General features: G+C 50.9%; 444 protein-coding genes, 9 tRNA genes, 1 other RNA gene, 2 pseudogenes and 1 other annotated feature (2 of these 457 running past the window's edge). Of the genes and pseudogenes, 192 read left to right on the top strand and 264 right to left on the bottom strand.

All coding sequences use genetic code 11. From position 1 onward, the window contains the following. On the top strand, nucleotides 1–413 hold the 3' portion of the coding sequence (gstA, locus tag SC127_RS20825; RefSeq protein WP_215848285.1) for a glutathione transferase GstA. 193 nt of this gene lie to the left of the window's left edge; only the last 413 of its 606 coding nucleotides appear in the window; its start codon lies off the left edge, out of view; the stop codon is at nucleotides 411–413. Between the two features lie 31 nt (nucleotides 414–444). Here gstA and pdxY read toward each other — a convergent pair whose 3' ends face one another. The 4 genes from pdxY to SC127_RS20805 form a co-directional block, all read right to left on the bottom strand. Beyond that, the gene (pdxY, locus tag SC127_RS20820; protein WP_215846902.1) at nucleotides 445–1,305 is read right to left on the bottom strand and encodes a pyridoxal kinase PdxY; all 861 of its coding nucleotides are present in this window, start codon (nucleotides 1,303–1,305) and stop codon (nucleotides 445–447) included. 54 nt (nucleotides 1,306–1,359) lie between these two features. Continuing rightward, nucleotides 1,360–2,634 (bottom strand): tyrosine--tRNA ligase, encoded by a 1,275-nt coding sequence (tyrS, locus tag SC127_RS20815; RefSeq protein WP_215846903.1) that lies wholly within the window; start codon nucleotides 2,632–2,634, stop codon nucleotides 1,360–1,362. Between the two features lie 140 nt (nucleotides 2,635–2,774). Further along, on the bottom strand, nucleotides 2,775–3,431 hold the full coding sequence (gene pdxH / locus SC127_RS20810) for a pyridoxamine 5'-phosphate oxidase (RefSeq protein ID WP_215846904.1): 657 nt from the start codon (nucleotides 3,429–3,431) through the stop codon (nucleotides 2,775–2,777). A gap of 18 nt (nucleotides 3,432–3,449) precedes the next feature. Beyond that, a complete protein-coding gene (locus tag SC127_RS20805) occupies nucleotides 3,450–3,764 on the bottom strand; it encodes an MliC family protein (protein WP_215846905.1) in 315 nt (104 codons plus the stop codon). A 315-nt stretch (nucleotides 3,765–4,079) separates the two neighbouring features. Here SC127_RS20805 and SC127_RS20800 point away from each other — a divergent pair, with 315 nt between their 5' ends. From SC127_RS20800 to SC127_RS20780, 5 genes are all read left to right on the top strand, one after another. Next, complete coding sequence (locus tag SC127_RS20800) at nucleotides 4,080–5,330, top strand: mechanosensitive ion channel family protein (RefSeq protein ID WP_332628261.1); 1,251 nt, start codon at nucleotides 4,080–4,082, stop codon at nucleotides 5,328–5,330. Between the two features lie 108 nt (nucleotides 5,331–5,438). Next, entirely contained in the window at nucleotides 5,439–5,633 is a 195-nt protein-coding gene (locus SC127_RS20795) for a hypothetical protein (protein ID WP_243078036.1), read from the top strand. A gap of 146 nt (nucleotides 5,634–5,779) precedes the next feature. Further along, nucleotides 5,780–6,031 carry a hypothetical protein gene (locus SC127_RS20790; protein ID WP_215846906.1) on the top strand — a complete coding sequence of 84 codons (252 nt, stop codon included), beginning with the start codon at nucleotides 5,780–5,782 and terminating at the stop codon, nucleotides 6,029–6,031. 2,028 nt (nucleotides 6,032–8,059) lie between these two features. Then, nucleotides 8,060–8,293, top strand: a complete 234-nt coding sequence (locus SC127_RS20785) for a YgdI/YgdR family lipoprotein (RefSeq protein ID WP_215846907.1) — start codon at nucleotides 8,060–8,062, stop codon at nucleotides 8,291–8,293. A gap of 15 nt (nucleotides 8,294–8,308) precedes the next feature. Continuing rightward, nucleotides 8,309–8,536 (top strand): YgdI/YgdR family lipoprotein, encoded by a 228-nt coding sequence (locus SC127_RS20780; RefSeq protein WP_215846908.1) that lies wholly within the window; start codon nucleotides 8,309–8,311, stop codon nucleotides 8,534–8,536. A gap of 862 nt (nucleotides 8,537–9,398) precedes the next feature. Here SC127_RS20780 and SC127_RS20775 read toward each other — a convergent pair. Beyond that, complete coding sequence (locus tag SC127_RS20775; protein ID WP_243078037.1) at nucleotides 9,399–9,677, bottom strand: hypothetical protein; 279 nt, start codon at nucleotides 9,675–9,677, stop codon at nucleotides 9,399–9,401. A gap of 284 nt (nucleotides 9,678–9,961) precedes the next feature. After that, a complete protein-coding gene (locus SC127_RS20770) occupies nucleotides 9,962–11,152 on the bottom strand; it encodes an MFS transporter (protein ID WP_332627857.1) in 1,191 nt (396 codons plus the stop codon). Between the two features lie 205 nt (nucleotides 11,153–11,357). Between SC127_RS20770 and SC127_RS20765 the strand changes: the two genes are divergently transcribed. Continuing rightward, a complete protein-coding gene (locus SC127_RS20765; RefSeq protein WP_243078039.1) occupies nucleotides 11,358–12,281 on the top strand; it encodes a LysR family transcriptional regulator in 924 nt (307 codons plus the stop codon). Nucleotides 12,282–12,289: 8 nt separating this feature from the next. Here the strand turns inward: SC127_RS20765 and hchA are convergent, their stop codons facing one another. The 4 genes from hchA to SC127_RS20745 form a co-directional block, all read right to left on the bottom strand. Beyond that, complete coding sequence (gene hchA / locus SC127_RS20760) at nucleotides 12,290–13,141, bottom strand: glyoxalase III HchA (RefSeq protein ID WP_215848288.1); 852 nt, start codon at nucleotides 13,139–13,141, stop codon at nucleotides 12,290–12,292. Nucleotides 13,142–13,357: 216 nt separating this feature from the next. Further along, entirely contained in the window at nucleotides 13,358–13,600 is a 243-nt protein-coding gene (locus tag SC127_RS20755; RefSeq protein WP_243078040.1) for a hypothetical protein, read from the bottom strand. 254 nt (nucleotides 13,601–13,854) lie between these two features. Then, on the bottom strand, nucleotides 13,855–14,535 hold the full coding sequence (locus tag SC127_RS20750) for an SOS response-associated peptidase family protein (protein ID WP_332627854.1): 681 nt from the start codon (nucleotides 14,533–14,535) through the stop codon (nucleotides 13,855–13,857). A 177-nt stretch (nucleotides 14,536–14,712) separates the two neighbouring features. Beyond that, nucleotides 14,713–15,300 (bottom strand): CGNR zinc finger domain-containing protein, encoded by a 588-nt coding sequence (locus SC127_RS20745; protein WP_332627852.1) that lies wholly within the window; start codon nucleotides 15,298–15,300, stop codon nucleotides 14,713–14,715. A gap of 283 nt (nucleotides 15,301–15,583) precedes the next feature. On the opposite strand from SC127_RS20745, the gene SC127_RS20740 reads away from it, so the two are divergent. Continuing rightward, entirely contained in the window at nucleotides 15,584–16,465 is an 882-nt protein-coding gene (locus tag SC127_RS20740) for an alpha/beta fold hydrolase (RefSeq protein ID WP_243078042.1), read from the top strand. A 455-nt stretch (nucleotides 16,466–16,920) separates the two neighbouring features. Continuing rightward, nucleotides 16,921–17,277 carry a hypothetical protein gene (locus SC127_RS20735; RefSeq protein ID WP_243078044.1) on the top strand — a complete coding sequence of 119 codons (357 nt, stop codon included), beginning with the start codon at nucleotides 16,921–16,923 and terminating at the stop codon, nucleotides 17,275–17,277. A 58-nt stretch (nucleotides 17,278–17,335) separates the two neighbouring features. Here the strand turns inward: SC127_RS20735 and SC127_RS20730 are convergent, their stop codons facing one another. From SC127_RS20730 to SC127_RS20720, 3 genes are all read right to left on the bottom strand, one after another. Then, the gene (locus tag SC127_RS20730; protein WP_332627850.1) at nucleotides 17,336–19,108 is read right to left on the bottom strand and encodes a sensor domain-containing phosphodiesterase; all 1,773 of its coding nucleotides are present in this window, start codon (nucleotides 19,106–19,108) and stop codon (nucleotides 17,336–17,338) included. A gap of 321 nt (nucleotides 19,109–19,429) precedes the next feature. Then, a complete protein-coding gene (locus SC127_RS20725) occupies nucleotides 19,430–20,635 on the bottom strand; it encodes an FAD-dependent oxidoreductase (RefSeq protein ID WP_332627848.1) in 1,206 nt (401 codons plus the stop codon). Between the two features lie 70 nt (nucleotides 20,636–20,705). Further along, complete coding sequence (locus tag SC127_RS20720; protein ID WP_243078047.1) at nucleotides 20,706–21,230, bottom strand: phenolic acid decarboxylase; 525 nt, start codon at nucleotides 21,228–21,230, stop codon at nucleotides 20,706–20,708. Nucleotides 21,231–22,091: 861 nt separating this feature from the next. Here SC127_RS20720 and aspT point away from each other — a divergent pair. Beyond that, nucleotides 22,092–23,783 carry an aspartate-alanine antiporter gene (gene aspT, locus SC127_RS20715; protein WP_215846914.1) on the top strand — a complete coding sequence of 564 codons (1,692 nt, stop codon included), beginning with the start codon at nucleotides 22,092–22,094 and terminating at the stop codon, nucleotides 23,781–23,783. Nucleotides 23,784–23,825: 42 nt separating this feature from the next. After that, complete coding sequence (locus tag SC127_RS20710; protein WP_243078048.1) at nucleotides 23,826–25,421, top strand: bifunctional aspartate transaminase/aspartate 4-decarboxylase; 1,596 nt, start codon at nucleotides 23,826–23,828, stop codon at nucleotides 25,419–25,421. Nucleotides 25,422–25,924: 503 nt separating this feature from the next. On the opposite strand, the gene SC127_RS20705 is transcribed toward SC127_RS20710, so the two are convergent. The 3 genes from SC127_RS20705 to anmK all read right to left on the bottom strand — a co-directional run bounded on the left by SC127_RS20705 (nucleotide 25,925) and on the right by anmK (nucleotide 30,545). Then, a tRNA-OTHER gene (locus SC127_RS20705) sits at nucleotides 25,925–25,993 on the bottom strand. Nucleotides 25,994–26,860: 867 nt separating this feature from the next. Then, nucleotides 26,861–29,125, bottom strand: coding sequence for a catalase HPII (katE, locus tag SC127_RS20700; RefSeq protein ID WP_243078049.1), 2,265 nt, complete (start codon nucleotides 29,123–29,125; stop codon nucleotides 26,861–26,863). A 298-nt stretch (nucleotides 29,126–29,423) separates the two neighbouring features. Further along, the gene (anmK, locus tag SC127_RS20695; RefSeq protein ID WP_243078050.1) at nucleotides 29,424–30,545 is read right to left on the bottom strand and encodes an anhydro-N-acetylmuramic acid kinase; all 1,122 of its coding nucleotides are present in this window, start codon (nucleotides 30,543–30,545) and stop codon (nucleotides 29,424–29,426) included. A gap of 285 nt (nucleotides 30,546–30,830) precedes the next feature. On the opposite strand from anmK, the gene SC127_RS20690 reads away from it, so the two are divergent. Further along, entirely contained in the window at nucleotides 30,831–31,298 is a 468-nt protein-coding gene (locus SC127_RS20690; protein WP_243078051.1) for a glycine zipper 2TM domain-containing protein, read from the top strand. A gap of 76 nt (nucleotides 31,299–31,374) precedes the next feature. On the opposite strand, the gene slyA is transcribed toward SC127_RS20690, so the two are convergent. Beyond that, nucleotides 31,375–31,812 carry a transcriptional regulator SlyA gene (gene slyA, locus SC127_RS20685; RefSeq protein ID WP_215846918.1) on the bottom strand — a complete coding sequence of 146 codons (438 nt, stop codon included), beginning with the start codon at nucleotides 31,810–31,812 and terminating at the stop codon, nucleotides 31,375–31,377. A gap of 151 nt (nucleotides 31,813–31,963) precedes the next feature. Here slyA and SC127_RS20680 point away from each other — a divergent pair, with 151 nt between their 5' ends. From SC127_RS20680 to SC127_RS20670, 3 genes are read left to right on the top strand one after another with little or no spacing between them, the layout of a single operon-like run. Next, entirely contained in the window at nucleotides 31,964–32,200 is a 237-nt protein-coding gene (locus tag SC127_RS20680) for a DUF1656 domain-containing protein (protein ID WP_409075568.1), read from the top strand. Nucleotides 32,201–32,204: 4 nt separating this feature from the next. Further along, nucleotides 32,205–33,062, top strand: a complete 858-nt coding sequence (locus SC127_RS20675) for an efflux RND transporter periplasmic adaptor subunit (protein ID WP_243078052.1) — start codon at nucleotides 32,205–32,207, stop codon at nucleotides 33,060–33,062. Beyond that, nucleotides 33,059–35,059: an FUSC family protein gene (locus tag SC127_RS20670; RefSeq protein ID WP_332627841.1), complete on the top strand. Its 2,001-nt coding sequence runs from the start codon at nucleotides 33,059–33,061 to the stop codon at nucleotides 35,057–35,059. The genes SC127_RS20675 and SC127_RS20670 overlap by 4 nt, the downstream gene beginning before the upstream one ends. Here the strand turns inward: SC127_RS20670 and SC127_RS20665 are convergent, their stop codons facing one another. The 4 genes from SC127_RS20665 to SC127_RS20650 all read right to left on the bottom strand — a co-directional run bounded on the left by SC127_RS20665 (nucleotide 35,060) and on the right by SC127_RS20650 (nucleotide 37,455). After that, nucleotides 35,060–35,527 (bottom strand): hypothetical protein, encoded by a 468-nt coding sequence (locus tag SC127_RS20665; RefSeq protein WP_332627839.1) that lies wholly within the window; start codon nucleotides 35,525–35,527, stop codon nucleotides 35,060–35,062. It abuts the gene before it with no gap. Between the two features lie 131 nt (nucleotides 35,528–35,658). After that, the gene (gene sodC, locus SC127_RS20660; protein ID WP_243078055.1) at nucleotides 35,659–36,171 is read right to left on the bottom strand and encodes a superoxide dismutase [Cu-Zn] SodC; all 513 of its coding nucleotides are present in this window, start codon (nucleotides 36,169–36,171) and stop codon (nucleotides 35,659–35,661) included. 82 nt (nucleotides 36,172–36,253) lie between these two features. Further along, nucleotides 36,254–37,150, bottom strand: coding sequence for an aldo/keto reductase (locus SC127_RS20655; RefSeq protein WP_332627836.1), 897 nt, complete (start codon nucleotides 37,148–37,150; stop codon nucleotides 36,254–36,256). Nucleotides 37,151–37,215: 65 nt separating this feature from the next. After that, nucleotides 37,216–37,455: a DUF1289 domain-containing protein gene (locus SC127_RS20650; RefSeq protein ID WP_215846922.1), complete on the bottom strand. Its 240-nt coding sequence runs from the start codon at nucleotides 37,453–37,455 to the stop codon at nucleotides 37,216–37,218. 172 nt (nucleotides 37,456–37,627) lie between these two features. Between SC127_RS20650 and SC127_RS20645 the strand changes: the two genes are divergently transcribed. The 4 genes from SC127_RS20645 (at nucleotide 37,628) to rnt (ending at nucleotide 40,731) form a co-directional block, all read left to right on the top strand. After that, nucleotides 37,628–38,224 carry a TetR/AcrR family transcriptional regulator gene (locus SC127_RS20645; RefSeq protein WP_215846923.1) on the top strand — a complete coding sequence of 199 codons (597 nt, stop codon included), beginning with the start codon at nucleotides 37,628–37,630 and terminating at the stop codon, nucleotides 38,222–38,224. Between the two features lie 92 nt (nucleotides 38,225–38,316). Next, nucleotides 38,317–39,414 carry an alkene reductase gene (locus tag SC127_RS20640; RefSeq protein WP_243078059.1) on the top strand — a complete coding sequence of 366 codons (1,098 nt, stop codon included), beginning with the start codon at nucleotides 38,317–38,319 and terminating at the stop codon, nucleotides 39,412–39,414. 114 nt (nucleotides 39,415–39,528) lie between these two features. Then, nucleotides 39,529–39,936, top strand: coding sequence for a lactoylglutathione lyase (gene gloA / locus SC127_RS20635; protein WP_215846925.1), 408 nt, complete (start codon nucleotides 39,529–39,531; stop codon nucleotides 39,934–39,936). Nucleotides 39,937–40,062: 126 nt separating this feature from the next. After that, nucleotides 40,063–40,731, top strand: a complete 669-nt coding sequence (rnt, locus tag SC127_RS20630; protein WP_332627830.1) for a ribonuclease T — start codon at nucleotides 40,063–40,065, stop codon at nucleotides 40,729–40,731. Nucleotides 40,732–40,767: 36 nt separating this feature from the next. Here rnt and SC127_RS20625 read toward each other — a convergent pair whose 3' ends face one another. Then, nucleotides 40,768–41,103, bottom strand: a complete 336-nt coding sequence (locus SC127_RS20625; protein WP_332628257.1) for a Grx4 family monothiol glutaredoxin — start codon at nucleotides 41,101–41,103, stop codon at nucleotides 40,768–40,770. Nucleotides 41,104–41,464: 361 nt separating this feature from the next. On the opposite strand from SC127_RS20625, the gene SC127_RS20620 reads away from it, so the two are divergent. Then, nucleotides 41,465–42,241 carry a C40 family peptidase gene (locus tag SC127_RS20620; RefSeq protein ID WP_332627828.1) on the top strand — a complete coding sequence of 259 codons (777 nt, stop codon included), beginning with the start codon at nucleotides 41,465–41,467 and terminating at the stop codon, nucleotides 42,239–42,241. Between the two features lie 43 nt (nucleotides 42,242–42,284). On the opposite strand, the gene cydH is transcribed toward SC127_RS20620, so the two are convergent. Continuing rightward, entirely contained in the window at nucleotides 42,285–42,377 is a 93-nt protein-coding gene (cydH, locus tag SC127_RS20615; RefSeq protein WP_332627826.1) for a cytochrome bd-I oxidase subunit CydH, read from the bottom strand. Between the two features lie 277 nt (nucleotides 42,378–42,654). On the opposite strand from cydH, the gene purR reads away from it, so the two are divergent. Beyond that, nucleotides 42,655–43,680 (top strand): HTH-type transcriptional repressor PurR, encoded by a 1,026-nt coding sequence (gene purR / locus SC127_RS20610; RefSeq protein ID WP_215846928.1) that lies wholly within the window; start codon nucleotides 42,655–42,657, stop codon nucleotides 43,678–43,680. On the opposite strand, the gene punR is transcribed toward purR, so the two are convergent. Beyond that, nucleotides 43,677–44,582 (bottom strand): DNA-binding transcriptional activator PunR, encoded by a 906-nt coding sequence (punR, locus tag SC127_RS20605; protein WP_215846929.1) that lies wholly within the window; start codon nucleotides 44,580–44,582, stop codon nucleotides 43,677–43,679. The genes purR and punR overlap by 4 nt on opposite strands. Nucleotides 44,583–44,689: 107 nt before the next feature. On the opposite strand from punR, the gene punC reads away from it, so the two are divergent. Both punC and cfa read left to right on the top strand, forming a co-directional pair. Beyond that, nucleotides 44,690–45,892 (top strand): purine nucleoside transporter PunC, encoded by a 1,203-nt coding sequence (gene punC, locus SC127_RS20600; RefSeq protein WP_332627823.1) that lies wholly within the window; start codon nucleotides 44,690–44,692, stop codon nucleotides 45,890–45,892. A gap of 313 nt (nucleotides 45,893–46,205) precedes the next feature. Next, nucleotides 46,206–47,354: a cyclopropane fatty acyl phospholipid synthase gene (gene cfa, locus SC127_RS20595; RefSeq protein ID WP_243078063.1), complete on the top strand. Its 1,149-nt coding sequence runs from the start codon at nucleotides 46,206–46,208 to the stop codon at nucleotides 47,352–47,354. Between the two features lie 44 nt (nucleotides 47,355–47,398). On the opposite strand, the gene SC127_RS20590 is transcribed toward cfa, so the two are convergent. Then, nucleotides 47,399–48,052 (bottom strand): riboflavin synthase subunit alpha, encoded by a 654-nt coding sequence (locus SC127_RS20590; RefSeq protein ID WP_215846932.1) that lies wholly within the window; start codon nucleotides 48,050–48,052, stop codon nucleotides 47,399–47,401. 203 nt (nucleotides 48,053–48,255) lie between these two features. On the opposite strand from SC127_RS20590, the gene SC127_RS20585 reads away from it, so the two are divergent. The 6 genes from SC127_RS20585 (at nucleotide 48,256) to SC127_RS20560 (ending at nucleotide 52,323) form a co-directional block, all read left to right on the top strand. After that, the gene (locus SC127_RS20585) at nucleotides 48,256–49,629 is read left to right on the top strand and encodes an MATE family efflux transporter (protein WP_243078065.1); all 1,374 of its coding nucleotides are present in this window, start codon (nucleotides 48,256–48,258) and stop codon (nucleotides 49,627–49,629) included. A 153-nt stretch (nucleotides 49,630–49,782) separates the two neighbouring features. Further along, a tRNA-Val gene (locus SC127_RS20580) sits at nucleotides 49,783–49,859 on the top strand. 3 nt (nucleotides 49,860–49,862) lie between these two features. Next, nucleotides 49,863–49,939: transfer RNA gene (locus SC127_RS20575), tRNA-Val, on the top strand. Nucleotides 49,940–49,949: 10 nt separating this feature from the next. Continuing rightward, nucleotides 49,950–50,026: transfer RNA gene (locus SC127_RS20570), tRNA-Val, on the top strand. 344 nt (nucleotides 50,027–50,370) lie between these two features. After that, the gene (gene pykF, locus SC127_RS20565) at nucleotides 50,371–51,783 is read left to right on the top strand and encodes a pyruvate kinase PykF (protein WP_332627821.1); all 1,413 of its coding nucleotides are present in this window, start codon (nucleotides 50,371–50,373) and stop codon (nucleotides 51,781–51,783) included. 303 nt (nucleotides 51,784–52,086) lie between these two features. Then, complete coding sequence (locus tag SC127_RS20560) at nucleotides 52,087–52,323, top strand: major outer membrane lipoprotein (RefSeq protein WP_006118977.1); 237 nt, start codon at nucleotides 52,087–52,089, stop codon at nucleotides 52,321–52,323. 69 nt (nucleotides 52,324–52,392) lie between these two features. Here SC127_RS20560 and SC127_RS20555 read toward each other — a convergent pair whose 3' ends face one another. The 7 genes from SC127_RS20555 to sufA are packed head-to-tail and all read right to left on the bottom strand — an operon-like array spanning nucleotide 52,393 to nucleotide 59,062. Continuing rightward, entirely contained in the window at nucleotides 52,393–53,427 is a 1,035-nt protein-coding gene (locus SC127_RS20555) for a L,D-transpeptidase family protein (RefSeq protein ID WP_215846934.1), read from the bottom strand. A 56-nt stretch (nucleotides 53,428–53,483) separates the two neighbouring features. Further along, the gene (gene sufE, locus SC127_RS20550; protein ID WP_243078067.1) at nucleotides 53,484–53,900 is read right to left on the bottom strand and encodes a cysteine desulfuration protein SufE; all 417 of its coding nucleotides are present in this window, start codon (nucleotides 53,898–53,900) and stop codon (nucleotides 53,484–53,486) included. 21 nt (nucleotides 53,901–53,921) lie between these two features. Beyond that, on the bottom strand, nucleotides 53,922–55,145 hold the full coding sequence (gene sufS / locus SC127_RS20545) for a cysteine desulfurase SufS (RefSeq protein ID WP_332628256.1): 1,224 nt from the start codon (nucleotides 55,143–55,145) through the stop codon (nucleotides 53,922–53,924). After that, nucleotides 55,145–56,422 carry a Fe-S cluster assembly protein SufD gene (gene sufD / locus SC127_RS20540; protein WP_215846936.1) on the bottom strand — a complete coding sequence of 426 codons (1,278 nt, stop codon included), beginning with the start codon at nucleotides 56,420–56,422 and terminating at the stop codon, nucleotides 55,145–55,147. Before sufD ends, sufS begins: the two co-directional genes overlap by 1 nt. Next, nucleotides 56,397–57,143 carry a Fe-S cluster assembly ATPase SufC gene (sufC, locus tag SC127_RS20535; RefSeq protein ID WP_215846937.1) on the bottom strand — a complete coding sequence of 249 codons (747 nt, stop codon included), beginning with the start codon at nucleotides 57,141–57,143 and terminating at the stop codon, nucleotides 56,397–56,399. Before sufC ends, sufD begins: the two co-directional genes overlap by 26 nt. A gap of 43 nt (nucleotides 57,144–57,186) precedes the next feature. Then, nucleotides 57,187–58,680: a Fe-S cluster assembly protein SufB gene (gene sufB, locus SC127_RS20530; protein WP_215846938.1), complete on the bottom strand. Its 1,494-nt coding sequence runs from the start codon at nucleotides 58,678–58,680 to the stop codon at nucleotides 57,187–57,189. A gap of 7 nt (nucleotides 58,681–58,687) precedes the next feature. Beyond that, nucleotides 58,688–59,062: a Fe-S cluster assembly scaffold SufA gene (gene sufA, locus SC127_RS20525; protein ID WP_215846939.1), complete on the bottom strand. Its 375-nt coding sequence runs from the start codon at nucleotides 59,060–59,062 to the stop codon at nucleotides 58,688–58,690. Nucleotides 59,063–59,452: 390 nt separating this feature from the next. Between sufA and SC127_RS20520 the strand changes: the two genes are divergently transcribed. After that, the gene (locus SC127_RS20520) at nucleotides 59,453–59,857 is read left to right on the top strand and encodes a hypothetical protein (protein WP_215846940.1); all 405 of its coding nucleotides are present in this window, start codon (nucleotides 59,453–59,455) and stop codon (nucleotides 59,855–59,857) included. A gap of 33 nt (nucleotides 59,858–59,890) precedes the next feature. On the opposite strand, the gene ydiJ is transcribed toward SC127_RS20520, so the two are convergent. Continuing rightward, nucleotides 59,891–62,944, bottom strand: coding sequence for a D-2-hydroxyglutarate dehydrogenase YdiJ (gene ydiJ / locus SC127_RS20515; RefSeq protein ID WP_332627817.1), 3,054 nt, complete (start codon nucleotides 62,942–62,944; stop codon nucleotides 59,891–59,893). Nucleotides 62,945–63,154: 210 nt separating this feature from the next. Between ydiJ and ydiK the strand changes: the two genes are divergently transcribed. Both ydiK and rprA read left to right on the top strand, forming a co-directional pair. After that, the gene (ydiK, locus tag SC127_RS20510; protein ID WP_243078069.1) at nucleotides 63,155–64,270 is read left to right on the top strand and encodes an AI-2E family transporter YdiK; all 1,116 of its coding nucleotides are present in this window, start codon (nucleotides 63,155–63,157) and stop codon (nucleotides 64,268–64,270) included. A gap of 293 nt (nucleotides 64,271–64,563) precedes the next feature. Continuing rightward, nucleotides 64,564–64,652: antisense sRNA RprA (gene rprA, locus SC127_RS20505), an RNA gene on the top strand. Between the two features lie 64 nt (nucleotides 64,653–64,716). On the opposite strand, the gene ppsA is transcribed toward rprA, so the two are convergent. After that, nucleotides 64,717–67,101 carry a phosphoenolpyruvate synthase gene (gene ppsA, locus SC127_RS20500; RefSeq protein WP_332627815.1) on the bottom strand — a complete coding sequence of 795 codons (2,385 nt, stop codon included), beginning with the start codon at nucleotides 67,099–67,101 and terminating at the stop codon, nucleotides 64,717–64,719. A gap of 451 nt (nucleotides 67,102–67,552) precedes the next feature. On the opposite strand from ppsA, the gene ppsR reads away from it, so the two are divergent. Both ppsR and SC127_RS20490 read left to right on the top strand, forming a co-directional pair. After that, a complete protein-coding gene (gene ppsR / locus SC127_RS20495; protein ID WP_215846942.1) occupies nucleotides 67,553–68,380 on the top strand; it encodes a posphoenolpyruvate synthetase regulatory kinase/phosphorylase PpsR in 828 nt (275 codons plus the stop codon). A gap of 148 nt (nucleotides 68,381–68,528) precedes the next feature. After that, entirely contained in the window at nucleotides 68,529–69,575 is a 1,047-nt protein-coding gene (locus tag SC127_RS20490; RefSeq protein ID WP_215846943.1) for a 3-deoxy-7-phosphoheptulonate synthase, read from the top strand. 1 nt (nucleotide 69,576) lies between these two features. Here SC127_RS20490 and SC127_RS20485 read toward each other — a convergent pair whose 3' ends face one another. The 16 genes from SC127_RS20485 to SC127_RS20410 form a co-directional block, all read right to left on the bottom strand. After that, nucleotides 69,577–71,013, bottom strand: a complete 1,437-nt coding sequence (locus SC127_RS20485; protein ID WP_243078071.1) for a protein adenylyltransferase SelO — start codon at nucleotides 71,011–71,013, stop codon at nucleotides 69,577–69,579. 79 nt (nucleotides 71,014–71,092) lie between these two features. Continuing rightward, a complete protein-coding gene (locus tag SC127_RS20480) occupies nucleotides 71,093–71,839 on the bottom strand; it encodes an EAL domain-containing protein (RefSeq protein ID WP_243078504.1) in 747 nt (248 codons plus the stop codon). Between the two features lie 295 nt (nucleotides 71,840–72,134). Next, a complete protein-coding gene (locus SC127_RS20475) occupies nucleotides 72,135–72,593 on the bottom strand; it encodes an NlpC/P60 family protein (protein WP_215846945.1) in 459 nt (152 codons plus the stop codon). A 68-nt stretch (nucleotides 72,594–72,661) separates the two neighbouring features. Further along, the gene (btuD, locus tag SC127_RS20470; RefSeq protein ID WP_243078072.1) at nucleotides 72,662–73,411 is read right to left on the bottom strand and encodes a vitamin B12 ABC transporter ATP-binding protein BtuD; all 750 of its coding nucleotides are present in this window, start codon (nucleotides 73,409–73,411) and stop codon (nucleotides 72,662–72,664) included. Continuing rightward, the gene (locus tag SC127_RS20465; RefSeq protein ID WP_332627811.1) at nucleotides 73,412–73,957 is read right to left on the bottom strand and encodes a glutathione peroxidase; all 546 of its coding nucleotides are present in this window, start codon (nucleotides 73,955–73,957) and stop codon (nucleotides 73,412–73,414) included. 38 nt (nucleotides 73,958–73,995) lie between these two features. Then, nucleotides 73,996–74,979 carry a vitamin B12 ABC transporter permease BtuC gene (gene btuC / locus SC127_RS20460; protein ID WP_243078074.1) on the bottom strand — a complete coding sequence of 328 codons (984 nt, stop codon included), beginning with the start codon at nucleotides 74,977–74,979 and terminating at the stop codon, nucleotides 73,996–73,998. Nucleotides 74,980–75,071: 92 nt separating this feature from the next. Further along, nucleotides 75,072–75,467, bottom strand: a complete 396-nt coding sequence (locus SC127_RS20455; protein WP_332627809.1) for a DUF2502 domain-containing protein — start codon at nucleotides 75,465–75,467, stop codon at nucleotides 75,072–75,074. Nucleotides 75,468–75,669: 202 nt separating this feature from the next. Then, nucleotides 75,670–75,972, bottom strand: coding sequence for an integration host factor subunit alpha (gene ihfA, locus SC127_RS20450; RefSeq protein WP_003853259.1), 303 nt, complete (start codon nucleotides 75,970–75,972; stop codon nucleotides 75,670–75,672). A gap of 4 nt (nucleotides 75,973–75,976) precedes the next feature. Beyond that, nucleotides 75,977–78,364 (bottom strand): phenylalanine--tRNA ligase subunit beta, encoded by a 2,388-nt coding sequence (gene pheT, locus SC127_RS20445; protein WP_332627761.1) that lies wholly within the window; start codon nucleotides 78,362–78,364, stop codon nucleotides 75,977–75,979. Between the two features lie 14 nt (nucleotides 78,365–78,378). After that, nucleotides 78,379–79,362 carry a phenylalanine--tRNA ligase subunit alpha gene (gene pheS / locus SC127_RS20440; RefSeq protein WP_215846949.1) on the bottom strand — a complete coding sequence of 328 codons (984 nt, stop codon included), beginning with the start codon at nucleotides 79,360–79,362 and terminating at the stop codon, nucleotides 78,379–78,381. A 71-nt stretch (nucleotides 79,363–79,433) separates the two neighbouring features. Continuing rightward, nucleotides 79,434–79,558, bottom strand: a sequence feature (Phe leader region). After that, nucleotides 79,509–79,553, bottom strand: coding sequence for a pheST operon leader peptide PheM (gene pheM, locus SC127_RS20435; RefSeq protein WP_106120997.1), 45 nt, complete (start codon nucleotides 79,551–79,553; stop codon nucleotides 79,509–79,511). It overlaps the preceding feature by 45 nt. 115 nt (nucleotides 79,559–79,673) lie before the next feature. Further along, nucleotides 79,674–80,030, bottom strand: a complete 357-nt coding sequence (rplT, locus tag SC127_RS20430; protein WP_098050756.1) for a 50S ribosomal protein L20 — start codon at nucleotides 80,028–80,030, stop codon at nucleotides 79,674–79,676. A 41-nt stretch (nucleotides 80,031–80,071) separates the two neighbouring features. After that, nucleotides 80,072–80,269, bottom strand: coding sequence for a 50S ribosomal protein L35 (gene rpmI / locus SC127_RS20425; RefSeq protein ID WP_004157374.1), 198 nt, complete (start codon nucleotides 80,267–80,269; stop codon nucleotides 80,072–80,074). A gap of 100 nt (nucleotides 80,270–80,369) precedes the next feature. After that, nucleotides 80,370–80,921 (bottom strand): translation initiation factor IF-3, encoded by a 552-nt coding sequence (infC, locus tag SC127_RS20420; protein ID WP_215848291.1) that lies wholly within the window; start codon nucleotides 80,919–80,921, stop codon nucleotides 80,370–80,372. 3 nt (nucleotides 80,922–80,924) lie between these two features. Beyond that, nucleotides 80,925–82,853, bottom strand: coding sequence for a threonine--tRNA ligase (gene thrS, locus SC127_RS20415; RefSeq protein ID WP_243078076.1), 1,929 nt, complete (start codon nucleotides 82,851–82,853; stop codon nucleotides 80,925–80,927). A gap of 246 nt (nucleotides 82,854–83,099) precedes the next feature. Next, a complete protein-coding gene (locus tag SC127_RS20410) occupies nucleotides 83,100–83,861 on the bottom strand; it encodes a DUF481 domain-containing protein (protein ID WP_215846950.1) in 762 nt (253 codons plus the stop codon). Between the two features lie 351 nt (nucleotides 83,862–84,212). Between SC127_RS20410 and ghoS the strand changes: the two genes are divergently transcribed. Next, nucleotides 84,213–84,521 (top strand): type V toxin-antitoxin system endoribonuclease antitoxin GhoS, encoded by a 309-nt coding sequence (gene ghoS / locus SC127_RS20405; RefSeq protein ID WP_215846951.1) that lies wholly within the window; start codon nucleotides 84,213–84,215, stop codon nucleotides 84,519–84,521. Between the two features lie 86 nt (nucleotides 84,522–84,607). Beyond that, the gene (locus tag SC127_RS20400) at nucleotides 84,608–85,501 is read left to right on the top strand and encodes a fructosamine kinase family protein (protein WP_243078077.1); all 894 of its coding nucleotides are present in this window, start codon (nucleotides 84,608–84,610) and stop codon (nucleotides 85,499–85,501) included. Nucleotides 85,502–85,505: 4 nt separating this feature from the next. Here the strand turns inward: SC127_RS20400 and SC127_RS20395 are convergent, their stop codons facing one another. Next, nucleotides 85,506–86,042, bottom strand: a complete 537-nt coding sequence (locus SC127_RS20395; protein WP_215846952.1) for a YniB family protein — start codon at nucleotides 86,040–86,042, stop codon at nucleotides 85,506–85,508. Between the two features lie 145 nt (nucleotides 86,043–86,187). Here SC127_RS20395 and hxpB point away from each other — a divergent pair, with 145 nt between their 5' ends. The 6 genes from hxpB (at nucleotide 86,188) to SC127_RS20365 (ending at nucleotide 91,479) form a co-directional block, all read left to right on the top strand. Next, complete coding sequence (hxpB, locus tag SC127_RS20390; protein WP_243078078.1) at nucleotides 86,188–86,856, top strand: hexitol phosphatase HxpB; 669 nt, start codon at nucleotides 86,188–86,190, stop codon at nucleotides 86,854–86,856. 173 nt (nucleotides 86,857–87,029) lie between these two features. Continuing rightward, the gene (gene kduI / locus SC127_RS20385; RefSeq protein ID WP_332627754.1) at nucleotides 87,030–87,866 is read left to right on the top strand and encodes a 5-dehydro-4-deoxy-D-glucuronate isomerase; all 837 of its coding nucleotides are present in this window, start codon (nucleotides 87,030–87,032) and stop codon (nucleotides 87,864–87,866) included. 16 nt (nucleotides 87,867–87,882) lie between these two features. Beyond that, nucleotides 87,883–88,644, top strand: coding sequence for a 2-dehydro-3-deoxy-D-gluconate 5-dehydrogenase KduD (kduD, locus tag SC127_RS20380; protein ID WP_243078080.1), 762 nt, complete (start codon nucleotides 87,883–87,885; stop codon nucleotides 88,642–88,644). A 138-nt stretch (nucleotides 88,645–88,782) separates the two neighbouring features. Next, the gene (locus tag SC127_RS20375; RefSeq protein WP_243078081.1) at nucleotides 88,783–89,373 is read left to right on the top strand and encodes a metal-dependent hydrolase; all 591 of its coding nucleotides are present in this window, start codon (nucleotides 88,783–88,785) and stop codon (nucleotides 89,371–89,373) included. Between the two features lie 151 nt (nucleotides 89,374–89,524). Then, complete coding sequence (locus SC127_RS20370) at nucleotides 89,525–90,916, top strand: L-cystine transporter (RefSeq protein ID WP_215846957.1); 1,392 nt, start codon at nucleotides 89,525–89,527, stop codon at nucleotides 90,914–90,916. Nucleotides 90,917–91,113: 197 nt separating this feature from the next. After that, on the top strand, nucleotides 91,114–91,479 hold the full coding sequence (locus SC127_RS20365; protein ID WP_332627751.1) for a DUF6515 family protein: 366 nt from the start codon (nucleotides 91,114–91,116) through the stop codon (nucleotides 91,477–91,479). A 54-nt stretch (nucleotides 91,480–91,533) separates the two neighbouring features. Here SC127_RS20365 and osmE read toward each other — a convergent pair whose 3' ends face one another. Then, complete coding sequence (osmE, locus tag SC127_RS20360; RefSeq protein ID WP_215846959.1) at nucleotides 91,534–91,869, bottom strand: osmotically-inducible lipoprotein OsmE; 336 nt, start codon at nucleotides 91,867–91,869, stop codon at nucleotides 91,534–91,536. Between the two features lie 190 nt (nucleotides 91,870–92,059). Between osmE and SC127_RS20355 the strand changes: the two genes are divergently transcribed. The 5 genes from SC127_RS20355 to cho all read left to right on the top strand — a co-directional run bounded on the left by SC127_RS20355 (nucleotide 92,060) and on the right by cho (nucleotide 96,669). Then, nucleotides 92,060–92,647, top strand: coding sequence for a TetR/AcrR family transcriptional regulator (locus SC127_RS20355; RefSeq protein ID WP_215846960.1), 588 nt, complete (start codon nucleotides 92,060–92,062; stop codon nucleotides 92,645–92,647). Beyond that, on the top strand, nucleotides 92,644–93,846 hold the full coding sequence (locus SC127_RS20350; RefSeq protein WP_243078083.1) for a multidrug effflux MFS transporter: 1,203 nt from the start codon (nucleotides 92,644–92,646) through the stop codon (nucleotides 93,844–93,846). The genes SC127_RS20355 and SC127_RS20350 overlap by 4 nt, the downstream gene beginning before the upstream one ends. 118 nt (nucleotides 93,847–93,964) lie before the next feature. Then, the gene (nadE, locus tag SC127_RS20345; RefSeq protein ID WP_215846962.1) at nucleotides 93,965–94,789 is read left to right on the top strand and encodes an ammonia-dependent NAD(+) synthetase; all 825 of its coding nucleotides are present in this window, start codon (nucleotides 93,965–93,967) and stop codon (nucleotides 94,787–94,789) included. 65 nt (nucleotides 94,790–94,854) lie between these two features. After that, entirely contained in the window at nucleotides 94,855–95,745 is an 891-nt protein-coding gene (yddG, locus tag SC127_RS20340; RefSeq protein WP_332627747.1) for an aromatic amino acid DMT transporter YddG, read from the top strand. Nucleotides 95,746–95,808: 63 nt separating this feature from the next. Then, a complete protein-coding gene (gene cho, locus SC127_RS20335) occupies nucleotides 95,809–96,669 on the top strand; it encodes an excinuclease Cho (RefSeq protein WP_215846963.1) in 861 nt (286 codons plus the stop codon). A 104-nt stretch (nucleotides 96,670–96,773) separates the two neighbouring features. Here cho and spy read toward each other — a convergent pair whose 3' ends face one another. From spy to SC127_RS20305, 6 genes are all read right to left on the bottom strand, one after another. Beyond that, the gene (spy, locus tag SC127_RS20330) at nucleotides 96,774–97,265 is read right to left on the bottom strand and encodes an ATP-independent periplasmic protein-refolding chaperone Spy (protein ID WP_243078086.1); all 492 of its coding nucleotides are present in this window, start codon (nucleotides 97,263–97,265) and stop codon (nucleotides 96,774–96,776) included. A 281-nt stretch (nucleotides 97,266–97,546) separates the two neighbouring features. Further along, the gene (gene astE / locus SC127_RS20325; RefSeq protein ID WP_215846964.1) at nucleotides 97,547–98,542 is read right to left on the bottom strand and encodes a succinylglutamate desuccinylase; all 996 of its coding nucleotides are present in this window, start codon (nucleotides 98,540–98,542) and stop codon (nucleotides 97,547–97,549) included. 49 nt (nucleotides 98,543–98,591) lie between these two features. Then, nucleotides 98,592–99,920 (bottom strand): N-succinylarginine dihydrolase, encoded by a 1,329-nt coding sequence (gene astB, locus SC127_RS20320; protein ID WP_332627745.1) that lies wholly within the window; start codon nucleotides 99,918–99,920, stop codon nucleotides 98,592–98,594. Then, entirely contained in the window at nucleotides 99,917–101,380 is a 1,464-nt protein-coding gene (astD, locus tag SC127_RS20315) for a succinylglutamate-semialdehyde dehydrogenase (RefSeq protein ID WP_332627743.1), read from the bottom strand. Before astD ends, astB begins: the two co-directional genes overlap by 4 nt. Then, nucleotides 101,377–102,423 carry an arginine N-succinyltransferase gene (gene astA / locus SC127_RS20310; protein WP_243078089.1) on the bottom strand — a complete coding sequence of 349 codons (1,047 nt, stop codon included), beginning with the start codon at nucleotides 102,421–102,423 and terminating at the stop codon, nucleotides 101,377–101,379. The genes astD and astA overlap by 4 nt, the downstream gene beginning before the upstream one ends. After that, nucleotides 102,420–103,640 carry an aspartate aminotransferase family protein gene (locus SC127_RS20305; RefSeq protein WP_243078090.1) on the bottom strand — a complete coding sequence of 407 codons (1,221 nt, stop codon included), beginning with the start codon at nucleotides 103,638–103,640 and terminating at the stop codon, nucleotides 102,420–102,422. The genes astA and SC127_RS20305 overlap by 4 nt, the downstream gene beginning before the upstream one ends. 925 nt (nucleotides 103,641–104,565) lie before the next feature. On the opposite strand from SC127_RS20305, the gene SC127_RS20300 reads away from it, so the two are divergent. Further along, nucleotides 104,566–105,639, top strand: coding sequence for a porin (locus tag SC127_RS20300; protein WP_305798589.1), 1,074 nt, complete (start codon nucleotides 104,566–104,568; stop codon nucleotides 105,637–105,639). A 53-nt stretch (nucleotides 105,640–105,692) separates the two neighbouring features. Here SC127_RS20300 and SC127_RS20295 read toward each other — a convergent pair whose 3' ends face one another. The 8 genes from SC127_RS20295 to SC127_RS20260 all read right to left on the bottom strand — a co-directional run bounded on the left by SC127_RS20295 (nucleotide 105,693) and on the right by SC127_RS20260 (nucleotide 114,241). Then, a complete protein-coding gene (locus SC127_RS20295) occupies nucleotides 105,693–106,598 on the bottom strand; it encodes a bestrophin family protein (RefSeq protein WP_215846966.1) in 906 nt (301 codons plus the stop codon). 98 nt (nucleotides 106,599–106,696) lie between these two features. Beyond that, nucleotides 106,697–108,160 carry a YchO/YchP family invasin gene (locus SC127_RS20290; protein WP_332627737.1) on the bottom strand — a complete coding sequence of 488 codons (1,464 nt, stop codon included), beginning with the start codon at nucleotides 108,158–108,160 and terminating at the stop codon, nucleotides 106,697–106,699. Nucleotides 108,161–108,351: 191 nt separating this feature from the next. Beyond that, nucleotides 108,352–109,149: an SDR family oxidoreductase gene (locus SC127_RS20285; RefSeq protein ID WP_215846969.1), complete on the bottom strand. Its 798-nt coding sequence runs from the start codon at nucleotides 109,147–109,149 to the stop codon at nucleotides 108,352–108,354. Between the two features lie 11 nt (nucleotides 109,150–109,160). After that, entirely contained in the window at nucleotides 109,161–110,228 is a 1,068-nt protein-coding gene (locus SC127_RS20280) for an ABC transporter permease (RefSeq protein ID WP_215846970.1), read from the bottom strand. A gap of 17 nt (nucleotides 110,229–110,245) precedes the next feature. Then, nucleotides 110,246–111,778: a sugar ABC transporter ATP-binding protein gene (locus SC127_RS20275; protein ID WP_243078093.1), complete on the bottom strand. Its 1,533-nt coding sequence runs from the start codon at nucleotides 111,776–111,778 to the stop codon at nucleotides 110,246–110,248. A 9-nt stretch (nucleotides 111,779–111,787) separates the two neighbouring features. Further along, nucleotides 111,788–112,399 (bottom strand): DUF2291 family protein, encoded by a 612-nt coding sequence (locus SC127_RS20270; RefSeq protein ID WP_243078094.1) that lies wholly within the window; start codon nucleotides 112,397–112,399, stop codon nucleotides 111,788–111,790. A gap of 45 nt (nucleotides 112,400–112,444) precedes the next feature. After that, on the bottom strand, nucleotides 112,445–113,380 hold the full coding sequence (locus SC127_RS20265; RefSeq protein WP_332627734.1) for a D-ribose ABC transporter substrate-binding protein: 936 nt from the start codon (nucleotides 113,378–113,380) through the stop codon (nucleotides 112,445–112,447). Between the two features lie 63 nt (nucleotides 113,381–113,443). Next, entirely contained in the window at nucleotides 113,444–114,241 is a 798-nt protein-coding gene (locus SC127_RS20260) for a GolD/DthD family dehydrogenase (protein ID WP_332627732.1), read from the bottom strand. A 352-nt stretch (nucleotides 114,242–114,593) separates the two neighbouring features. Between SC127_RS20260 and SC127_RS20255 the strand changes: the two genes are divergently transcribed. Next, nucleotides 114,594–115,406, top strand: a complete 813-nt coding sequence (locus SC127_RS20255) for a DeoR/GlpR family DNA-binding transcription regulator (RefSeq protein WP_215846973.1) — start codon at nucleotides 114,594–114,596, stop codon at nucleotides 115,404–115,406. Nucleotides 115,407–115,576: 170 nt separating this feature from the next. Here SC127_RS20255 and cobA read toward each other — a convergent pair whose 3' ends face one another. The 7 genes from cobA to SC127_RS20220 form a co-directional block, all read right to left on the bottom strand. Then, nucleotides 115,577–116,395 carry a uroporphyrinogen-III C-methyltransferase gene (gene cobA, locus SC127_RS20250; protein ID WP_332627729.1) on the bottom strand — a complete coding sequence of 273 codons (819 nt, stop codon included), beginning with the start codon at nucleotides 116,393–116,395 and terminating at the stop codon, nucleotides 115,577–115,579. Continuing rightward, nucleotides 116,392–119,007, bottom strand: a complete 2,616-nt coding sequence (locus SC127_RS20245; protein ID WP_332627728.1) for a nitrate reductase — start codon at nucleotides 119,005–119,007, stop codon at nucleotides 116,392–116,394. The genes cobA and SC127_RS20245 overlap by 4 nt, the downstream gene beginning before the upstream one ends. Continuing rightward, nucleotides 119,004–123,071: a nitrite reductase large subunit NirB gene (gene nirB, locus SC127_RS20240; protein WP_332627726.1), complete on the bottom strand. Its 4,068-nt coding sequence runs from the start codon at nucleotides 123,069–123,071 to the stop codon at nucleotides 119,004–119,006. Before nirB ends, SC127_RS20245 begins: the two co-directional genes overlap by 4 nt. A gap of 10 nt (nucleotides 123,072–123,081) precedes the next feature. Continuing rightward, nucleotides 123,082–123,870: an ABC transporter ATP-binding protein gene (locus SC127_RS20235; RefSeq protein WP_243078099.1), complete on the bottom strand. Its 789-nt coding sequence runs from the start codon at nucleotides 123,868–123,870 to the stop codon at nucleotides 123,082–123,084. A gap of 10 nt (nucleotides 123,871–123,880) precedes the next feature. After that, the gene (gene ntrB, locus SC127_RS20230; RefSeq protein ID WP_332627724.1) at nucleotides 123,881–124,753 is read right to left on the bottom strand and encodes a nitrate ABC transporter permease; all 873 of its coding nucleotides are present in this window, start codon (nucleotides 124,751–124,753) and stop codon (nucleotides 123,881–123,883) included. An 11-nt stretch (nucleotides 124,754–124,764) separates the two neighbouring features. Beyond that, nucleotides 124,765–126,015, bottom strand: a complete 1,251-nt coding sequence (locus tag SC127_RS20225; RefSeq protein WP_332628253.1) for a CmpA/NrtA family ABC transporter substrate-binding protein — start codon at nucleotides 126,013–126,015, stop codon at nucleotides 124,765–124,767. 262 nt (nucleotides 126,016–126,277) lie between these two features. After that, on the bottom strand, nucleotides 126,278–127,501 hold the full coding sequence (locus tag SC127_RS20220; protein ID WP_243078101.1) for a nitrate regulatory protein: 1,224 nt from the start codon (nucleotides 127,499–127,501) through the stop codon (nucleotides 126,278–126,280). A gap of 488 nt (nucleotides 127,502–127,989) precedes the next feature. Here SC127_RS20220 and SC127_RS20215 point away from each other — a divergent pair, with 488 nt between their 5' ends. From SC127_RS20215 to SC127_RS20180, 8 genes are all read left to right on the top strand, one after another. Then, nucleotides 127,990–128,481, top strand: a complete 492-nt coding sequence (locus SC127_RS20215) for an SH3 domain-containing protein (RefSeq protein WP_243078102.1) — start codon at nucleotides 127,990–127,992, stop codon at nucleotides 128,479–128,481. Between the two features lie 85 nt (nucleotides 128,482–128,566). Further along, the gene (gene icmH, locus SC127_RS20210; RefSeq protein ID WP_215846977.1) at nucleotides 128,567–129,784 is read left to right on the top strand and encodes a type IVB secretion system protein IcmH/DotU; all 1,218 of its coding nucleotides are present in this window, start codon (nucleotides 128,567–128,569) and stop codon (nucleotides 129,782–129,784) included. Beyond that, nucleotides 129,784–131,898, top strand: a complete 2,115-nt coding sequence (gene tssM / locus SC127_RS20205) for a type VI secretion system membrane subunit TssM (protein ID WP_243078103.1) — start codon at nucleotides 129,784–129,786, stop codon at nucleotides 131,896–131,898. Before icmH ends, tssM begins: the two co-directional genes overlap by 1 nt. Before the next feature lie 13 nt (nucleotides 131,899–131,911). After that, nucleotides 131,912–132,610 (top strand): type VI secretion system-associated protein TagF, encoded by a 699-nt coding sequence (gene tagF / locus SC127_RS20200; RefSeq protein WP_215846978.1) that lies wholly within the window; start codon nucleotides 131,912–131,914, stop codon nucleotides 132,608–132,610. A 36-nt stretch (nucleotides 132,611–132,646) separates the two neighbouring features. After that, entirely contained in the window at nucleotides 132,647–133,786 is a 1,140-nt protein-coding gene (gene tagH, locus SC127_RS20195) for a type VI secretion system-associated FHA domain protein TagH (RefSeq protein ID WP_243078104.1), read from the top strand. Then, a complete protein-coding gene (locus SC127_RS20190; RefSeq protein WP_215846980.1) occupies nucleotides 133,783–134,559 on the top strand; it encodes a PP2C family protein-serine/threonine phosphatase in 777 nt (258 codons plus the stop codon). The genes tagH and SC127_RS20190 overlap by 4 nt, the downstream gene beginning before the upstream one ends. A 14-nt stretch (nucleotides 134,560–134,573) precedes the next feature. After that, nucleotides 134,574–135,527 carry a hypothetical protein gene (locus SC127_RS20185; RefSeq protein WP_243078105.1) on the top strand — a complete coding sequence of 318 codons (954 nt, stop codon included), beginning with the start codon at nucleotides 134,574–134,576 and terminating at the stop codon, nucleotides 135,525–135,527. A gap of 43 nt (nucleotides 135,528–135,570) precedes the next feature. Further along, a complete protein-coding gene (locus SC127_RS20180) occupies nucleotides 135,571–137,013 on the top strand; it encodes a serine/threonine protein kinase (protein WP_215846982.1) in 1,443 nt (480 codons plus the stop codon). A 164-nt stretch (nucleotides 137,014–137,177) separates the two neighbouring features. On the opposite strand, the gene SC127_RS20175 is transcribed toward SC127_RS20180, so the two are convergent. Beyond that, entirely contained in the window at nucleotides 137,178–137,855 is a 678-nt protein-coding gene (locus tag SC127_RS20175) for a gamma-glutamylcyclotransferase (protein ID WP_243078106.1), read from the bottom strand. A 216-nt stretch (nucleotides 137,856–138,071) separates the two neighbouring features. Next, on the bottom strand, nucleotides 138,072–138,302 hold the full coding sequence (gene chaB / locus SC127_RS20170) for a putative cation transport regulator ChaB (protein ID WP_332627718.1): 231 nt from the start codon (nucleotides 138,300–138,302) through the stop codon (nucleotides 138,072–138,074). Between the two features lie 371 nt (nucleotides 138,303–138,673). On the opposite strand from chaB, the gene chaA reads away from it, so the two are divergent. Further along, the gene (chaA, locus tag SC127_RS20165; protein ID WP_215846984.1) at nucleotides 138,674–139,765 is read left to right on the top strand and encodes a sodium-potassium/proton antiporter ChaA; all 1,092 of its coding nucleotides are present in this window, start codon (nucleotides 138,674–138,676) and stop codon (nucleotides 139,763–139,765) included. Between the two features lie 76 nt (nucleotides 139,766–139,841). On the opposite strand, the gene kdsA is transcribed toward chaA, so the two are convergent. Genes kdsA through hemA form a run of 6 tightly spaced genes read right to left on the bottom strand, consistent with a single transcriptional unit; the run spans nucleotide 139,842 to nucleotide 145,154 of the window. Beyond that, entirely contained in the window at nucleotides 139,842–140,696 is an 855-nt protein-coding gene (gene kdsA / locus SC127_RS20160; protein WP_243078107.1) for a 3-deoxy-8-phosphooctulonate synthase, read from the bottom strand. Nucleotides 140,697–140,722: 26 nt separating this feature from the next. Next, on the bottom strand, nucleotides 140,723–141,532 hold the full coding sequence (sirB1, locus tag SC127_RS20155; protein ID WP_215846985.1) for an invasion regulator SirB1: 810 nt from the start codon (nucleotides 141,530–141,532) through the stop codon (nucleotides 140,723–140,725). Continuing rightward, complete coding sequence (locus SC127_RS20150) at nucleotides 141,529–141,927, bottom strand: SirB2 family protein (RefSeq protein ID WP_215846986.1); 399 nt, start codon at nucleotides 141,925–141,927, stop codon at nucleotides 141,529–141,531. The genes sirB1 and SC127_RS20150 overlap by 4 nt, the downstream gene beginning before the upstream one ends. Before the next feature lie 12 nt (nucleotides 141,928–141,939). Next, complete coding sequence (gene prmC / locus SC127_RS20145; protein ID WP_332627715.1) at nucleotides 141,940–142,773, bottom strand: peptide chain release factor N(5)-glutamine methyltransferase; 834 nt, start codon at nucleotides 142,771–142,773, stop codon at nucleotides 141,940–141,942. Beyond that, nucleotides 142,773–143,855, bottom strand: a complete 1,083-nt coding sequence (prfA, locus tag SC127_RS20140) for a peptide chain release factor 1 (protein WP_215846988.1) — start codon at nucleotides 143,853–143,855, stop codon at nucleotides 142,773–142,775. The genes prmC and prfA overlap by 1 nt, the downstream gene beginning before the upstream one ends. 42 nt (nucleotides 143,856–143,897) lie before the next feature. Then, nucleotides 143,898–145,154: a glutamyl-tRNA reductase gene (gene hemA, locus SC127_RS20135; protein WP_215846989.1), complete on the bottom strand. Its 1,257-nt coding sequence runs from the start codon at nucleotides 145,152–145,154 to the stop codon at nucleotides 143,898–143,900. A gap of 216 nt (nucleotides 145,155–145,370) precedes the next feature. Here hemA and lolB point away from each other — a divergent pair, with 216 nt between their 5' ends. The 4 genes from lolB (at nucleotide 145,371) to SC127_RS20115 (ending at nucleotide 149,320) form a co-directional block, all read left to right on the top strand. Continuing rightward, nucleotides 145,371–145,997, top strand: coding sequence for a lipoprotein insertase outer membrane protein LolB (gene lolB, locus SC127_RS20130; RefSeq protein ID WP_332628251.1), 627 nt, complete (start codon nucleotides 145,371–145,373; stop codon nucleotides 145,995–145,997). Further along, nucleotides 145,994–146,863: a 4-(cytidine 5'-diphospho)-2-C-methyl-D-erythritol kinase gene (gene ispE / locus SC127_RS20125; protein WP_243078110.1), complete on the top strand. Its 870-nt coding sequence runs from the start codon at nucleotides 145,994–145,996 to the stop codon at nucleotides 146,861–146,863. Before lolB ends, ispE begins: the two co-directional genes overlap by 4 nt. Before the next feature lie 125 nt (nucleotides 146,864–146,988). Continuing rightward, nucleotides 146,989–147,936, top strand: coding sequence for a ribose-phosphate diphosphokinase (gene prs / locus SC127_RS20120; RefSeq protein ID WP_006118899.1), 948 nt, complete (start codon nucleotides 146,989–146,991; stop codon nucleotides 147,934–147,936). A gap of 232 nt (nucleotides 147,937–148,168) precedes the next feature. Next, the gene (locus SC127_RS20115) at nucleotides 148,169–149,320 is read left to right on the top strand and encodes a GGDEF domain-containing protein (RefSeq protein WP_215846990.1); all 1,152 of its coding nucleotides are present in this window, start codon (nucleotides 148,169–148,171) and stop codon (nucleotides 149,318–149,320) included. On the opposite strand, the gene ychH is transcribed toward SC127_RS20115, so the two are convergent. Continuing rightward, nucleotides 149,317–149,595 carry a stress-induced protein YchH gene (ychH, locus tag SC127_RS20110; RefSeq protein ID WP_215846991.1) on the bottom strand — a complete coding sequence of 93 codons (279 nt, stop codon included), beginning with the start codon at nucleotides 149,593–149,595 and terminating at the stop codon, nucleotides 149,317–149,319. The two genes, SC127_RS20115 and ychH, sit on opposite strands and share 4 nt — an antisense overlap. 259 nt (nucleotides 149,596–149,854) lie before the next feature. Here ychH and pth point away from each other — a divergent pair, with 259 nt between their 5' ends. From pth to SC127_RS20070, 8 genes and pseudogenes are all read left to right on the top strand, one after another. Continuing rightward, complete coding sequence (gene pth, locus SC127_RS20105) at nucleotides 149,855–150,442, top strand: aminoacyl-tRNA hydrolase (RefSeq protein WP_215846992.1); 588 nt, start codon at nucleotides 149,855–149,857, stop codon at nucleotides 150,440–150,442. A 108-nt stretch (nucleotides 150,443–150,550) separates the two neighbouring features. Then, nucleotides 150,551–151,642, top strand: a complete 1,092-nt coding sequence (gene ychF, locus SC127_RS20100; RefSeq protein ID WP_243078506.1) for a redox-regulated ATPase YchF — start codon at nucleotides 150,551–150,553, stop codon at nucleotides 151,640–151,642. A gap of 1,027 nt (nucleotides 151,643–152,669) precedes the next feature. After that, nucleotides 152,670–154,355 carry a ShlB/FhaC/HecB family hemolysin secretion/activation protein gene (locus tag SC127_RS20095; protein ID WP_332627714.1) on the top strand — a complete coding sequence of 562 codons (1,686 nt, stop codon included), beginning with the start codon at nucleotides 152,670–152,672 and terminating at the stop codon, nucleotides 154,353–154,355. Nucleotides 154,356–154,473: 118 nt separating this feature from the next. After that, entirely contained in the window at nucleotides 154,474–154,872 is a 399-nt protein-coding gene (locus tag SC127_RS20090; RefSeq protein ID WP_332627713.1) for a toxin-activating lysine-acyltransferase, read from the top strand. A gap of 9 nt (nucleotides 154,873–154,881) precedes the next feature. Further along, a pseudogene (locus tag SC127_RS20085) lies at nucleotides 154,882–156,045 on the top strand (two-partner secretion domain-containing protein); the annotation flags it as partial. Nucleotides 156,046–156,653: 608 nt separating this feature from the next. After that, complete coding sequence (locus SC127_RS20080) at nucleotides 156,654–156,959, top strand: toxin glutamine deamidase domain-containing protein (RefSeq protein WP_332627709.1); 306 nt, start codon at nucleotides 156,654–156,656, stop codon at nucleotides 156,957–156,959. Further along, nucleotides 156,959–157,237, top strand: a complete 279-nt coding sequence (locus tag SC127_RS20075; protein ID WP_215847003.1) for a YrhB domain-containing protein — start codon at nucleotides 156,959–156,961, stop codon at nucleotides 157,235–157,237. Before SC127_RS20080 ends, SC127_RS20075 begins: the two co-directional genes overlap by 1 nt. Nucleotides 157,238–157,717: 480 nt before the next feature. Continuing rightward, complete coding sequence (locus SC127_RS20070) at nucleotides 157,718–158,020, top strand: hypothetical protein (RefSeq protein ID WP_332627708.1); 303 nt, start codon at nucleotides 157,718–157,720, stop codon at nucleotides 158,018–158,020. Nucleotides 158,021–158,059: 39 nt separating this feature from the next. Here SC127_RS20070 and SC127_RS20065 read toward each other — a convergent pair whose 3' ends face one another. Continuing rightward, on the bottom strand, nucleotides 158,060–158,179 hold the full coding sequence (locus SC127_RS20065; protein WP_332627706.1) for a SymE family type I addiction module toxin: 120 nt from the start codon (nucleotides 158,177–158,179) through the stop codon (nucleotides 158,060–158,062). 126 nt (nucleotides 158,180–158,305) lie between these two features. Between SC127_RS20065 and SC127_RS20060 the strand changes: the two are divergent. Beyond that, a pseudogene (locus SC127_RS20060) lies at nucleotides 158,306–158,989 on the top strand (VENN motif pre-toxin domain-containing protein); the annotation flags it as partial. A 304-nt stretch (nucleotides 158,990–159,293) separates the two neighbouring features. Beyond that, nucleotides 159,294–159,767 carry a hypothetical protein gene (locus SC127_RS20055; protein WP_243078117.1) on the top strand — a complete coding sequence of 158 codons (474 nt, stop codon included), beginning with the start codon at nucleotides 159,294–159,296 and terminating at the stop codon, nucleotides 159,765–159,767. A gap of 54 nt (nucleotides 159,768–159,821) precedes the next feature. Here the strand turns inward: SC127_RS20055 and SC127_RS20050 are convergent, their stop codons facing one another. Further along, nucleotides 159,822–160,034 (bottom strand): SymE family type I addiction module toxin, encoded by a 213-nt coding sequence (locus tag SC127_RS20050; RefSeq protein WP_243078118.1) that lies wholly within the window; start codon nucleotides 160,032–160,034, stop codon nucleotides 159,822–159,824. Nucleotides 160,035–160,295: 261 nt separating this feature from the next. Between SC127_RS20050 and SC127_RS20045 the strand changes: the two genes are divergently transcribed. The 4 genes from SC127_RS20045 (at nucleotide 160,296) to SC127_RS20030 (ending at nucleotide 162,014) form a co-directional block, all read left to right on the top strand. Continuing rightward, a complete protein-coding gene (locus tag SC127_RS20045) occupies nucleotides 160,296–160,598 on the top strand; it encodes a hypothetical protein (RefSeq protein ID WP_332627703.1) in 303 nt (100 codons plus the stop codon). A 358-nt stretch (nucleotides 160,599–160,956) separates the two neighbouring features. Further along, on the top strand, nucleotides 160,957–161,115 hold the full coding sequence (locus SC127_RS20040; RefSeq protein ID WP_243078120.1) for a VENN motif pre-toxin domain-containing protein: 159 nt from the start codon (nucleotides 160,957–160,959) through the stop codon (nucleotides 161,113–161,115). A gap of 81 nt (nucleotides 161,116–161,196) precedes the next feature. Further along, nucleotides 161,197–161,397, top strand: coding sequence for a hypothetical protein (locus tag SC127_RS20035; protein ID WP_243078121.1), 201 nt, complete (start codon nucleotides 161,197–161,199; stop codon nucleotides 161,395–161,397). Nucleotides 161,398–161,717: 320 nt separating this feature from the next. After that, nucleotides 161,718–162,014: a hypothetical protein gene (locus SC127_RS20030; protein ID WP_332627699.1), complete on the top strand. Its 297-nt coding sequence runs from the start codon at nucleotides 161,718–161,720 to the stop codon at nucleotides 162,012–162,014. Between the two features lie 201 nt (nucleotides 162,015–162,215). Here the strand turns inward: SC127_RS20030 and SC127_RS20025 are convergent, their stop codons facing one another. Together SC127_RS20025 and exaC are read right to left on the bottom strand one after the other, a co-directional pair. Further along, nucleotides 162,216–162,431: a hypothetical protein gene (locus SC127_RS20025; RefSeq protein ID WP_243078123.1), complete on the bottom strand. Its 216-nt coding sequence runs from the start codon at nucleotides 162,429–162,431 to the stop codon at nucleotides 162,216–162,218. A gap of 262 nt (nucleotides 162,432–162,693) precedes the next feature. Further along, nucleotides 162,694–164,214 (bottom strand): acetaldehyde dehydrogenase ExaC, encoded by a 1,521-nt coding sequence (gene exaC, locus SC127_RS20020; protein ID WP_243078124.1) that lies wholly within the window; start codon nucleotides 164,212–164,214, stop codon nucleotides 162,694–162,696. Nucleotides 164,215–164,446: 232 nt separating this feature from the next. On the opposite strand from exaC, the gene SC127_RS20015 reads away from it, so the two are divergent. Then, nucleotides 164,447–165,010: a class I SAM-dependent methyltransferase gene (locus SC127_RS20015; protein ID WP_332627696.1), complete on the top strand. Its 564-nt coding sequence runs from the start codon at nucleotides 164,447–164,449 to the stop codon at nucleotides 165,008–165,010. Here the strand turns inward: SC127_RS20015 and SC127_RS20010 are convergent. Continuing rightward, nucleotides 164,998–165,720: a glutamine amidotransferase gene (locus SC127_RS20010; RefSeq protein WP_332627694.1), complete on the bottom strand. Its 723-nt coding sequence runs from the start codon at nucleotides 165,718–165,720 to the stop codon at nucleotides 164,998–165,000. The genes SC127_RS20015 and SC127_RS20010 overlap by 13 nt on opposite strands. Nucleotides 165,721–165,900: 180 nt before the next feature. Between SC127_RS20010 and SC127_RS20005 the strand changes: the two genes are divergently transcribed. Then, nucleotides 165,901–166,785: a DMT family transporter gene (locus tag SC127_RS20005; protein ID WP_243078127.1), complete on the top strand. Its 885-nt coding sequence runs from the start codon at nucleotides 165,901–165,903 to the stop codon at nucleotides 166,783–166,785. Nucleotides 166,786–166,831: 46 nt separating this feature from the next. Next, on the top strand, nucleotides 166,832–168,196 hold the full coding sequence (locus SC127_RS20000; protein ID WP_332627691.1) for a CoA transferase: 1,365 nt from the start codon (nucleotides 166,832–166,834) through the stop codon (nucleotides 168,194–168,196). A 1-nt stretch (nucleotide 168,197) separates the two neighbouring features. On the opposite strand, the gene SC127_RS19995 is transcribed toward SC127_RS20000, so the two are convergent. Genes SC127_RS19995 through ghrA form a run of 3 tightly spaced genes read right to left on the bottom strand, consistent with a single transcriptional unit; the run spans nucleotide 168,198 to nucleotide 170,530 of the window. After that, on the bottom strand, nucleotides 168,198–168,767 hold the full coding sequence (locus SC127_RS19995; RefSeq protein ID WP_215847013.1) for a TorD/DmsD family molecular chaperone: 570 nt from the start codon (nucleotides 168,765–168,767) through the stop codon (nucleotides 168,198–168,200). Nucleotides 168,768–168,793: 26 nt separating this feature from the next. Next, entirely contained in the window at nucleotides 168,794–169,531 is a 738-nt protein-coding gene (locus SC127_RS19990; RefSeq protein WP_332627689.1) for a phosphatase, read from the bottom strand. A gap of 57 nt (nucleotides 169,532–169,588) precedes the next feature. Beyond that, complete coding sequence (gene ghrA / locus SC127_RS19985) at nucleotides 169,589–170,530, bottom strand: glyoxylate/hydroxypyruvate reductase GhrA (RefSeq protein ID WP_332627687.1); 942 nt, start codon at nucleotides 170,528–170,530, stop codon at nucleotides 169,589–169,591. A gap of 221 nt (nucleotides 170,531–170,751) precedes the next feature. Here ghrA and treA point away from each other — a divergent pair, with 221 nt between their 5' ends. After that, on the top strand, nucleotides 170,752–172,437 hold the full coding sequence (gene treA / locus SC127_RS19980) for an alpha,alpha-trehalase TreA (protein WP_332627685.1): 1,686 nt from the start codon (nucleotides 170,752–170,754) through the stop codon (nucleotides 172,435–172,437). 174 nt (nucleotides 172,438–172,611) lie between these two features. Further along, complete coding sequence (locus tag SC127_RS19975) at nucleotides 172,612–174,714, top strand: TonB-dependent siderophore receptor (RefSeq protein ID WP_332627683.1); 2,103 nt, start codon at nucleotides 172,612–172,614, stop codon at nucleotides 174,712–174,714. A gap of 117 nt (nucleotides 174,715–174,831) precedes the next feature. Here the strand turns inward: SC127_RS19975 and SC127_RS19970 are convergent, their stop codons facing one another. Then, nucleotides 174,832–175,080, bottom strand: a complete 249-nt coding sequence (locus SC127_RS19970; protein WP_215847018.1) for a GlsB/YeaQ/YmgE family stress response membrane protein — start codon at nucleotides 175,078–175,080, stop codon at nucleotides 174,832–174,834. Nucleotides 175,081–175,294: 214 nt separating this feature from the next. Between SC127_RS19970 and SC127_RS19965 the strand changes: the two genes are divergently transcribed. Together SC127_RS19965 and SC127_RS19960 are read left to right on the top strand one after the other, a co-directional pair. Further along, nucleotides 175,295–176,029 carry a flagellar brake protein gene (locus SC127_RS19965; RefSeq protein ID WP_332627681.1) on the top strand — a complete coding sequence of 245 codons (735 nt, stop codon included), beginning with the start codon at nucleotides 175,295–175,297 and terminating at the stop codon, nucleotides 176,027–176,029. Nucleotides 176,030–176,127: 98 nt separating this feature from the next. Continuing rightward, nucleotides 176,128–177,231, top strand: a complete 1,104-nt coding sequence (locus tag SC127_RS19960) for a mechanosensitive ion channel family protein (RefSeq protein ID WP_215847020.1) — start codon at nucleotides 176,128–176,130, stop codon at nucleotides 177,229–177,231. 68 nt (nucleotides 177,232–177,299) lie between these two features. Here the strand turns inward: SC127_RS19960 and SC127_RS19955 are convergent, their stop codons facing one another. The 8 genes from SC127_RS19955 to SC127_RS19920 all read right to left on the bottom strand — a co-directional run bounded on the left by SC127_RS19955 (nucleotide 177,300) and on the right by SC127_RS19920 (nucleotide 186,263). Beyond that, entirely contained in the window at nucleotides 177,300–178,718 is a 1,419-nt protein-coding gene (locus SC127_RS19955) for an L-fucose/L-arabinose isomerase family protein (RefSeq protein ID WP_243078132.1), read from the bottom strand. Nucleotides 178,719–178,737: 19 nt separating this feature from the next. Continuing rightward, nucleotides 178,738–180,225: an FGGY family carbohydrate kinase gene (locus SC127_RS19950; RefSeq protein WP_332627678.1), complete on the bottom strand. Its 1,488-nt coding sequence runs from the start codon at nucleotides 180,223–180,225 to the stop codon at nucleotides 178,738–178,740. A gap of 2 nt (nucleotides 180,226–180,227) precedes the next feature. Further along, nucleotides 180,228–181,172 (bottom strand): transketolase family protein, encoded by a 945-nt coding sequence (locus SC127_RS19945; protein WP_215847021.1) that lies wholly within the window; start codon nucleotides 181,170–181,172, stop codon nucleotides 180,228–180,230. Continuing rightward, nucleotides 181,165–181,995 (bottom strand): transketolase, encoded by an 831-nt coding sequence (locus SC127_RS19940; RefSeq protein WP_215847022.1) that lies wholly within the window; start codon nucleotides 181,993–181,995, stop codon nucleotides 181,165–181,167. The genes SC127_RS19945 and SC127_RS19940 overlap by 8 nt, the downstream gene beginning before the upstream one ends. A gap of 91 nt (nucleotides 181,996–182,086) precedes the next feature. Next, nucleotides 182,087–183,193 carry an ABC transporter permease gene (locus SC127_RS19935; RefSeq protein ID WP_243078134.1) on the bottom strand — a complete coding sequence of 369 codons (1,107 nt, stop codon included), beginning with the start codon at nucleotides 183,191–183,193 and terminating at the stop codon, nucleotides 182,087–182,089. 2 nt (nucleotides 183,194–183,195) lie between these two features. Next, nucleotides 183,196–184,710, bottom strand: a complete 1,515-nt coding sequence (locus tag SC127_RS19930; RefSeq protein WP_215847023.1) for a sugar ABC transporter ATP-binding protein — start codon at nucleotides 184,708–184,710, stop codon at nucleotides 183,196–183,198. Next, nucleotides 184,710–185,309: a DUF2291 family protein gene (locus SC127_RS19925; protein WP_243078135.1), complete on the bottom strand. Its 600-nt coding sequence runs from the start codon at nucleotides 185,307–185,309 to the stop codon at nucleotides 184,710–184,712. The genes SC127_RS19930 and SC127_RS19925 overlap by 1 nt, the downstream gene beginning before the upstream one ends. 12 nt (nucleotides 185,310–185,321) lie before the next feature. Beyond that, nucleotides 185,322–186,263 (bottom strand): D-ribose ABC transporter substrate-binding protein, encoded by a 942-nt coding sequence (locus SC127_RS19920; protein ID WP_215847025.1) that lies wholly within the window; start codon nucleotides 186,261–186,263, stop codon nucleotides 185,322–185,324. Between the two features lie 184 nt (nucleotides 186,264–186,447). Here SC127_RS19920 and SC127_RS19915 point away from each other — a divergent pair, with 184 nt between their 5' ends. Then, a complete protein-coding gene (locus tag SC127_RS19915; RefSeq protein WP_215847026.1) occupies nucleotides 186,448–187,395 on the top strand; it encodes a sugar-binding transcriptional regulator in 948 nt (315 codons plus the stop codon). Nucleotides 187,396–187,429: 34 nt separating this feature from the next. Here the strand turns inward: SC127_RS19915 and emtA are convergent, their stop codons facing one another. Next, nucleotides 187,430–188,059: a membrane-bound lytic murein transglycosylase EmtA gene (gene emtA, locus SC127_RS19910; protein WP_215847027.1), complete on the bottom strand. Its 630-nt coding sequence runs from the start codon at nucleotides 188,057–188,059 to the stop codon at nucleotides 187,430–187,432. 168 nt (nucleotides 188,060–188,227) lie between these two features. On the opposite strand from emtA, the gene ldcA reads away from it, so the two are divergent. Further along, nucleotides 188,228–189,148, top strand: coding sequence for a muramoyltetrapeptide carboxypeptidase (gene ldcA / locus SC127_RS19905; protein WP_215847028.1), 921 nt, complete (start codon nucleotides 188,228–188,230; stop codon nucleotides 189,146–189,148). A gap of 25 nt (nucleotides 189,149–189,173) precedes the next feature. Next, nucleotides 189,174–189,836: an MBL fold metallo-hydrolase gene (locus SC127_RS19900; RefSeq protein WP_243078136.1), complete on the top strand. Its 663-nt coding sequence runs from the start codon at nucleotides 189,174–189,176 to the stop codon at nucleotides 189,834–189,836. On the opposite strand, the gene SC127_RS19895 is transcribed toward SC127_RS19900, so the two are convergent. The 4 genes from SC127_RS19895 to SC127_RS19880 all read right to left on the bottom strand — a co-directional run bounded on the left by SC127_RS19895 (nucleotide 189,837) and on the right by SC127_RS19880 (nucleotide 191,340). Continuing rightward, nucleotides 189,837–190,250 carry a GNAT family N-acetyltransferase gene (locus SC127_RS19895; protein WP_215847029.1) on the bottom strand — a complete coding sequence of 138 codons (414 nt, stop codon included), beginning with the start codon at nucleotides 190,248–190,250 and terminating at the stop codon, nucleotides 189,837–189,839. 22 nt (nucleotides 190,251–190,272) lie between these two features. Beyond that, a complete protein-coding gene (locus SC127_RS19890) occupies nucleotides 190,273–190,656 on the bottom strand; it encodes a hypothetical protein (protein WP_215847030.1) in 384 nt (127 codons plus the stop codon). 143 nt (nucleotides 190,657–190,799) lie between these two features. Further along, nucleotides 190,800–191,024, bottom strand: coding sequence for a YgdI/YgdR family lipoprotein (locus SC127_RS19885; protein WP_215847031.1), 225 nt, complete (start codon nucleotides 191,022–191,024; stop codon nucleotides 190,800–190,802). 136 nt (nucleotides 191,025–191,160) lie between these two features. Then, on the bottom strand, nucleotides 191,161–191,340 hold the full coding sequence (locus tag SC127_RS19880) for a hypothetical protein (RefSeq protein WP_332628248.1): 180 nt from the start codon (nucleotides 191,338–191,340) through the stop codon (nucleotides 191,161–191,163). A 214-nt stretch (nucleotides 191,341–191,554) separates the two neighbouring features. Between SC127_RS19880 and SC127_RS19875 the strand changes: the two genes are divergently transcribed. From SC127_RS19875 to SC127_RS19865, 3 genes are all read left to right on the top strand, one after another. After that, entirely contained in the window at nucleotides 191,555–191,884 is a 330-nt protein-coding gene (locus SC127_RS19875; RefSeq protein ID WP_215847032.1) for a hypothetical protein, read from the top strand. 64 nt (nucleotides 191,885–191,948) lie between these two features. Then, nucleotides 191,949–192,506 (top strand): hypothetical protein, encoded by a 558-nt coding sequence (locus SC127_RS19870; RefSeq protein ID WP_215847033.1) that lies wholly within the window; start codon nucleotides 191,949–191,951, stop codon nucleotides 192,504–192,506. Nucleotides 192,507–192,523: 17 nt separating this feature from the next. Then, nucleotides 192,524–193,537 (top strand): Ppx/GppA phosphatase family protein, encoded by a 1,014-nt coding sequence (locus tag SC127_RS19865; RefSeq protein ID WP_332627671.1) that lies wholly within the window; start codon nucleotides 192,524–192,526, stop codon nucleotides 193,535–193,537. A gap of 34 nt (nucleotides 193,538–193,571) precedes the next feature. Here SC127_RS19865 and SC127_RS19860 read toward each other — a convergent pair whose 3' ends face one another. Next, nucleotides 193,572–193,778, bottom strand: coding sequence for a DUF2767 family protein (locus tag SC127_RS19860; protein WP_215847035.1), 207 nt, complete (start codon nucleotides 193,776–193,778; stop codon nucleotides 193,572–193,574). Nucleotides 193,779–193,962: 184 nt separating this feature from the next. Between SC127_RS19860 and SC127_RS19855 the strand changes: the two genes are divergently transcribed. Then, nucleotides 193,963–194,211, top strand: coding sequence for a DUF883 family protein (locus SC127_RS19855; protein ID WP_215847036.1), 249 nt, complete (start codon nucleotides 193,963–193,965; stop codon nucleotides 194,209–194,211). A 247-nt stretch (nucleotides 194,212–194,458) separates the two neighbouring features. Next, nucleotides 194,459–194,629, top strand: a complete 171-nt coding sequence (locus SC127_RS19850; RefSeq protein WP_215847037.1) for a YgdI/YgdR family lipoprotein — start codon at nucleotides 194,459–194,461, stop codon at nucleotides 194,627–194,629. A 47-nt stretch (nucleotides 194,630–194,676) separates the two neighbouring features. Here the strand turns inward: SC127_RS19850 and SC127_RS19845 are convergent, their stop codons facing one another. Both SC127_RS19845 and icd read right to left on the bottom strand, forming a co-directional pair. Further along, nucleotides 194,677–194,958, bottom strand: a complete 282-nt coding sequence (locus tag SC127_RS19845) for a hypothetical protein (protein ID WP_332627668.1) — start codon at nucleotides 194,956–194,958, stop codon at nucleotides 194,677–194,679. Between the two features lie 53 nt (nucleotides 194,959–195,011). Further along, nucleotides 195,012–196,262, bottom strand: coding sequence for an NADP-dependent isocitrate dehydrogenase (gene icd / locus SC127_RS19840; RefSeq protein WP_215847039.1), 1,251 nt, complete (start codon nucleotides 196,260–196,262; stop codon nucleotides 195,012–195,014). Nucleotides 196,263–196,363: 101 nt separating this feature from the next. On the opposite strand from icd, the gene rluE reads away from it, so the two are divergent. The 8 genes from rluE to SC127_RS19800 all read left to right on the top strand — a co-directional run bounded on the left by rluE (nucleotide 196,364) and on the right by SC127_RS19800 (nucleotide 204,250). Beyond that, complete coding sequence (rluE, locus tag SC127_RS19835) at nucleotides 196,364–197,032, top strand: 23S rRNA pseudouridine(2457) synthase RluE (RefSeq protein WP_442955763.1); 669 nt, start codon at nucleotides 196,364–196,366, stop codon at nucleotides 197,030–197,032. A gap of 47 nt (nucleotides 197,033–197,079) precedes the next feature. Next, nucleotides 197,080–197,553, top strand: coding sequence for an NUDIX domain-containing protein (locus SC127_RS19830; protein WP_332627666.1), 474 nt, complete (start codon nucleotides 197,080–197,082; stop codon nucleotides 197,551–197,553). A 42-nt stretch (nucleotides 197,554–197,595) separates the two neighbouring features. After that, nucleotides 197,596–198,744 carry a tRNA 2-thiouridine(34) synthase MnmA gene (gene mnmA / locus SC127_RS19825; protein ID WP_332627664.1) on the top strand — a complete coding sequence of 383 codons (1,149 nt, stop codon included), beginning with the start codon at nucleotides 197,596–197,598 and terminating at the stop codon, nucleotides 198,742–198,744. 35 nt (nucleotides 198,745–198,779) lie between these two features. Then, on the top strand, nucleotides 198,780–199,421 hold the full coding sequence (hflD, locus tag SC127_RS19820; RefSeq protein ID WP_215847042.1) for a high frequency lysogenization protein HflD: 642 nt from the start codon (nucleotides 198,780–198,782) through the stop codon (nucleotides 199,419–199,421). Between the two features lie 42 nt (nucleotides 199,422–199,463). Next, nucleotides 199,464–200,834, top strand: coding sequence for an adenylosuccinate lyase (purB, locus tag SC127_RS19815; RefSeq protein ID WP_215847043.1), 1,371 nt, complete (start codon nucleotides 199,464–199,466; stop codon nucleotides 200,832–200,834). Nucleotides 200,835–200,938: 104 nt separating this feature from the next. After that, the gene (gene phoP, locus SC127_RS19810) at nucleotides 200,939–201,607 is read left to right on the top strand and encodes a two-component system response regulator PhoP (protein ID WP_215847044.1); all 669 of its coding nucleotides are present in this window, start codon (nucleotides 200,939–200,941) and stop codon (nucleotides 201,605–201,607) included. Nucleotides 201,608–201,609: 2 nt separating this feature from the next. After that, entirely contained in the window at nucleotides 201,610–203,055 is a 1,446-nt protein-coding gene (phoQ, locus tag SC127_RS19805; protein WP_215847045.1) for a two-component system sensor histidine kinase PhoQ, read from the top strand. A gap of 70 nt (nucleotides 203,056–203,125) precedes the next feature. Beyond that, nucleotides 203,126–204,250: a ribosomal protein uL16 3-hydroxylase gene (locus tag SC127_RS19800; protein ID WP_243078141.1), complete on the top strand. Its 1,125-nt coding sequence runs from the start codon at nucleotides 203,126–203,128 to the stop codon at nucleotides 204,248–204,250. 45 nt (nucleotides 204,251–204,295) lie between these two features. Here the strand turns inward: SC127_RS19800 and pepT are convergent, their stop codons facing one another. Further along, a complete protein-coding gene (gene pepT / locus SC127_RS19795) occupies nucleotides 204,296–205,525 on the bottom strand; it encodes a peptidase T (protein ID WP_215847047.1) in 1,230 nt (409 codons plus the stop codon). A gap of 315 nt (nucleotides 205,526–205,840) precedes the next feature. On the opposite strand from pepT, the gene potA reads away from it, so the two are divergent. The 4 genes from potA to potD are packed head-to-tail and all read left to right on the top strand — an operon-like array spanning nucleotide 205,841 to nucleotide 209,629. After that, nucleotides 205,841–206,956 carry a spermidine/putrescine ABC transporter ATP-binding protein PotA gene (gene potA / locus SC127_RS19790; RefSeq protein WP_215847048.1) on the top strand — a complete coding sequence of 372 codons (1,116 nt, stop codon included), beginning with the start codon at nucleotides 205,841–205,843 and terminating at the stop codon, nucleotides 206,954–206,956. Continuing rightward, nucleotides 206,940–207,800: a spermidine/putrescine ABC transporter permease PotB gene (gene potB, locus SC127_RS19785; protein WP_370661487.1), complete on the top strand. Its 861-nt coding sequence runs from the start codon at nucleotides 206,940–206,942 to the stop codon at nucleotides 207,798–207,800. The genes potA and potB overlap by 17 nt, the downstream gene beginning before the upstream one ends. Next, nucleotides 207,797–208,573: a spermidine/putrescine ABC transporter permease PotC gene (potC, locus tag SC127_RS19780; protein ID WP_243078143.1), complete on the top strand. Its 777-nt coding sequence runs from the start codon at nucleotides 207,797–207,799 to the stop codon at nucleotides 208,571–208,573. The genes potB and potC overlap by 4 nt, the downstream gene beginning before the upstream one ends. A 12-nt stretch (nucleotides 208,574–208,585) precedes the next feature. Then, on the top strand, nucleotides 208,586–209,629 hold the full coding sequence (gene potD / locus SC127_RS19775; protein ID WP_215848297.1) for a spermidine/putrescine ABC transporter substrate-binding protein PotD: 1,044 nt from the start codon (nucleotides 208,586–208,588) through the stop codon (nucleotides 209,627–209,629). A 40-nt stretch (nucleotides 209,630–209,669) separates the two neighbouring features. Here potD and cobB read toward each other — a convergent pair whose 3' ends face one another. The 4 genes from cobB to lolC all read right to left on the bottom strand — a co-directional run bounded on the left by cobB (nucleotide 209,670) and on the right by lolC (nucleotide 213,802). Then, entirely contained in the window at nucleotides 209,670–210,503 is an 834-nt protein-coding gene (gene cobB / locus SC127_RS19770) for a Sir2 family NAD+-dependent deacetylase (protein ID WP_215847050.1), read from the bottom strand. 158 nt (nucleotides 210,504–210,661) lie between these two features. Beyond that, nucleotides 210,662–211,906, bottom strand: coding sequence for a lipoprotein-releasing ABC transporter permease subunit LolE (gene lolE / locus SC127_RS19765; protein ID WP_332627659.1), 1,245 nt, complete (start codon nucleotides 211,904–211,906; stop codon nucleotides 210,662–210,664). Continuing rightward, on the bottom strand, nucleotides 211,906–212,610 hold the full coding sequence (lolD, locus tag SC127_RS19760; RefSeq protein WP_332627657.1) for a lipoprotein-releasing ABC transporter ATP-binding protein LolD: 705 nt from the start codon (nucleotides 212,608–212,610) through the stop codon (nucleotides 211,906–211,908). The genes lolE and lolD overlap by 1 nt, the downstream gene beginning before the upstream one ends. After that, entirely contained in the window at nucleotides 212,603–213,802 is a 1,200-nt protein-coding gene (gene lolC, locus SC127_RS19755; RefSeq protein ID WP_215847053.1) for a lipoprotein-releasing ABC transporter permease subunit LolC, read from the bottom strand. The genes lolD and lolC overlap by 8 nt, the downstream gene beginning before the upstream one ends. 249 nt (nucleotides 213,803–214,051) lie before the next feature. On the opposite strand from lolC, the gene SC127_RS19750 reads away from it, so the two are divergent. Continuing rightward, nucleotides 214,052–214,261 (top strand): hypothetical protein, encoded by a 210-nt coding sequence (locus tag SC127_RS19750; protein ID WP_215847054.1) that lies wholly within the window; start codon nucleotides 214,052–214,054, stop codon nucleotides 214,259–214,261. A gap of 108 nt (nucleotides 214,262–214,369) precedes the next feature. Further along, entirely contained in the window at nucleotides 214,370–217,813 is a 3,444-nt protein-coding gene (gene mfd, locus SC127_RS19745) for a transcription-repair coupling factor (RefSeq protein ID WP_243078146.1), read from the top strand. A gap of 128 nt (nucleotides 217,814–217,941) precedes the next feature. On the opposite strand, the gene SC127_RS19740 is transcribed toward mfd, so the two are convergent. The 8 genes from SC127_RS19740 to hinT form a co-directional block, all read right to left on the bottom strand. Further along, nucleotides 217,942–218,484 (bottom strand): glycine zipper 2TM domain-containing protein, encoded by a 543-nt coding sequence (locus tag SC127_RS19740; RefSeq protein ID WP_243078147.1) that lies wholly within the window; start codon nucleotides 218,482–218,484, stop codon nucleotides 217,942–217,944. A gap of 292 nt (nucleotides 218,485–218,776) precedes the next feature. After that, a complete protein-coding gene (locus SC127_RS19735; protein ID WP_215847056.1) occupies nucleotides 218,777–220,081 on the bottom strand; it encodes an NAD(P)/FAD-dependent oxidoreductase in 1,305 nt (434 codons plus the stop codon). Nucleotides 220,082–220,293: 212 nt separating this feature from the next. Beyond that, a complete protein-coding gene (gene ycfP / locus SC127_RS19730) occupies nucleotides 220,294–220,836 on the bottom strand; it encodes an alpha/beta hydrolase YcfP (RefSeq protein ID WP_243078148.1) in 543 nt (180 codons plus the stop codon). A gap of 37 nt (nucleotides 220,837–220,873) precedes the next feature. Next, complete coding sequence (nagZ, locus tag SC127_RS19725) at nucleotides 220,874–221,914, bottom strand: beta-N-acetylhexosaminidase (RefSeq protein ID WP_332627653.1); 1,041 nt, start codon at nucleotides 221,912–221,914, stop codon at nucleotides 220,874–220,876. Nucleotides 221,915–221,954: 40 nt separating this feature from the next. Then, nucleotides 221,955–222,737, bottom strand: coding sequence for a thiamine kinase (gene thiK / locus SC127_RS19720; RefSeq protein ID WP_409075939.1), 783 nt, complete (start codon nucleotides 222,735–222,737; stop codon nucleotides 221,955–221,957). Nucleotides 222,738–222,753: 16 nt separating this feature from the next. Further along, nucleotides 222,754–223,347, bottom strand: coding sequence for a penicillin-binding protein activator LpoB (gene lpoB, locus SC127_RS19715; RefSeq protein WP_215847058.1), 594 nt, complete (start codon nucleotides 223,345–223,347; stop codon nucleotides 222,754–222,756). A gap of 10 nt (nucleotides 223,348–223,357) precedes the next feature. Beyond that, on the bottom strand, nucleotides 223,358–223,726 hold the full coding sequence (locus tag SC127_RS19710) for a YcfL family protein (protein WP_215847059.1): 369 nt from the start codon (nucleotides 223,724–223,726) through the stop codon (nucleotides 223,358–223,360). A 21-nt stretch (nucleotides 223,727–223,747) separates the two neighbouring features. Beyond that, nucleotides 223,748–224,098, bottom strand: coding sequence for a purine nucleoside phosphoramidase (hinT, locus tag SC127_RS19705; RefSeq protein WP_215847060.1), 351 nt, complete (start codon nucleotides 224,096–224,098; stop codon nucleotides 223,748–223,750). Nucleotides 224,099–224,457: 359 nt separating this feature from the next. Here hinT and SC127_RS19700 point away from each other — a divergent pair, with 359 nt between their 5' ends. Next, entirely contained in the window at nucleotides 224,458–226,050 is a 1,593-nt protein-coding gene (locus SC127_RS19700) for an MFS transporter (protein WP_243078151.1), read from the top strand. Between the two features lie 9 nt (nucleotides 226,051–226,059). Next, nucleotides 226,060–227,199: a beta-galactosidase BglB gene (gene bglB, locus SC127_RS19695; protein ID WP_215847062.1), complete on the top strand. Its 1,140-nt coding sequence runs from the start codon at nucleotides 226,060–226,062 to the stop codon at nucleotides 227,197–227,199. Between the two features lie 50 nt (nucleotides 227,200–227,249). Here bglB and ptsG read toward each other — a convergent pair whose 3' ends face one another. The 14 genes from ptsG to yceD all read right to left on the bottom strand — a co-directional run bounded on the left by ptsG (nucleotide 227,250) and on the right by yceD (nucleotide 239,478). After that, nucleotides 227,250–228,683: a PTS glucose transporter subunit IIBC gene (gene ptsG / locus SC127_RS19690; protein WP_215847063.1), complete on the bottom strand. Its 1,434-nt coding sequence runs from the start codon at nucleotides 228,681–228,683 to the stop codon at nucleotides 227,250–227,252. Nucleotides 228,684–228,969: 286 nt separating this feature from the next. Continuing rightward, a complete protein-coding gene (locus SC127_RS19685; protein ID WP_332627646.1) occupies nucleotides 228,970–229,761 on the bottom strand; it encodes a metal-dependent hydrolase in 792 nt (263 codons plus the stop codon). Nucleotides 229,762–229,779: 18 nt separating this feature from the next. After that, nucleotides 229,780–230,769, bottom strand: a complete 990-nt coding sequence (gene holB / locus SC127_RS19680) for a DNA polymerase III subunit delta' (RefSeq protein WP_332627644.1) — start codon at nucleotides 230,767–230,769, stop codon at nucleotides 229,780–229,782. Then, nucleotides 230,766–231,401: a dTMP kinase gene (gene tmk / locus SC127_RS19675; RefSeq protein ID WP_243078155.1), complete on the bottom strand. Its 636-nt coding sequence runs from the start codon at nucleotides 231,399–231,401 to the stop codon at nucleotides 230,766–230,768. The genes holB and tmk overlap by 4 nt, the downstream gene beginning before the upstream one ends. Further along, nucleotides 231,391–232,410, bottom strand: a complete 1,020-nt coding sequence (gene mltG, locus SC127_RS19670) for an endolytic transglycosylase MltG (protein ID WP_332627642.1) — start codon at nucleotides 232,408–232,410, stop codon at nucleotides 231,391–231,393. Before mltG ends, tmk begins: the two co-directional genes overlap by 11 nt. After that, on the bottom strand, nucleotides 232,407–233,219 hold the full coding sequence (pabC, locus tag SC127_RS19665; RefSeq protein WP_332627641.1) for an aminodeoxychorismate lyase: 813 nt from the start codon (nucleotides 233,217–233,219) through the stop codon (nucleotides 232,407–232,409). The genes mltG and pabC overlap by 4 nt, the downstream gene beginning before the upstream one ends. A 123-nt stretch (nucleotides 233,220–233,342) precedes the next feature. Further along, nucleotides 233,343–234,584, bottom strand: a complete 1,242-nt coding sequence (gene fabF / locus SC127_RS19660) for a beta-ketoacyl-ACP synthase II (RefSeq protein ID WP_215847067.1) — start codon at nucleotides 234,582–234,584, stop codon at nucleotides 233,343–233,345. An 84-nt stretch (nucleotides 234,585–234,668) separates the two neighbouring features. Continuing rightward, nucleotides 234,669–234,905, bottom strand: coding sequence for an acyl carrier protein (gene acpP / locus SC127_RS19655; RefSeq protein ID WP_215847068.1), 237 nt, complete (start codon nucleotides 234,903–234,905; stop codon nucleotides 234,669–234,671). A gap of 152 nt (nucleotides 234,906–235,057) precedes the next feature. Continuing rightward, nucleotides 235,058–235,792, bottom strand: coding sequence for a 3-oxoacyl-ACP reductase FabG (gene fabG, locus SC127_RS19650; protein WP_215847069.1), 735 nt, complete (start codon nucleotides 235,790–235,792; stop codon nucleotides 235,058–235,060). Between the two features lie 10 nt (nucleotides 235,793–235,802). Next, on the bottom strand, nucleotides 235,803–236,735 hold the full coding sequence (gene fabD, locus SC127_RS19645; protein ID WP_215847070.1) for an ACP S-malonyltransferase: 933 nt from the start codon (nucleotides 236,733–236,735) through the stop codon (nucleotides 235,803–235,805). Nucleotides 236,736–236,751: 16 nt separating this feature from the next. Continuing rightward, nucleotides 236,752–237,705, bottom strand: a complete 954-nt coding sequence (locus tag SC127_RS19640) for a beta-ketoacyl-ACP synthase III (RefSeq protein ID WP_332627639.1) — start codon at nucleotides 237,703–237,705, stop codon at nucleotides 236,752–236,754. Then, entirely contained in the window at nucleotides 237,706–238,746 is a 1,041-nt protein-coding gene (gene plsX, locus SC127_RS19635; protein ID WP_332627638.1) for a phosphate acyltransferase PlsX, read from the bottom strand. 25 nt (nucleotides 238,747–238,771) lie between these two features. Then, complete coding sequence (gene rpmF, locus SC127_RS19630) at nucleotides 238,772–238,942, bottom strand: 50S ribosomal protein L32 (protein WP_013025362.1); 171 nt, start codon at nucleotides 238,940–238,942, stop codon at nucleotides 238,772–238,774. A 14-nt stretch (nucleotides 238,943–238,956) separates the two neighbouring features. Beyond that, nucleotides 238,957–239,478 (bottom strand): 23S rRNA accumulation protein YceD, encoded by a 522-nt coding sequence (gene yceD, locus SC127_RS19625; protein WP_215847073.1) that lies wholly within the window; start codon nucleotides 239,476–239,478, stop codon nucleotides 238,957–238,959. 140 nt (nucleotides 239,479–239,618) lie between these two features. Between yceD and SC127_RS19620 the strand changes: the two genes are divergently transcribed. Beyond that, entirely contained in the window at nucleotides 239,619–240,206 is a 588-nt protein-coding gene (locus tag SC127_RS19620) for a Maf family protein (RefSeq protein ID WP_215847074.1), read from the top strand. A gap of 11 nt (nucleotides 240,207–240,217) precedes the next feature. Here SC127_RS19620 and rluC read toward each other — a convergent pair whose 3' ends face one another. Next, nucleotides 240,218–241,174 (bottom strand): 23S rRNA pseudouridine(955/2504/2580) synthase RluC, encoded by a 957-nt coding sequence (gene rluC, locus SC127_RS19615; protein ID WP_215847075.1) that lies wholly within the window; start codon nucleotides 241,172–241,174, stop codon nucleotides 240,218–240,220. Between the two features lie 571 nt (nucleotides 241,175–241,745). On the opposite strand from rluC, the gene rne reads away from it, so the two are divergent. Continuing rightward, nucleotides 241,746–245,111, top strand: a complete 3,366-nt coding sequence (rne, locus tag SC127_RS19610; protein WP_332627634.1) for a ribonuclease E — start codon at nucleotides 241,746–241,748, stop codon at nucleotides 245,109–245,111. 170 nt (nucleotides 245,112–245,281) lie between these two features. On the opposite strand, the gene flgL is transcribed toward rne, so the two are convergent. The 11 genes from flgL to flgB form a co-directional block, all read right to left on the bottom strand. Beyond that, nucleotides 245,282–246,247 (bottom strand): flagellar hook-associated protein FlgL, encoded by a 966-nt coding sequence (gene flgL / locus SC127_RS19605; protein ID WP_215847077.1) that lies wholly within the window; start codon nucleotides 246,245–246,247, stop codon nucleotides 245,282–245,284. Between the two features lie 14 nt (nucleotides 246,248–246,261). After that, nucleotides 246,262–247,905 (bottom strand): flagellar hook-associated protein FlgK, encoded by a 1,644-nt coding sequence (flgK, locus tag SC127_RS19600; RefSeq protein WP_332627632.1) that lies wholly within the window; start codon nucleotides 247,903–247,905, stop codon nucleotides 246,262–246,264. Between the two features lie 124 nt (nucleotides 247,906–248,029). Continuing rightward, nucleotides 248,030–248,974, bottom strand: coding sequence for a flagellar assembly peptidoglycan hydrolase FlgJ (gene flgJ / locus SC127_RS19595; protein WP_215847079.1), 945 nt, complete (start codon nucleotides 248,972–248,974; stop codon nucleotides 248,030–248,032). Beyond that, nucleotides 248,974–250,083 (bottom strand): flagellar basal body P-ring protein FlgI, encoded by a 1,110-nt coding sequence (locus SC127_RS19590; RefSeq protein ID WP_215847080.1) that lies wholly within the window; start codon nucleotides 250,081–250,083, stop codon nucleotides 248,974–248,976. Before SC127_RS19590 ends, flgJ begins: the two co-directional genes overlap by 1 nt. Before the next feature lie 9 nt (nucleotides 250,084–250,092). Then, entirely contained in the window at nucleotides 250,093–250,803 is a 711-nt protein-coding gene (locus SC127_RS19585; protein ID WP_215847081.1) for a flagellar basal body L-ring protein FlgH, read from the bottom strand. A gap of 63 nt (nucleotides 250,804–250,866) precedes the next feature. Beyond that, nucleotides 250,867–251,649 carry a flagellar basal-body rod protein FlgG gene (flgG, locus tag SC127_RS19580; RefSeq protein ID WP_215847082.1) on the bottom strand — a complete coding sequence of 261 codons (783 nt, stop codon included), beginning with the start codon at nucleotides 251,647–251,649 and terminating at the stop codon, nucleotides 250,867–250,869. A 17-nt stretch (nucleotides 251,650–251,666) separates the two neighbouring features. Further along, the gene (locus tag SC127_RS19575; RefSeq protein WP_215847083.1) at nucleotides 251,667–252,425 is read right to left on the bottom strand and encodes a flagellar basal body rod protein FlgF; all 759 of its coding nucleotides are present in this window, start codon (nucleotides 252,423–252,425) and stop codon (nucleotides 251,667–251,669) included. Between the two features lie 20 nt (nucleotides 252,426–252,445). Continuing rightward, entirely contained in the window at nucleotides 252,446–253,702 is a 1,257-nt protein-coding gene (flgE, locus tag SC127_RS19570) for a flagellar hook protein FlgE (RefSeq protein ID WP_215847084.1), read from the bottom strand. Between the two features lie 26 nt (nucleotides 253,703–253,728). Next, a complete protein-coding gene (gene flgD / locus SC127_RS19565) occupies nucleotides 253,729–254,400 on the bottom strand; it encodes a flagellar hook assembly protein FlgD (protein ID WP_215847085.1) in 672 nt (223 codons plus the stop codon). Nucleotides 254,401–254,412: 12 nt separating this feature from the next. Beyond that, nucleotides 254,413–254,817 (bottom strand): flagellar basal body rod protein FlgC, encoded by a 405-nt coding sequence (flgC, locus tag SC127_RS19560; protein ID WP_215847086.1) that lies wholly within the window; start codon nucleotides 254,815–254,817, stop codon nucleotides 254,413–254,415. 2 nt (nucleotides 254,818–254,819) lie between these two features. After that, nucleotides 254,820–255,233 (bottom strand): flagellar basal body rod protein FlgB, encoded by a 414-nt coding sequence (flgB, locus tag SC127_RS19555; protein ID WP_215847087.1) that lies wholly within the window; start codon nucleotides 255,231–255,233, stop codon nucleotides 254,820–254,822. Between the two features lie 154 nt (nucleotides 255,234–255,387). Here flgB and flgA point away from each other — a divergent pair, with 154 nt between their 5' ends. The 3 genes from flgA (at nucleotide 255,388) to flgN (ending at nucleotide 256,891) form a co-directional block, all read left to right on the top strand. After that, entirely contained in the window at nucleotides 255,388–256,047 is a 660-nt protein-coding gene (flgA, locus tag SC127_RS19550) for a flagellar basal body P-ring formation chaperone FlgA (protein WP_243078160.1), read from the top strand. A 103-nt stretch (nucleotides 256,048–256,150) separates the two neighbouring features. Further along, on the top strand, nucleotides 256,151–256,453 hold the full coding sequence (gene flgM, locus SC127_RS19545; RefSeq protein ID WP_215847089.1) for a flagellar biosynthesis anti-sigma factor FlgM: 303 nt from the start codon (nucleotides 256,151–256,153) through the stop codon (nucleotides 256,451–256,453). Between the two features lie 6 nt (nucleotides 256,454–256,459). Continuing rightward, the gene (gene flgN, locus SC127_RS19540) at nucleotides 256,460–256,891 is read left to right on the top strand and encodes a flagellar export chaperone FlgN (RefSeq protein ID WP_243078161.1); all 432 of its coding nucleotides are present in this window, start codon (nucleotides 256,460–256,462) and stop codon (nucleotides 256,889–256,891) included. 88 nt (nucleotides 256,892–256,979) lie between these two features. Here the strand turns inward: flgN and murJ are convergent, their stop codons facing one another. From murJ to rimJ, 4 genes are all read right to left on the bottom strand, one after another. Then, nucleotides 256,980–258,518: a murein biosynthesis integral membrane protein MurJ gene (murJ, locus tag SC127_RS19535; protein WP_243078162.1), complete on the bottom strand. Its 1,539-nt coding sequence runs from the start codon at nucleotides 258,516–258,518 to the stop codon at nucleotides 256,980–256,982. A 121-nt stretch (nucleotides 258,519–258,639) separates the two neighbouring features. Continuing rightward, complete coding sequence (locus SC127_RS19530) at nucleotides 258,640–259,560, bottom strand: Gfo/Idh/MocA family protein (RefSeq protein WP_243078163.1); 921 nt, start codon at nucleotides 259,558–259,560, stop codon at nucleotides 258,640–258,642. A 1-nt stretch (nucleotide 259,561) separates the two neighbouring features. After that, complete coding sequence (locus tag SC127_RS19525; protein ID WP_243078164.1) at nucleotides 259,562–260,203, bottom strand: DUF480 domain-containing protein; 642 nt, start codon at nucleotides 260,201–260,203, stop codon at nucleotides 259,562–259,564. Nucleotides 260,204–260,219: 16 nt separating this feature from the next. Beyond that, nucleotides 260,220–260,810 (bottom strand): ribosomal protein S5-alanine N-acetyltransferase, encoded by a 591-nt coding sequence (rimJ, locus tag SC127_RS19520; protein ID WP_215847092.1) that lies wholly within the window; start codon nucleotides 260,808–260,810, stop codon nucleotides 260,220–260,222. Nucleotides 260,811–261,067: 257 nt separating this feature from the next. On the opposite strand from rimJ, the gene mdtH reads away from it, so the two are divergent. From mdtH to SC127_RS19470, 10 genes are all read left to right on the top strand, one after another. Further along, nucleotides 261,068–262,270: a multidrug efflux MFS transporter MdtH gene (gene mdtH, locus SC127_RS19515; RefSeq protein ID WP_332627624.1), complete on the top strand. Its 1,203-nt coding sequence runs from the start codon at nucleotides 261,068–261,070 to the stop codon at nucleotides 262,268–262,270. Nucleotides 262,271–262,360: 90 nt separating this feature from the next. Next, on the top strand, nucleotides 262,361–263,008 hold the full coding sequence (gene grxB, locus SC127_RS19510; RefSeq protein WP_215847093.1) for a glutaredoxin 2: 648 nt from the start codon (nucleotides 262,361–262,363) through the stop codon (nucleotides 263,006–263,008). Between the two features lie 116 nt (nucleotides 263,009–263,124). After that, nucleotides 263,125–263,688, top strand: a complete 564-nt coding sequence (locus SC127_RS19505) for a lipoprotein (protein ID WP_332627622.1) — start codon at nucleotides 263,125–263,127, stop codon at nucleotides 263,686–263,688. A gap of 134 nt (nucleotides 263,689–263,822) precedes the next feature. Continuing rightward, nucleotides 263,823–264,869, top strand: a complete 1,047-nt coding sequence (pyrC, locus tag SC127_RS19500; RefSeq protein ID WP_332627620.1) for a dihydroorotase — start codon at nucleotides 263,823–263,825, stop codon at nucleotides 264,867–264,869. Between the two features lie 62 nt (nucleotides 264,870–264,931). Then, nucleotides 264,932–265,177, top strand: coding sequence for a DNA damage-inducible protein I (gene dinI, locus SC127_RS19495; RefSeq protein ID WP_215847096.1), 246 nt, complete (start codon nucleotides 264,932–264,934; stop codon nucleotides 265,175–265,177). 147 nt (nucleotides 265,178–265,324) lie between these two features. Next, on the top strand, nucleotides 265,325–265,594 hold the full coding sequence (locus SC127_RS19490) for a hypothetical protein (RefSeq protein WP_215847097.1): 270 nt from the start codon (nucleotides 265,325–265,327) through the stop codon (nucleotides 265,592–265,594). Between the two features lie 259 nt (nucleotides 265,595–265,853). Next, complete coding sequence (bssS, locus tag SC127_RS19485) at nucleotides 265,854–266,108, top strand: biofilm formation regulator BssS (RefSeq protein ID WP_215847098.1); 255 nt, start codon at nucleotides 265,854–265,856, stop codon at nucleotides 266,106–266,108. 96 nt (nucleotides 266,109–266,204) lie between these two features. Continuing rightward, complete coding sequence (gene solA / locus SC127_RS19480) at nucleotides 266,205–267,323, top strand: N-methyl-L-tryptophan oxidase (protein WP_332627617.1); 1,119 nt, start codon at nucleotides 266,205–266,207, stop codon at nucleotides 267,321–267,323. A gap of 310 nt (nucleotides 267,324–267,633) precedes the next feature. After that, nucleotides 267,634–268,209, top strand: a complete 576-nt coding sequence (locus tag SC127_RS19475) for a cytochrome b (protein WP_332627615.1) — start codon at nucleotides 267,634–267,636, stop codon at nucleotides 268,207–268,209. 4 nt (nucleotides 268,210–268,213) lie between these two features. After that, nucleotides 268,214–268,786, top strand: a complete 573-nt coding sequence (locus tag SC127_RS19470) for a YceI family protein (RefSeq protein ID WP_215848299.1) — start codon at nucleotides 268,214–268,216, stop codon at nucleotides 268,784–268,786. Between the two features lie 42 nt (nucleotides 268,787–268,828). On the opposite strand, the gene trhO is transcribed toward SC127_RS19470, so the two are convergent. Next, the gene (gene trhO / locus SC127_RS19465; RefSeq protein WP_215847101.1) at nucleotides 268,829–269,878 is read right to left on the bottom strand and encodes an oxygen-dependent tRNA uridine(34) hydroxylase TrhO; all 1,050 of its coding nucleotides are present in this window, start codon (nucleotides 269,876–269,878) and stop codon (nucleotides 268,829–268,831) included. A 255-nt stretch (nucleotides 269,879–270,133) separates the two neighbouring features. Here trhO and SC127_RS19460 point away from each other — a divergent pair, with 255 nt between their 5' ends. The 3 genes from SC127_RS19460 (at nucleotide 270,134) to SC127_RS19450 (ending at nucleotide 272,407) form a co-directional block, all read left to right on the top strand. After that, entirely contained in the window at nucleotides 270,134–271,057 is a 924-nt protein-coding gene (locus tag SC127_RS19460; protein ID WP_243078169.1) for a Kdo(2)-lipid IV(A) acyltransferase, read from the top strand. A gap of 564 nt (nucleotides 271,058–271,621) precedes the next feature. Next, nucleotides 271,622–271,888 (top strand): hypothetical protein, encoded by a 267-nt coding sequence (locus SC127_RS19455; protein ID WP_243078170.1) that lies wholly within the window; start codon nucleotides 271,622–271,624, stop codon nucleotides 271,886–271,888. Between the two features lie 117 nt (nucleotides 271,889–272,005). Further along, on the top strand, nucleotides 272,006–272,407 hold the full coding sequence (locus SC127_RS19450) for a MysB family protein (RefSeq protein ID WP_243078171.1): 402 nt from the start codon (nucleotides 272,006–272,008) through the stop codon (nucleotides 272,405–272,407). On the opposite strand, the gene SC127_RS19445 is transcribed toward SC127_RS19450, so the two are convergent. The 3 genes from SC127_RS19445 to SC127_RS19435 all read right to left on the bottom strand — a co-directional run bounded on the left by SC127_RS19445 (nucleotide 272,398) and on the right by SC127_RS19435 (nucleotide 276,872). After that, nucleotides 272,398–272,637: a YceK/YidQ family lipoprotein gene (locus tag SC127_RS19445; protein ID WP_243078172.1), complete on the bottom strand. Its 240-nt coding sequence runs from the start codon at nucleotides 272,635–272,637 to the stop codon at nucleotides 272,398–272,400. The genes SC127_RS19450 and SC127_RS19445 overlap by 10 nt on opposite strands. A gap of 154 nt (nucleotides 272,638–272,791) precedes the next feature. Continuing rightward, nucleotides 272,792–275,344 (bottom strand): glucans biosynthesis glucosyltransferase MdoH, encoded by a 2,553-nt coding sequence (mdoH, locus tag SC127_RS19440; protein ID WP_332627612.1) that lies wholly within the window; start codon nucleotides 275,342–275,344, stop codon nucleotides 272,792–272,794. After that, nucleotides 275,337–276,872 (bottom strand): glucan biosynthesis protein G, encoded by a 1,536-nt coding sequence (locus SC127_RS19435; protein ID WP_243078511.1) that lies wholly within the window; start codon nucleotides 276,870–276,872, stop codon nucleotides 275,337–275,339. Before SC127_RS19435 ends, mdoH begins: the two co-directional genes overlap by 8 nt. A gap of 280 nt (nucleotides 276,873–277,152) precedes the next feature. On the opposite strand from SC127_RS19435, the gene mdoC reads away from it, so the two are divergent. Further along, nucleotides 277,153–278,277 carry a glucans biosynthesis protein MdoC gene (mdoC, locus tag SC127_RS19430; RefSeq protein ID WP_332627610.1) on the top strand — a complete coding sequence of 375 codons (1,125 nt, stop codon included), beginning with the start codon at nucleotides 277,153–277,155 and terminating at the stop codon, nucleotides 278,275–278,277. A gap of 32 nt (nucleotides 278,278–278,309) precedes the next feature. On the opposite strand, the gene SC127_RS19425 is transcribed toward mdoC, so the two are convergent. Next, nucleotides 278,310–279,770: a phospholipase D family protein gene (locus SC127_RS19425; RefSeq protein ID WP_332627608.1), complete on the bottom strand. Its 1,461-nt coding sequence runs from the start codon at nucleotides 279,768–279,770 to the stop codon at nucleotides 278,310–278,312. Nucleotides 279,771–279,925: 155 nt separating this feature from the next. Here SC127_RS19425 and SC127_RS19420 point away from each other — a divergent pair, with 155 nt between their 5' ends. Next, entirely contained in the window at nucleotides 279,926–281,089 is a 1,164-nt protein-coding gene (locus tag SC127_RS19420; protein ID WP_243078176.1) for a beta-glucosidase, read from the top strand. Here SC127_RS19420 and SC127_RS19415 read toward each other — a convergent pair. The 24 genes from SC127_RS19415 to SC127_RS19300 all read right to left on the bottom strand — a co-directional run bounded on the left by SC127_RS19415 (nucleotide 281,077) and on the right by SC127_RS19300 (nucleotide 303,052). Next, entirely contained in the window at nucleotides 281,077–281,256 is a 180-nt protein-coding gene (locus tag SC127_RS19415) for a hypothetical protein (RefSeq protein ID WP_243078177.1), read from the bottom strand. The two genes, SC127_RS19420 and SC127_RS19415, sit on opposite strands and share 13 nt — an antisense overlap. Nucleotides 281,257–281,295: 39 nt before the next feature. Further along, the gene (locus tag SC127_RS19410) at nucleotides 281,296–281,439 is read right to left on the bottom strand and encodes a hypothetical protein (RefSeq protein WP_215847107.1); all 144 of its coding nucleotides are present in this window, start codon (nucleotides 281,437–281,439) and stop codon (nucleotides 281,296–281,298) included. 137 nt (nucleotides 281,440–281,576) lie between these two features. Continuing rightward, on the bottom strand, nucleotides 281,577–283,787 hold the full coding sequence (locus SC127_RS19405) for a TonB-dependent receptor (protein ID WP_215847108.1): 2,211 nt from the start codon (nucleotides 283,785–283,787) through the stop codon (nucleotides 281,577–281,579). A 165-nt stretch (nucleotides 283,788–283,952) separates the two neighbouring features. Beyond that, nucleotides 283,953–285,188, bottom strand: coding sequence for a beta-ketoacyl-ACP synthase (locus SC127_RS19400; RefSeq protein WP_215847109.1), 1,236 nt, complete (start codon nucleotides 285,186–285,188; stop codon nucleotides 283,953–283,955). Continuing rightward, nucleotides 285,185–285,916 carry a 3-ketoacyl-ACP reductase FabG2 gene (locus tag SC127_RS19395; protein WP_243078178.1) on the bottom strand — a complete coding sequence of 244 codons (732 nt, stop codon included), beginning with the start codon at nucleotides 285,914–285,916 and terminating at the stop codon, nucleotides 285,185–285,187. Before SC127_RS19395 ends, SC127_RS19400 begins: the two co-directional genes overlap by 4 nt. Beyond that, on the bottom strand, nucleotides 285,913–286,389 hold the full coding sequence (locus tag SC127_RS19390) for a hotdog family protein (RefSeq protein ID WP_332627604.1): 477 nt from the start codon (nucleotides 286,387–286,389) through the stop codon (nucleotides 285,913–285,915). Before SC127_RS19390 ends, SC127_RS19395 begins: the two co-directional genes overlap by 4 nt. Beyond that, nucleotides 286,379–287,539 carry a beta-ketoacyl-[acyl-carrier-protein] synthase family protein gene (locus SC127_RS19385; RefSeq protein ID WP_243078180.1) on the bottom strand — a complete coding sequence of 387 codons (1,161 nt, stop codon included), beginning with the start codon at nucleotides 287,537–287,539 and terminating at the stop codon, nucleotides 286,379–286,381. The genes SC127_RS19390 and SC127_RS19385 overlap by 11 nt, the downstream gene beginning before the upstream one ends. Next, nucleotides 287,536–288,108: a DUF3261 domain-containing protein gene (locus SC127_RS19380; RefSeq protein ID WP_243078181.1), complete on the bottom strand. Its 573-nt coding sequence runs from the start codon at nucleotides 288,106–288,108 to the stop codon at nucleotides 287,536–287,538. The genes SC127_RS19385 and SC127_RS19380 overlap by 4 nt, the downstream gene beginning before the upstream one ends. Further along, entirely contained in the window at nucleotides 288,105–290,411 is a 2,307-nt protein-coding gene (locus SC127_RS19375; protein WP_332627601.1) for an MMPL family transporter, read from the bottom strand. Before SC127_RS19375 ends, SC127_RS19380 begins: the two co-directional genes overlap by 4 nt. Further along, nucleotides 290,398–291,006 carry an outer membrane lipoprotein carrier protein LolA gene (locus tag SC127_RS19370; protein ID WP_243078183.1) on the bottom strand — a complete coding sequence of 203 codons (609 nt, stop codon included), beginning with the start codon at nucleotides 291,004–291,006 and terminating at the stop codon, nucleotides 290,398–290,400. The genes SC127_RS19375 and SC127_RS19370 overlap by 14 nt, the downstream gene beginning before the upstream one ends. Next, nucleotides 291,000–291,419, bottom strand: a complete 420-nt coding sequence (locus SC127_RS19365) for an acyl-CoA thioesterase (RefSeq protein ID WP_215847116.1) — start codon at nucleotides 291,417–291,419, stop codon at nucleotides 291,000–291,002. The genes SC127_RS19370 and SC127_RS19365 overlap by 7 nt, the downstream gene beginning before the upstream one ends. Beyond that, the gene (locus SC127_RS19360; protein ID WP_332627598.1) at nucleotides 291,412–293,133 is read right to left on the bottom strand and encodes a glycosyltransferase family 2 protein; all 1,722 of its coding nucleotides are present in this window, start codon (nucleotides 293,131–293,133) and stop codon (nucleotides 291,412–291,414) included. The genes SC127_RS19365 and SC127_RS19360 overlap by 8 nt, the downstream gene beginning before the upstream one ends. Beyond that, nucleotides 293,127–293,474 carry a 3-hydroxyacyl-ACP dehydratase FabZ family protein gene (locus SC127_RS19355; RefSeq protein ID WP_215847118.1) on the bottom strand — a complete coding sequence of 116 codons (348 nt, stop codon included), beginning with the start codon at nucleotides 293,472–293,474 and terminating at the stop codon, nucleotides 293,127–293,129. Before SC127_RS19355 ends, SC127_RS19360 begins: the two co-directional genes overlap by 7 nt. Next, a complete protein-coding gene (locus tag SC127_RS19350) occupies nucleotides 293,461–294,828 on the bottom strand; it encodes an AMP-binding protein (protein WP_332627596.1) in 1,368 nt (455 codons plus the stop codon). Before SC127_RS19350 ends, SC127_RS19355 begins: the two co-directional genes overlap by 14 nt. Continuing rightward, nucleotides 294,792–295,352: a hypothetical protein gene (locus SC127_RS19345; protein ID WP_332627595.1), complete on the bottom strand. Its 561-nt coding sequence runs from the start codon at nucleotides 295,350–295,352 to the stop codon at nucleotides 294,792–294,794. The genes SC127_RS19350 and SC127_RS19345 overlap by 37 nt, the downstream gene beginning before the upstream one ends. Before the next feature lie 7 nt (nucleotides 295,353–295,359). After that, complete coding sequence (locus tag SC127_RS19340) at nucleotides 295,360–295,614, bottom strand: acyl carrier protein (protein WP_332627593.1); 255 nt, start codon at nucleotides 295,612–295,614, stop codon at nucleotides 295,360–295,362. Nucleotides 295,615–295,630: 16 nt separating this feature from the next. Beyond that, on the bottom strand, nucleotides 295,631–295,888 hold the full coding sequence (locus tag SC127_RS19335; protein ID WP_332627591.1) for a phosphopantetheine-binding protein: 258 nt from the start codon (nucleotides 295,886–295,888) through the stop codon (nucleotides 295,631–295,633). A gap of 13 nt (nucleotides 295,889–295,901) precedes the next feature. Continuing rightward, entirely contained in the window at nucleotides 295,902–296,702 is an 801-nt protein-coding gene (locus SC127_RS19330) for a lysophospholipid acyltransferase family protein (RefSeq protein WP_332627588.1), read from the bottom strand. Continuing rightward, nucleotides 296,695–297,426, bottom strand: coding sequence for a beta-ketoacyl synthase chain length factor (locus SC127_RS19325; RefSeq protein ID WP_332627586.1), 732 nt, complete (start codon nucleotides 297,424–297,426; stop codon nucleotides 296,695–296,697). Before SC127_RS19325 ends, SC127_RS19330 begins: the two co-directional genes overlap by 8 nt. 243 nt (nucleotides 297,427–297,669) lie before the next feature. After that, nucleotides 297,670–298,056, bottom strand: a complete 387-nt coding sequence (locus tag SC127_RS19320) for a hypothetical protein (RefSeq protein WP_332627584.1) — start codon at nucleotides 298,054–298,056, stop codon at nucleotides 297,670–297,672. 403 nt (nucleotides 298,057–298,459) lie between these two features. Then, on the bottom strand, nucleotides 298,460–299,845 hold the full coding sequence (locus SC127_RS19315; RefSeq protein WP_332628245.1) for an efflux transporter outer membrane subunit: 1,386 nt from the start codon (nucleotides 299,843–299,845) through the stop codon (nucleotides 298,460–298,462). Further along, nucleotides 299,845–300,939, bottom strand: a complete 1,095-nt coding sequence (locus tag SC127_RS19310) for an HlyD family secretion protein (RefSeq protein ID WP_243078191.1) — start codon at nucleotides 300,937–300,939, stop codon at nucleotides 299,845–299,847. Before SC127_RS19310 ends, SC127_RS19315 begins: the two co-directional genes overlap by 1 nt. Beyond that, nucleotides 300,936–302,618 carry an MFS transporter gene (locus SC127_RS19305; protein WP_243078192.1) on the bottom strand — a complete coding sequence of 561 codons (1,683 nt, stop codon included), beginning with the start codon at nucleotides 302,616–302,618 and terminating at the stop codon, nucleotides 300,936–300,938. The genes SC127_RS19310 and SC127_RS19305 overlap by 4 nt, the downstream gene beginning before the upstream one ends. Nucleotides 302,619–302,620: 2 nt before the next feature. Further along, nucleotides 302,621–303,052: a MarR family winged helix-turn-helix transcriptional regulator gene (locus tag SC127_RS19300; RefSeq protein WP_215847125.1), complete on the bottom strand. Its 432-nt coding sequence runs from the start codon at nucleotides 303,050–303,052 to the stop codon at nucleotides 302,621–302,623. 146 nt (nucleotides 303,053–303,198) lie between these two features. Here SC127_RS19300 and SC127_RS19295 point away from each other — a divergent pair, with 146 nt between their 5' ends. The 4 genes from SC127_RS19295 (at nucleotide 303,199) to SC127_RS19280 (ending at nucleotide 306,792) form a co-directional block, all read left to right on the top strand. Further along, nucleotides 303,199–304,047 carry an AraC family transcriptional regulator gene (locus SC127_RS19295; RefSeq protein WP_332627580.1) on the top strand — a complete coding sequence of 283 codons (849 nt, stop codon included), beginning with the start codon at nucleotides 303,199–303,201 and terminating at the stop codon, nucleotides 304,045–304,047. 39 nt (nucleotides 304,048–304,086) lie between these two features. Then, a complete protein-coding gene (locus SC127_RS19290) occupies nucleotides 304,087–304,494 on the top strand; it encodes a DUF2000 domain-containing protein (RefSeq protein WP_332627578.1) in 408 nt (135 codons plus the stop codon). Between the two features lie 392 nt (nucleotides 304,495–304,886). After that, the gene (locus tag SC127_RS19285; protein WP_243078195.1) at nucleotides 304,887–305,147 is read left to right on the top strand and encodes a biofilm/acid-resistance regulator YmgB/AriR; all 261 of its coding nucleotides are present in this window, start codon (nucleotides 304,887–304,889) and stop codon (nucleotides 305,145–305,147) included. A 139-nt stretch (nucleotides 305,148–305,286) separates the two neighbouring features. After that, a complete protein-coding gene (locus tag SC127_RS19280; protein ID WP_243078196.1) occupies nucleotides 305,287–306,792 on the top strand; it encodes a SulP family inorganic anion transporter in 1,506 nt (501 codons plus the stop codon). 37 nt (nucleotides 306,793–306,829) lie between these two features. Here SC127_RS19280 and SC127_RS19275 read toward each other — a convergent pair whose 3' ends face one another. After that, entirely contained in the window at nucleotides 306,830–307,081 is a 252-nt protein-coding gene (locus SC127_RS19275) for a DUF6404 family protein (RefSeq protein WP_256449291.1), read from the bottom strand. A gap of 146 nt (nucleotides 307,082–307,227) precedes the next feature. On the opposite strand from SC127_RS19275, the gene SC127_RS19270 reads away from it, so the two are divergent. After that, nucleotides 307,228–307,392, top strand: a complete 165-nt coding sequence (locus SC127_RS19270; protein ID WP_243078197.1) for a hypothetical protein — start codon at nucleotides 307,228–307,230, stop codon at nucleotides 307,390–307,392. A gap of 94 nt (nucleotides 307,393–307,486) precedes the next feature. On the opposite strand, the gene SC127_RS19265 is transcribed toward SC127_RS19270, so the two are convergent. Beyond that, on the bottom strand, nucleotides 307,487–308,371 hold the full coding sequence (locus SC127_RS19265; RefSeq protein ID WP_332627575.1) for a substrate-binding domain-containing protein: 885 nt from the start codon (nucleotides 308,369–308,371) through the stop codon (nucleotides 307,487–307,489). Between the two features lie 300 nt (nucleotides 308,372–308,671). Between SC127_RS19265 and SC127_RS19260 the strand changes: the two genes are divergently transcribed. Next, nucleotides 308,672–309,370, top strand: a complete 699-nt coding sequence (locus SC127_RS19260; RefSeq protein ID WP_332627571.1) for a DUF421 domain-containing protein — start codon at nucleotides 308,672–308,674, stop codon at nucleotides 309,368–309,370. A 2-nt stretch (nucleotides 309,371–309,372) separates the two neighbouring features. Beyond that, nucleotides 309,373–310,104 (top strand): DUF421 domain-containing protein, encoded by a 732-nt coding sequence (locus tag SC127_RS19255; RefSeq protein ID WP_215847132.1) that lies wholly within the window; start codon nucleotides 309,373–309,375, stop codon nucleotides 310,102–310,104. Nucleotides 310,105–310,280: 176 nt separating this feature from the next. On the opposite strand, the gene SC127_RS19250 is transcribed toward SC127_RS19255, so the two are convergent. The 6 genes from SC127_RS19250 to uvrY form a co-directional block, all read right to left on the bottom strand. Next, nucleotides 310,281–310,367, bottom strand: a tRNA-Leu gene (locus SC127_RS19250). 10 nt (nucleotides 310,368–310,377) lie between these two features. Next, a tRNA-Cys gene (locus SC127_RS19245) sits at nucleotides 310,378–310,451 on the bottom strand. A 40-nt stretch (nucleotides 310,452–310,491) separates the two neighbouring features. Next, nucleotides 310,492–310,567 (bottom strand) — tRNA-Gly (locus SC127_RS19240). 152 nt (nucleotides 310,568–310,719) lie between these two features. Beyond that, a complete protein-coding gene (gene pgsA, locus SC127_RS19235) occupies nucleotides 310,720–311,268 on the bottom strand; it encodes a CDP-diacylglycerol--glycerol-3-phosphate 3-phosphatidyltransferase (RefSeq protein ID WP_243078200.1) in 549 nt (182 codons plus the stop codon). A 68-nt stretch (nucleotides 311,269–311,336) separates the two neighbouring features. Continuing rightward, nucleotides 311,337–313,169: an excinuclease ABC subunit UvrC gene (gene uvrC / locus SC127_RS19230; protein WP_215847134.1), complete on the bottom strand. Its 1,833-nt coding sequence runs from the start codon at nucleotides 313,167–313,169 to the stop codon at nucleotides 311,337–311,339. After that, entirely contained in the window at nucleotides 313,162–313,821 is a 660-nt protein-coding gene (gene uvrY / locus SC127_RS19225) for a UvrY/SirA/GacA family response regulator transcription factor (protein WP_215847135.1), read from the bottom strand. Before uvrY ends, uvrC begins: the two co-directional genes overlap by 8 nt. A 431-nt stretch (nucleotides 313,822–314,252) precedes the next feature. Here uvrY and SC127_RS19220 point away from each other — a divergent pair, with 431 nt between their 5' ends. Then, nucleotides 314,253–314,477, top strand: coding sequence for a DUF2594 family protein (locus SC127_RS19220; protein WP_215847136.1), 225 nt, complete (start codon nucleotides 314,253–314,255; stop codon nucleotides 314,475–314,477). A gap of 33 nt (nucleotides 314,478–314,510) precedes the next feature. Here SC127_RS19220 and SC127_RS19215 read toward each other — a convergent pair whose 3' ends face one another. Both SC127_RS19215 and sdiA read right to left on the bottom strand, forming a co-directional pair. Continuing rightward, nucleotides 314,511–315,122: an acyl-homoserine-lactone synthase gene (locus SC127_RS19215; RefSeq protein WP_215848303.1), complete on the bottom strand. Its 612-nt coding sequence runs from the start codon at nucleotides 315,120–315,122 to the stop codon at nucleotides 314,511–314,513. Nucleotides 315,123–315,244: 122 nt separating this feature from the next. Beyond that, nucleotides 315,245–315,967: a transcriptional regulator SdiA gene (gene sdiA / locus SC127_RS19210; RefSeq protein ID WP_243078202.1), complete on the bottom strand. Its 723-nt coding sequence runs from the start codon at nucleotides 315,965–315,967 to the stop codon at nucleotides 315,245–315,247. Nucleotides 315,968–316,522: 555 nt separating this feature from the next. Here sdiA and SC127_RS19205 point away from each other — a divergent pair. After that, a complete protein-coding gene (locus SC127_RS19205; RefSeq protein WP_332627565.1) occupies nucleotides 316,523–317,197 on the top strand; it encodes a DUF4396 domain-containing protein in 675 nt (224 codons plus the stop codon). Nucleotides 317,198–317,224: 27 nt separating this feature from the next. Here the strand turns inward: SC127_RS19205 and SC127_RS19200 are convergent, their stop codons facing one another. Beyond that, nucleotides 317,225–317,920, bottom strand: coding sequence for an extensin-like domain-containing protein (locus tag SC127_RS19200; RefSeq protein ID WP_332627563.1), 696 nt, complete (start codon nucleotides 317,918–317,920; stop codon nucleotides 317,225–317,227). A gap of 286 nt (nucleotides 317,921–318,206) precedes the next feature. Here SC127_RS19200 and cycA point away from each other — a divergent pair, with 286 nt between their 5' ends. Next, the gene (cycA, locus tag SC127_RS19195) at nucleotides 318,207–319,601 is read left to right on the top strand and encodes a D-serine/D-alanine/glycine transporter (RefSeq protein WP_215847139.1); all 1,395 of its coding nucleotides are present in this window, start codon (nucleotides 318,207–318,209) and stop codon (nucleotides 319,599–319,601) included. A gap of 50 nt (nucleotides 319,602–319,651) precedes the next feature. Here the strand turns inward: cycA and SC127_RS19190 are convergent, their stop codons facing one another. Further along, nucleotides 319,652–320,626, bottom strand: a complete 975-nt coding sequence (locus tag SC127_RS19190) for a metal-dependent hydrolase (protein ID WP_332627561.1) — start codon at nucleotides 320,624–320,626, stop codon at nucleotides 319,652–319,654. A gap of 35 nt (nucleotides 320,627–320,661) precedes the next feature. After that, on the bottom strand, nucleotides 320,662–321,297 hold the full coding sequence (gene rutR / locus SC127_RS19185) for an HTH-type transcriptional regulator RutR (RefSeq protein WP_215847140.1): 636 nt from the start codon (nucleotides 321,295–321,297) through the stop codon (nucleotides 320,662–320,664). 307 nt (nucleotides 321,298–321,604) lie between these two features. Between rutR and rutA the strand changes: the two genes are divergently transcribed. From rutA to rutG, 6 genes are all read left to right on the top strand, one after another. Continuing rightward, entirely contained in the window at nucleotides 321,605–322,696 is a 1,092-nt protein-coding gene (gene rutA, locus SC127_RS19180; protein ID WP_215847141.1) for a pyrimidine utilization protein A, read from the top strand. Beyond that, nucleotides 322,696–323,412, top strand: coding sequence for a pyrimidine utilization protein B (gene rutB / locus SC127_RS19175; RefSeq protein ID WP_332627558.1), 717 nt, complete (start codon nucleotides 322,696–322,698; stop codon nucleotides 323,410–323,412). The genes rutA and rutB overlap by 1 nt, the downstream gene beginning before the upstream one ends. A gap of 36 nt (nucleotides 323,413–323,448) precedes the next feature. Then, a complete protein-coding gene (rutC, locus tag SC127_RS19170) occupies nucleotides 323,449–323,844 on the top strand; it encodes a pyrimidine utilization protein C (protein WP_215847143.1) in 396 nt (131 codons plus the stop codon). Continuing rightward, a complete protein-coding gene (gene rutD, locus SC127_RS19165) occupies nucleotides 323,844–324,653 on the top strand; it encodes a pyrimidine utilization protein D (RefSeq protein WP_332627556.1) in 810 nt (269 codons plus the stop codon). Before rutC ends, rutD begins: the two co-directional genes overlap by 1 nt. 22 nt (nucleotides 324,654–324,675) lie before the next feature. Next, on the top strand, nucleotides 324,676–325,191 hold the full coding sequence (rutF, locus tag SC127_RS19160; protein WP_215847145.1) for an NADH-dependent FMN reductase RutF: 516 nt from the start codon (nucleotides 324,676–324,678) through the stop codon (nucleotides 325,189–325,191). Nucleotides 325,192–325,264: 73 nt separating this feature from the next. After that, on the top strand, nucleotides 325,265–326,584 hold the full coding sequence (gene rutG / locus SC127_RS19155; RefSeq protein ID WP_332627553.1) for a pyrimidine utilization transport protein G: 1,320 nt from the start codon (nucleotides 325,265–325,267) through the stop codon (nucleotides 326,582–326,584). Here the strand turns inward: rutG and SC127_RS19150 are convergent, their stop codons facing one another. Continuing rightward, complete coding sequence (locus SC127_RS19150; RefSeq protein WP_332627550.1) at nucleotides 326,585–327,499, bottom strand: DMT family transporter; 915 nt, start codon at nucleotides 327,497–327,499, stop codon at nucleotides 326,585–326,587. Nucleotides 327,500–327,595: 96 nt separating this feature from the next. Further along, a complete protein-coding gene (locus SC127_RS19145; RefSeq protein ID WP_243078209.1) occupies nucleotides 327,596–327,772 on the bottom strand; it encodes a general stress protein in 177 nt (58 codons plus the stop codon). Nucleotides 327,773–328,101: 329 nt separating this feature from the next. Here SC127_RS19145 and wrbA point away from each other — a divergent pair, with 329 nt between their 5' ends. From wrbA to SC127_RS19130, 3 genes are read left to right on the top strand one after another with little or no spacing between them, the layout of a single operon-like run. Beyond that, nucleotides 328,102–328,701, top strand: coding sequence for an NAD(P)H:quinone oxidoreductase (gene wrbA / locus SC127_RS19140; protein ID WP_215847148.1), 600 nt, complete (start codon nucleotides 328,102–328,104; stop codon nucleotides 328,699–328,701). A gap of 32 nt (nucleotides 328,702–328,733) precedes the next feature. Further along, nucleotides 328,734–328,964 carry a YccJ family protein gene (locus SC127_RS19135; protein WP_215847149.1) on the top strand — a complete coding sequence of 77 codons (231 nt, stop codon included), beginning with the start codon at nucleotides 328,734–328,736 and terminating at the stop codon, nucleotides 328,962–328,964. Nucleotides 328,965–329,021: 57 nt separating this feature from the next. After that, complete coding sequence (locus tag SC127_RS19130; protein WP_332627548.1) at nucleotides 329,022–330,395, top strand: NAD-dependent succinate-semialdehyde dehydrogenase; 1,374 nt, start codon at nucleotides 329,022–329,024, stop codon at nucleotides 330,393–330,395. Nucleotides 330,396–330,466: 71 nt separating this feature from the next. Here the strand turns inward: SC127_RS19130 and agp are convergent, their stop codons facing one another. The 3 genes from agp to SC127_RS19115 all read right to left on the bottom strand — a co-directional run bounded on the left by agp (nucleotide 330,467) and on the right by SC127_RS19115 (nucleotide 332,545). Continuing rightward, nucleotides 330,467–332,026, bottom strand: a complete 1,560-nt coding sequence (gene agp / locus SC127_RS19125; protein WP_332627546.1) for a bifunctional glucose-1-phosphatase/inositol phosphatase — start codon at nucleotides 332,024–332,026, stop codon at nucleotides 330,467–330,469. A 265-nt stretch (nucleotides 332,027–332,291) separates the two neighbouring features. Further along, nucleotides 332,292–332,379: transfer RNA gene (locus SC127_RS19120), tRNA-Ser, on the bottom strand. A 78-nt stretch (nucleotides 332,380–332,457) separates the two neighbouring features. Then, nucleotides 332,458–332,545: transfer RNA gene (locus tag SC127_RS19115), tRNA-Ser, on the bottom strand. A 229-nt stretch (nucleotides 332,546–332,774) separates the two neighbouring features. On the opposite strand from SC127_RS19115, the gene yccA reads away from it, so the two are divergent. Next, a complete protein-coding gene (gene yccA / locus SC127_RS19110) occupies nucleotides 332,775–333,431 on the top strand; it encodes an FtsH protease modulator YccA (protein WP_243078514.1) in 657 nt (218 codons plus the stop codon). Between the two features lie 102 nt (nucleotides 333,432–333,533). Next, nucleotides 333,534–333,860 carry a TusE/DsrC/DsvC family sulfur relay protein gene (locus SC127_RS19105; protein WP_243078212.1) on the top strand — a complete coding sequence of 109 codons (327 nt, stop codon included), beginning with the start codon at nucleotides 333,534–333,536 and terminating at the stop codon, nucleotides 333,858–333,860. On the opposite strand, the gene yccX is transcribed toward SC127_RS19105, so the two are convergent. Then, on the bottom strand, nucleotides 333,861–334,139 hold the full coding sequence (gene yccX, locus SC127_RS19100) for an acylphosphatase (protein ID WP_215847152.1): 279 nt from the start codon (nucleotides 334,137–334,139) through the stop codon (nucleotides 333,861–333,863). A gap of 85 nt (nucleotides 334,140–334,224) precedes the next feature. Between yccX and rlmI the strand changes: the two genes are divergently transcribed. Both rlmI and hspQ read left to right on the top strand, forming a co-directional pair. Beyond that, nucleotides 334,225–335,415 carry a 23S rRNA (cytosine(1962)-C(5))-methyltransferase RlmI gene (gene rlmI / locus SC127_RS19095; protein WP_332627543.1) on the top strand — a complete coding sequence of 397 codons (1,191 nt, stop codon included), beginning with the start codon at nucleotides 334,225–334,227 and terminating at the stop codon, nucleotides 335,413–335,415. Nucleotides 335,416–335,474: 59 nt separating this feature from the next. After that, on the top strand, nucleotides 335,475–335,792 hold the full coding sequence (gene hspQ / locus SC127_RS19090) for a heat shock protein HspQ (RefSeq protein ID WP_215847153.1): 318 nt from the start codon (nucleotides 335,475–335,477) through the stop codon (nucleotides 335,790–335,792). 34 nt (nucleotides 335,793–335,826) lie between these two features. On the opposite strand, the gene SC127_RS19085 is transcribed toward hspQ, so the two are convergent. Further along, nucleotides 335,827–336,249, bottom strand: coding sequence for a CoA-binding protein (locus SC127_RS19085; RefSeq protein WP_215847154.1), 423 nt, complete (start codon nucleotides 336,247–336,249; stop codon nucleotides 335,827–335,829). A gap of 174 nt (nucleotides 336,250–336,423) precedes the next feature. Between SC127_RS19085 and SC127_RS19080 the strand changes: the two genes are divergently transcribed. Together SC127_RS19080 and SC127_RS19075 are read left to right on the top strand one after the other, a co-directional pair. After that, nucleotides 336,424–337,062: a YccT family protein gene (locus tag SC127_RS19080; RefSeq protein WP_332627541.1), complete on the top strand. Its 639-nt coding sequence runs from the start codon at nucleotides 336,424–336,426 to the stop codon at nucleotides 337,060–337,062. 84 nt (nucleotides 337,063–337,146) lie between these two features. Next, entirely contained in the window at nucleotides 337,147–337,605 is a 459-nt protein-coding gene (locus SC127_RS19075; protein ID WP_243078214.1) for a methylglyoxal synthase, read from the top strand. Between the two features lies 1 nt (nucleotide 337,606). On the opposite strand, the gene helD is transcribed toward SC127_RS19075, so the two are convergent. Then, nucleotides 337,607–339,661, bottom strand: coding sequence for a DNA helicase IV (gene helD, locus SC127_RS19070; RefSeq protein WP_332627538.1), 2,055 nt, complete (start codon nucleotides 339,659–339,661; stop codon nucleotides 337,607–337,609). 123 nt (nucleotides 339,662–339,784) lie between these two features. Between helD and SC127_RS19065 the strand changes: the two genes are divergently transcribed. Together SC127_RS19065 and yccS are read left to right on the top strand one after the other, a co-directional pair. After that, nucleotides 339,785–340,228 carry a YccF domain-containing protein gene (locus SC127_RS19065; RefSeq protein WP_215847157.1) on the top strand — a complete coding sequence of 148 codons (444 nt, stop codon included), beginning with the start codon at nucleotides 339,785–339,787 and terminating at the stop codon, nucleotides 340,226–340,228. A gap of 1 nt (nucleotide 340,229) precedes the next feature. Then, nucleotides 340,230–342,371, top strand: coding sequence for a YccS family putative transporter (gene yccS / locus SC127_RS19060; protein WP_370661501.1), 2,142 nt, complete (start codon nucleotides 340,230–340,232; stop codon nucleotides 342,369–342,371). Between the two features lie 23 nt (nucleotides 342,372–342,394). Here yccS and SC127_RS19055 read toward each other — a convergent pair whose 3' ends face one another. Next, nucleotides 342,395–342,997, bottom strand: coding sequence for a TfoX/Sxy family DNA transformation protein (locus SC127_RS19055; protein ID WP_243078217.1), 603 nt, complete (start codon nucleotides 342,995–342,997; stop codon nucleotides 342,395–342,397). Between the two features lie 210 nt (nucleotides 342,998–343,207). Here SC127_RS19055 and sulA point away from each other — a divergent pair, with 210 nt between their 5' ends. After that, entirely contained in the window at nucleotides 343,208–343,699 is a 492-nt protein-coding gene (gene sulA / locus SC127_RS19050) for an SOS-induced cell division inhibitor SulA (RefSeq protein ID WP_243078218.1), read from the top strand. A 349-nt stretch (nucleotides 343,700–344,048) separates the two neighbouring features. Beyond that, the gene (gene ompA, locus SC127_RS19045) at nucleotides 344,049–345,116 is read left to right on the top strand and encodes a porin OmpA (protein ID WP_243078219.1); all 1,068 of its coding nucleotides are present in this window, start codon (nucleotides 344,049–344,051) and stop codon (nucleotides 345,114–345,116) included. Nucleotides 345,117–345,204: 88 nt separating this feature from the next. Here the strand turns inward: ompA and matP are convergent, their stop codons facing one another. After that, a complete protein-coding gene (gene matP / locus SC127_RS19040) occupies nucleotides 345,205–345,672 on the bottom strand; it encodes a macrodomain Ter protein MatP (protein ID WP_215847161.1) in 468 nt (155 codons plus the stop codon). Between the two features lie 107 nt (nucleotides 345,673–345,779). Between matP and SC127_RS19035 the strand changes: the two genes are divergently transcribed. Continuing rightward, nucleotides 345,780–347,597, top strand: coding sequence for an AAA family ATPase (locus SC127_RS19035; protein WP_215847162.1), 1,818 nt, complete (start codon nucleotides 345,780–345,782; stop codon nucleotides 347,595–347,597). A gap of 68 nt (nucleotides 347,598–347,665) precedes the next feature. Beyond that, a complete protein-coding gene (gene fabA, locus SC127_RS19030; RefSeq protein WP_243078220.1) occupies nucleotides 347,666–348,184 on the top strand; it encodes a bifunctional 3-hydroxydecanoyl-ACP dehydratase/trans-2-decenoyl-ACP isomerase in 519 nt (172 codons plus the stop codon). A gap of 60 nt (nucleotides 348,185–348,244) precedes the next feature. Here the strand turns inward: fabA and rmf are convergent, their stop codons facing one another. From rmf to rlmKL, 6 genes are all read right to left on the bottom strand, one after another. Further along, complete coding sequence (gene rmf / locus SC127_RS19025; RefSeq protein WP_215847164.1) at nucleotides 348,245–348,415, bottom strand: ribosome modulation factor; 171 nt, start codon at nucleotides 348,413–348,415, stop codon at nucleotides 348,245–348,247. 278 nt (nucleotides 348,416–348,693) lie between these two features. Continuing rightward, nucleotides 348,694–349,263, bottom strand: coding sequence for a membrane integrity-associated transporter subunit PqiC (gene pqiC / locus SC127_RS19020; RefSeq protein WP_243078221.1), 570 nt, complete (start codon nucleotides 349,261–349,263; stop codon nucleotides 348,694–348,696). Then, a complete protein-coding gene (gene pqiB / locus SC127_RS19015; RefSeq protein WP_243078222.1) occupies nucleotides 349,263–350,903 on the bottom strand; it encodes an intermembrane transport protein PqiB in 1,641 nt (546 codons plus the stop codon). Before pqiB ends, pqiC begins: the two co-directional genes overlap by 1 nt. Continuing rightward, nucleotides 350,890–352,158 carry a membrane integrity-associated transporter subunit PqiA gene (gene pqiA / locus SC127_RS19010; RefSeq protein WP_332627531.1) on the bottom strand — a complete coding sequence of 423 codons (1,269 nt, stop codon included), beginning with the start codon at nucleotides 352,156–352,158 and terminating at the stop codon, nucleotides 350,890–350,892. The genes pqiB and pqiA overlap by 14 nt, the downstream gene beginning before the upstream one ends. 16 nt (nucleotides 352,159–352,174) lie before the next feature. Next, nucleotides 352,175–354,094 carry an ABC transporter ATP-binding protein gene (locus SC127_RS19005; protein ID WP_243078224.1) on the bottom strand — a complete coding sequence of 640 codons (1,920 nt, stop codon included), beginning with the start codon at nucleotides 354,092–354,094 and terminating at the stop codon, nucleotides 352,175–352,177. Nucleotides 354,095–354,100: 6 nt separating this feature from the next. Further along, nucleotides 354,101–356,215, bottom strand: coding sequence for a bifunctional 23S rRNA (guanine(2069)-N(7))-methyltransferase RlmK/23S rRNA (guanine(2445)-N(2))-methyltransferase RlmL (rlmKL, locus tag SC127_RS19000; protein ID WP_332627528.1), 2,115 nt, complete (start codon nucleotides 356,213–356,215; stop codon nucleotides 354,101–354,103). Nucleotides 356,216–356,325: 110 nt separating this feature from the next. On the opposite strand from rlmKL, the gene SC127_RS18995 reads away from it, so the two are divergent. Then, nucleotides 356,326–357,435: a YcbX family protein gene (locus SC127_RS18995; RefSeq protein WP_243078225.1), complete on the top strand. Its 1,110-nt coding sequence runs from the start codon at nucleotides 356,326–356,328 to the stop codon at nucleotides 357,433–357,435. 5 nt (nucleotides 357,436–357,440) lie between these two features. On the opposite strand, the gene SC127_RS18990 is transcribed toward SC127_RS18995, so the two are convergent. The 5 genes from SC127_RS18990 to SC127_RS18970 all read right to left on the bottom strand — a co-directional run bounded on the left by SC127_RS18990 (nucleotide 357,441) and on the right by SC127_RS18970 (nucleotide 362,741). After that, nucleotides 357,441–357,983, bottom strand: a complete 543-nt coding sequence (locus SC127_RS18990; protein WP_215847169.1) for a cell division protein ZapC — start codon at nucleotides 357,981–357,983, stop codon at nucleotides 357,441–357,443. A 151-nt stretch (nucleotides 357,984–358,134) separates the two neighbouring features. After that, on the bottom strand, nucleotides 358,135–359,145 hold the full coding sequence (gene pyrD, locus SC127_RS18985; RefSeq protein ID WP_215847170.1) for a quinone-dependent dihydroorotate dehydrogenase: 1,011 nt from the start codon (nucleotides 359,143–359,145) through the stop codon (nucleotides 358,135–358,137). 120 nt (nucleotides 359,146–359,265) lie between these two features. Next, on the bottom strand, nucleotides 359,266–360,273 hold the full coding sequence (locus SC127_RS18980; protein WP_332627524.1) for a glycosyltransferase family 2 protein: 1,008 nt from the start codon (nucleotides 360,271–360,273) through the stop codon (nucleotides 359,266–359,268). Next, complete coding sequence (locus tag SC127_RS18975) at nucleotides 360,270–361,799, bottom strand: lipopolysaccharide biosynthesis protein (RefSeq protein ID WP_332627522.1); 1,530 nt, start codon at nucleotides 361,797–361,799, stop codon at nucleotides 360,270–360,272. The genes SC127_RS18980 and SC127_RS18975 overlap by 4 nt, the downstream gene beginning before the upstream one ends. Before the next feature lie 87 nt (nucleotides 361,800–361,886). After that, on the bottom strand, nucleotides 361,887–362,741 hold the full coding sequence (locus tag SC127_RS18970; RefSeq protein WP_332627520.1) for a hypothetical protein: 855 nt from the start codon (nucleotides 362,739–362,741) through the stop codon (nucleotides 361,887–361,889). Between the two features lie 737 nt (nucleotides 362,742–363,478). Here SC127_RS18970 and ssuE point away from each other — a divergent pair. From ssuE to ssuB, 5 genes are read left to right on the top strand one after another with little or no spacing between them, the layout of a single operon-like run. Further along, nucleotides 363,479–364,030: an NADPH-dependent FMN reductase gene (ssuE, locus tag SC127_RS18965; RefSeq protein WP_215847174.1), complete on the top strand. Its 552-nt coding sequence runs from the start codon at nucleotides 363,479–363,481 to the stop codon at nucleotides 364,028–364,030. Nucleotides 364,031–364,040: 10 nt separating this feature from the next. Beyond that, nucleotides 364,041–364,994 (top strand): sulfonate ABC transporter substrate-binding protein, encoded by a 954-nt coding sequence (locus SC127_RS18960; RefSeq protein ID WP_243078228.1) that lies wholly within the window; start codon nucleotides 364,041–364,043, stop codon nucleotides 364,992–364,994. Nucleotides 364,995–365,005: 11 nt separating this feature from the next. Then, nucleotides 365,006–366,154, top strand: a complete 1,149-nt coding sequence (gene ssuD, locus SC127_RS18955; protein WP_243078229.1) for an FMNH2-dependent alkanesulfonate monooxygenase — start codon at nucleotides 365,006–365,008, stop codon at nucleotides 366,152–366,154. A gap of 10 nt (nucleotides 366,155–366,164) precedes the next feature. Next, the gene (gene ssuC, locus SC127_RS18950) at nucleotides 366,165–366,956 is read left to right on the top strand and encodes an aliphatic sulfonate ABC transporter permease SsuC (RefSeq protein WP_215847175.1); all 792 of its coding nucleotides are present in this window, start codon (nucleotides 366,165–366,167) and stop codon (nucleotides 366,954–366,956) included. After that, entirely contained in the window at nucleotides 366,953–367,741 is a 789-nt protein-coding gene (ssuB, locus tag SC127_RS18945; RefSeq protein WP_243078231.1) for an aliphatic sulfonates ABC transporter ATP-binding protein, read from the top strand. Before ssuC ends, ssuB begins: the two co-directional genes overlap by 4 nt. Nucleotides 367,742–367,788: 47 nt before the next feature. On the opposite strand, the gene pepN is transcribed toward ssuB, so the two are convergent. Beyond that, nucleotides 367,789–370,404: an aminopeptidase N gene (gene pepN, locus SC127_RS18940; protein ID WP_332627515.1), complete on the bottom strand. Its 2,616-nt coding sequence runs from the start codon at nucleotides 370,402–370,404 to the stop codon at nucleotides 367,789–367,791. 227 nt (nucleotides 370,405–370,631) lie between these two features. Between pepN and pncB the strand changes: the two genes are divergently transcribed. The 4 genes from pncB to SC127_RS18920 all read left to right on the top strand — a co-directional run bounded on the left by pncB (nucleotide 370,632) and on the right by SC127_RS18920 (nucleotide 376,230). After that, on the top strand, nucleotides 370,632–371,852 hold the full coding sequence (pncB, locus tag SC127_RS18935) for a nicotinate phosphoribosyltransferase (RefSeq protein WP_243078515.1): 1,221 nt from the start codon (nucleotides 370,632–370,634) through the stop codon (nucleotides 371,850–371,852). A 157-nt stretch (nucleotides 371,853–372,009) separates the two neighbouring features. Next, on the top strand, nucleotides 372,010–373,410 hold the full coding sequence (gene asnS / locus SC127_RS18930; RefSeq protein WP_243078233.1) for an asparagine--tRNA ligase: 1,401 nt from the start codon (nucleotides 372,010–372,012) through the stop codon (nucleotides 373,408–373,410). Nucleotides 373,411–373,711: 301 nt separating this feature from the next. Then, a complete protein-coding gene (ompF, locus tag SC127_RS18925) occupies nucleotides 373,712–374,818 on the top strand; it encodes a porin OmpF (RefSeq protein ID WP_279233926.1) in 1,107 nt (368 codons plus the stop codon). A 221-nt stretch (nucleotides 374,819–375,039) separates the two neighbouring features. Continuing rightward, complete coding sequence (locus SC127_RS18920) at nucleotides 375,040–376,230, top strand: amino acid aminotransferase (protein ID WP_215847177.1); 1,191 nt, start codon at nucleotides 375,040–375,042, stop codon at nucleotides 376,228–376,230. Nucleotides 376,231–376,287: 57 nt separating this feature from the next. Here SC127_RS18920 and SC127_RS18915 read toward each other — a convergent pair whose 3' ends face one another. From SC127_RS18915 to cmoM, 7 genes are all read right to left on the bottom strand, one after another. Beyond that, nucleotides 376,288–376,917: an MBL fold metallo-hydrolase gene (locus SC127_RS18915; protein ID WP_332627511.1), complete on the bottom strand. Its 630-nt coding sequence runs from the start codon at nucleotides 376,915–376,917 to the stop codon at nucleotides 376,288–376,290. Between the two features lie 35 nt (nucleotides 376,918–376,952). Beyond that, nucleotides 376,953–377,504 carry a YcbK family protein gene (locus SC127_RS18910; protein WP_215847179.1) on the bottom strand — a complete coding sequence of 184 codons (552 nt, stop codon included), beginning with the start codon at nucleotides 377,502–377,504 and terminating at the stop codon, nucleotides 376,953–376,955. Between the two features lie 186 nt (nucleotides 377,505–377,690). Next, nucleotides 377,691–379,502 carry a L,D-transpeptidase gene (ldtD, locus tag SC127_RS18905; protein WP_332627508.1) on the bottom strand — a complete coding sequence of 604 codons (1,812 nt, stop codon included), beginning with the start codon at nucleotides 379,500–379,502 and terminating at the stop codon, nucleotides 377,691–377,693. A gap of 150 nt (nucleotides 379,503–379,652) precedes the next feature. Next, nucleotides 379,653–384,140 carry a chromosome partition protein MukB gene (gene mukB, locus SC127_RS18900; protein WP_332627506.1) on the bottom strand — a complete coding sequence of 1,496 codons (4,488 nt, stop codon included), beginning with the start codon at nucleotides 384,138–384,140 and terminating at the stop codon, nucleotides 379,653–379,655. Further along, on the bottom strand, nucleotides 384,137–384,862 hold the full coding sequence (gene mukE, locus SC127_RS18895; protein ID WP_215847181.1) for a chromosome partition protein MukE: 726 nt from the start codon (nucleotides 384,860–384,862) through the stop codon (nucleotides 384,137–384,139). Before mukE ends, mukB begins: the two co-directional genes overlap by 4 nt. Beyond that, nucleotides 384,843–386,165 carry a chromosome partition protein MukF gene (gene mukF / locus SC127_RS18890; protein ID WP_332627504.1) on the bottom strand — a complete coding sequence of 441 codons (1,323 nt, stop codon included), beginning with the start codon at nucleotides 386,163–386,165 and terminating at the stop codon, nucleotides 384,843–384,845. Before mukF ends, mukE begins: the two co-directional genes overlap by 20 nt. After that, nucleotides 386,162–386,947: a tRNA uridine 5-oxyacetic acid(34) methyltransferase CmoM gene (cmoM, locus tag SC127_RS18885; RefSeq protein ID WP_332627503.1), complete on the bottom strand. Its 786-nt coding sequence runs from the start codon at nucleotides 386,945–386,947 to the stop codon at nucleotides 386,162–386,164. Before cmoM ends, mukF begins: the two co-directional genes overlap by 4 nt. Before the next feature lie 125 nt (nucleotides 386,948–387,072). Between cmoM and elyC the strand changes: the two genes are divergently transcribed. After that, on the top strand, nucleotides 387,073–387,858 hold the full coding sequence (gene elyC, locus SC127_RS18880) for an envelope biogenesis factor ElyC (protein ID WP_243078237.1): 786 nt from the start codon (nucleotides 387,073–387,075) through the stop codon (nucleotides 387,856–387,858). Here elyC and SC127_RS18875 read toward each other — a convergent pair. From SC127_RS18875 to serC, 12 genes are all read right to left on the bottom strand, one after another. Then, a complete protein-coding gene (locus SC127_RS18875; protein WP_215847184.1) occupies nucleotides 387,838–388,731 on the bottom strand; it encodes a hypothetical protein in 894 nt (297 codons plus the stop codon). The two genes, elyC and SC127_RS18875, sit on opposite strands and share 21 nt — an antisense overlap. A 111-nt stretch (nucleotides 388,732–388,842) precedes the next feature. Next, complete coding sequence (gene kdsB / locus SC127_RS18870) at nucleotides 388,843–389,592, bottom strand: 3-deoxy-manno-octulosonate cytidylyltransferase (protein ID WP_243078238.1); 750 nt, start codon at nucleotides 389,590–389,592, stop codon at nucleotides 388,843–388,845. Continuing rightward, the gene (locus SC127_RS18865; RefSeq protein WP_215847186.1) at nucleotides 389,589–389,771 is read right to left on the bottom strand and encodes a Trm112 family protein; all 183 of its coding nucleotides are present in this window, start codon (nucleotides 389,769–389,771) and stop codon (nucleotides 389,589–389,591) included. The genes kdsB and SC127_RS18865 overlap by 4 nt, the downstream gene beginning before the upstream one ends. A gap of 82 nt (nucleotides 389,772–389,853) precedes the next feature. After that, a complete protein-coding gene (locus SC127_RS18860) occupies nucleotides 389,854–391,080 on the bottom strand; it encodes a winged helix-turn-helix domain-containing protein (protein ID WP_332627499.1) in 1,227 nt (408 codons plus the stop codon). A 28-nt stretch (nucleotides 391,081–391,108) separates the two neighbouring features. Then, nucleotides 391,109–392,110, bottom strand: a complete 1,002-nt coding sequence (gene lpxK, locus SC127_RS18855) for a tetraacyldisaccharide 4'-kinase (RefSeq protein WP_243078240.1) — start codon at nucleotides 392,108–392,110, stop codon at nucleotides 391,109–391,111. Further along, nucleotides 392,107–393,855 (bottom strand): lipid A ABC transporter ATP-binding protein/permease MsbA, encoded by a 1,749-nt coding sequence (msbA, locus tag SC127_RS18850; RefSeq protein WP_215847189.1) that lies wholly within the window; start codon nucleotides 393,853–393,855, stop codon nucleotides 392,107–392,109. Before msbA ends, lpxK begins: the two co-directional genes overlap by 4 nt. A 34-nt stretch (nucleotides 393,856–393,889) precedes the next feature. Beyond that, entirely contained in the window at nucleotides 393,890–396,142 is a 2,253-nt protein-coding gene (locus SC127_RS18845) for a DNA internalization-related competence protein ComEC/Rec2 (RefSeq protein WP_332627496.1), read from the bottom strand. A gap of 204 nt (nucleotides 396,143–396,346) precedes the next feature. After that, a complete protein-coding gene (ihfB, locus tag SC127_RS18840; RefSeq protein WP_003849360.1) occupies nucleotides 396,347–396,631 on the bottom strand; it encodes an integration host factor subunit beta in 285 nt (94 codons plus the stop codon). An 83-nt stretch (nucleotides 396,632–396,714) separates the two neighbouring features. Then, entirely contained in the window at nucleotides 396,715–398,388 is a 1,674-nt protein-coding gene (gene rpsA, locus SC127_RS18835) for a 30S ribosomal protein S1 (protein WP_215847190.1), read from the bottom strand. Between the two features lie 122 nt (nucleotides 398,389–398,510). Continuing rightward, nucleotides 398,511–399,191 carry a (d)CMP kinase gene (cmk, locus tag SC127_RS18830; RefSeq protein WP_332627492.1) on the bottom strand — a complete coding sequence of 227 codons (681 nt, stop codon included), beginning with the start codon at nucleotides 399,189–399,191 and terminating at the stop codon, nucleotides 398,511–398,513. A 193-nt stretch (nucleotides 399,192–399,384) separates the two neighbouring features. Beyond that, on the bottom strand, nucleotides 399,385–400,671 hold the full coding sequence (aroA, locus tag SC127_RS18825; protein ID WP_332627490.1) for a 3-phosphoshikimate 1-carboxyvinyltransferase: 1,287 nt from the start codon (nucleotides 400,669–400,671) through the stop codon (nucleotides 399,385–399,387). A gap of 86 nt (nucleotides 400,672–400,757) precedes the next feature. Continuing rightward, complete coding sequence (gene serC, locus SC127_RS18820) at nucleotides 400,758–401,843, bottom strand: 3-phosphoserine/phosphohydroxythreonine transaminase (protein WP_215847193.1); 1,086 nt, start codon at nucleotides 401,841–401,843, stop codon at nucleotides 400,758–400,760. Nucleotides 401,844–402,154: 311 nt separating this feature from the next. Here serC and ycaO point away from each other — a divergent pair, with 311 nt between their 5' ends. The 4 genes from ycaO to pflA all read left to right on the top strand — a co-directional run bounded on the left by ycaO (nucleotide 402,155) and on the right by pflA (nucleotide 408,419). After that, nucleotides 402,155–403,918, top strand: coding sequence for a 30S ribosomal protein S12 methylthiotransferase accessory factor YcaO (ycaO, locus tag SC127_RS18815; RefSeq protein ID WP_332627488.1), 1,764 nt, complete (start codon nucleotides 402,155–402,157; stop codon nucleotides 403,916–403,918). A 379-nt stretch (nucleotides 403,919–404,297) separates the two neighbouring features. Further along, nucleotides 404,298–405,158, top strand: coding sequence for a formate transporter FocA (focA, locus tag SC127_RS18810; RefSeq protein WP_215847195.1), 861 nt, complete (start codon nucleotides 404,298–404,300; stop codon nucleotides 405,156–405,158). A gap of 72 nt (nucleotides 405,159–405,230) precedes the next feature. After that, nucleotides 405,231–407,513, top strand: coding sequence for a formate C-acetyltransferase (gene pflB / locus SC127_RS18805; protein ID WP_243078245.1), 2,283 nt, complete (start codon nucleotides 405,231–405,233; stop codon nucleotides 407,511–407,513). Nucleotides 407,514–407,678: 165 nt separating this feature from the next. Then, complete coding sequence (gene pflA, locus SC127_RS18800; protein WP_215847196.1) at nucleotides 407,679–408,419, top strand: pyruvate formate lyase 1-activating protein; 741 nt, start codon at nucleotides 407,679–407,681, stop codon at nucleotides 408,417–408,419. 57 nt (nucleotides 408,420–408,476) lie between these two features. On the opposite strand, the gene SC127_RS18795 is transcribed toward pflA, so the two are convergent. From SC127_RS18795 to lrp, 6 genes are all read right to left on the bottom strand, one after another. Next, entirely contained in the window at nucleotides 408,477–409,628 is a 1,152-nt protein-coding gene (locus tag SC127_RS18795) for an MFS transporter (RefSeq protein ID WP_215847197.1), read from the bottom strand. Nucleotides 409,629–409,945: 317 nt separating this feature from the next. Further along, nucleotides 409,946–411,238, bottom strand: coding sequence for a serine--tRNA ligase (gene serS, locus SC127_RS18790; protein ID WP_243078246.1), 1,293 nt, complete (start codon nucleotides 411,236–411,238; stop codon nucleotides 409,946–409,948). A 93-nt stretch (nucleotides 411,239–411,331) separates the two neighbouring features. Then, nucleotides 411,332–412,675: a replication-associated recombination protein A gene (locus SC127_RS18785; RefSeq protein ID WP_243078247.1), complete on the bottom strand. Its 1,344-nt coding sequence runs from the start codon at nucleotides 412,673–412,675 to the stop codon at nucleotides 411,332–411,334. Between the two features lie 7 nt (nucleotides 412,676–412,682). Continuing rightward, complete coding sequence (gene lolA / locus SC127_RS18780; protein WP_332627484.1) at nucleotides 412,683–413,294, bottom strand: outer membrane lipoprotein chaperone LolA; 612 nt, start codon at nucleotides 413,292–413,294, stop codon at nucleotides 412,683–412,685. Between the two features lie 183 nt (nucleotides 413,295–413,477). Next, the gene (locus tag SC127_RS18775) at nucleotides 413,478–416,942 is read right to left on the bottom strand and encodes a DNA translocase FtsK 4TM domain-containing protein (RefSeq protein ID WP_332627482.1); all 3,465 of its coding nucleotides are present in this window, start codon (nucleotides 416,940–416,942) and stop codon (nucleotides 413,478–413,480) included. A gap of 118 nt (nucleotides 416,943–417,060) precedes the next feature. After that, nucleotides 417,061–417,555, bottom strand: coding sequence for a leucine-responsive transcriptional regulator Lrp (lrp, locus tag SC127_RS18770; protein ID WP_006118610.1), 495 nt, complete (start codon nucleotides 417,553–417,555; stop codon nucleotides 417,061–417,063). Nucleotides 417,556–418,077: 522 nt separating this feature from the next. On the opposite strand from lrp, the gene trxB reads away from it, so the two are divergent. From trxB to infA, 5 genes are all read left to right on the top strand, one after another. After that, nucleotides 418,078–419,046 carry a thioredoxin-disulfide reductase gene (gene trxB, locus SC127_RS18765; RefSeq protein ID WP_332627480.1) on the top strand — a complete coding sequence of 323 codons (969 nt, stop codon included), beginning with the start codon at nucleotides 418,078–418,080 and terminating at the stop codon, nucleotides 419,044–419,046. A 143-nt stretch (nucleotides 419,047–419,189) separates the two neighbouring features. Next, on the top strand, nucleotides 419,190–420,959 hold the full coding sequence (gene cydD / locus SC127_RS18760; RefSeq protein WP_332627478.1) for a heme ABC transporter permease/ATP-binding protein CydD: 1,770 nt from the start codon (nucleotides 419,190–419,192) through the stop codon (nucleotides 420,957–420,959). Beyond that, nucleotides 420,959–422,689 carry a heme ABC transporter ATP-binding protein/permease CydC gene (gene cydC, locus SC127_RS18755; RefSeq protein WP_332627476.1) on the top strand — a complete coding sequence of 577 codons (1,731 nt, stop codon included), beginning with the start codon at nucleotides 420,959–420,961 and terminating at the stop codon, nucleotides 422,687–422,689. Before cydD ends, cydC begins: the two co-directional genes overlap by 1 nt. A 33-nt stretch (nucleotides 422,690–422,722) precedes the next feature. Then, complete coding sequence (aat, locus tag SC127_RS18750) at nucleotides 422,723–423,415, top strand: leucyl/phenylalanyl-tRNA--protein transferase (RefSeq protein ID WP_215847204.1); 693 nt, start codon at nucleotides 422,723–422,725, stop codon at nucleotides 423,413–423,415. A 346-nt stretch (nucleotides 423,416–423,761) separates the two neighbouring features. After that, the gene (gene infA / locus SC127_RS18745) at nucleotides 423,762–423,980 is read left to right on the top strand and encodes a translation initiation factor IF-1 (protein WP_002211347.1); all 219 of its coding nucleotides are present in this window, start codon (nucleotides 423,762–423,764) and stop codon (nucleotides 423,978–423,980) included. An 88-nt stretch (nucleotides 423,981–424,068) separates the two neighbouring features. Here the strand turns inward: infA and clpA are convergent, their stop codons facing one another. Together clpA and clpS are read right to left on the bottom strand one after the other, a co-directional pair. Further along, nucleotides 424,069–426,345: an ATP-dependent Clp protease ATP-binding subunit ClpA gene (clpA, locus tag SC127_RS18740; RefSeq protein ID WP_215847205.1), complete on the bottom strand. Its 2,277-nt coding sequence runs from the start codon at nucleotides 426,343–426,345 to the stop codon at nucleotides 424,069–424,071. A 55-nt stretch (nucleotides 426,346–426,400) separates the two neighbouring features. After that, entirely contained in the window at nucleotides 426,401–426,721 is a 321-nt protein-coding gene (gene clpS / locus SC127_RS18735) for an ATP-dependent Clp protease adapter ClpS (RefSeq protein ID WP_215847206.1), read from the bottom strand. A 322-nt stretch (nucleotides 426,722–427,043) separates the two neighbouring features. Between clpS and cspD the strand changes: the two genes are divergently transcribed. Further along, complete coding sequence (cspD, locus tag SC127_RS18730) at nucleotides 427,044–427,265, top strand: cold shock-like protein CspD (RefSeq protein WP_193403324.1); 222 nt, start codon at nucleotides 427,044–427,046, stop codon at nucleotides 427,263–427,265. A 71-nt stretch (nucleotides 427,266–427,336) separates the two neighbouring features. Here the strand turns inward: cspD and SC127_RS18725 are convergent, their stop codons facing one another. Continuing rightward, nucleotides 427,337–428,986, bottom strand: coding sequence for an ATP-dependent endonuclease (locus SC127_RS18725; protein WP_332627471.1), 1,650 nt, complete (start codon nucleotides 428,984–428,986; stop codon nucleotides 427,337–427,339). Nucleotides 428,987–429,121: 135 nt separating this feature from the next. Between SC127_RS18725 and SC127_RS18720 the strand changes: the two genes are divergently transcribed. The 3 genes from SC127_RS18720 (at nucleotide 429,122) to ltaE (ending at nucleotide 432,939) form a co-directional block, all read left to right on the top strand. After that, on the top strand, nucleotides 429,122–430,021 hold the full coding sequence (locus tag SC127_RS18720; RefSeq protein ID WP_332627469.1) for a lysine exporter LysO family protein: 900 nt from the start codon (nucleotides 429,122–429,124) through the stop codon (nucleotides 430,019–430,021). A 124-nt stretch (nucleotides 430,022–430,145) separates the two neighbouring features. After that, nucleotides 430,146–431,867, top strand: coding sequence for a ubiquinone-dependent pyruvate dehydrogenase (poxB, locus tag SC127_RS18715; protein WP_243078517.1), 1,722 nt, complete (start codon nucleotides 430,146–430,148; stop codon nucleotides 431,865–431,867). Between the two features lie 70 nt (nucleotides 431,868–431,937). Beyond that, entirely contained in the window at nucleotides 431,938–432,939 is a 1,002-nt protein-coding gene (ltaE, locus tag SC127_RS18710) for a low-specificity L-threonine aldolase (protein ID WP_332627467.1), read from the top strand. Nucleotides 432,940–432,946: 7 nt separating this feature from the next. Here the strand turns inward: ltaE and SC127_RS18705 are convergent, their stop codons facing one another. After that, entirely contained in the window at nucleotides 432,947–433,771 is an 825-nt protein-coding gene (locus SC127_RS18705; protein ID WP_243078255.1) for an N-acetylmuramoyl-L-alanine amidase, read from the bottom strand. Beyond that, a complete protein-coding gene (locus SC127_RS18700) occupies nucleotides 433,768–434,088 on the bottom strand; it encodes a heavy metal-binding domain-containing protein (protein ID WP_332627464.1) in 321 nt (106 codons plus the stop codon). The genes SC127_RS18705 and SC127_RS18700 overlap by 4 nt, the downstream gene beginning before the upstream one ends. Before the next feature lie 128 nt (nucleotides 434,089–434,216). On the opposite strand from SC127_RS18700, the gene SC127_RS18695 reads away from it, so the two are divergent. Beyond that, nucleotides 434,217–434,756 carry a lipoprotein gene (locus SC127_RS18695; protein WP_332627462.1) on the top strand — a complete coding sequence of 180 codons (540 nt, stop codon included), beginning with the start codon at nucleotides 434,217–434,219 and terminating at the stop codon, nucleotides 434,754–434,756. Between the two features lie 11 nt (nucleotides 434,757–434,767). Here the strand turns inward: SC127_RS18695 and SC127_RS18690 are convergent, their stop codons facing one another. Next, nucleotides 434,768–434,911 (bottom strand): hypothetical protein, encoded by a 144-nt coding sequence (locus SC127_RS18690; RefSeq protein ID WP_215847212.1) that lies wholly within the window; start codon nucleotides 434,909–434,911, stop codon nucleotides 434,768–434,770. A gap of 80 nt (nucleotides 434,912–434,991) precedes the next feature. Here SC127_RS18690 and artP point away from each other — a divergent pair, with 80 nt between their 5' ends. From artP to artJ (SC127_RS18665), 5 genes are all read left to right on the top strand, one after another. Further along, nucleotides 434,992–435,720: an arginine ABC transporter ATP-binding protein ArtP gene (artP, locus tag SC127_RS18685; protein ID WP_332627459.1), complete on the top strand. Its 729-nt coding sequence runs from the start codon at nucleotides 434,992–434,994 to the stop codon at nucleotides 435,718–435,720. A gap of 15 nt (nucleotides 435,721–435,735) precedes the next feature. Further along, on the top strand, nucleotides 435,736–436,467 hold the full coding sequence (gene artJ / locus SC127_RS18680) for an arginine ABC transporter substrate-binding protein (protein WP_243078256.1): 732 nt from the start codon (nucleotides 435,736–435,738) through the stop codon (nucleotides 436,465–436,467). 6 nt (nucleotides 436,468–436,473) lie between these two features. Beyond that, on the top strand, nucleotides 436,474–437,190 hold the full coding sequence (gene artQ / locus SC127_RS18675; RefSeq protein WP_243078257.1) for an arginine ABC transporter permease ArtQ: 717 nt from the start codon (nucleotides 436,474–436,476) through the stop codon (nucleotides 437,188–437,190). Next, nucleotides 437,190–437,858 (top strand): arginine ABC transporter permease ArtM, encoded by a 669-nt coding sequence (artM, locus tag SC127_RS18670; protein WP_332627456.1) that lies wholly within the window; start codon nucleotides 437,190–437,192, stop codon nucleotides 437,856–437,858. The genes artQ and artM overlap by 1 nt, the downstream gene beginning before the upstream one ends. Before the next feature lie 124 nt (nucleotides 437,859–437,982). After that, entirely contained in the window at nucleotides 437,983–438,714 is a 732-nt protein-coding gene (gene artJ, locus SC127_RS18665) for an arginine ABC transporter substrate-binding protein (protein WP_215847216.1), read from the top strand. 142 nt (nucleotides 438,715–438,856) lie between these two features. Here the strand turns inward: artJ (SC127_RS18665) and SC127_RS18660 are convergent, their stop codons facing one another. The 9 genes from SC127_RS18660 to SC127_RS18620 all read right to left on the bottom strand — a co-directional run bounded on the left by SC127_RS18660 (nucleotide 438,857) and on the right by SC127_RS18620 (nucleotide 446,436). Beyond that, entirely contained in the window at nucleotides 438,857–439,324 is a 468-nt protein-coding gene (locus tag SC127_RS18660; RefSeq protein WP_243078259.1) for a YbjO family protein, read from the bottom strand. Between the two features lie 74 nt (nucleotides 439,325–439,398). Beyond that, nucleotides 439,399–440,244, bottom strand: a complete 846-nt coding sequence (potI, locus tag SC127_RS18655; protein ID WP_215847218.1) for a putrescine ABC transporter permease PotI — start codon at nucleotides 440,242–440,244, stop codon at nucleotides 439,399–439,401. Beyond that, a complete protein-coding gene (potH, locus tag SC127_RS18650; RefSeq protein ID WP_215847219.1) occupies nucleotides 440,241–441,203 on the bottom strand; it encodes a putrescine ABC transporter permease PotH in 963 nt (320 codons plus the stop codon). Before potH ends, potI begins: the two co-directional genes overlap by 4 nt. Nucleotides 441,204–441,212: 9 nt before the next feature. Then, entirely contained in the window at nucleotides 441,213–442,346 is a 1,134-nt protein-coding gene (potG, locus tag SC127_RS18645; RefSeq protein ID WP_332628239.1) for a putrescine ABC transporter ATP-binding subunit PotG, read from the bottom strand. 123 nt (nucleotides 442,347–442,469) lie between these two features. Next, a complete protein-coding gene (gene potF, locus SC127_RS18640; protein WP_215847220.1) occupies nucleotides 442,470–443,579 on the bottom strand; it encodes a spermidine/putrescine ABC transporter substrate-binding protein PotF in 1,110 nt (369 codons plus the stop codon). Nucleotides 443,580–443,948: 369 nt separating this feature from the next. After that, nucleotides 443,949–444,434, bottom strand: coding sequence for a YbjN domain-containing protein (locus SC127_RS18635; RefSeq protein WP_215847221.1), 486 nt, complete (start codon nucleotides 444,432–444,434; stop codon nucleotides 443,949–443,951). Between the two features lie 87 nt (nucleotides 444,435–444,521). Further along, nucleotides 444,522–445,424 (bottom strand): 30S ribosomal protein S6--L-glutamate ligase, encoded by a 903-nt coding sequence (gene rimK / locus SC127_RS18630; protein WP_332628237.1) that lies wholly within the window; start codon nucleotides 445,422–445,424, stop codon nucleotides 444,522–444,524. Between the two features lie 21 nt (nucleotides 445,425–445,445). Then, nucleotides 445,446–446,168: an oxygen-insensitive NADPH nitroreductase gene (gene nfsA / locus SC127_RS18625; protein WP_332627451.1), complete on the bottom strand. Its 723-nt coding sequence runs from the start codon at nucleotides 446,166–446,168 to the stop codon at nucleotides 445,446–445,448. 16 nt (nucleotides 446,169–446,184) lie between these two features. Next, nucleotides 446,185–446,436 carry a DUF1418 family protein gene (locus SC127_RS18620; RefSeq protein ID WP_243078261.1) on the bottom strand — a complete coding sequence of 84 codons (252 nt, stop codon included), beginning with the start codon at nucleotides 446,434–446,436 and terminating at the stop codon, nucleotides 446,185–446,187. 270 nt (nucleotides 446,437–446,706) lie between these two features. Here SC127_RS18620 and SC127_RS18615 point away from each other — a divergent pair, with 270 nt between their 5' ends. Next, complete coding sequence (locus SC127_RS18615; RefSeq protein ID WP_215847222.1) at nucleotides 446,707–446,970, top strand: GrxA family glutaredoxin; 264 nt, start codon at nucleotides 446,707–446,709, stop codon at nucleotides 446,968–446,970. Nucleotides 446,971–447,092: 122 nt separating this feature from the next. On the opposite strand, the gene ybjM is transcribed toward SC127_RS18615, so the two are convergent. Further along, nucleotides 447,093–447,458, bottom strand: a complete 366-nt coding sequence (gene ybjM, locus SC127_RS18610) for an inner membrane protein YbjM (protein WP_243078520.1) — start codon at nucleotides 447,456–447,458, stop codon at nucleotides 447,093–447,095. Between the two features lie 258 nt (nucleotides 447,459–447,716). Between ybjM and SC127_RS18605 the strand changes: the two genes are divergently transcribed. Both SC127_RS18605 and ybjG read left to right on the top strand, forming a co-directional pair. Beyond that, complete coding sequence (locus tag SC127_RS18605; RefSeq protein WP_215847223.1) at nucleotides 447,717–449,405, top strand: aspartate:alanine antiporter; 1,689 nt, start codon at nucleotides 447,717–447,719, stop codon at nucleotides 449,403–449,405. Between the two features lie 411 nt (nucleotides 449,406–449,816). Then, nucleotides 449,817–450,422: an undecaprenyl-diphosphate phosphatase gene (gene ybjG / locus SC127_RS18600; RefSeq protein ID WP_215847224.1), complete on the top strand. Its 606-nt coding sequence runs from the start codon at nucleotides 449,817–449,819 to the stop codon at nucleotides 450,420–450,422. A 32-nt stretch (nucleotides 450,423–450,454) separates the two neighbouring features. Here ybjG and SC127_RS18595 read toward each other — a convergent pair whose 3' ends face one another. Then, nucleotides 450,455–451,657: a serine hydrolase gene (locus SC127_RS18595; protein ID WP_243078262.1), complete on the bottom strand. Its 1,203-nt coding sequence runs from the start codon at nucleotides 451,655–451,657 to the stop codon at nucleotides 450,455–450,457. 310 nt (nucleotides 451,658–451,967) lie between these two features. Between SC127_RS18595 and SC127_RS18590 the strand changes: the two genes are divergently transcribed. Then, on the top strand, nucleotides 451,968–452,624 hold the full coding sequence (locus SC127_RS18590; RefSeq protein WP_243078263.1) for an HAD family hydrolase: 657 nt from the start codon (nucleotides 451,968–451,970) through the stop codon (nucleotides 452,622–452,624). Here the strand turns inward: SC127_RS18590 and SC127_RS18585 are convergent, their stop codons facing one another. The 8 genes from SC127_RS18585 to gsiA form a co-directional block, all read right to left on the bottom strand. Further along, entirely contained in the window at nucleotides 452,625–453,761 is a 1,137-nt protein-coding gene (locus SC127_RS18585; RefSeq protein ID WP_215847226.1) for a PQQ-dependent sugar dehydrogenase, read from the bottom strand. 112 nt (nucleotides 453,762–453,873) lie between these two features. Then, nucleotides 453,874–454,530 (bottom strand): DUF3313 domain-containing protein, encoded by a 657-nt coding sequence (locus SC127_RS18580; protein ID WP_332627445.1) that lies wholly within the window; start codon nucleotides 454,528–454,530, stop codon nucleotides 453,874–453,876. Nucleotides 454,531–454,668: 138 nt separating this feature from the next. Further along, nucleotides 454,669–455,304 carry a carbonic anhydrase gene (locus SC127_RS18575; protein WP_215847228.1) on the bottom strand — a complete coding sequence of 212 codons (636 nt, stop codon included), beginning with the start codon at nucleotides 455,302–455,304 and terminating at the stop codon, nucleotides 454,669–454,671. A 289-nt stretch (nucleotides 455,305–455,593) separates the two neighbouring features. After that, the gene (locus SC127_RS18570; RefSeq protein WP_215847229.1) at nucleotides 455,594–456,043 is read right to left on the bottom strand and encodes a DUF4385 domain-containing protein; all 450 of its coding nucleotides are present in this window, start codon (nucleotides 456,041–456,043) and stop codon (nucleotides 455,594–455,596) included. Next, on the bottom strand, nucleotides 456,040–456,945 hold the full coding sequence (gene gsiD, locus SC127_RS18565; protein ID WP_243078265.1) for a glutathione ABC transporter permease GsiD: 906 nt from the start codon (nucleotides 456,943–456,945) through the stop codon (nucleotides 456,040–456,042). The genes SC127_RS18570 and gsiD overlap by 4 nt, the downstream gene beginning before the upstream one ends. Then, nucleotides 456,942–457,871: a glutathione ABC transporter permease GsiC gene (gene gsiC / locus SC127_RS18560; RefSeq protein WP_215847230.1), complete on the bottom strand. Its 930-nt coding sequence runs from the start codon at nucleotides 457,869–457,871 to the stop codon at nucleotides 456,942–456,944. The genes gsiD and gsiC overlap by 4 nt, the downstream gene beginning before the upstream one ends. 48 nt (nucleotides 457,872–457,919) lie before the next feature. Then, nucleotides 457,920–459,455 carry a glutathione ABC transporter substrate-binding protein GsiB gene (gene gsiB / locus SC127_RS18555; RefSeq protein ID WP_215847231.1) on the bottom strand — a complete coding sequence of 512 codons (1,536 nt, stop codon included), beginning with the start codon at nucleotides 459,453–459,455 and terminating at the stop codon, nucleotides 457,920–457,922. Nucleotides 459,456–459,527: 72 nt separating this feature from the next. After that, a protein-coding gene (gene gsiA, locus SC127_RS18550) for a glutathione ABC transporter ATP-binding protein GsiA (protein ID WP_243078266.1) crosses the window boundary here: on the bottom strand, nucleotides 459,528–461,373 show its 3' portion. The gene runs 11 nt beyond the window's last position; 1,846 of the gene's 1,857 nt are visible here — the last part of the coding sequence; its start codon lies beyond the right edge, outside the window; its stop codon occupies nucleotides 459,528–459,530.

Below are 461,373 nucleotides of genomic sequence, written 5' to 3'. Positions count from 1 at the left end.
AAGGCGTGGCGATTGTGCAGTATCTGGCTGATTTGAAGCCCGATCGCCATCTTCTGGCCCCCGTTGGCAGCCTGACACGCTATCACACTCTGGAATGGCTAAGCTTCATTAGCAGCGAACTGCACAAGCGATTTAGCCCGTTATTCAGCTCGACGACACCCGAAGAGTATAAAGCGCTGCTACGCGCGCAGCTGGAGAATAAATTCAGTTACGTCGATGACGCGTTGCGGGAGAAGCAGTGGCTAATGGGGCTGCGTTTTAGCGTGGCAGACGCTTATCTGTTTGTCGTCACGCGATGGGCCCATGCGATTAAATTAGACTTGTCTCACCTGGATGCACTGGAAAGCTGGTTTAGTCGCGTGAAGGAACGTCCAGCGGTACAGGCGGCGCTGAAGGCGGAAGGGTTAGAGTAGAGACAAGGGCCGACAAGTCGGCCCTTTTGCGTTATAACTTCTCGGCAGCAAAGTGCTGCGTAGGTTGCGCAATCGCATCCTGCGCGGCGACCAGTTGCAGTTCATACTCGCCCATTTCATGGGTTTTCAGCATCACTTCATATACCGCTGCCGTGACGTGCTCTAGTGCATCTTGCAGTGACTTGCCGTGCAGCAAATCGACCAGCAACAGGCCGCTGGTTAAATCACCGACGCCAACCGGTTGGCGAACACCAAAATCCACCAGCGGGCGGCTGATGTGCCAGGCTTCATCGGCAGTAACCAGCAGCATTTCAAAGCGATCGCTACGACGTCCGGCACGCGCCAAATGTTTAATCAGCACCACTTTCGGCCCTTGGGTAATCAGCTGACGTGCTGCGTCCACGGCGGTTTCCACGCTGGTGACAGTGCGCTCGCTGAGCATTTCCAGCTCAAGCAAGTTCGGCGCAATGATATCGCTGGCGGGTAAAGCCATCTTGCAGTGAAATTCCGCCACGCCAGGCGCAACGATGCAGCCTTTTTCAGGATGTCCCATGACGGGATCGCAGAAATACCATGCATCCGGGTTGGCCGCTTTCACCTGACGCACGATCTCAAGGATCTGCTCGCCCTGCTCGGCTGAACCGAGATATCCGCTCAATACCGCATTGCAGGTTTTGAGGCGATCGATATCCGCAATGCCTTTAACGATATCCGTCAAGTGCGTCGCCGGCATTACCGTGCCGGTCCAGTGACCGTATTGCGTATGGTTGGAGAATTGAACCGTGTTTAATGGCCAAACGTTTGCGCCCATGCGGCGCATCGGAAATTCCGCTGCCGCATTCCCGGCATGACCAAAAACAACGTGTGACTGGATTGCGAGAATATTTTTCATTTTACCCTGTACTGCCCTTGCCATAAAAAAGGGCCGAAAGTCGGCCCTGAAAGCTTACTGCCAGTTGATCAGGCAGTAATGTTTTTTACCGCGACGCAGCAGTGTGTAGCGGTTAAACAGTTTGTCAGTATCACTGAAGCGATATTCGGCGTCAGACTGTTTTTCACCGTTGAGTGCCACGGCATTGGAACCAATCATGGTACGAGCCTGGCCGCGTGATGGCACCAGCTCCGCTTTCACCAGCGCCTGTTGCAGATCGTCCTCAGCGCCCAGCGAAATGGTTGGCATGCCATCCTGCGCCAGCTGCTCGAAATCTGCCTCAGTCATGTCGTTGACCGAGCCAGAGAAGAGGCTCGCGGTGATGCGTTTAGCGGCGGCTAAGCCCTCTTCACCGTGTACCAGACGCGTGACCTGTTCAGCCAACACATATTGCGCACGCGGCGCGGTACCACTGTTTTTGTCCTCTTCTTCCAGCGCATTGATTTCGTCGATGCTTAAGAAGGTGAAGAATTTCAGGAAACGATAGACGTCAGAGTCTGCGGTGTTGATCCAGAACTGATAGAACTTGTATGGGCTGGTTTTCTTGGCATCGAGCCAGACCGCGCCGCCTTCAGTTTTACCAAATTTGGTGCCATCCGATTTGGTGATCAGGGGAACGGTTAAACCAAACACCTGGTTTTGATGCAGACGACGCGTTAAATCGATACCCGAAGTGATATTGCCCCACTGATCGGAACCGCCGATCTGCAAAGAAACGCCGTGCAGTTCGTTCAGGCAGGCAAAATCGTAGCCCTGCAACAGGTTGTAAGAGAATTCGGTGAACGAGATACCTTGATCGTCACGGTTCAAACGCTGCTTCACCGCTTCTTTATTGATCATCTGGTTCACAGAGAAGTGTTTACCGATGTCACGCAGGAAAGTCAGCACGTTCATGCTGCCAAACCAGTCGTAATTGTTGGCCGCGATGGCACTGTTACTGCCGCAATCAAAGTCGAGGAACGGCGCGACTTGCTTACGAATTTTCTCAACCCATTCACCTACGGTGTCGCTGGTATTGAGTTTACGCTCTGCGGCTTTAAAGCTCGGATCGCCAATCAGGCCGGTAGCACCACCGACCAGCGCAACCGGCTTATGTCCGGCATCCTGAAAACGCTTCAGGCAGAGCAGCGGTACCAGATGGCCCAAGTGCAAGCTGTCAGCAGTGGGGTCAAAGCCGCAATAGAGCGAAATTGGCCCTTGCGCCAGTTTCTCTACTAACGCGTCTTCATCCGTCACCTGGGCGATCAAGCCCCTCTCCTGCAATTGTTGTATCAGGTTACTGCTGGTCATCACTGACTCCAAATTGATCAGACTGCACCTAGGCTGGTACACAGCTTTCCGCTGAGTTGCGGAATCAAAAAAAACGAGGGCTATAGCATAAAGCGCTGGCGACTTCTGTGCCAGCGTTGAAAGGCGAGAAAGGTACAGTTTTAAGGCGCGAGTCGGTCGATTTTCCAGCCATCGCTTTCACGTTGATAGATGAAGCGATCGTGAAGACGATGTTCACCGCCCTGCCAGAACTCAACGGTATGAAATTTCACCCGATATCCGCCCCAAAAACTCGGTAAGGGCACTTCCCCTTGCTGGAATTTTTGCTTGAGCTCAAGGAATTTTCCTTCCAACACGCCACGCGCAGAGATGCGGCTCGACTGTTTCGACACCCATGCACCAATTTGGCTGTCTCGCGGCCGGCTATGGAAGTATTTCAGCACCTCGAGCGGTGACAGTTTTTCGACTTCACCCAGCACCATTACCTGGCGCTCAAGAAAGTGCCACGGAAAATGCAGCGCAATGCGCGGATTGTTGGCTAACTGCAGCGCTTTACGGCTGCCAAGATTGGTATAGAAAACCATGCCTTGTGCATCGTAATGTTTGAGCAACACGATGCGTTGGTAAGGTTGTCCATTTTCATCCACCGTCGCGACAGTCATGGCGGTAGGATCGGGCAACTGGGCTTCGCAGGCTTGCTTCAGCCAGTTTTCGAACAGAACCAGCGGATCGTCGGGCAGATCCTTACGGCGTAATCCGCCGCGGGTGTACTCGCGACGCAGATGGGAAATAGTTTGAAAAGATGCGCTGTCGCTCATGATGATGACTCTTTCAAATTAATTGGCAGGTTGCAGCTCACAATCGTTGACGACAATCTTATCATTACGCTCGATAAATGCGCCGTTGCCCTTTGACCAGAAAACATAATTATCGTCGCTGTAACGCGTGCCAGAGGCGGACTGAGTCTGCTTCAACGTGAGCGGCTTGCCATCCATAATAAAGCTGACTTGCTGTTGCGCATTATCCAGCGTGACAGTCAGTGGCAGCGTTCCGCAACGATAATGCAGCGTTTTTGGCTGCTCGGGCTGCGTGTGCATCAAACTGCACCCAGACAAAACCAGCACAGCGCCAACGGTCAATCCTTTCAACATGGTGGGATCTCCTGAGCAAATGGTGACAACATTATAAGAAGGAATGAATGTTAAGTAAGTCAGAATCCACACTAATCACCGTCGGAGTGAGGTAACGAAACGTTACTCGCGCTGTTTTAGGCTCATGCGATGGGGCATGACTGTTGCCGTGGCTTTACAGGCGGAGGTGCTCATCGCCTCAAATGAGTGAATAAAGGCCCCGCCAAACTGTCAGTACCTCCCAGCAACGCCTGTTCATTTTGCGCATTCCCCGCATACACTTTCCTGCCTGAATATGTTTGAATTCGCCCTAACATTTTTAGGCATATGGTTATGATGAGTTACATTAAGGATTTAACGAATTTCATTGAGGGCAATGCGTTTCTTTCCGCCACCTTCAGCATTATTTTATTAATTTTGACAGGTATGATTGCGCACCTGATCTGTAAATTCTTTGTGGTTAAAGTGGTGAGAAAAGTCTTTTTTAGCAGCCATAAAAAAGATGTCCCCCTCGATAAAGATGTCAGAATTTCAGAGAAACTCTCGAATTTTATCCCTGTCATTACCGTCTATTATTTTCTGCAATTTATGCCGGAACTTCCCGAGCATTTACTTATTGCTATCAAAACCATTTGCGGCATTTTGTTCTTTATTTATCTTTCGCTGTTTTTTACCGAAGTGCTGGAGATCGTTAATAACTCCTATTCGAAAAAGTCGAAACGCAAAAATCACTCGATTAAGGGCTACATCCAGATAGGAAAAATACTGGTTCATATCCTCTCCGCGATCATGATTCTGGCGATTATGTCTAATAAGTCGCCAGCGATTATTATTTCCAGTTTGGGTGCTGTGGCCGCCGTCTTGATGCTGATCTTTCAGCACACTTTGCTGTCACTGGTGGCAAATATTCAGGTTTCCTCCAATGATGTGCTGCAGCTCGGTGACTGGATTGAAATGCCTGAAAACAGTATCAGCGGCGAAGTGATTGATATCGCCCTGCACACCATCACCATACGTAACTGGGACAATACGATTTCCCGCATTCCGACTAAAAACTTTTTGACGGAAATCTATACCAACTGGCAGGCGATGTTCTCCTCCGGCGCGCGGCGCATCATGCGAAGCTTCTATTTGGATCAGCGATCGGTGACTTTCGTGAATCAGGAGATGCTTCAATCGATGAGCCAAATACGTGCGGTCAGTGAGCCGCTTTCGGTGCTGCTTGATGGTCGTGATATCACGGCCGTTGGCGACCGCTGGTTTTTGGAAAATGGCATTACCAACCTCACTGTTTTCCGCAAATATCTCACCGCCTATCTTTCTCAACGTGATGATATTAATAAAGAGATGTATATCGTGGTGCGTGCGTTAAAGCCTTCACCCGATGGTTTACCGATCGAAGTTTACTGCTTCACCTCCTCCACCTTGTGGATCGATTACGAGAATACGCAAGCAGAGATATTCGAATACATCTATGCCATTGTCGGCTACTTCGATTTGCGGCTCTATCAGCACCCGGCAGGCACTGATTTCTCACGCCTCTCACAGCAGGCTCCGGCAATCAATGCGCGTGATAACCACGTTTGATACAGAACGGCCTGAGTCGTAGCAGGAGGGCATCAGCGGTCACGATGATTTATTCATACCTTCGGCTGGGCTGCCGATACTCTCCTCAGCGTATGGGGAGAATTCAAAATGAAAAATTATGGCGCAGCCTTGGCCGCGATAGGTCTGTTTGCCTGGTTTACCTTGCTCTTAGCGTGTTTTCGCAGAGCACAAGAGACGGGTTTCAATCCGCTGCTCACCCTCTTACTTTTATTACCGGGTTTTTATTTCATCCTGCTCGGTGTGAATGCTTTAAAGCGCATGAACACCCCGCCCAGCAAGTAGCGTCGATAAGCCTACATACCAGGTTTACTTAACCCGCAAGCGTAATAAAGCCCGCCAATGTGCGGACAGGTCACTTTAGTGCGACACTGCGCTTGCCTGCCGGGGAGTCGCTTGACTATTCTGTCTGTTTTAACAGTGGAGGTAATATGTCAGACGAAGATCGCATCAAGAACCTTGAAGACACGGTGCATCAACTGAGAATCGAAACCCACGTATTAAGAGAAATTATGGGGCAGCAGATCGCCCTCAATAATCTTAACTACAAAGGCAAATTCGATGACGTGCTTGAAGCCTTGGCCAAAGAGTATGCAGGTCGCGGCCTGGATGAAGGTGATAACAGAGACATTCACGACGCTGTTCGTCAGTACATTAAATATGAACCGCCTTCAATGGATTGACAGTGCATCTCAGGCCACGTTTCAGGTGGCCTGCCTTTTCCTTAAATTTTGTCGTTCGGCATCACGCTAGCGTCTCTTTCCCGCCTTTTATTTATCGTCATTATAAATTTTTAGCCTCTGAATCAGTTTTACACAGCGCTTTATTTTTCCTTGGCTGTTGATAAATATTTAGCACAGTGCCTTTTAAAGATAATTCTTAGTAACCGATTTCAGGCTTAGCAAGTAACTGTAATAAATAAAAATAACCAAAAGATACTTTTTAATTGCATGATTAATAGCTCTATTTTTTTAAAAAAGGTCCCTACATCTTTTTTAACGTTGTCTATATTCAAATGGCTCTGTGACGAAATCCGCTCCGGTCGCAGAGCATGTACTAACTCCTACCCTTTAGCCCCCCAAATCAGGGGGCTTTTTTAATCACTTCTTTAAACAGTATTTTTATTGCAACAATAAGATTGAAACCTTAATTAACCTCAAGACCGGCTGCCCTTACAAAGCGTTGTGGCTATCTCTTTAACTCACGTTACGCAAGATTATTTTATGCTTCCCGCGCGACCCTATCCTTAATCAGCTTGTGGCTAAAAGAGGGTGTTATAAACAGCCCTTTCATGACACCTCAGACCACACAATTTGCACCGGATAAAATTGTACAAGCCTACTCTTTTTGTATAACGTCATGCGGTGGCATTCAGCCACGCGTAACGAACGATGCATTGCATCGCCTCTGCAGGTGTTATGGATTTCCACCTCCAGAGGCTTTTTTTTCTGTCATCTTTTTTGAATAGACCTTTTTTCTTACTGTATCAAAGCGTTATTGAGTCTTCCCTTTCCTGATTTTAAACCCCTGATTACACGTTCTTGGTTTCAAGTTCCGGGTTTTAATTTCCCAGATTTATTGCAAATAGCTTATTTCTGCGTCTCAGTGTCATTACCTCATCGCTCTGAATGCCAAAATTAGAATGACGCCAGTAATTTTATAAAACACCTTTTTCTTTTTTTCTGTAACCCTGACGCTGATAAGAGCCGAAAGCGTCACGTAAACTGTTAAGAAATCATTAATTTCTCTTTGCTTTTGTTAGTTTTTATTTCAATTAAAACGACACTTAAATTCCACATTTCACAACTTGTTGAATACAATACTTATCCCAAAAATTAGTCAGCTAACCTTTAGATGGAAAACCTTTTTTCCAAAGATCAGCCCTCTAGACCGATTAGCGCAGTATGTTACAGTGAGGAAACTCTTTGAGTCATGCCTTCACCAGGGAAATGATTTAAGAGAGATTCTAAATTCGACAATTTCTTATATTTTCCTCTCAAAAGAGAGGATTTTTTTTGGAAAAAACACGCGCTTTTAGACACCTCGTTCATCACTGAAAATGGATATTCGTTACCTCTGCCGTTTTTATTAACGGGCTATGCAGAAGTAAAGAGGTCTCTTTTATTATCCTGCCCCAACCTAAAACGCCTGCCTGTAAAACGTATTCAACTTCGACAGCCTCAGAAAAATGTAAATTTTTTTGACGTATTGGCTGTCAGCTTCTTCACTGTAGAGGTCAGGTATTCATCAGGAGAAATAACAATGACTGAGCTATTACATATTCTTTCTGTTAGCGCGATTGTGGCAGGCATTTATTTAATCGACTGAACGGCTACTCAACAGCATAGCAGCCCTGCTCAGCATTAATTCAACGCAAAATTTCTGAAGAATAGCGTGAAATTGACGTAAGCAGAGCAATCAGTCATTTATTGTTGGCAATAGTCGATTTGAAAAACAAAATAGTTGCAGTAAAAATAGCATAAATTCAAATGTAAATTTAAGCTTGCAGCGTGTTTAATTGTGAACACTTGTGCTTATAAAAACGTCGTTACTTTTGCAATAAATGCTTTTAACAAGACTCTATATAGCCAGGATTATTCTATCTGACTGATTTTGTTGTTTAATTATTATCCAGTCACTTAATTCCAAGCGGAAATTTTTCAAATATTGTCTACGCTATTAAGGTCTGTTTTTAATTCAAGGAGATGAAAATGAATATGAAATCCCTTTCAACTGTTGCTTTATTGGTCATTTCTTTAGGTACGCTTGCTGGATGTGCTGCCAACCAATCAATTAAGACCACAGATGGACGCACAATCGTGACTGACGGCAAACCTCAGATCGATAACGATACCGGTTTAGTCTCTTACAAGGATGCACAGACTGGCAAGGAAGAGCAGATCAACCGCAATCAGATAAGCAATATGAGCGAACTTGATAACTAATATAAGGTGACTGATATGAAAAAATTCCTGATTTTACCGCTGGCAGCAGTATTGGGTATGGCTGCATTGACGGGTTGCACCAGCACAAGTTATGCCATTCATACCAATGATGGCCGCACGATCATCAGTGACGGCAAACCTGCAGAATCAGATGCAGGTTTGCTGGCTTACACCGACGCTAACGGTGTTAAACAGCAGATTAATAAAACCGATGTAAAATCGGTTTCAGAAGTACCGAAGTAATTATCGAATCGATTCCCCCAGCCGCCTCAGGGCGGCTTTTTCTTTGTGACGTTACAGCAATGATGAACTTTTTTACTCAATCCCTGTATTTTTTTACGATTACGCTATGATTTAAGCGCGACAGGCGATCTCTCGCTCACGGAAAACCGGTCTGTAGATTACGCTTTACCAGAAGATAAGTGGCATCTGGCTCCGAAGCGGGTGAAACACAATTGATTGATACGCGCCCCAACAGCAAACCATTTACATCAACTTCACAGTTAAGTGACTTGTTACTCAGAGGCCCTCATGAATACAGTATCCAATGCATCCATGGTGTCATCGGCATTGACCTTACTGCTTTCGCTAACGAAAAAAATTTCGGATAAGCGAGTGGAAGTATTCAGCGGATATCCTGCCAATTGCAGTACCTGGCTGACTATTTATCATCGTCGGAAATCAGACAGCTGGTCTTTTGAATGGTATGACAAAAGTGGATGCAGGCGCCCTGCTGCCTTAGGGGACGTTTCTGTTTGCTTGATGCGTGAGGTCACTGACAGAGGCGCATCCGATGCGGAGCATATGTATGCGCGCAGATTGCTAGAGAAAACCGGGTTTTATGATGCCTGATAGGCGCAGGTTCAAGTCGATTTTTGATCCTGCCCTTGTCGGTTTAGCGCATGTACTGCGCCGTCAAAAGCGTCCGTGAATTAAGACCAACCTGTCCGACTTGCTTTCCTGATGAAGCCCTATACAGAGAAACAGGCTGTTAGCGCTCTGTTTTATCTGCAAGGGCTGATTTATTTATTCGGCCAGCTTAATGCTTTCTGCTGTTTACAGTAAAAAGGGATTATTACATCTCATCGAAATAGGCTGGCGAATATTATTTAATGGAAAAATCAATTTCACCTTCATGATACCTATCGCGTTGTTGTTTCCTGTTCTCACTGTTTATCTTTATCAACCACAAACTAAACTGCTTAATAAGCTGATTCGCCTCAGCTTCGTCTGCAGCAGAAGTAATAAACAGTTTGCCTTTCGCATTACTTGTTTGGTCAGTTACGTATATTTCATAATCTGAACCATATTGGCTGCTGATGACTGCTGAGAAATAAAGTGTGGACCAAAGCTCAATCCTGGTTTGAAACTGCTTAAAGTTCATTACATCTACCTAGTTCTATTATCATTACGCCCAAACGCAACCGATCTGGTCGGGCCAGGTAAATAATAGTGTAATCACTCGTCGCAGCAGTGATAAAAAAAGCTTTTTTCAACCTCATCTAACGCATTGATTCGACGCTTCAGCAGAACAGTTGTTGCCTGCTTTCATTGGTCTGGCCGCACTGTGTCAGCCAGACCCGCCGCCATTCATGTGTCAGATGAAACTTTTCATTACGCCGACCTTATTGATCGATAAACAATCAGGCCAGCGCCTGCTTCACAAATCTATTTTTTTTCACTGCGTGCTGTCAGCCAAGTGATAAACGCAGCCAGCAGCAACAGCGCGGCGCTTAGGGCAAAGGTGCTTTGATAACCGCGATGATCAAACATCAGGCCACCGGCGGTTGAACCGAGCGCAATGGAAAGTTGCACCACCGCGACCATCAATCCACCTCCCGCTTCGGCATCGTTTGGCAGGGTTCGTGCCAGCCATGTCCACCAGCCAACAGGAGCTGCAGTGGCGACTAATCCCCACAGCGCCAGCAACACCATTACCAGACCGGTTTGATGACCAAAATCAATCAGCGTAACCGCGATGATCGCCATCGCGACTGGAATCACAATTAAGGTGAGATAGAAGTTTGCCCGGAGAAACAGGCCAATCAGTAAAGTCCCCATAAATCCTGAGATACCTATCGCCAGTAACGTCAGAGATAAGGTGGAGACATCAACCTGCGTGATGTTTTCGAGGAAGGGACGCAAATAAGTGAAGAGCGCAAATTGCCCCATAAAAAACAGGCCACAGCCGAGCAGCCCGCTAACCACTAAGCGGCGAGACAGCAGGGATATCACCCCGCCACGCTTTTGCTGCGCTTTATCCATGGCCAGGGTCGGTAAACTGATCCATTGCCAGATAAAAGCAACTAATGAGACGGGGATCAGGCAAAGAAACGCGCCTCGCCAGCCCATCATCGCGCCGAGATAGCTGCCTAAGGGTGCAGCGATAACCGTTGCCAGCGCATTACCGCTGTTAAAAATTGCCAGTGCTCGCGGCACGCTGGCGCTGGGTACCAGACGAAGAGCAGTAGCCGCCGACAGTGACCAGAAACCGCCGATGGCCACACCGATCAACGCTCTGCCCGTCATATAGATAACGTAGCTGTTTGCTAAAGCGATTACCGCACTTGAGGCCATCATCAATGCCGTCATAGCCAAAAGCAGCTGTTTGCGATCCAGGCTGCCGGCAACGGATGAAATCCGCAAACTGGTCAACACCGCCAGCGCACCGGAAATCGAGATTCCCTGTCCCGCCAGCCCTTCGCTGATGTGAAGATCCTGAGCAATAGGACTCAGCAAACTGACTGGCATAAATTCTGATGCCACCAGCGCAAAGACACACAATGTCATCGCCAATACACCGCTCCAGCAGGCCGTTTCCTCAACCTCTTTTTTTTCCATCTGTATCTGATCAGTCATAACTTTCCTCGGGCGTCATTAATGCGCAGGTAAATTTCAGGCAAGCCGAAGCCTTTGCGTGCACCAAAAGGAATACGCAGAAATTTTTAAAATGCATGGGGATAAAAGGTGTCGTTAAAATTCTACAGAAGTCGCACAGCAGGACAAGCTAATGAATGCTTACTGAGGTTATAAGTGACATTTATAAATGACAGGGGTGATCGGCATGATCAAACGTAATCTCAATGACCTGCTTTCCTTCGTTACCGTGGCACGTGAAGGCAGTTTTACCCGAGCGGCAGCCCATTTGGGCGTGACTCAGCCCGCGCTGAGCCAGGCGATTACTTCTCTGGAAAACCGTTTGCAGATTCGCCTGTTAACGCGTACCACGCGCAGCGTATCGCCCACCGTTGCTGGAGAGCGTTTATTGCTGGCGATTGGGCATCGATTCGATGAAATCGAGACGGAACTGGAGATTCTTACTGAACTTAGAGAAAAACCGGCCGGCACAGTGCGCATTACCAGTGGTGATCATATTTTACGTACCACGCTGTTACCGAAACTCACGCCTCTGATGCATCAATATCCGGATATAAAAATTGAGTTCAACGTGAATTATGGTTTCACCGACATTGTCGCGGAAAGATTTGATGCGGGTGTGCGTCTTGGCGATACCATCGATAAAGATATGATTGCTGTACCGATTGGGCCGCAACTGCGAATGGCGGTTGCCGCCTCGCCTGCCTATTTCTCACAGAACCCGCCTCCCCTTACGCCGCGTGATCTTATGCAGCACAGTTGTATCAATGTGCGGATGGTAAGCGGCGGCGGGCTGTACGTTTGGGACTTCGAACATCAGGGTAAGCAGGTGAACGTACGGGTTGATGGGCAAGTAATTTTCAACTCCTCTCTGCATGTGGCGGATGCCGCGTTGGCGGGGCACGGCATTGCCTGGTTGCCTGAAGAGGAGTTATCACCCTATCTTAGCGAAGGTAAATTGGTGCGAGTGCTTGAAGAGTGGTGTCCCCCTTTTGCTGGCTATTACCTCTATTACCCCAGCCGTCGCCAGCCGTCGCCCGCGTTTTCACTGGTGGTTGATGCGCTGCGCGTTAAAGGCGCGTCAATGCGCATTGCTGGCAGCGAAGCGTAATGCCAGCGTCATTCAACATGCGCTTTTAACAACGTCTCTGCCGCAAGTTTACCTAACGCGTTAGCGGCAAACGGACTATCCCCGGTGAGTACTTTGCGGTCTTTATGCACCGTGCCTTTTATGTCGTCGTTTATGAGTTTAAGACCCAGCGCTTCCAGTTTTTCACCAAAATACCAGGTCAGATGTCCAGGCATGTAACCGATATCCGGCGTTTGCTTGTCAATAGCATCAGGGAAAGCAGCGATGGCGTAACCCTGCAATGGGTTATCCCCTTTATCCAGAGAGATAAACGCCGCAGGCCCATGGCAAATTGAAATCAGATGGCGGTCGTTTGCCAGCGTCCAGCGGATAGCGTCAGCAACTGCCTGGCTTTCAGGCAGACCAATCAAAGCGCCATGTCCACCCGGAATAAATATCCCCGCATAGTCTGAGTGAGGATTGAGTGCCTTCACCACTTCGCTCAACTTCAGAGGCGAACGAAACAGCGGCAAGCTACGGTTAAGAAATCCCACTACGGCTTCATCCTGTTCTGGCATGGCCCAAAACTCAAACTTGACCATTTGCCCTGAGAGGGTAGCAACGTCAAAGTTAAAACCCGCCTGATGCAGGTGATACAAGGGAAGCAGCGTTTCAACCGGATGGTTCCCGGTTGAAAAGAGCGTATCGTTTTCAAGCGGCAAATACCGCTCATCGGTGCAGATCACCAAAATTTTTTTATTGCCTGCATAAGGCTTTTCGTACTCGGTGTCGTTGAGGTCAGATTTAGGCTGCGTAAACTGGCTGAGCGAATACGCTGAAGGAAAATAGGCGTTGTGTTCCGCTTTATCGGGTGTGGGTAATTTGCTGAGTTCGGCTGACATCATTTTATCTCCATGCTAGTTACGGTTAAGCATAGAACATCGCAGCAGTGCATTTTGAAACCACAAACCATGTTGACGGGCTTATGTTTTCTGTATGCGTTCGCTGTTGCTTGGGTGAGTTATCTTATCGTGAAGTCAGCAGCAGCCGATGCTGATAAGGGTTACTGTGTGTTTTCGCGTTCATTAAGCTCATCGGCTGCATTGCGTTTTTTGGGGTTAGCTTTTGACTTCGACCAGTATCAGCGGGCACTTCTTCACTTTGCATGCCTGCGAATAAGCCAGTGAACAGACAGAACAAAGGTCTCTCATTGATTCATATTCATACTCCATGAAATAACGGAACCGTCCGCCGCAAGAGTCCGTTCTCCAAAATCTTTGCGGCTCAAGAATTTCATCCAACTGCATGAATGTCAGGGCTGATGGGTTATGAAACCCGACTCGTACACGATATGTGGTCATGACCTGATTATTCCTGCACAACCCCTTCCCGGCCAGACGGTATTTATTTTCAATGCGATAGCCTTCGCTTATCAGCTCGGCTGATAGCTAATGCCTGTGGAGAGAACCATTCACCGTTAACGGTTGTTATTGGGCCCGGACGGGAACGCGCGCAGGTAATCAGCACGCTCGGATTATTAGCCACTTTACAGTCGCCTTCTAGCCGCAACAAAAGGCGTAATCAGGATAAGTTGCGGTGTCGTTTTAATAGGCAATCAAACCAGGGGATGATCAATTCTCTCTATTAACTCTGCCCCCTGATGTTTAATGCTGCCGACGGCTTTATCAACCGGATGCCAGGCAAACGCCTTTTCCGGCAGTGCGGCGTCTTGCGCAATTTCTTCCGCACGTTCAGGCGTTGTTTCAGGGCTTAGCCATTCGGCAACGGCATCCGATGAGAGCACCAAGGGCCGGCGATCGTGAATATCGACCATGCCTTTATTGCTGGCCGCCGTAATAATCACAAAGCCTTCATGACCATGATCTTTGTCGTAAGGCGCTTTGCCGATGGCCGCAAAGAACAGCGGCTGCTTGTTCTGGTGATAGATAAAATAGGGCTGCTTGTGGCTGGCATCTCTTTTCCATTCGAACCAACCGTCAGCAGGTACAACAGCGCGTCCATGGTGCCACAGCGGTTTAAACATACGACCACTCGCTGCCGTTTCGCCGCGCGCGTTGATCAGCGGTTGTTTATGCCACCAATCTGGACCATAACCCCAGTAAACCGGATCCAGATGAAGATGTTCATCTCTTTCATTCAACAGCAAGACTTTAGTGCCAGGTGCAACGTTAAATCGCCCTATTGGCTGCGGGTCGTAAATGATTTCGTCATCTTTGATCTTTAATGCATCAAAATATTCATTTCTGCTGTTGTACTGCGCAAAACGTCCACACATGGTGTTTATTCAACGATGTGATTGCTCAATATTCAAAGCATAGCAAAGCAGAAAATGAATTGGCGTTGAGCATAATTTTCATGAGGCATTATGCATAACGTCGTCACTGGCTGGCGGTGTTAAGCCAGCGAATGCGCAGCGTATCGCGAGCCATACGTTACAGAACAACGACGCCATCTATTTTTGCTGCTGACGGAATCGAGCGACTTTTGCTCGGTTACCGCACAGCGCCATGCTGCACCAGCGGCGGCGATGTGCTTTGGTGCGGTCAAAAAACCAAAGCGTGCATTCTGGATGTTCACATTCACGCACCAAATTGAAATCCTTTTCTGCGAGCAGTGAAGCAGCAAGATCCGCCATCGGCTCCAACCACTGAGCGGGCGTTTGATTGGCATAAATCCGAGTAATTCTCAGCGAACCCTGTTCGTCCGTGACAAGCTTTTTATAACTGTTTGCCAGCGCCAAATAACGGTTCAACTCTTCAGGATGAAGCCGCTCACCATTTTTTTTGTGCAATACCAAACGTCTGATCGTTTCGCGCAGTTGGCGCGCTTCCTGCAACAGTGCGCCGGATTCATATTCGGTTGAGTCGGATAGCCCGTTCAACCCAGCTTGTATGAACCAGGTTTTAACATCGTCATCTGTTTGGAAAAAATCATGCGGTTGTCCATCGACCTGCGCCACTGTATTGATGAAATCAAGCGCAGCATGATCCGCGAGATACCACGGGCCGCTTCCTGAGTGCGTTTGAACAAGAGAAGACATTGAACACCTCAAAACTGTAAAAATCTATCGCCATCGTAACCGATAAAATCCCATTTGAACAGTTACTGCATAGCCTACTCAACGGCTCAAAAAATAAAAATAGCGTCTCGATATCTGCATATGCCATTGATTAGCAATATTTTTATAAAATAATTTATATAAGAATCGCTTTGGCAAACTCCGTAACCCTTAAATTAGCAATTGACTGGTTACAACAGGCGCGCATACTGAACACCGTAACCACTAAATCTATTTTTAACAGTTACCCTTAAGGAATATAGCCATGACAATGAATCAGCATTTCCCGGTGCGCTATCAATTTGCCAAAGCCGATGGCGTCCGGGTTTTCTACCGCGAAGCCGGTGAACCTTCTCATCCCACCCTGCTGCTATTACACGGTTTTCCAAGCTCCTCTCACCAGTTTCGTGAGTTGATTCCTTTGCTGGCTGATAAGTTTCATCTGATTGCCCCTGACTTGCCCGGTTTCGGTTTAACTGAAGTTCCTCCAGAACGTCATTATCACTACAGCTTCGATTCACTTGGCCAAACCTTAACGGACTTTGTTGATGTTCTGGGGCTGGAAAGCTATGCGTTATATGTCTTTGATTACGGTGCACCTGCGGGTTTGCGGCTTGCCCTTAATTATCCTGAACGGGTAACGGGTTTCGTTTCGCAAAACGGTAATGCGTATCTGGAAGGATTAGGTGACGCGTGGGCACCGGTTCAAGCTTACTGGGCTAATCCCAGTAAGGAGAATCGCCAGGTTGTTCATGACGCCATATTGAACCTGGAAGGCACGCGTTGGCAGTATCTGCATGGCGTAACAGAGCCGGAACGCGTCGCGCCGGAGGCGTATTATTTGGATGCTTTGTGGCTTGAGCGTCCCGGCAACAAGGAAATTCAGCTCGATCTGTTTCTGGATTATGCAAACAATCTGTCACGTTATCCCGATTTTCAGGCTTTCTTCCGTAAAACGCAGTTACCTGCGCTGATTATCTGGGGGGAGCACGATCCCTTCTTTATTCCACCAGGCGCTGAAGCTTACAAGCGTGATAATGCCAATGCGGTGGTTGAGCTGCTGGATACCGGACATTTTGCGCTTGAAACCCATGTTGGTGTGATTGCCAAACGCATCCGCGACGTGCTTGGCGGTGAACAACGTTGATCCTTTTTCTGAAACTGCCGTGCGCGTCATGGCAGTTTTACCGTTAATAAACCCAACCGATAAAGCGATAAATGCGCTCAACGCTTTTTGCTCTGTGACCTACCTAGCAAATAATGCAGATTACCCGTTGACCGTTAACACTCAGGTTATAATTGGTTGGAAGATTATGAAAACCGTTGCCCTTTCGTTATTAGCGTATTCGATGAGAATCATTTTATTTTTTAAAATGACGCATTAATATTATTTTCAATATGTTTAATGTGAAGATTTTTAACAGACGGTGGATAACCATCCTAATAATTACGCTGTTCTTTTTTGCATTGAAAAAGCATTGAGCATCAATCCTCAGGCAAAGCATTAAAGATGGATATGTGCTGCCTTCACCTGACAGATGAATATGCGGTGAAATGACAGCAAAATTAAATAGGTAATTCAGCGATCGCTAGAGGTTTACTATGATCCAGCTCCGAATTCCTTTTCTGGTCATTTCACTTTTACTCACCGGTTGTCAGGTTACACCTGATGACGCAAGAAATAAGCCTGCTGCATTCCAGATGCATAGCAATAGATCTTCTCAGCAATTAAGCGAGTGTATTTATAATGCCTGGTCAACAACTGCCGTTATTGCTAAAGATGAGACATCTCATATCGAAAAAACAGAGCAGGTAATCAGCGTGTATACCTGGGAAGATTCGATGTTTGCTGATATCTATTCAAGAGGAAAAGGGTCTGAAGTGAAATTCTATAAAACCTTTGAAATGGGTGATACCGTGCAGAGCGATCGTCTGTCACTTCTCAAAGCCTGTCTGTAATGCGGTGAATGGCTGATACGATTCTACGCGCACGGGTACTAACCCGTGCGCGTAGCCATTAGGCTCTTTTTTGATAGAGCCAATGTTCCATATCGCTGGCTGGCAGCGGTTTCGAAAAGAAGTAGCCCTGAATTTGGTCGCAACCATACTCTTTAAGCAGGCGCAAAGTCGCTTCTGTCTCGACCCCTTCGGCTAATACCGTATAGTCCAGCTCTTTTAACATGCGAATAATGCTTTTGACAATAATGTTGGATGGAGCATCATTTCCCAGACGTGTAATTAATGACATATCAATTTTAATGACATCCAACGGAATATCCTGAAGATAACTGATATTGCTATAACCGGTACCAAAGTCATCCAGTGATATAATAAAGCCGTAAGATTTGAGCGATTCCAACCCTTTAATAGCGATAACGCTTTCAGTGATCAGCTCATTTTCCAGACATTCAATACCAATGAGCGTTCTCGGCAGTTCCGCTGCATCTATTTTTGCTGCTAGCGTGCTGGCAAAATCAGCTTTAGAGAAGTCTTTTTCACTGACGTTAATCGATACGGGAATCAGCGTATACTCGACGTTCCATTTTTTTAATTGATCAATGACCCGACTAATAATCCATTCAGTGAGATCAGAGAGTAGGTTGGTTTTTTTCGCTAATGGAATAAAATCTGCCGGGAATAATTCCCCTCTTTCAGGATGATTCCAGCGAATCAAGGCTTCGAGTCCCACGGTTTTGCCGGTCTTCAGGCAAACCTTTGGCTGATAAGCAACATACAGGCCCTCATCCTTTTTCAGCGCCACGGCGAGATCATTCATGATAAGAAAATCATCGGTGTGGCGTGTGTCATAAGATTCATCGAAAGACATCGCGCTAATGTCTTGTCCAATGGCTTCATGCAGCGCACTCACTGCCTGACGTAGTATCTCATTGGCACACATCTCAGCGGGAGTAAACACCGTTTCTCCGGTATAAACCTCCAGTTCAATCGCAATATTTTCGGCCAATTCCGCATTCATACCTTGCAGAAGCTGGCTAACTTTTTCCGCGTTCAAAGCCCCTTCACTCTCCTGAATGATCGCAAAACGACCTGGAGCAAACGAATAAAGCTTTTTCCCCGCTTGTAAGTGAAGACGATCGGCCACCAACGAGGCCATCTGCCGGAGCAATTTCTCAACCGGAGCAATGCCTACCGTGCGTGCGAGTTCATAAGAGCGCGGAATATCGATGCAATCGATCAATATCAATCTAAAGGTATGATGAGGCTGATTGACCACAAGTTGCTGAATATCTCTGATCAGCCGTTGGCGGTTAGGCAAATGCGTCATGAAATCTGCAAAACCGGCATGGCTCCAGGCATCCAGAAATGACATCACCAGATTTGCCATTAATTTTAGCGTGGTGAGTTTGGCTTCACTGAATTCGTGAGGTTGCACATCGGTGACGCAAAGCGTTCCCAACGCGGAACCTTCATTATTCATCAGTGAAACGCCCGCATAAAATCGAATATGCGGTTCACCTTCGACAAAAGGATGCGCCGAAAAGCGAGCATCGAGCAGCGTGTCATGAATGACAAGTTGCCCCTCTCCCTCTATCACATGACGACAAAGAGAATCTTCTCGGGTTGACTGTTTAAGCGCAAAATTGCGTGCAGCTTTAATATATTGGTTGTCATCATCAATGATGGAAATGAAACTTCCTGAAATGCCTAGCACTTGTCCGGCCAGATGAACAAACTCTTCCAGCACCAGATCCCTGCTTTCATCAGGTGACATAAGCGCTTTAACCGCTTTGAGACGTCTTTCTTCGTAGCCACTTTGATTACTTTGCACTGAAGCCTCCATCGACTGCGGGCGAAAAACACAAAAAATTAACGCCAAAAATAGAGGAAGAAAATAGCATCCACTTCTATTAGTTTATGCGCGAAACTGTATCACAGGCTCCGCAATTCCTTACTAACATTTACATCTGAATCAAGACGATTCGTATTTCACCCAAGTCAAAAGAATTATAGATCCACTGTCGTCAGGATTTCATTGAAAAAACGCTTTATGCGCAAAAAAGGTTAAACGATTCAGCCTGCTTCATTCCTGCTCATAAAAGGGTATATGCAGCGGGTTATAAAGGGGTGTACATGTCCTGTCAGCCCTGTTTTAGCGAAAGTTTTGCGGCTTTTCCGTTCTGAATCCCAACCCAATTAGTCGTCCGAAAACGAAACGCAGAAAAGGAAGGCGGCGAATCAGGGTGGGCATCTTGCTTTTACCCGTGGATTTTCCTTTGTTGCTGCTCATTTTTATCTGCAGAAATTGGGTAGCAACCGTAGGGAACTGCCGCCGCTTCTGTACTTTCTCCAGATCGCGCAGTTGCACTTCGCCCTTTAGCAACGGCACGGTTAACGCGTTGGCCGTCGCAACGGCATCCTGAATGGCCAGATTGACACCGACACCACCAATGGGCGACATCGCATGTGCCGCATCGCCGATGCAAAGCACGCCGGGCTTCATCCATTTATCAAGCCGGTCAATGCGAATAGAGAGCAGCTTGAGCTGATCCCACTCAACGAGTTCATTCATACGCGTTTCGGAAAAAGGGGCGACCGACGCAATGCTCTTTTTTAACGCGGGCAGACCCGCCGATTTCAGTGCAGTGAAATGGTCTTTCGGAATGGTATAGCCGCATTGCCAGTTATCGCCGCGATCGATGATGATGAAATTTTGACGCGGGCCTTTGTGTCCCATTTCCCATTTCGGATCGCCCTGTTGTTTACGCAAGCTAAACCAAATGACATCGCGTGATGCTCCGAATACCCGGCTTGTCAGACCGGTTTTTTCTCTGACCGCTGAACGACGCCCATCGGCACCAATTACTACGCGTGCACGAATAGCGAACAGCCGATGTTCTGCTGAGGCCTTTACCCCGCAAACCGCCTCTTTGTCATACAGGAAGTCATCAAACCGGGTCGATTTAAGCAAAGTAAAGCCGGGGAATTGGGCACTTTTCTCTGCCAGAAAATTCAGGAAATCCCACTGTGGCATAAAAGCAATAAAGCGGCACTTTACCGGCAGACGTGAAAAGTCAGCCATGGTGACTTCTTGCCCCGCCACTTCTGCCTGAAGTTTTTCTGCGCGTTGATGAGGTAACTTAAGCAACGCTTCAAGTAACCCAAGGTGATGCATGATTTGCAACGTAGAGGGATGAATGGTGTCGCCGCGAAAGTCGCGCAGGAAATCAGGGTGTTTTTCGATCACCACAACGCGCAAGCCTGCGCGGGCAAACAGGTAGCCAAGCATCAAACCTGCCGGGCCAGCGCCGACGATACAACAGTCAGAGGAGATGATTTCAGTAGAGGATGACTTCATAGCGAATCCTTCATTTTGTATGAAGTCAGTTTATGATAATAATTATCATTTAGACAAGGAGAGAGTCAGCTTACTTTCCTTCAAAAAAGTCTTCCGGCAGCTGACCGGGCGCCATATTAATGACGTCGTCATTATCAGCCCCTTCATTTTTCATATAGGTTACCTGAGCAAATTCAGGAATGATCACATAGGGATAAGCCGGTCCCTCATCTCTAAAACGATGCATATCATCAATGAACTCATTCTGATAGCAGATGGTTTTTTCGGGATGTTGCCCTTCTCCGGCTATCCATTGCGGAAAGAATATCGTGCCATGCACAATCTTCCTGTTCAGGTCAAACAGCAGACTCACGCATGTGCCTGTGGGTTCGTGCCAGTCAGCTTTAAAAATACCCGGTGCAAACTGTACAGCATGCATTTTTTGGTTAGTTACCCACCTGCCACCTACCAAGCCTTGGTGTATTCGATAATCACAAGTGTTGTCATTGCGCGCATACCATTCATATTTCCAGCCATTATCATAAGTATAAACAAAATGTGTACCAACAAAATTTGACAAATCATTTGATATAGCTTGATTAGGATCAATAGACATAGAACGCCTCATTTACGCCAGGTGAAAGGTTATGTTTAGCGCCTGATAGCGCTAACGCCGAGAAATAAAAAGATGCTTTTTATACTGATAGCTGCATTACGCATTAACGCAGGCACTGATGTTAAAAACATAATAAATTTCGATCCAGTCAAAAAAACAAGCAACAGTTAGATCAGCGTTTATGCATTACTTTATAACCGAATAATTTTTAATGGGTATAAATATTCTTAACGTAATAGTTTGTAACTAAATTGATAAGTAGCATTTTAATTATACTTTTTAAACCCACTCCTTGATGACGGTTTTATTACAAATAAAATACAAGTGTTATTGAAAATTAAAGAAAAAACACAACTTAAACATAATCTCAATGACATTGAAATTTATATAAACCTACTGGCAAGCGTTAATTTAGCTGTACCCCTTTCGCCTTTCTTTATGTCAGGTTAATCCCATCAAGTGATACCTCAGGCAGTCTCATTTATGGGATTCGAACTGTGACCACCATTCCAAAATAATGGAAAAAAAGCAATAAATCCTGGCCCTGAACATAACTAACAGGACGTATATCGCCGAATGAAATTATAGGTTTACCCTTGTTAAAATCAGTCTGTTTTAGAAAGCATAATAGAACGCCCTGCGATTTCCACATCAAGCTGAAATAAAAAATATTAATCTAACAGAGCGAATTTTATTTGTAATGCTAACAGATGCAGCTACCCTGTTTAGGGTGTTATTAATAACAGATGCAGCTACCCTGTTTAGGGTGTTATTAATAATGAAACCCTTTAATGAATATATTTTCTTCAGGCATAGCATTGCCTGTAGAACCCCATGAACCGTATTGCAGGATACCCTTCTATGAACTTGCTTCATGAAGTATTTCGTCTGTCGCCGGAACTCGCCCTGTTTCTTTCGCTCGCTATCGGCACATGGATTGGTAAGTTCAAACTGGGCGCTTTTCAGCTGGGCGGCGTGGCCGGTGCGCTGCTGGTTGCCGTGTTGATTAGCCAGGTTGGAGTCACCATCGACAGTGGCATTAAAAATGTACTGTTTGCCGTTTTTATCTATGCGGTAGGTTTTGAAAGCGGTCCTAAATTCTTCTCCTCATTAGGGCGACGGACGATTCGGGAAATTGCTCTGGCGCTGATTCTGGTTATCTCGTCATTGGTTACCATAGTGGCGATGGCCAAAGTGTTTGCGTTGGATAAAGGCATCGCGGCAGGTATTGCTGCGGGTGCACTTACCCAATCGGCCATCATCGGCACGGCCAGTGCGGCGATAGCCAAACTGGGTCTTGATCCAACACAGCTGCAACAAATGCAGGGTAATGTCGCTGTTGGCTATGCGGTGACATACATATTTGGATCGTTGGGCGCCATCATCATCTGCGTGAACATCCTGCCAAGGATCATGGGCCGTTCCATACGTGAAGATGCCCTCAAGGCAGAACTTGAACTGATGCAGGGAACCACGGTGCTTGCGCCCGGTCAGGAGCCAGCGCTGCCCGAATTAGTCGGACGGGTATTTCTCGCTGGGCCGGCTGGAGGCAAGACCATTGCAGAAATTGAGGCCAGCGCAGATCCTCTTTTTCCCGTCACGCTGGAGCGCCTAAAACGCAACGATAAAGTGATTGCTGTCACACCTGAAATGCGGTTGAACGAGACCGATGTGTTGCTGTTAGTGGGTCGCCGTAAAGGCATTATTTCTCTCGCCCCTTCCTTCGGAAAAGAACTGGCTGCGGATGAAGGGCCAGAGATGACCATGCAAACTACGGATACCCTGCTGACAAATCCCTCGCTAGTGGGAAAACGCATTGGTGAGCTTCGCCATCAAATCTCCGGCGAAGTTCGACACGGCATTTATGTGGCAGCACTTAAGCGCGGGGAAACCCTGGTTCCGGTAAAAGAAGACACCGTCATTCAGCATAATGACGTTGTGACGCTGTACGGCAGCGAACAGGATATTCAACGTGCCGCGACGTTAGCCGGTCCGGTGCTTATTAAAAGTCCCAAGACCGATCTTATGTTTCACGGTTTGGGACTCTCTTTTGGTTTGATTTTGGGCTTGTTGGTGCTGCGCATCGGGGCGGTGCCGCTCACGCTGGGCAGCGGCGGCGGTGCATTACTTTCAGGCCTGCTGTTTGGCTGGTATCAGGCCCGCAAACCGCTTATCGGTAATATGCCGCTTCCCGCTTCAGGCTTACTGCGTGATCTCGGTCTGGCAGGATTTGTTGCTGTAGTGGGGTTGCAATCAGGCCTGCAGGCCGTGCAGACCGTGATGACTAACGGCATCTCAATTTTTTTAATCGGCATTGTGGTGACAGTGGTGCCTTTGATGATCACCCTGCTCATTGGCCGCTACCTTCTGCATTACGACAACACTGCTGTTTTTGCCGGCGCGCTCTCCGGTACGCGCAGCGCGAACCCTGCCTTTGGTGAAATCCTTGATAAGGCGGGCAACTCCATTCCTACCGCGCCGTTTGCGGTGACCTATGGATTGGCAAACGTGTTTCTCACGTTGCTGGGCCCGCTTATTGTTGCGCTGGTCTGACCTTTCCCTGTACGTAAATGCTTCCTTCAGGAGAGTATTATCATGTCCAATCCTTACGAGAAATATGCATCACTTAGCCCCTTTGAACTCAAGGATGCGCTGATTGAGCTGGCCTCAAGCAAATCCGACCGCCTAATGCTCAATGCGGGTCGGGGCAATCCTAATTTCCTTGCCACTCTGCCTCGGCGTGCCTTTTGGCGACTTGGACTGTTTGCAACCGAAGAGGCGGAGCTTTCTTACTCTTATCTGCCTCATGGCATTGGTGGCCTGCCGCGTCTTGAAGGCATTGAGGCGCGCTTTGACGCCTATTTGTCACGTGAGCATGAGCACCCTGGTGTCGCCTTTCTCTCACGCGCTGTCAGCTACGTTCGCGATCAGTTAGGTCTTTCAGCTTCAGACTTTTTACATGAGATGGTGGAAGGTATTCTTGGCGCAAATTATCCGGTTCCGCCGCGAATGCTAAGACTCAGCGAAAAAGTGACCCGTGAATATATCGTTAAGGAGATGATAGGCGGGCTTATTTCTGCTGAAGATGTTGATCTGTTCGCTGTGGAAGGTGGCACCGCAGCCATGACCTATTTGTTCAATACGCTGCGAACCAACGGGCTTGTTAAAGCGGGAGATAAGGTGGCGATGGGTGCGCCTATCTTTACGCCTTATATCGAAATTCCACAGCTTGAGGATTACCAGCTGGAGAGTGTGATGATCAACGCCTCTCCTGAAGAAAACTGGCAATACCCGGATGAAGAACTCGATAAGCTATTGGATCCCGACGTGAAGATTTTTTTCTGCGTCAATCCCAGCAATCCCGCGTCGGTGAAAATGGACGCGCGCAGCTTAGAAAAGATGAGCAGTATCGTTGAGAAACGGCCCGATCTGATCATCCTTACTGATGATGTCTACGGCACCTTTGCACATAACTTTAAATCTCTGTTTGCTACCTGTCCGCAAAACACCATTCTGGTCTATTCGTTTTCAAAATATTTTGGCGCAACCGGCTGGCGACTGGGCGTGATTGCCACGCATCAACAAAATATTCTTGATGATAAAATCAGCAAACTCAGTGCGGATGAGAAAAAACGGTTAGACGAACGCTATGTTTCACTGACGCCGGATGTGGCTGCACTCCGTTTCCTTGACCGCGTGGTCGCTGACAGTCGCAGCGTGGCGTTGAACCATACCGCTGGCTTATCTACCCCACAACAGGTGCAGATGGTGTTATTCAGTCTGTTTGCATTGATGGATGGCGAAAATGGCTACAAATCTGCCGTGTCCGAAATTATTCGTCGGCGTCAGGCGGTGCTATACCGAGAGTTGGGTATTTCCCATATCGATAATGAGGAAGCGGTAGATTATTACACGTTGCTGGATCTTGAGGCGATCTCGCGTCAGGTTTACGGTGACGAGTTTGCCCAATGGGTCAATAAAACGCTTAACCCAACCGATCTGCTGTTCAAGATTGCAGAGCAAACCGGCATCGTCATGCTGCCAGGGAGAGGATTCGGCACGCAAAAACCCGCAGGACGCATTTCGCTGGCAAACCTCAATGAATATGAGTATGCCGCTATAGGTAAGGCTTTACGCAAGATGATGGAGCAGGCGTATAAAGAATATAGCCTTGCGACTAAGAAAAAATAGCGGAAATAAGGCTGAGTTTGTTTAGTGCTAAAACACGATAATTTCTGACCGCCATCGACTGAAAAAGCCCGGGAAACCGGGCTTATTAAAAAGCTATCCTGCGTGGAATGTGACATTACGCTACTACTTATCCTTTTCGCTTCTTTATCCTGTTGATTTTATCTAAAATATTTATTCGAACAAAAACCATGAAAGCTATAAGGCCAATTCTTTAACTGCCTCTTAGTGGAACAGTGGGGGTTTATTAAAGAATTGCGATGTTTTTCAGTACGGATGCCACCAGGCTTGCCAACGGATTTATATCCCTCATTCACCAATCGGCAAAAAAACTCGCGACCTGTCGTCAGGGAAATAATAATAACGAAAGAATTTAAAAATTAACTGGATCGACGCCTATTAACTCATTAGAACAGAAGAAATAAATAATTTCATCGATTACATAGCCGACGCCGTTGCCCCCTATAACAGAGAGCCATACTTTCCGTTCGGCAAGTGTAAACGGGAACGGGCAGCAGGACTTGAACCCGCATCGTCAGCTTATCAGCTGCCGTAATGCCTTATACCACGCCCGTATCGCTTACTGATTTTCAGTTTTTCCTGTCTGTTTCGGCCAGAGAACCGCTAAGCGCCCGATAATCAGAATGCGCAGCGGTGTTTTGAAGACAGGATTCGAACGTCATTATGGCCCGGCATTGCGCGCAGGATGCTCCATGGCTGCGCAATCGCGTTTCGCTGCAAAAAGTAAATTGGAATTTTTTACAGCCGCATGAGGGACATTCAAAAGTTAGCATACTAAGAATCTCAGCCTGGATTAAAAATGATGGCTATAGATATTATCCATAGATTAGTAGCATTGATAATAATGCGCTTATTTATTGAAGCAAGCGCAAGCGGCAATTAACCCGCAAATGCGATCACCCTTTTTAGCTAAGTCGTTCATTTATCCAGTAATATAATCGTGTGCTATATTATTATGTTATATACCCTGCGCAATTAATTTTGAATAATTTGGTAACCCGCTCATTTCAAAGAGGATATTATTATGCCGCTAGGACAATTTTACATATTGGATAACCCTGACATTGAATTTACAGGAAATTATCACATTGACACGGTGAATGATAAATCCTTCCCCTCGCGGATAGTGCTTGAAATACAGAAACAAGCCCAACCAGTGGAGGCGTTCAGTTCAATGAGCATTGGCCAGGATATAACATTTGTTTCCTCAAGCGGCGAAGCCACTCACGTCTACTTGATTAGCGAAACGGAAAACCACTTTATATTTTCTTCACGCGGGTAACGTCGGCCCTTTAAGCGCGAGGCGGCAATGAAAAGTGCCCTGATAAGGTATTAATCGAGTTTACCTGGAAAGGCAGGGGAAATCTGGCGGCAGCGGCTGGCAGAGAAGCAAACAGGGGCGAAAACGCCCCTGTAAACAATTAAGCCGGAACGGAGAGTGCTTTCTGACTGCGTGACCAAACGCGATGTGATGCCATCGCAGAAAGGAATTCATTCATGAACGCATCTTCGGCTTTGCTGTCTTCGATGATTCCCTCTTCAACGTCAGCATCGCCCAAACCAAACTGCGCTTTGAAACGACGGGCATCGCCACTTAAACCGACCACTTTTAAGTGCTTATACGCTTCCAGCAGGAAGTAACGCGCATCGCCGCTGAGCAGCAGCGCGTCAATGTTGCCGTCTGGGACGATAACAGCGTCAAAGGTGAGCGAAGGCAAGCCGTTGAACGTTGCGTCGACAGGCAGCACCGAGCCATCATCTGCACGAACCTGACCCATGTGCGAAGCCAGCAGTTTTGCATGTACACCCTGCGCTTTCAGTGCCTGCAGAATCGTTAATACATCGGCAGATTTTACCCCATCACTCAGCAGCAGCGCGACCTGGCGGCCTTTGATACTGCCGCCTGGCGTGGCGTAAAGGCTGAGGCTACTGTCTTTGGTCAAGCCATTCACCTCTTTTGGCGGCGCCGTATTCAACTGCTCTTCCGTCAGCGCAATACCAAGATTTTCCGCCACGCCCTGCGCGAGCTTTATATCTATACGCAGCAGGTGATCGAGTACACGTTCACGAATATAAGGGCGAGCCACCTTACTCAGCTCGAACGAATAGGCACCGATAATATGCTGCTGCTCAACAGGCGTCTGGCTTTGCCAGAACAAACGCGGCTGAGAATAATATTCACCGAACGACGCGCTGCGCTCGCGGACCTTATGACCTTCCACGCGTTCCTGATAACTCTCAAAACCGCCCCCTTTCGCTGCCGGTGGCGTTTCGCGCGGCCAGTTGTCATTAATGGAGTTAGGTTCATAGTTGGCAGGATTGGTGTCGATCTCCATGCGATGCATGCCCTGACGCTGGAAATTATGGTAAGGGCAAACGGGGCGATTAATCGGAATCTCGTGGAAGTTGGGTCCACCAAGTCGGCTAATTTGCGTATCGGTATAGGAGAAAAGACGGCCCTGCAACAGCGGATCGTTCGTGAAGTCGAGACCGGGAACAATATGACCGGGGTGGAATGCAACCTGTTCAGTTTCAGCAAAGAAATTGTCTGGGTTACGGTTCAGCACCATTTTACCCACCAGCTGAACGGGAACCAGCGCTTCGGGGATCAGCTTGGTGGCATCAAGAAGGTCGAAATCAAACTTAAACTCATCTTCTTCTGGAATCAGCTGTAGCCCCAACTCATATTCTGGGAAATCACCCGCTTCAATCGCTTCCCAGAGATCGCGGCGATGGAAATCAGGATCGCGGCCAGTGAGCTTCTGTGATTCATCCCACAGCAGTGATGCTTTACCCGCTACCGGCTTCCAGTGAAAACGCACAAAGGTCGCTTTGCCTTCGGCATTAATCAGCCGGAAAGTGTGGATACCAAAGCCTTCCATTGTGCGGTAGCTGCGCGGAATACCACGGTCAGACATCGCCCAGATGACGTTGTGCAGCGTTTCGGGTTGCAGCGAAACATAATCCCAGAAGGTGTCATGTGCACTCTGCCCTTGCGGAATTTCATTGTGCGGCTCTGGTTTTACCGCGTGGACAAAGTCTGGAAATTTGTGAGCATCCTGGATAAAGAAAACCGGCGTGTTGTTACCGACTAAATCAAAAACGCCCTCTTCAGTATAAAATTTCGTGGCGAAGCCGCGGATATCGCGCACGGTATCCGCCGATCCTGCGCCGCCTTGAACGGTAGAGAAACGAACAAAAACCGGCGTAATCTTGTCGGGATCGTCGAGGAAATCAGCTTTAGTGAGATCTTTTAGTGAGCGGTAAGGCTGAAAATAGCCGTGCGCTGCTGAGCCACGGGCATGGACGATACGCTCCGGGATACGTTCATGGTCAAAATGCGTAATTTTTTCACGTAAAATGAAATCTTCAAGCAGCGTCGGGCCGCGTGTACCGGCGCGCAAGGAATTCTGGTCATCTGAAATTCGTAGGCCCTGATTGGTGGTTAGGGCGGCATTTTCACCGTTTTTTCGGTTAGCAGCTAACTGGTCAAGCTTAGCATTGTGCGTATCAGGCGCTTTAAGACTCCCGGGCGCCGTAGGCTCTTTCCCTGGCGGTGTAGGATGTGAAGAAGGTTGATGTGAAGCATCTTTAGGTGCCAGTGAACCTAACCCTGGTTTAGCAGATTCCGGCCCGGTTGACGGCGCGCGGTGGCTCATCTCTTTATTGTCTTTCTCTTTCGACATTGCGCATTTCTCCTGTAGTTATCGCTTATCACGCGATTAACTATAGAACACCCTTTTGGATACACTGAGAAATAACAAGGATTTAGTAATTTATCTGGAGGATGTGTTCAATCAGAGTGGGAGACGCGGAATAATGGCGGTTTGCGGAAGGAACGCCCGATAAAGTTTAATGGGCTTCGTTATCTGCAGTAAGCGAGCCATCTGAAAACAGCCAACGTTTTAAGATCGCCCGCAGCGCCAGATAATGCGATTCTTTGGAATAAACTCGTCTGCCTGCGCGTTTACATGATGCTAAAACTCAACGCCGATAGAGAGGGTTTGCGGGATAGATCGCACCCAAAATGCTCTTTTCACGCGCCCCCGTTACGGCAGGCAGGTTGCCCGGCATGCCTGACATCGTGCGAAAAGCCAGCCAGGCAAAAGCCAGCGCTTCCATATCATCACCGCTGATGCCTGCTGCATCGGTGGTGGTGACTTCGGTTCCGGGAAGATGTGCTGCAAGACGCGCCATCAACAATGGATTTCGGCTACCGCCACCACACACCATTAACCGATCGCAGCCATCATTGAGTTGAACCTGCTGTGCGATAGTTAATGCCGTGAATTCAGTGAGTGTTGCCTGAACATCTTGCGGTGCCACACCAGGAAAGGCACGCAGATGCTGTTCCAGCCAACCTAAGTTAAAGTATTCACGCCCGGTGCTTTTGGGCGGCGGCAAAGCCAACCAGGGTTCGCGCAGTAAATTCTCCAGCAGCGCAGAAATCAGCGTACCGCTTCGGGCCCAGTGTGCATCTTTATCGTAAGGCTTGCCCTGATTACGCCAAATCCAGGCATCCAGCAGCATATTGCCTGGCCCGGTATCAAAACCACGCACCGGTTGGCCAGGGATCAGTAAAGAGAGATTGGCGATACCACCAATGTTCAGCACCATGCGACGTTCAGTGGTGTCCATTAACAGCGCCTGATGAAAGGCGGGTACCAGCGGCGCGCCTTGTCCACCTAACGCCATATCACGCCGACGAAAATCGCCCACCACGGTAACGCCGGTTGCCGCGACAATCTGATTATTGTCACCAATTTGTAGGGTATTGGGTGCTGCGCTTAGCGGCTCATGCCAAACCGTTTGCCCATGGCAGCCAATAGCGACCACATCGCTGGCTTCCAGCGATTCACGCTGCATTAAGGTCAAGACCGCTTCAGCAAACAGCTTGCCCAAACGTGCATCTAATTGGCCCAACTGCGACAGTGTTAATGTTTGTCCCTGGCAAATCGCCAAAACCTCATGACGCAATGCCTGCGGTATTGGATGGCAGTAGCTCGCCTGTTGTGCAACCATATTTTCATCAATCGCTGCCAGCACGACATCGACACCATCCAGACTGGTGCCGGACATTACGCCAATATAACGTCCTGATTTCATTGTCATTCCTTACTTCCGCCGGGAAGTTCATTGCTGATGTGGGTAGCCTGACAAATTCTGCTGGCTAATTCTATGATTAAATGATTCTTTCTACCGTGACACAGCAGCAAATACCGTAGGGCAACACTATTTTGTCATCGATTGAATTATTGTTGACACCTCGTAGTCTATGCTTCCGCCAACCGCGTTTTTTTCGGACTAAGATTAATTTGCCAGGTTTGTGCTTATACTGTTTTCAGGATATCGCGATAAACGTGGCGCATTCTCGATTAAAGGAGTTTTTAAATGATTAAGCGTGTAATTGTGGTCGCTTTGACCGGTGTGATGCTGGCAGGTTGTAGCAATACAGATACCTTGTCAGGTGATACCTATAGCGCAAATGAAGCTAAACAGGTCCAGAGCGTTTCTTATGGCACCTTGGTTTCTGTCCGCCCGGTTAAGATTCAGGGTGGCGATGAAAATAACGTAATTGGTGCGATCGGGGGTGCTGTGCTAGGCGGTTTCCTGGGCAATACCATCGGCGGCGGCGCGGGTCGCAGCCTGGCAACAGCCGGTGGTGCGGTATTGGGCGGCGTAGCGGGTCAAGGCGTGCAAGGTGCGGTTAACAAAGCCGACGGCGTTGAGCTTGAAATTCGCAAAGATGACGGCAACACCATCATGGTGGTGCAAAAACAAGCCGCCACGCGCTACTCAGTGGGTCAGCGCGTCGTAATGGCGTCGAATGGCAGCCAGATAACTGTTTCACCTCGCTAAACAATGCATAAAAAAACCGACGCCGGGCGTCGGTTTTTTTTTACTGCTCGCGTGACTCCTCATACGACTTTCCGCATTATTTCTCGCGATTCTGCAGTTCCAGAATGTTTTTTTCGAGTCGGGTAATCAGCGTTACCATCTGCGTAATCTCATCGCGACTGATTCCTGCAAGAATATCGTCGCGGGTTGCATCGATCACATTTTCAACTTTTTCGATAATCGGCTCAGCCTGACGTGTCAGTTTAATGCGTTTGGCACGGCGGTCATTGGCGCACGTCGAACGGGTGATTAGCCCTTTTTCTTCAAGCTGATCAAGCGTACGAACCAGCGATGGCTGTTCGATACCAATGGCTTTGGCTAATTGAATTTGCGACTGCTCTGGCGGCAGTTGATGAATATTGTGCAACGTCACCCAGTGAGTTTGGGTCAGCTCAAGCGGTTTTAAACGCTGATCAATCAACGCGCGCCAGATGCGCACCAGGCGAGATAAATCCGTTCCGAGGGGCGTATCCATTTCATCTCCTTATAATTAGCTTGCTAGCTATCAAGCCAGATTTTACACTATTTTGCGAGGTTAAAGGACAAATTACAAATCTCAGGCCAAGTCGCTGCCTCTCATCTACGCTTTTTGAGACAGACACCTGGGTTAACAAAGGATGATGAACGTGCCCACATCTCATTTTGCTGGCGCCAAACCGCTTACTGACCTGGTTTTTGGTGCTTCACTCTTCTTTCCTCCCCTCTTTAAAGCGGTGCTACTTGGCTTCTTTTTTTGGTTGCTCATCCATCCCTTGATACGCGGCTGGGTTTATTCGGGCGATGTTTGGCATCCCACTTTATTCGATCTCTCGCTGTTTGTGCTGTGCGTTACCGCTGCACTTTGGATTATTGGTCACGGATAATTATATGAAATTCAATGCGGTAAAGTATTTCTCAACCCTGATTGTCTTCACCTTAGCGCTGCTGGCAGGTTGGTGGATTTGGAATTACTACATGCAGTCACCGTGGACACGAGATGGCAAAGTGCGCGCTGAGCTGGTGGATATTACACCGCAGGTTTCAGGACGCATTGTGAGCCTCGCGGTGAAAGACAACCAGTTCGTACATAAAGGCCAGCAACTGCTCACTCTCGATACCGTGCCATGGGAAATCGCGCTGCATAATGCGGAGGCGCAGTTAAACAAAGCGCAGGCCGATCTCGCTAAAGCGCAACATGAAGCTAATCGCCGTGCCAGCCTGCCGCGCAACGTGATTTCTGCCGAAGATTTAGATGCCTATCGTTTGAGCGCCAATGCCATGGCGGCAAGTGCCAAAGCTGCGCAGGCGACGTTGGATCAAGCGCGCTGGAACCTCCAGCAAACCACCGTTACCGCGCCAACTGACGGCTGGATCAGTAACCTCACTTTGCGTCCAGGGAATTACGCCACTGCCGGAACGCCGCTGTTTGCGCTGGTCGACAGCCACTCTTACTACGTAATGGGCTATTTTGAAGAGACCAAACTGCGTCATATTCGTCCCGGCGCAGCGGCGCAAATTGTGCTGTACAGCAATGGCGCACGCTTGCAAGGCGAAGTCGAAAGCATTGGTCGCGCCATTTATGATCAAAGTATTGATACGGATAGCCAGCTGGTTCCTGATATCAAACCCAACGTGCCGTGGGTGCGGCTTGCGCAGCGCGTACCGGTGCGTATTCGCCTCGCCGCGATTCCCGATAACGTTCCATTAGTTGCAGGTACAACCTGCACAATCAACATTCAGCCATGAATTTTCAGTGGCTCGCCTGGGATCAATTGCCCTGGATAAAAGCTAACGCGAATCAGTGGCGCTATGCACTACGAAATGCGCTGGCAATGTGTATGGCGTTGAGCATTGCGTATGGACTGGAGCTGGATGAGCCTTACTGGGCAATGACTTCAGCTGCTGTGATTAGCTTTCCTACCGTCGGCGGTGCGATCAGTAAAAGTCTTGGGCGTATTGTTGGCAGCTTACTTGGTGCAACTGCTGCACTGCTGATTGCGGGTCATACACTGAACGAACCCTGGCTTTTTACCTTTGCTATTGCGGGTTGGCTGGCTTTTTGTACCTGGATCGCCAATCACTATCAAAATAACGTCGCCTACGCTTTTTCGCTGGCGGGCTATACCGCTGCAATTATTGCCTTTAGCAGCGTTGATATTACCGATGTGTCTGATCTCTGGACTATTACGCAGGCGCGGGTCTGTGAAGTGATTTCAGGCATTTTATGTGCCGGATTTATGATGATGGTGTTACCCAGCACCTCCGACGGCGATGCCCTTATGAATTCGCTGAAACAGATGCATGCGCGTTTGCTGGATCATGCCATCCTGCTGCTACAGCAGAATGATGCCGATAATGTGCGAACGGCACATGAAAACGTCATTAGCCAGATCCTGACCATGAATTTATTGCGCATTCAGGCCTTCTGGAGTCATTACCGCTATCGACGGCAGAACAATGTACTGAACTATGTACTGCATCAGCAATTGCGCCTGACCAGCGTGCTCTCAAGTTTACGCCGTATGTTATTGAACTGGCCGGACGCTCCCGCAGCGCTTTACGCTGCTATGCAGCAACTCACAGAAGAGTTGGCCACGCCGCACTGCAATAAATATCGTCTGGCACAAATACTGCGCACTATCACCCCCGCCGCAGACGGTGATTATCGTCAGCGCGCATTCTGCCAGCGCCTGCGCTACTTCTGCTGGATGTACTTAAACGTTTCGCGTTGGATCCGCTTACTTGAACACGCCGATGCTGACACCCGTTTTCAGCCGCCGCGCGTGGCTTCGCTGGCCCGTGAAAGCGACAGCGCTGAGGCGGGCTGGAGCGCGCTTCGCACCTTTAGCGTCATCGTATTAGGCTGTGCTTTCTGGATTAACACCCAATGGTCATCTGGCGCTTCTGCCTTGACCTTAACGGCCATCGCCTGTGTGCTCTACTCTTCCGCCCCTTCGCCCAGTGGCAGCGTGAGCTTGTTACTGAAAACGCTGCTGTGGCTGTTCGTGTTCAGCTTTGTGATGAAGTTTGGCTTTATGGTGCAGATCAATCAGCTGTGGCAATTTCTGCTGTTGCTGTTTCCGCTCCTGATCACTTTGCAACTCTTTAAGCTGCAACAAAAACAGCGGGCAGGCATGTGGGGGCAATTTATTGTCTTTATGGGATCGTTTATTGCTGTGACCAATCCACCCAATTGGGATTACGCAGACTTCTTCAATGACAACATTGCGAAAGTCTGTGGTGTATTACTGGCATGGTTGGCGTTTCAGATTTTACGACCGAGTTCGGATGCACGGCGCAGTCGCCGTCATATTCGTGCGCTACGCGTGGCGTTTCTCGATCAGCTACGACGGCGGCCGCGCTTAAGCGAAGATCGGTTTGAGTCACAAATTTATCACCACATCAGCCAACTGAGTAACAGTCGTGATGAGCAGGCGCGCGTCTGGTTACTGCGCTGGGGCGTGGTTTTGCTTAACTGTTCGCACATCGTCTGGCAATTACGTGACTGGCAGCCTTCATCACCCTCGCTTGGGCAAATACGCGAGGGCAGTCTGCATAATTTACAGCAAATTATCAGCAGCCATGGTGTGCGGCATGGCTCGCTCGACAATACGCTGGATGAACTGGCCACGACTATTGATAAGCTACTGACGGAAGAAAACAGTGAGGCCAATACATTAGCGGGAATTCTCTGGCGTTTACGCTGTTCTTTGGCACAACTTAAACAGGCTGTACCTGATTAATTACCGGCAATATTGCTGCTGTTGGCGGCTAAATTCATCCTGCAGTTGCTGCAACGTTTTGTGCCCTTCGAAACGAGTTTTGTCCACTTCCGCCATCGGCTGAATCACCAGCGCTTTCTCATCAGGTGAAAAGATAAAGCGCCTGATAATAGCGGTACCGGTAAAGCTTTTGCCTTCAATTCCGCCGCACACCATGGTCATGGCGCGGTGCGTGATGGTGGTATCAGTGAAATTGGTTTCAGTGGCGCTGCGCAACACATCCTGACAGCCTTTGGCTTCCAGCTTGCGCACGGTGTTTTTGCTCAGCCACTCACGGCCTTTAGCAATATTTTCGCAGACGCCGCGCATCGGATTAGTATCGATGGTGCGTTGAAGTTGCCGCCCAGTTTCGGTCACCAACTGCGTGTCATTAGGTTGATCGCATCCCACTAGCAGCAGACACAATAATAATGCGCCCGATAGTTTCATTCACCTGCTCCTTAGCTCATCAACCTTTCTTACTTGAATCAACATCATAGGGGGGAACGGTTTATGATGATAGCGCTAAAGAGTAAACAACGTAGAGGAAAGCAGGCGGCAAAGGCTAGCCGCCCGTAAAGTCAGATTACGCCGCAGGCATAACGTGCCCCGCCGCCGCCCAACGGTTGAGGATGGTCAGCATGATTGTCACCGCCTACGTGTACCATCAATGCTTTACCTTTGACCTCGCTGAGCGATTTGATCCGCGGTGCCAGCACCGGATAACTGGCCATGCCTTTATCATCAACATAAACGGCCGGTAAATCGCCTAAATGGCCTTCACCGTATGGGCCGAGGTGTTTACCCGTGTTGGCGGGATCCAAATGTCCACCCGCTGCACCGGCCGCTACCGTTTTGCCTTCAGAAGGCCCCGGTTCACAGCTTCCTTTAGCATGAACATGGAAACCATGAATACCGGGTGTTAATCCCTGTAATTTAGGGGTGAACTGTAAACCATACTGCGTTTCTTCGATTGTCACTGTGCCAACCGTTTTACCGATGCCTTCAGCCGTAACCTGATGGAGGGTGACCTGCTCTGAAGCCGCTTGTGCTGCGCCACACGTTAACATTGCCAATAACGCTATCGTTTTCATTGTTACTCCTTTTACATTCCAGGGTTCCATAAGCCTGGCCTTAGATGCGTTATCTTGCTCAAGTTTGACGCAATTTTACGCTTTAGGGCACGTCGTAACCCAGCGCCGCTTTACGAATGCGGAACCATTGCTGGCGATTCATCTTCAATTGCACAGCACCTGCAGCTTCGCTAACGCGTTGTGTTTTACCCGAACCAATGATGGGCAATGGCTTGCTGGGCAGCATCATCACCCAGGCATATACCACCTGTTCCAGACTTGACGCACCTATCTCCTGCCGCACCGTTTCGAGTTCATCACGCAGCGGTTGATAATGTGGATCGCTGAATAAAAGTCCGCCCCCCAAACATGACCAGGCCATTGGGCGAATGCGATGTTGTTGGCATTGATCCAACGATCCATCCAGTAACACACTTTGCTGAACCGGCGATATTTCTAATTGGTTTGTCACTAAAGAGAAAGGCAAGCGCGTTTGCAATAGCGTGAGCTGTGTAGGTGTAAAGTTGGAGACGCCAAAATGGAGCACCTTACCGCTCTGATGCAGCGCAATGAACGCTTCAGCGACTTCATCTGCATCCATTAACGGATCGGGACGGTGAATCAATAACAGATCTAAATAATCGGTCGCTAAATGGCTGAGTGATTTTTCAGCGCTGCTCAGGATGTGGGATTTATCGGTATTGTAGTGACCAATGTGGTGTTCTGGCTTAGCGCGTGTGGCGATACCGCATTTAGTGACGATCTGCATCTGTTTGCGTAATGCTGGCGCCAGTTTCATCGCTTCACCGAAGGCAGCCTCACAGCGATATTCACCGTATATATCGGCGTGATCAACAGTGGTAATGCCTAACGCAAGATGGTGTTCTATAAAGGCCACCCGCTGCTGCGGCGTCATGTCCCATTCCATCAGGCGCCAATAGCCCATAATTAGCGGCGAAAAAGTGGGTCCGTGCGGTGCGATCAATTGCGGTTCTAACATCGTGAACATCCTGTATTGAAAGGGCTGAAGGCGTGTAAGGGAGTATAACGGAAACGGGGAACGCGTCAGAACAATGAAGGTTGTTCAGGATCAAGCGGCTCGTCTATTTTCTTCTGGCGCAGCATGCGTATACGGCGTTGCTGACATAAGCGCAATACTTCACGCTTTTGTCCATCGCTGAAGCGCATCCAGTTAAACCGCTCATCACGGCTGCGCAAACATCCCACACAAAAGCCGCGCGCATCCGTCTGACAAATGCCGCGACAAGGGCTGGGAACGGGAAAAAATTCAAGTTGCTCCGCCACCGCATCTCCGAATAAAAAACATGAGGTCTAAAAAGAGCGTAGTGTTTTTAAGCAAGAAACCCCAATAAACGGGCGTAATTTGCGCTATTGCTCTCCCTACAAACTAAACAGTATGTGCCGAAAGCGCAATTTGGCATTGCAATAGACCAACTGGTCTAATAGTCTGGCCGACATGAACATAACGCGACAACGCAACGATACCCGAGAACATTTGCTGGTTACAGGCGAGCAGCTTTGTCTGCAACGCGGTTTTACCGGCATGGGATTGAGCGAACTGCTGACGCTAGCAGAAGTACCAAAAGGCTCTTTCTATTATCACTTCCGATCAAAGGAAGTGTTTGGTGTAGTCTTGCTGGAACGTTACTTTGCACGCTACTTGCAAGATGTTGAGTATCAGTTGCAGCAAGAAACCGGAAGTGCCCGAGAACGATTGCTTAACCATTTTCGTCGCGCAGAGCGTTTGTTTCGTGAAGAAGGTCATATTGTGGGTTGTTTAGGCGTTAAGCTTTCAGCCGAAGTGTGTGATCTCTCTGAACCGATGCGAGAGGCTTTGCAACTCGGCGCCAGTAAAATCATTGCTGTTTATGCTCAAACTTTGCAGACCGCGCAGCAGCAGGAAGCGGTCAACTTGCCGCAACAGCCTGCGCAAATGGCCGAATTACTCTACCTTTTATGGTTGGGCGCAAGTTTACAAAGCAAGATTTCCCGTGAGGTGCAACCTATGCATCTCGCACTCAGTACCATCGAACAGTGGCTAAATGCGCACTGATTTTAAAATGGCACTTTTGAGATTTTAAAAAGACAATTTTGTTTTTTAAAATGCCACTTAATAGATGACTGGTCTACTAATAAGGAGTTTACATGGCGAGTACCCAGCTGTTTCGTCCGCTAAAAGTCGGTGCAATCACCGTTCCAAACCGTGTTTTCATGGCGCCGCTGACCCGTTTGCGCAGCATTGAGCCAGGCGATATACCGACTCCACTGATGGGCGAATATTATCGTCAACGTGCCAGCGCAGGCTTGATTATCACCGAAGCCACGCAGATCTCTTTCCAGGCTAAGGGCTATGCCGGCGCGCCGGGATTGCACACCCAGCCACAAATCGCGGCATGGAAAGAGATCAATAACGGTATTCATGAAGCGGGCGGTCACAGCGCTGTACAACTTTGGCATACCGGACGTATTTCGCATCACAGCGTGCAGCCAGAAGGCAACGCACCGGTAGCACCAGCGGCTATTCCTGCAGGTACGCGTACTTCACTTCGCGCTGCTGATGGCAGCGTTTATCGTGAAGATACCTCGACACCGCGCGAATTAAGCGTGGCGGAAATCCAGCAGATCGTAAAAGATTTTGGTCAATCGGCGACAAACGCGCGTGAAGCTGATTTCGATTTGCTTGAGCTTCACTCAGCACACGGGTATCTGATTCATCAGTTCCTTGCGCCAGATTCAAACCCGCGTACCGATGAATATGGCGGCAGCATTGAGAAGCGTGGCCGTTTTGCGCTGGAAGTTGTTGATGCTGTGATTGCAAACTGGTCAGCCGATCGCATAGGTATTCGTGTTTCTCCCATTGGTAGCTTCCAGAATCTGGATAATGGTCCAGACGAAGAAGAAGCTGCACTGTGGTATATCGGTGAATTGGCGAAGCGTAACATTGCCTATCTGCATATGTCTGAGCCTGACTGGGCTGGCGGCACGCCCTACACCGACGCGTTCCGTGAGAAAGTGCGTAAGCTGTTCCCTGGCGTCATCATTGGTGCCGGTGCCTATACAGTAGAAAAAGCGGATGACCTGATTGCGCGTGGACTGATTGATGCCGTGGCGTTTGGTCGCGATTATATCGCCAACCCCGATCTGGTCGAGCGTCTGCAGCAAGATGCGCCACTTAATCCTCAGCGCCCAGAAAGCTTCTACGGCGGCGGTGCTGAAGGCTACACCGATTATCCCACGCTGTAAGTGACTGTGCTGTCGTAACGTTTTGTTGCGGCAGCGATTATTCTTTCACTCTGTTCGTCGCTATACTTAGCGCTTGTGTCATCATTCGATGACGTTTTGATTAAAGAGGATGTTATGCGCTTACTTCACACCATGCTTCGCGTTGGCGATCTGCAACGCTCCATTGATTTTTATACTCGCGTGCTGGGTATGCGTTTACTGCGTCAGAGCGAAAATACCGAATATAAATATACGCTGGCGTTTGTAGGTTATACCGAAGAGAGCGAAGGTGCCGTGCTTGAATTGACCTACAACTGGGGCGTAGAGAGCTACGATTTGGGTAATGCTTATGGCCATATCGCATTGGGCGTGGATGATGCCGCTGCAGCGTGCGATCGTATTCGCAACGACGGTGGAAAAGTCACCCGTGAAGCGGGCCCGGTCAAAGGCGGCTCTACGATCATCGCTTTTGTGGAAGACCCAGATGGCTATAAAATCGAGTTAATCGAGAATAAAGACGCCGGTAAAGGTCTTGGTCACTAAACAAGATTGACTCAGCCTGCCCTTGTTGTCGGCAGGCTGATATTTCCCCAGCCCTTTGTGGCCTGCTGCACCCAACGCTGTTTTTTGTCATAATGCGCGCTGCCCATTCCCTGCAATGAGATCCTGATGTCTGAATCGAATTCCCCAAACGCGCTCAATCAACGCTTCCGCGGCTTCTTTCCGGTGGTTATTGATGTAGAAACCGCTGGCTTTAATGCGCAAACCGACGCGCTGTTAGAGATTGCCGCTACAACGCTGAAAATGGATGAAGATGGCTGGATTCACCTCGACCAGACGCTGCATTTTCACGTTGAGCCTTTTGAAGGCTCGCTGTTGCATCCCGAAGCGTTGGCTTTTACCGGCATCGACCCGCATAACCCGCTACGTGGCGCTGTCGATGAACATGACGCACTGCATACCATTTTTAAAATGGTGCGCAAAGGGATCAAGGATACCGGCTGTAACCGTGCCATTATGGTGGCGCACAATGCGACCTTTGATTTGAACTTTATGAACGCTGCTGCTGAACGGGCCAACCTCAAGCGTAATCCTTTTCATCCCTTTGCTACTTTTGATACCGCAGCATTGAGCGGTTTAGTCTTGGGACAAACGGTTTTAGCGAAAGCGTGTAAAGCGGCAGGCATGGAGTTTGACAGTACACAGGCGCATTCTGCTCTTTATGATACTGAGCAAACTGCCACGCTGTTTTGTGAATTGGTTAATCGCTGGAAGCGGCTGGGTGGATGGCCCTTACCCTTTGCAGAAGGCGATGCGGCTGAAAGCGCCTCAGAATAGATAACGTAAAAAGGCCGACATTTGTCGGCCTTTTTCTTATTCCGCTTCTTTAAACTTCTCAGCGGTTTCTTTGATCAGCGATTGAAGTTCGCCACGCTGGAACATCTCAACGATAATGTCACAACCGCCGACCAGTTCGCCATCTATCCACAACTGTGGGAAAGTTGGCCATTTTGCGTATTTCGGCAGTTCAGCACGAATATCTGGATTCTGCAGAATATCCACGTAAGCGAAACGCTCACCACAGGCTGACAGCGCCTGAACCGCCTGAGCAGAGAAACCACAGCTTGGCAGTTTCGGCGAGCCTTTCATGAACAGCAGGATCGGGTTTTCTGCGATCTGGCGCTGAATTTTTTCTACAGTACTCATAATTGCCTTCCTTAATTCGTCACTTCGTGTTTGTTTATTGTAGCGACTTCGCCCTCGGACTGAAAATGAGAATTTACTTTCGGAAGGTCAAACCGCCATGTTTGTTAAGTCGCTGTATAAGAAATAACACTCTCATATCATTAATGCGCATTAATGTATTAATAATTAGCAATAATTTCGCTGATATAAGGTGCTGAAATTGCTCATTTTCGCTCCAATTTCAATCAGCTAACAGATTAATAGAAAAAGGACTTACTTTTTTAAAAACATCTGGACTAGAATGGCCTCGGCACTGATCCTGGATCAGATTTTTCCAACCCTGTTATGGCCGTTTTTAACCTGACAGCTCAACTGTAACCGGACTATGCGTCTAATCATTACGCTTTTCATACTGGCTTTTGCCCAGCTGTTCTTTAACGTCGCATCTGCTTCACCGCATGCGCCGGTTAAGGCCAGCCAGCATAAAGTAGAGAAAAAAAGTGCACGCGAAGATGAGCGGCGTAAACGACGCCCGGTAAAAACCGCAGTTAAGAAATCCCGTCTGACTTCCGTTCAAAAACTTAAACTCAAAAAACAGAAGAAAGTCGAGTTAGTTGCACATAATACCTCCGCTAAAAAAATTACGCTTAAATCCTCAAGTAAACATTACGGTCGCCAGCGTTCATCAAAAGTTATCGCAGCCGAAACCAATGAGCTCGGTACGATTAAAATGAGTAAGGCCCATCGTCAGCGCTATCAAAAAGCGCGCGAGACAGCGATGGCAAAACTCATGGGCCAGTTGGGCAAACCTTATCAGTGGGGCGGTACTTCTCCACATACCGGGTTCGATTGCAGCGGTCTTGTATGGTATGCCTACAAAGATTTGTTGAAGTTTAAAATCCCACGTACCGCCAATGAGATGTATCACCTGCGTGATGCTGCGCCGATCAAGCGAGAATTGCTTGAGAAAGGTGATTTAGTATTCTTTCGCATCAATGGACGCGGCACCGCCGATCACGTCGGCGTTTATTTAGGCGATGGGAAGTTTATTCAATCGCCGCGCACCGGCAAAGATATTCAGATCAGCGCATTAGGCGAAGATTACTGGCAGCGTCATTATATTGGTGCCCGACGAATGATGACGCCGAAAACCATACGATAGAATCATTAAGCATAAAAAAAGCCGGTTAAACCGGCTTTTTTTATTAATGCAAAATAGCGGTAAAGCTAAAAGCGACAATCATCAATAATGCCCCGCCAGTGGTCATCAATGCCAGTTTCATCTCGGTACTCATCATCTCTCCTTGGCCTCACAGTTTGTGTGGATAAAGCATTTTCCCATAAGGCCCAGTAAAAATCTCGTTTTATCCGTTCAGCCTTGTTAGAATCCCGCCTTTGTTGCGCAACGCGCGCAACGTCGGTTCCGTTCGCTGTCTTCCTTTGGCTTTTTTTTCCGCACAGACGCCATATTACCGGCAAAAAAGCAGTATATTTGCGGGCAAAACCCTACGTTGACGCAAACGTTTAACATCATGCTTATCAACTAGTTAAGATAAGCTCGGGAGTCTCTTTTTCATGGCAACAATCAAAGATGTGGCGAAACGCGCGGGAGTTTCTACAACGACCGTCTCTCACGTCATTAATAAAACGCGTTTCGTGGCAGAGGAAACGCGTAATGCGGTCTGGCAAGCCATTCAGGAGCTGCATTATTCGCCGAGCGCAGTGGCGCGAAGCCTGAAGGTAAATCACACCAAAACGCTGGGATTGCTCGCCACCTCCAGCGAAGCGCCCTACTTTGCTGAAATCATTGAGGCTGTGGAAAATCACTGTTTTGACAAAGGCTACACCCTGATTTTAGGTAATGCGCATAACGATTTGCAAAAACAGCGCGCTTACCTGTCCATGATGGCGCAGAAACGCGTTGATGGCTTATTGGTGATGTGCTCCGAATATCCAGACGATCTGCTGAAGATGCTGGAAGAAAATCGCAATATTCCCATGGTGGTCATGGATTGGGGTGAATCGCGTGGCGATTTTACCGACACCGTGCTCGATAACGCCTTCCACGGCGGTTATCTTGCCGGGCGCTATTTAATCGAACGTGGACACCGCGACATTGGCGCCATTCCGGGCCAAATGGAACGCAACACGGGTGGCGGACGTCACGCAGGTTTCCTGAAGGCCATGGAAGAAGCCAATATCCAGCCTCGCGCAGAGTGGATCGTACAAGGTGACTTCGAGCCTGAGTCAGGTTATCAGGCGATGCAGCAAATCCTCTCGCAGAAACAAAGACCGACTGCCGTTTTTTGTGGTGGTGACATCATGGCGATGGGTGCCATTTGTGCCGCAGATGAAATGGGATTACGCGTCCCACAAGATATTTCCGTGATCGGTTATGACAACGTGCGCAACGCACGCTATTTCGCACCCGCATTAACTACCGTGCATCAGCCAAAAGCGGAGTTGGGGGAAAAAGCGTTGGATATGTTGTTGGATCGTATTACCAGTAAACGCGAAGAGTCTCAGACCATTGAGGTTCATCCCACACTGATTGAGCGTCGCTCAGTAGGTTATGGCCCTTTCCGCGATTACCGCCGTTAATCCTCACTTAACCATTCCTGATTAAGTGTTTGCGCATCACCTAGATAGCTGAGCAACCAACCCAGCGCCGGTGATGCGCGATCTTCCGCCCAGCTTACGCAGCAAGGACTTTCTGGAAAACTTTCCGGTAACGTGAGTTCAACCAGTTCACCTGAATCGAGTAACGGGCGAGCCAGATGCCCCGGCACCATGGCAACGCATAACCCCGCCAAAACACAATCCAACCCTGTTTGCCATTCCGGCACGACCAAACGTCGCTGATTGTCCAGCGTCCAGGTCATACGACGCGGCAGCGCCCGTGATGTATCTTCTAATACCAACGACGGCCAACTGCGCAAAGTGTCATCATCTAATGCCTCTGCCTGTGTTAAAGGATGCTCACGCATCACTACGCAGCGCCAGTTGAGCGCGCCCATATCTTTAAAGGCGAAGCGTCCGCCCACAGGAATAGCCTGGGTTGCCCCAATCGCGACGTCAACTCGCCCGTCTGCTAAGGCATCCCACACACCATTAAACACTTCGTAACTGATGATTAATTCCATGTCGGGAAAATGACGATAAAAGTCTTTCACTAACTGCCGCGTTCGTTCTGGTTTAACAATGCAGTCTACCGCGATGCTTAACTGCCCGCGCCAGCCATTTGCCAGTTGTTGACACTGACGTCGGGTTGCCAGCATTTTTTTGATAACAGTGCGTCCTTCGCGGACAAAATGTTCGCCTGCGGGGGTTAAAACCACTTCGCGATGATGACGTTCAAATAGCGGAACCGCCAACCAGGTTTCAAGCTGCCGTACCGTATAGCTGATGGCAGAAGGAACGCGGTGTAGTTCCTGTGCGGCTGCGCTAAAACTTCCACCGCGTGCTACCGCATCCACAACTTCCAATGCATATTCTGACCACATAATCTGCCTTCAAAATTTTTAACAGCCAGTGGCAAATATTAACGTTTCACAGGTTTAAACGCACCTTTTACACTCTGCCGCGTTCATTCTGCAAAAATGAGAAAAAGATGTTATCGAATAAGAGCTTTATCCCTTACCTTGCGCTGCTCAGTATGCTGGGCTTTTTAGCAACAGACATGTATTTACCTGCGTTCGGCGCCATGCAACAAACGTTTAATACGTCACCGGGTATCATCAGTGCCAGCATGAGCTTGTTCCTTGCGGGATTCGCCTGCGCGCAGCTTTTCTGGGGACCGCTGTCTGATCGCATTGGGCGCAAGCCCGTTTTACTCGCAGGCCTGACGCTGTTTGCCTTGGGCTGTGCAGGCATGTTGTGGGTGACTGACACTATTTTGATGCTGGTGCTGCGCTTTATTCAGGCGGTAGGTGTTTGTGCCGCAGCGGTGAGTTGGCAGGCTTTAGTGGTTGATCGCTATCCGCAGGCGCGCGCGAATAAGGTTTTCGCGACGATTATGCCTTTGGTGGCACTTTCACCTGCACTTGCGCCGCTGCTGGGCGCATGGCTTATCGGTCATTTTCATTGGCGTTCAATTTTTTTGGTGTTAACACTCACAGCAGTTGCACTGATTGCCGTGACGTTGCGTTTACCCTCCACACGTAAAGTCTCCAATAACGATCAGCAAAAGCCCGGTTTTATCACCCTGCTTCGCTCTTCGGTTTATCGCGGAAACGTCATAATTTACGCTGCCTGCTCGGCCAGCTTTTTTGCCTGGTTAACCGGTTCGCCCTTTATTTTGGCAGACATCGGATTAACGCCTGCCGATATTGGCTTGAGCTATGTGCCGCAAACCATCGCCTTTTTGATCGGTGGCTTTGGTTGTCGCGCCCTGCTCAATCGCTTTAACGGTGCGCAGCTATTGCCGTGGATGTTAGTCATTTACAGCGTGAGCATTCTGGTGCTGTTTGCTGTTGCACTGGCAGGTGTCAATAACCTGACGGCGCTCCTACTGCCGTTCTGCGGCATGGCGTTAGCTAACGGTGCAATTTATCCCATTGTCGTTTCCAGCGCCCTACAACCTTTTCCTCATGCAACGGGCAAAGCGGCAGCGCTGCAAAACTGTTTGCAATTAGGATTATGTTTCGCCGCCAGCCTTGCCGTTTCTGCGGGTTTGCAACATGCCTTACATACCACCACAATGATTATGGCACTGACGATCTTGCTTGCCCTGCTGGGATACCGTATCCAACGCCAGGTGAGCGCACAAACTGATGTTGCCTCGTCAAAATCCGTTTGCCAGGATAATCACTGAGGCGAAAGATTTTAATTAGCAACCTAACAATAAGTCATTGAATACTGACCCGAGTGATAATATACTCATTCGGGTCAATAAATCTGCTACAAATCAACAACATAATTAGAGTGTTTTTAGCGACTTTGTCGCTGGGATGGCGTCTGCACAATATCTCTGTTTTCTATTGTGAGAGACCAACATTGTTCCTTTTCAATCCTCTGTAATACGTCGGATATCAGGCGCACGGGCCATTCCGTGACTTTTCTCAAAACCCCTGAGAAATTGGCTATTCTTTTTCTCAGGTTCAGGTTGGACAGGTGATGGAGAAGCTATGAGTTCATCGTTTATAGAAGAAGTGAGCCTTGAAGAAAACCATTGGTATCGCATCGTTCATGAAATGCTGGAACAAGCAGATATCGAAATCAATGGTACTCGCCCCTGGGATATTCAGGTTATTAATCCTGATTTTTTCAAACGTGTCTTGCAGGAAGGTTCGCTCGGTTTAGGCGAAAGTTATATGGACGGCTGGTGGGAGTGTGAACAGCTGGATATATTTTTTCACCGCGTGCTTAAGCACAAACTGGACCAGAAATTACCGCACCATTTCAAAGATACTTTGCGCATTGCTGCCGCGCGATTAACGAATCTACAATCGAAAAAGCGCGCATGGATGGTAGGTAAAGAGCATTACGACTTAGGCAATGATTTATTTACGCTGATGCTCGATCCCTATATGCAATATTCCTGTGCTTACTGGAAAGACGCAACAACCTTAGAGGCGGCTCAGGAAGCCAAATTAGATATGATCTGCCGCAAGCTGCAGCTTGAGCCGGGTATGTCGTTGTTAGATATTGGTTGCGGATGGGGCGGACTCGCCGCTTATGCGGCGCGTCATTATGGCGTTAAGGTACATGGCGTCACGATTTCAGCTGAACAGCAAAAACTGGCCCAGCAGCGCTGTGAAGGCTTGGATGTCACTATTCTGCTTCAGGATTATCGCGATCTTGATCGGCAATTTGATCGCATCGTTTCAGTGGGTATGTTTGAACACGTCGGCCCCAAAAATTACGCGACCTATTTCGATGTAGTGGATCGTAATTTAAAGCCTCATGGCCTTTTCTTACTTCACACTATTGGCGCCATTGTAACGGATATGAATGTTGATCCATGGATTGATAAATATATCTTCCCTAACGGCTGTTTACCCTCAATGCGCCATATTGCTGACGCCAGCGAGCCGCATTTTGTTATGGAAGACTGGCACAACTTTGGTGCTGATTATGACACGACATTAATGGCCTGGTACGCGCGTTTCTTACAGGCATGGCCTGAGCTGGCAGATAATTATGGTGAACGCTTTAAGCGCATGTTCTCATATTATCTGAATGCGTGTGCGGGCGCGTTTCGTGCTCGAGACATTCAGTTATGGCAAGTAGTGTTTAGCCGCGGTGTCGAAGGTGGGTTACGCGTGGCACGCTGAAGTCTGGATTAAAAGCAGAAGGCGCTCAATGCGCCTTCTGCTTTTTATTCTCGATCGCCCTGCTCGGATAATGCTTTAATCGCGGCGGACTCACGCTGAGCCAAAACGCGCTCTACCGTCTCCACAATCGCCTGTGTGTGTGGATCAATTTCAATGTTGATTCGATCCCCAAAGGTCTTCGCACCGAGCGTTGTCCGCTCCAGCGTTTCTGGGATCAGGTAGACACAAAACTTGGTCTTCGTGACATCACCCACTGTTAGACTAATACCATCAATGCCGACAAAACCTTTATGCAGAATATATTTCATCTGCGCCGGATCCTGAATTTTAAACCAGACTTCACGGTTGTTTTCAGACTGGATAATTTTGCAGATTTCAGCAGTGGTCATAATATGACCTGACATCAGATGGCCACCAATTTCATCGCTGAATTTCGCTGCCCGCTCTATATTCACGATATCGCCCGGCTGTAGATCGCCAAGGTTGGTTACGCGCAATGTTTCTTTTATTAAATCGAAACTCACCAGATCGCCCTCAATAGCAGTAACGGTTAAACAACAACCGTTATGTGCTACCGATGCGCCCAATGCTAAACCTGGCAATAATTCTTGCGGCAGTCTGACTACATGGGTACGAAACAACTCTTTTTCTTCAATGGACACTATTTCTGCGGTGCCCTGCACAATACCGGTAAACATAGTCTTTGCCTCTGCGAAGTTTGCGCTAGTTTATCACAGCTATTGAAGGCTGTTAGGTTTCAGCCCTGCGTGTTGCTTTACAGCTTAGCAAAACGCATCGTGTGACAAAGATTGGCGAATCTTGTCACGCCAGTTACACTAAGCCGCGCTTTTCCCCGGGGCTTTCAACGTCCCTTCATTAATTAAATAAGTCAGGTGTTTACGTGCAGAAGTATTTAACAGAAGCGCGTCAATTGCTGGCCCTTGCGATTCCAGTCATCCTGGCTCAGGTGGCTCAAACCGCAATGGGATTTGTGGATACCATTATGGCCGGCGCAGTCAGCGCCACGGATATGGCCGCCGTTGCTGTCGGCACTTCCATTTGGCTTCCGGCCATCCTGTTTGGCCATGGTCTTCTTCTTGCATTGACGCCCACCGTTGCGCAACTCAACGGCTCAGGTCGCCGCGAACGCATCGGCGAACAAATTCGCCAGGGATTCTGGCTGGCCTTTTTTGTTTCTATTTTAATCATGCTGGTGCTGTGGAATGCGGGCTATTTGATTCGTTCGATGCATGACATCGATCCGCTGTTAGCCCTTAAAGCCGAGGGCTATCTCCATGCGCTGCTGTTCGGTGCGCCGGGCTATCTGTTTTTTCAGGTCCTGCGTAACCAGTGCGAGGGTATGTCAAAAACCAAACCAGGCATGGTATTAGGATTCCTCGGTTTGCTGGTGAATATCCCATTAAACTACATCTTTATTTATGGTCACTTCGGTATGCCCGCGCTGGGTGGTGTGGGATGTGGTGTGGCAACAGCATCGGTCTATTGGGTGATGTTCATCTGTATGCGCTTTTGGGTTCGCAGAATGGGCAGTATGCGCGACATTCGCATAGAGAGCCGCTGGTCACCTCCTTCGCGTCCTATCCTTAGCCGTTTGGTCACGCTGGGGCTGCCCGTAGCGTTGGCACTCTTTTTTGAAGTAACGCTGTTTGCGGTCGTTGCACTTTTGGTTTCACCGCTTGGTATTATCAATGTCGCAGGCCACCAGATAGCGCTGAACTTTAGTTCTCTGATGTTCGTCTTGCCCTTATCACTGGGGGTCGCTACTACCATTCGCGTGGGTTACCGGTTAGGGCAAGGTTCCACCGAGCAAGCTCGCGTGGCAGCATGGACGGCCCAAGGCGTTGGCATCAGCATGGCGGCGATAACAGCGCTCTTTACCGTGACATTCCGCCACGACATTGCGCTGCTTTATACCGATAATCCTGAAGTTATTACATTAGCAGCCCAACTCATGCTGTTGGCCGCTATCTATCAATTCTCTGATTCTATTCAGGTTATTGGAAGCGGTATTTTACGCGGTTACAAAGATACGCGATCAATCTTCTTTATCACGTTTATTGCATACTGGCTGCTCGGCTTTCCAACGGGCTATATTCTGGCAATGACTGATTGGGTGCTGCCACGCCTGGGTCCGGCAGGCTTCTGGTGTGGCTTTATTATTGGCCTAACCTCTGCCGCAATAATGATGCTGTGGCGCATCCGACGTTTACAGCAGTTACCCACGCAATTAATTCTGACACGCGCGGCGCGCTAAGTCGTTGAACGGGCCTGAAAAGGCCCGTTATGTCTAAAAAAACGGCGCATAGCGCAGTTGCTCGACAGTCATCACGAAAAAAACATTTTTCCCCTTGCCAGTCTCTTAGCGTGCCGTTAATATTCGTCCCCGCTGTCGCCCTGACAGCATGTTGCGCTCTTAGCTCAGTTGGTTAGAGCACCACCTTGACATGGTGGGGGTCGATGGTTCGAGTCCATTAGAGCGCACCAAGTGCGTCCGTAGCTCAGTTGGTTAGAGCACCACCTTGACATGGTGGGGGTCGGTGGTTCGAGTCCACTCGGACGCACCAATTTTTAAATGCGCTCTTAGCTCAGTTGGTTAGAGCACCACCTTGACATGGTGGGGGTCGGTGGTTCGAGTCCACTAGAGCGCACCACTCTCATTTTTTATCCTGTTGCGCAAACCCAGTTTTTCTTGATCTACATCGCAAACCCGTACCGCTTTTTAATTGGTTTTCGCATACTTAGCGATTATACTGTGCCGCGTTGTTCACTTGAAAGGTTTCAGCGATCACGTGCTTACTGCGATAACTCAGATTATTTGCGCAACAACAACGTGGTGGTTATCTAGCGTAACCGCACAACTTCCCTGCACGCCTGGCCTTCGTCACCTATTCTTACTCTGTATCGCCCGTTTCGATTTCAATCAGAATTTTCACTTCGGTGCATCGCCATCGAATCTCAACCTTTATCATCCATCACAACTTATAGAAATCCTGTCATGAAAAAGACTAAGATCGTTTGTACTATCGGTCCAAAAACCGAATCTGAAGAGATGTTGACCCAACTGCTTGAAGCAGGCATGAACGTTATGCGCCTTAATTTTTCTCACGGCGACTACGCCGAACATGGCCAACGTATTACTAACATGCGCGCCGTGATTGAAAAAACCGGTCATCAGGCAGCCATCCTGCTGGACACTAAAGGTCCTGAAATTCGTACCATGAAGCTTGAAGGTGGCAATGATGCTTCCCTGAAAGCGGGTCAAACCTTTACCTTTACTACCGATCAAAGCGTCATTGGTAATAGCGAACGCGTTGCTGTGACTTATGCAGGCTTTACCGCTGATTTGAAAATCGGCAACACGGTATTAGTAGATGACGGCTTAATCGGCATGGAAGTGATCGAAGTCACTGAAAACACCGTGGTTTGCAAAGTATTGAACAACGGTGATCTCGGTGAAAACAAAGGCGTAAACTTGCCAGGCGTATCTATTCAACTGCCTGCATTAGCTGAAAAAGATAAGCGCGACCTGATTTTCGGTTGTGAGCAAGGCGTAGATTTCGTTGCGGCTTCTTTCATCCGTAAACGTTCTGATGTGCTGGAAATCCGTGAGCACCTTAAGCAGCATGGCGGCGAGCATATCCAGATCATCTCTAAGATTGAAAACCAGGAAGGCCTGAACAACTTCGACGAAATCCTTGAAGCTTCTGACGGCATCATGGTTGCACGTGGTGACTTAGGTGTTGAGATCCCGGTTGAAGAAGTGATCTTCGCTCAGAAGATGATGATCAAAAAATGTAATAAAGCACGCAAAGTGGTGATTACCGCTACGCAGATGCTGGATTCGATGATCAAAAACCCACGCCCTACTCGCGCTGAAGCGGGTGACGTTGCCAACGCCATTCTGGACGGCACCGATGCCGTTATGCTGTCTGGTGAGAGCGCTAAAGGTAAATATCCGCTGGAATCGGTCACCATCATGGCGACCATCTGCGAACGTACCGATCGCGTCATGAAATCACGCATCGATAGCCAAAACGATACCCGCAAACTGCGCATCACCGAAGCCGTTTGTCGTGGTGCTGTTGAAACCGCAGAAAAACTGGAAGCGCCATTGATTGTGGTTGCAACCGAAGGCGGCAAGTCAGCGAAAGCAGTACGTAAATATTTCCCTAACGCCACCATTCTGGCGCTGACTACCAACGCGACCACAGCGCGTCAGTTAATTCTGAGCAAAGGGATAGAAACGCGTTTAGTATCCGAAATTGCTTCAACGGATGATTTCTATCGTCTGGGTAAAGAAGCGGCATTAGAAAGTGGCTATGGTCAGAAAGGCGATGTTGTCGTGCTGGTATCCGGTGCGTTAGTACCAAGTGGAACCACAAATACTGCCTCAGTACACGTACTTTAATTAATAATTGAGTATTTATTTAAAAGCGCCTTCAGGGGCGCTTTTTTTATTTTGTACTTAATACAAATGCAGGAAAATTCCAATAGAAAATAACTATTCAAATTCGCTTTAAATTAAGGTTAATCCGATTAAATCTCTCTGTTTTCGCTAAATTTTTTTATCATATTCTGCTAACCGCTGCTTCTTTGAGCGAACGATCATGTTTAAGCATCTTCTCATGAAAAATTTATTCTCAACTTAAAAAGCTTTGTGTAATACTTGTAACGCTACATGGAGATTAACTCAATCTAGAGGGTATAAATAATGAATCGTACTAAACTGGTACTGGGCGCGGTAATTCTGGGTTCAACTCTGCTGGCTGGTTGCTCAAGCAACGCTAAAATCGACCAGCTGTCTTCAGACGTTCAGACTCTGAACGCTAAAGTTGACCAACTGAGCAACGACGTGAACGCAGTGCGTTCAGACGTTCAGGCTGCTAAAGATGACGCAGCACGCGCTAACCAGCGTCTGGACAACCAGGCTCACTCTTACCGCAAGTAAGAGTTCTGGTTTAAAAATGGCGCCCTTGAGGCGCCATTTTTTTTGCTTATCGTTCCTGACTCAAATGTATTATTGAGGCAAAGTCTCAGCACTCTCACCCATTGCCTGACTGATGGTCGCGCTTTGTCCTTCCTGCGCTCCCTGCAGCACAGCTGGCAGCGGCGTATCATCCTTAACCTTCTCACCGCTACTCACCAATATCGGCATCCCTGAGCGGCGTTCTATTGTCGCCTTGATCAGTGCCGTGTCGCTCTTATCACTTTTCATAAAGCTTTTGAGATTAGCGCTTAACGCAATCGGCATGGTTTGTGGGTCATCTTTGTCGGTACGTGACAGCGGCTGATGCGCTTCCACATAGCGTTTACCGTCAGGCTCCACCGCATACTTCACCGGCTGGTTCACGATTTGCACCCGCGTACCTTTTGGCACGCTATTGAACAGCGCTTCGATATCTTCAGTACGCAGGCGAATACAGCCAGAACTTACGCGCATCCCGATACCAAATTTTGCATTGGTGCCATGAATAAGATATTGACCTGTTCCGCGCGCCAGACGCAACGCAAAGAGGCCCATCGGATTATCGGGGCCAGCAGGCACTACAGCAGGCAACGTAACGCCCTCTTTCGCATAACGCTTACGGATGTTCTGGGTAGGCGTCCAGGTCGGGTTAGGGACCTTCTGACTGATGCTGGTGACCATCGTTGGCGTTGCTGCACCTAACTGGCCAATCCCGATAGGATAAACGATCACTTTGTCTTCGCCTTTCGGATAGTAATAAAGGCGTAACTCCGCGAGATTGACCACAATGCCTTCGCGCGGCGTGTCAGGCAGAATCATCTGTAGCGGTACGGTCAGTTGTGTTCCCGCTTTCGGTAGCCAGGGATCGGTACCGGGATTCGCTTCCAGCATGCCCAGCAGCCCTACTTTATATCGGGCAGCAATATCTTCAAGAGGACGTTTGTTATCGGGAACCTGGGTAAGCGTATTCTCACCAATCAGGCGACTATCAGGGGGAGGAAGAGGATATTCCGTGGCAAATGTGGGTGCAGAGAGCCCAAAACAGGTCAGCAGCAATGCACCGGCCATACATAAAGCAGGTTTCATGCAATTTTCTCTTTAGATAAAAAAACAGACGCCGGTTGGCGTCTGTGGAGTTTAGCTTAGGAGAGGTTCTGAGCGGTATGGCGAATAGACCGAATCATCGCTTCCAGCCCTTGCGAACGCGTGGGCGTAAGATGCTGCATCAAGGCCAGTTCACCGAACCAGTGACGCACATCGAGCGCGACAATATCAGCCGCAGAGAGGTTTTGATACAAACTAAAAACCACTGCAATCAATCCCTTAACGATCGCCGCATCACTGTCACCTTCAAAGGTGATGGTGCCATCTGCCTGTGGCGTCATTTTGATCCACACTTGGCTTTGGCACCCTGAGATCACGTTCTCAGGCTGATGCAAGCTTTCAGAGGATTCTGGAAGTTTTGCGCCCAGTTCAATGATGTAAAGATATTTCTCTTCCCAGTTAGCGCAACGATTGAAGTTGCGCACCAGCTTCTCTTTTTCTGGCAAATTCGCCATTTGTGACTCCGTTTACTCTACTCAACCACCCAGCAGACGATGAATACGCGTCAGGCCTGCCGCCAGGCGATCCACTTCCTCTTCACTGTTATAGAAAGTGAAAGAGGCGCGGCACATCGCTGGTACAGCGTAATGGCGCATCAGCGGCATGGCGCAATGATGTCCAGTACGAATCGCAATGCCGTATTGATCGAGGAAACTGCCCACATCAAACGCGTGATGCTTGCCGAGGTTAAAGGCGATCACGCCTGTGCGTGTTGGCGGCCCATAAATTTGAATATCTGGTACCGACGAAAGCTTGTCTAACGCATAGTTCATCAACACGCTTTCACGTTGATGAATGGTATCAAGTCCCAATGCTTGCACATAAGCTAACGCCGCGCCTAAACCGATAATGCCGCCCGTATTCGGTGTACCCGCTTCAAAGCGCCATGGCGACGTGTTCCACGTTGTGCCGGTTGGCAGCACTACGCTGGAAATCATTGAGCCGCCGCCTTCCCACGGTGGCATCGCGTCAAGCAACGCTTTGCGGCCGTACAAGATACCAATGCCGGTGGGTCCATATAATTTATGGCCGGAGAAGACGTAGAAGTCGCAGTCGATATCTTGCACATCGACTTTGTCGTGCATCACTGCTTGCGCACCATCAATCAGCGTGACCAATCCTGCTGCTTTGGCTTGCGCCACAAGCGCTTTGACAGGGTTGATCGTGCCAAGCACGTTAGAAACGTGCGTCACCGCCAGCAGGCGCGTACGGTTATCAATCAAGCCTGCAAGCTGATCTACAGCCAGTTCACCGTTATCGGTTAATGGCAGAACGCGGATTTCAGCACCGGTACGCTCAGCCACCATCTGCCACGGCACGATGTTGGCATGATGCTCCATCTCCGTAATAATCAGGTTGTCGCCAGGCTGCAGCTGACTGCCGCCCCAGCTGTTAGCAACCAGGTTAATACCTTCTGTGGTGCCTTTAACAAATACAATTTCTTCTGGCGAAGAGGCATTCAGAAAACGTGCAGCCTGATCGCGCACGTTTTCCATGTCACTGGTCGCTTGGGCGCTCAAGGTATGAATGCCACGATGCACGGCTGCATAGCCGTGCTGATAAAAATGGCTTTCGGCATTAATCACCGCCAGCGGACGTTGTGCGCTGGCCGCGCTATCAAGGTAGGCCAGCGGATGACCGTTGACCTCACGCTTCAGGATAGGAAAATCCTCCCTGATCCGCTCGAGATCGAATTTCATCATGCATCGCCTCCAGGAAAGCGTTCAGCAATACGCTGCAGTACTGCTACACGCAGCACCTCATTTTCCAGTGTTTCAGTCAATTCCGCCGCAAAAGCGTGAATGATCATGGTCTGTGCTGCATCCTGTTTAATACCGCGTGAACGCAGGTAGAACATCTGCTCGTCATCAATGCGACCTATCGTTGCACCGTGACCACACTTCACATCATCTGCATAAATTTCGAGCTGCGGTTTGGTGTCCACTTCCGCCAAACGTCCCAGCAACAGGTTGTTGTTGGTCATCTTCCCGTCAGTTTTCAGCGCGTGCTTCGCCACTTTAATATGACCATTAAATACCGCACGCCCTTTGTCACGCACGATGGTTTTGTGCATCTGACGACTGGTGCAATAGCCTTTGTTGTGCTCCAGATAAGTACGGGTATCCGCCACTTCCTGTTTCACTGGCAACACCAAGCTGTTAATTGCCAGCTGGGTGTTTTCACCGTTCAGCTGCGAGCTGGTGTTGTGACGCGTCAGGCCTGCGCCCAGCAAGAAGCTGGTGCTGCTGACATCTGCATCACGACCAATGACAATATCATTGTGCGCAAAGTGATAGCTTTCGCTGCTTTCAAACGCCAGCTTGGTGTGCTTCAACCGTGCGTTATCAGCCACGTCAAACGTAAAACGTGAGCCCGTGAAATGCGTGGTCGCATTCAGCGTCACGTAATGCTCGATGATTTCCGCCTCGGCGCCTTGTTCAAGCTGCAGATGATGACGGTGATGTACCGTGTTCATACCATCTTGCTGACCGCTGGTGATATGAAGCAAATAGAGCGGACGCGCCGCAGATTTGCCACGCGCCAGGCGAATCGACGTCACTTCTTCCGCCAGACTTTCCGTCAGGTGCAAAAAGACTTCCGGTTGAACAGGTGCAGGCAGCGGACGGCGTTCGGCCGCCAGGCTGTGCTGAATCTCAAACAGTTCAGTATCACGTGTGCTTAAAGCGGCCTGAAAACGGCCATCAACAAACACCAGGCGGATAGCGTCAAGCGGTAAGGCAAAACCATCAACCTGTTCGGCACTGAGCGCTTGCCCCTGCGGGAGAACAAACTGCTGAGACAGCAGCGTATCTAGCGGGGTGTATTTCCAGTTTTCATGCTTGCGGGTCGGTAAACCCACACGCATTAGCTGCTGCCAATGTTGCTGAGCCTGCAGCGAACGGACTTCACCGCGTGATTCAAACAGGTGATGCCACTGTTGCAGCGCGTTCTCACTCTTCGTCGGTAAGCCAGCCATAACCCTGCTCCTCCAGCTGTTTCACCAGCGAGAAATCGCCAGATTTAACAATTTTGCCCTGATACAGCACGTGCACGAAATCTGGTTTGATGTAATCCAGAATACGTTGATAGTGCGTAACGATAATGAAAGCACGCTTCTCGTCGCGCAGGCTGTTTACGCCGTTTGCTACGGTTTTCAGCGCATCGATATCCAGACCGGAGTCGGTTTCATCAAGGATGCACAGCTCTGGCTCCAGCGCGGCCATTTGCAGAATATCGTTACGTTTTTTCTCACCGCCGGAGAAGCCAACATTGACTGAACGGGTCAGCAAATCTTCTGGCATTTTCAGCAGATGAATTTTGTCTTCAATGAAATCCTGGAAATCAAAGCGATCTAACTCTTCCTGCTGGCGATATTTACGTACCGCGTTTACCGAGGTTTGCAGGAAGAACTGATTGCTGACGCCTGGAATTTCTACAGGATATTGAAACGCCATGAAGATGCCTTCACCTGCGCGTTCTTCAGGTTCCAGTTCCAGCAAATCTTTGCCTTTGAACGTTACCGAACCGCCAGTTACTTCGTAATCTTCACGCCCCGCCAGCGTAGCTGACAGCGTACTTTTACCGGAGCCGTTTGGGCCCATGATGGCGTGAACTTCACCCGGTTTAATCTCAAGGTTCAGACCGCGCAGAATGGCTTTGTCTTCAACGCTAACCTGTAAATCTTTAATGCTTAACATACTTAATCCTTCACATTGCTTCCGGCAACGCATGTGCCGGCAATCAGCCCACACTGTGCTCAAGACTGATAGCTAACAGTTTTTGTGCTTCCACAGCGAATTCCAGTGGCAGCTCAGAGAAAACGTCTTTACAGAAACCATTGACGATCATTGAAATCGCATCTTCTTCACTGATACCGCGCTGCAGACAATAGAACATCTGATCTTCGCCGATACGTGACGTCGTCGCTTCGTGCTCAAGCTGCGCCGTATTGTTACGCGTTTCAACATACGGGAAGGTATGTGCGCCACAATCAGGGCCGATAAGCATAGAATCGCACTGAGTGAAGTTACGTGCATTCGTTGCGGTTGGCATAATTTTCACCAGCCCGCGATAGGTATTTTGGCTCTTACCGGCAGAAATACCTTTAGAGATGATGGTCGACTTGGTGTTTTTACCAATGTGAATCATCTTGGTGCCGGTATCCGCTTGCTGACGGCCGCTGGTCAAGGCAACGGAATAGAATTCGCCAACCGAATAGTCGCCACGCAGAATGCAGCTTGGGTATTTCCAGGTAATTGCCGATCCGGTTTCAGACTGCGTCCACGACATTTTGCTGTGGTCGCCCTCACACAGCGCGCGCTTGGTAACGAAGTTTAAAATACCGCCTTCGCCTTCGCCGCCTGGGAACCAGTTCTGGACCGTTGAATATTTTACTTCGGCATTTTTGTGGATGATCACTTCTACTACCGCTGCGTGCAGCTGATAGGTATCACGCACAGGCGCAGAACATCCTTCGATATAGCTGACGTAGCTGTCTTCGTCGGCAATCAAAATGGTGCGCTCAAACTGACCCGTTTTCGCCGCATTGATGCGGAAATAGGTCGACAACTCCATTGGGCAACGCACCCCTTTCGGGATGTAAACAAAGGTGCCATCGGAGGCGACTGCAGAGTTCAGCGCGGCGAAGAAGTTATCGTTCGGCGGGACAACCGTGCCGAGATATTTTTTCACCAGCTCAGGGTGATCATGAATCGCTTCGCCGAATGAGCAGAAAATAATACCCTGCTCAGCCAGTTTGCCGCGATAGGTCGTGGCGACGGAAACGGAGTCAAAAATGGCATCCACAGCCACTTCCCGGCCTTCACGTACCGGAACGCCCAGCTGGTTAAACGCGTTTTCAACTTCCTGCGTCAGATAATCGCTGGCAGGTGTGCTGCCAGAAGCTTGAGTTGCTCCCGGTTCAGATTCACAGCTGTCATCGCAGTTACCGCAAGAAGGCGCGGAGTAATAGCTGTAATCCTGATAATCGAGCTTCTCGTAATGCGCTTTCAGCCAGTGCGGCTCTTCCATTTCAAGCCAGGCGCGAAAGGCTTTTAGACGAAACTCCAGCATCCACTCTGGCTCGTTACGCTTGGCCGAGATTGCGCGCACCACATCTTCATTGATGCCGTGAGCAAATTCTTCGGTTTGCAATTGGGTAAAGAAGCCCTCTTTGTAATTGAGCTTGCCTTCCCACATTTGTACATCGTCAGATGCTTCGCTGTGTCGTGACATATTTCACTTACTCGACGCCAAAGCTTTCACCACACCCGCAGGCGTGCTGAGCTTTAGGGTTATTGAATTTAAAGATCTGATTCAGGCCTTCGCGAACGTAATCCACTTCGGTGCCATCAACAAACGGCATCGCCTGAAGCGGCACAAACAGAGTTGCGCCATGAAACGAGAACTGAAGATCGTCATCGACTGGTTGTTTAACCAGATCCATAACATAACCAAAACCGGCACAGCCGGATTGTTTGATGCCTAGTCGCAAGCCCTTGACTTCCGGGTCCTGTGCGACCAGATTGAGAATTTGCTGCGCTGCGGTTTCGGTCAGTGTTAACCCTTTCCAGACGAAATCGTCAGGTGAGAAAGAGTCTGCATTAACAGATGCCATGTTGATACCTCTTGAGTCCGGACCTTTTCAGGCTATCCCCCTATGGTAGTGATCTGCGTGATCACTTCAACCTCTTGTTTTGCAGGGATAATCATCTTGTGCTGTTTTTAATTGCTGCTTTATTAAGCATAGCCTCTTCAACTCACTTTGCGGCGAGACAGCCAATATGAAGAGGCATGATGTAACCTGTTAATAAATAGTGAAATTTATTTTCACCACTTTCTGGTAAAAGCGTAATTGATAGGTTACGCCTTTCTGCGATGTAAACAGATTGTTATTTCCAATTGTTTTAACAGGCGAGATAAATCGATAAATATTTCTGCCCGGCAATTGCAATCCTGACCTAATTGAATATGATAATTATTATCATTCACGCTTCAGGATGGCTTTATGACGCTTTCTGTCTCAGCCTGGCTTCAGCACAAAATCGACGAATATACGTTTTCAATGCGCGATATCACCGTCGACTTTTATATGTCGCAGGCAAAACTTGATCGGGCCGACTGTACTATTCAACAGTTACGCCAGTTCAACGATACCTGTCTGGATATGGCTGAAATCTGCCAGCTCAATGGTGACGATCACAGCTATCTGCATGCGATGGGTAAACTGCATCACCGTTTAGTGCAGGAAATGGGTAATGCCGATCGCGATCGCCTGTTCCGCATTCAGGCCTACCAACTTGCGCGTTTATCACTCACTCGTCTTTGTCATCAACTGGCGATGGTCGGCGAGTGGGACAAAGCGACCACGCTACAAAGCGACTTTGTCCGCCACGCGGGCTGGATATTCTAATCCAGCCACGTCGTGACGTCGCGCACAATTTTTTTACACTATCTCTAACAATGCCTGAAGTGGATGACGCATGCCATTACCTTCAACGCGTTTCACCTGGCTGCGGCAGGAATACCCCGTTGCCAGACAGCGCTGTCGCGGGAGCTTTTGCAACTGTGGGTGCCAGGAAAGTGCGTAAATCCCTAAGGAGTTTTCGAGGTTTTTGCTTTCGTGACCGTAAGTTCCCGCCATGCCACAACAGCCAACATTGACGTTTTCTAACTTAGCGCCAAAGCGGGAGAAAATATCTTGCCAATGATTAGGCGTGGCAGGTAACGCAGTGACTTCCGTACAGTGCGCAAACAAATACCAGGCTTCTCCGCTACTGTTCTGCACGGCTCGCTCAGCTAGCGCAGTTTGCAACCATTCATGCACCAGCTGAACGTTGAAGTCGCCGCGAGCTTCACCCAACGTTTGGCGATATTCATCGCGATAACACAACACGGTAGCGGGATCGACGCCCACCATCGGCATGTCCAGTTTTGCCATACGATTCAGGAAATCAGCCGTTTTACTGGCGGTACGCGCAAAGCGTTGCAGAAAACCTTTCACATGCTGCGCTTTGCCGTTCGGAGAGAACGGCAGCAGCACCGGACGATAGCCTAGCTTCTCAATCAGCTTTACAAAGTCATTAACCAGCTTCGCTTCATAGAAACTGGTAAACGGATCCTGCACCACCAGCACATACTCTTTACGCTGTGTATGGCTTACGGCCTCCAGCTGTTCCAGCGTCATATTCATGGCGGAATGACCACTTAGCTGCTGCTTAAGCGTAGGTGACGAAAGCAGCGGCAAATCAACCATGCCAATGTGCTTTTTACTCATATCACGCATCCAGGGTTGCCTGAGGAAGTAGTTAAACACTTTTGGCGCTTTCGCCATTAGCGGCGCATAACTCTCTACCGCAGCCACCAGATGATCGCCTATCGGACGCAGATAGCGCGTGTGGTAAAGCTGAAGGAAGCGTGAGCGGAAGTTAGGCACATCAATTTTGATCGGGCATTGTGTCGAACACGCTTTACAGGCCAGGCAGCCTGACATCGCCTCTTTGACCTCATGCGAAAAATCATATTCACCTTTATTCGCATGCCAGCTGTTACGCGTGCGACTTATAAAGGTACGCATTGAAACCCGATTTTCAGGCAGCTGTTTTTCCAACTCAAGCGGATCAACGCCCTGCTCTGCCAATAGCCGTAACCATTCACGTGTCAGCGTAGCGCGCCCTTTCGGCGAGTGAATGCGGTTGCGGGTAATTTTCATCGACGGACACATCGGACTGCGCGCATCAAAATTGAAGCACAAGCCGTTGCCGTTACATTCCATTGCACCACGCCAGTCGTTACGCACCGTCAGCGGAATCTGACGATCGTAAGTACCGCGTTTCACCGCATCAACCTGCATCATTTCCGCATGACTTTCGAAGGGTGTACAAATTTTGCCTGGGTTCAGACGGTTATGCGGATCGAAAACCGTTTTAATACGACGCAGTTCGTTGAACAGCGTTTCGCCGAAAAAGGCGGGACTGTATTGCGCGCGGAAGCCTTTACCGTGTTCCCCCCACAACAAACCGCCGTAGCGTGCTGTCAGCGCCACGACTTCATCGGAGATCTGTTTCATCAGCATCTCCTGTTGAGGATCGCACATATCCAGCGCTGGACGCACATGTAAAACACCGGCATCCACATGACCAAACATGCCGTAACTCAAGCCGTGACCATCCAGTAACGCGCGGAACTCAACGATATAGTCAGCAAGATTTTCTGGCGGCACTGCCGTATCTTCCACAAAGGGAATCGGTTTGGCGCGGCCCTTGGCATTACCCAATAGTCCCACTGCTTTTTTACGCATGTTATAGATGCGCTCAATACCGTCGAGTTCGTTGCAAAGCTGATAGCCAATCACGCCGCCCTGCTGCTGAAGCATTAATTCATCCAGCCGCACACACAAGCCACTGATCTGACGCTCAATGAGTTCGGCGTTATCACCCGCAAACTCTACGATGTTCAGTCCCTGCATATCTTTTTCCGGCACATCCGCGATCAGTTCTTTAACGGAATGCCAGACGATATCTTCACGCGCCAGGTTCAACACTTTTGAATCGACCGTTTCTACCGACAACGCTTTTGCTTCAACCATAAACGGCGCGTTACGCAGCGCTGAATCAAAAGAGTCATATTTGATGTTAACCAGTCGACGTACTTTCGGAATGGGTGTGATATCCAGTCGCGCCTCGGTAATGAAAGCCAGTGTGCCTTCTGCGCCACACAGCAGACGCGTCAGGTCAAAGGTTTGCAAATCGTCGCTAAAGACGTGGCGCAAGTCATATCCGGTCAGGAATCGATTGAGCTTGGGGAACTTTTCCAGGATTAATTCGCGTTGCTCGCGACAGCGGGCTAACACCTGCTGATAAATACGACCTTCCGGAGTTTGGGTTTGCGCCAGCGTTTCCGCTAATGCGGTTGCCATCGGCCGGGTATCAAGGATATCGCCGCCTAACAACACCGCGCGTAAACCTAAAACGTGATCGGACGTTTTACCGTAAACCAACGAACCCTGTCCTGAAGCATCGGTATTGATCATTCCGCCGAGTGTCGCACGGTTACTGGTCGATAATTCCGGTGAAAAGAAGAAGCCAAACGGCTTTAGATAGGCATTGAGCTGATCTTTAATCACGCCCGCTTCAACCCTCACCCATCCTTGTTCGGGATTGATTTCCAAAATGCGGTTCATGTGTCGCGACATGTCGACAATAATGCCCTGATTGAGCGACTGTCCGTTGGTGCCAGTCCCGCCGCCGCGTGGCGTAAAGATCAAGCTGCCGAAGCGCTCCTCACCCGCTAAACGGGCAATAAGCGCCACATCAGCAGTTGAACGGGGGAACAGCACCGCATCAGGCAGCAACTGATAAATGCTGTTGTCGGTGGACAGCGAAAGACGATCGGCGTAGCTGGTCGCGGTGTCGCCGGTAAAGCCTTGCTCTTTCAGCGACTCAAGGAACGTCAGCACCAGTTGAACGAGGCCTGGCGCCTGGGAAATCTGTGGGATCATGAGTGTGAGACCGAGATGTTGTAAACGTTTGCGTCTGCATTATTTGCGTTAATCCTTCGTTTTATCACATTTTTAATCGGGCTGCCGTTTTTTCAAGAAACGTAAAATCGTTTCCTTTGCACCCTGTTTAAACGGCATTAAATAGCCCATGATTAAGCTGGGCGCATAAAGCCCGGAATTGAAGGATTCAAACGAGGTCATGAGTCACTTATGAAAAGCCTGTACCGGGATATGGATCTACCGCAGATACTGTTCACCCTGATGTTTATTCTCCTGCTGATCGTTGCCTGTTTATGGGTGGTGCAGCCTTTTATTCTGGGCTTTGCCTGGGCCAGTATGGTGGTGATTGCAACCTGGCCACTGATGTTGAAGTTACAAAACCTTTTATGGGGAAGACGCTCATTAGCGGTCATCGCCATGACGATTATTTTGCTGCTGCTGTTTATCTTTCCCATCGCGTTATTGGTCAACAGCTTGATCGATAATAGCGCGCCCGTTTTTGCATGGGCAACGCAAAGTCATATGATGCCAGAGCTGACCTGGCTGAACAGCATTCCGATGATTGGCGAGAAACTTTATTCCAGCTATCACAAGTTAGTGGCAGGTGGCGGCGCGGCAATCATGACGCAAGTGCAGCCTTATATTGGCCGCACCACCGGATTTTTCGTGGCACAAGCTGGCCATTTTGGCCGCTTCATGATCCACCTTGCCGTCATGCTGCTGTTTAGCGTGTTGCTGTACTGGCGCGGTGAGCAAGCTGCACACGGTATCCGCCACTTTGCCTTTCGTATGGCAGGCAGGCGTGGTGATGCGGCAGTATTACTGGCTGGACAAGCGATTCGCGCTGTGGCGTTGGGCGTGGTGGTGACGGCGTTAGTGCAAGGCATATTGGGCGGCATTGGGCTGGCCATTTCTGGCATCCCTTATGCCACGCTGCTAACTGTATTGATGATTCTTTGCTGCCTGGTGCAAATCGGCCCGCTTTTAGTCTTGGTGCCCGCCATCATTTACCTTTACTGGAGCGGTGACACCACCTGGGGCACGGTATTACTTATCTGGAGTTGCGTGGTCGGCACGCTGGATAACGTGCTGCGTCCGATGCTGATCCGACTAGGCGCTGACTTGCCAATGATCCTGATTTTGTCTGGCGTGATTGGCGGATTAATCGCCTTTGGCATGATTGGACTGTTTATTGGTCCCGTGGTGCTGGCAGTCTCTTATCGTCTGGTGTCAGTCTGGACGCATGAAGCTCCTCCACCCAGCGATGATCCCTTGGCTGTGGTCGAAGAACTCGCCGAGCACGACGAAGAAAATCCAGTCGTCTAATCCCTTTATCCCTTCTCCTTACAATGATTAGGGCGGTTAATGGTAGTTAACTGCCCTGATTCTTTTTCGTCACAACATTATTTTTATCCATTAGCGAATTTTAAGAAAAAAGCCAGTTTCCGGGCAAATTACCGCTAACATGCTTAAAAAAGATTATTTTATGCACTGTTTTTTAACCCAAACGGCCTGGTAAACGTGACAAAATATTATTGGCTTTAAACTAATAAGAGGATTCTTAAAGACGCCAGAGGGCCGGGTGAATAACATGTTTCTTATGTTTTGAATCAAACCCCTGATTTCTAAAACAACCTTATTTCCCTGAGTAAGAAAAGAATTGCTGTGTGTAGTCTTTGCCCATCCCCTGTGATGGGCTTTTTTTTGTCTGCCAGATAATAAAAAAGGCCAGCAATGCTGACCTTTCCCTGTATTGGTCTCTCTCTGGATGGTTATGCAGGCTTATCTAACTCTGCCAGACTCAACCAGGTTTCAACTACAGTATCTGGGTTGAGCGACAAACTGTCGATGCCCTCCTCCATAAGCCAGGCTGCGAAATCCTGGTGATCTGAAGGTCCTTGTCCACAAATACCGACATATTTTCCTTGCTTCTTCGCGGCACGAATCGCCATCGACAGCAGCGCTTTCACTGCCTCGTTGCGCTCATCGAACAGTGCAGAAACCACACCTGAGTCGCGATCTAATCCCAACGCCAGCTGCGTCATATCATTTGAGCCGATAGAGAAGCCGTCAAAGTGTTGCAGGAACTGATCGGCCAGCAAGGCATTGGAAGGGATCTCACACATCATGATGATTTTCAATCCATCTTCACCCCGTTTCAGTCCCTGGCGCGCCAGCTCTTCAACCACCGCTTCGGCTTGCGCAACGGTACGGACGAAAGGCACCATGATTTCGACGTTTTTCAGCCCCATATCATTACGCACACGTTTAACAGCTGCGCATTCCAGTGCAAAACAGTCACGGAAGCTGTCAGCAACATAACGGCCCGCGCCACGGAATCCCAGCATTGGGTTCTCTTCATGTGGTTCGTAACGCTCGCCACCCACTAAGTTGGCATACTCGTTAGATTTGAAGTCCGACAAACGCACAATAACGCGCTTCGGCGCAAAGGCTGCGCCCAGAGTTGCAATGCCTTCCGTTAGACGAGCGATATAGAACTCGATGGGATCATCAAAGCCTTTCATCATCTTGCGAATTTGCTGCTGCAGCTCAGGCGTTTGCTGATCAAATTCCAGCAACGCTTTGGGATGCACGCCAATCATGCGGTTGATGATGAACTCCAGACGCGCCAGGCCGACGCCTTCATTCGGTAAACAGGCAAAATCAAAGGCGCGATCGGGATTACCGACGTTCATCATGATTTTCAGCGGCAGATCAGGCATCTCATCGACCTGCGAGCTGGTGATATCGAAATCGATTAAATCGTCGTAAACGTAGCCGGTATCCCCCTCAGAGCAGGAAACCGTCACTTTATGGCCATCTTTCAGTAAATCGGTGGCATTGCCACAACCAACAACGGCGGGAATACCCAGCTCACGTGCAATGATGGCGGCATGACAAGTACGCCCGCCGCGATTGGTGACAATGGCTGACGCCTTTTTCATGATCGGTTCCCAGTCAGGGTCGGTCATGTCTGTCACTAACACGTCGCCTTTTTCGATGCGGTTCATTTCACTGATGTCGTGGATGACTTTAACTTCACCCGCACCAATGCGATGCCCTATCGCACGACCTTCTACTACAACGTTGCCTTTGCCTTGCAGGTTATAGCGCTCCATCACCTGGCCGTTTGAACGTACCGTTTCCGGGCGCGCCTGAACGATAAACAGCTTGCCAGTATGGCCATCTTTAGCCCACTCAATATCCATTGGACGCTTGTAGTGTTGCTCAATTAACACGGCTTGATGCGCCAGCGCCTGTACTTCATCGTCGCTTAAGCTAAAGCGATCGCGTTCAGCTTCAGGCACATCTTCAATACGCACCTGTTCACCATGTTCCTGTGAATCAGCGTACACCATGCGAATTTTTTTCGATCCCATGTTGCGACGCACAATCGAAGGACGATTAGCCGCAAGGGTCGGTTTATGTACGTAGAATTCATCCGGGTTGACCGCGCCCTGTACCACCATTTCGCCAAGGCCGTAGGCAGCCGTGATAAACACTACTTGATCAAAGCCCGATTCAGTATCAATGGTGAACATCACACCCGCAGAAGCGAGATCAGAACGCACCATACGCTGAATACCTGCAGACAGCGCCACGCCTCGGTGATCGTAACCCTGATGCACGCGATAAGAGATAGCGCGATCGTTAAACAATGAAGCATAAACGTGCTTCACTGCAATCATCACCGCATCAATACCCTGTACGTTCAGAAACGTTTCCTGCTGACCGGCAAAAGAGGCATCAGGCATATCTTCCGCAGTGGCTGAGGAGCGCACCGCAAATGAAGCTTCCGCATCATCAGCGGAAAGTTGTTGGTAGGCTTCGAGGATGGCGGCTTCCAGCTCCGGCTGGAATGGCGTATCCACAACCCATTGACGAATCTGCTTACCGGCTTTCGCCAGTTCATCAACATCATCAATATCGGTCTTGTCCAGCAGTTCATAGATACGCTGGTTCAGCCCGCTTTGATCGAGAAACAGATTAAATGCATAAGATGTGGTCGCATAACCATTGGGGACGGAAACACCCAGCGACGACAAGTTGGTAATCATTTCACCCAGGGAGGCATTTTTGCCTCCCACCCGATCAACATCATGCATGCCAAGCTGGTTATACCAGAGCACTAGCGGCTGTTCGCCTTTATTGGACATTGAGCTTATCCTTTAAAAATGAGTGGGCACATGGAATATCTTGCAATTTGCCAAAACAGCCTGGCACATTGCCCAAATAAAGACTAAGTGTTGAATCGTTAAAGCTAACGATAATTCTTAATTTCGGAATTGTACCTATTATTGCTGGACGTTGCGCAAACAGCTTAATTTTTGCTAAATGACTGATGGCAATGTAATTGGCTCGATTTCAGCCACTTATGCGCTATTTTTTGTTGCGCAACAAAAAACCGCGCTATTACTGCTTTATATTGAAGTGGGCCGCAAAATAAAAATTTAAGAAACAGCATTTCATTTATTTATGCGGGATGAATCCGTATCATTATTAAAAAAATGAAATATTCATAAAAATAAAATATGGATTTTTTGTTTTACTTAATCTTATGTGAATCGTCCTATTCCTTACATTCTACGTCAAAGGCAGGCATCGATTATGAGTACTGACAGAAGCGTTTTTTATATTTCCGATGGTACTGCTATCACCGCTGAGGTGCTGGGGCATGCCGTGCTTTCGCAATTTCCGGTAAACATCACCAGCCTGACGCTACCTTTTGTGGAAAACGTCCAGCGTGCGCAAGCCGTCAAAGCGCAGATTAACGCGCTTTATCAACAAAGTGGGGTTCGGCCCTTGGTGTTCTTCTCGATTGTGACGCCAGAAGTGCGCGATATCATCGTACAAAGTGAGGGGTTTTGTCAGGACATAGTTCAGGCACTGGTCGCACCGTTGCAGCAGGAGTTGGGCTTATCACCAGCGCCTGTCGCGCACCGAACTCACGGCCTGGATGCCACCAACCTCGGTAAATACGATGCGCGTATCGCGGCAATTGATTACACCCTGGCGCACGATGACGGCATTTCGTTGCGAGGACTGGAGCAGGCGCAGGTCATTTTGTTGGGCGTGTCTCGTTGCGGTAAGACGCCCACCAGCTTATACCTGGCGATGCAGTTTGGCATCCGTGCAGCAAATTACCCGTTTATTGCAGATGACATGGATAACCTTAAATTGCCGCCTGCATTACGAGAACATCAGCACAAACTGTTTGGACTTACCATTGACCCCGAACGTCTGGCCGCCATTCGGCAGGAGCGTGCGGAAAATACCCGTTACGCCTCGATGCGCCAGTGTCGGTTGGAAGTGGGTGAAGTGGAAGCGCTGTTCCGCACGCACCAGATTCGCTATCTCAACAGCACCAACTATTCGGTTGAAGAGATCGCCACTAAAATCCTCGATATCATGGGACTGACTCGTCGCATGTATTAATTAACTACGGCGGCGATGTAAAGCGTCGCTGCCGTAAGTTATCTCCTCTTTTCGGGTACTTGGGTTGAATTCGCAGGCTAATGGTTTATTGTGACCCTCATCACTTCCCGGTATTTCACCGTTGCGAAGAACAGCTTTCGAGAAACCCATGAACAAAACTGACGAACTGCGTACAGCACGTATTGGCGGCCTGATAACGCCAGCCAGTCTGGCAGCAGAACATCCGATTTCCACGGCTATTGCCGAGAACGTTACCGCCGCACGTAAACGCATTGCGCGCATCTTAACCGGAGAAGATCCCCGCCTGCTGGTGATTATCGGCCCTTGCTCTTTGCACGATCCCGAGGCGGCCCTGGATTACGCTAAGCGCCTTAACGCGCTGCGTGAACGCTACCAGGATCGGTTGGAAATTGTGATGCGCACCTATTTCGAAAAACCGCGTACCGTGGTTGGCTGGAAAGGATTAATTTCTGACCCGGATCTTGATGGCAGTTTTGATGTGAATCGCGGCATTGGGATTGCGCGGCAGCTGCTGATTGACATTAATGCCCTCGGCCTGCCCACCGCGACTGAATTCCTCGATATGGTGATCGGCCAGTTTATTGCCGACTTGATTAGCTGGGGTGCCATCGGTGCCCGCACCACTGAAAGTCAGATTCACCGTGAAATGGCTTCTGCCCTCTCCTGCCCGGTAGGCTTCAAAAATGGGACTGACGGGAATGTGCGGATTGCCGTCGATGCCATTCGCGCCTCGCGCGCCAGCCACATGTTTTTATCACCGGATAAAAATGGCCAGATGACGATTTATCAAACCAGCGGTAATCCGCACGGCCACGTTATTCTTCGTGGTGGTAAGCAACCTAATTATCACGCCAGCGATGTCGCAGAGGCGGCAGCAAATCTGCGTGAATTCAACTTACCCGAACAATTGGTGATTGATTTCAGCCACGGTAACTGCCTGAAGCAGCATCGTCGTCAACGCGATGTGGCGATTGAGGTTGCGCAACAGATTCAATCTGGTTCGCATGCGGTCGCGGGTGTAATGATTGAAAGCTTTATTGAGGAAGGCAATCAGAAAGTCGTAAGCGGCGAGCCGTTGGTTTATGGCCAGTCGATTACCGATCCTTGCCTCAGCTGGCAGGACAGCGAAGATGTGCTTGCCCTGCTGGCCGAGGCGGTTTCAAGCCGTTTTTAACTTAACTGGAACAACTCACTTCTAACGTTTTGCCCCAGTCTGGCGGTCGCTGACGATATTCAGCGGCCGTTTCATCACTGAATGGCTGCTGCAACGCCTGATGCAATTGCGCTAACGCGCTTTTTTCACCCTTCTCCGCCTCTTCAATGACCTGCTGTGCCATATAGTTACGCAACACCAGCGCCGGATTCGCCTTCTTCATGGCCGCTTGTCGTGTTTCATCGCTGACTTCGTCTTGCAACAGACGCACACGATAGCTCTCATACCAATCATCAAAAGCTTGCCGATCAATAAATTCATCACGCAAAGGTGAACGCGCCTCATTTTGTTGCGTATCGCTGAGCATGCGGAAAGTCAGGGTGTAATCGCTGTGCTCTTTGGTCATCAGCGTCAGCAGGCCGGACAATATTTCGTTATCTACGCTGTCGGCACTGAGTAAACCTAATTTAGCTCGCATGCGTTCGCCCCAGACACGCATCAGTTCAGGTTCATAATGGCTTAATGCCTGTTTAAGCTGCTCGGTACTCATTAACCCTGACAGAGCATGTGCCAGACGATTGAGGTTCCATAATCCAATCATGGGCTGATTTTCGAAGCTGTATCGTCCCTGGTAATCGCTGTGATTACAAATAAAGTCGGGCTGATAATCATCGAGAAAACCAAAAGGACCGTAATCCAGCGTCAAACCCAAAATCGACATGTTGTCGGTATTCATCACGCCGTGCGCAAATCCCACGCTCTGCCATTGCGCAATCATTCCAGCGGTGCGTTTTACCACGTCAGTGAACCACAACAGATAACGATCGTGTTCATCAACCCATTGCGGCCAGTGATGACGAATAGCGTACTCCGCCAACAGCTGCACTTTGTCTTGCTGGTTGCTGTAATAGAAATGCTCAAAATGACCGAAGCGTAGATGACTCTCTGCGATGCGCATTAGCATGGCACCGCGCTCGGTAGTTTCGCGGCGTACCTGTTCATCACCAATCGCAATTGTCAGCGCGCGTGAGGTAGGAATACCTAAATGGTGTAATGCTTCAGAGGCTAAAAATTCACGCACCGTTGAGCGAATCACTGCACGGCCATCACCCATACGCGAATAAGGCGTCAGACCTGCCCCTTTTAAATGCCAGTCAAGTTTACTGCCATCAGCTAAACGCTGTTCGCCAAGTAAAATGCCGCGCCCATCGCCCAATTGGCCGGCCCAAACGCCAAATTGATGACCGCTATAGACTTGTGCCAAGGGCTGCATACCGGGTAACAACGCAGCGCCATGCCAGACACCGTGGCCCTCGCCTGCAAATAAGGTCTCGTCCAGTTCCATGGCGCGCGCTAAGGGCGCATTGTGGTAAAGCAAGCGTCCGCCTTCCAGCGGTGTAGGATTCAGGGCGGTGTAACATCCTTTCAGCTCATGAAACCAACTGTTGTCGAATAACATAGTTTCTCCCGAGCAGCGCTCATTTCACGCTGTCGTTATAAAACCTTCAGTGTAACGTCGAAAACAGAGTTTAGACAGGTTATAGCGGCTGCTGTGACGTGCTCAGGCAGGTATAGGCGTACAAGAGTTCCTCAAGTGAATCAGACTTAACCACCGGGAATAGGGCCCCTTGTAAATCCGCACCCGATAATTTATTTACCTTATTCAGTAATTGATCATCATCTACACCACAAATTATCATTTGCTCACAGTGAGAACGAAAATTATCAAGAATGCTTTGAATAAAGGAGGGGAAGGACGCGCGTTTAGCCAGTGAATGAATAAATTGTTTATCCATTTTTATGCAGCTAAATAAATTATCGTAAACCGCGTTAGCTGGAGATTTTCCTGCACCAAAATGTGAAAGTGATAATCGGAATTGCTGATGAAGGGCGGCGATTAAAGGATCGTTGAGACCTTGTGCTAAATGTGGAAAGGATTCGCTTAAATCTAATAACAGAAAGGAGAGCTGTTTTATTTTCCGCGTCAGGAAATCACTTTCAAGGAGGGTTTGAGACATATTAGCGTCAACACGCATCAAGGCCACCACACCCTGCGCCTCAAAAAAAGCCTGGTGCTTTTCAAGCAGCAAAATTTGACTTTGCAACAGACGCAGTTGCTGCGCTTCATCAAGCTGCGGCAACAGCAAGTCCTGCGGCAAGGTGATAGGCGCACTTTCATGGATGAACTGAGTGACCAGCTCAACCGCGGTTAACTGCCCATTTAATGCATAAGCAGGATAAAGCCAAATCTCCGACTGGTAGTCGGCGGATATGTGAATTTTCATTTCTGGAGCCAGTATATGTGGCGATTGGCGCATCGTATATGATTGAAAACAAGCAGGCAATAGATCCAAATCATGGAAGAGGCGGTAACTTAATACCTCAGTTTCACTTTGCTGCCCGACATCCAACCTTAAGCCAAATAAACCGGGACGTACTCCGGTTGGGATTGAAAATAAATTTTCAGCGCTATTGTTATAATTAAAAACCCTTCGGGTAAAGTACCATTCTAAATAAGAGCCTAAAAAAGGCGGTTTCGTCTGATTTAATAGGCCTTAAAAATGGCAATATGCGCTGTATCTATATGCGCCTTGCCTGCCAAAACACTTTTCGCCAGTAGACATTATCTAATGATGATCGAATAACCCCTTGGCTGGTCGAGGCGTGAATGAAAGCGTTGTCGGTATCATAGATCCCTACATGCAAACCGTTTTCGCCACCGCCGGTTTTGAAGAAAACTAAATCGCCTGGCAAGAGGTCGTCTTTATCGATGCGCGTTCCCATATCACTTTGTGCCCTTGTGGTGCGCGGCAACTGAAGCGCAAATTTATCGCGAAAAGTCAGGTAGACAAAGCCAGAACAATCGATACCACGGCGGCTCATGCCACCATAACGATACGGCGTACCGTGCCAGTGACCCAGTTGGTCATCAAGTTGCGCAATCACGGTAATTGAATCGGAAAGACGTCCGTTAACCGGCGGTGCGTGATGACTACAGCCCGCTAACAGCAGCACTAAAATGAGCAATCCCATCCGCATCGCAGAACGTCCTTTTTAAAATCGTAACCGCGTTAATGTAGCGGCAAAGCGCTGTGCGTGGCAAGCCGTCACGGCATGACAGTGAGCAGCGTGCGCCCTTCCAGTTCCAGCTGACGAAACGTGATGTGATACAAGGGTGACAGGCGCTCTGGCGTCAAAACGCGTGAAGGTTCACCCTGCGCCATGAGCTTGCCTCGATGCAGCAACCACGCGCTATCAGCATGGAGCAGGCTGTGGTTGAGATCGTGGCTACTGGCAATAACGCAAATACCTGCCTGACACAGTTCTTTGATGACCTCATCCACCGCTTTTTGCTGTGCAATGTCGAGTGCGGTCATCGGCTCATCAAGGATCAGCAAGCGACCTTGCGCATTAATCTGCGGGTCGACTTGTGCGCAGGCCGCGACCAAACGCACACGCTGCCACTCGCCACCGGAAAGCTCGGTTAACGATCGCCTGAGTTTGTCGCGTAGTTGGAATTTATCCAGTAATTCAGTGAGCCGTTGATCGGCCTGCGGCAGTGTAGATTGCAGATGCAGACGTATATAGTGATAAACCGGCATTGGGCTGAGGGGAATGTGCTGCTGCGGTAACCACGCACGCAGCTGAGCTAATGCAGATCCGCGCCATTCATGCAATGGATTACCCAATAAACTGGCTTCGCCATCATAAGGTTGTAAACCGGCTAACAGCGCAAGTAAGGTGCTTTTCCCGGCCCCATTTGGCCCAACAACATGCATTAACTTACCGCTGTGTAATTCGGCGGTAAAAGGCAGCAGCCGTCCAGAGACGGCTGCGTCTTTCAGGCTAAAGAACATCTATTTTGCTAAAGCCGCTTTAATCGTTTCGAGAATAATCGGATCTTCTGGCAACATATCAGGCGCAAATCGCTGTACCACCTGTCCATCGCGACCAATCAGGAATTTTTCGAAATTCCACAGGATATCGCCTGTCGCCTTAGGTGCACGCCCTTTACTTACCTGGCGCTCGTAAAAACCGCTGCCCTCTGGGCGCACCGCATCGGGTTTTGCTGCTGTCAATAACGCATACAGCGGATGGCGGCTTTCTCCGTTGACGTCCGTTTTGGCAAACATCGGGAAAGTCACGCCATAGGTGGTACTGCAAAAAGTTTTGATCTCTTCACTGCTGCCTGGCTCTTGCTCAAGAAACTGGTTGCAAGGGAAACCCAATACGCTAAAACCCTGATCCTGCCAGGCTTTATGGATGTTCTCCAGCTCTTCATACTGAGGTGTTAAACCGCATTTTGACGCTACGTTAACGACCAACAATACTTTGCCTTGCCACTGAGACAGTGAGGTTTTTTCCCCATCAAGCGTAACCAGTTCAGTTTGATAAATGCTCATAACGAATTCCTGTTGTTGATGCATTAAGCCAGCCGAAGCTAGCGCGAAGATTTCACTAATAGCGCAATAAACAGAGGCGCGCCAAGCGTTGCCGTGACCACACCAATTGGCAGTTCTGCGGAGGTTAACACCAGACGAGCAATAATATCAGCACCCAGCAGCACGCTGGCACCCGCTAATGCCGCTGCCGGTAATAAATAGCGATGATCGCTTAATCCACTCAGCCGTAATAAATGCGGAATGACCAAACCGACAAAACCAATTGCACCTGCCATCGCCACGCTTACGCCGACCAGCCATCCCATCGCCAGCACCAGTATATTGCGCCAGAAAAAAAGCGACAGGCCGAGCTGGCGTGCTGAAGTTTCTCCCAACGCCAACAGATTAAGCACGCGTGATGTTTGAGTCAGCGCCAACGTCACGGGCAATAAAGCCAACATCATCCAGCCATAGCGCCAGTCGATACCGCTGAAGCCCCCCATCATCCAATACATCAACTGCCGTAAATCGAGGCTGGTACTGAAGTAAACGGCCCAGGTCATGATGGCGCTGCAGATAATGCCCAAGGCGACGCCAGTTAACAGCAAACGCGTGACCGAGAGCTGACGATGAGCAAAATGCAGCAAAATTAAGGTAATGATCAGGGCACCTGAGATGGCTGCCAGACTGAGACTCCACAATGAACCGCTGCCTAGCAGCACGCCAAGCACCAAGCCAATGCCAGCGCCATTAGATACGCCAAGTAATCCCGGCTCTGCCAGCGGATTAGTAAACAGTGCCTGCATCACCACGCCACACACCGCTAACGCGGCACCGACCAGCATCACCGCTAAGGTACGCGGCATGCGCAATTGCCAGACAAAGAGCTTGCCGCTGTCGCTCATCCACTGTGAAGGTGCGATCCAACTGTCACCCGCACACAGACTAAAAAATAACAATATAAGCAGCATGAAACCTAAGCCGTATAACCATTTTTGGCTACGACGATCGGCCTGACGGGCGAGCTGGTCTAGCAGAGACATAAGCAGGATTGGCTGAGAAAACAGAGATTTGATTGTAGTGGGATTGTAAAAAAAAGAAAGGATAGAGAAGCGGCGCCTGAGGCGCCGCAAACTTATTTATGTGGTGGAATCGGTTGACCGTTGTTGCCATGACCATTGTTGTCATGATTTTGCTGCGGTTTAGCCTGATTCTGCTGGGTGTTATGGGTCTGCGGTTTGTTGTCATGCCGCTGTGGTGCTTTTGCTGGCTGACGATTGCCTGGATGCTGTGTCTGCCAACCATTTCCATTCCAGTAACCGTGCGGGCCTTTCAGGCCAACGTGGCGCCCCTGATGCTGCTTCCACCAGGTAGGCTGACGCCAGTCAAAACCGTCCCAGTAATAACCGCGATTATCGCGATCGCCAATATGGACGGAAACGCCCGGCGTGTTAATGCTCACGGAAACATTTGCGTTTGCTAGCAGCGGCATGCCTAACAGGATGCTTAATAAAATAGCTGTCTTTTTCATCAGCCTGACCTCTTGTTATGTGATGGCGCTGTTATAACAAAAGCCGCTGGCAGGTCACTATCAGTAGGTGCTGATTTTCCAGATGTTTTCCAGAAGCTTACATAATCCTGACAGAGTGAAGATATTGTGAGCGCTTTTAAGGTTATCTGCGGACGCTGGATATGAAAAAGGCCGCTTTCGCGGCCTTTTTTGAATACTGAAATTAGTCAGTTTCTTTGGGTGTAGCGTTCTCGACGCGGCTTTTCAGCTTCTGCCCTGGACGGAATGTCACGACGCGACGCGCAGTGATTGGGATATCTTCTCCCGTCTTCGGGTTTCTGCCTGGACGCTGGTTTTTGTCTCGCAGGTCGAAATTACCAAACCCAGACAATTTTACCTGTTCTCCATTTTCCAAAGCGCGACGCACCTCCTCGAAAAACAGCTCCACTAACTCTTTTGCATCGCGTTTGCTAAGCCCGAGTTTCTCAAACAGGTATTCTGACATTTCAGCTTTTGTAAGCGCCATAGGTTCAATCCCTCAAGGTTGCCTGGAATCGCTCTTTTAATGCCGCAACGCATTTGCCAACGGTCGCGGCAATCTCCTCTTCTTCGAGTGTCCGGCTGGTATCCTGCAAAATCAGGCTGATAGCGAGGCTCTTAAAGCCCTCGGAAACGCCCTTACCGCGGTACACGTCAAACAAGTTTACGCCAACTACCTGATTTACGCCAACTTTCTTACACTCCGCGATGATATCTGCTGCTGGGACGTTTTCAGCCACCACAACGGCGATATCACGACGGTTTGCCGGGAAGCGTGAAATCTCGCGCGCGTCAGGCAGGACGCGGTCTGCAACCTTATTCCAAAGCAGTTCAAAGACTAAGGTGCGACCATTGAGATCAAGCTTACGTTCCAGCTCAGGATGAACCACCCCGATAAATCCGATTCGTTCATCCTGTAAATAAATGGCTGCGCTTTGCCCCGGATGCAGTGCCGGATTGGCTTCTGCACGGAAGCTAATGTTATCCAGTTTGCCGGTTAAATCGAGCAGCGATTCTAAATCGCCTTTTAAATCATAGAAGTCAACCGACTGACGCGCCAGATCCCAATGCTCTTCGTTACGATTACCACTCAATACGCCAGACAGCATAAGATCCTGACGAATACCTAAATCGGCTTGTGTATCCGGCACAAAGCGTAATCCGCTTTCAAAGAAGCGAACGCGGCTCTGCTGGCGATTCTGGTTGTAGACCACCGCACTCAACAATCCAGTCCACAGTGACAGGCGCATAGTCGACATGTCGCTGGAAATCGGGCTTGGCAGGATCAGTGCTTCTTCACCCGGATGCAGCAGCTGTTGAATTTTTGGATCAACAAAGCTGTAGGTGATCGCTTCCTGATAACCTTTATCAACCAGCAAGGTTTTGGCACGCTTCAGGGAAAGATTCGCTTCACGATGCTGAGTCATGATCAAACCAGCCTGAACCGGCACGTCTGGGATGTTGTTGTAGCCGTAAACACGCGCGACTTCTTCGATCAGATCTTCTTCAATCGTCATGTCGAAACGCCAGCTTGGCGCAACGGCTTTCCACTCACCTTCGCTCACAGTAACCTGACAACCCAGGCGCGTCAGAATATCCGTCACCTGATCGTCTGCAATCGCATGACCAATGAGGCGGTCGAGTTTTTCACGACGCAAAATAATAGTGGCCCGCGGCGGCAAAGATGCCTGGTGCGTCTGGTCGATTATCGGACCCGCTTCGCCCCCACAAACGTCCAGCAGTAGCTGCGTAGCGCGTTCCAATGCTTTGTGCTGCAACGCCGGATCAACACCGCGTTCGTAGCGATGCGAGGCATCGGTGTGCAAACCTTGACGGCGGGCACGCCCCGTAATCGCCAGCGGATCGAAAAAGGCACATTCAAACAGGATGTTTTGCGTTTCAGTATTTACACCAGAATGCTCGCCACCAAAAATACCGGCCATTGCCAGCGCTTTATGATGATCGGCAATGACCAGCGTGTCGCTGCTCAATTTGGCTTCAGTACCGTCCAGTAGCGTTAAGGTTTCACCTTCCTTCGCCATGCGCACCACAATTCCGCCATCAATGCGGTCAAGGTCGAAGGCGTGCATCGGCTGGCCCAGCTCCAGCAGGACGTAGTTAGTGATATCAACCACCGGATCGATAGATCGAATACCACAGCGACGTAGCTTTTCTTTCATCCACAACGGTGTGGAGGCAGCAACGTTAACGCCCTTCACTACGCGGCCCAAATAGCGTGGGCAAGCTTCTGTTGCATCAACGCGAATCGGGAAAGTGTCATTGATGGTCGCAGCAACCGAATTGATTTCCGGTGCGTTGAGCGGTAAACCATTTAATACCGCGACATCGCGGGCGATACCGATGATACCGAGGCAATCTGCGCGGTTTGGCGTCACGCTGATTTCAATGGTGTTGTCATTGAGCTGCAGATATTCACGAATATCGGTGCCAATCGGCGCCTCTGCAGGCAGTTCAATAATGCCGTTATGGTCATCTGAAATACCCAGCTCTGAGAATGAACACAGCATGCCTTCAGACGGCTCACCACGCAGTTTTGCGGCTTTGATTTTGAAGTCACCCGGCAGCACTGCGCCAACGGTAGCCACTGCGACTTTAAGGCCCTGGCGGCAGTTTGGTGCGCCACAGACGATGTCCAGTAGGCGCTCGCCACCTACATTGATTTTGGTGACACGCAGTTTGTCGGCATTCGGATGCTGTCCGCATTCAACAACTTCACCCACTACCACGCCATGAAACGCGCCAGCAACAGGATCTACGCCATCGACCTCTAAACCTGCCATGGTGATTTGCTCAGACAGCGCTGCGCTGTCCAGGGCTGGATTTACCCATTCGCGTAACCAGAGTTCACTGAATTTCATTGGATAACCTGCCCTTACTTAAATTGTTTGAGGAAACGTAAATCATTTTCGAAGAAAGCACGCAGATCGGTTACGCCATAGCGCAACATGGTCAGACGCTCCATGCCCATACCAAATGCAAAGCCAGAATAGATTTCAGGATCGATGCCTACGTTACGCAGAACGTTCGGGTGCACCATGCCGCAGCCCAATACTTCAAGCCACTTGCCGTTTTTACCCATTACATCGACTTCTGCTGATGGCTCGGTAAAGGGAAAATAGGAAGGACGGAAGCGGATCTGCAAATTCTCTTCAAAGAAGTTGTTCAGAAAATCGTGCAATGTGCCTTTCAGATTGGTAAAGCTGATGTTTTTATCGACAATCAGGCCTTCCATCTGATGGAACATTGGCGTGTGCGTTTGGTCGTAATCGTTACGATACACGCGCCCTGGCGCAATGATACGAATGGGTGGCTGCTGCTCTTTCATGGTACGAATCTGTACACCCGAAGTTTGCGTGCGCAGCAGGCGTGTAGCATCAAACCAGAAGGTATCGTGATCGGCACGAGCGGGATGGTGCCCCGGAATATTCAGCGCATCAAAGTTATGATAATCATCTTCAATTTCTGGGCCGGTAACGACTGCGAAACCTAACTCACCAAAAAAGTTTTCGATACGATCAATGGTGCGCGTAACCGGATGCAAGCCACCATTTTCAGTGCGGCGACCCGGCAGAGATACGTCGATGGTTTCTGCTGCCAGACGTGCATTCAGTGCTGCAGATTCCAGCGCATCTTTGCGCGCAGTCAGATGCTCAGTCACTTGCTGCTTGGCTTCATTGATTACCGCGCCTGCTGCTGGGCGCTCTTCTGCCGGCAGCTCGCGTAGTGTGGTCATCTGAAGCGTCAGATATCCTTTCTTACCCAAATATTCGACGCGTACTGCGTCAAGGGCGGCGATATCCGTCGACCCGTCAATGGCCGCCGTGGCTTTGGCCACCAGTTCTGCGAGTTGGGACATGTTTTCCTCTTCTTCCAGTCAGGCTGGTCAGTTCTCGTTGGGACCTGCTGGTCCAATGTACTATCGCCAGAAACAAAAAAGCCTCCACGAGGGAGGCTTTCGGCGCGATTTTTCGTTTCTTTTCTTATGCGCAAAAGCCCCTAATGTCAGGCGCTAAAGTAAAAAAAGAAACGGAAAATAGCAGCATTCATGCTTGCGGTTACCTTGTTATTAATTAAGGGTGCTATTGAAATGCGCAGCGGTGAAAATGTCAATCTTTTGCTTGAGTTACAGGCAATAAAAAAGGGAGCAAGCTCCCTTTTTCAACTGACTTACGCCAGAGCTGATTTCGCTTTTTCAACAAGTGCAGAGAATGTCACTTTGTCGAATACGGCGATGTCGGCCAGGATTTTACGGTCAATTTCAATGGCAGCTTTTTTCAGACCATTGATGAAACGGCTGTAAGACATACCGTTCTGACGCGCCGCAGCGTTGATACGCGCGATCCACAGCTGACGGAACTGACGCTTACGTTGACGACGGTCACGGTAAGCATACTGACCAGCTTTGATAACAGCCTGGAAGGCAACACGGTATACACGTGAACGTGCACCGTAATAGCCTTTAGCTTGTTTTAAGATTTTTTTGTGACGTGCGCGAGCAACTACACCACGTTTAACGCGAGCCATATGAGCTCTCCTGTTCTATATTCTGTTTAAAAAAAATGGACTTATGCGTACGGCAGGCAGGCAATAACCAGACCCAGATCGCCTTTAGAAACCATGCCTTTAGGGCGCAGGTGACGTTTACGCTTAGTAGATTTTTTAGTCAGAATATGACGCAGGTTTGCGTGTTTACGCTTGAAGCCGCCAGAAGCGGTCTTCTTGAAGCGCTTAGCCGCGCCACGTACAGTTTTAATCTTTGGCATTTTAAAAAATATCCACTTCGCATTGTTAATAACATGACCCAGACAGGCGAACACATCCCCGCACAGCGCGAACGCTGCGCGGTTGGTGTTACTTGAAAGCCTACTGTTTCTTCTTAGGTGCGAGCACCATGATCATCTGGCGGCCTTCAATCCTCGAAGGGAAAGATTCAACAATGGCCAATTCCAGATCTTCACACAGATCTTTACGGACGCGATTAAGCACTTCCATACCGATCTGCTGGTGCGCCATCTCACGACCGCGGAAACGCAGCGTGATTTTGGCTTTATCGCCTTCTTCCAGAAAGCGAATCAGGTTGCGTAGTTTGACCTGATAGTCGCCATCATCGGTTCCAGGACGGAATTTAATTTCCTTAACCTGAATAACTTTTTGCTTCTTCTTCTGTTCCTTAGAAGATTTGCTTTTCTCATAGAGGAACTTGCCGTAGTCCATGATGCGGCAAACCGGCGGTTCGGCATTCGGGCTGATTTCTACTAAATCAACGCCCGATTCCTCAGCTTTTTCCAAAGCTTCACGTAGACTGACAATGCCAAGCTGCTCGCCATCAACGCCTGTTAGGCGCACTTCTGTCGCGCGGATTTCACTGTTGATTCGATTTGGACGCGTCGGTTGTACTCGTTTTCCGCCTTTAATACTTTATTCCTCCAATTGGTGAAGATTTCGGCTGCGAATTTCTTGTTGCAGTTTCTCAACAAACACATCGACATCCATCGACCCAAGGTCTTTACCACGGCGGGTGCGAACGGCCACTTTGCCAGCTTCCACCTCTTTATCACCACAGACCAACATATAAGGGACGCGACGCAATGTGTGTTCGCGGATTTTAAAGCCTATCTTCTCGTTTCTCAAGTCTGCTTTTACACGAATGCCAGCATTCTGCAACTTACGTGTCAAAGACTCAACATATTCTGCTTGTCCGTCGGTAATATTCATTACTACAGCTTGCAGCGGTGCCAACCAGGTAGGGAAGAAACCGGCAAACTCCTCGGTCAAAATGCCAATGAAGCGCTCCATCGAACCCAGAATCGCGCGGTGAATCATCACTGGCGTCTGACGGTCGTTGTTTTCACCCACATAAGTGGCTTCTAAACGCTTCGGCAGTGAGAAGTCTAGCTGAACTGTCCCGCACTGCCAGGCACGATCAAGGCAATCGTACAAGGTGAATTCGATTTTAGGACCATAGAAAGCGCCTTCGCCAGGCTGGAATTCGAACTCAATATTGTTCTCGTTCAACGCAGCAGCAAGGTCTTCCTCGGCACGGTCCCACATGTCATCGGTGCCAATACGCTTTTCTGGACGGGTAGATAATTTTACCACAATCTTTTCAAAGCCGAAGGTGCTGTACATGTCATAAACCATGCGAATACAGCTATTCACTTCGTCACGAACTTGCTCTTCAGTACAAAAAACGTGGGCGTCGTCTTGGGTAAAGCCACGTACACGCATCAAACCATGTAACGCACCTGATGGCTCGTTACGGTGGCAGCTACCAAACTCAGCCATACGCAGCGGTAGATCGCGGTACGACTTCAAGCCTTGGTTGAAGATCTGCACGTGGCCCGGGCAGTTCATCGGCTTGATACAATATTCACGGTTCTCAGATGAGGTGGTGAACATCGCTTCTTTATAGTTTTCCCAATGCCCGGTTTTTTCCCAGAGCACGCGATCCATCATAAATGGACCTTTAACTTCTTGATACTGATATTCTTTAAGCTTGCTGCGAACAAACACTTCTAGCTCGCGGAAGATGGTCCAGCCGTCATTATGCCAGAACACCATACCCGGCGCTTCTTCCTGCATATGGTAGAGGTCAAGCTGCTTACCAATCTTACGATGGTCGCGTTTTGCAGCCTCTTCCAAACGTTGCAGATAAGCCGCCAACTGCTTTTTATCTGCCCAAGCGGTACCGTAAATACGCTGCAGCATCTTATTATTGCTGTCACCGCGCCAGTACGCACCGGAAATTTTCTGCAATTTAAAATGATGGCAGAAACGCATATTCGGCACGTGCGGACCGCGGCACATGTCGATGTATTCTTCGTGATGATACAGGCCAGGATGATCGTCATGGCTGATGTTCTCATCAAGGATGGTGGTTTTATAAACTTCACCACGCGCGGCAAAGACGTCGCGTGCTTCCTGCCAACTCACTTTTTTCTTCACAACATCATAATTGGACTCAGCCAACTGATGCATGCGTTTTTCCAGCAGGTCGATATCTTCCTGGGTCAGGGTACGATCAATGTCGACATCATAATAGAAGCCGTTATCAATCACCGGACCAATCGCCATTTTTGTGTCTGGCCACAGCTGCTTAATCGCATGGCCCAACAGATGCGCACAGGAGTGACGAATAATTTCCAGACCGGCTTCGTCTTTCGCAGTGATGATGGCGACAGAGGCGTCTTCGGTGATGGGATCAACTGCATCAACCATCTCACCGTTTACACGCCCAGCAATGCAGGCCTTGGCTAAGCCTGGACCAATATCCAGCGCGATATCCATGACACTGACAGGGCGATCAAAAGAGCGCTGGCTGCCATCAGGAAGCGTAATTACAGGCATTTCATATCCTTAATTGCAGTGGTAAGCCACACGAAAGCCTACATGCACATTGAGTAAATTTATTTGCCTGGCGTAATGTCAGACCCACATTGTCGGAATGACGCCAGGATTGTAGTGCGGCGCAGATGATAGCAGTTTTACGCGAGGAGAAAAACCCATGCCTTTTCACCTAAGCCTTGGAGAGATCAAAAAAAAGCAGCCTGACATCAAGCCAGGCTGCTTTTAACCAACATCGCTAAATCACGATTACATCGCGTAAGAAAGCATGATCGATGTTTTGGTATCGGTGCGATCTGGCGCAGATTCTGGCGGATTGTTATTCCAGGTCACGTTATAAGCCAGTTTCAACGCGAAGTGATCGTTGATCGCTACCTGCAGGCCAGTTTCTGAGTTCAGCGTGGTATCTTCACCGAAGCTGCTTAATACAGACACACCTTGTACGAACTTGGTGGTGTCGGTCAGCTGCCACTGGTAGCTAACAGCGCCATAACCCAACGCTTTAGTTTCATGTCCACCGTCGTGGAAATCGTCATAGCGTACACCCGGACCGAATTCAGCACGCAGCGAATGCACTGGACCATTCAGAAGCTGACGACCATAACCCGCGGTTAACACGTCACGTGAATCGTAACCGTTGAAACGGTCGCTCAACCAGCTTGCCTGACCAAACAGGTAATCGTAGTTGCTCACGTTATAACGGCTACGGCCGCCAATGTTGTAGGTTTCGGAAGAGCGCTCATCGTTAGATGAGGTATTAGCCGCATTGCCCCACAAGCTATAAGCCATTGAGCTTTTATACCAGGTCATGTTGGTTTGCGCGGTCAGCGATGAGCTGGTGGTGTTACCGGTTTGAGCCAGATAACCTGCAGCCGCAGAACCTTCAAACGGTTTTTTGGCCGTGGAAGGATCATCCATAGACGTAAAGACGGCGTTATCGGCCAATGCCTGATGACAAAACGCTCCAGCAGAGAGCAAAAGAACAGCAGACAGCTTGTTGAAGGCTTTCATTAAATGTGATCCGTGCGACAGTTTAAAAAACGGAGAGTTTGAAGTGTTTCCTAAGTCAAGCAATGCAATTTACGGTAAGATTTGTAAACAAATATTAACGCTGCAAAAAGCGCGCTTTTTGGCCTGACACCGCTTGATTATTGGGATCCTTCTGATTAACGCGGGGCATTATAGTGGGCAGTTAACGCAAATACATCCTGATAAACAGAAGATTTTTCTTAAGATGCATTTATCGCCTTACATCTCTTTACTCGCGAAATTAACAAAAGTTTGATCTCATCTCCTTAATAACTCGCCCATTTTTTCATCGTAGTCTACGCTGAGGACAGTAAAAACACGTGGAGGTGAAGAATGAGTAGCCAATCGTTAACCCGTTATATTGTGACCTTTCATTTTCAAGAATCTGGTCTAGGCGATATTCTCGAATTGACCAGCAGCATGACGTCAGCAGGCTTCACTACCACGCTGACGGATGATGAAGGGCATCCCCACGAACTGGGTACCAACAGTTTTGGTATCGTCACAACCCTTGAAGAAGCGGAATTGAAACAGCAGGCCACGGCGGCAGGTGAAAGCATTTTAGGAAAGCCTCCTGAAGTGACTATTTCAACGCTGGACGCTTTCTTACAAGACGCCGCGAATAAAAGTTCTTCTCCTTAACCAGATAAGCCGTGCATACGCGGCGGTTTTGGTGAATATTTAAGCGTGACAATCGATCTTACGCAGCGAATAAAGAGGATAGCCCAATGTGGTCAGCCATTAGTCGTCTGTTAAGCGAGCAGTTAGGCAACGCCGAAATCACACAACGCCATGAACTCCCCGGCGGAGACGTCCATCCCGCCTGGCATGTTCGCTATGGCGAGCACGACGTGTTCGTCAAATGCAACAGCCGCGAAATGTTATCGCTGTTTACCTGGGAAGCCGATCAACTGGCGCTGCTTGAGCGCACGCAAACTGTGCGCGTGCCTAAGGTTTATGGTGTAGGAAGCTATCGCGATGACAGCTTTCTCCTGCTTGAGTACATCGCTCCGCAACCGTTGGATGAACAAAGTGCTTTTCAGCTAGGCAGGCAGCTGGCACATCTGCATCAGTGGAGCGAACAAACTCAGTTCGGCCTCGACTTCGATAACAACATCACTACAACCCCCCAACCCAACAGCTGGTTACGCCGCTGGTCAGTTTTCTTTGCTGAACAACGCATTGGTTGGCAACTGCAACTCGCGGCTGAAAAAGGGGTTCAGTATGGTGATACAGACCTGATTGTGGCCTGCGTTCAGCGTGTACTGGCATCCCATCATCCGCAACCTTCCCTGCTTCACGGCGATCTCTGGCCTGCAAACTGCGCTAGCAGTGTACAAGGCCCGTGGATTTTTGATCCGGCCTGTTACTGGGGCGATCGTGAATGTGATTTGGCAATGCTGACCTGGTTTGAGGATTTACCGCGTCAGATTTATGAGGGTTATCAGGCAGTTTGGCCGTTACCTGATGGTTTTTCGCAGCGACAACCGGTTTATCAACTCTACTATTTGTTGAATCGCGCCAATGTCTTTGGTGGTAACTGGCTTGGCGAAGCGCAATTCGCCATTGGCCAGTTATTGGATGAAGATGAGTTAACACAGCATCAGGCCAAACCGGCCTGATTGCTTAAACGAATCCCAGCAGGGAGAGCGCGAAATATCCCGCTATCGCAATGACGACAGGCAAAACATAAAGCGGAAAAACCTGTAGGAACAGGGTGTGACGCGGCACACGAATCTTCTCTTCTAATTGCTGACGCGAGCGCCCTTCGCTGCCTTTTGCCTGCTCAAGGATCATTTGATCCTCAACACCTTCTTTTATATGACGCGCCTGGCGCCCCATGCGTGAACCTGATGCTTCCAGCGCCAGCCCCACAAAAATCAGAATATAGATAATCCAGAAGCCGAGATTCATTTGACCATTAAAATCGGGCACCGGCGAGTTATGCCAGAAGAAGCCAAGGAATGGCGTATTGAAGCGCACCATATCGATTATTACATGCACAAAATCCAGCATCACAGCATCAATACCTGGCTGCTTTTCACTGTGCTTAAACATAAAGCTCAGCACGGAAATTACCGTTGAAAGCAATGCCAGCAAAAAGATTATCCAGCCAGCGACGCGCTTAAGGATGGCGATACGGCCAGCCTGTTGATAGGTCATGATATCTCCTGAACCCAAAATCCAATGTGCACTCAGTCTACCTGCGCAGGGGGAAATTTCCCAAAAAAATGAGCCTACTGCGCCCGTTAAGCACACCTCATGCCGTCGTGTTAAGGTAGCGCAAACTTAAATAAGGAGACGTCGTATGTCTTATCACCGCCCTGTTCTTGCTGCCTTATTCGATATGGATGGATTGATTATCGATTCTGAACCTCTCTGGGATCAGGCTGAAATGGACATCTTCTCGACGCTGGACGTTGACCTGACGCGCCGTAATGAGCTGCCTGACACACTCGGCCTTCGTATCGATCAGGTGGTGAGAATGTGGTACGAAACACTGCCGTGGAATGGCCCAAGCCAACACGAAGTGACGAACCGTATTATTGCGCGTTCGCTTTCACTGATTGAGGAGACGCGTCCGCTGCTTCCAGGCGTGAAAGACGCGTTAGAACTGTGTCAGCAGCAGGGAATGAAAATTGGCCTCGCTTCTGCTTCACCGCTACATATGCTTGAGCGCGTATTAGAAATTTTTGATTTGCGCGCCTACTTTGATGTCCTGGTTTCTGCGGAATCCTTGCCTTACAGCAAACCGCATCCGCAGGTTTATCTGGATGCCGCTGCCAAACTCGGTATCGATCCCTTGAACTGCGTCACGCTGGAAGATTCGTTTAATGGCATGATTGCCACTAAAGCCGCACGCATGCGCTCTATTGTTGTACCCGCAGCCGAATACCGTGACGATCCGCGTTGGTCGCTGGCCAATGTTAAACTCGACGATCTCACGCAATTAACCGTTGCCCATCTTCAAGGCTAAATTCAGCCCGCCAGCAGGCGGGCTTTTATTTACCAAAGTTCAGAGAATTGATCTCTGCCGCAAATAAATAAAACAACGTTTCATTTTTATTGAATTCACATACCACTCTGCCTAAGATGCGCAAAGAATCCCCCAACCGGGGCGCGCACAACAATTTTGCAGAGAGGCCTGAGATGGACGTTCGTCAAAGCATTCACAGCGATCACGCCAAGCAGTTGGATACCGCCGCGCTTCGTCGCGAATTTCTGATTGAGAAAATCTTCGAAGCAGATACCTACACGCTGACCTACAGCCACATTGATCGCATCATTATCGGCGGTGTAATGCCGGTGAACAGTACCGTTAACTTCGGCGATGAGCTCGGCAAGCAGTTTGGCGTGAGCTACTTTCTTGAGCGACGCGAACTCGGCGTGATCAACGTAGGCGGGCCGGGCGTGATTGAGGTTGATGGCAAAACCTGGGAAATCGGCAATCAAGAAGCGCTGTATGTTGGCAAAGGTGCCCGCAACCTCAGTTTCCGCAGCGTCAATCCCGCTCAGCCCGCCAAGTTTTATTACAACAGTGCGCCCGCGCACAGCACCTTTCCTGATAAAAAAATCACGCTACAAGAAGCCTCGTCGACAACGTTAGGCGATGCAGCCACATCCAATCGCCGCACAATCAATAAATTCATCGTGCCCGATGTTTTACCCACCTGCCAACTGACCATGGGTTTAACCAAACTGGAAGAAGGCAGCTTGTGGAACACCATGCCATGTCACACTCATGAGCGCCGCATGGAAGTCTACTTCTACTTTGATATGAGCGAAGAAACTGCGGTGTTCCATATGATGGGCAAGCCGCAAGAGACACGCCATCTGTTGGTACACAATGAGCAAGCCGTCATCTCGCCTAGCTGGTCAATTCACGCTGGCGTGGGTACACAGCGCTATACCTTTATCTGGGGCATGGTGGGTGAAAATCAGGTCTTTGATGACATGGATCACGTCAAAATCAGCGAACTGCGTTAAGCAGAGGAGAAGCAAAATGATACTGAATGCATTTAATCTGGAAGGTAAAGTGGCGCTGGTAACCGGCTGCAACACCGGTTTAGGACAAGGAATGGCGCTTGGACTGGCGCAAGCAGGTTGCGATATCGTTGGTGTCAACCGTGCCGGTCCTGATGACACCCAAAGCAAAGTCGAAGCGCTGGGTCGCAAATTTTGGGCCGTGCAGGCCGATCTTACTCATCCTGAAGTGGTTTCTCAGGTTGTCGAAGAAGCCGTCGCCGCCGCCGGTAAAATTGACATTCTGGTAAACAATGCCGGCATTATCCGTCGCGAAGATGCGCTGAACTTCAGTGAAAAAGATTGGGATGATGTCATGAACATCAACAGCAAAAGCTTGTTCTTTCTCTCTCAGCAGGTAGCACGCCAGTTTATTGCCCAAGGTCACGGCGGCAAGATCATCAACATTGCCTCCATGCTCTCCTTCCAGGGCGGGATTCGCGTTCCTTCGTATACGGCTTCAAAAAGTGCAGTGATGGGTTTAACCCGCCTGATGGCCAATGAATGGGCAAAACACCACATCAATGTAAATGCCATCGCGCCGGGCTATATGGCGACCAATAATACCGAGCAGATACGTAACGACGAATCACGTAGCGAGGAAATTCTTGGCCGCATTCCAGCCGGACGCTGGGGTAATCCTGATGACATGATGGGACCGGTTGTTTTTCTCGCTTCTGCCGCCTCCGACTATATCAATGGGTATACCCTCGCCGTTGATGGAGGATGGCTGGCACGTTAATTATTTGGGCGGGCCACGTAACGTTGCCCGCTATAATTTGAAAAAAATTAACGCTTCGTTACAGCGTCACATGTTCTCATTTACTGGTTAAATCCCTATACTGGATGCATCGACAGTTTTTTGCAGCCAGGTTTTATCATGACGGGCGAAGGCCACATCATTTTTGCCATTGCCAGCGCTATATTCGCTAAACGCGCCGAACTCACGCCAGTGATGGCGGAAGCGGATTGGTGGCATTTGATCCCAGCAACGTTACTTACCTGCTTGCTGCCCGATATCGATCACCCTAAATCCCTGCTCGGCCAACGATTAAGATGGATTTCTCAGCCTATCGCACGCGTCTTTGGTCATCGCGGATTCACTCACAGCCTGCTGGCAGTCGCTGCGGCATTATGGTTGTTTCAAGTCAACGTTCCCAAAGATTGGCCGCTTCCGGCTGATGTGCTGCAAGGCATGACGCTGGGTTATCTCAGCCATATTGTGGCAGACATGCTTACACCTGCAGGTGTACCGCTATTGTGGCCCTGCCGCTGGCGTTTTCGCTTGCCGATTCTCAGAAGCCAAAAAGGCAATCAGCTGGAACGTGTTTTGTGCCTTGGCTTGGTGGGATATGCCCTGTGGTTTCCGGTCGGAATGCCTTCCTTTGGTGCAAACGGTTGGCCCAGCCAATTGTTTGATACGCTGCAAAATGGCGTCAGTCGCCTTATTTCTGCACAAAGCGCACAGTAAACAGACAAATCACGACATTAAGTTATAAAGCATTCCATTTGGATATAAGGCTGCACCACAACCTGCTGATACCATTCGGTCAGGCTTAATTCGTGATTAACATTATGCTGCATACCGCTTACTTTCTGCAGCATTACTCTGGAGTTTCAGTATGGACCTTCCTCTTATTCTCAATATTGTGGCTTTTGTGCTGCTACTGGCGCTGCTTTCGCGGTTCGGTCGCAATTCATGGAGCCTGTCGAAAAAAGTGCTGACCGGTTTAGTGATCGGTGTGCTTTTTGGTTTGGTATTACAGCTGATTTATGGTGAAAACAGCGCAACGCTGAAAACCTCCATTAGCTGGTTCAATATTGTCGGTAATGGTTATGTGCAGCTCCTGCAAATGATCGTCATGCCGTTGGTGTTTGTCTCCATTCTCAGCGCCGTGGCACGCCTGCATAACGCCTCGTCATTGGGTAAAATCAGCGTACTTACTATTGGTGTGCTGCTGTTTACTACGGCGATTTCAGCGTTGGTTGGCGTATTTGTTACCGGCCTGTTTGGCCTGAGCGCTGAAGGTTTAGTGCAAGGTGTGCAAGAAACCGCGCGCCTGAGTGCTATTCAAAGCAACTATGTTGGCAAGGTTTCCGATCTCAGCGTTCCACAACTGCTGCTCTCCTTTATCCCAAAAAATCCGTTTGCCGATCTGACAGGCGCAAACCCAACCTCGATCATCAGCGTGGTAATTTTTGCTGCTTTCCTCGGTGTAGCTGCACTGCAACTGCTGAAAGATGATGAAGTAAAAGGTCAGCGCGTGCTGGTGGCGATTGATACGCTGCAATCCTGGGTAATGAAGCTGGTGCGTCTTATCATGAAGCTGACGCCGTATGGCGTGCTGGCGTTGATGACCAAAGTGGTTGCCGGTTCGAACCTGCAAGACATTGTTAAACTCGGCAGCTTCGTGGTGGCCTCTTATCTGGGTCTGGCAATGATGTTTGCCGTGCATGCGCTCCTGCTGTCGGTAAATGGCATTAATCCGATGCGCTTCTTCCGAAAAGTTTGGCCGGTAATTACCTTTGCTTTTACCAGCCGCTCCAGCGCTGCCAGCATTCCATTAAGTGTTGAAACGCAGACGCGTCGCCTGGGTGTTCCTGAATCCATTGCCAGTTTTGCCGCCTCATTTGGTGCCACCATCGGTCAAAATGGGTGTGCTGGACTTTACCCAACCATGCTGGCGGTAATGGTGGCGCCTACCGTCGGTATCAACCCATTTGATCCACTGTGGATTGCGACGCTGGTTGGCATTGTTACGCTTAGCTCTGCAGGCGTAGCAGGCGTGGGTGGCGGTGCGACTTTTGCAGCGCTGATTGTGCTGCCTGCAATGGGCCTGCCGGTAACGTTGGTGGCGCTGCTAATCTCCATCGAACCGTTGATTGATATGGGCCGTACCGCCTTGAACGTGAATGGTTCAATGACAGCAGGCTCGTTGACCAGCCGCTGGTTAGGTTTAACAGACAAAAAAGTGTTGGAAAGCGACGAGCACGCCGAGCTGGCGCATCGCTAAATTCAGCCCAAAGCCTGGCGACTTTACGCCAGGCTTTCTTATCTTCCCGCAGAAAGTCCTCCACAATTTCTCGCCATCATGGCGGCCCCGTTAAGAAAGCGTTAAGCGTAGTAAGCAGGCGAAAAATCGCTGTTTTTCAGCTTGTCTTTACCCGCTAAAAAGAGAATCCTGCAGGCAGTCTTAGTAGGAGAATACGCATGAAAAAAGTTATCGCCTCGGTACTGGCGTTAACCCTGTTATCGCCTGTTTTTGCCTTTGCTCATCCTGGTGATTGGGGGCATGGGCCGGGCCCACATTGGGGAGGCGGAGGTCGACTGGGTTTCCTGCCTGACGCCGCTACCGCCGTATTGATTGGTGGACTCACCTATTACCTGCTCAATGGCAGTTACTATCAGCGACAGGGCGACAATTACGTTGTCGTTGAGCCTCCTGCTGAACCTTCCGGCGGCGGCATGCGCGTCCTGGACTTTAACGGCAAGCGGTTTTATGTGCAGGAAGGTCACTACTATCAGCGTGAAATCAACGGCGATTATGTTGAGGTCCCGCGCCCTTCGGGTTTATAACCCCGTAACGAAAAACGGCCCGTCATTGACGGGCCGTTTGTTTTCAATCTGCGATTACTGATTAGCTTGTGGGTCAGTATCGTACTCAGCACAGCTCTGGAAGCCATAATTCATAACGCGACCGGTATCGCTATAGCTCACGAAGTAGGTCTGCGGTTTTCCATCGCGCTCGCCCAGTACATAAGTCTGGCAAGTGCCGCGTGCATGAACCATCGTGATTTCAGTTGACGGCGTACCGGCGATTTGGCGAACCTGATCGCGCGTCATCCCTTTTTTAACATCCTTAACTACCGGCTTAGTCACGTAGCTTTCTGCGCGATCGTAAGTCGTACAACCAGACAGAGCAGCCAGCGTCAGCGCCGCAGCGATACATCCCATCACTTTATTCATCTTGTTGTTCCTCATTTTTTGTCCATGTCAGAGAAGCCTGGAACATAAATGCAGGTTTATCAAGTTTATGGCGAACTTTAAGTGCAGTCCGAAGCGTCAGGTTTTAGTAAAGAAAGCTGTTTTGACGTCAAGGCATCCGTATAATCGCCAGCGAGAATAAGCACTCTCAAAACTATTATTTGGAGTTGGCATGACTAAACAGCGTGAAGCCCGAGAAGAACGCCATCGTACCCGCAAGGATGAAATCATCTCAGCGGCGCGTCACTGCTTTCGCCAATTCGGTTTTCACGCGGCCAGTATGGCGCAGCTGGCAAGGGGGGCAAATCTCAGCGTCGGGCAAATTTATCGCTATTTTCCCAGCAAAGACGCGCTGATTGAAGAGATGGTAAAGCGCATAGTCGACAACAAAGTTGCGGCCATGAGCGACCATTTCGACGCCCAGCACATTGCAACCCTGCTTGCCTGTCGCATAACGCTAAGCGAGGAGGATGAAATGCTGATGCTGGAAGTGGCTGCCGAAGCGAGCCGCAATCCACGCGTGGCAGAAATACTGAGCGCTGCTGATGAGCGTATTTTCAGTAATGCCTGCCATAACATGCAGCTGAATCATCCGCAGCTTAATGAAGAGCAGATTACCGCTCGCGTTGAGGTACTGGCGGTGCTGGTTGAAGGTACCGCTTTTCGTCAGTTGACACCGCAGAAGGCGTCAGCCACCTCACTTCACTCCCTTTACCACGCCTTGATTCATCATATTGTTAAAAATTCAGAGGATAAATGACACCTGCACACTCTAACCGGCTGGTCTATGCCATCACGCTGGGATTACTGGCAGCACTTGGGCCGCTTTGTATCGATCTCTATTTACCTGCGTTGCCACAACTCGCGCACGATCTGAATACTGAAACCTCCACTGCACAACTCAGCCTGACAGCAGGTTTATTAGGGCTTGGCGCGGGACAACTTTTGTTTGGCCCGATGAGTGACAAATTTGGCCGCATTCGCCCACTGATGTTATCGCTGGTTCTGCTGTTTATCGCCTCGATAGGGTGCGCACTGGCACAGGATATTAACCAGCTTCTGCTGGCGCGCCTGTTCGAAGGATTAGCCGGTGCGGGCGGCGCAGTGTTATCACGTGCGGTGGCGCGTGATATGTACAGCGGGCACGAGCTTACTCGCTTCTTTGCTCTGCTAATGCTGGTTAACGGTCTGGCGCCCATCGCTGCGCCCGTGCTGGGTGGCGTGCTGATGACGGTGCTTAACTGGCGTGGCATTTTTGTGGTGCTGGGCTGCATCGCCGTGTTGCTGATCTTCCTCGCACGTTGGAAATTGCATGAAACGTTACCTGAAGAGCGCCGCAGTAAAGGATCCATCTTTTCAGCCTATGCCGCTTTAGGTCAGGTGATAACGCATCGTCCCTTTATGGGTTTTTGCCTGACCCAAGGCTTTATGATGTCAGGCATGTTTGCCTATATCGGCGCTTCACCTTTCGTCTTACAGCAAATTTACGGTTTATCGCCGCAGGCCTTCAGCTTCTGCTTCGCTGCCAATGGTGTCGGCCTGGTTATCGCCTCGCAAACCAGCGCCCGCCTCTGCCCGCTTTGGGGTGAATATCGCGTGCTGAAAGGCGGCTTGACGCTGGCCTTTGTCGCCTCAAGCCTGCTGTTGCTGGCCGCCCTCACCGCTGCGCCATTACCGCTGCTGCTGGTCGCGCTTTTCTTTACCATCGCCAGTAATGGTGTGATTGCGACCACGGCCTCTTCGTTGGCAATGCAGAGCCAGGGGCATCGTGCAGGCAGCGCATCGGCTGTTATTGGCGTCACGATGTTCAGTCTGGGCGCTTTGGCTGTGCCGATCACCGGTATCGGCGGAACCTCAGTCTTAAGCATGACGGCAACGATCTTTGGCTGCTTCATGTCGGCGATAGTGATGTTCACGCTGCTGGCAAAAAAACCTGAACCCAAGGTGAAAACTGCCTGATTTAGCAACGGTTAACCGAAAACATCCGTCGCTTTGACTTGTTGTTTTCGGTTATGCACGTTAGCTTTAATAGACAGTTCGCATCGTGCCGACAGGCTACTGACTTGAGGAGATGTTCATGTCACTGCAGCAGGAAATCATTGAAGCCCTTGGCGTTAAGCCAACAATCGACACTCAACAAGAGATTCGCACCAGTATCGATTTTCTCAAATCCTATCTTAAGCGCCATACAGGCTTAAAAACCTTGGTACTGGGTATAAGTGGCGGCCAGGATTCCACGCTCGCTGGTAAATTATCGCAGTTGGCTATCGCTGAGTTGCGTGAAGAAACAGGCGATAATGATTACACCTTTATCGCGGTGCGCTTGCCTTTTGGCGTGCAGGCGGATGAGCAGGATTGTCAGGATGCGTTGGCCTTCATTAAGCCAGATCGTTCGCTGGCGGTGAATATCAAGGAAGCGGTGCTTGCCAGTGAACGTGCATTGCAAGAGGCGGGCATTACGCTTTCCGACTTTATCCGTGGTAACGAGAAAGCGCGTGAGCGCATGAAAGCGCAGTACAGCATTGCGGGTATGACCAAAGGTGTTGTGGTCGGCACCGATCACGCCGCAGAAGCCGTAACCGGTTTCTTTACCAAGTACGGCGATGGCGGTACCGATATCAATCCTCTGTTCCGCCTCAATAAGCGTCAGGGTAAGCAGTTACTAAAAGAGCTGGGTTGCCCAGAGCATCTCTATTTGAAAAAGCCGACTGCAGATTTGGAAGACGATCGTCCTGGCCTGCAAGATGAAGTCGCGCTTGGTGTCACTTACGAGATGATTGATGATTATCTTGAAGGCAAAGAGGTTGCACCTGAAACTGCCCATATTATTGAAGGCTGGTATCTGAAAACCGAGCATAAACGTCGTCCACCGATCACCGTTTTCGACGATTTCTGGAAGTAAGCCCACCGATTTTCCCTGCCTGCGTGCAGGGGAAATACTCTCCACTCAGTCCTGTTGAGTCATCAATGCTAACCCCGCTTTCTCGTGCCACCCTGATTGGTTTTACCGCAATTTTGCTCTGGAGCACTACCGTTGGCCTGTTACGCAGTGTCAGTGAGGCTTTTGGTGCCACCGGTGGCGCCGCGTTAATTTATTCGACAACCGCATTATTACTCTGCTTCACACGCGGTATCCCCAACATTGGCGCTATGCCGAAAGCCTATTTATGGGGGGGTGGCGCGCTGTTTGTCGGTTATGAAATCAGTCTGGCATTAGCGATTGGCCTTGCCAGCAATCGCAACCAATCGCTGGAACTGGGGATGATCAACTATTTGTGGCCCTGTCTGACCATCATCCTGGCGATTCCCTTTAATCAGCAGCGTTTTCGCCTGTGGCTGTGGCCCGGATTAGCGCTCTCACTGCTGGGGATTATTTGGGTGATGAAAGGTCAAAGCGCAGGATCCCCCGTTTTGCTGTTGAACAATCTTTCAAGTAATCCGCTGGCTTACGCATTGGCCTTTATCGCGGCCATCGCTTGGGCGCTCTACAATAACATCACACGGCGTTATTCACGCGGAACCAACGGTGTGACGCTATTTTTTATGATGACCGCGCTGGCGCTGTGGCTGAAATATGTCTTTGATGCACAAAGCGCACCGCTGCACTTTGGCCTGCGCCCGCTGCTGGAGGTGCTGTTTATGGGAACGTCCACCGCCATTGCCTATTCTGCGTGGAATCACGGCATTCAGCATGGCAACCTCACGCTGCTGGCGACGGCGTCCTATTTCACACCCGTATTATCCGCCTCGCTGGCATCTTTGTGGCTGGGTTTAACGCCTGCGCTGGCTTTTTGGCAAGGCGTATTAATGATCACGCTGGGATCGATAGTCTGCTGGCTGGCAACGCGGCGACTTTAAGCCGCTGGCGAACATTTCACCGCCCTGTTAGACTGTATGGACAACCAGTAATTGGAGTTCATCTTGGTCCGACGTGCAGCAACGCACCGCCTCGAGTTCGACGCGGCTGCTATTTATCAATATCCCGAACACCTGCGTGAATGGCTGGAAGGCCTGCCGAATGTACCCGGCGTGTATACCTTTCATGGTGAAAGCGAAACGCTGCCACTCTACATCGGTAAAAGCGTTAATTTACGTTCACGCGTGATGTCCCATTTCCGAACGCCGGATGAAGCCAAAATGCTGCGTCAGTCGCGCCGCGTGACATGGATCCCCACCGCAGGCGATCTCGGCGCGCTGCTGCTTGAAGCGCAGATGATCAAAACCCAGCAGCCGCTGTTCAACAAACGCCTGCGAAAAAATCGTCAACTCTGCTCCTTGCAGATCACCGACGGTAAACCGCAGGTGGTGTATGCGCGTGAACTCGACTTTACCCAGTCACCGAATCTGTTTGGTCTCTATCGCAGCCGTTTTGCCGCACTGGAAAGGCTCAAACAACTGGCGGATGACTATCAACTCTGTCATGGATTATTGGGACTGGAAGCGCTTAGCGCCCAGCGCGGCTGCTTCCGCTCAGCGTTACGTAAGTGCGCGGGGGCGTGTTGCGGTAAAGAGCCGATCAGCGATCATCAAGATCGCCTGCTAACAGCACTGGAGAATGTCCGGGTGTTTTGCTGGCCATGGCAAGGTGCGGTGGGATTGGTCGAAACCGGTAAAAACATGACGCAGATTCACGTCATCGATCACTGGTTCTATCTGGGCTCGGTTACGACGCTGGAAGAAGCAAAGTTGCTGAAGCGTGCACCGGGTGGATTCGATCACGACGGCTACAAAATTCTCTGCCGCCCGGTTCTGTCGGGTGAATATCCGATTCATCCTCTGTAGCACGCCACTAAAAGCCCTGGCAAAACAAAACCGCCGACGCTGCCCACGACACGAATGAGGTGGACAACGTCGGCGGTCTCAAGACCTTAGAGTATCAGCGCCAATTACTCCGCTGGTGGTGGCGTCATTTTGCCGTCATGCGGGCCTTTCTCGGTCAAGTGCTTTTCAAAATTCGCGTTGTACTGTTTTTTCTGCTCAGGCGTCAACACGTTATAGAGTTTGTTCTGCGTTTCCATCATGGCAACCGCATTCTCTTTTGCATTGACGGTCATTTTATCAGCCTGCGCTTCAGCTTTGGCTTTATCGAAGCTATCAGCGGCGATCAGCGCATGATTAGCACGGCGCTCTTCCAGCGACGGACGCTTCATCTCTTTGCGGCTCTGTTTCATGATATCGCGCATCTCTGTTTTTTGCGCATCGGTCAGGTTCAGACCTTTAAACATCATGTTCATGCCATGGTGCATCGGCGGCTTATGCATTGGCTTTTCGCTACCGGCTGCCGGTGGTGGTGTCAGGTTGTCAGCCGCAGCGTGGACAGCGCTAGCTGCACCAAACGCCAGCGAAGAAGCCAGTAAAAGGGAAGTCAGTTTACGCATAATAGTGTCCTTATTATTCAGATTAATGACGACAGCGCTCTGTCGTGTCTTCGGAAACAAGCATACGACGCTGAACGTCAACTACTCAGAGGCTGAGTAAAGCCGTGAAAGCATAAAAGACAGAAATCCGGCAATCATGAAGAGAATGAGAAGAAATGCGTGAGGAATTGCAAAAGAGTATGAATTTACTGCGGAAACGCGAGAAATTAAGGAGGAGTGTAAGGGTTCTGGTAAGAAAGCGGAAGCAAAACTCCCGCGGTTTTAGGTCAAAAGAGCCCATTCTAGAGTGGCAGCGCCTGGGTCTGCTCGCCCTCTTCTATTAACATCAATCCTGCACGCAATCCCAGTGCGACATTGGGATTAGGAAACAAGACATATTCTCGTGCCTGCTGAACGTAGTAGCGCGTCTCGCCATCCTCCGCTAACAACGTCCCTTGTGGAAACGCCGTGAAGTTCAGCGTGTCGCTGCCCATATGCAAAACGAAACTTTCACTCTTGCGCGTAATCTGTTGCGCTACGCGATAATGTTTTGGTCGTTGCGTAATATCCGGTAAAGCCTCGCCATAAAGCAGTGCAGCCAATGCTTGCTGAGCAGCGGAGAACTGAGACAAATCATTCTTACCAAACGGCAGCGCTTTACCCAGCTCCAGCGTACAGCTGGCAGCCGCAAAATGTTCACAGCTAAAATGGGTAAACGTGCCAGCGGGAGCGCGATGAAATACCAATGCTTCCATACCCGCCGCTGCCAGCCAGTCGAGAAACGCCGGCGGCCATGGACGATCGCTCTGCGGCATCACGCCAAAGCGCGTGTGATATGAGCCGCGAATAGCGGTATGCAGGTCCAGATGCCAGCGCGTTTCGTCCACCTCACACGCTTGCCAGAACGTTTCCACCGCTTGTTCAAGATGCAAGACACGGTGCGCTTCATCCCCATCGACAATCTGCTGCCAGCGTCCGCCAAACAGGCGATTAATATCGTAATGCATGTAACGCTTACCGGCTTTTAACGCGATCGGATTGCCCAAGATCACTAACAGCCGCTGTTGCAGCGGTTTTTCGCCGTTTAATAACGGCAGCAACAGCTGATTAAGCATCTCCACCGGCGCGGTTTCATTACCGTGTATCCCTGCTGAAATCACCATTGCCTGAAGCGCTTTTTCTTTTGGCTCCATCAACAGAATGCCGTGGTCGAGCCATTGCCAGTGAAGGTGCGCGGTTTCACCTTTACGTTTGCGTGGCGCTCTACCGGACAGCGTCTGTTGTAAAAAATCCTGCATCGTTCCTCCTTATCGCGTGAAGTGAAGGGCAGCCGCAGCTGCCTGCACTTCACTGCTGAAATGCGTACACATTTCCTAAGTCTAGCAGCTTGGTCAACGCATCCAGCGCTTCACGTCCTTCACGCAGTAGTTGTGGGTCAGCAAGATCGGCTTGCGTCAGGCGATCACGGTAATAACGATCAATCCAGTTATTCAGCTCAGTAAACAGACGATCATTCATGAATACGGCTGGATTCACTGCCCGCTGTTCTTCCGGCGTCAGTACCACACGTAAACGAAGACACGCTGGGCCGCCGCCGTTTGCCATGCTTTCGCGCAGATCAAACACCTTAAGCGCCTGCAGCGGGCCGCCCTTTTCGACTTCCTCACAGAGGAAATCCCAGACGCGGGCATGTTGGCGTGACTCTTCAGGTAAAACCAGCATCATGCTGCCATCAGGCCGGCTAAGCAGCTGGCTGTTAAACAGATAGGTGTTCACCGCTTCCTGCACGCTAACCCGATTTTCTGGCACTTCAATCGCAACAAAACCGGGCACGCGCTGTTTCAGCTGTGCCAGCAACGCGGCCTGCTCTACGAATGCATGCTGATGGCAAAACAGGACGTTTTGATTACTGACCGCAATAACATCGTTGTGAAAAACGCCCTGATCGATCACTGCCGGGTTTTGCTGAGCAAAGAGCAGCTGATCAGCGGAAAGCTGGTGCAAGCGCGCCACCGCTTCGCTGGCTTCACGGGTTTGTCGTGCGGGAAAACGGTGAGGCGATGTCGCCTCGCGGCTGGCTTCGCGTCCATAAACAAACAGCTGTACACCCGCCTCGCCATAATCACCGCCAAAGCGATTGTGGTTGGCCGCCCCTTCATCACCAAACATTGAAACTTGCGGCAGCGCGTCATGCACGCTGAAGTGCTGCGGATCGCGAAAGATGGCCTGAAGCAATTGCGCCGTTTCTGGGGCTTCAATTGCCCGGTGAAATTTATTGTTGAGGTTGGCAACCGTAAAATGCACCCGGCGATCGGCGCTGTCCGCTGAAGGGGAAACCGTTGCCGCATTCGCCACCCACATTGCCGAGGCGGAACTGGCAGAAGACAATAAACCCGGCGCCGTCTGCGCGGCGTTAGCCAGCACCTGCTCATCGCTGCCGCTGAAACCCAGCTGGCGTAGCAAAGGCAGATTAGGACGCTCATGCGGCGGAATCACGCCTTGCACAAATCCCATGTCTGCCAGCGCTTTCATTTTCAGCACGCCCTGTTTGGCTGCCAGCCGTGGATTAGAAGGCTGGAGCTGATTACGCGTTGAAGCGACGTTGCCAAACGACAAACCGGCGTAATGGTGAGTTAACCCCACCAATCCGTCAAAGTTAGCTTCTTGCGCTTTCATTTTGTCGCTCCTGAGAAATCCAGACCCGGCGATAAAGCGGCAGGCAGCGTGAGATCGGGCGTTTCCAGCGAAGCCATTGGCCAGGCACAATAATCGGCGGCATACCAGGCGCTGGCTCGATGATTACCAGAGGCACCAATGCCGCCGAATGGCGCCGTACTGGCAGCACCGGTTAACGGTTTATTCCAGTTCACAATCCCGGCGCGCGCTTCCAGTAGCAGCTGATCGAAATGCGCACGTGAAGGCGAGATTAAACCGCATGACAAACCGTACCGCGTCTGATTTGCGAGCCGAATAGCCTGGTCATAATCGTCATAGCGAATAACGCCCAGCAATGGACCAAACACCTCTTCATCGGGCAGGTTTTGGACCTCGGTAAGATCGATAATGCCTGGTGTGAGCAGCGCGCGTTGGCGATCGGGCCAACGCATTTCCAGCAGCACGTTACCGCCTGCGTTCACCCGCTGCTGCCATTCATGGAATATTTTCTCTGCCGCGCTGCAAGAGATCACGCTGCCCATAAAGGGCTGTGGCTCGGCATCCCAAGCGCCCGGCTGTAAGCGTGCACTAACTTCAACCAGACGTTGCAGGAAAGCATCTCCCGCCGCTCCCCGCTTTACCAGCAGGCGGCGAGCGCAGGTACAGCGTTGACCCGCAGTGATAAACGCTGATTGCAACGCAACATGCACTGCGGCATCAATATCTGCAGGATCTTCGACGATCAGCGCATTATTGCCGCCCATCTCCAGCGCCAGCATTTTCTCAGGCTGTCCGCCAAACTGTCGATGTAATTGATACCCGGTGTTGGCGCTGCCGGTAAACAGTAATCCATCAATTTGGCTATCCGACGCCAATGCCTGTCCGGTTTCGCGTGCGCCTTGCAACAGCGCCAACACGCCTGCAGGCAAACCGGCTGCCAGCCATAAGCGCACGGTTTTCTCTGCCGTCAGTGGCGTAAGTTCGCTGGGTTTAAACACCACACAGTTGCCTGCCAGTAAAGCGGGCACAATATGTCCGTTCGGCAGATGGCCCGGAAAATTGTACGGCCCAAATACCGCTAACACGCCGTGTGGACGGTGGCGCAGCGAGCTTTCGCCATCGGCTTGTTCACCCGTGCGCGTATGGTAGGCTTTGATGGAAATTGCGATTTTATTGATCATCGCCCCAACCTCGGTCAACGCTTCCCAGCGCGGCTTACCGGTTTCGCGCGCAATGGTTTCTGCCAGCTCAACTTTGTTGGCTTCAAGCTGGGCGGCAAATTTTTCAACGTACACTTGGCGTTGCGCAAAAGGTAACTTCGCCCACGCAGGAAAGGCTGCGCGGGCAGCTTCACACGCTGCCTCAACCTGTTGTGCTGACGCAGCCTGACCTTGCCACAGCGTTTCGCCGCTGACCGGATCCTGTTTAGTCAGGGTTTCAGCGCTACCGGCCAACCATTCGCCTTTAATCATCTGCGTCATGCTGTTTTCTCCTCGCGGTTCTTATTTTCATTGAAAAGTGTCACTACGCGCAGGCTATCACCCGGCTGACATTTCAATGCCTGCATCTGTGCATCCGTTAATTGCACGCTGCCGCTTTCAGGATCGACCGGCAAGAGCGCCACGCGAAACTGGCGATACTGGCTGTTCGCTACCAGGCAGAGTGGACCCTCCGCCTCGGTTTTACCCTTTACGACATTCACTACACGGCTTTTGCGCACCGCGCGAATGCGATCGATATCGCATTCCAGCGTTGGGCCACCATCAAAGATGTCGATATAGTTCAGGTAACGGAAACCTTCCGCTTCCAGCACCGCGCGCGCGGGGGCGGTTTTAGGGTGAACTTCGCCAATTACCGCCTGCGCCTCTTCGGTCAGGTAATGAATGTAAAGCGGATGTTTCGGCATCAGCTCGGCAATAAACGCCTTCTGACCGGTGCCGCTGAGAAAATCAGCCTGGCTAAATTCCATGGAAAAAAAGCGGCTACCCACGCTGTCCCAGAAGGGTGAATGCCCTGTTTCATCGCTGACGCCACGCATCTCTGCCACGACCCGATCCATAAAGCGATCGCGGAAACTGGCCATAAACAGAAAGCGCGATTTAGACAGCAGATAGCCATTTTTGCCGTCGCGGTAGTCGGGATCGAGAAACAGGGTGCAAAGCTCGCTGCTGCCGGTGTGATCGTTGCTTAAATAGAGCGTGGGTAACGCTGCATAGACGTTGAGTTCTTTGGAGGCATGCACATGCGTGCCAACGCGAAAGTTGTACCAAGGATCTTGTAAACCCACCGCCACTTCAATGGCGCAAATGCCGACCGCGCGATTGTCTTCGCTATCCGCCAGGACAAACACATAGCCTTGCTCGGCGCGCGGCAAGCTGCCATCCCAGGTTTGTAGCGAACGTTCGATACGTGCTTGTAAGGTGGCGCTGTCAACGGGCAGCGAGGTTAGCCCGCCACCGGTTTTGCCCGCCAGCGCCATTAACTGGCTTAAATCATCCCGTTCAACCGGACGAATAACCATCATGACGATGTTCCTCGCGCAAAGGATTCACACGCCTCGGCAAAACGTGCCATACCTGTTCTGAGTTCTTGCTCGCTGATATTCAGTGCAGGGGCGAAACGCACTACATTTGCCCCGGCGATCAACACCATGACGCCCATCTCAGCCGCAGCAAGATTGATCTGTTTTGCCTTACCGGCAAAGTCATCACTCAATACCGCGCCAATCAGCAGTCCGAGTCCCCGTACCTGTTTAAACAGATGTAAACGCTGATTCAGCTCATCCAGCGCCTCAACAATCCAGGTATGTCGTTGTGCCACGCCCGCCATCATTTCTGGCTGATTGATCAGTTCCATGACTTTGCCTGCGACCGCGCCCGCCAGCGGATTGCCGCCGTAAGTCGTGCCGTGCGTGCCCACGCCCATGACCAAGGCTAAATCTTCACGCGTCAACATGGCACCAATTGGGAATCCGCCGCCAAGCGCTTTGGCGCTGGTTAATACGTCCGGCGTGATGCCGTAATGCATATAGGCATAAAGTGAACCCGTGCGGCCCACGCCACTCTGCACTTCATCAAAAATCAGCAGCGCCTGATGTTTGTCACACAACTCGCGCAAGCCGCGCAGGAAAGCGGGCTCGGCCGGTAATACACCGCCTTCACCCTGAATAGGCTCAACAATCACTGCACAGGTATTTTCGTTGATCAGCGCGGCGGCGGCTTCAAGATCGTTGAACGCAGCATGCTGAATATCGGGCGGCAGCGGCGCAAAATCTTTTGAATAGGCAGGTTGACCACCCGCAGAGACAGTAAATAAGGTGCGACCATGAAAGGCGTTAGTGAAGGCGACAATGCCGCTTTTATGCGCACCAAAGCGATCGTGCGCAACTTTACGGGCCAGCTTTAATGCGGCCTCATTGGCTTCCGCGCCTGAGTTACAGAAAAAGACCCGATCGGCAAAAGTGGCATCAATCAACTGTTTTGCCAGACGCAGAATCGGTTCGTTGGTATAGCCATTACCAGTGTGCCATAGGCGAGCGGCCTGATCTTGCAACGCCTGTTGCAGAGCAGGATGCGCGTGGCCCAATGCGTTAACGGCAATGCCCCCCGCAAAATCGATATAATCTTTTCCATTTTGATCCCAAACCGTTGAGCCTTCGGCACGCACCGGCACAAAAGCGGCAGGCGCATAAACCGGCATCATCCATTGATCAAAGTCGTGACGTGAAACGTGCAGTGACATAACTCTCTCTCCTGCTTTCCCGGCTGGGTAAAGCTATTGTTTTAAAGTTGTTAAATTCTTGATTAACGCTGCTCTACTCTAGATTGCAGATAGCGTGCCAGCCAAGGACAAAAATGCATAAAACGTTTTGACTTACCAAATATCAATGAGTTAAGTGCGAGCACCATTCACTTTATTTGCATAATTAGTGAATAATTATCTTAACGAGGCGCTTGCGCCGAGTATTAAATAGCGGAATTATGCATTTGCGCTATGAAATATCGCTTTTGTGATCGCTGATAAATTAATTGTCCAAAAACGGGCATCTGCTGCCCAATTTGAGGGCAATTTGCGCATTTGCAGTGCAAGCGAGGAATCACGTGAATTAAAGAAAGGGGCAAACGGGGAAATAAGGGATAAACAAGCCAGGTTTTTATTATCTATATTAAACAGAATTTAAACAAAGCGAAATTTAGCATGCATTTTAATCATCAATAAAACGCACTGTGCGTTATTCCACATCTATTTCTAACGTTATTATAAAAGCAGAAATATCTTGTCTTGCTGTGTAAAAAACAAACATGATCAGGCTAATCATTAGATATGGAAATGCTTTTATTTGATAATGACGCCTGATCATATTGCTATAACACTTTTTTTGTTCTACTCATTACCCGAACAACTTACTTGAATGGAATTAAGTCCATTTAAATCATTAAATGATTGATCTTTAAGTATAATAAAACAGAACCGGAGATTTATCTTTCATATGAAAATCTAATCTCTTTAAGGAAAAATAAACCTTAAATATGCGTTTTTGTGATAACAAAGATTAAATATACATTTTGTTACAGTTATTACGCTAGGATGAATTATCTTTCTGTGTCATTTTCTTTTCACCCCTTCTCTGGGGGATAATAATTAATTGATACAGGTAAATATTAAAATGATGAAGCGCTCTTTACTGGCGGCTGTAATGCCGTTATTGATCAGTATCTCCACTGCTCAAGCAGCAGAAATTTATAATAAAGACGGTAATAAGCTCGATTTAGTGGGCAAGATTAACGTTTCTCACCTGTTTTCTGATGATGACAGTAACAATGGCGATACATCGTCCTATGCGCGCTTTGGTTTCAAAGGTGAAACGAAAATCACCGATCAGTTAACCGGTTACGGATTTTGGCAATATCAATACAGTTTGCGCAACTCTGAAGGCAGCGATGCACAAACCGGTAACCGTACGCGTCTTGGCTACGCGGGCCTGAAATTTGGCCAGGCGGGATCGCTGGATTATGGCCGTAACTACGGTCTGGTTTATGACGCGCTGGCTAACACCGACATGTTGCCATTCTTTGGGGGCGATTCCGGTTATACCGACGCCTTCTTGTCTGGCCGTTCAACGGGCGTGCTGACTTGGCGTAACAAAGATTTCTTTGGTCTGGTTGATGGCCTGAATATCGCCGCCCAGTATCAAGGGAAAAACGATCGTAGCGGCAATACCGACGGCGTGCGCCGTTCAAACGGTGATGGCTATGCGCTGTCTGCGACCTACGACTTTGATTTTGGTTTGAGCTTCGCCGGCGCATTTGCCAGCCTTGATCGTACTGAAACCCAGAATGCTGCCGCACGCGGTGAAGGCGAGAAAGCACAACATTGGGCAACAAGCGTGAAATATGACGCCAACCAGATCTATCTGGCAGCAATGTACGGCGAAACGCTGAATGCCACACCAATTTCTGGTGGTTTTGCTAATAAAGCGCAGAACTTTGAAGCCGTTGCGCAGTATCAGTTCCTGAACGGCATTCGTCCTTCTGTCGGCTACGTTTCGTCAAAAGGTAAAGAGATCGAGAACATTGGTGATGCTGACATCATCAAATATACCTCTGTGGGTGCGACCTATTACTTCAACAAAAACATGTCGGTCTACGGTGAATACCGCATCAACCTGTTGAAAGATGATAACGCACTCGGCTTGGCGACCGACGATATCACTGCACTTGGCTTGATCTACCAGTTCTAATCGCCCTGCCCTCACTTAACGGCCCGGCCTGTGTCTTCCGGGCCGTTTTCTTTTTATGTCAGGCGATAATATTTATCCGGCTGCATGGGCAGCGGCAAGTCGGATTCACCCGCCATCTCGCGCAGATTGATCTCAATATTGGTGCAGATAGCATCCATCGGCAGGTGGTTGTTTTCATACCCGAACGGCATTTCCAGCTCTTCCGCCAGCGTATCCAGTGAGAGAAAGGTATAGGCGATAAACATCGAAACCAGCGGCGTCATCGCATGCAGATCGGGTGCCAACGCAAACGGTAGCAAGGTACAGAAAAAATAGACTGTGCGGTGCAGCAGCAGGCCGTAAGCAAAAGGCACCGGCATGCTGGCAAGACGTTCACAACCGCCCAATACTGCGGCAAGCTGGTTGAGGTTATTGTCGATATTGCCCCAGACAACATCGCTGATATTTCCCTGACGACGCTGCTCTGCCAGCCAGTGTGAGAGCTGCAACTGCAACACGTTTGCAGGTGAATGCCGCTGAAGTAACCCTTCCGCTTCATCCCCTAATAAACGCGTTAAATCTTCACGCGCATCGGTGCGACGAAGCTGATGTTTAAGGCTGGCGCAAAATGCCAGTAACAGCCTTTGTACTCGCGGCGCATCAGCGGGGCAAACCGCCATCACCTGACGCTGAAGAGTACGACAGGCGATAAGCAAGGCACCTAAAAAATGGCGCGCTTCACTAAAGCGGGCAAAACAGACGCTGTTGCGAAAACCGAGAAACACCGCGATAGACACCCCCAACAAACTAAACGGCGCCAGAGTGAGTTTAATGCCCAGCGTTTCATACCAATTCAGTGATGCCAGCGCGATCAGTGACATCATTAAATTCAGCGATAAGCGAAACAAAATATCAGGCAGCACAGAGCCGTGCCAGGCGAACAAACGAACGAACCAGTGGCGTTGCGGACGAAGGATCATGGTGAGCAGGTGTATAAGAATTTTCGCTGATTCTGCGAGTTTCCTTAAAAATTTTCCACTGGAAAAGTGTGACAATTGTCACACTTTTTCGCGTTGGATCAGAGACTCATCGCTGGGCTCTTTTCGGTGGGTGCCATCAAATCGTAGCGATCATCCTGCTGCTCGCGCACAGCCATGGGCGGCTGAAGTTTAAGGGTGATCCAGTTGGACGTGACACGTTGCTGCTTGGTGTCTTCCAACGTCACGGACAAGCGATATTCGTTCGTCGCATCGGGGGAATTGTCCCATGGCGGCAGAATGACGCTCCAGCCTTGTGGATCATTATTATCTGATGACGGTGTCAAACTCAGCGCCTGGGTATCACCTTGCCAGCTCACAGCTTTGATTGCGTTGCTGGCGCGAATTTGCAACTTGAGCGGCAGGCTTTCGCCGCCGTTTAGCTGCCAGGGCGGCGTAGCAAGAAAAACGGATAAGTTTTTACGCTGACGGAACGACAGCACCGGCGTGTCACTGCGTGTTACATTGTCGTAGCGGCTTCCCCGCAGCGAGTGCGCAGCCGCGACGTTATTGGCATTGAGTTGTTGACTCAACGCCACGCCAAAACGGTAATTCAGTTTAAGGCCGAGTTGTTCCTGGCTCTCGCCCGCGCTGCTGGTTTTATGCGTAGCAGAAAAGGTCACCAGCGGCACCGGAGTGTATGAGAGGCCAAACGTCATCGCTGAAGGGTTGTGATAGCGGTTGCCGCTGTTAAACAGATCGACATTTTGCCCCAAATATTGCTGCCAGCTCAAAGACATACCCACCTGACGATAAAACGGCAGGTAGCTTTGTGTGGTAATGTCATAACCGCGCGCCATACGCTGCTGCTGGTTATCGCCGAGGTTTTTCCAACCCGAAAGCGGATGATAATAGTTAGCTGAAAAGCGCAGATTATCACTCCACGCTTCCGTACCCACGGAAGCGCGCTGTAAACCGCTGCTGAAAATGCGATCGATAAACGTGTTGTAACCGAGTAACCACTGCCCCGCTTCCCAACGCTGCCCCAAACCCGCATTCCCGACTAATCCGTCGGAAGTATCGTGTAGGCCAACCTGGCTGAACGTAAGATAGCTGTTTTCATCTGCTAACGCGCTGAACAGATCGCCACCCGTGCCGGTGAAGTTGCCATCCATGTCGACCATGAGATCCAGGGTCGCATTGCCATAAGGAGAAAGCAGCGACTGTCCTTCGTTCTCAACGCGATCCGCCACTTCATCACGTAGATGGTTAAACGCCCATACGCCAGCTTGCTGACCAAATGAAGCCTCACTGCTGCTGTTTTGACTGGCTTCACCAATGCTTTTCGCTACCGAAGCGAGCTTTTTGCTCCACTCCTCGCTGTTATCGTAATTGCCCAGCGAGGGCAGATTCTCCAGCGATTGGCGGAAACGGGCGGGATCGTCAAACGGCGCTTCTGCTACCCGAGTTTCGGGTTGTAGCGCAGCAGCAGGCGCAGTGGAGACGATTGTCGAGGCCACCAAACAGAATGTCAGCGATTTTCGTTTCAATAAGGTTGAAGACATAAGCAATGAGGTCGTTTTTGGGTCTTAAGGTGGAAGAATTTACACAACCAAGTGAGTTTACCTTAACATATTGTGACAGCCGTGCAGGACAGGTCTCATCTTTTGTGCTTATCCGAGAATTTTCTGAGGTTAAAAAACAGGCAAAAAAAAGGGTTTGCCACTTGGCAAACCCCTGATTAAAGCGGCAGGAATTAAGAGAATATTAACCCGCCATCCACATTAATGGTTTGCCCGGTGATATAGCGAGCATCGTCTGAGGCGAGAAACGCCACCAACCCGGCAACATCATCTGGCTGCCCGGCACGTTTCAACGGAATATTTTCAACCCACTCCGCCATCAATTCGCCTTTGCCATACGTTTTCTTGTCGCTGCTCAGAATCTCGCCCCACACGCGATCGTTGTAATCCCACATTTCGCTTTCGATGATGCCTGGGCAAAACGCATTTACCGTGATGTGCCACGGTGCCAGCTCCAGCGCCAGACTTTGAGTAATGCCGATCACGCCCATTTTACTGGCGGCATAATGGGGCGTGTAGATAAAACCTTGTCGCCCCTGCCCCGAAGAGGTGTTGATCAAACTGCCGCTGTTCTGCTGCACCATATATTTCGCCGCCTCGCGACAACACAACCAGACGCCGGTGGTGTTGACCGCCAGGATCTTCTCAAAATCACTTTTAGGCATTGCGTCAAATCGGTCAATGGTGATAACTCCGGCGTTTTGAATTGAAACATCAATACTGCCAAACCGTTTAAATGCTTGCTGATAAAGCTGCTGCACCTCGCTTTCAACGGTGACATCAACCTGTAACGACAGAATCTCGCCGCCAAACTGCTTTTGTAAGGTATTGGCCGTCTGATGCACGCGATCCGCATTCGATACCATGACCAGGTTCGCCCCATCGCGGGCAAAGCGGGCCGCAATGCCTGCACCAATTCCTCGACAGGCGCCAGTAATCACCACCGTTTTTCCACTAAAATCTCGTGTCATCTTGCCTCCGTTTAGCCATGACTGACGTTAGATGTTGGGGTGGATTGCTGCTTTTGCTCATGGCGACGCAACAGCACCACTTTGCTTTGCAGACGTTGCTGGAACTGATCGATAACCACAGCAGTCACAATCACCAGTCCTTTAATCACCATCTGCCAAAAATCACTAACGCCCATCATCACCATGCCGTCGGCAAGGAAAACGATAACAAACGCACCAATAATCGAGCCGGAAACCCTGCCGCGACCGCCTGCCAGCGCGGTGCCGCCCAAGACGGTGGCGCCGATGGCATCCATTTCAAACATGTTGCCGGTCATCGGATGTGCAGTTTGCAACTGCGACGCCACCACTAACCCCACCAGACCCGCGCACAAGCCAGAGAAGGCGTAGACAAAAACTTTTACTTTGATGATAGGTACGCCAGCCAGGCGCGCCGCCCCTTCATTACCGCCGGTGGCGTAGATGTAACGCCCAAGCGGCGTTTTACGGGTTAAGTAGAGGCCCAACAGCAAAAAGCCAAGCATTAACCAGATCGGGATATAGACGCCCAGTAGCGTACCCGAGCCGAGGAACGCAAAACCGGTATTACCCAGTTGCGGCAGACCGACCAGGTTGGCGTAAGTGCTACCGTCGTTGAACAGCAGCGCCGCGCCGCGTGCGATATACATCATGCCGAGCGTACAAATGAAGGGAGCAACACCCAGCCGGGTGATCACTGCCCCGTTGATCAATCCCACCAGCACGCCAAAAATCGCCACCACAAGAATCACTTCGGGCACGTTGAGGAACAGCGTATTACCGCCCCAAAGCGGCACGCCGTTGGTGAGCAGCGCACCCGCTACCATGCCGCAAATCCCAGCTACCGCGCCCACGGATAAATCAATGCCGCCGGTCAAAATCACCAGCGTCATGCCAATTGCCAGTAAACCGGTGATGGCGACATGTTGAGTCATGATCAGCAGGTTTGACGTCGTCAGAAAATTCGGCACCATTACGCTGAAAAAGCCCACCACAATCAGTAACGCGATGAAGGTTCGCGCCTTGAGGAGATACATATAGAGCAAATATTTTTGATTCATGAAATTCTCCAGCAACCTTAAGCTTGCGGTGTCGAAGCGCTGATCAGTTTTTCTCGTGTCGCTTCAGCGCGCGGCAGATCGGCGGTAATGCGTCCATCCGCCATGACTAAAATGCGGTCGGCCAGCGCCATCACCTCGTCCAGTTCGGATGAGGAAAACATCACCGCCAGCCCCTGCTGTGCCAGGTTGCCAATCAGGTGATAGACATCGGTTTTTGCGCCAACATCAATACCGCGCGTGGGTTCATCCAACAGCACCACTTTCGGCCCGGTCATCAATGCCTTGCCCAGCACCACTTTCTGCTGGTTACCGCCGCTTAATGAGGTGATCGGCAGCTCGGCATCGCTGACTTTGATCGCCAGATGCCCAATCATTTCATTAACGCGCTGATTCTCTTTACCGGGATTAAGCATTCGCAGCGCACGGCGAAAGCCACGCAGGCTGAGATCGGAGAGCGTCATATTGGCGGTGATCGACATCAGCTGCACTACGCCTTCGGCTTGGCGATCTTCCGGCACCAGTGCGATGCCGCGCTTGAGCCGCTGCTGGAAATTACGCTTCGCCAGATTTTCACCGTTGAGCAACACACTGCCCGACTGACAATGCATCAAGCCAATCAGCCCTTTAAACAGTTCGGTGCGTCCTGCGCCCAGCAAACCGTAAATGCCGATCACTTCCCCTTTTCGTAGCGAAAAAGTGACGTCATTGAGCTTGTATCCGCCGTTTTGATGCAGCGCGGTCAAGCCTTCTACCTGCAAGATCGTGTCACCTTGCGCCGCCGCGTGATAATCGAAGTGCTTTTTCTTGTCGCCTACCATTTGCTCAATGATCCACGGCACGCTGGCATCACGCACTTCGCGCTCACTGATAAAGCGCCCATCGCGGAAAATTGTGATGTGATCGCCAATTTCCATCAGCTCTTCGAGCCGGTGAGAAATGTAGATAATAGTGACACCACGTCGTTTGAGCTGTTCAATGACGTTAAACAGCACCCTGACTTCCGACTGGCTCAGCGCGCTGGTCGGTTCATCCATGATCAGCACACGGGTGTCTTTCGATAGCGCACGTGCAATTTCTACCAGCTGTTGATGACCAATGCCGAGTTCACCTAGCGCCGCATAGGGATCAACGTCCAGCTCCAGCCGCTCCAGCAGCGTTTTTGCCAGCGCATATTGATACTTTTCATTGATCACGCCGCGCTGAAAAAACTCATTGGCAATGAAGATGTTATCCATCACATTCATGTTTGGAAACAGGTTCAGCTCCTGAAAAATTATGCTGATCCCTCGCTTCTCTGCTTGCTGCGTTGAGGTCAGCGACACCGGTTTTCCCTCCAGTAAAATCTCGCCTGATGACGGCGTCTCTACACCCGCCAGCATTTTCATCATGGTGGATTTTCCTGCGCCGTTTTCGCCAATCAGCACGTTCACTTTGTTGCGATAAACGCGGTAATTGACCTGATCGAGCGCCGTTACGCCAGGATAAACCCGCGAGACATTGCGCGTTTCAATGATCACATCGGTAGCCTGTTGCGATTGAGGATTTTGCATATGCCCTCCTTACTGCCGCGTGATTTGCGCTGGCGTGATATCCGGCAGTTTCTGCGGAATGTCCCAGGCACTAAATACGCCCGCCACCGTGATTTTGTCGCCGACTTTTGGCTTGAACTGCTGCATTAATGTGGAAGCCTGCTGATTGATCGCCCGGCCATAATCGCCAAACATCACCTGATCGTTGAAGTCCTGATAGCTGGCCCCTTTATATGCATCGCGCAGTGCAGTGCCGCGAATGATTGGCCCAACCTGAATTGTGACGCTGTCACCTGAAATATCTTTAACCGTCATCTTTCCACTGCGAGAAGTGGTGTTAACTGCGGTGACATCACCGCTGACACTCACGCTGAATACGCAGGGATTCTCTTCCTGGCTGCGATAACCGTAGGTTTTACAGGCACTGTCAAAATCGGGAGCCGACTGCAAAGACTTCATCAACTCAGCCAGCGGTTTCGCTTCGCCTGCGACCTGCGGCACCAGTTTTTGCTGCCAGGTTTGCGCAATATTCGTCATGTTTGGATTGGGGGGATTTTTCAGATCAGCCAGCTCCTGCTGCGACACAATACGGCAACCACCGAGCACAACTGCTATCAGCATCAGCCAGAGTCGTTTATCCATCTCATTCTCCCTGGCGCCCGTTTTCACGGGCGCGGCGGCGGTTAATTACGACTTATAATTGAAGTCCTGCACACCTTTGGCATTTTCTGGCGTGATCAAAATGCCGCGGAACATCACCCGCTGTTTGGCCGGTTTGATCCCTTTCTGGATGAAGTTGTCGATATCGGTGACGCCCTGCGCGGCAATCGCCTGCGCCTGAAGCATGACGGTGGCTTTCAGCGTTCCTGCGGTAACCGCGTCGCGCTCATCGTTGCTACCGTCAATGCCCACCACCGTGACGTCATCGCGTCCTGCGGCTTTCAGCGCCGCAATCGCGCCCAGCGCCACTGGGCCGTTACCGCAAATTACGCCTTTTACATCGGGATGCGCCTGCAGAATGCTGTCCATGATGCGCTTGCCATCAATTAAAGTGCCTTTAGCATCCTGACGCGCCACGCTTTGCATGTCGGGATATTGATCGAGTACCTGATGGAAGGATTTGGAACGGGTTACGCAGTTGTTGTCGGCGAGATTACAGGTCAGTTCAGCGTACTTACCCTTTTCTCCCATCTTCTCAACAAAGACGTTGGCAACATCGGAACCGGCCTGGAAATTGTTGTGGGTAATCTGCTCCAGCGCCACGTCATCAACTGGGATTTCACGGTTAATCAACACCACGGGAATACCAGCATCTTGGGCTTTTTTAATCGCCGCCACGCTGGCGGTGGAATCGGCGTTGTCCAGAATAATGCCCTGCACTTTTTTACCAATCGCGGCATCGATCAGTTCGCTTTGCTTCTTCACATCTTCACCGTGAGACAGCACGGAGGTTTTGTATCCAAGTTGTTGCGCTTTGAGGTTGGCGCCTTTGGCTTCTGAGGCGTAATAAGGATTATCGAGCGAGTTAACCAGAATCATGATGGTGCCTTTCTCTGCAGCAAATGCCGCGTGAGAGATCAGGCAGGCCGCCATTGCAGTGCACAGCAAAGTACGTTTTTTCATGGTGATGTTCTCTCTATTTATCGTTATCGCAGGGTGTTTTGTTTCTCTGGAATTGGCACAGCATTACCAAATGGTGAAACCGCCATCGATCATCAGATCGGCGCCGGTGATCATGTCGCTGCCGTTGCTGGCAAAAAACAGCACGGCGGCGGCGATTTCGTCGGTGTAGGCAAAACGGCCCAGTGGGATAAGTTTTTTCATTTGCTCGCCTTTTTCACCGCGCCAGGCTTTCTCACCCATCGGGGTTAATACCACCGTGGGCGAGAGCGTGTTGACGTTAATACGATGCGGCGCAAATTCTTTCGCCATGACCTTAGTCATGCCAAGCAAGCCCGCTTTTGCCGAGGTGTAAGCCACGTGATTATCAATAGCGATTGAGGCTGCCTGAGAGGCGATATTGATGATTTTGCCGCCGTTGCCCGCCTTAACCATACGTTTACCCACCGCTTGTGAGCAGAGAAATGGCCCGGTGAGATTGACGGCAATCTGCTTCTGCCACTCGGCAAAATCAGTCTCCAGTACCGGTTGCAGCATCACGTAACCGGCGCAATTCACCAGAATATCGATATGACCGTAATGTGCTTCAACCTGATCAAAAGCCTGTTCAACCGAAGCAGGATCGGTGACGTCACAGCAGACAAACTGCACGCTTTCTGCTGCAAACCCGACACTGAGGCTGCTGACTTTCTCCGCTTCAAACGGCGGATAGAGCAGCGCCAGACATGCGCCCTTTTCCAGCAGCATGGCGTTGCTCGCCATGGCAATACCGCCGAGTCCGCCGGTCACCACCGCGACTTTGCCGCTGAGATCTTGCGCCGTGTCCACGCCATAGCGCAGATTTACGTCATATTCACCGCTCATTCGTTACACTCCTTCAGGGTTTAACTTTCTCAATCGCAAATCATCATTTTCGAACAAAAATATATGCTATCGAATTGAAAGGATGTGTGGGTGAGATCAAATTTCATACAACTCGGCGAGAGATATTCATTATCTTATTGAAAAGACGTGATGTGCATTACAAACAGAAAAAATCGCATGGATAAAGATGCTGAACCCAATGTGAAGATTCAATAACCTGTTTATTGTTTATTTTCGTTCGAAAATCATTGGCCGTTTTCATCATCTCGCATTCGCAAAAATGGCGCGGTAGACTCAGCATCAGGTCCACGTTCGCCTACACCTAACGCGATTGGAAAAGGGAGCATTTCGATTGAAAAGCAAGAGTGAGCAGTTGGCTGATATGCAGCAACGCCGCGAAAAGATTCTGGAAATGATCCGTGAGGATGGCACGGTCACCGTCAAAGCGTTGACTGAAACCTTTGGCTTAACGGAAGCCACGTTACGTACCGATCTGCGGATGCTGCAAAAACAAGGTTTTGTACAGCGTTACCACGGTGGCGCAACATTAATGACCGGAAAACAGAATACCGGCGCGCTGCTGCTGGAGCGGCAAACACATCTTGAAGAGAAAGAAGCGATAGGACGTTTAGCCGCGCAGCATATCGAAAATGGCGACACAGTGATTTTCGATTCGGGTACCACTACCACCGCCATTGCCGAAGCGATCAGCCATATTCGCCGTTTATCGGTGGTCACAACCGCCGTGAACATTGCGCTGAAACTGGGTGGCGAGCCGGGAATAAATATCTTGTTAACAGGCGGGACGTTTAAATTTCCAACATTGTCGACATCTGGCGAAAAAGCGGCAAACTTCTTCGAAAATGTATTGGCAGAGAAGCTGTTTCTGGCAACCGCCTGTATTTCACCGCGCCTCGGTTTGAGCTTTCCCAGCGAAACCGACATCAAAGTTAAAATGGCGATGATCAACTCGGCCAACACGGTTTATGTGGTCGCCGATTCCAGCAAGATCGATAAGGTGTCGATGTTTGCGCTGCCGTGTGACTGGAGCAAAATTCACTGCCTGATTACCGACAACGGTATTTCTTCAGCACAGGTTGATGCATTCGAAGCGTTGGGCGTGAGGGTGTTGGTTGCGCCGTTGCCGTTGAGGCGGGCGATGTGAGTCCGTTTTAAACGCGCCGTAAAAAAACAGGGTGGCGTTCAGTTGGGAATAAAGGGCGATTGCGTAAAGACGCCGTCAATACCTCGCTGTAGGCGCATCCGCCGCAGCCCTGCGGCGGATGCGCCCTACCTGTCTCATGCACGCCAGATAAAGTCATATCAGTAATTTATCTACACCTGTTTTATAGATTCATCTTCAGCAATCTTTAAATCAGCACGGTAATAACGCACCACATCACCAATCATCAGCAACGACGGTGAAACCGGCTTTTCATTTTCAACCGTTTGCGCTAACGCCTTCAACGTCGTGATCAACACGCGCTGCTCGGGTCGCGTCCCATTTTCGATGATGGCTACTGGCGTATCCGCATCGCGCCCTTGAGCCAACAGCTGCACACTGATTGAGGCACTCCAGCTCAATCCCATATAAAACACTAACGTCTGATTCGCAGCGGCCAACGATGCATCATTCAGTTGCGGTTCACCGCTGCGCCCGTGTCCGGTAATCAGTCGCAGCGATTGCGCACAATCGCGATGCGTCAGGGGAATTCCGCTGGCGGCGGCGCAACCCACCGCCGCCGTGATACCGGGTACCACCTCACACACAATACCGGCTTGTTGCAGGCTCACCATCTCTTCACCGCCACGCCCAAAAATAAAGGGATCGCCGCCTTTTAGCCGCACCACGTTGCGTCCACTCAGCGCTAAATCCACCAGCAGCTGATTGATTTGCGACTGCTTTAACCCGTGATAACCAGGCCGCTTACCCACATCAATACACAAGGCGCTGTCGGGCACTTCCGCCATCACCGCCTCGCTCACCAATCGGTCATACACCACTACTTCCGCTTGTTGTAACAACCGTAACGCTTTTACCGTGAGCAGCTCAACATCACCGGGACCCGCGCCCACTAACCAAACACGTCCATGTTCCGAAGCTTCGCCATTGGGCGTCAGCAGTTTATCCAATGCATCAATAGCAAGCGTCATGATTCCTCCGTCACGCATGATGACAGCAGTTGTTTTAGCTCCGGGATGCAGGAGCCACAATTTGTTCCGCACTTGAGTTTGGCGCCCAGCGCCTGTGTGCTACGGCAGCCTTGGGCCACCGCATTTAAAATGGTTTGTTCGCCTACGCTAAAGCAGCTGCAAATAATGCGGCCCGCCACGTCACCTTGCGCAGCTTGCCCCGCCAGTAGCGAATGACGATCGATGGCACGCGTTGGCGCAGCCTGAAAAGCCGCAGTAATGAAAGCGTGATCGAGGTGCGGTAAGCGAGAAGCGGCATAAAACGCCAGCTGTAACGCACCGGTGCGCCACGCCAGTAGCCGATAATCCTGGCCGCCTTCGGCAACCTGCAACTGCATTGAAGTCAAATCCGTGTGTGAAGCGAGCCAGTTTGATGCAGAACCTTCTCCGCCCAATACAAAACGCTGCGCGCCCTGTTGTGGCGCACGCGCCCAATAGCGAAGATTTTTCGGCGCTTGATCGCTGCGTTGCCATAGCCAACCTTGCCAATCTACGCGCAGCGGTTGAATACGCACCGCCGTCTGCTTTAAGGCGGGTTGCCCCGATGCCGGGCAGCAGAGCGCGGCCACCAACATGTCTACATTGCTTTGCTGGCTGAACTGGCGGTTCCAGTGCATCGGCACGAAAAGTTCGCCGCGTCGAAGTCCGCTGTCGTGGGTAACGCGTGCGGTGATCCAGCCGTGAACCGATTGCACGCGCGCCAGTGTTTCTGCAGGTAAGCCATACGCAATGGCATCTTGAGGATGCAGCGCGACAAAAGGCTCATCGCAGTGTTGCATCAGACGCGGCACTGCCCCGGTACGCGTCATGGTATGCCATTGATCGCGCACGCGACCGGTGTTCATTAACAGCGGATAATCTCTATTAACAGTGACTGTTTTTGTCTCTGCGGACGGCAGCAAACGCGCCTTCCCGTCAGGATGAAAGAAGCGACGATCGCTGAATAAACGTGCGCAACCATCAGGATGCTGTGCATTAACCGGCCATTGAATCGGACGCAATTTATCCCAGCCGTCGTCACTTAACTGCGCCAGCCCGCTGATATCAAAGGCGCGCTGTCCGTGGTTTTCAAAGCCGGAAAGTGCAGCGTGTTCACGGAAGATCTGCGCCGGATGGGTCCAGCCAAAGGCGGCGGCGAAACCCAAACGCTGCGCCACTTGCGCCAGCAGCCACCAATCGGGTTTGGCATCACCAGGCGCTGCTGCAAACGCACGCTGACGGGAGATGCGGCGCTCGGAGTTGGTTACTGTGCCATTTTTTTCACCCCAACCCAGCGCGGGCAACAGAATGTCAGCGAAGGCGCTGGTATCGGTTTGCGCTAAGACATCGGAAACAATCACCAACGGACATTTTGCCAGCGCCTGCGCAATGCGATTGCCTTCTGGCATCGACACCGCTGGATTAGTGCCCATAATCCACACCGCTTTTACGTCACCCCGCTCAATAGCGTCGAACAGCTTTACCGCCGTCAAACCAGGCTGACGCGCTATGGTTGGGCTTTGCCAAAAGCGTTGCAAACGATCGCAATCGGCATCATTAAAATTCATATGGGCCGCGAGTTGATTCGCCAATCCCCCCACTTCACGGCCCCCCATCGCGTTGGGCTGCCCCGTAAGTGAAAACGGCCCGCTGCCCGGCAAACCCACTTTTCCGCTGAGCAAATGTGCATTGATAATGGCGTTGTTATTGTCGCTGCCGCTGACGGATTGGTTAACGCCCATGCACCACAAGGTCAGCACGCGTTGCGATGAGGTAAACAGCTGCCAGAAAGCAGTAACCTGTTCCGGTTCAAGATCGCAGTGCGCAGCAACCCGAGCAAGATCCCATTCGCGCGCCGCGAGCAGCGCCGGTTCCACATCGGCCAAGTGCGCGAGCATGCGGGTATCTATACCGTTGTTTTCTACCAACCAGTTCAGCAAACCGGCAAACAAAACGCTGTCGCTACCAGGACGTAATGCCAAATGCAGATCGGCAAGATCGCAGGTTGCGGTGCGGCGTGGATCGATCACTATCACCTGCATTTCTGGTCGCTGCTGTTTGGCCTTGACCAGCCGCTGATACGCAACCGGATGTGCCCATGCTGCGTTTGATCCTACCAGGATCACGACATCCGCGCGTTCAAAATCCTCATAGCAACACGGCACTGCATCTGCACCGAACGCGCGTTTATAACCTACAACAGCCGATGCCATGCAGAGCCGCGAATTGGTATCGATATTGGCGGCCCCGATGAACCCTTTCATCAGCTTATTGGCAACATAATAATCTTCTGTCAACAACTGGCCCGAGCCGTAAAATGCCACCGCCTGCGGGCCATGTTGTTCAATGATCTCACGCAGCCCGTTCGCTGCGGCCTCCAGCGCCGTGTCCATGCTCACGCGTTGTTGATTGACCTGTGGATAAAGCAGTCTCCCATCCTTTTTCAGGGTTTCACCCAGCGCGGCCCCTTTTACACACAGCCGACCGAAATTGGCTGGATGTTGGAGATCGCCTGCGACCTGCGCCTGTTCATCGCCCTGTGGCGTGACGCTAACGCCGCAGCCGACGCCGCAATAAGGACAGGTGGTTTTCATGATGCCTTCGCCATGACATTAAGTGGTCGGTTTGCCAGCCAGATTTGTCCCGCTTCCAGTTTCACCGGCCAACAGCGTAGCTGGTGCTGCGGATTATCCAGGCTTTGCCCGTCACGCAGCCGCACGCGCTGCTTGTAGAGCGGCGAAATCACTACCGGTTCGCCACCCACGTCGCCGAGAATGCCGCGCGACAGCACGCTGACGTCGCTGCCGGGCTCACGATCTTCCAGCGCGTAGAGTTCATCGCCAAAGCGGAACAACGCAATGCGCTCGCTGCCAAGGCGTGCGCCAATTCCTGCCTGCAACGGCAGAGAATCGAGATCGCATACCCTGCTCCAGGGTTCAGCGGGCAGATGCATAACAGGGATCGCGTTCGCGGCGGCGGGCTGACGCTGTCCCCGTACTTGCACATAACGCAAGGTTTCATCGGGTTCGTTGCTGTTCACCGTTGGGGTAAACAAGGCGCGGCGTGACGGATCTTGCAGCGTGGTTTGCCATTCGCACTGGTAGCTTTCCACCACGTGCTGCATCTCTTGCTCCAGCATGGCGCCAATGCCGAGGCTGTCTTCAATGATCACGTCACGCAGGTAGTCGAGGCCACCTTCCATGTTGTCCATCCACACGCTGGTGCGCTGTAAACGGTCGGCGGTACGCACATAAAACATCAGGATACGGTCAACGTAGCGCAGCAAGGTTTCATCGTCGAGGTCGCTGGCGAATAAGTCCGCGTGGCGCGGTTTCATGCCACCGTTACCGCACACATACAGGTTCCAGCCTTTGTCGGTAGCGATCACCCCGATATCTTTGCTCTGCGCTTCGGCGCATTCACGGGTGCAGCCTGAAACGGCCATTTTGATTTTGTGCGGGGCGCGCAGGCCCTTGTAGCGGTTCTCCAGCGCGATGGCAAACGCGGTGGAATCCTGCACGCCGTAGCGACACCAGGTTGAGCCGACACAAGATTTCACCGTACGCAGCGATTTACCGTAGGCATGACCGGTTTCGAACCCTGCCATCAGCAGCTCTTCCCAAATTGCGGGCAGCTGATCGAGGCGCGCGCCAAACAGGTCGATACGTTGACCGCCTGTTATTTTGGTGTAGAGATCGTAACGTGCTGCCACTTGCCCAATCGCAATCAGACCTTGTGGCGTAATTTCCCCCGCAGCGACACGCGGCACCACCGAGTAAGTTCCATCTTTCTGGATGTTACCGAAGTAGCGATCGTTGGTATCTTGCAGGGGCAGATGAGCCGGTTTTAACAGGTAATCATTCCAGCAAGAGGCCAGCAGCGAAGCCGCCAACGGCTTACAGACTTCGCAGCCGTGACCGCGACCATGTGCCGCCAGTAACGCATCAAAGGTTTGGATTTTCTCTACCCGAATCAGGTCATAAAGCGCCTGACGTGAATAGGCAAAGTGCTCGCACACCTCTTTTTTCACTTCGACGCCAAGGTTTTCCAGCTGGAATTCCATCACCTGCTTCACCAGCGCGGAACACCCTCCGCAGCCTGTTGCTGCTTTGGTGCAACTTTTCACACTGGCCAACTCGCCACAACCGTCTCGCACCGCTGAGCAGATATCGCCTTTGCTCACATTGTGACAGGAACAGACCTGCGCGCTGTCGGGTAATGCTGCCACACCCAACGCTTTACTCGGTGTACCAGCCAGTGCAGGTAAGATCAGCGTTTCTGGCGAAGCCGGTAACGGCAGTTGATTCAGCATCATCTGTAGCAGCGATGAATAGTCTTCGCTGTCGCCTACCAACACGCCGCCAAGCAACAGTTTGCCGTCTGCTGACACCACGATTTTTTTGTAGACGCCTCTTGGGCCATCGGTCCAGTGATAGGTTTGACTGCCCGCAGTACGCGCGTGCGCATCACCAAACGAGGCCACTTCCACGCCCAACAGCTTGAGTTTAGTACTCATATCGGCACCGCTAAAAGCGCTGGCTTCGGCGGCCAGATGTCCTGCCAGCACGCGCGCCATTTGATAGCCTGGCGCAACTAAGCCGAAAATCTGCCCGTTCCATAATGCACATTCGCCGATAGCAAAAATATCGTCATCGCTGGTTTGGCAGTGATCGTTGATCTCAATGCCGCCACGCGGGCCGAGCACCAGATCGGCGTCACGCGCCAACTCATCACGCGGACGTATGCCCGCTGAAAACAGCACCAGATCGGTGGGCAGTTCGCCCCCGTCAGCAAAGCGCAACAGTACGCTGCCATCTTCTTGCTTTTCAATCGTTTCAGTTTGCTTTGAGGTGTGCACGGTGACGCCCAGCGCGTCAATTTTCTGACGCAGCATCAATGCGCCGCCCTCATCGAGCTGAACCGCCATCAGGCGCGGCGCGAACTCCACGACGTGCGTTTCCAGGCCTAACTGTTTCAGGGCATTCGCCGCTTCAAGGCCCAGCAGTCCGCCGCCAATCACCACACCGCGTGTGCTGTTTTTGGCGCAGGCCGCAATCGCATCGAGATCGTCCAGTGTGCGATAAACAAAGCAGCGATCGCCATCGTGGCCCGGCACTGGCGGTACGAAGGCACGCGATCCGGTTGCCAGCACTAACTTATCCCACGCCAGTTCGTTTCCGGCGCTGTCACGCACGCTGCGCTGCTGGCGATCAATCGCAACGACCTGACAACCGCGACGCAGCTCAATGCCGTACTGCTCAAAAAAGTTATCGCTCACCAGCGACAATTCTTCCGCGCTTTTACCGGTAAAATACGCTGAAAGATGCACGCGATCGTAAGCCATGCGCGGCTCTTCGCCATAGACCACCACGTGATAGTGCTGATGCAGTTCACGTGCGACCAGCTGTTCCAAAAAATGGTGGCTGACCATGCCGTGACCCAGCACAGCTAATGTCGGTTTATTCATCACAAAGCTTCCTGCAGCCTGCGGCTGCGTTTCAGGTTCATCAAGGCCAAACAGCGTGTTCAGGCTGATCTGCTCGGCAGCGTTTAGACGGGTTAACAGCGATGTGCCCTGCTGGCTGTCGCCAAACAACAGCACGCCGTTGAGCCGTCCGTGCTTGAGAAAAAGACGGCGATAGTGGCCAGAAAGCGGATCAAAACTGGTCAGCGACGGCGCTTCTCGAATGTCGCCCGCGCTAAACAGAGAAATGCCGCTGACCTTCAGGCGCGTGCCGCTCTTTTCGTGGTAAAAATCGGCGCGTGGCGCGTCGGCCAGCTGCGCACCTAATACTTCAGCCTGCGCCAGACAAGGCGCGACCAGGCCAAAGGTCTCTCCGGCTATCTCGCAGCATTCACCGACGGCGTAAACATTGGGAATTGTGCTGCGCAACTGACGATCAACGCAGATGCCGCGTTGACAAGGCACACCCGCCGCCTGTGCCAAGGCACTTTCCGGTTGCACACCGATGGCGATCACCACTTGCTCCGCCATGACGATGCTGCCGTTAGTCAGAACCGCGCCCTGTTCAGTGACTTCAGTTACGCCGCTGTTGAGTTCGCAGCGAATACCGCGACGGCGCAGTTGGGCGAGCAGCAATTCCCCCGCTTTGGCATCCAGCTGGCGATCCAACAGCCAGGGTTTGTGATGCACCAGCGTCACGTCACGGCCTTGCGCTTTCAGCGCTGCGGCGGCTTCAATACCGAGAAAACCGCCGCCTAACACCACGACCGGGCCAGATGCGCTGAGTAATTTTTCAACATCTCGCAGGCTGCGAAAACCGCTGACTTTAGGATGACCGATACCAGGAATCACCGGCATCCGCGGCTGCGAACCGCTAGCAAATACCAGTCGATCCCAGTGCAGCTGACGTTGATCGGTCTGCACACAGCGGGTTGCCAGATCGACGCGCTCAACCGTTTCACCCGCCAGCAGCTGAACGCCATTTTCGACATACCAGTCACGATCGTGGATCAGCGTGTCGGCAAACGCTTTTTCACCCGCCAGCACCGGAGACAGCAGCACGCGGTTGTAATTGCCCAGCGGTTCACGACCAATCACGGTGATGGCGTAACGCTGCGGGGCCAGTGCCAGCAGGGTCTCTACCATGCGCATGCCCGCCATTCCGTTGCCAATTACCAGCAGCTGTTGCTTCATGGTGCGATCCTCACGCCGCAGTGGTCTGTTTTTCGTAGAGGAAGTGCAAGATCTTCTGGCGCAGCTGGTGATAACGCGGCTCGTCAGCCAGCGCGACGCGTGAACGCGGACGCGGCAAGTCGATATCGAGCATATCGCCCACGTGCGCCGCAGGTCCGTTGGTCATCATCAGCACGCGATCCGACAGCAGCACCGCTTCATCTACGTCGTGGGTGATCAGTACAATGGTGGTATTCAACTCTTGCTGGATGCGCATCACGCTGTCCTGCAAATGGGCACGGGTTAATGCATCCAGCGCGCCAAAAGGTTCATCAAGCAGCAACACGCGCGGCTTCATCGCTAAGGCGCGTGCAATGCCTACACGCTGTTTCATGCCGCCAGAGATTTCGCCCGGACGTTTGTGCATCGCATGGCTCATCTGCACGCGATTGAGGTTGTGCTCGATCCAGTCGCTGATTTCCGCTTTGCTCATCTTGCCTTTGAATACCTGCTTTACCGCCAGCTCGACGTTTTGGTAGGTGGTTAACCACGGCAGCAAGGAATGGTTTTGGAATACCACCGCACGCTCTGGGCCGGGACCGGTGATTTCACGGTTATCACACAACAACACGCCGCTGCTGGGGCGCGTTAGCCCGGCGATCAAATTCAACAAAGTAGATTTGCCACAGCCGGAATGGCCGATCAGGCTCAAGGTTTCTCCTTCGCGGATGTCAAAACTGACGTTATCGAGCGCGAGGAAATCGCCGCCAGATGTGTTAAAGCGCTGGCTGACCTGCTGTACGCGAATGATATGTTGCATGGCGATCCCCTTATTTTTCCCAGCTAAAACGACGGACCAGCAGCATCAAGCCCTGCTCCAGCAGCAACCCAACCACACCGATAATCAGGATGGCGATCAGGATGTTTTCCACGTTGAGGTTGTTCCATTCATTCCAGATCCAGAAACCGATGCCCAGGCCGCCGGTTAGCATTTCAGCGGCGACAATCACCAGCCAGGCGATACCAATAGACAGGCGCACGCCGGTTAATACCGCCGGTAACACCGCAGGCAGTAAAATGCGACGCATCACCGTCCATTCGGAGAGTTGCAAAACCCGTGCAACGTTGAGGTAATCCTGCGGAATACGCTGCACACCTTCGGCGGTGTTGAGGATCATTGGCCAAATAGAGCAGATAAAAATGGTCCAGCTGGAAGCGGGTTCAGCGCGTTGAAATAACAGCAGGCCAATCGGCAACCACGCCAGCGGACTCACCGGGCGCAGCAGCGCAATAATTGGATTGAACATGCGTGACATAAAGGTAAAGCGCCCCAGCAGAAAACCGGCGGGAATGCCCACCAGCGCAGCCAGCCCAAAGCCAATGGCGACACGTTGCAGTGACGCGAGCACGTTCCAGCCGATACCCTGATCGTTCGGGCCGTTGTTATAGAACGGATCGGCGAACAGCGTTTGTGCCGCCTGCCAGGTTGCATACGGCGTGGGAAAACCCTGGCTCGACAAGGCGGCGATTTGCCACACCAAACCCAGCAGCAGCATACCGCTCAGCGCAGGGATGACACGCTCTAGCAGTGGACGCAGACGGGCCGGTTTAGCCGCCGCTTTAGGGGCAATCTGTAGCGGAATAATGGTTGCGCTACTCTCTGTTTTCACAGGTTGCGCCAGGGCGCGAGCTTCAGTTTTCATGACAACCTCTGTTAACGTTTGATGGCAAAGCTGGCGGCGTAAGCGGCAGGATCGGTTCCATCCCACACTTTGCCGTCAATGAAAGTACTGCTGCGCATCTCGCTGGCGGGCAGCGTGACGTTACCGACCGCGCTGGCGGCCTGCTTGTAGATATCTATGCGGTTGATTTTGCGTGCCACGGCCAGATAATCGGGATCAGTTTTCACCAGGCCCCAACGCTTCATCTGCGTCAGGAACCACATGCCGTCTGATAAATAGGGGAAGTTGACGCTGCCATCGTGGAAGAAACGCATGGCGTGAGCATCTTGCCAGGTTTGTCCCAAACCGTTTTCGTAGTGGCCAAGCATCCGGCCTTCCAGCGTCTCGACTTTGGTGTTGATCCATGCGCGCCCCGCCAACGCCTTGACGGTTTCACGGCGGTTATCGTCTGAAGCGTCGATCCAGCGAGCCGCTTCCAGCACGGCCGCGGTTAGCGCGCGAGCGGTATTCGGATTTTCAGTGACCCATTGCGCACGTGTTCCAAGCACTTTTTCCGGGTGATCTGGCCAGATCTGCTGGCTGGTCACGGCGGTAAAACCAATGTTGTCGCTGATGGCACGCTGGTTCCAGGGTTCACCGACGCAGTAGCCGCTCATGTTGCCAATCTTCATGTTCATCACCATTTGCGGTGGCGGCACGACAACGGTGCGCACATCTTCAAATGGGTCGATACCGGCATTCGCCAGCCAGTAATAGAGCCACATGGCGTGAGTGCTGGTGGGAAACGTGTGGGCGAAGGTGTAGCTGCCCTTGGCTTTAGCATCGATGGCTTTTTTCAGGCTGGCGGCATCCGTTACGTTTTGCGCTTTCAACTGGTTAGAGAGGGTTATCGCCTGACCGTTGTTGTTGAGTGTCATCAGGTTAGCCATGTCGTGCTGCGGTCCTGCGACACCCAGTTGCAGGCCATAAAGCATGCCGTAAAGCACATGCGCGGCATCCAGTTCACCCGATGTGAGCTTGTCGCGCACCGCAGCCCAGCTGGCTTCTTTGCTGACCTGCAGCGTAATGCCATATTTCTTATCGAAACCTTTCAACGATGCCATAACGACCGGCGCACAGTCGGTGAGTGGAATAAAACCGACGCGCACCGTGGTTTTTTCGGGTGCATCCGATCCCGCCGCCCAGGCGGCATGATGCAAACCTGGCAATAAATAGCTGCCACCTACTGCGGCTCCAGCCAATAACAACTGACGGCGTGAGAGTGAAAAAGGCGTTTTGCTCATCATTGGCACCTGAAAAAATGAAATAAAAAAAGGCGTCCTCCGACATGCCGTAGCACGCGGATGGACGCCTTTATCCAAAGCACTCGCTTCACCGCCGTTGGCGAAACAAATGCGCATTGTCTGTAAGGTAAAGCAAAGCCTGTGCCAATGTGTTGAAAGCCAGCTGGCAAGGCTTTTCCATCACAACTGATGGAAAATCACACAAATTTGCACCCTGCTGACGCACTCTACGCACAGGCTTTGTGCAACTACCTCCTTTGAGTTACCCCTTTAACGTGGCCGCCACAGCCAGCACGGCATTAGCGATGTCCAGGATGCGTTTGTTTTGATTCATGGCGCTTTTACGCAGCGCCTGCCACGCAGACTCTTCACTGTGACCGTGCTGCTGCATCAACCAGCTTTTGGCCTGATCGATAATTTTTCGCTCATCCAGCGTGGCACGCATTGAAGCCAGTTCCTCAGCCTGATTGCGTAAACGCTGAGCCTGTTCGCCAATCATTGACAATACCGAACGTCCTAATTGCGGCGCTAATCCATCGCTGTTCAGGGTTGCGGCTTCGCCATTGAGCCAGTCAGCGCCGGAAACATACAGGGCAAAACTGCTGTCACCTTGCGCCACCTTGAGTGGGGCTTCCGCCTGTAATTTTGCGACGGCAATAGCTTCACGGCAGCGCGTCATTAACGTGGCCGATAAATGATCTTCTATGCGTTTCATGTGATCGATACGAACCGACAGCAGCGAAAACCAGTTCAGCGCACCCGTCTCTTCGCTTTGACCGCCGGTGCAGGCGATGCGCCGTAAACGCTCGATTTCACGGCTGGCCTGCGCCAGCGGTTGCCAGCAAGCCAGCGCGTCGACATCTGCAAACTGGCTGAAGGTTGCGAAACTCTGCTCTTGCGCATCAATCAGCGCCACCATGCAGCGACGCTGCTCCGCGCTAAATTGCCCTACGGTGAATCCTGCCGAACCGGTTGCACGCTCCTGGCCCGCCAGCTCTTTTCCCTGCATAAAACTGAACAATGCGATCAACGCGCGTGAAATTTCGGGATGGCTGGCGGTGTCAGCGGCTTCAAACACCAGATTTAATAAGCTGCGAATAATGTGATTAAACGCGGACATCGCCTGCGCGTGACTCAATTGCTGATCAGAAAGTTGAAGGCGAAGCGTCGGGAGATCGTTTAACGCCTGTAAAGTCGCCGCAATCAGCATAAACATCCGGCTGTAACCCGGTTGCGCCAGCGCAGGCGGTAAAACCTGGTAAAAAGCGTGCTGGCACTGAATCACATCCTGCTCGCGCGCCCGCCGCTCTTGCGCGAACAGTTTTCCCTGTGAGCAGATCCAGATATTACTTGCGCCACGTTCTCGCTGCAGTTGATGTACTAATTCGCTCACAGCAGCCAGTAACTGGCCGGTACGCAGCAAGCGTTGCAGGCTGGCAATATCACTTTCACATGAAGCTTGCAGGTACTTCAGCGCATCCGTCATCGCCCAACCCTCATCGCGTAAAGTTCAATTCAAGCAAAAGCCATGCCGCTTTATTAAAAGAGTGAGATCGCCGTTACCCCGGAAATTCTGATTTTGATGAGAAAATTAAGTGAAAGACGTTAAGATTTCTGTTAACAAGTAATTAGAAAAACTTAATAGTTTCCAAGATAAGCGGTGCGTGACAGGATAGGTTCCACTATCATTGCTTCCTTTATGACGTTAATCATTTAATTCGATTTAACTATCACAAACTACAGCGTTTTTTTTGCGCCTTCGTTTACCTAAAGGCCCCCGCGTTAACACGCATCGATGAGGTGCGCAATGGTTTGAATTCTCAAAAGTCTTAGGTAGACTGAGGGCGGCACTACCTCAATGTAAGTTGGCCGTTTTTTTAACCGGCAATTTTAATCACGGCGCAAAGCCAGCCTCGGCGAACAACTGCATGATGCCGGGCAATATGCAGATACTTTGATGGGATCACGACGAACATGGTGAAAAAGAGTTTCGCGTTAACGCTGTTGGCAGTGTTGGCTTTGGCTGGTTGTAAGGCTCCGCCGCCCCCTGTCACCGATGATACGTTGGTCACCAGCGTCGTTAACAACGTTAAATTGGTACATCGACACGCCGTGTTAGCACCGAAGGAATTTGAGCCAGTTAATCAAACCTGGCGCGCTTTATATAGCGCATCTGTGATGACCACCCCAGATTACGGCGGCAAAGTGGTGCGTTATCTGGAAAGTGGTAAACCTTTTGAAGTGTTAGGCAGCGTGGAAAACAACTGGCTTGCCATCGCCGATGAAGCCGACGGCCCAATGATTGGCTATGTCCCATTGAAATCAGGCGTGGAAAGCAGCCGTTATGAGGCGACCGTACGTAGCGATCGTCCGCGTCCACGTAAGACAAAACAAGTCTGCGTTGCTGTTGGCGGCGCAAGTAAAGCCTGTCGCACTAACGATACCGCGACCTGGATCTTAGACTAAACATGGAATCCGGCGCATATTGCCCGCAGCACCGCCCTGGTCTGCGAGTTCAGGGATTTGCCATTGGCTGGAAGAACACATATTAATGACTGTGGAATCCCCTGCGCGTGAGGCAACTACCTCAGGCAATGAGAATCTATTACTGAATGCTGCAGCGCCTTTGCTGAACGCTGTAGTGCAAATTCGTCAGGCGGCTACGCATGACGATCCTGCCGGTCTACGCCAGTCACTTATCGATGAAATTCGTCAGTTTGAACAGCGCTGTAAACAAGCCGGCTTGCCCTTTGAGATGATCATTGGCGCGCGATACTGCCTGTGCAGCGCATTGGATGAGGCGGCGGCGCAAACGCCTTGGGGTACGCGCGGCGTCTGGTCCGGCAACGGCATGCTGGTGACATTTCATAACGAAAGCTGGGGTGGTGAAAAATTTTTCCAGCTGCTTTCGCGCATCTCTCAAAGTCCACAGCAACATCTTTGGCTACTGGAAGTGGTGCATTATTGCCTGTTACTTGGTTATGAAGGCCGCTATCGCGGTAATGAGAGTGGCCGCGCCCAATGCGAAGGCATTCGCAAACGTCTGGCAACCTTAATCGATGAAACCCGTGCGCAGCGTAGCGTGACACCTGCACCGTTAGTGGTGGTGCACCCGCTGGTCAGCACATTGGCACGTCCGATGGTGCCGCTCTGGGCCTGCGCCACCTTGGTGGCATTAATCGCCTGCCTGATATACAGCGGCCTGAACTGGCGATTAGGCAACGCTGCTGAGCCATTGCTGCGCGCTATCTATCAGACGCCTTTGCCGCAAATTACGGTAGGTCGCCGCCCTTCTTCACCTCAGGCGCTGCTGGATTTGCGCCAGCGTCTTAATGATGTCATTGCTGCCGGTCAGCTGGAAGTCAGCGATGGCGCGTTCGGCAGTAAAGTGATTATTCCTGCTGACAAGCTATTTGCCGCCGAAGGCACGGCAATCAATCCTGTGGGTCGTGCCTTGCTGGCGCGTGTTTCCGCAGCGATGAAGGACGTGAAAGGAACGATTTTGGTGTCGGTGTTCACTGACGATCGTCCGGTCGACAACAGCCGTTTCGCCTCAAGTTATGAATTTTCTTTCGCCCGCGCTCGTGCAGTGACGCAATTAATGCAGGTTCAACTCGCCGATGGACACGTCATTCGTTCTGAAGGCCGCGGTGACAGCGATCCGCTGTTGCCCAATGACAGCAGTGAAAACCGCACCCGCAACCGTCGCGTTGAAATTACCTTGTTTGCCGCGCCCGAAACGCTCAGTAATCATCAAGGAGCTCAATAATGCGCGCTTCCGTTCGCTTGCTTTTAACTCATCGGCTGCTGTGGAGTTTTATTGGCGTAACCGCGCTGAGCTGTCTGCTATGGATGCTTGGCCCGCTCTGGGTATGGGGTGATACGCGCCCGCTGGAACCCGCGCTGAATCGTCAATTAACTGTCGGCGCGCTGATCGTCTTATGGGTGCTGTTTCAACTGCTTCCGTCCTTGTATCGTGCCTGGTTCAATAGCCGATTACTGACGCAACTGCAGCTTTCAGACAGCGACGATCCGGCTGAACGCCAGATTACGGAAGAGTTGCTCAACCAACGCTTTAGTGACGCGGCGACGCAGTTAAAACGCGCCCAGTTTGGCCGTCGCCAGCGCGGCAGTTGGCTATCCAGAGTCAGCGCCAACTATCTTTATCAGTTGCCGTGGTATTTAGTCATGGGCGCGCCAGGCGCCGGTAAAACCACCGCATTGTTAAATGCGGGCCTGGAATTTCCCCTGACTGACAGTTTTGGCAAAAACGCGATTCGCGGCGTGGGTGGCACGCGCAACTGTGACTGGTGGTTTACCGATAGCGCAGTGTTAATCGATACCGCTGGACGTTATGCCCTGCAGGAGAGTCAGCGCGCTCGTGATGCCAGCGAATGGCGCAGCTTTATCAATTTACTGAAGCGCTATCGCACCCGACAACCGATTAACGGTGTGATCATGACTATCAGCGTCGCCGATCTGTTGAGTGACTCTGCTGAAGCGCGTTTTGCTCAGGCAACGGCGCTACGTGAACGCATGGCGGAATTGCATCAACATACAGGCATTCATTTTCCTGTTTATGTGATGGTGACAAAGACCGATTTGCTGAAAGGCTTTATGAGCTTTTTTGGCGCTATCGACAAGTCACAACGTGACGCTATCTGGGGCTTTACCTTTAACTGGGAATTGGGCAAGCCGAACAAGGATGACTGGCACGCCAATTTCTCGCAGCAATATCACCGTCTTGAGCAACAGCTTCAGCAGCAATTAGCGCAGCATATGGCGCAAGAGCGCGATCTGAATCAGCGGGCTGAATCTTTCTTGTTTCCGCAAGAATTCGCTTCACTGCGCCCTTTACTGAATGAATATCTCGATATTGTTTTTTCCGATCATAAAGATGCCGTCGCGTGGAGTCCGCGCGGCCTGTTCTTTACCAGCGGCACCCAGGAAGGCTTGCCGTTTGATCGTGTCATGGGGGAGTTGAGCCGCAAGCTGCAACTGCGCCAGCCAGGCGATCATTCAATTGCGGCCTGGGATAGCGTCAATCGCAGCAGCCCTATTCCCGGTAACAAAGGCCAGAGCTTCTTTATTCGCGATCTGCTCAGCACATTGATCTTTAGAGAGAGCGGTTTGGCTGGCAGCAACCGCCACTGGGAATACCGCAACCAACTTTTCCACTGGATTGGCTACGGCGTGCTGGCGGGAGCCTTACTGATTTTGTCTGGATTGTGGTCACTCAGCTATTATCAAAATCAGCACTACTTGCAGCTGGTGGAAACGCGCGTCGCGCCAATTATCCAACAAAGTCAGCAAGTGATTCATCAGCCAGCCGATAATATTTTCGATCTGCTACCCTTTCTAAATAGCCTGGTGAAGCTGCCGCTGTCGGATAAGTTTTCTCTCGATAATCCGCCGCTTACTATGCGGGTTGGCTTATTTCGCGGTACGCAAGTGAGTGACGCCGCGTGGGTGCTTTATCAAAATGCGCTTAAGTCTTTACTGCTGCCGCGTGTGGCTCAGCAGGTAACGAATCTGCTGCGTAGCGATCCAGGCGATGACAATACCTATAGCCGAAATGCATTACGCGCCTATCAAATGCTTTATGAGCCGCGTAATTATGATGGAGAATTTCTGCGCGCCTGGCTGTTACAGAATTTGCAACGCACGCTGCCCAATAATGTCAGCGCCCGTGATTTACAGCAGCTTGACTGGCATCTGAGTCAGTTGCTGGATCAGCAAATTCAATCTTCGCCTTATGCGCGCGATAACGCATTGATGATGCGTAAACTTGCGGAAAATCTGAAAAATGCGGGTCACGATAGCAATACGCTTGCCGTAACGCCTTTGCGCGTTGGAGAGCGATTGACCCTGCATAGCGAGTAATGGTGAGGTGAACATGGCTGCGTATACTGTTCCCGGCTGGTATGGCAAGTTGCCTTCAACAGGCGACTTTCTACATCATCGACTCAGCGAGAAGCACATCACGCCCTGGAGCCACTGGTTTCAGCAGGGTTTGATACAGTGGCATATGCAAGAAAATGCCAACTGCGCGGCTTTTTTGCGCGCACCGGTGTGGAATTTTGTTTTGCCAATAACGCCGGGCAGGCAGCAGATTCAGATGGGGTGTTTATTGCCCTCGTGCGATCGCGTGGGCCGCGCCTGGCCGCTGGTGGCGCTGCACAGCTTTTCACTGAATCAATGGCACCCGGCGCAGCTGACTATTTCCGGTGACTGGTTTCAGGATCTCGGCGCGACCTTGCTACAGGCGGTACAACAGCCGCTGAATGCTGAACAGCTAGAGCAGCATATTCAACGCTTGCCCCCGTTGCTGGTGCCGGTAAAGCAGCCGTCAGACATCATGGATGTGATTGGTTTTCAGGATCTGCCCTGCACGCTCAGCTGGCGTGAAGTGGCGGAACGTTTCGATCCCCAGCAGCACATGAGTTACTGGTGGAGTAATCGCAGTGATGGTTTCGTGCATGCCACTCACAAGCACAGCGGCAACCTGACTGCAGATCTGTTTTCGTTACTCTTTAACCCGGCGGCAGGTGCACAGCCGGGACGTAATGGCCTTTATCCACCAATGTTTGAATGAGGCCGGTTGCGTTTGCCCTTCAATACGGGATGACCCATGCAATTTACCATTGTGCAATGCACTACAGAGGTTCCGATGAAAACCGTGGCGTTCCTTCCGCCCGGTGGGACTATTGGACGCAGTCAGGATAACGATCTGGTCTTGCCTGATGAATCGCGGGCAATTTCACGTTTACAGGCGTTGGTGCACCTCTCCAACGAAGGCGAGTGCCGTCTGACCAATCAAGGCAGCGTCACGCCGGTTGAACATAACGGTGTCACGCTGGGTCGCGGAATGCAGGTGCATCTCAAGCACGGTGATGCGCTGCGTATTGGCGAATATGCTTTGGAAGTGCGCGATCCTGCACGCAGTCATGAAAGCAAAGACGATCCGCTGGCATTCTTCAGCGCTGAAGCTGCGCAACTCACCAATCCATTGGGCATTGGTGAACAGCATGATGTCGATGCCTTGGCGGTGGAAACGGAGAGCAGCCCTACACGTCATGAGCGCCACAGCGACGCACGTCTGGCAATTGATCCCCAAACGAATGAACCGCAGCGTCAGTCTCATACGCAGCCTTACGATCAAGACAAACTGATCGCCGCGCTGCTGGAAGGCATGGGTTTGAACAACGGCCATGCTACGCCGATTGATGAGGAACAGATGCGCATTACCGGCCGTATGTTAAGCCTGTTTTCGCAAGGTACCGTTGCCTTAATGTCATCGCGCTCTATTCTTAAGCGCGGCGTGAAAGCTGACATGACGATGATCCTCAACGAGGCCAATAATCCCTTCAAAATTTTGCCCTCAGGTAAAACCGTTTTGATGCAAATGTATCAAAGCCAGATGCCTGGTTTTATGCCGCCGGAACAGGCGGTGCGCGATGCGCTGGTGGATTTGCAGGCGCACCAGCTTGGCATGATAGCCGGTATTCGCGCCATTATTGCCGCCATGCTGCAATCCTTTAATCCGCAACGTTTGGAAGAACAAGCGCGCGTTGATGGTATGTTGCCGAAGCTGCCATTCTCCACCCTCAAAAAAGCCGCGCTGTGGGACTATTTCATGCGTAACTATCAGCGCACCGCAGGCGAAATTGAAGATGACTTCCACACCTTGTTTGGCGAAGCCTTTCTTCATGCCTATGACATGGAAGTCAACCAGTACAAAGATTCTCAGACGCGAGTGGATGAAGCATGAAAATCGTTTTTGCCAGCCGCTGCCAGCAGGGTTTACGCGATGAAAATCAGGATCGTACCGGTGCTGAACTCGACGACAGTAAAGCCTGCTTTGTGGTGTGCGACGGTGTTGCTGGTTTACCTGGCGGTGACAAAGCGGCCCAACTGGTGCGTGATAGCCTGATCAATCAACTCAAAGCGTGTGAAGATTTTTCGCCGGCGTTTACCCAGCGAGCCGTTGAACACTGTCGGGCATTACTGCATGAAGCCCAAGGAAAAAATCCGAAATTTTCACGCATGAGCACCACGCTTGCGGTCCTGTTTATTGACCGTGAACAACAGCGCGCATGGTGGGCGCATGCAGGTGACAGCCGGGTTTATCACTTTCGTCACGGCATGCTACATCAGGTGACGCGTGACCACAGTCTGGCGCAACAGCTCAAAGAAGCAGGCTATGAAAATACCGGCATTAACAGTAATTTACTCTATAATGCGCTCGGTGCAGCCCCGTCTCGTCCGGTGAGTTTTTCTGATGAAATTCAGCTTGAAGATGGTGACGCCTTTTTAGTCTGCACCGATGGGTTTTGGCTTAACCTGACCACCAATGAGATGGAACAAGCGTTACGCATGGTTAACGCTTGCGAAGAGTGGTTGGCGCTGATGGAAGGCGCGGTGAGCCGTAGCGTTAAAAAAGATAATCTCAGTGCTTTGGCTGTTTGGATTGGTGAGCCTCAAGAGGCCACCTTGCTCTATTCGCTGGCTGATTCGGCTCGTTTTCTGCCGCCTCGTTATTGATTCCAAGGATTCATATGAAATTGTGGTTGCCCGGCATTGCCACCCTGCTGATTGCCTTTAACGTGCAGGCGGAAAATTATCGTGTGGTTTATTCGCCCAGCCTGGCACTGGAAGTCTATATCGATAATGTGGTGAGCAAAGCGCCTGACGACTGGTGTAAAGAGACGCTGCCGTTGCGCATCGTTTCGGGTAAGAGCAAAGATTCGGCGGTTCTTACCACTTTTTTACCGCGTGTTGGCACGCTGTTAGCTAACCAATGCGGCACGCTTGATGTTGTGCCGTGGCAAATGACGGACAAAGATGGCGGCGTTTTAGCCAGCGGCAGCGCCAGCAAATTACAAAACTGGCGCCCCATTGTCATGGCTGATGCCACCACGAGCGCCAGCGACAGCAATGCCGCCCCACTCGATTTATCGCGTCCGGCTGACAGCACGCCATTGCAGCACTTTGATCTGCCCAGCGGCTGTCATTTTCGCACCGCGTGGGATGATAATGCAGAATCGATGTTTATTCCTGATGTCCGCAAACAGCAGTGTTCACCAGACGGCTGGGTAGAAGGCAAAAGTGAGTTGACCCTGGCGGGAACAGGAAAGTCCGTGAATGTGCCGGTTACGTTTTATCAAGGTTACCCGATCGCTAATTTATCCATTAGCGGCAGTCCGTTAGAGGTGGTCTCCGCCAATAATCAACGCATGATAGTTACGCGTCCGGATGCTACCGATAGCTGGTTGATTTTGCCCTTTGATGCAAAACAGCATCTCTGGCGCTTTAATGGCACCTTATTGGTGAAGATGGAAAAGAGTACTGCAGAGCAAGACGCCAACGCGGTGAAATCGCGAGTTGAAACCTTGCGTGCCCTTTGGGGGCCGCATTTTATGCCACAGCAAAAAGTGAATGTGTTACTCATCGACACCCTGCACGCGGATCTGGTTGATCCGGCCATCGGTGCCTGGCGTAACATCAATTAATTACCGCGCAGCCTGGCGAACAGGCGTGTTCAGAGAGTTCACTATGTCGGCTAATGATAATCAAAAAATGGTTCCGAATGCTCTGCCTGACGGTTACCGGTTTAATGAGTTTGAGATCAAGGAAGTGATTGGTGGTGGCGGTTTCGGCATTGTCTACCGCGCATGGGATCATCAGTTAGAACGCACCATCGCAATCAAAGAATACATGCCGGTTTCACTGGCGCAACGCGCCACGGATTTGTCACTTGAACTGCGTGGCGAGCGTTTTCAAAAATTATTTAATGCCGGACTGAACAGCTTTATTCAGGAAGCTCGTCTGCTGGCGCGTTTTAATCATCCCGGCTTGCTGCACGTTTTGCGCTTTTGGGAAGAGAACGGCACCGCGTATATGGGCACGCTCTATTACAGCGGCATGACGCTCAAAGAGTGGCAGACAACCAGCCCTGAATCGATTTCGGAAGCCTGGATTCGCCGCCTGTTGCCGCCGCTGTTAGGCGCCATTAATACCATTCATCAGGCGGGTTATCTTCACCGTGATATTTCGCTCGATAATATCCAGATTCAAGATAATCAATTGCCGGTGTTGCTCGACTTTGGATCAGCGCGCAAAGAGATTGGCAATTTATCGGATGAAACCGAGATTATGCTCAAACCCGGCTTTGCGCCGATAGAGCAATACAGTGAAGAAGGCGAAGTGGAACAAGGTCCCTGGACCGATATCTATGCGCTGGGCGCGGTGTTACACAGCCTGATTACCGGTAATCCGCCACCGGTGAGCGTAGTACGCTGCATTGAAGATAACTATCTCCCGTTGGTTGAGCGCAAGCTGGAAGGTTTTTCGCTGTCGCTGTTGCACGCGGTAGATTGCGCATTAGCGATGAAGCCAGGCGATCGTCCGCAGAGCGTAGATGCATTCGCTGCCCTGATCGACTTGCCGGTCAGCGACGTTGAAGCCGTGGTTAACAGCCTGCAAGCTGCGGCGGATATGCCGCCTGCGCCGGTAGTGGTGGCTGAAGAGCCCGTTGACGCACCTGAACCGGTGGTGATGGCGGTCAATCACGGCGCATCCATCATTGAGCCGGTCACGCCTCGCAACGTTCGTCGCCTGTCGCCGGGTTTGTTAGGCATCGCTGGCGTGGCATTGCTGGCTGTCATTGCCGTAACATGGATGGTGAATAAGCGCAGCGTTGCCCCAGTGGCTGAGAACACATCCGTAGCGCCAACGACCTCGGCAAACTCGCCAGCCTCCAGCAGCGTTGCCGCCGTGCCTGTCGCTTTGGCCACGGTTTATCTCAAGCTGGGGAATGGTGAAAGCATCGTGTTGAATGGTCAACCGCTTGAAGTGAAGCCGGGAAGCAGCGGTTTTGCGGCATTGAATCTGGCTGCGGGCCAATATCGCCTGGAAGTGCATGCAGGCAACATCACGCACACGCAATCTCTGACCATTGATAAACCAGGCACTTGGTTAATTAACCCAGGAAATTAACGCTTAACCTTTTAGTGAAAAAAGCTTGCCTGATGCAGAGTAAATCGCCGACTCGTTGGCGCTTTACTCTTCAGGCGAGTTTTTCTTAAACGGAAGCATTATCGCCCTCTTTAACCAAACAATTTCCTGATTCAGTCAACCGGGCAGCACACGCAAACGGTCAGTTATCCTTGCGCCTGATTGCAACAAGATTGCAGCGCCCGCACCTGATGCGCCAGCCGACTCAAGTTTTCCTCTTCCATCCCGCGCTTTGCCAACTCCTGCTCCAGTGAAAACAGGTATTGCGCATTGGAGCCGAGCGGCCCAGTCGCGGCGGCAATTAAGGGGGCAATCGCATCCGGGCAAGAATCGGATTCATACAGTGGATGACGCGGATCCATGATAAACGCCAACGCCGTTACGCTACGACCATCATCCAAAGCGAGTTCGCACCAGGTTGGCAAATAGCAACCGGTAATCATCTCGCGCTTCCACAGCAACGCCAGCTCTTCATGCAGGCGTGCTTCCGGCAAACGAAAGGCCAATCCGCTGGTTTTGCCGCCCTCTTTCAGCGCTAACATGCGACCGGGATGACTTGATGTTCCGCGCCCCGCAATCAAACGCAGGCAAAAGGCGCGATGCCAGCCTTCCAGTGAACCGGATGCGACTTCATCCGCTTCAAAAATAGGGTTCCACATCAGAGAGCCGTAGCCGAAGATCCATACCGGGCTGTGATCGGGACGGCATGCCAGTGTGGCCGCCAGTGAAGCCGCACGCTGCTCGCAACTCCATAACAACGTCTCTTCGATATCACCGAACGACGTTTTACAATCCGCTTTTAATAAAAATTCCCGAGTTAACAATCTGACCTCCTCGACACGTTTGACGTCCTGTCTGAATGACTCACCTCTTGTGCTGACCTAAAGCGATCTCGCGCTTCGTTCTATAAAACGACAGTAATTCATTTTTATTGAGGGTTACAAGCGTGATGGTGCTCACAAGATAAAAAAAGAAGGCGAACCTTTTGGGAAAAAAATAAAAAAGGGCCAGATTTTTCTGGCCCCGAAGGGAATGAGCACTCAATGCTTGGGATGCCACTTATTATCTTCACCTTTTTCGTACTCTTTTTTCACGGCTGACCAGGCAACTTTATGCGCCACCTCTTCTCGCGAGTCATCGCCGCGACGATCCTCTTCATCTTTGTATTGCGACCAAGCGCTATTAAACGCCTCTTGATAGATATCTTGCGCATGTGCGGGTAGCACATGCTTAACGCTGTCCGGTAATCCACTTCGGCTACGGTAAGGCATAACTCCTCCTGTGTTTAACACCGACTTTAAGTTTGGTCGAAGTTGGGAAAATCTCAAACTTGAGTTAATACGACCTTAGCTTATTAAACGAAATTTAAACGAGATAAAACGCATTAATCCACCTTAAACAAGAGGATTAATCGATTGATAAGTGTAAATAGCAGAATCACATCCTGCTGATTAATAATCACTAAAATCAGATAACAGCTTCTTAATTCCGTTTTAACAAAATTATTGCTTAAAGTAAAAACCAGTAAATATTTACATCTTATGACGGTTAAAAGTTAAACTGGTTAAGTTGATTATTTTCATTATATTTTACGGGTGCGCTAACACGTTCCGTCTATTTGAACAGCTTAAGAGGATGGTGAATGCCAACACATGAGAAAACGCGTCACAAGGAATTCTGGCTGATATTTCCCCTCATCACGCTGGGTGTCCTCTATTTTTTTAGTGGACAAACTTCAATGCCAATCGTTATTGGCATTAACTTGTTGGCGCTGATTGCTATTTTAAGTAGTGCTTTTAGCGTAGTACGACATGCCGACGTGCTTGCGCATCGCTTGGGTGAACCTTATGGATCACTGATTCTCAGCTTGTCGGTGGTGATCCTTGAGGTGAGTTTAATTTCGGCATTGATGGCAACGGGCGACGCAGCACCCGGATTGATGCGCGATACGCTCTATTCAATCGTCATGATTGTCACCGGTGGATTGGTAGGTTTTGCCTTACTGCTGGGTGGGCGCAAATTTGCTACCCAATATGTGAATCTGGCGGGCGTTAAACAATATTTGATTGCGATTTTTCCGCTGGCTATTTTGGTGTTGGTCTTTCCCAATGCCCTGCCAGGCGGTAACTTTACTACGACGCAAGCGCTGATTATTGCCGCCATTTCTGCGGCGATGTATGGCGTATTTTTGCTGATTCAAACCAAGACGCATCAAAGTCTGTTTGTCTATGAACATGAAGATGACAGCGACGATGGCGACCCAAGTCATGGTAAACCGTCCGCACACAGCAACGTTTGGCATACAGGATGGTTGATCGTCCATTTAATCGCCGTGATTGCCGTGACCAAAATGAATGCCAACACGCTGGAGTATTTACTTTCAGAGTGGAATGCACCGCAGCAGTTCACCGGTTTCCTGGTGGCGCTGTTAATTTTGTCGCCGGAAGGTTTAGGCGCAATCAAAGCGGTGTTGATGAATCAGGTGCAGCGAGCCATGAATCTCTTCTTTGGCTCAGTCCTGGCGACTATTTCGTTAACCGTTCCAGCGGTAACCATCATTGCTACGTTGACCGGCCAGGATCTGATATTTGGACTTGAGCCACCGCAAATGGTGATCATGATGGCATCACTGATTCTGTGTCAGATCTCCTTCTCCACCGGCCGCACAAACGTGTTGAACGGTGCAGCACATCTGGCGCTGTTTGCCGGTTATCTGATTACCATCATGTTGTAATTCAGCCGACTGATGCAGCTTATTCAGCGCAAAAAAAAAGAGCGATTTCTCGCTCTTTTTTCTTTTTTTCGGCTAATTACTTACTGGTGTCGAGTTCCGGGAAACTTTTTACCAGCTCATCAATCGCTTTCATCTGCGCCAGGAACGGCTCAAGTTTGTCGAGCGGCAGCGCTGATGGGCCATCGCACAGCGCGTTAGCGGGATCAGGATGCGATTCAATGAACAAACCTGCAATGCCAACCGCCATACCCGCGCGAGCCAGCTCAGCAACCTGCGCACGACGTCCACCTGAAGCAGCACCAAACGGATCGCGTGTTTGCAGCGCATGCGTGACGTCGAAAATCACCGGGCTGTTGTTGGTGACTTTTTTCATCACGTTAAAGCCCAACATGTCGACCACAAGATTGTCGTAACCGAAGTTGCTGCCGCGATCGCAAAGAATCACTTTATCGTTGCCGCCTTCCGCAAATTTATCAACGATATTACCCATCTGGCTCGGGCTGACGAACTGCGGTTTTTTCACGTTGATAACGGCACCGGTTTTCGCCATCGCTTCAACCAGATCGGTTTGACGCGCCAGGAATGCCGGCAACTGAATAACATCAACCACATCCGCAACCGGCTGCGCTTGTGAAGCTTCATGCACATCTGTGATGATTTTCACGCCAAAGGTCTGCTTCAGCTCCTGGAAAATCTTCATGCCCTCTTCAAGGCCTGGGCCACGATAAGAGTGAATAGATGAACGGTTCGCTTTATCAAAAGAAGCTTTGAACACGTAAGGAATGCCGAGTTTTTCGGTCACTTTTACGTAGTGCTCGCAGATGCGCATGGCGAGATCGCGTGATTCCAGCACGTTCATACCACCAAACAGTACAAACGGCAGATCGTTTGCAACCTTGATATCACCAATACTCACGACTTTCTGTGTCATGCCCTTTCCTTATCTGTGAAGGCGCCTTAATGCAGCGTCACTTGTTTTTGTTCAATTGCGTGTATCTGAACTTTAATCATTTCGCTAACCGGATCTTCAGGACACTGTTCAACGAAGTACGTTAAATCAGTGAGCGCGATATGTTCGCACTCGAGCTGCGCGTAGATCAAACCGCGATCGCGAATTTCATAAGGATCATCAGGATCAATACGCAGCAGAACCTGGCTCACATTCAGCGCCAGCTCCATCTGCTTCTCTTCCATCAATGCAGCTTTCAACGTATCGAGCATCTTGCGCATTACGCTGACTGTTTTCGCGCCGTCCAGATCATCGTCATACAGACGTGCGGTTGGGCTGATATTGCCTTTTAACCACACTTCAAGCGTATGTTTATCCAGCGTTTCGCCATTGAAAGGATTGATCAGCCATTTGTCACCATCAATCCAGTCGGCACGCAGAATAAGCTGGGTTGGAAAAATAACCGGCATCAGCGGCAGTTCTAACTCAGCAGCGATGTGCAGCAGAATGACGCCCAGCGACACCGCTGTACCCTGACGCGTTTTCAGTACGTTATCTAACCACAGCGCATCTGAAAGATTGTATATGCCGCTTGCCCCGCCAAATCCCCATTGGCGATAAAACAGTTCAAGCAGCTTTTCGAGTTGCAAATCGGCATCTTTTTCGCAGCTGACATACTCGCGTGCTTCAGCCACTAAGGCCGCCAATTGCGCTTCCACTGACAACGCCGGGAAATCGGCGCGGATGGCAAGCGTGGCACCAATCACCGCTTCACACAGCGGCGTCTGGCTATAATCTAATTGTTCGGTGGCGGTCATACGATCCCCAATAACGGCATTTTGGTTACCGCCAGCTTGATGACTATCACCAGCGCGATTAACGCCACAATAAAGGCGATCCAGCGGGTGCGGTCAGTTCGCGGACGACGACTCAGTGCCACGGAAGCTAAGGCGATGTAGATGATAACCCCTAATAGCTTCTCAGTCAGCCAGCTTCCTTGCGGAGAAAAAGGGTAAAAATGGGTGATCATAACTAACATGACGCCCGTAATGAGCAGCAAAGTGTCATTAACGTGCGGCAGAATGCGTACCCAGCGGCGCATCATCATGGCAGAACTGCTGCGTTGCCAGTAAAAACGCAACAGGAAAAGTGTGATAGTGATCGCCACCGTGAGCAGGTGTAAATGTTTGATCAGAGGATAATAAGCAAACATGTCAGTTCCTTGTTAATTTGCTAGTTGACCAAAGGTCACGCGCGGATTACCGCCATAATCATTTGCCGTTGCCACGGCTTGATAACCGTTTTCAATCATCAACTGGCGCACCGCGTGTTCCTGCTGCCAGCCATGTTCCAACAGCAACCAGCCGCCCGCGACTATCCAATGCGGGGCTTGTTCAATCAACGTTCTTAAATCAGCTAATCCCGCTTCCTCTGCCACCAAGGCGCTGCGCGGCTCAAAGCGCACATCGCCCTGTCCGAGATGGATATCATTGGCATCGATATAAGGTGGATTGCTAACGATAAGATCGAAACGGCTGGGGGCAAGGTCGCGGAACCAGTGACTCAGCGAAAACGAAGCATTAGAAAGTCCGAGCTGTTCGGCATTAAGCTGCGCCAGCTCCACGGCCGCTTCGATACGATCTACGCCTACCACCTGACAGTCGGGACGTTCGCTGGCTATCGCCAGAGCAATCGCGCCGGTGCCGGTGCCAAGATCGAGTATGCGAGAAGGCGTAGCCGGTAGACGCACTAGCGCCTGCTCAACCAGAATTTCGGTATCCGGGCGCGGAATCAAGGTCGCATCGTTGACGCGCAAAGGCAGCGACCAGAATTCTCGCTCGCCAATCAGATGCGCTACCGGTTCACCCTGCGCTCGACGCAGCAGTAACGCGTCCAATTGTGTAAGCTGTTGGTCGTTAAGCAACGTTTCATCAAATGCCATCAGCCAACTCCGCGATTTGCCGGTGACAAAACTCAGCAGAATCTCTGCATCGCGCTTTGGGCTGTCACCCCCGCATAAGGTCGCAATCGCGTGTTTTAGCCAGTGACGAATATCCATTAATCCTGACCAGCCAGCGCCGCCAACTGATCTGCCTGATATTCCTGCACGATAGGCTCAATCAGACTTTCCAGTTTGCCTTCCATGGTTTCATCCAAACGATAAATTGTCAGGTTGATACGATGATCGGTGACGCGCCCTTGAGGAAAGTTATAGGTGCGGATTCGGTCAGAACGATCGCCACTGCCCAACAGGTTGCGACGCGTATTGGCTTCTACCGCATGACGCTTTGCCATCTCTGCCGCGTGAATACGGGCACCCAACACCGCCAGTGCTTTGGCTTTGTTTTTATGCTGTGAACGCTCGTCCTGACACTCCACAACAATGCCGGTTGGCAAGTGAGTAATACGAATCGCAGAATCGGTGGTGTTGACGTGCTGACCGCCCGCACCCGACGAGCGGAAAGTATCAATTTTCAGATCGCCCGCGTTGATTTCTGGCATCTCTTCTTCTGGCAATTCCGGCATCACCGCCACGGTACAGGCTGAAGTATGAATACGCCCTTGTGATTCGGTTTCTGGGACGCGTTGCACACGATGACCACCTGATTCAAATTTCAGCCGGCCATAGGCGCCTTCACCAATGAAGCGAGCAATCACTTCTTTATAGCCGCCATGCTCGCCTTCGTTGGCGCTGACAATCTCTACGCGCCAGCGACGCGCTTCGGCGTAGCGGCTGTACATACGAAACAGATCGCCAGCAAAGATCGCGGCTTCATCGCCGCCCGTGCCTGCACGGACTTCAACAAAACAGGCGCGTTCATCATCGGGATCTTTCGGGAGCAGCAAGACTTGCAGCTGCTGTTCCAGCGTTTCACTTTGCTCACGCGCCTGCTGCAACTCTTCCTGTGCCATATCGCGCATTTCGGGATCGTCGAGCAGCATTTTGGCGGTTTCAATATCTTCTTGCACCTGCTGCCATTCACGGAAGCAGCGAGTGACATCACTGAGTTGTGCATATTCGCGCGAAAGCGCACGGAAACGATCCTGATCGGCAATCACAGCCGCGTTGCCCAGCATAGCTTCCACTTCTTCGTGGCGCTCCTGCAGCGCTTCCAGTTTGGCAACAATTGAGGTTTTCATTTAAATGTGGGATTCCCGTAACAGGTGGCAACAGCCAGTTGTCTACTCGAGACCCAGGCTGTCGCGAAGAATCTGCAGGCGTTCTGAATCGCCGTCGCGGGCGGCCTGCTGAAGAGATTTGGTTGGTGCGTGAATCAGGCGATTTGTCAGTTTATGCGCCAGTTCCTGCATGACTTTCTGCGGATCGGCACCTTGCTGCAAGGCCTGCAATGCGCGGCCTTCTAGCTCAGCGCGAATGTCTTCCGCCTGTGAACGGTATTCGCGAATCGTGTTAACTGCGCCTTGTGCACGCAGCCAGGCCATAAATTCGCCACTCTCCTGCACCACGATGCTTTCAGCCTGAACTGCCGCTGCTTTGCGCTGCGCCAGGTTCTGCTCAATGATCGCCTGGAGGTCGTCTACGCTATAAAGGTAGGCGTTGGCCAGTTTACCCACTTCCGGTTCGACATCACGTGGAACGGCAATGTCGACCAGTAACATCGGTTGGTTACGACGCGCTTTCAGCGCACGTTCCACCATGCCTTTACCGATAATCGGCAGCGGACTGGAAGTGGAAGAGATAATAATGTCAGCTTCGGCCAGGCGTGAATCAATGTCTGCCAGGCTAATGACTTCCGCGCCCACTTCCGCGGCCAGCGTTTCAGCACGCTCGCGGGTACGGTTAGCGATAATTAATTTTTTAACCTGATGCTCACGCAGATGGCGCGCCACCAGCTCAATGGTTTCACCTGCGCCAACCAGCAGCACATTGACCGTTGAAAGGGACTCGAAAATTTGGCGTGCCAGCGTACAGGCAGCGAAAGCCACAGAAACGGCATTAGCACCAATTTCCGTTTCAGTACGCACGCGTTTGGCAACAGAGAAGGTTTTCTGGAACATGCGCTCCAGCTCACTGCTCAGTGCATGACCGCGCTGAGAATCAGCAAAGGCTTTTTTAACCTGCCCCAAAATTTGTGGTTCACCCAGCACCAGCGAATCAAGACCGCTGGCAACGCGCATTAAATGACTCACCGCTTCGTTGCCATGATGCCAGTAAAGGCTGTTGCGCACGTCATCCTCATCCAGCTGATGGTACTCACACAGCCAGCTCACCAAACGCTCCTGGAGGTCAACCTGCTGCTCTACACTCAGGTAAAGTTCGGTACGATTGCAGGTCGACAATACCACGCCGCTCTGCACCATTGGCTGAGAGAGCAAGCTATTTAAAGCCTGCTCCAGCGTCTCCGGCCCGAACGATACACGTTCGCGCAGAGCAATGGGGGCAGTTTTGTGATTGATTCCAAGTGCGAGCAGCGTCATGGTGATTTGAGTTGGGATGTCCCAATAATGTCAGGGTTTTGTGAGGCGCATTCTACAAGATGCAACAGATCAAGAAAAGCCATACAAAGCCTATGACTGTAATAAGATTAACCTGAAGGTATGCAATTTCGCGTATAACAGCATTGACTGCTTAAATGCGGATGGTTAGCGTTATCCGTTACGAATTAAAAACGTGTCTGAGGAGATGACCACTTGATGCTTAATTCCCCACGCAATCTGTTGCGCCTTTTACCCCTTGCCAGCGTATTACTGGCCGCCTGTAGCGTTAACAAACCGCAACAAGGTCCGGGGCCAAGCGTTACCGCGCCACAGTGGCAACAGCATCAGCAAGCGGTCACAAAAGTGACGCATTACCAGACGCGCGGCGCGTTTGCTTATTTATCGGACAAGCAAAAAGTCTACGCCCGTTTTAACTGGCAGCAAACCGCACCCGATCGCTATCGCTTGCTGTTAACCAATCCGCTGGGCAGCACTGAATTGCAGCTTGATGCGCAAGGTTCGGTGGTGCAATTAGTGGATAACAAAGGCAAACGTTACGTCAGCACTGACGCTGAAAAAATGATTTCGCAATTAACCGGTATGGATATTCCGCTGGCTAACCTGCGTCAGTGGATGATGGGTTTACCGGGTGACAGCACAGCGTATCAGTTGAACGACCAGTATCAGCTAAGCAGCCTTAACTACAGTCGTGATGGGCAACAATGGCAGGTCACTATCTCGGATTACGACAGCAAGGTCACGCCACCGCTGCCGGCTAATCTGGAGCTGAAAGAAGGCGACCAACGCATTAAATTGCGCATGGACAGCTGGACCGTTCAATGATCACTACCTGGCCTGCTCCGGCAAAACTGAATCTGTTTCTTTACATCACTGGCCGTCGTCCTGACGGCTATCACAACCTGCAAACGCTGTTTCAGTTTCTTGATTATGGTGACACACTGCATATCGAACCTGACCAAAGCGGCAACATCAGCTTATTGACGCCGGTTGCGGGTGTGTCCGATGAGCAGAACCTCATTGTGCGGGCCGCTAAACTGCTCAAACAGGCTGCAGAGACATCAAATCCACTGCTTGCTCAGGCTGGTGCGCGAATCAGTATTGAGAAAACGTTACCGATGGGCGGCGGTTTAGGGGGTGGCTCATCAAATGCGGCAACAGTTTTAGTCGCGCTAAATTATTTATGGCAGTGCAATTTAACATCAGACGAACTGGCAAAACTGGGCCTGCAATTAGGTGCCGATGTGCCGGTTTTTGTTGAAGGTTTTGCTGCATTTGCTGAAGGCGTGGGTGAGCAGCTACAGCCCGCCCAGCCTGAGGAAAAGTGGTATCTGGTGGCACATCCTGGCGTCAGCATTGGTACGCCTGAAGTGTTCAATGATCCGGGCTTAACGCGTGACACGCCTGTGCGTGATTTAGCAGCGCTTTTAGCTGCTCCATTCAGCAATGATTGTGAAGCAGTGGTAAGAAAACGTTTTCGTGAGGTTGATGAGCTTGTTTCCTGGCTGCTAGAATACGCGCCGTCGCGCCTGACTGGCACCGGTGCTTGCGTGTTTTCTGAATTTGACACCGAGTCCGCCGCACGTCAGGTGCTGGAACTTGCTCCGAAAGGAGTACGTGGTTTTGTAGCAAGAGGTGTTAATGTCTCTCCGCTACGGCGTACACTTTCCGAGCGACCAGCGACTGCGTGACAGTGTCACCACGTTCCAGACACTGCACGTTTCGCATTAACACACCCGTGTGAACGCCTATGACTGTATTCGCCGGTTACTGTCATGACGTTCATTCTCTGGACGCAAAGCCTGAGGTTCTTCTCGTGCCTGATATGAAGCTATTTGCTGGTAACGCCACCCCGGAACTAGCACAACGTATTGCCAACCGCCTTTACACCAGCCTGGGAGACGCCGCAGTTGGCCGTTTCAGTGATGGTGAAGTAAGCGTACAGATTAATGAAAATGTACGCGGTGGTGATATTTTCATCATCCAGTCCACCTGTGCTCCAACCAATGATAATTTGATGGAACTGGTTGTGATGGTCGACGCGCTGCGTCGTGCTTCTGCTGGTCGTATTACCGCAGTCATTCCTTACTTTGGTTATGCCCGTCAGGATCGCCGTGTGCGCTCTGCGCGTGTGCCGATCACCGCCAAAGTGGTGGCAGACTTCCTTTCCAGCGTTGGAGTTGACCGTGTTCTAACGGTTGACCTGCACGCCGAGCAGATCCAGGGCTTCTTCGACGTCCCGGTTGATAACGTATTTGGCAGCCCGATCCTGCTGGAAGACATGCTGCAGATCGGTCTGGAAAATCCGATTGTGGTTTCCCCGGACATTGGTGGCGTAGTGCGTGCTCGCGCTATCGCCAAACTGCTGAACGACACCGATATGGCAATCATCGATAAACGCCGCCCTCGCGCGAACGTTTCTCAGGTTATGCACATTATTGGTGACGTTGCTGGCCGCGATTGCGTGCTGGTCGACGACATGATCGACACCGGCGGCACGCTGTGCAAAGCGGCTGAAGCATTAAAAGAACGCGGCGCAAAACGCGTGTTCGCTTACGCTACCCACCCGATTTTCTCTGGCAACGCGGTGGAAAATCTGCGCAAATCAGTGATCGATCAGGTTATCGTCTGCGACACCATTCCGCTGTCTGAAGAGATGAAATCTCTGCCAAACGTCCGTACGCTGACTTTGTCTGGCATGTTGGCCGAAGCGATTCGCCGCATCAGTAACGAAGAATCAATCTCGGCAATGTTCGAGCATTAATCTTCGCTAAACCGGGCCACGCGCCCGGTTTTTTCTTTTTAAAGCACAACGCTACGTCGATTGTTCCCTGTATTAACCTGCTTTCTCATCTGATATTCCCGCGATAATTATTCACCAAAACCGTTATTGTAAAAGCCAATCACTTTTTTCATCTCAGCCTGGCATCAAGGCTTTTGCCACAAATTAATTAATGTTAATTTGCTCGGCACTTTTCACGAGAACGCCTAACACCATGAACCTCGACATTTATACCTTGTTTATATGCGAGCTCTACGTGCTGGGGTTTTTGAGTATCATCATGGTTTTTGCCTGGATGGGGTCGCAGTACGATCGCGTATTGGGCTTCACCTGCCTTTCACTGATTTTAACGCTTGTCGCGGTTTTCCTCAGTAGCTTACGCAGCATGGGTTTGCAGTTTTTACCTGTCGCAGTGGGAAATATCCTGATGATGCTCGCCTATGGCGGCTTACTTAATGCCTTTCGACTTTTTTGTGGAAAATCCATTGGAATCAGTTGGTTATTAGGCGGGTTGCTCTGGGCAGTTTTGTGCTTCTTCCCTGCATTTTACTTTTCGTTGCCCAAACGCGTGTTCGTGATATGCATCATCTGCATTATCTATACCTGCGCGCTGATACATCTTTTGTGGCTCAAGCGAGCTACGCTCAAAGTCACTTTTTGGCCCGCTCAACTGCTGTTATGGATTCACTTACTGTTTCATCTGGCGCGTATTTTTCTCGACAGTGCTGCCGCCAGCCCACTCAAAGGTGCCATTGGCGGATCGACTTTTTCGGTCTATGTCATTTTGGAATCCATCTTGTTTGTGATTGGCCTGACATTCACCATTTTGGCGATGGTTAATGAGCGTACCCAGATCGCGCACAAGCACGCGTCATTACACGATCCCCTGACCAACGTCTGGAACCGCCGCGCATTATTTAATGACTCTGAGAGAATTGTGGCACGTTGCCGACGTCAGAATAGCGCCTTCACGGCTGTCTTGTTTGACCTCGACCATTTCAAAAGCATCAACGATCGTTTTGGACATCAGCAAGGTGATCGTGTGCTGATTGATTTTTGTGAGGTAGTACAGCAGTTGTTGCCCAAAGAAGGCCGTTTTGCCCGTTTGGGTGGGGAAGAGTTTGCGGCCATTATTCCGGCACCAGCAGCAGAAGCGTGGTTATGGTGTGAGCGCGTGAGACTTGCGACGGAAAATTCTCAGCCCGATACGATCAATTATACCGTGAGCATCGGTTTTGCCTCCTCTAACGACAGCGAACGCCGATTCGATATATTACTGGCGCTGGCCGATGAAGCGTTATATCGCGCCAAGGCCAGCGGCAGAAACCGTACTGAACAATATCTCACCCTCAGTGCTGTGATTTAATGTGAGGAATGGCGCGAGCGGCGGCAACGTTTATCACCGTAATGGCGCAACCAATAATAGCGATCTTCAATTTTTTCGCGTCCGCTAACGCGGGCGCCCGCTAACCAAAGCAACGCGCCAATGAAGATACTGAACATTGCACCGTGCGCTAAAAACTGCGGCAGGTTAAGTGCAGGCAGCTGATTCAGAATCGAATAACCGACGCCCAGCACCATGGTTAATAGTCCCAGCACCATCAAGGTATTACCCGCCACATGAGAATGATGACGTTTCATTTTCCACCTCCATCTGTATGAGCAATTAAAACCGCACACAATGTTAACTCGTCATAAGTTTAGGCAATGGCTGGCAGCAACGTTGCGTGTGCGATCACACATCGACAACAAACGCTGACACATCTTTACGGGTAGCGTGTTGATTTAGATGAAAAATGATTAATCACCGCAATGAACTATCTTGCATTTGCAGCCTTTGTCATCTCGGCAGCAGCGAAGTAAACTAATGCCCTTTTCGTATAACAGCAGGATATTCATCGTGAGCAGCATTAAACTGATTGTTGGCCTCGCCAATCCGGGCGCAGAATATGCCGCCACGCGCCACAATGCGGGTGCCTGGTATCTGGATTTATTGGCAGAGCGCCATAATCAGTCTTTAAAGGAAGAAGGTAAATTCTTCGGCTACACGGCACGGCTGGCGATTGCTGGTGAAGATGTACGCCTGTTGGTGCCAACCACCTTTATGAATTTGAGTGGCAAAGCCGTCGCGGCGATGGCGACCTTTTACCGCATTGCGCCGGAAGAGATCTTGGTCGCACACGATGAACTCGATTTACCGCCAGGCGTGGCTAAATTCAAGCAAGGTGGCGGCCATGGCGGACACAATGGCCTGAAGGACATCATCAGTAAATTGGGAAATAATAATAATTTTCATCGCCTGCGCATCGGCATTGGTCATCCGGGCGATCGCAATAAAGTCACCGGTTTTGTATTAGGGAAACCGCCTGCAAGCGAGCAGAAGTTGATTGATGATGCGGTAGATGAAGCCGTGCGCTGCACTGAATTGTGGCTGAAAGAGGATCGCATAAAAGCGATGAATCGTTTGCACGCCTTCAAGCCAAGCTAAACGTCCAGATCGTCGCGATTCTGTGTATAATGCGCGAAATTTTTTATTTCGTTTCCGATAAAGCATCCTGCGATGTTTTATCCATCCAGTTATAAAGGGTATCAAACCATGGGATTCAAATGCGGTATTGTGGGCCTGCCGAACGTCGGTAAATCCACCCTGTTCAACGCGCTCACCAAAGCGGGCATCGAAGCAGCAAACTTCCCTTTCTGCACCATTGAACCCAACACTGGTGTGGTGCCAATGCCAGATTTACGCCTCGATCAGCTGTCAGAAATTGTTAAGCCGCAGCGTGTGGTGCCGACTACCATGGAGTTCGTCGACATCGCCGGTTTGGTTAAAGGCGCATCCAAAGGTGAAGGCCTGGGCAACCAGTTCCTGACCAACATCCGTGAAACCGAAGCGATTGGTCACGTGGTTCGTTGCTTTGAGAACGACAACATCATTCACGTCTCAGGCAAAGTAGACCCGGCCGAAGATATTGACGTGATCAACACCGAGCTGGCGTTGTCGGATCTGGACACCTGTGAACGTGCCATTCAGCGCGTGCAGAAAAAAGCCAAAGGCGGCGATAAAGATGCTAAAGCTGAGCTGGCTGCGCTGGAAAAATGCCTGCCGCACCTGTCTAACGCCGGTATGCTGCGTTCGCTGGATCTGGATGCTGACGACAAAGCGGCTATCCGTTATCTGAGCTTCCTGACGCTAAAACCCACTATGTACATCGCTAACGTCAACGAAGACGGCTTCGAGAACAACCCGTATCTCGATCGAGTACGTGCTATCGCTGAAGCTGAAGGTTCGGTTGTGGTGCCTGTGTGTGCCGCCGTTGAATCAGATATCGCTGAGATGGAAGATGAAGATCGTGCCGAGTTTATGGAAGAGTTGGGTCTGGAAGAGCCAGGCCTGAACCGCGTTATTCGCGCCGGTTATTCGCTGCTGAATCTGCAAACTTATTTCACCGCGGGTGTGAAAGAAGTGCGCGCCTGGACTATTCCTGTTGGCGCGACTGCTCCACAAGCTGCGGGTAAAATTCACACCGACTTCGAGAAAGGTTTTATCCGTGCGCAAACCATCGCATTCGATGATTTTATTGCGTTCAAGGGTGAACAAGGTGCTAAAGAAGCTGGCAAAATGCGTTCAGAAGGAAAAGAGTACATCGTTAAAGATGGCGATGTGATGAACTTCTTGTTTAACGTCTAAAATCTGTTGTCTCATGAGGTTTTACTGAACCTTATGAAGATTAACAAATGCCATAAAATCCACGCCATTGCGTGGATTTTTCATTTTAAGTGAGTACAACAACGGTACAAGAAATGAACATTTGCCCTTCGGTAAATCGTGACTTTTCATCGGCACAGCCTCCGCTCAGGGAACTGTTTATCATGCCGGAATTCTGTGTCTGAATGGAGCAGGATTTCAGGCAGGATCAACAGTGAGTCCAGTCCGCCCTTTTGAATATATTAACGTCCGGTGTTTATCAGAGACAGGTCTTCATATCTTCGGAAAAATAAAAAGCAAGATTAGTCTTGATGGATGGGGGTTAAGGAGAGACGAAAATATAATAACTTCATGAAATATCATACCCCCGCTCAGAAAATGAAACAGAATTAAATTCTTGTCTAAAAGATCTAGCGGCTACGATTTTTTAATTTATTTTACCGTTAATTTTTTATTATTCCATTTAGCATATCTTATTATATATCAAATAAAGATAATGACGCGCTTACGAAAGGCGCCTGTTTTAATGTGTATGGCCCAGCAGGTTTTCAGACTGCCATGGTCGACAATCAATGCCTGACAATTAAGGGCGGGAAACGGGTTCATCTCAACAAACAAGAAAAGCCTCTATATTTATCTTCATTTGATTCAGCTTTAAGGGATAAGTGCAGCACATTTTCAATCAATCTTTCTCAAGGAATGTAGCTCGATTTTCTGTTGATTTGCAGAGAGCCTTGTACTCACGCACTTTATTCATGACCCTATATCCTGTACGTTTCCTTACCCCTGACAGACTATTACAATTAAGCCATTCAGATATTCCTCTCGGCAGCGATATTACGTAATCCTAATTTTTAGCGCCTCACTTGCTTTAAGAGAACCTTTAATGAACGCAGGAAATTTCCTATATTTTCACTCATCAAAAAACCCTCTTAAATATTGCCACTCACAAATAAACCGGTAGAGTATAAATTGTAGTTAAGGACAACCATTAATATGGAATACACTCATGGAAGAGAACGCAGGCATATCGCTTGCCGTCAGCGCATATGCACTGGCAATAGGCATTATATTTCCTCATGTAGCGATCGCTGCTGAGCAGGACATCATTCAACAACAGCGTCAGAAAGCGATTGAAGCGCAACTTCAGCCGCCAGTGCCTGACGTGCGTTTATCCACACCAGCGGTCAGCTCTTCCCGCGTCAGCTTCCCGGCGGAAAATCCCTGTTTTGATATTCAGCACATCACGCTGAACGGCCTGAATGATTTTCCGGGCTGGTTACCTTTGCAGCGTCTGGCCAATCAAGGTCAGGGACATTGCCTGGGCGTCAAAGGGATTAATTTGCTGATGAGCATGCTGCAGAACCGCATGATCGACAGCGGCTACGTCACCAGTCGGGTGCTGGCGCCGCCGCAGGATTTAACCAAAGGCACGCTCACATTTCAGCTAGTGGCCGGAAAAATCAGCCATATTGGTCGCACCGATTCCAGCGATCGTTACGTGACGCTTGCCACCGCCCTGCCCTCGCGCGAAGGGAAGCTCTACGACCTGCGTGATACTGAGCAGGGACTGGAGAACCTGCAACGCCTGCCTACCGTTCAGGCTGATATGGCGCTGATCCCCGGCAGTGCGCCCGGTGAAAGTGTGATGGCCGTGCAGTGGAATCAGAGCAAGATGTGGCGACTGGCCGCATCGCTCGATGATTCCGGCTCAACGTCCACCGGACGCTATCAAGGCGGACTGACGCTCTATCTCGATAACCCCCTTTCGCTGAGCGATATGCTCTATGTCTCGGCAAGCCATGATTTGCAGTTCGGCAATGACAAAGGCACGAAGAACGTTACCGGCAGCTATTCGGTGCCGTTTGGCTACTGGCTGGCGGGCATCACCACCAGTGATTACAGCTACCACCAGACGGTAGCCGGTGCGTTCACCGACTATGAATATAGCGGCAAGAGTAAAAGCCTAAACGCGAATCTCAGCCGCGTGCTGCACCGCAACGGCAGCCAGAAAACCACGCTGAGCTATGACGTAATAACGCGTGAAACCCGCAACTTCATCAACGACACAGAAATCGACGTGCAACGCCGCCAGACTTCGGCGTGGCGACTCGGCTTGCAGCATCGTCACTATATCGGCAGCGCCACGCTGGATGCGGGCGTGAGTTATCAGCGCGGTACCCGCTGGTTTGGCGCTCAGCCTGCGCCTGAAGAGTACTGGGGTGAAGCCACCGCGCTGGCAAAAATTGTCCAGCTTAACGCCCAGCTGGCCGTGCCGTTCTCACTGCTCAGTCAGCGATTCAGTTTTAACACCCAGTATCTGCGCCAGATGAGCAACACGCCGCTGACGCCGCAGGACCAGTTTGCCCTCGGGAACCGCTGGTCGGTGCGCGGCTTTGACGGCCAGCGCACACTGAACGCCGATGAAGGCTGGACTCTGCGCAACGACATCGGCTGGGCCACGCCGCTGCCGTCACAGGAACTCTATCTGGCGCTGGATTACGGCGAAGTCAGCGGACGCAACAGCGGGCAGGATTATCTGATCGGCAAGCATCTGGCCGGAGGCGCAGTGGGACTGCGCGGCTACGCCCTGCGCACCAGCTATGACCTGTTTGCCGGTATTCCGCTCTCTAAGCCTGCTGGCTATCAGACCAGCAGCCTGACGCTCGGCTTCAACCTGAACTGGCGCTACTGATGGAGATCAAGGGGTACCGGTTAATTGCGCCGTGGCTGGTTGCGGATGAGGCCAGCGAGGCCGAAGTGCTGGGCATGGCCTGCACTCGGATCGTCACCGCGATGCACCGCTGCACACCTTGCCGACGCTTCTGCTGCCGCTGATTAAACAACAGCAGTACGCCATCGCCGTAAAAGATGGCAGGCCGGTGTTCTTCCTCGGCTGGGCGTGGATGGATGAAGAGGCTGAACAGCGCTATCTCACGCATGCCTCGGTGATGATGAAAGAGGCAGACTGGACCAGCGGCAACCGCCTGTGGATCACCGATTTCATTGCGCCGTTTGGTGACATCCGCAACCTGCTGCGGCTGATGTGTGAAGTGATCCTGCCGGAGCAGTGCTTCCGCTGGCAGGATAAACAGGGCAATCTCCGCGGCCAGCGGGTGCATTTTTATCATGGAAAGAAAGTCAGCGGGCGCGACGCCCTGCAATGGCAGCAGGCACATCCACTGAGCGTGGCGTTGCCTGAAATCGGATAAGGAGATCAGATGAACAAACTTCTCTATCGCATCATTTTCAACAAAGCGCGCGGCATGCTGATGGTAGTTGCCGATATCGCCCGCAGCGGTCAGGGCAAACAGGCGCGTGCGCGCCGGATGCAGCGGACTTCCAGCCGGATATGTGCGCTATCAGCGCTGCGCTTCGCCCTGCTGAGCGCGCTGGGCTGCGTTACCGTATTGCCTGCACAGGCGCAGATTGTCGCCAACGGCCAGGCTCCGGGAAACCAGCAGCCCACCGTTGTCAGCGCGACCAACGGCACGCCGCAGGTAAACATTCAGACGCCCAGCGCGGGCGGCGTATCGCGCAATAACTACAACCAGTTTGATGTTGATCAGAAGGGCGTGATCCTCAACAACTCACACGGCAACACTAATACTCAGCTTGGCGGCATGGTCACCGGCAACCCGTGGCTGGCACGCGGCGAGGCCAGCGTGATCCTCAACGAGGTGAATTCACGCAACCCCAGCCAGCTCAATGGCTATGTGGAAGTCGCCGGTAGAAAAGCGCAGGTGGTGATCGCCAACCCGTCCGGTATCACCTGTGACGGCTGTGGCTTCATCAACGCCAACCGCGCGACGCTGACCACCGGTCAGGTGCAGGTCAATAACGGCAACCTGACGGGCTATCAGGTCAGCGGCGGTGACATCGTCATCAACGGTAAAGGGCTGGATTCACGCGGTCAGGATTACACAGACATCATTGCCCGCACGGTTAAGGTGAATGCCGGCGTCTGGGCCAACGATCTCAGGGTCACTACCGGTCTTAATCAGGTGGACGCGACGCATGAAACGTTGACGGCAGGCCAGACTGATGCGGCCAGTCATCCACAGGTGGCGCTGGACGTGGCGGCGCTGGGCGGCATGTACGCCAGTAAAATCCGCCTGATTGGTACCGAACAGGGCGTCGGCGTGCGCAACGCCGGTTCGCTGGGCGCGACGGCGGGCAACTTTACGCTTTCCAGCAACGGTCGCATTGAGAACAGCGGCAGAATCAACGGCGCGCAGGATATTGCGCTGGCAAGCCAGGCCGATATTCGCAACAGCGGCACGGTTTACGCTCAGCGCGACGGTCAGGTTCAGGCCGCTGGCGAGGTAATTAATCAGGGCGTAATGGCATCCGCGGGCAATAACCGCATTCAGGCAGGTTCACTTAATAATGCCAGCAGCGGGGTCCTTGCCGCAGGTATGACGTCCGATGGCGCGCTGGGCACACAAGGCGATTTGAGCCTGACCACGCATGGGCAACTCGCCAGCAAGGGTCGTCACCTCGTGGCGGGTAATCTGAATGCTCAGGGCACAGCGGTCGATCTCAGCGGCAGCCAGACTTACGCCAACAACATTAATCTGAGCGCCAGCACGGGAGACGTCAGCACCCGCAGCGCCACGGTTGAGGCAAAGAGCAGCCTGCGAGCCAGCAGCAGCATGCGTATTAACAATGACGGCGGCAAAATCCAGGCGGGCAAGCTGGCGTTAAGCGCCCCACTTCTCTCCAACCGCCAGGGTGTGCTTAATCAGTTAGATCAAACCGATCTACTGCTGTCGCACGCAGCAGGTATCGACAACAGCAGCGGCACTATTGCCAGCAACGGCGACAACCTGACGCTGAACACCGACGTGCTGGATAACGGCTTGGGCAAAATTCAGCACGCGGGCAGCGGTGAGCTGAATATTTCTGCCGCCACGCTGAACGGCAGCCAGGGTATCCTGAGCCAGGCCGCACACATAATTGTGTGAACTGCTCTGTTGCCACAGATGCTACGTTGGCTGGAAATCCTGCATCGGCTTTGCCTGTCAATCATCAAAATGGTATTCCCTTGACCGTTTTGGAAAAACAATATGGTAACAAATTCAAATACGTATCTTCGTCTGAAAATATTATGCAGCAAATGGCAGATGCAGGTTCTGGGTCGAGGGGGATTGTTTTTGGCTCATATGGCCCAGGCCAGCCTGGGCACGTATTTAATGTTGTAAACCAAAATGGTACGATCCGATTCCTTGATGGACAAACCGGTAAACCTGCCGATCTTAGCCAGTTTAAATCATTCCAATTATTGAGAACGAACTGATGATTAATTTTGATGAGGCAGTAGAAAAAGCGACAAATTATCTGAAAGATGCAGATATTCCTGTAGTTATTACGCTTCAGGGACGTTTTGCAGAAGGATGGTTTTTTTGCTTTCAATCCCGCGAATATCTTGAGACTGGAGAGTTTTCCGCTCAACTCGCAGGGAATTCGCCGTTCATAATTGATAAAGATACTGGTGAAATACATGAGCTTGGAACAGCCTACCCCATAGAAAAGTACCTACAGGACTACGAAGAAAAGAAAAATAACCTGAACTAGCAAGATCCCGGCTGATTAGCCGGGATCTTTGTTTTTACGCTGTGAAAACCCATCTTCCCGTCGCCGTAACTGGATCATGTTAGAGGCTGTGGTGAGCTTCAGCACAGTCGCTCATGAGTGGTTCATGTAATGAGGCCCGGCCATAGCGCCGGTTTTTTTATGCAAGTCAGTCGACAGAGCTAGTAATGAGATCTCCGCAAAAACGCCCACTGGCTCAAAAGGTAATCCGCTAAATATTATAGAAGGTCAGAATAAGCCAGTAATGATAGGAAATCGTGACTACTCTGGGCACTCATTAGACCGTATGCAGAAGCAGGGTATAACGCCTACTACTGTGGAAAATGCAATACGACCAGAAAATGCGATACAAGGTAAACGACCCGGTACAACAGCTTATTATGACAGTAAGAACAATATAACCGTTATTGCTGATACCAAAACTGGCACAGTCGTAACTGTCGACTTTGGAAGGATAAAACAATGATTTTACTGTCAGATATGAATATCAGTGAGTACGATGAACGCCAGATCTCTCTGATGAAAGAAACATTGTCCCTTTTTGAATCAGAGAAAGTTACTCTTAAAAAACTGATTGATAATTTAGAAGGTTTATTATTTTGTCTACAGTCGGTAGATATTCAGTGGAAAAACGATTTCCATGAATATTGGTTCGTATTAGAGCAGATATATGCTGTTGCTTTGTTCAGAAATGAATCTATTTCTCCAGATGATCCTGATTTACTTGATGCTCTGAGGCATCTGAATGAACTATTAAGCAAATAACCTTAGAGATCCCGGCAAAATTGCCGGGATCTTTTTTTGTCACTCAGTCGCAAGCCGGATCACCAGTTGCCCCCGCTCAACAGCGATAGTAACTGGTGTATCTGTCCCAAATCCCGCCTCGGCCAGCCAGTTGATGGAGAAGACAGTAGCCAGCCGCATCTGTGCGGGTTGCTGGAAGTGGGCGATGTGAACCGGTCTGGGGCTGAGCAGTCGGCCCCCGGTCGGGGTGTGGTCGATAGTCAGTCGGATAGTGGAAAAGCAGCTTAAGGCCAGACGGCACAAGGGTTAGCGGCCCACGCAGCGGTAAATGCCGCACTGGCAGCGGCTCAGGGGAATAATGCTCTCGTTGGTGCGGGCGGTGCCGCGACGGCGGAGATGGTCGGCATGATAGCCGTAAATGCTTACGGCAAACCGGTCAGCGAGCTCAGTGAGACAGAGAAGCAGACGGTAAGCGCGCTGGTGACCTTGGCAGCTGGCCTCGCGGGCGGTCTGGCTGGCGGTAGTACGGCGGATGCGGTTGCAGGGGCTCAGGCGGGTATGACGACGGTGGAGAATAACTATCTGAGCAGTAAGCAGATAGAGGCCAGGTCCGCTGAAATGAAGCAGTGTCAGGCTGGCGGCGGCGACTGCGGCGGCATTGTCACCAAGTATGAAGAACTGAGCACCGCCCAGCAGAAGCAGCTTATCAGCGACTGCGTGACCAGTCCGGCGACCTGCCAGCAGAAATACGGTGATGTACTTACCGACAGCATGGCGGTGAAACAAGCGCTGGATCGGGCGATGGGCGAAGATATCCCGATCAGGATGGTCTACGATCTGACAGCGACCTGGGCGCATCAGATGGACGCTGACGGGATCGTTGCCAGCAATAAAGTGTCAGAGCAGATTATGGCGAAATATGGCCTTGATCAGGCTCAGGCAGATATTATTGCAGGCGTGGCGTTAAGTGCGCTGGGTGGAGTGAGTAAGGCCGGGAAGCCTAATTACATCTTAAATAAAGATGGAGCAATGCTTGGTATAAATGGTCCAACGGTTCCAAGCAAAACCTTATGGATGGGGAAAGGAAAAGAGAGGATAGATGTTGAGAATCCTGCGCTAGGAAAAAGATCTGGTCAAATACATTATCAAGATAGTAGTAATAACAAATATTATTATGATCCGATAACACAAACATTCCCCGGAGCACCTAAGGGTGTAAATGATAAGCTGAATGATCCTGCTTTTAAAAATGCGATCGATAAAGGCATAAAAAAATATCTTGGAGAAAAATAATATGCTAACCAATAGATTAATGCGTACCCAGCTTGTCAAGATTAATTGGACGGAAATAGGAAAAAACTGCCTGACTTATGAGCTAGAAAGTATTGTATCTGAAGGTTTTATTGAAATTTGTGGATGTTTTTTGTCCAAAAAATTATTTTCATATTGCCAATCAAACTCTCCTGACAATTTTGAAGACGAAATTTCATTTGAATGCTTTGTAAACTCTTTTCATATGGATGATTATGTAAATGAAAGATATTTTGAATATTCAATTATTTTTAGTAATTCCATAATTAAAAAGTGGAATGAAATATATGTTGATAAATTAAACGTTATTATATCTCTGGATGATGAGACATTGTTACCAACAATTAAATTTCATCTAAAAAGAGACGGTCTTTCATGGTTGGATGAACATAACCTTGATGCGAGTATTCAGGCAGTTCTAATAACTACAGATGAAATTACCATAGCTCAAACTTAAGTAAAACAGAAACCCCAGCCAATCAACTGGGTTTTTACTATGCATACCAGTCAGTTAACCTTCATCCGCCAGCCGGATAATCAGCTTTCCAGCCTCCGGGATCACCTTGATCCTCTGGCCGGTCTCAAATCCAAAATCTGCCATCCAGTGCCCCTTAAGGGTGATGGACGGTGACGGCTGAAACTTCTGCTGATCCCGGATGTAGCTCCCGGTATAACGCCGGGCTTTGGTTGAGATGTGTTCGCACTTATGATGTTGCGCAGCCATAGTAACTACCTCATATAGTTGTTGTGGTCAGCGGGCCGAGAAAACAAAGCTTACACAGCAGCTTTAGCATCAGGTGGATTGTTATATTTACCTGGTGGAATGCAGATGACAGCGGGTACTGGCGCAACCGCAAATGCGGGTATCCAATACCTGGTTAATGGAGCAATAAATCCAACAGATGTTCTAATTGTCGGTTATGTAGGTGCATTTACTGCAAATACAGGCTTCCTTGGAACTGTAGGTTAGAATGCGACAGGGGGAGTGACATCAAGCTATCTGAACGGAAATGACCCGATAAAAGGTGGTGTAATAAGTGGTGCTGCTTCGGGGTTCGGTTATGGAATCGGTAAGGCGGCCACAATTTCATTAGATAAATGGGTAAACCCAGCATGGAAAAATTACGAGTGGGTTGATATGGATATGGGGATAAGTAAGCCATTACCTTTATCACCAATACCCGGAATATCCGGTAACGCTATATCATCAATAATTACAGAAGCAACTGGACAAGGTGGCTCTAAAGCTACGAATAGTTTGCAACTGGCGAATGAAAATGAAAAATAACTTTTACCGTTGGCTCGCTGTTTTTATGGTTCTGATGATAATCATGAGTTTAAGTTCATTTTTTGCACTATTCATCAAACCCATTATTTTTTATTTTGAAACAGGTGATATCAATATTTCTGTTGTTGATATTTTGTTTTTGAGCATTAAAATTGGTTCGTTTGTTAGCGGTACAATCGTCCTTGGATTATGGATTAAATATCGATTTAATATCTAATAACATAAACAATCTGGGCCAGAGTAGCCAGCATGAGGAATAATTTTTTCGGAACTGTTGGGTGGGAAATATCAGGTAGCGCACTAACTTATCAAATAAATGGTGATGACCCATTAGTAGGGGCAAATAGAGAAGCAAACGGTGAGCGCGCTCGCTCCCCTGCCGGCTGGGTTTGCGGGTAGTCTGTCTGGAGGTAATACGGCGGATGCGGTTGCGGGAGCACAGGCCGTTAAGACAACGGTTGATAATAATGCGTTCAGTCTGGGAACGGGCATGACGAGTATTGGTGCGGCGAATTAATCGTGGAATCAGTACGCGGAAAATAACAATCTGACACCGGAACAGAAACAAGCCGGACTAGATAAGATCGCCAAAGGTGATTTGCCTGAAGGTGCGAATATTACCAAAGCTATTGTCGAAGGTTATAAGGATGGTGTTTTGGTAGCAGGTGCGACTTATCTTGGGCCAGCGGCGTCTCTTGGTCAGTTTGTAGCCGGAGCGGCGATAGGCAGTGGCGCAAACACGGGCTACCAGTTCTATGAAATGAGCAACCAAGGCAACAAAAATAAGGCGTTTGATTAATGGAGTGCTGCGGCGGCGGGAGCAACCGGCAGTCTTGCTCCGGGACGTGGTCTATGGACAAACGTTGAAATTGCATTGGGAGGAACAGCATTTACTAATGGGCCTGATCCTGTGGCGTTATCTGGTGCTTGAGTAGCCTCTGGATTAAGCGGTGCATTCGGCAAACTTGCTCCTATTGGAGTTGATAAAATCATCGGCGATAATAGTGTGCCGGGCTTAGCGTACGATATCATTGGTGCAGGTGGTTTTGAGTTTATCAATGGATTTGTTAAGGATGGATTAAATAGCCTTCCTAAAGATGAGAAAGGAAATGAGAAGTAATGCTTAAATATATAAAGCTATTTATTTATTCTTGCATTTTTTGCGTGCTGGCCAATCTGATTATGGGGGTGGGCGGAGCAGCATTGATTTATATTTCCAAGGGGCATTTTTACTATCCATTTCATCAGGTGATAAGAGCTATTTCTTTTGGGGTAATTGCAGGCTCAGCCATTACACTTGCAGCAATTTCATTTAAACTTATCGATACGTTTAAAATAAAAAAAACGTTAAATATACCCCATTCCTTTTTGGATGGGATCCTTCAAATCTGCCAAACGCACACACCTACTCGTTAGATAATTGGATTTTGGTTATTCCCCCCGCCATTTAAAATATTTTCAACCCTGATTAATTTGACATGAATATTAAATATGGAGGTTTTTTATTTATAAAATTAGACCCACAGCAAAATAAATTTCTGGTGAATCTGTTGGGAAATATGCGCCCGATTTGTTAACGCCATGAGTAGGATCTTTTTCGGGCTTAGCGGATTTTTATTACCAGAAGCGATATTGCTGATCCAGCTGATGAATCGATTCCTGACGCTCCATACTTTCACTTTCTTGTGATTTCACTGCTAACAGCAAATCTGCATCTTCCTGACAGATAACATACACCGACTGACGTCCCGGCAGATTCACGGTAATAATGCTCTCCTCAACAGCATCAAGCACTTCATCATGTTGGCTCAAATAACTATAAACGTGTTCCACAATTATCTCCTTATATTGAAAGACGCGCAGTGTACGAAGAGTCGTAACTTACTATCGACAAAACCTTATTGATCTTGAACGCATTCTGACTTCTGAACTTGCTGCACTCTGACATGCGCAGTTGACTATTTTATGACAGCAAACCGTTATTCATCCGATCTACCCGCGCGGCGCATCTTCTCTTTCAGCGTATTTTCTCACAGCGACAACCCGTCGTTGATAAAAACGGGCGCGCTGCAACGGCTGCAACACGCCCGAGGGATTAGAAGAAGCCCAGCGGCTGAATGCTGTAACTCACCAGCAGATTTTTGGTTTGCTGATAGTGATCAAGCATCATTTTGTGGGTTTCACGGCCAATGCCCGATTTTTTGTAACCGCCAAATGCCGCATGTGCCGGATAAAGATGGTAACAGTTGGTCCAGACGCGTCCGGCTTTGATTGCCCTGCCCACGCGATAGGCGCGGTTGATGTCACGCGTCCAGACGCCGGCGCCCAATCCGTAAATCGAATCATTGGCGATGCTGACCGCTTCCGCCTCATCTTTAAACGTGGTGATACCGATCACCGGCCCAAAAATCTCTTCCTGGAATACCCGCATGCTATTGTTGCCTTTCAGCAGCGTCGGTTGAATGTAATAGCCGCTGGAAAGCGATCCTTCCAGTTTTTCCACGCCACCGCCCACCAGCACTTCTGCGCCCTCTTGTTGCGCAATCTCCAGATAAGAGAGGATCTTATCGAACTGCTGCTGTGACGCTTGCGCACCAATCATGGTTTCGGTATCCATCGGATCACCACGCTTGATGGTTTTGATGCGTTTTAACACGGCGGCCATGAAAGGTTCATAAATTGATTCTTGCACCAGCGCACGGGAAGGACAGGTACAGACTTCGCCCTGATTTAGGAAGCCGAGCACCACGCCTTCTGCGGCCTTCTCAATAAAGCTCTCTTCCGCCTGCATGATGTCTTCAAAAAAGATATTCGGTGATTTTCCGCCTAACTCAACGGTAGAAGGAATCAGGCTTTTCGCTGCCAGTTCGAGAATATGGCCGCCAGTGGCGGTTGAGCCGGTAAAGGCAACTTTGGCAATCCCAGGATGCGAGGCCAGCGCTTCACCCGCTTCTTTACCGAAGCCATGCACCACGTTTATGACACCCGGAGGTAATAGATCTTTGATCAGATCAACAAAAAGCGTGATAGAAAGCGGCGTCTGTTCTGCGGGTTTTAACACCACGCAATTGCCTGCCCCCAGCGCCGGAGCGAGTTTCCACGCCGCCATCAATAGCGGGAAGTTCCACGGGATAATCTGCGCGACCACGCCCAGCGGTTCATGGAAATGATAGGCCGCAGTAAACTCATCAATCTCTGCCGCACTGCCCTCTTGCGCCCGCACGCAGCCCGCAAAATAGCGGAAATGGTCAACAGCCAGCGGCATATCAGCAGCCAGGGTTTCACGTACGGGTTTGCCATTATCCCAGGTTTCGTTTACAGCAATATATTCAAGATTCTCTTCCAGCCGATCGGCAATTTTTAACAGCACCAGTGCGCGCTGCTGCGGCGAGGTTTTCCCCCATGCATCAGCGGCAGCAGCGGCGGCGGCCACGGCATTATCGACATCAGCGCTATCGGAGCGCGGAAACTCCCCCACGGTTGATCCGTTCACTGGCGAGGTATTGGTGAAGTAGTTGCCATTAACCGGCGCTACAAACTCACCGTTAATAAAGTTGCCATAGTTTTTTTGTAGCTGAATGAGAGAACCTTGTTCTCCGGGAGCGGCGTAACGCATGGTGTTTCTCCTTGTAGAGTGCAGGATGTAACAACAATTAAACTTATTATTAACATGGCTGATCTTCGTCAGACTGTCAGATTTAGAGAGAGGAAACTGTGACCGCGACGAAGGAATAGTTGCGCGACGTAAAGCTACAGATAATTCCGACTTTTCCCCGCTGCGCTCACATAAAAGAAACTTGTCGCTGAGAAAAAGTCAATATGGGGAAGTATTCATACAGGAGATCAGCATGCTGGCTTCGGCTTTTACCTTAATGCGCAAAAAAGCAGACTTCGTTCATCAGTTCATTCGTAATCCGCGCAAAATGGGCAGCATTACGCCTTCATCAGACACACTGTGCCGAGCCATGACCCATTCAGTCGCGTGGGATAATCAACTGAATATTGCGGAGTTAGGTGCAGGTGATGGGGTCTTAACCCGCCAACTACTGGCGCGGATGTCGCCGGAAGCGACGCTGGATGTGTTTGAGATCAGCGGTTCGCTGGCAGAGAAACTCATCGCAATGGACGATCCTCGCATGACGGTTCGTACCTGTTCAGCGGAATACCTTAACGGGAAATACGATGCCATTTTCTCTGGCCTGCCGCTGTTATCACTGCCGCCTGCTTTGCGTGATGCGATCCTGCGAGCAGTATTTAATGCGTTAAGCCCAACCGGCGTATTTGTACAGTTTCAATATACGTCACTAACGCAACCCGATCTGTCGCGCTATTTCACCTGGGAACGCCAGCGGGTGCTTAAAAACGTGCCACCCGCCTGGGTTTATCGCTGCACGCGTCACTATGCGCCTTGAGCCTGCTTGATTGCCGGGCGCGTCTGTAACCAGAACGCGCTCAGCAACTCACGCGCCCAGTCAGCGTCTTCTGATTCTGCCCCGCTCATTTCCACGCCTTCTGGCAAACATGCACGCATGATCTGCTGAGTAAATTCCGGGTGAAACTGCACAGACAATGCCTGCGGTGAATAGCGCACGATTTGACAGCCATCTTTGGCAGAATGCGCCAGCACCTGCGCCTGCGGCGGCGGTGTAATCACCGATTGTCGATGTGAAAGCCAGACACTGAAAGATTTGGGTAGCGCGGACAGCAGCGGATCCTGTTGCGCCTGCGCGCTGCACACCAGCGGCAATAAACCGCGTTCCCAGCCTTGCGGATTGTCTGCCACTTTACCGCCTAGCGCATAGGACATCAGCTGATGCCCATAGCAAACGCCAAGCAATGGCAACTCAGCGTCGATAGCGGCGCGTACCCACGCTGCGCTGCGCTCGCTCCATTCGGCGTGGTCAGTCACCATCGCCCAGGAACCACTGAGAATAGCAGCGGAAATTTGGCTAAATTCAGGCAGCGCTTCACCCAAATGCGGGCGCACAATAACGTACTCATCGGGCTGTAAATCTAACGCGTCAATAAACCAGGCGGGCTGTTCGCCAATTTGTGCCACGACGTTTGCGGGAGGAACTTCTAGCTGAATTAAGGCAAGGGGTAATGCAGGCGTTTTTATCATACCGAATCGAATCCTCTGCGAAGTGGGCGTTTCGGAAAATCAGTCTGCCAGCAATCGCCTTAAAAGTCTTATGATTTTCCATTCGAAGTAAAAACAGAAAATATCTTTCATCTCCTGACAGAATGCCCCCAGATCGTGCCATCATTAGTGTGCAAAGGTAACTAATTAAAGGATGGTATTGTGGCGGCGCGGCATTTTTTTCTGGTCTTAATGGTGGTGTGTATCTGGGCCTTCAATAACGTAGCAGTGAAATGGGGCTTGCTGGAGTTACCGCCGCTGTTCCTGACGTGGATGCGTTTCGTGGTGGTCGCCATTATTTTGGTGCCGTTCTGCCGTATAAACCGGCAGCAATTCCCCTGGCTGCTGCTGCTGGCCTTCACCTTCGGTTTTATGCACTTCTCGTTGCTGTTCGTCGGAATGCGCTACACCGATGCCGGAACCGGCGCGATTGTGGTGCAGCTCGGCACGCCGATTGCCATGTTGCTGGCGATGGTGGTGCTGAAAGAGAAGCTAAAAATGGTGCAGCTGTTTGGCATTTTGGTTTCACTGAGCGGCGTGGTGGTGCTATCCGGCAGCCCAACCATTCCTACGTGGTGGGTACTATGCCTGCTGTTGTGCAGCGCTACCGGCTGGGCCGTCAGCAACCTTATCGTCAAAAAATCACCCTCGATTAAACCGCTGACCATGACCGGCTGGATTGCCTTTTTGGCGGTTCCGATTGTTGGCGTTGCTTCGTTAGTCATGGAATCTCATCAGCTGACGGCGTTGAGTCACGCAGGCTGGCGCGGCTGGTTTGCCATTTTTTACAGCGCTATCGCCTCGTCGATTGTTGCTTACACGCTGTGGTACATGCTGTTGAAAAAATACAACGTCAATTTGATCATGCCCTACTCGCTGCTGACGCCAGTCTTGTCGGTCTTGATGGGGATTGTGGTATTGGGTGACAGTCTGAACAGCTTTAAAATTATTGGCGCCTCGCTGGTGATTTTGGGAACAGCGATTGCCGTGATTAACCTGCGTAACCTGCGCATGCACGCACGTTTCCCGCGTCTTCGTCGACGTTAAAGCAGCGTGCTATGCTTGAGAGAACGTGATTCTCAGGAGCATAAACATGGACCATCAGCTCGCCGCGTCACTTTGGCAGCAGATGTGGCAAGGATTGCGCGGCAATATTGCACCGCAACCGTTGCCCACCTTTGTTGATACCCGCACATTTCCCTCCGCTTATGCCGTCAGCGAACTGGCGGCCAGCAGCCTTGGCCTGGCGACCCAAGCTGCCGCAAACCTGATAACTTCATCGCAGCCCGTTGAGATAAACGTGCGGCTGGCTTCGCGCTGGTTTCAACACAGCTTCATGCCTCTTAACCGCCCTGCGCCCGCGTTATGGGATCCTTTTGCGGGCGATTACGCCAGCGCGGATGGCTGGATACGTTTGCACACCAACGCCGCCCATCATCGCCAGGCGATGGAAAGCGTGCTGGGCCGGCATCCCGATCGCCAGGCATTAGCGCAGCAGGTGGCGCGATGGCAGACGACTGAACTGGAACAGGCGATTATTGCTGCTGGCGGTTGTGCCGCTGAGATGCGCAGCGCAGAAGCCTGGCAGCAGCATCCTCAAGGCCAGGCGGTGAATCAGGAACCGCTGATCGCCTGGCAAACCACTGCGCCCGGCCCTGTCCCCACTTGGACGTTGCCTACTGCACGTCCGCTGTTGGGCATCAAAGTATTGGATTTAACCCGCATTATTGCCGGGCCCGTTGCAACACGCTTTCTTGCAAGCCTCGGCGCGAATGTGCTGCGCATTGATCCACCCGGCTGGCAAGAGCCGACGCTGGATGAAGAGATCACCTGTGGCAAACGTCGTGCGGTGCTGGACTTAAACCTTCAGGCGGATCGCGAGACGTTCACTCAACTGCTGCGTGAAGCCGATGTTTTGGTGCAGGGTTATCGCGCCGATGCGCTGGAAAAGCGTGGATTTGATGCCGAAACGCGGCAGCAGCTGGCGCCCGGTTTAGTGGATGTCAGCCTGAATGCATGGGGATGGCAAGGCCCATGGCGTAATCGTCGGGGTTTTGACAGCCTGGTACAGATGGGATGCGGCATTGCTGAACAAGGCATGCGCAGTCAACACAGCAATAAACCCACGCCGCTGCCCGTGCAGGCGCTGGATCATGCCACCGGCTATCTTATGGCGGCTGCGGTGCTGGAAGGATTGCGTCAGCGTAAAGAATCAGGAAATGGCAGCCAGGCGCGTTTATCGCTGGCGCGAACAGCATTGATGCTGCAACAGCATCGCTATCCCGAGGGAAGCCAGCAATCCGGTATTCATGCTGAAGTCAGCGATAATCTGGCGATGTTTGAGTTAACGCAATGGGGTTTGGGCGTGCGCTTGCGTTCTGCGGCTTACCTTCCTGGCACCGCGCTGATCTGCGCGACGCCAGGATGCTTGCCGGGTACGCATCCGGCGAGCTGGTAACTTATTCGTCGTCTTCGTCTTCTTCAGCGCTTTCAGCCAGTTCGTTATACATGGCCTGAATCGCTTCACGACTCAATGCAGCCAGCGTGCGATAAAACGCGCTGGTCGCATGCGCTTCGACTTTACCCAGAAACGCACCGCACCAAGGCAGTAAATAGCGTTCAAACAGCGCTAACTGGGCCGCACTTTCATCTTCCGCAGACTGATCTTCCAACCAGGAAGCCGCCAGCATCAACACGCCAAAATGATCGGCAGGCGCATCGCTCAACGGCATTCCGCGTGAGGATAAAAATGCGCGGACTTCCGCTTCTGTTTTCCCTTCTGGCCATTGTGATGCATAAGGCGGAACTTTACAGTCGCTGCCGACAAACAGCGCGTTGTAGTCTGCGGCTAACGCCTGTGGATCGCTGCTCTGCTGTAAACGCTTTAACAGATCGTCTTGTTCCAGCGGCCATTGCGCCTGCAATTTGCCCTCACGCAACAGCGTAAACAGCGGCACCAGCAGCGGATCTTGCGGTTGGCGATTAAATAGCGAGCCGATCACGCGGCACAGAATGGAAAACTCATTCATGAGTCAGAATCCTTGAAGCAATAAAGTTAAAAATCAGCCAGTTCAGCAATGTGTTTGCCGGTACGCTGCTCAAGGAAATCGAGCAGTCGACGCGGCGTGACATTTAACACGCGATCTTCAGGAAAATCCACTTCACGTGTAATCCGCAAACAGTGCTCAAAATGACCCAGCGTAAAGGCGGTATGGGAATCTGAACCAAATGCCAGACGTCCGCCTGTATCCCGTACCGCTTGAGCAATCGCGCGGCAGTTTGGTTCACTGCCTGGGCGCGAATGGGTAAAGGAGGAGTTATTGATCTCTAGCGCAACGTCATAATGTGCAGCCGCTTCAGCAATCGCCGGAATATCTACCGGAAACTTCGGATTACCCGGATGGCTAATTATATGCACCAGCCCGCCCGCCATGGCAGCAATCATCGCGTCGGTGTGATGCTTTTTATCCCGTGGGGCATAAACCGGCTCGTGGAAACCGGCCACGATTAAATCCAGCGCATCCAACATCGGGCCAGAACAATCAATCTCGCCCTGCTGGTTTTTAATATTCGCTTCGATACCGCGCAAAATCGCCACGCCATCGATCACGCGCGGCCAGATGCGCATGTTGACGAAATGCCAGTAATGCGGTGCATCTGCCATATCGGGACCGTGATCGGTAATAGCAAACAGCTTTAAGCCGTTCTGTTTCGCCTGCGCGACGTAATCGTGCAGCGTACTGTACGCGTGGGTACTGGCGACGGTGTGCATATGCAGATCTACCGGATACATCTTTTTCTCCTGCTGATCGCCCGTCATGGGCTGGGATAAAAAACAGAGCTTTAATAATTAATAGCCGCGCTGGCGATCAACGCAACCTCGCGGCATTTCACCTGCTTCGCGCTGCGTGATGGCGTGAGCGATATAATCCATCGCCTCTTCCGGTAACGTGACAGCCGCATTATGTGGCGTAATGGTGACACGCGGATGTGACCACAGCGGATGACCTTCTGGCAACGGCTCAACCTGAAACACATCCAGGGCGGCAGCTTTGAGTTGACCACTGTTCAAGGCAGCCAGCAGATCGTCCTCAACGACTTGCGCGCCTCGCGCCAAATTCAGGAAGAAAGCCCCTTGCGGCAGCTGTTGCAAGAAGTCCCGATTAATCAGGTTATGCGTTTCGGCAGTGCTAGGCAGTAGATTGATTAACACCTGCGTGCCGTGCAAAAAATCATTCAGCGATTCGCGTCCGGCAAAGCTGGTGATGCCTTCAAGCTGCTTAGGCGAACGGCTCCAGACCCGCAGTGGGAAGCCCCAATATTTCAGGCTTTCAGCGACGCGTTGGCCTAAAACCCCTGCACCGAGAATACCAACGGTAAACGTTTCACGTTTGTAGCCCGTCAACGGCTGCCAGCACGGCTGCTGCTGTTGCAGTCGGTAATCATCAAAGCGGCGAAACCAATCCAGTACGCGATGCGTCGCGTACTCTTGCATCTGACGCGCCATGCCGGTGTCTTCAAGACGAAACAGCGGCACCGCATCGGAGAGCATGTCGGGATGGCGTTTAAGCTGCGCGAGGATCTCATCCACGCCAGCGCCCAATGCAAACACGCCGCGTAGATTTTCTCTTCCACTCAACATCTCTATTGGCGGTGAACGCACCAGCGCGTAATCGGCGGGTGCGTTATCGCCCGGCAGCCAACGACGCACGCGTGCTTGCGGCAGTCGTTGTTGTAAGCCCTTGATCCAGAGCGTGGCGTCTTGCGAGGGGTGAAACCAGATAATCTCCATACTGCTCTCCTTTTTTCTTTTCAGCGTCGGGGAAAAAGGCAACGAAGACAAGGAAAAATCCATACAAAATGCAGGATTTTGATTCCCTGCTTTTAGCGATTTATTCCCGCGCCTTCACATTTCCGGCTCGCTTCAGGGTGAAACACTGAGATAGCGTCTAAAGTTGTTCGAGTGGTCAATGCGTTACGCGCGACCCGCTTTTCGGACAAGGAGAACAACCGATGATAAAAACTGAGGTAAACGCCACTGAAGGGCGTCAGGGCTACGCACCATTACTGCTTACGCTGTTGCTGAGCGTGCCCGCATTTACTGTTCACGCAGATGATAATTCACGCATGCTGAGCAATCAGCCGCAGCCGCCCGATGTGCGTTTAGGGCCATTATTTAACGCTGTGCAACAAGCAAAATTTTATCCTGATCAAAAGACCTTTGCTGATGCGCTACCTAAATATGATCCCGCCTCGATTCTTGCCGACTGGCAGATGCAAAAGAATCAACGCAGCTTTGACCTAAAACGCTTTGTGTCAGCGAATTTTACGCTGCCCACTAATGGCGACAAATATGTGCCGCCAGCCGGTCAAAGCCTGCGTGCACACATTGATGGTTTGTGGCCAGTACTGACTCGCACCGCCAAAAGCGCCGGGCAATATGACTCGCTGCTGCAACTGCCGAAACCTTATGTTGTTCCCGGCGGCCGCTTCCGTGAGGTCTATTACTGGGACAGCTATTTCACTATGTTAGGTTTGGCAGAAAGTGGTCATTGGGATCGCGTGCAGGATATGGTGGATAACTTCGCCTCACTGCTGGATCGCTACGGCCATATTCCCAACGGCAACCGCAGCTATTATCTCAGCCGTTCACAGCCGCCCTTCTTTAGTTTGATGGTTGATCTCTTGGCTACCCACGAAGGTGACAAAGCCTATACGCGTTATCTGCCGCAGTTGCAGAAAGAGTATGACTACTGGATGGCAGACAGCGACATCGTGGCAGCCGGCGATGCCAGCAAGCGCGTGATTAAACTCGCCGATGGCACCCTGCTCAATCGGTATTGGGATGCCCGTGATGTGCCGCGTACCGAATCCTGGATGGATGACGTGAACACCGCGAAAAAGGCCCCGCAGCGCGATAAAGCGGAAATGTACCGTGAGTTGCGCTCAGGCGCGGCGTCTGGCTGGGACTTCAGTTCACGCTGGTTTACCGATGCACATAACCTGGCCACAATCCGCACCACGCAGATAGCACCGGTCGATTTGAACAGCCTGATTTTCCATCTGGAAAAAGTTCTCTCGAAAAGCTACCTGCTGAATAAACAGGGCAATGTGGCGAAGCAGTACGCTGACCGCGCTGAGAAGCGTCAGGCCGCGATCAACCGCTATTTATGGGACAGCAAGCAAAGCTGGTACGCAGATTACGACTGGAAGAAAAAGCAGGTTCATCCGCAGCTCACCGCCGCAGCTCTGTTCCCGCTCTACCTGAACGTCGCCAGCGATAAGCAGGCCGACAGTACCGCCAGCGCGGTTGAAAAACAGCTGCTGAAACCGGGCGGATTAGTGACCACCACGGTGAATAATGGCCAGCAATGGGATGCACCTAATGGCTGGGCACCGCTGCAATGGGTCGCGGTAGAGGGTTTGGAACACTACAAAAAACCGCAACTGGCCAAACAGGTTGGCCTGCGCTTCCTGCAAAACGTGCAAACCACCTACGATAAAGAACATAAACTGGTAGAAAAGTATGTGGTTGAGGGTAAAAACCTGGGTGGCGGCGGTGGCGGTGAATATCCGCTACAGGATGGTTTTGGCTGGACCAACGGCGTCACGCTGATGCTGCTCGACAAGTATTGTCCAAAAGACAAAACCTGTAACAGCGCCCACGACATTCCTCAGAGTTCCGCTTCAACGCAGTGATCCTAATCTGATACTGTCGGATCAAACCGACAGTATCAGCTTGTTTACCTTGACTTCCTTTCATCGGCAGGCAGAATTGCACTCAATTTAACAAATGGTAATGATTCTCAATATAACAATGAGAATCTTTACCATACTGTTTCCTTGCCTTAATCTGACCTGAAAGGATCGCTAATGACACTGCCTTCTCCTGTGAAACGCAGCGCGGTTTACTGTGCGCTGGCGCTTACTGCTCCGACATTTTCCTTCGCGGCTGAAACGTTGATTGTCACGGCACAACCAGAAGAAAGCGCCGAATCACCAACGCAGGGGTATTTGGCGACCACCAGCCAGGGCGCGACTAAAAGCGATCGGCCGTTGATCACCACACCCCAATCCGTATCGGTGATTACTCGCCAGCAGATTCAGGATCAGGGTGCACAGGATCTCAATCAGGCACTGAATTATACGCCAGGCGTCTTCACCAATTTTGCCGGTGCGGCGACGCGTTACGACACCATTTCGCTGCGCGGTTTCCACGGCGGCGATGTCGATAACACCTTTATCGACGGCCTGCGTGTTATGAGCGATGGCGGCAGTTTCAATGTCATGCAGGTGGATAACTGGTTTCTCGAACGCGTTGACGTGATCAAAGGCCCCTCTTCGGCGCTCTATGGTCAAACCGTGCCGGGCGGCCTGGTCAATATGATTACCAAACGCCCGCAATACCGCGAAGAGGGACATTTTCAGCTTTCAGCAGGATCCAACGCGACCACCAGCGCGGCTTTCGATTACACCAATGCGATCAACGATCAATGGGCATTTCGCCTGACTGGCATCACGCGCAACAGCGATACGCAATACGATCACACCCGCGAAGAAAAATATGCCCTGATGCCGCAGCTGATGTGGCAGCCGGATGAAGATACGCATCTGATCCTGAAAGCCTATCTGCAGAAAGATCCTTCTGGTGGTTATCACGGATCAGTGCCGGGTGAAGGCAGCATTACTGAACACAACGGATATAAACTCAGCAACGGTTTTTACGAAGGCAACAGCGATCTCGACCAGTTCAAGCGCCATGAGCAAATCTACAGTTTCGACTTCTCGCATCGCTTTAATGAAATTTGGTCTTTCTCTTCAACCGGCAGCTACAGCCACTCGAATGTCGATCTCGATCAGGTGTATCAGATTGGGTGGAACACAGCGAACAGCGATTTACTGAACCGCATCTATTCAGGTGAACGTTCATCGCTTTCTGCATGGGCTACCGATAACCGCTTGCAGGCGGAGTTCGCAACGGGCGCGTTGGAGCATCGCGTTAATGTTGGTGTCGATTTTCACCGTTACAAGAATGAGATCAGTAAGGCGTCAGGTGATGCTAACCCGCTGAATGCCGTAACCGGTGAACAAGTGGGTGCGATGCCGGGCTACGGCTGGACAGAAGCGACGCGTCGCTATTATCAAACCGGTCTTTATCTGCAAGATGAGATGAAGCTGGATCGCTGGCATCTCGATCTTTCAGGTCGCTATGACCGCATTGTCGCTAACAACAGCGGCAGCGATCGTCGTCAGGACGATCACATCAGCGGACGCGCAGCCCTGCTTTATGCCTTTGATAACGGTTTATCGCCGTACGTGAGCTGGAGTCAGGCGATTACGCCAACCGCGCTGACGGATAACAACAATAATCTGCTAAAACCCACCACCGCAGAGCAGTATGAAGCGGGTCTGAAGTACCAGCCGAACGGCACGCGCGATCTCTACACCTTAGCGATCTATGATTTGATGCAAAAAAATGTCTCTAACCGCGATGTGATCACGGCAACTTTTACCCCCTCAGGCAAAGTGCATTCGCAAGGTATTGAGCTAGAGGCGCGTAATCAGATCACCCCACGATTCAGTACGATCGCGGGCTACACGCTTAATCATTTGCGCTTCAAAGATTCAGTGGATGGCAACGATGGGCACACACCTTACGTGACGCCAAACAGCATGGCCTCATTTTGGGGACATTATCAGTTCGATTACGGTCTCAGCGCGGGCGCGGGTGTGCGTTATATCGGCAAGCAGTGGGCTGATAACGAAAACACCACGCGTTTGCCTTCCGTTACGCTGTTTGATGCTTCGGTACGCGCAGATTTAGGGGCCTGGAACAGCAGCTTGAAAGGCACATGGGTGCAGGTTAATGCTAATAACCTAACCGATCGTAATTATGTCGCAGCCTGTTACGGCACCGGTTATTGTTACTGGGGCGCAGAACGTACGGTGATGGCGACGGTGGGAGTGGATTTTTAATCACCACTGAGATGACAAACATACGGTTTTAAGCGTAAGCCGCTAAACGCAAAACATGAAAAAGGGGACGAATCACTTCGTCCCCTTTTTTGTTTAGATCGTCTTTGACGCTGAACGTCAGCTGCGAACTTTACGGTAGATAAACAGCACCACAATGGCACCAATTACCGCAACCACGAAACTGCCGAAGTTGAATCCGTCCACACGACCGAAACCAAACAGGGTGCTGATCCAGCCACCAACAACTGCACCGATGATACCGAGCACAATGGTAAGAATAAAGCCGCCGCCGTCTTTGCCCGGCATAATCCATTTAGCGAGAATACCGGCGATTAAACCAAAGATGATCCATGAAAGAATGCCCATTAACTACTCCTTGCGTTTTTTCTGATTACATTGTGTTCGCCTGATTAATCAAGCGGTTTACCGCAATAAGTATAGACACAGTTTTCAATTTTGCCTGTTGTGTCACAGTTAAAAAATTTAGTTAGCAAGCTAAAGCTTTTTTTGTGCAGGTCGATAACGGACAAGTGGCAAAGGAAACAGAAATGATGACGAAGCAATCATTTGGAGCCAGTGAGTGAAAGAATCCGATAACGAACAATACCTCAAAAGAGGAACGCTAGCTGTCCTGGGAGTAATGAAGGAGCTGCTGCGCTATCAAACACCGCTCATGGTGACCTTTTCCCGTGGGCAATTTATCAGCCGCATGTTAGCCGCAGATGAAGATCGTATCGTGTTCGATTTAGGCAGTAATAATCTGGACAACGATTACGCGCTGAACTGTCGCGAAGTGAGTATTTCGGCTGAAACCAAGGGTGCCAAAGTAGAGTTCAGTCTTGCCGCGCTGGAGATGACTGAATATGAAGGCTTGCCTGCATTTAGCGCTGGGCTGCCTGCGTTGCTGTGGCAGATTCAACGCCGGGAATTTTTCCGCATTGATGCACCACTTGAACCGCAATTTTGGTGTCATACGCAATGGCCAAATGGGCAGAAAGCCCGTTTTCGTCTGCAGGATCTCTCGCTAGGCGGTATTGGCGTGCTGGTTGATGAAGCGCTGCCTGAAGCGTTAAAACCTGGCGATGCATTCAAGTCTTTCCGGGTCGAGCTGGGCGAATATGGTCATTTCGAAGTAGGGGCAAAGCTGATGCATATTGGCGAGCGCAGCCTGGTCTCCAGCAAAAACGAAACGCGCATCACGCCGCGACTGAGTTTCCGTTTTACCACTATCGAACCGCTTCAGGAACGGCAGTTGCAGCAGGTTATTTTTGCCTTAGAACGCCTGGCACGGGACAAAGCTAATCGTTTTCAATAAGTTCCTTTCTGGATGTGCCGTACACATTTGGCGCATCCAGGCTATGCTTCTTCTTGCTTATTCCCTCAAACCGGATCCCAGCAAGGAGATTCTCCCCAATGGAAAACTGGCTTTCATCACGTCATTTTCAATCGATATTTTTTAACCAAACCTTCTGGATAAACAGCGCTATCGTGGTGGTCGCCACGCTAGTTATCTACTGGATCCTCCGTTCACTGATTAGATTCATATCCAACCGTATCGCACGCTACAGCGAGCACCGCCACGTTCGTGCAACTGCTATTGTGGTGGAGATATTACGCAGCACCAGCCAGACGCTGTTGCTGATTTTTTCCCTGTTGATTGCGCTGAAATTCGTTGATCTGCCATCAACCTGGAGCAACACCATTTCGCATGGCTGGTTTCTGGCCTTTATTGTGCAACTTGCGTTGTGGATCGATTGCGGTATTCGGCTGTGGCTTCAGAGCCTGCTGCGCGATCCGTTGCATGTGCGTAATCCAGTCACCACCGTGATCTTGGGTATTCTGTTGCGCATCCTGGTTTGGGTGATGATGGTGCTCGCCATTCTGTCGAATATGGGCATTAACATTACTGCGCTGGTCGCCAGTTTAGGCGTTGGCGGTATTGCTATTGCACTGGCGATTCAGACGGTGCTGAGTGATGTGTTTGCTTCTCTGGCGATTGGTTTAGATCGACCGTTCGAACATGGCGACTTTGTGGTGTTTGGCGACATTGCCGGTTCGATTGAACATATCGGCCTGAAGACGACGCGCTTGCGCAGCCTGAGCGGTGAGCAAATTGTCTGTTCGAATACCATTCTGTTGCAGCAGACGATCCATAACTACAAACGCATGCAGCAGCGCCGCATCGTGTTCAAATTTGGTATCAGCTACGCCACATCATCAAAGCAGGTGCGTGAAATCAGCACGTTGGTCAAAGACATTATTCAGGGCATTGAGATGACACGTTTCGATCGTGCGCATTTTCTGGCTTTTGATGACTCCAAACTGACCTTTGAAGTGGTCTATTTTGTCCTTGATGCCGACTACAACAAATATATGGATATTCAGCAGGAAATTAACTTGCAACTAATGGCCGCGTTAGAAGAGCGCAATGTTCGTTTCGCTTTCCCAATTCGTCAGGTCGAATTCAGCGGCGGCAGCTTACCGCAAGTCGATTTAAAGGCGGTCGCCAATGAGTAAAACTCAACGGCAAGGCAGGTAAAAAATCGCCTCATCCCCTTTTCGTTTGGGGATGAGGCGTTGAAACCTTAACTGTGCTGATAACAACTTACGCCCAGATAGTTGCTGAACGCTTCTTGCAACACCGCGGCAGTGGCTGAATGGTTCATCGCCACATGATGCTCAAAGCCGTTACGGCAGATCCACGCCAGTAAATTTTCCAGTTGAGGCACCTGAATCACAGCGCGGCATCCCACTGTGTCCAGTGGATCGTCAACGGATAATCCTTCTCCGACGTAAGCCTTGATCTCGCCGTTAAAATCATCCGTCGAGAGGCGGAAATAGGTCAGATCACCGCTTTTCATTCGTCCATGCACCGCGCCGCAGGTGTTCTCTTTCCCGACGGTAGTGCCAATGATATCGGCGGTTCCCATGGTCGGTGATTCCAGGCTGGCGCTGGCAAAGTTGCCGCAATGGAACAGCACGCATTTATCGCGATCGTCACCGAAATTATTATTCCAGTCCGCTAACGACGCGGGATTGAGTGAACAGCTGGCCAGCGCATACATCGACAGCGCGCCCATTACGTCAACCTCACACGCACTGGGCATCAGTTGGCCCGACATCACACTCATAATGGAGCAGACATTGATGCCAAGGTTCTCCTGTAACGAAGTCCAGCACTGAATTGCGGTGGTATCAATATCGTTTTCATTCACCCACTCGCTGATCACCACAAACAGCTTCGCCATAGTTTGCAGCTTTTCATCGGGGATGCCGCGCGCGTCGGCGTTCGCTTCAAGAATTTCACGCTTTTCGGCTACCCGAATATCATCGTCACGCAGCCGCTTGATGCGGCTAAAAATTTCTGACAGATCGAGGGTTTCTACCGCGATGCCCATCTTTTCCAGTAATTTTTCACTGTATCGCACGGTATTAAACCCCGCCGGACGCGCACCAATCGCGCCGACGCGTACCCGCCGCATGGCGTGGACGACCCGGCACAACTGGGTGAAACGCTGCAAATCTTGCATGAATATTTCACCGCTTAAGGCGCAAACGTGCTGACGCGTTAAGCTGAAAGGAATGCCATATTGGCGCAGGTTATTGCACAGCGAGATCTTGCCGCAGAAGCTGTCGCGGCGCGTCGCCAGTCCCATTTTATCGAGGTTATCTTCTTCTGCCTGCACCAACACCGGCACATTCAGCCCCGAAAGACGCAACGCTTCCGCAATCGCTTTTTCATCGCCAAAATTAGGCAGTAAAACCACGATGCCGTGAATATTGTCACGATGCTGGCGGAACAGCTCGGCGCAGGTTTTGGCTTCCTGGCGCGTTTCAACACCGCCGAGGTTGGTTTGCGATTCATTCAACATCACGGTATTGATATTGAGTTTTTCAAACAGCGCTACCGCCTGCTGGCGCGCTTCGCCCACTAAATAGCTGGGGAAAAAACCGCGGTTGCCAATGATGACGCCGAAGGTCAACTGCTGAGGAAGTTTTGACATTGCTCTGCTCCGAAGAAAGTTATTGTGGCTGATAACGGCAACGGGCCACCGCATCGAGCCAGCCTTTATAGTTTTCCTGCATTTTTTGCGCGTGGTGTTCACGCGGCAGAATTACGCTGCCGCCTTGAAGCGCCTGCATTTCATTGCCCTGCTGCCACCAACCCAGCACTTTTCCTGCCAGCAAAGCGGCCCCCAGCGCAGAGACTTCAGCGGTTGGCACGCGATGAAGCGGACGCTGTAGTACATCGGCCTGTAGCTGCATCAGCCAGCCGTTTTCAGTTGCGCTGCCATCCACGCAGAGCGCGGGAAGGTGCTGGCCGCTGGCTTGCTCCATGGCGAAGAACACGTCAGCGATTTGAAAGGTGATCGACTCTAACGCGACGCGCGCTAAAACCGCGGGTGTGGCGGCATCTGTCAGCCCACACACCATGCCGCGGGCTTTGAGATCCCACCAAGGCGCGCCCAGTCCCGAGAGTGCTGGAACAAAATAGATGCCTTGATTATCAACGGTGCTTTCTGCCTGCGCAGTCAACTCGCGTGGATCTTGAATACCCAACATTTTACCCAGCCAGGCCGCGCCCGAACCGGTGTGAGTAATGTTGCCTTCAAAGGCATAACGCAGCTCGCCGTCATGCCACGCCACGGTGGTGCTCAAACCATTTTCGGTCATCAATGGCGTCGCCATTGACATCATCAGTGATGAACCGGTGCCATAAGTGGCTTTTATCACTTCTGCGTCGCCCCGGCGTTGGGCCTGTAACGCCGCATGAGAATCGCCGATACGCGCCAGGATTGGTGTGCCCGGTGATAAACCCGCAATGTCATTCACGGCCACCACACCCTGTTCACTGGCCGAGGGGGTAATGGTCGGAAGCGCCGCGCGCGGCAGCTGAAAAAGGGCCAGCAGCTCATCGTCCCAGTCATTGCGATGCAAACTGTAAAGCTGGGTGCGTGCCGCGTTGGCATGATCGGTAATAAAACAGTCGCCTGCCGTAAGTTGCCAGGTAAGCCAGCTCTCCACAGTGCCGATGCACAGTTCGCCCGCAGCTGCACGCGCTGCGCCGTCGGGAATGGCTGCCAGCATGCCGGTGAGCTTGGCAGCAGGAAACATCGGGTCAACCGCCAGGCCGGTCAGACCGGTGATGCGCGGCGCTTTTCCTGCCTGATGCAGATCGCGACAAAACGATTCGGATCGGCGATCCTGCCAGCTCACCAGCGGCGTGAGCGGCGTGCCGTTGCTACGCTGCCAAATCAACACCGATTCACGCTGATTACTGATCGCGACCGCCGCAACGGATGCGCCAGCACACTGCGCCAGACATTGTGTGATCGCCTGCTTAACTGCCTGCCAGATGGCCATGGGATCCTGCTCCGCCAGCCCCGGCTGCGGATGTTCCAGCGTCAAACTCTGGCTGCCGCGTGCCACCACCTTGCCCAGACGATCAACCGCAATCGCTTTTGCATTGGTGGTGCCTTCGTCAATCGCCAGAATCACAGGTTCTGTCATGCTTACGCTCCTGCGCAGATGCGCAATGCATTTTTTACCAGGCTGGCAGCGTCAATGCCGTGATGAGCGCGGGTTGAGGCGCGATCGCCCGCAATGGCGTATTCCCCGTCTGGAATGCCCAAACGCAGCAAGGGAATGCCACAACCACCTTCTGCTAAGACTTCTGCGACCAGGCTGCCGACGCCACCATTCACGTTGTGCTCTTCAACGGTAATCACCGCTGGATAGTGATTTAACAGGTTGCGCAGTTGTTGGGTATCGCAAGGTCTAATCGATGGAATGGCGATCACACCGGCTGAAATACCTTGCTCAGCAAGTTGCGTCGCGGCGTGAACTGCTTCGTGAACCGTGGAACCCATCGCCACCAGTGCAATCTCTTTGCCTTCCCGCAATTGATCGATTTGACCAGGCTTGAATCGATAGCTCTCCTCATGCAGTTGTGGCAGGTCTTTACCGTCGAGCCGGATGTAAACTGGCCCCACATGCTCCAGCGCATAATCAATGATTTGGCGGCACTCAAGCGGGCAAGAAGGCGCGTAGATTTCAATGTTGCCGAAGCCGCGCATGACGGCGATATCATCAATGCTGTGGTGGGTGCTGGCGAGCGGGCCGTAGCTGGCGCCGGCATTCAGGCCAAACAGTTTGACGTTGGTGTTGTTGTAACAGACGTCAACTTTGACCTGTTCATTGGCACGTGAGACCAGAAAAGGCGCGGCATTGCAGGTGACGGCGACTTTACCGCCCAGCGCCAGGCCAGCGGCGGTGCCAACCAACGTCTGTTCGGCGATCCCAACATTGATGAGACGATCCGGGAATGCTTTGATGAAAGGCGAAATTTTGGCGGTTGAGGTTGAATCTGCGACCACCGGTACCAGATCCACGCCACGGTTCACCGCATCGATAAATGCGGTCACCATCACGCTAGCTAAATGTTGTGCATTACTCATCTTTCAGTTCCTCCATGGCCAGGTCTATCTCTTCCCCTTTTGGCACACGGTGATGCCATTCGGGTTTGCTTTGAATGAAGGAGATGCCGAACCCTTTTTCGGTATGGGCGACGATGACCTGCGGCTTGCCGTTTTGCGGCAGGCTTTCGATGGCTTCGACTACCGCAGCCATGTCATTGCCGCTGCATTCCCTGACCTCAAGACCGAAGGCGCGCCATTTTTCGGGCAGCGGATCGGTGTTCATGATCTCTTGGGTACTGCCCGCTAATTGCAGTTTATTTTTGTCATTGATGATGATCAGGTTGTCGAGACCGTAATGGGCCGCCACCAGCGCCGCTTCCCAGTTGCTGCCTTCCGCCAGCTCGCCATCCCCAGTGACCACAAAAATACGGCGTTTGCTGTTGTCTTTCTTGGCGGCAATGGCAATGCCAACCGCCACCGGTAAACCGTGTCCCAGCGCGCCGGTATTCAACTCCACGCCGGGGGTTTTCTGCCGCACTGGATGGCCCGGCAAATGCGAATCGGCATGCTGATAGGTCGGCAGCCACTCCGTGGGAAAATAGCCCGCTTCGGCTAACACGCAGTAATAACCGCCTACCGCATGCCCTTTAGACTGGATATAGATATCGCGCTGATCGTCCTCTGTGCGATCGGGCGCGCAATTCAGAATGCGGAAATAGAGCGCCGTCAGAATTTCGACCTGCGATAAATCAGCACCGGTATGGCCGCCCGCTGGGCTGCCCGCGTTGAGTTGTATAATGCGACGGCGTATCGCACGCGCTTTGCTTTTCAGCTCATCCACCGAGAGATTGAAAGGATTCATACACTACCTCTGAATTTTAAATCGTTTATGAATATATATTCATAGCAGCCAAAAAAAGGGTGCAAGCAAGCGTGGCTTGCACCGTTACCGATTAACCTTTTGCTTCACCGCCCTCCTCTATCAGCGCTTTCTGCGCAACCACAGCGGCTTTTTGCTGCATACGATTCTGCGTCTGATCAATGATAACGGCGATGATAATGACGATGCCTTTGATCACCATCTGCCAGAATTCGCTCACGCCCATCATGATTAATCCATCAGCCAGAAAGCCAATAACGAAAGCGCCGATTAAGGTGCCGAGAATAGTGCCGCGTCCCCCCGCCAGCGAGGTTCCACCTAACACCACTGCGGCAATCGCATTCATTTCGAAGGCGGTGCCGTTAGCGGGATGGCTCGCCACCAGTTGCGACGACACCACGATGCCCGCTATCGCGGCGCAAAAACCGGACAGCGTATAGACCCATATTTTGACCCGTTTAGTCCTGACGCCTGAAAGCTCAGCCGCACGTTCATTATCACCAATGGCATAAACCTGACGGCCAAACGGCAGCCGACGGGCGATATAGGCGATAACCAGCGCCAGCACAACCATCATCCAGATGGCGTAAGGTAAGCCGAGGAAATTGCCTGCCCCGATTTTATCGAATCCGGTGTTGCCCAGTTGCGGATTGCCTTGCAGACCGGGAAAGGTTTCGCCACCGGAAGTCAACATCGCGGCACCGCGCAGGATATACATCGTGCCGAGCGTGCAGATAAACGGGGCCACGTTATAGCGGGTGATGATCCAGCCGTTACCTGCGCCAATTAAGGCGCCGACCAGCAGAACAATCGGTACGATGAGCCAGACATCGAGGAAAATCGCGATACCAAACCACGGCAGCACAATGCCTTTAGTGATCAGCCAACCCGCAATCATGCCGCATAGACCCAGCGTGGCGCCGATGGAAAGATCGATGCCGGCGGTGATAATGACAAAAGTGATACCCAGCGCCAGAAAGGCGTTAATGGCGATGTGTTTCACCATGATCACCATACTGCCCACCGCGAGAAAGTCCGGCACAGTAATGGAAAAGAAGCCGACGATAAGAATCAGCGCAATAAAGGTGCGCAGCTTCAGCAGCAGTAGCAGAAAGCTTTCGCGCGAATTAAACGCCTTGACGGGTTGAGTGGCCAGCGCCACGGCTGGATTGGTTTTCATGTTTAAAACCCCTGCGCACTTGCTTTAACCAGCGCTGACTCTTCCGCTTGATCACGCGGAATATCAGCCGTGAGTTTGCCGCCGGACATCACTAAAATACGGTCGGCCACCGCCATAATTTCTTTGAGATCTGAGGTCGAAAACAGCACGGCAATGCCCTGTTTTGAGAGCTGCACCATCATGCGAAATACCTCCGCTTTGGCACCAACATCAATGCCGCGACTGGGTTCATCCAGCAGCAGCAAACGAGGATTGGTCAACAGCGATCGGCCAATTACCACCTTCTGCTGATTACCGCCACTTAACGCGCTGATCGCCACCTCGGGTGAGGAGACTTTGATCGCCAGATTCCCTACCGTGCGGGCAACCGCCTCCTGCTCCTGCTGCTGAGCGATAGCCACACGATGCGATAACCGCCGCCACAGGCTGGCAATGGTGAGGTTACTGGCCACAGACGAGACCGGGAAAATACCGGAGCGCTTGCGATCTTCGGGCACCAGGCTCATGCCCATGCGGATGCGATCGGCGGTAGGTAGTCGGGTTGGCAGCGGCTTGCTGTCGAGCCACAGCTTGCCGAGATAATTGCGCTGGCTACCTAACAGGCATTCAAACAGTTCGGTGCGACCCGCGCCCATCAAGCCATAAATACCCACAATTTCGCCGGCGCGTACCTGAAAACTCACATCATCCACCAGCGTATTGCCGTTTGGGCTAACGCAGGTGATGTGCTGCGCTTCGAGCATCGGCGCACCAAAATCACGCTCTTCTGGCAGGAAGTTAGTCACGGGTTCGCTGCCCAACATTTCGCGCACAATCCACGGCACATCGATTTCAGTGACGTTGGCTTCCGCCTGAAAACGTCCGTCGCGCAGGATAGTGATCACATCACCAATCGCCATCAGCTCTTCAAGCCGGTGCGAGATATAGATGACCGAAACGCCCTGCCGCGTCAGTTCGCGGATTACGCGGAACAGAATTTCCACTTCGGTTTTACTCAACGCCGAAGTCGGTTCATCGAGGATCAGAATATCTGCGTCTTCCGCCAGCGCTTTAGCAATTTCCACCAGCTGCTGCTGCCCAACCTTGAGGTTACCCACGCGCTCTTTGGGCGAGATCTTTTGATCCAGCCGCTGCATCAGTGCGGCTGTGCGGCGCTCCTGCTCCGCTTCATTAATTGGCCGAATGCCGCTTTGCAATTCTCGGCCCAGAAACACGTTTTCTGCCACCGACAGGTTTTCAAACAGGTTTAACTCCTGATGAACCATACCGATGCCGTGACGTGCTGCATCCCGCGTGCTATTCAGCGTCACTTTTTCGCCATTAAGAAGCAGTTCACCGCTGCTTGGCTGCTGAACGCCGGCGAGAATTTTCATCAGGGTCGATTTACCCGCACCGTTTTCGCCGATAATCACATTAACTTTGCCGCGCCAGACGCGGTAATCAACCCGATCCAGCGCTAACGTGCCGGGAAACAGCATCGAAATGTTATTCGCCTGCAGAATGATGTCATTGCTCATCAGGGAGTCCCCGGCTTCAGCTCAACTGCGACTACATCATCAACATTGCCGCGTTGCATTGTCACCGCCATCAGTGCTTGCACCGGTTTGTTGACCCAGCTTTCATCGACCTTGGGCAACTGTTTCACCGCATGTCGGTTCAACGCGCGAGTGAGTTGCGCGTACTGCACCTGATTCGTGAACTCTTCAAAGCGGAAACCGGCGGCATCGCGGATGCCATTACTGCGCAATACCGGGCCGATATTGATGTTCACCGACTTGCCGTTGATCGTGACGGTTAATTTATGTTCTCGGGCATTGCTGGTATCAAAAGCCGTGACGATGCCGCTGGCACGCACGAACACGCTTTCGCTGGTGCCCGCTTTTACCGTCTGGCTTTTGGTTTCCATATCAGCCCAGCTCAGCGCATGGCCGTTTGCTGTTTCCATTACACGAGATTGCCAACTCTCCTCCGCGATCTGCTGCGGCGTTTGATCGGTGTAGCCCGGCTTGGCGTTAGGATCTTTTGGCAGGATCGGCTTGCCGTCTGCATCCAGATCCACCACCGTACAGGCGCTTAGAAATGTCATCGCCCCGAACAGAATCAGCATCCGCTTCATGCGCACTCCGCCTTATTTAGCCAGATTGAAGTTTTTCAGTTTCGATGCATTGCTGTCGTCAATCAGCACGCAATCCATTAACTGCTTCTCTTCTTTCTGCGCTTTACCGTTTTTCAGGTAGTAATCCGCTTGCGTGATGGCCATTTGTGCCTGATCCCAGCCAGGTTGCAGCACGGTGGCTTTGATGTTGCCTTTATTCAGAATGGAATCACGCGTGTAGTCGCTGCCATCAAAGCCGACCACAATCACTTTGGTTTTGCCTGCAGCTTTCAGCGCGGCTTCGGCACCCAGCGCCATGGTGTCATTACCGGAGATCACACCAACGATGTTGGGATATTTTTGCAGGATGGTTTCCATGCGGCTGAAGGCTTCGGTTTGGCTCCAGTTAGCGCTTTGCTGCGCCACCATTTTCATGTCGCTGTAATCATCCAGCACATCGTGATAACCCTGCGAACGCACGCCTGCATTGGTATCGGACTCTTTCCCCAGCAGCTCAACGTAATCCCCTTTGCCGCCTAACAGCTTGGCGAACTTTTCTGCACCGAGTTGCGCGCCTTGATAGTTATTGGAGACGATCTGCGCCACCGCTATGCCGGTTTTATTGATTTCACGATCAATGAGGAAGGTCGGAATGCCAGCATCTTTGGCTTTTTGTACCGGACCAACGGTGGCATCCGCGCCGGCGTTATCCAGAATGATCGCTTTGGCTTTGCGGGCAATAGCGGTTTCGATCAGCTGATTCTGTTTGTTCACATCATCATCATGTGAGGCGACCAGCGTGGCATAGCCCAGCTCTTTGGCCTTGGCTAACGCGCCGTCGGCTTCGGCTTTAAAAAATGGGTTGTCGTGTGAAGGGGTAATAATTGCCAGCAAGCCTTTATCTGCGGCCAGCGAAGCGGCTGAAAATGCCATCATTGAAGCCAGTAGGGTAATTTTGACGAGAGGTACGTTCATCGGTTATTCTCCGCTTGAATAAATATTCAATTGCGATTTTATATGCAAACTGACTATGCGCCTGCCTTGGCGTATCGTCCAATGCCAGATCGTCAAAAAGCGAAAACGATCACAATTTGTCCTGCGTTGTGATTTTTGCCGCCCTGGTTAACAATACCGGGCAGAATCAGAGAAGGAATAATCGATGGCTAAACAGGATGAACAGCGGCTGATGGTAAAGATTGCCACGCTTTACTATGTCGAAGGGATGAAGCAATCAGAGATTGCCCAGTCGCTAAAATTGTCGCAATCGTTTGTCTCACGCATTCTTAATCGCAGCGTGAAAGAAGGTGTGGTGAAGATCAGCGTGGTGCCACCTGCCAATGTATTTCCTGAACTGGAAAAGGCCATCGAGCAGCGCTTTAGCCTGCCGCAGGCGATCGTGGTAGATGTACCGGATAACGCGTCGGCACTGCAGATTAAGCAGGCCATTGGTTCAGCGGCAGCGCACTATCTGGAGACGCGTTTACGTGCTGATGAGCTGATTGGCATCTCCTCCTGGAGCGGGACTATTCGCGCCATGGTGGATGCGCTGCATCCGTTGAATTCGCCCTGTAAAGGTGTGATCCAATTGCTGGGTGGCGTGGGTGCCAACGGCAATGTGCAGGCAACGATTTTAACGCAGAATCTTGCCGCCCTGTTGAATTGCCCGGCCTGGTTATTGCCTTCACAGTCGATTGAACATTCAGTCAGCGATCGCCAGCGTTTATCAGCCAATGCCGATGTCGCGGAAGTGCTGCAAAAATTTGATGAAGTCGATTTAGCCATTGTCGGGATTGGCGATTTGGAACCTTCGGCGCTGTTGCGTAATTCTGGCAACTATTACGATGAAGAGATGTTGCGCACGCTCGCCGAACGCGGCGCGGTGGGCGATATTTGTCTGCACTATTTTGATGCTGCTGGCGAGCCGGTTTTAACGGCGGACGAAGATCCGGTGATTGGTATGGAGCTGGCGCAGGTTAAGCAGTGTTCACAGGTCGTGGCGCTGGCGGGCGGAAAAGATAAAGCGCCTGCGATTCGCGGCGCACTGCGTGGCGGTTATGTGAATGTACTCATCGTGGATTATCCGACGGCGCGGTTATTGATGGCGTAAACCGGACAGCCGTTGATGCTCTGTCCGGTTAGAATTAAATGGTGCGGTAAGCGGTTGTCACTTTCCAAAGATAGCGCGGTGCCTGCGCAGCCGGATGTTTGTTTTGCACATGCTGATAAAACTCATCTGGCGACATGGCATTGATCATTGCAATGGCCCGATCGCGATCGCGTGAGAAGGTGCGTAATAATGCGCCTGCGCCATTTGCGTAAGAGACGATGGTGGCATAACGCAGTGTCAAGGGATCGCGAATACCCGACAATACTGAATCCTGCAGGATCTTCAAATACGCCGTACCGATATCGATATTTTTGGCCGGATCGCGCAGCTCGGCGCTGCTCGGCTGACCACGACGTCCTTGGGTGCGATAGACCTCACGTCCTGCGGTAGAGGCTTTAATCTGCATCAAACCCACTGCATTAGAACGGCTTACTACCGTTGGATTGCCACCCGATTCGACACTAATAATGGCGCTGATTAACTTCTCATCAACACCATAATGACTGGCGGCATCTTCGGTAAAGAACGCCCAGGCGTCATTAACATTCGAAGGCGCTGCCTGCGTTAACGGCGTGTTCTTCTCTTTGACGTGGGGTTTTGGCGGTTCGCTGGCACAGCCAGAGAGTAATAAAGCCGAGAGCATAAGGTGGCGAATTTTCAGCAATTTTTAATCTCGTTGCAGGAGTTACGCTGGCTATCATACCTGGCGTGCGGTAGAGCAAAATTACCGTTTATCCTAAATGCATAAAAAAGGGGGTGGCGGGATGACTTCATCGTCACTTTTCGTCATTATCGCGTGAGAATGATCCCCCGCTAACAGCAGGAAAGCATTATGGTTCCCCGTCAAATTCGTCTCATCTCCCCTTCCGGTTATTGTCACAACCAGCTTGCCGCATTACGCGGTGTCGAACGTTTGCGTGATGCCGGGCATCAGGTAGAAAATGACGCCGTGATTACGCGCCGGTTCCAGCGTTTTGCCGGCAACGATGAGCAGCGACTGGCCGATATTAATCAGCTAGCGCAGCTGCAAACACTGCCGGATATCGTACTGGCGGTGCGCGGCGGTTATGGTGCCAGCCGCTTGCTGGAGTCGATCGATTACATTGGTTTGCAGCGTCGTTTACTCAATCAACCGCTGGCGTTGTGTGGTCACAGCGATTTCACCGCCATTCAGTTAGCGTTGTTAGCGCAAGTGGGGTTAATTACGTTTAGCGCCCCAATGTTAGCGGGAAACTTTGGCGCAGAGGTTTTATCTGAATTTACGCTGCGTCACTTTTGGCAGGCGGTCTCATCACCTACAGTCAATGTGGCGTGGCAAAGCGATACGCCGGACAGCGGCGAGTGGCAAGGCACGCTGTGGGGTGGAAATCTGGCGATGATCTGCTCGCTGATTGGCACGCCGTGGATGCCGCAAATCGAAAACGGCATTCTGGTGATTGAAGATGTCAATGAGCACCCTTTTCGTATCGAACGTATGCTCATTCAGCTTCAACAATGCGGCATTTTGGGACGCCAGCAGGCGATTGTGACGGGTAGCTTTACCAGCACCGCGCTGTCTGATTATGACAACGGCTTTGATTTTTCTACCGTCTGGCAACGCGTCCGTGATACAAGCGGACTGCCCGTTATTAGCGATCTTGCCTTTGGCCACGCGGCCGACACCGTAACGTTGCCGTTGGGTGCCAGCGCTCGCTTGCAGGTGATGCAAGGTCAGGCGCAGCTGCAAGCGACTGGACAGCCTGTTTTGCGCTAAATTTTTGTAGTTTGGGAGATCGACATTGAAGCCGCTGTATGACGATTTGTGGATCTCAACCCCGGAATTTCCGGTGGAAGATGCCGTTAATGATTTAATGATGCACGGGTTTATGTTGCGTCATCCACGCGGCAACCTGTTGATTGGTCGTGTAGAAAACCCCCTCGACCATGAAGTGTTAGCCGATGCCGGCGGCGTGATCCGTCACTACCTCACGCACTGGCATGAATCTGCACCCGGTGCGGCAATAATTCAGCAACGCTTTAATAGCGCGCTCTATTGCCATAATCGTTCACTCGGGCCTATCAGCCGTTTTGTTGAGCCTGACGACACCTTCAGCCAGCAGGAAACCCACTTTGGTGATTTTCATCTGCTGCCCACGCCAGGCCATACACCCGGCAGCTGTAGCTTTCTCTATCACTCGCCGCTGGGCCTGACTTATCTTTTTGTCGGCGATACCATTACACGGTCGCATGAGCGCTGGATCAGCGTATTGGTGCCGGATAGCAATCCTGCCGAGCTAAAAAAGTCGCTGGAGTTTTTCCGCACGCTACGGCCTGATGTGGTGCTGATGAGCACCACGCGCGGGCACCTTTCGTGGAAAAAGGTGACGTTACAAAGTTGGTTAGCGGCGATAGATGAAGCGGAGCAACAGCCGCTGGATTTGCGCCAGCAGCCGCTGTTTTGATTACAGGGCTTTACTTAAATAGTGACGCTGATGATGGCGCGGATAGTGATCAAGGCTAAACCGCAGCGTATAACCTAACTTTTCGTAGAAAGGGCGCGCCTGAAAGCTCACGGTATCAACTTGTGCATACAAGCAACCGCGGCGGCGCGCTTCCTCCTCTGCGGCTTGCATCAACTGACTGCCCACGCCCTGCCCGCGCATCGCCTCACTCACCCATAACATATCAATGCGCAGCCAATTACCGCTGGTTGAGCCGGTCAATCCGGCCAGTTTTTTGCCCTGCGCATTGCTGACAAACACGCCAATAGATTTGACTTCATCGATATTAATAAATCGGCTATTAAACGCGTTTAAGCCTAAGCGGATCTCATCTAAATCGTGATGCGTAACCTTGTCAGTGATGTTCAGTTGCATGCGTGCTCCTGTCGCGACCGGATTAAGAGTTAGGATGTTGGCTGTCGTCGTAGCGCTCCAGGCTGATGATATCGACATCGCGCTTGTCAGTACGGCTACAGGGCAGCAGTTTATCGCTGTCGCGATAGACGAAAAACATCTGATCGCTGCTTTTATTAACAATCAGCTGATCGCCATTACGAAAGCGGGTAATCGCCACTTTATCGCCATCTTGCAGGCGTGTGCGTTGTTGGCCCGCAGCGACCTGAAAATGGCCTTTCGGCCACATCACGGTGCTAAGCCCATATTCGGCGCGGGAAACGGTCATAGTGGGGCGACCTGGACAGTTGATTTGGAACTCACTTTCACTCCAGGCTGGGGCAATGTGGCAGGCCAAAAGTGTTGCGGCAATAATTGCAGCCTTCATTGGGTCTCTCCGCTGAAGATTTATGATTTTGTTGGGATTTTTTTAGCTTAACATAATCGAACAGAGAAGAAAGGCGAACGGCCCGTAGGAAACGGGCCGAGATGTGCAGTTCACATCACTGCAGCGTCAAGCCGCATGGCTAATTAATGATTAACAGTAGACATCTCTGTTAACTGGTCACGATTAATTTGCTGCTCATGACCGTAAATATCTTTGTAAGTAATCAGGCCGGTATCATCATCAACCTGCGGCTTGCCTTCCACCACGATGGTGCGACCATCATGCGTGTGCAAGATATGATCATCTGCGCAACCTGCCAGCACTAACCCGCTGGTTAACACGCCAATCAGCATCAATGTCTTTTTCATCGGATTCTCCTTGGTTGAGAATCATCAGGTTTAGCACAGCAAGGTGGAATTGAGACCAGGAAAAGGTGGAATTGAAGCGTAAGGAAAGAAGCAGCAAAAGTCTGCACCGCGTCCTACGATGCAGACTCCTAAATAATTATTCCGCTGCGACCTCTGCCGCAATTAACATCAGTGCTAATCCAGCATAATCATCATCATACTTCTGCATGACTTCACGAATTGCACCGGCACACGCATTGACTTGCTGCTTTTTTTCAACGTCAAGCTTCTCAATCGCGTGCTGAATAATCATTAGACTGGCTTCTTCTTCTTTCATCATTTATCCCTGGTTTTGCTTAACTGTCGCGCAAAGATGGCAAGAATACCGTTTAACTGTTACCAAAGTCACCCTTTTACATTCCTGTTGCTTACCTATTAAACAAATAGCAAATGGGAACCTGCTTTAAAACTGCTATGATCAAGCTATTAGTGACGCAACGCGATAAAATCAGCGCCACCGGATTCCCAGGGATTGAAGCAGGAACAGGATCATGTTGCGACTCGGCATTTTAACACTCTTTATTTTTCTCACCGGATGTTCATCTGGCCCACAAGGCGTTGATTGTCCGGGAGAAGTTTCAACTATCTATGGTCGACCCATGGGACAAACAAATGCCCTTATTTTTGACCTGGTCAACGCTTTCACCGTGAGCAAAGACAACGTCACCGTGGAGAGTGGGACATTGAAATCAGTGGATCGTTTCAAATATGTGCCCTCCGCCGTTACGCGTGAAGGTTATTACGCCCAAAGGCTTTCCAATAAACAGTTTCGTCTTATAAATCCTCATCAAGACACGCAGATTACCTGGACGTGCCCTTAAAGGGTGAATCCTGCCGCCAGATGGTTTATTGTCAGAAAACGTCAAGCGGCAGGTCATCCTTCTTATGGAAAAGCGTCTGGATAACAACGGTTATATCGATTTCCCCTTCCCCACTACGCATAATGCCGATGGCTCCGTCAATCCGTGCGGAATTGATCTCACGCTAGAAACCGATCGCATTGAAGAGATTGCTGTTATTCGCCATTCCGCTAATCTGCGGCGTCTGCTGGAAGAGGTGAATTTGCAGGATGGCAAATTCATGACGCTAACCTGCGACTGGCAGCAAAAAAGCGATGCAGTATACGGCTTCATCGATGTGGCTTTTCGCCCAGATTTACTGCGGCACACGCATGAAGAAGCGCTTCAGCTTGAACACGCCTTTTACAGCTACCTGACAGAACAAGAAACGCAGCACGCTATGGCTGCCGGTTCGCTGGTGAATTATGCGCGATCGGTGCTGGACTGGTGCTGGTCACCACTGCGTCAACGTCAGCGCGACTACGAAAAAATCACCATCCAGTTTTATTGCCAACAAGCGGAAGATGCAGAATGGTGCTTTGATCATTTACGTCATTTTCTGGTGAGCTGGTATCCCGCGTCTGCACCCTTGATTTCGCCCTAAATAACACAGGAATCGATATGCGACTGTTTGCGCGCCCTGCTTTACCGCTGCTTTTTGCCTCACTGTTTTTTGCTTTTTCTACGCAGGCGGCCAACTGCCTGCAAACGCGTGCCGGCATTGATATGGGTTCCGGCACCACTAAAATTGCGGTTGCACAGGTCGATGTCTGTCACCATCGCATTGAAAAAGTGCTGTATGAAGATCAGCGGCCTGTGGGTTACAACGATGCCTTGTCACATGCCAGCAATAATCAGCTCGATGTCGCCATTGAGCAGCAAGGTCTGGATGCGCTGATGCAATTAGTCAGCCACGCTCGCCGCTATCATCCTCAACGGATGACTGGCGTTGCCACGGCCGTGTTTCGCTCGGCAAATAATGGTCAGGCTGTGATTGACCGCTTTAACCGTCAGGCAGGCGTTCAGCTCAGCATCATTTCCCAACAGCAGGAAGCCGAACTGGGTTTTCTTTCCGCTAAAGCTGCGCTAGATGATCCGCAGGTTAAGGATCAGGATTTGCTGGTGTGGGATATTGGCGGCGGGTCAATGCAGATGACAGCGTATCGCCCAGAGCAAGGTCAACTGATTGCTGATGTTTATCAAGGCAAACTGGCTTCAGTCACGCTCAAAAACTTTATCCTGAGCGTGTTAAAAAATGTGCCTACGCAGGGATCGCCTAATCCGATTGGTTCCTGGCGCCAGTCGGTGCTGCGTTTCGTTGAATTTTACGCCAGTAACGATGTTTCGCCACAGATCAAGCAAGATGCCACTACACGTCGTGTGATTGGTATTGGTGGCGTACATGGCTTCTCCATTAAAAACCAGCTGCCTGACAAACAGAATCGCTACACCTTAGCGGCGTTGACAGCATTGTCGAAACAGCAAGTCTGGAAAGGCGACAGCGAACTAAACGGTGACTACCGTGCAACTGATGTCAGTAATTTATTGTTGGTAGAAGGTTATATGCAGGCCCTGAAGATTAATCAGGTGGAAGTGGTTAAGGCGAATTTAATTCAAGGTGTGCTGCTGCAGTAAAAAGAAAAACCGGTTGCATACCGGTTTTTTAACCTCAGGGTTTTATCAAGCGAATCGCATGTTCAAGCATTTTCTGCTCATCGCGTTCACTGCGTGCCCGGTGATGCCGGGTGCGTTTTAACAAGTCGAATATTTCGTCTCGTTTGGTGTCATGGCCTGCTTCTGCCAGCATAATCACAGCATCGCCAATCACCCGACAAACTTCATCATAATCGTCTTCATTCAGCACATCACGTTTCATGGTTCCTCCGTTTTCGCTGTTGAAAGGAGCTGCTTCGAAAAGGTTAGACAGTAAACGCTTAGCCTGCAAAGTTAACGCTGTTCACAGCCGGAAATGATTTTTAGTGATTCATTTACTTTCTTTCGCCGCAGAATCAGCCACGTTTGCTACGCTTTTAGGTGTAACTAAAACCAAGGAGATAAAGATGTCAGGAAAAATTGAAGACGCAGTAAAAGAAGCAGCGGGTGCAGCGCAAGAACAGTGGGGTGAAGCGACCAATTCACCTAAGCATCAAGCTAAGGGTGCTGCACGTCGCTATTCAAACCAGGCTAGCTATGCTGCACGCGATGCGGCTGATTGCATCAAAGATCAGGTGCAGTCGAATCCGTTTGCTGGATTAGCTGTAGCCGCAGGCGTCGGTGTCTTCATCGGCTTCCTGCTGGGACGTAAATAATCCCCTTCTATTAACGGAAGCCTGTGGCTTCCGTTATCTTATCGCTTGTCTGTGTTTCCCATTCTGCTTACGCCTTTTTCCAAAATTGATTCCCATTCTGCTTTCACCCCCAGTAATAAAGCCTCTCCTTTCAGATAAAACCCATGAAAAATAAACACATTTTACTGGATGGAATGGTTTCGTTGTCTATGCTTAAAACTTCGCAATTTTAGAAACACTTTCGTTAACTTTCCAAAAAGGTGGTCACATGAAGAAGGCTTCAGCATTACTTCTGGTTGTAGCAACGCTTACTGCTCTGGCAGGTTGTTCACATCGTAGTAGCGCAGTGAAAGAAGATGGACGTCCACATGCGCCAAGTGGTCAGGCATCACCGGGTGGCACCCTGGGTTCGGGTCCGGTAGGACAGCCGCAGTCATAATAAAAAAAACCGGCCTGGGCGCCGGTTTTTTTTATCGTACCCAAGCGCTAGCGGCTAATAATGAATGCGCCGACGACTAATATCGCAAACATAATGCCGAAGGTAATGTAGCCGTGCTTTGCTGTCCGTGACATACCCACGAACACCGAGACCACCAGAAATAACAGCGTCAACGCCCCCGCCATTACCCAAAAAAGATATTGCTGATTCGCCATGGTTAATTCTCTCCACACCGGCCTGGTCGCTTTGATGGCGGATTGTATAACATTATCAACGCGCTTGATAATGGCGGCACTGGAACCAAAAATAGAGGCCAAGAAAATAATCATAAAAAAACCCCGCGATCGCATTAGCCATCGCGGGGTTTTTGGAACGACAGCAATTACATGTTTTCGATAATTGCGTCACCAAACTCTGAACATTTCAGCAGTTTGGCTCCGTCCATCAGGCGTTCGAAATCGTAAGTCACGGTTTTGTTAGCGATAGCGCCTTCAACACCTTTTACGATTAAGTCAGCTGCTTCGAACCACTCCATGTGGCGCAGCATCATTTCTGCGGACAGGATAACTGAACCTGGGTTCACTTTGTCCTGACCTGCATACTTCGGCGCAGTACCGTGAGTCGCTTCAAACAGCGCACATTCGTCACCGATGTTCGCACCCGGCGCAATACCAATACCGCCAACCTGCGCCGCCAGGGCATCAGAGATGTAATCACCGTTCAGGTTCATACAGGCGATAACGTCATATTCCGCTGGACGCAGCAGGATCTGCTGCAGGAACGCATCGGCGATCACATCTTTAACAATGATCTCTTTGCCGGTGTTCGGGTTTTTGAACTTCATCCACGGACCGCCATCGATCAGTTCGCCGCCGAACTCTTCTTTCACTAACTGGTAACCCCAGTCTTTGAAAGAACCTTCGGTGAACTTCATGATGTTGCCTTTGTGAACCAGCGTCAGTGAATCACGATCGTTGGTGATGGTGTATTCAACCGCTGCACGAACCAGACGTTTGGTGCCTGCTTCTGAACACGGTTTAACGCCAATACCGCACTGCTCTGGGAAGCGAATTTTCTTCACCCCCATCTCTTCACGCAGGAATTTGATCACTTTATCTGCTTCCGCAGAACCCGCTTTCCATTCGATACCGGCATAGATATCTTCTGAGTTTTCGCGGAAGATCACCATGTCGGTCTCTTCTGGACGTTTAACCGGGCTTGGCGTGCCTTTGTAGTAACGCACTGGACGCAGACACACGTACAGGTCGAGTTCCTGGCGCAGGGCAACGTTCAGAGAACGAATACCGCCACCGACTGGGGTGGTCAGCGGGCCTTTGATGGCAACGCGATATTCTTTGATTAAGTCGAGGGTTTCTTGCGGCAGCCAAACGTCCTGGCCATAAAGCTCAACGGATTTCTCACCGGTGTAAATTTCCATCCAGGAAATTTTTCGCTCGCCGTTGTAGGCTTTTTTCACAGCGGCATCAACCACTTTCAGCATGACAGGTGATACGTCAACGCCGATACCATCACCTTCGATATAAGGAATCACTGGGTTATTTGGGACAACCAGTTTTCCCTGATCCAGGGTGATTTTTTGACCTTCCGCCGGAACAACTACTTTGCTTTCCATCAACCTCTCCTTCGAGCGATTTTTTGTTAATGATTTGTAAGATGCGGATCAATACTACTTGAATATTTCCGCTACGCCAATCACCGCAATTTCGCGTTATAATGCGCCGATTGTTTCTGACTGCAAAGCCTATGCGAAAAACTTCTCAACGAATTCACCAGGATAAACGATTCAGCCGCCCAGCACGTCCGGTACGGCGCTCGCCCACGCGCCCAGATGCACCGCGGCGCGTCATACTCTTTAACAAACCTTTTGACGTGCTACCGCAATTTACTGACGAAGCGGGACGGCGCACGCTGAAAGATTACGTAAGCGTTAGCGATGTTTACGCCGCTGGTCGGCTGGACCGCGACAGTGAAGGTTTGATGGTGCTCACCAACGATGGTGCCTTGCAGGCCGCGCTTACGCAGCCTGGCAAGCGCACCGGCAAGGTCTATTTTGTGCAGGTTGAAGGCGAGCCGCAGGAGAGCGATCTGCAACCGCTACGCGATGGCGTTAATCTGAAAGATGGCCTGACGCTGCCCGCAGGTATAGAAAAAGTCGCCGAACCAACGTGGTTATGGCCGCGTCAACCCCCTATTCGTGAACGCAAAAACATCCCCACGCAGTGGCTTAAAATTACCCTGTATGAAGGGCGTAATCGCCAGGTTCGCCGCATGACAGCACATATCGGTTTCCCTACACTGCGCCTGATTCGCTATGCGATGGGGAATTTTACGTTGGATGATTTGCCTTCTGGCGAATGGTGCGATGTCACTGAAACGCCCTAAATGCCCTGCCGTTTTGATAACGTCAGGTTAACAATTGCGGAGATTCAATGTTTAAACCTCATGTCACAGTGGCCTGTTTGGTTCACGCCCAAGGTGAACTGCTCGTGGTTGAAGAGCAGATCAACGGTTGCGCAACCTGGAATCAGCCAGCGGGTCATTTAGAGGCCGATGAAACGCTGTTAGCCGCTGCACAGCGTGAGCTGTATGAAGAGACCGGCATCGATGAACCGATGCACTATTTCCTCGGCGTTCAACAGTGGATCGCACCGGACAATACACCTTTTGTGCGTTTCCTTTTTGGTCTGGATCTCGCTGAAAAGCTGCCGACCGCGCCACAGGACAGCGACATAGATTGCTGCTGGTGGTTGCCGCCAGCGCAGATTCTCACTGCCTCTAACCTGCGCTCGCCTTTGGTGGCAGAAAGCGTACGCTTATGGCAGCAAGGCGCGCGTTATCCTTTACATTTGGTCAGCCCGTTTAACTGGCCTTTTCATGAAGGTGCGCGCCACGCCGACGCATGATAGAATGCGCCGCCTGTTTTTTTATCGTTATGCGAGCCTGTGATGTCTGATATTTCCCGGAACACTCTTCAAAACTGCAACCTGGACAACAGCCAGAAAAAAGTGATCGTCGGTATGTCCGGCGGCGTTGATTCTTCCGTTTCCGCCTGGTTACTGCAACAGCAGGGTTATCAGGTTGAAGGTCTGTTCATGAAGAACTGGGAAGAGGACGACGGTGAGGAGTATTGCACCGCCGCGGACGACCTGGCCGATGCGCAAGCTGTGTGCGACAAGCTTGGCATGAAGCTGCATAAAGTTAACTTTGCTGCGGAATACTGGGATAACGTCTTCGAGCATTTTCTCGAAGAGTATAAAGCGGGCCGTACGCCGAACCCGGATATCCTCTGTAACAAAGAGATCAAATTCAAAGCTTTCCTTGAATTCGCCGCAGAAGATCTGGGCGCGGATTTCATTGCCACCGGTCACTATGTGCGTCGTCAGGACATTGATGGCCAAAGCCACCTGCTGCGCGGCCTCGATGGTAATAAAGATCAAAGCTATTTCCTTTACACGCTCAGCCACCAGCAGATTGCACAAAGCTTGTTCCCGGTGGGCGAACTGGAAAAACCCGAGGTTCGCCGTATCGCCGAAGAGTTGGATCTGATTACTGCGAAGAAAAAGGATTCCACCGGCATCTGCTTCATTGGCGAGCGCAAATTCCGTGACTTCCTTGCGCGTTACCTGCCGGCTCAGCCGGGCGAAATTGAAACCGTTGATGGCGACGTTGTCGGTGAACATCAGGGCTTGATGTATCACACGTTGGGTCAGCGCAAAGGTCTCGGCATTGGCGGCATGAGAGAGAGCAAAGACGATCCTTGGTATGTAGTCGACAAAGACGTTGAGCGCAATCGCCTGATTGTTGCTCAAGGGGGCGATCATCCTCGTCTGATGTCGGTGGGTTTGATTGCACAACAGCTGCACTGGGTAAATCGTCAGCCCATCACTGCGCCACTGCGTTGCACCGTGAAAACGCGCTATCGCCAGGCTGACATTCCCTGTGAAATTATTCCGCATGGCGATGATCGTATTGAAGTGCGCTTTGACAAACCTGTGGCTGCGGTCACGCCGGGCCAGTCAGCGGTGTTCTATCTTGGCGAAATCTGCCTTGGCGGCGGTATTATCGAAGAGCGCCTGCCGTGGGTTGCCGCTTAAACGTCGACCTTAACGACGCGTACACAGGAGTAACCGTGGCTAAGAATTATCAAGAAATTACCGTTGCGCTGGCCGGCATTTGCCAGGCCGCGCATCTGGTGCAGCTACTCGCGCATCAGGGACATTGCCCGTCGGAAGAACTTGCCGTATCGCTGCGCAGCGTGCTGGATTTGAATCCCTCTTCGACCCTGGCGGTGTTTGGTAACGAAGAAGCTAACCTGCGCCTCGGCCTGGAAACGTTAATGGCGGTACTGAACAGCAGCAGCCGTCAAGGCTCAGGCGCGGAGTTGACGCGCTACACGTTGAGCATGATGGTGTTGGAGCGCAAACTCAGCGCTAACAAGCAAGCGATGGCGACGCTGGCCCAGCGTATTGGACAGTTGGATCGTCAACTGGCGCACTATGAGCTGGAGTCTGAAACTATTCTCAGCGCTATGGCCGGTATTTATGTCGATGTCATCAGCCCGCTCGGCCCACGCATTCAGGTGACGGGTTCACCAACGGTATTACAGAATCCACTGTTGCAAAGCAAAGTACGCGCGACGTTGTTAGCGGGTATTCGTGCAGCGGTGCTCTGGCAGCAGGTTGGCGGTGGCCGCCTGCAGCTGATGTTCTCGCGCCAGCGTCTGCTGCGTGAAGCAAAAACCCTTTTATCCCGGCTGCCACTGACTTACTAAGTCAGTGCGGCATTTTTGTTTAATGATTCAGGAGTTGCACTGATGGAATTATCCTCTCTGACCGCCGTCTCACCTGTCGATGGTCGTTACGGCGATAAAGTCAGCCCGCTGCGTGCGATTTTCAGCGAATACGGTTTGCTGAAATTCCGCGTTGAGGTTGAAGTACGCTGGTTACAAAAACTGGCTGATACCGCAGAGATCAAGGAAGTTCCTGCATTTGATGCCGACGCAAACGCTTTCCTTGACGCGATTGTGGCTAATTTCGACGAAACTGACGCTGCACGCATCAAAACCATCGAACGTACTACCAACCATGACGTTAAAGCGGTTGAGTATTTCCTGAAAGAAAAAGTGGCAGACGTGCCTGCGCTGCATGCCGTTTCTGAATTTATCCACTTTGCCTGCACTTCTGAAGATATCAACAATCTCTCTCACGCTTTGATGCTGGAAACCGCGCGCCGTGATGTGATCCTGCCTTACTGGCAGCAGTTGATTGATGCTGTAAAAGGTCTGGCGCACGAATACCGTGACATTCCTCTGCTTTCACGTACGCATGGTCAACCGGCTACGCCTTCTACCATGGGTAAAGAGATGGCTAACGTCGCTTACCGCCTGGAGCGTCAGCTGCGTCAACTCGGTCGCATTGAAGTGCTGGGAAAAATCAACGGTGCCGTGGGCAACTACAACGCCCACATTGCGGCTTACCCTGAAGTTGACTGGCATCAGCTGAGCGAGAACTTTGTCACCTCGCTGGGCATTACCTGGAACCCGTACACTACCCAAATTGAGCCGCATGACTACATCGCTGAGATGTTTGACTGCATTGCGCGTTTCAATACCATCCTGATCGATTTTGATCGCGATGTTTGGGGTTACGTGGCGCTGAACCACTTCAAGCAGAAAACCATTGCCGGTGAAATTGGTTCGTCAACCATGCCGCACAAGGTCAATCCGATCGACTTCGAAAACTCTGAAGGCAACCTGGGCTTGGCCAATGCGGTAATGCAGCATTTGGCCAGCAAACTGCCGGTTTCTCGCTGGCAGCGCGATCTGACCGATTCAACCGTACTGCGTAACTTGGGTGTGGGCGTTGGCTATGCGCTGATCGCTTATCAGGCGACGTTAAAAGGCATCTCAAAACTGGAAGTGAACCGCGATCGTCTGCTCGACGAACTGGATCACAACTGGGAAGTGTTGGCTGAGCCGATCCAAACCGTGATGCGTCGCTACGGTATCGAAAAGCCCTATGAAAAGCTGAAAGAGCTGACCCGCGGTAAACGTGTTGATGCTGCCGGTATGCAAGCCTTTATCGACAGCCTGGCGCTGCCAGAAGAAGAAAAAGTTCGTCTGAAGCAGATGACGCCAGCCAACTATATTGGCCGCGCTATTCAGATGGTTGATGACCTGAAGTAATGCCTGACGCAGGCGGGTGCGTACCCGCCTGCGTTAACCTGCTGTTTAATTCACTTCGCGTATACTTCTCTCAATTCGTTTCGTTTTGATGGTAAGGAAATTCTATGCGTGTTCTGGTTGTGGAAGATAATGCCCTGCTGCGCCACCATCTTGCGGTTCAACTGCGTGATATGGGTCATCAGGTTGATGCCGCCGAAGACGCCAAAGAGGCCGATTACTTTCTGCAGGAACATCTGCCGGACATCGCGTTAGTTGATCTGGGCTTACCGGATGAAGATGGCATGTCACTGATTCGCCGCTGGCGCAGTGATTCAGTGCGTCAGCCGATTTTAGTGCTCACTGCCCGCGAAGGCTGGCAAGCCAAAGTGGAAGCGCTAGAAGCCGGTGCTGACGATTACGTCACCAAACCTTTTCATATCGAAGAAGTCGCCGCACGACTGCAAGCCTTGATGCGCCGTAACAGCGGTCACGCTTCGCAAATCATCGACATGTCACCGTTTCAGGTTGATCTCTCCCGTCGCGAACTCACCGTTAACGAACAGCCGGTTAAATTGACGGCCTTTGAGTACACGATTGTTGAAACGCTGATTCGTAACGCAGGCAAAGTGGTCAGCAAAGATTCGCTGATGCTACAGCTTTATCCCGATGCCGAGTTGCGCGAAAGTCATACCATTGACGTGTTGATGGGCCGTCTGCGCAAAAAAATTCTGGCGCTGCATCCCACCGAAGTCATCGCTACCGTGCGTGGGCAAGGTTATCGCTTTGACCTGTAAACATGTCCTGGCTTAAACGCTACCGCCCTATTTCGCTGCGCGCTCGCTTCCTGTTAGCGTCAGCGGCCATCGTACTTTTCCTGTCCCTCTCCTACGGCATGGTCGCTGTGATTGGCTATGTCGTAAGTTTTGATAAAAATACCTATCGCGTGATGCGCGGTGAGAGCAATTTGTTCTTTACGCTTGCTCAGTGGAAAGAGAATCAGCTCACCATTGCTCAACCCGAGCGCATGACGCTGAACTTCCCGACGCTGGTATTTATTTATGACGAACAAGGCAAGCTGCTATGGCAGCAGCGCGATGTGCCTGAGATTCGCAATAAGATTCACCGTGACTGGCTGCTCAAGCCTGATTTCTACGAAATCGATACCAGCAATCGCACCAGTCTGGCAGCGATGGGTAACAATATTTCAGCGCAGCGACGGCTTCACGCCTGGGATACCGACAGCGACGACACCTTTACCCACTCGGTAGCCGTGAATCGTTATGATGCCACGACCAATTTGCCCGCACTGACCATCGTGGTGGTCGATTCCATTCCCCAGGAATTACAACATTCCGATGTCGTGTGGTCATGGTTTAGCTATGTGTTAGCGGCCAATTTGATTTTAATTATTCCACTGCTGTGGTTGGCCGCACACTGGAGTTTGCGTCCTATCGGTCATCTTGCTCAGCAGGTACGTGAGCTGGAAACCAGTCAGCGTGAAAATTTGGCTGATAACCCGCCGCAGGAATTGCAAAGCCTGGTGCGCAATCTCAACTTGTTATTAACCAATGAACGGCAGCGCTATACGCGCTATCGCACCACCTTGTCGGATCTCACGCACAGTTTGAAAACCCCGCTGGCGGTGCTGCAAAGTACCTTACGATCGTTACGCAGCGGCAAGGAACTGACGGTTGAGCAGGCTGAACCCGTGATGCTGGAACAGATTAGTCGGATTTCACAACAGATTGGCTATTACCTGCATCGCGCCAGCATGCAGGCCGATCACAATCCTTTGCAGCGCGACCTACATTCAGTTTCAGGCTTGCTCGACAGCTTGTGTTCCGCTCTCAACAAGGTTTATCAGCGCAAAGGCGTGGCAATCACGCTCGATATTTCACCTGAGCTGACCTTTTTTGGCGATCAAAATGATTTTATGGAAGTGATGGGCAATGTGCTGGATAACGCCTGCAAATATTGTCTGGAATTCATCGAAGTCAGCGCGCATCAAACCGAGAAGTCTTTGCATATCTATATTGATGACGATGGTCCTGGCATACCAGAAAGTAAGCGCGACCTGGTCTTCGTGCGTGGACAACGCGCCGACACGCTGCGGCCCGGGCAGGGATTAGGTCTGGCGGTGGCGCGAGACATTCTTGAGCAATATGCCGGCAAGATTATTGCCTCAAGCAGTTCGCTGGGTGGCACACGGATGGAAGTCATTTTTCAACGCCAGGAAGTCTGACATCGCCGCGAGTAGAAAGGCGTTCGGGCTGTTATACTTGCGACATTTACAGCCCTAAGCGGAACCTTCTATGGACTATCAGCTCGATCTCAACTGGCCCGATTTTATTCAACGCTACTGGCAAAAACGTCCGGTGGTGTTAAAGCGTGGCTTTAAAAACTTCATTGATCCCATTTCTCCTGATGAGCTGGCTGGTCTGGCAATGGAAAATGAAATCGACAGTCGCCTGGTCAGTCATCAGGATGGCAAATGGCAGGTTAGCCACGGTCCGTTTGAAAGTTTTGATCATCTGGGTGAGAACAATTGGTCGTTGCTGGTGCAGGCCGTTAATAACTGGCATGAACCCTCCGCAGCGCTAATGCGCCCTTTCCGCTTTTTGCCTGACTGGCGCATCGATGATTTGATGATTTCGTTTGCTGTACCGGGCGGCGGCGTTGGCCCGCATCTCGACCAGTACGATGTCTTCATTATTCAGGGCACCGGACGCCGTCGCTGGCGTGTGGGTGAAAAAGTGCCAATGAAACAGCATTGTCCCCATCCAGACCTGCTTCAGGTTGAACCCTTTGATGCCATCATCGATGAAGAGATGGAACCCGGCGATATTCTCTACATTCCGCCAGGTTTTCCGCATGAAGGTTATTCGCTGGAAAACGCCATTAACTATTCGGTTGGCTTCCGTGCCCCAAGCGGCCGAGAATTGATCAGTAGTTTTGCCGATTACGCGCTGGCTAACGAATTGGGCAGTTATCGCTTTACCGATCCTGATGTTCCTTCGCGTGATTGCCCTTCACAGATCCTGCCGCAAGAAATTGAAGGCGTGCGTCAGGTGATGCTGGATGTGATCAACCAGCCGGAACATTTTGCCCAATGGTTTGGTGAATTTATTTCACAATCACGCCATGAGCTGGATGTTGCGCCACCGGAGCCGCCGTATCAGCCTGATGAAGTTTACGATGCGCTACAGCAGGGCGATGTACTCTCTCGCTTGGGTGGCTTGCGCGTGTTAACCATTGGCGATGCGGTTTTCGTCAACGGTGAGCGTATCGAATGTTCGCACCCGGAAGTCTTGACGGTGCTGGCGCATCATCAAGATATTACGCTGGAAGAGTTAGGTGACGCGCTAGACGATCCTTCAGTGCTGGCACAGATCGCGGCGCTGGTTAATGCCGGTTACTGGTATTTCAGCGGCGAGTAATTGCCTGAATGTGCGCACCCGTTTCATCCGGTGCGCACAGCTTCATTAATGCTGTTTCTGACCCGCCAACTCAGCCAAACGGACAATCACTTCCACCGATTGCGCCATAATATTCAGTGACGCGAATTCATGTTTGCCGTGGTAGTTATAGCCGCCGGTAAACAGGTTTGGACAAGGTAAACCTTTCCAGGAGAGTGATGATCCGTCCGTTCCACCACGAATCGGTTTTACGTTCGGCTCAATGCCACAATCACGCATGGCCTGCAGCGCCAGATCAATAATGTGGGGAAACGGCTCGACTTTCTCACGCATGTTGCGATAGCTGTTGGTGATATCGACCTTCACTGAGCAATCCGGATGCAAACCTTGGCTTATCTGCTGAGCGATCTGTTCCAGCACCTGTTTGCGCTGCTCAAAGCTTTCGGTATCAAAATCACGAATGATGTACAGCAGCTCGGCATTTTCTACCGTGCCTTTCATCTGGTGCAGGTGATAGAAACCTTCGTAGCCTTCGGTATATTGCGGCTTCTCTTTAGCCGGCACCGCCTGATGAAACTGCGTGGCTAACTCCAGCGCATTGACCATGACGCCTTTCGCTGAGCCGGGATGCACATTATTGCCCGTGATTTTTACCGTCGCCGAGGCCGCGTTAAAGTTTTCATACTCAAACTCACCCAGATCGCTGCCGTCCACGGTATACGCCCAATCGGCGGCAAAGCCCTCTACATCAAAGTAAGACGTTCCGCGGCCAATCTCTTCATCTGGGGTAAAGGCTACGCGAATCGCACCGTGTGGAATATCCCCTTTTGTCAGACGCGCCATAGCGGTCATGATTTCTGCAATGCCCGCTTTATCATCCGCACCCAGCAAAGTTTTGCCGTCGGTGGTGATTAACGTGTGTCCTGTGAGTTTATGCAACACCGGGAACATAACCGGTGACAGCACTTCATCACCATTACCCAACGCAATATCGCCGCCGCGGTAGTTTTCAATGATTTGCGGATTGACATTTTTTGCCGTGTAGTCTGGCGAAGTATCCATATGCGAAATAAAGCCAATGACCGGCGTTGGCCAGTCAACATTAGCGGGCAGCGTGCCCATGACGCAGCAGTGATCGCTAAGCGTGACATCAACAAAACCCAGCGCCAGTAACTCCTCCTGTAATTGCCGTGCCAGTGTCCATTGGCCTTCACTGCTGGGCACCTGACGCGCCTGCGGTTTTGCCTGGGTTTCCACTGCCACATAACTTAAAAAGCGCTCAAGTAACTGTTCCATTTGCCATCCTTAAGAAATTGCCGTCGGTTATTATTAACGGACCAGCCAGACGCCAGGTTGCGTCAAATCATTATCAAACAGGTTAACGCTGTCTAGGCTGTTTCGGGAAGTCAACATGCACAAAATCTTGTTGAAAAGCGCATTTATTGCGGCAAGTCTCGCAACATGTTCACCTTACTCAGTTTTATCGCTTTTGAGGGGCGGCAAAACATGGCATTGCGTCTTTTTTCAGGTATCATCCCGCCCTCCTTGCTGGCTGGTCGTGTTATGCGGCTATGCTGTTACCTGTTCGCCCTTTGACAGACTGAGACTAAAATGACGCAAACACGCGCACACCAGGCGCTGGTTACGCTTTCTGGCATCAGTAAAGCTTTCGATGGCAAATCCATCATTGAAGATTTCAACCTGACGATTCGTCACGGTGAGTTTATCACTCTGCTCGGCCCGTCAGGCTGCGGCAAAACAACCATTTTGCGCCTGATTGCCGGGCTGGAAGAAGCCGACAGCGGTCGCATCACCTTAGACAATCACGACATCACGGATACACCGGCAGAGCATCGTCACGCTAACACGGTGTTTCAAAGTTATGCCCTGTTTCCGCACATGTCGGTATTCGAGAACGTCGCCTTTGGTCTGCGCATGCAGAAAACGCCCGAAGCCGAGATAACCACACGGGTTAACGCGGTGCTGGCCATGGTTCAGCTGGATGCGTTTGCCGATCGCCGCCCTCATCAATTATCAGGTGGTCAGCAGCAGCGTGTTGCTATCGCTCGCGCCGTCGTGAATCGCCCGAAAGTCTTGCTGCTGGACGAATCCCTGTCGGCGCTGGATTACAAATTGCGCAAGCAGATGCAGAACGAATTGAAAGCTTTGCAGCGTAAACTGGGTATCACCTTTGTTTTCGTGACGCACGATCAGGAAGAAGCGCTGACCATGTCCGATCGTATTGTGGTGATGCGCGATGGTAAAATTGAACAAGACGGCACACCGCGAGAGATTTACGAAGAGCCTAAAAACCTGTTTGTCGCCCGCTTTATAGGCGAAATTAATGTCTTCGACGCTGAAGTTATCGCCAGCGAAAACGCGCCGCGCGTGCGTGCGCGCGTAGAAAGTCGCGAATGCGATATCCATTGTCCTTTCCCGGTGCAGCCCGGCGACAAACTGCATGTCATGCTGCGCCCAGAAGATTTGCGCGTTGAAGAGATTCACGACGACAGTGTGTTTGAAGGGCTGATCGGTTATGTACGTGAACGCAACTACAAAGGGATGACGCTGGAATCCACCGTTGAGCTTGAGAATGGCAAACTGGTCACTGTGAGCGAATTTTTCAATGAAGACGATCCTGACTTTGACCACTCGCTGAATCAAAAGATGGCAGTGAATTGGGTCGCAAGCTGGGAGGTAGTGCTGCCGTATGAAACTGATGCGTAATCGTTTCCAGAAGAGCGTTATCGCGCTGATCGTCGGTTGGTTGGCGCTGTTCGTTTTCTTGCCTAACCTGATGATTTTTGTCACCAGCTTTTTAACCCGTGACGATGCGCATTTTGTCAGCATGGTATTTACCTTCAGTAATTACACGCGCTTACTTGATCCCTTGTATGCCGAAGTGCTGCTGCACTCGCTGAATATGGCGTTTATCGCCACCGCCTTCTGTTTGTTGCTGGGTTATCCTTTCGCCTGGTGTCTGACTAAATTGCCTGCACGCCTGCGTCCGCTGATGCTGTTTCTGTTGATCGTGCCCTTCTGGACCAATTCCCTGATTCGTATTTACGGCCTGAAAATTTTTCTCAGCACTCGCGGCTGGCTCAACGACTTTCTGCTCTGGATCGGGGTAATCGATAAGCCATTTCGCATTATGTACACCTCGGAAGCGGTGATCTTGGGTCTGGTCTATATCCTGCTGCCGTTTATGGTGCTGCCGCTCTACTCCAGCCTGGAAAAACTCGATAGAAGTTACCTGGAGGCGGCACGCGATTTAGGTGCCAGCAAGCTGCAAACTTTTTTCCGCATTATCTTGCCGCTGACTATGCCGGGCATTGTCGCAGGCTGCTTGCTGGTATTGATTCCGGCAATGGGGCTATTTTATGTCGCCGATTTAATGGGCGGCGCGAAAAATCTGCTCATCGGTAACATCATAAAAAGCCAGTTCCTGAACATTCGCGACTGGCCTTTTGGCGCAGCCACCAGCATCGTGATGACGCTTTTAATGGGGCTGTTGCTGCTGATCTACTGGCGCGTAGCGCGCCTGCTGAATAAAAAGGCGGAACTGGAATGATGGCTCGCCTGCTACGCGGCGGTTTTATGACCGTTATCTACGCCTGGTTTTATATCCCGATTGTGATTTTGATCGTTAACTCATTTAACGCCTCACGTTTCGGTATCAACTGGCAAGGTTTCAGTACGCAGTGGTACAGCCTGCTGATGAACAATGACAGCCTGATTCAGGCAGCACAGCATTCGCTGATAATGGGCGTGCTCTCTGCCAGCTGCGCCACGCTTATTGGCTCGCTAACCGCCGTCGCGCTTTATCGCTATCGCTTTCGCGGTAAACCGTTTGTCAGCGGCATGTTGTTTGTCGTGATGATGTCACCTGACATCGTGATGGCTATTTCGCTGCTGGTGCTGTTTATGTTATTGGGCATTTCGCTTGGCTTCTGGTCGCTGCTGTTTTCCCATATCACCTTCTGCTTACCCTTTGTGGTGATTACCGTCTATTCGCGGCTCAAAGGATTTGATGTACGGATGCTGGAAGCCGCAAAAGATTTGGGTGCCAGCGAAACCACTATTTTACGTAAAATTATTCTGCCGCTGGCGATGCCTGCGGTTGCGGCTGGTTGGCTGCTGAGCTTTACCCTGTCGATGGATGACGTGGTGGTTTCGTCGTTCGTCACCGGACCAACATTTGAAATTTTGCCACTGAAAATTTACTCAATGGTCAAGGTGGGCGTATCACCTGAAGTGAATGCACTCGCCACAATTTTGATGCTGCTTTCGTTGCTGTTAGTCGCTGGCAGCCAATGGTTGCTGCGTGACAAAACTAAAACCTAAAGGGGAATAATGATGATGAAATGGTCTCACTGGCTGGCGGCTGGGGCGCTGGCGTTGAGTGTGCAAGGCGCGCAAGCGGACGATAGTAAAACGCTCTACTTCTATAACTGGACTGAATACGTGCCGCCGGGACTGCTGGAGCAATTCACTAAAGAGACCGGCATCAAAGTGATTTATTCTACCTACGAATCCAATGAAAGCATGTATGCCAAGCTTAAAACGTGGAAAGAGGGCGCGTATGATTTAGTGGTGCCCTCAACCTATTTCGTCGCAAAAATGCGTAACGAAGGCATGCTACAAAAGATTGATAAGTCACAGCTAACCAATTTTAAAAATCTGGATCCAAACCTGCTGAATAAGCCTTTTGATCCGAACAATGATTATTCCATTCCCTATATTTGGGGTGCGACGGCAATCGGTCTTAATTCAGACGAGATTGATCCGAAAAGCGTCACAAGCTGGGCTGATTTGTGGAAACCAGAGTATAAGCAAAGCCTGTTGCTGACCGATGATGCCCGCGAAGTGTTTCAAATGGCGCTGCGCAAACTCGGGTATTCCGGTAATACTCGCGATCCTAAACAGATCGACGCCGCTTACCAAGAATTAAGAAAATTGATGCCAAACGTCCTGGCGTTCAACTCCGATAATCCGGGCAATCCTTATATGGAAGGCGAAGTGAATCTGGGCATGATTTGGAACGGTTCCGCTTATGTGGCTCGCCAGGCTGGCACACCGTTGCAGGTTATTTGGCCGAAAGAAGGCGGGATTTTCTGGATGGACAACCTGGCGATTCCTGCGAACGCCAAAAATAAAGAGGCCGCACTTAAGCTGATTAACTTCCTGCTTCGCCCGGAAGTTGCAGCAAAAGTCGCCGAAACCATTGGTTATCCAACCCCTAACCTTGAAGCCAAAAAGTTGTTGCCAAAAGCCGTCGCAGAGGATGCATCGCTTTATCCTTCTGCTGAAGTGATCAAAAAGGGTGAATGGCAGAATGACGTGGGTGATGCCAGCATCCAGTACGAAACGCTGTTTCAGAAGTTGAAGGCGGGTCGTTAATACTCACGGGCGGCAGCACTGCCGCCCTGTTATTGACTGCTTATTTGTATAAGCCACGTAACAGCGTATGCACAAATTCAGGCACCACTTCACTGGCTAAGCCGTAATGGCTTTCGGCAAATTCGTTGCCAACCTGGCTTGGCTCCAGATTCAGCTCAACGGTATGCGCGCCCTGCAGTTTGGCTTCATGCACAAATCCTGCTGCCGGATAAACATGCCCTGACGTGCCGATAGCGATAAACATATCCGCGTTTTCCAACGCCTGATAAATCTCTTCCATGCCGATGGGCATTTCCCCGAACCACACCACATGAGGACGCAGCACTGAAGGGAACTGGCAGCAGGTACAGCGATCCTCTGCGGTGACATTACCGGTCCATTCGATGACCTGCCCGCTGGTAGCACAGCGCACTTTCAGCAATTCGCCATGCATATGCAACACGCGTGAATTACCCGCACGTTCATGCAGGTTGTCGATATTCTGCGTTACCAGAAAAAAGTTATCGCCTAATACCTGCTCCAGTTCAGCTAACGCAATGTGCGCAGCATTTGGCTGGATTTCAGGCTGCTGCAGTTGGTCACGGCGTTCATTATAGAAACGTTGTACCAAAGCCGGATCGCGTCGAAAACCTTCCGGCGTCGCAACATCTTCAACCCGATGCTCTTCCCACAACCCGTCGGCGGCGCGAAAAGTACGAATACCCGATTCCGCTGAAATGCCAGCGCCCGTCAGAACCACCACATGCGGCAGAGGATGTGCAGCCATTTCAGCCTGACGATCGCGCTCAAAAATGCGTTGGCGAAAGCGTTGATGCACCTTTCTCCGGGTCTTTTTGAGTCGGGCGAGTCGTAAGCGTCGACGTGGTGTGCGCATAAAGGCTCCTTGTGCAGCGGCTTCGGTGAGCCGCTATAAACAAATTTTGGGGCTTATAAGCCCGATAATAACGGTTGCGCATGACAGCGCTATGCTGCTGAGCCTGAAAATGTGCGCGGCGCGCAGATTCATTCTGGCGCGCCGCATCTTTCAGGCCTTTATTGTCCGCTCAAAACCCGCGCCGGGTCGATGCGGCTGGCGCGTCTTGCCGGATACCAGCTGGCGACCAGACTTAATATAATCGCGGTTATCAGCACCGAGAACACATCTATCCAGTGCAGTTCAGACGGCAGAAAATCGATAAAGTAAATGTCGCCGGCCAGCAGATGATGACCGGTTATGTTTTCCAAGCCGCGTACCAGCGAGGTTAAATTCAACGCCACCAGCACGCCAACCACGACTCCACTCACGCTGCCGAGCAGTCCCGCCAATAAACCGTACCAGATAAAGATGGCGCGAATCAGTCGATCTTTTGCACCCAACGTTCGCAGCACGGCGATATCACTGCTCTTGTCTTTCACCGCCATCACCAGCGTGGAAACGATATTAAAGCAGGCGACGCCGATAACCAGCACCATCGCCAGATACATGATGGCGCGAATCATTTGAATATCGCGATACATATAGCCGTAGGTACCGATCCAGCTTTTGATATAGACATACGAATGCGTGGCTTCACCCGCATCGCGGACCAGCTTCACGGCCTTAAACGGATCATCCATTTTCAACGCGATGCCAGAAACGTTTTCACCCATATCAAGGTACTTTTGCGCATCCGCTAACGGCACCAGCGCCAGGCTGTGATCCAACATGCCGCTGAGCTGTAAAATACCGCTAACCTGCAGGCGCACACGCTTGGGCTGCGACAGTTTGTTGTCGCCATCATTATTGGGGATCATGATGGTGATCCAACTGCCCTGCTTCACATTAAGCGATTTTGCGATGCCACCGCCTAAGATGATTTGCTGTTTACCTGCCGCAAACGTCGACCACTGATTGTCAGCCACAAAACGTGGCAGCGCACTTAAACGTGGTTCCTGAGCAGGATCCACGCCTTTTACCTGCAGCGCCTGAAGTTTTGCGCCGCTTTCAATCAAGCCGGTAAAATTGACGTAAGGCGCGGCGGCGGCAATACCGGGAACCTGTTGGATGGGTGCAATCATTGACTGCCAACGCTGAAATGGCTGGTTGACCGCCTCAATTTCACCGTGAGGAACCACGGCCAAAATACGGTTATTGAGTTCACGCTCGAACCCGTTCATCGCGCTCAAGCCGATAATTAATACTGCGACACCCAACGCAATGCCGATGGTGGAGATCACCGAAATCAGCGATACCATGCCGCCGCGACGTCTGCCACGGCTAAAACGTAGCCCCAACAGCAGCGATAACGAAGAACCCATTACACCGCTCCTGAAAAGATCAGTTGATCGCTCAACTGTCCGTCACGCATTTCCATCTGGCGCGTCATGCGTTTAGCTAAATGGAGATCGTGCGTCACCACCAAAAAGGCTGTGCCTTGACGCACATTCAGTTCGCCCAACAGTTCAAAGATAGCGTCAGCGTTACGTGCATCAAGGTTACCAGTAGGTTCGTCAGCCATTACCAGGCGCGGGTTATTCACCAGCGCACGCGCGATAGCCACGCGCTGGCGCTCACCACCCGATAATTCAGAGGGGCGATGGCTCGCACGATGTGCAAGTCCTACCGCTTTCAGCATTTCATGCGCACGCGCTTGCGCTTCTGCTTTGTGGATTTTGCCAATCAGCAGTGGCATCGCAACGTTTTCCAGCGCACTAAAATCAGGCAGAAGATGGTGAAACTGGTAGATAAACCCTAATTCGCGGTTACGCAGTTCAGCTTTGGCTGACGACGACATTTCGTTGAGTGATTTACCCTCGAACACGACATCGCCCGAGGTGGGCGCATCCAGGCCGCCCAGCAGGTGCAGCAGCGTACTTTTGCCGGAACCGGAGCTGCCAACAATAGCCATCAGTTCGCCCGGTTGCAGGCTAAAAGTCACATTGCGCAGCACATCCGTCTGCACGCTGCCTTCCTGATAGCGTTTGCACAGATCGCGACACTGCAACAAAGGAGAATTACTCATAACGTAAAGCCTCAGCGGGTTGTACGGCGGCAGCGCGCCAGGAAGGATAAAGCGTAGAAAGCAGCGCAACGACCATGGCACAGAAAGCGATAGTCACCACTTGCCATAAATTGATATCAACCGGCAGCGCTGCGCCATCCAGGAACAGGCCAATCACTGGCATCAGGTTATTTAACTGGCTGGCAAGCAGCACGCCGAGCAAGGTGCCCAACAGCGTACCGATGATGCCAGCGCTGGCGCCCTGCACCATAAACACCGCAACGATTTGACGGCGCGTTAAGCCTTGGGTTTGCAGAATCGCCACTTCACCCTGCTTCTCCATGATTAACAAGCCGAGCGAAGTAATAATGTTAAAGGCGGCGACAGCAATGATCAGGCTCAACAGCAGCCCCATCATGTTTTTCTCCATGCGTACGGCCTGGAACAGATCACCTTTACGCTCGCGCCAGTCTTTCCATACCATGCCTTCCGGCAGGGTTTGCTGACTCAAACTGTCAACCTCCAGCGGTTTATCCAGCCAGAGACGCCAACCGGTAACATTGCCCGCCGGATAGCGCATCACGCGTGACGCGTCTTGTTGATTCACCAGAATTTGGTAGCCATCGACTTCACTATTGGCTGCATACGTGCCGGCAACGGTAAAGATACGCTGGCTTGGCACGCGCCCCATCGGCGTGAACTGGCTGACTGAAGGCACCATCAAACGTAGCTGATCGCCGCGCTTAACGCCCAGCTGGTTGGCCAGCTGTTCACCCAGAATCACGTTGTACTGACCCGATTTCAGCACGCTTTGCTGCGTGTTGACCAGATAAGGTGTCAGCGGATCTTTTTCCTCGGGGGTGATACCTAACATCACCCCAACCGAGACACTGTGTGCACTCTGTAGCACCACATCTGAAGTCGTTAACGGCGCAACGCGGCTAACGCCCTGTAGCTTAAGCTGGTCGGGAGGTTGCTGTTGCGGATTGATGCTGCCTTTTTGGCTGGTGACCAACGCTTGCGGCATCAGCCCGAGAATATTGCCTTCCAGCTCTCGCTCGAAGCCGTTCATCACCGATAGCACGGTGACCAACGCCAATACACCGAGCGTAATGCCAATAGTAGAAAGCCAGGAGACAAAGCGACCGAAGCGATCCGATGCTCGTCCGCGCATATAGCGCAGACCGATAAATAGCGCGACTGGTTGATACATGGAATCCAATGTGCGGTTGCCTGAAAATGAGTAGTGGGATGATAAAGGAGCCGCTTGCTTTATGAAACCTCTAACCCTCTGAGTCTGCGGCAAAGTTGCGTCAGAATACGTCATCAGCAACGTTCATCGGCAGGAATGCGACAAAAAGATGATGCTAATTGTACGATTATCCGGCAGCGGGTGCGGTAGACTACAATCAGATAGACGATAAGAGGTTAAATATCGCGCAGACGTAAAGAGGTAGCGACCATGTTCAAATTTCCCAAAGGCAGTATTGTTAAACACAAATCAGGGGAGATCAGAGGCGAAGTCGTTAACGTCTTTGAGCAAGGAGATGCGCCAACCGGATACTACGTGAAGTGGGACGACGGCAATCACAGTTATCACCTTGAGCGTGATCTGTGCTGGGCCAATGTTGACCGCCCGCGTATGCACTACACACAGCAATCTACAAAATAAAGCCCATTCAGAGGCTACGCGGCACTAAAATTGTGCCGCAGAGGTGATCCCCTTGGCGTAATATGGAATGATTACGCCTTGGTAAAAATGGAGAAACCTCGAGATCCCATGTCCGAACAGACTCGCTATACCCTGCCCGTAAAATCCGGTGATACGCGCCAGCTCGGTCAGCTGATCGGCGCCGCGCACGCGGTCGAGTGTGCCAACATCGCCGAGCGTCATGCTGGCCCGGTGCTGATGATTACACCGGATACACAAACCGCCTTGCGTTTACTGGATGAAATCCGCCAGTTTACTGACTTGCCGGTTAGCCATCTCGCTGATTGGGAAACGCTGCCTTACGATAGCTTCTCGCCGCATCAGGACATTATCTCGGCTCGGCTTTCCACGCTTTATCAATTACCGACCTTGCAGCGCGGCATGCTGATTCTTCCAGTCAATACGCTGATGCAGCGCGTGTGTCCGCACAGCTTCTTGCATGGCCACGCTTTGGTGATGAAACAAGGGCAAAAACTGTCGCGCGATCGCCTACGCGATCAGTTGGAACAAGCCGGTTATCGTCACGTCGATCAAGTCATGGAGCATGGCGAATACGCCACGCGCGGTGCGCTGCTTGATCTGTTTCCGATGGGCAGCGAACAGCCTTATCGCATCGACTTCTTCGATGATGAAATCGACAGCCTGCGTCTGTTTGACGTTGATAGCCAGCGCACGCTCGAAGCGGTGCCGGAAATCAACCTGCTGCCCGCACATGAGTTTCCCAGCGATAAAGCCGCGATTGAACTGTTCCGCAGCCGCTGGCGCGAAATTTTTGACGTACGCCGTGAACCGGAACATATCTATCAGCAGGTGAGTAAAGGCACCTTCCCCGCCGGTATCGAATATTGGCAGCCGCTGTTTTTTGATCAGCCTTTGCCTACGCTGTTTAGCTATTTGCCGGATAACACGCTGCTGGTTAACTGTGGCGATCTGGAAGGCAGCGCCTCACGTTTCTGGCAAGACGCCAATGCGCGCTATGAGAATCGCCGTGTTGATCCGATGCGCCCGCTGCTTGAGCCCGTCACGCTTTGGCTGCGCCCGGATGCACTGATGGGCGAGCTAAAAAGCTGGCCGCGTGTGCAAATGACCAACGATGAGTTACCCGAAAAAGCCGCGAATACCAATCTTGGTTATCAGCCCCTTCCCGATTTAACCGTGCAGGCCCAGGCCAAAGCGCCGCTGGACCATCTACGCCAGTTTTTGGAGCAATTCCACGGCGCGGTGACGTTCTCGGTAGAGAGTGAAGGTCGTCGCGAAAGTCTGCAAGAGCTGTTGGCTCGCATCAAACTTCGGCCGCAGCCGGTACATCGTCTTGATGAAGCGGGTGAAGAGCGCTACACCTTTATGATTGGTGCCAGTGAACGTGGTTTTATTGATACGCAAGGCCATCGTGCGCTGATCTGTGAAGGTGATCTGCTTGGCGAGCGCGTCAGTCGCCGCCGCCAGGATACACGTCGCACCATTAATCCTGACATCCTGATTCGTAACCTGGCTGAACTGCATCCGGGTCAACCGGTGGTGCATCTGGAGCATGGCGTGGGCCGTTATATTGGCTTGACCACGCTTGAGGCGGGCGGCATTCAGGCCGAATATCTGATGCTCTCTTATGCCAACGACGCCAAACTCTATGTCCCGGTTTCATCGCTGCATCTCATTAGTCGTTACGCCGGTGGCGCAGACGAAAATGCGCCGCTGCACAAATTAGGCAGCGATGCCTGGTCACGTGCGCGACAAAAAGCGGCGGAGAAAGTACGCGATGTGGCGGCTGAGTTGCTGGATATTTATGCCCAACGCGCCGCCAAAACAGGCTTCGCCTTCAAGCACAACCGCGATCAATATCAGCTGTTTTGTGAAGCTTTTCCTTTTGATACGACGCCCGATCAGGCACAGGCCATTAATGCGGTATTAAGCGACATGTGTCAGCCGCTGGCCATGGATCGTCTGGTTTGCGGTGATGTTGGGTTTGGTAAAACCGAAGTCGCGATGCGTGCGGCGTTTCTGGCGGTTGAAAACAACAAGCAGGTCGCGGTGCTGGTGCCCACGACGTTACTGGCTCAGCAACATTATGATAATTTCCGCGATCGCTTTGCTAACTGGCCAGTACGCATTGAAATGCTTTCACGTTTCCGTACGGCTAAAGAGCAAGCACAGGTGTTAGAACAAGCCAGTGAAGGCAAAATCGATATCCTGATCGGTACGCATAAATTATTGATGACTGACTTGAAATGGCGTGATTTAGGTCTGTTAATCGTTGATGAAGAGCACCGCTTTGGTGTGCGACACAAAGAGCGCATCAAGGCGATGCGTGCAGATGTCGATATTTTGACGCTCACTGCCACACCGATTCCGCGTACCCTGAATATGGCCATGAGCGGGATGCGCGATCTGTCGATCATTGCAACGCCTCCTGCACGTCGTTTGGCAGTGAAAACTTTTGTGCGTGAGTTTGACAATTTAGTGATTCGCGAGGCGATCCTGCGTGAAGTGCTGCGTGGTGGACAGGTTTATTATCTCTATAACGACGTCGAAAATATCGAAAAGGCCGCACAGCGCTTGACTGAACTCGTCCCGGAAGCACGCGTCGCCATTGGCCATGGTCAAATGCGCGAGCGCGATCTGGAACGGGTGATGAATGATTTCCATCACCAGCGTTTTAATGTGCTGGTCTGTACCACCATTATTGAAACCGGTATCGATATTCCAACGGCTAACACCATTATCATTGAGCGTGCAGATCATTTCGGTTTGGCTCAACTGCACCAGTTGCGTGGTCGCGTCGGACGATCGCACCATCAGGCTTACGCCTGGCTGATGACGCCGCCGCCCAAAGCGATGACCACCGATGCCAAAAAGCGTCTCGAAGCTATTGCTTCGCTAGAAGATTTGGGAGCTGGTTTTGCACTTGCCACCCACGATTTAGAAATTCGTGGCGCGGGCGAGTTGCTGGGTGAAGAGCAAAGCGGGCAAATGGAAACCCTGGGCTTCTCGCTCTATATGGAGTTGTTAGAGAATGCCGTGGATGCGCTGAAAGAGGGCCGTGAGCCGTCGCTTGAGGATTTGACCAACAATCAGACCGAAGTCGAGCTGCGCATGCCTGCCCTGCTGCCGGAAGAGTTTATCCCGGATGTGAATACCCGCTTGTCACTCTACAAGCGCATTGCCAGCGCCGAAGACGAATCTGAGCTGCAAGAATTGAAGGTTGAGATGATTGACCGCTTTGGCTTGTTACCCGATCCGGCGCGAAATCTCCTTGATATCGCCGCATTGCGGCTTAATGCGCGAACGCTGGGCGTGCGTAAAATCGAAGCCAGCGACAAAGGCGGCTTCTTTGATTTCGCTCCGCAAAACAGCGTGGATCCTGCATGGCTGATTAGCTTATTGCAGAAAGATCCCAAGCAGTGGAAGCTTGATGGCCCAACGCGTCTACGCTTTACCCGTGAGCTGGCAGAGCGCAAAGTTCGTATGGAATGGGTGCAGGGATTCGTGGCGCAGCTGGCGCAGAACCGGGCTTAATGTTGAAAGGGACTGATTCACATTGCTCGGAGTAATATCTGATGTGAAATAAAAAAAAGCGCATCATCCCTGATGCGCTTCTCTTATTGTTTGCTGTGTGGCCGCTAACGCGGCAAATCTTTGCCCAATCAAGCCTGATCGTTGTTAAGAATCAGCTGGCCATTACGGTCGAGTGGAATACGCGTACCAGGATCGTTTTCCGTGCGGATTTTGCCCTGTTGATTGCCTATTTTATAGGTCACGTCATATCCCAGCATTTTTTCTTGCTTGTCATAAACCGTTTTGCAGCGCTGTTCCGTGGTGGTGTAAGTATCACGGTTTTGCATTCCGGCCTGAACCTGATTGCCTGCGTAACCGCCTGCAACCGCACCTGCTACGGTTGCGACATCCTTACCGCGACCGCCACCGAACTGGTGACCTAACACGCCCCCCGCCACTGCACCTAACACTGAGCCCGCAATACGGTTATCATCCTGCACCGCACGACGATGAGTCAGCGTTACGTTGCGACATTCCTTGCGCGGCTGTTTGATGCTTTCTTTAATTGGCGTTGCTGACAGCACCTGCGCATATTGCGGCCCGCGGTCAAACACGTTCATACCCGCTACGGCGGCAACACCCAGCGCCGCTGCCACACCAATACCGATACCCGCTAACATTGATTTATTCACAGGAAGTTCCTCCTGAAAGTGTTACCGCGCATTCCTGCCGCTGTCGCATCCTTCACAGCAGAGGCCTAACTCGGCGTGCGCGACCCGCCGTGTTTGTTGAATGAAGTTTTACAGATGGACCGAAATTGCAACATCAGATAAATGGAGGAAATCTATACAAGAGCCTTCAGGTCCAGCTTTTAGGAGAGTTCCGAACGAGGCGGGAAAGCGCTGATCTCAACAGAGAAATGAAATTTTCTAGTTTGAAATCAGCGTAATAGCAATATGAAAGGCGGTAAGCCGCCTTATCATCTTAATGCAGCTTGAGGCGTGGGCGTATAACGCGGTTGATACTGCCGACTAACATCATCAGACCCGTTTTGAAGTATCCGTGGAGCGCAATCTGGTGCATACGATATAAGGAAATGTAGACAAAACGCGCAATGCGTCCTTCTACCATCATCGATCCACGCATCAGGTTACCCATCAGGCTTCCGACCGTACTGAAGCGCGACAGTGATACCAGCGAGCCGTGATCTTTATAGACATAGGCTTTCAAGGGCTTGTTATTGCGCTGCGCCAGAATATTTTCCATCGCACGTGAAGCCATTTGGTGTGCAGATTGTGCACGTGGTGGCACAAACCCACCGGATGGCAACGCACAGGAAGCACAATCGCCGATGGCATAAATATCATCGTCCAAGGTGGTTTGCAGCGTATCTTTTACCACCAGCTGATTAATACGGTTGGTTTCCAACCCACCAATCTCTTTCATGAAGTCAGGCGCTTTGATTCCTGCCGCCCATACCATCAGGTCCGCTTCGATATATTCGCCGCCTTTGGTATGCAGACCTTTTTTGTCGGCACTGGTCACCATGGTTTGCGTCAGCACGCGTACGCCAAGCTTGGTCAACTCTTGGTGCGCCGCTGCCGAAATACGCGGCGGCAAGGCAGGAAGAATACGTTCGCCCGCCTCGACCAGCGTCACGTTCAACGCTTCACTGCCCAAACCTTTGTAGCCATAACTGTGTAATTGCTTAACCGCATTGTGCAGCTCGGCAGAGAGCTCAACGCCGGTTGCACCGCCACCGACAATGGCAATATTGACCTGTCCGGTCTGACCTTCGCTTGCAGAGAATTTCAGGAACAGGTTAAGCATTTCATTATGGAAACGACGTGCCTGATGCGGGTTGTCGAGGAAAATACAGTGATCTTTTACGCCCGGCGTGCCGAAATCATTTGAGGTGCTGCCCAGCGCCATCACCAAAGTGTCGTAAGGCACTTCGCGCTGTGGAACCAGCACTTCACCTTGTGCATCGAGCACTTCTGCCAGAGAGATAACCTTCTTCTCGCGGTTGATGTCGGTTAAGGAACCAAGCTGGAACTGGAAGCCATGATTGCGGGCGTGTGCCAGATAACTCAGCGCATCAATCCCTTCATCCATGGAGCCAGTCGCCACTTCATGCAGCAGCGGTTTCCATAAATGACTGTGATTGCGGTCGACCAAAATGATCTCGGCTTTGTTTTTTCGGCCCAGTTTATGACCAAGCTGTGTTGCCATTTCAAGACCGCCGGCGCCGCCTCCGACGATGACAATTTTCTTAATAGATGTAGTCAACAATGACCCCCTCAAATTGTGAACCAATAGTTAATCAATGGTTAAATTAAACCTTAATAAACATAGGGTTGGCGAAGTTAAAATCGCTATCTGAAGGCAGAATAACATGCTGCGAAGTGCGGGGCACAGCAAAATTGATTTACATCAAATTTATGAGCTAAAACTCAGAATATTACGCATAAAATCAAGGCACCTGAGAGGTGCCTTAACTATTAACCTAATGTTTTAAAAGCTTTTATTCGCTGAAGATGGGGAGAGATATTCTTAAATTTATGGCCTTCATTTTCATCCCACACAATTTCATAAAAGGGATGCAGAACCTGCGCGGTGCGTTGACCATCAAGCGCTTCATCTTTGCGTGACAAAATAGCTAAACAGCGATCACGGTTTTTCTCGCGGAAGTCGCTTACACACTTGGTAGCAATATCTTCATACTCTTCAGGACGATCAATTTTCCCTTCCATGTTTTCATAAGGGAAAAGATTGGGATTGAAGATTACCTGCCGGATACCACATAAAAAGCCAATGCGTTCAGACCAATAGCCACCCAGCCCCACGCCGCAGATCAATGGACGATCGTCATCACACAGCGTGATCATTTTGTCCGTCTCTTTTAGCAGAAACTGCATGTCATGTTTAGGATGACGCGTGCTGTAACTGATCATTCGCACATCGGGATCGATGAATTGCAGTTGCAACACTTTTTCGTGATTGCCCGGGCTATTGGAATCAAAACCGTGCAGATAAATAATCATGGTTTTCCTCAACGTGATGATGCGCCGGGCTGTGAATTTACCTCGACGCTTTATGAGCCAGCCAGCGCTGCTGTAACGAACTCAACTGCTGTGCATTGTTTTTCCAGCGCGAGCTCGCTTGCAAACTTTGGCGAGTAAACGTTCCTCGATGGTACAGCTGAGAGACACGCTCAGCTTCGATCACGGTCAAACTATCCAGCACACTGATAGCGCCCTGACGCTGATTACACACCAAAATCATATCGCAACCTGCAGACAACGACTGCTGTGCCCGTTCAGGGTAGCTTCCCATCACCGCTGCCCCTTCCATCGATAAATCGTCGGAAAAGATAACACCCTCAAAACCCAGCTCTTTGCGCAGCACGGTTTTTAGCCAATACGGCGAACCGCTGGCAGGCAAATCGTCGATCTCAGTATAAATAACGTGAGCGGGCATAATGGCATCAAGCGCCTGCTCAGTAATCAGGGTACGAAATATCGCCATATCGTGCTGTCGCAACGTAGCTTCATCGCGCGGATCGCGTGGCGTCTCTTTATGCGAGTCGGCACTCACGGCACCATGTCCTGGAAAATGCTTGCCGGTGGTTTTCATTCCCGCTTCATGCATACCAGCAATAAAGCGACGCGCCATGGCTAGCGCAATCTCAGGATCTTCATGGAAGGCGCGATCGCCAATGGCCGCACTGATATGACCAATGTCCAGAACGGGCGCAAAACTGATATCAATGTCTAAAGCGACCATTTCCGCGGCCATTTGCCAGCCCGCCTGCTGTGCCAATTCACCGGCGGTTTGCCTGTCATGCAGCGCAGCGAAAGATTGCATCGCAGGTAATTGAGTGAATCCCTCACGGAAACGTTGGACGCGACCGCCTTCCTGATCTACTGCAACCACTAATCGCGTATGTGAAGCTGCGCGAATTTGCCGCACCAGCTCTGCAAGCTGGGCAGGATCATGGTAATTGCGGGCAAACAAAATCAGCCCGCCCACTAAAGGATGTTTGAGAATTTCGCGTTCTTCTGCATCCAGCTCGTAACCTTCCACGTCCAGCATCAGCGGACCGGGTAAATGTGTAGTCATGACCTAAATCCTGTGACTTTACGCAATCAGCATAAAGCGATTAAATCTGTTCCCAGCTCTCACGAGCCATCTGTTGCAAAGCTTTTTCGCCGCTTTGCTCGGCGCGTAACTGATACCAACTAGCCATGAGTAAACGCAGCCATGGCTGCCAGTGGTTTACCTGCCGTTGTAGCTGCGCACAGGGTAATTGCGCGGCTTGTGCATAGGTTGTTAACCAACGAAGCTGTTGCGTGGGATCGGCAGCGCATACCGCTGCCAGTTCCAGTGCGATATCACCATCAGCTGCATATTCCCAATCGATAAGATGCAGACCTTCGTGCGCTACAATGATGTTTCCGGCATGAACATCCATGTGAAGCGGGGCTAATCGCAGCGGCGAAGGTTCGCCAATCCGCGTTAAGCGTTGAAGCGCTTGCAGCCAGGGCAGATTGCGCTGGCGACAAAGCTGCCAGTATTGCCACAACAGTGGCAAGAGTTTGAGGCGATAACCGGTTAACGGCTGCTGATGCAAATGCCGTAACAGCGCAACGATTTGTGGCACATGTAGAGAGAATGCCTCAGGTTTCATCGCTTCGCCCTGCTGCCAGGCTAACAATAGGCCATATCGATCACCTGCCAGCGGTTTGGCCGTTAAACCGCCAGCGTGCAGCCTGTTCAAAAGGCGATATTCACGTTGACGATCGACAAACGGGATGGCAGGCTGCGGCGCAGGGCGTGCTATAAACTTTCCCTGCGCGCATTCAATGACTTGGCTTTGTCCGGTTAACCCCGCTAGCGGGGTCACACGCGCCAGAGCACTTTCACCTAAATGGCGGGCAATCATCCGCTGCATTGCAGAATTAATTCTGAGCGACGCCGTTGCCAGACCAGATAATTTCGCCGGTTTGCACCAACATTAACTGCATCTGTAGCGTTGGCGTTTTCACATCACCCTGCGCGTTGCTGTACAACACATATTGCGCATTAAGGTAACGCGCCAGGCCAATCGCCTTACTGCGCGAATTTAAGCTATCGTCTGCCGGCAATCCCAGCGTCTGTTTCGCTTGGGTAATTTGATCGGAAGAGACCAGCGTATATTTGCCATTGTTATTCAATGCATTTTGAATCGAATCGGTGGCTTTTTCACTTTGCAGTGCGCCATTGGTGCTGTTTTTAATGCGATCCACCAGCAATACGCTGCCGGCTTCAGGGCCTGCGGCATTCAGCATCTGCGCAACCAGTGGCTGCACGCTGGCATCCCAGTTGATGGTTTTAAGCTTTGGCGGTTGCGGGATCGGTTGCGGTTGCGGAATCGGTTCCGGCGCAGGAACAGGCTGAGTCGGCTCAACGGGTTGAGTCGGTTCAACCGGAGCAGGCTGTTGCTGTTTCACCACACAACCTGTAAGAATGAGCGCCATCAGTAGCACTCCAGTACGATTTACACTGCGAATCACGTAACAGTCCTCAGAGATAAAGATAGAGACGAACCTTGCTGGCGGTCAGGTTGCCGAGTTGAGAAGTAACAGCAAGGCTACTAAGTGGCGGAACCGTAACGGTTTGAGCCGGTTCTTGCGGCGTGATTTCCAACCCTTTTTCGTCATACCAATAATAACGATAGTGCACAATCACCGGTGTTTCGCGTTGATTATAGAGCACGCTACTGGCACGTTTCTGGCCATCCTCTTCGTCAAGCTTAGGATCATCAGTAATGATGCCTGCCGACAGCACCGCAGACTCCATCACCAGCGATTGCGAGGTGTCAATCATCGGTTTGTCGCTGCTGCAGCCAGCCAGGCTGAGCAAGAACGGCAGGCTGATTAGCCATTGGCGCATAGCACGTTTCCGTTCAAAGGATCAGTTAGAAAGCATTGGGCCAAGCGGTTCGCCACCCAGCAGATGCATATGGATATGATAAACCTCCTGCCCGCCATGTTTATTGCAGTTAACGATTAGGCGGTAGCCATTCTCATCAATGCCTTCATCACGCGCAATTTTAGCCGCAGCCGTAAACATGCGACCCAACGCGTGCTCGTGGGCTTCGGTGACATCGTTAGCAGTAGGAATTAATACGTTAGGAACAATAAGAACATGCGTGGGTGCTTTAGGTGATATATCACGGAATGCCGTGACCAACTCATCCTGATACACCACATCAGCGGGGATTTCGCGACGAATAATTTTACTGAAAATCGTTTCTTCAGCCATGATGCAATTCCTTTAGCCTGAGTCGTAATCAATCAGTATGCGGGACAAATTTGTTTTCTTTCAACCTCAGGACCACTTTTATTGGATTGATTGCCTGCCTTTAAACCATTTCTTCGCTCCACCTTCTCACTTGCAACGCCACCCACGCTTCTGGTGCGTAATCGCCTACAAAAATGAAACACTGTTTTATAAATTAGAATTTAATCGTCCTTTTCTTTGTTATTTTGCCAAGTCCACGTAAGAGGTTGCCAAATCGCGAAGGTTTGCCCGCGCTGACGGCTCTACTTTCTAACCAATCCGAGAAAGAAGTCCGGAACGATGAAGGATGTACAGACTTTTACATACAAGGAGCACCCGTGATGCGCTCACGTAAAATTGGTCTTGGTCACTATCTGGCCTACGGCTCCGGAGATTTTCTCGGAGCGGGCACCACGGCGCTGACCGCCGCCTGGCTGTTATATTTTTACACCACCTTCTGCGGCTTAACGCCTATTGAAGCGACCCTGATCTTTGCCGCAGCACGCGTGCTCGATGCGGTAATCAGCCCATTAATGGGATTCCTGACGGATAACTTTGGCTCAACCTGGCTAGGTAAACGTTTTGGCCGTCGCAAATTCTTTATCATGCTGGGTATTCCGTGTGTCTTTAGCTACAGCCTGATGTGGATTAGTGACATGAACTTCTGGTGGTACCTCTGTACCTACCTGCTGTTCGACATGGTTTACACCATGATTTTGGTACCTTACGAAACGCTGGTGCCAGAAATGACGGATGACTTCAAACAAAAAACCCGTTTTTCAGGTGCTCGTATCGCACTGGCTCAGCTTTCAGCAATTCTTGCCGCCTTCCTGCCGGGCATTTTGTTGGGTGCGCTAGGCAAAGATAATCCTCAATCCTTTTTCTACGCCAGTTTGGTCTTCTCAGTGATTTGCGCAGTGGTGCTAACACTGGTGTGGCTCTTTACCTGGGAACGCGATGCGAGTGATTTTTCTGAAGAATCACGACGTGCAGAAGAAGAGAAGCAAAGCCTGACGTTGATGCAGAGTCTGAAGCGCTTATATGTTGAACTGGCTTCAACGCTGCGCATTCGTATTTTCCGTCAGCATCTTGGTATGTACCTTGGTGGTTACATCGCGCAGGACGTGTTTAATGCCGTCTTTACCTGGTATGTAGTGTTTGTGCTGATGCAAAGTGCGCAAATTGCCTCCAATTTAATGGGTACTATGGCAGTTCTGCAGTTTATTGCGGTAATGGGGATGATTCCGCTCTGTATCCGTATGGGACCAGCACCCGCTTACCGATTGGTGGTAGTGCTGTTTGGTCTTGCAGCGCTTTCATACGCAGGCCTGTGGTACGCCGGCATGAACGATAACTTCTCGTTACTGCTACTGATTTCAGCCGTAGCCGGTTTGGGCCGTGGCGGTATCAATTACGTTCCCTGGAATACTTATACCTATATCGCCGATGTTGATGAGGTGATCACCGGTCAGCGTCGTGAAGGTATCTTCGCCGGTATTATGACATTAACGCGTAAAGCCTCTCAGGCCGGTGCGGTGATGTTTGTCGGTATCGTTCTGCAATTGTCTGGCTTTGTATCGGGACAAGCAACCCAGGTGCCTGGCGTCAGCCATACCATTTTAGCGATTCTCAGTATTGGTACGGTCTGTGTATTGGCCTGCGGCTTCCTCGTCTCTTTGCGTTTCAAGCTCAACCTGCAGACACATACTGTGCTGCGTGAAGAAACGCTAAAAATGCGCGAAGCGAATCGCGTAGTACCTGAAGGCATCACGCCTGAAGCACGCCAGATTGTCGAAACACTGGCTGGCATGCCTTACGAAAATTTATGGGGCAATAACAACATTGGTTTTCTCAATCGAGATAAGCCCGCTGCCCCGCCGCTGCCCAATCAGCGTGCTGTACTTTCCCCCTTGACCTCGACGTTAAAAAGATAGGAATGAACCATGACTGTATTTCCTGTGAAACAAAGCGCCCTGTTGCGTCAACCTGAACATTTGCTGCCACGCAGCGAACTGGTGCAGCTGATCCAAAAATTGACGCAAAATTTAGTCAACATCACCGATGAAACGGGCGAATTTTTATTGCGCCTTGATGATGGCCGTGTGATTGATACCAAAGGCTGGGCGGGTTGGGAGTGGACACATGGCATCGGCCTGTACGGCATGCTGCATTATTATCAGCAGACGGGCGATCAACAGACGCTGAAGGTAATCGATGACTGGTTCGCCGAAAGACTGGCTGAAGGCACGCCAACAAAAAACGTGAATACTGTTTGCCCGTTCCTGACGCTCGCCTACCGCTACGAGGAAACTGGCAATGCAGCCTGGCGGCCTGTACTGGAGCGTTGGGCTGAATGGGTGATGTATGAAATGCCGCGCACTGAGCAAGGTGGCCTGCAACATATCGTTTATAACAACGAGAATCATCAACAGTTGTGGGACGACACGTTGATGATGAGCGTGATGGCTCTGGCAAAAATCGGTCAACTGCTTAATCGTGAAGAGTGGGTTGAAGAAGCCAGCTATCAGTTTTTGCTGCATACCCAATACCTGATGGATCGTCAAACTGGACTCTGGTTTCACGGCTGGAGCTTTGATGGCCGCCATAATTTTGCTAATGCGCGCTGGGCGCGTGGAAATAGCTGGTTAACCATTGTCATTCCTGACTTTTTGGAGATGATGAACTGGCCGGAACACCATGCTACACGTCGGTTTTTACAGCAGGTGTTGGAAAGTCAGGTAAAAGCATTACGAACCTGCCAACACAGCAGCGGCTTGTGGCCAACCTTACTTGATGATCCTGAGAGCTATCCAGAAGCCTCGGCTACGGCTGGATTCGCCTATGGCATTCTCAAAGCGGTGCGTAAACGTTACTTACCGGCTGAGTATGGCGAAATGGCGGAAAAAGCGTTGCGTGGCGTGATCGCCAATATCGATGATGCAGGTGAATTGAAACAGGTCTCATTTGGTACGGCGATGGGGAAAGACCTGGATTACTATCGCAACGTCCCGCTGACTTCAATGCCTTATGGTCAGGCGATGGCGCTGCTTTGTCTGACTGAATATCTGCGCGTTTACCTGTAAACAGCAGGCATAAAAAAAGCCCCAATCGGGGCTTTTTTCTTTTCCAGCTTTTATAAGCTGCGGATGTAATCATCCATATCCGTTTTCAGGTTATCGGATTTAGTTCCGAAAATGGCCTGAACGCCTGAGCCTGCAATCACTACGCCACGGGCGCCAAGGTTTTTCAGCTCAGTTTGGTCAACTTTCGTGACATCCGCCACGCTGACACGTAAACGCGTAATACAGGCATCAAGGTTAGTGATGTTCTCTTTACCACCAAACGCTGTCACCAATTTACCCGCCATTTCAGTGCCGGTTGCCGAAGACTGCTCGCTGATCGTTTCTTCGCGGCCTGGCGTTTTAAGGTTCAGTTTAGCGATCAACACGCGGAACACGGTGTAGTAAATCAGACCGTAAATAATACCGATAATAGGGAACAGCCAGATTTTGCTGCTGTTGCCGCTCAGTACCACAAAGTCGATTAAACCGTGTGAGAAGCTGGTGCCGTCACGCATGCCGAGCAAAATACAGATTGGGAATGCCAGACCCGCCAGGATAGCGTGGATAACATACAGAATCGGCGCCACGAACATGAACGAGAACTCGATCGGTTCGGTGATACCTGTCAGGAACGAGGTCAGCGCAGCGGAGATCATGATGCCGCCCACTTTAGCGCGGTTTTCCGGCTTGGCTGAATGCCAAATCGCAATCGCTGCCGCAGGCAAGCCATACATTTTGAACAGGAAGCCGCCAGAAAGTTTACCTGCAGTTGGGTCACCTGCCATATAGCGAGGAATGTCGCCATGGAAGACCTGACCGGCTGCGTTGGTGAATTCACCAATTTGCATCTGGAAAGGAACGTTCCAGATATGGTGCAAACCAAACGGCACCAATGCGCGCTCAACGACGCCATAGATACCAAAAGCCACAACTGGGTTTTGATAAGCCGCCCATTGCGAGAAGGTTTGAATCGCTGTACCGACAGGAGGCCAGATAAAGGAGAGTACGATACCCAAGGCGATAGCCGTTAAGCCGGAGATAATCGGTACAAAACGTTTACCGGCAAAGAAGCCAAGATATTCAGGCAGTTTGATGCGATAAAAGCGGTTGAACATGTAGGCGGCAATGGAACCCGCGATAATCCCGCCTAATACCCCAGTATCCGCGAGATGCTTGGCCTCAATCTCTGCCGCAGGCAGATGAAGCACCAATGGCGCCACCACCGCCATGGTTTTCACCATGATGCCGTAAGCCACCACTGACGCTAGCGCAGAAACGCCATCATTGTTGGTAAAGCCAAGTGCAACGCCAATCGCAAAAATCAGTGGCATGTTGGCGAATACCGATCCGCCCGCTTCTGCCATGACATGCGAAACCACGGCAGGTAACCAGCTAAAATTAGCCGAACCAACCCCTAATAAAATACCGGCAATCGGCAGAACAGATACCGGTAGCATGAGCGATTTACCGACCTTTTGAAGGTTGGCAAAAGCATTTTTAAACATAGCCTGAAGCTCCTGAGTATGAGTGCGTTTTCGCGCAGTGCGCGTGGCAAAGAGGGAGGATTCTTTACCGGTTGGCGTTATACGCCTTTGATTTATTACGAAGGGTAAAATAAATCACTAACGGGTACTTTGACGGCTATCACGTTTCCAGAAACAGATCGCTCTGCTTTAAGGAATTTCTTACTGACTCGCGCGGATTATAGGCGATAAAAAGCTGGCCTTGTCACAATTTTCAAGGCCAGCCTGGCGTGATACAGATTAATTACAGCGTATAAAATAAAAAGGACTAATCGACCAGACGACTCATCGGAATATGAAACAGGTCAGAGAAGTTTTTGGTCGTCGCGACTGCCAGGGTTTCAATATCGACCCCTTTAAGCACGGCAAGGTAATCAGCGACATCGCGGGTGTAAGCGGGCTGATTCTCTTTGCCACGGAATGGCACCGGCGCGAGATAGGGAGAATCTGTCTCAACCAGCATACGATCCAAAGGGACATAGCGCGCGGCTTCGCGAAGTTGTTCAGCATTACGGAATGTCACGATGCCCGAGAAGGAAATATAAAAACCCATGTCGAGCAGTTTGGCCGCTGTAGCCTGATCCTCAGTAAAGCAGTGCAGAACACCACCGCAGCGCTCAACCTGCTCTTCACGCAAAATCGCCAACGTATCTTCACGCGCATCGCGGGTATGCACGATAATCGGTTTGTTCAGTGCAATACCGGTACGAATATGTTCGCGAAACGAAAGCTGCTGCTGCGCTTTGGTTTCTTGCTGATAATAGTAATCCAGCCCTGTTTCGCCCAATGCGACGACGCGCGGGTCAGCAGCCAGACGGCGAAACTCTTCAACATCGTAAGCATCTTCCTGATTGAGTGGGTGAACACCACAGGAAAGCGCAATATTTTCACGATCGCCGACCAGCGCTTTAAGCGTGTGGAAGCCAGGCAGTGTGGTAGCGATGGCTAGCATGAACTTGACGTCACGCGCTGCGGCTTTAGCGATCACATCATCCAGATCGCGATGGTTTTTCTCATAATCCAGGCCATCAAGATGGCAATGGGAATCAACAATAAACATACATTTTCTCGTTTGGTTTTAGCCGACCAGAGCAGGCTTAAGTTTATCAGCCCAGCTTAATAAACAATCGGTTAACAGTAATTCGCGGTTAACGGCAGCCACATGCAAAAGCTGTTCACGACATTGCATCCAGTCGCGGGCGCTGGTGTTAAGAGCACTGGCAGAAAAGTGCTGCGCCAATAGCGCGACCACATCCTGACGATCAACATTGCTCAACCACTGGGTTGCGCCTTGCTGCCACTTCATGGCGTCTAACAGTAACGACAACAACCAACCAATACGCACAGCTGCATCATCCCCGTTGAGCACGGATAGCAATTGCAATATATCTTGCTGGAGCGCGCCAGCTAATCCATCACAGAGTTTTTGACGCGCCTGTAAACGGCTCGGCTCCAGTAACGTCATCGCAGCTGCAGGCGCGCCCGCACTTAAACGCAACGCCGATAACAGTAATTCATCGTTTTGCGGCGACTGTTTTTTCAGCCATTGCAGACTTTGCGCTTCATCAGGAGGCGATAAATGCAACGTCATGCAGCGACTGCGTAGCGTGGCTAATAAGCGAGAAGGTTCACGACTCGTTAGGAAAAACCAGCTGTTCGCGGGCGGTTCTTCCAGGGTTTTGAGTAAGGCATTCGCTGCTGCTTCACTTAATTGCGCGGCATCAGGTAACCAGACGACTTTCGCGCCGCCCTGCTGACCAAAATGGTACATTTTTTCGGTTACCTGCCGAACCGCATCAATGCCCAGCGTGCTTTTGCCTTTTTCCGCTTCCAGCCGATACCAGTCAGGATGCGTATTGGCTTGCATTAGCTGACAGCCGTGACAATGACCACAACTTTTAAGCCCTTCTCGCTGTTGGCACATCAACCAGCGACTCATTCCCCACACCAGGGCGTCATCACCCATGCCATCAATCGCCTGAATTAACAGCGCATGATGTCCGCGGCCCCCCTGATGTTGACTGATGACCTGACGATAAGGCTGATTCAGCCAGGGATACCAACTCATGCGGATTGCCCTGCTAACCAGGAAGACAACGTCGCCTTAAGTGACGCGGTCACTTCTTTAAGGGGTTGAGTCGCATCTACGCTTAAGATTGTGGGATCGTTTTCAGCCAGCATGAGGTAGCGCTCACGGGTACGTTCAAAGAATCGCAGCGATTCTTGTTCAATGCGATCCAGCTCGCCTCGCGCACGCGCACGCTGTAAACCAATCTCGGGCGTGACATCCAGATACAATGTCAGATCGGGACGAAAATCACCCAGCACCGCGTCGCGTAAGGTATGCATTAGCTCAACGTCAAGACCACGTCCACCGCCCTGATAAGCTTGGGAAGAGAGATCGTGCCGATCGCCAATAACCCAGGCACCACGCGCTAAGGCTGGTTTGATAACCGTTTCAACCAGCTGAACGCGGGCTGCGTACAGCATGAGCAATTCTGCTTTATCTGTAACCTGTTCGCCTTCAATGCCTTGCTTAACTAATACGCGCAACTGCTCAGCTAAAGGTGTTCCGCCTGGCTCTCGTGTAAAAACAATATCCTGGATACCTTTCTCACGCAGCGTCTCAACAATCGCATTACGAGCGGTGGTTTTACCGGCGCCTTCAAGACCTTCAATGACGATAAACTTACTTTTCATTTTTTTCCTTCAACGCGAGCCGATAAGCCTGAACGGCACGATTATGGCTAGCGAGATTGGTGGTAAAGGTGTGCCCGCCTTTGCCATCAGCAACAAAATAGAGGTAATTGGTTTTTTCTGGATGTGCCGCTGCGTCTAATGACGCTTTGCTTGGCATCGCAATCGGCCCTGGCGGCAAACCGTTAATGGTATAGGTATTGTAATCGGTTGGTGCATCGAGATCTTTACGGGTCAGAGTGCCGGTATAGTTATCACCCATCCCATAAATCACCGTAGGATCGGTCTGCAGACGCATGCCAGTCCGTAAGCGGTTGATAAACACTGAAGCGACTCGGGCGCGCTCTTCGCTCACGCCCGTTTCTTTTTCAATGATCGAAGCCATGGTGACCAGCTGTTGCTGGTTTTTATAAGGCAGATTGTCCGCACGCCCTTTCCACACTTCATCCGTCGTTTTACTCATTCGCGTATGTGCCCGCTCAAGTATCGCCATATCGCTCGTGTTTGCAGTATAGAGATAGGTATCCGGGTAAAAACCACCTTCCAGCTGACTTTGTTCAACCTTGAGCTTGTCGGCTAATGTCGCGAACTGATCGTCTTGTAAAGTGTGTTTGATATAGGGCGCCGTGCGTAACGCACTCAACCATTCCTTGAGCCGCTGCCCTTCAACAAACCGTAGAGGAAATTGCGCCTCTTTACCGCTTGCTAATAGCTGCAGCAAGCTGCGCACAGTCATGCCTTGCTCTAGCCGGTAAGTTCCCGCTTTAAAGGTTGCTAATTCGGGTTCCAGCTTAAGCAACGCACCAAACCAGATGCTGTGCGGAATAATGTGTTGGCTTTCAAGCTGCGCTTCTAATGCTACTCGTCCAGTGCCTGCCGGCAGCGTATAGATGGTTTCCTGATGCAACGTTAAAGGGGTCGACGCAAATTGTTTAACCTGCCAGTAACTAAAGGCAGCCGCGAGACCCAAAATCATCACTGTTCCGGTAAGAATTTTTTTACTTCGGCTCATGTTTCTTCCATTTTTTTACAGCTTTTCTGCAACTGGTTAAACAGTGTGCGTTGGTTAAAGTTCACCGCATCTATCTGTCTGACCGGTAAAACCGGCATTAACGCGTTACAAATAATCACTTCATCTGCCGCTAAAATCTCTGCAGGCTTGCTTTGAACTACCTGACACGTTTGGCCTGCTGCACTCAGTTGCGATAGCAGGTAGCGGCGCATAATTCCGTTAACGCCAGACGTTTCCAGCGTCGGGGTAAAGATAGCCTCACCTTTTCGCCAAAATAAATTGGCCGCGCAACATTCCACTACCCAGCCCTGAGTATCAAGCACCAAGGCTTCATCCGCATCTGTCTGGTCAAGATGAGCACGAATCATCACCTGCTCAAGGCGGTTAAGATGCTTTAGCCCGGCAAATTGTGTGCTGCGCGCTAAGTTAATGGGGCTAATAGCAAGCTTTACACCTTGCTGCTGCAGTTGAATATAGTGCTGTGGCCAAGGCGACAAGGCTATTATTCGCGTAGGCTTACCGCAACCGATGCGGCTATAGCCCCGCCCGCCAACGCCCGCGCTAATGATCACTTTTAATACCGCCTGCTGCTGACGTTGAGCAGCATTGCGCATCTCATTTTCGAGCTGTTGCCAATCCACATCGTAAAGCCACAGCTGTTCACAACTCTCTTTTAACCGTTGTAAATGCCGTTCTAATAGCAGGATTTGCCCATTTTTTATAGCAGCGGTGGTAAAACACCCATCGCCGAAATGTGCCGCACGATCACTGGCAGGAAGCTGATTTTGCTCGATACCGTTAATCCACATCCATCATCCTCCGGTTGCCTGTTTGTTCTATCTTAACGATTCAGAAAGATGTGATCAGTACCAGAGCGTGACTAAATATAAAAAAAGGCCCGCATTGCGGGCCTTTTTAGCAGAGCAGGTAGATCAAACTTTACGGAAAATCAGCGAACCGTTGGTACCGCCAAAACCGAAGGAGTTGCACAAGGTATATTCCAGACCATTTACCTGACGTGCCGTATGTGGGATGAAATCGAGATCACAGCCTTCATCCGGGTTATCGAGGTTAATCGTTGGTGGAACTACCTGGTCACGCAGTGCGAGAATCGAATAAATTGACTCTACGGCACCTGCAGCACCCAGTAAGTGACCTGTCATTGATTTAGTTGAGCTCACCATGACGGTTTTCGCTGCTTCACCAAATACAGATTTCACTGCCTGCGCTTCCGCTTTATCACCCGCTGGCGTAGAGGTGCCGTGTGCGTTGACATAGCCGATTAGCTCTGGTGAGAGTTGTGCATCACGCAGTGCATTTACCATAGCGGCAGCAGCACCAGCGCCATCTTCTGGCGGAGAGGTCATATGATAGGCATCGCTGCTCATACCAAAGCCGACGACTTCCGCATAGATTTTAGCGCCACGCTTCTTAGCATGCTCATACTCTTCAAGAACGACCATGCCAGCACCGTCGCCAAGTACAAAACCGTCACGATCTTTATCCCACGGGCGGCTTGCCGCTTGCGGGTTTTCGTTACGAGTAGAGAGCGCACGCGCCGCACCGAATCCACCAACACCAAGCGGTGTGCTGGCTTTTTCAGCACCGCCGGCCACCATAACGTCAGCATCGTTATACGCAATGATACGCGCAGCATGACCGATGTTATGTACGCCAGACGTACATGCCGTTGCGATAGAGATGCTAGGGCCTTTAAGGCCGTACATGATGGTTAAATGTCCCGCCACCATGTTTACAATGGTTGAAGGTACAAAGAACGGACTAATTTTACGCGGGCCGCCGTTTACGAGTGAAGTGTGGTTATCTTCGATCAACCCCAATCCACCAATTCCGGAACCAATTGCCGCACCTATACGACCAGCATTTTCATCGGTTACAACTAAACCGCTGTCCTGCATAGCCTGAATGCCAGCAACGATACCATATTGGATGAAGTCATCCATCTTGCGCTGATCTTTGCGCGAGATGTAGTCATCACAATTAAAATCTCTCACTAAGCCCGCAAAGCGTGTTGCGTAGGCACTAGTATCAAAATGGTCGATCAGGCTGATGCCGCTCTGACCGGCAAGGAGAGCACTCCAGGTAGACTCTACGGTATTGCCGACAGGAGACAACATGCCAAGACCAGTCACAACTACACGACGCTTAGACACGTTCGTCCTCCAGGGAGGGGAAAAAAGAACTATGTGGGACAAACATAAAACTCAGGCGGTCGAGTGACCGCCTGACGGTATTCATTAGGCTTTGTGGCTATTGATATAGTCGATCGCTGCCTGAACGGTGGTGATTTTCTCAGCTTCTTCGTCTGGAATTTCAGTATCAAACTCTTCTTCCAGAGCCATAACCAGCTCAACGGTATCAAGAGAATCGGCACCCAGGTCTTCTACGAAAGATGCAGAGTTGGTTACTTCTTCCTCTTTCACACCCAGCTGCTCACCAATGATTTTCTTAACGCGTTGTTCGATATCGCTCATACTATTTAATTTCCTATCAAAACTCGCTTTCGCGATGGTTTTCGTAGTGTATAAAATGTTGAAAAAGATGCAACAAAATCCCGGCTGGTCTAACCACGATTTACGTTATTTTGCGGTTTTTCCCGCAAATAATGCAAATGGTTTCGTGATTATCAGACCATGTACATGCCGCCATTGACGTGCAGCGTCTCACCCGTGATGTAGGCTGCTTCGTCAGAGGCTAAGAATGCAACAGCATTGGCGATTTCTTGCGCGTCGCCTAAGCGACCTGCAGGTACTTCCGCCAAAATACCAGAACGTTGATCTTCGTTCAGTGCCCGCGTCATGTCCGTTTCAATAAAGCCCGGTGCCACGACGTTGACCGTAATGCCACGTGACGCGATTTCACGCGCCAGTGATTTGCTAAAGCCAATTAAACCCGCTTTTGCTGCAGCGTAGTTTGCTTGGCCCGCGTTACCCATGGTCCCAACAACGGAACCAATGGTGATTATACGGCCCACGCGTTTTTTCATCATGGCACGCAAAACCGCCTTGGAAAGACGGAAGACGGAAGAGAGGTTGGTATCTAAGATATCCTGCCACTCATCGTCTTTCATGCGCATCAGCAGATTATCACGCGTAATGCCTGCATTATTGACTAAAATGTCCACTTCGCCAAATTCAGCGCGAATTTTCTCTAAAACGCTTTCGATCGATGCGGCGTCTGTCACGTTCAGCAGCAGACCTTTACCGTTGTCACCAAGGTAAGCACTGATTGCATCGGCACCGCTTTGGCTGGTTGCGGTTCCAACCACTTTAGCACCGCGTGCCGCCAGGGTTTCCGCAATCGCACGGCCAATGCCGCGACTCGCGCCGGTTACCAGCGCAACTTTACCTTCAAAACTCATGTTATTCCTCTTATTCCTGTCCTAGCGCACTTTTTAACGAGGCAGTATCGTTAACGGCTGCAGCAGTCAGGCTATCGACAATACGTTTGGTCAAACCGGTCAGGACTTTACCTGGACCCATTTCCATTAACTGTGTTACGCCTTGAGATGCCATCGCCTCGACACTTTCTGTCCAGCGTACCGGACTATAAAGCTGACGAACTAATGCATGACGAATCGCATCTGCATCCGATTCAGCTTTAACATCTACGTTGTTAATAACCGGAACAGACGGTGCATTAAAGGTAATGTCTTGCAGCGCAATGGCTAATTTATCAGCAGCGGGCTTCATCAACGCACAGTGCGAAGGGACGCTAACCGGTAAAGGCAGCGCACGCTTAGCGCCTGCAGCTTTGCATGCCGCACCAGCACGTTCAACGGCTTCTTTATTGCCGGCAATAACAACCTGACCTGGCGAATTGAAATTTACTGGCGAAACAACTTGTCCCTGCGCGCTTTCTTCACACGCCTGGCGGATTGCCGCATCATCCAGACCAATAATCGCCTGCATTGCTCCCGTACCTTCCGGCACAGCTTCTTGCATCAGCTTGCCACGCAACTCAACTAATTTAATGGCATCGGCAAAATTCAGTACGCCAGCACAAACCAGCGCAGAGTATTCACCTAAGCTATGCCCTGCCATCAAAACCGGTTGCTCACCGCCCTGCTGCTGCCATACGCGATAGATAGCGACCGATGCCGCCAACAGCGCTGGCTGTGTTTGCCAGGTTTTATTCAGTTCTTCGACCGGACCTTGGCTAACGAGCTGCCATAAGTCGTAGCCCAGCGTGTCAGACGCTTCGCGGAAAGTCTCTTCCACCAGCGGATAGGCTGCGGCCAAATCAGCCAGCATACCCACAGATTGTGAGCCCTGACCTGGGAAAACAAAAGCAAATTGCGTCATTTTCAGTTCCTGTCAATCAAAAGCGAACCAGCGCAGAGCCCCAGGTGAAACCGCCACCAAAGGCCTCCAGCAGAATGAGTTGTCCGGGTTTGATACGGCCATCGCGTACCGCTTCATCAAGTGCGCTTGGCACCGACGCCGCAGAGGTGTTGCCGTGGCGATCCAGTGTTACGACCACTTTATCCATGGTCATACCTAATTTTTTCGCCGTTGCGCTAATAATGCGTAGGTTTGCCTGATGGGGCACCAGCCAGTCGAGCATCTCACGATCGAGATTATTGGCCTGTAACGTTTCATCAACGATATGCGCCAGCTCAGTAACCGCAACTTTAAAGACTTCATTACCTGCCATCGTAAGATAGGCGGGTTGATCCTGCTTCGCACGATCCTGATAGGGTAAGGTCAGCAACTGAGCATAGCGACCATCAGCGTGCAGATGGGTTGAAATAATGCCCTGCTCTTCGCTCGGTCCGAGAACGACCGCGCCAGCGCCATCACCAAACAGAATAATAGTGCCGCGATCGTTGGGATCCAAAGTACGTGCAAGCACATCAGCACCAATCACCAACGCATGCTTAACTGCACCGTTTTTGATGTACTGGTCGGCAACGCTCAACGCATATGTGAAACCTGCACATGCTGCAGCAAGGTCAAAAGCTGCGCAGTCTTTAATGTCCAGCATTTGCTGAATCATACAGGCTGAACTTGGGAAAGCATGGCTGGACGATGTTGTGGCGACGATAATCAGTCCAACATCATTGGCTTCAACACCCGCCATTTCAAGCGCACGTTGGGCAGCTTGTGAACCCATGCTTGCAGCAGTCTCATCTGGCGCTGCAATGCGGCGCTCACGGATGCCGGTACGGGTAACAATCCACTCGTCCGAAGTCTCAACCATTTTTTCCAGATCGGCATTTGTGCGAACCTGGCTGGGCAAATAACTGCCCGTACCGATAATTTTGGTAAACATCTAGGCTTTGTCACTCCTGGCTAATACAGCGTCTAGGCGCGCAGCAATTCGTTCTGAAACTTGCCGCCGCACCGCCTGCTCTGCCTGTTCTATCGCCACGGCGAACGCATACTGATTGGCTGCGCCATGGCTTTTGATCACTGTCCCGCGCAATCCTAACAGACAAGCGCCATTGTACTGGTCGGGGTTGAGATGTCCGAAGCGCTTAGCCAGACGTTTTTGGATCCAACGTCCCAGCAACTTCAACCACCATGACCGCTTTTTGCCTTCGCCTGATGATTTGAGCAGCGAAAGAAACATTCTTACCACGCCTTCCATAGTCTTCAACGTGACGTTTCCGACGAAACCATCACACACCAGCACATCCGTTTTGCCCGTGAGGAGTTCGTTAGCTTCAAGGTAACCAATATAGTTTATTTGCGGGGTTTCTCTTAGGGTTTCCGCTGCTTCGCGGATACTTTCAAGCCCTTTGGTCTCTTCCTGACCAATATTGAGAAGCGCTACACGGGGTTTATTGATGCCAAGCACCTCTTCCGCCATTACCGCGCCCATCACCGCAAATTGCACCAACATTGCACTGTCTGAATTAACGTTGGCACCTAAATCTAACACCACTGTTTTGCCCTGCTGCTGATGAGGTAAAACAGACATCAGCGCCGGACGTTCAATACCCTTCAGCGGCTTCAACAGCATTTTTGCCAGACCCATCAATGCGCCGGTATTACCCGCACTGACGCAGGCTTGCGCACGCCCCTCTTTTACCAATTCTAACGCCACGCGCATTGAGCTGCCGCGACTGTTTCGGATGGCTTGAGCGGGCCGCGCATCACTTGCAATAACCGATTCGGCAGGAATGACCTGCAAACGCCCCAGTAAGGAGGAATCCGTTTTGGCAAGCAATGGCATGAGGGTGTCGGGATTGCCGACCAGAAGAAGGTATAATTGCGTATGAGAGGCCAGTGCCTGCAATGCTGCAGGCACTGTCACGCAAGGACCGAAGTCCCCGCCCATGGCATCAATCGCCAGGGTCAAACGTGTCAAGGTATCGCCTTGCTAAGCGCAAGTCTTATTTAACGATAACCTTGCGACCGCGGTAGTAACCATCCGCAGTGATGTGGTGACGCAGATGAGTTTCGCCAGAAACTTTATCTACTGACAGAGTTGCAGTGGTCAGCGCATCGTGCGAACGACGCATGCCACGCTTAGAACGGGTGGGTTTATTCTGTTGTACGGCCATGGACCTTACTCCTATTACTTACGCTTTAAACTGGCTAATACGGCAAATGGGTTTGGTTTTTCGACCTCTTCAGGCAATTTACCAAAGACCATGTCCGCCTCGGACACTTCACAGTGTTCAGAATCATGCACCGGAACGACAGGCAGCGCGAGGATCACTTCATCCTCAACGACGGCCAACAGATCGATTTCACCATACTCGTTGACATCGACCGGCTCGTACGCTTCCGGCAACGCTTCGGCCTGCTCTTCAGAAGAAACAGGGCTAAAGCAATAGCTTACGTGGACATGATGCGGAAACACCTGGTTGCAGCGTTGGCAGCGCAACGTCACTTGTACATCAGCAGTACCAGTCAGTACTGCCAGACGTTGGTTGTCTACCGCAAACGACATGGAGCATTCTACATCACTGTCCACACTAACGACCGACTCGGCCACGCGCTCCACCTGTACAGGTGTGTACACACCTTGATAATCAAGGCGTTTTTGAGCGGTGCGGACGGGGTCCAGCGTTAGGGGTAATTTTACCTTTTGCATAGGGCGCGCATATTAACTTTGTAATCTTATAGAGTCAAAGAAAAAGGCCGGTTTACAGCATCTTTCAACCACTATTCGCATCCAGTGCGGCACACAGTTTAAAATGACTGTCACCAATTCGCTATCAATATTGAAAAAAAATGACGGCATCGATTCTTTTAGCATCCACCTCACCCTTTCGTCAGGCGTTATTAACCAAACTCGGTCTGACCTTTGTTACCGATTCACCCAACGTTGATGAAACAGCGTTACCCGGAGAAAACGCCGAAACATTGGTGAAACGTCTTGCAGTGGCAAAAGCCCAGGCGCTGGCAGAAACCTATCCTGAACACTGGATTATCGGTTCAGATCAGGTTTGTGTGTTAGATGGAGAAATTACTGGCAAGCCGCATACCGTAGAAAATGCGCATAATCAATTACGCGCAGCCAGCGGTAATCGCATAACCTTTTATACAGGTTTAGCGTTATACCATCCCAGCAGCCAACGTTTAATCCAGTGTTGCGAACCGTTTATCGTACATTTCCGTGATTTAAGTGACGATGAGATCACAAATTATATAAAGAAAGAACAGCCGCTTCAGTGCGCAGGCAGTTTTAAAAGTGAAGGGATGGGGATTTGTTTATTTGAACGTCTTGAAGGACGCGATCCAAATACGTTAATTGGCTTACCGCTTATTGCGCTCAACGCGATGTTGCGAGAGGCAGGCATCAATCCCTTGCTGGACTGATGCCCAATGCGTCAGCTTTTTTGCTGACGCAGCTTCTCCAGACAACGTTTTAATCCATCATCCAGCGGCGCTTCCATTCGCATGATTTCGCCAGTATTAGGATGCGTAAACGTCAGCGCAGCCGCGTGCAAAAACAGGCGTTTCAGCCCCGTCGATGCCAGCTGGCTATCAAAATCACGCTCACCGTAGCGATCGTCAAACGCAATAGGATGTCCAGCATGCAGCGTGTGTACACGAATCTGATGGGTTCTTCCCGTTACTGGGCTGGCCTTAACCAATGTTGCAAACTCAAACCGCTCTTCAACCTTGAAACGCGTTTCTGAGGGTTTACCTTCTGCATTCACCCGCACAACACGTTCGCCACTTTGTAAAATGTTTTTGAGCAGCGGCGCCTGCACCACTTTCAGATGCGAAGGCCAGTTGCCACGCACCAATGCCAGATAATCTTTCTGCATGCCTTTTTCACGCAACTGCTCATGCAGCGAACGCAGCGCTGAACGTTTTTTGGCGACCAGCAAAATACCGGACGTGTCGCGATCAAGACGATGAACCAATTCAAGGAAGCGCGCTTCCGGGCGCAACGCACGCAAACCTTCAATTACGCCGAAGCTCAAGCCGCTGCCGCCGTGCACTGCGGTTCCTGATGGCTTATTCATCACCAACAAATAGTCATCTTCATATAAAATGGCGTCGGCCAGCGACGCCACTTTTGCCAGCTTGGGTGAGACCGCATCTTCGTCACGCTCAGCCACGCGTACGGGCGGGATACGCACTTCATCGCCCTCTTCCAGTTTGTATTCGGGCTTGATACGTTTTTTGTTTACCCGCACCTCACCTTTACGGACGATGCGATAAATCATGCTTTTTGGCACACCCTTGAGTTGGGTGCGCAAAAAGTTATCAATTCTTTGACCGGCATTTTCAGCCGTGATGGCGACAAAGTGTACGCCAGGATTCTCTGTTTTCATGGCGGCGATTCTAAATAGTGTCCCCAGATAGCGCCACCCCTTTTTCTGTGCTTAACTCTTTCGTGTTGCTGGTTTAAGCGAATCGGATGCTGTTTTTTTCAACGATGCGCCTAATCACCCGCCATATTAGCGAGTTAAATGTAAAGAAACTTTATCAGGCTGTTAAAGTCGCCTTGCTATATGAAGGTTAGCAATGGAATAATGCTTAAGTTTCTTACCTTGAGAGTTTCAAGGCAGAAAACAGCGAAATTAGTCATTTTGCCGGATTGAGCAGACACGCAGCAATGGCGTAAGACGTAATGCGAAATCAGGCACTTAGCGGGCTGCGGGTTGCGGCCTGGACAGAAGTTTGGAATGCACGGGTTTTCAAATTCTCTCTGGCATTTCCACTATCTGGTGCTGTTATTCCTTATGAAAAACAGGCCACCGACGTTATTTGCGCCCCCCGCGCGGTCGACAACCGTGAGATTGACGACATTGCACTCAGTCACGGGGCCATCGGTTGATACTCGTCCAGGGTAACTATGCCCGCAGCTTTAATCACTCATGAAAGAATAACGAGTAAGTCACGATGAAAAGAATGTTAATAAACGCAACTCAGCAGGAGGAGTTGCGCGTTGCCCTGGTTGACGGTCAACGTCTGTACGATCTGGATATCGAAAGTCCCGGACACGAGCAGAAAAAGGCCAATATCTACAAAGGTAAAATCACCCGTATTGAACCCAGCCTTGAAGCTGCGTTTGTCGATTACGGCGCTGAACGTCACGGTTTCCTCCCTCTAAAAGAAATTTCCCGCGAATACTTCCCAGCCAGTTACAACTCACATGGTCGTCCGAACATCAAAGACGTATTGCGTGAAGGCCAGGAAGTGATCGTTCAGATCGATAAAGAAGAGCGCGGCAATAAAGGCGCAGCGTTAACCACCTTTATCTCTCTGGCGGGCAGCTATTTGGTACTGATGCCCAACAACCCGCGTGCGGGTGGTATCTCGCGTCGTATCGAAGGTGACGATCGCACTGAGCTGAAAGAAGCGCTCTCAGCGCTGGAACTGCCAGAAAACATGGGTCTGATTGTGCGTACCGCTGGTGTCGGCAAATCAGCCGAATCGCTGCAGTGGGACCTCAGCTTCCGCATCAAGCACTGGGAAGCGATCAAAAAAGCCGCTGACAGTCGCCCTGCTCCGTTCCTGATTCATCAGGAAAGCAATGTGATTGTGCGCGCCTTCCGCGATTATCTGCGCCAGGATATCGGTGAAATTCTTATCGATAACCCAAAAGTTTTGGAACTGGCACGTCAGCATATCGCTGCGCTGGGCCGTCCAGACTTCAGCAGTAAAATTAAACTGTACACCGGTGAAATCCCGCTGTTCAGCCATTATCAGATTGAGTCTCAGATCGAGTCCGCTTTCCAACGCGAAGTGCGTCTGCCATCAGGCGGTTCGATTGTTATCGACAGTACCGAAGCGCTGACCGCGATTGACATCAACTCAGCGCGTGCAACGCGTGGTGGTGACATCGAAGAAACCGCCTTCAACACCAACCTTGAAGCCGCAGACGAAATTGCGCGTCAACTCCGTCTGCGTGACCTTGGTGGCCTGATTGTTATCGATTTCATCGATATGACCCCGGTTCGCCATCAGCGCGCGGTTGAGAATCGCCTGCGTGAAGCAGTTCGCCAGGATCGCGCCCGTATTCAAATCAGCCATATTTCACGCTTCGGCCTGCTCGAAATGTCCCGTCAGCGCCTGAGCCCGTCATTGGGCGAATCCAGTCATCACGTCTGCCCACGCTGTAGCGGTACCGGCACTATTCGTGATAACGAATCGCTGTCACTCTCTATTCTGCGCCTGATTGAAGAAGAAGCGCTGAAAGACAACACCAAAGAAGTTCACGCGATTGTTCCGGTTCAGGTTGCCTCTTACCTGCTGAATGAAAAACGTGAAGCGGTTAATGCTATTGAGAAGCGTCAGGGTGGCGTGCGTGCGGTTATCGTCCCGGATGATCGGATGGAAACACCGCACTATTCCGTGTTGCGCGTCCGTACTGGCGAAGAGACACAAACCCTTAGTTATCATTTGCCAAAGCTGCATGAAGCAGAAATGGCGATGCCGTCTGAAGAAGAACATGCTGAACGCCGTCGTCCAGAGCAGCCTGCTCTTGCTGCTTTCGTGATGCCAGATGCACCACCAGCGCCTGTTGAAGTTGCGCCTGCAGCGCCAGTTGCAGAAGCGAAACCCGCGGTTAAAGCGGCACCAGAAGCGCAAGCAAACGCAGCAGCCAGCACCGGTTTCTTGGGTCGCCTGTTTGGTGGGCTTAAAAAGCTGTTTGCCGGTGAAGAAACGCCTGCCGCTGCGCCTGCACCTGCTGTTGAAACCGAAACTGAGCCGAAAAAAGCCAGTGACGATGAAAACGGTAATCAGCGCGGCGATCGTCGTAATAACCGTCGTAATAACAATCGTCGCGAGCGTACGCCGCGTAACGGTGATAATGCGCAAGCGCGTGATAACCGCGAACCGCGCGAAAACCGTGAACCGCGTGAGAATCGCGAACCGCGTGAAAACCGTGAGCCGCGTGACAACAATGGTGATAATCGCCGCAACAAGCGTCCTTCAACGCCGAACGACGTGCGCGAAGAGCGTCCAGTCCTGAGCGATGAAGCACGCCAGCAGCGTGATGAGCAGCAGCAGCAACGCCGTGAGCAGCGTGCCGAGCGCCAGCGTCGTCGTCAGGAAGAGAAACGTGCCCAACAGGACGCGCCAAAACCTGTTGAAGTTGCATCGGTTGACATCATTGAAGCTCCCGAAGCGCTGGAAGATGAGCGCGTACAGGTGCTGCCGCGTCGTAAACCGCGTCAGCTTACGCAGAAAGTGCGTGTGGGTGATGCCATCGAGCAGCCGCTGGTTCAGGCTGAAGCGCCAGTCAAGCAAGAAGAAGTGCGCCAGGTTCAACCGCTGATTGAAGCGCCCCAGGTAGAAGAGCAGTTGGATGATACCGAAGGCCGTGACAGCAACAACATGCCGCGCCGTTCACGTCGCTCACCGCGCCATCTGCGTGTAAGTGGACAGCGTCGTCGTCGCTATCGTGATGAGCGTTATCCAACGCAATCTGCTATGCCATTAGAAGCTGCTGCAGCTTCACCGGAAATGGCTTCAGGTAAAGTTTGGGTGCGTTATCCTGTCAGTCAGGCTAATGAAGAGCTGGCGACACAAGATACTCAGAACGAAGCGCCAGATTACAGCCGTCAGGAAACGGCCGCTGCAATGGCAACTCCAGCTGCAGTTGAATCAACTGAAGCCGTTGCACCACAACAGGAGCCGGTTCAATACGCTGAACCACAAGCCGAAACCCCGGTTGCCATCGTGAATACAGATGACACCACGGCTATCGAAGCGCCAGTTAATGAAGAGCCTTCAGTGATTCCTGCTGCTGCAGAAGCCAAAGCAGAAGTCATTGCTGAGCAGGCAAAACCCGCTGCTCCGGTGGTTGAAGCGCCTTCAGTACAGCAACCTGATGCAGTTTCTGATGCAGTTTCTGAGCCAGCGACCGAAACCGAACGTTCTACTGCGTTCACGGCCCCGGCCACTGAGCAGCCAGCAGAGATTGCTGAGCATTCAGCCGTTGAAGTCAGTCCGCGCCTTGAAGCACAGGTTGAAGAAGTGCTGAATGCGCCAGTTGCAGCGGATGCAGACGTTACGCCAGTAAGCGAACCGCATGCACCAGTCGCAGCGCGTGATAGCGCCCCTGCTGTGCCAAACGATGGCACTCGCTGGAAGCACTTCGCTTCTGCGCCGATGACCAAGGCACCTGCGCCAATTTGGCAGCCAGAGCCTGTTCGTCATAGCGACTGGGTACGTCCGACTTACCAGTTTGACGGAAGAGGTTCCGCTGGCGGTCACAGCGCAACTCACCAGTCGACCGCGCCGGCCACCAAGCCGTAAGCATTACACATGCATTAAATCCAACCCCGGCACCTGCCGGGGTTTTTTATTGCTTACAACGTGGCGCGGCACATGAAATCACAGATAAAAAAAATCCCACTGCCTCTTGTGAAGGCCGTGGGAGAAAACAAGCGCATCCGGTTAAAGTACGCTTAAATTTGCAGGTCAGATTAGGAATTCAGTTGGAACAGCGACAGCTGAGACATATCAGTAAAGGTCTTATACGCTGCCTGAAGTGCAGTCTGCTGCATGGTGTAGCTAGAGATCGCCTGAGTGTAATCAACGTCAACTAAGTCACTCATCTGGGTACTGTAAATCACGTCGCGATCGTCGCCTTGTGCATCCAGCGTATCAAGCTCGGAGAGCTGCGTACCAATCGTAGAACGTACGCTCAATACGTTGTTCAGGGAGTTGCTCAAACCACGGTTGGTTTTATCCATTGCATCCTGAAATGTCTTTTGGGTCGCCTCATCTGCATCAGCTTGCGGCACTTTCAGGGCAGCGATGGCGCTGTCCAGCATGGCAAACAGATTGGTTTCACTGGCGCTACCGTCTGGCTCTGCCGTGGAGTTGCCGGTGATTGACATAAAAATATCATCACCCGTATGGCCAACCGTCATTGTGCGGCTGCTGTCCACTTTCTGCGTGATAGCGTCAGTTCCACCGGCATAGGTCACGCCCGTCGTAGCATCATCAACAAAAGGGGCACTGTCCGTTTTATATCCGGCAAAGATATAGCGGCCATTACCATCTTTACTGTTAGCCTGATTGAGCAACTGTGCACGTATTCCTTCCAGCTGCGTTGCGATTGAGCCACGGTCGTCATCACTCAAGGTACCGGTTGAGCCATAAACAATCAGCGTTTGCGCATCCTGAATACTGCTCGTCACGCTGCTTAACGCATTCTCTTCCATCGACAAACCCTGGCTGGCAAAGGTGCGAGCCACAGCATACTGGCTGCTTTGCGCCTGCGTTTGCGACAACACTACCGAGCGCGATGCTGCAATAGGGTCATCAGAAGGATTTGTTACGCGGCGACCGCTGGAAAGCTGTTCGCCGACTTTCAGCCAGGAAGATTGCGAATCGGTAATACCGCGCACCTGCTGGTTAAAGATCATGTTGGTACTGATACGCATAGTGTTCTCTACCCTTAGCGGATGCTCATCAAGGCATCAAAAATGGCGCTGGCGGTTTGCAGCACTTGCGCATTCGCCATGTAATATTGCTGATACTTAGTCAGGTTGGCGTACTCTTCATCGAGGTTAACGCCGGAAACAGATTGCTGGCGATCGGTGAGCTGATTCACTACGTTTTCCTGCGTGGTGCTGGCGGTCTCCAGCGAGCTGGTTTTGTTCCCCACGGTGCTGACGATACTGGCGTAAGCCTGTGCCAATGTCGCGTTGCCGTTCACCACATTAGCATCTTGTAAATCCAGTAGTTTCTGCGCGTTACGGTTGTCGCTTTCACCGCCAGTGGCACCCGCAGCAGCAATCTGTGTTTCATCAGTGATCGCTACCGACATACCCGCGATAACGTTTTGCACTGGCTTCACGACAAAGCTGTCGTTTTTTGCCGCAGTGCCGCTTACGTTCAGGGTCAGGCCATCAAAACTCAGCGTAGTGTCGGTGCCAGAGGTCACAGGCGTTAAGCTGATTTTTACATTGTCAGACGCGCGTGTAGCGGTCCAGTTTGTGCCGTCATAACTTACGGTGTAGTTAGAGGCTTTCAGCGCGCTGCTGTCACTCCACTCCGCTGTCACGGTCGCGCCAGGTTGGCTGTTCTTGCTGTTGCTCAATACGGTCGGGCTGCCGATGTTAAAGAAATCCACACCCTGATCGCCGTTGCTGTCAAAACCTTCTTTATGCACTTCGTTGAAGCTGGTGGTAAACGCCGCCGCCAGTTGCCCCAGCTGGTTCTGTGCCAGATCAAGATCCTGAGTACGGAACGCTAATATTCCTCCCAGCGAGCCGGTAGTCAGCAATTTTTCTGGAATCTCAACGTTGCCCGCGGTTTTATCGACGTAGCCCACGGTGGTGCGGGTTGGATCGCTGCTGGAATTCATCGCCACTAAATCAGTGGATTTGTTGCCATTCACCAGCGTCAGGCCGTTAGCCATGGACACCACGTAAGCGCCATCCTGTTGTGAAACTGTCACGCCAACGACGTTATTCAGGTCATTGACCAACTGATCGCGTTGATCGAGCAGGTTATTAGGCGCATCGCCATTGCCGGTAGTCAGTTTGGCAATTTGCTTGTTTAGATCGGCAATCTGCGTCGTGTAAGTATTGATCTGATCAACACTTGAGGTGACATCGGTATTAACGCTGCTTTGCATGTTGGTCAGGTACTGAGAAGTACTCTGGAACTGATTGACCAAACCCTGAGCATAACTGAGCATGGATTGGCGCGCAGAAGGATCATCTGCGTTGCTCACCACGTTCTGCAGGTTGGTAAAGAAACTTTGAATAGACGTCGACAGGCTGGTGGTTGAGGTCGACAGCAGATCATCGATATTTGAAATCTGATTATATTGCGTATTAACCGCGCTGTAAGTCGCACTGGAGCCTCGCAACTGTGATGTGATGAACTCATCATATTCACGCTGCACACCGCTGATATTTACACCGTTGCCGTAATAGCTGCTGCCCTGCAACGTGCTATTAGCCTGCGCCAAAATAGTGGTTTGACGCGAATAGCCCGCCACAGTGTAATTAGTGATGTTATTGCTGGTGGTGCTTAATGCAGCCTGCGCGGCACTCAATCCGCTCATAGCGGAGTTAATTATGCTGGACATCTCGGTTCCTTACATTCCCCGTCAACCGGGCTGGCAGTCATCAATCTGGGTGCCAACGCGCACAAGCGCCCTTGGCTTATGATGTTGTTATCGGCGTGCTTAAGTGAAACTTGAGGCAGATTTATCAGAACAAATCGTTTAAATCCTGGCTATAAGCCTTGACCACCTTTTCACCCATGTTTTTGAATTGCTGGATCATTCCCACTAATTTTTGGGCATATTTAGGATCGGTAGCGTAACCCGCAGCCTGTAAAGCTTGCGCGCCCTGTTCGGCGCTTGAGGCGTTGGCAACCGCGGCATAGCGCGGGTTATTTGCGATCAGCTTGACGTAGTCGGTTAACGCTTCGAAATAGGAGTTGTAAACGCGGAAGCTGGCGCGCACTTTTTTGGCTTCGCCCTGTTCATATTCCGTGGTCATGATATCGGTGGTTTCACCTTTCCAGCCGCTGCTGGCCTTGATACCGAATACGTTGTAACTCGGCTTACCGTCACGCGTGAGGATTTGGCGCTGCCCCCAGCCTGACTCCAGCGCGGCCTGTGCCAGAATCAGATGATGCGGTATACCACTTTGCTGGCTGGCAGCCTGCGCTGGTTGTGCAAGCTGGGCGATAAATTCACTGCTGTCGCTGGGCAAGTTGGTTGGCGATACCGGTAAACGCGGCATCGCTTTACGCACCATTTGCTCAAGCTGTTGTGCGGGTGGAACGGCATTCAAAATAAAACTGTTATCCAGTTTCATCGGCACCGTGCCAGCGCTTTCATCGGGCGCTTTGGCGGGCATCATCTGTTTGACGATAGTCTCCGCCAGGCCGAGGCCGCGCTTACTCATTTCCTGCCCAAGCTGCTGATCGTACATTGAAGTGTAAAGCCGCGTCTGATCGTTGCTTAAGATGCCATCTTGCGGTGACGCCTCACGCATGCTTTTCAACATCATCTGCACGAACATGCCTTCCACCTGGCGTGCCACCTGCAACGCTTTGCCTTTCGGATCGTTGCTTGCCTGACGCTTCAGTTCATTCAGTGAGCGGCTGTCGTAAGCCGCATTCATCAGCGATTGGGTATCAACCATTAGATAATTTCCACTTTGGCACGCAAACAACCGGCGGTCTGCATCGACTGTAGAATCGACATCAGTTCGATAGGTGACGCGCCCAAGGCATTCAGTGCACGCACCACGTTGTTCAGGTTGGCGCTGGCACTAACACGCTGCAATGCGCCGCCGCTTTGACGCAGATCGATCTGTGTTTGTGGCGTGACCACGGTTTGGCCGCCCGCCAGTGGCGTATCAGGCTGGCTGACGTTCTGCTGCTGATTCACCGTCACCGACAAGTTACCCTGCGCAACCGCACAGGTATTCAACGTCACTTCGCGATTCATCACTACCGAACCGGTACGCGAGTTGATGATCACTTTCGCGTCTTCAATTGGAATCGCCACATCGATGTTCTGGATCTCGGCCAGCAGACGCACTTGCGCGCCATTATTTGGCGAAACGCGCACCTGCACTGTGCGCGCATCCAGTGGCTGGGCTGCACCATAACCGCCACGTGCGTTAATCGCATCAGCGATACGCTGCGCCATCGAGAAGTCTTCGCTGTTCAGCTGCAGGTTAATGGTGTTCTGTGAGCCGAAATTGCTTTGCAGCTCGCGTTCAACGGTTGCGCCGCTGGTAATGCGTCCGCCGTTCAGCTGGTTAACCTGTACGCTGCTGCCGCCTGCGGATGCACCCGCACCACCGACTAAAATATTTCCCTGCGCCAATGCGTAAACTTGATTATCGACGCCCTTCATTGGCGTCATTAATAGCGTACCGCCACGCAGGCTTTTCGCATTACCCAGTGAAGAAACCACCACATCCAGCGTTTGGCCTTGACGGGCAAATGACGGTAATTTAGCGGTGACCATCACGGCCGCCACGTTTTTCAACTGCATGTTAGTGCCGGTTGGCACGGTAATACCCAACTGCGAAAGCATGTTGTTCACCGTTTGGGTGGTGAACGGCGTTTGCGTGGTCTGGTCACCGGTGCCATCAAGACCGACAACTAAGCCATAACCCAACAGCTGGTTTTCACGTACGCCCTGTACAGTGGTCAGATCGCGGATACGATCGGCTTGGGCCAGCAGGCTCACGCCCAACAACAAACCTAAACCGAAACGCAGTAGCGTTAACTTTTTCATCGTAACCTCTTACATCGGCGAGATGTTTAAGAAGAAGCGTTGCAGCCAACCCATGGACTGCGCTTCGTTGATATAACCGTTACCGACATACTCAATACGTGCATCGGCGACCGCTGTCGATAACACCGCGTTGCTGGCGCTGATGGTGCGTGGATTCACCACGCCCGAGAAGCGAATGAACTCGGTGCCCTGATTAATCGCGATCTGTTTTTCGCCTACAACGTGCAGGTTGCCATTCGACAAAACCTGATCCACGGTGACGGTAATCGTGCCGGTAAAGGTGTTATTGGCAGAAGCGCCGCCTTTGCCTGCGAAATCATTTTTACCTTCTGCGCTCAGGTTGGCTTTTTCGCCGCTGGCGCCGACTAAACCGGCCAAAGCCGTTGGCACGGTGGACAAGCCAAAGCTGTTGCTGCCGTCACGGCTGGCATTCGCAGAGGAGCTTTTACTGGCGCTGACATTCTCTTGCAGCGTGATCGTCAGCGTATCGCCAATATTGCGTGGGCGACGATCTTCAAACAGCGGCTGGTAGCCGTAGTTCAGGGGCGCGACACCCTGGAAAATAGAGCCGTTCACCACAGGTGGTGCAGAGGGCATTGGCTGTGCCGTAGTGGCCCCTTCAACCAGCGGCGTGCGCGGCACTAATGCGCAACCGTTAAGAGTCAGCAGCAGCGTGGCTACTAACCAATGTCCAGGCTTGAGAATCTGTTGCTTCGCCACGGAGTCACGACCTTATAAATGTCTATTCTTCAGGCCAGCCGAAGCTGGCCGTAATCACCAGCGTTACAGCTGGGTTAATTTCGCCAGCATCTGATCGGAGGTACTGATCGCTTTGCTGTTGATCTCATACGCACGTTGCGTCTGGATCATGGAAACCAGCTCTTCCGCCACGTTAACGTTGGAGGTTTCGGTATAACCCTGATACAGCAGACCGGCACCGTTCTGGCCAGGCGTGCTGTCAGTTGGCGCGCCAGAAGCCTGCGTTTCCTGATAAAGGTTTTCACCTACGCTGTCGAGGCCGGCATCGTTCATAAAGGTGCTCAGCGTTAACTGTCCAACTTGCGCAGCCTGGGTTTGTCCCTGCTGCGTCACACTCACAACCCCGTCACGCGCAACGGTAATGCTGGTGGCGTTTGCCGGAATGGTGATGCCAGGCTGTACTGGAAAACCGGAGTTGGTCACCAGCTGACCGTTTTGATCAACCTGGAACGCACCATCGCGGGTATACGCAGAGGTGCCGTCTGGCATCTGAATCTGAAAGTAACCTTGACCATTAATCGCAATATCTTTCGAGTTGCTGGTCTGCGACAGGTTGCCCTGCGTATGTAAACGTTCGGTAGTCACCGGACGTACACCCGTACCAATCTGTAAACCGGACGGCAGCGTAGTCTGCTCAGACGATTGCGTACCCGGTTGACGCATGGTTTGATACATCAGATCTTCAAACACGGCACGCGAACGCTTAAAGCCATTGGTGCTGACGTTTGCCAGGTTGTTGGCAATTACGTCCATGTTCATTTGCTGTGCATCAAGACCCGTTTTGGCGATCCATAAAGAACGAATCATCTTTTTATCCTCGCGCCTTAGCTGCTCATGTTCAGCAGCTGATTAGCTTTCTGTTCGTTTTCATCGACGTTTGTGATCACTTTCATCTGCATCTCAAAACGTCGGGCGTTGGCAATCATATCGACCATGGTTTCCACCGGCTTGACGTTGCTGCCTTCTAACACGCCAGGCATAACTTGCATGGTGGCATCAGCCTGTAACGCGGCTCCGCGTGTTGCCTGCGTTGCTTGCGTCGGGCGAAACATGCCGTCATCGCTGCGCTGCATCTCTTTTCCAGTGGCTTTCACCAGCTTCAATCGACCCAGCTGTACCGTGGCGTTCGGCGCATCACCGGCGTTCAGTGATGTAATCGAACCATCGGCCGCAATGGTGATCTGCGCGCCTTGCGGGATCACAATTGGACCGCCATCGCCCATCACGGGATTGCCCTGAATGGTTAACGTGCCGTCCGGGCTGGTCTGCATGTTGCCGTTGCGGGTATAAGCTTCGCTGCCGTCAGCGGTACGCACCGCCAACCAGCCATCTTGCTGAACCGCCACGTCCAAAGGGCGCTCGGTGTAATCCATCGCCCCCGGTGACATGTCTGCACCCGGCGTCGACGCTGTCACCAGCGTGCGCGTCGGTAACGACCAGCCATTAACAGGCACCGCACGCAGCGCGTTGAGCTGCGCACGAAAACCCGGCGTTGAAGCGTTGGCGAGGTTGCTGGCGGTAACGGCCTGCTGATCCAGCGTCTGACTGGCGGCACCCATCGCGGTATATATCGCGTGATCCATAGAACAATCCCGTTAGCGAATTAACGTAAGTTAACCAGCGTGTTAAGAATCTGGTCCTGAGTTTTGATGGTCTGGGCGTTCGCTTGATAGTTGCGCTGCGCCACGATCATATTCACCAGTTCCTGACTCATGTCGACGTTTGAGGCTTCCAGTGCGCCTGCTGTCAGGGAGCCGAAAGTACCGGTGTTAGCCAAACCCACGGCGGCCTGCCCTGAAGAGCTGGTCGCAGACCAGACGTTATCGCCTTCAGACTGCAACCCTTCTGGGTTAGAGAAGCTGGCTAATACGATCTGACCCAGCAGCTGGGTTTTCTGGTTGGAATAGCTACCGGTGATGGTGCCGTCGTCATTAATGGCGTAGCTGGTCAGATCGCCAGGTGCATAACCATCCTGAACAGGGTTCCCAAAGGTGGTGGTACCGGTGTTCTGCTGCGCACTGCCCAACATGCTGAGGGAAATAACCTGGTTCGCTGCTGCACCATTCGCTGCCACAGTGGCAGGCGCGGTTGCGATGTTGATGGTTAAAGGAACCGTGCCATCCGTTGTTGTCGTGCCGCCGCTGGTGATGCTGGTCAGTTTACCGTTGGTATCAAACGCCATGCTGAAGTCGCCAGCCGCATCACCGGTGGTGGAGTCGATGGCATGCACGGTCCAGCTATTGGACGCGGTATCTTTGACGTAGTACATATCCAGGGTGTGATCGTTACCCTGCGAGTCATACACCGTCATGGTGCTTTTAGAGTTATAAGTATCTGCGTTGCTGGCAGAGAAGGTTCCGCCGGTTGGCACGGTATCTGTCGAGTTCAGGTTTGCAACCTGTGTTGCTGTCGTGGTGGCACGCGCAGCCATCTGAGTGGTCGGCACGCTAATCGCTACCGGGTTAGCACCGGTTTGAATCGTTGGCGGTACGCCGCTAGCCGGGTAACCCGTGACGGTCAGGCCTTGGGTGTTCACCAGATTACGGTTTTCGTCGAGGGATAACTGACCATTACGCGAGTAATAAACCGCGCCGCTGGTGTCTGTCATACGGAAGAAACCGTTACCGCTCAGCGCCACATCCAGGCCACGGCTAGTGGTGGTGGTGCTGCCGTCGTTGAAGTTCTGGATCACCGCCGCTACTTTGGTACCGAGGCCGACGTTAGAACCGGCGAACATATCGGCAAACGCAATGGTGCTGGACTTAAAGCCCGCAGTCGCGGAGTTGGCAATGTTGTTACCAATGACATCGAGGTTACTTGAGGCAGCGCCGAGTCCGCTTACCGCTTGGGAAAATGACATGTTTGTTTCTCCTGGTTACAGGTTAATCAGAGAATCTGACGTACTTCGTCAAGGGTGGCGGAGCCCATGGTGCCGAGATCCAGTTTTGTGGTGTCGTCCGTTGTACTTACCCCATTCACATAGGCATAGTTCAGCGGTTGCGCTACCAATTGGGTGCTGCCATTGCTGGCGGCAATTGAAACCGTATATTTGCCATCTGGTGCAGTCGAACCGTCAGTCAACGTGCCGTCCCACGAGAAGGTGTGAACACCAGCACTCAATGCACCGAGATCCACCGTGCTGACGGTGTTACCGCTAGCATCTTTAATGGTGGCGCTGGTCGCCGTAGAAGCGGTGGTCAGTGACACACCAAAAGGTGTGGTGGTGCCGCTACCGACCAGCACTTGCGAACCATCGACCATCACGCCATGACCAATCAGCGTAGAGGTTTGCAGCGACTGACTCGTGGTGATCTGACCCGAGATCGAACCCAAAGTAGTGTTGAGTTTTTCAATGCCGCTCAGGGTATTAATCTGTGCCAACTGGGTGGTGAGCTGGCTGTTATCCATCGGATTGGTTGGATCCTGGTTTTGTAACTGCGTTACCAGCATGGTCAGAAACTGGTTTTGTAAATCTTGCGCACTGTTGCCGGTGCTGCTGCTGGATGAGCTCAGGACACTAGGATCCAATGACTCATTAACGCCTACCGAGATACCCATTTTTATTCTCCGTTATTGACCGATCGTCAGGGTTTTCATCATCATCGACTTCACCGTATTCAGCACTTCAACGTTCGCCTGATAGCTGCGTGAGGCGGACATGGTGTTGACGGTTTCTGAAACCACATCCACGTTTGGCATCTTCACGTAACCCTTCTCATCCGCCATCGGATTGCCTGGGTCATAAACCAGTTTTGCCGGTGACGGATCGTTCACCACTTGCGCCACTTTCACGCCGCCGGTGGCTGCGCCCGGTGCAGCATCGGTCTGGAAAACAACTTGCTTTGCCACGTAAGGTTGGCCATCGGGTCCTGTCACGCTGTCGGCATTAGCCAGGTTACTGGCACTGACGTTTAATCGCTGTGATTGCGCGGTCATCGCTGAGCCGGCAATGTCAAAAATATTCAGCAAGGCCATAATTATTGCCCTTGTAACACGCTCATCATGCCTTTGATCTGGCTACTGATAAGGGTGAGGTCGGTTTGATATTTCAGGCTGTTATCCGCGAATTGCGTACGTTCGCGGTCCATATCTACGGTGTTGCCATCGGCGGCGGGCTGATCGGGGATGCGATACAGCAAATCCATCGAGGGCGCTGAGTTAGTTTGTGCTTCTATGTGACGAGATGAAGTGACTTTGAGTGACAAGCTGCTGCCTTCAGCACGCCCGTTCGCCATCACTTTGTTCAACTCGCTAGCAAAGTCGATATCACGAGCCTGGTAACCCGGGGTATCGGCATTGGCAATGTTTGACGCCAGAATCTCCTGACGTTGAGCACGCATGTTGAGGGCTTCGGTACCGAATTTAAGTGCCGCATCCAGTTTGTCGAGCATGCTTCCTCCGCGAATGAGAATTTCGAGTTGGCAGCTTAATCTGGAGAATGCAAGGGCGATCGTCTGAATAACGCCCCAAATCGTCGCTATTTTTGCTCTTGAATATTTTTTTCTCTCCGTACACTTATGACCATCATCAGTGAGGAGCAGCACCATGCGCGGATATCTCATCCTGTTGACCAGCCTGCTGGTCACGATCGCCCTGCCAGCCAAAGCAGCCGATCTCAGTGCACAACTGAATCAATTTTTTAAAACCCGCGATCCACAACACGCCGTGGGCATGAATGTGGTTGTGCGCACACCACAGGCACAATGGCCCAGTTGTGACTCGCCACAATTTACCCTGCCGGGAAACAGCCGTTTGTGGGGCAATATCAGCGTGGCGGCCAACTGCGATGAAAATCGCCGATATATTCAGGTTCAGGTTCAGGTCAGCGGCCAATATCTGGTGGCTAAGCGCCAATTGGCGCGCGGCAGTAGCGTGACAAAAGAAGATTTTCAACTGCAGACCGGTCGTCTCGATACATTGCCAGCGCGTACGCTGTTTGATAGCGCGTCAGTGGCCGATGCGGTTGTCCTGCGTGATATTCAACCCGGTCAGCCCGTTAGCTTGTCGATGTTGCGTCAACCGTGGCGAGTGAAGGCCGGGCAGAACGTGATGGTTATTGCCAGTGGTGATGGATTTGATGCCAGTGGCGAAGGCAAGGCGTTAAACAACGCCACCAGCGCACAATGGGTTCGCGTACGCATGGGAAATGGCCAAATTGTTAGCGGTCGGGTCGGCGATGATGGGAATATTCTGATAACCCTATAAAGCGCTAAAGAAGCCTGTTGTTCTGCCGATAGAAGAATCAACTAAGCAATTACGCTATTCTGATTCAGGTGGCAGACTCCCCTGACCGTACAGGAGCTTGAATATGAGCATCGATCGAACACAACCTCTGAATCCCGTTAGTACTGTCCAGACTCGCGACACTAACGAGCAGAGCAGCAGCAAAGTGCGTCAAAACGAGACAACCCAGGCAACCACACCCGGTGCCGCACAGGTTAAGCTGAGCAGCGCTCAGTCACAGTTGATGCAACCAAGCAGCAAGGACATCAATGTCCAGCGTGTTGAAGAATTGAAAACGGCCATTCGTAATGGCGAACTGAAAATGGATACCGGCAAGATTGCAGATGCATTGATTGCTGACACCAAGGCGTATTTAGAGGGTAACTAACTCCCCATGAGTAACTTGTTGACCACATTAGATAAGATGCAGGAAGTGCTGTCTTCACTGGCTGATTTGCTCAACGAAGAGCAGCACCAGCTGTCGGCCGGCCACATTAACAGCAACCTGTTGCAGCGTATTACCGAAGATAAAAGCGCGCTGCTCACAACGCTGAATTATCTGGACGAGATGCGCCGTACAACTGAAGCCAGCCTGAATACCAAGGCGCCTTATCGTGGTCAGAGTGACATGTCGCGTCGCTGGCAGAGTATTCAACAGCACACCCGCCGTTTACAGGACGCCAACGTCCATAACGGCTTGCTGTTACAGCATCAAATTCGCTTTACCCAAGATGCGCTTGAGGTGTTGAAGCCGCACCAAACTCAGGCGTTCTACGGCCCAGACGGTATGGGAAAAGGTCAATCGACACTGAGTCGCAAGTTCTGATTCAGCGCGGTGCCTACATGCTTTGGCACCTAAAAAAAAGCCCGCGATCTCTCGCGGGCTTTTTTATGTCTGCTTACAGGTTATTTGTTTAAGCCACGGTACGTCGCGCGTAATCACGTAAGCGGAAGCCCAATAAACCCAGCACCAGGAAATAGGTTCCACCGCCTACAGCACAAACGGCAGCCAGACGTAACAGACGCCACAGCATTGCGCCCTGCTCCCATACTGGCATCACTTGCAGAATGCCATACAGCGCAGCTGCCATGGCAATAACTGCCAGCACCAGGCGAATCAGGAAACCCGCCCAACCCGGTTGTGGCTGAAAAAAGTTTTTCTTTCGTAGCTGCCAGTAAAGCAGCGCAGCGTTTAAACAGGCGGCCAGGCCAATCGACAGCGATAAACCCGCGTGTTTCAGTGGGCCGATAAAGGCCAGATTCATCAATTGCGTCATGATCAAGGTGATGATAGCGATCTTCACCGGCGTTTTAATGTCCTGACGCGAATAGAAGCCCGGCGCCAACACTTTCACGACAATCAATCCCATCAATCCCACTGAATAAGCAATCAGCGCACGTTGCGTCATCAAGGCATCAAAAGCGGTGAATTTTCCATACTGGAACAACGCAATGGTGAGCGGGCCGGACAACATGCCTAATGCCACCGCGCTGGGCAGCGCCAGCAGAAAACAGAGACGTAAACCCCAATCCATCAGGCGTGAATATTCGTCGTGATTGCCGCTGGAAAAACTTTTCGCCAACGAGGGCAGCAAAATGGTGCCCAACGCAACACCCAGAACGCCAGAGGGGAACTCCATCAGGCGATCGGCGTAATACATCCAGGATACGGAACCGGAAACCAAAAAAGAGGCGAAAATGGTGTTAATAATCAGCGAAATTTGACTCACCGAGACGCCTAAAATCGCCGGACCCATTTGACGCATTACCCGCCAGACACCCGCATCTTTCAGGTTGACGCGCGGCAGCACCAACATACCGATTTTTTTCAGGTGCGGCAGTTGATAACCCAACTGCAAAACACCACCGACCACCACGGCCCACGCCAGCGCCATTACTGGCGGATGAAAGTGTGGCGCGGCAAACAGCGCAAACCCAATCATGCTGACATTCAGCAAGGTGGGGGCAAACGCTGGTACAGAGAAACGGTTCCAGGTGTTAAGCACCGCGCCAGCCAGCGAGGCGAGGGAAATCAGTAAAATATAGGGAAAGGTGACGCGCAACAGCGCGCTGGTGAGCGCAAATTTATCTGCAGTATCGGCAAAGCCGGGGGCAGTAACCAGTATCACCCAAGGTGCCGCAAACATCCCTAATAGGGTGACGACGGCCAATACCAGCGTGAGCAGGCCAGAAACATAAGCCAAAAAGAGTTGGGTTGCCTCGTCGCCCTGCTTGCTTTTGTATTCAGCCAGAATCGGGACAAAGGCTTGAGAAAAAGCGCCTTCGGCAAAAATACGGCGCAGCAGATTAGGCAATTTAAACGCAACGAAGAAGGCATCGGTAGCCATTCCGGCACCAAATACCCGCGCCACGATGGCATCTCGGGCAAAGCCCAATACGCGGGAAAACAGGGTCATGGAACTGACCGCTGCCAGCGATTTCAACAAGTTCATAATTAGCGGCGCATCCTGAAAAGGTTCGGCAAAAAGAGAGACTTAGCGCAGGCATCAGCTGATGCCCGGCGATAGTCTACTTGCCCGGTGAGAAATCACCAGCGCTGAGTGTTACAAGGGGTTATTCGCGAACGGACTCGCGCCACATTTTTTCCACTACCCGCTGCGCCAGCAGGGCCTGTTCGCCACTGGTTTCAGGCATCGTCTGATTTTGCACGCAGTGAATAAAATGATGCGCCGCGCCGCTGAAGCCGCGCTGAGTTAAATGGCTTTGCCAGGCGGGCGGCGGTGTAATCAGTAAGCCGCTGGCACTCTCTTCCTGCCAGTCGCGCATGTCGAGCACATCAATACATTTTCCCTCGCAGACTGCGCTCACGCGCTCGCGTTGACTGCCCGCACGGCGATGCATACTGGTAGTAAGGCGTAAGCGCCCCGCAGCGAAGTGATGTTCGGCATACAGCATTTCACCCAAATCGTTGGTCTCTATATGCCCATGTAAGCTGGTCGCGGCCTTTCCACTGAGCCACAGCGCGGTATCAACAACATGCAAATAGTCATCCAACAAGGTGAAGCGCAGATCGTGAGGGCCCACGCTGTCGCTGCGATGTTTCTCCATACGCAATGAAGCCGCGTTGGGCATTTCAGCTTTTAGCTGCTGATAACGGGGAGCAAATCGCCGGTTAAAACCCACCATTAGTTTGCGCTTCTGCTTCTCAGCTAAGGCCACCAGCGCTTCTGCCTGATTGAGATTTTCTGCCAACGGTTTATCAACGCAGACATCTTTGCCGGCCAGCAATAACGCTTTGACCACATCAAAATGCGTGGCGGTGCTGCTGTGCACGAATACAGCATCGCAAGCCGCAGCCAAATCGTTTAGAGAGCTGAAACAGGCCATGCGAAAACTTTCGCAAATAGGTTTGGCTTTAGCCTGATTAGGTGAGAACGCGCCAACCAGCGTCCAGTCGGTTGCTTGCGATAACACCGGTAACCAGGCTTTCTGTGCGATACCGCCTAATCCCACCACACCAATGCGCAACGTCATTTCACTGCTCCTGCTGCTGTAATAATTGGGCGATTTGCGCCTGCAGTGCATCGACTCGCTGTTCCAGCGTGGCGACGCGTGTGGTTAATTCACTCTCTTCGACTGGGTCGATGTGCGTTTGCGCTTCGTCCTGTTCGCCCGCAAAAAGATGCCGATAGCGGCTTTCACGTTTGCCTGGCTCGCGTGCCAGACGCACCACCATCGCGCCATCTTCGCGCTGGCTTAAGCTTTCCAGCGTCTGTTCTACCTCAGAGACATCTGCAAACTCATGCAGCCGCCCGCTACGAGTACGTAATTCGCCCGGCGTTTGTGCGCCACGGAGAAACAGCAGCGTTAATATTGCGACTTCAGCACTGTTCAGTTGCAGGTTGCCAAACGCGGAGTTGCAAAACCGTTGTTCATATTTCGCGACGCGCTGACCAAATCCATTGTTTGAGGTGACCAGATGTTTTTTGACCAACTGATCCAGTTGATCCTGCACCTCGCCTTCTGACAAATTCATGACCGGTTCGCGATTAGACTTTTGATTGCAGGCCGTGACAACACCATTAAGAGAGAGAGGATACTGCTCTGGCGTAGTGACCTGTTTCTCCAGCAGGCAACCGATCACACGCAAGGCTTGCGCCGATAAAGCCATCTTCATGCAAAATTCCTCATCATTATCCGCGCCGATCCGGCGTCCATTCCGTGCTGGTTAACGCCGTCAGCACATGATCTTGCCAACGTCCGTCAATCAATAAATAGTTTTTGGCATAACCCTCTTTTTCAAAGCCAAGGCGAGCCAGCAGATCACCGCTGCGCTGATTGTGCGGCATGTAGTTGGCCATGATGCGATGAATGTGCTGTTGGCGTTGCATATAGCGAATAGCTGTCTGCAGGGCTTCAAACATGAAGCCCTGCCCTTGCCATTTTTTGCCCAGTGAATAGCCGAGATAACAGGCGTGAAATGAGCCACGCAGCACATTGCTGAAATTCGCCACGCCGCGCACCTCGGTCTCATTAGCATCCATTAAAATGAAATAGAAGGCCGAGCCTTGCTTGTGCATGTCAGTGATAAGCCCAAGGCGAGCTTGCCAACCGGAAGGATAACAATGACTTTCATCACGAACCGGTTCCCAGGGTTTGAGGAAAACGCGATTTTCTGCGTAGTAATCCGCCAACCGCCACGCATCGCGTTCGTGTACCAGACGTACCACCAGCCGATCGGTGGTCAATCGCACCTTTGGCGCGGCAGAACGATAGCCAAACATCTTGACTCCTGAAATACATGGCTGAGAAAGAGACACCTATTTAACGTTTCACTTCACTATAACCGCCGCCTGGGCTGCGGTAAAACGTTACGAATAACTCTGCAGGAAACGTCTTGATTTAGCACCTTAAATGCGGGCTCGCTCGATAAAAAAATATCATCTAAACAACGCTATTTTTCCCGCATGTTGCGGAGGAGAATAGACCATCTGGTCCGATTCTTTCCCTTTGTTATTAATCTACTTGCTCAGGAATCAGCATGTCACGGGTTGCGCTGGCACGACGCCGCAGTAAAGTTTTTCTTTTGATTGATAACATGTTGGTGGTGATGGGATTTTTCGTCGTCTTCCCCCTCATTTCTATCCATTTTGTTGAGCAGCTCGGCTGGGCGGCACTGATGGTCGGCATCGCGCTTGGCTTGCGTCAGCTTATTCAGCAGGGCTTAGGCATTTTTGGCGGTGCGATTGCCGATCGCTTTGGTGCCAAGCCCTTGATCGTTATCGGCATGTTGATGCGCGCAGCGGGTTTTGCCTGTATGGCGCTGGCACACCAACCCTGGCTGCTGTGGTTAGCCTGTATGTTATCGGGTTTAGGCGGCACATTATTCGATCCCCCACGCAGTGCGCTGGTGATGAAATTGGTGCGGGCACGCGAACGTGGGCGCTTTTTCTCGCTGTTAATGATGCAGGACAGCGCAGGCGCGGTGATTGGCGCACTGATTGGCAGCTGGCTGCTGGCCTGGGATTTCCGTCTGGTCTGTTGGGTTGGCGCTGGCGTGTTTGTTCTCGCCGCGCTATTCAACGCGATTTGGCTGCCTGCGTGGCGCATCTCTACGGAGCGGGTTGCTATGCGCGAAGGGCTAAAACGCGTCTGGCACGATAAGCGTTTCCGCCTGTATGTCTTGACGCTAACCGGCTACTACATTTTGGCGGTACAGGTGATGTTGATGCTGCCGGTCATGGTTAATCAGGTGGCGGGGGCACCTGCGGCAGTGAAGTGGATGTATGCCATTGAGGCGATGCTGTCATTGACACTGCTGTATCCGCTGGCGCGCTGGAGTGAAAAGCATTTTCGCCTTGAGCAGCGTTTAATGGCCGGTTTAACACTCATGACCTTCAGCCTGCTGCCGATCGGCATGACGCACGATCTCACCGCCTTGTTTACGCTGATCGCCGTGTTTTATCTCGGCTCCATTATCGCCGAACCTGCGCGTGAAACCTTAAGCGCCGCGTTGGCCAGCGCCCGATCGCGTGGCAGCTATATGGGGTTCAGTCGCCTTGGGCTGGCGTTAGGCGGCTTGATTGGATACAGCGGCGGTGGATGGATGTTTGATATGGGCCAGCAACTATCGTTACCTGAATTACCGTGGATTTTACTCAGCAGTATTGGTCTGGTCACGTTGCTGGCGCTGTGGCGGCAGTTTCAACCGCGCGATGTTGCACCCGCTATTCTTAGTAGCTGAGTTTGCCCCATCCGCTAATCTCTTCCATACTTCCCGCAAGTCCGAAAACAGGGCGAATGTCTTTCGCCCTGCTAAACAAAGGAGAACGGGATGAAGCTTTATATCTACGACCATTGCCCTTTCTGTGTCAAAGCACGCATGATTTTCGGCCTGAAAAATGTGCCCATTGAATTAGTTGTCATGCTGAACGATGACGAAGCCACGCCGACCAAACTGGTTGGTCAAAAAATGGCACCGATCCTGCAAAAACAGGACGGCAGTGCGATGCCTGAAAGCATGGATATCGTGCGATTCATCGATAATCAAGATGGCGAGCCGCTGATTGTGGGTAAAACAAACCCGGCAATCAATGACTGGCTGCGTCACGTCAACAGTTACGCAAACAAGTTGCTGTTACCGCGTATCGCTGAAGCGCCATTTGCTGAGTTCGCGACCCCGGAAGCACGCGAATATTTCCGTGTTAAAAAGCAGGCTAATATCGGCGATTTCCATGAACTTATGCAACATGCGCCGGGCTTCATTAAAAACATCAGTGACGATTTGCGACAACTGGACAAACTGATTGTTAAGCCCAATGCAGTTAATGGTGAATTATCAGAAGATGACATTAACTTATTTCCGCTGTTGCGTTCGCTGACATTAGTGAGCGGCATTGAATGGCCAAGTCGCGTAGCGGATTACCGCGATAACATGGCGAAACAGACGCAGGTTAATTTGCTCTCTTCGATCGCGCATTAAACCTGCTTTGATGAGAAACGCACACGCGTTTCTCATCCCTTCCTTGATGACACCCGCTCCGCATTCAGGCACGCTATATACAGTTTTAGCCCCACAACATCCTGGATGAGGAACACATGAAAAAGGCCTTTCTTGGGCTCACCGCCCTGTTTATTGCCGTCATCTTAAGCGGCTGTAATCAACTTACGCAGTACACTATTAGCGAGCAGGAAATCAATCAGGCGCTGCAAAAGCGCAACAACTACGAAAAAGATATTGGCGTTGCAGGATTGGTGAATGCGCACATTGTTTTAAACGATCTCAGCAGCCAGATCGGGCGTGAAGAACCCGGTAAAATTACCTTGTCAGGCAATGCCAAAATTAACGTGAGCTCTCTTTTTGGCCCTCAACAGGCAGATATGCAGCTGAAAATGAAAGCGCAACCGTTCTTCGATCAGCAGCAAGGCGCTATCTACCTGCGTGATCTCGAAATCGTTGATGCGCAAGTTCAGCCAGAAAAAATGGCGTCAATCATGAAAACCCTGACACCTTATCTGAATCAATCGCTGAAAAGTTATTTCAACCAAAAACCGGCTTATGTCCTGAGTGAAGATCGGAGTAAAGCGGAGTCGCTGGCGAAAAAATTCGCTAAAGGTTTAGAAGTAAAGCAGGGTCAATTGGTTATCCCTTTCACCCACTGATTTATTCACCGCGCCCTTTGGCGCGGTTTTCTCGATTCTGCCTAAAAAACCAGGTGCAAACGGTTGCCTGAATCCTTATGCTTAGACCCCGGCCTAAACGTGCCTTTCGTTTCCTTTCTGCCGGAGCCTCATCGATGACTGCACAAACTCAGCAACTCACTCTTCGCCGCCCAGACGACTGGCATATTCATCTGCGTGATGACGACATGCTTAAAACGGTCTTGCCTTATACCAGCGCGGTGAATGGTCGTGCCATCGTGATGCCAAATCTGGTGCCACCGGTAACCAGCGTGGCGGCAGGAGAAGCGTATCGCGAACGCATCCTGGCAGCATTACCTGCCGATCATGCCTTTACACCTCTGATGACCTGTTATTTAACAGACTCGTTGGATCCCGATGAGATCGAGCGCGGCTTTACCTCAGGTTTGTTCACTGCCGCCAAACTCTATCCTGCCCATGCGACCACCAACTCCAGCCATGGCGTAACCAACATTGCCTCAATTGCGAATGTGCTGGAGCGCATGCAAAAACTTGGCATGCCGTTGCTGATCCATGGCGAAGTTACCGATGCGCATATCGATATTTTTGACCGTGAAGCGCGTTTTATTGAAACGGTAATGGAGCCGCTGCGTAAACAGTTTCCTGAACTGAAAGTGGTAATGGAACACATCACTACTAAAGACGCGGCGGATTATGTTGAAGCGGCTAACGAAAAGCTTGGCGCAACCATTACACCGCAACATTTGATGTTTAACCGCAATCACATGCTGGTGGGCGGCATTCGTCCTCATTTGTATTGTCTGCCGATTTTAAAGCGCAATATTCATCAGGAAGCCTTGCGTAAAGTCATTGCCGGTGGAAACCCTCGTTTCTTCCTTGGTACTGATACTGCCCCGCATCTGCAGCATCTGAAAGAAGCCAGCTGCGGCTGTGCCGGTGTGTTCAATGCGCCAACCTCGCTGCCGGCTTATGCCACGGTATTTGAGGAGATGGAAGCCCTGCACCTTCTTGAAGCTTTCTGCTCTGAGAACGGTCCGCGCTTTTATGGTTTGCCGCTCAACGAAGATACCATCACACTGGTACGTGAGCCGTGGACAGTGGAAAGCCACATAGAAATGGGTGCACATTCTCTGGTGCCTTTCCTGGCAGGTGAAACTTTAAACTGGCGTATCAAAGCGTAATAGTATTTGCCTCCAGAGGATAATTACTGTAAATATATACAGTATCTTATCTGGAGGCTTTTATGCGTGTTGAAATTACCGTTGCCAAGACCCAACCTCTTCCTGCCGGTGCGATGGAAGCGTTAAGCCAAGAGCTTGCTCGTCGCATTGATGAACAGTTTCCTGATTCAACGCATCACGTCAAAGTACGTTATGCCACCGCCAACCAACTCAGCGTATTAGGCGGTAATAAAGAGTCCCGTGACCAAATCAGTGACATTCTCCAGCAAACCTGGGAAAGCGCTGATGATTGGTTCATCACCGATTAACCGCCACTGTGCTGTTTTTTGCCGGGTGTCGCCATCCGGCTTTTTTATCTCTTTTCTTCCCTCGCCATAAGCCTCCGCTGCATCTAGACTCTGATCGATCAATCCCCTATCCTTGCGCTCGTCATGCTTAACAGGAGGTGCGACAACATGACTACTGATAAACCTGAAGAAGCGATGACTTTTGGCGAGCTTTTAGCGCTAATAGGTGATCAGCAACGTCGATTGACGGTGCTGGAAAATGCCTTCTCCAGTCTGATTTTCTGCCTTGACGATCGTGCCAGTCAGCTTCTGGTGCATAATCTGTCTCTTGAAGCACAAAATCAAAACCATGATGAGCAATTGCAACTACACTTTGCCCGGCTGGCAGAATCACTGCAGAAGCGCAACGGTGGCACAACGTCAGAACCACTGATTTAATGCAATACTGAACGACGTTTCTCTCGCAAAAATAGTATTTTTTATCCTTTCAAATTGCTGGTTAAAATGCCTGTTTCATCAGGCATTTTATTTTTCATTTCGTGTCTTATAAAAGCAGTTATTCTATTTATCCGTTTTTCAACGCATTTTTTAATCAGTAGGCGGGTCTTTTACTGTTATAATTGTCTCGCTACTGGAATAAAAAAGCCGCATTGAACCTCATCAAGCACTTCGTTTAACGAGTAATATGGAGGTTATAATGGACAGAAATAAAGATGTGATTCAGACCCATTCGCTGGTGGGCTGGGACATCAGTACCGTTGACAGCTATGATGCCATGATGATTCGTTTGCACTCACTTTCGTCACAAGAGCAAACAGAAGAAGAGGCGGACGTTGGCCCGACATATTGGCTAACAACGGATGTGGCAAGGCAGTTCATCTCTATCCTTGAAGCGGGCATCGCCAAGATAGAATCTGCCGAGCAGGTAGAACGACTTCTCAAGAAACATTAATTCCTGCCACATCAAGAGGCACCCTAAGGGGTGCCTTTTTCGTCTCTGTTTCTGGTATGCTTTTGATTGTGTGACCCTTTCAGGAGTTTCGTCTCAATGATTTACGATCTTATTGTGGTAGGCAGCGGTTCCATCGGTGCAGCAGCAGGCTATTACGCAACGCAAGCAGGCTTGTCGGTATTGATGATCGACAGCGCCCACCCACCGCATGACCAAGGGACGCATCACGGTGACAGTCGCCTGATTCGCCACGCTTATGGTGAAGGCGAGCGCTACGTACCATTAGTATTGCGAGCGCAAGCGCTTTGGGACGAACTGGAACAGCAGGCTGGCGAGCGTATTATGCACCGCAGCGGCATATTAAATCTGGCGCTGCTGCAATCGGAGTTCATTAACAATGTGATTGACAGCGCCAAAGCCTGGCAACTGGATATACACATTCTGCAGGCCGATGAGGTGCGTAAACGTTGGCCGCAAATAAACGTGCCTGACGGTTATATCGGCGTATTTGAACCTCAATCGGGTTACTTAAAATGCGAGCAAGCGGTTCGCAGTTATATTCAACTCGCCGAACAGGCGGGTTGCGCGCAACTGTTTAATTGCCCGGTCAGCGAAATAGGTCGAGACGGCGATCTACAACAGGTCACAACACTGGATGGCGTGTATCGCGCCCGGAAGATGTTAATCAGTGCAGGAACCTGGGTAAGTAAACTGGTTTCCGGCTTGCCGGTAACACCTACTCGCAAAGTCTTTGCCTGGTATCAGGCGGATGGCCGCTACAGTGAAAACAACCACTTCCCCGGTTTCACTGTTGAGATGGAAAACGGCAGCCAGTATTACGGTTTTCCCGCCGATAATAATGCCCTAAAAGTGGGACGCCATGATGGCGGCCAACCGATGACAAAACCAGAAGATCGCAAACCTTTTGGTACCGTAGCGGCGGACGGCAACGAGACGTTTGGATTTCTGCGTCAGTTCCTGCCTGGCGTAGGCGTTTGCCTGCGGGGCGAAGCGTGCAGCTATGATTTCACGCCAGACGAAGATTTTATTATCGATACATTACCTGGTGAACCTAATCGACTCATTATGACGGGCTTAAGCGGGCATGGATTCAAATTTGCCAGCGTATTAGGTGAACTGGCTGCCGAATTTGCGCAGGATAAACCTTTCTCGTTTGACCTCACGCCATTTTCACTTGCGCGTTTCGACATTTAATGACTTTTCTTGTCTTAAATAAAATGTGCAGCATCATTAAATATGATGCTGCACACTGACGTTAACTGACACTTATTCACATTACCCCACACTACTCGCCTTCGCACCGCCCAAAAAGTGAATCCAATTGAAATTTAATTTATTTCGGACTGGGTTAATTCAGCCTTATTCAATAAAACTGCGTTTATTAAGCGTGATCATTTCATGAATTTCACATCATCAAGATAATGTTATAGAAGCGTAAGCTTGATTGATTTTTTATTTCAATCTGTGGATGCTTATTTCCACTTATTACTACAGAAATAAAATTATGCCGTTACGTAATTCCTCTCAAAACTTTGGATTGATTAGCGTCACGCTGCATTGGTTAATGGCGTTAGTCATTTATGCCATGTTCGCTTTGGGCTTATGGATGGTGGGTTTGGGATATTACGATAGCTGGTATCACGACGCGCCAGAGATACACAAAAGCATCGGCGTAATATTAATGCTTATCTTAATTTTCCGTCTGATATGGCGCGTTGTATCGCCCTCACCTTCTCCCCTTAAAAGTTACACCACATGGGTTCGCCTAAGCGCCGTAGTCGCCCACTGGCTGCTTTACAGCTTATTGCTGGCCATCTTAGTGAGTGGCTATTTGATCTCTACAGCTGACGGTAAACCGATTTCGGTATTTGGCTGGTTCGAGCTTCCCGCTTTAGTTAGTGGGGCCGGAGAACAGGCCGATTTAGCGGGCGATATTCATTTATGGCTCGCCTGGAGCGTGGTCATCCTTTCCGTGCTGCATGGCTTAGCTGCTCTAAAACATCACTTTATCGATCGCGATGTCACTCTGAAACGGATGTTAGGTATGCGCATCCCTTTACCCTCTGAAAAGGATCATTAATATGCTGAAGAAAACCCTGCTTGCCGTAACCGCTGCGAGCTTGTTGTTGAGTTCTGTTACCGCTAATGCTGCTAATTATAAAATTGATAAGGAAGGCCAGCACGCCTTCATCCAGTTTCGCATTCAACATCTTGGCTATAGCTGGCTGTATGGCACGTTTAAAGATTTCGATGGCAGCTTTAGCTTTGATGCAAGCAATCCTTCGGCCGACAAAGTCGATGTCACCATTAATACCAACAGTGTCGACACCAACCATGCGGAGCGTGACAAACATTTGCGCAGCGCAGATTTCCTCAATGTGGGTAAAAATCCACAAGCCATGTTCAAATCAACATCGGTTAAAAAAGAGGGCGATGAACTTGAGATCGTTGGTGATCTCACGCTGAATGGCGTAACCAAACCCGTAACGCTAGAAGCGAAGCTGTTAGGTGAAGGCAAAGATCCATGGGGCGGCTATCGCGCAGGATTTGAGGCGGAAGGTGAAATCGCATTGAAAGATTTCAACATAACTAAAGATTTAGGGCCAGCCTCGCAAAAAGTTCAGCTGATGATTTCAGTTGAAGGTGTTCGGCAATAGATCACAACAACCGCCTGAAGCTGAGCTTCAGGCGGGATGACATCACTTCTTAAGCGGAGCAGGAATGGTCATGTTTAACAATCCACGAGACTTGTTGAACACTTTATTTCCATTTTCTCGTCCGGCGCGGCGCGCGCGCTGCTCTTCTGGCGACAGTTTCGCTTCTTCCTGGCACAGCGGACTGCAGCAGTTTTCATAGGTCTCAGCACAAGCTGGACACTGAATAAAGAGCAGGTGGCAGCCATCATTCACACAATTCACGTGGGTGTCACAAGATGTTCCACATTGATGACAATGTGATAAGACGTCTTCTGAAATACGTTCGCCCATGCGCTCATCAAAAACAAAATTCTTGCCCTTAAAGCGTACGGGCAAGCCTTGCTCACGAGCACGGCGAGCATATTCGATGATGCCACCTTCCACATGATAAACATCTTCAAAGCCGTTATGACGCATCCACGCACTGGCTTTTTCACAGCGAATGCCGCCGGTGCAGTACATCACAATTTTTTTATCTTTCTGATCTTGCAACATATCAACCGCCATCGGCAGTTGGTCGCGGAAAGTATCAGCGGGCACTTCCATGGCGTTATCAAAACGTCCCACTTCATACTCGTAGTGGTTACGCATATCAACGAACACGGCATCGGGATCGTCCAACATGGCATTCACATCAGCCGCTTTCAGATATCTGCCAACGTCGCTGGCATCAAACGTATTGTCTTCAATGCCGTCCGCCACAATGCGGTCACGCACCTTCAGGCGCAGTACCCAAAACGATTTGCCGTCGTCATCCAGCGCCACATTCATGCGTAGATTATTCAAGGCAGGATCAAAACCATAAAGGAATGACTTCATTTTTTCATACTGGCTGGCGGGCACGCTGATTTGCGCGTTAATGCCTTCGTGTGCCACATAGACACGACCAAACACTTTTAGCCCGGTTAAACCAACATACAACGCATCACGAAAGGCTTTTGGATCAGCAATTTGGAAATATTTATAGAAAGAGACAGTGGTGCGCGGCTCAGTTTCAGCCAACATGCGCGCCTTCAGCTCTTTATTGGAAACAAGGTTGTGTAACACTGGCATGGTGTTCGTTCCTGTTATCAATAGGAGAAATTTAGCGCGCACATGATACCTGAAAACACCCAGATGCAAAGTGCATAAGGGAAATTGATTTGATGCAGTGTAAATTTTTGGCGGTTGTGCTTTTCATCTGCAACGCTTAGCTGCTTGTTACGCCGGTTCGCAATATTTCCGCCTGGGACAAAAACTGGCACAATAGGGAAAATCAACGAGATAACGGCGCCATAAGGTGCGTGACGCAGGATAATACTATTTCACATGACCCAATTGCCTCAATTTTCGCGTGAACTTCTTCATCCCCGCTATTGGTTTACCTGGCTGGGTGTCATTTTTCTTTATGTTTTCGTGCTACTTCCTTATCCCCTGCTCTACGTTTTGGGTTGTGGCATTGGACGTATCGGCATGCGTTTTATGAAACGTCGCGTCAGTATTGCGCGGCGAAATCTGGAATTGTGCTTTCCGCAGATGCCCATAAACGATCGCGAAGCGATGGTAAAACATAATTTCGAATCAGTTGGCATGGGGTTAATTGAAACCGGTATGGCGTGGTTTTGGCCAGACTGGCGCATCCATAAATGGCACAAGCCCTCGGGTTTAGAACATATCCAGCAGGCGCGAGACAATCAGAAAGGTGTGCTGTTGATTGGCATGCACTTTTTAACTCTGGAAATCGGCGCACGCATGTTCGGCATTCATAATCCGGGTATTGGTGTTTACCGACCGAACGACAATAAGCTGATTGACTGGCTTCAGGTGCGTGGCCGCATGCGCTCGAATAAGGACATGTTAGACCGTAAAGATCTCAAGGGGATGATCCGCGCTTTAAAAAGAGGCGATATCATTTGGTACGCACCAGATCATGATTATGGTCCACGCAGCAGTGTTTTTGCGCCCTTTTTTGCGGTGGAGAATGCAGCAACCACAGCGGGTACGCATATGCTGATGCGAACCAGCAAACCTGCCGTTATCCCTTTCGTTCCGCGTCGTTTACCGGATGGCCGTGGCTATGAGTTAATGATTTTGCCTGACGTAAGCGGAGACTTTCCTCTTACAAATGATGTGGATACAGCGATGCGCATGAATAAAGTGGTTGAAGAAGGCGTATTGTTAGCACCAGAACAATATATGTGGTTGCACCGCCGATTTAAAACCAAACCTGAAGGTGAACCTTCACGGTACTAATTACATTCAGGAGGGGAAATATTTCATCTCCTGAATCATTTTAAATTCATTACTCACTATACTATCACTGTAAAAAACTTATTCACCGCTTCGTATACTGTCCAATGTTAAATTGAGTGACTATTCTTTAAAAGCCAAAGATTATTTGATATTTATGCATCATAATTAAGGAATTGCCGCTTAAGATTAAATGCCACGCACAAATTCTTAGATATTTGCACAAAAACATTGAGTGAAACGTTAAGATAACTTATTAAATTCAGCCTAAATATTCTCCTGCTTCGGCCCTGTTTTTTAAAATTCCAGGTCTTTTCCGATTTAATTAACCTTAATGCTTTGGCTATGCTAATCAGTCCAATAAAATTAACTTATTTTACAAGGCTTTGTCCTGGCAAGTCATCCTATATACCTTTTTAGAAACTTTTAACTCTTTTATATATTCTTATGGAATTTGAATATCAAATTTTTTGCCGGTAATTTCAACCTAACGGTTAATTTTATTTAACTGCGCATTTAAAAATTATAAGAAGATTACCCACAGCAAACCCTTCGTAGGAATATTTTATGAATAAAGGTATTTATTATTACGTGACAATCAGCACCGATCAGGAAGGTTATCATTATTTACATCGCAAGGAATGTAAGCGCATGCCCGTTAAGGAAGACGTCATTTTTATCGGCACGCTTTATAATTTGAATCAGGCATTATCCATCGCCAGGATAAATTTTAAGAAAGTTAAACCCTGTATAAAGTGCTGTATTCGCTATTCTGCTCCGATAATTCGCGAATCAGTACGTCCGGTTTTGCATTTCCCCCAGAAAGCAATGTAAATCCGAATCGGCGGGAATCGTCTACTTTCCCGCCGGTTGTCCTGTCAGCAACTTCCCCTCCCCCATTTTTCGTCTATCCTTCTGTGAAATCCCGTTAAACAGGCATGGAGAATAGCGATGAGCATGTTCAGTACATTAGAAGAAGCCATTGAAGCGGCGCGTGAGGAATACCTCGCCAATCATCCCGAACTCGACGAAGCCGATGCATCGATTAGCCAGTTTGGCCTGCAAAAGTATGTAATGCAGGACGGCGATATTATGTGGCAGGCTGAGTTTTTTGAAGATGAAGGCGAACCGGGCGAATGCTTGCCAATCCGCAGCGGAGAAGCAGCGCAGGCTATCTTTGATGGTGACTTTGAAGAGATTGAGTTGCGTCAGGAATGGCTGGCTGAAAACACATTACACGAGTGGGATGAAGGTGAGTTTCAACTGGAGCCACCGCTGGATACCGAAGAAGGTGAAGCGGCAGCGCAAGAGTGGGAAGACGACAACAGCGATTCAGACCGCAGTTATTCGTAAGGTCCGTGACTGGCATCAACAGGCAGTAAAAGCGTATCCAACACCAGCGACAGCGGCAGATCAATAATGGTCAACACCCGCCATGCGCTGTCGCGAACATCCCACTGTACGCCAGGATAATATTGATTACCGTGTCCCTGACCGGGCACGGTTCTACTGATAATGCTACCGCAACCGCTCAACAGCAAAACGGACAAGGTTAAAACAGATAGTTTCAGGAAACGATTCACAACAGTTTCTCTTAATGGAATTGACGCTATTTTAGTGACCCACACACAGAAGTAACACCTACATTTCCACTGAATTACGTAAAGTTCGCGTTAAATCGCTGCGTTAACCCGAATCTGAGCCATAAAAAAAGCGGCATCCCTGCCGCTTTTTTACTTAGGCGTTTTGTGGCAACGCCTGTGGATTCAATTTCAGCTTTTGATAACTTTCAACCCACTGATGATACTTCTCTGCGTTTTCCCATAAACGGGTATGAACGCGTGCCAGCACCACCGGATCGCTGATCAGCTGCAATCGCTGTTCACGGTTGAGTTTCTCGGGTGCATCGCTTAATGCCTGATCGACGCGACGATCGCGCGCATGCTCCAGCAGCTGGCTTTGCTTGTGACGAGATGTCGCAAGCGCCGTTGCCAAGGCATTGAACGCCGGGTGGAATACCGCATGCATAAAGCCATTTTCCAACGCACGTTCGCGGTTGAGCTTCAGATAGAAGTCGGTATCCACCAACTCTTTCGGCGGCTCATACTCTTCAGGGATCAGGAACAATTTTGCATTTTTGCTCTTAATACCCAACGTGGCACGGCTCGACATCACTGAAACAAACGGTGAAAGGATCAGCGAGAAGACGATCGGTGCTAACCACCACAGGAAGTTGAGATCCAGCCAACCCATACCTGCCGCCCAGACAATCCCTAACGCCATTTGAGAACCGTGACGTTTGAATGCTTCACTCCACGGCGTAGCATCGTCATCACGTTGCGGCGAATTCCACACCACTTCCCAGCCAAGGAATGCACTGACCACGAACACAGTATGGAAAAGCATACGTACCGGCGCCAGCAATACTGAGAACAGCATTTCCAAAAACAGTGAAAGGGTTACGCGCATTACGCCACCGTAAGGTTTAGCGCCTTTGAACCAAATCAGCACCACACTCAACAGTTTTGGCAAGAACAGCAGCACCATTGTGGTTGAGAACAGGGCTATCGCCAGTTCAGGACGCCACTGCGGCCAAACCGGGAAGAGCTGTCGCGGTTGCAGGAAGTAAGTTGGTTCCATCAGCGTATGCACAATCTGCAAGGCGGTGGAGAGCGCAAGGAACATAAACCATAACGGCGCGGAGAGATAAGACATCACCCCCGTCAGGAACACCGCACGGTGAACGGGATGCATTCCTTTCACCAGGAACAGGCGGAAGTTCATCAGGTTACCGTGACACCAGCGACGGTCACGTTTAAGCTCATCCAGCAAGTTTGGCGGGAGCTCTTCATATGAACCCGGCAGATCGTAAGCGATCCACACCCCCCAACCGGCACGACGCATCAGCGCAGCCTCAACAAAGTCATGCGACAGAATTGAGCCCGCAAATGAGCCTTCACCAGGCAACGGCGCTAGCGCACAGTGCTCAATAAACGGCTTCACGCGAATAATGGCGTTATGGCCCCAGTAATGCGATTCCCCCAATTGCCAGAAGTGCAAACCGGCGGTAAACAGCGGACCGTAAACGCGTGTTGCGAACTGCTGACAACGCGCGTAGAGCGTGTCCATGCCAGACGCTTTTGGCGAAGACTGGATAATACCCGCATTTGGATTGGCATCCATCATGCGTACTAAGCCGGTAAGACATTCACCGCTCATTACGCTGTCAGCGTCCAGCACCACCATATAGCTGTAGTTGACGCCCCAACGACGACAGAAGTCATCAATGTTGCCGCTTTTACGCTTCACGCGACGACGACGACGGCGATAGAAGATTTTGCCCGCGCCGCCAACATCACGTACCAGTTCCATCCAGGCTTTCTGCTCGGCGATGGCAATATCAGGATCGTAGCTGTCGCTGAGGATGTAGACGTCAAAATGTTCTGCATTGCCGGTACGGACGACGGATTCCCAGGTCGCTCGTAATCCAGCAAATACGCGCTCAACATCTTCATTACAGATCGGCATGATTAACGCTGTACGGTGCTCAGGGTTAAGTGCTTCATCGCCTACTGTTGAGTAAGAGATGCTGTACTTGTCGCGACCAATAAGCAGCTGTAAAAAGCCCATCAGCGCAGTCCAGAAACCAGCGGAGACCCAACAGAATAGGATGGCGAACAGGAACAGAATTCCGGTTTGCAGCACGTAAGGCAGAATCTGCATCACTGATTGCTGCCAGTTCTGATTGATCATCTCCATCGGGTCGAGCAGCGTCCAGCCCTGATACGGCAGAATGGTTTTCATGTACCAGGTTGCCACAACGGTCTGGAAAAGCGTCAAAATCAGCAAAGTGTAGCGACGCATTGATCCTACGTGACGCCACTTCTCTTCAGCACGCTGCTCTTCTGGATTGGCGTAGCGCGGCACTGATTTTTGTCCACGTAATGAAGACCAGGCACGCACCAACGGGTTAGTACGCCAGGCTTCCGGGAACATCAACGAGCGCTTCACTTTCGGCATGGCCTTCAGCGTGGTGCGATCGAGATAATCTTTGCCGAGCTGTTGACCATCAGCAAGCGAGTCTGGCCAGGCCATTTTCACCCGCGATGAAACAGATTTCAGTGGCGCATCGTCAGGGCGATCGCTGGCTGCCACATCCTGGCCCAGCGATTCGTGTATGAAGTGAAACGCCTCGGCATTTTGCAGCGAGGCGCTTAAACGGGCTTTTCCTGCCGCATCCAGCGGCAGGGATTCCACGTAACTTTGAGGTGTAAAAGTCGATTTATTCATTGGCAGGTAGCTGATAGCTCCAGGTTTCCGTCAATGTCTTGTCGCCGCTAACCAGCGCCGCACGCATTTCGGTTGGCTGCTTGTTGTCTTTCACACGCAGACGCAACACCAAACGCCAGCCTTTATTGACCGGGTTATAGCGTACGCTCTGCTCAACCACATCCGCGTTATTACCCACACTCACCTGTGGTGCAACCTGGCTGTTTTCCGGCATTTGGCTCATCGCTTTACCCACAAAATCGAGAGTAAAGGCGATGCTGCCATCCGGTTGACGCACCAGATTAGACTGCTTAACGTCACCGGCAGAACGCAGGGTGTTTTTCACCCATGCCGTGTCGTCCGAGTGCAGTTGGCTTTCGTCACGCGTGAAGTGTAGACGGTATTTGAAGTTCATCTCTTTGCCCGGATCCGGCAGGTTCTCCGGTGTCCAGAAGGCAACGATGTTGTCGTTGGTTTCATCCGCAGTAGGGATTTCCACCAGCTCGACGCGGCCTTTACCCCAATCGCCTAAAGGCTCAACCCAGCCACTTGGACGCTGATCGTAACGATCGTCAAGATCCTGATAAGCGCTGAAGTCGCGGCTACGTTGCAGCAGACCAAAACCTTTCGGGCTTTCGATGGTGTATGTGCTCACCGCCAAATGGCGCGGATTATTCAGCGGACGCCAAATCCATTCGCCGTTGCCGCTATGGATGGAAAGACCATCAGAATCGTGCAACGAAGGACGGAAATTATTAACCGGCGACGGCTGGTTAGCACCGAACAGGAACATGCTGGTCAATGGCGCCACACCCAGTTTGCCCACTTTGTCGCGCAGATAGACTTTAGACTGCACGTCAACGACCGACTCATTACCCGGACGAATAACAAAACGGTAGGCACCGGCTGCTCGAGGCGAATCCAGTAAGGCGTAGATCACCAGTTGCTTATCTTGTGGTTTCGGACGTTCGATCCAGAACTCTTTAAAGCGCGGGAACTCTTCGCCAGAAGGCAACGCGGTATCAATCGCCAAACCACGCGCCGACAAGCCATAAACCTGGCCCGCACCGATCACGCGAAAGTAGCTGGCACCCAGAAAACTGGTGATCTCGTCATCTTTACCTTTGGTATTTAATGGGTAAAGTACTTTAAAACCCGCGAAGCCCAGGTTTTTAACCGAATCGGCGTCATGTTTCACATTGCCGAAATTAAAATAATCAGGGTTGTATTTGATTTCACGCACCGCGCTAGCCGTGACTTCATTAATTTGTACCGGCGTATCGAAGTACATACCCTGATGATAAAATTCCAGCTTGAATGGCGTACGCAATTTGCCCCAATACGCTTTATCGTGGTTAAACTGGATCTGCTGATAATCAGCAAATTTCATTTCACGAAACTGAGAGGGTAAATTGCTTTTAGGCGCTTCGAAGCTTTTCCCTGCCAACGCTTTGGCTTGTTTGGCTACATCATCGATGTTAAACGCCCAACTGTTATTGGCGTACAACGCCAGCAGAACTGCAGCGCCAATCCAACGCACCTTTTTCAGTTCTGGTTTATTTTTCTCTTTAGTCAGCACATCCCCCCCTTTCGTGTGCTTAAATCAAACCCGCTTATCTTAAAGGATTATTCGGTTTTCCGACAGCTTATGCGCAAGAATGTTCCCTTTATTCGTAAGCCAGATGTGTGATTTTAGGACAATTAAACGATACAGATTTAGCTGATAGTATACCTCGTTTATCACAGGTAGAATTTCACTCCGGCATAATCCGGTTTCAGGGCGAAACTGGCTAAAACAGACTCACAACGTACTAACGAACAGGAACTTTATGAGTACAGCAAAACCTGAACGTGAATATTTTCTCGACTCCATTCGGGCTTATTTGATGTTATTAGGGGTTCCATTTCACGTTTCCCTGATTTATTCCACGCAAAAATGGGCAGTTAACAGTACCGACGCTTCATTATGGTTGACGCTGTTTAATGATTTTATTCACGCCTTCCGTATGCAGGTCTTTTTTGTCATCTCCGGCTATTTCTCCTACATGCTCTATTTGCGCTATCAGCCGCAGCGGTTTTTAAAAGTACGGTTGGAGCGTGTCGGCATTCCGCTGCTTACTGCCATTCCGCTGATCACTCTGCCGCAATTTTTTATGCTCAAAGAGTGGACACAGAAATTGTCCGGCTGGGATAATTTTAGTCTGTACGAGAAATTTAATAACCTGATGTGGGAGTTAATCTCTCACCTGTGGTTTCTGGTGGTGTTGGTGGTGCTAACCACGCTGGGCATGCTGACGTTCCGCTGGTTACGCGATCAAAAACACGCCATTGATTACCAACGTGTGGGTTGGGGTTCGCTGACCTTAGGCGTTATGGCGTGGGCGTTGTTATGGTGCCTGTTACGCCGTGCGATCTTTATTTTCCAGCCTGACTGGTTAATGAATGGCTTGTTCAGTATTGGGGTGATGCAATCACTGTTCTTTATGCCTTTCTTCATGCTTGGCGCGCTGTCGTGGAAGCATAAGGCGCTGAAGCAGTTATTTGTACGATTCAATCCCGTGATGTGCTTTGGCGCAATTGTGGTGTTTGTTGCCTACTGCGCAAATCAGCGGATGAGCAGTGGTGAAGGTTGGTTATATGAACTGGATGCGCTGATCTCCACCCTGATGGGCTTGTGTATGCTCAACGTCTGCTTCTGCTTCGGCCATAAGCTGCTGAACTCACATTCGCCGCGCATCATGTATCTGGTCAATGCTTCGCTGTTTATCTATTTGGTCCACCATCCCCTGACGTTGCTGTATGGCATTTATATTACGCCGCACATCAGCAGCAACACGCTGGGCTTTTTCGTTGGCCTGATAATGGTGTTTGGCATCGCCTTTCTGTTGTATGAGATTCACCTGCGCATTCCGCTGCTGCGCTTCTTGTTCTCCGGTAAGCCGCAGAACAAATAATAAAAAAGCGATCCCGTTGGGGATCGCTTTTTTTAAAGCAGCCATTCAATAGGCAAACGCCAGACTAATCGCACCTGCAATCGCTGCCACAGCGAACAGCCCGGTTCATGTTTATGCACCACTTCTTCTGATTCGTTCGGATACTCAAGCCAGTTTACCCTGCCCCACTTATCCAATCGTAGTGTCCAGGCACGATCGCGCATTGAATCAATGAAGCGCTGGTGGGTTTTCATTGCCAGCGATTCGCTTTCAATCACTAATCCCATTTCCGTGTTGAGTTCTGCTGAACGTGGGTCAAAATTAAACGAGCCAATAAACAACGTTTTTTGATCGACCGAAAAGGTTTTGGCATGCAAACTCGAACCCGAATTACCGGTCAAACCGCGATCGTGTGGCGCATCCTGCAAGGCGGATTGCGGTTTAAGTTCATACAGCGCGATACCGTGACGTAATAGCTTCTTGCGCCATTTAGCGTAACCCGCATGCACAATGGAGACATCATTCGCCGCCAGCGAATTGGTCAGAATGGCGATTTTCACCCCTTTACGCTTTAAGGCCAGTAGCTGCGCCACGCCCGCACGCGTCGGCACAAAATAGGCTGAAATAATATCGAATTGATGCTGCGGCGTACCTATCACTTCCAACATGCGCTGCGGCAGCAAGCTTTTGCGCTTTGCTTTGCCTAAACCTTTACGCGGATCGTCGCTGAGCAAACGAGATTTCGCCCATGTCAGCTCCAGGGTGCCCTGTTCGAGTTGGCTGACAAACGCAGAATTATCCAGCCGTTTAAGGTAGACCTGAACGGCTTCGCTGTGGCGCCAGGCTTCCGGCAAACGCACCGCGCTTTTGTCATCGCTGGTTTCATCCAGCACCTTTTTCAACGGCGATACCGGTTTGCTTTTCCAATAGCGCTCAAAATCTTTGCTGACCTCTTCTACAACCGGCCCAATGGCCATCACATCAAGATCTGCAAACAGCGGTTCATTACCGGTTCCGAAATATTCATCACCAATATTACGTCCGCCCACCAACGTGGTAATGCCATCGACGGTAAAACTTTTATTGTGCATACGGCGGTTAAGACGTGCGAAATCAGTCAGGTAACCCAGCGCGCGCAGGGTTCGAAATGAGAAAGGATTGAAGAGCCTGACGGTGATATTGGGGTGACGATCGAGCTGCGCCAGGGTTTCATCCAGGCCCGGCGTATTGTTGTCATCCAGCAGCAAACGGACTTTTACTCCGCGTTCTGCGGCGTCCAACAGGGCGCTAAACAGCAATCTCCCAGACATGTCGTTTTGCCAGATGTAGTACTGAATATCGAGCGAGCGTTCAGCTTTTTCAATCAGCATATAGCGGGCGGCGAAGGCATCCAGCCCATCGCTGAGCGGATGAATCCCGCTGAGGTCGGCACGGTGCACTCGCTGTGGTTTAAGCCGCTGTTCCAGCCAGCTCTCACAAAGAGTGGGCGGATGCAGGTCAAAAGCTTCGGTCATGTTAATTCCCTGAATGATGCAGTTATTTTTATTATTCACCGGTCTTAGGAAACACGCTATGCGAGCCTTCCTACTTCACTACACGGCTGTTGATGTTTTTAGTCTAGACTTAGCCGAACCATCTGTGACCGGCAATTGCCTGGAAGGAGAGGAAAATGACGCAGCAATCCCTTACCGAAGGTTCACATCGCCATCATCCCCACCTGTTTCGCAGCTTCTTTCAGGGCAGCTTCCCCTGCTCCACCGCCTGTCGTGCGCCAGGAAAAAGGCTGGACATGGTGATCTCCAGTGGTCATGACATGTTGCTGAATAAAGATTACGCCACGCTGGTGGAACAGCACATTTTGACGGCGCGCGACGGTGCTCGCTGGCATTTGATTGAGAAAACGCCCGATGTCTATGACTGGCACTCTTTCCTGCCGATGATCGAGGCGGCACAGCGTCATAATCTGCAAATTATCTGGGAGCTGGCGCATTTTGGCTATCCCGATCATCTCAATATCTGGAAAGCAGAATTTGTCGAGCATTTCGAACGCTTCGCCCGCGCCATGGCACAGCTAATGCGAGACCACGGCATCGAGCAGCCTTTCTTTACGCCCATCAATCAAATCTCGTTTTGGTCATGGGCTGGCGCTGACGTTGCCTGGTTTAATCCTCACGTGGCGAATCGCGGTAAAGAGCTGAAGCGACAGCTGGTGCGCGCTTCGCTGGCAGCCATTCACGCTATTCGTGAAGTCTATCCCGACGCCCGCTTTGTATTAACCGATCCGCTGGTGCAGATCGCCACACATCCCGACAACCCAGACAGTAAACCTTATGCCAATGCGCAACATCAGGCGCAGTTCGAAGCCTGGGATATGTTAGCGGGTCGCCTCGATAAAGAGTTAGGCGGCAGCGAAGCGTGTCTCGACATCCTGGGTTTGAATTATTATCCCGACAATCACTGGTTTTTCCCGGATCTCCCCATGGAAGCCGATCACCCCTCAAGGGTGCCGCTGCATACGCTGCTCGCGCAGTGCTGGCAGCGTTATCAACGTCCCATGCTGCTGGCAGAAACCGGCGCAGAAGGTAATGCAGGCGCAACCTGGTTGCAGGAAGTCAGTGAAAATGTGTCGGTGGCGCTGGAAAATGGGATTGCCATCGAGGGCGTTTCGCTTTACCCGGTGGTGGAATATCCCGCCTGGGCTGATGATCGCCGCTCGCCAGATCCGCTGCTGGGATTAGGCGATCCCAATGGTAATCGCACCCTGCATGAGGGGCTGGCGCTGGTATTACGTAGCCAACAGATCAAATATGAAAAACGCGATCAAGATGGATGAGAGATTGGCGGGTGAGGCTTGGGGGAGCAGGATTGCACGTCAAGAGAAGGATCGGTGGGATGGCGCACATCGGTGAGCCAGGTCATGGTAAACAAGAACGTAACCCCAATCAGACACGCAGCCAGCAGGCCAATAATCGCAATCAGTTTGTCATCTCTGTTTTCCATTGCCTTCTCCTGATGAATGTCCTTTTCACGCCTGACCTCTCAACTCATCCAGAGCGTAACCATCAATACGAAGATAATCAACGTCACTGAGGTCACAACAAGCACCACAATAGCGAACTGGGCATCGTCTAAAGATTGACGCAAAGGTTCGTCGTGTTTGTCCGGTGGTGAAGGTGCTGACATGACATCTCTACAGAATGGGATGAACCTGTTTAAGGTACGGCGCGCAACAGTGTAAAGGAATCCGTTTGATTGATCAGATTTATTCGCAAAATAAACGGGGCGCATGATGCGCCCCGTTGCGTTGAAACTCAGGTTGATTAGAAGTCGTAGCTCATACCGACTTTCAGCGTACGTCCATCACCCTGTGATAAATACGTGCCGCTGTCATCAATGTTGGCCCAATATTTCTCATTGGTTACGTTCTCAACACCGACACGCCAAACCATATCGCTCTGGTTAACTTTGGTGCGGTAACGCAAACCCAGATCCAAGGTGGTGTAGCTGTCAATTTTCTTGGTATTCGCAGAATCTGCCCATTGTGAACCGGTGTGGTTCAGCAAGGCGGTTGCGGTCAGTCCTTCAACCGGTTTGATATCATATTCTGCGCCCAACTGGTAATCGTAGCGAGGAACGCCCACCGCCTGCTTGCCGTCGTAGGTGCCACCCTCGGTTTTTTGCATGACCGGATCGATCCAGGTTGCGCTGGCATTCAAACGGAAACCTAATACCGGCTCGCCGAAGATGTTGGTTTCAACACCACGATGGCGCTGTTCGCCATCCATTACGTAGGCGTTGTCACCGTTGAGAATGCCGGAAGGCTTCTTGATTTCAAACAGTGCCAGCGAGCCGCCAATCCGGCCGAAATCCGTTTTCACGCCAATTTCATTCTGCTTCGAATGCGCGATGCCCGTGACAGAACCGTAGTTGCTGCTGCCTTGTGGCGCGACTTCACCGGGTTGCAATGCTTCGGTGTGGTTCGCATAGAGAGAAACGGTCTCCCACGGCTTGTAGACCACGCCATACGTTGGCATCCAGCGGCTGTTGTCATAACGCGAAGCGACATCCTCTGCGCCCGTGCCGTAAGCGTAGTTACGCACCACCACTTTCTGATGACGCGCACCCACTGTAAACAGCAGCGAATCATCAAACAGGCCCAAGGTATCGCTGAGCAAATAGCCTTGCGTACGCGAGCGTGCGGTGGTCAGCGGATCAGAGAAATTACCACCGCTAAAGTTCACGGCGGGTTCTGCGATATCGTTGGTGTGATAGATATTGGTTGATGCGCCGCTCAACGCCATGCCGTAAGCATTTTTGGCATTGGTGGTCAGCGCCGAATAGCCAATGTTCACTTTGTGCGAGACGAAGCCGGTATCGAAATTGCCACGTAATCCCACCATGCCGCTCATGTTGTCTTGAATGCGGTTAGTGTTGAAGGTGGCAATGGTTGCATCACCGTTGCTGTTGGTGATCTTTGGCGTGGCGTAGTTGCCGGTTTCATGAGCATGCTGCGCGCCCAAGCCTGCGTAAGCTGTCCAGTTATTGGTGATATCGTATTCCGCTTTGGCGATACCAAATTCGGACTCCATATCGCTGTACACCCATTTTTGGCTGTAGTTATGCGAGTTTGACGGCACCGCAGGAATAAAGTCGATACCGCTGATGTTCACGCCTAATCCACCGTCGTGGAAGGTCTTTTTCTGATAACCCACATCAAGTGACGTGCGCAGACGATCGCCCCGATAATCAAGGCCGATCGACGCGGCGGTGGTTCTTTTCTTCTCGTCATCTACGCCAGTTTCACCTTCACGATGCACCGCGTTCACCCGCACACCGAACTGGTTGTTATCGCCAAAGCGTCGACCGATATCGACATTGGTCCCCACCTGCGAGGAGGTGGTGTAATCCACGCCAACGCGCGTCAAAGGCACATCATCTGCATGTTTCGGTTCAAGGTTGATCATACCGCCAACCGCGCCGGTGGCTGAGCCGTTCAGCAAACTGTTTGCACCTTTAAAGATCTCAACGCGATCGATCAACGCCGTATCCATTACCTGACGTGGCACCACGCCGGGCAAGCCGCCAAAGGTCATGTCATCGCCATCCATCAGGAAGCCACGGATGCGGTAGCTTTCAGCAAAGTTGCCGTAGCCCTTCACGCTCTGCACGCCAGCATCGTTTTTCACCACGTCAGCGATGGTATGTGCCTGCTGGTCCTGAATCATTTTTGAGGTAAAGCCGATGACGTTGAACGGCACGTCCATCGCTTTTTGCTCGCCGAGCATGCCCAGGCGACCGCCGTGAGCAATTTGCCCATCGAGATAAGCGGGCACCAAATCGTTGCCACCCGCTTTAAAATCATTTTCCGGTGTCGCCACCACGGTTAAGGTCTGTTCTTTATTGTCCGCTGCTGCATCACTGGCAGCGTTATTCGTCGTCGTAGTCTGAGCCATCACTGGCAAACAACCGGCGCTGACGAAAATAGCGAGCAGCGTCGGTTTGAATCCTGGGGTTGAAAGAAGTTGGCGCATCGTCGTTCCCTAATGGTAAATATACTGAGAATCATTATTATTGCGGTTTGCGATTATGCGCGGGGCGGAAGTGAATGCAAGAAAAATCTTATGCTAAAGCGCAGGATTTACAGTCTGATAACGGATGAAAAAACAGTGAAGGCGCTGCCGAAGCAGCGCACTTGATCAGGCGTCGCGCCAGCGTTTGAAGATAAGCGAGGTATTAATGCCGCCAAAGGCGAAATTGTTGGTCTGGATAAAATCGGTTTCCAGCTTACGCGGCTCACCGATAATGTAGTCCAGCGCACCGCATTCTTGTGCAGGCTGCGTCAGATTCAGCGTCGGTGCAAACCAGCCTTCGCGCATCATCTGAATGCTCATCCAGGCTTCCAGCGCACCGCACGCGCCCAGCGTGTGACCAAAATAGGATTTCAACGAAGAGACGGGCGTTTGGTCGCCAAACACGGCTGCAGTTGCCAGGCTTTCAGCAATATCACCCCGATCGGTGGCTGTGCCGTGCGCATTAATATAGCCAATTTGTGAGGCTTCCAGCCCGGCACTTTTCAGTGCACGCTCAATGCAGATTTGCATGGTTTCGCGCTGCGGCTGCGTAATATGTGCCGCATCGCAATTGGTGTGGAACCCCACCAGCTCGGCGTAAATTGTTGCGCCACGCGCCTGCGCATGTTCCAGCGATTCGAGAATCAGGGTACCCGCACCTTCGCCAATCACCAATCCATCACGATGCTGATCGAATGGAGAAGGGGTACTTTGCGGTGCGTCATTGCGCTGGCTGGTGGCAAATAGCGTATCGAATACCGCCGCTTCAGAAGGACATAACTCCTCTGCGCCACCGGCTACCATCACCGTTTGGTAGCCGTGGCGAATCGCTTCCCACGCATAGCCAATCGCCTGGCTGCCCGAGGTACAGGCGCTGGAAGTGGGGATCACACGACCACGTAAACCAAAAAACAGACCGGCATTCACGGCGGCGGTGTGCGGCATCATCTGCACATAGGTGGTGCCGGTAATATTGTTGGTGTGCTTTTCAGTCAGCATAGTGGCGAATTCGCTCACCGGCCCGGTGCTGCCGGTGGAAGAGCCATAAGCAATGCCGGTTTCACCATTGGTCAGTACCGGATGATCGATCAGCCCAGCCTGTTCCAAAGCCAGTTCGGTGGCGCGGGTAGCCAGCAGCGAGACGCGGCCCATGGCGCGAATACGTTTACGGGTATAGTGCGCAGGCAAGGTAAAATCATCAATCGGCGCGCCTAACAGCGTGTGCAGCCCATCATAAACTTGCCATTCCGGCATCTGCCGCACTGCGTTTTTACCTGCAAGAATACGTGCCGCAACCGCCTGCCATTGCTCGCCAAAAGCGGTGACACCGCCCATGCCCGTGACAACTACGCGCTGAATCACAGCATGCCTCCGTTAATCGAAATCACCTGACGCGTGACATAACCTGCAATGTCAGACATCAAATAGCTGGCTAATCCCGCCACTTCATCCGCTGCGCCCATGCGTTTCATCGGAATAATTTTCAGTGCTTCCTCAACGACTCGCGGTTCAAGCCCTTCCATGCCGGTATCAATCAGGCCGGGCGCGATGCAGTTTACGGTGATTTTACGTTTTGCCAGTTCAATCGCCAGCGCTTTGGTTGCGCCGATGATGCCCGCTTTTGCCGCGCTGTAATTGACCTGGCCGCGATTGCCCATCATGCCAGAAACCGACGACAGTGTGATGATCCGACCGCCACGACGCAGACCAATCATGGGCATCACGCAGGGGTGAATCACATTATAAAAGCTGTCGAGATTGGTATGAATCACATCATCCCACTCAGATTCTGTTAGCGCAGGGAAAGCGCCATCCCGGGTGATCCCTGCATTGCTGACAACGCCGTAATAGGCACCGTGCTGCTCAATATCCGCCTCCAGAACGCTGCGGGTCGCGGCGCGATCGGCAACATCAAAACCCAGCACCCGCCCGATTCCACCCTGCTCCACGATGTGCTGCAACGTGTGTTCAGCGCCAGCACGGTCGCGATTGTAATGCACCACCAGTTCGAAGCCGTCCTGCGCCAGGCGCAGCGCGATAGCGCGGCCAATGCCTTTACTGGCGCCCGTTACCAATACAGAACCTCTCATGGCTGATTTCCTTGTGACATCAGTTGCTGTAGCTCTTCTTCATTCGGTTGATAGGTATTCAGGCGTCCGCTGGCCAGCAGCAGATCGCCATAATGGATTTCGCCCTCAAAACTGCCCATCCGATCGTCGCGCATCAGTAGCCGCATAGTGATATCCAGCGTTGCGTTAGCCGGGAAATGGGGCTGCGTTGCCCGCCAGCCGCGCCCGCCCAACAGCATGCCTGGCTGGATCAGGATTGCCCCGGCACGTTTCGCTTGCCAGCCAGACCAGACACCAACGGTTTGCGCCATGATCTCTACGCCAAACCACGCGGGCAGTTCACCCTGCTGATTAAGAAAAGGTGCCAGCACGCCTGTTTTGGCCGTTGTGACTCGGCAATGCACGCTTTCTTCATCCACCGCAATCAGCTGTTCGACCAGCACCATAGGCGTTTCATGCGGCAAAAAATCCGCAGCACAACCCTTAATTGTCATCGCACCGTCCCAAAATTAAACAGGTATTATTGCCACCGAAAGCAAACGAGTTGGACGCGATAATCGGACGCGCCAGCGGCTGAGAGTGCAGCAGCAGGCCGCACTCTGCCAGGCTTTCGTCGCGAGCGGCGACAGAAAAATCTTGCGCTGGCAACGGCAGATTCTCGCTGAGAATCAACGCGCTGAGCGCGGCTTCGCACACGCCCGCTGCACCGAGCGTGTGCCCGGTAAGGTGTTTCGTCGAACTGCAGGGTACATCACTGCCAAACAGGCGATGGATCACTAACGCTTCCATCTGATCGTTAAGCGGCGTCGCGGTGCCATGCAGGTTGATGTAGCCGATATCCTGCGGCGCTAAACCCGCCTGTTGCAGCGCCATGCGCATGGCGCGCTCTGCGCCCTCACCTTCTGGATGCGGCGCAGACATATGCCAGGCATCAGAAGATTCGCCCGCGCCCAACAGCGCTAACGGCTGCGGTTCTCGCGTTAACAGCATCAGCGCGGCCCCCTCACCAATCGAAATGCCATCGCGCTCACGGCTAAACGGCACGCAGCGGCGTTCAGAAAGTGATTCGAGACTGGCGAAGCCGTTAACCGGCATGCGGCTTAGTGAATCTGCACCGCCTACCAAGGCAACATCCGCCAACCCTGCAGCAATCAAACGTTCGCCGCTGATCAGCGCACGAGCGCTGGAAGAACAGGCGGTGGAGATGGTATAGGCTGGGCCATTGAGTTGCAGATATTGCGCCAGAAAGCGCGATGGATCGCCCAATTCTTGCATCTGGTAATGGTAGCGCTGGCGATCGCCACGAATCTGCTGATCGCCTTCGTCAACACCCGAGGTGCTGGTTCCCAACACGATCGCAACGCGATCGGCACCATATTTCGCAACAGCAGCATCCAGCGCTGGACGAATTTGCGCTAACGCCGCCAGCAGCAGCTGATTATTACGGGTGTCATGCGCAGCAAAGGCAGCGGGTATAGCAGGCAACTTGGCCTCTACCGCACCCAGCCAGCAGCGTTTGTCCGTCGTTAGCCAGCCTTCATGCTCACGCATACCAGGCGCAATACCGCTGATCAGGTTCGCGGCAATCTGCTGATTATTGTTCCCAAGCGCATTGAGCATCCCGAATGCAGAAATGTAGATCATGATGCATCCAAATGTTGAATTTGAATCAGGTAACCAAACGCGTGCTGCTGAAGGGTGATCGGCTCACGTCGCTCGCCGCGTTGTAGATAGGTAATCTCCGTCACGACCTGGTTATCGGCATCTCGCAGCACGCGCTTCAATCCTTTGTCTTGTAGCGTCCAGCCGCGCGGCAGCTGTTTTTGCCATACCGCAATCGGCCAGTGACTCAACATAATATCGGCCAATACCTGACTGGCGGGCGGCATATTGGGCAGCGGCATCAGCTGTTGCGTATGAATGCCCCTGGCATCGTAACTGACACGGAACAAGCGAATCCCCACCGATGATAAGCCCGCTAATTCTATTTTCTGCGCATCGGCGCTCAGCAACACCAGCAGCGACTGGCGGGTTCCTTTTATCTGGCCGGTTAACAGTTGCTGCTGTTGAAATGCAGGCGTGATGCCCGGCGGTGGCAGCATAATCTTCACGCCAGGCTTCAGCCAGGCGGTAGGCTGCGTATTATCTGGCTTAGGGCTGGCGCAGGCGCTGAGCAACAGACTGAATATCAACATCATCGCTGCGCGAATCATCTTTTTTTCCTCGATTTAGTGGGCCGCATGGCCAGCGGTGACAGCAGAAAGGCGCTAAAAATACCGCTGCACAACACGGTGCCAAAACCAGCAATGGCGCTGGTGCTGCTGAAAACCAACATGCCCAACGTCAGCAACGTTGTCATCATCGCCAGCGAGACCGCCAACAGTGAAGTCAGCGGCGTACCCTGCGGATTGCTAAAGAACAAGGTGTAATTAATGCCAATGCCCAGCACCAGAATCAATGCCAGCAGCGCGAACAGATTCAACGACGCGCCCATCCAGCCCAACGTTGCCAACGCGGTTGCCAGCGACAGCAATGAAGGTAATGCACTGCGCAAACCCGCTTTAAGGCCTAAACGCAGCACGTAGCTCAGCGCAATCAGCGCTAACGCCAGCAACAGTAAGCCGCTCAACAGCGAGCGCCAGAAGCTGAAAAGCGTATCGTAGCTGGCCTTACGATCGACCCAACTTACGCCTGGATATTTTTGCGCCAGCACACTGAGCGCCGCGCTATTTTTTACGCCGCTGGTCGGCACCAGCACGCCGCTGCGCCCGTCAGGCAGCGACAGCCATAACAGTCGCCAGCCTTCACTCAGCGGACTGTTCAGCCAGGCTTCTGGCGTTACCGTCATCGGTTGAAGATCGGGTGCGGGCACGCTGATCCCCGCCTGTTTTAGCCGCGCCACGATCTTCGGTGCGGCCTGTTGCAGGGTAGCAATGTCTTGTTGCTGCTGTTCCAGCGAACGTAACGGCAGTAAACGGAAGTTTTGCAGCACACCTTGCTGCTGCGCCTGTTTTAAATCTGGCACCAGCTGCGCTAAACGCTGCAGCGTCTGCTGTGCGTTATCGCCCCACACCACAAACCAAGTTTGATCGGCGCGTTGACCCGTCAAATCCGCCAGTTGGCGATCCTGTTCGAGCAGATGGGCCGGCGCGCTTTGTAGATGGGCAATATCATCATCCACCTTTAATTGCACCATACCGCCCAGCGCGTAAATCGCCATCGCCAACGGCAAGCCAATTCGCAACGCTTTGCGACGACGCCACGCGGCTAACCAGCGCGCAAGCGGCACCATCAACGGCACAGGACGAACCGGTAAACCGCGCACCAACCACGGATAGAGAAAAATCACCGTTAAACAGGATGCCGTTAAACCGCTGGCCGCAAAAACCGCCAACTGACGCAGACCCGGGAAAGGCGCCAGCAGCATTAATAGCCAGGCAATCGCGGTGGTGGCTAACGCCAGCAGCAGCGTACCGCGCACTTTGCGTAGACTCTGCCACGGCGTGGCGTGTTCACCATGTACCATGCGTTCGGTGAGGTAGTAGAGCGTGTAATCGGCAGAGATGCCGACAATGCTCAGGCTCATCACCAGCGTCATGATGTGCAGCTCGCCAAAACAGAGCAGCGTGGCGACCGTGCCCGCCATCGCGCCAATGGCGACCGATGCGAGGCATAGCAGCAATGGGCGCAACGAGCGGAACACCAACAGCACCAGTATCAACACGCCGCCCAAGGTTATTGTGCCGAGTGTTTCAACATCGTGTTGCGCACGCTGGCTGGCATCATCACTGAACAGTACTGTGCCGCGCGTCAGCAGTTGTGCTTGCGGCCAGCGCTGTTTTAGCGCTTTTTCAAGCTGCCTGAGTTGCGACACAAGTTGATGGCTCTGCGTAATGCTAAACGCATTATTTGCCAGTTCGCCATGCAGGAAATAGCCGCGTTGGCCTTGCTTATCCTGCACCGTTAGCCAGCCATTGTGCAGCATCATGCGATCGGCATTTTGCTGAAGTGCCAGCTGTGAGCCTCGTACCAGCATCAGCGGATCGTTTTGTAACTCCTTGCTGCCCACCCCAGAAAAGGCGGAAAAGAGTTGGCCTAACAGCCAATCAGCTTGCGCATCGCCGCCGTTTTGCAATCGTGCACGGGTTGCATCATCAATCAGGCCGTTACGATGTTGCCAGGCAAAACGGCCCCACTGCTGCTGCTGATTTTCATTGAGATCGCCCTGCACCTGTTTGAGTGCAGGCAAAGCGCGTAATTGCTCAAGCCACCAGCGCGCCACCTCTGGATCGTCGGTTTTTCCTGGTAATATCAGCCAGACCATTTGTCGATCCAGCCGCTGCATAAAACCTTCCTGCAACTCCGCAGGCGCGGCACCGAGGTTTTGCTGCGGCAACAACGCCAGTACGCTGCTGTTGAGATGGCTGCGCGGCAACAGCAGCACCAAGGCGACAGCTAACACCATGCAAACCACTAACCACAGCGCGGCGAAGAATTTATCATTACGGCCCGGCAAAACGTGTGCGCTCCTCGTCACTTAATTGCGGCGGCTTAATGCGCGTGTTGCTGAGTTGAATGTGGGTCTTATCACCCTGCTTGTCATCCAAATCGATACGTTCGAGAAATTCGCTGCCCGCCAGATCGATACGATTAAATATCATGTTAAGCGGCGCGGCTTTAGGCGTGAGTCCCAGCGTCCAGCGCTGGTTGCCTTTGTCTTGAAAATCGAGCGTAAAGTTCTCTTTCAAGACCTTCTCATCTGCCTGAAACAGCGCGCGCAACAAATGATTGAACTGGAACATTTGTGGATTACTGTCTGAAGTGATGACTTGCGGCGGCTGATTATTCAGCGTTTGTACCATGCGCTTATCATCAAGCAGTAGCGTCATGACAAACGGCGTACTTTGATGCCACCACAGTCCTTGTTGTTGCGCGATCAGCAGGTTGCCATGTGATACCAGCGGCTGCGCCATGCCGGAAATGGTGCGTGTTTGAACAAAATCTGCGCGAATGATCGGTTGGCTGGCAAAACGCTGTTGTAACTGTTCCAGCGTGACGGCGCTGGCCGCGCTGGCCCACAGTAGCAAACTGGCAACGATAATTTTTAGCATTCTTTCACCCCTAGGCGTTCCAGCAAAATATCGGGCGTAACAAAGCATAAGGTTTCTGTTGCCTGCTCCACCGCAACCTGCAAAGTGTGCGCTTTGGTGGTGATCTCCCCTGCCGCATTGCGGACCTGGTAGTCGATGCGTAACCGGTTTTCATATTCGGTGATGCTGGCGCTGACGGTGATCGGTTCCTCACAGCGCAGCGGCTGGCGATACTTAACGCGGGTGTCGACCACCGGCCAGATGTAGCCGCTGGCCGCCATTTCGCTGTAGCTGTAATTAATGCTGCGCAGCAGCGCTTCACGGGCCACTTCGAAATAACGGAAGTAGTTACCGTGCCAGACCACGCCCATCGGATCGCAGTCGTGAAAAGAGACCGTGAGCGCGACTTCCACGGTATGCAGGTGATCAGGCATTGTCGGACTCCTCATGGCGCACCCGATCATCGGGCAACGTCCAGAAATCGAAAAAGTTAAACCAGTCGAGCGGTGCCAGCAGTGCATGGTGCGCCAGACGATCCGCATAGCGATCAACCGTGACCTGTAGCGCCTGTTGACGCTGTGCGCGTGGCAGCAGCAGCGGATCGGCAAAAGGTTCGCAATGAATCTGTAATTTACCCTGCTGGCGCAAGGCGAACATCAACAGCACCGGGCAGCGCAGCGCCGCAGCTAACACAAACGGGCCTTGGGGAAAGGGTGCGGGACGACCCAAAAACGCGCTCCAGACTACGCGACGCTCCCCGCCGCGCTGGCGGTTAACGGCGGTGCGATCGCCGACGATAGCAATCCATTCGCCCGCATCCAGCTTTTGTTGCAGCAGAATGGCTGTTTCCGGGCCGATATCGCTAACCGGCAGCAAATTAACGCCCGCGTCTGGCGCGATAGTTTCCAGCACCGCACGGAAACGTTGGGCATTGTTAGTGAATACCAAGGCGTTGATCACCAAGCCGCTGACCTGTTTTGCCATGGCGCGGCAGGCTTCGATATCACCCAGATGCGAGGCAAGAATCAGCTTTCCGCGTTCGCCGGGCGCACGGATTACCGCTTCTGCACCTGGCGCAAAATCGATATCGCGTCCCCAGCGCAAATCGCCACGCCAGCTGGCTACCTTATCCAGCATCGCTTCAGCAAATCGCAAAAAGTGGCGATAGCTGTTAAGCGGTTTGGGCAGCGCAACCTGCTGTTGGCTGGCGTAATCACTGACTCGCGTGATCCATTGCTGTGAAGCGTGACGGGCGCGCTGTCCGCTCAGCCAGTAAACCGCCACCACCGGCCACAGCAGTACCAGAAAAGGCAAGCGGCCACAGCGACGATAAACTGCCAGCATGAAGCGCAGACCTACTTGCCCACGGCGCTCCGGTTCGCCGGACCAATGTTTTTGCTGGCGACGCATGTTTACCAGACGCGGAATGCGCGGCAACATGCCGAAAAACAGGCGTGTATGCATCCAGGAGATGCGCAGATTGTCATACAGCGCATCAAAGTGTGACACTCCGGTTTCTGGGTAAGTCACACGCGTGGTGAGAAAGCGGCTTGGTGTGCCCTGCCAATAGAGTCGCACCATGATTTCAGTGTCAAAATCCATGCGTTGACCGATCGCACGCTGATCGCACAGCGCCAACGTTGGCGATAACGGGTAGACGCGAAAGCCGCACATGCTGTCTTTGATCGAAAACGACAGCGTTTCGATCCACACCCAAAAATGGGTGATGTAGCGCCCATATAAACGTGACTTGGGGATCGAACTGTCGTACAGCGGCTTACCGGAGATCAAACATTCAGGATAACGCCGCGCTTCCGCCAGCATGGCTGGGCAATCTTCAATCTGGTGCTGTCCATCGGCATCCAACTGCAGCGCATGGGTAAAACCCTGCGCAGCGGCAGCTCGCAGTCCCTGTATCACCGCCGCACCTTTGCCCTGATTGTGCGTTAACCGCAGTACGGTGATCTGTTCAGCCCGCACACTTTCCAGTTGCTGTTGGGTGCTGGCTTCGCTGCCGTCATCCACAATGATCACGGGCAGGTTAAAAGGTGCCAACCGTGCCAGCACTGAAGCCATCATCGCGCCGTGGTTGTAGCAGGGAATCACCACGCACGGTGAGAAGTCAGACGAAAATTGAGGTGTTAACACAGCTGAATTTTTCCGCTGCTGGCGCTCAGCGCGTTACCGTCACGCAGCAGGCTGTAACAAAAGCTGAGGCGGGATTTCGTCGCATCCCACTCAATATGCAGTTGCAACAGCGAATCCGGCGCTACCGGCTGTTGAAATTTGATGTTTTCGACCGCAGCAAACTGTTTGCCGGGTGCCAGACACTGCACCGCGTAATGCATAACCCAATCGAGTTGCGCTACGCCAGGCAGAATCGGCAACGTGGGGAAATGGCCTTGAAACCAGAACAGATCGGCAGCGACATACAGCGTTAGGGTTACGCTGTTGTCCTGAATCTGGCGGCTGCGTTCAACCGGCAACATGAAAAAGCTCCTCAATTTGTGGCCAGGCGCGTTTGCTTTGTGTGGTGACGGGAATGGTCGCCACCACACGCCAGTAACGCGGCAGCGCCACCGACTCCAGCAAAGGTTGCAGATGCTGCTTCCAGCGTTTTTTCTGCGCCGCTAGCTGATGATCATCAAGCGGCGTCGCCAACGCCAGCACCACGCCAATACCCTGGCGATCGTGGCGCGTAATAGCCAGCGCGGCGGCATCGACGACACCGGGCAGCGCCATTAAGCGCCGTTCGATTTCACTCAGCGAAATGCGTTTATCTTCAATTTTTACGATGCGATCGTGGCGACCGGTTATCTGAACGTGGCCTGCGGCATCAACCTGCAAGCGATCGTCGAGCTGCCAACCTGCAGCGTTTTCAATCAGAGCGGAAGAGACTTGCCAACGATCATCGTCGATCTGTTGTAGCCTGACGCCAGGAAAACAGATCCAGGCTGCGGCGTCCGAATCGCGCTGCCGCCAGGCGATCACGCCGGTTTCCGTGCTGCCGTATATTTCACTCACCGGACAATGCATTGTCTGCTGGGTATGTTGCGCATCCTGCCAGGCCAGCGCCCCGCCCGCTGAAACAATCAACGTGCAGGCGGCTACAGGGAAGTGATCATCCAGGCGGCGCAAAAATGCGGGGCTACTGATTAAAGCGTGGCGATAATCTGGGTGCCGAAGCTGTTCAACCAGTTGTTCACTGTAGAATAGCTGCTGCGCCGCAAAGGGTTGACCCAACGCCATAGGCAATATGATGCGAAAGGTTAAGCCATAAAGATGTTGATGACTGACCGAAGCAAGGATGCGGCAATCTGTGAGCCTTTCACCCCAGAGCGCAGCCAGCCAGCGCGACTCCTGCTCCAGCACCGTCAGTGATTTTACGACACGACGTGGCGCGCCGGTTGAACCTGAGGTAAACAGCACCAGCGCGGCATCGGTGGGCAAAGCGGGAAGTTCACCTTCAGCTTCATCATCCTGCCAGCGTTGCAACGGCAAATGAATATCTAAAGGCAGATCGCTGATCACGCCATCCAGCGCATCGCCCATTTCATTGAGCTGCGCAGCGCGACAATGGCCCGGGATCACCGGTGTTTTTTCCGCGTACCAGGTTGCCAGCAGCGCGACGCAAAATCGGTAGCTGTCATCAAAACAGAGCGCCCACTGCGTGCCGGGCTGCCTCCGCAACGTCTGGCTAAGCGACAATACCTGACGGCGCAGCGTGCTCAACATCAATGTGTGATCGCCACGCCACGCCACTTCGCGATCCTCGCCGGTTAGCCACGCAGCAATGGGTTGTGCGATCATGCTTTGCGTCTCACGCGCTGGCGTACCAGCCATTCGGCGCTCATCAGCGCGCCCATTAACAGATAGCTGATGCCGCCATTCCAGAGCGTCCACAGGCGAAGATTTCCCATCAAACAGGTGCTCAGCGCTATGCTGCCGTTAAAGATAAAAAACAGGCACCAGACTTGCGTGACGCGTCGCGTATAGCGCACGGCCTGCGGCGGCAGCGTGGATTCACGCAGTCGCGCAAGTCGTTCAACCAGCGGCATGCTGCTCCATAATGACGCGCCAAATATGATCAGCATGGCCAGGTTGACCGCCACCGGATACCACAACAGCAGATGCTGACTGCGCAACGTCATGCTGCTGATACACAGCAGCGCGCCGAGTAGAGCCAGCCAGCCCATCACGTTGTTAAATGCGGTTTTCTGCCGACGCAGGGTAAACCAACGCAGACCGAACAGCGCGGCCAGTAACCAGAACAGCGCATGCCATTGTGGTTGCGCCAGCGCCAACCAGACCAAAAAAGGCCAAGCCAACAGCGTGAGAAGGTTGATCAGGCGTAGCGCAGCATGCATGTTGAAATCAGGCGCCTTCGCGCATCAACTGTTCTACCGCATCCACCACATCCTGCACGGTACGTACCGAACGGAAAGTTTCTGGTTTGATTTTACGGCCAGTACGTTTTTGCAGGTGAACCACCATATCAACCGCATCAATGCTGTCGAGTTCCAAATCTTCGTAAAGGCGTGCGTCCGGGCGAATGTCATCCGCCTCAATTTCAAACAGGTTAGTCAGCAGTGAGGCGACTTCCTGATAAATTTCATCTTTGTTCATCATAATTTTGTCTCAGCGATCAGGCGCGTTGTTGGTTCACGAACGCCGCCAAAGAGGCAACGGAAAAAAAGTGCGCACGCAGGGTTTCGCTCTCGGCGGAAAGTGCCACGCCATAGCGATTTTTTACCGCCAGCCCGAGTTCCAACGCATCAATGGAATCGAGTCCAAGCCCGTCACCAAAGAGCGGGGCCTCTGTGTCGATATCGTCGAGATCGACATCTTCAAGGTTCAGCGTATCGATGATCATCTGTTTGATATCGTTGATTAATGAGTCCATACCGTTTTCCGCATTACACATCTTGGGGAACCAGCGCCTGCTGCAAATGGCGGGTCAGTCGACGCGCAGCTAATGGCTGCGCATCTTGGTTGCTTTCGCCAAACGACGTGCTGTCGATTCGCGCATGTACGCGCACGGTAAACACAGGTTTTACCGGCGGGATTTGATACCAGCGGCTCTGTTTATCGAGCATACGCTGAGTACAGGTAATGTGGACTACGCGTAAATCGCAGCCCGCGCGCACCGCGATGTTGGCGGCACCGCGTTGCAGCTTTAGTGCTTCGCCATGACGCGTGCGCGTTCCTTCCGGGAAGATCAAAAGGGTATCGCCACGCGCCAGTCGCTGTTGGCTGTCGGGTAGCAGCGTCTCCGCTTCACTGTTTATCAGGTAATCTGCGGCGCGAATGACGCCTCGCAGGAAAAGGTTTTTTTGCAGCTCCGCTTTCACTAAACAATCCATTTCCGGCAGTACCGAGGCGATCATCACGTAATCGATCAGTGAAGGATGATTGGCGACGATTAAGCAGCCACGATCGCGACGGAGCTGATCGGCGCCCTCAATGTGATAGTCGTAAACGCCAACAAAACGGCAGAAGCGCAGGAAACAGCGAAAACTCCAGGCGATGCTGGCGCGCGCGATACGGCGGCGGCGATGTTTGTCGCGCTGGATCAGCAACAGCAGATTAAACCACGTCAATGACATCAGCAGACCGCCCACGCTAAACAGTGTAAAGCTGACGGCAGTCATAACCAGGCGCCAGTAATAGTTAAACCCGGGCCGGCCATGGCGCAGCGACAGAGAAGAATCAGTCATGTGAATTCACCCAATGCCAGTTAAGACGTTCACCCAGAAGGGTGAAGCTGTTGCTCTGCGCCAGCACGTTATGCAGAAATTCAAGGCTCTGCGGCAGCATCGGCTGCGAAACCGGCTCGGTATTCAGGGTGGTGGTGCATTGCAACACGCTGCCAGCCGCAAGCAGCAGCGCCACTGCATAAGGTGCGTTGCAGCCTGCTTCCGGTAGCCACGGCAAATAATAATCAGGAATGGTGCCATCAAAGTCGACCAGCAACACCTGCTGATACCCAGCCTGATGCAGTGCGCTGACTTCAAGTAATCCTTGCTGAAAGGAGTCGATGCCAGCAGAAATAGAGGTGGAAACCAGCGGCTTTTTTGCTGCGATAGTCAGGCTGCCAACAGCAGAATTATGCACCGACATCGCAAAATCAGTGGGCGACAACGCCTGCCGCTCCGCCAACGTGGTAAGTATCCGCAGGTTCCGCTCCAGTTCGCCATGGCGACTGGTAAAGACGATGGCATCGACACGTTGGCGCGCCAGCAGCACTAAACCACTTTCAACCGCTGCACGGCTTCCGCCGCTCAGACGCCGCGCAGTCATCATCGGAAGATGCTGCGGCTTAGCAAGCGATTGTGTGCTGTCGATGGTGGCAGCGTGCTGCGCCCAACGATGCCAGGCTTCACGTTCGGCTAACCCCGGTGCCAGGGCGTGCCAATCAATTAGCGAATAAGCGAGTTTCATACCAGCGTTCTTTTATAAGCTTGGTGGAATTGCCGTCCATGGGATCGTCAACTCCCTTCCCTGCGTAAGCAAAGAATCATCCCTGAAATACCTGGCGACGTCTGACGTGGTCCATCACGGTATGGGTTTACCCCACGGACAGCAAGAGTAGGACATCTGATTTGTCGGCAGACAGGTTTATTTCTTTATTACCTTGCGTGTTATTACGTTAATTCCGTGATGACACACAAGGTATTCAAGGCACTATTTAATACTTTGTGCCGCCAGACGCAGCTGAATATCTTGATCCAGATTATTAATCCAGCGGTTGTAGTTACCGTGAATTTTACCGTTTTCCGCTTTCAGATTTTCGCTGCTAACGTACTGAATGATATAGCTTTGATCGGTATAAGTAACGCGAATATTGGCGGTGAAACCGCGCTGAGACAGTCGGCCATTAAGGATGCCCGGTGCGACAGGTGTCATCACCCATTTACGACCAATGCCCGCCTCAATTATCGCCACTTTCATTTGATTATCGGTGTAGCGTTGTGACAATGATTGATTCACATTATGAATCGGTGCAGTACCGGCGCAGCCGGTTAATAAAGTGGCGGTCAGCGCCAGCATCAAAATAGTGTTAAGCTTCATGATTTTCCTTTTTTATTTCCCTGTTATTTCAGGCAGTTAAAATAAATAACTGCCCCACACAAACGTCACTGAATGTGCATTTTTCCGTTCAGGCTGTGTAAAAACCGGCGCATGATAACACCTTTTATAAAGACGCGTAAGACGAAGCATAACGCGTAAATTGCCGTTATTTACGTAATAGAGAGGAGAGTTAAGTCGCGTTTGGGCTGAAGAATATAGCCGTTTTTTTACACGACTATTTTACTCACAGCTGGATCGATGAAAGGATAAAAAACAGGGTTTGGGGCAGAAAAGGCGGCCCTGATTAACAAAAGCTATTGATGGCGCTCTGTTTTGCCCGTTGCTGACTCAGTCTGGCCTTTTCTGCCCGCGTTGATTATTGCGTAATGTTCTACTGCTTAGGTTACGGATGCGATGGATTAACCTGCCAGCCGCCGCCTAACGCGCGATAAAGATCAATTTGCGCCAACAACAGGTTGTTTTTAACCGTGACTAAATTGAGCTGTGTACTGAACAACGTGCGCTGAGCGTCAAGTTCATCCAGATAAGAGGCGTAGCCATTCTGATAACGATTGCTGGCAATGCGCAGCGCTTCGGCAACATATTTCTCCTGCTTTTGCAGCTCTTCTTGCTGTGCTTCACCCTGGCGAATGGCATCCATTGCATCATTCACTTCTGAGAACGCGTTGCGAACCACTTTTTCATAGCTATACAGCGCCTGGTTGCGCGTCGCCATTGAGACATCAACCTGCGCGGTTAACGCTTCACGGTTCAGAAGCGGCGCCAGCACGCTGCCGCCAATGCTCCAGAGACGGAACGGATTGTCTACCAGCTGATGCAATATTGAACTCTGCATAGTGCCTGTTGCCGTCAGATTAAGATTGGGTAGCAGATCCGCTTTTGATGATTCGAGGCTTGCATCGGCAGCCAGTAACTGGCGCTGCGCCTGAACAATATCAGGCCGGCGATTCATCAGCTGTGAGGGCAACAAATTGGGCATCTGCTGTGGTGAAATCTGCGTAAACTCAGGACGACGCGCAATCTCACGCGGATTCATGCCGACCAAAATACTGAGTGCATTCTCCTGCTGTCCGATTTGATGCTGTAACTGCGGCACTTGCGCTTTGGCAGATTGATATTCTGATGCGGCCTGCATCCATTCAAGCCGCGAGGTATAGCCTGTTTCGTACTGGCGTTGCGCCAGTTTCAGCGAATTGCCACGCGTTTCCAGCGTCGCTTCGGTCACGCGCAGCTGTTCATCCAGTGCGCACAGCGTGAGATAACCCGAAGCCACCGAGCTGGCGATGGTTAATTCAGCCGCAGAGGCGGCGGCACGCTGTGCCTCCAGTGAAGCCTGTGACGCGGCGATGGAACTGCTGCGTGCGCCCCACAAATCGACATCGTAATTGGCTTGTAATAATCCCTGAAACACGGCTGTTTCATAGGGCTGTCCGGTAACGGATGAGAGCGTACGTTCACGCGTTGCCGCGACGCCCGCGCTGAGCGTGGGAAAGTTATCGCCCTGCGCCGCGCGCAGTTGGGCACGATATTGATCGACGCGCGATCGGGCAATCAAGATATCGGGATTATTGCGCAGCGATTGCGTCACCAGCCGATTAAGATTTTCATCCCCAAAAGCGCGCCACCACTCTGCTTCTACGGTCGATGATGGGCCAACCTGTTCACGCCACGCCGTCGGAATGGGCAATGATGACGGCGCTTTTTCAACCTGTGTGGCACACCCTGCTAATGTCATCGCCAACATGCTGGCCAGCACGCTACGACGCATCATGGCGTCGCCTCATCTTTTACTGGCGCATCAGTATCAATACTGACTTCCACTGACATACCGGGACGCAACTGCTCAATATCTGTTGAATCAATGCGAATCCGCACCGGGATACGCTGGGCAATTTTCACAAAATTGCCGGTGGCATTATCAGGTGAAATGGCGCTGAATTCTGAACCCGCTGCCGGTGAAATGTACTCAACGCGGCCATCAAAGTGTTTGCCGTCGAGGGCATCCACGCGAATATTTACCGGCAAACCAGGCCGAATGCGTGCCAGCTGCGTCTCCTTCATATTGGCGATGATCCATTTAATATTCGGCACCACCGAAGTCAGACGCGTACCCGCAGTAACATATGCGCCTTTTCGCACCGAAAGCTGACCAAGCTGACCATGATCTGGCGCGATAATACGGGTGTTAGCCAGATCGATATCCGCCAGTTCCAGTGCGGCTTGCGCGCTGGCGACATCGCCTTCCAGCGAGGCGCGATTTACAATCACCGTTTGCAGATTCTGTTGCGCTACCGCTACTTGCGCATCAGCCTGGCGCACCTGCGCCTGCGCTTGTGCATTAGCGGCTCGTGCGGCATCACGCTCTCGCACTGAAAGCGAACCATCCGCCGTCAGGTTTTCAACGCGTTTGAGATCAAAGCCGCTTTTCAGTGCTTGCGCTTTGGCATTTTCCAGCGCGGCTTTATTGCTCTGAATCGTCGCTTCTGCACTTCGACGTTGTTGTTGGTTATTTTTCAGTGCGGCCTGCTTCATTGCCAGCTGCGCCTGAGCCTGATGCACGCGCTGACGATAGATTCGGTCATCAATCGTCATCAGCAACTGGCCCTTTTTCACCGGTTGGAGATCGATAACATCAACGCTGGTGAGATAACCGCTGACCTGTGGACTGATAAAGGTGACTTGCCCGCGCACATAGGCATTTTCGGTGCTTTGCACGGAACTGGTAAAGGGCCACAGTTGCCAGGCGTAAAGGATCACCAGCACACCCAGCACCACAATGCCGCCTCCGGCGGCGATAGAAAGAATACGGCGACGATTTGCGCGTTCGCGTTCTGCAGCCTGAAGTTCATCCTGCTGACTCATTGTTGCTCCGTTCGTTCTTGTAAGGCGGCAAGTTGCTGCTCACGCCGGTTATATTTTGCTTGTCGCCAGTCCAGAAAACGGCGTCGGGTTAAGCGCCACAGCACCCACATCAAGGTAGTCAATGCCAGCGCAGCAGTTAATAAATAGGTGTCATTATAGGCCAGTACATTTGATTGTAGCGTCGCCACCGTTTGCAGTTGGCTGGTGCTCTGCGCACCGCGCAAAACGCTGTCACCGACCAGGTTGTTGTAGAGCGCATTATATTGATTAAGGCGTTCAGTCACGTTGGGATCGAGCAGCGATAATTTGTCGGCCAGTAGACTGGAGTGGTATTTCTCACGCCAAACCTGAAAGGTGCCGAGGATCGCCGAGCCAATCAAACCGCCAAGGTTTTGACTCATGCCGAACAGCACAACAAAGCTGACCAGGTTTTTGGGTTGCGTCACCACGCTGCCCATACCAATCAGCAACGCCGGTGCAAGGAAAAAGGCGCTGCCGAAACCCAACAGGAATTGACTGAAATACATATTATTACCGCGCGTCAGCGGGCTGGATTGAGCATCCATTAGCGAGGCGATAATCATCACCACCAGCGAAGTGACAATCGGCCAGTTGAGATGGGTTGGTTTGATGGTCAGCGCGCTGGCGACAATGCCAACAATGACGCCAGAGATAATCGCCAGCGCCAGGCCACGCATCTGATCGTTAAGCAAACCGATTTGCTGTAAAAAGCCGATCGCGCCAGTGTTCTGCTCCGCCAGGACGATACGCATCATGATCATCACGATACCGAGACGTATCATCATGCCGCTGCTGATCCAGCGGGTATTAATTAATGGATTGCGCCGATTATGCTCAATGACAAAGGCCGCCACGATCAGCGTGAGCGCAATGGCGGTGCAAATACCCAGCCACGGCGTGGTAAACCACCATTCAATACGGCCTAAAGAGAGCACGCCACACAGCAGCGCCATGCCCGGTGCCAGCAGAATAAAGGTGACAAAATCCATTTTTTCAAAGGCTTTGATACGGTCGCCGGGCGGCAGCTTTACCACCAGCACGCAACCCAGCGCAATCAGCGCCAGCCCCAGTTCGAACAGATAAAGCCCACGCCATTCGTCCAGTTGCAAAAGCTCGCTGGAAAAGAGTCGGGCCAGTGGAATCGCTAACTGCGATGCAGTTAATCCAATCACCAGCGCCTTCAGGCGGTGTTTCGCTGGCCACGCCTGAATTTGATAATAGATACCCAGCGAACTCAGCGCGGCACCGACCATGCCATGGGCGGTACGCACAATGATCGCTGAAGCGAGATCGTTGGCAAACAGGTGAAAAAAGGCCACCAGGACATAAAGCACCAAAAATGCTTCAGTAAAGACGCGCAGCCCGAATTGCTGACGGAATTTAACCAGCAGCAGGTTGATGGAGATATTCCCCATCACATAGACCGCGGGTAACCAGGCAATTTCGTTAGAATAGGCGCCGAAGGTGCCTTGAAGGTTGGTGAGGTTGGCGGTAACTAGCGCATTGCTCAGCGCGCCAGTCAGAGAAATCAGCAGGCCAATCAGGCCAAAAGCGATACGTTTAGGTGTTGAATGCAGCGGTGTTGACGGCGAGCCCGGCAGCATCGGTTTTTCATGCGGCAGCCATTCACGTGCGGCATAGGGATTACGCCGGGCCATGATTACATGGTTCCCAGGCGCGCCAACAGCTGCTCTAACACGCGTTCCGTCACGGCTAACTCTTGCGGATCAATATCCGCTAACAACGCGGCACGCAGCGGATCGGCCTGGTCTTTGACCTTCGCGAAAGCGTGATTGCCTTTTTCGGTTAACACCAGATGACGTTTGCGGCGATCTTCCGGTGGCTGAACGCGTGACAGCAACTCTTGCTTCACCAGACGATCAACCAGCGGCACCATGCTGGCGTCTTCCAGTCCTAACAGTTGGGCTAACTCAGTTTGCGTCAGGCGACCCGGCTCACTGGCAATAATACCAATCGCCATCCAGCTACTCATGCTTAAACCGCTGTCTTTCAGATGACGATCAACAGCCAGGCGCCACGCGTGAGCGGTGAGATAAAGTAAACGAGTGAAAGTCTGATTGTGCTGCGTCAAAAATTAGCACCCTAATGGTTAGACATCTAATTAAGTAATATCGTTATTATACGCAAAGCCAAACGGTAATGAAAAGAGTCGCTTCTGTTAAAAATGGGTGATCCACGGCACAATGTCCAGGTGTCGCCACTGTGAAGAGGATTGATATGAAACAGGCAAGGCAAAATTGGGTTGATTTGCGCCACGATCCTCTTAGCGGCATTGAAACAATACGCGCGCATTTCACGGGCCATGCTTATGATCCGCACTGGCATGATAGCTATCTCATTGGCGTTACCGAGCAAGGCGTTCAGCAGTTTCATTCACGTCGGAAACAGCATCAAAGCCGACCCGGTACAGTATTTATGTTGGAGCCTGAGGAGTTGCATGATGGCGATGCCATTAATGCCCAGGGCTTTACCTATCGCATGTTGTATCTTTCTCAGCAGCAGGTTGAGCAGCAATTGTCTCCGTTAATTGAACAGGGAACGCAACAGCGTGAACTCAGTTTTGCCGCTACGCTGCGGGACGATCAACAACTTGCCTATGCGGTATGGCACGCTTTTGAAGCGCTGTGGCATAACCATCCAGAAATAATCAAAGATGCCGCGCTGGATCGCCTGTTTGTCCAGCTTAGTCAGCATCCGTTGTGGCATCATCGAAACGAAATCATCAACAAGGATGCGGTGCTGGCACAGCAAGCGCGTGAATGGTTGATTGCGCATCACGCTGAAAACCCCGGTTTGCAGACTATGGCGCAGGCGCTAAATATTGATCGTTTTCGTCTTTCGCGCCTTTTTCAGGCGCATTGGGGATTGCCGCCACACGCCTGGCTGGTGCAATGGCGACTCTGTCAGGCGCGCCAACAACTGGCAAAAGGTCAGCCCCCGGTCGATGTCGCAGCCGCGCTGGGTTTTGCCGATCAAAGCCATTTGGGACGCTGGTTTAAACGCGCCTGTCATCTCACCCCTTACCGTTATCAACTGGCTTGCACAAATCTTCCAGACCTTGCTTAAGCGCCTTGTCACAATGCGCTTTTACGTAAGGAGAAAAAGATGCAAGAACCCCGTTGTGTCATGATTTTGAATGCGGATCTACCGCCAGGAAAAGCCACCAATGCCGCAGCAGTTATGGCCTTAACGCTGGGACAGCGCCATCCAACAATGGTCGGTGAAGCCCTGGAAGATGCCAATGCGCGTCGCTATCCTGGTTTAATTCCGGTCGGCATTCCGGTACTGGCTGCCAGCATCGAGCAGTTAAACAGTTTGCAAATGAAATGTGATGAGCTCAATTGTGATGCGGTGCTGTTTCCTGAAGAAGGCCAAACCACCACTGATTACCAAATGTTCAGTGATGCAATGCGTCTCATCCCCGGTGCAGAATGGCGTCTTTTAGGCCTGGCCATTGTGGGTGACAAGAAAGTGCTACGTAAATTAACTGCCAAACTGAATTTGTTTAGCTGAAAACGCTACTCACCGCTTAATAGCAGCATTTTTCAGTCCCTTTCTTGATAAATTATTCACCTGTACAGCTATCTTGTACAGGTTTTAACGAATTAAATTAAAATTAACTTTTTGATAAATAAGAAATAGCATTTTTTGATTAAGATCATCATTTTACAAATCCCACTTCCTTGTATAACTTTATCCCCCGTGAGTTGTCTACGACTCTGTAACGAATGATGCGCTTGCGTCGCCTCTGAAGGTGTCAGTGGATTTCCACCTTCAGAGGTTATTTTTTTGCAAATTACTGTGTGTTTGAATTATCGGGCTCCTACGCATCTGTCCATGCGCGGGTTTTTCCTCTTGTCCTGACATCTGAAGCGGAAGTTCAGGCTGTTTTGAAGGGCTGACACATGCAAAATGCTTTACCTCAAACCGATAAAGAAATTGCCGAATATTTCAACGCCGCAGCCAACAAACCGGCCAGCGAGATGGAAATTCTGGGTGCCGTGGTGGCTGAGATTTTGCAAGCTGGTGCCCCAATCAGCAACAAAGCCATTATTTCGAAGCTGATTCATCGTCTTGAGCTGGAATCAGATGTTGCATCGCTCGATATCTATCGTCAGCTGCTTGAATTAGTCGTGCATAAAACGCCTGACGATTTGTCGGTGTAATCGTGACTCCACGGATGGAGTCTATACGGCTTTCGCTGGAAACTTCCCGCCCTGCCCGGTAACATTACCGCCTCATGATTTACCCAACCTTTCTCGCCTCTCGCGCGAGAGCAAAATTAAAAAGAGCCTGCACAAACTTATGACTAAATCGAATGATGTCGCTACGCCACGCGTTGTGGAAAGCGATCTCAGTGTTGGGCGCGTATTACGTTCGCCTGCACTGCTCACGCGTGAATGCCTGGCTGGCACTATTACCGCTCTGGCGCTGATCCCGGAAGTGATCTCTTTCTCTGTGATTGCGGGCGTTGATCCCAAAGTCAGTTTGGTGGCTTCGGTGGTGCTCTGTTTGACGTTATCGATCCTGGGAGGGCGACCTGCGATGGTCACGGCTGCGGCCGGTTCGGTGGCGCTGGTGATTGGCCCAATGGTGCATGCGCACGGCGTGGAATACATTCTGCCGGCGGTGGTGATGGGTGGCATAATACAAATATTGTTTGGCCTTGCAGGGCTGTCGCGCATGATGCGCTATATTCCGCGTTCGGTGATGCTGGGGTTCGTAAATGCTTTGGGCGTGCTGATTTTCTTTGCACAGGTGCCGCATGTTTGGGGGCAATCGCCGTTGGTGTGGGTATTCTTTGCCGCCACGCTGGTTATTGTGTTGCTGTTGCCACGCGTATTAAAAAGCGTGCCGTCGCCGCTGGTGGCGATTGTGGTCGTGACCGCCGTTGCGCTGCTGATGGGTTATCGCGTGCCAAACGTCAGTGATGAAGGTCCAATGAGCGCTGGATTGCCGGATTTTAATCATTTAATGGTGTCGCTCAACCTGCAAACCTTACAAATTATCTGGCCGACTGCCCTGAGTATTGCCTTTGTGGGTTTAATGGAATCATTGCTGACGGCGAAGCTGGTGGATGACATCACCGATACACCATCAAGTAAGCGTCGCGAGTCTTGGGCATTGGGCGTAGCCAATATTTTTGCGGGTTTTTATGGCGGTATCGCCGGTTGCGCGATGATTGGCCAAACTATCGTTAACGTCGAACTGGGCAAAGCACGTAGCCGTGTTTCAACCGTTGCCGCTGGTTTAGTATTGTTGCTATTAGTCACTGGGTTGAGCCAGATTATGGCGCAAATACCGATGGTGGTGCTGGCGGCAATTATGATGGTGGTGGCGGTAAAAACGGTTAACTGGCATAGCCTGCAACCAGCGACCCTAAAACGGATGCCGTGGTCAGAAACATTGGTCATGGTGTTGACCGTTATCGTCACCGTCTGGACAGGAAACCTGGCGCTGGGCGTACTGGCGGGTGTGATTGTGGCAATCATGCTGTTCGCACGTCGTATTGCTCACGTTATTCACGCTCAGCGTAGCCTGAGTGAAGATGGCGAATCAGTACGCTATCTGGTGCGTGGCCCGCTGTTTTTTGCCAGCAGCAACGATCTGTTTGAGCACTTCGATTACGCCCACGATCCCAAAAACGTCACGATTGATTTAACTCACGCGCAAATATGGGACGCTTCAAGTGTGGCAGCATTAGACGCCATTGAATATCGCTATCAGCGTTATGGCACTCAGGTCACGATTGAAGGTTTGGATGATCGCAGTAACGATTTTCATCGTCGCCTGACGGGAAATCTGGGTTAATGACGCAGACCTGCTGCAAGGTTGCAGCAGGTCTGTATTAAGCTTGCTGCTTGCGTGCTTTGTAACGTGCGATCATGGTAGCCAATGCTTGATAAATCAGGCCTGCATATAAGCTCATCACAATCGCCATGCCTATTTCTTTGCCTTGCGCCTGCCATGACATAAACCACATGAACACGCCCCACAGCACCGAAAAAACCAGCCAGCCCCGGACGAACTTCAAAATGCCATTCATAACGACTCCTTTAAGATGAGGCGCTACGATACCTTTGAGTGAGGAGGAACGCATGATTAACAGTGCAAAGTTGAGAGGCACCTCTAATATCCTGTAGTAAATCGACATACTTTTGCAGCAGCGCTTATTGCCCTGCCACCCAGGTTTTCCGATGAGGTTTTCTATACTTAATCGTCAAATCACTTAACAGGGAAAATCATATGAAGCGTACAGCATGCTTAATTGCCGCTTTAGGTCTTGCCGCCACACTTTCAGCTTGTGCACCACGCCATCACGGTGGAGATGCCCCGCCTCCCCCGCCAAGCGGACAGCAACCTACCGGCGCACCGGGCGGCAGCGGGCCGGTGGGTCAACCACAGTCCTGAATGAGCGGCTTTTAGCCAGCTCAATAGCAAAAAGCCAGTGTAAAGAAGCGATCCTTGCACTGGCATTGTGGTTCAGGAGATGAACTGTCAGCGATCAATGGCGGCTGGCACATCCGCACTTTGTCATTTCTCCCAGCACTTCTTTTCCCAGATGCGAATGCCTAATCTGTAATTCACCCTGTCGCCATGCACCCTGCTCATCTGCACGTTGTTCCAACAATCTGTTTAGCGCCTCAGTAACCAGTAAGTCGACGCGCTGAGTCCAGGTGGTCAAATGCCAGGTTGATGAACGCGCTTCGTCAACATCGCCACAACCCACGATGGCAATATGTGTGCCTTGGCCAAAATCTCGTATTGCCTGCATCGCACCAAACGCCAGCAGATCATTTTCACAGTACAAAGCTTCAATGCGCTCGGCTGCTCGCGTCTTTTTCAGGTAAGTCATCATTGCCTGATACGCTTGTTCGCGCTCATAACCCTCTGCTGTCAGTACCACTTTAAGCATTTTATCGGCTGCATACAGGCTGGCAATATAGCCTTGCATCTGCTTTGAAGGGCTTGAGAGAGTGTTATGCGATTGCATAAAACCCAAACGTTGATATTGCTGCTCAAGCAGCAAATTTCCGATGGCAAAGCCAGCTGCGTAATCATCCGGGCTGATACTCTCTGAAGGGGTTTGAGTGTGGCAAAGATAGATGGACGAGACGGCATGATGATCGAGAATCGCGGCATCATCAAAACGGTTGGACAAGTAAACCCATCCTTCTACCGGCAACTGCTCAGCCTTTTGACGCAGCGTTGCGTAGCAATCTTGTGCGTCGGCATTTAGCAGCAGCGTCAGGTAGCCGCGTGCATTCAATTGCCGGGTAATCTCATCAAGCATTGTTTGGGCATGTGGATTAGCCAGGCCCGCGCTGACTACACCAATAAAACGGGCCTTGACTACTTTTCCCTGCGTCTCTTGTAGCGTGTTCTTCATGATTAACTATTCGCTTGCGCTTCGACCTTATTAGATAGAGGAAAGCATAAAGTAAGAATGAAAATTTCAAAAGATATAGAAAAGGAATTTTTAGTGCATTTGTGAGCCAGCTAGCGGAAGTTGCGAATCATTTATGATCGCGATTAACTGAGGCCTGGCTGCATGAATGATTATTTTTACTGTGTTTTTTCTGAATAGATACGGCTTACTAAGATTTGCGCTTAAGTGCAATCTGGTCACTGTTTTTAACGGCTTATACTTAATAATCTCGACATGCTGAACCCGGAGGAATGTCCGTCAATGAAACAGGATGATATTTTTCTGTCAGATATAACGCGTCTCGTCTTAGGTCAAAATCCCCCGATCTTTTTGATAGAAGTGATTATCCGCGCGCTCGTTTGCTTTGTTCTCATCATTATTACGCTCCGCCTGTTGGGACGTCGCGTTGCATCACAATATACGTTGATCGAACTTTCGGCGGTGATCACGCTGGCCGGTACCATGGGCGTACCGTTGCTGGATGACAAACGCGGGTTATTACCACCAGTTTTGATTATTTGCGGTCTGCTCGCGATACAACACCTGTTTGGTCATCTCAGCCTCCGCTTTCGTAAGCTTGACCGTGTATTGGCAGGCACAGAACGCGTGGCGTTAGACGATGGTCGCCTACGTCTGGAGACGCTTCGCGGTACAGTGTTATCACGTGAAAAGCTCTTCTCACTGTTGCGTGGCCGTGGCGTGCAGCATCTCGGCCAGCTTAGCCGAGTTTATATTGAACCTTCCGGTTCATTAACACTGGTGTGGAGCGACACACCACGACCCGGGCTCGCGATCATTCCGCGTTACGACCAAGCCCTGATTACGGCTATGCAGGATGATGATCATTACGTGTGTGCTTCCTGCGGCAAATTGACTGAAAGTAAAGAAGAGCACAATCAGCCCTGTCGATGTTGTCATGGACAAGACTGGCTACCTGCTTCCGTTTCGCTGGAGGATTGAAAGTGAACAACGTCTTTCATAAATGGCTGATTGGTGAAGCGCCCTGGCGTTTTGCGGGTGAAGTACTGCTGCGTTTTGTCATTATCTATCTTATTTTATTGCTGGTACTGCGCTTGATGGGCCGCCGGTTCGCCGGTCAGTTGAGCATCGTTGATTTGGCAATTATGGTTATGCTGGGCGCGGCCATTGGCGCGCCGCTGCAAACGCCCGAAAAAGGCATTTTACCCACGGTGCTGTTACTGCTTACGCTGCTGGGCTGTTTTCGCCTGCTTTCATTGCTCTCTTTTTATTCCCACAAGATCGAAACCTTTACGCAGGGAGATGCCACGCTGCTGGTTATGGATGGTCGGCTGGCGCTGGAACATCTGTATCACGCGGAGTTTTCCCGTGACAGAACGCTCTCAAAGCTGCGTTCATTGGGCGTTCAACATCTGGGTGAAGTGCGGCGTGCCTGGTTGGAACCTACAGGCCGCGTAAGTCTGTTACTTTACAAACAGCCACATGTCGGTCTTTGGCTTTTGCCCGATCAGAATGAGGATTTTAATAAGCGTATCAAGGTGGAAGGCAGTTTTGCTTGTGCCAATTGTGGATTTGTCATACAGAGTGACAGCGCACCCGAAACACCGTGCGACTATTGTCAGCATCGTAACTGGCAACCCGCCGTTAAGCGGCTTGGGACGGAGAAAATCTATAATCCGCACCAAAAAGAGCATGACACCGAGGCCAACGAATAAGCCTGTATGGGAAAGCGTTTGGCTCTCATTTCGACACAGCTTGTGTTCTGTCAGATGGTTCAAAAACATGAACCGGCTGGTAGGCGGTTTTGAGAAAACAAAAAAACCGCCCTTGGGCGGTTACGACATTACTGCATATTGCTTTGATTTTATTTGGTTTTCTTTACTTCAGAAAATGGTGCCCGGGGCGGGACTTGAACCCGCACAGCCATAAAGCCGAGGGATTTTAAATCCCTTGTGTCTACCGATTTCACCACCCGGGCAGGGTATATCTGGAGGCGCGTCCCGGAGTCGAACCGAGGTACACGGATTTGCAATCCGCTGCATAGCCACTCTGCCAACGCGCCTTAAACTGATGTGCTTTCAGGTTACCCTGAACTGCAAATTTGGAGCGGGAAACGAGACTCGAACTCGCGACCCCGACCTTGGCAAGGTCGTGCTCTACCAACTGAGCTATTCCCGCAAATCTCAGCAACTCCACAGAACTTGCTGATTTTCTTTATCTTCTGACAGACTGGCTGCCGTTCGATGCGATGCATTCTACTGACCTGACGCAATGAGTCAATAAAATTATCCTGACTCCGTGTCCGTTTGCTGCTTTTTAAATCGCATCGATCACCGTTCGAGCAAATCGCCGCGCGCTGCGCTCAAATATTGGAACATTGACCAAAAAGTTAGCACGGCTGCGATGTACAACGCGACCACACCAACACCCACAACCGTACTGTCAGGACGCCACAACAAGGCAAACAGTGAAAACATTTGTGCGGTGGTTTTGACTTTTCCGATCCAGGATACGGCCACGCTACTGCGCTTACCAATTTCTGCCATCCATTCACGTAACGCAGAAATAATGATTTCGCGTGCGATCATCGTGGCAGCAGGCAAGGTAATCCACCAGGCATGAAAATATTCAGCCACCAGCACCAACGCCATCGCGACCATCACCTTATCGGCTACCGGATCGAGAAAGGCACCGAAGCGCGTTGTCTGCTTCCAGCGACGGGCAAGAAAACCGTCAAACCAGTCAGTGACGGCAGCAATAATGAAAATCAAAGCGGTAGCAAACGGTGCCCAATAAAAAGGCAAATAGAAAGCCAGCACAAAGAATGGAATGAGGACGACTCGAAACAGGGTGAGACACGTCGGTATGTTAAATTGCATATGCCGGTAACTGTCTGGAATGGGTAGAATTTAACGTATGTTCCTACATTGCCCACCCCGTTTCAATGCTAGTGTTTCAACGAGTAGTATATTTTTTCTGCCAAAGCGAAGGATATGCCCGGTACATTGGCGATTTCTTCCACTGATGCATTCATCAAAGGTTGCAAGCCACCCATGTATTTAAGCAGTTGCTGACGCCGTTTCGGTCCTACACCCTCAATGCTTTCAAGTGCGCTGGTGTTCTTCACTTTCGCCCTTTTCTTACGGTGGCCCGAAATTGCATGATTGTGAGCGTCGTCACGAATATGCTGAATGACATGGAGCGCGGGCGCGTCTGGCGGTAAGGAAACACCCTCACCTTCGGGTTCAAAGAACAGCGTTTCCAGTCCCGCCTTACGATCGCTACCTTTGGCAACGCCCAATAAAATCGGGCGAGATTTGTCCCACGGTACGTCCAGCTCGGCAAACACCTGCTTCGCTTGCGACAGTTGCCCTTTGCCACCATCAATCAAAATTACGTCAGGAATTTTATCTTCTTCGATAGCTTTGCCGTAACGACGACGCAGCACCTGATTCATTGCCGCATAATCATCGCCGGGCGTAATGTCATTAATATTGTAGCGACGATAATCGGCGCGCAGCGGCCCGTTCTGATCAAAGACCACGCAAGAAGCAATGGTTTGCTCACCCATGGTATGGCTGATGTCGAAACATTCCATGCGACTAATTTTGTCGAGTTCAAGGAATTCAGCCAGCGCAGCCAGCCGTTGGTGAATGGTCGAGTGCTGCGATAAGCGTGTGGTTAACGCCGTTGCCGCATTGGTACGTGCTAACTTCAGATAGCGCGCACGATCACCCCGCGGTTTACTCTGAATGTTAACGCGTCGCCCAGCCAACTCACTCAGCGACTCCGCCAGCAGCTCGCGCTCTGGCAAAGTGAAGTCGAGCAGAATTTCACCCGGTAGCGTTCGCGCTTCGCTGCCTTGCAGATAAAATTGCCCTACAAACGTTTGCACGACTTCCGCCAAATCCGTACCTGAAGGGACTTTAGGAAAGTAGCTACGACTGCCTAATACTTTTCCCTGACGAATAAACAGCACGTGCAAACAGGCCATGCCAGCATCATATGCAACGCCTATCACATCGAGATCATCGCCTTGATTAGAGACGAACTGCTTTTCAGTGACTCGGCGCACGGCCTGGATTTGGTCGCGCAAGCGAGCTGCTTCCTCAAAACGCAGCCCAATACTCGCTTCTTCCATCCGCTTCACCAGCAGATTCAGCACCTGGTCGTCTTTGCCCGCCAGAAACAGCCGCACATAGTCGGTTTGCTGTGCATACTCTTCCTCACTGACCAAACCAGCAACACAAGGGCCGAGGCAGCGACCAATTTGATATTGCAGACAGGGGCGCGAACGATTGCGGTAAACGCTGTTCTCACACTGGCGAATCGGGAACACTTTTTGCAGTAATCCCAGCGTTTCGCGCACGGCATACCCATTCGGAAAGGGGCCGAAATATTCACCTTTGGCGTGTTTAGCGCCGCGATGTGTAGCCAGACGTGGATGCGTATCGCTGCTCAGAAAAATATAGGGATAGGATTTGTCATCGCGCAGCAGCACATTATATCGCGGCTGGTAGAGCTTGATGTAGTTATGCTCTAGCAGCAGCGCTTCGGTTTCGGTGTGGGTTACGGTGACATCGATATGCTGGATATTGCTTACCAGTGCTTCGGTTTTGCGGCTGCCTACCTGACTCCGAAAATAGCTGGTTAGACGCTTTTTAAGGTCTTTGGCTTTGCCCACATAAATAACCGTTCCCGACGCATCATACATGCGATAAACGCCGGGTTTGCTGGTCACCGTACTCAGAAAGGCTTTGGAATTAAAAACGTCACTCACTACTGATTAACGGCTCCGCATTGAACAGGCCATGTCGTATGGCCAGATGCGTTAACTCTACATCACCACTGATATTCAACTTGCTGAACATGCGATAGCGGTAGCTGTTAACGGTTTTAGGACTGAGATTGAGTTGCTCGGAAATTTCCGTCACCTTTTGTCCCTTGGTGATCATCAGCATAATCTGCAATTCCCTTTCCGACAAACAGCTGAAGGGTGATTCGGTTTTTTGCGGCTCAATTTGACTCAATGCCATCTGCTGAGCAATGTCAGAAGCGATATAGCGCTGGCCGGCGTTCACTGAGCGAATCGCGCTTACCACTTCCTGCGGCGCGGCACCTTTGCTGAGATAACCTGCTGCGCCTGCCTGCATCACTTTGGCGGGCAACGGATTTTCGGTATGAATTGTCAGCATAATGATTTTGATATCTGGATTGTAGCGCACAATTTTTCGTGTCGCTTCCAGGCCACCAATGCCGGGCATGTTCATGTCCATTAAAATGACATCAACTTGATTCTGGCGGCACCATTTCACCGCGTCTTCGCCACAGTTCGCTTCACCTGCAATCACTAATCCTTTGATATCTTCCAAAATTCGGCGAATACCGGCGCGAACCAGTTCATGGTCATCAACAAGAAGCACACTGATCAACGAGGGGCACTCCGCAGGCTAAATAAAGAGGAAGTAATCAACAATTGCGAAAGATAATCATACCTGCTTTTCACTTAAAAGCACATAAACAAAGCCGAAGATTGAGGCTATTTACTGATTCAAATCAAGGGATTTCAAATCCCAATAATTAATAGAGTGACTTAGGTAACTTATTTAAAAGTTATATTTAAAAAGCAATATATTTCAATTGATTAAAAATAAATGCACTTCAACCTTCTAAACGCTGTGCTTTATTAATTTCCCTTGGCAAAAAAACGCATTTCGCTGCATTTTGAATTGTTTCACGCGATGGAATAGCGGTAAAGGATTAACAAAACGCGGCGAGATATCAGGTTATCAACGCTGTGATATACTCACGCACTGCTGTGCGGACAGATTGCCGACACGTTGTACATCACCAAGGAGAATTTATGAGCGACGAAGATTTTTCAACCTCGCAGGAAACCCAGAAACTGTCTGATGAAGTTGCCTGTCTGAAAATGATGGTGACGCTGATTCTGAAAGGAATGGGCCAAGCAGACGCAGGGAAAGTGATTATTAATATGGAACGTTATGTCCAAACGCTGGGCGATAAGCCGCAGGCTGAGGTCTTTAGCAACACCATTAAGCAGATCAAAACCGCTTATCGCCAGTAAGCTGAATTGCCCCCGCATTACGGGGGCAAAGCGTTAACCGTGTGATTGCCAATTAACCGAAACACCCAACGATGGCAGCACCTCTTCCGGGCTAAAGCGACGCGTGCCACGGTACTTTTCCGCCAGCGCAGGTTGAATAACCGGAATGCGAATCGCAAACAGATTATCTTCTGACTGAATCAATCCCGGCGTCAGTGGCTCGTACGCGACCTGATGCTGCTCAAACATCTTTTCCAGCATCGGCGTTGCCGAGCTAATAATATATTCAATACCATTTAGCTCAGCCAACTGCACAGCGTGCCACAGAATATTGAGCGGCAGTTCAGAATCAACGTCCAGCCGGGCTGAGAAACGTGACATTTCCCATACTTTTTCTTGTTCGAAAGGTAAGATAATGCCTTCATTTTGCTCAGGCTCAAACCACGGCATTAAACGTGCGCAGCCACTGATCCCTTCGCGCGCACTCCAGGCAAGTAGCCAGGTTACATCTGATCGATCATAACGATCATATTCCTGCCCCGGCGTACTTAAACGAGGTGGAATTGACCACCCTTCGCCGCGTGCAAAAACGCTGTAACGATAGCTGCCTAACTCGGCAAGCAAAGAGGACGGCATATCCTTTAATTGCGTTTGAATTATTTTCATCATGCGCCTTTGACATCCCCATGTTTGCAATGATTTCTTTGCGCCAGCCTGGCAAAGCTCCGGCGCAGGGTAGACAACTGACTCAGTCAGAGGAACTACTAGATTTAGTAGTTGCTTTTTATTTAAATCAGTCCGATCGCTGCTGCATAACAAGCAATCTGCGTTTTATTGGAAACATTGAAACGTTTTTGCATCTTTTTTTGGTGAAAATTCACCGTGTGTTCAGAAATAGATAAAATAAGCGAAATCTCAACCGAGGTTTTTCCTTCGGCGGTCCATTTTAAAATTTCCAGTTCTCGCTGACTAAAGTCATTCTTCAGGACCAGCATCGAATCATCATTCAAACGCTCTAGCACGCGCAAACTCAGCTCCGCCAGGAAGTGCAGTTTCACTTCCAACTCGACGCGCCGTTGTTGCGTGGTAAAAGGTTGATGCGATGATATAGATAATATACCAATGGCTCGATTTGGTGCCATTGCTGAACAAGAAAAACCACTGTGCAAGCCAAACTCACCTGCTTCTTTCCAAAGATTGCCCGCGCCAGTAAACAGATCGGCAGTCCATTCAACGCCTCTGCCTGGTCTTTGACACAAAAGCAACACCGGATCTACAGCAAAGTAGTTCTGCTTTTCATATTGCTTAACCCATAATTTGGGATAAGTGCTGTGTACATGAATGCCCGGCCGGGTAAAAGGAACCGGATGTTGAATCAAAAAAGCAAAGCAATCAAATCCCAATGATTCGGTATAGCTCTGTAATAACCGCTTCAATTGAGGCGCAGCTGTTAAATGTTGAAATTGACTTTCCGCCTCAGCTCGCCAGGCGAAATAATTCTCGGTGGTCATATTCCCTCAACGTTATTCTCACGCAGATGCGTTTTGTTATTCATTATTCTTCACCACAAAATATTAATTGATTCGAGCAAAAATATTGATTGCTTAATGCGCAATAATTTAAGTAAAAAAAATCCAAAGAGTTGCAAAAATAAACTTCAACCAAAAACCATGAAAGGTGAACCGGTGAAAGAGTGTTGAAGCACCGCAAACTTCCACCTTGCATCAGAATAAGATTTTTCCGATAGGAATTCAATCTCTGAAAAGCAGACGTCATCCTTCGACACAAAAAGGTTATGATTATTTGTGGGCAAAAATCAGAGGTTCAACCCCTAAATTATTTTTTATACAGTAAGTTAATGGTATGCAAAATATAACCGAAGCGGCAAATATTGTTCATCACACCTAAAGAATTTACTGGCTTGAGACATTTCCGTCCGCGTGCTTTGAAGCTACGCTTATTCCATTGTCCGCCTTCAGTCCTCACCAGCAATCGGCATCGGGCAGCTTAGCGAGCAGGTTTGCGCCGCGCTGCTGGACTTTAACTTTCTGTTTCAGGGGTTGATTATGATGGATAAATTGGCATTGCCTTTTTTAGTTTTAGGTCTTTGCACGGCGATGATGATTGCTAAGGATATTTTCAAGCATCCTCACCCGGTTCGCGTAATGAATATCATTTGGCCAATCACCGGACTTTATATGCCGTTCATTGGATGGCTGGCTTGGTGGTTTCTTGGGCGTCAACCCTCTCGTCAAGCAAATCTGGCTTTATTAATGCCGCAAAGAGCAGCCCGTCATAACAGCTGGCAGACAATATTTGTCTCAACCACTATTCCAGCAGCAGCCTGTATTTTTGGCGACGTAATAACATTACCTATAATTTCACTACTAAATCATTTGAATATTCTGATAGTTATATGGCAAGAAGCGATCATTTCTTTGGTTCTTTCATTGCTTATCGGCTTATTTTTCCAGGTGCTCGCCATTAAACAGCGTGAAAAAAATTCATTATGGCGTGCCTTGTTAATAGCATTAAGAATCGAAACCTTTCCTTTGGTTATTTACCAAACAGGCATATTTATCTTTATGGCACTGGCCCTGAAATTTGTATTAAATCAACAAATCAACCCGCAGCTCAATGCCTTCTGGTTTATGCTGCAACTGGCAATGATGACTGGATTTGTTTTTTCCTGGCCAGCCAATCATTTCTTGATAAAGCGCGGTATCAATCCGGCACATTAATACTGCATTAAATGCCGTACTACGGGCTCAACGACAATAGCCTGCACCGCGCATACCTAAATGGAAATGGCTGGCATGCGCAGCGTTATAATCTGGCCCCAATGCATTACCGAATACCCGACATCCCTCCTGCCACAAACTATGCAGCGTTTGCGCCTTCGCTGCGGGTTGCTGCCAGTTTTTGCCTATCTCAAGACGCTGTCCATTAGCCAATTGAAAAGCAGTAACATCCCAGGCATCCGCTGTGGCATGCTCGCTCAGGCGCCCCTCAGCGCGATGATAAATATTCCTACAGGCATAACTGCCAACGTGGCTGATGCGCACCAGCGGGCTTTGCTGCTGTTTTGTTATTTGATCGCGACTGCGTAAAACATACATGGTGCTGGCAACCGCCATCGGACAGCTCGCCAGAAAACTGCTGCTAAGACTTACCGGCCCAAATTTTTGGATGCGCAGTGGATTAGCCAGCGGACATGCGCCCGTTACCGGCGGACGCTGGCTAAAACTGACTAATCCTGCTTGCTGAGCACGATTCATCACATCCAGACAGGCAGCAGGATCACTCGCTAGCCGCTTCATTTTCAGTTGCGTCATCCAACCTGGCGGATCGGTAACTGCAAGTGGCGTGAAGGGATTGAACTGAGGCGGCAGATTCTTTTTGATCCACGGCAAACTCCCCCAACCCACCGCAATGAATACCAGTAACAGGATAAGCGTGCGCATTTCCCCTCTCGCAGCATGATGATAAGCAAAAGAAAAGTGTAGAAGCTCTCAGTTAATACGCAGTCAATCTGGCACAAAGTGATTAAAACTTACGCATCCTGACGCAATAGTGTGCTGCGTAAACAAAACCTGCCGACGATAAGGTGATGAAAGGTCACAATTGTTCAAAAAAAATTACCGACTTCAAGGTGCTTTCCACTATCTTATGCCGACTTGCCCTTGAGGCAGACTCGCCTAATAACAGCCAGTAGAGCTGACACAACATCAAGACAGGAAAGACAATCATATGGTTGATCACTCTAAAGACGCGGTGGTTACGCAGGAGAACCCCGAAAAACTGCAGCGCAGCCTGCATAATCGCCACATCCAACTCATCGCAATCGGCGGTGCCATTGGCACTGGGCTGTTTATGGGCTCGGGTAAAACCATCAGCCTTGCAGGTCCTTCGATTATTTTTGTTTATATGATCATCGGTTTTATGCTGTTCTTCGTCATGCGTGCCATGGGCGAACTGCTGCTTTCCAACCTTGAATACAAATCTTTCAGTGACTTCGCTGCCGACCTGTTAGGGCCTTGGGCAGGATATTTTACCGGCTGGACCTATTGGTTCTGCTGGGTTGTCACCGGTATTGCCGACGTAGTGGCGATAAGCGCCTATTTCCAGTTGTGGTTCCCCGGTTTCTCAATATGGATGAGCGCCCTGCTTTGCCTGTTTGTCTTTGTGACGCTGAATGTCGCCACGGTAAAGCTGTTCGGTGAGATGGAATTTTGGTTCGCGATTATCAAAATCGTCGCCATTGTCGCGTTGATAGTCACCGGTATCGTACTGGTTTCAATGCATTATCCTTCGCCAGGCGGCGGGACTGCATCACTGAGTAATATATGGGATCATGGCGGCATGTTCCCGAAAGGGTTAAGCGGCTTTTTTGCCGGTTTCCAGATTGCGGTGTTTGCCTTTGTCGGCATCGAACTGGTGGGTACCGCGGCTGCCGAAACACACGACCCGCATAAAGTCTTGCCACGCGCTATCAACGCCATTCCGCTGCGCGTGATTATGTTTTATGTGTTGGCGCTGATGGTAATCATGGCCGTGACGCCGTGGACCGCAGTACAGGCCGATCGCAGCCCATTTGTTGAGATGTTTGTCCTGATTGGCTTACCGGCTGCCGCCAGCATCGTGAATTTTGTTGTACTGACTTCTGCGGCTTCGTCTGCCAACAGCGGCATTTTTTCCACCAGCCGCATGTTGTATGGCCTGTCACAGCAAGGCGTGGCGCATCGTGCATTTGGACGTCTTTCAGCGCGCGCGGTGCCGACTACCGGTCTGTTTTTCTCATGCCTTTGCTTGCTGAGTGGCGTGGCGCTGATTTATCTGATCCCGGATGTCATGACAGTGTTTACGCTGGTGACGACGGTCTCAGCGATTCTGTTCATGTTTGTCTGGACAATCATCCTCTGTAGCTACCTGGTTTATCGCAAAAAATATCCACAGCGCCATGCAAAGTCGGCGTTCAAAATGCCAATGGGTAAATTGATGTGCTGGGTTTGTATCGCTTTCTTCGCTTTTGTGCTAGTGCTGTTAACCTTGCAGGAAGATACGCGTCAGGCATTAATGGTGACGCCAGTGTGGTTTGCCTTGTTGACGCTGGGTTGGTTATTGCGCCGTCGCGCTAGCCGCTAACTCATTTAGAATGACAAAAAAGCCCGGCCAATCATGGCCGGGCTTTTTATTTACAGACGATCGGCTAGCGCGCTAAAGCTGGCGCTCAACGCAGGCCGTGCTGAAGGTAGCCGCTGCGGATGGGTTTCCCACTGCTGAGGCGAGCCGAGATTAAAGGTAAACGTATAGTTTTGCCCTTCTCCCATGCGTAAGTCAGCAATTGTGATCTTGCCATTTTTCTCATTCATCGCATAAAAACCGTGGCTGAACCAGGCCACACGTTCGGCATACCAGTCTCCTTTTAACTGTGCAAACAGTTCAGGATGACGAGGCTGCCAGCTAACATTAAGCGGACGATTTGGCGACAGCAGTGACCAATAGGCTTCGCCATAACGATCGGGGGTAATGACCACGCTGCGCCACACCAACGTGTTAAACGCAGTGGGTGTGACCAGCACTTTGTCGGCTGGAAGACCCTGATCAACCAGTGATTGCTTAATCTCTCCGGTAGCAATGCTCTGGATCACCACGCTCCATGCCAGATAAAGCGTGCTCAGCGCCAAACCGATACGGTTCCAGCGCAGACCAGGATCGCCTCGCCGCCACAGGGCAACACCAAGACAAATCAGCAGCGGCAAGGTATAGAGCGGATCAACAATATAGATGCTGCTCACTGCATAAGGATGATCGGTGATCGGCAGTCCAAGCTGCGTACCATAAACAGTCATCAAATCCAGCAGCGGATGCGTAATCAACGCTAACCAAATGGCAGGCCACCACGCTTGCCATTTCACGTTGCCACGAAAAAGGCCCGCGACCAACCACGCCAGCAGCGGCGAAACCAGCGTCAAATAGAGCAAAGCGTGGCTTTCGGTACGGTGTAATGTCATGTTGCGAATGGCATCGCCGTGATCAAGAAAGACATCAAGATCGGGTAACGTGCCGCATACCGCACCCACGGCGGCGGCTTGCCAAAGCGGGACGCGTCGGCCCATCACCGCCACGCTGACGGATGCCCCCAGAACAAACTGCGAAACAGAATCCATTTTTTACTCCGTCGCAACAACGTATGGCCGTAAAATTAACGCACGCGGATACCTTCAATAATCATGCGCTGCACATTATCTACCGTCTGATCGAAAAATTGCGGATCGCTCAACGTTTGCCCGGTTACCGCCTCAACCTGACTGGCGAAATCGGCGTAATGCTGCGTGGTTGCCCATAGCATAAAGATCAAATGCTGCGGTTGTACGCCAGCCAATCGACCTTCATCAATCCAGCGTTCAATAATCGCGGCTTTTTCATCCACCAGCTGTTTGAGATCGCCAGCCAGTTCGCCCTTCAATAGCGGTGCGCCTTGCAGCATCTCCAGACAAAACAGCCGTGATGCCTGCGGGAAATCGCGTGACACTTCAAGTTTCAGGCGAATATAGCGGCGTATAGCCATCAGCGGATCTTGATCATGGGCTAACGCGCGAAGCGGTGCCAGCCATACGTCAAGAATCTCTTTCAGCACGGCTACGTACAAAACTTCTTTGGAAGGATAGTAATAAAGAAGATTGGTTTTAGAGACATCGGCGCGTTCGGCAACCTGGTCTAGCGTGGTGCCGTGAATACCGAATTGCGAGAAGAATGCCAGCGCAGCATCCAGGATAGCTGCACGCTTGGCCGCTACAGCTCGCGAACGGCGCGTTGGTTTTTTTTCATCTGTTTTCACACTGTTACCTTATCCGCTCTGCATCCCCGCATCATAGCAAAGCTGCCGGCAGCTGCCCATTTCTGCTCTTGCACCTTTTTTGCTCAGGTTGCATGGAAAACGTGCAGCTTATTTTGACCAGATGGTCCAAAACAGACCAATCACTCCAGTTAACTCTTTCGAGTTATATTTAACCTTTTGTTATTACTCGATTTACAAATTGTGGCACAGCCTTTGCAAAATCTTTGATTGAGCGCCGCCATCAAGGATGACGCAGGATGCAGCGCAGCGCGTGAAACAGTCCCAACCTAATTAATTGAGGTTTCACATGAAGATAGGCGTCTTTATTCCGATTGGTAACAATGGCTGGTTGATTTCATCTACTGCACCGCAGTACAAGCCGACTTTTGAACTGAACAAAGCGATTGTGCAGAAAGCTGAGCATTATCATTTCGATTTCGCGCTGTCGATGATCAAACTGCGCGGCTTTGGCGGAAAAACGGAATTCTGGGATCATAACCTCGAATCTTTCACGCTGATGGCAGGTCTGGCCGCCGTGACTTCACGCATTGAGATCTATGCAACCGCCGCCACGCTGACTTTACCGCCCGCCATTGTGGCGCGCATGGCCGCCACCATTGATTCCATTTCCAACGGGCGCTTTGGCGTCAACCTCGTCACCGGCTGGCAAAAACCAGAATATGAGCAAATGGGTTTGTGGCCTGGTGATGAGTATTTCGGTAGCCGCTACAAATATCTGACCGAATATGTCACGGTGCTGCGCGATCTTTGGGGCACCGGCAAATCAGACTTTAAAGGTGACTTTTTCACCATGAATGATTGCCGCGTCAGCCCGCAACCGCAAAAACCGATGAAAGTGATCTGCGCGGGTCAAAGCGATGCGGGCATGGCATTTTCGGCGCAGCATGCGGATTACAACTTCTGCTTTGGCAAAGGCGTCAATACACCAACGGCGTTTTCCTCGACCTCAATACGCATGAAACAAGCGGCAGAAAAAGCGGGCCGCGATGTCGGCTCTTACGTGCTGTTTATGATCATTGCGGCGGAAACCGATGAAGAAGCACGCGCCAAATGGGAACACTACAAAGCGGGCGCCGATGAAGAAGCGCTGGCCTGGCTGACCACACAAAGTCAGCAAGATACCAAATCGGGTAGCGACACCAATGTGCGTCAAATGGCTGATCCGACTTCAGCAGTAAACATCAATATGGGCACGCTGGTCGGCTCCTACGCCAACGTGGCTCGCATGCTGGACGACGTCGCTGAAGTTGACGGCACGCACGGCGTGTTACTGACTTTTGATGACTTCCTGCAAGGTATTGAAGATTTTGGTCAACATATCCAACCGCTGATGGCTTGCCGCAGCGCACTGATTGATGCTCAGCAAGAGGTAGCTTAATGAATACGGTTTATTGCGCCCACACGCCCGACATTCCCCAGGTTGAACTGCCTGCACGTCCTGAAGCTATCGCCTTCCCGCCCAGTCAAACGGCGTTGATTGTGGTGGATATGCAAAATGCCTATGCCACACAAGGCGGCTATCTCGATCTGGCGGGGTTTGATGTTTCAGCCACCAAACCGGTGATTGCCAAAATTCACCAGGCGGTAACGGCTGCACGTGCAGCGGGTATTCAAATCATCTGGTTTCAGAATGGCTGGGACGATCAGTATGTCGAAGCGGGCGATGCAGGTTCACCCAACTTCCATAAATCGAATGCCCTGAAAACCATGCGCAAACGTCCTGAATTGCAAGGCACCTTGTTATCAAAGGGCAGCTGGGATTATGCGCTGGTTGACGAACTCACACCGCAAGCTGGCGATATTGTGCTGCCAAAACCGCGCTACAGCGGCTTCTTTAACACGCCACTCGACAGCATGCTGCGCAGCCGTGGCATTCGCCATTTAATTTTCACCGGTATCGCGACCAACGTCTGTGTGGAATCGACATTGCGCGACGGCTTCTTTCTGGAATATTTCGGCGTGGTGCTGGAAGACGCAACCTATCAGGCTGGGCCGACTTTTGCCCAACAGGCCGCCATTTTCAATATCGAAACGTTCTTTGGCTGGGTATCCAACGTCGATACTTTTTGCGAAAGCCTGCAACCCTCCGTCTAAAACGGTTTCACCTGCTGATAAAAAGGAAACGTTGCTATGCCGAAAAGTGTGATTATCCCGCCAGGTACCACGACGCCCATTGCGCCTTTTGTTCCGGGAACGCTGGCAGATGGCGTGGTTTATGTCTCGGGCACATTGCCGTTTGATGAGAATAACAACGTGGTGCATGTCGGTGATGCGGCCGCGCAAACCCGTCACGTGCTGGAAACCATCAAGAAAGTGATCGAAACCGCAGGCGGCAGCATGGAGGACGTCACGTTCAACTCCATTTTTCTTACCGACTGGACAAACTATGCAGCGGTGAATCAGGTCTATGCCGACTATTTTCCTGGCGAAAAACCGGCGCGCTTCTGCATTCAATGTGGCTTGGTCAAACCGGACGCCTTAATCGAAATCGCCAGCATTGCGCACATCGGTAAACAGGAGGCGTGATGCACGTTGAAATTCATGGCCAGCCTGCTGACGAAGCGCCCACGCTGGTGCTCTCTTCCGGGTTGGGCGGTGTTACCGGCTTTTGGCAGCCACAGTTAGCGACACTTTGTGAACGTTATTGCGTGGTGCTGTATGACCAACGCGGCACCGGGCGTAGTGCTGATACGCTGCCGGAAGGCTACAGCATGAAAATGATGGCGGCAGAGTTAGCAGAGGCGCTAACTCTGCACGGTATAACAAAATTTGGCATTGTTGGTCATGCGCTAGGCGGCTTGATCGGTTTACAGCTGGCGCTTGATTACCCAACACGCGTTGAGCGCGTCGCGGTGATTAATGGTTGGTTAACGCTTAATGCGCATACCCAACGCTGTTTTCATGTGCGTCAGGATCTGCTGCTCAACGTAGGCATTGATGCCTTTGTCCGGGCGCAGCCGCTGTTTCTTTATCCCTCTGAGTGGATGGCGCAGCATCAGGCGCGGTTGGAACAGGAAGATGCGCATCATGTCGCCCATTTCCAGGGAACGGAGAATCTGTTACGCCGTTTGAACGCATTGATGACGGCTGACTTCAGCACCCGCGCCGCCAGTATTACATCGCCGGTGTTGGTGATATGCAGCCAGGACGACTTGCTGGTGCCGTGGAGTTGTTCAGTACAGCTCGCTGCCGCCTTGCCTGATAGCCAGCTGGTAGAAATGCCGTGGGGCGGCCATGCAATGAGCGTGACCGATCCTGAACCGTTTAATGCACTGCTCATGCAGTGGCTGAATGACACCGACACTGTGCTAAAAACAGCGCACGTGGCGGGCTAAACCGACGAAGCCGGAGAAGAGTATGAGCAGAGAAGATCTTCCACCCTTGGTGGAAAAACAGGACTTCCGCAACGCCATGTCGAGATTGGGCGCAGCCGTCAACATTATCACCACTGAAGGTCCTGCAGGCCGCGCGGGTTTCACCGCCTCGGCGGTATGTAGCGTAACGGATTCACCGCCCACTTTACTGGTGTGCCTGAACCGTTCGGCCTCGGTTTACCCTGTATTTCGCGAAAACATGCAACTGTGTGTCAACACGCTGGCATCGGGTCATGAAGCACTTTCAACGCTGTTCGGTGGCAAAACACCGATGCCGGAACGCTTCATCGCGGCAGAGTGGACCACCGCGATCACCGGTTCACCCATTTTACAGGGCGCGGTGGCTTCTTTTGACTGTCGCATTAGTCAGATTGTAAGCGTGGGAACACACGACACACTGTTTTGCGAAGTATTGGCGCTGGTACGCAATGACGACACGCATGGCCTGATGTGGTTTGATCGCGGATACCATCCTCTTTTGCGGCAGGAAGCCTGTTAATCCGCCGGCTATTAGCTGACCTTTTATAGCGAAATTGCGCGGCCCCGGCATTTATCTCTTTTTGGAGTAAACGATGGCGAGTTCCTGGTTTCCTCAGTGGCAAAAGAAGTCGGCAGTAACCGATAACGGGCTGATCGCCCCCGATGAAACGTTGCCAGCGGGACAAACAATTGTTCTTGGCTTGCAACACGCAGTTGCGATGTTTGGCGCGACGGTATTAATGCCGCTACTGATGGGGTTGGATCCCAACCTGGCGATTTTAGTTTCAGGTATTGGCACGCTGCTGTTCTTCTTTGTTACTGGTGGTCGCGTGCCCAGCTATTTGGGATCCAGCGCCGCCTTTGTCGGGGTGGTGATTGCCGTTACCGGCTTCAACGGTCAAGGCCTGAATCCTAATCTCAGCATCGCGCTGGGCGGCGTTATCGCCTGTGGTTTGCTGTATACGCTGATTGGTTTCGTGGTGATGAAAGCCGGTACGCGCTGGATTGAAAACCTGATGCCGCCGGTGGTAACGGGTGCGGTAGTGATGGCGATTGGTTTGAATCTGGCGCCCATTGCTGTTCACAGCGTCTCTGCCTCCTCCTTCGACAGCTGGATGGCGGTAATGACCGTTTTATGTATTGGCTTGGTGGCGGTATTTACCCGTGGCATGATTCAGCGGCTGCTGATTCTTATTGGCCTGATCGTAGCCTGGGCAATCTATGCGCTGCTGACCAACGGTTTAGGATTTGGCAAACCGGTGGATTTCACGCTGCTCGCTCAAGCGCCTTGGTTTGGACTGCCGCAAACCACCGTACCCACGTTTGATATGCAAGCCATTGTGCTGATCGCGCCGGTGGCAATTATCCTGGTAGCAGAAAACCTCGGACATATTAAAGCAGTAGCAGGCATGACCGGGCGCAATCTCGATCCCTACATGGGGCGCGCGTTTGTCGGCGACGGTCTGGCCACCATGATTTCTGGCACCCTGGGCGGCAGCGGCGTCACAACCTATGCCGAAAACATTGGCGTCATGGCGGTTACCAAAGTCTATTCCACGCTGGCGTTTGTCGCAGCAGCGGTGATTGCGTTGATCCTCGGCTTCTCACCTAAGTTTGGTGCGCTGATTCACACCATTCCCGGACCGGTGATTGGCGGCGCATCCATTGTGGTCTTTGGCTTGATTGCTGTGGCGGGTGCGCGTATTTGGGTGCAAAACCATGTCGATTTTAGTCAGAACGGCAATCTGATTATGGTGGCAACAACACTGGTTTTAGGCGCAGGCGACTTTGCGCTGAAAATTGGCGAGTTCACGCTGGGCGGTATTGGCACCGCCACATTTGGTGCGATCATCCTGAATGCCATTCTGCGCCAGCGCGGTAAGGCACTGGCCGAGAATAAGATTGTCGGTTAGTTACTCAAGCGGTGTCGGCGCTCGCTGCACCGCTTTTTTCCGCTTAAAACGCAGTTCGCTAACAATCACACCGCAAACAATCAACGCACCGCCAAATAAAGCGGCGGCCGGTAAACGCTCACCAGCAATTCGACCGACAACCCCTGCCCACACCGGTTCGCCGGCATAAATCACGGTAGCTCGGGTTGGCGATACGCTGCGCTGCGCCCAGTTCATCGTCACCTGAATTAACGCGCTGGCCGCGCCCAAACCCAGCGCACTCAACAGCAATGTCGGCGAAAACGCAGGCAGAGATTCGCCATTGGGTATCATCAGAAAAAATGCGCAAACAGAGGCGACAGCCAGTTGAATTAACGTTACGCGGCGCACATCGACCTGGCCGGCAAAGCGACTAATCAGGATAATCTCAGCCGCGATCGCTAATGTACTGATCAGGGTAGCAATCTCGCCCTGATTTAAATTGATGCGCCCATCTTGCGGGCCTGCTATCAACAGCAAACCACCAAAGGCCAGCGAAATCCCCAGCCACGCCATCACACTCGGTGGACGACGTAGAAACACCCATTGTAATAACGGCACCACCGGCACATAGAGCGCGGTTAAAAAAGCCGACTGGCTGCTGGTGATGGTTTGCATGCCATAGGTTTGCAATCCGTAACCGCCAGCAATCGAAAGGCCAATCAGTGTGCCCGCTTTTATTTCCATCCAGGTTATTGCGGCTAAATAGCGTCGAAAAAACAACGCCAGCAGCAGTGCCGCCGTGGCAAAGCGCAGGCCAACGAAGAAAAAAGGCCCGGAGTACTGCACAGCGTGGTGCACCACCAGGAAAGTGCCGCCCCAGATCATCGTTATAAAAATTAAAACCAGCTCCTGGCGCGAAATGCGCAAGGATAAACTGCGGATAGCGTCCGACATAATTCACCTGCAAAGGGATTCGGGCGCCATTTTGCGGAGTGAAAGGCGATAAAGCAATGATGTTAACCGCCGGTATTTGCCGGCGGCAGAAGAGGATTAGGCATCAGCAGATTTTTTATTACTGCTGCGTCCGCCTTTTTCGCCAGCACGTGCGGCGCGTTGTGGGTCATTTTTAAAATTGCCGCCGCTGTTCTTACCCCCTTTCCGTCCGGCTTCTGCCGCACGTTCACGGTTTTCGGCGAAATTTCCTGAACCTCCACGATGTGTAGCCATAATTTACTCCGGTCGCTTAATCGTGTTGCTGAAATCATCATTTACCCGGACTGGCGTAAAGCCTGTTGATTGCCGATTTATACAGCAGCGTTTCATACAGCAATCATGATTAAAGCTTAGCCAGTTTTCGCTCACGCCCCGGCAACCGTTACATTTAGCAACAGATAATGCGCTGGCAATTTGCATAAATATCGAACATTCAACCAGCTTTTAATGCAACGTCTGCCGGTTAAAGGTCCTAAAAATGGTTTTGCTCCTGCCTCAGACTCGCAGCGCAATAAAGCTCTTCTATACTTCTTTTTACGCTAAATAACCTGAGAGAGATGTTGATGGCTAAGATCCTGGTGCTCTATTACTCAATGTACGGACATATAGAAACGATGGCGAATGCGATTGCCGAAGGTGCCCGCAAAGTCCCAGGCGCAGAAGTCGATATCCTGCGTGTGCCAGAAACCATGGATGCAGAACGTTTTGCACAGGTTGGCGGTAAAACGCAACAAGCTGCTGCAGAAGCCACGCCCGACATCCTCCCACAGTACGATGCCATAATTGTTGGAACACCCACCCGCTTTGGCAATATGTCCGGTCAAATGCGTACCTTCTGGGATCGCACTGGCGGACTTTGGGCTTCTGGTGCCCTGTTTGGCAAAATCGCCAGCGTCTTCTCCTCAACGGGAACCGGTGGCGGGCAAGAACAAACTATTACCTCGGTCTGGACCACGTTAGCCCATCACGGCATGGTGATTGTCCCAATTGGTTATGGCACTAAAGAGCTGTTCGATATCTCGCAAGTCCGCGGCGGCACGCCTTATGGTGCAACGACGCTGGCGGGTGGTGATGGTTCGCGTCAGCCCACGGAAGATGAACTGAATATCGCCCGCTTTCAGGGTGAACACGTTGCCGGGCTGGCAGTTAAACTCAAGGACTAATTTTACTCTGGATTTCATTTAAGGAGACCTTTATGGCGACCGATCAAGCGAAAACACATCACGTTGGCGAATGGGCCAGTCTGCGTCACACCTCACCTGAAATTGCTGAAGCCATCTTTGAAGTGGCAAATTATGACGAGAAACTCGCCGAAGAGATTTGGCGTCAGCAAGGCAGTGATGAAGTCCTGTTCCGCGCCTTCGATAAAACCGATAAAGACGTCCTGACCTGGGATGACAAAACCGTAGAACGTAAAAACGTTTAATTCTGAGGCGGGATTTTCCCGCCTCACATTTTTAAGTTATTGACCAAGGAGCGCTGTATGTCTTCCTATCAAAGTATCAATCCCGCTAACAACCAGTTGCTGAAAAGCTGGCCTTCCCACGACGCGACGGCAGTAAGCCAGGCGCTGGACGTGGCCGATCGCCTGTTCCATTCCAGCTGGAGCAAAGGGGATATTCAGCCGCGCGTGCAGGTATTAAAAAAACTGGCCGACCTGATTGATGGTCGTGCAGAAGAGCTGGCCACTATCGCCAGTAAAGAGATGGGTAAACTGATCGGCCAGAGTCGAGGTGAAGTAAAGATTTGCTCTCAAATCGCCCGTTATTATGCCGAGAACGCTGAACGTATTCTGAAACCACAATCTTATCCCAGCGAGCTGGGTGAAGCTTGGGTAGAATATCATCCAATTGGCGTGCTGGTAGCCGTCGAACCGTGGAACTTCCCTTATTATCAGCTGATGCGTGTGCTGGCACCGAATCTGGCGTTGGGTAATCCGGTGCTGGCCAAACACGCCAATATCGTGCCGCACTGTGCCGACGTATTTGAGAAGCTGGTAAAAGAAGCTGGCGCACCAGAAGGTGCCTGGACCAATCTGTTTATTTCAACCGACCAAGTGGCTGACCTGATTGCTGATAACCGCGTGCAAGGCGTTGCGCTAACCGGCTCCGAACGTGCGGGCAGCGCGGTCGCAGAGCAAGCCGGTAAGCATTTGAAAAAATCCACGCTGGAATTGGGTGGCAACGATGTGTTCGTGGTCATGGATGATGCGAATATCGATGAAGCAGTACGCCAGGGCGTGCAGGCGCGACTCAGTAACTGCGGTCAAGTCTGTACGGCCGCGAAACGCTTTATCCTGCATGAGAAAATTGCGGAGAGCTTTATTTCAAAATTCAGTGCTGCGTTATCTTCCGCGACGCTCGGCGATCCGCTGGATGAAAAAACCACGCTCGGCCCTCTTTCATCCAGTGATGCGCGTGATCGACTCGTTAAACAGGTTGATGAAGCGGTAGCCAACGGGGCAAAAGTGCTGACAGGCGGCAAAGCGGTAGCGGGTGTCGGCTGCTATTATCAGCCCACAATCCTGACCGATATCAAACCGGACAATCCTGCTTATTATCAAGAGTTCTTTGGCCCAGTGGCACAGGTTTATGTTGTGGGTGACGATCGCGCGGCGGTTGCGCTGGCCAACGATTCTCATTATGGCTTGGGCGGCTCAGTTTGGACTCAAGATATCGATCGTGGCCGTAAGCTGGCTTCAGCAATCGAAACCGGTATGGTGTTTATTAATTCGCAGAGTGACACTTCAGCTGAACTGCCATTTGGCGGCGTAAAGCGTTCAGGCTACGGACGCGAACTTTCTGATCTGGGCATTAAAGAGTTTGCCAATCAGAAGTTGGTGGTCATTTCCGGCTAAACCTTTCTGATTCACCACCATAAAAAAACCCCGTCTTGACGGGGTTTTTATTTATTGCAGCTAATGTGGAATTAGCTCGCGGCGACAGGTTCTTTCGCTTTTTCGCTGTTTTCCACTTGAGCCGGCGCTTTGTCTGCGGCAGCTTTATCTGCAGCGGCTTTTGCTTTGTCGGCTGCCGCTTTATCTGCTTTGGCCTTCTCTTCTGCGGCTTTTGCATCCGTGGCTTTTTGCGCGGCGGCTTTTTCAGCTGCGGCTTTCTCAGCAGCCGCTTTATCGGCTGCGGCTTTGTCTGCTTTCGCTTTCGCATCGTCGGATGCAGGCGCGGCAGACTGAGCGGCAGCAGGTTGCGCAGCCGGCTGTGGCGCGGCGGCGGGTTGCATTGGCGTGCCTTGCAGCGCACCGTTCAAAGCCTGGGAAAATTGATCCCATGCGCAATAGCCATTCGCGTCGGTTTGGCAACCTGCCAGTTGAAGCGTTACGCGCTTAGGCGGATTTTTCAGGCTTAAAACATCAGCATTACGCAGTTGATCGGCTGTTTGATAAACATATTCGACTTTCAGCAGATCTTTGTCATTTTTAGCATCATGCCAGCGCTCAAAGACGACCTGACCGCCAATGGGCGTTTTCTCGTAGGTATCTGGCAGCTCGTAAGGTTTAACCTGCAGCGCGCTTAGCAGTGAAGCGATGTTGGAATCATGTCCCACCATCAACGTAATCTTAGGCGCGTTGGCTTTATCTTGATCAACTAACTGGCTACGAATGTAATCCACCAGCGGCGCAGCGACTTCACGCGCGACATCTGGGCTGGTGAACAAAGCATCTTGATAACCATTTTTTATGGTTGAAAGCTCTTTCCATTGTTCAGGCGTTTTGATCTGACCCCAGGCAACCTGATCCAGCGGGAAACCTTCGTAATATTGCAGTGTAAAAGCATCCATCAACGAATTACCCACTTTCAGCGGGCCGCTAACGTTGGGCTCTTTGCCGTTGTCTGCGGAGAAGGTGTTCTCGGCGTTGCTCAGGTCACACTGCTTTTTGTTATTACAGGCAGGCGCTGATTTGTAATCAACGATCTTTTCCAAACGTTGGAAAGCAGGCTTTAAAGAGAGTTTTTCATTAGTCGCAGCCATAGCGGCCAGCGCTTTTTTATTGAATTCATCACTGTCGTCAGTGACAACTGGATTAAAGATGGGATCCATGGTGCCCATAGCGTCCTGATGCGTGACAGCAACATCACAACCCGGGAAAGCACCATTAATGAAGAATTGAGCGGTCGCGACAGTGCGCTGCAGGCTGTTAGCGTAAACAAAAACATTATCGCTATCTGGGCAACTGCCGTTCTTTACCAGACCTTGTTGGGCTAACCATTGGCGGGTGTAATTGCCCATGTAAACTTCCAGCACGCCACCTTTGGTCGTCAACTGTCCGCCCGGTACATCCCATTGCGGCCAGTTTTTCTTGGTCGATTGCTCTAACACGCTGCCATTGTCGGCCAGTGGTGCGCGTAAGTTATGTCGACTCAACATCAGCACCTGCTGTAGCTGCATATCACCGTCAGCGGCTTGCGCCATCGTTCCGATCGGTAATGCAGCCAGCACCGACAATGCGCAAAGACTCAGTTTCTTGATCATTGTGCCTATTCCATATATTCAGTAGAGAAACACTCAGGCTATCAACCGATTAGCTCGCTTAAGAGCGAATTGCTGCACAGTGTAACTCAGCTCGCCTCGGAAAAGCGCCAGTGGATTGTAAAAACAGTTAATGGACTATAGCAGAGTTGCTGCAGTGAGTTGCAGACGTGACAGCAGATTGAAAAGCAACGGGATGTTTTTCGGAATCACTGAAGGGAAAGGACAAAAACGAAACAGGCCAGCACGAATGCTGGCCTGTAGAATGTGGCGGAGGAAGAGAGATTCGAACTCTCGGATGGTTTCCCATCGGCGGTTTTCAAGACCGCTGCCTTAAGCCGCTCGGCCATCCCTCCGTGTAATGCTTTGTACTGCGTGCGGCAAAAACGTTATGCGTTACGTTTCTGCTATTTCATCATTTTACATTGATGAAGTGGCGGAGGAGGAGAGATTCGAACTCTCGGATGGTTTCCCATCGGCGGTTTTCAAGACCGCTGCCTTAAGCCGCTCGGCCACCCCTCCGCAATGAGGCGCACTATAAACATCCCCCTGAGAGATGTAAAGCCTGCTTCAATTCGTTCGGCTGAAAAACAGTCAAAATAGAATTATTTGTTGTCAAAATCACCACTCTGCTCAAAGAATTAGCGGTTTGACGCGTAAAGAAGGGTAAAACGCCTTTTCCCCTTTTATTGCACTGCGTATTCTCAGCGCATATTTGGTGTTCTGCTAACAGGAGCGCAACATGAACAGAATGGACAGAGTCGCAACATCATCGTCGCAGCAGTCGCTGCTGAGTACGCACACAGTTTTGCGTAATACCTATTTTCTTTTGGGCCTGACACTGGCTTTCTCAGCGGTGACTGCCACAGCCAGCACCGTGCTGGGCTTGCCCGCGCCAGGTTTGATCTTAATGCTGGTCGGTTTTTATGGACTTATGTTCCTTACTTACCGTTTAGCAAACAGCCCAATGGGCATTTTGGCTGCATTCGCCTTTACCGGCTTCCTGGGCTACTGCCTCGGCCCGATCCTGAGCTCGTTTCTGACGGCCGGAATGGGTGATGTGATTGCGCTGGCGCTGGGCGGAACCGCTTTAGTGTTCTTCTGTTGCTCGGCTTACGTATTAACGACACGTCGCGACATGTCCTTCTTGGGCGGCATGATGATGGCAGGCTTTATTGTGCTGCTGGTTGCGGTCGTGGCAAACATCTTCCTGCAGCTGCCTGCACTTCACCTGGCAATCAGCGCCCTGTTTATCCTCTTCTCAGCGGGTGCGATTTTGTGGGAAACCAGCAACATTATTCACGGTGGCGAAACCAACTACATTCGCGCAACCGTGAGTTTGTACGTGTCGCTGTACAATATCTTTGTGAGCTTACTGAGCATTCTGGGCTTCTCGCGCAGCAACTAATCGGTCACAACGGATTTCACAAAACCTCGCTTCTGCGGGGTTTTGCTTTTTATGACGGCGTATTTTGTTAAAATGCGCCGTCGTTTTTTATGAGGAATTCAGGTGAATTTTAACGGTATTGAAATTGCAGTCGACGCCGAAGGCTATTTAAAAGATGGCAACGACTGGAGCGAAGCGCTGGCGGTAAAGATTGCTGAGCAGGAAGAGATTACCATGACCGAGGCTCATTGGGAGGTGGTGCACTTTGTACGGGCGTTTTATCTTGAATACAACACATCGCCAGCGGTGCGGATGTTGGTAAAAGCCATGGGCCAGAAATATGGCGAAGAAAAAGGCAACAGCCGCTACCTGTTCCGCCTGTTTCCTGACGGTCCCGCCAAACAAGCAACAAAAATTGCCGGTTTGCCCAAGCCCGCGAAATGTCTTTAATTAACCTGTGGTGAAATTCTCTGGTGCCTGCGCAGGCTGGTGAGGTTCGATTAAAACGTTATCAACATGCGCACTGCGCGGCCCGCCAGCTTTTAACCAATCAATTAAGGCTTCAACCTGCTGCGCTTCTCCGTAGGCCAAAACCTCTACGCTGCCATCATCAAGATTACGTGCGTAACCGAACACACCGAGCTTCTTAGCCTGCGCTTGCGTGCTGTAACGGAAACCCACACCCTGGACCTGACCTTGTACCCATGCTTTAAAACAGGCTGCTGACATTATTCTCTCCTGCTGCTGTTCGTTGCATTTTCCCGCTATCCACCGGACAATAGCGCCTCATTTTTTCAGGTAAGCATAGCAAACTATGACAGTTCGATTGATTCTTGCGAAGGGACGTGAAAAGTCCCTGCTCCGTCGTCATCCTTGGGTTTTTTCTGGTGCGGTCGCTCGCATGGAAGGCAAAGCACAACTGGGTGAAACCATTGATGTCTGTGACAGTAACGGCAAATGGCTGGCCCGCGCCGCTTATTCACCGCAGTCGCAGATTCGTGCCCGCGTCTGGAGTTGGCAGCAGGATGAATCCATCGACATCGCTTTTTTCGTGCGCCGCTTTGAGCAAGCACAGCAATGGCGAAAGTGGCTGGCGGAACGTGATGGGTTGGATAGCTACCGTTTGATTGCGGGTGAGTCAGATAATTTGCCTGGCGTTACCATTGATCGTTTCGGCAATTTTCTCGTGCTTCAACTGTTGTCAGCAGGCGCGGAATATCAGCGCCCTGCCATTATTTCTGCATTGCAGCACTGTTTCCCTGAGTGTGCTATTTACGATCGTTCTGATGTAGCGGTACGTAAAAAAGAGGGTATGGAGCTGACACAAGGCACCGTCACCGGTGAGTTGCCACCGCCGCTTCTGCCTATAACAGAACATGGCATGAAATTGTTGGTTGATATTCAGGGTGGCCACAAAACCGGTTATTACCTTGATCAACGTGACAGCCGCCTGGCAACACGCCGCTATTCTAAAGATGCTCGCGTGCTTAATTGCTTCTCTTATACCGGCGGTTTCGCGGTTTCTGCTCTGATGGGCGGCTGCCGAGAAGTAATCAGCGTGGATACCTCTCAGGAGGCGCTGGATGTTGCTCGTCAAAACGTTGAGCTCAACAACCTTGATGTTTCGCGCGCCCAGTTCCAACGTGATGATGTTTTCAAACTGCTCCGACGCTATCGTGACAGCGGTGAGAAATTTGATCTTATCGTGATGGATCCCCCGAAGTTCGTAGAAAATAAAAACCAGCTAATGGGCGCTTGTCGCGGTTATAAAGACATTAATATGCTAGCTATTCAGCTGCTTAATCTCGGTGGCGTATTAATGACTTACTCCTGCTCGGGGCTAATGGCTACCGATTTGTTCCAGAAAATCATTGCGGACGCCGCCATTGATGCGGGTCGCGAAGTGCAGTTTATTGAGCAATTCCGTCAGGCAGCCGATCACCCTGTTATCGCCAGCTATCCAGAAGGTCTTTACCTGAAAGGGTTTGCTTGCCGCGTAATGTGACTTGAAAAAACTGTTCTTGACGCCATATTGATCAGAGAACAGTTTTTTCGGAGGTCATAATGATTGCCAGTAAATTTGGAATTGGACAGCAGGTACGACATCGCCTTTCAGGTATTTTGGGTGTGATTGTGGATGTCGATCCAGAATATTCATTGGATGAACCTAAGTTGGATGAGGTTGGCGCTGCGGAAAAAATGCGTGCCGCACCTTGGTATCACGTGGTAATGGAAGATGAAGAAGGCGATCAGGTTCACACCTACGTCGCCGAGATTCAATTATCGGGTGAAACCACCTTTGAACACCCGGAACAGCCTTCACTGGATGAACTTGCTGCATCGGTTCGCAAACAGTTACAGGCTCCGCATCTACGCCATTAACAGGTGGCGGCTGTGTTAATCGCCGCCACTTTTGTTATGCGTGTTTAGCTGAAATCCCCAACCGTGGGATTTCCATTTTTGGGCAGCGATCCATAATCACCGTCATCCCAGCATCTTGCGCCAATACTGCAGCTTGCTCATTAATCACGCCGAGCTGTAACCATAGGGTTTTCGCGCCTATAGCAATGGCCTCCTGCGCCACGCCCCATGCCGCTTCAGAATGACGAAACACATCCACCATATCCACTTTGCCCGGAATATCTGCGAGACTCGCGTAAGCGGTTTGACCTAATAACGTTTGTCCTGCCAGTTTTGGGCTCACGGGAATCACGTCATAACCCTGATCAAGCAGATATTTCATCACGCCATAACTCGGGCGCTCAGGACGATCGCTGGCTCCTACCAGCGCAATACGTTGCGTACGCGTCAGCACATCACGAATCGTTTGATCATTCATTTTCATCTCCTTTAGCGACAAGCTTGATTGTAGATTGGCAGAACGAACAGTGGGCCATGTAGAGCGGTAATTATTAGGGCTGACGCACGAATAAATATGTTTAAATGTAAATTTACTGCCATAATGTAAGAATTTGCTACACACATCCCTTGCGCCCTATTTCCTGGAGTTGAAATGAAGCTGTCGCTGGCTGTCACGGGGTTGATGCTTTTCCTCGTAACGGCGTCCTGTTCTGCCATTACATTGAAGCTCGATCCACAGATCGATCTTCTCGTGCTTGATGGCCGCAAAATTTCGGGTTCACTGCTAAAAGGGGCCGACAGCTTAGAATTAGACCGAGGCCAACACCAGTTTCTGTTTCGTGTAGAACAACTGCGTGATGACCACAAAGATGCTTCGTTACGCTACCAATCCATACCCATGATCGTCACGTTTAACGCCGAAGTGAAAACCATCACAATTCGTTTGCCGCCGCTGGATAATAAGCGCGCTCGCCACCATTTTGATCGCACATTAAACTTTCAGCTCATTGATGAGCATGGCAAAGAGATCGTCAGTATGCGTGATCGCTTGCCTGTCGCCGCGGGTGTTGATATGGAAAAAGCGATGTTGAATTACAACCGCGACGACCATATCGCCTCCGTTCCGCAATTCGCTAAAACAACTGCCGCTCCGCCTTCAGCCCAACTTACTGCCGATCTCGCGTGGGCCGATCAGCCTGAATTACCCTCACTCAAACGTTGGTTTCAGCGTTTTGATGAAGCGACTCGCCAACAATTTCTCAACCTCGTCAAAATGTTACGTACAAGTTGATTACGTTCAAGTTGATAGAGAGGAAAGCCAAGAGGTAAACTCGTGCAACAAATCTGGCGCACGTGACATTATCGGGAAGCCTCTATGGAACAAACGGCTCGTACTCTTGGCGTAAAAAAACATATCGCATTGGTTGCTCACGATCACTGCAAAGCCTCGCTGCTTGAATGGGTTAAGCAAAACCAGCCCGCACTCGGCACGCATGAACTTTACGCAACCGGCACCACCGGCAACTTAATCAATCGTCATACCGGTCTTGATGTTAACGCAATGCTAAGCGGACCGATGGGGGGTGATCAGCAGGTGGGCGCAATGATTGCTGAAGGGAGAATTGATGCGCTGATTTTCTTTTGGGATCCGCTTAATGCGGTGCCACACGATCCCGATGTAAAAGCATTGCTGCGCCTTGCCACAGTTTGGAACATTCCTGTTGCGACAAACCGGACAACAGCAGACTTCATTATCCAGTCACCGCTGTTTGCCCAGTCCGTCGAGATTCAAATCCCTGACTATCAACGCTATTTGGCAGAGCGCCTAAAGTAACTCAGGCCTTGCGTAAAACCGGCACGCCAAGTTCGCGGAATTGATCGACGAAAACGGATGGTTGCTGCTTATCGAACATAAGAAACACCTGCTGGCGCGCGCGCGTCAGCGCAACATAAGCTAACCGGCGCTCTTCGGCATCCGGAAAAGCTTCTTCTTGCGGTAACAAGCCTTGCTCCATGATGGATTCGCGCGCCTCAGCCGGGAAGCCTTCTTTGCCCTGCTGTAATCCCAATAAAATGACGTAATCTGCCTGCTGCCCTTTACTGGCATGTATCGTCATAAACTCGAGTTTAAGTTTTGGCCATTTCGTTTTGGCCTTCTGCAAGACCTCCGGTAATAAATAGTGGTAACGCGCCAAGAGCAATATTCGCTCGTCGGGTTTGGCGTAGCCACTCAATTTATTCAACAGCGGTTCAAGCTGATCTTGCGATAAAAGCGCTATCGATTTCTTATTGCCTTTGATTAGGCTGTTAAGCGGCTTACGCAACTGATGAGGATTTTGCTGAATGAAACGGTTGGCAATATCACCAATGCGATCGTTAAAGCGATAAGTGGTGTCCAACACACAGCGATCGCCTTCACCGAAATAGTGATGAAAGGCGGTAGTCAGACTCATTTCAGCCCCACTAAAACGATAAATGGCTTGCCAGTCATCACCCACTGCAAACAGCGTCGTCCGTTTATTTTGCTGACGTAGCGCAGTTAACAAGGCCGCACGCTGCGGTGAAATGTCCTGGAACTCATCCACCAGAATATGCTTCCAGGGGCTGATGAAACGCCCTTTTTCAAGAATGGCTACTGCTTGATGAATTAAGCCAGAAAAGTCCACTGCACCCTCTTCTTTCAGCGCTGTTTTCCAGGCCTTAAGCAGCGGAGCCATCAGCTTCACGCGTTTACTGAACAGGTCACGCCTCTCTTCGCTCACGTCAGCTATCATCGCTGCCTGCGCACCACCATGCATACGCATTAATCCCAGCCAGCGTTCAAGGCGCGATGACAGACGTTTCGCTAGAGCATCATCCTGCCAAAATGCACCTTCCGGCACTTCCCATTCCAACTCATCACGCAGCCATTGTCGCCAGCCGTTAGCTTGTGCTTTTTTCTCATTACACTGCTGACGCCATTCGGTAATCAGCAATTCACGACGCGCATCAGCATCGCTTTCTAATTTACTGATAAGAGGCTGTTTATTGCTGCCCTCGCGAATAATGTGCAGGGCTAATGAGTGGAACGTTCGTGCCTGAATCTCACCAGCGCCTAACCGGGACTGAATGCGATCGTTCATTTCGTCTGCTGCCTGGCGACCAAACGCTAACAGTAAGATTTGATCTGGTGCCGAGAGTTTACGCTGCATCAGCCAGCCTGCACGCGCAACCAGCACCGAGGTTTTGCCGCTACCTGCTCCAGCCAGTACCAGCAGCGCATCCTCACCGTTAACCACGGCTTCACATTGCGAAGGATTGAGCGGTGTCGTTTCGACGGTGGAGAAGAAATCTTTATAGTGCGCCAGCATTTTCGCTGTCCAGTCACCATTGCGCACTTTTAATGCGGCTTCGCCCTGATCCAGCCAGTGCTGGCAGAAGGCCCAATCCTCGCGGGTATGATCGAATTCAGTGAGGCGCGACAAAGGCAATGGCAAGGCGTCGAATTGCTTTACGATTTTCTCTTTTAATGACTGGAGCTCGCTTCGTTTTATCCAACGATCCTGATCGCCAAACCCGTTGATCTCTTCACGCAAGGTATGAAGCACCTCACGACATACATCACTCATTTCGTGACTCCAGCTTTGCCACGATTGCAGAAGGTAATGATGAAAACGCTGCGTTTCCTGCCATTCGGTGCCGTGCAGTCGCACCACTTTATCTTCAGCTAATAAGAACTCAAGTTCGCCCCACACCAATCCGCGCTTGCAGGTAATATTCAGCAATTGGTTAAAAGGAATTAAATACTCATGCTTATCCCCGCTCACTTCTACGCCAGCTGCGAGTAAACGAACCCGATTATAAGGATGTTGAGCAAGTCGCTTGCCCATGGATGTTGCTTTCAGTTCCACGTCCACACCAACGACTAAGAAAAGGATTATGCGGAGTTTACCTGTCAGACACTTGGCGCTCCAGCCTTAAAACAGGCTAAACTTGGCGGCACATCTTGCGAAATGCAAAAGGAAAAGATTGTCATGCGCACCGTTTTAAATATTCTCAACTTCGTCTTGGGCGGTTTTTTCACCACGCTGAGCTGGCTTTTTGCCACGCTGGTCACCATCGTCTTGATTTTTACGCTGCCACTAACGCGTTCCTGTTGGGAGATCACTAAGCTGTCATTGCTGCCTTTCGGTAATGAAGCGGTGCATGTGGATGTACTGCGTCCTGATGAAAAGAGCCATATCTTGAACAGCGGCGGTACCTTACTGAATATTTTATGGTTGCTGTTTTTTGGCTGGTGGTTATGTCTGGCGCACATCTCTGCGGGCATCGTTCAATGCCTGACAATCATTGGTATTCCGGTCGGCATTGCTAACTTCAAGATTGCCGCTATCGCACTATGGCCGGTGGGACGCCGCGTCGTTTCGGTTGAGGAGGCGCGTGCCGCACGCGAAGCCAATGCCCGTCGTCGCCATTAATATGATGTCGAAATCGCTGCCTGGCTGGCGGCAATATTTGTTCAACAGCACCTGGCGCTATTTGTTGCGCATCTTTTTTGCCCTGGCTGGATGTGCAGCGGTGCCTTGGTGGTTGAATCAAATCGAATGGACCATTCCGCTTACTTTGGGCGTAGTGGCTGCCGCGCTGGCAGATTTAGATGATCGCCTGACGGGTCGCCTGAAAAATTTACTGATTACGCTGCTGTGCTTTTGCATCGCTTCCGTTTCCGTTGAACTGCTTTTCCCGCATCCCATTGCTTTCATTATTGGTCTGGCGCTCTCTAGCTGGGGATTCATCCTGCTGGGTGCATTGGGGCAACGTTATGCCACTATCGCCTTTGGCGCCCTTCTCATCGCTGTTTACACCATGCTTGGCATCGGCCTGTTTGAGCAATGGTATATGCAACCCATGCTGCTATTGCTGGGCGCGCTGTGGTACAACCTGCTGACGTTACTGGGCCACATGATGTTTCCGGTACGGCCCGTTCAAGAACAACTGGCGGGCAGCTATTCGCAATTGGCGCGTTATCTTGAAGCCAAAGCCAATTTGTTCGATCCCGATGCGAATGAGCATGATGACGCTTCGTTAATCAATAATGCGATGGTGAACAGCCAGCTGGTGGCGCAACTCAACCTGACCAAAACAACATTGCAGAGTCGTTTACGCGGTGACCGCGGCTCTCGGGGAACGCGTCGCAGCTTGCATTATTACTTCGTGGCGCAGGACATTCATGAACGCGCCAGCTCATCACATCTGCAATACCATTTATTACGCGGTGACTGGCGTTACAACGAAATTCTGTTCCGCTTCCAGCGTCTGTTGAATATGCAGGCTCAGGCTTGTCGGCAGCTGGCGCAATCTATTTTGATGCGTGAGCGCTGGGAACATGATGGTCGCTTTGAGCGGGCCTTTGATCGTTTGCAAAAAGCGATAGAAAGGCTGGAACAGCGCGAGCCGGAAGCCACACATATCCGCGCACTTTATTGGTTATTACGAAACTTGCAGGCGATTGACGCTCAGCTGGCATCCATTGAATCGGAGCAAGCGCTGGGCGGAGACGATCCACAACACAGTGATAATCTGCTGTCCCGTGAAGGATTAAGTGGATGGAGTGATATTCGACTGCGATTCAGTCGTCATTTATCGCCCTCTTCCGCCCTGTTTCGCCATGCGGTGCGTATGTCAGTGGTTCTGTGTATTGGTTATAGTTTTATACAGATCACCGGGGTTGAGCGCGGCTATTGGATCTTGCTCACTAGCCTGTTTGTCTGTCAGCCCAATTACAATGCCACACAGCGGCGACTGGCATTACGTATCGGCGGTACGCTGGCGGGAATCGCTATTGGTTTGCCGGTACTGTGGTTAGTGCCTTCCGTCGAAGGCCAGTTGATTTTGATTGTGCTGAGCGGTGTGCTGTTTTTCGCTTTTCGCCAGGTGCAATATGCGCAAGCGACGCTCTTTATCACTTTATTAGTATTACTCTGCTTTAACCTACTGGGCGAAGGATTTGAAATTGCCCTGCCGCGTGTCGTTGATACCTTGCTGGGCTGCGCTCTGGCATGGTTTGCGGTGGCATTTATCTGGCCTGACTGGCGTTTCCGTCAATTACCTGCTGTCGCTGAACGCACCTTAAATGCGAATTGCCGCTATCTTGATGCAATCATGGAGCAATATCATCAAGGCAAAGATAATCGGCTGGCTTACCGTATTGCTCGCCGTGATGCTCATAACGCTGATGCAGAACTGGCTTCGGTGGTGTCAAATATGAGCAGCGAGACGCGGCCGGACCAAAAAACGCGGGAGTCTGCTTTTCAGTTGCTCTGCCTGAATCACTCATTTCTTAGCTACATTTCTGCTCTTGGTGCGCATCGCGACAAAATCTCAGAACCTGAACTCCTCCAATTGCTGGATGATACCGTTTGTTATGTTGAGGACGTTTTACAAATAGATACCGTTACCGATAGTCAAGCTGAAGCGATGCGCGTTTCGCTCGCTCAACGTATTACTGAACTGGCTACCGATCCGGAAACGCGTGCGCCGCTGGTGTTACAACAGTTGGGATTGCTGGTTTCGCTGTTACCCGATATTGCACGCCTGCGTCGCACGCTGGTCAGGCATTAACGCCCTGAACCTTCCGTAACAGACTAGCGCTTAACAGTATCCTTATACCATTCACTCAACTCAGCCCTTACCGCTGGCGGTAAGGCTGCATGGTGATGACCTGAGATAGCACCCTGCAACGCCAGCAAAGTATTCAAGCCAACATGCTTGTTAATTGCCTTTAACTTGAGCCAACATTGTTTAGCCCCCATTTCACGCAAATGCTTCACTGTGCAGATTCCAGCTTCTCGCAAAAGCATCTCAATTCGAAGGCTGAGATTAGGCAAATCTTTTAATCTCAGTGAGACATGTCTTGTCAATAACTCACCCTGGGCAGCCTGAAGCGCAGACGCCGAGAGCGCAAGAAGGTGCTCAGCGTTTTGCCACAGGGCCTCGTCAACTTTGAAATAGTTTAGGCTGACGGGTAAACCGCGTTTGCGAAAGATCAATGGCTCTAAAGGGCGTTCAATAACATACTCACGTAACGCTTCACTGGCGCGCAGATAGAGTTCGTCCTCATTCACCAATGCGAAAACGACCTTTTCTACGGCTAACGTGTACCCCCCAAATTGTGTGCGTGATTCTATTTTTCCTAATGGTGACAAGCATTCTTTTGAACGTTCAATAACCTGATGTACTTTCTTCATAGTCCCACCTCCATGTACAGGAAATTTCTCAAATAGCTTTGTATTCAGCCACTTAGAAGATAAGAAAAAGTGATAACAGGTTCAATGAATAAATGCATTCTTGCCCAACCTTGTGTCGTTTTTGCGAGCTGCTGTCAGAAATTTGGGTTGATCTTTATGCGGGATGACATTACTGTATATTCATACAGTCAATTGTTGAGTGATTAATTTATGCGGACACAACATACGAATAATGCACGCGATGCTCACCGTTATGCGTCTTCATCCATGCCACAGCAAAACAGCGGCTGGATAACCGAGTTACGCTACAGCGAGCAACCGGGTATGATGCAAATGTTGCTGTTACCGCTGTTGCAGCAGTTAAGTCAGCAATCTCGCTGGCAGCTGTGGCTCACGCCAGCGCATAAACTCAATCGAGCATGGTTGCAGCAGTCAGGTTTGCCACTGGATAAAAGCATGCATATCGCTGATTCAGATCGGCTCAATGCTGTAGAAACAATGATTAAAGCGTTAAGAACGGGTAATTACAGCGTGGTACTGGCCTGGATTCCCTACGAACTGGATGAAGAAGAGCGTCGTGAACTTGAACGTGCGGCGGCTGAAGGTGAAGCTTTAGGGCTCATTTTGCGTTCAAGCAATCCTGCCGAAGCGCCTCTCCGACCACAAAACGCGCTAAAAATTCAGTCGGATTTGTTTCATTAAGTAAAAATGGGATTTATCTCAGGCTATTTTTCTTATCGTTCATCGCTAAGCCACTGATTCTGTTACCTCCTGTATTGACAATGGCTTAGCACCTTTTTTACCCATTTTGCGGTGGCGATAATACAAGGCCAATTGTTAGAATTTGTGTATAAACGGCTGTTTTTTTACAGTAGCGCCTCACATCATACTTGTAAGTTTCCAATCTCGTTGTAGACTTTATCTCGCCAGGGTGCTCAATAACCTCCGTTTTTTCGGTAGAGTCATAAGCGAGCGTTTTGACCCGGCGAAGGATTTAAACCAAGAGCAACCTTTTTGCTCATTGCCTATTTGGATGATAACGAGGCGCAAAATGAAAAAGACAGCTATCGCAATTGCAGTGGCACTGGCTGGCTTCGCTACCGTAGCGCAGGCCGCTCCGAAAGATGACACCTGGTATACCGGTGCTAAACTGGGCTGGTCTCAGTATCACGATACTGGTTACTACGGTAACGGTTACGAGAACAATGACGGTCCAACTCATGAAAGCCAACTGGGTGCGGGTGCATTCCTTGGTTACCAGGCAAACCCATACCTGGGCTTCGAGCTGGGCTATGACTGGCTGGGTCGCATGCCTAACAAAGGCGACGTGACTAACGGCGCATTTAAAGCACAAGGCGTTCAGCTGGCTGCTAAACTGAGCTACCCAATTGCTGACGATCTGGACGTATATACTCGTCTGGGTGGTATGGTATGGCGCGCAGACTCTACTCAGACTAACCCAACGACTGGCCGCATCAGCGACCACGACACTGGCGTTTCTCCGCTGGCAGCAGTGGGTGTTGAGTACGCACTGACTCAAAACTGGGCTACTCGCCTGGACTACCAGTGGGTTAACAACATCGGTGACGCAGGTACCGTTGGTGCACGTCCTGATAACACAATGCTGAGCGTAGGCGTTTCTTACCGCTTCGGTCAGGATGTTGCTGCTCCAGCACCAGCTCCTGCTCCAGCACCAGCTCCAGTTGTTGAAACCAAGCGTTTCACTCTGAAATCTGACGTTCTGTTTACCTTCAACAAAGCTTCTCTGAAGCCAGAAGGTCAGCAAGCTCTGGATCAGCTGTACAGCCAGCTGAGCTCAATGGATCCTAAAGATGGTTCCGTTGTTGTCCTGGGCTTTACCGATCGCATCGGTTCAGAGCAGTACAACCAGAAACTGTCTGAGAAACGTGCTCAGTCAGTTGTAGATTACCTGGTATCTAAAGGTATCCCGTCTAACAAGATCTCTGCACGTGGCATGGGTGAATCTAACCCAGTTACTGGCAACACTTGTGATAGCGTGAAAGGCCGTAACGCCCTGATCGACTGCCTGGCACCAGATCGTCGTGTAGAAATCGACGTTAAAGGTATCAAAGACGTAGTAACTCAGCCTCAGGCTTAAGTTAATACGTAAGAAAAACCCCGCTCAGGCGGGGTTTTTTGTATCTGGTGATCATGCTGGAAAAATAAAGCAATAATTCAGAAGGTCGTTATTCATTTTCTGTACTCGATTTTCCCAAGATAGCCTGCAGATCTTGTTTAAGGCTCGACATCTGGGTTGCATACTTCTCTTTACGTTCCGCATCTTCAATCAATTGCACAATGGTTTCAGACAAAGTGCTGTTCCGCCGTTGCGCTAGCCCTGCCAGTCTTTGCCAAACCAGGTATTCCAAATCGATAGATTTTTTGCGGGTATGTTGATGCTCGGCGTTGAAATGACGCTTTCGGCGCGCGCGGATGGTCTGCTTAAGGCGGTTATCCAAATCAGGATGAATATGCTGGGCAATCCATTCACCCACATCTACCGGATGGTTTTCCATCGCCAACAGCACGTCTACCGCAGCTTTCGCCGCACTTAACTCAAGGTGACGCGTGATCAGTTCACCTTCCCGATGCTTTTTCACCAGGTATTTCCATTTCCATCCACATTCAAGATTTTCGAGTTGCTGGTATTTCATCGGAATCTCATCGTGATCACGTAACAATCTAAGAATAACAGCTTTTTTCCCGGATGTAGCAACGAAAAACATGTTGCCGCCGTCACATCTTCAATTGGAACTCTGCCGTGATTAACAAGGGTGATTCCTGTATAATCGCGCTTTTCTTCAATCAGATAAATGCGATTATTTTGACCAGCACTCAACTTACGTGGCAAAACTTACAGCCGGATAGTTCGCAATACCAATCCGTATTCTCCCGAATTGCTGATGAAGAGACCGATTCACTCGCATCGGTTCAGCCTCGGCTGCTCAATGCGCTGGCGCATTTACATCATCAAACACAAGGTTTTCCTCTGTTGTTAATTCGCAGTCAGGAAAATCGAGATTATCTTTCGCTTATTGCGCAAACTGCACAACGCTTCTCGGCTAATGCAGCCACATTATTTGGCGGTGATTACCATATCATTGCAGATAACGTCACGTTGCAACCGCCTTCCAACAAAGATCGCCCTTTTACCAGTCAAGGTGAAGTGCATTTTGCGGAATGGATTGAGATGGAGCAATTGTTTGGCTGCGTTCGTTCACATAAAGATCGCATTCAGCTTGAGCCAGGTTTAATTCACCGTGCCAACGGCGGTACGCTAATTTTGTCGTTACGCTCCTTTCTGGCGCAGCCGCTGCTGTGGATGCGCCTGAAAAAATGCGTTGAGCAAGGTTTCGTTGACTGGATTTCTCAGGATGAACGACGCCCGCTACCGGTGTCGATTCCACCTCTTCCACTTCAGCTTAATCTGGTGCTTTGTGGCGATCGCGAAGCCTTAGCTGAATTTCAGGAGCTCGATCCTGAAACCCACGAAATGTCCATCTACACTGAATTTGAAGAAAACATTCAAGTGCTGGATGAGGATGACATGTTCTCGTGGTGCCGCTGGACAGTGGATTTAGCCAAGCAAGCCAACCTGCCGATACCTGAAGCCGATTTTTGGCCAGAGCTAATCAAAGAAGGTGTCCGGTACAGTGGCGATCAGGAAACGTTGCCACTTTGTCCTCGCTGGTTGCTGCGACAGATACGTGAATCATCCTTAATGGGTGAAAGCATTAGCGCGGAAACCTTGCGCGATGCACTTGATGCGCGCTTATGGCGTGAAAATTATCTGAACGAGCGAATGCGTGATGAAATTCTGCTGAAGCAGATTTTGATTGAAACCGAAGGCGAAGTGGTTGGTCAGATAAATGGATTGTCAGTAGTGGAATATCCTGGCCATCCACGTGCATGGGGTGATCCTTCACGTATTACCTGTGTGGTTCATCCTGGCGACGGTGAGTTTACCGACGTTGAGCGTAAAGCCGAGCTTGGCGGGAATATCCATGCCAAAGGTATGATGATCATGCAGGCATATTTGATTGCCGAACTCGAGCTTGAACAACAACTGCCCTTCTCAGCATCGCTGGTGTTCGAACAATCTTATTCAGAAGTCGATGGTGACAGCGCCTCATTAGCTGAACTTTGTGCATTAATCAGTGCGTTGGCGAATCAGCCAGTAAATCAGCAGATCGCCGTTACCGGTTCTGTTGATCAGTTCGGTAATGTCCAGCCAGTTGGCGGATTAAATGAAAAGATTGAAGGCTTCTTTGATATTTGCCATCAGCGTGAACTTACTGGCCAGCAAGGTGTAATTATTCCAGCCTGTAATGTTCGCCATCTTTGCCTGAATCAGGAAGTGGTGAATGCCGTTGAACAAGGTCGGTTCCACATTTGGGCGATTGATCGTGCCGACGAAGCCCTGCCTTTGTTAACCGGTAAAGAGTGGAATATAGAAAATGTCGAAGGCGATTGTTTGCTGGGCACTATTCAGGAACGCATCAGCCAGCTGAACCAACAACAGGACATTTCACATCGTCCGTGGCCGCTACGTTGGCTCAACTGGTTTAACCACCGCTAATCCGATTTGCTCAGCGTACAACTGTTCGCTAGTATTCGTGATTCACTAAAACAAGGCTTATTGAGAACATGGTAGATAAACGCGAATCCTATACCAAAGAAGACCTGATTTTATCTGGTCGCGGTGAATTGTTTGGCGAGAACGGCCCACCGCTTCCGTCAGGCAACATGCTGATGATGGACCGCGTCGTCAAAATGACCGAAGACGGCGGAAAATTTGATAAAGGTTTTGTTGAAGCCGAATTAGATATCAATCCAGATTTGTGGTTCTTCGGCTGCCATTTTATCGGCGATCCAGTAATGCCAGGCTGCCTGGGCTTAGATGCTATGTGGCAGTTAGTTGGCTTCTATCTGGGCTGGTTAGGTGGCGAAGGCAAAGGCCGTGCATTGGGCGTGGGCGAAGTGAAATTCACCGGTCAGGTGCTGCCAGAAGCGAAAAAAGTGACTTACCGCATTCATTTCAAACGCGTCATTAACCGTAAACTGGTAATGGGCGTGGCAGATGGCGAAGTGTTTGTTGACGGCAATCTGATTTATTCCGCCAGCGATTTAAAAGTAGGTCTGTTTAAAGACACTACCGCATTCTAAATGACAGAAACGAAAACCTCCGCGTTCAGCGGAGGTTTTTCCCTTTTCAGTGACATTCGGTTAGGCAACCGCCGCCGATCTGTCCTCCATGGCTTGTCGCCAACCTCCCAACCAGTGAGACTTAGCGTCAATCAATTGATACGGACACATCTCTTTTGAGCGTCCTGTAATACCTGCTTGGTAACCTCGTGAATGGGCGCGCTCGAGGCGGTCTCGTTTCTGTCTCTTCATACTCCGTGTCCCTCATATCAGGTCGGTGGAATCTGGTGGAAAGAAAAAGGTGGTGAATTAATGTTCAACCACTCTAATGTTCTACCCGCTCTGAAGAGAAAGATCAATGCGCAATATTCACGCCAATTTCATAATTGTGACCTGTATCTGAAAAAGAGTTTGAGTTTTGTGACAGAGATTGCTGTGCTATCTCGCTGATTCGTCTAAGAAAAAGCCCCTGACCATCACAACGTTAACATCATGATTAATCAAGGGCTTAGATGATGCTCGTACTATTCTTAATTTATTTCAACCGCACTATTGGCGATTTGTTGTGCCGTTTGTTGCCAGCCTAAAGCCAGCGTTCTGACCAACGCATCATAGCCATCTTCTTTCTGCGGTAAGGTCAGATTAAACGCGCGTTTCGTTAACCTTCCTTGATGTTCTAGTGTCCACTCACCGCTGATGACTGCTTGTCCATCGTAGCGTCCCTGGAAACCTGTCACTGTTACGTTCAACGTGTCATGTTGGGCACCCAATGGCGAACCTGAAACCAGCCTTCCCGGTAAGGCTTTGCTGAGATTAGTAATTAACGTTTGCTGCAGTTGCTGATCCAGCGGACTCGCCCAAAGATTATTGGCTGCGATAACGTACTTAACATCGCTGGTTTGATAAACCAGGCCGTTACCCGCCAGATAATCTGGCACCGTCACCTGCTGCACCCACAGTGTGGGTTGGCCTTGCATCTGACTGGCGCTATTGACCTGCATTGAAGCTGCCCCGGAAGGCAGCTGATAATAGGTCGTATCAATGGTGCTACTGCATGCACTCAGCGCGAGCGCGGCAAAAAGTATTAACCCTTTTTTCACTATTTTGCCCTCTTTGGCTGGGGATCTTGTCCCGGTTTGGCCTCAAACACCAATGCATTACTCTTGGTATTCAGTGTCTTCAGCACAGGTTGCAGTTCTCGCAATACCTGATCCAGGCGTTGCATATCGCCGACCAATTTGCTGTATGCAGGGGATCCCGGCTGCAAACCTTTCATGCTGCGATTCAACTCTCGCAGGGTTTGCTGCATATCTTCCGGCAAGGTTTTCATCGCCGGACTGCCAGTAAGATTGTTGACGTTATCAATAGTACGCTGCAGATCACGCATAGTGCGCTGGCTTTCTTTCAATGTGCCGGTCGCTTGGGTAATCATACCGTCCAGCGGCAAGCCATTAATTTTATCCAGAGCCGCCATCAGTTTTTGTTGAATCTGACTTAAACCGCCGCTTACGGTAGGAATGATTTCATAACCCGAGATCTTTTCCGGTCCTTTATAGGCAGGCGCGTTATCGTAGAAGTCGAGATCAACATACAGCGAGCCAGAGAGCAAATTGCCTGTTTTCAGCGTGGCACGCAGGCCGCGTTTTTTACCATCTTGCAAATGTTGCTCAAGATCGAAGTTTTCACCCAAACGGCTAATAAAGCGGTCTGGTTCAATACGTATTAACACAGGAACGCGATAATCATTGTTCAGCGCCTGATCCACTCCCGCTTTCATAAACGGTGCTTCAGAAACTGTACCCAGACGAATTCCACGGAACTCTACCGGCGCACCTGCCTGCAAACCACGAATCGAATCGGTGAAGAACATCAGGTAATCAATGTGATTGGTATAGAGCGAATCCTGAATACTGCGCTGATCGTCAAACAGATGATAATCTGATTTGTTCTCTGCCGCTTTTCCGAGCTCCCAGCCATCCGGCACGTCAAAACTAACACCGCCGCTGAACAGCGTGGTTAAGGAGCCCATCTCGACACGCATACCTGACGCTGACATATCCACGGCTATTCCGCTGTCTTTCCAGAAACGCACATTGGTGGTGACAAGACGATCATAAGGCGCGGCGATAAACAGTTGATAAGTCATCATGCGCTTGTCGGTGTCAAAGGTGCTGGTTTCCACCGTACCTACGCGATAGCCGCGGAACAGCACCGGATCACCAGCATTCAGCTGCCCAGCTTTTTTACTGTCGAGTGTAATGCGAATGCCCTTGGCATCGGGTGGTGCGAGCGGAGGTGCATCCAACAGCTGATATTGTTCTGCCTGCTCATTCTTACTGCCCGGTTGTAATTCGATATACGCCCCGGAAAGTAAAGTGCCCAAACCGGATATTCCTTCGCGACCTACCTGCGGCTTGACCACCCAAAAAACCGAATCGCTGTGTAACAGTTTTTCCATCCCGGAATTTAAGCGCGCCTTGATTTCAACGTGATGTAAATCGTCAGTCAGTACCGCACTTTCGACGATACCTACATCAACGCTGCGACTTTTAATGGTAGTTTTTCCTGCTTCAATTCCTTCGGCATTTTCAGTAATCAGCGTCACTTCCGGGCCTTGATGGCTGAAGTGATAGAACAAAATCCATCCGCCAATCAGCAGTGTCACGATGGGGACAATCCAGACCGGCGACCAGCGCTTAATCTGTTCCACTTTGGCATGCCCGTGGTTAGTTTCCGTCAAGGCGCGGCTCCTTTAATTTATTTTCGCGAACACGATCCCAAGTCAAACGTGGGTCAAAAGTCATCGCAGCAATCATGGTCAAAATGACCACCAGCGCAAACAACACGGCTCCCCACGCTGGATAGACCTTCATTAATTGCCCCATGCGCACCAGCGCAGAGAGCACAGCAATCACAAATACGTCGATCATCGACCAACGGCCAACAAACTCGACCACTTCATAAATCAGATGCATTCTGTGGCTGTCACGGCGTCCACGTCCGCTGGCATCCCAGCAAAGCCAGCCAATGGCCAACATCTTCAAGGTCGGTACCATAATACTGGCGATGAAAATCACCAGCGCGACCGGATAGGAGCCATCACTCCACAGCAAAATAACACCCGCCATAATATTGGAGGGATACGCATTGCCAAGGGTTTCAGTCACCATGATAGGCAACAGATTAGCAGGAACATAGAGCATGACTGAGGTGAGCAGCAGCGCCAGCGTCCATTGCAGACTGTGCTTGCGGCGTGCACCAGCGACCACGCCGCAACGTGTGCATGCAGGCTGATCAACCGCCAGAATTGCCGTACAACAAGGACAAGAACGGTATCCCTGACGCAAGCCCGTAACGCCCACTTCAGGTGGATGCCTTAACGCAGGCATTGGCGCAATGTTCTGCCACAATTCGCGGCGATCAACGCACTGAAAAGCGCGCAGTTGTAGCAGGCAAAACAGACACCAAGGCCAAAAGCTGGTTTGCAATCCGATGTCGCCATACGCCATGAGTTTAACGAAACTCACCAGCACGCCAGCCATAAAAATTTCGGCCATGCCCCAACTGCGAAGCTGGAAAAGCACGCGTGCCAAAATCCGTTTCACACCGGCAGGCATCTTAATGGGATTAACCAACAGAATAATCGTGAGCATACAAAAGGCAGGAATGCCTTGTACCACCAATAAAAACAGCGTGGCGAGGCTGCTGTAATCTTCAGAAACCATCACCTGAGGTATTTCCATTAAGGAAATTTGGCTGCTGATCCCCGCCACTTTCATGGTGATAAACGGGAAGAGATTGGCCAATAACAGCATGAACAACGCCGCCAGCGCATAGCCGGTGGGTCTTTTACGCGGTTCGTGCCAGTTGGCCGTCAAGGTGGTATGGCAGCGCGGACAAGATGCACGGCTGCCAACAGGAATGTCCGGCAGTCTGACCATCAAATCGCATTGTGGACAGAGCATCCACGCGCCAGTTTTATCTGCTGAACACATCCCTTATTCCTTTTAACTACCCGCCGTTTTTCAGTGACTCAAGCTCTTCCCAGCGAGCAAAAGCGGTTTCCAGATTTTGTTCAGTCTGAGCCAGTTCATCTAAAACCGGCTGGGTTTTATCATGTGGCTGACTGAAGAAATCAGGATGGCTCATTTTTGCCTGTAATTCGCCGATTTTCGCTTCCAGCTGCTCAAGCTTTTGCGGTAACTGTTCAAGCTCGCGCGCCAGGTTATAGCTTAGTTTGTTGGCGCTGCGTTTGGCAGAATCATTTTTTTCTGCCGCAGGTTTAGCCGCTGTGCCTGGCGCTTTTGACGCTGTAACCGATTTCTGCTGTTTGTAAGCCGCACGCTGCTGCTGTGCGTCATGATAACCCCCGACAAAAGTACCAATTTCGCCGTTGCCTTCAAAAATCCAGCACTCCGTTACGGTGTTATCGACGAACTGACGATCGTGGCTCACCAGCAAAACGGTGCCCTGATATCCATCAATCAGCTCTTCCAACAGTTCCAGCGTTTCAACGTCGAGGTCATTGGTCGGTTCATCGAGAATCATCAGGTTACTTGGACGCAGGAACAGACGCGCCAGTAAAAGACGGTTGCGCTCCCCGCCCGACAACGCACGCACGGGTGTCATTGCGCGTTTCGGGTGGAACAAGAAGTCCTGTAAATAACCCAGCACATGGCGCGGCTTACCGTTGACCAGCACTTCCTGCTTACCTTCCGCCAGGTTATCCATCACGGTACGATCGGGATCGAGTTCAGCGCGATGCTGATCGAAGTAAGCGACTTCAAGTTTGGTACCGGAATGTACGCGTCCGCTGTCTGCTTTCAACTGCTGCAACATCAAACGCAGCAACGTCGTTTTGCCGCAGCCGTTGGGTCCGATTAAAGCGATCTTATCGCCGCGCTGCACTTGTGAAGAGAAGTCCTTCACCAGCGTTTTGCCGCCCACTGAGTAATCGACGTTTTCCATTTCGAAAACAATCTTACCGGAACGTGAGGCTTCACCGACCTGCATATTGGCTTTGCCCATTACTTCACGACGTTCTGAATGCTCACGACGTAACGCTTTTAACGCACGCACGCGGCCTTCGTTACGCGTACGGCGCGCTTTGATACCCTGACGAATCCACACTTCTTCCTGCGCCAGTTTGCGGTCAAATTCGGCGTTCTGCATCTCTTCAACGCGCAGTGCTTCTTCTTTACCTTCAAGATAAAGATCGTAATTGCCCGGCCAGGAAACCAGTTTGCCGCGATCGAGATCGACAATACGGGTTGCCATATTGCGAATGAAAGAACGGTCGTGCGAGATAAACACAATGCTGCCGGTAAAGGTTTTCAGGAACGTTTCCAGCCAATCGATAGTTTCAATATCGAGGTGGTTGGTTGGCTCATCCAGCATTAAAACGCGAGGATTACTCACCAGCGCGCGGCCTAAAGCGGCCTTACGCAGCCACCCCCCCGACAGCGAAGAAAGCTCGGTATCGGGTTCCAGTCCAATCTGCTGCAACACGTCATTAATGCGGCTTTCGAGCTGCCACAAGTTTTGATGATCAAGAATGCCTTGCAGACGAGCCATCTCATTGAGGTTCTTATCGCTGGGATCTTCCATTACCACATGGGAAATAGCGTGATAGGCTTTCAGGTGTTCAGCCTGCTCTTCCACGCCTTCAGCCACGAAATCGTAAACTGAACCGGTGATATTGCGCGGTGGATCCTGTTGCAGACGTGCAACCACCAGATCGGTCTCATAAATGATGCGACCATCATCCAGCGGTTGTTCACCATTAATGATTTTCATCAAGGTGGATTTGCCTGCACCGTTGCGCCCGACTAAACAGACGCGTTCATTTTCTTCAATGTGCAGTTCGGTGTTATCTAATAACGGCGCATCGCTGAAAGAGAGATAGGCGCCGTGAATACTGATTAATGACATGTAAACTTATTCCTTACCGGCGTGAGTGATCAGCCAGCAGTTGTGTATATGACGGTTACGCGCGAAATCCTGCGACTGGGTTTTCTGGGTGATATCCTGCGCTTGCAGACCTAATTCCTTCAGCCCTTCCAGATCCATTTTGAAACCACGTTTATTGTTCGAGAACATGATGGTGCCGCCCCGACGCAGCAGGCGTTTTAAATTACGCATCAACATCATGTGATCGCGCTGCACGTCGAAGCTTTCTTCCATGCGTTTGGAGTTAGAGAAGGTCGGCGGATCAATAAAGATCAGATCAAAGTTCTCATCACTTTCGTTCAGCCAGCTCAGACAATCTGCCTGCATCAGGCGATGCTGACGTCCAGTCAGGCCGTTCAGGCGCAGGTTACGTTCTGCCCACTCCAGATAGGTACGTGACATATCAACTGTGGTAGTAGAGCGTGCGCCACCCAGTCCGGCGTGAACGCTGGCGGTGCCGGTATAAGCAAACAGATTAAGGAAATCCTTGCCCTGACTCATTTGGCCCAGCATCTTACGCGCGATGCGGTGATCGAGGAACAGGCCGGTGTCGAGATAATCAGTCAGGTTTACCCAGAAGCGTGCATTAAACTCCTGCACCTCAAAGTAATCGCCCTTTTCGCTCAGCTTCTGATACTGCGCTTTGCCTTTCTGACGTTCACGCGTTTTCAGGATCAGGCGATCTGCTGGCAGCTCTAGCACGGTCAGCGTCGCGCTGATCACGTCAAAGAGACGTTGGCGTGCTTTATTCGGATCGATAGTTTTCGGTGGTGCATATTCCTGAATAATGACCCAATCGGCGTAGCGATCGACGGCTACGTTATAGTCTGGCAGATCGGCATCATAAATACGGTAGCTTTCAATTTTTTCCTGACGCGCCCACTTCTCAAGCTTCTTGAGGTTTTTGCGCAAGCGGTTCGCATAATCTTCGGCAATCTGGTTAGCGCTTTCGCTGCTGTTAACCGCCAGCTGATAGTTTTTCTGTACGCAGTCCAATGGGCCGTTTTTAGCTTTGAACTGACGATCGGCACGCAGTTGCAAGCAGCTCAGCAGTTCGGGCGAGGCGCTAAACAGCGACAAATTCCAGCCACCAAAGTGCTGCTTCATAATACGGCCAAGCTGGCTGTGCAGCGCAATCAACGCCGGTTCACTATCCAGTCGCTCACCATAAGGCGGGTTGCTCAAAACCGTGCCGTGAACCTCTGCTGGCAGCGGATTTTTCAGCTTCAACAAATCTTGTTGGCCAAAGGTAAACAGCTCGAATACGCCCGCGCGACGAGCGTTCGCCTGTGCCCATTCCAATACACGTACGTTGTTGTCGTAACCAAAGAAACGCGCTTCGGTGGCTGCGGTACCGGCGCGAGCACGCGTTTGGGCTTCAGTTTTTACTTCAGACCACAATGCCGCGTTGAACTGGCTCCAGGCGGTAAAGCCCCAGTGTTTGCGCAGCAGACCCGGCGCGCGATCGCTGGCGATTAAAGCCGCTTCAATCAACAGCGTACCGGAACCGCACATAGGGTCGATCAACGGCGTAGTCGGCTGCCAGCCAGAACGCAGTACAATCGCAGCCGCAAGGTTTTCTTTAAGCGGCGCCTGACCCGTTTGCTGACGATAGCCACGCTGATGCAGCGAACTGCCGCTGAGATCCAGCGCAATACTGGCACGATCGTTATTCAACCAGACGTTGATACGAATATCCGCCTGTTCACGGTCAACGTTAGGACGTTCCAGATTTTTGCGGGTGAAACTGTCAACAATGGCGTCTTTAACTTTCAATGCACCAAACTGACTATTACGGATCGCATCATTGGTGCCGCTGAAATGCACCACGAAGGTTTTGTCGCTGCCAAACATGGTTGTCCAGTCAACGCTCTGCACGCCAAGGTAGAGATCGAGATCGCTGTAGACACCAAACTCGCCCAGCGGCAGCAGAATACGCGACGCCAGACGGCTCCACATCAGGCTTTGATACATGATGCGGTCATCAGCTTCGAAGTGAACGCCTCCCTGCACCACTTGCAAATCTTGCGCGCCCAGCGCGTCTAGCTCACTTTTTAACAGCTCTTCGAGCCCACGCGCCGTGCTGGCAAACAGAGAATTCATATCGTCACTTCTTACTCTTGAGAAAATTGTTGCGCATTATAGCGAATCAGAGACCTATGTCATAAAGTTAGCTTCTTTTGTCTTTCGCGCCTGGTTTCAAGGAGAACACCATGATCACGCTTTCCCGCTTATTTATTCATCCTGTTAAGTCGATGCGCGGATTGCACCTCTCACACGCGCAGGTTCTGGAGAGCGGATTGGCGTTTGATCGCATCTTCATGTTGACCGAACCGAATGGCACCTTCATTACTGCGCGTCAGTATCCTGAGATGGTGCGTTTTACACCGGCAATATTACCGGATGGGCTGTTTCTACAAGCCCCGGATGGAAGCCAGTCGCTGATTCGCTTTAGTGATTTTGCCCCGCAGGAAAAACCTACCGAGGTGTGGGGCAACCATTTTACCTCACGGATTGCGCCGGATACCATTAATCAGTGGTTAAGCGGCTTCTTTCCGCGTGAGGTAGAGTTGCGCTGGATAGGCGCGCAGCCTTCTCGCCGGGTCAAAAACTTCGCAACCGTGCCGCTGGGTTTCGCCGATGGCTACCCTTTCTTGCTGATCAACAGTGCTTCTTTACACGATTTGCAACAGCGATCGCCTGCCAGCGTGCGCATAGAACAATTTCGCCCCAATTTGGTGGTGAATGGTGCGGCAGCCTGGGATGAAGATAACTGGGCTGAACTGCAGGTCGGGGGCGTAACGTTTGAAGTGCCGAAACCTTGTAGCCGCTGCATTTTTACCACCGTGAGCCCAGAGAGCGGCCGCAAACATCCTGATGGTCAGCCCCTCGCCACATTACAGCGCTTCCGTAGTGCGCAAGATGGCAGCGGCGACATCGATTTTGGTCTTAACCTGGTTGCCCGCAACAGCGGCATTATTCGCGTAGGCGATGAAGTGACGGTGACAAAACGCCATACGCCGCGCGCTTATGGTGCGGGAGCCGTTGTGCAAACGCTAAAGCCGCAGCGGCAGGCAAAAGCGGAACTCACTATTGACTATCAAGGGCAACAATTTAGCGGTGACAATCAGCAGGTTCTGCTGGAGCAGCTCGAGATGCAGGGTTTCCGCATTCCCTATTCGTGTCGGGCTGGCTTGTGCGGCAGCTGTAAAATGACGTTGGTTTCAGGCGAGGTCAAAGCGTTGAAGCAGAGTGCCATTCGCAGTGATGGCACCATTTTGAGTTGTAGCTGTATCCCGGCGGGAAATATCGAACTGGCTTAACGCGATTACACCGCGCGAGCGTAGCGCGGTGCAATTTCCTGTTGCTGCGGCTGCAAACGGTCGTTCATCACCTTGATTGCATCCCCCAATACCATGCCTTTACCGGCGAGTGTTAAGGCAGGTTGCGCCAGCAGACAGAGTGCCGCGTTATCACCGTTTTCAACCACCAGCAAACGTGCTTGCTCACCGCTGTCAGCCAACGTCACTTCCACTATTTCACCCATGGCTGGCTGCACACTTTGCTGGCAGCTGGAAAAATGCCAACTTTTAGGCATCAGCGGTTTAAGGAAGCGTGCGGCAACCAATGCATTCAATACTAGTTCGGCGCGTTGATTATGGCTTAATTCACTGTGACGACACTTCTCTTCAAAAGTGAAATAAAGCGCGGCGTCATCGACGCAAAAGCCTGATTCGTTGAATGCATCGGGTGTGAGCATTTTGCGGGAATAACGGGAACGAAAAAGCATACCGTCTGCCAGATCAAGCATCATCCGGTCATGGTCAGCGTCAAAATACCAACGCCAGTTGTCATCAGGTTTGATTTTCATGGAGTGCCCTGTAGTAAACCGCTGTGTCTAATTACGCGAAAAAGTGCGAAATAAATGACATAAGGAAAAGCTGAAAAGCGCGTAACAGGCCAAAATATAAACGAGCCGAAGGGAGAAATAAACCCCCCGGCGCTATATTGTGAGAATTGTCTTAGAGATGGGTCACGATATCTTTAATTAACCCCGGCCCTTTATAGATAAAGCCAGAATAAATTTGAACTAAGGTTGCACCGGCCGCCATTTTTTCACGTGCTGCCGTCAGGGAATCAATACCGCCAACACCAATAATCGGTAAGCTTCCTTTCAGCTCTTGTGACAGGCGTTGGATCACCGCAGTGCTGCGCGACTGCACAGGACGCCCGCTCAACCCACCCGCCTCGTCACAATATTTCAGCCCGCTGACCAGTGATCGATCAAGCGTTGTATTGGTGGCAATGACACCATCAATTTGGTGACGTATTAAACTGTCCGCAACCTGCACCAACTCCTCTTCGGAAAGATCTGGGGCAATTTTTACGGCCACTGGGACATATTTAAGGTGACGCTGCTCTAGCTCTTTTTGTTTTGCTTTAATCGCCGAAAGTAGATCATCTAACGCTTCGCCATATTGTAAAGTGCGTAAACCGGGCGTATTAGGCGAAGAGATATTAATGGCGATGTAGCCAGCATGGGCATACACCTTTTCCATGCAAATCAGATAATCGTCTTTGCCCTGCTCAACCGGCGTGTCTTTATTTTTACCAATATTAATGCCGAGGATGCCATTAAACCGCGCCTTTTTGACATTCTCTACCAGATGATCGACACCCAGATTATTAAAGCCCATGCGATTGATAATCCCTTCCGCCTGGATTAAACGAAACATACGCGGTTTATCATTACCGGCCTGTGCTCGCGGCGTTACCGTTCCCACTTCTACAAAGCCAAAGCCCATGGCCGCAAAAGCATCAATACATTCCGCATTTTTATCAAGGCCGGCTGCAAGACCCAGCGGGTTTTTGAAGGTCAATCCCATGCAAGTTACCGGACGGGAGGGCAGATTCTGGCGAATCAATGCTTCCAGCGGTGTGCCACTGATAAAACGCAATTGCTGAAAGGTGAGTTCGTGTGCGCGCTCGGGATCGAGCTTAAATAGCGCCGGACGGACGATAGGATAAAGCATGCACTCTCCTGAAGGGCGGAAGCGATCGTGAAAGTCAGTGCACGGGTAAATGTGCGCCAGAATGGTAAAGTGCTCTGGCGCAAAAGTAAATTTATCCTGTGCAACTGAATTTGATCAATATCAGCGCTTAGGTGAGTAGCGGGACAATCGATTGCGGCAAGCCTGGAGTCCCACGAAAAGCGTTGGGCAATACCACAAAAGTTTCATGCGCGGATTTTGTTGAGTGACTTTGCGTACCAGGCGTTCAACCGGTGCGCGCCAGACAGCAGGAATTTGCATAGTGTTCTTACGAATCTGACTTAAGCATCCCTGCATTATTGTTTGATAATAATCATCCAGTAATTCCTCATCGATTTCTAATCCCTGGTTTTTTAAAAAAGTTTCACTGCTTTCGCGAGCGATAAAGTAATTTTCAATCCAGGAAAAATCTCGCGTACTTTGCGACAAGGAACTTAGCAAAAAACGTTTGTAATAGTAGCTCTGGCTAGTGAGATAAATTTGGTTAGCCTGCATATAAAGCGCAAACATATAGGGCGCGTCTTCGTGATTTTGAATCGATAAAAAACCGATAGATAATCGATTAATCAGCTCGCGCGAAATAATACTGCTCCAGACCACACGATGAGCCGACTGCGATTTCATCAGTTTCATCAATGTATCACTGCCACCCGACAACAAGCCGCTGATATGACGCTGATGAATCAACTGATATTCCCGCTGATAGGCTGGCAGGTCAAAAAACATCTTTGCCCCGAAACAGAACAGCTCAATGCCTGAATGGCGAGCCTTCACGCGGCGAAAATCAGCAAACAGTTCGGTTGAAACAAAATCATCTGCGTCCATGAAATAGATGTAGTCGCCGCTTGCGGCGGCTAATCCCTTCATTCGTGCAGCACTCACTCCGCTGCGCTCGTTACGAAGCAAGGTAACGTGTGGATGGCGCGCTGCCAGATCGGTTAACCATTCAACGCTGCCATCTGTTGAACCATCATCAATAACAATGATTTCTTCAGGGGGTGAGGACTGGCGCAACAGTGAAGTCATGGCTTCAGCCAACCAAGGTTTGCAATTCCAGTTCGGCACAATCACTGATACCGTAGGGCCATCGCGTGAAGTCAGCATTGTCATCCTCTTCCCTCCAGGTTAAATCTCTTGAGCAAAGGCGTTTTCAAACGCTTAATCACCAGGCTGTGCAGCAGACAACACACCGATAAATTTACCAAGCCAATCAGCCCAAGCCACAGCAGATTGATCCAACGATTTTGATTCCACTCAATGGGAAGTAACGTGCTGAGCCAGGCAATCAGTGCTGATACGGCCCAGACCATCATTACATCACGTGTTAACCAGGAAAAATGAATGCCTGGTGCAAATCGCCGATGCACCAACCATGCCCATCCTGTGAGATAGAAAACATTCTGTCCTAGCCATAACCAACCGGTGCCCAACGCGCCAAAATGGACCGCTGACCAGATATTGAGGGGAACCAACACGATGGCAAAGAAAGTGAAACCTTTCATATGCAGCTTAAGATTACCGTTCACATATTGCAGATGATAGAGCAACCCACATATTGCTTGAATACCACTTCCTAACGCATACAGGCTGAGAATAAATGACATCTCATCAACTATCTGCTGCTTCTGGGTCCATGCCCAAAGCAAGGGGCCTGCGTAAAACGCGATAGTTATACTGAGCGGTGCCATAAAGATAGAAACGGCTTGGGTGGTGTAGCGGTAGAGCTGCAAAGATTCAGTGTCGCCGCTGCCTGAACGCGTTTTCATTCCTGTCATGCGGGGCACAATAGCCTGCATAATTGGGCTACTAAGCAGTAAAATACCCGTGGCGGCTGTAGCGACAACAGTAAACGAACCGTATTCGCTCAGTGGCAGGGTTTTAGAGAGTACCAGCCGATCAATTTGCGAAATAAATGTCCATACAGCACTAGAAAACGCCGCGCTCAGCGCGAAACGTAAGAAAGGTTTCAGCACCTCTTTAAGATCTTCACGTTTCTCTTGGCGCGCTTCGCGTGGAACAAGTTGGCACGCCTTATAAATACAGCATGCGGCTTCCACCACTGAAACCAACAATTGCCAGAAAAAGAAAGTCAGGACGGGATTAGGGAAAATTTGTATGACGAGAACGGCACCGAAAGTGCGTAAGGTCGTAATGATTAAGTTAACGCCGTTCAGCCAGACTTGATGCTCAAACCCAACAATAACGCTGCGATAAGGACTGGTGCGCCAACGTATAGCTGCAGTAATCACCATAATACCCACGGCCATCACTACATCATTTGCAGGAAGATGTTTAGCATCCAGCCAATGGGTAGCAATCCACGGCGTCGCAAGCCAGCCCAGCACCACAAGCAACAACGTTGAAATCAGAAAGAACTTCGTCAGGGCAGCAAAGAGCGATGGAAACCAAACAAACTCTTTCTGGTTTGCACGATAGCGTGCAGCTTCACGCATCAATGTTGTCGAAACGCCTGCATCAAGCAATTGCAGCCACGTCAATAGAATTGAAAAAAAGCCAACTAACCCGTAGGCTTCCATTCCAAGATGTTGAATATAAAGAGGGACAACTAAAATACCAGACAGTGTCAGGTAAATCTGGCCGATATAATTAGCAATAGCATTACGTTTAATTGACATAATTTTTAATGGTGTCTGGCTTACTTTCCTAGTATGCATAAGCGTGACATAAAAATATTCGCTCGCCCAGCGGGCTAATTCTTAAAATTAAAACTGGTACTGTGGTTGTAGCTTTCTTCTCAGTTTCATTAATGTGAAAAATATGACAGGTTGTTTCAGCATTAATTTTTCCCAATAATTTCTGGCTTTCATTTTATCGCCAAAATAATCGATTGCATGTTGAACATTCGCGGAAAGTTGACGCTGTTGTGAGCATTCGTCACGCATTAACTGCGTTAAAGCATGACGTAAATAAATTTCTCTAACGTGATTTTTTTCAGGGATAAATTGTGTCAGTCTCGTTAATCTTTCATAGTCTGAAATAAATTGTTGGTAGGAAACGGGGTGCTTTAATCCCGTTTGGGCGTTCATTGGGGATTCATTAACAGACTGTTGTACAACCCAAACCGACTGGGCATTTAACAACCCCATCAACATGACATCCTGCAAAGTTGTTTCTTTACTAAATTCTCTTAGTTGCGCTGCGCGCAATACCACGGCGAACAAATCATGTTGCCATAAACCTTGTTCATGTAATTTTTGAAACAAGGCAGAAGAGTTTTGTAATCCCTGCGGCAATGCATTTTTAACCAGTGAAATCAGGTAACAGTTGAGTTCTGGCAGCGTGTCACTAAGGCTAGCAATCTCTTTTAAAAGGTTTTCAGGCAGCGCATACGCCTCTGGACAAATTACTATAAAATCATCGTCATCCGGCGTGCCATTAGAGAAAGTATACCCTGCGCTGCTGCTTTTATTCGCGATATATCTTCCACTGGGCAGGCTCTTTTGAAGCCAGTAGCATCCTATCGGTGACTGAGAGGCTGACAACTGTTTCGTACTCAACGTTGAAAGTAGCGTTTCATCATTATTATTGCTGTGTTGTGCATCTAAAGATTTCCCCATGATCATCTCCCTTAAGATGTGGGCGGACATTGATAAAATAAAGCGTCGCAAAATGCTCTTATTTATGAAGGCTAACTTTTCTTATCAAATTTTTAATTCAGTCAGCTTCAACTAATTATAAACAGCAACAAAATAACGAAAAGATAAATATTACTTCATTAAAGTAACAGTAATGATTCATTGTTCAGTCTTGTTTCACACTCTTTAAAAGAAAAAGGGGAAAATTCATCAACACTTGTTACCAAACTTAATAAGGTTAGTTTTATTTTTTTGATATTGTAATCAATCAGGCAGAAAATCGGGCGCAAAATTAAGGCAGACGTGACACATTAACGCTACTCTCTTGCTGGCAGAAATCTGTTCCGATGAGTTAACCTTGCCAGTTATCCTATTGCTATCAATGGCATTTGCGCTTTTTATGCCCTGAAATTTAGATCGTGACAACGTTTATCTTATACAGCTATTGGAATTAACGTTATTCATTAACTCAACTGATGACTAACGCACCTTAACTTATTTATTAGTTGAACGCTGAAACGCTATCATTTACCACTTTTCAGATAAAACTTAAAAAACATCAATTCGCGTCCCCCTTCATTTATATTTACCGCCCAATCCCGATTTTCAACAATCAATTGCCAGATAAATCATTTAAGACCCACCGCTTGCTCTGCCAGGATGAACGCATCAGTTCTCAACAATAGATAATCAATAACTTTTAGTTATAAGGAGTAGCGATGCGCGTTATTACGCTGGCGGGTAGCCCTCGATTTCCTTCACGTTCGACTTCTCTCCTTACGCTCTGCCAGCACAAGCTGGAAGCACGAGGTGTCGAGGTGATTCCATGGAACATCCATAACTTTCAGCCAGACGATTTGATCAATGCGCGCTTCGATGCGCCCGCTTTATTGGCACTGCGTGAAGATTTGCTGGAAGCGGATGGCTTGATTGTTGCGACACCTATTTATAAAGCCTCTTTTTCAGGTGCACTGAAAACGCTGCTTGACCTGTTGCCAGAGCGTGCGCTGGAACACAAAGTGGTTTTACCTCTCGCCAGCGGCGGCAGTCAGGGACACATGTTGGCGATGGATTACGCGCTCAAGCCGGTGCTGAATGCGCTAAAAGCGCAAGAAATTCTGCATGGCGTTTACGCAGAAGATAGCCAAATTACCCATTACGATCGTCAACCTGAACTGTATGCGCCGTTGGCTCAACGCCTTGATGAAGCCGTTGAATCATTTTGGTTGGCGCTGACACGCCACCGACACCCCGTTGCTCAGGCTGTATAAGGAAGAACAGATGAAAAGGCGTGTAGGAATATGGCTCACCACTGCGCTGTTATTCGCGGGTTTGCAGACGCAGGCCGCTGAACAAGATCCGGCACAGTTTCGCGTGGGTTATCAAAAGGGATCGGTCAGCATGGTGCTGGCAAAAACGCATCAGATGTTAGAGCAACGTTTTCCTCACACTAAAATTCAGTGGGTAGAGTTTCCGGCAGGACCGCAAATGCTGGAAGCGTTGAATGTTAACAGTATTGATTTAGGCAGTACCGGCGACATTCCACCGCTGTTTGCCCAAGCTGCTGGCGCGGACTTGCTCTATGTTGGCTCAGAGCCGCCAAAGCCACAGGCAGAAGTGATTCTGGTGGCGAATAACAGCCCACTGAAAAACGTGGCCGACCTAAAAGGCAAAAAGGTCGCCTTTCAAAAAGGCTCCAGCTCGCACAATTTATTGCTGCGTGCGCTTGAGCAAGCCGGATTGAGTTTCAACGATATCCAGCCGATTTATTTGACGCCAGCCGATGCACGTGCCGCTTTTCAGCAAGGTGACGTAGACGCGTGGGCAATTTGGGATCCCTACTACTCCGCTGCGTTGCTGCAAGGGAATGTTCACGTTCTGGTCGATGGTAGCAAGCTGAACCAAACCGGCTCCTTCTATTTGGCTACGCGTAAATTCACCGAAACGCACGGTGACTTTGTACAACACGTTTTGAAAACCTTCAGTGACGCCGATGCATTAACCCTCAGCCAGCGCCAGCAAAGCACTGAATTACTCTCTAAAGCCATGGGCTTGCCAGAACCGGTGATTGCCAGCTACCTCAGTCATCGCCCGCCCACCACTATTACACCGGTTAGCGCTAAAACCGCTGCAGCCCAGCAGCAAACCGCTGACCTGTTTTATGCCAATCATCTGATGCCAGTAAAAGTGTCGATCAAAGATCGCATCTGGCAACCGCATGCCGTTACGCAATAAGGAGTGAAAACATGAGCGTTTCCGTATTTTGGTTTCTGCCGACGCATGGCGATGGTCGCTATCTTGGTACTGCTGAGGGTGCTCGCCCTGTCGATCACGCTTATTTACAGCAAGTTGCGCAAGCGGCCGATCGCCTCGGCTTCGGTGGCGTGCTGATTCCCACCGGACGCTCCTGCGAAGATGCGTGGTTGGTTGCAGCCTCACTGATCCCTGTCACCCAGCGCTTGCGCTTTCTGGTGGCGCTGCGTCCGGGTGTGATCTCGCCTACTCAGGCGGCGCGTCAGGCAGCCACATTGGATCGCCTGTCAAACGGTCGTGCGCTGTTTAATCTTGTTACCGGCGGCGATCCTGAAGAGTTAGCCGGCGACGGCGTGTTCCTTGACCATCGTGAACGCTATGTTGAATCAGCGGAATTTACCCGCGTCTGGCGTCGGGTGCTCGAAGGCGAAACCGTCGACTATGAAGGCAAATACGTTAACGTACGCGGTGCGCGTCTGATGTTTAAACCGGTGCAGCAACCTCGTCCACCGCTGTGGTTTGGAGGATCGTCAGATGCTGCCCAAGACCTGGCTGCAGAACAGGTTGATGTGTATCTGACGTGGGGCGAGCCTCCCGCGCAGGTGAAAGAAAAAATTGAGCAGGTGCGTGCCAAAGCGGCGGCACAGGGCCGCAAAGTGCGCTTCGGTATTCGTTTACATGTGATTGTGCGCGAAACCAACGAAGAAGCCTGGCAGGCCGCTGATAAGCTGATCGCCAACGTGGATGACGCCACTATCGCTAAAGCTCAGGCTGCGTTCCAGCGCGCTGACTCTATCGGGCAACGTCGCATGGCAGCGCTTCATGGTGGACGTCGTGACAAGCTGGAGATCAGTCCTAACTTGTGGGCGGGTGTCGGTTTGGTTCGCAGTGGCGCAGGCACCGCGCTGGTGGGCGATGGACCAACGGTCGCTGCACGCATGAAGGAATATGAAGAGTTAGGCATCGAAACGTTCATTCTTTCTGGCTATCCACATCTGGAAGAAGCCTATCGCGTTGGCGAGTTGCTGTTCCCGCATCTCGATTTGAACGTGCCACTGGTGCCGCAACCTCGCGTAGTACAAGCGCATGGTGAAGCGGTAGCCAATGATTTTACCCCTGAGAAAAAAGCAGCGCAGGGCTGAGGAGAGCATCATGGCGAAAGTCAGCAAACGCATATCGAATCAGCTGGTGCCGTGGCTGCTGCCCGCCCTGCTGATTGTGGTGTGGCAAATCGCGTCGCAAACCGGCTTGTTATCAACGCGCATTCTGCCGTCACCCGAAAATATTGTTATCACTTTTTACAACCTCGCCGCCAGCGGTGAGCTGTGGCAACACCTTGCTATCAGCGGCTGGCGTGCTGCCATCGGTTTTAGTATTGGTGGTTCGATTGGTTTGATACTCGGTTTGATTACCGGCACCTCGCGTACTGGCGAGCGCCTTTTAGATACCTCAGTGCAGATGTTACGTAACGTCCCGCATCTGGCGCTGATTCCGCTGGTGATTTTGTGGTTCGGTATTGATGAAGCGGCAAAAATTTTTCTGGTCGCCTTGGGCACGCTGTTCCCGATTTACCTGAATACTTATCACGGCATTCGCAATATTGATCGCGGATTAGTGGAAATGGCTCGCAGTTACGGCTTGTCAGGTTGGAGCCTGTTTATTCAGGTGATTCTGCCCGGTGCTCTGCCCAACATCATGGTTGGCGTGCGCTTCGCGCTTGGTCTGATGTGGCTGACGCTGATCGTGGCTGAAACCATTTCAGCGAACTCAGGTATCGGCTATCTGGCAATGAACGCGCGCGAATTTTTGCAAACTGATGTGGTGGTAGTCGCCATCATTCTCTATGCCCTGCTCGGTAAGCTAGCCGATGTCACTGCGCAGCTGTTAGAGCGCGTCTGGCTGCGCTGGCATCCGGCTTATCAACTGAAGGAGGAGAACGCATGAGTCATACCCTTCCCCCAGCGCGCCTCAATACCGGTACACCCGTTGGCGTCAATGCGGTCAGCAAACACTATGGCAACCGCACCATTCTGAATAACATTGATTTGCACATTCCCTCCGGCCAGTTCGTGGCGGTAGTAGGTCGCAGCGGCTGCGGTAAGAGTACGTTGCTGCGTTTGCTTGCCGGGCTGGAACAAACTTCCAGCGGACAGCTACTGGCGGGCAATGCGCCGTTACATTCGGCACGCGAAGATACGCGCCTGATGTTTCAGGATGCACGCCTGCTGCCGTGGAAAAAAGTGATCGATAATGTCGGACTTGGCCTGCGCGGCCGCGAATGGCGCAGCGCAGCGATGGAAGCCCTTGAGGCCGTTGGCCTGGCTGAACGCGCTAATGATTGGCCAGCCGCCTTGTCAGGTGGTCAAAAGCAGCGTGTTGCGCTGGCGCGTGCGTTGATTCATCGACCTGGGTTGTTACTGCTGGATGAGCCGCTGGGCGCACTGGATGCATTAACGCGTATCGAAATGCAGGGATTGATTGAATCGCTGTGGCAGCAACATCACTTTACCGTGCTGCTGGTGACCCATGACGTCAGCGAAGCGGTGGCGATGGCGGATCGTGTTTTGTTGATTGAGGAAGGCCAGATTGGATTGGATTTATTGGTCGATCTGCCGCGTCCGCGCCGACGTGGTTCTGCGCGACTGGCTGAACTGGAGGCGGAAGTGCTGGACCGTGTAATGCGACGTGGGGAGAGCGATCAACCGGTACGTTACGCTCAGCAGCGCTAAAAAACGGCGGGTTTATGCACGTAATGGCAAAACCCGCCGTTTCATTATCAGGCGTTCAACGCTTTAGCGATCTTCTCGTACAGATCGCCAGAAAGCTTATCCAACCCTTTCAACTGCTCCAGCGCCTTGCGCATCAGCGCCTGGCGATCGGCATCGTAACGCTTCAGACGAATCAACGGTTCAATCATGCGCGCCGCGACCTGTGGATTGCGAGTATTGAGATCGGTCAGCATTTCTGTCAGGAACTGATAACCGCTGCCATCTTTATTATGGAAAGCTGACGGATTGCCTGAAGCGAAGGCGCCAATCAAAGCACGAATACGGTTTGGGTTGCCCATCGTGAATGACCGATGCTGCAACAGCGCGCGCACTTTCGTCAAAACATCCGCCGCTGGACTGGTGGCTTGCAGCATGAACCACTTGTCCATCACCAAACCATCATGATGCCAGCGCTCGTCGTAAGCCGCTAACAGCGCTTCGCGACAAGGTAACTGCGCCGATACGGCAGCAGACAACGCAGCCAGCGAATCAGTCATATTGGTGGCCTGCTGATATTGTGCCTGAACCAGCTTATCCGCCAGTTCCACCTCACTAAAGGCGAGATAATTCAGGCAGACATTTTTCAGCGTACGCTGACCGATAGCTGCGTGTTCAATTCGGTATTCACTTTGCTGATTCGCGTTGTATACCGCAAAGAACTCATCGGCCAACTCTTTCGCCAGCGTGCGCTGCAGCGCTTCACGCACCACGGTAATCGCCTGAGGATCAATGACCTCAAATAGCTCAGCGATTTCATTTTCACTGGGTAGCGACAGAATCAGCGCCGTCAGCGCCGGATCGGCGTGAGTATCAAGCAGCACCGCACGGAAAGCATCAGCCACATGCAGCGGCAGCGACAGCGGCTGGCCTTGCTGGTGACGCGACACATTCAGGCGAATGTAAGTAGCGAGCAAGCTTTGCGCAGCATCCCAGCGAGAAAAATCATTACGCGCATGGCGCATCAGAAACGTCAGTTGCGCATCGCTCCATTTGTAATCGAGCTTCACGGGCGCAGAGAATTCTCGCAGCAGCGACGGCACTGGCTGGAAGTAGACGTTATCAAAAATAAAAGTCTGGAACTCTTCAGTGATGTTCAACACGTTATGCACCGGATAACCATTGTGCTGCAACGGAATCACTTTACCTTCGCTATCGTAGAGTTCGATATCGAGTGGAATGTGCAGCGGCAGCTTCTCTTTTTGATCGGCGGTTGCTGGCGTGTGTTGCGTAACGTGAAGTGTGTATTGTTCCATTTCTGGATTGTAATCGTCGCGTACCGTCAGCACCGGCGTACCCGACTGGCTGTACCAGCGGCGGAACTGCGACAAATCGACATTGGATGCATCTTCCATTGCCTGCACGAAGTCATCGCACGTTGCTGCGCTGCCATCATGACGATCAAAATAGAGCTGCATGCCTTTCTGAAAATTTTCTTCGCCCAGCAAGGTGTGCATCATACGGATCACCTCTGAACCCTTTTCATACACCGTTAAGGTGTAGAAGTTGTTCATTTCGATCACTTGCTCAGGACGAATCGGATGCGCCATTGGGCTGGCATCTTCAGCAAACTGCGCGCCACGCATAATGCGCACATTGTCGATGCGGTTTACCGCGCGTGAGCCGAGATCAGAGCTGAACTCTTGATCGCGGAAGACGGTTAAGCCCTCTTTGAGGCTCAGCTGGAACCAGTCGCGGCAGGTTACGCGGTTGCCGGTCCAGTTATGGAAATATTCGTGGCCAATCACCGCCTCAATGCCGAGATAATCTTTATCGGTCGCGGTTTCTGCTTTGGCTAAAACATATTTGGAGTTGAAGACATTCAGCCCCTTGTTCTCCATTGCGCCCATGTTGAAGAAATCCACTGCGACGATCATAAAGATGTCGAGGTCATATTCGAGACCAAAGCGTTCCTCATCCCATTTCATGCTGTTTTTCAGCGAGGTCATCGCCCAGTCAGCACGATCAAGGTTGCCGCGATCAACGAAGATCTCCAGCGCAACATCACGACCTGAACGGGTTTTGAAACTGTCGCGCAGCACGTCAAAATCACCTGCCACCAGCGCAAACAGATAACAGGGTTTTGGGAAGGGATCTTGCCATTTTACCCAATGACGACCTTGTGCATCGCGTCCACTGTCAACGCGGTTGCCGTTAGACAGCAGGAACGGATAACGCTCGCCATCAGCAATAATGGTGGTAGTGAAACGCGCCAGCACATCTGGGCGATCGAGATACCAGGTAATATGTCGGAAACCTTCCGCTTCACATTGGGTGCAGAGTGCTTCGCCTGATTTGTACAATCCTTCCAGCGCAGTATTTTGATCAGGATGAATATCATTGATGATTTTCAGCGTGAAACTTTCAGGCAGCTGATTGAGCACCAATACGCCTTCATCTTCATGATATGCGGTCCACGGTTGCCCATTCACTTCAAGCGCAATCAGCGTAAGCGATTCGCCATCCAGACGCAGTTCAGCCTGGCTGTCACCCAAACGTTTTACCTGGCTGATCGCCGTCACGCGCGTGGTGGTGGCATCCAGCTCAAACGTCAGATCGATATCGGTGATGGTGTAATCTGGCGCACGGTAATCGTGGCGATTTTTAATTTGTGGCTGTTGCGTCATATTCCGTCTCGCATTGTTATAGGTTTACCGCCAAAGTCTAAGCTTGTTACTACAAGCTTGCCACGCACAATGCACGCATTGGCAAAAATCGCTACAATTCATTAACAATGGCACAGATTAGTCTCGACCTGCAGCCTTGAAATATGCTGTGATTGGCCTCAGTTACTGATTTATACTTTTGCGTCTTTATGACTTTTATCACACCGGGCTCTGCGCCACCGAACAGGATGCTGAAACGCGCCATGACAGGACATGCTTCCCCGATACTGACCTCATTGCTGGATACCGATGCGTATAAGCTCCATATGCAGCAAGCGGTTTTCCACCGCTATCATGACATAACGGTGGCGGCCGAGTTTCGCTGCCGTGGTGACGAACTGCTGGGTTTTTACGCTGATGAGATCCGTGAAGCGATTAACGCAATGCAGGCGCTAACGCTCAGCGATGATGAATATGCCTGGCTGGCTAGCCTTCCCTTCTTCCAGACCGACTATCTCGACTGGCTGCGAAATTTCCGCTACAACCCCGCTCAGGTCGAGGTGCGTAATCATCACGGCAAACTGGATATTCGTATTCAGGGCGCATGGCGCGAAGTGATTATGTGGGAAGTGCCGCTGTTGGCGTTGATCAGTGAAGTGGTACATCGTCATCGCACCCCGCAAATCGGCACACAGCAGGCTGTCGATCATTTACATATTAAGCTGGATGCGTTTAAACAGCAGGTTTCTGACCTGGATATGTCACGTTTCCGTCTAATGGATTTCGGCACCCGCCGTCGCTATTCGCAAGATGTTCAGCAATCCATCGTCAGTACTCTCAAGCAAGATTTCCCTTGGCTGGTAGGCACCAGCAATTACGATTTGGCGCGTCGTCTGGATTTGACGCCGGTTGGCACGCAAGCACATGAATGGTTCCAGGCATTTCAACAAATCAGTCCGGTTTTGGCTAACAGCCAGCGTGCGGCTCTGCAAGCATGGCTCGATGAGTATGATGGCCAGTTGGGAATAGCCCTGACCGATTGCATCGCCATGGACGCCTTTTTGCGCGATTTTGGTCTGACATTCGCTCGCCGTTATCAGGGATTGCGCCATGACTCAGGCGATCCCGTTGAATGGGGTGAAAAAGCGATTGCCCATTATCAAAAACTGGGTATTGATCCGCAAAGCAAAACGTTGGTCTTCTCAGATAACCTTAATCTGGATAAAGCACTGGCGCTGTATCGCCATTTTGGCCAACGCGCCAATGTGGTATTTGGGATTGGTACTCGCCTGACATGTGATATTCCTGGCGTGACACCGCTCAATATCGTGATCAAGTTAGTGGAGTGCAACGGTAAACCGGTTGCCAAACTTTCTGATAGTCCGGGCAAAACCATTTGTCAGGATAAAGCCTTCGTCAGAGCCTTAAGAAAAGCCTTCGATTTGCCGCTGGTGAAAAAAGCCAGTTAAGCGTCCTCTTATCGGGGCGTTGATCCGCCCCACTTCTGCTGTAATAAATCTGCATTCCCCCGGAATTTTGCTTGTTTCCTGTTTAGCCGCAAGTAACATAGCAAAACCCCGGATGGGGCAACTTTTTTACTCACTTCTTCTATATAGAGAGATATTTATGAGCGTAGTGCCTGTAGCGGATGTATTGCACGGTCGCGTCGCGGTTGACAGTGAAGTCACCGTACGTGGTTGGGTGCGTACCCGCAGAGATTCAAAAGCCGGTCTTTCCTTCATCGCCGTTTATGACGGTTCCTGCTTTAATCCCGTTCAGGCTGTCGTCAATAATTCTCTGAATAATTATGAGAATGAAGTGCTGCGTCTGACCACAGGTTGTTCCGTGATTGTTACCGGAACCGTTGTGGCTTCACCAGGCCAAGGCCAGGCATTTGAGATTCAGGCGACCAAACTTGAGGTAGTGGGCTGGGTTGAAGATCCAGACAGCTACCCCATGGCGGCTAAACGTCACAGTATCGAATACCTGCGTGAAGTCGCGCACTTGCGTCCACGCACCAATCTGATTGGTGCCGTTGCGCGTGTTCGTCATACGCTGGCTCAGGCGCTGCATCGCTTCTTCCATGAAAATGGTTATTTTTGGGTGTCGACACCGCTGATTACGGCTTCCGATACTGAAGGCGCAGGCGAAATGTTCCGCGTCTCTACGTTGGATATGGAAAACCTACCGCGTGACGATCAAGGCAAAGTTGACTTCAGCGAAGACTTTTTTGGCAAAGAAGCTTTCCTGACCGTATCAGGTCAGTTGAACGGCGAAACCTATGCTAGCGCGCTGTCAAAAATCTATACGTTTGGCCCGACCTTTCGTGCCGAAAACTCTAACACTAGCCGCCATTTGGCTGAGTTTTGGATGTTGGAGCCAGAAATCGCCTTTGCTTCACTTGATGATGCAGCGGCATTAGCAGAATCCATGCTTAAGTACGTGTTTAAAGCGGTCTTAGACGAGCGTGCTGATGATATGGCGTTCTTTGCTGAGCGTGTTGATAAAGATGCCGTAGATCGCTTACAGCGCTTCATCACCACTGATTTTGCTCAGGTCGACTATACCGACGCCGTCAATATTCTGATGAGCTGTGGTGAAACTTTCGAGAACCCGGTTTCATGGGGTATCGATCTCTCTTCCGAACACGAACGCTATTTGGCTGAGAAACATTTTAAAGCGCCAGTTGTAGTGAAAAACTATCCGAAAGATATTAAAGCGTTCTATATGCGCCTTAACGATGACGGTAAAACTGTTGCGGCTATGGATGTTCTGGCACCGGGTATTGGTGAAATCATTGGCGGTTCACAGCGTGAAGAGCGTCTCGATGTGTTAGACGCACGTCTGGAAGAAATGGGTCTGAATAAAGAAGATTATTGGTGGTATCGTGACCTACGTCGCTACGGTACGGTTCCACATTCAGGTTTCGGATTAGGTTTCGAACGTTTAATCGCTTATGTCACCGGCGTACAAAATGTAAGAGACGTGATCGCGTTCCCACGTACTCCACGTAACGCGAGTTTCTAAGATTCTGCATTAATTATAAGAAATTCATATATATAAAGAGGTCGGCATCGCCGGCCTTTTTTTATTTTTGTAAATTTAGAGTTCCCTCACAAAGTTCCCCTAATTTTACATTTTGTAATACATACTTTCTTTCTGAAACAAGAATACGAGATTAGTAGCATTTTCGAGGTAGAATTACCGTCGGTGTGATGGAAAGATGCGTGCAGACACAGGAAGACACCAAACTTCTTTCAAGGTTCCCGTAAAGGTTTCTTGACGGCAGTGGCAGGTGTACGAATAACTCCAATGAGGGTAATAAATAATGATGAAGCGCAACATTCTTGCAGTGGTTATTCCAGCTCTGTTAGCTGCTGGTGCAGCAAATGCAGCAGAAATTTATAATAAAGACGGCAACAAACTGGATCTGTACGGTAAAGCTGTTGGTTTGCATTACTTCTCTGACAACGACGGCAACGACGGCGACAACACCTATGTTCGCTTCGGTTTCAAAGGTGAAACTCAGATTAATGACCAACTGACCGGTTTCGGTCAGTGGGAATACAACGTTCAGGCTAACAACTCTGAAGGCTCTGACGCACAAGACGGTAACAGAACCCGTCTGGGCTTTGCTGGTCTGAAATTCGGCGATGCTGGCTCAATCGACTACGGCCGTAACTACGGTGTGGTTTACGATGCAATCGGCTGGACCGATATGCTGCCAGAGTTCGGTGGCGACTCAGGATACTCAGATAACTTCATGAACGGTCGTAGCACCGGTCTGTTGACCTACCGCAACACCAACTTCTTTGGTCTGGTTGATGGTTGGGACTTCGCTGTTCAGTATCAGGGCAAAAACGAGCGTGACGAAGTACGTCGTTCAAATGGCGACGGCTGGGGCCTGTCAACCTCTTACACCTCACCAATCGGTCTGGGTGTTGTAGGTGGCTATAGCAGCAGCGATCGTACCGACGCTCAGGCAGCGGGTACTGTAGCGCAAGACGGCACTGTTGTAGGTCAAGGCAAGCGCGCTGAAAACTGGGCAACTGCAATTAAGTATGATGCCAACAACATTTACCTGGCAGCAATGTACGGTGAAACCCGTAACTCAACGCCAATTTCAATCGTAACTGGCCCAACTACCACTGGTCAGGCATTTGCTAACAAAGCGCAGAACTTTGAGGTGGTTGCACAGTACCAGTTCGATTTCGGTCTGCGTCCGTCCATCGCCTATGTTCAGTCTAAAGGCAAAGACATCGACGGTATCGGCGATGCTGACATCGTTAAATATATCGATGTGGGCGCAACCTACTACTTCAACAAAAACATGTCTACCTATGTGGACTATCAGATCAACCAGCTGGACGACAACAACCGTCTGGGTCTGAACACAGACGACACCGTCGCTCTGGGTCTGGTATACCAGTTCTAAGTTGAACTCAGAATTGCAAAAACGGAGCTTCGGCTCCGTTTTTTTATGTCTACTCTCTGCTCTTTCTTTACCTCGCTTATCACGTTTATTATTAGAATCTTAAATACTCTTATCCCTGATCGTTAAATTGTGAATTTATCTCGCAAACGGTTGGCTTTTGCTCTGCTCAGCGCTAACCTGAGAGCTCATTTTGCTAAAGTTCACGCTACTGGACCTGACTCATGTTTGAATCGATCTCTGCTGCACCCGCTGATCCTATTCTTGGACTGGCCGATCTGTTCCGCGCTGATGACCGCCCCCATAAAATTAATCTTGGTATTGGCGTCTACAAAGATGAGACCGGCAAAACGCCTGTTCTGACTAGCGTTAAAAAAGCCGAACAGTATCTGCTTGAGAATGAAACCACTAAAAACTATCTCAGCATTGATGGTTTGGCCGATTTCGCGCGCTGCACGCAGGAATTGCTGTTTGGCAAAGAGAATGCATTGATCACCTCAGGCCGCGCGCGTACTGCACAAACGCCTGGCGGTACAGGCGCACTGCGTGTAGCCGCAGATTTCCTTTCAACCCAAACCGCGGTGAAACGTATTTGGGTTAGCAATCCAAGCTGGCCGAACCATAAAAATGTGTTCAATGCTGCAGGCCTGGAAGTGTGTGAATACCACTATTACGATGCTGAAAACCACCAGCTGGATTTCGACGGTATGCTGGCATCCCTTAAAGAAGCCAAAGCGGGTGACGTAGTCCTGTTTCACGGCTGCTGTCACAACCCAACCGGTATCGATCCTACTGCAGAACAATGGCAGCAGCTGGCACAGCTTTCACACGCTAACGGCTGGCTGCCGCTGTTCGATTTTGCCTATCAGGGTTTCGCGCGTGGCCTGGATGAAGATGCTGAAGGTTTGCGCATTTTTGCGGCTTCGCATCAGGAGCTGATTGTGGCTAGCTCCTATTCGAAAAATTTCGGATTATACAATGAGCGCGTAGGGGCAATTACGCTGGTAGCAGCCGACGCTGCCGTGGCTGATACTACATTCAGCCAGGTTAAATATACCATTCGCGCCAACTATTCGAATCCACCCGCACACGGTGCTGCTGTTGTAGCGACCATTCTTGATAACGATGCTTTACGTACTATCTGGGAACAAGAGCTTTCAGATATGCGTCAACGTATTCAACGTATGCGCCATTTGTTTGTAAATACCCTGGCGGAGAAAGGTGCTCAGCGCGACTTTAGCTTTATCATCAAGCAGAACGGCATGTTTTCTTTCAGCGGACTGACTAAAGACCAGGTTATTCGCCTGCGCGAAGAGTTCGGGGTTTATGCCGTGAATTCAGGCCGAGTGAACGTAGCAGGCATGACACCAGATAATATGTCAGCGTTGTGTGAAGCGATTGTTGCTGTACTTTAAGCAGAATTAGCGTCATAAAAAAATGGGCCAAATGGCCCATTTTTTATTGCAGAAACGTTATTGCAGGAAAGGATTGCTCAGACGTTCTCTTCCCAACGTTGACGTCGCGCCATGCCCTGGCACAAATTCAACATCATCGCCTAATGGCAGCAATTTTGTTTTAATTGCCTCGATCAGATGCTGATGATTTCCCTGCGGGAAATCAGTGCGACCCACGCCACCATTAAAGATCACATCCCCTGAGATCAGTAATCGTCCAACACGATCAAAAAAGACGATATGTCCTGGCGTATGGCCGGGGCAATGTAAAATATCCAGCGTCACTAAACCTACCTGCACGCTGTCGCCCTCTTCCAGCCATCGATCGGGCGTAAAGGCAGCACAATCGTCCAGACCGAACATACGGCTTTGCAGCGGTAACGACGCTAACAGGAATGCATCCAGTTTTTGTGGTCCAATAATCGGAGCCGAGTAATACGCTGCCAGTTCAGCCGCCGCGCCTACGTGATCCAGATGCCCATGCGTTAACAAAATCTGCGCAGGCTTTAAATTAAGCTGTTCAAGCGTTTGCTTGAGGGTAGATGCATCGCCACCCGGATCGACCAGCGCCGCTTCGCGCGTGGTTTCACACCAGATAACAGAGCAGTTCTGTGCAAACGCAGTAACAGGAATAATGTGGTATTTCATAACGCTCCATGACCGACACACGCAGCGTTGCCGGTTTACGACCAGTGCCTGACCGGCCCGGTATCAATGTGCACAAAGTTGCTGCGTGGGTAATATCCTACACCACCAGCGCGCATTGTTAATGCCGCTTTGCGTACATTGCTTAGCGCAATGCCTTCAATATGGAAATCCATCGCCTGGCCTTTGGTGTGATAGCTATGCTTGGCTACACCCGGCCCGCTTTCGCGCAACATATTGTTCGTTGATAAAGAACGATAGCCGGAAATCAGCTGAACCGGTTTACGCGTTTCCAGCAATGCTTGCAGACGGAAAATTTGATCAAACAGATGGGGATCAATGCTTTTTACTTTGTTAGCGCGGAAATCGCGAAAGAAATGGTTCAAGCGCGATAACTCATCCTTGTCGTAACTTTTCCCGTTGAAAAACTCAGTTTTCAACGTTTCGCCAGTGTGCAGATTGTTGAGCGTCAATACACGTGGACGAGAAGTTGAAAGTGAGGCCCTTGCGGATGTCGGCAACAATGCCAGACCTGCGGCTGCGCTTCCGCAAAGCAGTAATTTACGACGAAAAGAATCAATATTAGACATGTAACGTGTTACCTGAGAGTGAAAGCTTAGAAATGTGCAAAAAGCGCACAAGGCCGAACCTTAACTTTCTCTCAAAGGATCGTCAACCCGTGACAAGGGAGTTTGTGCGGCGATCCCGCTCAGGACCGCCTTTTCAAGACATGGCTTACTTTTTATAAGCCTTGAAGAGTGAAGAAAAATCAACCACTAGAGCAAAAGCTGTTCTGCTCGCAGCAATACCTGACTGCCTGAGCGCGCAGTATCATCATAATTGTAAATATCTGTTCGATATTGTGGTTTGCCATCATCCGCCACCCATGCAGTCAGGTAGTAAAGATTAACCGGAATGCGGTGACGAATAGGGACATAGCGCGTGTCCCCTTCTTTAAGCGTACTTGAGATGCGACTGTCGTTCCAACCCGCATCTTGTAGCAGCAAACCCGCCAGTTCAGAGGCTTTATTGACGCGCACACATCCAGAACTCAGTGCACGAATATCACGCTGAAATAAGTTGTGGTTCGGCGTGTCATGCAGATAGATCGCGTCTGAGCTTGGCATATTGAATTTATAGCGGCCCAGAGAATTGGTTGCGCCAGGTGCCTGGCGTAAGCGATAAGGGAAAGAGGAAGCCGACACCATACTCCAGTCAATCATGCTGGGATCCATGACCTGCGCATCTGCACTCCATCCTGATAACAACGTGTAACCATGCTTGTAAAGGTAGGTAGGATCTTGCTTCACCTTCGGAATGATATCCTGACGTACCAGCGTGGTGGGCACATTCCAGGGAGGATTAAGCACCACATTGTTCAACGCGCTGCGCATCAGCGGTGTTTTGCGATCGGGACGACCAACGATAACCCGCGATGACAGGATCTTGTTGCCGTTGTTGTAATAGATCAGCGAGTAGTTTGCGATGTTCACCATGATGCCGTTGTGCATATCATCCGGCAGCAAGCGAAGGCGCTGAATATTCAATGCCAGCAATGCGGCACGCATTTGCGGTGAGACATTTAGCCATTCGCGGGTACGTGGACCAATCGCGCCATCATCCGCCAGCCCTTGCCACTGCTGGAAACGCTTAACGGCAGCCACCAGCGTGTTGTCATAAATATTTTCTGCGCTGACCTCTGCGCTCATATTTTGTACATTGCCCAGTGCTTGCGGTGGCTGCGCCGGCAGATCGTTAACGCTGGTTGCCGAAGGGCTCACTGCTATTGGCTGTTCACTTTGGCTCACCGGTTCGACAGCCGTCGGCACAGCATCATCGGTGGGTGCTGGCGTTGCGATTTGCGCCGTCATCATGCCGCTGCGCTGTAAGATTTCACGTAAAGCCGGTACATCGTCGCTGACCTGGCCTGGCCGTAGCGTTTGGCTATTTTTCAGCTGCGGCCAGGGAAGTTTATCGCTAAGCAGGTTTTTTAATGCCGTATGCATGGGTACATATTGAGGATGCTGCGGCGTTAAGGAGCTGATGAAAGCACCATTTGCCCCGGCATTCACTGCATTTAACCAATGATTCACGACCGCCACTGAGGGCTGAGCCAATTTGTAGGGCACGTTGCTGTAAAGCCAGGTTTCGCCTTGAGTAGGAACATTCGAGACAAATTGCAAATAGCCGAGCATCGCATCAGACAGCACCACATCGCGGGCAAAGCCTTTGATATTCGGATCGGTTAGGCGATCAACCCAGCGAGTAAATTGCGGCTGCACACCAGAAAGCGCAACTTCGGCCAGCTGCTGCTGAAATTTCTGTACTGCATCCCGGTCTTGCCAAATCGGTTGCATCTGACGCGACGCATAAATTGTAGCCAGTGAAGCCTGGTAAAAAGGTCGATCGGCACCTGAGAAAGCCTGCTGAATTTGTTGCTGACTTTCACTGACCGACAGCGTTCCTTGTGTCGTTCCAGGTAACGCACTAATGATAGCGGCTTGCGATACGCCAACAGGAATAACGGTTAGCGCCAGTGCTAACAATGAAATAACGCGACGGTGTTTCAACTTATTGACCAGCAACATCCCTGCCCCCTTGATTAATCTACTGCGCAGCGTTCCTTGAGATTACTGCGATTGGGCTGCCACTTATATTTATGAGTATAAGAATAAAAAACGGCATTTGCCTCAATCGACAAATGCCGTCACCAGATTAACCAATGGCGCAGTTTTTGACTACGATTCCACCTGCGATTTTTCTATTGCGAAATGGGGACTGGAACCAGCCTCGCTTTCAGACCGCGTCGGCGCTGGATCGGCTGCAAAGCCGCGCAAACCCACAACGTGAACGTGCTCGGTATTGTTAAATACCTTACGGACCAGTTTATAGGTTGTGCCTTTTTCCGGGCTGATGTTCTCTGGCGCTGCAATAACCAGCTGCATTTCCAGACGTTCGCACAGTTCAAACAGCGTGGCAATTGAGCGCGCATCCAGACGTGCTGCTTCGTCAAGGAACAATAAGCGACAAGGCGAGATGTCTTTGCCACGCAGACGGCGCGACTCCTCTTCCCAGCTCTGTACCACCATCACCAGAATTGACATCCCTGTACCGATGGCTTCACCCGTTGACAGCGCGCCACTTTCTGCGCGCAACCAACCGTCGGAACCCCGATTGACTTCCACTTCCATCTCAAGATAGTTACGGTAATCCAGCAGCTCTTCACCGATGGTTTGCGGCGTCCGCTGGCCCATATCAATCTGAGGATTCAGACGTTGATAGAGCTTCGCCAAGGCTTCAGAGAAGGTCAGACGATTACTGTTAAACAGGTCTTGATGCTGTTCATGTTCTTCCGACAGCGTGTCGAGCAGCATCGCATGGGTTTCACGCACGTTGACGTTCAGTCGCACGCTGCGAACCTGACCAAAACTCACCGTCTGCAAACCCTGATTCAGTTGGCGAATACGGTTTTGCTCACGCTGAATGGTTTTGCGAATGATATTCGCCACGCTGCGTGAGCTGATTGCCAGCGTTTGTTCACGTGCCGTTAGCTCTTCAGTCAGACGGTTCAGTTCAATTTCCATCTGCTCAATGGCTTCAACCGGATCGTCGGTACGAATAATGTCCTGTCGAATACGTTCACGCAGATGCTGATAGACGGCGATGAAGAACTGAATTTTACGCTCTGGTCGCTTTGGATCTTCTGACAAGCGCAACACATCACGCAGATGTTCATTATCCGCAACGGCCAGACGCAGCGCACCCAAAGCCTTATCCGACATAGAACGTAGCTCATCACCGCTTAAATAGGCCAGTTCACGACGGTGCAGACGGCGTTCAACGCCATTGTCTTTCACCAAACGCAGCACTAAACACCAACCCGCTTTGGCGCTGACAACCTGGTCACGTTTCTGATGATAATCGCGTTCGAGGTGACGCAGCTTCTTACGCAGCGCTTCCATCTCTGCTTCACAGAAGGTCAGCTGTTTTTCCAGCTGATTACGACGCGCACGGTTGTGGCTTAGCGCGGTATAAAGCTCATCACGGCGAATGCGGGCGCGCTCTTCAGCGCGGCTATCAGCGTGTACGCCAATATCCTGCATCTCCTGCTGCAACTCTTTCAGCATGTCGCGCTTGGCGTCATAGGCGCTTTTCAACGAAGCCAGCACCTGTGAATATTGTGTCAGCTGCGCCTGATGCTCGCGCAGACGTTCACGCGTGCGGCTGCGCTCACCTTCAGCCTGCTCAAGGCGTTGACGCAATTTATCGCTGAGATCGTTGTTTCCGTTCAACATGCCAGCAGAATCTTCATAGCTGAAATGCGCCCGGCGCTGCACCACTTCAGTCAGCGCGAAGGCTTGCTGACGTGCATTGCGTTGCTGCTGTTGCGCCTGCTGATAATCAGCCTGCAGCTGTTCATGTTGCTCAGGATCGCTTTGCAAAACAGTAATCAGCGGTTCGAGCTTCGCCAACTTCGCGCCGTGTTGATGCAGGAAGCGTGCGGCATCTTGCGCTTCTTCGACCTGCTCACGGATCTCTTCACAGCGATCGGCCAGCGTCTCATCGAGCAGCAGGTTAACGCGCGGCAGCAAACGGTTCAGCTGCGCGACACCCTCTTTCGCCTGTTCGTACTGCTGACGCTGCTGCTGATTGTTGCTTTCATGTTGATTCAGCGCGCGTTCTAATTCACCGCGACGTCCGCCAAGCTGGCGAATCTGCGCTTCTGGATCATCATCAAACGCCACAGCCAAATGACTGCCGATAAAACGGCTGAACGACTGATGCAGACGCTGCGTTTTCTGCACATCAAATGACAGCGTGGCGTAACTTTCAGCCAGACGATCGCGCTCGGCATGCAGCAGTTCCAACTGATTTTCACGTGCGGCACGACCAAACAGCGGCACTTTCGGGAAGCGTGAATAGCGCCATTGACGCTCAGCGACCTTCACCACCACCGCGTTTTGTAACTCATCAACACTGAATACGCTGTCATCAAATGACTGCGGATCGCCTTCGATCAGATAAAGATCTTCTGGACACTCTTCGAGACCATCCAGCTGCTCGCGCACCAGTGACAGATCCGGCACCACAATGGCGTGTCGCGAAGGACCATACAAGGCTGAGAAGTAAGGCGCATCGTCAAGCGTAACGTCATCATAGATTTCCGATAACAACACGCCGCCAAAACGTTCTGCCAGCTGGTTTAAGCGCGCATCATCTGCGCCACCAGGCTGACTAAGGCGTTCAATTTGCTGCTCAACGTCACGCTTACGCGCTGCCACTTCATCGCGGGCAACCGTGGTTTCGCGTTCGCGCTCCAGCAGTTGCTGCATGTATTCGGTAACGTGTTGGCTACTCGCCAATTCCTGCCCGGTTTGTTCACTCAGCTGAGTCAGAATTTCTTGCGCCGCCAGCCAGTGTGGCGCACGCGTAGTCAGCGCAGTAATGCGCTCGCGTAGCTGCTCCAGCTCCTGACGCATTTTCATGCGCTGTTCACCGGCATCCGCCACGCTGCTGTTCAGATGCTCAATTTGCGCTTCCAGTTCGCGCTGCAAACCTTCCAGAGCATCCGCGTCATAGTGCTGACCTTGACGCTTGCAGAACTCGGCTAACAAACGTTCTGCATCATGCTGCTCGCGCAGACGCTGCTCCAGCTCATTCAACCGCAGGCGCAGCGAAGAGAGTTGATCGGCGTGATGGCGCTGATTATTGGCATCGCGCAATAATTCACGTCCGGTTTGCCATGCATCCTGACGGCTGACATCGCCGGCAATACTGGTAACCAAAGCCAACGCCTGCTCAAACTGACTGTGCGCGGCTTCTGCTACGCTCAGCTTCTGCTCAAGGCGCAGCAGACGCTCGGTGGCCTCTTCTTCTTTGGCCTGGAAACTTTCCTGCCATTCAGCGGCATTGTCGATGGTTAAGTCAGGTAACTGACACAGCGCGCGGGCACGCTCCAGCGCCTGCAAAGCTTGCTGATACTGAATCGCACGCGTTTGCTGCACATCAAGTGCTTGCTGGAAATCAGCCAGCTGGCTTTTTAGTTCATCCACTTCCAGCTCAGCGGCTTCGGCACGGGCCTCATTCTCTTCCTGAATTTCGCGCGCTTCAGCCACCACTTCAGTCTGCTCTTCCAGGCGAAGCGTGAGGTCTTCAATGTCACCGTCGTAGCGCTCGATTTTTTCCTGCTGGCGCATCGCGGTTTGCACTAAATTCAGGTGATCGCTGGCTGCCTGATAATCCACTTCAAGATCATTTTCCGCACCGCTGTGCTCCGACAATTCGCGCGCCATTTCAATGTGGCGATATTGCTCTGACGCCAGCTGTTTTCGGCTGCTAAACAGGTCATTACGCAGCAACAAGGCGCTATCCAAATGGATGCGGCGCTCGTTAGCGTGACGCATATAGTCAGCGGAAACGTAGTTTGTCGCTTCGGAGATCAGATGCTTAAACAGATCGCGATCGGATTGCGTTACGCGAATCGCTTCCAGCGTCATGCGGTTTTCGCGCAGCGCAGCTTCCATATCCTGGAACGCTTTACGCACGCCGCTGTTTTCCGGCAACAGATAATCACGCAGCGATCGGGTAATGGCGCTGGAAATCCCGCCATACAGCGAGGCTTCAATCAGGCGATAGAACTTGCTGCGATCGCTGGCCGAGCGCAAACGACGCGGCACCACGCCCAGATCAAACAGCATGGCGTGATAATCGATAACAGAGTTGTACTGACGGAACTGCACACCTTCTTGCGCTTCAACACGTTCTTTTACTTCATTGAGCGGCAGCACGCGCGCCTGACGGCTGTTCAATACTTCCGTCAGCATGTCGGTGGGATTGGTGTCAGTTGGCAAACCGTGAATGCTGAACGGTTTGATATCGACTTTTTTGTCGCGGCCCGCGACCTGCTGCAAACGAACCCCCACCACCACACGTTGATGGCGTGAGTTCACCACGTCCAGCATTGAGTAGCAGACGCCGGCACGCAATTTACCGTGCAAGCCTTTGTCGCGTGAACCCGAGGTTGCGCCCGCTTCCGTGGTGTTACGGAAGTGCAGCAGCGTCAGATCGGGGATCAACGCAGTCACAAACGCTGCCATGGTGGTGGATTTGCCAGCCCCGTTTCCGCCTGACAGCGTGGTGACCAACTCGTCCAGATCAAAGGTACGTGCAAAGAAGCCGTTCCAGTTAATCAGCGTTAGCGAACGAAATTTTCCGCGTTCAATCATGCTTGCTGTTCCTCCGCGTTATCACTCGCTTCGCTGTCATTCTCTTCAGGCTCATCGGCTTCAACTGGCGCCGTTGCATTTTCGAACAGCATTGCTTCACCGTCACGAATCAAGCGTAACTGTGCTTCGCGGGCATCATCACCGCTGCGCACGTCGGCACCAAAGCGAAATACTGATTCAGTAATGCGAAATTTGCTGCTGTCATTGCCAAAGAACCACACCATACCCAGACGACGCAGGCGACTCAGCGAGGCGCGCGTTTTCTCCTGCAGTTTGGCGCGATCCAGATCCGAACCGGTTGAACGCTGATTAACCAGTTTCAACAGTTTATTTTCATCAGCCAGCGACAGCAGCTCATCGTAAAGCTCCTGCTGGGTGAAGATACCTTCATTGGCCAAACGTTCTGGGCTGAGATAGAGATAGCAAAGGATTTTGCCTACCATCATATCCAGCTCAGACAATACAGAACGCGGGATTAACGTTGTTGAACGCGGGCGCAGGTAGAAAAACCCCTCTGGCGCACGGATCAGCTCAACGTTGTAGCGAGCGTAAAATTCTTCAATATATTCCTGGTAATCCATCAGAAAAGCGTGGTTATCCAGCTCTTCAATACCTATATGTCGTCCCGCGCGTAACTGGCTGTCTAACGCAGGGAAAAGCGGATTTGCCAGTGCCTGGGCCAGTTTAACTGGCATCACTTGTTCAATATTTGTCGATGACATGTGCCTGCACCTTGGCTCCGTAATCATTAATGGCCTGCCATTCCACGGGCAAGCCGGCTAAATCAGCTTCTGCTACGCCGAGACGCACGGCCTGGTCCACCACAATACGCGCGAGATCGAAATGTCGAGCCCGTGGATATTGCGCCAGGTAATCGCGCATCACTGTGGCGAGGTTGAGCGGTTTTTGCTGAGACTTATACTCTTGCAGCGCTTCTTCAATCATCGCTGCCAGCTGCTCGCGAATTTCAATGAACTCTTCGTACTCAAGTTCGGCGGGCAGTTCACCCATCACCTCTTCATTACGCAGCGTCAGCTCTTCGTCGCGCATGTCATACAGCCGCTCAGCGTTGGCGTAAGTGAGCGCCCATGGCGCATCGAAGTAATTTTGGACTGACAAGCGCAAGCGTTGTGCAAAGACGCGGTTTTTATCCATGTCGATGGCAGTACGAATAAATTTATGTACGTGGCGGTCGTAACCAATCCACAGGTCAATTGCCTGCTGGCCCCAACTGGTAATACGGTCGAGTTTGCTTTGCAGATCAAACACCAGCTTGTCGACGAAGCCTAAATCCGGGCTGTCGAGCGTGGCATCTTGAATGCGCAACAGGTTTTCTTGCAGCTTATCGCCAGCGGCTTCCAACGTATCTTGCAGCTCACGTAGCGTCCCGGAGGTTTCCGACAGCAACATTTCACAGCTGGATATCGCCGCTCGCCAGTCTTTATTCAGCAAATCGGCGATGTCATGTTTCACTGCCTGCTGCTGCTCATCCATCAGACGTTGAGTCATGTCGATGCTGTCGAAAATCTCAGCGACAGAGTATTTCAGCGGCGCGAATACGTTACGGTGCCAGTGAAATTCATCGCCATTTTCTTCGGCGGCATCAGCAGCGCGCTTCAGCTCATTCGCGACAATCGACAGCTGCATAGATAAACGCAACGTGGAGAACTCACGCTGGCGGATGTAATAATCGGTGATGCCGATTGCCAACGGCGTCAGGCGATAAATTGCATTGCCTTCCGTCAGTTCGCTGGTGAATCGGTTGAGTAAGCGCTGGCGCACCATGTCATTGATAGCGTTATTTGCGCGTACCAGCACGGTTTCGTGGGTTTGTTCGAAAGCTTTACTGACATGACGAAAGGCATCTATCAAATCGCCTTCACTCATTTCGCCATCCATCCGCTCACCGTTAAGGGTGGCGATGGCCAGCAAAAAGGCCAGACGTTCTACTGGCAGCGCAAGCGAAAAATCATTCTTACGCGCCCAGGATACCAATTCAGGTACCGTCTGGGAAAATTCACTCATAATTCGTCCTTCTGCCCGGGTTTGCGCACGGTTACGTGAATGTAGCGCCCTAAGCTCAAAAAGGGTTCCTGACGGCAATAGCGCCGCTCCATCTCAATGATCTCTTCGTCGCTTTTCGGCTCGCCTTTAGGCGGCTTCATGTAGTCACTGAAAACCCGAATGCCCGCACGTTGCTCGATAACAAATCCACACGCTTCAAGCCAACGGTAAACGTCATCAGGATTGCGCGGAAAATCGGGTGACAACGTACGCTTTTTACGTTTGGTTAAATTGGTTCGCAGATAGCCAAAATTGCCGAGTGTTAAGGTGCGTAGCGTTAAGCCATGCAGGTTATAAAACATCAGCGAAAGCACCCCGCCAGGTCGCAAAACATCGAACAAGGCTTTAAGAACTTTCTCAGGCTCAGCGACCCATTCAAGCACAGCGTGAAACAATACCAGATCCACTGGCGTATCCAAATGTTCGCCCACCTGCTGGGCGCTAATTTGTTTGAATTGCATGTTCTGGCTCACACCCAGCGCTTCAGCATTTTCCTGCGCACGGCGAAGCATCTCAGCTGAGAGATCGCACAATAAAATCTGATGCCCTCGCCCTGCCAGGCCACTGGAGATTTGTCCAACACCGCCCCCCGCATCCAGAATCTTTAACGGTTCAGCTGACAGGCTGGGGATAATGGTTTCAAGCTCATCCCACAAGATCGCCTGACGTATTAGTCCTTTGGTGGTGCCGTAAATATTTTGCGAAAATTTTTCCGCGAGATCGTCAAAGTTGCGATCCTGCATGGCGCTGGCTCCGGTATGCTGCGGTGAGACTTGTGCTATTTTGTCACAGGCACCAGAAGAATGAACCTTTCATCCTGTTCTTCTCTTCCAGCTGCTGTTTTTTCGGACAACAGGAGAGTTTTTAGATGCTTTTTAGCCTGAAAAAAGCGGTGGGCGGTCTGTTACTTCCCCTGCCGTTTCTGCTATTGCTAATGGCTTTGGGTATTTTACTGCTTTGGTGCAGCCGGTGGCAGAAAAGCGGCAAAATAGTGATCTCAGTCAGCTGGCTTGTTTTACTGTTATTGAGCCTACAACCTGTTGCCGATCGCCTGCTTTTCCCTCTGGAAAATCGTTACGCAACCTGGAACGGTGCAGAAAAGGTGGATTATATCGTGGTGCTGGGTGGCGGTTATACCTTCAATCCGAATTGGGCGCCCAGTTCAAATTTAGTGGGCAATAGTTTGCCAAGAGTAACGGAAGGCGTGCGGCAATGGCGGCGCAATCCTGATTCCACGATGATATTCACTGGCGCAGCGGGTGGACAGAACCCCAGAAGCAATGCGTGGGTGGCAGCCTCAGTGGCTGAAAGTTTGGGCGTACCGCCTGAGCAGATTAAGATTCTCGATCAACCTAAAGATACCGAAGAGGAAGCGCTGGCGGTGAAAAGGCAAGTTGGTCAGCACCCTTTCCTGCTAATCAGTTCTGCTAATCATCTGCCCAGAGCGATGCAATTTTTTCAGGCTGCTGGATTGAATCCGATTGCAGCACCGGCTAATCAGATGGCCATTACCTCACCCTTAAACTGGTGGGAGCGCGCCATACCTTCGCCGCTTTGGTTGGGCCACAGCGAACGCGCTGTTTACGAAACGTTGGGGCAAGCCTGGCAACGCGTAAAGGCTGATGATTTACCGCTAACCGAGCCAGGGAAGTAGCTGCTGACGCGCATGGTCAAAACGCGGGCGATCAAATTCGCCGCTATGGATCAAAGTATCGATGCAATCCCATAATTGATAGACCCAACGCCGCCAGACAAATCCTTCTGAAACCGGTGCGCGCTGTAAGTAATCATGCAGCAGCGCCGTTTCTGCAGCTGACTCGCCTAAATGGATCAGCTCATATTCACGCGGTGCCCAGAGAATATTTCCCGGCTGCGTCATCGCGATGAGCTGATCGCTGCGCGCATTTTTTATCATGCTTTGTAATCGCACATTGCCATGAAGCATTACACAGGGATCATCGAAGTCCCGCAACAAATGGGCTAATCGCTCGCGACAGCGAAATAAAATTTGGCGATCTTCAAGCGTGAAGTAAGGCGGCCGCAAATAGCTCATTGTTGCCCATAGTACTTCAACCCGCTGTTTAAACCATGCAGGCCAACTATTCTCTTGGGTGCTGTCAACCGTGCCGACTAAACCATGACTGTCGATGCGATGCCAAGCCAACAAGCCTTCAACCACCTGTTCGCAAAATTCCTGCCATCGCGCAGCGTCGCGGGTGGGCGCTTCTGCCGACACGCCATTGAGTCGCGCCAACAGCAACATTTCGTGCACTGGCTTTTGCTGGCTAATGACCACGCCATAAACTGCAGGCACGGCAATTAATCCTTCATGGCCTAGTAATGCCAGCTTTTTGGCTTCGAGCGCGGCACGCCCTTGATGGCGATAATATTTCGCTATCAGCGGCATCGGCTTGCCATCATGATCGTACAAGGCATAAAGCCGGGTTGGAGGCTGTTCACTGATGGTTTCCAGACGACTGATTTTTTCACCCAGCACCAGCGTTAATTCAGCTTTCAGGTGTTCCATACGTCATCCTCCTGAGATGAAATATCACACTATCCTGGAGGGCTTGATCATAAGAAGTTTAGAAGTGGATCAACTTTTTGACATAAGCCGGGGAAGTGTTCCCCGGCCTTTTTAAGCTTGCATGGCTAAACGCACGCGCACTAAATCTTCTGGGGTATCGACACCCACGCTCGGAATGGTTTTAGCTACAGCGACATGGATTTTTTCGCCGTACCACAACACGCGAAGTTGCTCGAGCAGTTCGATTTGCTCTAGCGGACACGGCGCCCAGGCAATATAGCGACGGATAAATCCAGCACGATAGGCATAAATGCCAATATGACGCAGCAGTGTGTCACCAATAATGTCGCGAGACGCCGCATAGCGCTCACGATCCCAGGGAATGGTTGCACGCGAAAAATAGAGTGCATAGCCCTGTGCATCCATTACCACTTTTACGGCATTGGGATTGAATGCTTCTTCAGCATCGGTGATCGGCACAGCTAGCGTGGCCATACCTGCATCAGCTTTTGCCAGGTTGGTTGCGACCTGACGAACGATATCCGCAGGGATCATCGGCTCGTCGCCCTGCACGTTTACAATGATCTCATTATCAGCAAACTGATATTTTTCGATCACTTCAGCCAAACGTTCTGTGCCCGATTGATGATCGGCGCGCGTCATGCAGACTTCGCCGCCAGCAGCTTCAACCGCTTTTGCCACGTCGGGATGATCGGTTGCGACAATGACCCGACTGGCACCGGATTCACGTGCACGCTCCATGACATGCACCACCATTGGCTTGCCATGAATATCGACCAACGGTTTTCCAGGCAAACGCGTAGAAGCATAGCGCGCAGGAATGATGGCAATAAAACTCATGGATGAATCTCTTCAATCGACAATGTACGGGCTTCATTTTCAAGTAAAACCGGAATGCCATCGCGCACCGGGAATGCCAGCGCATCCGGTTTGCAGATCAGTTCTTGTTGAGCATTGTTGTAATACAGCTTGCCATTACAAACTGGGCAGGCAACGATTTCGAGTAAACGGTGATCCATATATCCTCCTTCAAGGACCGAATTCTTAGGCTTCAAGCATACCATAGCGCAAGCATCGCGACTGTACGGAAACCAGATGAGGTTACGCACCCTTGCTGTTGACGCTCCACGACGAACTCCATGCAGAAAGCAACGCTTTTGGAGCCTGTTCAATAATAACCTGTTCTGCATCTTGCCAGGCTGCAAACCGCGTAATGGCACGCTGAAAATCCTGAATAAATGAGGGGGTCAGACGTGTATTATCTTCCAGCCATAGGTTTTTAATCACGAGCTGGTTGGATTTACGCACCATGCGTGCATCCAACCGTGCTTTAATCTGGCCGCGATGCAAGAAAGGCAATACGAAATAGCCATATTTACGTTTCGCTTCAGGCGTATAACACTCGATGCGGTAATCAAAATCGAACAGTTCTAGCACACGCTTACGATCCCATACCACGGGATCAAAAGGTGATAACAGTGCGCTGTGACTGGCGGAAAGAGGGGAATCAAGCAGCGAAAGAGAATCACGATGCAGCCACATTTCACCGAGCCCCGCCACGTTGACGGCCACAATGTCACCATTAGCCTGCATCTGCGTTAAAAAGGGTTTAAGCGCAACACGCTTTAGGCGGTAATAATCAGGCAACCAGGCGGCGCGAAAAATTCCCAGACTGCGAGCGCTATTGAGTAGCATGAGGCTGATCGCCTCAGTTTCATCAATGCTATGTAATTCATCTTGCCACTCAGGCATTACGCGGCTGCGTAAATCATAAACGCGTTGGAAATTTCGCCTTTCTGCTACCATCAATTCCCCTGCGCTAAAGAGATTTTCCAGATGCCGTTTATGCGGCTTCCATGCCCACCAGCCTGGTTTATGATTGTCGCCACTCGCAAAATCCGCAGCCCTTACAGGGCCATTTAGCCTGATGTGTTCAAGCAGATCGGTAATCTCTTGCTGATGTTCGCTCATCCAGGTTGCGTTATATTTCCAACCCAGTTTCTCAGGTGACAACATGCGATGACGCAGCAGTTTGTAATCCGCACGAGGAATAAAGCACGCTTCATGCGCCCAGTATTCAAACAATTCGCCCTGCTTCAGCGCCTGCTCTAACCATGACGAGGGATAATGGCCAAGGCGGCTGAATAGCACCAGATAGGGACTTCGCGCCACGACATTAATGGTATCGATTTGCAGCAGTGACATACGCGAGACGCAATCAATAAGATCTTGAAAGCGTGCGCAGTGAGAAGGTGTGCGCAGCATTCCCTGCGCAGCAAGATGAAGATTTCGAGCCTGTTGTAACGAAAGTGAATGTGTAACGTTCATCCTCTTCCTTATCCGACATCACCTGTAATTAATGATGCGGATCAGGCGAAGGTTTACGGCAAAGTTGTTCAATATCATTCAGCAAAGGCTCAACACCTTCACCCCGCAAATCAGCATCAACCGGTAAATACCACCAGTTTGGTTGCGCAAAAGCCCGACATTTCACCGCGTCTTTTTCTGTCATAAGCAGGTTCTGACCCGCTAAAAGCAAACGTGATAATTCTTCTTTGCTGTAAGCATGATGATCGGCAAAGGCAATTTCCGCTAGTGGCGTCAAACCCTGTTGCTTGAGCGTAGTGAAAAAGCGAGGTGGATGGCCAATTCCGGCCATTGCCACAACATTTTCAAGCTGTTGGATGGATAGCTGCTCGCCAGTGAGTAAATTAGTCGCCTGACCGGGCTGTAAAAACATCGTCATTTCACCCGGCTGTGCTTCACCACCATTGACGATAATGGCATCTACTTCTTTGAGGCGTGAAGCTCGCTCACGCATCGGGCCTGCGGGTAGCCACCAACCGTTACCGAAACGACGTACGCCATCTACTACTACGATCTCTTTATCACGTTGCAACGCGTAGTGTTGTAATCCGTCATCAGTCACAACAACGTCAATGTCGCCACCTTCAAGCAATGCTTCAATAGCTAAACGTCGCTTCGGGGCCACCGCGACGAGTGCCCCGGTGCGCTGGGCAATAAGAACCGGTTCATCACCCGCTTGTTCGGTGGAGGTGTGAGCATTCACCCGCAGCGGGTAATGATCAGCTTTACCGCCGTATCCGCGTGAAACTACGCCGACCTGTAAGCCACGCTGTTGTAATGCTTGTACCAACCAGATCACCACAGGCGTTTTACCGTTTCCACCCGCGGTGAGATTCCCCACCACCACCACCGGAACCGGCGCTCGCCAACTTTTACGCCAGCCTCGCTGGTAGCTGTAACGAATCAAAGTAGAGATCGCCCCGTAGAGCAGGCTTAGTGGCCATAACAGCAACCACAGCGGCGATCGTCCACTCCAGATACGTTCAATCATTGGCCAAACTGCATTTTGTGAAGTTGAGCATAAGCCCCTTTCTCTGCCAGCAGCGTTGCGTGGGTTCCACGCTCTACGATCTGCCCATCTTCAACCACTACAATTTCATCGGCTTTTTCAATGGTAGAAAGGCGATGCGCGATAACCAATGAGGTACGGTTTTTCTGCAGTTCGTCCAACGCAGCTTGAATAGCGCGCTCTGATTCGGTATCAAGCGCTGACGTCGCTTCATCCAGAATCAATATCGGACAGTCACGCAGCAATGCACGCGCAATGGCAATACGTTGACGCTGACCACCTGATAGCAGCACACCATTCTCGCCAATGATCGTATCCAGACCGTTATCCATCTTGTTGATGAAGTCCATTGCATGCGCCATTGTTGCCGCTTTCTCAATCTCTTCACGGCTGTACTGTTCACTACGCGCATAAGCGATATTATTCGCAATCGTGTCGTTAAACAGATGTACATTTTGAGATACCAGCGCAACCTGGTTACGCAGCGAACGCAGCGTGTATTCACGTAAATCATGTCCATCCAACAAAATCTCACCCTGTTGAATGTCATAAAAGCGTGTCAGCAAGCTTGCCATGGTTGACTTACCTGAACCGGAACGTCCAACCAGCGCAACCGTTTTACCTGCAGGTAACGAGAGGTTGATGTTACGCAGCGCAGGTGTATCACGCCCTGGGTAAGTGAAGGTCACCTCGCGGAACTCAATGTCGCCTTTAGCGCGAGTGATTTCACGCGAGCCGTTGTCGTTTTCCTGCTCACTGTCGAGAATTGAGAACAGCGTTTGGCAAGCAGCCATGCCGCGCTGGAACTGGGCGTTAACGTTGGTCAGGGATTTCAGTGGGCGCATCAAGGCGATCATTGATGAAAACACGACGGTTATCGTACCGGCCGTTAATGTGTCCATTACGCTTGGAAAGCTCGCCGCATAGAGCACAAATGCTAATGCGAGTGAAGCGATCAGCTGAATCACCGGATCAGAGATGGATGAGGCTGAAACCAGCTTCATGCCCTGCTGACGCATGCGATTACTGACTTTGCCAAAGCGCTCAGATTCCACATCCTGACCGCCAAAGATCAACACTTCTTTATGGCCTTTAAGCATCTGTTCCGCGCTGGTTGTCACCTGCCCCATCGTGTTTTGCATGTTCTTACTGATGTTACGAAAGCGCTTAGAGACCAGTCTAATAGCAAACGAAACAACCGGAGCCAGCACAATCAGAATCAATGACAGCTGCCAGCTGTAATAGAACATCATGATAAACAGGCCGATGATTGATGCGCCTTCACGCACTACAGTGACTAACGCACTTGAAGAAGAAGAGGCGACCTGTTCAGAATCGTAGGTAATACGCGACAGTAGTGTCCCGGTCGATTGCTGATCAAAGAAGGCGACCGGCATTCCCATCATGTGGCTAAACAATCGACGGCGCATTCTCATTACTACATTTCCCGAGACCCAAGAAATGCAATAGCTAGAGATATAGCTGGTTACGCCTCGTATCAGCATCAAGCCAATTACGGCTAACGGCATCCACAGCATCACTGATCTGTCTGCTTTGCCAAAGCCATCATCCAGTAAAGGCTTCAACAGTGAAAGCATCAGGGTGTCGCCTGCGGCATTGAGTATCAGGGCTATCGCAGCCACAAATAAACCCGCTTTATGCGGCGCGATCATCGGCCAGAGTCGACGAAATGTCTGCCAGGTTGAGAGATCTTTATCTTGATGCATTATTTATTCACGTTGTTGGAAATAGCCGGCCATTCTACCTGGATTCGCGTTTTACGCCAAACCACTGATGATACCAACGGGGCATTAATTGTTCCCTTAGCGTCGCAACACGCATTTCACCGTTATTAATGGAGAGACTTATTTGACCTGACTGACCTGTGTCAAACCAGTTAAAGCCCGTTTTTTGGTAATTTTCCAATACCGATTTTGCAGGCATGCGCCAGGCGTTATAACGTGCTACGGAAGCCAGCGCAGCATGGCCATTCAGGCTTCGCAAGAACAATGATGACGAGGATGTTCGGCTGCCATGATGCGGAACCTGCACGATATCGACGTTTAAATTATGCTTTTCTAACGCAACCAGTTGGCGCTCTGCTATCGCTTCTATATCGCCTGTGAGCAACAGTCGAACCTTCCCATCATCTACGCTGATCACGCATGAGTCGTTATTATTTCCAGATGCAGACGCGTTTATCGGCCACAAGACTTGAAAATGCAGCTGTTTCCATTGCCACTGAGTTCCGCGAATGCACGATAAATGTTCAACATTATTTAATGCGCTTCTCACTTGAATCTGCGGCCAGCGCTGTTTTATGGATTCAAGTCCGCCGCTGTGATCGAGATGTTTATGGCTGAGAATGATCTGCTGCAACTGCAATTGCTTACGCTCAAGCCAGGGAATGACAACGCGTCCTCCTGCATCATCTGTTTTCCAGCGTGGGCCGGTATCATACAAAATGGCTTCTCTGCCCTGACTGATTACGATACTTAAACCATGCCCCACATCTAACATATCTATTCGCCAGCCCTGTTCAATTTTCTCCTGACGGCTTAATAGCATTGCAATGGCGATAGCACAGCAGCTAAGTGGTGCACTAAAAAAGATTTGTGCCCGCCAGATAATTAACCCACCCCAAACAAGAAGCGCGAGCAATGAAGCGTTATGTAACGGCCACCAGCCGGTAGGAAGAAGCGTCAAAACATAAACAAGTCCACGCAATGTTGAGTCAGCACACCACCAGATGAGTGCTGAGGCTGAGGAAAACGGCAGCATCATGGCAAGCAATATTAACGGAACGGTAATGAACGAGATAACCGGCACTGCAATCAAGTTGGCAACCAATGCCGTTACGCTGATGCCATTAAAAAGAGCGACCTGCAGCGGTGCCATTAAAATCATCATGCCAATCTGTAAATGTAATAATTGCAGCAATAACCAACGTCGCTGATGAAAACGAATCGGTAAAGGAAACCAGTGATACCAAATTAACAGCATGCCCACCGCTAAAGCTGAAAGCCAAAAACTCTCTGAAAGAACAGCTAATGGATCCGTAATTAATAGCAAGCCAATGCATAACGTCCATATTTGCCAGCCGTTTAGTTGAGCACCCGCAATACGAGTGGCTATCCAAATCGTTAATGCTAACAAGGCTCGCTGAGCAGGCGCGTGCCCGCCTGATAACCAAGTGTAAGTTGCAGCTAAAATCCAACTGGCGATAAGAGGAAACAGGTAACCGATGCGGTGTGCCGGTAAAAGAAATTGTATACCTCGCGCTAACAGCCACCCCACTCCACCCGCTAACGCTATATGCATACCTGAAATGGCCATGAGATGTGCAGTTCCGGTGTCACGCAACAGCTGACGAGTCGTTTTGCTGAGGTCATTGCGGATGCCAAAAGCCAGAGCCTTAAGCGTGGCCTGTTGCGAAAGAAACCCGATTTGCGCCTCATGATGTTTAATGAATTGCCAGCGCCAACTACATGCGGATGATTCCGCATCTTGTTTTATGATTCGCCCCTGCAGTGGGGTGTGATTAGCCAATGCAAAACGCTGGTTATCAAACTCTCCTTCGTTTAACCGTGCATGCACTGCACGCAGCCGAAGTTGCATGCTCCAGCGCTGTCCGGGGCAATACTTTTGGCTATCACTATCAAATGAGAGCCAGGCAAAACGTGGGGGGAAAATAAAGTGATCTCCCTCTTTTAAAAGCCTGACTTTAATTTGTTTATTTTCCTGACGAACCTCATCAACAAGGACATAGAACTGTTGAGGCTTGATAGTCAGCTTTTCAATATCATCAACGATCAGGCGAGCATCGTGAAGCATCCACACCAGTAACAAGAGCGCAATGCCCGCTATACGTATTGGTTGTATACGGAACTGCAGTAAAACAACCGCAGCACAGAATAAAGCGAGCAAAATTCCCGGTGCTGGCAGTTGAGGCAACACCAGTAAAGGGAGAGCGGCGATAATCGTTATTCGAGCTAATGCAGTCCATGTCAACATAATGCAATCCATCTAAAAGATTTCAGCAGTTTGACAAGCTATGACGTATTTAAAAGGTGGGATTTAAGACTTTGGAAGCTGTTATGTAGGAAGAGTGATGCTTTGCATCTTGCAGAACGTTGATTTAGACGTTGGCTCACAAAAAGAATTTAAAGCAAAAAAAAACGACATCCAAAGATGTCGTTTATGCGATTCGGTATCGGCTTAACCGTAGATATTTGCACGATCACGCAATTCTTTGCCTGGCTTGAAGTGGGGAACATACTTACCTTCCAGATCCACTTTGTCACCCGTTTTAGGGTTACGGCCCGTGCGCGGTGCGCGATAATGCAATGAAAAGCTGCCGAATCCCCGGATTTCAATGCGTTCGCCCTGTGCCAACGTTGTGGCCATGTGCTCAAGCATTTCTTTTACCGCATCCTCAACGACTTTCGCCGGTATATGAGTATGCTGGCCCGCCAGTCTTTCAATGAGTTCTGACTTGGTCATTTAACCTCCGGTTAATCCCTATTGGAATGTATGACAGCCTTTTACCGAAACCGGGCGGTTTCCCGCCCGGTGCGTTAAGACGATTACTCGCCTTTCGCCGCTTTGAACGCTTCAGCCATAGCGCTAGAGAAGTTGCTTTCTTCCTGTTTGGTGTTAACAGTATTGATAGCTTCTTTCTCGTCAGCCTGGTCTTTCGCACGAACAGACAGGCTAACTACGCGGTTTTTACGATCAACACCGGTGAATTTAGCTTCAACATCGTCGCCAACATTCAGAACCAGAGTTGCGTCTTCAACGCGGTCAAGCGAAGCTTCAGAAGCGCGCAGGTAACCTTCAACGCCGTCTGCTAATTCAACTGTAGCACCTTTAGCATCAACTGCAGTCACTTTACCGGTGACGATTGCACCTTTCTTATTCAAAGTGATGTAGTTGTTGAACGGATCTTCTGCCAGCTGTTTAACGCCCAGTGAGATACGCTCGCGCTCTGCATCAACCTGCAGTACAACAGCAGCGATTTCGTCGCCTTTTTTGTACTCACGAACGGCTTCTTCGCCAGTCGCGTTCCAGGAGATGTCAGACAGGTGAACCAGACCGTCGATGCCGCCGTCCAGGCCGATGAAGATACCAAAGTCAGTGATTGACTTGATTTTACCTTCAACGCGATCGCCTTTGTTGTGGGTCTCTGCGAACTGCTGCCATGGGTTAGATTTGCACTGCTTCAGACCCAGGGAAATACGACGACGCTCTTCATCGATGTCCAGAACCATAACTTCAACCACATCGCCTACGTTTACAACTTTAGACGGATGGATGTTTTTGTTGGTCCAGTCCATTTCTGAAACGTGTACCAGACCTTCAACGCCTTCTTCGATTTCAACGAAGCAGCCGTAATCAGTCAGGTTGGTAACACGACCAGTCAGCTTGGTGCCTTCTGGATAGCGCTTAGCGATAGCAACCCATGGATCTTCGCCCAGCTGTTTCAGGCCCAGAGACACACGAGTACGCTCGCGGTCGAACTTCAGCACTTTAACAGTGATTTCGTCGCCCACGTTCACGATTTCGCTTGGATGCTTAACGCGTTTCCACGCCATATCAGTGATATGCAGCAGGCCGTCAACGCCACCCAGATCAACGAATGCACCGTAGTCAGTAAGGTTCTTAACGATACCTTTAACTTCCATGCCTTCCTGCAGGTTTTCCAGCAGCTGATCGCGCTCAGCACTGTTCTCAGATTCGATAACAGCACGACGTGAAACCACGACGTTGTTACGCTTCTGATCAAGCTTGATTACTTTGAATTCAAGCTCTTTGCCTTCCAGGTGCAGAGTGTCGCGAACTGGACGTACGTCAACCAGTGAACCTGGCAGGAACGCACGAATACCGTTCAGCTCAACAGTGAAGCCGCCCTTGACTTTGCCGTTGATAACACCGGTAACAGTTTCTGCTTCTTCGTAAGCTTTTTCCAGCGTGATCCAAGCTTCGTGACGTTTAGCTTTCTCACGGGACAGCAGGGTTTCACCGAAGCCGTCTTCTACTGCGTCCAGAGCAACGTCAACTTCGTCGCCAACCTGGATTTCCAGTTCGCCGGCTGCGTTCTTGAACTGCTCTGCAGGAATTGCAGATTCAGATTTCAGGCCCGCATCAACCAGAACTACGTCTTTGTCAATTGAGACAACAACGCCACGAACGATGGAACCCGGGCGGGTTTCGATTTCTTTCAGGGATTCTTCAAATAGTTGAGCAAAAGATTCAGTCATATTGATAATCTTCAGGATTCTTCAATTTAACGTCCATCTGACTTCATGTCGGATGGGGTTGTTTCACATGCCCAGCACCGGGTCCTTGGTACAGGGTTATTAAATTCTGTCACACCGAGATATTAAATGCCCAATTTTTCACGAGCATATTTCAATGCTTTATCGATAACTTGCTCGATAGACATTTGCGTTGAGTCCAGAACCAAAGCATCTTGCGCAGGAACTAAAGGCGCAATTGCACGGTTGCGATCACGATCATCGCGCTCTTTTATCTCGGCTAAAAGGCGATCAAAGTTAACATTAAAGCCCTTCTCCTGCAACTGTAGCATACGGCGGTGAGCACGTTCTTCCGAACTTGCATCCAGGAAGATTTTTACCGGTGCATCTGGGAAAACAACGGTTCCCATGTCACGTCCGTCGGCAATCAATCCCGGCGCTTCGCGAAAACCGCGCTGACGTCGCAGCAGAGCCTCACGAACACGTGGAAAAGCCGCAACACGCGAAGCGGTATTACTCACTTCCTGAGTACGGATTTCACCGGTTACCTCTTCTCCTTCAAGGATGACCTGCATTTCTCCACTTTGCGTTACAAAGCGCACATCAAGGTGAGCGGCAATCGGAACCAACGCTTCTTCTGATTCAATATCAACTTGATGGTGTAATGCAGCCAGCGCCAGAACACGATAAATCGCGCCCGAGTCAAGCAGATGCCATTGCAAGGATTCAGCCATCGCTTTGCACAGGGTGCCTTTTCCCGCACCGCTTGGTCCATCAATAGTTATAACCGGGGCAGTCGCCGTCATTATTCTCTCCTGTTACCGCGCGTCTTTTGGCTTTTGAGCCCTAATAATGGCAAGCATTATACGCGGCCTGAGCCAGCTTAGTTACCCCTTAGCGTAGACGGCGTTAGAAATTACAGGTAAATCAGAGGATTTCTGGCGAGGCACTGCCATTTAAAAGAAGGAATCCGACGCATGAAACGTCGGATTATGACTATCAGGCGTTATGACTAATCTTAGCCAACTGTTCGAAATAATCAGGGAACGTTTTAGCCGTACAACCTGGATCGAGGATGGTTACTGGTGTATCGGAGAGCGCCACCAGTGAAAAACACATTGCCATGCGGTGATCGTTATATGTACCAATGTCAGCATGTGTTAATGAGGTTGGCGGCGTGATACGGATGTAATCATGGCCCTCTTCAACTTCAGCTCCCACTTTGCGTAATTCAATCGCCATTGCGGCCAAACGGTCGGTTTCTTTTACACGCCAGTTGTAAATATTACGCAGCTGGGTTGTACCTTCTGCAAATAATGCTGCAGTAGCAATAGTCATTGCCGCATCAGGAATATGGTTCATATCCATATCAATAGCCTGCAATTTTCCCGCGGTGCAGGCAATGTAATCATCGCCCCATTCAACGTGCGCGCCCATTTTTTCCAGCACATCCGCAAAATGAATATCGCCCTGCACACTATTACGGCCAATGCCTGTAACGCGCACCGTGCCACCTTTAATGGCTGCCGCAGCCAGGAAATAAGAAGCCGACGAGGCATCGCCTTCAACCAGATAGTCGCCTGGCGACTGGTACTGTTGTTGACCTTTAATGATGAAACGCTGGTAACCTTGGTTTTCAACATCAACCCCAAAGCTGCGCATCAGATGCAAGGTGATATCAATATAAGGCTTAGAAACCAGCTCGCCTTTAATATTGATAGAAGTATCCTGTTCGGCCAAGGGTGCCGTCATTAGCAATGCGGTCAAAAACTGGCTGGATACACTTCCGTCGACACTGACTTCACCACCCGTAAACCCACCTTGCAGATGAATTGGAGGATAATCATTGTTTTCAAGGTAGTCGATTTTTGCTCCGCCCTGACGTAAAGCATCAACCAAGTGTCCAATTGGGCGCTCTTTCATACGAGGCTCACCCGTCAATACAACATCTTGCTGGCCCAGGCAGAGTGCGGCTGCAAGCGGACGCATTGCTGTACCCGCATTCCCTAAAAATAACTCCAGTGGTTCAGACGAGAGTAGCGGCCCTGCGTTTCCCGTGACTTCACAAACAGTACGATCATCAGAAAGAGAGTAACTCACACCCAGCGCTTTAAGCGCATTCAGCATGTGCTTGATATCATCGCTGTCGAGCAAATTAGTCAGTCGGGTAGTGCCTTTTGCCAGTGCAGCCAGTAACAATGCACGGTTCGACACGCTTTTAGAGCCAGGCAAGTTAACGGTACCGTCAACGCGTGCAATGGGTTGTAAAGTCAGGGAGTCCTGCATGTGAAACGAAATCCTCAAAAAAATACGAAAACCCCGCCTGACGACGGGGTCTGGTGCCAACATTCAGGCTGGCATGTCATTGATAATCAGCCGTGGCGACGTTCAAAATCAATCATGAAATCGGTTAAGGCTTTGACACCCTCTAAAGGCATTGCATTGTAAATGGAGGCTCGCATGCCGCCTACAACACGATGGCCTTTCAGAGCATGCAAGCCAACTTTCAATGACTCATCCAGAAAGACTTTATCCAGCGATGCATCAGCTAACTGGAATGGAATATTCATGCGTGAACGGTTTTTAGTCGCGACATCATTGCGATAAAAATCACTCTTGTCGATCAGGCCATACAGCAAGTCAGCTTTAGCTTGATTGATCTTATCTATCTCACCTACGCCGCCCTTCTCTTTTAGCCATTTAAAGACCAGACCTGAAAGATACCAGGCAAAGGTTGGCGGTGTATTAAACATTGAACCATTTTCCGCTAAAACCTGGTAATCGAGAATTGACGGAACGTAAGGGTGCGCTTTGCCTAACAAGTCTTCACGCACGATGACCAAGGTCAAACCCGCAGGCCCGACATTTTTTTGGGCGCCAGCGTAAATCACACCATAGCGATTAACATCGATAGGACGAGACAGGATGGTCGAAGAAAAATCGGCGACGACGATTTTATTACCAAAATCGGGTTGCTCATCAATAGCAATACCATCAATGGTTTCGTTAGGGCAAAAATGCACATAAGCCGCATCGTCACTCAGATCCCACTCGCTCATCGGCAAAATGGCACGTTTGCCATCGAGTGTGGTTTTCACATCAAGCGTACGTGGTGAACAATATTTTTCGGCTTCTTTAATTGCGCTATGCGCCCAGTAGCCGCCGTCAACATAATCAGCGCTGGATGCATTTCCTAAGAGATTGCCGGGTATAGCAGCGAATTGTGCACGTGCACCGCCGTGGCAGAATAAAACTTTGTAGTTAGCGGGTATTTTCAGCAGATCACGGAAGTCCTGTTCGGCTTCTTCTGCTACCTGCATAAACTCTTTACTGCGATGACTTATCTCCATTACGGAAGTACCCAAGCCATGCCAGTTTGTCAGTTCTTGTTCTGCACGACGGAGCACTTCTGCCGGCAGCATCGCTGGGCCGGAGCTAAAATTATAAACTTGCGTCATTTCCCCTCACCACTGTCATATCGAACGGTTATGAATAACGTATCGGTTTTATCACTGCCTCTCGGTGGCTGCAATCACAAATCGGGCAGCCATCACATTTTCTGAATTTGCCGCTCGGGAGGTTATGTTAGTTATACAAAGCACAACGAAATATTATGAGGCTGCTCGAGTGTCATGATTTTACGGGTGGGTTAACAAAGGGAAGTGTGAAGAATAGCCAGGAGAAATTTATGACGCCTTAATAGCGAACAAGCAGTAAAGTCCGTATCATTGCGCGCTTTACGCACACCTAAAACAGAGAGAGCGGCACCATGACGCAAACTTTTATCCCAGGCAAAGATGCCGCATTGGAAGATTCCATCACTCGCTTCCAGCAGAAACTGCAGGACCTTGGCTTTAATATTGAAGAAGCCTCTTGGCTAAATCCTGTCCCGCATGTCTGGTCTGTACATATTCGTGACCGTGATTGCCCCCTTTGCTTTACCAATGGTAAAGGTGCCAGCAAAAAAGCGGCTTTGGCTTCCGCTTTAGGTGAATATTTCGAGCGCCTCTCAACCAACTACTTTTTTGCTGACTTCTGGTTAGGACATTCCATCGCGAATGGCGATTTTGTCCATTATCCCAATGAGAAATGGTTCCCGTTACCTGTAGACGATACTCTCCCTGAAGGCATTCTTGATAATCGCCTTCGTGCTTTCTACGATCCCGACAATGCGCTGGTTGGTTCTGAACTCATCGATTTGCAGTCAGGCAACAGCGAGCGCGGTATCTGCGCCCTGCCATTTACTCGCCAGTCCGATCAAGAAACCGTCTATATCCCGATGAACATTATCGGCAATCTCTACGTTTCAAACGGGATGTCTGCTGGTAATACTGCGAATGAAGCTCGCGTTCAGGGTTTGTCAGAAGTCTTTGAACGTTACATTAAAAATCGCATCATAGCCGAGGCGATCAGCCTGCCCGCCATTCCAGATGAAGTTATGCAGCGTTACCCAGGCGTGATTGAAGCTATCGCTCGCCTTGAAGACGAAGGTTTTCCAATTTTTGCTTATGATGCCTCGCTGGGCGGTAAATATCCGGTCATCTGTGTCGTCTTGTTCAACCCGGAAAATGGGACTTGTTTTGCCTCTTTCGGTGCTCACCCAGATTTTGGTGTTGCGCTTGAGCGTACCGTAACCGAGTTATTGCAAGGCCGTAGCCTGAAAGATTTAGATGTCTTTACGCCTCCAACATTCGATGATGAAGAAGTGGCAGAACATGCCAACTTAGAAACGCACTTTATTGATTCAAGTGGTTTAATTTCATGGGATATGTTCAAAGAAACAGCAGACTATCCTTTCGTTGACTGGAAATTTGACGGCACGACCGAGCAAGAGTTCGACACGTTAATGGCAATTTTCCGCAGCGAAAATCAGGAAGTCTATATTGCCGACTATGAACATTTAAGTGTTTATGCTTGCCGCATTATTGTGCCTGGCATGTCTGATATTTATCCAGCAGAAGATTTGTTGCTGGCCAATAACAGCATGGGTGCTGGCATTCGTGAAACGTTATTGGCTTTGCCAGAAAGCAACTGGAATCCAGAGGAATATTTGGATTTGATCGCCCAACTGGATGAAGAAGGCTTTGACGATTTTACTCGCGTCCGCGAGCTACTGGGTTTGGCAACCGGAAAAGATAATGGTTGGTATACGCTGCGCATCGGGGAACTTAAGGCGATGTTAGCATTGGCGGGCGGTGATTTAGATCAGGCACTGATCTGGACTGAATGGACGATGGAGTTTAACAGCTCAATCTTCACGCCAGAGCGTGCAAACTACTATCGCTGCTTGCAAACTCTCTTACTGCTGGCAATGGAAGATGAGCGTGATCCGCTTCAGTATCATCATGCCTTCACTCGTATGTATGGCGCAAAAGCGGTTGAAGCTGCCTCGGCAGCGATCAGTGGCGAAGCACCGTTTAATGGACTGCAACCTGTTGATAATGACTTGAAAGCTTTTCCGGCACATCAGTCATTACTTGCTGCCTACGAAAAGTTGCAAAATGCCAAGCGTCTTTATTGGCAAAATAAATAATCACTGCTGTTTTGTGATTTATAAAAAACGCTAAAAACGAAATTTAGGCACTGATATTTTGAAGTGCCTTTTTTTCAAATCGCCTCAAGAATTCGGTGTGAAAAATAAAACCATCCTATTGAAAAAGCACTCTTTCATTTAACACCTTACTATCAATTCAAAAACATTCTTGTCGTATAAAAAGCACCATTAAAATAATTTAAAAAAATATTTTATATTTTAAAAAAATTTTTTATCTTTGTTTTCAATAGATTGAATGAAATAAACAGTCATTTATTACCTTCCAAATCCCATCGCCTCGGCAAACATGATCCATATCAATTTCTAACCTATACTCCTTTGTTACTATTTTCACAGACATCTTTTGGAGAGAGTTAGTGTGAAAGCTGACAACCCTTTTAATTTATTGCTACCAGCCGCAACGGCAAAAGTTGCTGAAGAAGCCGGGGTTTATAAAGCAACCAAACATCCTTTTACGACTTTCTTCTTAGCCATAACCGCTGGCGTTTTTATTTCAATTGCTTTCGTCTTTTATATTACTGCTACAACAGGCAGTGCCGGCATGTCGTATGGCGTCGCGAAACTGATTGGTGGTATCTGTTTTTCACTCGGTTTGATTCTCGTCGTAGTCGGCGGAGCTGACCTCTTTACCTCAACAGTATTAATTGTCGTTGCTAAAGCAAGCGGACGTATAAGCTGGGGGCAGCTAGCGCGTAACTGGATCAACGTTTATATCGGTAATTTGGTTGGTGCTCTGTTTTTCGTCGCATTGATGTGGTTTGCAAGTCAACACATGGCCGCCAACGGCGCATGGGGTATGAATGTTTTACAAACAGCCGACCATAAAATGCATCACACTTTTATCGAAGCCGTTTGTTTAGGGATCCTTGCTAACTTATTAGTCTGCCTGGCAGTTTGGATGAGTTATTCCGGTCGAACACTAACAGATAAAATAGTGGTGATGATTCTACCGGTTGCCATGTTTGTCGCCAGTGGCTTTGAGCACAGCATTGCAAACATGTTTCTGATTCCTTTCGCCATCGTCATTCGCGATTTTGCTGGTCCAGAGTTTTGGCAGGCAACCGGCGCCAGCGCATCGCAATTTCAAGCGCTTTCCGTCAATAACTTCATTTTCGACAATCTGATTCCAGTCACCCTTGGCAATATCATTGGTGGTGGTCTGCTGGTCGGGTTGACTTACTGGGTCATCTATTTACGTGACGGTGACTCGGTGCATTAACAGTATCCGGACGGCACAAGGTATTTCCTTATGCTTGAATGTGAAAGTCTTCTTAGATAAGGCAGGTATATCATGACCGAACTTAATGCAAAACTGGCTTCGGCCTGGGAAGGATTCGCTGAGGGCGAATGGCAAAATCGCGTCGACGTACGTGATTTTATTCAAAAAAACTACACGCCTTATGATGGTGATGAATCATTTCTTTCCGGCGCAACACAAGCAACCACTCAGCTGTGGGATAGCGTGCTGGAAGGCATCAAAATTGAAAACCGCACCCATGCGCCGGTAGATTTCGACACCGATCTTGCTTCTACTATTACTTCTCACGATGCAGGCTATATCAATAAGTCTTTAGAAAAAATTGTCGGCTTGCAGACTGAAGCACCACTAAAACGCGCCATCATCCCTTTTGGCGGCATCAAAATGGTCGAAGGGTCATGCAAAGTATATGGCCGTGAACTTGATGCCGGCCTGAAAAAAGTCTTTACCGAATATCGAAAAACGCATAACCAAGGCGTGTTCGATGTTTATACGCCGGACATTATGCGCTGCCGTAAATCGGGTATTTTGACAGGCTTACCTGATGCTTATGGTCGCGGCCGCATTATCGGTGATTATCGACGCGTAGCGCTGTATGGCATTGATTACTTGATGGCTGATAAATTCTCGCAATTTGCCTCTCTGCAAAATGACCTTGAAAATGGCGTCAACCTCGAAGCAACCATTCGTTTGCGTGAAGAGATTTCAGATCAACATCGCGCATTAGGTCAGATCAAAGAGATGGCGGCTAAATATGGCCACGACATCTCGGGTCCGGCAACCAATGCAATCGAAGCTGTTCAGTGGACCTATTATGGCTATTTGGCCGCTGTTAAATCACAGAATGGTGCAGCCATGTCTTTTGGCCGCGTTTCGACATTCCTTGATGTCTATATCGAACGCGATCTGCAAGCTGGCAAGTTAAACGAAGAGCAGGCTCAAGAACTGATTGACCATTTGGTGATGAAACTGCGTATGGTGCGTTTCCTTCGTACACCAGAATATGATGAGCTTTTCTCGGGTGATCCTATCTGGGCAACCGAATCCCTCGCCGGTATGGGTGTAGATGGACGTACGCTGGTCAGCAAAAGTACTTTCCGCTTCCTGAATACGCTTTACACCATGGGACCTTCACCAGAACCGAATATGACCATCTTGTGGTCAGAAAAATTACCCATCAACTTTAAAAAATACGCAGCTAAAGTTTCCATCGATACGTCATCTTTGCAGTATGAAAATGATGATTTGATGCGCGCAGATTTCGACAATGATGACTACGCCATCGCCTGTTGTGTAAGCCCGATGATTGTTGGCAAGCAAATGCAGTTCTTTGGCGCACGCGCCAATCTGGCAAAAACGCTGCTTTATGCAATCAATGGCGGCGTTGATGAAAAACTGAAAATGCAGGTAGGCCCGAAAGGCGACAAAATTACCGATGATGTGTTGGATTTCGACACCGTCATGGAGCGTCTTGATCACTTCATGGATTGGCTGGCCAAACAGTATGTTACTTCACTGAACATTATCCATTACATGCACGATAAGTACAGCTATGAAGCATCGTTGATGGCGCTGCATGATCGTGACGTTTACCGCACCATGGCTTGTGGTATCGCAGGCTTGTCAGTAGCAGCAGACTCATTGTCCGCGATTAAATATGCCAAAGTGAAACCAGTTCGCGATGAAGACGGTTTGGCGATCGATTTCGACATTGAAGGTGAATATCCGCAGTTTGGTAACAATGACTCACGTGTGGATGATTTGGCCTGTGATTTAGTAGAACGCTTCATGAAAAAAATCCAGAAGCTGTCAACTTATCGTAATGCGGTGCCAACTCAATCAGTTCTGACTATTACGTCAAACGTGGTTTACGGTAAGAAAACCGGTAACACACCAGATGGTCGTCGTGCTGGCGCGCCATTCGGACCGGGTGCTAACCCAATGCATGGACGCGATCAGAAAGGCGCTGTTGCTTCTTTGACTTCCGTAGCGAAACTCCCCTTTGCCTACGCTAAAGATGGTATTTCTTACACCTTCTCTATTGTGCCAAATGCGCTGGGTAAAGACGATAACGTACGTAAAGCTAACCTGGCAGGTTTGATGGATGGTTACTTCCATCATGAAGCTGACATTGAAGGCGGCCAACATCTTAATGTGAATGTGATGAACCGTGAAATGTTGTTAGACGCTATGGAGCATCCAGAAAAATATCCGCAGCTCACCATTCGTGTTTCGGGTTATGCGGTTCGCTTTAACTCGCTGACAAAAGAACAGCAGCAAGACGTGATTACGCGTACCTTCACGCAGTCACTTTAAAAATTCAGCTTTAAAATCGTTAAAAAGGCTCCTTTTGGAGCCTTTTATACAAAGTCTGCTTTGGTTGCTCTCTTAACAGGAAGCAACCAAAATTGATTTAATGTTTTAAGCGCGACAAAGATTGTGCTGCCTGCTTAAGCAGGCCTACCTGGAGAATACATCGCAATGTCAATCACCGGTCGTATCCACTCATTCGAATCGTGCGGTACCGTTGATGGTCCCGGCATCCGCTTCATCACTTTCTTTCAAGGCTGCTTGATGCGCTGCCTTTATTGCCACAACCGTGATACCTGGGACACCCATGGTGGTAAAGAGATCACAGTGGAAGAATTGATGGCGGATGTTTTATCGTACCGCCATTTCATGAACGCATCGGGAGGCGGAGTCACCGCATCGGGCGGCGAAGCGATTCTACAGGCAGAATTTGTCCGTGATTGGTTTCGGGCCTGTCAGGCTGAAGGCATTCATACCTGCCTTGACACCAATGGGTTTGTGCGTCGTTATGATCCGGTTATAGATGAATTGTTAGATGCAACCGATCTGGTGATGCTCGATCTGAAGCAAATGAATGATGATATACACCAGAACCTGGTGGGTGTTTCTAACCACCGTACGCTCGACTTTGCTCGCTATTTGCAGAAGAAAGACAAGCGAACGTGGATACGTTTTGTCGTGGTTCCTGGGTATTCCGATGATGATGATTCTGTTCATCGCCTTGGCGAGTTTACTAAGGATATGCAGAATGTTGAGAAAATCGAACTGCTTCCCTACCACGAACTGGGCAAACACAAATGGATTGCCATGGGTGAAGAATACAAACTTGACGGTGTAAAACCCCCGTCAAAAGAGACTATGGAACGCGTAAAAAACATTCTTGCGAGCTACGGTCACAACGTCATGTACTAACTGACACGCACAAAAAAGGGAGCAATTCGCTCCCTTTTTCATGTCTATGACCCGATTTTAGGCATGTGCCACGGGTGTTGCCTGCTGATCGGCTTTGCGCAGCAGCATCACTAAGTAAACCAGCGCAACCGCCGCTATCATAACAAACAGCAAACGGTCAGAGTAATTTTGCATCAGCATAGCTGTCATGCTCGGACCCGCGAGACTGCCCGCCGTATAACTCATCAGTAACGCTTGGTTCATTGCAACAAGCTCATGATGGGCAACGGTTTCGCATGCCCATGACATCGCGACCGGATAAAGCGTAAAACCCGCCAGTCCCAGTACGAACAGCGCAGGTGCCATTGCAGCATTTGCTAACATAGCAATCGCACCGAGAATGACCACAAAGACCTGAACCCGCAGGACTAACATGCGACCAAAGCGATCGGCAAGTTTGCCTACTGGCCACTGTCCCACAATACCTGCGCTTACCAGCAATGCCATCCAGTATCCGACGTTCGCATCGCTCATGCCTTGATGTGAGAGATACAGCGGCATCAGGCCATATAGTGAGCCTAATAAGATGCCAGAAATAATGCAGCCGTTGATACCCAGGCGAGAATTGCGACGACGCAACATCGGCCAGATACGACCTGGCGCCGCTTCAGCTGATTCGCTTTCTGAAGAAACACGCGTGAAAATCAAGGGTAATACGGCGCAAATAACCAGCGCTGTAACCCAAGGGATAACACTCAGAACTTCAGTCGAAACTTTACTCACCAGCAACTGCCCAGCGACCGTACCGAGATAGTAAACAATCATATAAGCGGCAAGAAGTTGACCACGGTTACGTACCGTACCGCTGCACAGTAATGCGCTCTCTACTACGACCCACATTAATGCGCAGCCGACGCCAGCAATAAAACGCAACGAAGTCCAGGCCCAAAAACCATCAAGCAGCACAAGACACACTGTGGCCACCGCAAATAACAGCGTGGCGAAATAGTAGCTCCGATTAAAACCGTGCTTTTTAATTAACCATCCCGCTAAAAGCGTGCCCGCTAAATTACCGGTGTAATAGGAGGAACTGACCATGCCTACTTGCCATGTAGCCAGCAAGTCATGCGTAAGCCACAATGGGACGAGCGTGTTAAGTACTGCTATTGAAACCGTCATTAACAGCAAACCGCAAAGCAGCAACATCACAGGACGTGACCAGGTAGACATAGTGGATAAAACCAAAAGAAATGAAGGAAATTGCGCGCAGTTTGCCATTGCCTTTTTTAAAGTCAACGGCAAAAAAAAGGTGCAGCACATTTTGCTGCTTAACAATTTAATTTACTAATCTTCAGTAGGTTACAGCGCGGTTAATGATGCTATAGAATTTTTCTATCTCTATGAATAATGAGATTATTAAGCTTTACGATGAATAAAGCGTCGATAACGTTTATTTGTGATAAGTTCCCGCTGCTAACTAACTTAATTGACGTTCTAAAGGCATAAAAAAACCCGGCAAAAACCGGGTTCTGTTTATCTGAAATTTATCAGCCGATGAATTCAATCCCTTTCATATAGGGGCGCAATACATCGGGTACCGCAATGCGACCATCAGCCTGTTGATAGTTTTCCAGGACCGCAACTAATGTACGGCCTACCGCCAGTCCAGAACCGTTCAGGGTATGAACCAGACGCGGCTTTTTCTCTTGCTTGCTACGGCAGCGAGCTTGCATGCGACGTGCCTGGAAATCACCCATGTTCGAGCAGGAAGAGATCTCACGATAGGTATCTTGCGCAGGCAACCATACTTCGAGGTCATAAGTTTTGGTTGAACCAAAGCCCATGTCGCCAGTACACAACAACACTTTACGATAAGGGAGATTCAGCAACTGCAGAACTTTCTCAGCGTGGCCTACCAACTCTTCAAGCGCATCCATGGAAGTTTCAGGCGCCACAACCTGCACCATTTCAACTTTGTCGAACTGATGCATACGAATCAAACCACGCGTATCACGACCATAAGAACCCGCTTCCGAACGGAAACAAGGTGTATGGGCTGCCAGTTTGATTGGCAACGTTTCTTCTTCAAGAATTTCGTCGCGAACCAGGTTGGTTAATGGCACTTCAGCGGTAGGAATCAGAGCATAATTACTGCTGTCTGATTCTTCTTCCAGCGGCTTAGTGTGAAACAGATCTTCGCCAAATTTTGGTAACTGACCGGTGCCATATAACGTCTCATGGTTGACGAGATAAGGCACGTAAGTTTCAAGATAACCATGCTGCTCGCTATGAAGATCAAGCATGAACTGGCTAAGTGCACGGTGCAGTCGAGCGATTTGACCTTGCATCACGACAAAACGTGAACCGGTAAGTTTAACCGCTGCAGCAAAATCCAGACCTTTTGCTGCTTCACCGAGCTCAACATGATCTTTTACCTGAAAATCAAACTGGCGCGGCTCGCCCCAGCGGCTGACTTCCTGATTTTCAGTTTCATCTTTGCCCAGCGGAACTTCATCTGCAGGCAGATTAGGTAGCGCCAGCGCGAAATCACGAATTTGGTTTTGCAGCTCATCTAGCTCTGCTTTTGCAGCATCCAGACGTTCACCCAGCACATTGACTTCCAGACGCAGCGGCTCGATATCTTCCCCACGGGATTTGGCCTGACCGATAGATTTGGATCGAGAATTACGCTCGGCTTGCAGATTTTCAGTTTCGACCTGCAGCACTTTACGACGCTCTTCAAGGGAGCGCAGCGTATCCACATCCAGTTTAAATCCTCGGCGTGCCAGTTTTTCTGCGACTGCGTCTGGCTCATTACGCAGCAGATTGGGATCGAGCATGCTTATCCTGTGTAATTAAAGTTGATTGAATGAAGGGACGTGCTCCAGCTGGAACACGTTGAAATCCTTGCCCACATTACCGCAACGTCTGTTTTAGCGGTAGCGTTTTGTCGGGCTATTTTGATCCTGCTCAGCAAGCCAGGCGAGCTTTTCGCCAATTTTACCTTCAAGGCCACGCGAAGTTGGACGGTAATAGTGCGTTTGGGCCATTTCAGGTGGAAAGTAGACTTCACCGGCAGCATACGCATTCACTTCATCGTGCGCGTAACGGTACTCTTTGCCGAGCCCCATCTCTTTCATCAATTTGGTCGGCGCATTGCGCAAATGCTCAGGCACATCATAATCCGGGTTATCACGCGCATCGCGCATCGCAGCTTTAAAAGCTGTATAAACAGCGTTGCTTTTTGGCGCACACGCCAGATAAACAATCGCCTGAGCAATGGCACGTTCCCCTTCTGCTGGACCGACGCGAGTAAAGCAATCCCAGGCAGCGATGGCGACCTGCATGCCACGCGGATCAGCATTCCCCACATCTTCAGAAGCGATTGCCAGCAGTCGACGTGCGATATAAAGCGGGTCGCCGCCTGCAGTAATAATGCGAGCGTACCAATACAACGCTGCATCCGGGGCAGAACCGCGAATTGATTTATGCAGCGCTGAAATCAGATCGTAAAAGCGATCGCCTTTATTATCGAAACGCGCTGCACGTTCACCTGACACTTCATTGAGTAACTGCGGCGTGAGTTCTCGCAGACCAGATGCATTGGCTTCCGCCATATCCGCCATCATTTCAAGCGTATTTAAGGCGCGCCGGGCGTCGCCATTCACCAGTTCAGCAATCATGCGGCGAGTATTATTAGGCAATACAATGTCACTGTTGCCATAACCCCGCTCTTTATCCTGCATGGCTTGATTCAGAACCTGTTCAATATCATCACTGGATAAAGATTTAAGAAGATATACGCGTGCGCGTGATAACAGCGCCGAATTTAGTTCAAACGACGGGTTTTCAGTGGTGGCGCCAATAAAGGTAATGGTGCCATCTTCAATGTGCGGCAAAAAAGCGTCTTGCTGGCTTTTGTTAAAACGATGCACCTCATCGACAAACAGGATAGTACGCCGTCCAACTTGCTTACTTTGACGTGCTCGCTCAATCGCCTCACGAATCTCTTTAACGCCCGACGTCACGGCTGAAATACGTTCAACGTCGGCATTACCATAATGCGCAATAATTTCTGCTAACGTGGTTTTACCTGTGCCCGGTGGCCCCCAAAGAATCATTGAGTGCAGATGACCGGCTTCGATAGCGCGTGGCAACGGTTTACCCGCTGCCAGCAGATGTTGCTGACCAATGTACTGTTTCAATGTTTCTGGCCGCATACGTGCGGCCAGAGGTTTAAAATCTTCGGTGGAAAAATCCAGAGACAGAGTACTCACCGCAACCTCACTGACGTTGATCGTCCACCGTTACGCCTTTAGGCGGTGTGAACGTAAATTTGTCCGGGCTTATCGCACCGTTTTTTTGGCTCTTCAGCTGGTAGTTGCTGCGTTGACCATCTTGCTCAATAGCGCTGAACTGGTTAATGGTGCCAGCCGGAGTCACAGTAATAGTGAACTGCTTTAAGTTGCCGTCGCTGTTTTTCGGCGTCAACGCAAACTCATCACCTTGCTGTTTGATGTTGTATTGCTGCCAGTCGCTGGATTGGTTACGCGCAATCAACATGAAAGGTGTGTTGCTGGTTGCATCTTTCAACAAGCTAACCGTGGCTTGTTCAACAAATGGATTATAGAACCACAGCGACTTACCATCAGAAACGATGACGCTTTCATCCGGGGCGGTCATGTGCCAGTTAAACAGGCTGGGACGTTTCACCCACAATTCACCTTCACCGTCCTGAACATTTGCACCGGTGCCGTCTGTAACTTTTTGCGTAAAGCTGGCATGAAAGCTGCTGACTTTATTGAGACGCTGTTGCAGGTCACTTGAAGCATCAGCCAACACGCTGGCAGAAGCGAAAGAGGCCATCAGGCCAAAAGCAATTACACGTAATTTCATCTGCTTCAATTCCTTATCTTCTCGTTTCCCATTGATAACTGCATTAAGCCTGGCTGCAATCCTGCTTTTTAGACAGGAGAAAAAACCGAAAGCATAGTCTGATATGGGGATGATCTGCTGATAAACAATGAGCCAGTCTAAACTGGCTCATTGCTGCTGTTTACATGCGTGTTTTTATCCGAACTACATTTCGTGCGGCGGCGGCGCTAACACTTCGCGATTGCCGTTGTGTGCCGGAGGAGAAACAATGCTTTGCGCTTCCATCTGCTCAATAATGCGCGCCGCACGGTTATAACCAATGCGGAACTGACGTTGAACACCTGAAATTGACGCACGACGTTTATCCACCACAAAGGCGACTGCCTGATCAAACAGCGGATCAAGCTCTTCGTCGCTGTCCATTCCGCCGCCACCACTTTCATTCTCTTCGCCAGCGGTGATGCTTTCGATGTATTGTGGGCGACCGCGCGCTTTCCAGTCCTGAACAACGGCATGCACTTCCTGGTCGCGAACAAATGCGCCATGAACACGCACCGGCATTGAAGAGTTAGGCGGCATATAAAGCATGTCACCCATCCCCAACAGTGACTCAGCACCGGCCTGATCAAGAATGGTACGTGAATCAATTTTGCTCGATACCGTAAAGGCGATACGGGTTGGAATGTTCGCCTTAATCAAGCCGGTAATCACGTCAACGGAAGGACGTTGCGTTGCCAGCACCAGATGGATACCTGCGGCACGGGCTTTTTGCGCCAGGCGGGCAATAAGCTCTTCCACTTTTTTACCGACGGCCATCATCAAATCGGCAAATTCATCCACCAGAACCACAATGTAAGGCAGTTTTTCCAACACCGGCGGTGTCATATCCATGCTATCGCCCGGCTTCCAGAATGGATCGGGTATTGGACGGCCCATGGCTTCAGCTTGCTCAACTTTCTCGTTGTAACCCGCCAGATTACGCACACCCAAAGCAGACATCAGCTTATAACGGCGCTCCATCTCGCCCACACTCCAGCGCAGCGCATTAGCGGCGTCCTTCATGTCTGTAACCACTTCGGTTAACAGATGCGGAATGCCTTCATAGACGGACAACTCCAGCATTTTCGGGTCAATCATGATGAAGCGCACCTCTTCAGGCGTCGCTTTATAAAGCATACTGATAATCATGGCGTTAACGCCCACAGACTTACCAGAACCGGTTGTACCCGCTACCAGCAAGTGCGGCATCTTAGCCAGATCCGCGACCACCGGTTGCCCTGCAATATCTTTACCTAACACGATCGCCAGCGGAGAAGGATTATCGCGGAATTTTGCGCAATCCAGCACTTCACGGAGATAAACCGTCTGGCGATGTTTATTGGGTAACTCCAGTCCGACATATGGCTTGCCCGGAATCACTTCAACTACACGCACCGCCACTGCAGAAAGCGAGCGAGCCAGGTCTCGTGAAAGATTTGAGATTCGCGCCGCTTTTACACCAGGTGCCAGATCCAGTTCGAAACGCGTAATGACTGGACCAGGCGAAATGCCAACCACTTCCGCTTTTACGCGGTAATCGCCCAAGCGAGACTCCACCAGCCGCGCCGTTTGCTCCAGCATAAACATATCCACCGGCTCTTCCTCTTCTGGCGGAGCCGTCAGCAGATCGAGCGTTGGGAGTGGCGTGGACGGTTTCTCCAACGGGTGTTCATGACGCATCAGGAAGGGATGGATCAGGCTGTCATGCACTGAAGGTTTCGCTTCTTCGACCGCTGGCGTTGGCACTGGCGCAGCATAAGAAGAATGTGCAGCCGGAACCGGAGGCTGAACTGGCGCAGCAAAAGTTGAAGGCGCTTCTGGCACCGGAACCTGTGCGGGTGCCTGGGGCGCAGAAACTTCTGCCACTTGCTGCCACGGCTCATGCGAAACCGCAGGTTCGTCTGGCTCTGGCGTAGCAGCAATAGTGAACAGAGGCTCGGTTGGGCCATCATCGATGAGATCTTTCATTGGAGAAAAATCAAAGGCGGAAGCCGTATCCAGATTAAATACGGGTGCCGCAGGCGCTTCACGCTCAGGCACATAACGCTGCTGCTGTTGTTCAGCAAACTGACGGGCGAGCGAAGCTTGCTGTAACGCTTCTTCATCCTCTTCATCTTGCTGCCAGCTTTCGCCATAGCGTTGCTGTTGCCCAGACTGGAACGCTTCACGCAGTTCTGCCTGCTGCAATGCGTCTTCGTCTTCTGGTGCCCAGATGGCATTTTGTTCAGAAGATACGGCTGACTGAACCGTGCTCGACTCTTCTGCTTTGGCTTTTTCTTCCGCCATGCGTTGTGAGGGTAATTTGATGCCGTAAGAGGCTAATTCACGACGCGTCGGCAACTTAACCGGATTAGGACGCGGCAACGAAGGCCCGATCCCTTGTTTGACCTGCGGGTTAGGATTCACTTCTGGCGCAAGGTCAAATGTAGGGGTTGTTCTTGTTGCAACGGATGCAGCGGCTGTCGCTGCTACTCGCGTTACTGCGGAAGGCGTTTCTGGCATTGAAGATGCGCTTTCACGCCAGTTGCCCATCTTCGGCTCGTTATCTTCAAAGGCGGTAAACGGCGGTGCTTGAGCAGGTTTATCTTCTGGAATTTCAAACCGATAAAGCGGCGGCGACGCTTCTGGTGCAGTCTGAACCTGAGGTTGACCATTGTTTATCGGTGCAGGAACCTGTGCTGCTACGGCAGGTGCAACTGTTGATGGCACAGCAACCGAAGAAACTGGCGCAACGGCAGGTAATGGCGCTAATTCGACGTGCGCTGCTTCCACAGTTGTAGCAACAGCTGCGCTGGTTGCTGCAGCCGCTTTCGCTAACAAGGGATCCTGGTTTGACAAGAGAACATCTTCAGCTGAGACAGCTTCTTCAGCGGGCACGCTTTCAGCAGCCACATTACGTGGCGCCGCCAGCAAAATATCCTCTTCATCGTCATCATGCTGAATAGCACGTGAACGGGAGGTCGATGCGTGTTCAGCCTCATACTCTTCGTCTTCTTGCCATGGCTCATCGTGGCGCGACCGGTTGCTGGCAAAGGTTAATACACCCATGACCACACCCCCAATGCGCTCCGCAATGGTCAGCCATGACCAACCAGTGTAGAGCGTGACACCCGCTGCCCAGACACACAGCAATGCTAACGTTCCACTCGCAGGATTTAACCAAGGCGCCATGGCATTACTGACCAGGCTGCCGATCACACCGCCGGAAGCGAAATACCAAATATCATCAGCATTCAAAGCAGCCATGCCGCAGGTGGTGACTACCAGCGCCAAAACACCAATCAAACGCAGGCCAACCGCGAAATAGTCGAAGTAGTCTTGATTGTCACGCTGACGAAAAGCGATCCAACACAGCCCCAGAATGACCGGCGGAATGGCGTAAGCCATCACACCAAAAATGAAAAGTAAGGTGTCAGCAAGCCAGGCGCCAACGCTGCCGCCAATGTTGTGAATGGGTTCATGCCAGGCCGTTTGCGACCAGCTTGGATCGGAAGGATTAAAACTGACCAATGAAACCATCAAATAAATGGCAAAAAGCGCCACCAGGATGAGCAACGCTTCGAGTAGACGGCGTCCACTGCTCAGCGATTGTAACGAAACGTCTTTATCTTCTGTGTATTCCTGGCTCAAGAGAACTCTCCAGGTGCCTGTAAAGTATGAAGCAACAGCGTCGGGCACTCCCGACGCTGGTCCTGTATGAATTCACAGGAGTGTACCGAAATCCCACAGGTTTTGCACCTGCCCCGCATCAGCGAGTTTTGATCACCAGACGATTGCTCTGTTTGACCTCTTCCATCACCACATAAGTACGCGTGTCGTTAACGCCTGGCAGACGCAACAAGGTTTCGCCCAACAGTTTGCGATAGGCAGACATGTCAGGTACACGCGTTTTAAGCAGGTAGTCGAAATCACCCGAAACGAGGTGACACTCTTGAGTTTCCTCAAGTTTTTGTACAGCGGCGTTAAATTGCTCAAACACATCTGGCGCGCCACGATTCAGAGTAATCTCAACGAACACCAGCAGTGATGCATCCAGATAATGCGGGTTTAATTGTGCGGTGTAGCCCAGGATAAAACCTTGACGCTCAAGGCGGCGCACACGCTCAAGACACGGCGTAGGCGATAATCCTACGCGTTTGGAAAGTTCCACGTTTGAAATACGACCATCTTTCTGCAGTTCATTCAGAATATTTCTGTCGATTCTGTCGAGGTCTTTCCCGGGGCGTTTCTTATTGTCTACCATTATTATTGTCTCTCTTAATTCCTTCCCTTTACCTGCCACGCCCTGAAAACGCTCATTGTTCGGGGCATTTTTGAAGTGAAGTTGTAGAGCCTGTGCGTTAAGGCACTCATCCGCATGACGCATGTTGTCTGTCCACATCATGCGTCATTACCAATGTCAGGCTGCTTTTATTCGGTGTTGCGCGCAAAACGAGGCATTAAACCCTGTTTTGATCCGATTAACATTCTTCGCTTCTGACACTGTTTTCGCAAATGCGCAGGCGATTGTCAAAGTAAAATGTCCAAATCCAGTACAAGATGCCAGACAGTCCTCTGGGTAACTGTTTTTAAATGAGTATTTTTGAACAGCTGCACCACAAAAAGCCGATTTTTGCCCCCTTTTGGCGCAAAGGAGAGGCGGAAACTATCATCATCGTCTACGCCATTTGCAGCTATCGTTAACAAAATCGTGCAAGCCTTGTCATTCCATCAGGATATTCCCTACAATCGCAGGCTATGTCAGCCGAATGAAACTGAGGAAAGCATGAGTACGGCAAAACACAGTAAGTTACTCATTCTGGGCTCCGGTCCAGCGGGTTATACCGCAGCCGTTTACGCTGCACGCGCCAACCTGAATCCGGTTTTAATTACTGGGCTTGAAAAAGGCGGTCAGTTAACCACCACGACAGAAGTTGAAAACTGGCCGGGTGACCCGCACGATCTGACAGGTCCATCTCTGATGGAACGCATGCATGAGCATGCTGAGAAATTTAATACTGAAATCATTTTTGACCACATTCACACTGTCGATTTACAGAATCGTCCTTTCCGTTTGACTGGTGACAGCGCTGAATACACCGCTGATGCGCTGATCATCGCCACTGGCGCCTCTGCACGTTACCTTGGTCTGCCGTCGGAAGAAGCGTTTAAAGGCAAAGGCGTTTCAGCCTGCGCAACCTGTGATGGTTTCTTCTACCGCCAGCAGAAAGTCGCGGTTATTGGCGGCGGTAATACCGCCGTGGAAGAAGCGCTTTATCTCGCCAATATCGCTTCAGAAGTGCACCTGATTCATCGTCGTGACAGCTTCCGTGCAGAGAAGATCCTGATTGATCGACTGATGGAAAAAGTGAGTAGCGGGAATATTGTTCTGCATACTCACCGCACGCTGGAAGAAGTGGTGGGCGATCAGATGGGCGTTACCGGTTTAACATTGCGCTCCACGCTTAACGAGCAAGAAACTGAAGCGCTGGAAGTCGCAGGTCTGTTTGTGGCCATTGGTCACAGCCCGAACACCGCCATCTTTGATGGACAGCTGGATCTGGAAAATGGTTACATCAAAGTCCAGTCTGGTCTGCATGGTAACGCGACCCAAACCAGCATTCCGGGCGTATTTGCCGCAGGTGATGTCATGGATCATATCTATCGTCAGGCAATTACTTCAGCGGGTACCGGTTGTATGGCTGCGTTGGATGCAGAACGTTATCTCGACGGTTTGGTTAAAAACGATCGATAAGTTATTCATTTCCTGATCGTAATCAATAAAGGCGACTGTTTTTCAGTCGCCTTTTTTATTGTCGCCATGCTAGATTCATGCGCCTATAGAAGCAGGAAACGTCCTGATTCTGCATTCGCCTTTGGCATTCTCCACGGTATCGCATGAACAAATCGCGGCAACAGCATCTTACCCGCTGGCTTCGCCAGCAACGCAGCCACGCTGGACGATGGTTGCGACTGACCACGCTGCTGGGTTTTGCCAGCGCGCTGGTTATTATTGCTCAAGCCTGGCTAATGACCTCATTGCTGCAAGCGCTGATTATTGAACAACAATCACGCGATACGCTGCTGACCCATTTCATGCTGTTACTGCTGTGCTTTGTCCTGCGCGCGGCATTAAATTATGCTCGGGAACACGCTGGGTTTCGTGCTGGCCAGGCCATTCGTCAGGCCCTTCGAAAGCAGATCATTGATCGTCTGGCTGTACTGGGTCCCGCCTGGATTCAGGGGAAACCGGCTGGCAGTTGGGCAACGTTATTACTGGAGCAAATTGAAGATATGCAGGATTACTATGCGCGCTATCTTCCTCAAATGACGCTTGCCGTTCTTATCCCCTTTTGCATTCTGTTCACCCTCTTTCCTCTAAACTGGACCGCCGGCTTAATTCTGTTTGTCACCGCGCCTTTGATTCCGCTGTTCATGGCCTTGGTCGGCATGGGAGCTGCTGATGCTAATCGTCGTAATTTCAGCGCGCTTGCACGACTGAGCGGTGACTTTCTTGATCGCCTGCGTGGGCGCGAAACGCTGCGCCTTTTTCATCGGGGCGAAGCGGAAAAAGAGGCTATTGCGGCCTCAACCACAGATTTTCGCCAGCGCACTATGGAAGTGCTGCGCCTTGCTTTTCTCTCTTCTGCCGTGCTGGAGTTTTTTGCTTCATTGGCTATCGCGGTGGTCGCGGTTTACTTTGGCTTTTCCTATTTAGGCGAACTGCATCTTGGCGATTATGGCCATGGCGTTACGCTTTTTACCGGTTTTTTAGTGCTGATATTGGCCCCTGAATTTTTTCAACCGCTGCGTGATCTCGGCACCTTTTATCACGCCAAAGCGCAAGCAGTTGGCGGCGCTGATGCGCTTGAAAAATTCATGCACGAAACTCCGGACAACGTTGCCAATCAAGGTGAAACCCCTTTCGCGTCAAATGATTCGATTGAAGTCAGGGCTGAAAACCTGCTGATTTGCGCGCCAAACGGAAAAACGCTGTGTGGCCCGTTAACTTTCCATCTGCCAGCTAATCAACGCGTGGCGTTGGTTGGGCAAAGTGGCGCAGGCAAGAGCGCATTAATGAATGCATTACTGGGCTTTTTACCTTATCAAGGCTCTCTCCGCGTTAATGGGATGGAGTTACGCGATATTATTCGTGATAACTGGCACCAACATTTGGCTTGGGTCGGACAAAACCCCCATCTGCCGGCCTCGACAATTCGCGACAATATTTTGATGAATGAGTCTTATAGTGAAAGCCGTTTTACCGAGTTATTAAAAACCTGCGGAATAAACGAATTTCTACCGCGGCTGCCTCAGGGTCTGAAGACAATTCTGGGCGATGGCGGTACAGGTTTATCGGTTGGTCAGGCACAGCGCATCGCTGTTGCACGCGCATTGTATAAACCAGCACGCTTGTTATTACTGGATGAACCCGCCGCCAGTCTTGATGCCCTTAGTGAATCGCTGGTCATGCAGGCGCTCAACCAAGCTGCCAGGCAGCAAACTACGCTAATGATTACTCACCAACTCGATAATCTTAAGGAATGGGATGCAATTTGGGTGATGCAAAACGGACAGCTAATACAGCAAGGAAACTGGCATCAGCTAAGTGAACAATCCGGTGCGTTTAAACAGATGATGAAACATCGTCAGCAGGAGATTTCCTGATGTCTGCATTGCATCCTTTCCTCCGTCTCTGGTTGCGCCATCCTTATCGCTTAGCCTTAGGCATGGTGTTAGCCATGATTACTTTGCTGGCCAGCATTGGCCTTCTTACTCTTTCTGGTTGGTTTCTGGCGGCGTCCTCTGTTGCGGGTTTTGCGGGACTCTACAGCTTCAACTACATGCTACCCGCGGCGGGTGTTCGCGGTGCTGCCATCATACGTACCGCTGCCCGTTATTTTGAACGCCTTGTGAGTCACGATGCCACTTTCCGCGTATTGCAACATCTGCGTGTGTTCACCTTTAGCCGCCTGATTGCCTTATCACCCGGTCAACTTGCTGATTTTCGTCAATCTGACCTGTTAAATCGTTTTGTTGGCGATGTAGATACGCTCGATCACCTTTATTTGCGTGTTATTTCCCCGCTAGCGGGTGCCTTTGTGGTCATTATGCTGGTCACGCCAGCACTCAGCCTGATTGACCTGCAATTAGCATTAATTTTGGGGGGTATCATGTTAGCAACGCTGCTGCTTTTTCCGCCGCTGTTTTATCATCTTGGTGCACCAGCAGGCCGGGCAATCGCGCAAGGGCGTGTTCATTGGCGCATGCAGTTCATGCATTGGCTGAGCGGACAGGCGGAACTCACGCTCTATGGCGCAGCTTCCTCTTGGCGCAAACAGCTTAATGATCAAGAACAGCAGTGGCAGCAAGCACAGCGTCAACAGCAGCGCCTACACGCTTTAGCACAAAGCCTACTGTTGCTGATTAGCGGTTTTACCGTAACTCTTCTGCTTTGGGTCAGCGCAACGACAATTGAAGCACAGCAGTTACCGGGCTCCCTCATTGCGTTAGTGGTGTTTTGCGCGTTAGCCGCTTTCGAAGCGCTGGCACCGGTTGCCGGTGCGTTTCTGCCATTATCCCAGGTCATTACGGCTGCGCAACGCGTAAATGACATCATTGGTCGAGAGCCTACGATAATTTTCCCTTCGGTTGCTGATGTCAGAACAGGTAGCCTTGAAGTCATTATCGAAAAACTTTATTTCTCTTATCCTGATCGACCCGACGCCGTGCTCAGCGATTTCTCCCTGAATATCCGGGCTGGTGAGCATATCGCTTTGCTCGGACCAACCGGTTGCGGTAAATCAACGTTGTTAGCCTTATTGACGCGCGCCTGGGAAAGTCAGCACGGCACCATAGCGCTCAATGATGTTGCGCTTCAGGCGTGGGATGAAGCGCAACTACGTCAGCGTATTAGCATGGTGACGCAGCGAGTCCATTTATTTAGTCAAACGCTGCGCGATAATTTGCTTATTGCTTCTCCAACCGCAACTGATGAGAAGCTCAAAGCAGTGCTGATTCAGGTCGAACTGCAATGTTTACTTGAGAACGATGAGGGCTTAAATGCCTGGCTCGGTGAAGGCGGACGCCCGCTTTCAGGTGGCGAACTGCGGCGTTTAGCCATTGCACGTGCACTTTTGCATGATGGCGATCTTTGGTTGCTCGATGAACCCACTGAAGGTTTAGATGCCAGCACGGAGCAACAAATTTTGACGTTGCTGAATCAGGTCACTCAGGGGAAAACGGTGATCATCGTTACCCACCGCCTGAGTGGCTTACATCTTATGGATCGCATCTGCGTAATGGAAAATGGTGCAATTATTGAGCAAGGCAGCCATAAGGAATTAATCTCAAAAACGGGTCGCTATTGGCGTTTCCAGCAACGCTTTGCGCTATAGTTCTAGCGAATAGCTGACAGGTAAAATAACGTCATGAGACTGGTACAACTTTCAAGGGAGTCATTGCATTTCCCACCGCCTGAAATGGCCTTGCGCGAACCGAACGGCTTGCTGGCAATGGGTGGCGATCTCTCCCCTGCTCGTTTACTGAATGCGTATCAACGTGGAATTTTTCCCTGGTTTTCGCCCGGCGATCCTATTTTATGGTGGTCGCCCGATCCTCGTGCCGTGCTACTGCCTGAGTATTTTCATCTCAGTCGCAGCATGAAGCGTTTCCACAAGCAGTCACCTTATCGCGTGACCATGAACGAGTCTTTCGCCGACGTTCTTGAAGGCTGCGCTACTGGACGTGAGGAAGGCACCTGGATTACTTTCGAAGTTAAACGCGCCTGGTTGCGATTATATGAACTCGGTCATGCGCATTCGATTGAAGTCTGGAATGGGCAACGTTTAGTCGGCGGCATGTATGGTTTAGCGTTAGGCCAAATATTCTGCGGCGAGTCGATGTTTAGTCGTCAGGAGAATGCCTCGAAAACCGCACTCTGGGTATTTTGCCAACACTTCGTAAAACACCAGGGGCGTTTGGTGGATTGTCAGGTACTTAACCCGCATACTGCGTCTTTAGGTGCGAGGGAAATCCCCCGTGTAGATTATCTGCAATATGTGCAAAGCCTTGCGTGGCAACCGGTCAGCGAAGGCTGCTGGCGTACGCAAACCCTTTTTTAAACCTACACAGATGTTTTGCACACATAAAGCGGTAAAAGTGATATAATAATCGAGTTTGGTATGTCGTCCGCGCTTCATAGTAGTAAGCCGGAATTGCCAGGCTGGGAATCTCAACGCACTCTCGGAACTGTTCAATCGTGCGCGTGTAACCGGTTGATACAGATTCTTAGCCCGCTAACTCCCCCGCAGACGTCACATAAAACACCCGAATTTAACCGAGATGCTCGCGTTATAACGCGAAGCACGGCGAAGCGTTGGCAAAATCGTCGACGGTTCTTTACATAAATCGTTGAATTGGGCATTATCTTGCCGGTTCAACTGAAAGGTAGTACACCCAGAGGATTCGATGGCCAAAGAAGACAATATTGAAATGCAAGGTACCGTACTGGATACGTTACCTAACACCATGTTCCGCGTAGAACTTGAGAACGGACACGTGGTTACCGCTCATATCTCCGGTAAAATGCGCAAAAACTACATCCGCATCCTGACGGGCGACAAAGTGACTGTCGAGTTGACCCCGTACGACCTGAGCAAAGGCCGCATTGTCTTCCGTAGTCGCTAAGCTGCTCTCATCGCGCTGCTGAATAATATCAGCAAGCAAAAAAAAGGCCGGATTCTCATCCGGCCTTTTCTCTATCTGACATCCGTGATTAATGCACAGTGCCCTCTGTTTTACGTTTTTCCGCACTCAGGAAATGATAGGTTAGCTGGCCTTTTTCTTTATCCAGTCCAACTGATACCGATCCACCATCCACCAGCGAACCAAACAGCAGTTCGTTAGCCAACGGTTTCTTCAGGCTTTCCTGAACGGTACGCGCCATCGGACGTGCACCCATCGCTTTGTCATAGCCTTTCTCAGCCAGCCAATCGCGCGCTTCATCACTGACTTCCAGCGACACACCTTTCGCATCCAACTGCGCTTGCAGTTCGACAATGAATTTGTCGACCACCTGATGAATCACCTCTGGAGACAAGTGACGGAACCAAATGATGTTGTCGAGGCGGTTACGAAACTCTGGCGTAAAGATCTTTTTGATCTCTTCCATTGCATCGGTGCTGTTGTCTTGATGAATCAGGCCGATAGATTTACGTTCCGTTTCACGCACACCGGCGTTTGTCGTCATCACCAGCACGACATTGCGGAAGTCCGCTTTACGCCCGTTGTTGTCCGTTAGCATGCCGTTATCCATGACCTGTAACAGCAGGTTAAAGACATCCGGGTGCGCTTTCTCAATCTCATCCAGCAGCACAACGGCATGAGGATGTTTGATTACCGCATCGGTCAGCAAACCACCTTGATCAAAACCAACGTAGCCCGGAGGCGCACCAATCAAACGGCTGACGGTATGACGCTCCATATACTCGGACATATCGAAACGCAGCAGCTCAATGCCCAACGCTTTTGCCAGTTGAACCGTGACTTCGGTTTTACCCACGCCCGTTGGACCCGCAAACAAGAACGAACCAACCGGTTTACGATCTTGGCCCAAACCCGCCCGGCTCATTTTGATCGCTTCAGTCAGGGCTTCAATCGCATTGTCCTGACCAAATACCAGCATTTTCAGGCGGTCACCCAGATTTTTAAGCGTATCGCGATCGCTTGCTGAAACGCTTTTCTCTGGGATACGCGCAATACGCGCCACCACTGATTCTATATCAGCCACATTGACCGTTTTCTTGCGCTTGCTGGCTGGCATCAGTCGAGCGCGAGCGCCCGCTTCGTCGATAACGTCAATCGCTTTATCCGGCAAATGACGATCGTTAATATATTTCACCGCCAGCTCCACCGCTGCACGCACCGCTTTCGCGGTATAACGCACATCGTGATGCGCTTCGTATTTCGGTTTCAGGCCATTCAGAATCTGAACGGTTTCATCCAGCGACGGTTCAGTGATATCAATTTTCTGGAAGCGACGTGCTAAAGCACGATCCTTCTCGAAGATGTTACTGAATTCCTGATAAGTCGTTGAACCCATAACGCGAATCTTGCCGCTGGAAAGCAGCGGTTTGATGAGGTTAGCAGCATCAACCTGGCCACCTGACGCCGCGCCCGCACCAATAATGGTGTGGATTTCATCGATGAACAGAATACTGCTGTTGTCCTGCTCAAGCTGTTTCAACAACGCTTTGAAACGCTTCTCGAAGTCGCCACGATATTTAGTGCCTGCCAGCAGTGAACCAATATCTAAAGAGTAAATGGTGCAATCTTTCATCACTTCCGGCACGTCGCCCTGAACAATACGCCAGGCGAGACCTTCAGCAATAGCGGTTTTACCGACACCCGATTCTCCCACCAGCAGCGGGTTATTTTTACGACGGCGGCATAAAACCTGAACGGTACGCTCAAGCTCCTTGTCCCGACCAATCAGCGGATCGATTCCGCCGACGCGAGCAAGCTGATTGAGATTGGTGGTGAAGTTTTCCATACGATCCTCCCCGCCTGCTTGCTCTTCGTTAACCGGATTTTCTGCATTCGGCGCATGGCCGGGTTCGTCTTTACGCGTACCGTGAGAAATGAAGTTCACCACATCAAGGCGGCTGACTTCGTGTTTGCGCAGCAGGTAAGCCGCTTGCGACTCCTGCTCACTAAAAATGGCAACCAGCACATTAGCACCGGAGACTTCGCTTCGGCCTGATGACTGGACATGGAAAACCGCACGCTGTAACACACGCTGGAAGCTGAGCGTAGGTTGCGTATCACGCTCCTCTTCACTGGCAGGCAGCACAGGTGTGGTTTGTTCGATGAAGGCTTCGAGCTCCTGCCGGAGAGCCACAATATCCACCGTACAGGCTTCCAGTGCCTCTCTGGCCGACGGGTTACTGAGCAGCGCCAGTAACAGATGCTCGACGGTCATAAATTCATGACGGTGCTCACGCGCTCTGGCGAAAGCCATATTTAAACTGAGTTCCAGTTCTTGATTGAGCATTAGGCACCTCCCCCAATTATCGCTCTGACGACCTGTTTCCTATATGGAGACGGGATCAGGCTTTTTCCAGCGTACACAGCAAAGGATGATGATTTTCCCGCGCATAATTGTTCACCTGGGCCGCTTTGGTTTCGGCGACTTCTGCAGTAAATACACCACAGATCGCTTTACCGTGGTAGTGAACTTTCAACATCAGCTGCGTTGCACGTTCAACATCATAAGAAAAGAACTTTTGCACTACGTCAATAACAAATTCCATAGGTGTATAATCGTCATTATTCAGAATGACTTTATACATTGAAGGCGGCTTTAACCCTTCGCGTACTTTGTCTTCGGCCAGATGTTCAAAATTAAGCCAGTCGTTATTGTTTGCCATAATGATCCGTTGAGATTCCGCACATCATTCATAAACCCATTGCAGTTCATATTTAGAGTTTAACACGCTTGTCAAGCTATCAGCCGATGATGGAAATTTAGCCGAAAAAAGCCTCCGCGACCTGTATCACAAAATTCGCAATAGCGTTAACCACCTCAAATTTTAGTGATTTTCTCCCTGCGCAGTCCGGCGCTTTGCTTGACGCCAGTGCCCGTTTCTCTACATTCTACGGACACAAGCTGATTGAGTTTTAATCAAACTCGACTCACAGCTTAAATGACCTCACCTACTTAATAAAATGTCTTGCGAGGGAAGTAAAAGCATGGAGACGGGTACAGTTAAATGGTTCAATAACGCCAAAGGCTTCGGCTTTATCTGTCCAATCGGGGGCGGCGAAGACATCTTCGCGCACTACTCAACGATTAAGATGGATGGTTACAGAACACTTAAAGCCGGCCAACAAGTTCAGTTTGACGTCCATCAAGGTCCGAAAGGCAATCATGCCAGTCTTATCGTGCCAGTAGAAGCGCAGGCTGTAGCCTGACGTTTATCCCCATTCTGAACATTCCCTAAAAAAATGCCAGCCCATGCCGCTGGCATTTTTTTGTTACCTTTCTAATCTGCTTTACCCTGCGCCAGCCAAATCACCCGTGAAAACATCTGGCGCATCAGCGTTGGAATAGCCTCGGGGCCGCGCTCGGCCGCCGCCATCGCCACGGCAATTGCCAGTTCCGGTTTCGACGCATGATGAAGAGCTTGGGTAATAATACGCCTTGCATTCATGGGCGCGTTTAACGGCAGGTGCGCCATCTGATGGTAAACTTCATCGAACCCTTGTTTATAAAGGAAATTTTCCATATCCAGCGCGGGAAGCTGGGTAAGATGATGTGATTCCTCGTCCCCCTCCTGCAATTGGCTGCGCGTTGTAGCTGCATATTTATTGCCGGCATCATCACCATCGGTTAACACATGCCAGGCAATGCCCATGCGGCGGGCAAATTTGAGTAAAGGCTTTAATCCTGACTGAGCAAACTCAATCACTTTTACCCCTTCTGCGGCAAAGTGATGACCGCATTGCTGCGCCAGCTCGTTGATAATCCACACTTCAGTTTCGCCTTCCACCAGCAACCAGCAGCGGGCAAACAGTGCAGACGGACGATTAACGCGAATATGAAACCCAATGCGCCGGCTATCCTCCGCACTCAATCCTTCCGGGCCGATACGCCACGCAGCGACCCGCGACGGCTCTCGTACCAGCCGACACACATTCTCAATCGGCACCTGTGAAAGCAGCTCAGCTGAATTGGTGGTCGTGATTTTTTGCAGCGGCAGCAACACCAGTAAATTCCACGCCACTGACAACATAATCGGATGAAGTCGCGTTTCGGGATCTTCTATCAGCAGCAGCGGTCGTGCGCCAATAGCCAGCGGCTCACTGCCCTGCGCCTGTATCAGCAGCGTAAACATACGCAGTAAAATCAGCTGGCGACTGCGCGAATCCGTTCCCGATATCAGTTTATTCAGCCTATCCAGCGAGCGCCATCCTTGCACGCCATCACGCGCTTGCGGATCAATGCGGCGCGCTTCACTGGCATCTTTGGGATGCTGCACCAAAAAATAGTGCTCCATCAGTTGTTGCATGGTTTGCAAACCTTGACGCAGCACCTCGTCGCTCAACGTTTGCGGCTGCGTCACCAGATCTCGCGTGAGCGTATCAAGCTCCATCGCTAACTGGTTCAAGGTTGAGGTGCGCGTATCGTTATTGCTTTCGCTATCTCGCCTGCGACGACTAAAACGCGCATCACGCAATCGCAGCACCGGATACCTGTGCAGCAGATGACGAATAGCCGCTCCCGTCCCCTCTTCAGGTAACACGTTGCCCTGCTGATCGACAAAGCGCCGTGTTGTGCTGACATGGCCATCACGCAACTTCGCCCGCGTACTGTAAAAGAGCCAACGTTGCCCTTGTGCGTCCCGTTGCCAGAACGGCGTAAGCAGCGCGTCTTGATCGCTGTGGTCATCACGGAAATGGAACACAATCTGCAGACGTCGTCGCTGATCGTTAACGTCGCCTGGCGTAAAGTAAAAATCAGCAGGCGTAAACTGATAATCTTCCGTTTGCGGTGACAATAACAGTGTAAGTGCGTCCAGTAGACTCGATTTGCCCCAGGCGTTTTCACCGATTAACAGGTTGGTGGGTGTCAGCGGCAAGGAAAGCTGACTGATGCCGCGAAAACCGCGAATATCGATATGTTGCAGAATCATACGTGGCTCATCCTCTTATTAACCGAAGCATGGTTGGCGAACGCAAACCGGTCAAGCCACTCTCTCTACAGGGTTTACTCTTAGCGCCTTTTTCGCTAGCGTGTCGCCACTTTCGCACGGATGGCTTAAATAATTATGTATTCCGGACTTCTGATTATTCTTGTTCCACTGGTCGTGGGCTGGCTGTTACCTCTGCATAAAACCGCAATTCTACGTGCAGTTAATCGCTTACTGAGCTGGATGGTGTATGTCATCTTGTTCTTCATGGGCATCAGTTTGGCGTTTCTTGATAACCTTAGCCGCAATCTGCTCACGGTATTTCACACCGCCGCAGTCGCCGCAGTTTGCATCATGTTATGCAATCTACTGGCATTGCTCTGGCTGGAAAAACGCTTGCCGTGGCAACACGCTCACAAACAGGAAAAATTGCCGTCGCGGCTGCATATGGCGCTGGAATCACTCAAGCTGTGCGGCGTAGTCATCGTGGGATTTTTATTAGGCCTGACACAGTGGAACTTTCTTCATCACGCCTCTGCAGCCAGTGAATACGCATTAATTTTCTTGCTGTTTTTAGTGGGAATACAGTTGCGTGGCAGCGGCATGACGCTGCGCCAAATTATCCTGAATCGCCGCGGCATGATTGTCGCCAGCGTCGTGTTAGTGAGTGCGTTGATTGGCGGTATGATTGCGGCGCTGCTGTTGGGTTTACCGTTAAAAAACGGTTTGGCAATGGCCAGCGGATTTGGCTGGTATTCGCTGTCCGGTATTTTAATGACCGAAGCGTTTGGCCCGGTCATTGGCAGCGCAGCGTTCTTCAATGACCTGTTACGCGAACTGATTGCTATTATGTTGATCCCAGCCTTAATTGCCCGTCATCGTTCCAGTGCATTGGGCTTATGTGGCGCCACCTCAATGGATTTCACCCTGCCGGTGTTGCAACGCGCAGGCGGCATGGAAATTGTTCCCGCCGCGATAGTGCATGGTTTTGTCATGAGCCTGCTGGCCCCTATTCTCATCGCCCTGTTCTCCGCTTAACGCCCTGAGCCGAAACGCAGCGCATTTTTTCACGGCTGCGTTTTGATAACCTCGTCTAAGCTTCTTTTTTTGCGCTTTCGGTTGTGCCATCGCCAGGATGGCCAATCACCAAAAGGAGAAGATGATGAAACAAACCATTGCGGCGCTGCTCGCAAAAACCCTTGAGAATGCAGGCGTCAAACGCATTTGGGGCGTGACCGGTGATTCGCTTAACGGTCTGAGTGACAGCTTAAATCGCATGGGAACCATTGAATGGATGCCAACCCGCCATGAAGAAGTTGCTGCGTTTGCCGCAGGCGCAGAAGCGCACGTGACCGGTGAGCTGGCAGTCTGCGCGGGTTCTTGTGGTCCCGGCAATTTGCATCTGATTAACGGCTTGTTTGATTGTCATCGTAACCATGTTCCGGTATTAGCCATTGCCGCACATATTCCTTCCAGCGAGATCGGTAGCGGCTATTTTCAGGAAACGCACCCACAAGAGCTGTTTCGCGAATGCAGCCATTACTGCGAGTTGGTTTCTAATCCAGAGCAATTACCTCAAGTCTTAGGCATCGCGATGCGTAAAGCGATCCTGAATCGCGGCGTGTCAGTGGTGGTCATCCCTGGCGATGTTGCGCTGAAGTTAGCGCCAGAAACGGCGAGCGCGGCGTGGTATCCGCCACAGCTTCCACACATCCAACCGCAAGCTGCAGAGTTAGCGCGTCTGGTTCAAACCCTAAACGAAGCCAGTAATATTACTTTGCTTTGCGGGAGTGGCGTTGCAGGTGCGCATAAAGAAGTGGTTGAGCTGGCCGCGACGCTAAAAGCGCCTATCGTTCATGCGCTGCGCGGCAAAGAACACATTGAATATGACAATCCTTACGATGTCGGCATGACCGGGCTTATCGGATTCTCATCAGGTTTCCACGCGATGATGAATGCCGACACGCTGGTGCTGCTCGGAACGCAATTTCCCTATCGCGCTTTCTACCCGGAAAAAGCCAAAATTATCCAACTGGATATCAATCCCGGTAGCCTTGGCGCGCACTGTCGCGTGGATCAAGCCTACATTGGCGATGTGAAAACCACCCTGCAGACGATATTGCCGCAGCTGATGGATAAAACCGATCGTCAGCATCTCGACAGCGCATTGAAACATTATGTTGAGGCACGCAAAGATCTCGACGATCTCGCCAATGCCAACGACAAGCAGGCCATTCATCCGCAATATCTTGCTCAGCAGATTAGCCACTACGCCAACGATGACGCTATTTTCACTTGCGACGTGGGTACACCCACCGTCTGGGCTGCGCGTTATTTGAAGATGAACGGGAAGCGTCGTTTACTGGGCTCGTTCAACCACGGATCAATGGCAAACGCCATGCCGCAGGCCTTGGGCGCGCAGGCCATCGATCGCGATCGTCAGGTGGTCGCGCTGTGTGGTGACGGCGGTTTCAGTATGTTGATGGGGGATTTCATTACGGTTGCGCAGTTGAAGTTGCCGGTAAAACTGGTGATTTTCAACAACAGCGTGCTGGGTTTTGTCGCGATGGAGATGAAGGCTGGCGGTTATTTAACCGATGGCACAGAGCTAGACAACCCTGACTTCGCCGCTATTGCGCAAGCCTGTGGCATTAAAGGTATCCGCGTAGAAAAAGCGTCTGATCTGAATGGCGCGCTGGAACAGGCGTTTTCCCATGATGGCCCGGTGCTGATTGACGTTATCACCGCCAAAGAGGAGTTGGCGATGCCGCCACAAATCAAAATGGAGCAGGCCAAGGGTTTCAGTCTTTACATGCTGCGGGCCATTCTGAATGGTCGCGGCGATGAAGTGGTTGAACTGGCGAAAACCAACTGGTTGCGGTAAAACCATAGAACTTCGCAAGCGGGCGCCATGCCCGCTTTTTTTATTAATCAGGAAAGTTCAGGAGCGCAACGTGATCGATTTACGCAGTGATACCGTTACCCGGCCTAGTGCCGCGATGTTGCAAGCGATGATGACGGCAGAGACCGGCGATGACGTCTATCGCGATGATCCTACGGTTAATGCACTGGAAGCTGAAGCTGCGCACTTGAGCGGCAAAACTGCCGCGCTGTTCTTTCCAACCGGTACCCAAGCAAATTTGGTCGCGTTGCTCAGCCATTGCGAGCGCGGCGATGAATATATCGTGGGCCAGCAAGCGCATAACTACAAATATGAAGCGGGCGGCGCTGCAGTACTTGGCAGTATTCAGCCGCAGCCGATTTTAGCCGCCGCTGATGGCACATTGCCGTTGGCGTCTATTGCTGCTGCAATCAAGCCTGATGACATTCATTTCGCACGTACTCGCCTGCTCAGTCTGGAAAATACCCATCATGGTAAAGTGCTGCCGCTGGCTTATCTGGCTGAAGCTTTTGCCTTTACCCGCCAACACCAACTGGCGCTGCATATTGATGGCGCACGTATTTTCAACGCCGTTGTTGCTCAAAAGGTCACGCTGGAAGCCATCGCACGCTATTGCGATAGCCTGACCATTTGCCTTTCTAAAGGGTTGGGTACGCCAGTGGGATCGCTGTTATGTGGCGATGAAGCCTACATTGAGCGTGCACGCCGTTGGCGCAAAATGACCGGTGGCGGCATGCGCCAGGCCGGTATTCTGACGGCTGCCGGTTTGTATGCGCTGCAACATAACGTGACGCGTTTACAAGAGGATCACGACAACGCCGCATGGCTGGGACAACAGCTGCATGAAATTGGCGTTGAGGTCGTTGATCAGCAAACCAATATGCTGTTTGTCCGTGTACCTGCGGAACAGGTTGAACCGCTCAAGGCGTGGATGAAGGCGCGTGATGTGCTGATTAGCGTCGGCCCAGCAACACGTTTGGTGACGCATATTGATGTTGACCGTGCAGCGCTGGAACAGGTTGTCACGCACTGGAAAGCCTTTTTACAGCAGTAACAGCGTGCTATTCCGCCGCGCCATATTTTTCCAGTAGCGCGGCGGCAATCGCTGCGGTTTCTGCATCCGGTAGTCCGCGATAATCAGTTGGCCGAAAGTGCATCTGAAAGGCGGCGATCAGATTTTGCTGCTGAAGTAGCGTCATCTCTGGCGTCACCGCGTAACCGTAGCGCTGCAGCAATTCCATCACCTGTGCCGTTGGCACCGGCGTCTGCGCGGCTTTTCCGGCTAAATAAACCTGCACACGATCGGCATCTGGCCACGCGCCAATACCTTGCTGCGCCAGTTGCTGCCAAGGGAAACGGGGGCCCGGATCCTGTTTGCGCTGCGAAGCGATATCGCTGTGCCCGACAATATTCTCAGGCGCGATGCCGTAACGCTGCGCCACGTCTTTCACTAGTGCGCTTAGCGATGCGATTTGCGCCGGGGTAAAAGCTTGCCATTCGCGCCCGGTTAGCGTGCGTCGATAACCACTGTTCACCAGTTCGATACCCACTGACGTATCGTTGATGCGCGTAGCACCACGCCAAAAGCTGGGGCCAGCATGCCAGGCTAAATCACGCTCGGGAACTAACTGCCAGATAATGCCTTTGCCCTCGCGTTGTGGCGGCTGGCGCGGGATAAGGTAATGCGCACTGACCTGATTATCGGTCAAAGTAGCGAGTGAAGATGAGAAGTCTTCGGCGGTGTAGTGAATCACAATCACCTTGATACGCGGGCGCGCACCTTGAGCCGGATGGCGTAAATCGGCCCAGTAACCCTTACGTGATTCCACGCCAGACTGGCAGCCAGACAATAGGATCGCTGCCAGTATTAGTATCCATTTTTTCAACTAACGATGACCGCCGTGCCGCTTACACTCACCATCAACATGCTGCTGTCTTTGCCGACGGTTTCGTAATCGATATCAATCCCCACAACCGCATTAGCGCTTAATGCTTTTGCCTGTTCTTGCAGTTCTTTGAACGCGATTTCTCGCGCCTTACGTAACTCTTTCTCATAGGCGCCCGAGCGACCGCCGACGATGTCGCGAATACCGGCAAAAAAGTCACGGAAAATATTCGCGCCCAAAATCGCTTCACCCGTTACAACGCCACAATATTCGGTAATGCGGTGCCCTTCTAGCGTAGGCGTGGTAGACAATTTCATCGTGTTCTCCTTCTCTGAAAACCAGACTAAAACCTTAACAAAGCGGACTAAGGCTCTTTCGACTAAAAAGCACGGCTATACTCTATGCTAAAAATGGCGCTTTGCCAGAGAACAATAAGGAAATCGAGATGAGAAACAAAGCCTTTGCGCTGTTGATACCTGCGGCAGTGCTGCTTAGCGCCTGTACCACGGTTGAGCCGGTCATCAAGGATAATGGCCCACGTACAGCGCCCTGCGCTGAGGGCGGTCCTGATAGCGTTGCCCAGCAGTTTTATGACCTGCGCGTTGCCCAGCCTACGCAGGGTTTGCCTGACAGCAGCACGCTGGCAAAATATCGTCCTTATCTAAGCGATCACCTTTATCAAACGTTACTTGCCGCCAACGGCAACACCAAAAATGGCGCATGGCGCAACGGCGATCTCTTCTCCAGCCTGGCGCAAGGTCCAACGGTAGCCAGCGTAGCGGACGCCTCCACTATTCCTAACAGCGATGCGCATAATATTCCTTTGCGTGTTGATCTGAGCCGTGACGGTAAACAATGGCAGGATGAAGTATTGATGATCCGTGAAGGCACCTGCTGGGTCGTTGACGACATACGTTATGCGGCCAACTGGTCACATCCGGGTAGCGGCACGCTGGGTCAGACGCTGGAATACGAGAAGAAGTAATACATTATTTTTCAGGTATTTAGATAAAAAAAGCGTACTGCAGCAATGTGGTGCGCTTTTAGTTTCAGTTCAAGGATAAACACGCAACCCAGCCAAACGTGAAGGGGAAAGGCGCGATATTGTGCTACGCTTTTAGGGTTTTGCTGCTGTTTCATAAATTTTAACCCACCTCAATTGCATAACTATTCTGAGGACGTTAAAATCCACGACACTAATAGCTATTCATATTTGGCGCATGAGTATTCAACTAAACGCAATTAACTGCTTCTACGGTGCTCATCAGGCGCTGTTTGACATCAACCTGGAATGCCCGCAGGGCGAAACGCTGGTGCTGCTCGGTCCGAGCGGCGCAGGCAAAAGTTCTCTGCTGCGCGTACTGAATTTGCTGGAGCATCCGCGCTCTGGCCATTTGCAGATCGCCGGAAACCAGTTCGATTTCAGCAAAAAGCCCTCTGACGCGGCAATTCGCGAACTTCGCCAAAATGTCGGCATGGTTTTTCAGCAATATAATCTTTGGCCGCACCTCACTGTGTTGCAAAACCTGATTGAAGCGCCCTGCCGCGTCTTGGGTTTAAGCAAAGCGGATGCAAAAGCACGCGCCGACAAGCTGTTGGATCGCCTGCGCTTAATGCCTTATAGCGATCGCTTCCCGCTGCATCTTTCCGGCGGTCAGCAACAGCGCGTCGCTATTGCGCGTGCGTTGATGATGGAACCTCAGGTATTGCTATTCGATGAGCCTACTGCCGCGCTCGATCCCGAAATCACCGCCCAGATTGTCAGCATTATTCGCGAGCTGGCGCAGACCCAAATTACCCAAGTAATCGTTACCCATGAAGTGGAAGTGGCACGTAAAACTGCCAGCCGCGTGGTTTACATGGAGAACGGTCATATTGTGGAACAGGGCGACGCCAGCCGATTTACACAGCCGCAAACCGAAGCGTTTGCCAACTACCTTTCGCACTAAGTCAGGATGCTAAAAATGAAAAAAGTTGTACTTGCTGCACTGCTTGCTGGATTGAGCCTGAGCGCATCAGCCGCTCAAACGATTCGCTTCGCCACTGAAGCCTCTTATCCTCCGTTTGAGTTTGTTGACTCAGACAACAAAATTCAGGGCTTCGATGTCGATCTGGCTAACGCACTGTGTAAAGAGATCGACGCAACCTGTACTTTCACCAATCAGGCCTTTGACAGTTTAATCCCAAGCCTGAAATTCCGTCGTTTTGATGCTGTTATGGCCGGCATGGATATCACGCCAGAGCGTGAAAAGCAGGTTCTGTTCAGCAAGCCTTATTACGATAACTCTGCGCTGTTTGTTGCGCAGAAAGGCAAAGTGGCTGATGTGACAGCACTGAAAGGCAAACGTGTTGGGGTTCAGAATGGCACCACGCACCAGAAATATTTGACCGAAAAACACAGTGAAATTACCACCGTACCTTACGACAGCTACCAGAACGCGATTCTTGACCTGAAAAATGGCCGTATCGATGCCGTCTTTGGTGATACCGCAGTGGTAAACGAATGGCTGAAGCAGAACACTGCGCTGGCACCTGTCGGTGAAAAAGTCACGGACAAAGCCTATTTCGGTACCGGTTTGGGTATCGCAGTACGCATGGGTAACAGCGAGCTGCAGACTAAATTCAACGCCGCGTTGGATAAAGTCAAAGCAGACGGCACTTACAAAACCATCTACAGCAAATGGTTCCAACAGTAATTTTCAATGAATGAAATGATTCCACTCGCAAGCGCCGCCGGTATGACCGTCGGCCTTGCCGTTTGTGCTCTCATCGCTGGCCTGGTGCTGGCGATGATTTTTGCTGGCTGGGAATCGGTGCGCTGGAAACCGCTGGCGTGGCTCGGTACAGGTTTAGTCACGTTGATCCGCGGCCTGCCGGAAATTCTGGTGGTGCTGTTTATCTATTTCGGCGCCTCGCAGCTGCTGCTGATCTTATCTGACGGCTTTACCCTCAATTTCGGCCTGTTCCAGTTGCCGATACAGATGCAGATCGAAAACTTCGACGTCAGCCCCTTCCTGTGTGGCGTGATTGCCTTGGCGATGCTTTATGCCGCTTATGCATCCCAAACCCTGCGCGGCGCATTAAAAGCGGTGCCGGTGGGACAATGGGAGTCGGGTCAGGCGCTGGGCATGAAGAAATCAGCCATATTTTTTCGTCTGATTATGCCGCAGATGTGGCGGCATGCCTTGCCAGGCTTAGGCAACCAATGGCTGGTATTGCTGAAAGATACGGCGCTGGTATCGTTGATTAGCGTAAATGACCTGATGCTGCAAACCAAAAGCATTGCGACCCGCACTCAAGAGCCGTTTACCTGGTTTTTAGTGGCGGCGGCTATTTATCTGGTTATTACGTTGTTCAGCCAGGCGGTATTACGCCGCATTGAATTACGCACTACCCGTTTTGAGCGGGGAAACAGCTGATGCTTGAGTATCTACCCGAATTAATGAAAGGGCTGCATACCAGCCTGACACTGACTGTGGCCTCGCTGATCGTGGCGCTGGTGCTGTCATTGCTGTTCACCGTGGTGCTGTCACTTAAAATGCCGCTGCTGACACCGCTGGTAAAATGTTTTATTACGCTGTTTACCGGCACGCCGCTGCTCGTACAAATATTCTTGATCTATTACGGTCCCGGCCAGTTCCCGAGCATTCAACAGATTCCCTGGTTGTGGCATCTGCTGTCACAACCGTGGCTGTGTGCCATGTTGGCACTGTCACTAAACAGTGCGGCTTATACCACGCAGCTTTTTTATGGTGCTGTGCGTGCCATCCCTGCTGGTCAATGGCAATCCTGTGCTGCGCTTGGGATGAACCGCAAAGATACGCTGCGCATCCTGCTGCCTTACGCCTTTAAACGCGCCCTCTCATCCTATTCCAATGAAGTGGTGCTGGTGTTTAAAGGCACCTCCCTGGCTTATACCATTACGCTGATGGAAGTGATGGGACACGGACAATTGCTGTACGGACGCACCTACGATGTCACCGTGTTCGCGGCGGCGGGTCTGGTTTATCTGTGCGTCAATGGTTTACTCACTTTGATGATGCGTCTGATCGAAAAGCGCGCGCTGGCATTTGAGCGCCGAAACTGATATTTAGGCGAGAATTCTCGCCTTTTTCACTTATTTACTCACAGATATTGCATAAAGATTCATTCAGTGGCATCTTGTAACGCGTCCAAACGCTGTGCTAATGACGTTTTACAGGAGCCGTATCATGAAAAAATGGATTGTTGCCGCTGCACTGGCAACCCTGGCAATGAATGCCCACGCTGCGGAGAAAATCCGTTTTGCCTCTTCGGCAACCTATCCCCCTTTTGAATCTCTGGATCGTGAAAATCAGCTTGTCGGCTTCGATATCGATTTGGCTAAAGCGTTATGCCAGCAGATGAAAGCAGACTGTACGTTTACCAATAACGCTTTTGACAGCTTGATTCCGTCGTTGAAATTCCGTCGTTACGATGCGGTGATCTCCGGCATGGACATCACGCCCGATCGCAGTAAACAGGTTGATTTCACGCAGCCTTATTACGCTAACTCCGCCATCGTTATTGCTCGCAAAGGTAAATTCAACGATTTCAGCCAGCTGAAAGGCAAGCGCATTGGCGTAGAGAACGGCACCACGCATCAGAAATTCTTGCAGGATAAACATCCTGAAGTCGTGATGGTGGCCTATGACAGCTACCAGAACGCAATTTTGGATATGAAAAACGGTCGTCTGGATGGCGTATTTGGCGACAGCGCAGTGGTTAATCAGTGGTTAAAAACCAATAACGATCTCGCTACCGTGGGTGAACATGTCACCGATACCGATTACTTTGGCACCGGTTTAGGTATCGCAGTACGCAAAGGTAACGAAGAGTTACGCGAGAAGTTGAATAGCGCACTGGCTGAAATGAAAGCTAATGGCAGCTGGCAGCAGCTCAATCAGAAGTGGTTCCCCGAATAAATATTATGGGCCAGCAAGGTCATTGTCTGACCGGTTCTGCACTGTCCTCAGTTCAGATGATTGCTACGCTGGCCCACCCTCGTTCATCAATCGCTCGGCAACCGCTAAAACCTGACAAAGCAGAGTTGCGGCAGGCGTGCGTTCAACGCTTATGGAAAAAGACGCGGCTGCTGACAGGCAGGAAAAGCAGCATCAGCACCACAACGTCCGGTAGCTTCTGCAACAGCGTATGGTGGATAATCTGCGCATTACTCTCACCGCTAATACTGAATATTTCTGGGTAGATCCATCCCATTGAAGCCATCAGCATATAAAACAACACAATCACCTGTGTCCCGACATATCCCCAACGTCCGCGATTGCTGCCCCGCATCAACGTAAACGCGCAACGTAGCTCAAACAGAAAAATCAGTTGGCTGGCAATAAAGATAAATGTGGAATCCCAGGCTTGGGCGCTGCGATGAACAAAATTAACGATTTCGGCGTAACCCAGTTCGTTAGCTAGCATCAATACGCTAAGGCAACGCGTAACGATAATAGCAATCCCTGCGACCGATACCGCCACGGGTGCTTCTGGTAAAACCGGGCGGTGTTTGAGGGTTTCCGACATGTTCCGTGCTCCGTACGCCATTGAAAATGGGCTGGAAAACCAGCCCATTCTTATAGTGGCAAAGCTTACGAGTTTCAGCCACGTTTAGCTTTCTGAATATCGCTTAAACGTTGTTTTTCTGTATGCGCCATGAAGCGCCAGGCAATAAAACCAACCAAACCGACAATGAACAGGATCAGCGAGGCCAGTGCATTAATTTCCGGGTTCACGCCACGGCGCACGGTGGCGAAAATTGCCATGGGTAGCGTGGTCGCGCCTGGTCCGGTGACAAAACTGGAAATCACCAGATCATCAAGCGATAGCGTAAACGCCAGCAACCAGCCCGTCACCAGCGCGGGTGCAATCATCGGCACGGTAATCACGAAGAACACTTTCAGCGGCGTTGCGCCCAAGTCCATCGCCGCTTCTTCAATGGAGCGATCCAGTTCACGCAGGCGCGAATTGATCACCACCGCCACATAGGCGGTACAAAACGTGACGTGCGCCAGCCAGATAGTTAACATGCCGCGCTCACTCGGCCAGCCGATGGCATTGCCAATCGCGACAAACAGCAACAGCAGCGATAACCCCGTAATCACATCCGGCATAACCAGTGGCGCTGTCAGCATAAAGGCAAAACCGTTGTGACCGCGGAAATGACCGAAGCGCACAATGATCACTGCCGCCAGCGTGCCCAATACCACCGCCATGCTGGCCGATAACCCCGCGATGCTTAAACTCAGCAGCACCGCATCAATCATCGCATCATCCTGAAACAGCACGCTGTACCAGTGAAACGAAAAACCTTCCCACACCGTGACCAGCTGCGAGCTGTTGAATGAATAAATCACCAACAGCAGCATCGGCGCATAAAGAAACAGGAAACAGCACGCCAAAATGGCGGTGCGCCAGGGCGAGCGGATCGTTGGCAGATTATTCATCCCTTCTCTCCCATTTCACGATTTTGATGCTTGTGGAACCAGATGATAGGCAGAATCAGTATCAGCAGAATAATCACCGCCAACGCAGATGCGACTGGCCAATCGCGGTTATTAAAGAACTCTTGCCACAAGATACGACCAATCATGATGCTGTCAGGCCCGCCAAGCAGTTCAGGAATCACGTATTCTCCGACCGCCGGAATAAATACCAGCATCGAACCGGCAATAATCCCACCTTTGGTTAGCGGCACAATCACCTTGAAGAAAGTTTTCAGCGGACGCGCACCCAAATCCAACGACGCTTCCACCAGCGAATAATCGATGCGGGTTAATGCGGTATAGATAGGCAGCACCATAAACGGCAAATAGCAGTAAACAATGCCGATATAAACCGCAGTGTTGGTGTAAAGGATCACCAGCGGATGGTCGATCACGCCCAGCCACAGCAAGAAGCGGTTCAAAATACCGTTGTTGTTAAGGAGCCCCATCCAGGCATAAACACGCACCAGAAATGAGGTCCACGACGGCAGAATCACCAGCAGCAGCAGAATGGTGCGCATTGAGGGCTTACTGTGCGCCACCGCCCACGCCAGCGGATAACCAATCAACAGACAGATCACCGTGGAGATCGCTGCCACTTTCAAAGATTGCAAATAGGCGTCGATATACAGCGGATCATCAGTAAGTTGCAGATAGTTGGCAAAATTGAGAATCAGGCTGAACTGATCGTCGGCCCAGCTGATTAAATCGGTATACGGCGGAATGGCGCGAGCGATATCCGCGAAGCTGATTTTCAGCACGATCAGGAAAGGCAGCAGGAAAAACAGCACCAGCCAAATATAAGGCAATGCAATGACCAGCTTGCGGCCATGTTGCATTTTGATGCGCGTTACCCAGCGCTGCAGCGGCGTACCAACCAATTTGGCGGGCGCTTTGCTGCGTTGAAAAATCTGGCTCATTGCGCCTCCTTAAACCGTCAACACCACGCAGCTGTCGCTTTCCCAGTAGAGACGAACTTCGTCGCCCCATGTCGGCAACCCTTTGCGAAAGCGGTGTGCATTTTGCAATTGTGCACTGATCATTTGCCCGCTACGCAGGCGCACATGAAAAATCGACAAGTCGCCTAAATAGGCAATATGCACCACTTCACCCACCGCAAAGTTACAGCCATCTGCAGGAACTTCTTCACAAAGCATCACTTTTTCTGGACGCAGCGCGACGTGTACCGGCACGTTGTCTGTCACTGAGACGTCTGAGTCCACTTTCAGTGGATGCAGCAAGCCGGGGCTGTCTATTACCAGGCCATCCTCACGACGCTCGCGCAGCAGACCCTCAAAGACATTGACTGAGCCGATAAATTCGGCGCTGTAGCGGCTGGTTGGGTGTTCATAAATCTCTTCCGGCTCGCCAATCTGCACAAATTTGCCGCGGTTCATGATGGCAATACGACCCGCCATGGTCATCGCCTCTTCCTGATCGTGCGTCACCATCACGCAGGTCGCGCCGACACGCTCAAGAATATCGACCACTTCTAACTGCATGCGGTCACGCAACTTTTTATCCAACGCACCCATCGGCTCATCCAGCAATAACAGCTTTGGACGCTTTGCCAGACTACGTGCCAGCGCCACACGCTGACGCTGGCCGCCCGAAAGCTGATGCGGTTTACGTTTGGCGAACTCTTGCATGTGCACTAACGTCAGCATCTCTTCAACCCGGCTGCTGATCTCACCCTTTGGCAACTTGTCCTGCTTCAGGCCAAAAGCGATGTTCTGTTCCACAGTCATATGTGGAAACAGGGCGTAGGACTGGAACATCATGTTAATTGGGCGCTGATATGGCGCAACGTGAGACAAATCTTGTCCATCCAATACGATCTGGCCGCTGGTTGGCGGTTCAAAGCCCGCCAGCATGCGCAGTAGCGTCGATTTACCGCAGCCGGATGCACCCAGCAGCGCAAAAATTTCGCCTTTGTAAATCGTCAGGCTGACATCATCAACAGCGTGCTGACCATCAAACGATTTGGTCAGGTTGCGGATTTCTAGCAGCGGCGTTAACGCCTTTGCGGTTTTATTTTGAGGACGAGGAATGGCGTCGTTCACTAACATTAATCTCCGGGGCCACGCGGAACTGCACGGCAAAGCCAGCCGCTAAAAATGGCACAACAGAGGCCATCACTGCACCTCTGTTGCTGTTTCGTTATAAGCCTATTCGTTTAGAACGAATTACTTACCACTTTTTACTTTAGTCCATGCACGCGTACGCACACGATCCAGTTTTGGATCTTGTACTTTCAGCACGAACAGTTTTGACATGGCTTCAGGCGTTGGGAAGATACCTGGATTATTACGCACGTCAGCGTTAATCAGCGGCAGCGATGCCTTGTTACCGTTAGCGTAGGACATCTTGTTAGAGACATCAGCGATCACTTTCGGATCCATCATGTAGTTCAGGAACTGATAAGCGGCATCCAGATTTTTCGCGTCTTTCGGAATCGCCATCATGTCAAAGAACGCCAGCGCGCCCTCTTTGGGTACGCTGTAAGCCAGATGTACGCCGTTTTTCGCGGCATCGGCGCGATCTTTCGCCTGCAAAATATCGCCTGACCAACCAATAGCCACGCAGATATTGCCGTTAGCCAAATCGTTGATGTACTGCGAAGAGTGGAAATAGCGAATATTCGGACGCAATTTCAGCAGCAGATCGGTGGCTGCACCTGAGTAATCCTTCGCATCTGAGCTGTTCGGATCTTTACTGAGATAGTTCAGCACGGTGGCGAAAATCTCTTCTGGCGCATCGAGGAAGGAAACCCCGCAGCCTTTCAATTTTTCCAGGTTCTCAGGTTTTAAGACCAAATCCCAGCTGTTAACGGGCGCATCCGCACCCAACGCCGCTTTAACTTTATCAACGTTATAACCAATACCGGTGGTGCCCCACAGATAAGGAATGGCGTATTTATTGCCCGGATCGTGCTGCGCGACTTTTTCCATCAGCGCCGGATCGAGATTTTTGTAGTTAGGCAATTTACTTTTGTCTAACGGCTGAAACACGCCAGATTGCAGCTGACGCGCCAGGAAGCTGGAGGATGGCACTACCACGTCATAACCGGTGCTGCCGGCCATTAACTTGCCTTCCAGCACTTCGTTGGAGTCAAACACGTCATAGACCACTTTAGTGCCGGTCTGTTTTTCGAAATTCGGAACGGTATCTGGTGAGATATAATCGGACCAGTTATATACGTGCAGCGTTTTATCTTCCGCCATTGTGCTGGCAGAAGCTGCCATCAGCACGCCAGCAACCACACCTGACAACCATTTTTGACGTTGGTTGGACATGTTTTACTTCCTCCTGAGCGGGTCATCACAACGCTACAAATACCTGATCCGAACGTTGCGTTCTGTGCGTAAAATTAGTGACACAATGAATCATTATTCAGCGGGAGTTTAATAGTAAAAACCTATACCTGCGCTGCATTTACAAGGCTGACGTAGCCCCGCAAGAATAGCCGCCCTGATGAGGGTTAACCAGACCTCAGCGTAAAAAACGCCTAATTGCGATATTTTATTCATCTTTAAACTATGAGGTTCGGCTTTGATGGCATAAAGAACGACAAATATCTGGCATTAAAGGGCAAAATGCAGAATAAAACGTGGTGGGGCATAAAGAAAAACTGCTGCATTATGCAGCAGTTAAATCTGGAAGGATTAATGCAGCATTGAGTGGCCGAGCAAGGTCGCCGGGCGCTCCTCTTCTTCATCTTCACTCATCATCAACAAATTGTTGGCAAACGCTTCCAGAATGACCATGGAAATTTGCTCTTCACTCTGCTTCATGAAATGTGAAAACTGGCCAAAGGTTAGACCCGCTGTGGTGGTCATCGACTGACACACAATCAGCTTCGGCAAATTATCATCCTGAATGTCGATAAAGGCTTTAACCGTGAGTGAACTGGCATTGATTTGCGACAGGTCGCCAACCAAAGGAATTAATGCCGTCGGCTTCACTTCCGCCAGCGCAGAAAACAGAATGACGTTGTCGACCAGATCGATTTTGGCGTCAAACACCCCTTCAAAGTTCTGCATGTGCGGCAGATGAAGTGCCTGACAGGCATCACATTCGAACCAGGTGATATTTTGCTGATCCAGCCAGCGACGCAACAGGTCGATATCCGGAACGACAAGAGAATCCATCGTAAAATCCCTTGGGGTGAATAAACAGGCGACTAAGCTTACGGAAAAATTGCCATTGACGCTATGAAAACCGCTGAAAAGCGCGGGTTAGCCAGCGGTTTTAGGACGTTGGCCGGGTAGAGCGTGTTGCTCAATCCAGTCAATCATCATACCGGCAATATTCAACCCGGTGGAGGCTTCAATACCTTCTAACCCTGGCGAGGCGTTAACTTCCATCACTAACGGGCCGCGATGTGCGCGTAAAATGTCAACGCCTGCAATGTCTAATCCCAGTGTTGACGCGGCTTTAACAGCAATTTCACGCTCCTGATCGGTGATGTTAACCGGATGCGCTTTACCGCCGCGATGCAGGTTTGATCGGAAATCGCCCTCTTTCGCCTGACGCTCAATGGCCGCGACCACCTTGTTGCCAATGACGAGACAACGAATGTCGCGCCCTTGCGCTTCCTTGATAAACTCTTGCACCAGAATATGCGCATTCAGGCCGCGAAAGGCGTCAATAACGCTTTCCGCAGCCTGCCGCGTTTCTGCCAGCACCACACCAATTCCCTGACTCCCTTCCACCAGCTTTACCACCAGCGGCGCGCCGCCCACCATCGCGATAAGATCTTGCGTATCGTCAGGCGAGGAGGCAAAACCAGTTACTGGCATATTAATGCCTGCCCGTGCCAGCAACTGCAAGGAGCGTAATTTGTCACGCGCGCGGGTAATCGCTGCGGAGTCATTGAGCGGATAACTGCCGCACATCTCAAACTGGCGCAACACAGCCGTGCCATAAAAGGTGATGGAGGTACCGATGCGAGGAATAACGGCGTCAACATATTCCAGCGGTTCGCCACAATAATGTACTGCAGGCGACGCGGGATTGATGTTCATGTAGCAAGAAAGCGGATCAATGATGTGAATAAAATGGCCACGCTGCTCGGCAACTTCACGTAAACGGCGGCATGAATAAAGCGATCCATCACAAGACAGGATGGCCATTTTCATCATCACATTCCTTGGGTCAGATTAGCGTGTCGCCCAACCCTGCTGATGCAGATAATCCAGCATAAATGGGCGCGTTTCTTTAATGATCAGGCGCTGAATCAGCTGGCTCCAGGTTTCGCTACGCTGGTTACTGTCGCGCTGCTGATAATATTCAGTAATCTGATTATCGTAATCGGCAAGCACCGCTGGATCCACCGATTGATAGCGATTTTCATGCACTAACATCGCCTGTGGCATACGCGGCTTCACATTTGGTGCGGATTCAGGATAACCCATACAGAAACCAAACAGCGGCAGCACATATTTTGGCAGCTCAAGTAATTCAGTAACCTGCGCAATGCTATTGCGGATACCACCAATAAACACGCCACCCAGATCCATTGACTCTGCTGCAATCATGGCGTTCTGTGCCATCAATGCTGTATCAACACAACCTAACAGCAGTTGCTCAGCGCGACCAAGCTGCGCATCCGGGCAGATCTGCAGATGACGATTGAAATCGGCACAGAAGATCCAAAACTCAGCCGCATCCGCCACCCAAGGCTGTCCGCCAGATAAAGTGACCAGCTGATCGCGCAGGCCTTTGTCGGTGATGCGCACAATAGAAGAACACTGCAAAAAGCTGGATGTGGACGCCGATTGCGCTGCGTGAATAATTGCCTCACGTTGCGCTTCGCTGATGGCTTGATCGGTAAACGCGCGAATGGAACGGTGGCTACACAATAAATCAATGGTCGGTGTCATAAACTCTCCAGCAACATTATCTTTTTTTGTCGGTGCGATTAAACAACTGCGGCGCCATCGCTTTTGCGGTGCGCCACATTAATAGCCAGGCGGCAGGCAGCATCAAAATGACGCCAAATAACAACAGCCCGGTCGCCAGCGTTTTGCTGTCGACCGATGTTGACGCAGGCAGCCACTGATTGATCACCAGCAGTGCGGCAATAATCAGCAGGCCACCTATCGCCTCCATTACCAGAATGGGTTTCGGTAATCTCGCTACATTTCGCATTACTCCGCTCCTGCATCACACCTGAATGGAACGGTAATTATGGTTAACAAGTCAGCGCCTGCCCATACCCGACATCTTTTGAAAAGAAGTTAAGACCCGTACATAACGCTGACGCGCCTGCATTTTAGATCAAGACGGGTATAGACGGCGGGCATCAGACTAACAGGTAAATCCTGCTTTCTTTAAGCGGTACGAGCGGGCATGATGATTGTCATTCTTTTACCTGTTGCGTGATGCAGATCACACAACATAGTCTGCAAGGAGTTTTCAATGATTGCTGTAATTTTTGGTCGCCCGGGTTGTTCTTTTTGTGTACGTGCCAAAGAACTGGCTGACAAATTAGCGGCCGATCGCGACGATTTTAGCTTTCAATACGTTGATATTCAGGCGGAAGGGATTACGAAAGCGGATCTGGAAGCCAGCGCAGGCAAACCCGTAAACACCGTGCCACAGATTTTCCTCGACGAACAGCACATTGGTGGCTACACCGAGTTTGCGGCGTGGACTAAAGAAAACCTGGGCTTTGTTGCTTAAAGGTGCATGAAGATCTCACGAAGCGGTTTAGTCCAAACGATAAACTGCTTCGCTAATATCCGCGAAAATTGATCACGCCGCTGCATCACAACGCTCTGAACGGTTTCATCTCTACGCCCACCTTAACTTCTAAGCGTTAACATTATCCGCAATAATCGCACCAGCAACGCGCCACAACCGGCCCAAAAAATGGCACTCAGGCTCCATGCAGTCAGAAAAAGCCAATTTGTTGAGGGAAATAACGCGCTATTGAGCATCAATGCGGCTAACAACGATCCCCACAAAGCCATTAACAAGGTACTTTTCAGCGGGCTGTTCGTCTGCACTAAAGCCATAAAGACACCGGGAAGAATGAAAAGCAGTAATTCCGGCTGACCGCGGACAGCCGCTTTACCGGTCTGCCAAAAATCGTGCGCAAAAATGAACACCAGACTATAAATCACCACGCCCAGAAGACGGATAGTCCAGAGATAAGAACGCTGCGGCATATCACCCCACTCATCAACATTTAACATGACAAAATTCAACGCCCTACCTGCTGCGCTCAGGTGGAAATAAAAAGAAACAGTCCGCTGTTCGTCTGAATGATTTCAGCGCATAGCTGAGAAAGATTTTTCTGATTAGAATAGCCGCCGCATCACCCTATCCTGCAGCTGCATTTTTCAATGCGGGATGTTACGGCTTGCTCAAGATAACCAAAAACAAGCCACTCATCAATAAGTTACACGTAAACAAGAAGTTAAACAGTGAATATTAACGTCGCAGAATTGTTAAGCGGAAATGACGTTTTGTTATTATTTGTTGTATTGGCCCTCGGACTTTGTCTGGGTAAATTGCGTCTAGGCTCCGTTCAACTAGGAAATTCTATCGGCGTATTAGTGATTTCCCTGTTATTAGGGCAACAACACTTCGCGATAAATACGGACGCCTTGAGTCTGGGCTTTATGTTATTTATTTTTTGTGTTGGCGTTGAAGCCGGGCCTAATTTCTTCTCAATTTTTTTCCGCGACGGAAAAAACTATTTCATGCTGGCTATCGTCATGGTGGTCAGCGCGCTGGTATTAGCGTTGGGTTTAGGCAAGTTGTTTGGCTGGGATATCGGTTTAACCGCGGGCATGTTGGCGGGCTCTATGACCTCAACGCCCGTGTTGGTCGGCGCAGGCGATACCTTGCGGCAAAGCATCAGCGACAGCAAACAGCTGGCATTGATGCAGGATCACCTTAGCCTGGGTTATGCCATCACCTATCTGATTGGTTTAGTCAGTTTGATTTTTGGTGCCCGCTACTTGCCCCGTTTACAGCATCAAGATTTATCAACCTGCGCGCAACAAATCGCCCGTGAACGTGGTTTAGATGCCGACAGCCAGCGCAAAGTCTTTTTGCCGGTGATCCGTGCCTATCGCGTCGGCCCGGAACTGGTGGCGTGGAGCGGCGGTAAGAACCTGCGTGAATTAGGCATCTATCGTCAGACCGGTTGTTACATCGAACGTATTCGCCGTAATGGCATTATCGCCAGCCCTGATGGGGATGCGGTTCTGCAACTGGGCGATGATATTTCGTTGGTGGGTTATCCCGACGCTCACGCCCGTCTTGATCCTAGCTTTCGCAACGGCAAAGAAGTTTTTGATCGCGACTTGCTGGATATGCGCATCGTCACTGAAGAGATCGTGGTAAAGAACCATAACGCCGTGAATAAGCGCCTGAGCAAACTCAACCTGACCGATCACGGCTGCTTCCTTAACCGCGTAATTCGCAGTCAGATTGAAATGCCGATCGATGACAACATCATTCTCAACAAAGGGGATGTGTTACAGGTCAGCGGTGAAGCGCGTCGCGTGAAAAGCGTGGCCGATCGCATTGGCTTTATCGCCATTCATAGTCAAATGACCGATCTTCTGGCGTTCTGCGCTTTCTTTATTGTTGGGCTGATGATTGGCCTGATCACTTTCCAGTTCAGCAATTTTAGTTTTGGCATTGGTAACGCTGCCGGTTTGCTGTTTGCAGGTATCATGCTGGGCTTTCTGCGTGCTAACCATCCCACGTTTGGCTATATCCCGCAGGGCGCGCTGACCATGGTGAAAGAATTTGGTTTGATGGTGTTCATGGCAGGTGTTGGATTGAGTGCGGGCAGCGGCATTAATCATGGCCTGAGCAGCGACGGTGCCTTAATGCTGCTGTGTGGATTGCTGGTCAGCCTGATTCCGGTGGTGATTTGCTACCTGTTTGGCGCCTACGTACTGCGAATGAACCGCGCCCTGCTGTTTGGGGCCATTATGGGCGCACGAACCTGCGCGCCCGCCATGGAGATTATCAGCGATACCGCACGCAGCAACATTCCAGCACTCGGCTACGCAGGTACCTACGCAATAGCCAACGTCCTTCTGACGCTAGCAGGTACGCTGATTGTGATTATTTGGCCGATATTGCCCTTATAAAAATTTTTTAGTGGAGTCCAGAACTTTTTAATGGGGGTGCAGTCTTAATAAGTGCCACTGCTTTTCTTTGAAATCCCCAAATTGTGGAGCCCGTTAGTGATTTAGCTAGCGGGTTTTTTTATGCCTGAAATCCCCGGTCAAAGCGCCTGCCCATGAGATACAGCCTTCATGTAAATGTCATTAAACCTAAACCGTTTTGCAACCTGCATGAAGATTAAGAACCCTGCTATGGACGAATGCATCGAATAATTCCAGGATAGCCTCTTTATTTTATTAGCATTTAGTGCGCTGCTGCTCAGCAACGCGGTCACATCAAACTGAGCCAATTTTGCCTGTTTACAGATGTTGCCTATCCAAAACAGAGATTGCTGAATGTGCTCGCGCACTTTTCAAAGAGGAAGCCCGCCAATAATGGAAGAGTTAAACCGCTCGCTGTTTATGTTGATTAACGCTACACCCGCTTCGCCCGCCTGGATGTTGCAACTGGCGACATTTATTGCCAAAGACCTGATTGCCATTGTGCCGCTGCTGATTGTAGCGCTGTGGTTGTGGGGGCCACACGAGCAGGTTAAATCTCAGCGTGTGCTGGTGTTGAAAACCGGAATGGCCTTGATTTACGCGTTAGCGATCTCCTGGTGCGTTGGCCAGCTGCTGCCGCATCCTCGCCCATTTGCCATTGGCTTAGGGCATCAGTTCCTGCATCACACGGCTGACGACTCTTATCCCAGCGATCACGGCACCACCATCTTCACCTTCGCGCTGGCTTTTATCTTCTGGCATCGTTTGTGGTCGGGTGTAATTTTAATGCTGGTTGGCAGCGCTATCGCCTGGTCGCGCGTTTATTTGGGCGTGCACTGGCCAATGGATATGTTAGGCGGATTTTTGGTAGGGATGCTGGGTTGTCTGGCGTCGCATCTTGCCTGGCAAATTTACGGCAACCGCATGCTGAATGTGATCAATCCGCTTTACCGCACCCTTTTCGCGTTGCCGATTCGTAAAGGCTGGACGCAAGGTTAAAAAAAGGGGACGCATTGCGGCGTCCCCTCTCTTCACGAAAACCACTTCCCGAACCAGCCGTTAAATTTCATCATCACAAAATCGATAATACGACTGAAGAAACCGCCTTCTGGCACATCCTGCATGACCACCAGTGGACGCTGCTCAATAGTTTTGCCATCCAGCTGGAAATTAATGGTGCCGACAACCTGATTTTTCTTCAGTGGCGCTTCTAACTGAGGCGAACTTAGCGTGTAGCTGGCCTTGAGATTTTTCATCTGCCCCTTCGGAATGGTCAGCGCGGCATCTTTTTCTACCCCAAGGTTCACTTGATTGCGCTCGCCAAACCAGACGCGCTGCTGGGCGAAAGGCGCATCAGCTTTGATCGGCGTTACCGTTTCATAAAAACGGAAACCCCAGGTCAGTAACTTCTCACTCTCGCGGAAACGCATAGCGTCGGTAGCAGTACCCAGCACCACGGAAATCAATCGCATGTCGCCTTCGGTTGCAGAGGCCACCAAATTATTCCCTGCGCCTGAAGTGTGGCCCGTTTTAATGCCATCGACTTTTAGGTTGGTACTCCACAGCAGGCGATTTCGGTTCATCTGGCGAATATTATTAAAGGTAAATTCTTTCTCTTTATTTAGCGCATACTCTTCAGGCACATCACGAATCAACGCCTGACCAATCAGCGCCATGTCGCGCGCGGTGCTATATTGCCCTTCCGCATCTAAACCGTGCACCGTCATGAAATGCGTATTTTGCAGCCCAAAGGCTTTGACATAGTTGTTCATCAAGCCAATAAACGAATCCTGACTGCCGGCGACATAATCAGCCAGCGCAATACAGGCATCATTACCCGATTGAATCACAATGCCTTTATTCAGCTCATGTACCGGAATACGGTCGCCCGGTTTAAGAAACATCAATGATGAGCCTTTGAGTTTCGGATTACCCGTTGCCCACGCATCCTGACCCACAGTAACCAGATCGTCGGGTTTAATCTTGCCCGCTTTAATGGCCTGGCCGACCACATAGCTGGTCATCATTTTTGTCAGGCTGGCAGGATCGAGTCGTTGATCGGCATTAGATTCTGTTAATACTTTGCCGCTGGCGTAGTCGATTAAAATCCAGGCTTTCGCATCGATTTGAGGGGCATTCGGCGCCTGTTCAGCAAAAACGCTGATCGGCGCAACAATGAGTAATGAGGTTGCAGCAAAAAGCCGCAAACGGGAAGCGAAGCGAGTGTTTGTCATGAGCGTGACCGAATTGTCCTTGTTAAATCGGGGTTTTAAGGCAAAAACCTTCAGTTAGAACGCTAACCGTTGGCGTCCGCGAAAAAAACCGATGAACCGTAAAGTTTTTTAGAGTTTAGTAGAGTAATCCTGGCATTCACGCCTTGCGCCCCTTCTTCCGCTGACTCTTTTGCAAACTCTTTGTCTAACACGCTTTCCTCTCATAAACGTTCTCTCTTAAAAACTGCGTGAAATTCCGATTTTTCTCAGAACAGTTAAGACCGTCACAAAATTCAGCTAACCTGACTTGAGTCAGCCTGAGGAGAATGCCATGGACCTAGCCCTGTTTGATCTCGATGAAACGCTTATTTGCGAAGACAGCACCAGCCTGTGGCTGCGTTGGCTGGTCTCGCAAGGATTCGCATCCAGTGACCTTATTGCCGAAGAGCAGCAGTTGATGACGCAATATTACGCCGGCACGCTTTCTATCGAAGAATACATGAACAAAACGCTGGCACCGCTGGCGGGTATGGCCACCTTAACAGTCGAAGGTTGGGTGCGTCGCTTTATTCATCGCGATATCATGCCACGTGTGTTTCCAGCAGCGCGTGAACGCATAGAATGGCATCAACAGCGCGGCGATAAAGTGATGATTATCTCGGCCAGCGGCGAACACTTAGTCATCCCCATCGCCGAGCGTTTGGGTGCTTATGGCGCGTTGGCAATTGGAGTGGAAGTTGTAGACGACCGCTACAGCGGCCAAACCTACGGCACCATGACCTACAAAGATGGCAAAGTGACACGTCTAACGGACTGGAAGGCGTTACAGGAAGGCGAAGCGTTTGAGCGAACCTGGGCTTACAGCGACTCCATGAATGACCTGCCGTTGCTGGCACAGGCCGATCATGCGCATGTGATTAACCCCGACGCATTGCTGCATCAGGAGGCAATGAGCCGGGGCTGGGAAGTCTGTCACTGGGCAAGGTAATTATCCGCGGGACGCCGTGGCGTCCTGCGCTAATCCCACCTTGAGCAGTTTGCCGTTGGCTTCATCAGTAAGCACATAAAGATAGCCATCCGGTCCCTGACGCACATCGCGAATGCGCTCATTGCGATCCTCTAACAATCTCTGCTCCTCGACGACTTTCTCGCCGTTAACCCGCAGGCGAATCAGATTTTTCTCTTTCAGTGAGCCGATAAACAGCGAGTTTTTCCACTGCGGGAAACGGGCACTGTTATAAAATGCCATCCCGCTGAGCGCAGGCGAAACCTTCCAGTGAAACACCGGCTGCTCCGTGCCATCGGCATGTGTTCCTTTTGATTCCGGCACTTTCGAACCACTGTAGTCAACGCCATAAGTGGCCAGCGGCCAGCCATAATTTTTTCCCTTCTCAGGAATATTTACTTCATCGCCGCCGCGCGGGCCATGCTCGCTCTCCCACATTTCCTGAGTCCATGGATTGAGCGCCAGTCCTTGTGGATTACGCAGACCGTAGGCCCAAATTTCTGGTCGCGCACCGTCACGGTCAATAAAGGGATTATCTTTCGGTACGCTACCATCACTGTTCAGGCGCAGTAATTTCCCTTGCAGCTTGTCGAGATCCTGCGCGGTGCTGCTGGCAAAATTATCGCCAAACGCTATCCAGAGAAAACCCTGACGATCAAACGCCAGCCGCGTGCCGATGTTATTGCCGCGAGAGAGCATGGGTGTCTGGCGAATCACTTCACGGAAATCGCTGAGTTGACGATTATCCTCGCTCAGCGTGCCATATCCGACCACCGCACCCGCCTTGCCGCTGCTGTTGGCTTCGGTATAACTCAACCAGACGCGTCGGCTTTGTGCGAAATCGGGTGCCAGCACCACGTCCAGCAAACCGCTTTGACGCTGCGCCCAGACTTTCGGCACACCCTGAATCGGCTCGGATAGACCGCTACCGGGTTGCCAGCTACGCAACTGGCCGGAACGTTCGGTGATCAACAGGGTTTGGTTATCGGGCAGAAATGCCAGCGACCAAGGGTGATCGAGTTTTTCTTGCAGAACCTGCACGTGCAAGTCCGCCGCTAAGGAAGAAAAGGAACAGAGTAACGCGCCGCTGAGAGCCAACGCGACAGGGAAACGAACCATGAAATTCTCCTGGCAGGATACGATGCTGTTAAGCGTAGACAGCGCAGGCAGGATGATGTTGAGGATTTACAAAAGATTAAGGATGGCGACAGGCATCTGCCGCCATGGGCGATTACGGCGTAGTGAAACTTACCGCGTCACGGATCATTTTGTCGATACCCGGTTTGAGATCGGCAAAGGTAATGGCCGTCGTGCTGTTATTGACGGTTTTACCAAAGGCTTTACGCACAACCCGAATCATCGGCTTACCGGTTGCATCGGTCGCTTCAAGTTCGAGGAACAGCATACTGTTTTGCGTGCGATGACCGGTGGCCGCCATGGTGCTGGCAACAACGGCCGCAACCGGTACCACTTCATAGAACTGCATGCCTTTGTTTTCGGCATTCACTGCGGTAATCGCCGCACGTACCATTAAAGTTTGCGAACTTTTGCTCGCAACCAGCGGCCAATGGGTGGCGATAGCCCCTTTTAGCTGAATATCGGTGTAGTTACGAATTTCATCCAGTGTTTGCTGGCTAATACGCTGAGAGGGACGCGCCGCTGGATAGTAAATTACCGGCGTGTAATGGGCATTTTTAAAATTACCTTTTTGGTAATCGGGTGAAATCCAGCGCAGCGTTTGCTCACCGCTGACAGATTCAGCCGGTTTTAACTGACTGTAATCACCCAAGAATCCAGAATATTGCTCTTTATCAGCAACGTGAGACGTACAACCGGCAAGAAGCAATGATGAAACCGCGAGTAAAGCAGCAACCGAAGATTTACGCATAGCGAATTCTCTTTTGTAAGGAAGGCTTACAAGAGAATAGTTAAGCCAAATCCGCCTTGCTGTAAAATGTCGAATTTTTGAGGGGTTATGCGAACTCAATAGCAGAAAATCCGCCACAAACGCGGCGGATTGAAAAAATTATTCGAAACACGTCTCTGGATTATCGGCCAGCGAAATAAACTGCTTTCCGCCTTCAGTCAGCGCAATGATTAATCCGCTTTCAATATCGTAAACCCAACCGTGCAGACGCAGTGCGCCTTTACGCAACGCTACCGCAACGGAAGGATGGGTTTTCATGTTATTGAGCTGAGCAATAACGTTCTCTTTCACCATTTCGTTCAGCTTTTTCTCTGGCGTATCATATTGACGCTCTTCCACTACCGCTTTTGCCGCATCGGCATATTGCAGCCAGTGTTTAACCGCGGGCATCGTATCCATGCACTGACAGGATGCGATGGCATTCATGGCGCCGCAGTTAGAGTGACCACAAATAATGATGTCGGTTACGCCGAGCGCCACGACAGCATATTCGATAGTCGCTGAGACACCGCCCGGTTCAGGACCGAATGACGGCACGATATTGCCCGCATTACGGATAACGAACAGCTGTCCTGGTTCTTGCTGAGTCACCAGTTCCGGCACCAGTCGGCTATCAGAACAGGAAATAAACAGCGCTTTCGGATTTTGATTCGACGCCAGGCTTTTGAAAAGATCCTTCCTTTCAGGAAACACATTCTGTTGGAAACTCAGAAATCCATTAACGATCTCTTTCATTATTTAGCTCTCTCATTATCCACTTCGTCACCTGAAGGAAACGCGCCTTCAGTGTTGATTTGCCTGTTTATTATTAAGCGTAACAGGCAAATATCAACCGCGAATTTAAGCAAACGTCCAATCTAAACACAACCTTTGCGTTTTTTACGTAACCTTGCAAACCGGGCGGCATTTTCATTCGTTACCTTCCCGCCAGCGATTTACTGGAAACAGTGCAAGCCTTCACGCTCGCAGTAGAACCTCTACTCGGCGGAGAATGAAAGTCAGATTTATTAACGCGTTGAGTGCATTAGCCATATTTTTGTTGGTGTGCTTTTTTGCGCGTTAGATAATCCTCGTCACCCCGAAGACGATCCCAATACGTTTTGAAGACCGCTGCCGCTGCGGCTTTTTCTTCATTGACGCCGCGCGGCAACTCTTTGCCTTCTGCATCATATTTGCGTCCACCTTGATGATTGCTGTAGCGGCGAGCGCGGGTGTACCCCATTTGAATAAACTTGCGCGCCATATCCATGCCAACAAAATCATCTTGCGCACGATACGCCTCGAACAGCTGCATAATTTTTGCTGCTGACTCTTCAGCAATCGGCACGGTACGAAAACGCCAGTGCGGTAAAATTTCGCCTTTATAGGGCTGGACCATCAGCACGCCCTGCTCACCGCGTCCCACCTGGTAGAGCTCCGGGTGTTTGCGAAAGTCGATGGTGCTGAAGTCTTGATCGTAATCGAAAGGTTTCATGTCTTTAGTTTAGGATCGAGTGCATCACGCAGCCCGTCACCCAGTAAATTAAAGGCTAAAACGGTGAGGAAGATCGCAAGACTCGGAAAGAGGGCAACGTGCGGCGCAATCACCATATCGGCTCGCGCCTCATTGAGCATGGCACCCCATTCTGGTGTCGGTGGCTGCGCGCCCAAACCCAGGAACGAGAGGCTGGCGGCGGTGATAATGGAGGTCCCGATGCGCATGGTAAAGTAGACCACAATCGGTGATACCGTACCCGGCAGCACGTGACGCATCAAGATCGTCCAGTCAGACGCGCCAATACTGCGTGCCGACTCAATATAGGTTTGATGTTTGAGCACCAGCGTATTGCCACGCACCAAACGGGCAAAGGCCGGGATACTAAAAATGGCGACCGCAACGATCACGTTGCTCATGCCGCTGCCCATGATCGCGACTACCGCAATCGCCAGCAAAATACCGGGAAAGGCAAACAACACGTCGCAGACGCGCATGGTAATACGATCCCACCAGCCTTCGTAATAACCTGCCAGCAGGCCAAACAGCGTGCCAATCAGGGCACCTATCGCCACAGAGAAGAAACCCGCAATCAGTGAGATGCGTGTGCCCACTAGCACGCGGCTGAAGATATCCCGGCCCAATGAATCCACGCCAAACCAGTGCATTAACGATGGCCCTTCATTCAGCCGGTCGTAGTCAAAATAGTTTTCAGCATCAAAGGGGGCGATGTAAGGGGCGATAAACGCCAGCACGATTAATATCACGACGAACAGCCCCGCCAATAACGCGACCGGTTGGCGCTTAAAGCGTCGCCAGAATTCCCCCCACGGCGTACGTACCCGATTTTCCGTCATCAGCGGCATGGTTTTCAGTGCCGCTTCGCGTCGCCAGTTTTTCATCGCGATTCCTTAAAGCGAATGGCTGGATTGATGACCGCGTAGAGCATGTCAACAAACAGATTGATCAATATGAATTCCAGCGAGAACAGCAAGACTTCGGCCTGAATCACCGGGTAATCGCGCATTGCCACTGAATCCACCAGCAAGCGGCCCAATCCCGGCCAGTTGAACACCACTTCCACCACAATCGACCCGCCGAGTAGAAAGCCAAACTGTAGCCCCATCATAGTAACCACCGGGATCATGGCGTTACGTAGGCCGTGTTTCACCACCACCAGCGATTCACGTACCCCTTTGGCGCGAGCGGTACGCATGTAATCTTCCTGCATCACTTCAACAAAGGAGGCGCGGGTAAAGCGCGCCATCACCGCCGCTACCGCAGCCCCTAAGGTGATTGATGGCAAAATATAGTGCTGCCAGCTGTCGGCTCCCACGGTTGGCAACCAGCCAAGCTCAACCGAGAAGACCTGCATCAGCAACATGCCAAGCGCAAAGGCGGGAAACGAGATGCCGGAAACCGCCAGCGTCATACCAATGCGATCGGGCCAGCGGTTACGCCATACCGCTGAAACAATGCCGATAGTCATGCCGAAAATCACCGCCCAAATCATGCTGGCCAGCGTTAACCACAGTGTCGGCATAAAACGTGAAGCGATCTCATCGGCTACCGGTCGTTTCGACACCATCGACTGACCGAAATCACCCTGCAGAGCGTTGAGAATAAAATGCCAAAACTGCTGAGGCAGCGGGAGATCCAATCCCAGCTCCTGACGTACCAGCGCCACCACCGAGGCATCCGCTTCGGGGCCAGCAATCAAGCGTGCCGGATCGCCCGGCAGCAGATGAACAAACAGGAAAACCAGCACCGCAACAATCAGCAGCGTGGGAATCAGGCCCAATAAGCGTTTTAGAAAATAATTAAACATGCAACATCCTGCGCAATAGCGGCCAGCCAACAAGGCTGGCCTGCTCCGTTACTTCAGGCTGGCCTCATCAAAATTGAATGAGGTGTCAGGCATAACGTAAAAACCGGTGAGGTTTTTGCTGTTCGCTGACACCAGCTGCTCAACCACCAGCGGGATCCACGGATGGTCATTCCAAATGCTATCCTGCGCGTCTTTATAGAATTTGGCTTTTTGCTCGCGATCGGTGGTTTTCAGCGCATCAGCCAGATCTTTATCGACCTGCGGATTACTGTAAAACGCGGTATTAAAAATGGCTGGCGGCCAGGCAGCAGTAGCGAACAACGGCGTCAACGCCCAGTCCGCTTCACCCGTTGAGGCGGACCAGCCAGTGTAGAACATGCGCACACCGCTCTCTTTCTGGCCTTTGCTTTCAACTTCAGCGGCACGCTGGCCCGCATCCATTGCCGTGACTTTTACTTTCACGCCGACCTGCGCCAGCTGCTGCTGAGTAAACTGTAATACTTTCTGCGCAGTGCTGTGGTTATGAGAAGACCACAACGTCGTTTCAAAGCCGTTGGGATAACCCGCTTCCTTCAGCAGTTCACGGGCTTTCGCCGGATTGTACTGAATGGCGGGATATTTTTGGGCAAAATCGATGCTTGGCGGCACGATACCGGTGGCTGGCGTGGCATAACCGGCAAACGCAACTTTTGCCAGTGCGTCGCGATTAATGGCATATTCCAGCGCTTCACGTACTTTCGGGTTATCAAACGGTTTCTGCGTGACGTTGAGACTGATGTAACGCTGCATAATCGATGGCGTGGTGACGACATCCAGCTTGGCGTTTTTCTCGAGCAGTTTGGCCTGCTCATAGGGCACCGGGAAAGCGAAGTTGGCTTCGCCCGTTTGCAGCATCGCCGCGCGGGTATTGTTATCTACGACCGGACGCCAGGTAATGCTGTCGAGTTTCGGATAGCCCTTTTTCCAGTATCCGTCCCACTTCTTCACCTTCACAAAGTCGGTCTGATTCCAGGTCACGAACTCAAACGGGCCGGTGCCTACTGGATGAAAACCGATCTCCTTGCCATATTTTTTCAACGCCGTCGGCGAAATCATTGCCGCCGCCGGGTGAGCAAGATTGTTGATAAAGGCTGAGAACGGTTGCTTGAGAGTGACTTTAACCGTGGTGGGATCCACCACTTCGGTGGTCGCGATATATTTAAACAGATTATAGCGTTTCAGGTGATTATCAGGATTGCTGGCGCGATCGAGGTTCACCTTAACGGCTTCGGCGTTGAAGTCTGTGCCATCCTGGAATTTGATGCCAGAGCGCAGCTTGATGGTATAAGTCAAACCATCAGCGCTGGCTTGATAACTTTCAGCCAGCACGTTATTGAGCTTCATCTCTTTATCAAAGCCAAACAGACCTTGATAGAACGATTTCGCTACCGCCTGCGACAATGTGTCGTTGGCATCGTACGGATCCATGGTGGTGAAATTGGATGCAACAGCAATCACCGCATCTTGTGCCGCCCAGGCAGGCAGCGTCATTACGCTACTCAACACGCCCGCAGCCAGTAACCCTTTACGCATCGTAATGTGCATCTTACTCTCCTGTAATCCCTGTCTGGTTAGCCGCCGAAGCGGCGTGCTTTCATCATTCTTTGATCATTGTACTCAGGCCACGCTGATAACATGACGGGCAACAAAATGGCCCGGTGCCACTTCCATCAGCGGAGCCACTTCTGGTTCATCACCCAATGAACGGATTGGGCTAGGAATTTCATCTACCATCAATGCTCGCTCGCGACGACGATGCGCCGGATCGGCGACAGGCACCGCCGCCATTAGCTTTTTGGTATAAGGATGCTGCGGCTGTTCAAACACCGCCTGACGCGGGCCCATCTCAACAATTTGGCCAAGATACATCACCGCCACGCGATGACTGATGCGTTCCACCACCGCCATATCGTGGGAAATAAACAAGAAGGCGATGCCAAATTCGCGCTGTAGATCGAGCATGAGATTGATGATTTGCGCTTGAATTGATACGTCGAGTGCCGATACCGATTCATCAGCAATCACCACTTTTGGATTAAGCGCCAGCGCACGAGCAATACAAATACGCTGGCGTTGGCCACCAGAAAATTCATGCGGATAGCGCTGCGCATGTTCCGGCAGCAAACCCACCTTTTCCAGCAGCCAGGCGACACGCTGCTCCGCTTCGCGGCGCGGCATGACGTTATGCACCAGCAACGGCTCCATAATGGAAAAACCCACCGTCAGGCGCGGGTCGAGCGAGGCGTAAGGATCCTGAAAGATGAATTGGATATCGCGGCGTAAATGCGCCAGCGCCTGACCGGATAAATCATCAATGCGTTGACCATTAAAGGTGATAGTGCCGCCCTGGCTGGCGACCAGACGCAGCAATGAGCGTCCGGTGGTGGATTTACCACAGCCCGATTCGCCCACCAGCGCCAACGTTTCGCCGGCAAAGAGATCAAAACTGACTTTCTCCACGGCATGTACTCGACTTTTCACCCGATTTAATAAGCCGCCACGAATATCAAACCGGGTCACTAAATCACGCACCTGCAAAATAGGGGGTTCGGCGCGGCGAACCGTATCTTGCGGCGCTTCTTCACTGCTTTCACTGTGCAGCAGCGGAAATTTAGCCGGTAAGCTGAGTCCGCTCATTGAGCCGAGTTTGGGCACCGCCGCCAGTAATGCTTGTGTGTAAGGCTGCTGCGGCGCGCTAAATAGCTGCTCGACCGGCGCATTTTCTACCACATCACCGCGATACATCACCTGTACGCGATCGGCCATTTCAGCCACCACGCCCATGTCATGCGTGATGAAAATGACACCCATCTGCATCTCTTTTTGTAGCACACGGATCAGTTGCAGGATTTGCGCCTGAATAGTGACATCAAGCGCGGTAGTGGGTTCATCCGCAATCAGCAACGCGGGTTTACACGACAGCGCCATGGCGATCATCACACGCTGACGCATGCCGCCGGAGAGTTGATGGGGAAAACGGGTTAACACGTTTTGCGCGTCAGGAATACGCACTAAATCCAGCATATGGCGCGCTTCAGCCAGCGCCTGGCTGTGCGTTTTGCCCTGATGTAAGCGGATCGATTCGGCTATCTGTTCGCCGACCGAAAACACCGGATTAAGCGACGTCATCGGCTCCTGAAAAATCATCGCCATATCGGCGCCACGTACGCGTCGCATCTGGCGGGATGAGGCGTGCGTAATATTCAGCACGTCGCCGTTGCGACGCCGCAGCTGAATTTCGCCGCTGACTTCTCCGCCGGTCTGCTCAATTAAACGCATTAAGGCCAGCGAAGTGACTGATTTACCCGAACCCGATTCCCCCACTAAAGCCAAGGTTTCACCGCGATGAAGATCAAGTGAAAGGTGACGCACAGCTTCCGTTACCTTGCCTTCGTGACGAAAGCGCACATTTAAATCGCGCACCGCTAACACCTGATCCGGCGCCATTGGCGGCATCGTTTTC

The organism is Pantoea sp. T14 (assembly GCF_036663535.1).
GTDB lineage: Bacteria > Pseudomonadota > Gammaproteobacteria > Enterobacterales > Enterobacteriaceae > Pantoea > Pantoea phytostimulans.
Note: the sequence above shows the minus strand (reverse complement) of the source record. Positions and strands in the feature narration are given on the sequence as shown.

Bases quoted from the DNA above. Each gene is read 5' to 3' on its own strand.
- pdxY (WP_215846902.1), bottom strand. From the start codon at position 1,305: ATGAAAAATATTCTCGCAATCCAGTCACACGTTGTTTTTGGTCATGCC.
- tyrS (WP_215846903.1), bottom strand. From the start codon at position 2,634: ATGACCAGCAGTAACCTGATACAACAATTGCAGGAGAGGGGCTTGATC.
- pdxH (WP_215846904.1), bottom strand. From the start codon at position 3,431: ATGAGCGACAGCGCATCTTTTCAAACTATTTCCCATCTGCGTCGCGAG.
- SC127_RS20805 (WP_215846905.1), bottom strand. From the start codon at position 3,764: ATGTTGAAAGGATTGACCGTTGGCGCTGTGCTGGTTTTGTCTGGGTGC.
- SC127_RS20800 (WP_332628261.1), top strand. From the start codon at position 4,080: ATGAGTTACATTAAGGATTTAACGAATTTCATTGAGGGCAATGCGTTT.
- SC127_RS20795 (WP_243078036.1), top strand. From the start codon at position 5,439: ATGAAAAATTATGGCGCAGCCTTGGCCGCGATAGGTCTGTTTGCCTGG.
- SC127_RS20790 (WP_215846906.1), top strand. From the start codon at position 5,780: ATGTCAGACGAAGATCGCATCAAGAACCTTGAAGACACGGTGCATCAA.
- SC127_RS20785 (WP_215846907.1), top strand. From the start codon at position 8,060: ATGAATATGAAATCCCTTTCAACTGTTGCTTTATTGGTCATTTCTTTA.
- SC127_RS20780 (WP_215846908.1), top strand. From the start codon at position 8,309: ATGAAAAAATTCCTGATTTTACCGCTGGCAGCAGTATTGGGTATGGCT.
- SC127_RS20775 (WP_243078037.1), bottom strand. From the start codon at position 9,677: ATGAACTTTAAGCAGTTTCAAACCAGGATTGAGCTTTGGTCCACACTT.
- SC127_RS20770 (WP_332627857.1), bottom strand. From the start codon at position 11,152: ATGACTGATCAGATACAGATGGAAAAAAAAGAGGTTGAGGAAACGGCC.
- SC127_RS20765 (WP_243078039.1), top strand. From the start codon at position 11,358: ATGATCAAACGTAATCTCAATGACCTGCTTTCCTTCGTTACCGTGGCA.
- hchA (WP_215848288.1), bottom strand. From the start codon at position 13,141: ATGTCAGCCGAACTCAGCAAATTACCCACACCCGATAAAGCGGAACAC.
- SC127_RS20755 (WP_243078040.1), bottom strand. From the start codon at position 13,600: ATGACCACATATCGTGTACGAGTCGGGTTTCATAACCCATCAGCCCTG.
- SC127_RS20750 (WP_332627854.1), bottom strand. From the start codon at position 14,535: ATGTGTGGACGTTTTGCGCAGTACAACAGCAGAAATGAATATTTTGAT.
- SC127_RS20745 (WP_332627852.1), bottom strand. From the start codon at position 15,300: ATGTCTTCTCTTGTTCAAACGCACTCAGGAAGCGGCCCGTGGTATCTC.
- SC127_RS20740 (WP_243078042.1), top strand. From the start codon at position 15,584: ATGACAATGAATCAGCATTTCCCGGTGCGCTATCAATTTGCCAAAGCC.
- SC127_RS20735 (WP_243078044.1), top strand. From the start codon at position 16,921: ATGATCCAGCTCCGAATTCCTTTTCTGGTCATTTCACTTTTACTCACC.
- SC127_RS20725 (WP_332627848.1), bottom strand. From the start codon at position 20,635: ATGAAGTCATCCTCTACTGAAATCATCTCCTCTGACTGTTGTATCGTC.
- SC127_RS20720 (WP_243078047.1), bottom strand. From the start codon at position 21,230: ATGTCTATTGATCCTAATCAAGCTATATCAAATGATTTGTCAAATTTT.
- aspT (WP_215846914.1), top strand. From the start codon at position 22,092: ATGAACTTGCTTCATGAAGTATTTCGTCTGTCGCCGGAACTCGCCCTG.
- SC127_RS20710 (WP_243078048.1), top strand. From the start codon at position 23,826: ATGTCCAATCCTTACGAGAAATATGCATCACTTAGCCCCTTTGAACTC.
- katE (WP_243078049.1), bottom strand. From the start codon at position 29,125: ATGTCGAAAGAGAAAGACAATAAAGAGATGAGCCACCGCGCGCCGTCA.
- anmK (WP_243078050.1), bottom strand. From the start codon at position 30,545: ATGAAATCAGGACGTTATATTGGCGTAATGTCCGGCACCAGTCTGGAT.
- SC127_RS20690 (WP_243078051.1), top strand. From the start codon at position 30,831: ATGATTAAGCGTGTAATTGTGGTCGCTTTGACCGGTGTGATGCTGGCA.
- slyA (WP_215846918.1), bottom strand. From the start codon at position 31,812: ATGGATACGCCCCTCGGAACGGATTTATCTCGCCTGGTGCGCATCTGG.
- SC127_RS20675 (WP_243078052.1), top strand. From the start codon at position 32,205: ATGAAATTCAATGCGGTAAAGTATTTCTCAACCCTGATTGTCTTCACC.
- SC127_RS20670 (WP_332627841.1), top strand. From the start codon at position 33,059: ATGAATTTTCAGTGGCTCGCCTGGGATCAATTGCCCTGGATAAAAGCT.
- SC127_RS20665 (WP_332627839.1), bottom strand. From the start codon at position 35,527: ATGAAACTATCGGGCGCATTATTATTGTGTCTGCTGCTAGTGGGATGC.
- sodC (WP_243078055.1), bottom strand. From the start codon at position 36,171: ATGAAAACGATAGCGTTATTGGCAATGTTAACGTGTGGCGCAGCACAA.
- SC127_RS20655 (WP_332627836.1), bottom strand. From the start codon at position 37,150: ATGTTAGAACCGCAATTGATCGCACCGCACGGACCCACTTTTTCGCCG.
- SC127_RS20645 (WP_215846923.1), top strand. From the start codon at position 37,628: ATGAACATAACGCGACAACGCAACGATACCCGAGAACATTTGCTGGTT.
- SC127_RS20640 (WP_243078059.1), top strand. From the start codon at position 38,317: ATGGCGAGTACCCAGCTGTTTCGTCCGCTAAAAGTCGGTGCAATCACC.
- gloA (WP_215846925.1), top strand. From the start codon at position 39,529: ATGCGCTTACTTCACACCATGCTTCGCGTTGGCGATCTGCAACGCTCC.
- rnt (WP_332627830.1), top strand. From the start codon at position 40,063: ATGTCTGAATCGAATTCCCCAAACGCGCTCAATCAACGCTTCCGCGGC.
- SC127_RS20620 (WP_332627828.1), top strand. From the start codon at position 41,465: ATGCGTCTAATCATTACGCTTTTCATACTGGCTTTTGCCCAGCTGTTC.
- cydH (WP_332627826.1), bottom strand. From the start codon at position 42,377: ATGATGAGTACCGAGATGAAACTGGCATTGATGACCACTGGCGGGGCA.
- purR (WP_215846928.1), top strand. From the start codon at position 42,655: ATGGCAACAATCAAAGATGTGGCGAAACGCGCGGGAGTTTCTACAACG.
- punR (WP_215846929.1), bottom strand. From the start codon at position 44,582: ATGTGGTCAGAATATGCATTGGAAGTTGTGGATGCGGTAGCACGCGGT.
- punC (WP_332627823.1), top strand. From the start codon at position 44,690: ATGTTATCGAATAAGAGCTTTATCCCTTACCTTGCGCTGCTCAGTATG.
- cfa (WP_243078063.1), top strand. From the start codon at position 46,206: ATGAGTTCATCGTTTATAGAAGAAGTGAGCCTTGAAGAAAACCATTGG.
- SC127_RS20590 (WP_215846932.1), bottom strand. From the start codon at position 48,052: ATGTTTACCGGTATTGTGCAGGGCACCGCAGAAATAGTGTCCATTGAA.
- pykF (WP_332627821.1), top strand. From the start codon at position 50,371: ATGAAAAAGACTAAGATCGTTTGTACTATCGGTCCAAAAACCGAATCT.
- SC127_RS20560 (WP_006118977.1), top strand. From the start codon at position 52,087: ATGAATCGTACTAAACTGGTACTGGGCGCGGTAATTCTGGGTTCAACT.
- SC127_RS20555 (WP_215846934.1), bottom strand. From the start codon at position 53,427: ATGAAACCTGCTTTATGTATGGCCGGTGCATTGCTGCTGACCTGTTTT.
- sufE (WP_243078067.1), bottom strand. From the start codon at position 53,900: ATGGCGAATTTGCCAGAAAAAGAGAAGCTGGTGCGCAACTTCAATCGT.
- sufS (WP_332628256.1), bottom strand. From the start codon at position 55,145: ATGAAATTCGATCTCGAGCGGATCAGGGAGGATTTTCCTATCCTGAAG.
- sufD (WP_215846936.1), bottom strand. From the start codon at position 56,422: ATGGCTGGCTTACCGACGAAGAGTGAGAACGCGCTGCAACAGTGGCAT.
- sufC (WP_215846937.1), bottom strand. From the start codon at position 57,143: ATGTTAAGCATTAAAGATTTACAGGTTAGCGTTGAAGACAAAGCCATT.
- sufB (WP_215846938.1), bottom strand. From the start codon at position 58,680: ATGTCACGACACAGCGAAGCATCTGACGATGTACAAATGTGGGAAGGC.
- sufA (WP_215846939.1), bottom strand. From the start codon at position 59,062: ATGGCATCTGTTAATGCAGACTCTTTCTCACCTGACGATTTCGTCTGG.
- SC127_RS20520 (WP_215846940.1), top strand. From the start codon at position 59,453: ATGACGCTTTCTGTCTCAGCCTGGCTTCAGCACAAAATCGACGAATAT.
- ydiJ (WP_332627817.1), bottom strand. From the start codon at position 62,944: ATGATCCCACAGATTTCCCAGGCGCCAGGCCTCGTTCAACTGGTGCTG.
- ydiK (WP_243078069.1), top strand. From the start codon at position 63,155: ATGAAAAGCCTGTACCGGGATATGGATCTACCGCAGATACTGTTCACC.
- ppsA (WP_332627815.1), bottom strand. From the start codon at position 67,101: ATGTCCAATAAAGGCGAACAGCCGCTAGTGCTCTGGTATAACCAGCTT.
- ppsR (WP_215846942.1), top strand. From the start codon at position 67,553: ATGAGTACTGACAGAAGCGTTTTTTATATTTCCGATGGTACTGCTATC.
- SC127_RS20490 (WP_215846943.1), top strand. From the start codon at position 68,529: ATGAACAAAACTGACGAACTGCGTACAGCACGTATTGGCGGCCTGATA.
- SC127_RS20485 (WP_243078071.1), bottom strand. From the start codon at position 71,013: ATGTTATTCGACAACAGTTGGTTTCATGAGCTGAAAGGATGTTACACC.
- SC127_RS20480 (WP_243078504.1), bottom strand. From the start codon at position 71,839: ATGAAAATTCACATATCCGCCGACTACCAGTCGGAGATTTGGCTTTAT.
- SC127_RS20475 (WP_215846945.1), bottom strand. From the start codon at position 72,593: ATGCGGATGGGATTGCTCATTTTAGTGCTGCTGTTAGCGGGCTGTAGT.
- btuD (WP_243078072.1), bottom strand. From the start codon at position 73,411: ATGTTCTTTAGCCTGAAAGACGCAGCCGTCTCTGGACGGCTGCTGCCT.
- SC127_RS20465 (WP_332627811.1), bottom strand. From the start codon at position 73,957: ATGAGCATTTATCAAACTGAACTGGTTACGCTTGATGGGGAAAAAACC.
- btuC (WP_243078074.1), bottom strand. From the start codon at position 74,979: ATGTCTCTGCTAGACCAGCTCGCCCGTCAGGCCGATCGTCGTAGCCAA.
- SC127_RS20455 (WP_332627809.1), bottom strand. From the start codon at position 75,467: ATGAAAAAGACAGCTATTTTATTAAGCATCCTGTTAGGCATGCCGCTG.
- ihfA (WP_003853259.1), bottom strand. From the start codon at position 75,972: ATGGCGCTTACAAAAGCTGAAATGTCAGAATACCTGTTTGAGAAACTC.
- pheT (WP_332627761.1), bottom strand. From the start codon at position 78,364: ATGAAATTCAGTGAACTCTGGTTACGCGAATGGGTAAATCCAGCCCTG.
- pheS (WP_215846949.1), bottom strand. From the start codon at position 79,362: ATGTCCCAACTCGCAGAACTGGTGGCCAAAGCCACGGCGGCCATTGAC.
- rplT (WP_098050756.1), bottom strand. From the start codon at position 80,030: ATGGCTCGCGTTAAACGTGGTGTAGTTGCTCGCGCACGTCACAAAAAA.
- rpmI (WP_004157374.1), bottom strand. From the start codon at position 80,269: ATGCCAAAGATTAAAACTGTACGTGGCGCGGCTAAGCGCTTCAAGAAG.
- thrS (WP_243078076.1), bottom strand. From the start codon at position 82,853: ATGCCTGTAATTACGCTTCCTGATGGCAGCCAGCGCTCTTTTGATCGC.
- SC127_RS20410 (WP_215846950.1), bottom strand. From the start codon at position 83,861: ATGAAAGCCTTCAACAAGCTGTCTGCTGTTCTTTTGCTCTCTGCTGGA.
- ghoS (WP_215846951.1), top strand. From the start codon at position 84,213: ATGAGTAGCCAATCGTTAACCCGTTATATTGTGACCTTTCATTTTCAA.
- SC127_RS20400 (WP_243078077.1), top strand. From the start codon at position 84,608: ATGTGGTCAGCCATTAGTCGTCTGTTAAGCGAGCAGTTAGGCAACGCC.
- SC127_RS20395 (WP_215846952.1), bottom strand. From the start codon at position 86,042: ATGACCTATCAACAGGCTGGCCGTATCGCCATCCTTAAGCGCGTCGCT.
- hxpB (WP_243078078.1), top strand. From the start codon at position 86,188: ATGTCTTATCACCGCCCTGTTCTTGCTGCCTTATTCGATATGGATGGA.
- kduI (WP_332627754.1), top strand. From the start codon at position 87,030: ATGGACGTTCGTCAAAGCATTCACAGCGATCACGCCAAGCAGTTGGAT.
- kduD (WP_243078080.1), top strand. From the start codon at position 87,883: ATGATACTGAATGCATTTAATCTGGAAGGTAAAGTGGCGCTGGTAACC.
- SC127_RS20375 (WP_243078081.1), top strand. From the start codon at position 88,783: ATGACGGGCGAAGGCCACATCATTTTTGCCATTGCCAGCGCTATATTC.
- SC127_RS20370 (WP_215846957.1), top strand. From the start codon at position 89,525: ATGGACCTTCCTCTTATTCTCAATATTGTGGCTTTTGTGCTGCTACTG.
- SC127_RS20365 (WP_332627751.1), top strand. From the start codon at position 91,114: ATGAAAAAAGTTATCGCCTCGGTACTGGCGTTAACCCTGTTATCGCCT.
- osmE (WP_215846959.1), bottom strand. From the start codon at position 91,869: ATGAATAAAGTGATGGGATGTATCGCTGCGGCGCTGACGCTGGCTGCT.
- SC127_RS20355 (WP_215846960.1), top strand. From the start codon at position 92,060: ATGACTAAACAGCGTGAAGCCCGAGAAGAACGCCATCGTACCCGCAAG.
- SC127_RS20350 (WP_243078083.1), top strand. From the start codon at position 92,644: ATGACACCTGCACACTCTAACCGGCTGGTCTATGCCATCACGCTGGGA.
- nadE (WP_215846962.1), top strand. From the start codon at position 93,965: ATGTCACTGCAGCAGGAAATCATTGAAGCCCTTGGCGTTAAGCCAACA.
- yddG (WP_332627747.1), top strand. From the start codon at position 94,855: ATGCTAACCCCGCTTTCTCGTGCCACCCTGATTGGTTTTACCGCAATT.
- spy (WP_243078086.1), bottom strand. From the start codon at position 97,265: ATGCGTAAACTGACTTCCCTTTTACTGGCTTCTTCGCTGGCGTTTGGT.
- astE (WP_215846964.1), bottom strand. From the start codon at position 98,542: ATGCAGGATTTTTTACAACAGACGCTGTCCGGTAGAGCGCCACGCAAA.
- astB (WP_332627745.1), bottom strand. From the start codon at position 99,920: ATGAAAGCGCAAGAAGCTAACTTTGACGGATTGGTGGGGTTAACTCAC.
- astD (WP_332627743.1), bottom strand. From the start codon at position 101,380: ATGACGCAGATGATTAAAGGCGAATGGTTGGCCGGTAGCGCTGAAACC.
- astA (WP_243078089.1), bottom strand. From the start codon at position 102,423: ATGATGGTTATTCGTCCGGTTGAACGGGATGATTTAAGCCAGTTAATG.
- SC127_RS20305 (WP_243078090.1), bottom strand. From the start codon at position 103,640: ATGTCACTGCACGTTTCACGTCACGACTTTGATCAATGGATGATGCCG.
- SC127_RS20300 (WP_305798589.1), top strand. From the start codon at position 104,566: ATGATGAAGCGCTCTTTACTGGCGGCTGTAATGCCGTTATTGATCAGT.
- SC127_RS20295 (WP_215846966.1), bottom strand. From the start codon at position 106,598: ATGATCCTTCGTCCGCAACGCCACTGGTTCGTTCGTTTGTTCGCCTGG.
- SC127_RS20290 (WP_332627737.1), bottom strand. From the start codon at position 108,160: ATGTCTTCAACCTTATTGAAACGAAAATCGCTGACATTCTGTTTGGTG.
- SC127_RS20285 (WP_215846969.1), bottom strand. From the start codon at position 109,149: ATGACACGAGATTTTAGTGGAAAAACGGTGGTGATTACTGGCGCCTGT.
- SC127_RS20280 (WP_215846970.1), bottom strand. From the start codon at position 110,228: ATGAATCAAAAATATTTGCTCTATATGTATCTCCTCAAGGCGCGAACC.
- SC127_RS20275 (WP_243078093.1), bottom strand. From the start codon at position 111,778: ATGCAAAATCCTCAATCGCAACAGGCTACCGATGTGATCATTGAAACG.
- SC127_RS20270 (WP_243078094.1), bottom strand. From the start codon at position 112,399: ATGGATAAACGACTCTGGCTGATGCTGATAGCAGTTGTGCTCGGTGGT.
- SC127_RS20265 (WP_332627734.1), bottom strand. From the start codon at position 113,380: ATGAAAAAACGTACTTTGCTGTGCACTGCAATGGCGGCCTGCCTGATC.
- SC127_RS20260 (WP_332627732.1), bottom strand. From the start codon at position 114,241: ATGAGCGGTGAATATGACGTAAATCTGCGCTATGGCGTGGACACGGCG.
- cobA (WP_332627729.1), bottom strand. From the start codon at position 116,395: ATGACGCTTGCTATTGATGCATTGGATAAACTGCTGACGCCCAATGGC.
- SC127_RS20245 (WP_332627728.1), bottom strand. From the start codon at position 119,007: ATGAAAACCACCTGTCCTTATTGCGGCGTCGGCTGCGGCGTTAGCGTC.
- nirB (WP_332627726.1), bottom strand. From the start codon at position 123,071: ATGAAGCAACAGCTGCTGGTAATTGGCAACGGAATGGCGGGCATGCGC.
- SC127_RS20235 (WP_243078099.1), bottom strand. From the start codon at position 123,870: ATGCAACATATCATTCGCGTACAGCAGGTCAGCCAGCGCTTTAACACA.
- ntrB (WP_332627724.1), bottom strand. From the start codon at position 124,753: ATGAAAACTGAAGCTCGCGCCCTGGCGCAACCTGTGAAAACAGAGAGT.
- SC127_RS20225 (WP_332628253.1), bottom strand. From the start codon at position 126,015: ATGAGCAAAACGCCTTTTTCACTCTCACGCCGTCAGTTGTTATTGGCT.
- SC127_RS20220 (WP_243078101.1), bottom strand. From the start codon at position 127,501: ATGACGGATGCGCTGAAGTACCTGCAAGCTTCATGTGAAAGTGATATT.
- SC127_RS20215 (WP_243078102.1), top strand. From the start codon at position 127,990: ATGGTGAAAAAGAGTTTCGCGTTAACGCTGTTGGCAGTGTTGGCTTTG.
- icmH (WP_215846977.1), top strand. From the start codon at position 128,567: ATGACTGTGGAATCCCCTGCGCGTGAGGCAACTACCTCAGGCAATGAG.
- tssM (WP_243078103.1), top strand. From the start codon at position 129,784: ATGCGCGCTTCCGTTCGCTTGCTTTTAACTCATCGGCTGCTGTGGAGT.
- tagF (WP_215846978.1), top strand. From the start codon at position 131,912: ATGGCTGCGTATACTGTTCCCGGCTGGTATGGCAAGTTGCCTTCAACA.
- tagH (WP_243078104.1), top strand. From the start codon at position 132,647: ATGCAATTTACCATTGTGCAATGCACTACAGAGGTTCCGATGAAAACC.
- SC127_RS20190 (WP_215846980.1), top strand. From the start codon at position 133,783: ATGAAAATCGTTTTTGCCAGCCGCTGCCAGCAGGGTTTACGCGATGAA.
- SC127_RS20185 (WP_243078105.1), top strand. From the start codon at position 134,574: ATGAAATTGTGGTTGCCCGGCATTGCCACCCTGCTGATTGCCTTTAAC.
- SC127_RS20180 (WP_215846982.1), top strand. From the start codon at position 135,571: ATGTCGGCTAATGATAATCAAAAAATGGTTCCGAATGCTCTGCCTGAC.
- chaB (WP_332627718.1), bottom strand. From the start codon at position 138,302: ATGCCTTACCGTAGCCGAAGTGGATTACCGGACAGCGTTAAGCATGTG.
- chaA (WP_215846984.1), top strand. From the start codon at position 138,674: ATGCCAACACATGAGAAAACGCGTCACAAGGAATTCTGGCTGATATTT.
- kdsA (WP_243078107.1), bottom strand. From the start codon at position 140,696: ATGACACAGAAAGTCGTGAGTATTGGTGATATCAAGGTTGCAAACGAT.
- sirB1 (WP_215846985.1), bottom strand. From the start codon at position 141,532: ATGACCGCCACCGAACAATTAGATTATAGCCAGACGCCGCTGTGTGAA.
- SC127_RS20150 (WP_215846986.1), bottom strand. From the start codon at position 141,927: ATGTTTGCTTATTATCCTCTGATCAAACATTTACACCTGCTCACGGTG.
- prmC (WP_332627715.1), bottom strand. From the start codon at position 142,773: ATGGATATTCGTCACTGGCTAAAACACGCGATTGCGACCTTATGCGGG.
- prfA (WP_215846988.1), bottom strand. From the start codon at position 143,855: ATGAAAACCTCAATTGTTGCCAAACTGGAAGCGCTGCAGGAGCGCCAC.
- hemA (WP_215846989.1), bottom strand. From the start codon at position 145,154: ATGACGCTGCTCGCACTTGGAATCAATCACAAAACTGCCCCCATTGCT.
- lolB (WP_332628251.1), top strand. From the start codon at position 145,371: ATGCTTAATTCCCCACGCAATCTGTTGCGCCTTTTACCCCTTGCCAGC.
- ispE (WP_243078110.1), top strand. From the start codon at position 145,994: ATGATCACTACCTGGCCTGCTCCGGCAAAACTGAATCTGTTTCTTTAC.
- SC127_RS20115 (WP_215846990.1), top strand. From the start codon at position 148,169: ATGAACCTCGACATTTATACCTTGTTTATATGCGAGCTCTACGTGCTG.
- ychH (WP_215846991.1), bottom strand. From the start codon at position 149,595: ATGAAACGTCATCATTCTCATGTGGCGGGTAATACCTTGATGGTGCTG.
- ychF (WP_243078506.1), top strand. From the start codon at position 150,551: ATGGGATTCAAATGCGGTATTGTGGGCCTGCCGAACGTCGGTAAATCC.
- SC127_RS20095 (WP_332627714.1), top strand. From the start codon at position 152,670: ATGGAAGAGAACGCAGGCATATCGCTTGCCGTCAGCGCATATGCACTG.
- SC127_RS20075 (WP_215847003.1), top strand. From the start codon at position 156,959: ATGATTAATTTTGATGAGGCAGTAGAAAAAGCGACAAATTATCTGAAA.
- SC127_RS20070 (WP_332627708.1), top strand. From the start codon at position 157,718: ATGATTTTACTGTCAGATATGAATATCAGTGAGTACGATGAACGCCAG.
- SC127_RS20065 (WP_332627706.1), bottom strand. From the start codon at position 158,179: ATGCGGCTGGCTACTGTCTTCTCCATCAACTGGCTGGCCGAGGCGGGA.
- SC127_RS20055 (WP_243078117.1), top strand. From the start codon at position 159,294: ATGCTAACCAATAGATTAATGCGTACCCAGCTTGTCAAGATTAATTGG.
- SC127_RS20050 (WP_243078118.1), bottom strand. From the start codon at position 160,034: ATGGCTGCGCAACATCATAAGTGCGAACACATCTCAACCAAAGCCCGG.
- SC127_RS20030 (WP_332627699.1), top strand. From the start codon at position 161,718: ATGCTTAAATATATAAAGCTATTTATTTATTCTTGCATTTTTTGCGTG.
- exaC (WP_243078124.1), bottom strand. From the start codon at position 164,214: ATGCGTTACGCCGCTCCCGGAGAACAAGGTTCTCTCATTCAGCTACAA.
- SC127_RS20015 (WP_332627696.1), top strand. From the start codon at position 164,447: ATGCTGGCTTCGGCTTTTACCTTAATGCGCAAAAAAGCAGACTTCGTT.
- SC127_RS20010 (WP_332627694.1), bottom strand. From the start codon at position 165,720: ATGATAAAAACGCCTGCATTACCCCTTGCCTTAATTCAGCTAGAAGTT.
- SC127_RS20000 (WP_332627691.1), top strand. From the start codon at position 166,832: ATGGACCATCAGCTCGCCGCGTCACTTTGGCAGCAGATGTGGCAAGGA.
- SC127_RS19995 (WP_215847013.1), bottom strand. From the start codon at position 168,767: ATGAATGAGTTTTCCATTCTGTGCCGCGTGATCGGCTCGCTATTTAAT.
- SC127_RS19990 (WP_332627689.1), bottom strand. From the start codon at position 169,531: ATGTATCCGGTAGATCTGCATATGCACACCGTCGCCAGTACCCACGCG.
- ghrA (WP_332627687.1), bottom strand. From the start codon at position 170,530: ATGGAGATTATCTGGTTTCACCCCTCGCAAGACGCCACGCTCTGGATC.
- treA (WP_332627685.1), top strand. From the start codon at position 170,752: ATGATAAAAACTGAGGTAAACGCCACTGAAGGGCGTCAGGGCTACGCA.
- SC127_RS19975 (WP_332627683.1), top strand. From the start codon at position 172,612: ATGACACTGCCTTCTCCTGTGAAACGCAGCGCGGTTTACTGTGCGCTG.
- SC127_RS19970 (WP_215847018.1), bottom strand. From the start codon at position 175,080: ATGGGCATTCTTTCATGGATCATCTTTGGTTTAATCGCCGGTATTCTC.
- SC127_RS19960 (WP_215847020.1), top strand. From the start codon at position 176,128: ATGGAAAACTGGCTTTCATCACGTCATTTTCAATCGATATTTTTTAAC.
- SC127_RS19955 (WP_243078132.1), bottom strand. From the start codon at position 178,718: ATGTCAAAACTTCCTCAGCAGTTGACCTTCGGCGTCATCATTGGCAAC.
- SC127_RS19950 (WP_332627678.1), bottom strand. From the start codon at position 180,225: ATGACAGAACCTGTGATTCTGGCGATTGACGAAGGCACCACCAATGCA.
- SC127_RS19945 (WP_215847021.1), bottom strand. From the start codon at position 181,172: ATGAGTAATGCACAACATTTAGCTAGCGTGATGGTGACCGCATTTATC.
- SC127_RS19940 (WP_215847022.1), bottom strand. From the start codon at position 181,995: ATGAATCCTTTCAATCTCTCGGTGGATGAGCTGAAAAGCAAAGCGCGT.
- SC127_RS19935 (WP_243078134.1), bottom strand. From the start codon at position 183,193: ATGAAAACCAATCCAGCCGTGGCGCTGGCCACTCAACCCGTCAAGGCG.
- SC127_RS19930 (WP_215847023.1), bottom strand. From the start codon at position 184,710: ATGAGCAATGACATCATTCTGCAGGCGAATAACATTTCGATGCTGTTT.
- SC127_RS19925 (WP_243078135.1), bottom strand. From the start codon at position 185,309: ATGAAGCGGATGCTGATTCTGTTCGGGGCGATGACATTTCTAAGCGCC.
- SC127_RS19920 (WP_215847025.1), bottom strand. From the start codon at position 186,263: ATGAACGTACCTCTCGTCAAAATTACCCTACTGGCTTCAATGATGGCA.
- SC127_RS19915 (WP_215847026.1), top strand. From the start codon at position 186,448: ATGGCTAAACAGGATGAACAGCGGCTGATGGTAAAGATTGCCACGCTT.
- ldcA (WP_215847028.1), top strand. From the start codon at position 188,228: ATGGTTCCCCGTCAAATTCGTCTCATCTCCCCTTCCGGTTATTGTCAC.
- SC127_RS19895 (WP_215847029.1), bottom strand. From the start codon at position 190,250: ATGCAACTGAACATCACTGACAAGGTTACGCATCACGATTTAGATGAG.
- SC127_RS19890 (WP_215847030.1), bottom strand. From the start codon at position 190,656: ATGAAGGCTGCAATTATTGCCGCAACACTTTTGGCCTGCCACATTGCC.
- SC127_RS19885 (WP_215847031.1), bottom strand. From the start codon at position 191,024: ATGAAAAAGACATTGATGCTGATTGGCGTGTTAACCAGCGGGTTAGTG.
- SC127_RS19880 (WP_332628248.1), bottom strand. From the start codon at position 191,340: ATGAAAGAAGAAGAAGCCAGTCTAATGATTATTCAGCACGCGATTGAG.
- SC127_RS19875 (WP_215847032.1), top strand. From the start codon at position 191,555: ATGTTGCGACTCGGCATTTTAACACTCTTTATTTTTCTCACCGGATGT.
- SC127_RS19870 (WP_215847033.1), top strand. From the start codon at position 191,949: ATGGAAAAGCGTCTGGATAACAACGGTTATATCGATTTCCCCTTCCCC.
- SC127_RS19865 (WP_332627671.1), top strand. From the start codon at position 192,524: ATGCGACTGTTTGCGCGCCCTGCTTTACCGCTGCTTTTTGCCTCACTG.
- SC127_RS19860 (WP_215847035.1), bottom strand. From the start codon at position 193,778: ATGAAACGTGATGTGCTGAATGAAGACGATTATGATGAAGTTTGTCGG.
- SC127_RS19855 (WP_215847036.1), top strand. From the start codon at position 193,963: ATGTCAGGAAAAATTGAAGACGCAGTAAAAGAAGCAGCGGGTGCAGCG.
- SC127_RS19850 (WP_215847037.1), top strand. From the start codon at position 194,459: ATGAAGAAGGCTTCAGCATTACTTCTGGTTGTAGCAACGCTTACTGCT.
- SC127_RS19845 (WP_332627668.1), bottom strand. From the start codon at position 194,958: ATGATTATTTTCTTGGCCTCTATTTTTGGTTCCAGTGCCGCCATTATC.
- icd (WP_215847039.1), bottom strand. From the start codon at position 196,262: ATGGAAAGCAAAGTAGTTGTTCCGGCGGAAGGTCAAAAAATCACCCTG.
- rluE (WP_442955763.1), top strand. From the start codon at position 196,364: ATGCGCCGATTGTTTCTGACTGCAAAGCCTATGCGAAAAACTTCTCAA.
- SC127_RS19830 (WP_332627666.1), top strand. From the start codon at position 197,080: ATGTTTAAACCTCATGTCACAGTGGCCTGTTTGGTTCACGCCCAAGGT.
- mnmA (WP_332627664.1), top strand. From the start codon at position 197,596: ATGTCTGATATTTCCCGGAACACTCTTCAAAACTGCAACCTGGACAAC.
- purB (WP_215847043.1), top strand. From the start codon at position 199,464: ATGGAATTATCCTCTCTGACCGCCGTCTCACCTGTCGATGGTCGTTAC.
- phoP (WP_215847044.1), top strand. From the start codon at position 200,939: ATGCGTGTTCTGGTTGTGGAAGATAATGCCCTGCTGCGCCACCATCTT.
- phoQ (WP_215847045.1), top strand. From the start codon at position 201,610: ATGTCCTGGCTTAAACGCTACCGCCCTATTTCGCTGCGCGCTCGCTTC.
- SC127_RS19800 (WP_243078141.1), top strand. From the start codon at position 203,126: ATGGACTATCAGCTCGATCTCAACTGGCCCGATTTTATTCAACGCTAC.
- pepT (WP_215847047.1), bottom strand. From the start codon at position 205,525: ATGGAACAGTTACTTGAGCGCTTTTTAAGTTATGTGGCAGTGGAAACC.
- potA (WP_215847048.1), top strand. From the start codon at position 205,841: ATGACGCAAACACGCGCACACCAGGCGCTGGTTACGCTTTCTGGCATC.
- potB (WP_370661487.1), top strand. From the start codon at position 206,940: ATGAAACTGATGCGTAATCGTTTCCAGAAGAGCGTTATCGCGCTGATC.
- potC (WP_243078143.1), top strand. From the start codon at position 207,797: ATGATGGCTCGCCTGCTACGCGGCGGTTTTATGACCGTTATCTACGCC.
- potD (WP_215848297.1), top strand. From the start codon at position 208,586: ATGATGAAATGGTCTCACTGGCTGGCGGCTGGGGCGCTGGCGTTGAGT.
- cobB (WP_215847050.1), bottom strand. From the start codon at position 210,503: ATGCGCACACCACGTCGACGCTTACGACTCGCCCGACTCAAAAAGACC.
- lolE (WP_332627659.1), bottom strand. From the start codon at position 211,906: ATGGGTTCTTCGTTATCGCTGCTGTTGGGGCTACGTTTTAGCCGTGGC.
- lolD (WP_332627657.1), bottom strand. From the start codon at position 212,610: ATGAGTAATTCTCCTTTGTTGCAGTGTCGCGATCTGTGCAAACGCTAT.
- lolC (WP_215847053.1), bottom strand. From the start codon at position 213,802: ATGTATCAACCAGTCGCGCTATTTATCGGTCTGCGCTATATGCGCGGA.
- SC127_RS19750 (WP_215847054.1), top strand. From the start codon at position 214,052: ATGTTCAAATTTCCCAAAGGCAGTATTGTTAAACACAAATCAGGGGAG.
- mfd (WP_243078146.1), top strand. From the start codon at position 214,370: ATGTCCGAACAGACTCGCTATACCCTGCCCGTAAAATCCGGTGATACG.
- ycfP (WP_243078148.1), bottom strand. From the start codon at position 220,836: ATGATTATTTATCTGCACGGTTTTGATTCCAATAGCCCGGGCAATCAC.
- nagZ (WP_332627653.1), bottom strand. From the start codon at position 221,914: ATGACTACACATTTACCCGGTCCGCTGATGCTGGACGTGGAAGGTTAC.
- thiK (WP_409075939.1), bottom strand. From the start codon at position 222,737: ATGATTGCCCGCCATTTAGGTGAAAGTGCTCTGGCGCGTGTGACCCCG.
- SC127_RS19710 (WP_215847059.1), bottom strand. From the start codon at position 223,726: ATGCGCCAATGGCTAATCAGCCTGCCGTTCTTGCTCAGCCTGGCTGGC.
- hinT (WP_215847060.1), bottom strand. From the start codon at position 224,098: ATGGCTGAAGAAACGATTTTCAGTAAAATTATTCGTCGCGAAATCCCC.
- SC127_RS19700 (WP_243078151.1), top strand. From the start codon at position 224,458: ATGCGCTCACGTAAAATTGGTCTTGGTCACTATCTGGCCTACGGCTCC.
- bglB (WP_215847062.1), top strand. From the start codon at position 226,060: ATGACTGTATTTCCTGTGAAACAAAGCGCCCTGTTGCGTCAACCTGAA.
- ptsG (WP_215847063.1), bottom strand. From the start codon at position 228,683: ATGTTTAAAAATGCTTTTGCCAACCTTCAAAAGGTCGGTAAATCGCTC.
- SC127_RS19685 (WP_332627646.1), bottom strand. From the start codon at position 229,761: ATGTTTATTGTTGATTCCCATTGCCATCTTGATGGCCTGGATTATGAG.
- holB (WP_332627644.1), bottom strand. From the start codon at position 230,769: ATGAGTTGGTATCCCTGGCTGAATCAGCCTTATCGTCAGGTCATCAGT.
- tmk (WP_243078155.1), bottom strand. From the start codon at position 231,401: ATGAAAAGTAAGTTTATCGTCATTGAAGGTCTTGAAGGCGCCGGTAAA.
- mltG (WP_332627642.1), bottom strand. From the start codon at position 232,410: ATGAGCCGAAGTAAAAAAATTCTTACCGGAACAGTGATGATTTTGGGT.
- pabC (WP_332627641.1), bottom strand. From the start codon at position 233,219: ATGTGGATTAACGGTATCGAGCAAAATCAGCTTCCTGCCAGTGATCGT.
- acpP (WP_215847068.1), bottom strand. From the start codon at position 234,905: ATGAGCGATATCGAACAACGCGTTAAGAAAATCATTGGTGAGCAGCTG.
- fabG (WP_215847069.1), bottom strand. From the start codon at position 235,792: ATGAGTTTTGAAGGTAAAGTTGCGCTGGTAACCGGCGCGAGTCGCGGC.
- fabD (WP_215847070.1), bottom strand. From the start codon at position 236,735: ATGACGCAATTTGCTTTTGTTTTCCCAGGTCAGGGCTCACAATCTGTG.
- SC127_RS19640 (WP_332627639.1), bottom strand. From the start codon at position 237,705: ATGTTTACCAAAATTATCGGTACGGGCAGTTATTTGCCCAGCCAGGTT.
- rpmF (WP_013025362.1), bottom strand. From the start codon at position 238,942: ATGGCCGTACAACAGAATAAACCCACCCGTTCTAAGCGTGGCATGCGT.
- yceD (WP_215847073.1), bottom strand. From the start codon at position 239,478: ATGCAAAAGGTAAAATTACCCCTAACGCTGGACCCCGTCCGCACCGCT.
- SC127_RS19620 (WP_215847074.1), top strand. From the start codon at position 239,619: ATGACGGCATCGATTCTTTTAGCATCCACCTCACCCTTTCGTCAGGCG.
- rluC (WP_215847075.1), bottom strand. From the start codon at position 241,174: ATGAAAACAGAGAATCCTGGCGTACACTTTGTCGCCATCACGGCTGAA.
- rne (WP_332627634.1), top strand. From the start codon at position 241,746: ATGAAAAGAATGTTAATAAACGCAACTCAGCAGGAGGAGTTGCGCGTT.
- flgL (WP_215847077.1), bottom strand. From the start codon at position 246,247: ATGCGTATCAGTACCAACATGATCTTTAACCAGCAGGTGCGCGGTATT.
- flgK (WP_332627632.1), bottom strand. From the start codon at position 247,905: ATGTCCAGCATAATTAACTCCGCTATGAGCGGATTGAGTGCCGCGCAG.
- flgJ (WP_215847079.1), bottom strand. From the start codon at position 248,974: ATGGTTGATACCCAATCGCTGATGAATGCGGCTTACGACAGCCGCTCA.
- SC127_RS19590 (WP_215847080.1), bottom strand. From the start codon at position 250,083: ATGAAAAAGTTAACGCTACTGCGTTTCGGTTTAGGTTTGTTGTTGGGC.
- flgG (WP_215847082.1), bottom strand. From the start codon at position 251,649: ATGATTCGTTCTTTATGGATCGCCAAAACGGGTCTTGATGCACAGCAA.
- SC127_RS19575 (WP_215847083.1), bottom strand. From the start codon at position 252,425: ATGGATCACGCGATATATACCGCGATGGGTGCCGCCAGTCAGACGCTG.
- flgE (WP_215847084.1), bottom strand. From the start codon at position 253,702: ATGTCATTTTCCCAAGCGGTAAGCGGACTCGGCGCTGCCTCAAGTAAC.
- flgD (WP_215847085.1), bottom strand. From the start codon at position 254,400: ATGGGTATCTCGGTAGGCGTTAATGAGTCATTGGATCCTAGTGTCCTG.
- flgC (WP_215847086.1), bottom strand. From the start codon at position 254,817: ATGGCCTTGCTGAATATTTTTGACATTGCCGGCTCAGCGATGACCGCG.
- flgB (WP_215847087.1), bottom strand. From the start codon at position 255,233: ATGCTCGACAAACTGGATGCGGCACTTAAATTCGGTACCGAAGCCCTC.
- flgA (WP_243078160.1), top strand. From the start codon at position 255,388: ATGCGCGGATATCTCATCCTGTTGACCAGCCTGCTGGTCACGATCGCC.
- flgM (WP_215847089.1), top strand. From the start codon at position 256,151: ATGAGCATCGATCGAACACAACCTCTGAATCCCGTTAGTACTGTCCAG.
- flgN (WP_243078161.1), top strand. From the start codon at position 256,460: ATGAGTAACTTGTTGACCACATTAGATAAGATGCAGGAAGTGCTGTCT.
- murJ (WP_243078162.1), bottom strand. From the start codon at position 258,518: ATGAACTTGTTGAAATCGCTGGCAGCGGTCAGTTCCATGACCCTGTTT.
- SC127_RS19530 (WP_243078163.1), bottom strand. From the start codon at position 259,560: ATGACGTTGCGCATTGGTGTGGTGGGATTAGGCGGTATCGCACAGAAA.
- SC127_RS19525 (WP_243078164.1), bottom strand. From the start codon at position 260,203: ATGAAGATGGCTTTATCGGCGCAAGCCTTGCGTGTGATCGGTTGCCTG.
- rimJ (WP_215847092.1), bottom strand. From the start codon at position 260,810: ATGTTTGGCTATCGTTCTGCCGCGCCAAAGGTGCGATTGACCACCGAT.
- mdtH (WP_332627624.1), top strand. From the start codon at position 261,068: ATGTCACGGGTTGCGCTGGCACGACGCCGCAGTAAAGTTTTTCTTTTG.
- grxB (WP_215847093.1), top strand. From the start codon at position 262,361: ATGAAGCTTTATATCTACGACCATTGCCCTTTCTGTGTCAAAGCACGC.
- SC127_RS19505 (WP_332627622.1), top strand. From the start codon at position 263,125: ATGAAAAAGGCCTTTCTTGGGCTCACCGCCCTGTTTATTGCCGTCATC.
- pyrC (WP_332627620.1), top strand. From the start codon at position 263,823: ATGACTGCACAAACTCAGCAACTCACTCTTCGCCGCCCAGACGACTGG.
- dinI (WP_215847096.1), top strand. From the start codon at position 264,932: ATGCGTGTTGAAATTACCGTTGCCAAGACCCAACCTCTTCCTGCCGGT.
- SC127_RS19490 (WP_215847097.1), top strand. From the start codon at position 265,325: ATGACTACTGATAAACCTGAAGAAGCGATGACTTTTGGCGAGCTTTTA.
- bssS (WP_215847098.1), top strand. From the start codon at position 265,854: ATGGACAGAAATAAAGATGTGATTCAGACCCATTCGCTGGTGGGCTGG.
- solA (WP_332627617.1), top strand. From the start codon at position 266,205: ATGATTTACGATCTTATTGTGGTAGGCAGCGGTTCCATCGGTGCAGCA.
- SC127_RS19475 (WP_332627615.1), top strand. From the start codon at position 267,634: ATGCCGTTACGTAATTCCTCTCAAAACTTTGGATTGATTAGCGTCACG.
- trhO (WP_215847101.1), bottom strand. From the start codon at position 269,878: ATGCCAGTGTTACACAACCTTGTTTCCAATAAAGAGCTGAAGGCGCGC.
- SC127_RS19460 (WP_243078169.1), top strand. From the start codon at position 270,134: ATGACCCAATTGCCTCAATTTTCGCGTGAACTTCTTCATCCCCGCTAT.
- SC127_RS19455 (WP_243078170.1), top strand. From the start codon at position 271,622: ATGAATAAAGGTATTTATTATTACGTGACAATCAGCACCGATCAGGAA.
- SC127_RS19450 (WP_243078171.1), top strand. From the start codon at position 272,006: ATGAGCATGTTCAGTACATTAGAAGAAGCCATTGAAGCGGCGCGTGAG.
- mdoH (WP_332627612.1), bottom strand. From the start codon at position 275,344: ATGAATAAATCGACTTTTACACCTCAAAGTTACGTGGAATCCCTGCCG.
- mdoC (WP_332627610.1), top strand. From the start codon at position 277,153: ATGAGTACAGCAAAACCTGAACGTGAATATTTTCTCGACTCCATTCGG.
- SC127_RS19425 (WP_332627608.1), bottom strand. From the start codon at position 279,770: ATGACCGAAGCTTTTGACCTGCATCCGCCCACTCTTTGTGAGAGCTGG.
- SC127_RS19420 (WP_243078176.1), top strand. From the start codon at position 279,926: ATGACGCAGCAATCCCTTACCGAAGGTTCACATCGCCATCATCCCCAC.
- SC127_RS19415 (WP_243078177.1), bottom strand. From the start codon at position 281,256: ATGGAAAACAGAGATGACAAACTGATTGCGATTATTGGCCTGCTGGCT.
- SC127_RS19410 (WP_215847107.1), bottom strand. From the start codon at position 281,439: ATGTCAGCACCTTCACCACCGGACAAACACGACGAACCTTTGCGTCAA.
- SC127_RS19405 (WP_215847108.1), bottom strand. From the start codon at position 283,787: ATGCGCCAACTTCTTTCAACCCCAGGATTCAAACCGACGCTGCTCGCT.
- SC127_RS19395 (WP_243078178.1), bottom strand. From the start codon at position 285,916: ATGAGAGGTTCTGTATTGGTAACGGGCGCCAGTAAAGGCATTGGCCGC.
- SC127_RS19390 (WP_332627604.1), bottom strand. From the start codon at position 286,389: ATGACAATTAAGGGTTGTGCTGCGGATTTTTTGCCGCATGAAACGCCT.
- SC127_RS19385 (WP_243078180.1), bottom strand. From the start codon at position 287,539: ATGATCTACATTTCTGCATTCGGGATGCTCAATGCGCTTGGGAACAAT.
- SC127_RS19380 (WP_243078181.1), bottom strand. From the start codon at position 288,108: ATGATTCGCGCAGCGATGATGTTGATATTCAGTCTGTTGCTCAGCGCC.
- SC127_RS19370 (WP_243078183.1), bottom strand. From the start codon at position 291,006: ATGCTAAAAATTATCGTTGCCAGTTTGCTACTGTGGGCCAGCGCGGCC.
- SC127_RS19365 (WP_215847116.1), bottom strand. From the start codon at position 291,419: ATGCCTGATCACCTGCATACCGTGGAAGTCGCGCTCACGGTCTCTTTT.
- SC127_RS19355 (WP_215847118.1), bottom strand. From the start codon at position 293,474: ATGTTGCCGGTTGAACGCAGCCGCCAGATTCAGGACAACAGCGTAACC.
- SC127_RS19350 (WP_332627596.1), bottom strand. From the start codon at position 294,828: ATGGCTGGTACGCCAGCGCGTGAGACGCAAAGCATGATCGCACAACCC.
- SC127_RS19345 (WP_332627595.1), bottom strand. From the start codon at position 295,352: ATGCATGCTGCGCTACGCCTGATCAACCTTCTCACGCTGTTGGCTTGG.
- SC127_RS19340 (WP_332627593.1), bottom strand. From the start codon at position 295,614: ATGATGAACAAAGATGAAATTTATCAGGAAGTCGCCTCACTGCTGACT.
- SC127_RS19335 (WP_332627591.1), bottom strand. From the start codon at position 295,888: ATGGACTCATTAATCAACGATATCAAACAGATGATCATCGATACGCTG.
- SC127_RS19330 (WP_332627588.1), bottom strand. From the start codon at position 296,702: ATGACTGATTCTTCTCTGTCGCTGCGCCATGGCCGGCCCGGGTTTAAC.
- SC127_RS19325 (WP_332627586.1), bottom strand. From the start codon at position 297,426: ATGAAACTCGCTTATTCGCTAATTGATTGGCACGCCCTGGCACCGGGG.
- SC127_RS19320 (WP_332627584.1), bottom strand. From the start codon at position 298,056: ATGAAGCTTAACACTATTTTGATGCTGGCGCTGACCGCCACTTTATTA.
- SC127_RS19315 (WP_332628245.1), bottom strand. From the start codon at position 299,845: ATGCGTCGTAGCGTGCTGGCCAGCATGTTGGCGATGACATTAGCAGGG.
- SC127_RS19310 (WP_243078191.1), bottom strand. From the start codon at position 300,939: ATGAGTCAGCAGGATGAACTTCAGGCTGCAGAACGCGAACGCGCAAAT.
- SC127_RS19305 (WP_243078192.1), bottom strand. From the start codon at position 302,618: ATGGCCCGGCGTAATCCCTATGCCGCACGTGAATGGCTGCCGCATGAA.
- SC127_RS19295 (WP_332627580.1), top strand. From the start codon at position 303,199: ATGAAACAGGCAAGGCAAAATTGGGTTGATTTGCGCCACGATCCTCTT.
- SC127_RS19290 (WP_332627578.1), top strand. From the start codon at position 304,087: ATGCAAGAACCCCGTTGTGTCATGATTTTGAATGCGGATCTACCGCCA.
- SC127_RS19285 (WP_243078195.1), top strand. From the start codon at position 304,887: ATGCAAAATGCTTTACCTCAAACCGATAAAGAAATTGCCGAATATTTC.
- SC127_RS19280 (WP_243078196.1), top strand. From the start codon at position 305,287: ATGACTAAATCGAATGATGTCGCTACGCCACGCGTTGTGGAAAGCGAT.
- SC127_RS19275 (WP_256449291.1), bottom strand. From the start codon at position 307,081: ATGCGTTCCTCCTCACTCAAAGGTATCGTAGCGCCTCATCTTAAAGGA.
- SC127_RS19270 (WP_243078197.1), top strand. From the start codon at position 307,228: ATGAAGCGTACAGCATGCTTAATTGCCGCTTTAGGTCTTGCCGCCACA.
- SC127_RS19265 (WP_332627575.1), bottom strand. From the start codon at position 308,371: ATGAAGAACACGCTACAAGAGACGCAGGGAAAAGTAGTCAAGGCCCGT.
- SC127_RS19260 (WP_332627571.1), top strand. From the start codon at position 308,672: ATGAAACAGGATGATATTTTTCTGTCAGATATAACGCGTCTCGTCTTA.
- pgsA (WP_243078200.1), bottom strand. From the start codon at position 311,268: ATGCAATTTAACATACCGACGTGTCTCACCCTGTTTCGAGTCGTCCTC.
- SC127_RS19220 (WP_215847136.1), top strand. From the start codon at position 314,253: ATGAGCGACGAAGATTTTTCAACCTCGCAGGAAACCCAGAAACTGTCT.
- SC127_RS19215 (WP_215848303.1), bottom strand. From the start codon at position 315,122: ATGAAAATAATTCAAACGCAATTAAAGGATATGCCGTCCTCTTTGCTT.
- sdiA (WP_243078202.1), bottom strand. From the start codon at position 315,967: ATGACCACCGAGAATTATTTCGCCTGGCGAGCTGAGGCGGAAAGTCAA.
- SC127_RS19205 (WP_332627565.1), top strand. From the start codon at position 316,523: ATGATGGATAAATTGGCATTGCCTTTTTTAGTTTTAGGTCTTTGCACG.
- SC127_RS19200 (WP_332627563.1), bottom strand. From the start codon at position 317,920: ATGCGCACGCTTATCCTGTTACTGGTATTCATTGCGGTGGGTTGGGGG.
- cycA (WP_215847139.1), top strand. From the start codon at position 318,207: ATGGTTGATCACTCTAAAGACGCGGTGGTTACGCAGGAGAACCCCGAA.
- SC127_RS19190 (WP_332627561.1), bottom strand. From the start codon at position 320,626: ATGGATTCTGTTTCGCAGTTTGTTCTGGGGGCATCCGTCAGCGTGGCG.
- rutA (WP_215847141.1), top strand. From the start codon at position 321,605: ATGAAGATAGGCGTCTTTATTCCGATTGGTAACAATGGCTGGTTGATT.
- rutB (WP_332627558.1), top strand. From the start codon at position 322,696: ATGAATACGGTTTATTGCGCCCACACGCCCGACATTCCCCAGGTTGAA.
- rutC (WP_215847143.1), top strand. From the start codon at position 323,449: ATGCCGAAAAGTGTGATTATCCCGCCAGGTACCACGACGCCCATTGCG.
- rutD (WP_332627556.1), top strand. From the start codon at position 323,844: ATGCACGTTGAAATTCATGGCCAGCCTGCTGACGAAGCGCCCACGCTG.
- rutF (WP_215847145.1), top strand. From the start codon at position 324,676: ATGAGCAGAGAAGATCTTCCACCCTTGGTGGAAAAACAGGACTTCCGC.
- rutG (WP_332627553.1), top strand. From the start codon at position 325,265: ATGGCGAGTTCCTGGTTTCCTCAGTGGCAAAAGAAGTCGGCAGTAACC.
- SC127_RS19150 (WP_332627550.1), bottom strand. From the start codon at position 327,499: ATGTCGGACGCTATCCGCAGTTTATCCTTGCGCATTTCGCGCCAGGAG.
- SC127_RS19145 (WP_243078209.1), bottom strand. From the start codon at position 327,772: ATGGCTACACATCGTGGAGGTTCAGGAAATTTCGCCGAAAACCGTGAA.
- wrbA (WP_215847148.1), top strand. From the start codon at position 328,102: ATGGCTAAGATCCTGGTGCTCTATTACTCAATGTACGGACATATAGAA.
- SC127_RS19135 (WP_215847149.1), top strand. From the start codon at position 328,734: ATGGCGACCGATCAAGCGAAAACACATCACGTTGGCGAATGGGCCAGT.
- SC127_RS19130 (WP_332627548.1), top strand. From the start codon at position 329,022: ATGTCTTCCTATCAAAGTATCAATCCCGCTAACAACCAGTTGCTGAAA.
- agp (WP_332627546.1), bottom strand. From the start codon at position 332,026: ATGATCAAGAAACTGAGTCTTTGCGCATTGTCGGTGCTGGCTGCATTA.
- yccA (WP_243078514.1), top strand. From the start codon at position 332,775: ATGGACAGAGTCGCAACATCATCGTCGCAGCAGTCGCTGCTGAGTACG.
- yccX (WP_215847152.1), bottom strand. From the start codon at position 334,139: ATGTCAGCAGCCTGTTTTAAAGCATGGGTACAAGGTCAGGTCCAGGGT.
- rlmI (WP_332627543.1), top strand. From the start codon at position 334,225: ATGACAGTTCGATTGATTCTTGCGAAGGGACGTGAAAAGTCCCTGCTC.
- hspQ (WP_215847153.1), top strand. From the start codon at position 335,475: ATGATTGCCAGTAAATTTGGAATTGGACAGCAGGTACGACATCGCCTT.
- SC127_RS19085 (WP_215847154.1), bottom strand. From the start codon at position 336,249: ATGAATGATCAAACGATTCGTGATGTGCTGACGCGTACGCAACGTATT.
- SC127_RS19080 (WP_332627541.1), top strand. From the start codon at position 336,424: ATGAAGCTGTCGCTGGCTGTCACGGGGTTGATGCTTTTCCTCGTAACG.
- SC127_RS19075 (WP_243078214.1), top strand. From the start codon at position 337,147: ATGGAACAAACGGCTCGTACTCTTGGCGTAAAAAAACATATCGCATTG.
- SC127_RS19065 (WP_215847157.1), top strand. From the start codon at position 339,785: ATGCGCACCGTTTTAAATATTCTCAACTTCGTCTTGGGCGGTTTTTTC.
- yccS (WP_370661501.1), top strand. From the start codon at position 340,230: ATGATGTCGAAATCGCTGCCTGGCTGGCGGCAATATTTGTTCAACAGC.
- SC127_RS19055 (WP_243078217.1), bottom strand. From the start codon at position 342,997: ATGAAGAAAGTACATCAGGTTATTGAACGTTCAAAAGAATGCTTGTCA.
- sulA (WP_243078218.1), top strand. From the start codon at position 343,208: ATGCGGACACAACATACGAATAATGCACGCGATGCTCACCGTTATGCG.
- ompA (WP_243078219.1), top strand. From the start codon at position 344,049: ATGAAAAAGACAGCTATCGCAATTGCAGTGGCACTGGCTGGCTTCGCT.
- matP (WP_215847161.1), bottom strand. From the start codon at position 345,672: ATGAAATACCAGCAACTCGAAAATCTTGAATGTGGATGGAAATGGAAA.
- fabA (WP_243078220.1), top strand. From the start codon at position 347,666: ATGGTAGATAAACGCGAATCCTATACCAAAGAAGACCTGATTTTATCT.
- rmf (WP_215847164.1), bottom strand. From the start codon at position 348,415: ATGAAGAGACAGAAACGAGACCGCCTCGAGCGCGCCCATTCACGAGGT.
- pqiA (WP_332627531.1), bottom strand. From the start codon at position 352,158: ATGTGTTCAGCAGATAAAACTGGCGCGTGGATGCTCTGTCCACAATGC.
- SC127_RS19005 (WP_243078224.1), bottom strand. From the start codon at position 354,094: ATGTCATTAATCAGTATTCACGGCGCCTATCTCTCTTTCAGCGATGCG.
- rlmKL (WP_332627528.1), bottom strand. From the start codon at position 356,215: ATGAATTCTCTGTTTGCCAGCACGGCGCGTGGGCTCGAAGAGCTGTTA.
- SC127_RS18995 (WP_243078225.1), top strand. From the start codon at position 356,326: ATGATCACGCTTTCCCGCTTATTTATTCATCCTGTTAAGTCGATGCGC.
- SC127_RS18990 (WP_215847169.1), bottom strand. From the start codon at position 357,983: ATGAAAATCAAACCTGATGACAACTGGCGTTGGTATTTTGACGCTGAC.
- pyrD (WP_215847170.1), bottom strand. From the start codon at position 359,145: ATGCTTTATCCTATCGTCCGTCCGGCGCTATTTAAGCTCGATCCCGAG.
- SC127_RS18980 (WP_332627524.1), bottom strand. From the start codon at position 360,273: ATGACAATGCTGACTTCACGCGATGGCCCTACGGTATCAGTGATTGTG.
- SC127_RS18975 (WP_332627522.1), bottom strand. From the start codon at position 361,799: ATGTCAATTAAACGTAATGCTATTGCTAATTATATCGGCCAGATTTAC.
- SC127_RS18970 (WP_332627520.1), bottom strand. From the start codon at position 362,741: ATGGGGAAATCTTTAGATGCACAACACAGCAATAATAATGATGAAACG.
- ssuE (WP_215847174.1), top strand. From the start codon at position 363,479: ATGCGCGTTATTACGCTGGCGGGTAGCCCTCGATTTCCTTCACGTTCG.
- SC127_RS18960 (WP_243078228.1), top strand. From the start codon at position 364,041: ATGAAAAGGCGTGTAGGAATATGGCTCACCACTGCGCTGTTATTCGCG.
- ssuD (WP_243078229.1), top strand. From the start codon at position 365,006: ATGAGCGTTTCCGTATTTTGGTTTCTGCCGACGCATGGCGATGGTCGC.
- ssuC (WP_215847175.1), top strand. From the start codon at position 366,165: ATGGCGAAAGTCAGCAAACGCATATCGAATCAGCTGGTGCCGTGGCTG.
- ssuB (WP_243078231.1), top strand. From the start codon at position 366,953: ATGAGTCATACCCTTCCCCCAGCGCGCCTCAATACCGGTACACCCGTT.
- pepN (WP_332627515.1), bottom strand. From the start codon at position 370,404: ATGACGCAACAGCCACAAATTAAAAATCGCCACGATTACCGTGCGCCA.
- pncB (WP_243078515.1), top strand. From the start codon at position 370,632: ATGCTGAAACGCGCCATGACAGGACATGCTTCCCCGATACTGACCTCA.
- asnS (WP_243078233.1), top strand. From the start codon at position 372,010: ATGAGCGTAGTGCCTGTAGCGGATGTATTGCACGGTCGCGTCGCGGTT.
- ompF (WP_279233926.1), top strand. From the start codon at position 373,712: ATGATGAAGCGCAACATTCTTGCAGTGGTTATTCCAGCTCTGTTAGCT.
- SC127_RS18920 (WP_215847177.1), top strand. From the start codon at position 375,040: ATGTTTGAATCGATCTCTGCTGCACCCGCTGATCCTATTCTTGGACTG.
- SC127_RS18915 (WP_332627511.1), bottom strand. From the start codon at position 376,917: ATGAAATACCACATTATTCCTGTTACTGCGTTTGCACAGAACTGCTCT.
- SC127_RS18910 (WP_215847179.1), bottom strand. From the start codon at position 377,504: ATGTCTAATATTGATTCTTTTCGTCGTAAATTACTGCTTTGCGGAAGC.
- ldtD (WP_332627508.1), bottom strand. From the start codon at position 379,502: ATGTTGCTGGTCAATAAGTTGAAACACCGTCGCGTTATTTCATTGTTA.
- mukB (WP_332627506.1), bottom strand. From the start codon at position 384,140: ATGATTGAACGCGGAAAATTTCGTTCGCTAACGCTGATTAACTGGAAC.
- mukE (WP_215847181.1), bottom strand. From the start codon at position 384,862: ATGTCATCGACAAATATTGAACAAGTGATGCCAGTTAAACTGGCCCAG.
- mukF (WP_332627504.1), bottom strand. From the start codon at position 386,165: ATGAGTGAATTTTCCCAGACGGTACCTGAATTGGTATCCTGGGCGCGT.
- cmoM (WP_332627503.1), bottom strand. From the start codon at position 386,947: ATGCAGGATCGCAACTTTGACGATCTCGCGGAAAAATTTTCGCAAAAT.
- elyC (WP_243078237.1), top strand. From the start codon at position 387,073: ATGCTTTTTAGCCTGAAAAAAGCGGTGGGCGGTCTGTTACTTCCCCTG.
- SC127_RS18875 (WP_215847184.1), bottom strand. From the start codon at position 388,731: ATGGAACACCTGAAAGCTGAATTAACGCTGGTGCTGGGTGAAAAAATC.
- kdsB (WP_243078238.1), bottom strand. From the start codon at position 389,592: ATGAGTTTTATTGCCATCATTCCTGCGCGCTATGCTTCTACGCGTTTG.
- SC127_RS18865 (WP_215847186.1), bottom strand. From the start codon at position 389,771: ATGGATCACCGTTTACTCGAAATCGTTGCCTGCCCAGTTTGTAATGGC.
- SC127_RS18860 (WP_332627499.1), bottom strand. From the start codon at position 391,080: ATGAACGTTACACATTCACTTTCGTTACAACAGGCTCGAAATCTTCAT.
- lpxK (WP_243078240.1), bottom strand. From the start codon at position 392,110: ATGATTGAACGTATCTGGAGTGGACGATCGCCGCTGTGGTTGCTGTTA.
- msbA (WP_215847189.1), bottom strand. From the start codon at position 393,855: ATGCATCAAGATAAAGATCTCTCAACCTGGCAGACATTTCGTCGACTC.
- SC127_RS18845 (WP_332627496.1), bottom strand. From the start codon at position 396,142: ATGTTGACATGGACTGCATTAGCTCGAATAACGATTATCGCCGCTCTC.
- ihfB (WP_003849360.1), bottom strand. From the start codon at position 396,631: ATGACCAAGTCAGAACTCATTGAAAGACTGGCGGGCCAGCATACTCAT.
- rpsA (WP_215847190.1), bottom strand. From the start codon at position 398,388: ATGACTGAATCTTTTGCTCAACTATTTGAAGAATCCCTGAAAGAAATC.
- cmk (WP_332627492.1), bottom strand. From the start codon at position 399,191: ATGACGGCGACTGCCCCGGTTATAACTATTGATGGACCAAGCGGTGCG.
- aroA (WP_332627490.1), bottom strand. From the start codon at position 400,671: ATGCAGGACTCCCTGACTTTACAACCCATTGCACGCGTTGACGGTACC.
- serC (WP_215847193.1), bottom strand. From the start codon at position 401,843: ATGACGCAAGTTTATAATTTTAGCTCCGGCCCAGCGATGCTGCCGGCA.
- ycaO (WP_332627488.1), top strand. From the start codon at position 402,155: ATGACGCAAACTTTTATCCCAGGCAAAGATGCCGCATTGGAAGATTCC.
- pflB (WP_243078245.1), top strand. From the start codon at position 405,231: ATGACCGAACTTAATGCAAAACTGGCTTCGGCCTGGGAAGGATTCGCT.
- pflA (WP_215847196.1), top strand. From the start codon at position 407,679: ATGTCAATCACCGGTCGTATCCACTCATTCGAATCGTGCGGTACCGTT.
- SC127_RS18795 (WP_215847197.1), bottom strand. From the start codon at position 409,628: ATGTCTACCTGGTCACGTCCTGTGATGTTGCTGCTTTGCGGTTTGCTG.
- serS (WP_243078246.1), bottom strand. From the start codon at position 411,238: ATGCTCGATCCCAATCTGCTGCGTAATGAGCCAGACGCAGTCGCAGAA.
- lolA (WP_332627484.1), bottom strand. From the start codon at position 413,294: ATGAAATTACGTGTAATTGCTTTTGGCCTGATGGCCTCTTTCGCTTCT.
- lrp (WP_006118610.1), bottom strand. From the start codon at position 417,555: ATGGTAGACAATAAGAAACGCCCCGGGAAAGACCTCGACAGAATCGAC.
- trxB (WP_332627480.1), top strand. From the start codon at position 418,078: ATGAGTACGGCAAAACACAGTAAGTTACTCATTCTGGGCTCCGGTCCA.
- cydD (WP_332627478.1), top strand. From the start codon at position 419,190: ATGAACAAATCGCGGCAACAGCATCTTACCCGCTGGCTTCGCCAGCAA.
- cydC (WP_332627476.1), top strand. From the start codon at position 420,959: ATGTCTGCATTGCATCCTTTCCTCCGTCTCTGGTTGCGCCATCCTTAT.
- aat (WP_215847204.1), top strand. From the start codon at position 422,723: ATGAGACTGGTACAACTTTCAAGGGAGTCATTGCATTTCCCACCGCCT.
- infA (WP_002211347.1), top strand. From the start codon at position 423,762: ATGGCCAAAGAAGACAATATTGAAATGCAAGGTACCGTACTGGATACG.
- clpA (WP_215847205.1), bottom strand. From the start codon at position 426,345: ATGCTCAATCAAGAACTGGAACTCAGTTTAAATATGGCTTTCGCCAGA.
- clpS (WP_215847206.1), bottom strand. From the start codon at position 426,721: ATGGCAAACAATAACGACTGGCTTAATTTTGAACATCTGGCCGAAGAC.
- cspD (WP_193403324.1), top strand. From the start codon at position 427,044: ATGGAGACGGGTACAGTTAAATGGTTCAATAACGCCAAAGGCTTCGGC.
- SC127_RS18725 (WP_332627471.1), bottom strand. From the start codon at position 428,986: ATGATTCTGCAACATATCGATATTCGCGGTTTTCGCGGCATCAGTCAG.
- SC127_RS18720 (WP_332627469.1), top strand. From the start codon at position 429,122: ATGTATTCCGGACTTCTGATTATTCTTGTTCCACTGGTCGTGGGCTGG.
- poxB (WP_243078517.1), top strand. From the start codon at position 430,146: ATGAAACAAACCATTGCGGCGCTGCTCGCAAAAACCCTTGAGAATGCA.
- SC127_RS18700 (WP_332627464.1), bottom strand. From the start codon at position 434,088: ATGAAATTGTCTACCACGCCTACGCTAGAAGGGCACCGCATTACCGAA.
- SC127_RS18695 (WP_332627462.1), top strand. From the start codon at position 434,217: ATGAGAAACAAAGCCTTTGCGCTGTTGATACCTGCGGCAGTGCTGCTT.
- SC127_RS18690 (WP_215847212.1), bottom strand. From the start codon at position 434,911: ATGAAACAGCAGCAAAACCCTAAAAGCGTAGCACAATATCGCGCCTTT.
- artP (WP_332627459.1), top strand. From the start codon at position 434,992: ATGAGTATTCAACTAAACGCAATTAACTGCTTCTACGGTGCTCATCAG.
- artJ (WP_243078256.1), top strand. From the start codon at position 435,736: ATGAAAAAAGTTGTACTTGCTGCACTGCTTGCTGGATTGAGCCTGAGC.
- artQ (WP_243078257.1), top strand. From the start codon at position 436,474: ATGAATGAAATGATTCCACTCGCAAGCGCCGCCGGTATGACCGTCGGC.
- artM (WP_332627456.1), top strand. From the start codon at position 437,190: ATGCTTGAGTATCTACCCGAATTAATGAAAGGGCTGCATACCAGCCTG.
- artJ (WP_215847216.1), top strand. From the start codon at position 437,983: ATGAAAAAATGGATTGTTGCCGCTGCACTGGCAACCCTGGCAATGAAT.
- SC127_RS18660 (WP_243078259.1), bottom strand. From the start codon at position 439,324: ATGTCGGAAACCCTCAAACACCGCCCGGTTTTACCAGAAGCACCCGTG.
- potI (WP_215847218.1), bottom strand. From the start codon at position 440,244: ATGAATAATCTGCCAACGATCCGCTCGCCCTGGCGCACCGCCATTTTG.
- potH (WP_215847219.1), bottom strand. From the start codon at position 441,203: ATGAGCCAGATTTTTCAACGCAGCAAAGCGCCCGCCAAATTGGTTGGT.
- potF (WP_215847220.1), bottom strand. From the start codon at position 443,579: ATGTCCAACCAACGTCAAAAATGGTTGTCAGGTGTGGTTGCTGGCGTG.
- SC127_RS18635 (WP_215847221.1), bottom strand. From the start codon at position 444,434: ATGGATTCTCTTGTCGTTCCGGATATCGACCTGTTGCGTCGCTGGCTG.
- rimK (WP_332628237.1), bottom strand. From the start codon at position 445,424: ATGAAAATGGCCATCCTGTCTTGTGATGGATCGCTTTATTCATGCCGC.
- nfsA (WP_332627451.1), bottom strand. From the start codon at position 446,168: ATGACACCGACCATTGATTTATTGTGTAGCCACCGTTCCATTCGCGCG.
- SC127_RS18620 (WP_243078261.1), bottom strand. From the start codon at position 446,436: ATGCGAAATGTAGCGAGATTACCGAAACCCATTCTGGTAATGGAGGCG.
- SC127_RS18615 (WP_215847222.1), top strand. From the start codon at position 446,707: ATGATTGCTGTAATTTTTGGTCGCCCGGGTTGTTCTTTTTGTGTACGT.
- ybjM (WP_243078520.1), bottom strand. From the start codon at position 447,458: ATGCCGCAGCGTTCTTATCTCTGGACTATCCGTCTTCTGGGCGTGGTG.
- ybjG (WP_215847224.1), top strand. From the start codon at position 449,817: ATGGAAGAGTTAAACCGCTCGCTGTTTATGTTGATTAACGCTACACCC.
- SC127_RS18595 (WP_243078262.1), bottom strand. From the start codon at position 451,657: ATGACAAACACTCGCTTCGCTTCCCGTTTGCGGCTTTTTGCTGCAACC.
- SC127_RS18590 (WP_243078263.1), top strand. From the start codon at position 451,968: ATGGACCTAGCCCTGTTTGATCTCGATGAAACGCTTATTTGCGAAGAC.
- SC127_RS18585 (WP_215847226.1), bottom strand. From the start codon at position 453,761: ATGGTTCGTTTCCCTGTCGCGTTGGCTCTCAGCGGCGCGTTACTCTGT.
- SC127_RS18580 (WP_332627445.1), bottom strand. From the start codon at position 454,530: ATGCGTAAATCTTCGGTTGCTGCTTTACTCGCGGTTTCATCATTGCTT.
- SC127_RS18575 (WP_215847228.1), bottom strand. From the start codon at position 455,304: ATGAAAGAGATCGTTAATGGATTTCTGAGTTTCCAACAGAATGTGTTT.
- SC127_RS18570 (WP_215847229.1), bottom strand. From the start codon at position 456,043: ATGAAACCTTTCGATTACGATCAAGACTTCAGCACCATCGACTTTCGC.
- gsiD (WP_243078265.1), bottom strand. From the start codon at position 456,945: ATGAAAAACTGGCGACGCGAAGCGGCACTGAAAACCATGCCGCTGATG.
- gsiC (WP_215847230.1), bottom strand. From the start codon at position 457,871: ATGTTTAATTATTTTCTAAAACGCTTATTGGGCCTGATTCCCACGCTG.
- gsiB (WP_215847231.1), bottom strand. From the start codon at position 459,455: ATGCACATTACGATGCGTAAAGGGTTACTGGCTGCGGGCGTGTTGAGT.